The sequence below is a fragment of the Pandoraea oxalativorans genome (assembly GCF_000972785.3).
GTDB lineage: Bacteria > Pseudomonadota > Gammaproteobacteria > Burkholderiales > Burkholderiaceae > Pandoraea > Pandoraea oxalativorans.
The window spans coordinates 3,448,315-3,909,687 of record NZ_CP011253.3 but is presented as its reverse complement, the minus strand read 5'-3'; the positions used below and the strand labels follow the sequence as shown (position 1 = coordinate 3,909,687).

Annotated in this window: 358 protein-coding genes, 5 tRNA genes, 18 pseudogenes, 2 riboswitches and 2 other annotated features (2 of these 385 cut by a window edge); of the genes and pseudogenes, 204 read left to right on the top strand and 177 right to left on the bottom strand. The window is 63.2% G+C overall.

From position 1 onward, the window contains the following. Both MB84_RS17170 and MB84_RS29985 read left to right on the top strand, forming a co-directional pair. Positions 1–791, top strand: partial view of a hypothetical protein gene (locus MB84_RS17170; RefSeq protein WP_157122773.1) — the 3' portion only. 424 nt of this gene lie to the left of the window's left edge; 791 of the gene's 1,215 nt are visible here — the last part of the coding sequence; the start codon falls outside the window, past its left edge; it ends in the stop codon at positions 789–791. Between the two features lie 302 nt (positions 792–1,093). Then, positions 1,094–1,777, top strand: coding sequence for a hypothetical protein (locus tag MB84_RS29985; protein WP_157122772.1), 684 nt, complete (start codon positions 1,094–1,096; stop codon positions 1,775–1,777). A gap of 80 nt (positions 1,778–1,857) precedes the next feature. On the opposite strand, the gene MB84_RS17160 is transcribed toward MB84_RS29985, so the two are convergent. Further along, the gene (locus MB84_RS17160) at positions 1,858–2,424 is read right to left on the bottom strand and encodes an SRPBCC family protein (RefSeq protein WP_052653478.1); all 567 of its coding nucleotides are present in this window, start codon (positions 2,422–2,424) and stop codon (positions 1,858–1,860) included. 300 nt (positions 2,425–2,724) lie between these two features. On the opposite strand from MB84_RS17160, the gene MB84_RS17155 reads away from it, so the two are divergent. The 6 genes from MB84_RS17155 (at position 2,725) to MB84_RS17130 (ending at position 8,593) form a co-directional block, all read left to right on the top strand. Further along, positions 2,725–3,777, top strand: coding sequence for a LacI family DNA-binding transcriptional regulator (locus MB84_RS17155; protein WP_046292637.1), 1,053 nt, complete (start codon positions 2,725–2,727; stop codon positions 3,775–3,777). Between the two features lie 219 nt (positions 3,778–3,996). Continuing rightward, positions 3,997–5,010, top strand: coding sequence for an extracellular solute-binding protein (locus tag MB84_RS17150; RefSeq protein WP_046292636.1), 1,014 nt, complete (start codon positions 3,997–3,999; stop codon positions 5,008–5,010). Positions 5,011–5,066: 56 nt separating this feature from the next. After that, complete coding sequence (locus tag MB84_RS17145) at positions 5,067–5,891, top strand: ABC transporter permease (protein WP_039397005.1); 825 nt, start codon at positions 5,067–5,069, stop codon at positions 5,889–5,891. 5 nt (positions 5,892–5,896) lie between these two features. After that, entirely contained in the window at positions 5,897–6,700 is an 804-nt protein-coding gene (locus MB84_RS17140) for an ABC transporter permease (protein WP_052653476.1), read from the top strand. Positions 6,701–6,714: 14 nt separating this feature from the next. Next, on the top strand, positions 6,715–7,758 hold the full coding sequence (locus tag MB84_RS17135) for an ABC transporter ATP-binding protein (protein ID WP_046293921.1): 1,044 nt from the start codon (positions 6,715–6,717) through the stop codon (positions 7,756–7,758). A 7-nt stretch (positions 7,759–7,765) separates the two neighbouring features. Next, positions 7,766–8,593, top strand: a complete 828-nt coding sequence (locus MB84_RS17130) for a phosphodiesterase (protein ID WP_046292634.1) — start codon at positions 7,766–7,768, stop codon at positions 8,591–8,593. A 106-nt stretch (positions 8,594–8,699) separates the two neighbouring features. On the opposite strand, the gene MB84_RS17125 is transcribed toward MB84_RS17130, so the two are convergent. The 3 genes from MB84_RS17125 to MB84_RS17115 all read right to left on the bottom strand — a co-directional run bounded on the left by MB84_RS17125 (position 8,700) and on the right by MB84_RS17115 (position 13,071). Next, complete coding sequence (locus tag MB84_RS17125) at positions 8,700–9,902, bottom strand: globin domain-containing protein (RefSeq protein WP_046292633.1); 1,203 nt, start codon at positions 9,900–9,902, stop codon at positions 8,700–8,702. Positions 9,903–10,120: 218 nt separating this feature from the next. After that, positions 10,121–11,710, bottom strand: a complete 1,590-nt coding sequence (locus tag MB84_RS17120; protein WP_157122771.1) for an ankyrin repeat domain-containing protein — start codon at positions 11,708–11,710, stop codon at positions 10,121–10,123. Between the two features lie 173 nt (positions 11,711–11,883). Continuing rightward, positions 11,884–13,071, bottom strand: a complete 1,188-nt coding sequence (locus MB84_RS17115; protein ID WP_157122770.1) for an ankyrin repeat domain-containing protein — start codon at positions 13,069–13,071, stop codon at positions 11,884–11,886. 158 nt (positions 13,072–13,229) lie between these two features. Here MB84_RS17115 and MB84_RS17110 point away from each other — a divergent pair, with 158 nt between their 5' ends. Then, positions 13,230–13,892 (top strand): DUF1415 domain-containing protein, encoded by a 663-nt coding sequence (locus MB84_RS17110; RefSeq protein WP_046292630.1) that lies wholly within the window; start codon positions 13,230–13,232, stop codon positions 13,890–13,892. Between the two features lie 161 nt (positions 13,893–14,053). On the opposite strand, the gene MB84_RS17105 is transcribed toward MB84_RS17110, so the two are convergent. The 3 genes from MB84_RS17105 to MB84_RS17095 all read right to left on the bottom strand — a co-directional run bounded on the left by MB84_RS17105 (position 14,054) and on the right by MB84_RS17095 (position 16,776). Continuing rightward, positions 14,054–14,129 (bottom strand) — tRNA-Thr (locus tag MB84_RS17105). 190 nt (positions 14,130–14,319) lie between these two features. Continuing rightward, positions 14,320–15,333, bottom strand: a complete 1,014-nt coding sequence (locus MB84_RS17100) for a class 1 fructose-bisphosphatase (protein ID WP_046292629.1) — start codon at positions 15,331–15,333, stop codon at positions 14,320–14,322. Positions 15,334–15,492: 159 nt separating this feature from the next. Next, positions 15,493–16,776: an aspartate carbamoyltransferase gene (locus tag MB84_RS17095; protein WP_039402605.1), complete on the bottom strand. Its 1,284-nt coding sequence runs from the start codon at positions 16,774–16,776 to the stop codon at positions 15,493–15,495. Positions 16,777–16,983: 207 nt separating this feature from the next. On the opposite strand from MB84_RS17095, the gene MB84_RS17090 reads away from it, so the two are divergent. From MB84_RS17090 to MB84_RS17075, 4 genes are all read left to right on the top strand, one after another. Continuing rightward, on the top strand, positions 16,984–17,832 hold the full coding sequence (locus MB84_RS17090) for a LysR family transcriptional regulator (protein WP_483825099.1): 849 nt from the start codon (positions 16,984–16,986) through the stop codon (positions 17,830–17,832). Between the two features lie 110 nt (positions 17,833–17,942). Then, positions 17,943–19,901, top strand: a complete 1,959-nt coding sequence (locus MB84_RS17085) for an aconitase family protein (RefSeq protein ID WP_046292627.1) — start codon at positions 17,943–17,945, stop codon at positions 19,899–19,901. A 295-nt stretch (positions 19,902–20,196) separates the two neighbouring features. Beyond that, complete coding sequence (locus MB84_RS17080) at positions 20,197–21,615, top strand: MFS transporter (RefSeq protein WP_046292626.1); 1,419 nt, start codon at positions 20,197–20,199, stop codon at positions 21,613–21,615. Positions 21,616–21,938: 323 nt separating this feature from the next. After that, complete coding sequence (locus MB84_RS17075) at positions 21,939–22,535, top strand: hypothetical protein (RefSeq protein ID WP_046292625.1); 597 nt, start codon at positions 21,939–21,941, stop codon at positions 22,533–22,535. Positions 22,536–22,571: 36 nt separating this feature from the next. Here the strand turns inward: MB84_RS17075 and pepN are convergent, their stop codons facing one another. Continuing rightward, positions 22,572–25,283, bottom strand: coding sequence for an aminopeptidase N (gene pepN / locus MB84_RS17070; RefSeq protein WP_046292624.1), 2,712 nt, complete (start codon positions 25,281–25,283; stop codon positions 22,572–22,574). Positions 25,284–25,518: 235 nt separating this feature from the next. Here pepN and MB84_RS17065 point away from each other — a divergent pair, with 235 nt between their 5' ends. Further along, positions 25,519–26,127, top strand: coding sequence for a DUF4136 domain-containing protein (locus MB84_RS17065; protein WP_046292623.1), 609 nt, complete (start codon positions 25,519–25,521; stop codon positions 26,125–26,127). Between the two features lie 116 nt (positions 26,128–26,243). Here MB84_RS17065 and MB84_RS17060 read toward each other — a convergent pair whose 3' ends face one another. The 7 genes from MB84_RS17060 to xdhA form a co-directional block, all read right to left on the bottom strand. Continuing rightward, positions 26,244–26,801 carry a TMEM165/GDT1 family protein gene (locus MB84_RS17060; protein WP_046293920.1) on the bottom strand — a complete coding sequence of 186 codons (558 nt, stop codon included), beginning with the start codon at positions 26,799–26,801 and terminating at the stop codon, positions 26,244–26,246. 13 nt (positions 26,802–26,814) lie between these two features. Continuing rightward, a riboswitch (yybP-ykoY riboswitch) is annotated at positions 26,815–26,999 on the bottom strand. 286 nt (positions 27,000–27,285) lie between these two features. Then, on the bottom strand, positions 27,286–28,623 hold the full coding sequence (guaD, locus tag MB84_RS17055) for a guanine deaminase (RefSeq protein WP_046292622.1): 1,338 nt from the start codon (positions 28,621–28,623) through the stop codon (positions 27,286–27,288). Positions 28,624–28,642: 19 nt separating this feature from the next. Then, the gene (locus tag MB84_RS17050; protein WP_245725393.1) at positions 28,643–30,079 is read right to left on the bottom strand and encodes an NCS2 family permease; all 1,437 of its coding nucleotides are present in this window, start codon (positions 30,077–30,079) and stop codon (positions 28,643–28,645) included. 252 nt (positions 30,080–30,331) lie between these two features. Then, a complete protein-coding gene (locus MB84_RS17045; protein WP_046292621.1) occupies positions 30,332–31,372 on the bottom strand; it encodes an adenosine deaminase in 1,041 nt (346 codons plus the stop codon). Between the two features lie 107 nt (positions 31,373–31,479). After that, a complete protein-coding gene (gene xdhC / locus MB84_RS17040; protein WP_046292620.1) occupies positions 31,480–32,559 on the bottom strand; it encodes a xanthine dehydrogenase accessory protein XdhC in 1,080 nt (359 codons plus the stop codon). Further along, complete coding sequence (gene xdhB / locus MB84_RS17035) at positions 32,559–34,898, bottom strand: xanthine dehydrogenase molybdopterin binding subunit (protein ID WP_046292619.1); 2,340 nt, start codon at positions 34,896–34,898, stop codon at positions 32,559–32,561. The genes xdhC and xdhB overlap by 1 nt, the downstream gene beginning before the upstream one ends. Before the next feature lie 12 nt (positions 34,899–34,910). Further along, positions 34,911–36,383 carry a xanthine dehydrogenase small subunit gene (gene xdhA / locus MB84_RS17030; protein WP_046292618.1) on the bottom strand — a complete coding sequence of 491 codons (1,473 nt, stop codon included), beginning with the start codon at positions 36,381–36,383 and terminating at the stop codon, positions 34,911–34,913. A 228-nt stretch (positions 36,384–36,611) separates the two neighbouring features. Between xdhA and MB84_RS17025 the strand changes: the two genes are divergently transcribed. Continuing rightward, positions 36,612–37,577, top strand: a complete 966-nt coding sequence (locus MB84_RS17025) for a LysR substrate-binding domain-containing protein (RefSeq protein WP_046292617.1) — start codon at positions 36,612–36,614, stop codon at positions 37,575–37,577. A 120-nt stretch (positions 37,578–37,697) separates the two neighbouring features. Here the strand turns inward: MB84_RS17025 and MB84_RS17020 are convergent, their stop codons facing one another. The 4 genes from MB84_RS17020 to MB84_RS17005 all read right to left on the bottom strand — a co-directional run bounded on the left by MB84_RS17020 (position 37,698) and on the right by MB84_RS17005 (position 41,219). Further along, a complete protein-coding gene (locus MB84_RS17020) occupies positions 37,698–38,210 on the bottom strand; it encodes a disulfide bond formation protein B (protein WP_046292616.1) in 513 nt (170 codons plus the stop codon). A 209-nt stretch (positions 38,211–38,419) separates the two neighbouring features. Continuing rightward, the gene (locus tag MB84_RS17015; protein ID WP_046292615.1) at positions 38,420–39,796 is read right to left on the bottom strand and encodes an amidase; all 1,377 of its coding nucleotides are present in this window, start codon (positions 39,794–39,796) and stop codon (positions 38,420–38,422) included. Positions 39,797–39,798: 2 nt separating this feature from the next. Continuing rightward, complete coding sequence (locus tag MB84_RS17010; protein WP_046293918.1) at positions 39,799–40,458, bottom strand: GntR family transcriptional regulator; 660 nt, start codon at positions 40,456–40,458, stop codon at positions 39,799–39,801. Positions 40,459–40,532: 74 nt separating this feature from the next. Next, positions 40,533–41,219 carry a DUF2848 domain-containing protein gene (locus MB84_RS17005; RefSeq protein WP_046292614.1) on the bottom strand — a complete coding sequence of 229 codons (687 nt, stop codon included), beginning with the start codon at positions 41,217–41,219 and terminating at the stop codon, positions 40,533–40,535. Between the two features lie 502 nt (positions 41,220–41,721). Between MB84_RS17005 and MB84_RS17000 the strand changes: the two genes are divergently transcribed. Then, on the top strand, positions 41,722–43,509 hold the full coding sequence (locus MB84_RS17000) for a cation:proton antiporter (RefSeq protein ID WP_046292613.1): 1,788 nt from the start codon (positions 41,722–41,724) through the stop codon (positions 43,507–43,509). 227 nt (positions 43,510–43,736) lie between these two features. On the opposite strand, the gene MB84_RS16995 is transcribed toward MB84_RS17000, so the two are convergent. The 3 genes from MB84_RS16995 to MB84_RS16985 form a co-directional block, all read right to left on the bottom strand. Further along, entirely contained in the window at positions 43,737–44,303 is a 567-nt protein-coding gene (locus MB84_RS16995) for a PaaI family thioesterase (RefSeq protein ID WP_046292612.1), read from the bottom strand. Between the two features lie 202 nt (positions 44,304–44,505). Continuing rightward, entirely contained in the window at positions 44,506–45,228 is a 723-nt protein-coding gene (ribB, locus tag MB84_RS16990; protein ID WP_084009839.1) for a 3,4-dihydroxy-2-butanone-4-phosphate synthase, read from the bottom strand. Positions 45,229–45,325: 97 nt separating this feature from the next. Beyond that, positions 45,326–45,502: riboswitch (FMN riboswitch) on the bottom strand. Between the two features lie 291 nt (positions 45,503–45,793). Beyond that, the gene (locus MB84_RS16985; protein WP_046292611.1) at positions 45,794–45,994 is read right to left on the bottom strand and encodes a heavy-metal-associated domain-containing protein; all 201 of its coding nucleotides are present in this window, start codon (positions 45,992–45,994) and stop codon (positions 45,794–45,796) included. A 288-nt stretch (positions 45,995–46,282) separates the two neighbouring features. Between MB84_RS16985 and MB84_RS16980 the strand changes: the two genes are divergently transcribed. The 5 genes and pseudogenes from MB84_RS16980 (at position 46,283) to MB84_RS29975 (ending at position 50,874) form a co-directional block, all read left to right on the top strand. After that, positions 46,283–48,856 carry a heavy metal translocating P-type ATPase gene (locus tag MB84_RS16980; protein WP_046292610.1) on the top strand — a complete coding sequence of 858 codons (2,574 nt, stop codon included), beginning with the start codon at positions 46,283–46,285 and terminating at the stop codon, positions 48,854–48,856. A 173-nt stretch (positions 48,857–49,029) separates the two neighbouring features. Beyond that, positions 49,030–49,836, top strand: coding sequence for an endonuclease/exonuclease/phosphatase family protein (locus tag MB84_RS16975; RefSeq protein WP_065225799.1), 807 nt, complete (start codon positions 49,030–49,032; stop codon positions 49,834–49,836). Positions 49,837–49,843: 7 nt separating this feature from the next. Beyond that, positions 49,844–50,236 (top strand): annotated as a pseudogene (gene cueR, locus MB84_RS16970) (Cu(I)-responsive transcriptional regulator); the annotation flags it as partial. Between the two features lie 207 nt (positions 50,237–50,443). Beyond that, complete coding sequence (locus tag MB84_RS29980; RefSeq protein WP_157122769.1) at positions 50,444–50,584, top strand: hypothetical protein; 141 nt, start codon at positions 50,444–50,446, stop codon at positions 50,582–50,584. Positions 50,585–50,733: 149 nt separating this feature from the next. After that, positions 50,734–50,874, top strand: a complete 141-nt coding sequence (locus tag MB84_RS29975) for a DUF3563 family protein (RefSeq protein ID WP_072617503.1) — start codon at positions 50,734–50,736, stop codon at positions 50,872–50,874. A 653-nt stretch (positions 50,875–51,527) separates the two neighbouring features. On the opposite strand, the gene MB84_RS16965 is transcribed toward MB84_RS29975, so the two are convergent. From MB84_RS16965 to MB84_RS16955, 3 genes are all read right to left on the bottom strand, one after another. Beyond that, a complete protein-coding gene (locus MB84_RS16965) occupies positions 51,528–52,193 on the bottom strand; it encodes a DUF799 domain-containing protein (RefSeq protein WP_046292609.1) in 666 nt (221 codons plus the stop codon). Continuing rightward, on the bottom strand, positions 52,190–52,639 hold the full coding sequence (locus MB84_RS16960) for a DUF4810 domain-containing protein (protein ID WP_084009836.1): 450 nt from the start codon (positions 52,637–52,639) through the stop codon (positions 52,190–52,192). Before MB84_RS16960 ends, MB84_RS16965 begins: the two co-directional genes overlap by 4 nt. A gap of 140 nt (positions 52,640–52,779) precedes the next feature. After that, positions 52,780–53,421, bottom strand: a complete 642-nt coding sequence (locus tag MB84_RS16955) for a CsgG/HfaB family protein (RefSeq protein ID WP_046292608.1) — start codon at positions 53,419–53,421, stop codon at positions 52,780–52,782. A 370-nt stretch (positions 53,422–53,791) separates the two neighbouring features. Here MB84_RS16955 and MB84_RS16950 point away from each other — a divergent pair, with 370 nt between their 5' ends. Then, positions 53,792–54,199 (top strand): nuclear transport factor 2 family protein, encoded by a 408-nt coding sequence (locus tag MB84_RS16950; protein WP_425415915.1) that lies wholly within the window; start codon positions 53,792–53,794, stop codon positions 54,197–54,199. Positions 54,200–54,291: 92 nt separating this feature from the next. Here the strand turns inward: MB84_RS16950 and MB84_RS16945 are convergent, their stop codons facing one another. Beyond that, a complete protein-coding gene (locus MB84_RS16945; RefSeq protein WP_046292606.1) occupies positions 54,292–55,602 on the bottom strand; it encodes an Nramp family divalent metal transporter in 1,311 nt (436 codons plus the stop codon). A gap of 144 nt (positions 55,603–55,746) precedes the next feature. Between MB84_RS16945 and MB84_RS30550 the strand changes: the two genes are divergently transcribed. From MB84_RS30550 to MB84_RS16920, 5 genes are all read left to right on the top strand, one after another. Further along, entirely contained in the window at positions 55,747–56,679 is a 933-nt protein-coding gene (locus tag MB84_RS30550; RefSeq protein ID WP_052652493.1) for a hypothetical protein, read from the top strand. Continuing rightward, positions 56,591–58,327, top strand: coding sequence for a Y-family DNA polymerase (locus MB84_RS16935; RefSeq protein WP_046292605.1), 1,737 nt, complete (start codon positions 56,591–56,593; stop codon positions 58,325–58,327). Before MB84_RS30550 ends, MB84_RS16935 begins: the two co-directional genes overlap by 89 nt. Positions 58,328–58,468: 141 nt before the next feature. After that, positions 58,469–61,792, top strand: a complete 3,324-nt coding sequence (locus MB84_RS16930; protein ID WP_046293913.1) for an error-prone DNA polymerase — start codon at positions 58,469–58,471, stop codon at positions 61,790–61,792. A gap of 188 nt (positions 61,793–61,980) precedes the next feature. After that, a complete protein-coding gene (locus tag MB84_RS31040) occupies positions 61,981–62,202 on the top strand; it encodes a type II toxin-antitoxin system RelE/ParE family toxin (protein ID WP_046292604.1) in 222 nt (73 codons plus the stop codon). Between the two features lie 63 nt (positions 62,203–62,265). Further along, positions 62,266–62,577 (top strand): HigA family addiction module antitoxin, encoded by a 312-nt coding sequence (locus MB84_RS16920; RefSeq protein WP_046292603.1) that lies wholly within the window; start codon positions 62,266–62,268, stop codon positions 62,575–62,577. 16 nt (positions 62,578–62,593) lie between these two features. Here the strand turns inward: MB84_RS16920 and MB84_RS16915 are convergent, their stop codons facing one another. The 6 genes from MB84_RS16915 to MB84_RS16890 form a co-directional block, all read right to left on the bottom strand. Continuing rightward, a complete protein-coding gene (locus tag MB84_RS16915) occupies positions 62,594–63,961 on the bottom strand; it encodes a nucleobase:cation symporter-2 family protein (RefSeq protein WP_046292602.1) in 1,368 nt (455 codons plus the stop codon). Between the two features lie 550 nt (positions 63,962–64,511). After that, positions 64,512–66,011, bottom strand: a complete 1,500-nt coding sequence (locus tag MB84_RS16910) for an HDOD domain-containing protein (protein WP_065225797.1) — start codon at positions 66,009–66,011, stop codon at positions 64,512–64,514. A gap of 18 nt (positions 66,012–66,029) precedes the next feature. Continuing rightward, entirely contained in the window at positions 66,030–67,769 is a 1,740-nt protein-coding gene (locus MB84_RS16905; protein ID WP_052652489.1) for a putative bifunctional diguanylate cyclase/phosphodiesterase, read from the bottom strand. Positions 67,770–68,357: 588 nt separating this feature from the next. Continuing rightward, positions 68,358–69,086 carry a cysteate racemase gene (gene cuyB, locus MB84_RS16900; RefSeq protein WP_046292601.1) on the bottom strand — a complete coding sequence of 243 codons (729 nt, stop codon included), beginning with the start codon at positions 69,084–69,086 and terminating at the stop codon, positions 68,358–68,360. A gap of 87 nt (positions 69,087–69,173) precedes the next feature. Further along, positions 69,174–70,076: a transporter substrate-binding domain-containing protein gene (locus tag MB84_RS16895; RefSeq protein WP_046292600.1), complete on the bottom strand. Its 903-nt coding sequence runs from the start codon at positions 70,074–70,076 to the stop codon at positions 69,174–69,176. A 194-nt stretch (positions 70,077–70,270) separates the two neighbouring features. After that, complete coding sequence (locus MB84_RS16890) at positions 70,271–71,527, bottom strand: D-amino acid dehydrogenase (RefSeq protein WP_046292599.1); 1,257 nt, start codon at positions 71,525–71,527, stop codon at positions 70,271–70,273. Between the two features lie 219 nt (positions 71,528–71,746). On the opposite strand from MB84_RS16890, the gene MB84_RS16885 reads away from it, so the two are divergent. Continuing rightward, a complete protein-coding gene (locus MB84_RS16885; protein ID WP_046292598.1) occupies positions 71,747–72,700 on the top strand; it encodes a LysR family transcriptional regulator in 954 nt (317 codons plus the stop codon). Between the two features lie 41 nt (positions 72,701–72,741). On the opposite strand, the gene MB84_RS16880 is transcribed toward MB84_RS16885, so the two are convergent. Then, the gene (locus tag MB84_RS16880) at positions 72,742–73,344 is read right to left on the bottom strand and encodes a hypothetical protein (RefSeq protein ID WP_046292597.1); all 603 of its coding nucleotides are present in this window, start codon (positions 73,342–73,344) and stop codon (positions 72,742–72,744) included. A gap of 55 nt (positions 73,345–73,399) precedes the next feature. Then, complete coding sequence (gene dbpA, locus MB84_RS16875; protein WP_046292596.1) at positions 73,400–74,821, bottom strand: ATP-dependent RNA helicase DbpA; 1,422 nt, start codon at positions 74,819–74,821, stop codon at positions 73,400–73,402. A gap of 236 nt (positions 74,822–75,057) precedes the next feature. Here dbpA and MB84_RS16870 point away from each other — a divergent pair. From MB84_RS16870 to MB84_RS16860, 3 genes and pseudogenes are all read left to right on the top strand, one after another. Next, positions 75,058–80,039 (top strand): annotated as a pseudogene (locus MB84_RS16870) (NAD-glutamate dehydrogenase). A 285-nt stretch (positions 80,040–80,324) separates the two neighbouring features. Then, complete coding sequence (locus MB84_RS16865; protein ID WP_046292595.1) at positions 80,325–81,572, top strand: MFS transporter; 1,248 nt, start codon at positions 80,325–80,327, stop codon at positions 81,570–81,572. 273 nt (positions 81,573–81,845) lie between these two features. Further along, positions 81,846–82,031, top strand: a complete 186-nt coding sequence (locus MB84_RS16860) for a hypothetical protein (protein WP_046292594.1) — start codon at positions 81,846–81,848, stop codon at positions 82,029–82,031. A gap of 4 nt (positions 82,032–82,035) precedes the next feature. Here the strand turns inward: MB84_RS16860 and pdxR are convergent, their stop codons facing one another. Next, positions 82,036–83,628 (bottom strand): MocR-like pyridoxine biosynthesis transcription factor PdxR, encoded by a 1,593-nt coding sequence (pdxR, locus tag MB84_RS16855; RefSeq protein WP_084009832.1) that lies wholly within the window; start codon positions 83,626–83,628, stop codon positions 82,036–82,038. A 106-nt stretch (positions 83,629–83,734) separates the two neighbouring features. On the opposite strand from pdxR, the gene MB84_RS16850 reads away from it, so the two are divergent. After that, positions 83,735–84,460, top strand: a complete 726-nt coding sequence (locus tag MB84_RS16850; protein WP_046292593.1) for a GNAT family N-acetyltransferase — start codon at positions 83,735–83,737, stop codon at positions 84,458–84,460. Positions 84,461–84,568: 108 nt separating this feature from the next. Here MB84_RS16850 and MB84_RS16845 read toward each other — a convergent pair whose 3' ends face one another. From MB84_RS16845 to MB84_RS16830, 4 genes are all read right to left on the bottom strand, one after another. After that, complete coding sequence (locus tag MB84_RS16845; protein ID WP_046292592.1) at positions 84,569–85,861, bottom strand: NCS2 family permease; 1,293 nt, start codon at positions 85,859–85,861, stop codon at positions 84,569–84,571. A 117-nt stretch (positions 85,862–85,978) separates the two neighbouring features. Beyond that, a complete protein-coding gene (locus MB84_RS16840) occupies positions 85,979–87,019 on the bottom strand; it encodes a porin (RefSeq protein WP_046292591.1) in 1,041 nt (346 codons plus the stop codon). 276 nt (positions 87,020–87,295) lie between these two features. Next, positions 87,296–88,516, bottom strand: coding sequence for an ISL3 family transposase (locus tag MB84_RS16835; RefSeq protein ID WP_046289972.1), 1,221 nt, complete (start codon positions 88,514–88,516; stop codon positions 87,296–87,298). A gap of 187 nt (positions 88,517–88,703) precedes the next feature. Beyond that, positions 88,704–90,944: an NADP-dependent isocitrate dehydrogenase gene (locus tag MB84_RS16830; RefSeq protein WP_046292590.1), complete on the bottom strand. Its 2,241-nt coding sequence runs from the start codon at positions 90,942–90,944 to the stop codon at positions 88,704–88,706. Between the two features lie 788 nt (positions 90,945–91,732). Between MB84_RS16830 and MB84_RS16825 the strand changes: the two genes are divergently transcribed. Both MB84_RS16825 and MB84_RS16820 read left to right on the top strand, forming a co-directional pair. Then, positions 91,733–92,962, top strand: a complete 1,230-nt coding sequence (locus MB84_RS16825; protein ID WP_169835020.1) for a surface lipoprotein assembly modifier — start codon at positions 91,733–91,735, stop codon at positions 92,960–92,962. A 43-nt stretch (positions 92,963–93,005) separates the two neighbouring features. Further along, positions 93,006–94,232, top strand: coding sequence for a hypothetical protein (locus MB84_RS16820; RefSeq protein WP_157122768.1), 1,227 nt, complete (start codon positions 93,006–93,008; stop codon positions 94,230–94,232). Positions 94,233–94,427: 195 nt separating this feature from the next. On the opposite strand, the gene MB84_RS16815 is transcribed toward MB84_RS16820, so the two are convergent. From MB84_RS16815 to MB84_RS16800, 4 genes are all read right to left on the bottom strand, one after another. Then, positions 94,428–94,502: transfer RNA gene (locus tag MB84_RS16815), tRNA-Val, on the bottom strand. Between the two features lie 274 nt (positions 94,503–94,776). Next, the gene (gene dnaQ / locus MB84_RS16810; protein ID WP_046292588.1) at positions 94,777–95,517 is read right to left on the bottom strand and encodes a DNA polymerase III subunit epsilon; all 741 of its coding nucleotides are present in this window, start codon (positions 95,515–95,517) and stop codon (positions 94,777–94,779) included. A 113-nt stretch (positions 95,518–95,630) separates the two neighbouring features. Beyond that, complete coding sequence (gene rnhA / locus MB84_RS16805; RefSeq protein WP_046292587.1) at positions 95,631–96,077, bottom strand: ribonuclease HI; 447 nt, start codon at positions 96,075–96,077, stop codon at positions 95,631–95,633. A gap of 11 nt (positions 96,078–96,088) precedes the next feature. Continuing rightward, on the bottom strand, positions 96,089–96,958 hold the full coding sequence (locus tag MB84_RS16800; RefSeq protein ID WP_046292586.1) for a methyltransferase domain-containing protein: 870 nt from the start codon (positions 96,956–96,958) through the stop codon (positions 96,089–96,091). A gap of 14 nt (positions 96,959–96,972) precedes the next feature. On the opposite strand from MB84_RS16800, the gene gloB reads away from it, so the two are divergent. From gloB to MB84_RS16785, 3 genes are all read left to right on the top strand, one after another. Continuing rightward, positions 96,973–97,800 carry a hydroxyacylglutathione hydrolase gene (gene gloB / locus MB84_RS16795; protein WP_046292585.1) on the top strand — a complete coding sequence of 276 codons (828 nt, stop codon included), beginning with the start codon at positions 96,973–96,975 and terminating at the stop codon, positions 97,798–97,800. A 375-nt stretch (positions 97,801–98,175) separates the two neighbouring features. After that, a complete protein-coding gene (locus MB84_RS16790; RefSeq protein WP_046292584.1) occupies positions 98,176–99,867 on the top strand; it encodes a transglycosylase SLT domain-containing protein in 1,692 nt (563 codons plus the stop codon). Between the two features lie 246 nt (positions 99,868–100,113). Continuing rightward, positions 100,114–101,874, top strand: coding sequence for an asparagine synthase-related protein (locus tag MB84_RS16785; protein WP_046292583.1), 1,761 nt, complete (start codon positions 100,114–100,116; stop codon positions 101,872–101,874). A 45-nt stretch (positions 101,875–101,919) separates the two neighbouring features. Here the strand turns inward: MB84_RS16785 and MB84_RS29970 are convergent, their stop codons facing one another. After that, positions 101,920–102,075 (bottom strand): hypothetical protein, encoded by a 156-nt coding sequence (locus MB84_RS29970; protein ID WP_157122767.1) that lies wholly within the window; start codon positions 102,073–102,075, stop codon positions 101,920–101,922. A gap of 82 nt (positions 102,076–102,157) precedes the next feature. Between MB84_RS29970 and MB84_RS16780 the strand changes: the two genes are divergently transcribed. Together MB84_RS16780 and mdtD are read left to right on the top strand one after the other, a co-directional pair. Further along, positions 102,158–104,059 (top strand): propionate--CoA ligase, encoded by a 1,902-nt coding sequence (locus tag MB84_RS16780; RefSeq protein ID WP_046292582.1) that lies wholly within the window; start codon positions 102,158–102,160, stop codon positions 104,057–104,059. A 226-nt stretch (positions 104,060–104,285) separates the two neighbouring features. Further along, a complete protein-coding gene (mdtD, locus tag MB84_RS16775) occupies positions 104,286–105,740 on the top strand; it encodes a multidrug transporter subunit MdtD (protein WP_065225796.1) in 1,455 nt (484 codons plus the stop codon). Positions 105,741–105,780: 40 nt separating this feature from the next. Here mdtD and MB84_RS16770 read toward each other — a convergent pair whose 3' ends face one another. Further along, a complete protein-coding gene (locus MB84_RS16770) occupies positions 105,781–106,698 on the bottom strand; it encodes a LysR family transcriptional regulator (RefSeq protein WP_046292581.1) in 918 nt (305 codons plus the stop codon). A gap of 237 nt (positions 106,699–106,935) precedes the next feature. On the opposite strand from MB84_RS16770, the gene MB84_RS16765 reads away from it, so the two are divergent. Both MB84_RS16765 and MB84_RS16760 read left to right on the top strand, forming a co-directional pair. Next, the gene (locus MB84_RS16765) at positions 106,936–108,333 is read left to right on the top strand and encodes a M20 family metallopeptidase (protein WP_046292580.1); all 1,398 of its coding nucleotides are present in this window, start codon (positions 106,936–106,938) and stop codon (positions 108,331–108,333) included. Beyond that, on the top strand, positions 108,330–109,688 hold the full coding sequence (locus tag MB84_RS16760) for an MFS transporter (RefSeq protein WP_084009830.1): 1,359 nt from the start codon (positions 108,330–108,332) through the stop codon (positions 109,686–109,688). Before MB84_RS16765 ends, MB84_RS16760 begins: the two co-directional genes overlap by 4 nt. 40 nt (positions 109,689–109,728) lie before the next feature. On the opposite strand, the gene MB84_RS16755 is transcribed toward MB84_RS16760, so the two are convergent. Next, positions 109,729–110,013, bottom strand: a complete 285-nt coding sequence (locus MB84_RS16755; protein WP_169835019.1) for a DUF5076 domain-containing protein — start codon at positions 110,011–110,013, stop codon at positions 109,729–109,731. Positions 110,014–110,413: 400 nt separating this feature from the next. Here MB84_RS16755 and MB84_RS16750 point away from each other — a divergent pair, with 400 nt between their 5' ends. The 7 genes from MB84_RS16750 to MB84_RS16720 all read left to right on the top strand — a co-directional run bounded on the left by MB84_RS16750 (position 110,414) and on the right by MB84_RS16720 (position 118,592). Further along, positions 110,414–112,756 (top strand): bifunctional salicylyl-CoA 5-hydroxylase/oxidoreductase, encoded by a 2,343-nt coding sequence (locus tag MB84_RS16750; RefSeq protein WP_046292578.1) that lies wholly within the window; start codon positions 110,414–110,416, stop codon positions 112,754–112,756. 9 nt (positions 112,757–112,765) lie between these two features. Further along, positions 112,766–113,587 (top strand): SDR family NAD(P)-dependent oxidoreductase, encoded by an 822-nt coding sequence (locus MB84_RS16745; RefSeq protein ID WP_046292577.1) that lies wholly within the window; start codon positions 112,766–112,768, stop codon positions 113,585–113,587. Between the two features lie 143 nt (positions 113,588–113,730). Then, complete coding sequence (locus MB84_RS16740; protein WP_039397122.1) at positions 113,731–114,594, top strand: enoyl-CoA hydratase family protein; 864 nt, start codon at positions 113,731–113,733, stop codon at positions 114,592–114,594. A 3-nt stretch (positions 114,595–114,597) separates the two neighbouring features. Next, a complete protein-coding gene (locus MB84_RS16735; RefSeq protein WP_046292576.1) occupies positions 114,598–115,782 on the top strand; it encodes an acyl-CoA dehydrogenase family protein in 1,185 nt (394 codons plus the stop codon). A gap of 202 nt (positions 115,783–115,984) precedes the next feature. Continuing rightward, positions 115,985–117,628, top strand: a complete 1,644-nt coding sequence (locus MB84_RS16730) for an AMP-binding protein (RefSeq protein ID WP_046292575.1) — start codon at positions 115,985–115,987, stop codon at positions 117,626–117,628. An 80-nt stretch (positions 117,629–117,708) separates the two neighbouring features. Beyond that, on the top strand, positions 117,709–118,182 hold the full coding sequence (locus tag MB84_RS16725) for an acyl-CoA thioesterase (protein WP_046292574.1): 474 nt from the start codon (positions 117,709–117,711) through the stop codon (positions 118,180–118,182). Positions 118,183–118,184: 2 nt separating this feature from the next. Next, complete coding sequence (locus MB84_RS16720) at positions 118,185–118,592, top strand: RidA family protein (RefSeq protein WP_046293906.1); 408 nt, start codon at positions 118,185–118,187, stop codon at positions 118,590–118,592. Between the two features lie 385 nt (positions 118,593–118,977). On the opposite strand, the gene MB84_RS16715 is transcribed toward MB84_RS16720, so the two are convergent. The 3 genes from MB84_RS16715 to MB84_RS16705 form a co-directional block, all read right to left on the bottom strand. Further along, positions 118,978–119,511, bottom strand: coding sequence for an ureidoglycolate lyase (locus tag MB84_RS16715; RefSeq protein WP_046292573.1), 534 nt, complete (start codon positions 119,509–119,511; stop codon positions 118,978–118,980). Between the two features lie 68 nt (positions 119,512–119,579). Further along, positions 119,580–120,602 carry an allantoicase gene (gene alc / locus MB84_RS16710; RefSeq protein WP_046291817.1) on the bottom strand — a complete coding sequence of 341 codons (1,023 nt, stop codon included), beginning with the start codon at positions 120,600–120,602 and terminating at the stop codon, positions 119,580–119,582. A gap of 119 nt (positions 120,603–120,721) precedes the next feature. After that, positions 120,722–122,047: a C4-dicarboxylate transporter DctA gene (locus MB84_RS16705; RefSeq protein ID WP_039397133.1), complete on the bottom strand. Its 1,326-nt coding sequence runs from the start codon at positions 122,045–122,047 to the stop codon at positions 120,722–120,724. A gap of 399 nt (positions 122,048–122,446) precedes the next feature. On the opposite strand from MB84_RS16705, the gene MB84_RS16695 reads away from it, so the two are divergent. The 9 genes and pseudogenes from MB84_RS16695 to MB84_RS16655 all read left to right on the top strand — a co-directional run bounded on the left by MB84_RS16695 (position 122,447) and on the right by MB84_RS16655 (position 132,786). After that, a protein-coding gene (locus MB84_RS16695) for an IS3 family transposase (RefSeq protein WP_157122856.1) occupies positions 122,447–123,657 on the top strand; the annotation gives its coding sequence in 2 pieces (ribosomal slippage) (positions 122,447–122,762 and positions 122,762–123,657; 1,212 coding nt in all). A 220-nt stretch (positions 123,658–123,877) separates the two neighbouring features. Next, complete coding sequence (locus MB84_RS16690; RefSeq protein ID WP_211279315.1) at positions 123,878–124,639, top strand: SDR family NAD(P)-dependent oxidoreductase; 762 nt, start codon at positions 123,878–123,880, stop codon at positions 124,637–124,639. A 336-nt stretch (positions 124,640–124,975) separates the two neighbouring features. Further along, positions 124,976–125,280: pseudogene (locus MB84_RS29085) on the top strand (trehalase family glycosidase); the annotation flags it as partial. 161 nt (positions 125,281–125,441) lie between these two features. Beyond that, entirely contained in the window at positions 125,442–126,203 is a 762-nt protein-coding gene (locus MB84_RS16680; RefSeq protein ID WP_046292570.1) for a FadR/GntR family transcriptional regulator, read from the top strand. A gap of 195 nt (positions 126,204–126,398) precedes the next feature. After that, a complete protein-coding gene (gene carA / locus MB84_RS16675; RefSeq protein ID WP_046292569.1) occupies positions 126,399–127,544 on the top strand; it encodes a glutamine-hydrolyzing carbamoyl-phosphate synthase small subunit in 1,146 nt (381 codons plus the stop codon). Positions 127,545–127,575: 31 nt separating this feature from the next. Then, a complete protein-coding gene (gene leuE, locus MB84_RS16670) occupies positions 127,576–128,244 on the top strand; it encodes a leucine efflux protein LeuE (protein WP_046292568.1) in 669 nt (222 codons plus the stop codon). 18 nt (positions 128,245–128,262) lie between these two features. Beyond that, entirely contained in the window at positions 128,263–131,505 is a 3,243-nt protein-coding gene (gene carB / locus MB84_RS16665; RefSeq protein ID WP_046292567.1) for a carbamoyl-phosphate synthase large subunit, read from the top strand. A gap of 305 nt (positions 131,506–131,810) precedes the next feature. Beyond that, the gene (gene greA / locus MB84_RS16660) at positions 131,811–132,287 is read left to right on the top strand and encodes a transcription elongation factor GreA (protein WP_039397144.1); all 477 of its coding nucleotides are present in this window, start codon (positions 131,811–131,813) and stop codon (positions 132,285–132,287) included. Next, positions 132,271–132,786: a DUF4149 domain-containing protein gene (locus tag MB84_RS16655; RefSeq protein WP_046292566.1), complete on the top strand. Its 516-nt coding sequence runs from the start codon at positions 132,271–132,273 to the stop codon at positions 132,784–132,786. Before greA ends, MB84_RS16655 begins: the two co-directional genes overlap by 17 nt. A 139-nt stretch (positions 132,787–132,925) precedes the next feature. Here MB84_RS16655 and yhbY read toward each other — a convergent pair whose 3' ends face one another. After that, positions 132,926–133,426, bottom strand: a complete 501-nt coding sequence (yhbY, locus tag MB84_RS16650) for a ribosome assembly RNA-binding protein YhbY (protein WP_046292565.1) — start codon at positions 133,424–133,426, stop codon at positions 132,926–132,928. Between the two features lie 156 nt (positions 133,427–133,582). On the opposite strand from yhbY, the gene MB84_RS16645 reads away from it, so the two are divergent. From MB84_RS16645 to phoR, 11 genes are all read left to right on the top strand, one after another. After that, positions 133,583–134,233, top strand: coding sequence for an RlmE family RNA methyltransferase (locus MB84_RS16645; RefSeq protein WP_039397148.1), 651 nt, complete (start codon positions 133,583–133,585; stop codon positions 134,231–134,233). A gap of 119 nt (positions 134,234–134,352) precedes the next feature. Next, a complete protein-coding gene (ftsH, locus tag MB84_RS16640) occupies positions 134,353–136,227 on the top strand; it encodes an ATP-dependent zinc metalloprotease FtsH (RefSeq protein WP_046292564.1) in 1,875 nt (624 codons plus the stop codon). Positions 136,228–136,709: 482 nt separating this feature from the next. Beyond that, complete coding sequence (gene folP, locus MB84_RS16635; RefSeq protein ID WP_245725574.1) at positions 136,710–137,489, top strand: dihydropteroate synthase; 780 nt, start codon at positions 136,710–136,712, stop codon at positions 137,487–137,489. A 188-nt stretch (positions 137,490–137,677) separates the two neighbouring features. Next, the gene (glmM, locus tag MB84_RS16630; RefSeq protein ID WP_046292563.1) at positions 137,678–139,021 is read left to right on the top strand and encodes a phosphoglucosamine mutase; all 1,344 of its coding nucleotides are present in this window, start codon (positions 137,678–137,680) and stop codon (positions 139,019–139,021) included. Between the two features lie 471 nt (positions 139,022–139,492). Next, positions 139,493–140,527 (top strand): phosphate ABC transporter substrate-binding protein PstS, encoded by a 1,035-nt coding sequence (pstS, locus tag MB84_RS16625; protein ID WP_046292562.1) that lies wholly within the window; start codon positions 139,493–139,495, stop codon positions 140,525–140,527. A gap of 138 nt (positions 140,528–140,665) precedes the next feature. After that, the gene (gene pstC / locus MB84_RS16620) at positions 140,666–141,640 is read left to right on the top strand and encodes a phosphate ABC transporter permease PstC (protein WP_046292561.1); all 975 of its coding nucleotides are present in this window, start codon (positions 140,666–140,668) and stop codon (positions 141,638–141,640) included. Positions 141,641–141,642: 2 nt separating this feature from the next. Next, a complete protein-coding gene (gene pstA / locus MB84_RS16615; protein ID WP_046293904.1) occupies positions 141,643–142,539 on the top strand; it encodes a phosphate ABC transporter permease PstA in 897 nt (298 codons plus the stop codon). Between the two features lie 71 nt (positions 142,540–142,610). Continuing rightward, on the top strand, positions 142,611–143,393 hold the full coding sequence (pstB, locus tag MB84_RS16610; RefSeq protein ID WP_039397158.1) for a phosphate ABC transporter ATP-binding protein PstB: 783 nt from the start codon (positions 142,611–142,613) through the stop codon (positions 143,391–143,393). A gap of 21 nt (positions 143,394–143,414) precedes the next feature. Continuing rightward, positions 143,415–144,122 carry a phosphate signaling complex protein PhoU gene (gene phoU / locus MB84_RS16605; protein WP_039397160.1) on the top strand — a complete coding sequence of 236 codons (708 nt, stop codon included), beginning with the start codon at positions 143,415–143,417 and terminating at the stop codon, positions 144,120–144,122. A 63-nt stretch (positions 144,123–144,185) separates the two neighbouring features. Further along, positions 144,186–144,887, top strand: coding sequence for a phosphate regulon transcriptional regulator PhoB (gene phoB, locus MB84_RS16600; protein ID WP_010805263.1), 702 nt, complete (start codon positions 144,186–144,188; stop codon positions 144,885–144,887). 98 nt (positions 144,888–144,985) lie between these two features. Next, entirely contained in the window at positions 144,986–146,326 is a 1,341-nt protein-coding gene (phoR, locus tag MB84_RS16595; RefSeq protein WP_046292560.1) for a phosphate regulon sensor histidine kinase PhoR, read from the top strand. 75 nt (positions 146,327–146,401) lie between these two features. Here phoR and ppk1 read toward each other — a convergent pair. Continuing rightward, positions 146,402–148,514, bottom strand: a pseudogene (ppk1, locus tag MB84_RS16590) (polyphosphate kinase 1). A gap of 152 nt (positions 148,515–148,666) precedes the next feature. Between ppk1 and ppx the strand changes: the two are divergent. Continuing rightward, a complete protein-coding gene (ppx, locus tag MB84_RS16585) occupies positions 148,667–150,202 on the top strand; it encodes an exopolyphosphatase (RefSeq protein WP_046292559.1) in 1,536 nt (511 codons plus the stop codon). 129 nt (positions 150,203–150,331) lie between these two features. On the opposite strand, the gene MB84_RS16580 is transcribed toward ppx, so the two are convergent. Beyond that, positions 150,332–151,159, bottom strand: a complete 828-nt coding sequence (locus tag MB84_RS16580) for a GNAT family N-acetyltransferase (protein ID WP_046292558.1) — start codon at positions 151,157–151,159, stop codon at positions 150,332–150,334. Positions 151,160–151,376: 217 nt separating this feature from the next. After that, complete coding sequence (locus MB84_RS16575) at positions 151,377–151,853, bottom strand: SixA phosphatase family protein (RefSeq protein WP_046293903.1); 477 nt, start codon at positions 151,851–151,853, stop codon at positions 151,377–151,379. 189 nt (positions 151,854–152,042) lie between these two features. Here MB84_RS16575 and MB84_RS16570 point away from each other — a divergent pair. After that, positions 152,043–152,119 (top strand) — tRNA-Pro (locus tag MB84_RS16570). Between the two features lie 162 nt (positions 152,120–152,281). After that, on the top strand, positions 152,282–152,539 hold the full coding sequence (locus MB84_RS16565) for an addiction module antitoxin (RefSeq protein WP_046292557.1): 258 nt from the start codon (positions 152,282–152,284) through the stop codon (positions 152,537–152,539). A 130-nt stretch (positions 152,540–152,669) separates the two neighbouring features. On the opposite strand, the gene MB84_RS16560 is transcribed toward MB84_RS16565, so the two are convergent. The 6 genes from MB84_RS16560 to MB84_RS16535 form a co-directional block, all read right to left on the bottom strand. After that, complete coding sequence (locus MB84_RS16560) at positions 152,670–153,245, bottom strand: hypothetical protein (RefSeq protein WP_157122765.1); 576 nt, start codon at positions 153,243–153,245, stop codon at positions 152,670–152,672. Positions 153,246–153,311: 66 nt separating this feature from the next. After that, positions 153,312–153,884, bottom strand: coding sequence for a hypothetical protein (locus MB84_RS16555; RefSeq protein WP_046292555.1), 573 nt, complete (start codon positions 153,882–153,884; stop codon positions 153,312–153,314). Between the two features lie 90 nt (positions 153,885–153,974). Continuing rightward, positions 153,975–154,706 (bottom strand): ABC transporter permease, encoded by a 732-nt coding sequence (locus MB84_RS16550; protein ID WP_046292554.1) that lies wholly within the window; start codon positions 154,704–154,706, stop codon positions 153,975–153,977. A 20-nt stretch (positions 154,707–154,726) separates the two neighbouring features. Then, positions 154,727–155,491, bottom strand: a complete 765-nt coding sequence (locus tag MB84_RS16545; protein ID WP_046293902.1) for an ABC transporter permease — start codon at positions 155,489–155,491, stop codon at positions 154,727–154,729. Between the two features lie 22 nt (positions 155,492–155,513). Next, positions 155,514–156,392 carry an ABC transporter ATP-binding protein gene (locus MB84_RS16540; protein ID WP_046292553.1) on the bottom strand — a complete coding sequence of 293 codons (879 nt, stop codon included), beginning with the start codon at positions 156,390–156,392 and terminating at the stop codon, positions 155,514–155,516. Further along, entirely contained in the window at positions 156,389–157,396 is a 1,008-nt protein-coding gene (locus tag MB84_RS16535; RefSeq protein WP_245725392.1) for an ABC transporter substrate-binding protein, read from the bottom strand. Before MB84_RS16535 ends, MB84_RS16540 begins: the two co-directional genes overlap by 4 nt. A gap of 436 nt (positions 157,397–157,832) precedes the next feature. Here MB84_RS16535 and MB84_RS16530 point away from each other — a divergent pair, with 436 nt between their 5' ends. Further along, a complete protein-coding gene (locus MB84_RS16530) occupies positions 157,833–158,288 on the top strand; it encodes a MarR family winged helix-turn-helix transcriptional regulator (RefSeq protein WP_046293900.1) in 456 nt (151 codons plus the stop codon). A 77-nt stretch (positions 158,289–158,365) separates the two neighbouring features. Here the strand turns inward: MB84_RS16530 and MB84_RS16525 are convergent, their stop codons facing one another. The 5 genes from MB84_RS16525 to MB84_RS16505 form a co-directional block, all read right to left on the bottom strand. Then, positions 158,366–160,654 carry a xanthine dehydrogenase family protein molybdopterin-binding subunit gene (locus MB84_RS16525; RefSeq protein WP_046292552.1) on the bottom strand — a complete coding sequence of 763 codons (2,289 nt, stop codon included), beginning with the start codon at positions 160,652–160,654 and terminating at the stop codon, positions 158,366–158,368. 172 nt (positions 160,655–160,826) lie between these two features. Beyond that, entirely contained in the window at positions 160,827–161,489 is a 663-nt protein-coding gene (locus tag MB84_RS16520; RefSeq protein ID WP_046292551.1) for an isochorismatase family protein, read from the bottom strand. 95 nt (positions 161,490–161,584) lie between these two features. Further along, positions 161,585–162,619, bottom strand: coding sequence for a 2,5-dihydroxypyridine 5,6-dioxygenase NicX family protein (locus tag MB84_RS16515; RefSeq protein WP_046292550.1), 1,035 nt, complete (start codon positions 162,617–162,619; stop codon positions 161,585–161,587). A 42-nt stretch (positions 162,620–162,661) separates the two neighbouring features. Continuing rightward, complete coding sequence (locus tag MB84_RS16510) at positions 162,662–163,504, bottom strand: alpha/beta fold hydrolase (protein WP_046292549.1); 843 nt, start codon at positions 163,502–163,504, stop codon at positions 162,662–162,664. A 39-nt stretch (positions 163,505–163,543) separates the two neighbouring features. Further along, positions 163,544–164,296 carry a maleate cis-trans isomerase family protein gene (locus tag MB84_RS16505; protein ID WP_046292548.1) on the bottom strand — a complete coding sequence of 251 codons (753 nt, stop codon included), beginning with the start codon at positions 164,294–164,296 and terminating at the stop codon, positions 163,544–163,546. Between the two features lie 326 nt (positions 164,297–164,622). On the opposite strand from MB84_RS16505, the gene MB84_RS31605 reads away from it, so the two are divergent. The 7 genes from MB84_RS31605 (at position 164,623) to MB84_RS16470 (ending at position 171,392) form a co-directional block, all read left to right on the top strand. Further along, entirely contained in the window at positions 164,623–164,988 is a 366-nt protein-coding gene (locus MB84_RS31605) for an FAD-dependent monooxygenase (protein WP_342672600.1), read from the top strand. 725 nt (positions 164,989–165,713) lie between these two features. Continuing rightward, on the top strand, positions 165,714–166,307 hold the full coding sequence (locus MB84_RS16495; protein ID WP_245725391.1) for a substrate binding domain-containing protein: 594 nt from the start codon (positions 165,714–165,716) through the stop codon (positions 166,305–166,307). A 276-nt stretch (positions 166,308–166,583) separates the two neighbouring features. Beyond that, positions 166,584–167,681 (top strand): mechanosensitive ion channel family protein, encoded by a 1,098-nt coding sequence (locus MB84_RS16490; protein ID WP_245725390.1) that lies wholly within the window; start codon positions 166,584–166,586, stop codon positions 167,679–167,681. A 65-nt stretch (positions 167,682–167,746) separates the two neighbouring features. Continuing rightward, positions 167,747–168,412, top strand: a complete 666-nt coding sequence (locus MB84_RS16485; protein ID WP_157122763.1) for a hypothetical protein — start codon at positions 167,747–167,749, stop codon at positions 168,410–168,412. Between the two features lie 458 nt (positions 168,413–168,870). After that, positions 168,871–170,052, top strand: a complete 1,182-nt coding sequence (locus tag MB84_RS16480; protein ID WP_046292546.1) for a porin — start codon at positions 168,871–168,873, stop codon at positions 170,050–170,052. Positions 170,053–170,541: 489 nt separating this feature from the next. Further along, positions 170,542–170,754, top strand: coding sequence for a 30S ribosomal protein S21 (rpsU, locus tag MB84_RS16475; protein WP_010806331.1), 213 nt, complete (start codon positions 170,542–170,544; stop codon positions 170,752–170,754). Positions 170,755–170,918: 164 nt separating this feature from the next. Continuing rightward, positions 170,919–171,392, top strand: a complete 474-nt coding sequence (locus MB84_RS16470; RefSeq protein ID WP_046292545.1) for a WbuC family cupin fold metalloprotein — start codon at positions 170,919–170,921, stop codon at positions 171,390–171,392. An 80-nt stretch (positions 171,393–171,472) separates the two neighbouring features. On the opposite strand, the gene MB84_RS16465 is transcribed toward MB84_RS16470, so the two are convergent. Both MB84_RS16465 and MB84_RS16460 read right to left on the bottom strand, forming a co-directional pair. Beyond that, complete coding sequence (locus MB84_RS16465; RefSeq protein ID WP_046292544.1) at positions 171,473–172,492, bottom strand: hypothetical protein; 1,020 nt, start codon at positions 172,490–172,492, stop codon at positions 171,473–171,475. 515 nt (positions 172,493–173,007) lie between these two features. Next, on the bottom strand, positions 173,008–173,874 hold the full coding sequence (locus MB84_RS16460; RefSeq protein ID WP_046292543.1) for a CsgG/HfaB family protein: 867 nt from the start codon (positions 173,872–173,874) through the stop codon (positions 173,008–173,010). 482 nt (positions 173,875–174,356) lie between these two features. Between MB84_RS16460 and MB84_RS16455 the strand changes: the two genes are divergently transcribed. Continuing rightward, a complete protein-coding gene (locus MB84_RS16455) occupies positions 174,357–174,566 on the top strand; it encodes a membrane protein (RefSeq protein ID WP_046292542.1) in 210 nt (69 codons plus the stop codon). Between the two features lie 99 nt (positions 174,567–174,665). Here the strand turns inward: MB84_RS16455 and MB84_RS16450 are convergent. After that, a tRNA-Arg gene (locus MB84_RS16450) sits at positions 174,666–174,740 on the bottom strand. Between the two features lie 171 nt (positions 174,741–174,911). Between MB84_RS16450 and MB84_RS16445 the strand changes: the two genes are divergently transcribed. Continuing rightward, positions 174,912–175,370 (top strand): hypothetical protein, encoded by a 459-nt coding sequence (locus tag MB84_RS16445; RefSeq protein ID WP_052653470.1) that lies wholly within the window; start codon positions 174,912–174,914, stop codon positions 175,368–175,370. A 3-nt stretch (positions 175,371–175,373) separates the two neighbouring features. Here the strand turns inward: MB84_RS16445 and MB84_RS16440 are convergent, their stop codons facing one another. Both MB84_RS16440 and MB84_RS16435 read right to left on the bottom strand, forming a co-directional pair. Beyond that, entirely contained in the window at positions 175,374–176,624 is a 1,251-nt protein-coding gene (locus MB84_RS16440; RefSeq protein ID WP_046290551.1) for an IS256 family transposase, read from the bottom strand. A 175-nt stretch (positions 176,625–176,799) separates the two neighbouring features. Beyond that, positions 176,800–177,887 (bottom strand): IS3 family transposase gene (locus MB84_RS16435; RefSeq protein ID WP_157122635.1). Its coding sequence is split into 2 segments (ribosomal slippage): positions 176,800–177,638 and positions 177,638–177,887, totalling 1,089 coding nucleotides; the frame shifts between segments, so codons are not numbered across the junction. Between the two features lie 113 nt (positions 177,888–178,000). On the opposite strand from MB84_RS16435, the gene MB84_RS16425 reads away from it, so the two are divergent. Next, positions 178,001–178,516 carry a tyrosine-type recombinase/integrase gene (locus MB84_RS16425; RefSeq protein WP_084010053.1) on the top strand — a complete coding sequence of 172 codons (516 nt, stop codon included), beginning with the start codon at positions 178,001–178,003 and terminating at the stop codon, positions 178,514–178,516. Positions 178,517–178,799: 283 nt separating this feature from the next. On the opposite strand, the gene MB84_RS16420 is transcribed toward MB84_RS16425, so the two are convergent. The 5 genes and pseudogenes from MB84_RS16420 to MB84_RS16400 form a co-directional block, all read right to left on the bottom strand. After that, a complete protein-coding gene (locus MB84_RS16420; protein ID WP_046290016.1) occupies positions 178,800–179,783 on the bottom strand; it encodes an IS110 family transposase in 984 nt (327 codons plus the stop codon). 224 nt (positions 179,784–180,007) lie between these two features. Beyond that, positions 180,008–180,463: pseudogene (locus tag MB84_RS16415) on the bottom strand (integrase core domain-containing protein); the annotation flags it as partial. Between the two features lie 16 nt (positions 180,464–180,479). Continuing rightward, positions 180,480–181,565, bottom strand: a complete 1,086-nt coding sequence (locus MB84_RS16410) for an IS110 family RNA-guided transposase (RefSeq protein ID WP_046289963.1) — start codon at positions 181,563–181,565, stop codon at positions 180,480–180,482. 238 nt (positions 181,566–181,803) lie between these two features. Further along, positions 181,804–182,478: a DDE-type integrase/transposase/recombinase gene (locus tag MB84_RS16405; protein ID WP_084009760.1), complete on the bottom strand. Its 675-nt coding sequence runs from the start codon at positions 182,476–182,478 to the stop codon at positions 181,804–181,806. Further along, positions 182,475–182,972, bottom strand: coding sequence for a transposase (locus MB84_RS16400; protein ID WP_046289964.1), 498 nt, complete (start codon positions 182,970–182,972; stop codon positions 182,475–182,477). The genes MB84_RS16405 and MB84_RS16400 overlap by 4 nt, the downstream gene beginning before the upstream one ends. 127 nt (positions 182,973–183,099) lie before the next feature. Between MB84_RS16400 and MB84_RS29075 the strand changes: the two are divergent. The 5 genes and pseudogenes from MB84_RS29075 to istB (MB84_RS16375) form a co-directional block, all read left to right on the top strand. Further along, a pseudogene (locus MB84_RS29075) lies at positions 183,100–184,019 on the top strand (IS3 family transposase); the annotation flags it as partial. Further along, positions 183,381–183,497: a sequence feature (AL1L pseudoknot), on the top strand. It overlaps the preceding pseudogene by 117 nt. A 289-nt stretch (positions 184,020–184,308) precedes the next feature. Beyond that, entirely contained in the window at positions 184,309–185,394 is a 1,086-nt protein-coding gene (locus MB84_RS16385; RefSeq protein WP_046289963.1) for an IS110 family RNA-guided transposase, read from the top strand. A 16-nt stretch (positions 185,395–185,410) separates the two neighbouring features. After that, positions 185,411–185,728: pseudogene (locus MB84_RS29070) on the top strand (integrase core domain-containing protein); the annotation flags it as partial. Positions 185,729–185,902: 174 nt separating this feature from the next. Further along, positions 185,903–187,396, top strand: coding sequence for an IS21 family transposase (istA, locus tag MB84_RS16380; protein WP_044458677.1), 1,494 nt, complete (start codon positions 185,903–185,905; stop codon positions 187,394–187,396). Continuing rightward, a complete protein-coding gene (gene istB / locus MB84_RS16375; protein WP_044453167.1) occupies positions 187,393–188,214 on the top strand; it encodes an IS21-like element helper ATPase IstB in 822 nt (273 codons plus the stop codon). Before istA (MB84_RS16380) ends, istB (MB84_RS16375) begins: the two co-directional genes overlap by 4 nt. A 326-nt stretch (positions 188,215–188,540) precedes the next feature. On the opposite strand, the gene MB84_RS16370 is transcribed toward istB (MB84_RS16375), so the two are convergent. Beyond that, positions 188,541–189,563 carry an IS110 family RNA-guided transposase gene (locus tag MB84_RS16370; RefSeq protein WP_046293183.1) on the bottom strand — a complete coding sequence of 341 codons (1,023 nt, stop codon included), beginning with the start codon at positions 189,561–189,563 and terminating at the stop codon, positions 188,541–188,543. A gap of 440 nt (positions 189,564–190,003) precedes the next feature. On the opposite strand from MB84_RS16370, the gene MB84_RS16360 reads away from it, so the two are divergent. Beyond that, positions 190,004–190,705, top strand: a complete 702-nt coding sequence (locus MB84_RS16360) for a hypothetical protein (RefSeq protein WP_052653466.1) — start codon at positions 190,004–190,006, stop codon at positions 190,703–190,705. 222 nt (positions 190,706–190,927) lie between these two features. On the opposite strand, the gene MB84_RS16355 is transcribed toward MB84_RS16360, so the two are convergent. The 3 genes from MB84_RS16355 to MB84_RS16350 all read right to left on the bottom strand — a co-directional run bounded on the left by MB84_RS16355 (position 190,928) and on the right by MB84_RS16350 (position 194,178). Next, positions 190,928–191,263: a type II toxin-antitoxin system HicB family antitoxin gene (locus MB84_RS16355; protein ID WP_046292539.1), complete on the bottom strand. Its 336-nt coding sequence runs from the start codon at positions 191,261–191,263 to the stop codon at positions 190,928–190,930. Continuing rightward, positions 191,260–191,514: a type II toxin-antitoxin system HicA family toxin gene (locus MB84_RS29065; protein ID WP_084010052.1), complete on the bottom strand. Its 255-nt coding sequence runs from the start codon at positions 191,512–191,514 to the stop codon at positions 191,260–191,262. Before MB84_RS29065 ends, MB84_RS16355 begins: the two co-directional genes overlap by 4 nt. 1,440 nt (positions 191,515–192,954) lie before the next feature. After that, entirely contained in the window at positions 192,955–194,178 is a 1,224-nt protein-coding gene (locus MB84_RS16350) for a CaiB/BaiF CoA transferase family protein (RefSeq protein WP_046292538.1), read from the bottom strand. A gap of 308 nt (positions 194,179–194,486) precedes the next feature. Here MB84_RS16350 and alaS point away from each other — a divergent pair, with 308 nt between their 5' ends. The 5 genes from alaS (at position 194,487) to MB84_RS16325 (ending at position 200,936) form a co-directional block, all read left to right on the top strand. Further along, positions 194,487–197,111: an alanine--tRNA ligase gene (gene alaS / locus MB84_RS16345; RefSeq protein ID WP_046292537.1), complete on the top strand. Its 2,625-nt coding sequence runs from the start codon at positions 194,487–194,489 to the stop codon at positions 197,109–197,111. 218 nt (positions 197,112–197,329) lie between these two features. Beyond that, positions 197,330–198,583: a YbfB/YjiJ family MFS transporter gene (locus MB84_RS16340; protein ID WP_046292536.1), complete on the top strand. Its 1,254-nt coding sequence runs from the start codon at positions 197,330–197,332 to the stop codon at positions 198,581–198,583. A gap of 57 nt (positions 198,584–198,640) precedes the next feature. Next, positions 198,641–199,411, top strand: a complete 771-nt coding sequence (locus tag MB84_RS16335) for a class II aldolase/adducin family protein (protein ID WP_046292535.1) — start codon at positions 198,641–198,643, stop codon at positions 199,409–199,411. A 114-nt stretch (positions 199,412–199,525) separates the two neighbouring features. Continuing rightward, positions 199,526–199,720: a 4-oxalocrotonate tautomerase gene (locus tag MB84_RS16330; protein WP_046292534.1), complete on the top strand. Its 195-nt coding sequence runs from the start codon at positions 199,526–199,528 to the stop codon at positions 199,718–199,720. A 151-nt stretch (positions 199,721–199,871) separates the two neighbouring features. After that, positions 199,872–200,936 (top strand): threonine aldolase family protein, encoded by a 1,065-nt coding sequence (locus MB84_RS16325; protein WP_046293894.1) that lies wholly within the window; start codon positions 199,872–199,874, stop codon positions 200,934–200,936. 26 nt (positions 200,937–200,962) lie between these two features. On the opposite strand, the gene MB84_RS16320 is transcribed toward MB84_RS16325, so the two are convergent. Next, positions 200,963–202,270 carry a chloride channel protein gene (locus MB84_RS16320; protein ID WP_052653673.1) on the bottom strand — a complete coding sequence of 436 codons (1,308 nt, stop codon included), beginning with the start codon at positions 202,268–202,270 and terminating at the stop codon, positions 200,963–200,965. A gap of 252 nt (positions 202,271–202,522) precedes the next feature. Between MB84_RS16320 and MB84_RS16315 the strand changes: the two genes are divergently transcribed. Further along, positions 202,523–203,053, top strand: coding sequence for an NUDIX domain-containing protein (locus tag MB84_RS16315; protein WP_046292533.1), 531 nt, complete (start codon positions 202,523–202,525; stop codon positions 203,051–203,053). 128 nt (positions 203,054–203,181) lie between these two features. Continuing rightward, positions 203,182–203,409 carry a sulfurtransferase TusA family protein gene (locus tag MB84_RS16310; RefSeq protein WP_039402727.1) on the top strand — a complete coding sequence of 76 codons (228 nt, stop codon included), beginning with the start codon at positions 203,182–203,184 and terminating at the stop codon, positions 203,407–203,409. Positions 203,410–203,528: 119 nt separating this feature from the next. Here MB84_RS16310 and galU read toward each other — a convergent pair whose 3' ends face one another. Together galU and MB84_RS16300 are read right to left on the bottom strand one after the other, a co-directional pair. Beyond that, positions 203,529–204,416: a UTP--glucose-1-phosphate uridylyltransferase GalU gene (gene galU, locus MB84_RS16305; protein WP_046292532.1), complete on the bottom strand. Its 888-nt coding sequence runs from the start codon at positions 204,414–204,416 to the stop codon at positions 203,529–203,531. Between the two features lie 29 nt (positions 204,417–204,445). Further along, positions 204,446–207,307, bottom strand: a complete 2,862-nt coding sequence (locus MB84_RS16300; protein ID WP_046292531.1) for a valine--tRNA ligase — start codon at positions 207,305–207,307, stop codon at positions 204,446–204,448. A 110-nt stretch (positions 207,308–207,417) separates the two neighbouring features. Here MB84_RS16300 and MB84_RS16295 point away from each other — a divergent pair, with 110 nt between their 5' ends. Continuing rightward, positions 207,418–209,736, top strand: a complete 2,319-nt coding sequence (locus tag MB84_RS16295; protein WP_046292530.1) for a UvrD-helicase domain-containing protein — start codon at positions 207,418–207,420, stop codon at positions 209,734–209,736. A 72-nt stretch (positions 209,737–209,808) separates the two neighbouring features. Here MB84_RS16295 and MB84_RS16290 read toward each other — a convergent pair whose 3' ends face one another. From MB84_RS16290 to MB84_RS16280, 3 genes are all read right to left on the bottom strand, one after another. Beyond that, positions 209,809–210,621 (bottom strand): BPSS1780 family membrane protein, encoded by an 813-nt coding sequence (locus tag MB84_RS16290; protein WP_046292529.1) that lies wholly within the window; start codon positions 210,619–210,621, stop codon positions 209,809–209,811. Between the two features lie 31 nt (positions 210,622–210,652). Continuing rightward, positions 210,653–211,624, bottom strand: a complete 972-nt coding sequence (locus tag MB84_RS16285; protein WP_046292528.1) for a homoserine kinase — start codon at positions 211,622–211,624, stop codon at positions 210,653–210,655. A 143-nt stretch (positions 211,625–211,767) separates the two neighbouring features. Further along, positions 211,768–212,136 carry a hypothetical protein gene (locus MB84_RS16280; RefSeq protein ID WP_157122762.1) on the bottom strand — a complete coding sequence of 123 codons (369 nt, stop codon included), beginning with the start codon at positions 212,134–212,136 and terminating at the stop codon, positions 211,768–211,770. Positions 212,137–212,494: 358 nt separating this feature from the next. Between MB84_RS16280 and MB84_RS16275 the strand changes: the two genes are divergently transcribed. Continuing rightward, positions 212,495–213,727, top strand: coding sequence for a YeeE/YedE family protein (locus tag MB84_RS16275; protein WP_046292527.1), 1,233 nt, complete (start codon positions 212,495–212,497; stop codon positions 213,725–213,727). 106 nt (positions 213,728–213,833) lie between these two features. Here MB84_RS16275 and MB84_RS16270 read toward each other — a convergent pair whose 3' ends face one another. Beyond that, positions 213,834–214,568: an LOG family protein gene (locus MB84_RS16270; protein ID WP_046292526.1), complete on the bottom strand. Its 735-nt coding sequence runs from the start codon at positions 214,566–214,568 to the stop codon at positions 213,834–213,836. Here MB84_RS16270 and polA point away from each other — a divergent pair, their 5' ends adjacent. From polA to MB84_RS16250, 4 genes are all read left to right on the top strand, one after another. After that, entirely contained in the window at positions 214,569–217,307 is a 2,739-nt protein-coding gene (polA, locus tag MB84_RS16265) for a DNA polymerase I (RefSeq protein WP_046292525.1), read from the top strand. It abuts the gene before it with no gap. A 206-nt stretch (positions 217,308–217,513) separates the two neighbouring features. Beyond that, entirely contained in the window at positions 217,514–218,878 is a 1,365-nt protein-coding gene (locus MB84_RS16260) for an NAD(P)/FAD-dependent oxidoreductase (RefSeq protein ID WP_046293891.1), read from the top strand. Between the two features lie 177 nt (positions 218,879–219,055). After that, on the top strand, positions 219,056–219,931 hold the full coding sequence (locus MB84_RS16255) for a dienelactone hydrolase family protein (RefSeq protein WP_046292524.1): 876 nt from the start codon (positions 219,056–219,058) through the stop codon (positions 219,929–219,931). Between the two features lie 241 nt (positions 219,932–220,172). Then, on the top strand, positions 220,173–220,982 hold the full coding sequence (locus tag MB84_RS16250) for a ZIP family metal transporter (protein ID WP_245725389.1): 810 nt from the start codon (positions 220,173–220,175) through the stop codon (positions 220,980–220,982). Between the two features lie 70 nt (positions 220,983–221,052). Here MB84_RS16250 and MB84_RS16245 read toward each other — a convergent pair whose 3' ends face one another. The 3 genes from MB84_RS16245 to MB84_RS16235 form a co-directional block, all read right to left on the bottom strand. Continuing rightward, positions 221,053–221,937 carry a sulfurtransferase gene (locus tag MB84_RS16245; protein ID WP_046292523.1) on the bottom strand — a complete coding sequence of 295 codons (885 nt, stop codon included), beginning with the start codon at positions 221,935–221,937 and terminating at the stop codon, positions 221,053–221,055. Between the two features lie 42 nt (positions 221,938–221,979). Then, positions 221,980–222,834 (bottom strand): DMT family transporter, encoded by an 855-nt coding sequence (locus MB84_RS16240; RefSeq protein ID WP_046292522.1) that lies wholly within the window; start codon positions 222,832–222,834, stop codon positions 221,980–221,982. A gap of 280 nt (positions 222,835–223,114) precedes the next feature. Beyond that, positions 223,115–224,230 (bottom strand): aromatic ring-hydroxylating oxygenase subunit alpha, encoded by a 1,116-nt coding sequence (locus MB84_RS16235; RefSeq protein ID WP_046292521.1) that lies wholly within the window; start codon positions 224,228–224,230, stop codon positions 223,115–223,117. 228 nt (positions 224,231–224,458) lie between these two features. Between MB84_RS16235 and MB84_RS16230 the strand changes: the two genes are divergently transcribed. From MB84_RS16230 to folE2, 4 genes are all read left to right on the top strand, one after another. Further along, a complete protein-coding gene (locus tag MB84_RS16230) occupies positions 224,459–224,731 on the top strand; it encodes an exodeoxyribonuclease VII small subunit (RefSeq protein WP_046292520.1) in 273 nt (90 codons plus the stop codon). A 121-nt stretch (positions 224,732–224,852) separates the two neighbouring features. Continuing rightward, complete coding sequence (locus MB84_RS16225) at positions 224,853–225,749, top strand: polyprenyl synthetase family protein (protein WP_046292519.1); 897 nt, start codon at positions 224,853–224,855, stop codon at positions 225,747–225,749. Between the two features lie 248 nt (positions 225,750–225,997). Next, complete coding sequence (dxs, locus tag MB84_RS16220) at positions 225,998–227,914, top strand: 1-deoxy-D-xylulose-5-phosphate synthase (RefSeq protein WP_046292518.1); 1,917 nt, start codon at positions 225,998–226,000, stop codon at positions 227,912–227,914. A gap of 199 nt (positions 227,915–228,113) precedes the next feature. After that, the gene (folE2, locus tag MB84_RS16215; protein ID WP_046292517.1) at positions 228,114–228,923 is read left to right on the top strand and encodes a GTP cyclohydrolase FolE2; all 810 of its coding nucleotides are present in this window, start codon (positions 228,114–228,116) and stop codon (positions 228,921–228,923) included. Positions 228,924–229,035: 112 nt separating this feature from the next. Here the strand turns inward: folE2 and tsaD are convergent, their stop codons facing one another. Next, the gene (gene tsaD, locus MB84_RS16210; protein WP_046292516.1) at positions 229,036–230,067 is read right to left on the bottom strand and encodes a tRNA (adenosine(37)-N6)-threonylcarbamoyltransferase complex transferase subunit TsaD; all 1,032 of its coding nucleotides are present in this window, start codon (positions 230,065–230,067) and stop codon (positions 229,036–229,038) included. 90 nt (positions 230,068–230,157) lie between these two features. Here tsaD and MB84_RS16205 point away from each other — a divergent pair, with 90 nt between their 5' ends. The 3 genes from MB84_RS16205 to dnaG all read left to right on the top strand — a co-directional run bounded on the left by MB84_RS16205 (position 230,158) and on the right by dnaG (position 234,284). Then, on the top strand, positions 230,158–231,414 hold the full coding sequence (locus MB84_RS16205) for a BaiN/RdsA family NAD(P)/FAD-dependent oxidoreductase (protein ID WP_046293889.1): 1,257 nt from the start codon (positions 230,158–230,160) through the stop codon (positions 231,412–231,414). Positions 231,415–231,884: 470 nt separating this feature from the next. Then, the gene (locus tag MB84_RS16200; protein WP_046292515.1) at positions 231,885–232,331 is read left to right on the top strand and encodes a GatB/YqeY domain-containing protein; all 447 of its coding nucleotides are present in this window, start codon (positions 231,885–231,887) and stop codon (positions 232,329–232,331) included. A 69-nt stretch (positions 232,332–232,400) separates the two neighbouring features. Beyond that, entirely contained in the window at positions 232,401–234,284 is a 1,884-nt protein-coding gene (dnaG, locus tag MB84_RS16195; protein WP_046292514.1) for a DNA primase, read from the top strand. 20 nt (positions 234,285–234,304) lie between these two features. Here dnaG and MB84_RS30770 read toward each other — a convergent pair whose 3' ends face one another. Then, complete coding sequence (locus tag MB84_RS30770) at positions 234,305–234,883, bottom strand: hypothetical protein (RefSeq protein ID WP_211279314.1); 579 nt, start codon at positions 234,881–234,883, stop codon at positions 234,305–234,307. A 13-nt stretch (positions 234,884–234,896) separates the two neighbouring features. Here MB84_RS30770 and rpoD point away from each other — a divergent pair, with 13 nt between their 5' ends. The 5 genes and pseudogenes from rpoD to istB (MB84_RS16165) all read left to right on the top strand — a co-directional run bounded on the left by rpoD (position 234,897) and on the right by istB (MB84_RS16165) (position 240,853). After that, complete coding sequence (rpoD, locus tag MB84_RS16185; protein WP_211279381.1) at positions 234,897–237,002, top strand: RNA polymerase sigma factor RpoD; 2,106 nt, start codon at positions 234,897–234,899, stop codon at positions 237,000–237,002. A 28-nt stretch (positions 237,003–237,030) separates the two neighbouring features. Then, positions 237,031–237,106, top strand: a tRNA-Ile gene (locus MB84_RS16180). 198 nt (positions 237,107–237,304) lie between these two features. Further along, positions 237,305–238,438: pseudogene (locus MB84_RS16175) on the top strand (site-specific integrase). Between the two features lie 103 nt (positions 238,439–238,541). After that, positions 238,542–240,035 (top strand): IS21 family transposase, encoded by a 1,494-nt coding sequence (gene istA / locus MB84_RS16170; protein WP_044458677.1) that lies wholly within the window; start codon positions 238,542–238,544, stop codon positions 240,033–240,035. Beyond that, the gene (gene istB, locus MB84_RS16165; RefSeq protein WP_044453167.1) at positions 240,032–240,853 is read left to right on the top strand and encodes an IS21-like element helper ATPase IstB; all 822 of its coding nucleotides are present in this window, start codon (positions 240,032–240,034) and stop codon (positions 240,851–240,853) included. Before istA (MB84_RS16170) ends, istB (MB84_RS16165) begins: the two co-directional genes overlap by 4 nt. A 124-nt stretch (positions 240,854–240,977) precedes the next feature. Here the strand turns inward: istB (MB84_RS16165) and MB84_RS16160 are convergent. The 4 genes and pseudogenes from MB84_RS16160 to MB84_RS16140 form a co-directional block, all read right to left on the bottom strand. Then, positions 240,978–242,188 (bottom strand): IS3 family transposase gene (locus MB84_RS16160; RefSeq protein ID WP_157122911.1). Its coding sequence is split into 2 segments (ribosomal slippage): positions 240,978–241,873 and positions 241,873–242,188, totalling 1,212 coding nucleotides; the frame shifts between segments, so codons are not numbered across the junction. A 135-nt stretch (positions 242,189–242,323) separates the two neighbouring features. Then, positions 242,324–243,589, bottom strand: coding sequence for an IS256 family transposase (locus MB84_RS16150; RefSeq protein ID WP_046290067.1), 1,266 nt, complete (start codon positions 243,587–243,589; stop codon positions 242,324–242,326). A 371-nt stretch (positions 243,590–243,960) separates the two neighbouring features. Then, the gene (locus MB84_RS16145; protein WP_046293183.1) at positions 243,961–244,983 is read right to left on the bottom strand and encodes an IS110 family RNA-guided transposase; all 1,023 of its coding nucleotides are present in this window, start codon (positions 244,981–244,983) and stop codon (positions 243,961–243,963) included. A gap of 500 nt (positions 244,984–245,483) precedes the next feature. After that, positions 245,484–245,972, bottom strand: a pseudogene (locus MB84_RS16140) (IS66 family transposase); the annotation flags it as partial. Between the two features lie 39 nt (positions 245,973–246,011). Between MB84_RS16140 and MB84_RS16135 the strand changes: the two are divergent. Beyond that, positions 246,012–247,550, top strand: a pseudogene (locus tag MB84_RS16135) (IS3 family transposase). A gap of 33 nt (positions 247,551–247,583) precedes the next feature. On the opposite strand, the pseudogene MB84_RS16130 reads toward MB84_RS16135, so the two are convergent. Beyond that, positions 247,584–247,802, bottom strand: a pseudogene (locus tag MB84_RS16130) (IS3 family transposase); the annotation flags it as partial. A gap of 74 nt (positions 247,803–247,876) precedes the next feature. After that, positions 247,877–249,142 (bottom strand): IS256 family transposase, encoded by a 1,266-nt coding sequence (locus MB84_RS16125; protein WP_046290953.1) that lies wholly within the window; start codon positions 249,140–249,142, stop codon positions 247,877–247,879. A 181-nt stretch (positions 249,143–249,323) separates the two neighbouring features. Between MB84_RS16125 and MB84_RS16120 the strand changes: the two genes are divergently transcribed. Next, positions 249,324–250,544 (top strand): ISL3 family transposase, encoded by a 1,221-nt coding sequence (locus tag MB84_RS16120; protein ID WP_046289972.1) that lies wholly within the window; start codon positions 249,324–249,326, stop codon positions 250,542–250,544. Positions 250,545–250,547: 3 nt separating this feature from the next. Here the strand turns inward: MB84_RS16120 and MB84_RS29060 are convergent. The 5 genes and pseudogenes from MB84_RS29060 to MB84_RS16105 all read right to left on the bottom strand — a co-directional run. After that, positions 250,548–251,183, bottom strand: a pseudogene (locus MB84_RS29060) (IS3 family transposase); the annotation flags it as partial. Between the two features lie 9 nt (positions 251,184–251,192). Further along, positions 251,193–251,681, bottom strand: coding sequence for an IS66-like element accessory protein TnpA (gene tnpA / locus MB84_RS16115; RefSeq protein ID WP_052653462.1), 489 nt, complete (start codon positions 251,679–251,681; stop codon positions 251,193–251,195). Between the two features lie 117 nt (positions 251,682–251,798). Next, positions 251,799–252,011 (bottom strand): annotated as a pseudogene (locus tag MB84_RS31035) (IS110 family transposase); the annotation flags it as partial. A gap of 41 nt (positions 252,012–252,052) precedes the next feature. Next, positions 252,053–253,319, bottom strand: a pseudogene (locus tag MB84_RS16110) (IS256 family transposase). 58 nt (positions 253,320–253,377) lie between these two features. Continuing rightward, a complete protein-coding gene (locus MB84_RS16105) occupies positions 253,378–254,265 on the bottom strand; it encodes an IS110 family transposase (protein ID WP_245725388.1) in 888 nt (295 codons plus the stop codon). A gap of 196 nt (positions 254,266–254,461) precedes the next feature. Here MB84_RS16105 and MB84_RS16095 point away from each other — a divergent pair. Next, positions 254,462–255,699 (top strand): IS3 family transposase gene (locus MB84_RS16095; RefSeq protein WP_157122759.1). Its coding sequence is split into 2 segments (ribosomal slippage): positions 254,462–254,753 and positions 254,753–255,699, totalling 1,239 coding nucleotides; the frame shifts between segments, so codons are not numbered across the junction. Beyond that, positions 254,743–254,859 (top strand) — a sequence feature (AL1L pseudoknot). It overlaps the preceding gene by 117 nt. 498 nt (positions 255,700–256,197) lie before the next feature. On the opposite strand, the gene MB84_RS29050 is transcribed toward MB84_RS16095, so the two are convergent. Further along, on the bottom strand, positions 256,198–256,410 hold the full coding sequence (locus MB84_RS29050; protein ID WP_046292506.1) for a hypothetical protein: 213 nt from the start codon (positions 256,408–256,410) through the stop codon (positions 256,198–256,200). Positions 256,411–256,547: 137 nt separating this feature from the next. On the opposite strand from MB84_RS29050, the gene MB84_RS16090 reads away from it, so the two are divergent. Further along, the gene (locus MB84_RS16090) at positions 256,548–257,324 is read left to right on the top strand and encodes a hypothetical protein (RefSeq protein WP_046292505.1); all 777 of its coding nucleotides are present in this window, start codon (positions 256,548–256,550) and stop codon (positions 257,322–257,324) included. Positions 257,325–257,362: 38 nt separating this feature from the next. Here the strand turns inward: MB84_RS16090 and MB84_RS16085 are convergent, their stop codons facing one another. After that, complete coding sequence (locus tag MB84_RS16085; protein ID WP_157122758.1) at positions 257,363–257,641, bottom strand: hypothetical protein; 279 nt, start codon at positions 257,639–257,641, stop codon at positions 257,363–257,365. Between the two features lie 337 nt (positions 257,642–257,978). Between MB84_RS16085 and MB84_RS16075 the strand changes: the two genes are divergently transcribed. Further along, a protein-coding gene (locus MB84_RS16075) for an IS3 family transposase (RefSeq protein WP_157122635.1) occupies positions 257,979–259,066 on the top strand; the annotation gives its coding sequence in 2 pieces (ribosomal slippage) (positions 257,979–258,228 and positions 258,228–259,066; 1,089 coding nt in all). Positions 259,067–259,909: 843 nt separating this feature from the next. Then, positions 259,910–261,130, top strand: coding sequence for an ISL3 family transposase (locus tag MB84_RS16070; protein WP_046292470.1), 1,221 nt, complete (start codon positions 259,910–259,912; stop codon positions 261,128–261,130). Positions 261,131–261,385: 255 nt separating this feature from the next. On the opposite strand, the gene MB84_RS16060 is transcribed toward MB84_RS16070, so the two are convergent. Next, the gene (locus tag MB84_RS16060; protein WP_046292502.1) at positions 261,386–261,877 is read right to left on the bottom strand and encodes a DUF6602 domain-containing protein; all 492 of its coding nucleotides are present in this window, start codon (positions 261,875–261,877) and stop codon (positions 261,386–261,388) included. A 577-nt stretch (positions 261,878–262,454) separates the two neighbouring features. Between MB84_RS16060 and MB84_RS16055 the strand changes: the two are divergent. From MB84_RS16055 to MB84_RS29045, 4 genes and pseudogenes are all read left to right on the top strand, one after another. Then, positions 262,455–263,462: pseudogene (locus tag MB84_RS16055) on the top strand (IS256 family transposase); the annotation flags it as partial. A 53-nt stretch (positions 263,463–263,515) separates the two neighbouring features. Next, on the top strand, positions 263,516–264,766 hold the full coding sequence (locus MB84_RS16050) for an IS256 family transposase (RefSeq protein ID WP_046290551.1): 1,251 nt from the start codon (positions 263,516–263,518) through the stop codon (positions 264,764–264,766). Positions 264,767–264,805: 39 nt separating this feature from the next. Next, positions 264,806–265,072, top strand: a pseudogene (locus tag MB84_RS16045) (IS256 family transposase); the annotation flags it as partial. A 2-nt stretch (positions 265,073–265,074) separates the two neighbouring features. Then, positions 265,075–265,485 carry a hypothetical protein gene (locus tag MB84_RS29045; protein ID WP_245725387.1) on the top strand — a complete coding sequence of 137 codons (411 nt, stop codon included), beginning with the start codon at positions 265,075–265,077 and terminating at the stop codon, positions 265,483–265,485. 1,264 nt (positions 265,486–266,749) lie between these two features. Here MB84_RS29045 and MB84_RS16035 read toward each other — a convergent pair. The 4 genes from MB84_RS16035 to MB84_RS16015 form a co-directional block, all read right to left on the bottom strand. Next, complete coding sequence (locus MB84_RS16035; RefSeq protein WP_046290551.1) at positions 266,750–268,000, bottom strand: IS256 family transposase; 1,251 nt, start codon at positions 267,998–268,000, stop codon at positions 266,750–266,752. A 39-nt stretch (positions 268,001–268,039) separates the two neighbouring features. Beyond that, positions 268,040–269,085, bottom strand: a protein-coding gene (locus tag MB84_RS16030) for an IS3 family transposase (protein ID WP_157122757.1) whose coding sequence is annotated in 2 segments (ribosomal slippage) — positions 268,040–268,833 and positions 268,833–269,085 — 1,047 coding nt in all. Because the reading frame shifts where the segments join, the coding sequence is not laid out codon by codon here. Positions 269,086–269,489: 404 nt separating this feature from the next. Next, positions 269,490–269,687: a hypothetical protein gene (locus MB84_RS16020; protein WP_046292498.1), complete on the bottom strand. Its 198-nt coding sequence runs from the start codon at positions 269,685–269,687 to the stop codon at positions 269,490–269,492. A 223-nt stretch (positions 269,688–269,910) separates the two neighbouring features. After that, positions 269,911–270,666 (bottom strand): SDR family NAD(P)-dependent oxidoreductase, encoded by a 756-nt coding sequence (locus MB84_RS16015; protein ID WP_046292497.1) that lies wholly within the window; start codon positions 270,664–270,666, stop codon positions 269,911–269,913. A 179-nt stretch (positions 270,667–270,845) separates the two neighbouring features. On the opposite strand from MB84_RS16015, the gene MB84_RS16010 reads away from it, so the two are divergent. Then, the gene (locus tag MB84_RS16010; RefSeq protein WP_046292496.1) at positions 270,846–271,736 is read left to right on the top strand and encodes an AraC family transcriptional regulator; all 891 of its coding nucleotides are present in this window, start codon (positions 270,846–270,848) and stop codon (positions 271,734–271,736) included. Between the two features lie 130 nt (positions 271,737–271,866). After that, positions 271,867–272,346 carry a carboxymuconolactone decarboxylase family protein gene (locus MB84_RS16005; protein WP_046292495.1) on the top strand — a complete coding sequence of 160 codons (480 nt, stop codon included), beginning with the start codon at positions 271,867–271,869 and terminating at the stop codon, positions 272,344–272,346. Positions 272,347–272,429: 83 nt separating this feature from the next. Here the strand turns inward: MB84_RS16005 and MB84_RS16000 are convergent, their stop codons facing one another. Beyond that, on the bottom strand, positions 272,430–273,446 hold the full coding sequence (locus tag MB84_RS16000) for a LysR family transcriptional regulator (RefSeq protein ID WP_046292494.1): 1,017 nt from the start codon (positions 273,444–273,446) through the stop codon (positions 272,430–272,432). A 123-nt stretch (positions 273,447–273,569) separates the two neighbouring features. Beyond that, a complete protein-coding gene (locus MB84_RS15995; RefSeq protein ID WP_046292493.1) occupies positions 273,570–274,472 on the bottom strand; it encodes an RNA polymerase sigma-70 factor in 903 nt (300 codons plus the stop codon). Between the two features lie 218 nt (positions 274,473–274,690). Between MB84_RS15995 and MB84_RS15990 the strand changes: the two are divergent. Then, a pseudogene (locus tag MB84_RS15990) lies at positions 274,691–275,072 on the top strand (MBL fold metallo-hydrolase); the annotation flags it as partial. Between the two features lie 31 nt (positions 275,073–275,103). Here the strand turns inward: MB84_RS15990 and MB84_RS15985 are convergent. Further along, the gene (locus MB84_RS15985) at positions 275,104–276,462 is read right to left on the bottom strand and encodes a hypothetical protein (protein ID WP_157122756.1); all 1,359 of its coding nucleotides are present in this window, start codon (positions 276,460–276,462) and stop codon (positions 275,104–275,106) included. A gap of 304 nt (positions 276,463–276,766) precedes the next feature. Between MB84_RS15985 and MB84_RS15980 the strand changes: the two genes are divergently transcribed. From MB84_RS15980 to MB84_RS15970, 3 genes are all read left to right on the top strand, one after another. Beyond that, entirely contained in the window at positions 276,767–278,647 is a 1,881-nt protein-coding gene (locus MB84_RS15980) for a methyl-accepting chemotaxis protein (RefSeq protein WP_046292491.1), read from the top strand. A 210-nt stretch (positions 278,648–278,857) separates the two neighbouring features. Beyond that, positions 278,858–279,214: a GFA family protein gene (locus tag MB84_RS15975; RefSeq protein ID WP_046292490.1), complete on the top strand. Its 357-nt coding sequence runs from the start codon at positions 278,858–278,860 to the stop codon at positions 279,212–279,214. A 231-nt stretch (positions 279,215–279,445) separates the two neighbouring features. Continuing rightward, positions 279,446–281,041, top strand: coding sequence for a methyl-accepting chemotaxis protein (locus MB84_RS15970; protein WP_046292489.1), 1,596 nt, complete (start codon positions 279,446–279,448; stop codon positions 281,039–281,041). Between the two features lie 241 nt (positions 281,042–281,282). Here MB84_RS15970 and scpC read toward each other — a convergent pair whose 3' ends face one another. Then, entirely contained in the window at positions 281,283–282,779 is a 1,497-nt protein-coding gene (gene scpC, locus MB84_RS15965; RefSeq protein WP_046292488.1) for a succinyl-CoA:acetate CoA-transferase ScpC, read from the bottom strand. A 204-nt stretch (positions 282,780–282,983) separates the two neighbouring features. Between scpC and MB84_RS15960 the strand changes: the two genes are divergently transcribed. Continuing rightward, positions 282,984–283,886, top strand: coding sequence for a LysR substrate-binding domain-containing protein (locus MB84_RS15960; RefSeq protein WP_046292487.1), 903 nt, complete (start codon positions 282,984–282,986; stop codon positions 283,884–283,886). 1 nt (position 283,887) lies between these two features. Here the strand turns inward: MB84_RS15960 and MB84_RS15955 are convergent, their stop codons facing one another. Further along, the gene (locus MB84_RS15955; protein WP_046292486.1) at positions 283,888–284,205 is read right to left on the bottom strand and encodes a hypothetical protein; all 318 of its coding nucleotides are present in this window, start codon (positions 284,203–284,205) and stop codon (positions 283,888–283,890) included. Between the two features lie 216 nt (positions 284,206–284,421). On the opposite strand from MB84_RS15955, the gene MB84_RS15950 reads away from it, so the two are divergent. Further along, positions 284,422–286,017 (top strand): EAL domain-containing protein, encoded by a 1,596-nt coding sequence (locus tag MB84_RS15950; protein WP_084009825.1) that lies wholly within the window; start codon positions 284,422–284,424, stop codon positions 286,015–286,017. A 177-nt stretch (positions 286,018–286,194) separates the two neighbouring features. Beyond that, positions 286,195–286,509, top strand: coding sequence for a hypothetical protein (locus tag MB84_RS15945; RefSeq protein ID WP_046292484.1), 315 nt, complete (start codon positions 286,195–286,197; stop codon positions 286,507–286,509). Between the two features lie 134 nt (positions 286,510–286,643). On the opposite strand, the gene MB84_RS15940 is transcribed toward MB84_RS15945, so the two are convergent. Then, on the bottom strand, positions 286,644–287,342 hold the full coding sequence (locus MB84_RS15940) for a hypothetical protein (protein WP_046292483.1): 699 nt from the start codon (positions 287,340–287,342) through the stop codon (positions 286,644–286,646). A 578-nt stretch (positions 287,343–287,920) separates the two neighbouring features. Here MB84_RS15940 and MB84_RS15935 point away from each other — a divergent pair. Together MB84_RS15935 and MB84_RS15930 are read left to right on the top strand one after the other, a co-directional pair. Then, positions 287,921–289,288 (top strand): MFS transporter, encoded by a 1,368-nt coding sequence (locus MB84_RS15935; protein ID WP_046292482.1) that lies wholly within the window; start codon positions 287,921–287,923, stop codon positions 289,286–289,288. A gap of 185 nt (positions 289,289–289,473) precedes the next feature. Continuing rightward, complete coding sequence (locus MB84_RS15930) at positions 289,474–290,688, top strand: multidrug effflux MFS transporter (protein WP_046292481.1); 1,215 nt, start codon at positions 289,474–289,476, stop codon at positions 290,686–290,688. 51 nt (positions 290,689–290,739) lie between these two features. Here MB84_RS15930 and MB84_RS15925 read toward each other — a convergent pair whose 3' ends face one another. Further along, positions 290,740–293,031, bottom strand: a complete 2,292-nt coding sequence (locus MB84_RS15925; protein WP_157122910.1) for a cytochrome P450/oxidoreductase — start codon at positions 293,029–293,031, stop codon at positions 290,740–290,742. Between the two features lie 307 nt (positions 293,032–293,338). Here MB84_RS15925 and MB84_RS15920 point away from each other — a divergent pair, with 307 nt between their 5' ends. The 3 genes from MB84_RS15920 to MB84_RS15910 all read left to right on the top strand — a co-directional run bounded on the left by MB84_RS15920 (position 293,339) and on the right by MB84_RS15910 (position 297,185). Then, on the top strand, positions 293,339–294,241 hold the full coding sequence (locus tag MB84_RS15920; RefSeq protein WP_084009824.1) for an IclR family transcriptional regulator: 903 nt from the start codon (positions 293,339–293,341) through the stop codon (positions 294,239–294,241). Between the two features lie 259 nt (positions 294,242–294,500). Next, positions 294,501–295,385, top strand: coding sequence for a 4'-phosphopantetheinyl transferase family protein (locus tag MB84_RS15915; protein ID WP_157122755.1), 885 nt, complete (start codon positions 294,501–294,503; stop codon positions 295,383–295,385). A gap of 150 nt (positions 295,386–295,535) precedes the next feature. Then, positions 295,536–297,185: an ABC transporter substrate-binding protein gene (locus MB84_RS15910; protein WP_084010050.1), complete on the top strand. Its 1,650-nt coding sequence runs from the start codon at positions 295,536–295,538 to the stop codon at positions 297,183–297,185. Between the two features lie 90 nt (positions 297,186–297,275). On the opposite strand, the gene MB84_RS15905 is transcribed toward MB84_RS15910, so the two are convergent. Genes MB84_RS15905 through MB84_RS15890 form a run of 4 tightly spaced genes read right to left on the bottom strand, consistent with a single transcriptional unit; the run spans position 297,276 to position 302,093 of the window. Further along, the gene (locus tag MB84_RS15905) at positions 297,276–298,166 is read right to left on the bottom strand and encodes an NAD(P)-dependent oxidoreductase (RefSeq protein WP_046292477.1); all 891 of its coding nucleotides are present in this window, start codon (positions 298,164–298,166) and stop codon (positions 297,276–297,278) included. Next, positions 298,163–299,908, bottom strand: coding sequence for a dihydroxy-acid dehydratase (ilvD, locus tag MB84_RS15900; RefSeq protein ID WP_046292476.1), 1,746 nt, complete (start codon positions 299,906–299,908; stop codon positions 298,163–298,165). The genes MB84_RS15905 and ilvD overlap by 4 nt, the downstream gene beginning before the upstream one ends. Before the next feature lie 53 nt (positions 299,909–299,961). Further along, on the bottom strand, positions 299,962–300,750 hold the full coding sequence (locus MB84_RS15895) for an SDR family NAD(P)-dependent oxidoreductase (protein WP_046292475.1): 789 nt from the start codon (positions 300,748–300,750) through the stop codon (positions 299,962–299,964). Continuing rightward, entirely contained in the window at positions 300,747–302,093 is a 1,347-nt protein-coding gene (locus MB84_RS15890) for an MFS transporter (RefSeq protein WP_046292474.1), read from the bottom strand. Before MB84_RS15890 ends, MB84_RS15895 begins: the two co-directional genes overlap by 4 nt. A 273-nt stretch (positions 302,094–302,366) precedes the next feature. On the opposite strand from MB84_RS15890, the gene MB84_RS15885 reads away from it, so the two are divergent. Beyond that, complete coding sequence (locus MB84_RS15885) at positions 302,367–303,323, top strand: LysR family transcriptional regulator (protein WP_046292473.1); 957 nt, start codon at positions 302,367–302,369, stop codon at positions 303,321–303,323. Positions 303,324–303,411: 88 nt separating this feature from the next. Here the strand turns inward: MB84_RS15885 and MB84_RS15880 are convergent, their stop codons facing one another. Further along, positions 303,412–304,239, bottom strand: coding sequence for an SDR family NAD(P)-dependent oxidoreductase (locus tag MB84_RS15880; protein ID WP_046292472.1), 828 nt, complete (start codon positions 304,237–304,239; stop codon positions 303,412–303,414). Between the two features lie 228 nt (positions 304,240–304,467). Here MB84_RS15880 and MB84_RS15875 point away from each other — a divergent pair, with 228 nt between their 5' ends. From MB84_RS15875 to MB84_RS15865, 3 genes are all read left to right on the top strand, one after another. Continuing rightward, a complete protein-coding gene (locus tag MB84_RS15875) occupies positions 304,468–305,415 on the top strand; it encodes a GlxA family transcriptional regulator (RefSeq protein WP_046293885.1) in 948 nt (315 codons plus the stop codon). A gap of 504 nt (positions 305,416–305,919) precedes the next feature. Next, positions 305,920–306,489, top strand: a complete 570-nt coding sequence (locus tag MB84_RS30765) for a hypothetical protein (RefSeq protein WP_157122754.1) — start codon at positions 305,920–305,922, stop codon at positions 306,487–306,489. 540 nt (positions 306,490–307,029) lie between these two features. Further along, a complete protein-coding gene (locus MB84_RS15865; RefSeq protein ID WP_046292471.1) occupies positions 307,030–307,830 on the top strand; it encodes a MetQ/NlpA family ABC transporter substrate-binding protein in 801 nt (266 codons plus the stop codon). A gap of 106 nt (positions 307,831–307,936) precedes the next feature. Here the strand turns inward: MB84_RS15865 and MB84_RS15860 are convergent, their stop codons facing one another. Then, positions 307,937–309,157 carry an ISL3 family transposase gene (locus tag MB84_RS15860; protein WP_046292470.1) on the bottom strand — a complete coding sequence of 407 codons (1,221 nt, stop codon included), beginning with the start codon at positions 309,155–309,157 and terminating at the stop codon, positions 307,937–307,939. Between the two features lie 140 nt (positions 309,158–309,297). Here MB84_RS15860 and MB84_RS29955 point away from each other — a divergent pair, with 140 nt between their 5' ends. Next, positions 309,298–309,459 carry a hypothetical protein gene (locus MB84_RS29955; protein ID WP_157122753.1) on the top strand — a complete coding sequence of 54 codons (162 nt, stop codon included), beginning with the start codon at positions 309,298–309,300 and terminating at the stop codon, positions 309,457–309,459. A gap of 32 nt (positions 309,460–309,491) precedes the next feature. On the opposite strand, the gene prpR is transcribed toward MB84_RS29955, so the two are convergent. Continuing rightward, positions 309,492–311,495: a propionate catabolism operon regulatory protein PrpR gene (gene prpR / locus MB84_RS15855; protein ID WP_084009823.1), complete on the bottom strand. Its 2,004-nt coding sequence runs from the start codon at positions 311,493–311,495 to the stop codon at positions 309,492–309,494. Between prpR and MB84_RS29950 the strand changes: the two genes are divergently transcribed. The 6 genes from MB84_RS29950 (at position 311,476) to MB84_RS15830 (ending at position 319,319) form a co-directional block, all read left to right on the top strand. Continuing rightward, the gene (locus MB84_RS29950) at positions 311,476–311,616 is read left to right on the top strand and encodes a hypothetical protein (protein ID WP_157122752.1); all 141 of its coding nucleotides are present in this window, start codon (positions 311,476–311,478) and stop codon (positions 311,614–311,616) included. The genes prpR and MB84_RS29950 overlap by 20 nt on opposite strands. Positions 311,617–311,905: 289 nt before the next feature. After that, entirely contained in the window at positions 311,906–312,796 is an 891-nt protein-coding gene (prpB, locus tag MB84_RS15850) for a methylisocitrate lyase (RefSeq protein WP_211279313.1), read from the top strand. A 27-nt stretch (positions 312,797–312,823) separates the two neighbouring features. After that, positions 312,824–313,975 carry a bifunctional 2-methylcitrate synthase/citrate synthase gene (gene prpC, locus MB84_RS15845; protein WP_046292469.1) on the top strand — a complete coding sequence of 384 codons (1,152 nt, stop codon included), beginning with the start codon at positions 312,824–312,826 and terminating at the stop codon, positions 313,973–313,975. Between the two features lie 28 nt (positions 313,976–314,003). Beyond that, on the top strand, positions 314,004–316,604 hold the full coding sequence (gene acnD / locus MB84_RS15840; RefSeq protein WP_046292468.1) for a Fe/S-dependent 2-methylisocitrate dehydratase AcnD: 2,601 nt from the start codon (positions 314,004–314,006) through the stop codon (positions 316,602–316,604). 11 nt (positions 316,605–316,615) lie between these two features. Next, positions 316,616–317,812, top strand: a complete 1,197-nt coding sequence (gene prpF / locus MB84_RS15835) for a 2-methylaconitate cis-trans isomerase PrpF (RefSeq protein WP_046292467.1) — start codon at positions 316,616–316,618, stop codon at positions 317,810–317,812. Positions 317,813–317,861: 49 nt separating this feature from the next. Continuing rightward, positions 317,862–319,319 carry a bifunctional 2-methylcitrate dehydratase/aconitate hydratase gene (locus MB84_RS15830; RefSeq protein WP_046292466.1) on the top strand — a complete coding sequence of 486 codons (1,458 nt, stop codon included), beginning with the start codon at positions 317,862–317,864 and terminating at the stop codon, positions 319,317–319,319. A gap of 166 nt (positions 319,320–319,485) precedes the next feature. Here MB84_RS15830 and MB84_RS15825 read toward each other — a convergent pair whose 3' ends face one another. Further along, positions 319,486–320,637: a glycerate kinase gene (locus tag MB84_RS15825; protein WP_046292465.1), complete on the bottom strand. Its 1,152-nt coding sequence runs from the start codon at positions 320,635–320,637 to the stop codon at positions 319,486–319,488. A gap of 500 nt (positions 320,638–321,137) precedes the next feature. On the opposite strand from MB84_RS15825, the gene MB84_RS15820 reads away from it, so the two are divergent. From MB84_RS15820 to glpK, 4 genes are all read left to right on the top strand, one after another. Further along, entirely contained in the window at positions 321,138–321,641 is a 504-nt protein-coding gene (locus MB84_RS15820; RefSeq protein ID WP_046292464.1) for a hypothetical protein, read from the top strand. A gap of 113 nt (positions 321,642–321,754) precedes the next feature. Next, a complete protein-coding gene (locus MB84_RS15815; RefSeq protein ID WP_157122751.1) occupies positions 321,755–322,597 on the top strand; it encodes a DeoR/GlpR family DNA-binding transcription regulator in 843 nt (280 codons plus the stop codon). A gap of 206 nt (positions 322,598–322,803) precedes the next feature. Beyond that, a complete protein-coding gene (gene glpD, locus MB84_RS15810; protein WP_046292463.1) occupies positions 322,804–324,354 on the top strand; it encodes a glycerol-3-phosphate dehydrogenase in 1,551 nt (516 codons plus the stop codon). Positions 324,355–324,447: 93 nt separating this feature from the next. Next, the gene (gene glpK / locus MB84_RS15805; RefSeq protein ID WP_046292462.1) at positions 324,448–325,950 is read left to right on the top strand and encodes a glycerol kinase GlpK; all 1,503 of its coding nucleotides are present in this window, start codon (positions 324,448–324,450) and stop codon (positions 325,948–325,950) included. Between the two features lie 663 nt (positions 325,951–326,613). Here glpK and MB84_RS15800 read toward each other — a convergent pair. Both MB84_RS15800 and MB84_RS15795 read right to left on the bottom strand, forming a co-directional pair. Next, positions 326,614–327,318 (bottom strand): fumarylacetoacetate hydrolase family protein, encoded by a 705-nt coding sequence (locus MB84_RS15800; protein WP_046292461.1) that lies wholly within the window; start codon positions 327,316–327,318, stop codon positions 326,614–326,616. 119 nt (positions 327,319–327,437) lie between these two features. Continuing rightward, complete coding sequence (locus MB84_RS15795) at positions 327,438–327,860, bottom strand: VOC family protein (protein WP_157122750.1); 423 nt, start codon at positions 327,858–327,860, stop codon at positions 327,438–327,440. 169 nt (positions 327,861–328,029) lie between these two features. Here MB84_RS15795 and MB84_RS15790 point away from each other — a divergent pair, with 169 nt between their 5' ends. Together MB84_RS15790 and folE are read left to right on the top strand one after the other, a co-directional pair. Continuing rightward, complete coding sequence (locus tag MB84_RS15790) at positions 328,030–328,974, top strand: LysR family transcriptional regulator (RefSeq protein ID WP_046292459.1); 945 nt, start codon at positions 328,030–328,032, stop codon at positions 328,972–328,974. A gap of 373 nt (positions 328,975–329,347) precedes the next feature. Further along, positions 329,348–329,914 carry a GTP cyclohydrolase I FolE gene (folE, locus tag MB84_RS15785; RefSeq protein WP_046292458.1) on the top strand — a complete coding sequence of 189 codons (567 nt, stop codon included), beginning with the start codon at positions 329,348–329,350 and terminating at the stop codon, positions 329,912–329,914. 120 nt (positions 329,915–330,034) lie between these two features. Here the strand turns inward: folE and MB84_RS15780 are convergent, their stop codons facing one another. The 6 genes from MB84_RS15780 to MB84_RS15760 form a co-directional block, all read right to left on the bottom strand. Next, positions 330,035–330,505, bottom strand: coding sequence for a YbhB/YbcL family Raf kinase inhibitor-like protein (locus MB84_RS15780; protein WP_245725385.1), 471 nt, complete (start codon positions 330,503–330,505; stop codon positions 330,035–330,037). A gap of 145 nt (positions 330,506–330,650) precedes the next feature. Next, complete coding sequence (locus MB84_RS29945) at positions 330,651–330,860, bottom strand: hypothetical protein (protein WP_052653456.1); 210 nt, start codon at positions 330,858–330,860, stop codon at positions 330,651–330,653. Continuing rightward, positions 330,844–331,842: a cytochrome d ubiquinol oxidase subunit II gene (gene cydB / locus MB84_RS15775; RefSeq protein ID WP_046292456.1), complete on the bottom strand. Its 999-nt coding sequence runs from the start codon at positions 331,840–331,842 to the stop codon at positions 330,844–330,846. Before cydB ends, MB84_RS29945 begins: the two co-directional genes overlap by 17 nt. Next, entirely contained in the window at positions 331,833–333,221 is a 1,389-nt protein-coding gene (locus MB84_RS15770) for a cytochrome ubiquinol oxidase subunit I (RefSeq protein ID WP_046292455.1), read from the bottom strand. The genes cydB and MB84_RS15770 overlap by 10 nt, the downstream gene beginning before the upstream one ends. Before the next feature lie 258 nt (positions 333,222–333,479). Beyond that, complete coding sequence (locus MB84_RS15765) at positions 333,480–334,151, bottom strand: DUF1345 domain-containing protein (protein WP_046292454.1); 672 nt, start codon at positions 334,149–334,151, stop codon at positions 333,480–333,482. Positions 334,152–334,254: 103 nt separating this feature from the next. Further along, positions 334,255–336,084: a CPBP family intramembrane glutamic endopeptidase gene (locus MB84_RS15760; protein ID WP_052653453.1), complete on the bottom strand. Its 1,830-nt coding sequence runs from the start codon at positions 336,082–336,084 to the stop codon at positions 334,255–334,257. A gap of 532 nt (positions 336,085–336,616) precedes the next feature. Here MB84_RS15760 and MB84_RS15755 point away from each other — a divergent pair. Both MB84_RS15755 and MB84_RS15750 read left to right on the top strand, forming a co-directional pair. Further along, positions 336,617–338,005, top strand: a complete 1,389-nt coding sequence (locus tag MB84_RS15755; protein ID WP_046292452.1) for an MFS transporter — start codon at positions 336,617–336,619, stop codon at positions 338,003–338,005. A gap of 120 nt (positions 338,006–338,125) precedes the next feature. Beyond that, a complete protein-coding gene (locus tag MB84_RS15750; protein WP_046292451.1) occupies positions 338,126–339,052 on the top strand; it encodes a LysR substrate-binding domain-containing protein in 927 nt (308 codons plus the stop codon). Positions 339,053–339,062: 10 nt separating this feature from the next. On the opposite strand, the gene MB84_RS15745 is transcribed toward MB84_RS15750, so the two are convergent. Continuing rightward, on the bottom strand, positions 339,063–339,872 hold the full coding sequence (locus tag MB84_RS15745) for a class II aldolase/adducin family protein (protein WP_046293879.1): 810 nt from the start codon (positions 339,870–339,872) through the stop codon (positions 339,063–339,065). Positions 339,873–340,052: 180 nt separating this feature from the next. Further along, positions 340,053–340,877 carry an isocitrate lyase/PEP mutase family protein gene (locus tag MB84_RS15740; RefSeq protein WP_046292450.1) on the bottom strand — a complete coding sequence of 275 codons (825 nt, stop codon included), beginning with the start codon at positions 340,875–340,877 and terminating at the stop codon, positions 340,053–340,055. Positions 340,878–341,165: 288 nt separating this feature from the next. Here MB84_RS15740 and MB84_RS15735 point away from each other — a divergent pair, with 288 nt between their 5' ends. Genes MB84_RS15735 through mnmH form a run of 4 tightly spaced genes read left to right on the top strand, consistent with a single transcriptional unit; the run spans position 341,166 to position 345,126 of the window. Continuing rightward, on the top strand, positions 341,166–341,777 hold the full coding sequence (locus MB84_RS15735) for a cytochrome b (RefSeq protein WP_046292449.1): 612 nt from the start codon (positions 341,166–341,168) through the stop codon (positions 341,775–341,777). A gap of 8 nt (positions 341,778–341,785) precedes the next feature. After that, positions 341,786–343,312, top strand: a complete 1,527-nt coding sequence (locus MB84_RS15730) for a glycosyltransferase family 2 protein (RefSeq protein WP_084009822.1) — start codon at positions 341,786–341,788, stop codon at positions 343,310–343,312. A gap of 24 nt (positions 343,313–343,336) precedes the next feature. Then, the gene (locus MB84_RS15725; protein ID WP_052653451.1) at positions 343,337–344,026 is read left to right on the top strand and encodes a hypothetical protein; all 690 of its coding nucleotides are present in this window, start codon (positions 343,337–343,339) and stop codon (positions 344,024–344,026) included. Then, the gene (gene mnmH / locus MB84_RS15720; protein ID WP_046292448.1) at positions 344,023–345,126 is read left to right on the top strand and encodes a tRNA 2-selenouridine(34) synthase MnmH; all 1,104 of its coding nucleotides are present in this window, start codon (positions 344,023–344,025) and stop codon (positions 345,124–345,126) included. The genes MB84_RS15725 and mnmH overlap by 4 nt, the downstream gene beginning before the upstream one ends. Here mnmH and MB84_RS15715 read toward each other — a convergent pair. The 7 genes from MB84_RS15715 to MB84_RS15685 form a co-directional block, all read right to left on the bottom strand. Beyond that, positions 345,062–345,895, bottom strand: coding sequence for an AraC family transcriptional regulator (locus MB84_RS15715; protein WP_046292447.1), 834 nt, complete (start codon positions 345,893–345,895; stop codon positions 345,062–345,064). The genes mnmH and MB84_RS15715 overlap by 65 nt on opposite strands. Before the next feature lie 57 nt (positions 345,896–345,952). Beyond that, positions 345,953–348,331 (bottom strand): acetamidase/formamidase family protein, encoded by a 2,379-nt coding sequence (locus MB84_RS15710; protein ID WP_046292446.1) that lies wholly within the window; start codon positions 348,329–348,331, stop codon positions 345,953–345,955. Positions 348,332–348,423: 92 nt separating this feature from the next. Beyond that, positions 348,424–348,615 carry a DUF1427 family protein gene (locus tag MB84_RS15705; RefSeq protein WP_046292445.1) on the bottom strand — a complete coding sequence of 64 codons (192 nt, stop codon included), beginning with the start codon at positions 348,613–348,615 and terminating at the stop codon, positions 348,424–348,426. A gap of 45 nt (positions 348,616–348,660) precedes the next feature. After that, on the bottom strand, positions 348,661–348,882 hold the full coding sequence (locus tag MB84_RS15700) for a XapX domain-containing protein (RefSeq protein ID WP_046292444.1): 222 nt from the start codon (positions 348,880–348,882) through the stop codon (positions 348,661–348,663). A gap of 94 nt (positions 348,883–348,976) precedes the next feature. Continuing rightward, a complete protein-coding gene (locus tag MB84_RS15695) occupies positions 348,977–350,005 on the bottom strand; it encodes an acetamidase/formamidase family protein (protein WP_046292443.1) in 1,029 nt (342 codons plus the stop codon). 122 nt (positions 350,006–350,127) lie between these two features. Then, positions 350,128–350,988 carry an anti-sigma factor family protein gene (locus tag MB84_RS15690; protein WP_046292442.1) on the bottom strand — a complete coding sequence of 287 codons (861 nt, stop codon included), beginning with the start codon at positions 350,986–350,988 and terminating at the stop codon, positions 350,128–350,130. Then, positions 350,985–351,548, bottom strand: coding sequence for an RNA polymerase sigma factor (locus MB84_RS15685; protein ID WP_046292441.1), 564 nt, complete (start codon positions 351,546–351,548; stop codon positions 350,985–350,987). The genes MB84_RS15690 and MB84_RS15685 overlap by 4 nt, the downstream gene beginning before the upstream one ends. Before the next feature lie 204 nt (positions 351,549–351,752). Here MB84_RS15685 and MB84_RS15680 point away from each other — a divergent pair, with 204 nt between their 5' ends. Further along, entirely contained in the window at positions 351,753–352,853 is a 1,101-nt protein-coding gene (locus MB84_RS15680; RefSeq protein WP_046292440.1) for a catalase family peroxidase, read from the top strand. Beyond that, entirely contained in the window at positions 352,850–353,392 is a 543-nt protein-coding gene (locus MB84_RS15675) for a cytochrome b (protein WP_046292439.1), read from the top strand. The genes MB84_RS15680 and MB84_RS15675 overlap by 4 nt, the downstream gene beginning before the upstream one ends. 49 nt (positions 353,393–353,441) lie before the next feature. Here the strand turns inward: MB84_RS15675 and MB84_RS15670 are convergent, their stop codons facing one another. The 12 genes from MB84_RS15670 to gspG all read right to left on the bottom strand — a co-directional run bounded on the left by MB84_RS15670 (position 353,442) and on the right by gspG (position 363,749). Then, positions 353,442–353,909: a lytic transglycosylase domain-containing protein gene (locus MB84_RS15670; RefSeq protein ID WP_046292438.1), complete on the bottom strand. Its 468-nt coding sequence runs from the start codon at positions 353,907–353,909 to the stop codon at positions 353,442–353,444. Positions 353,910–353,915: 6 nt separating this feature from the next. Then, entirely contained in the window at positions 353,916–354,521 is a 606-nt protein-coding gene (locus MB84_RS15665; protein WP_157122749.1) for a type II secretion system protein, read from the bottom strand. Next, on the bottom strand, positions 354,508–355,026 hold the full coding sequence (locus MB84_RS15660) for a type II secretion system protein (RefSeq protein WP_052653447.1): 519 nt from the start codon (positions 355,024–355,026) through the stop codon (positions 354,508–354,510). Before MB84_RS15660 ends, MB84_RS15665 begins: the two co-directional genes overlap by 14 nt. An 8-nt stretch (positions 355,027–355,034) precedes the next feature. After that, a complete protein-coding gene (locus MB84_RS15655; RefSeq protein ID WP_046293874.1) occupies positions 355,035–355,484 on the bottom strand; it encodes a type II secretion system protein in 450 nt (149 codons plus the stop codon). Between the two features lie 95 nt (positions 355,485–355,579). Next, complete coding sequence (locus MB84_RS15650; protein WP_245725384.1) at positions 355,580–357,727, bottom strand: secretin N-terminal domain-containing protein; 2,148 nt, start codon at positions 357,725–357,727, stop codon at positions 355,580–355,582. Continuing rightward, positions 357,724–358,395, bottom strand: coding sequence for a hypothetical protein (locus tag MB84_RS15645; protein ID WP_052653445.1), 672 nt, complete (start codon positions 358,393–358,395; stop codon positions 357,724–357,726). Before MB84_RS15645 ends, MB84_RS15650 begins: the two co-directional genes overlap by 4 nt. Further along, on the bottom strand, positions 358,392–358,982 hold the full coding sequence (locus MB84_RS15640) for a hypothetical protein (protein ID WP_052653443.1): 591 nt from the start codon (positions 358,980–358,982) through the stop codon (positions 358,392–358,394). Before MB84_RS15640 ends, MB84_RS15645 begins: the two co-directional genes overlap by 4 nt. Continuing rightward, positions 358,967–359,512 (bottom strand): hypothetical protein, encoded by a 546-nt coding sequence (locus MB84_RS15635; RefSeq protein WP_046292436.1) that lies wholly within the window; start codon positions 359,510–359,512, stop codon positions 358,967–358,969. Before MB84_RS15635 ends, MB84_RS15640 begins: the two co-directional genes overlap by 16 nt. Beyond that, the gene (locus MB84_RS15630; protein ID WP_052653441.1) at positions 359,509–360,345 is read right to left on the bottom strand and encodes a hypothetical protein; all 837 of its coding nucleotides are present in this window, start codon (positions 360,343–360,345) and stop codon (positions 359,509–359,511) included. The genes MB84_RS15635 and MB84_RS15630 overlap by 4 nt, the downstream gene beginning before the upstream one ends. Beyond that, a complete protein-coding gene (locus MB84_RS15625) occupies positions 360,338–362,047 on the bottom strand; it encodes a GspE/PulE family protein (RefSeq protein WP_046292435.1) in 1,710 nt (569 codons plus the stop codon). Before MB84_RS15625 ends, MB84_RS15630 begins: the two co-directional genes overlap by 8 nt. Further along, positions 362,044–363,264, bottom strand: a complete 1,221-nt coding sequence (locus tag MB84_RS15620) for a type II secretion system F family protein (RefSeq protein WP_046292434.1) — start codon at positions 363,262–363,264, stop codon at positions 362,044–362,046. The genes MB84_RS15625 and MB84_RS15620 overlap by 4 nt, the downstream gene beginning before the upstream one ends. A 26-nt stretch (positions 363,265–363,290) precedes the next feature. Then, a complete protein-coding gene (gspG, locus tag MB84_RS15615) occupies positions 363,291–363,749 on the bottom strand; it encodes a type II secretion system major pseudopilin GspG (RefSeq protein ID WP_046292433.1) in 459 nt (152 codons plus the stop codon). Positions 363,750–363,953: 204 nt separating this feature from the next. On the opposite strand from gspG, the gene MB84_RS29940 reads away from it, so the two are divergent. From MB84_RS29940 to MB84_RS15580, 7 genes are all read left to right on the top strand, one after another. Then, a complete protein-coding gene (locus tag MB84_RS29940; RefSeq protein WP_169835018.1) occupies positions 363,954–364,307 on the top strand; it encodes a hypothetical protein in 354 nt (117 codons plus the stop codon). Continuing rightward, a complete protein-coding gene (locus MB84_RS15610) occupies positions 364,304–372,115 on the top strand; it encodes a discoidin domain-containing protein (RefSeq protein WP_169835017.1) in 7,812 nt (2,603 codons plus the stop codon). Before MB84_RS29940 ends, MB84_RS15610 begins: the two co-directional genes overlap by 4 nt. A gap of 47 nt (positions 372,116–372,162) precedes the next feature. Beyond that, a protein-coding gene (locus MB84_RS15600; RefSeq protein WP_157122856.1) for an IS3 family transposase occupies positions 372,163–373,373 on the top strand; the annotation gives its coding sequence in 2 pieces (ribosomal slippage) (positions 372,163–372,478 and positions 372,478–373,373; 1,212 coding nt in all). Continuing rightward, positions 373,373–373,570: a beta-1,3-glucanase family protein gene (locus MB84_RS15595; RefSeq protein ID WP_046292432.1), complete on the top strand. Its 198-nt coding sequence runs from the start codon at positions 373,373–373,375 to the stop codon at positions 373,568–373,570. The genes MB84_RS15600 and MB84_RS15595 overlap by 1 nt, the downstream gene beginning before the upstream one ends. Positions 373,571–373,792: 222 nt before the next feature. Then, positions 373,793–374,350: an RNA polymerase sigma factor gene (locus MB84_RS15590; RefSeq protein ID WP_245725383.1), complete on the top strand. Its 558-nt coding sequence runs from the start codon at positions 373,793–373,795 to the stop codon at positions 374,348–374,350. 13 nt (positions 374,351–374,363) lie between these two features. Next, complete coding sequence (locus MB84_RS15585) at positions 374,364–375,527, top strand: anti-sigma factor family protein (protein ID WP_052653435.1); 1,164 nt, start codon at positions 374,364–374,366, stop codon at positions 375,525–375,527. Positions 375,528–375,613: 86 nt separating this feature from the next. Continuing rightward, complete coding sequence (locus MB84_RS15580; protein ID WP_046292431.1) at positions 375,614–375,799, top strand: cytochrome P450; 186 nt, start codon at positions 375,614–375,616, stop codon at positions 375,797–375,799. Between the two features lie 119 nt (positions 375,800–375,918). Here MB84_RS15580 and MB84_RS15575 read toward each other — a convergent pair whose 3' ends face one another. From MB84_RS15575 to MB84_RS15565, 3 genes are all read right to left on the bottom strand, one after another. Further along, on the bottom strand, positions 375,919–376,407 hold the full coding sequence (locus MB84_RS15575; RefSeq protein WP_052653433.1) for a cupin domain-containing protein: 489 nt from the start codon (positions 376,405–376,407) through the stop codon (positions 375,919–375,921). Positions 376,408–376,505: 98 nt separating this feature from the next. Beyond that, the gene (locus tag MB84_RS15570; protein WP_169835016.1) at positions 376,506–377,273 is read right to left on the bottom strand and encodes a response regulator transcription factor; all 768 of its coding nucleotides are present in this window, start codon (positions 377,271–377,273) and stop codon (positions 376,506–376,508) included. A 316-nt stretch (positions 377,274–377,589) separates the two neighbouring features. Then, a complete protein-coding gene (locus MB84_RS15565; RefSeq protein ID WP_046292430.1) occupies positions 377,590–378,480 on the bottom strand; it encodes a LysR substrate-binding domain-containing protein in 891 nt (296 codons plus the stop codon). Positions 378,481–378,652: 172 nt separating this feature from the next. On the opposite strand from MB84_RS15565, the gene MB84_RS15560 reads away from it, so the two are divergent. From MB84_RS15560 to MB84_RS15520, 9 genes are all read left to right on the top strand, one after another. After that, a complete protein-coding gene (locus MB84_RS15560) occupies positions 378,653–379,717 on the top strand; it encodes an ABC transporter substrate-binding protein (protein ID WP_046292429.1) in 1,065 nt (354 codons plus the stop codon). A gap of 47 nt (positions 379,718–379,764) precedes the next feature. Beyond that, on the top strand, positions 379,765–380,850 hold the full coding sequence (locus tag MB84_RS15555; RefSeq protein ID WP_046293865.1) for an ABC transporter ATP-binding protein: 1,086 nt from the start codon (positions 379,765–379,767) through the stop codon (positions 380,848–380,850). Then, positions 380,847–381,785 carry an ABC transporter permease gene (locus tag MB84_RS15550; protein WP_245725382.1) on the top strand — a complete coding sequence of 313 codons (939 nt, stop codon included), beginning with the start codon at positions 380,847–380,849 and terminating at the stop codon, positions 381,783–381,785. Before MB84_RS15555 ends, MB84_RS15550 begins: the two co-directional genes overlap by 4 nt. Before the next feature lie 14 nt (positions 381,786–381,799). Then, positions 381,800–382,615 carry an ABC transporter permease gene (locus tag MB84_RS15545; RefSeq protein WP_046292428.1) on the top strand — a complete coding sequence of 272 codons (816 nt, stop codon included), beginning with the start codon at positions 381,800–381,802 and terminating at the stop codon, positions 382,613–382,615. Positions 382,616–382,618: 3 nt separating this feature from the next. After that, positions 382,619–383,722 carry an NAD(P)/FAD-dependent oxidoreductase gene (locus MB84_RS15540; RefSeq protein ID WP_046292427.1) on the top strand — a complete coding sequence of 368 codons (1,104 nt, stop codon included), beginning with the start codon at positions 382,619–382,621 and terminating at the stop codon, positions 383,720–383,722. Next, positions 383,700–384,008, top strand: a complete 309-nt coding sequence (locus MB84_RS15535; RefSeq protein WP_084009820.1) for a (2Fe-2S)-binding protein — start codon at positions 383,700–383,702, stop codon at positions 384,006–384,008. Before MB84_RS15540 ends, MB84_RS15535 begins: the two co-directional genes overlap by 23 nt. Next, positions 384,005–385,438 (top strand): FAD/NAD(P)-dependent oxidoreductase, encoded by a 1,434-nt coding sequence (locus tag MB84_RS15530; RefSeq protein ID WP_046292426.1) that lies wholly within the window; start codon positions 384,005–384,007, stop codon positions 385,436–385,438. Before MB84_RS15535 ends, MB84_RS15530 begins: the two co-directional genes overlap by 4 nt. Positions 385,439–385,507: 69 nt before the next feature. Beyond that, positions 385,508–385,864 carry a RidA family protein gene (locus MB84_RS15525; protein WP_046292425.1) on the top strand — a complete coding sequence of 119 codons (357 nt, stop codon included), beginning with the start codon at positions 385,508–385,510 and terminating at the stop codon, positions 385,862–385,864. Positions 385,865–386,281: 417 nt separating this feature from the next. Next, positions 386,282–386,476, top strand: a complete 195-nt coding sequence (locus MB84_RS15520) for an IS110 family transposase (RefSeq protein ID WP_046292424.1) — start codon at positions 386,282–386,284, stop codon at positions 386,474–386,476. Positions 386,477–386,498: 22 nt separating this feature from the next. On the opposite strand, the gene MB84_RS15515 is transcribed toward MB84_RS15520, so the two are convergent. Beyond that, positions 386,499–387,709, bottom strand: a protein-coding gene (locus MB84_RS15515; RefSeq protein ID WP_157122856.1) for an IS3 family transposase whose coding sequence is annotated in 2 segments (ribosomal slippage) — positions 386,499–387,394 and positions 387,394–387,709 — 1,212 coding nt in all. Because the reading frame shifts where the segments join, the coding sequence is not laid out codon by codon here. A 66-nt stretch (positions 387,710–387,775) separates the two neighbouring features. Here MB84_RS15515 and MB84_RS15505 point away from each other — a divergent pair. Both MB84_RS15505 and MB84_RS15500 read left to right on the top strand, forming a co-directional pair. Beyond that, complete coding sequence (locus MB84_RS15505; protein WP_245725381.1) at positions 387,776–388,606, top strand: transposase; 831 nt, start codon at positions 387,776–387,778, stop codon at positions 388,604–388,606. Between the two features lie 67 nt (positions 388,607–388,673). Beyond that, on the top strand, positions 388,674–389,774 hold the full coding sequence (locus tag MB84_RS15500) for a diguanylate cyclase (protein WP_046292422.1): 1,101 nt from the start codon (positions 388,674–388,676) through the stop codon (positions 389,772–389,774). 36 nt (positions 389,775–389,810) lie between these two features. Here the strand turns inward: MB84_RS15500 and panA are convergent, their stop codons facing one another. Next, complete coding sequence (gene panA / locus MB84_RS15495; RefSeq protein ID WP_211279312.1) at positions 389,811–390,383, bottom strand: pandorabactin biosynthesis sigma factor PanA; 573 nt, start codon at positions 390,381–390,383, stop codon at positions 389,811–389,813. Positions 390,384–390,669: 286 nt separating this feature from the next. Between panA and MB84_RS15490 the strand changes: the two genes are divergently transcribed. From MB84_RS15490 to fhuF, 4 genes are all read left to right on the top strand, one after another. Further along, complete coding sequence (locus MB84_RS15490; protein WP_065225791.1) at positions 390,670–391,407, top strand: 4'-phosphopantetheinyl transferase family protein; 738 nt, start codon at positions 390,670–390,672, stop codon at positions 391,405–391,407. Positions 391,408–391,506: 99 nt separating this feature from the next. Beyond that, positions 391,507–391,734: a pandorabactin biosynthesis protein PanC gene (gene panC / locus MB84_RS15485; RefSeq protein WP_046292420.1), complete on the top strand. Its 228-nt coding sequence runs from the start codon at positions 391,507–391,509 to the stop codon at positions 391,732–391,734. Then, on the top strand, positions 391,724–392,485 hold the full coding sequence (locus MB84_RS15480; protein WP_046292419.1) for a thioesterase II family protein: 762 nt from the start codon (positions 391,724–391,726) through the stop codon (positions 392,483–392,485). Before panC ends, MB84_RS15480 begins: the two co-directional genes overlap by 11 nt. Then, on the top strand, positions 392,482–393,381 hold the full coding sequence (fhuF, locus tag MB84_RS15475; RefSeq protein WP_157122746.1) for a siderophore-iron reductase FhuF: 900 nt from the start codon (positions 392,482–392,484) through the stop codon (positions 393,379–393,381). The genes MB84_RS15480 and fhuF overlap by 4 nt, the downstream gene beginning before the upstream one ends. 81 nt (positions 393,382–393,462) lie before the next feature. On the opposite strand, the gene panF is transcribed toward fhuF, so the two are convergent. After that, entirely contained in the window at positions 393,463–394,839 is a 1,377-nt protein-coding gene (gene panF / locus MB84_RS15470) for a pandorabactin biosynthesis N-hydroxylase PanF (RefSeq protein ID WP_046292418.1), read from the bottom strand. A 365-nt stretch (positions 394,840–395,204) separates the two neighbouring features. On the opposite strand from panF, the gene panG reads away from it, so the two are divergent. The 5 genes from panG to MB84_RS15445 all read left to right on the top strand — a co-directional run bounded on the left by panG (position 395,205) and on the right by MB84_RS15445 (position 423,686). Beyond that, the gene (gene panG, locus MB84_RS15465) at positions 395,205–396,905 is read left to right on the top strand and encodes a pandorabactin export ABC transporter PanG (RefSeq protein WP_046292417.1); all 1,701 of its coding nucleotides are present in this window, start codon (positions 395,205–395,207) and stop codon (positions 396,903–396,905) included. A gap of 79 nt (positions 396,906–396,984) precedes the next feature. Next, complete coding sequence (gene panH, locus MB84_RS15460) at positions 396,985–397,959, top strand: pandorabactin biosynthesis dioxygenase PanH (protein WP_046293860.1); 975 nt, start codon at positions 396,985–396,987, stop codon at positions 397,957–397,959. Between the two features lie 116 nt (positions 397,960–398,075). Further along, positions 398,076–411,428, top strand: coding sequence for a non-ribosomal peptide synthetase (locus tag MB84_RS15455; RefSeq protein WP_046292416.1), 13,353 nt, complete (start codon positions 398,076–398,078; stop codon positions 411,426–411,428). After that, the gene (locus MB84_RS15450; RefSeq protein ID WP_084009818.1) at positions 411,406–419,364 is read left to right on the top strand and encodes a non-ribosomal peptide synthetase; all 7,959 of its coding nucleotides are present in this window, start codon (positions 411,406–411,408) and stop codon (positions 419,362–419,364) included. Before MB84_RS15455 ends, MB84_RS15450 begins: the two co-directional genes overlap by 23 nt. Positions 419,365–419,462: 98 nt before the next feature. Next, the gene (locus tag MB84_RS15445) at positions 419,463–423,686 is read left to right on the top strand and encodes an amino acid adenylation domain-containing protein (protein ID WP_052653423.1); all 4,224 of its coding nucleotides are present in this window, start codon (positions 419,463–419,465) and stop codon (positions 423,684–423,686) included. 87 nt (positions 423,687–423,773) lie between these two features. Here the strand turns inward: MB84_RS15445 and panL are convergent, their stop codons facing one another. Both panL and MB84_RS15435 read right to left on the bottom strand, forming a co-directional pair. After that, on the bottom strand, positions 423,774–425,996 hold the full coding sequence (gene panL, locus MB84_RS15440; RefSeq protein ID WP_046292414.1) for a TonB-dependent pandorabactin receptor PanL: 2,223 nt from the start codon (positions 425,994–425,996) through the stop codon (positions 423,774–423,776). Between the two features lie 139 nt (positions 425,997–426,135). Beyond that, complete coding sequence (locus tag MB84_RS15435; protein WP_483825098.1) at positions 426,136–428,760, bottom strand: penicillin acylase family protein; 2,625 nt, start codon at positions 428,758–428,760, stop codon at positions 426,136–426,138. Positions 428,761–428,911: 151 nt separating this feature from the next. Between MB84_RS15435 and MB84_RS15430 the strand changes: the two genes are divergently transcribed. From MB84_RS15430 to MB84_RS15400, 7 genes are all read left to right on the top strand, one after another. Next, positions 428,912–429,820 (top strand): ABC transporter ATP-binding protein, encoded by a 909-nt coding sequence (locus tag MB84_RS15430; RefSeq protein ID WP_065225790.1) that lies wholly within the window; start codon positions 428,912–428,914, stop codon positions 429,818–429,820. Next, positions 429,810–431,915: a pandorabactin ABC transporter permease subunit PanO gene (gene panO / locus MB84_RS15425; RefSeq protein WP_483825100.1), complete on the top strand. Its 2,106-nt coding sequence runs from the start codon at positions 429,810–429,812 to the stop codon at positions 431,913–431,915. Before MB84_RS15430 ends, panO begins: the two co-directional genes overlap by 11 nt. Continuing rightward, positions 431,905–432,906: an ABC transporter substrate-binding protein gene (locus MB84_RS15420; protein ID WP_169835015.1), complete on the top strand. Its 1,002-nt coding sequence runs from the start codon at positions 431,905–431,907 to the stop codon at positions 432,904–432,906. Before panO ends, MB84_RS15420 begins: the two co-directional genes overlap by 11 nt. A 97-nt stretch (positions 432,907–433,003) precedes the next feature. Next, complete coding sequence (locus MB84_RS15415) at positions 433,004–434,119, top strand: GNAT family N-acetyltransferase (RefSeq protein ID WP_245725380.1); 1,116 nt, start codon at positions 433,004–433,006, stop codon at positions 434,117–434,119. Between the two features lie 88 nt (positions 434,120–434,207). Then, entirely contained in the window at positions 434,208–434,474 is a 267-nt protein-coding gene (locus tag MB84_RS15410; protein WP_046292412.1) for a BrnT family toxin, read from the top strand. Next, positions 434,461–434,802, top strand: a complete 342-nt coding sequence (locus MB84_RS15405; RefSeq protein ID WP_046292411.1) for a BrnA antitoxin family protein — start codon at positions 434,461–434,463, stop codon at positions 434,800–434,802. Before MB84_RS15410 ends, MB84_RS15405 begins: the two co-directional genes overlap by 14 nt. A gap of 205 nt (positions 434,803–435,007) precedes the next feature. Further along, positions 435,008–435,328, top strand: coding sequence for a hypothetical protein (locus tag MB84_RS15400; RefSeq protein WP_046292410.1), 321 nt, complete (start codon positions 435,008–435,010; stop codon positions 435,326–435,328). 18 nt (positions 435,329–435,346) lie between these two features. On the opposite strand, the gene panU is transcribed toward MB84_RS15400, so the two are convergent. Then, a complete protein-coding gene (gene panU, locus MB84_RS15395) occupies positions 435,347–435,964 on the bottom strand; it encodes a pandorabactin biosynthesis N-acetyltransferase PanU (protein ID WP_046292409.1) in 618 nt (205 codons plus the stop codon). A gap of 86 nt (positions 435,965–436,050) precedes the next feature. Continuing rightward, a complete protein-coding gene (gene panV, locus MB84_RS15390; RefSeq protein ID WP_046292408.1) occupies positions 436,051–436,722 on the bottom strand; it encodes a pandorabactin biosynthesis transcriptional regulator PanV in 672 nt (223 codons plus the stop codon). 337 nt (positions 436,723–437,059) lie between these two features. Here panV and MB84_RS15385 point away from each other — a divergent pair, with 337 nt between their 5' ends. From MB84_RS15385 to MB84_RS15355, 7 genes are all read left to right on the top strand, one after another. After that, positions 437,060–439,033 (top strand): AMP-dependent synthetase/ligase, encoded by a 1,974-nt coding sequence (locus MB84_RS15385; RefSeq protein ID WP_046292407.1) that lies wholly within the window; start codon positions 437,060–437,062, stop codon positions 439,031–439,033. A gap of 88 nt (positions 439,034–439,121) precedes the next feature. Beyond that, positions 439,122–439,928 (top strand): ABC transporter ATP-binding protein, encoded by an 807-nt coding sequence (locus MB84_RS15380; RefSeq protein ID WP_046292406.1) that lies wholly within the window; start codon positions 439,122–439,124, stop codon positions 439,926–439,928. Positions 439,929–440,009: 81 nt separating this feature from the next. Then, positions 440,010–440,924 (top strand): branched-chain amino acid ABC transporter permease, encoded by a 915-nt coding sequence (locus MB84_RS15375; RefSeq protein ID WP_046292405.1) that lies wholly within the window; start codon positions 440,010–440,012, stop codon positions 440,922–440,924. 65 nt (positions 440,925–440,989) lie between these two features. Continuing rightward, positions 440,990–442,066 carry a branched-chain amino acid ABC transporter permease gene (locus MB84_RS15370; RefSeq protein ID WP_046292404.1) on the top strand — a complete coding sequence of 359 codons (1,077 nt, stop codon included), beginning with the start codon at positions 440,990–440,992 and terminating at the stop codon, positions 442,064–442,066. A 79-nt stretch (positions 442,067–442,145) separates the two neighbouring features. Next, positions 442,146–443,480, top strand: a complete 1,335-nt coding sequence (locus MB84_RS15365) for an ABC transporter substrate-binding protein (protein ID WP_211279310.1) — start codon at positions 442,146–442,148, stop codon at positions 443,478–443,480. 61 nt (positions 443,481–443,541) lie between these two features. Further along, positions 443,542–444,354 carry an ABC transporter ATP-binding protein gene (locus tag MB84_RS15360; protein ID WP_046292403.1) on the top strand — a complete coding sequence of 271 codons (813 nt, stop codon included), beginning with the start codon at positions 443,542–443,544 and terminating at the stop codon, positions 444,352–444,354. A gap of 68 nt (positions 444,355–444,422) precedes the next feature. Then, positions 444,423–445,661, top strand: coding sequence for a phenylacetate--CoA ligase family protein (locus MB84_RS15355; RefSeq protein WP_046292402.1), 1,239 nt, complete (start codon positions 444,423–444,425; stop codon positions 445,659–445,661). Positions 445,662–445,749: 88 nt separating this feature from the next. On the opposite strand, the gene MB84_RS15350 is transcribed toward MB84_RS15355, so the two are convergent. The 8 genes from MB84_RS15350 to MB84_RS15320 form a co-directional block, all read right to left on the bottom strand. Beyond that, positions 445,750–447,126, bottom strand: coding sequence for an MFS transporter (locus tag MB84_RS15350; RefSeq protein ID WP_046292401.1), 1,377 nt, complete (start codon positions 447,124–447,126; stop codon positions 445,750–445,752). A 90-nt stretch (positions 447,127–447,216) separates the two neighbouring features. Next, complete coding sequence (locus tag MB84_RS15345; RefSeq protein ID WP_046292400.1) at positions 447,217–448,359, bottom strand: FAD-dependent monooxygenase; 1,143 nt, start codon at positions 448,357–448,359, stop codon at positions 447,217–447,219. A gap of 27 nt (positions 448,360–448,386) precedes the next feature. Continuing rightward, positions 448,387–449,166 carry a maleate cis-trans isomerase family protein gene (locus MB84_RS15340; protein ID WP_046292399.1) on the bottom strand — a complete coding sequence of 260 codons (780 nt, stop codon included), beginning with the start codon at positions 449,164–449,166 and terminating at the stop codon, positions 448,387–448,389. Beyond that, the gene (locus tag MB84_RS15335) at positions 449,163–449,666 is read right to left on the bottom strand and encodes an acyl-CoA thioesterase (RefSeq protein ID WP_046292398.1); all 504 of its coding nucleotides are present in this window, start codon (positions 449,664–449,666) and stop codon (positions 449,163–449,165) included. Before MB84_RS15335 ends, MB84_RS15340 begins: the two co-directional genes overlap by 4 nt. Further along, positions 449,663–451,378, bottom strand: coding sequence for an AMP-binding protein (locus tag MB84_RS15330; RefSeq protein WP_046292397.1), 1,716 nt, complete (start codon positions 451,376–451,378; stop codon positions 449,663–449,665). Before MB84_RS15330 ends, MB84_RS15335 begins: the two co-directional genes overlap by 4 nt. Before the next feature lie 67 nt (positions 451,379–451,445). Further along, positions 451,446–451,712, bottom strand: a complete 267-nt coding sequence (locus MB84_RS31600) for a hypothetical protein (RefSeq protein WP_342672598.1) — start codon at positions 451,710–451,712, stop codon at positions 451,446–451,448. A 2-nt stretch (positions 451,713–451,714) separates the two neighbouring features. Continuing rightward, complete coding sequence (locus MB84_RS15325) at positions 451,715–452,365, bottom strand: VOC family protein (RefSeq protein WP_342672597.1); 651 nt, start codon at positions 452,363–452,365, stop codon at positions 451,715–451,717. Positions 452,366–452,418: 53 nt separating this feature from the next. Next, positions 452,419–453,711: an alpha/beta fold hydrolase gene (locus MB84_RS15320; protein WP_046292396.1), complete on the bottom strand. Its 1,293-nt coding sequence runs from the start codon at positions 453,709–453,711 to the stop codon at positions 452,419–452,421. Positions 453,712–453,916: 205 nt separating this feature from the next. On the opposite strand from MB84_RS15320, the gene MB84_RS15315 reads away from it, so the two are divergent. Then, positions 453,917–454,612, top strand: a complete 696-nt coding sequence (locus tag MB84_RS15315) for a TetR/AcrR family transcriptional regulator (RefSeq protein ID WP_046292395.1) — start codon at positions 453,917–453,919, stop codon at positions 454,610–454,612. A gap of 105 nt (positions 454,613–454,717) precedes the next feature. On the opposite strand, the gene MB84_RS15310 is transcribed toward MB84_RS15315, so the two are convergent. The 7 genes and pseudogenes from MB84_RS15310 to MB84_RS15280 form a co-directional block, all read right to left on the bottom strand. Further along, the gene (locus MB84_RS15310) at positions 454,718–455,710 is read right to left on the bottom strand and encodes a HEAT repeat domain-containing protein (RefSeq protein WP_046292394.1); all 993 of its coding nucleotides are present in this window, start codon (positions 455,708–455,710) and stop codon (positions 454,718–454,720) included. Continuing rightward, positions 455,707–456,573: an ABC transporter ATP-binding protein gene (locus tag MB84_RS15305; RefSeq protein ID WP_157122745.1), complete on the bottom strand. Its 867-nt coding sequence runs from the start codon at positions 456,571–456,573 to the stop codon at positions 455,707–455,709. The genes MB84_RS15310 and MB84_RS15305 overlap by 4 nt, the downstream gene beginning before the upstream one ends. Further along, positions 456,570–457,417: pseudogene (locus tag MB84_RS15300) on the bottom strand (ABC transporter permease). The gene MB84_RS15305 and the pseudogene MB84_RS15300 overlap by 4 nt, the downstream one beginning before the upstream one ends. A 10-nt stretch (positions 457,418–457,427) precedes the next feature. Next, positions 457,428–458,837 carry an ABC transporter substrate-binding protein gene (locus tag MB84_RS15295; RefSeq protein ID WP_046292393.1) on the bottom strand — a complete coding sequence of 470 codons (1,410 nt, stop codon included), beginning with the start codon at positions 458,835–458,837 and terminating at the stop codon, positions 457,428–457,430. A gap of 58 nt (positions 458,838–458,895) precedes the next feature. Next, the gene (locus tag MB84_RS15290) at positions 458,896–459,141 is read right to left on the bottom strand and encodes a 4Fe-4S dicluster domain-containing protein (protein WP_046292392.1); all 246 of its coding nucleotides are present in this window, start codon (positions 459,139–459,141) and stop codon (positions 458,896–458,898) included. A 9-nt stretch (positions 459,142–459,150) separates the two neighbouring features. Next, on the bottom strand, positions 459,151–460,908 hold the full coding sequence (locus tag MB84_RS15285) for a fumarate reductase/succinate dehydrogenase flavoprotein subunit (protein WP_046292391.1): 1,758 nt from the start codon (positions 460,906–460,908) through the stop codon (positions 459,151–459,153). 216 nt (positions 460,909–461,124) lie between these two features. Beyond that, positions 461,125–461,373 carry the end of a GntR family transcriptional regulator gene (locus MB84_RS15280; protein ID WP_046292390.1) on the bottom strand. It continues 573 nt past the right edge of the window, so 249 of the gene's 822 nt are visible here — the last part of the coding sequence; its start codon lies off the right edge, out of view — the gene reads right to left on this strand; it ends in the stop codon at positions 461,125–461,127.

The following is a 461,373-nucleotide window of genomic DNA, read 5'->3' as shown; positions in this document are numbered from 1 at the left end:
GCGCATTCGCCCGTACTGAAGATCCCGATCAAGTGCAGACTCGCGACAGGCTCATCCCCCCGCGGCGCCCTGACGAAGAGATAGGCAAACCTTGGGGCATTTCCGCTCAGGCCTTGGGTGATAACGTCGGCGAAGGCATCCGAATGCTCTTTCCCGGTTTTCCCGAAGCGTTCTCCGATGCAGGCTACAACGCGGACGAGATTCGGATTCTCGACGGATTCTTCGGCGCGCTCACCGGCGGCCAACTCCATGTGAAAGATGGCCGCTTGACCTTGGGGCAATCGGCGGCTCGTACGGCGGCGACAGGCAGCGCCTATACGTCGTTAATCGGGGCCATCGGCGGCATCGCCAACGAATGGGCGGAGTCGCTCGGCCTCTACGAGACCTGGGACAAATTCCTCCAGGCGTGTATAGCGAAGGCCACGGCGCCGCTGACCAAGCTGGTCCGAGACCTCGTGCTGGCCGAGCTTGTAAAGAACTTGGGAACGTTGCCTGACGGCATGCGACTCCCTGCGTTGGAAAAAATTATCGAAACCGACGAGGGCAAGCGGGTCATCGAGGAGTTCAAAAAGCTGTCGACGGGTGAATTGGATGCCCTGCCGAAAGAAGTTGCCGAGGCAATAAAGAACTTGGTGCCATGGCCCATAGGCAAGCAAGCCCGTGCTTCGGCGATGTCGTTCGTTTTAGAAGGTCACGAGATCGGGGGGACCGCCGACGAGGACAAGAAGAGTGCCGACGAAGACAAGAAGACGTCGCAAGCGGACCGGGACGCGCTGATGTCACAACTCTAAGCGGAGAAGGGCGAGCGACCTTCCGCAAACGTTGCGACTCGGTCATCGCCGGACACAGCGACAGAACCGACAGCACGACGCTGACCGCTCTCGGCGTCGTGCTGTCGTTGCATTGACGGTCGCGCCAGTCGGCCAATGGCGTTTCCGGCGGCGATTTCGGGCCATATCTCGCCGATTGGCTAGGCTACCGCCCGAACGGCGCCAATGCCGTGTCGAAAGCAGAAGATATGCGCAGGTCTCATAAAGTGATGCGCCGCATAGAGGTCAGGATGGACGCTCCTACAACCTGAAGGAGAATCGTCATGATGGAAGTTTCCCCGCAATCGACTACGCCTGGCATTGTCGCCTCGCAGCAGGAGCCGCCGCCGCAGACGCGGGGGCAAGAACACCTCAGCACGGATTTCACCGGTGCTGCGCACCTCGCGAATCAAGGATCGGTGGATGCAACGACAGGAGACCTTAGTGCTTATGGCGACAGTAATTACACGCCGCCGTATTCCTATGATCCGACGAGCGCTCAAACAAGAGGCTTCAAGGATGGCGGGACGACGTTTAGCCGGGACGCGAGCAGGCGGCCGTATGAGCCGCAGCACAGGGATGAGCCTGAGCAGCCGGATGGGCCGACGTATCGGCCTCCGTACTATCCCGTGGAGCCTCTGGAACGGCGTGGACGTTGGCCTGCACCGCCGCCTTGGGGGCTGCTGTCGGATAGCCCGCAAGCCTATCGGAATGTCGGTGCCGGGGCGCCGAATGTTGTGGGCGACGAGCGCCTGTGGGAGGAAGAATTCTCCGGAGGAGGGCACATGGTATGGGGTTCGCCGCGCGTACAGTCACCTCAGGTCACGCTCGATGTCTCCGCAAACGTGCCGGTGAGGGTTCAATTGATGACCGGGGAAAGCGCAGTGGTGCGTCAACGGTCGAATCGACAGATTCCCGCCGGTTATGCGCAGAGCGTTGGCATCAAGCCGAAAAAGGTGATTGGCTGAAGCGGCGCGCATCGGCACGAGACCTATCCGACGCCGCGCTCATGGCGGCGTCGCATTGGCTAACGCCATCCCCGCGCGCCTCAACGATGCGAATCGTGACTCACACGCGCCCGCGCTTCACGCAGTTCGCGCGGGTCGCGCTCCTTGCCGAGGGTGGCGGGCGGCAGGTCCGTGTCCAGGCATTCCACGAGATGCGCGTTGAGCACGGCAGCCAGCCCTTCGCCACCGCGGCGCATCACGTAATTGTGGTTCCAGCGGAACAGCGGACGGGCGAGCGGCGCGAGCTTGTTCATCCACTCCCGCCGGGTGTGGACGTCCCACGCATAGCGCACCACCGTAATCGAGCCTTCCGTCTCGAAACGCCAGACCCCCGTGCCTTCGGCCTCACCTGTGGCGACACTGCGCACTTCGCGCATCGGGTCGATGTGCGTGATGCGGGTTTCGAAGGTCAGCGAATACGGTAGTGCCCCATGCCAAGTCAGCGCACGTACGGCGCCGACGCCGTCGGCGTCCCCCGGATCGAGCGTGCGCACCTCCCGCACGCAGGGCCACCAGCGGGCCCAGTGGTCGACGTCCCGTAGCGTGTCCCAGACTTCGTTCAGCGGCGCGGTGAGCCGCCACAAGGTGAGGAAGTGATAGTCGTTCATGGCCATTCCCGGTCGTGGATGGAGGGTGTCCTCATGCCGCGATGTCCCCCGTCGAGAGGGGGGATTTTCAGTATAGGCGGCATCCCGGAGAGTGTCGGGAGGCTCGTTTCGTTCGCCGTAAATGGCGACTTCCGAGCCAGCCAAGGCGCTGATCCAGCCTCCATGAGGGTTCGCGGACTGTCATGAATCCGTCAAATTGCCTCCATACAATCCCGGAGTGAAAACGTTTTCGTAAACGTTTACATTTGCGTAAAATCCGTCAACTTCAAAATTCGACGGTCCAGACAAGAGGAGCGGGGTGTGGCTGATATTCGGGATGTGGCGCAGCGTGCAGGCTGTTCGATCGCGACGGTGTCGCGCGCGCTGAATTCGCCGCAACTGGTGCGTCCCGAGACGCTTGCCCGCGTGCAGGCGGCCGCCGCCGAACTCAAATTCCGTCCCAACGCGTTGGGCCGTCAACTGCGCGGCGAGCGCACCGGCCTGATCGGCGTGATGCTGCCCACGCTCGGCAACCCGGTCTTCGCGGATTGCCTCGAAGGCATCGAAGCCGCTATCGACGGCACAGGCCGTCGCCTGCTGCTCGTCACCACCCAATACGATCCCGAGCGCGAGCGCAACGCCATCGAAACGCTGCTGCAACAACGGGTCGACGGCTTGCTGCTGACGCTCGCCGACGCCGAACACAGCGCGCTCGTCGACGACCTCGCCGCCGAGGGCGTGGCGTGCCAGCTCGTCTACAACGACGCCCCCGAGCGCCCCTGCGTGTCCGTGGACAACCGCGCGGCGGCAGCCCAAGGCGTGAACATGCTCATCGACGCCGGGCATCGCGACATCGTGATGGTAACGGGGGCGCTGCATGCGTCCGACCGCGCCAAGCGTCGTTATCTCGGTTATGGCGACGCCATGCAGGCCGCCGGTCTCACGCCCTTGCCTGCGTTCGAAATCGACTTCAACAGCGGGGCACGTGGCGAGCGGGTGCGCGAATGGCTGGCGCAGCGTGAACGCGACGGCGCGCGCCCCACGGCGCTGTTCTGCTCGAACGATCTGCTCGCGCTCGGTGTCATGCGCGCGCTGCGCGAAGCCGGTCTGCGTGTGCCGGACGACATCTCTGTCCTCGGCTTCGATGGCCTCGCCGTGGGCGAACTGCTCTCGCCGACGCTTGCAACCGTTGTACAGCCCAGCGTGGAGATCGGCCGTCACGCGGCGCAGCGTCTGCTCGCACAAATCGACGGACGTGTCGGTGCCCCCGGTGTGAGCGCATCGCACGATCCCGCGCTCGGCCACGCGCTGATCCTGCCGCACGAGATTCGCCGGGGTGGCACGGTGTCGGCCCCACCCGCCAAAACGGCATGACGACGCGCATCACCGCTTTCGAAGCAATCGCAGCACCGCAGTACGCAGGACCCCAGTATTAGCAAGCAAGAAAGTGGTCGACGACCGACTCCATCAAGAGAGTGCGGCGCTGGCCGAGGCAATCAGGCATCCGGCCGAAAGGCCGGTACCACACGGTAGAAACGTAACCTGCGGCGGCACACGCGTGCCGCCAACGCTCAGACTTTCAGGAGCCCAGAAATGAAGCTTTGGATCACCCGCGCCGCTCGCACGCTGGCGTTGTTCACCTTGCTCGGCGCTGGCGCCGCGCATGCCCAGCAGACGGCGATCTGCTACAACTGCCCGCCGGAATGGGCGGACTGGGCCGGTCAGGTCAAGTCGATTGCGCAGGACACCGGCATTCGCGTGCCGCTGGACAACAAGAACTCGGGACAAGCGGTCGCTCAACTGATCGCCGAACAAAAGGCCCCGGTCGCCGACATCGTCTATCTAGGCATCACCTCGGCGATCGAAGCGGCGAAGAAGGGGCTGCTCGCGCCGTACAAGCCTGCAAACTGGGATCAGGTACCGGCCAACCTGAAGGATCCGAACGGCATGTGGACGACGATCCACTCGGGCACGGTCGGCTTCTTCGTGAACCGCGACGCCCTGGAAGGCAAGCCGGTGCCGCGCTCGTGGGCCGACCTGCTCAAGCCGGAATACAAGGGCATGGTGGGTTATCTGGACCCGAGCAGCGCCTTCGCAGGCTACGCGGCCGCGATTGCCGCCAACCAGGCGCTCGGCGGCTCGATGGACAACTTCGGCCCGGCGATCGGCTTCTTCCAGAAGCTCAAGGCCAACGCGCCGATCGTGCCGAAGCAAACGGCGTACGCCCGTGTGCTCTCGGGTGAGATCCCCATCCTGATCGACTTCGACTTCAACGCCTACCGCGCCATCTACAAGGACCGCGCCAACGTGCAGTTCGTGATTCCGATGGAAGGCTCGGTGTCGCTGCCCTACGTGATCGCGCTCGTGAAGAACGCGCCGCATGCCGACAACGGCAAGAAGGTGATCGACTACACGCTGTCGGACAAGGGGCAGGCCCACTGGGCGCAAGCGTTCCTGCGGCCGGTTCGCGCCAGCACCATGCCGGCCGACGTTGCCGCGAAGTTCCTGCCCGCGAGCGACTACGCCCGTGTGAAGCCGGTCGATCTGCAAAAGCTCTCCGCACAGCAGGACGCGTTCGGTCAGCAGTATCTGAAGAACGTGCGCTAAGTCCTCGCGACTGAGCGCACGGTAATGTCCAACGAGGAAGAGGAGCAAAGCAAGCGATGCGTGACCTGACTCTGCCGCGCGGCTGGCGCGTGGCACTTCTGCTACCGGCACTGGCGGTCTTTCTGGCGTTCTGGCTTTTGCCGATGGCCGCACTTGTGCAGGTCAGCGGCGACGGTCACGCGTTCGAGACCTATCGCGCCATTCTCACCAATGCGCGTTATCTCGATAGCCTGTGGCAAACCGTGGTGCTGTCGGCCCTTGTCACACTGGCTACTCTGGCGTTGTCGCTTGTGGCGGGCCTCTTCCTCACCCGTCATGACTTTCCGGGCAAATCGGCACTCGTGTCGATGTTGACCCTGCCGCTGGCGTTCCCCGGCGTGGTGGTCGGCTTCATGGTCATCATGCTCGCGGGACGTCAGGGCCTGATCGGCGATCTGACGTCGAAACTCATCGGCCATAAGGTCGTGTTCGCGTACTCGCTCACCGGCCTGTTTCTCGGTTACCTGTACTTCTCGATTCCGCGTGTGATTCTGGCCGTGATGGCCGCTGCGGAATCGCTCGATCATTCACTCACGGAAGCGGCGTCGTCACTCGGTGCAGGGCCCTTCGCGATTGCCCGCGACGTAACGCTGCCCGCGCTCGCGCCCGCGCTGATCGCTTCGGGCGCGATGTGCTTCGCGACCTCGGTCGGCGCGTTCGGCACGGCCTTTACGCTCGCCACCGACATCGACGTGCTGCCGATGACCATTTACACCGAGTTCACGCTTAACGCCAACGTGGCGACGGCGGCGGCGCTCTCGGTGATTCTCGGCATCGTCACGTGGGCCGTGCTGATGCTCGCCCGCAATTTCACTGGGCAGGCTGTCGCCGCCGGAGGTTGATCCGCATGCTCAAGAAAACCCTTTTCACGCTGCAACTGCTGCTCACGCTGCTGATGTGCGCGTTCTTGCTGATTCCGGTGGGGATGTCGATTCTCGCCGGGCTGTCGGTGAACTATTTCCGTGGTCCGTCGGCTGGCCTCACGTTCAAGTGGGTGATTCAGGTCTGGCAGGACTATCACGACGCGATTCTGAATTCGCTGTACGTCGGCGCCGCCACGCTCGTGCTGGTCGCGCTGCTGGGCGTGCCTGCCGGTTATGTGCTCGCCCGCTGGCAAAGCCGTTTCGCGCGCTGGATCGAGGAACTGCTGACGCTGCCCATCGCGCTGCCGGGACTGGCGAGTGCGCTCGCCCTCATCAGCGTGTATGGCGGCATGCGCGGCTTTCGCGAGAGTCTGGCGTTCATCGTCGTGGGGCACGTGATCTTCACGCTGCCGTTCATGGTGCGTGCGGTGGCGGCGGCCTGCGCCGACTCGCGCATCAAGATGATGGAAGAGGGCGCGGCCAGTCTCGGCGCGAGCTTCCTGCGGCGTTTCATGACGGTGGTGTTGCCCAACATTCGCGGCGAAATCGTGGCGGCGGCGCTGATCGTCGTGACGCTCTCGCTCGGCGAATTCAACCTCACGTGGATGCTGCACACGCCCGACACCAAGACGCTCCCGGTGGGGCTGACCGATGCCTACGCGTCGCTGCGTCTTGAGATCGGCAGCGCGTACACGGCGGTGTTCTTCGTGCTGATCGTGCCGCTGCTCATCGTCATGCAGATGACGGCCCAACGGGCAAAGGTCCGCAATTCGCGCGGTCGCACCTGATTACGGATATGACGATGAAACTGACTTCCATCCCCATTCATCTCGAACGCTGTGCCAAGACATTTCACGGCAACACCGTCCTGCAGCCGCTCGATCTGACCATCGGTGCAGGCGAGACGCTGGTACTGCTCGGCCCGTCGGGATGCGGCAAGACCACGACCCTGCGCATGATCGCCGGGCTCGAGCGGCCCGACGCTGGCGGACGCGTTCGCTTCGGCGACGAAGACGTCACGCGCCTGCCCATCGAGAAGCGTCGCGTCGGCATGGTCTTTCAGAATTACGCCCTGTTCCCGAACTTCACCGTACGCGGCAATGTGGCGTACGGCCTCAAGTTGCGCGGTCTGCCCTCGGCACAGATCGACAAGCGTGTGGACGAGTTGCTCGATCTGGTGCATCTCACGCCCTACGCAGACCGCGCGATCGCACAGCTCTCCGGCGGTCAGAAGCAGCGCGTTGCACTGGCGCGTGCGCTTGCGCCGGAACCGCGTGTGCTGTTGCTCGACGAACCGCTCACGGCCCTCGACGCGAAGCTTCGCGAGACGGTGCGTGCGGACATGGACCGTCTGCTGCGCGGGCTGGGGGTGACGACGGTGTACGTCACCCACGATCAGGACGAAGCGATGGCGCTCGGCGACCGCATCGTGGTGATGAGCGCGGGCCGTATCGAACAGATCGGTGCGCCGCGCGACATCTACTACCAACCGGCGTCGCGTCATGTGGCGAACTTCGTCGGCACGCTCAATCGTCTGGCCGGGGTGTGGCGTGATGGGCACTTCCATCTGGAAGGCGGTCGCGTCGAATGCCCGAACGTGCGCGCCGATGTGCAGGAGTTGTACTTCCGCCCCGAGGACGCCATCGTCGTGCCCGCTGGCGACGCCCCGTTGACCGGTCAGATCGAAGAGGTGCAGTTCCTCGGCGACCGCACGCGTCTGACGCTCAGTGGCGTGTCCACGGCCGGTGCGGTGCTCGTCGAAGTTTCCAGCCGTCGCGAGTGCCGCGTCGGCGATAAGGTGGGCCTGTCGCTGCCCGCCGCCCATGTCTTCTCGCTTCACGGATAAACCGCTCATGCTGTTCGCCCAAATCAGCGACCTTCACATTAAACGCCCCGGCAAGCTGGCCTATCGCCGCGTCGATACCGCCGCTTATCTCGAGCGTTGCGTGGCACGTCTCAATACGCTTACGCCGCGTCCCGACTTTGTCGTGCTGACGGGCGATCTCGTCGACTTCGGTGCACGTGAGGAATACGAACATCTGCGTCGTTTGCTCACGCCGCTGGAGATCCCGTACTACCTCGTCATCGGTAATCACGACGGACGCGACGCGCTGCGCGAAGTGTTCCCCGAGCACACGTATCTCGGCAAGCCGGGCGACTTCGTGCAATACACGGCGATGTTCGGGCCGCTGCGACTCGTTGCGCTCGATACGCAGGATCCGCCCAACGGCGGTGGGAAGTTGTGCGACGAGCGTCTGCAATGGCTCGACGCGACGCTTGCCAGCGATACGCAAACGCCGACGGTCGTCGCTATGCACCATCCGCCGTTCGCGTGCGGCATCGAGCATATGGACATTCAGGCGCTCGACGTTGCCGATGCGGCGAAGCTGGCCGCTATCGTGCGCCGATTCGATAATGTGGAGCGTGTGATTTGCGGTCACGTACATCGTCCGATTCACACGCGCTTTGCGGGCACCGTAGCGAGCGTGTGTCCGTCGCCTGCACATCAGGTCGCGCTCGATCTGCGCGAGGGGGGACCGTCGGCGTGGGTGCTGGATCCGCCGTCGTTCCAATTGCATCGATTCACGCCGCAGACGGGCCTCGTCTCGCATCTCGCGTTCGTGGACGACGCGGGCGGCTCACACCCGTTCTATGACGCTGCGGGTAAGTTGATCGACTGAGCAGGGTACGACGGCCGGCAGCGATGTCGCGTCGACAGGTCATCCAGCACAAAGGCTCCCTCCGGGAGCCTTTTGCGTTGCGGGTGCGACGCATGTCTGCGAAGGATTACAGCAAGTGATCGAGCGCGTCCGGCCCGAAGACTTCGCGGCGCATGCGTCCTGCGGACACACCGGCGTCGCGCAGGGCACGCCACTGTGTCTGCATGAATGCGGACGGGCCGCACATCAGATAGTCGGCATCGGCAGGCAACGAGAGACGCGAGAGGTCCATGCGTCCGGCATGCGTGTAATCGACGCCTTCGCGGTCCGTGCTCAACGGCGCTTCAAGGAACGTGACGGTGTGCAGATTCGGCAACTGCGTCTTCGCGAATGCCAGATGACGGCGCAGCGCTATGTGCGAACCGTTGCGCGCGGCGTGGGCGAACAGCACTTGGCGGTGCGATCCCTTGGCGGCCAGCGCAGCGACCATCGACATCATCGGCGTGATCCCTACACCGGCGCTGAGCAGCACCAGCGCACGCGCAGAGTTCTGGGGCAGCGTGAACTCGCCGTAGGCCGGCCCGACCAGAATGCGGTCGCCCGCCTTGACGTTCGCGTGCAACCAGTTCGAGACCGTCCCTTCGGGCTTCGACGCATTGGCTTCTTCGCGCTTGACGGTAATGCGCCAGTGCGGGGCTTCGGGGGCGTCCGAGAGGCTGTATTGGCGACGCTGTTGCAGGCCATCCGGCAGCGTGACGGCGACGCTCACGTACTGGCCCGGCGCGAACGCGCCCGGTGAGCCGCCTTCCGGCGTGCGCAGGTAGTACGACACGACGTGTTCGGTCTCGCGGTCGACGTCGGCCACGACCAGTTCGCGCAGTGCGCCCAGCGGTGCACGCGATTGCTCGGACAGTCGCGCTTCGGCCGCGATCAATTCTCCGGCGAGCAGCCAGTAGGCTTCGTCCCAGGCGGCGATGAGTTCGGGCGTCGCGGCGTCGCCCAGCACGGTCTTGATGGCAGCGAGCAGATAACGTCCGACGATCGGGTAGTGCGCCGGCGTAATGCCGACAGAGACGTGTTTGTGAACGATGCGCTCAAGCACGGGGGCGAGGGCCGCCGCATTGTCGATGTTCGCAGCGTATGCAAAGACGGCGGAGGCGAGCGACTGCTGTTGCGCTCCGCTTGCCTGATTGCCCATGTTGAAGAGATTGCGCAGCTCAGGATGCGCGTCGAACATGCTCGCGTAGAAATGGCGCGTGATCGCAAGACCGTGTTCGCGCAAGACCGGAACGCTTGCGTCGATGTAGGGGCGGGATGCGGCGGAAAGCATGGCAAGACTCCTGAATTTATAAGATGCAAATTAAATGCATCTTTTTGGTCGCACTTGTGGGTGTTTCATCGACGCCGTGGACGCTCACTCTCCTGGGCGTCCACGGTACGGCATTCGGTCGCCGGTCCCCGGGGCTCACATCATGGACAACTCGAACAACGCGACAACAACTTTCAGGGGGCCGGCGGAGTGATTATAAGATGCAAATTAAATGCATGTTATAGGGCTGCGGCGGAATGTCGCAACGGATCGGTTGGCGCAGGTTGCTGTGAGGGCAGGTGTTGTCTCAGACGAGGCGCGCGGCGGCGCTCGACGATTTGCACGGCGCGTTTGCGCGTCTGTTCGATGAAGAAGAAGCCTGCGCGCACGAAGCGGACCCGCTCGGCAGAGAGCGCCGTGAGCGGCGTGTTGCCCGCCTTGTTGGGCCGGGTCGGATCGCCGCCGTAGCGCAGCGCCGTGTTGAGCATGTAATCGGCGTAGATGGCGTGGCGCGGATGGTGTGTCGTCGCAGCAAGGAAGTGCATGATCGAGTTACCTTCGTACACGGGCGCATTGCAGTCGGGATGAAAGGCGAGCAGAACCTCGGCCGCACCGCAAAAACCCTGCGACGCCAGCCATATGACCGGCGGCGTGCCGTCCGCATGCGGTCGGCTCAAATCCATGCCACGTTGCCGGAGCAACGCGGCCATCGCAAAAAGGGTTTCGTGCGCCCGCAGCGGATCTTGTCCGGCGTCGCACAGCCGCTTCGCTTCGCGCATCATGGCCGCGCTCGCAGCAGGCACGTGATCCACCGTCTCGTTGCCCGATACCGTTTCCGGGTTGGCGATCATGTGCACGGCGTGCTCGCGCGCCTGCTTAACCATCTTTTGCGTGAGTCGCAGGTATTGCACGAGGCTTTCCGGCAAGAGCGATGCGGGGGTGACGCCGGTGAAGTTGACCTGATCGGGGTCGCCGCCGTAACGCAGTGCGAGGATGAAGAGGAAAAAAGCGGAGAACGAGTAGGGGCGCAACCGCGTGGTGGCGGCGAGCTGATGCATGAGTGTGTTGCCCCCGCGACCGACTTCGGCGGTGTTGCAGGCGGCGCCTAGCGAGAGCAGAACGTCTGCCGCTGCGCAGTAGCCGTTGAACGCCAGTAGCACGACCGGGGGCGAACCCGTGAGCGCCGGTTGCGTGAGGCTCGCGCCGTGCGACTGGAGCATCTTCGCCAGACGAAAGAGCGAATCCTGCGCCACCAGCAGATCGCCCCCGTTCAGATACAGACGCTCGGCCTCGGCGGCCATCGCCGTGGCAATGAGCGGCACGCCGTTTGCCGTGGCCTGATTGGCGTCTGCGCCGAGTTCCAGTAGCGACGGCAGCCATTCCACGGCGACGTGACCGCACAAATGCGTCAGCGGCAGGTGTACGTCTCCCGCGACCTCGGAGACCGGGACGTTGTTAGTCTTGTCGCGACCGCACGCAATCAGGACGCGCAACGCGCTGGCAACGGTGGACGGTGGGAGCGCAGGGAATTCGTCAGCCATGAGGGCGTCGACGAACACTGTGGAGTAGGCCGATGGCTCCGCTGCGTACCGAAGCCAGAGTTGAAGGCCGAAGTCGCTGAGCAGCAGATCTGCGTCATCCGGGTCGAGATCGTCGCGCCGCGAGCGGTCGATGAAGACCCCGGCATTTTCGAGATCGCTCAGGGTTCGGTGCTGCACCGGTGTGCAGAACAGCGTGGCCATCGAGAAGACCAGCCTGTTGGGATTGTCCGGCCTGGCTAACGAACAGCTGTCGTGGAGTTCACGGCCTGCGCTCGTCGCGGGGCTCATCAATATGTCCCACACTTCGCGCGACGTACAACGTGCCTCACGTCGCGCACGAAGGAGTGCTTCCAGTGCGAGGCTGCCCGGCGGAGCGGCACTGTCGCGTACGGAACCGAAGTGCGTCGCTGGCGATATCGACCGGAGGGTAACCGAGGGGATGGGCATGGCGGGCAGGAGGGTCAGCTAAGGGCTTTGATGCGACGAAAGGCGGCGGTGCGCACGGTCGTGAGGAAGGCGTCATCGACTTGTGGGCCGAGCGATGTCGGTTCAGGCAACCATGAGCGGGGCGTATGTCCCGCCGCGTTCGGCACGTCCAGATTGCCGCCGTGGCGGATGGCGGCGATCAGGACGTAATGGGCGAGCTTGGCGTTTTCGGCATGCGTTGGGGCGTCGCGCATGTGAACGGCATGGGCCAGGTGATGCATGAGCGTATTGCCGTGACGGTCTGCCGCGTTCGCACTCGCGCCGCTGATGAGCAATGCTTCGGCTGCACCGCATAGGCCATGGAAGGCGAGCAGAGCGACGGCGGGCACGTCGCGTCCGTTCGGTTGCGACAGATCGGCGCCGTGCCGCTTGAGCAGTTCGGCGAGTTGTCGAAGCGAGGTGTGCGCGCACATGAAGTCTTGCCCGGCGTGGTGCAGCCGGATCGCTTCGGCACGCATGGCGTGAACAATCAGCGGCACCCCCCGCTGGCTCATCTGATGGGGGCTGGCGCCGAGTTCGAGCAAGCGGCGCAACCAGTGTGGCGCGACCTGGCTGCACAGATGGGCGAGGGGATTGATGGGGGCGAGGTCGGACGGATTGGATGGCGTGGCGGCGGTGCGGTCGCGTCCGCTGGCAACGAGAATCCGCAGAATCTTGGCAATACGCGTTCGGTCGTGCATGGACGTCGCACCAAAGATGTCGGAGCTGTCGAACACCTTGAGGTAAGCCGTCGGTGTCGCGGCGTATTGCAGCCAGAGGAGCAGTCCTTCGTTGCTGCGTAGCAGGGCGGCATCTTCGGGCCGCAGATAACCGGCACGCGCCGGAATGAGGAAGACGCCTGCATCTGTGAGCCGATCTATCGTGCGCTCCGATTCGGGCATGGTCAGCAACGTCACCATTTCGAGAAACAAGGGACCGTTCGGTGAAGCGGCTTCGCACGCGCCGCGCAACTCGCGTCCGGCACAACTCTGCGGATCGACGAGCATGTTCCAGATGTCCTGTGTGCGGTATAGCGAGCCGCGTCGCACGTCGAGCAGGTCGACCAACGACGTGGCGGACAAATGCCGTCCCTCGGGTTGCGGATGGGAAGTGGTGAGGCTGTCGCGGGTGCTGTGGGTGTACGTGCTGTGCGCACGGGTGGTGATGGGTGGCGTACCGGGCATGGTCGTTGGGCGCGTGGCGTGGAGAAGCCGCATGGTCGCGCACGCGCCGCGCGCGGGTTTTGGCATTCGCCCCGTCGGGTTCTCCATGACGGACATACCGACGCGGCGCAAATGCCGCACTACAATGCGGTATTCATGAATCATCGCCACGCTTTTGTATGACGGAGAAAAACATTCCAGACGCCGCATCCTCGACGAGCCCGTTGCAGACGCAGGACAACGAGGCCGTGATTGCGGCGACGCGTCACTGGCTCACGCGCGCCGTGATCGGCTTGAACCTCTGCCCCTTTGCGAAGGCGGTGCACGTCAAAGATCAGATTCGGTATGTCGTGAGCGCCGCGCGCGATATGGAGGGCGTGCTGCTCGATCTGGAGAAGGAACTGCAATGGCTGGCGCAGGCCGACCCGCAAGCTGTCGATACGACGCTGTTGATGGTGCCGGTCGCGTTGCTCGACTTCCACGAGTACAACGACGCACTGTTTTTTGCCGAGCGCATGCTCAAGCAGTTGCAGCTCGAAGGCGAGTTACAGATCGCGAGTTTCCATCCGGACTATCAGTTCGAAGGCACCGATCCGGACGACGCCGAGAATTTCACGAACCGCTCGCCGTATCCGATTCTGCATTTGCTGCGCGAAGCGAGTATCGACCGCGCGGTGGAGGCGTTCCCGGAAGCCGAAACGATTTACGAGCGTAACGAAGCGCTGATGCGCAAGATGGGTGTCGCGGGATATCACGAATGGATGGCGCAACCCGCTGAAGACGAAGAAGGCGCGAACGACAACGCCATCGATGACGACGAAGGTCACGCCGGAAAGCGATGAGGGACTGCGCAGAGGGGGAGGGTGGGGGAGGGTTCGATTCCTCCCTCCGGCATCACAGATGCGCCGAAAAACAAAAAAGCCGCGCGACAGGATCGGGCGGCTTTTCTGTTGACTGCTAAGTACTTCGTCTTGCTTGCATCACCAGGGACTGAGTAAGTCGCTGGTGCCGGAGAGAGGAATCGAACCCCCGACCTTCTCATTACGAATGAGCTGCTCTACCGACTGAGCTACTCCGGCGCTGCGAAGAAGTGAGATATTAGCAGACTTTACGGATTTGTCACTACTTTTTTCGAAGATTTTTTGCTGTGACTGCGTCAGTCACGCGTAAATCATTGAAAGTTCAGAAATCCTGCGCTTCCGTCGTCGCGAAGGAAATTTCACGACATCGCATCATCGTCGCGACGACGAAACCGCGTCCTCGCGTCGCTTACTTTTTGTCGGCTTCGTGGTGATAACCGGTCACCCGTTCGACTTCGTTCTTCGAGCCGAGGAACACCGCAACGCGCTCATGCAGCTTCTGCGGCTGAATGTCGAGAATGCGCTGCGTACCGTTCGTGGCAGCACCGCCCGCCTGCTCGACGAGGAAGCTCATCGGGTTGGCTTCGTACATGATGCGCAGCTTGCCTGGCTTGTCCGGATCGCGCTTGTCGGCCGGGTACATGAACACGCCGCCGCGCGTCAGAATGCGATGCACGTCCGCCACCATCGAGGCGATCCAGCGCATGTTGAAGTCCTTGCCGCGCACGCCTTCCTTGCCTTGCAGCAACTCGCCGATGTAACGCTGAACCGGCGGATACCAGTGACGCTCGTTCGACATGTTGATCGCGAATTCCTTGGTGTCTTCCGGAATGCGCATGCCTTCCTGCGTCAGCACCCACGAGCCCATATCGCGATCGAGCGTGAAGCAATTCACGCCATGACCCGTCGTGAGCACCAGCACCGTTTGCGGCCCGTACACCGCATAACCGGCCGCCACTTGCTGCGTACCCGGTTGAAGGAAGTCCTTCTCGGTCGGGTCCGTCACGCCTTCCGGGCAACGCAGCACCGAGAAGATCGTGCCGATCGACACGTTGACGTCGATGTTCGACGAACCGTCGAGCGGGTCGAACATCAGGAGGTATTCGCCCTGCGGATAGCGGTTCGGAATGTGGAAGACGTCTTCCATCTCTTCCGAGGCCATTGCCGCCAGATGGCCGCCCCATTCGTTCGCTTCGAGCATGATCTCGTTGGAAATCACGTCGAGCTTCTTCTGCACTTCGCCCTGCACGTTCTCGCTACCGGCGCTGCCTAGCACGCCACCGAGCGCGCCCTTGGACACGGCGTGGCTGATGGACTTGCACGCACGTGCGACGACTTCGATCAGCAAACGAAGCTCGGCAGGAATGTTGTTGAATTCCCGCTGCTGTTCGATCAGATATTGGGTAAGGGTCTTGCGCCGCATGTGGGCCTCCGGAAAAGCGAAAAAGCGTACATATCGAGATGCCCGCAATTTTACTCGTAAAGCGACACTGCCCCCGCGAAAAATCCCCGGGGGCAGTGCAGTATCGGCATCGTCCGACGAACGATTCGGATTTCTCCGACGCGTTCGTGGCGTGCGAAATCAGTCGAGACCGTCGAACAGCGCGTCGTCCGGACCGATGTGCGACGGCGAGCGCCAGGCGGCGTCGCGCATGCTGTGCTGTACTTGCTTGTCCACGCCGAGCAGGATCGCGAAGATCGCCATGCGTACCGGAATGCCGTTGTCCGTCTGACGGAAGATGGCCAGACGCGGATCGTGATTCAGGTCCGTCGACAGATCGTTGGCACCCGGGCGGCTGTCGCGCGGCAGCGGGTGCATGATGATCGTGCGGCTATCGCAATACTGGTTGATCAGCGCTTCGTTGATCTGGAAGTCCGGCGTGTAGCCTTCGATGGCCTCGTCGGCAAAGCGCTCTTTCTGGATGCGCGTCGCGTAGACCACGTCTGCACCGGCCAGATCGGCGAGCGAGTTGCTCTGCACGATGACGTGGCCGTTCTGCGAGATCTGGTCGAGAATGTACGTCGGCATTTCCAGCGACGGCGGCGAGATCAGCGTGAACTTCAGGCCACGATACAGCGCGAGCAGCTTGATGAGCGAGTGCACCGTGCGGCCGTAGCGCAGGTCGCCGACCATCGCCACGTGCGCGCCGTCGACCAGCTTGCCCAGACGCGAGAACTCGCGGCCGATGGTGTACAGATCGAGAATGGCCTGACTCGGGTGTTCGCCCGGGCCGTCGCCACCGTTGATGACGGGAATGTTCGTGGCGCGCGCGAATTCGGCGACCGAGCCCTTTTCCGGGTGACGCACGACGAGCGCGTCGACGTAACCGCTCATGACACGGCTCGTGTCGTAGATCGATTCGCCCTTGGCCATCGACGAGAACGTGAAGCCGGTCGTGTCGCACACCGAGCCGCCGAGGCGGCAGAAGGCGGAGCCGAAGCTCACGCGGGTGCGGGTGCTGGCTTCGAAGAACAGATTGCCGAGTACCGCGCCTTCGAGCACGCGCGAGATCTTCTGGCGGCGCGCGATCGGCTGCATGATGTCGGCAACGTGGAACAATTCTTCCAGCGAATCGCGCGAGAACTGGTCGACGGAGATCAGATGCGGCTTGCCGTCGAGGCCCATGCGTTCACGCAGCGGCTTGTGTGCGCTTTGCGTAGATTCCGCAGACGGCGCTTCGCGACCGAGAATTTCACCGACGAATTTCTCCACGATGCTCGGCATCGTGCGATATTCGCTGGAATCTTCGGGCAGCAGCCAGGTGTCGAGGGCGCGCCGACGAACGCCGATGCGCTCGGCGAAGGTGTCGCGGGTCATGTTCAGGCGACGCATCGCGTCGCGCAGGAAAGTCTGCTGTGCACTCATGGTCGGGTCGGCAGGAATGTGTACGCGATGCGTATAATAGGCGTCGATTCGTTGTTTGTCCAGCAAAAGACGTGCTCCTCGCGGGGCCGCGCCAGCCGGGCGTTTCCGGCATTTCCGGTGTATTGCCGTACGGGTATGGAAAACCTTCTCCGCAAGCTTGACCTCACTTCTTTGCGTCTTTTCGTGGCCGTCTGCCAGGAGCGGAGCATGGCGCGTGCCGCCGAGCGCGAGTTCATCGCGCCTTCGGCGATCAGTCGTCGCATTGCCGACATCGAAGCCATCGTGGGACTCCCTCTCATCCAGCGTCACCAGCGCGGCATCACCGTCACGCCGGTGGGCGAGACGGTGCGCCGTTACGCCGAACGTATTCTAGGCACGATCGAATCGCTGGGCGCCGAACTGTCCCAATTCCATGAGGGCGCGCGCGGCAGCGTGCGCATTGCGGCCAATCTGTCGGCCATCGTGCAGTTCCTGCCGGAAGATCTGGCGGCGTTCGGGCGTGTCTTCTCCGCGGTGGATGTCGAACTCGACGAACAGCACAGCAACGAAGTGCTGCAACGCGTGTCCGAGCGCGCGGTAGACGTCGGCATCTGCAATACCCTTGAGGGCATCGAGGCGTTCACGATGGTGCCGTACCGCCGCGACCGGCTCGCCGTGATCCTGCCCGCAGGGCATCCGCTCGCGGCGCGGACCGGCGACATCCCGTTTTCCGCGTGCGTCGGCGAGACGCTGGTGGGGCTTCAGGGCAATAGCGCGCTCACGCAGATGCTGCGTCAGCAGGCGAGTGCGGCGGGCGAGTCGCTGCGTATCAAGATCCGTGTCTCCAGCCTCGACGCCCTGTGCCGCATGGCGCACGCCGGACTGGGCATCGCCATCGCCCCCGAGCAGGTGGGGCAGTTGTACGTCGGCAAGCTCGATGTCGTGGTGCGTCCGCTTACCGACGAGTGGGCGCATCGTCAGCTCTGGCTGGTCTTTCCGTCGCGTGAGCAACTTAGTGCGACGGCGTCGGCCGTGGTGAATTTCCTCGCGCAAGGGCAGGGCGCGCAGACCCGCTAAGCCTCCGGGCGCCTGCGCCTTCCTTCGCCATCGGTCACGCCCGCCTTGCCCAGACGGCACGGCAGGGCGACGACCCGGCCGCTATGCTGTCTTCCGGAGGTTATTGCCGCATGGAAGACATCATTCGTTTCGACGGCCGCGTGCTGTTTCTGTCCGACGCCCCGGCCATCGTGCGCCGCCAGTTGTCGGGCGAGTCCGTCACGCGCGCCGAGGCGGGCGTGCTGCGCGACAACGTTTCAACGGACGAAATCACGCCTGTGACCGTCATGCTGACGTACGACGAGCGGCTCGGACGCTATCCGTACGTCGGTTTCAAAGCGGGAAACGAGATGCCTGTAGGCGAGCACGAGGTGCGTCGCGGCGGCTTTCAGGTCACCGTCGCAGGCAAGCGCTATGGCAAAGGCTCGTCGCGTGAGTCGAGTCCGCTGGCGGAGTTGTCGGCAGGTATCCGTCTGATTGTCGCCGAGAGCTTCGAGCGTATCTATCAGCAGAACTGCGACAACATCGGCGTTCTGACGACGACCGATTTCGGTGTGCTCGATCGCATTCTCGCGGGCGAAGCCATTCCCATTACCGAATTCCTCAAAGGGCGCGACGCCCTCACGCAGCAGATCATCCGTAGCGGCGGTCTGCTCGCGTACAGCAAGTTTGCACAGTGGCCTGCGCCGCTCGCGCATGACGACGCGGCGAAGGCACCCGCCCAGCCCCCGCGCACCCTCGTCGAAAAGATCATGGCACGCCGCCTGCATCCGGCCACGCCGGGGGCGGAGCACGGCGACGGTGTGTTCGTGCGTGTCGACTGGCGCTTCTCGCACGACTACTTCACGGGGATGTGCGCGCATCTGATGCATCGTGCGTTCGGCGAACCGGCGGCGCTGCACGATCCGGCGCGCATTATCGCGTTTCAGGACCATCTGGTCCTGGCGGCGCAGAGCGTCCCGCACGTCTCGCAAGGGTTGTTGCCCGGCGTCGCGAATCTGACCAGCGGTCATCGCGAGTTCGTCGCGCGCTACCCGGTACTGGCGCACGGGCAACTCGCAGACGACGGTGAACGCGGCGCCGACGGCATCTGCCACGCCCTCATGGCCGAGCGCTACGCGCTGCCCGGCCAGATCGTGATCGGCACCGACTCGCACACGCCGCATGCGGGCGCACTCGGCTGCCTCGCGTTCGGCGCAGGGGCTACGGACATCGCGAACAGTTGGGTGACGGGCTATGTGCGCTGCAAGGTGCCGCAGACGTTGCGCATCGAGATCGACGGCGACCTCGCGCCGGGTGTAACGGCCAAGGACATCGTGCTCCATCTGCTGCGCCTCGACGCCATCCGCAGCGGCGGCGCCATCGGCCTCGTCTTCGAATATGCGGGCAGCGCCGTGCAGGCCATGTCGGTCGACGAGCGCGCCACGCTGACCAATATGGTGGCGGAGCTGGGCGGCTTTACCGGCATCGTCGCACCGGATGAGAAAACGGTGGCATTCCTCAAAGAACGGCGGGGCATCGACTTCACGCTCGAACCGTGGATGACGAGCGACGTCGGCGCGCACTATCGCGACGTGATCCGCATCGACGCCGCCACGCTCACGCCGATGCTCGCGCGTCCGGGCGACCCCGGCAACGGCGTGGCGCTCGCCGAACTGGACGCCCCCGTCGTCATCGACATCGCCTACGGCGGCTCCTGCACCGCAGGCAAGCGCGACGACTTCGACGCCTATCACGACGTCCTCGCGTGGGGCGTCGCCCATGGACTGCGCGTCGCACAGGGGCGGTCGCTGTTCCTGCAATTCGGCACGATGGACGTGCGCGCCTATTGCGAAGCGCAAGGCTATCTGAAGACGTTCGAGGACGCGGGCGTGACGCTCATCATGCCCGGCTGCGGCGCGTGTGCGAACTGCGGACCGGGGCAATCGACGTCTTCCGATCAGGTCACGATCAGCGCGATCAATCGCAACTTTCCGGGGCGCTCGGGACCGGGCAGCGTCTGGCTCGCGAGTCCCTATACGGTCGCGGCGAGCGCACTGGCGGGGCGCATCGTCAGCTTCGACGAATTGAAAGCGACGGCATTGCAGTAACGCGCGTCGCGACGGTTTCGCTGCGTGCGATGCATGCCGCGGCACGGCGACGATTCGACACGATGTGCTGCGTACGGTCGCATCGGAAAGCGGCTGTGCCGTTGTTGGTGAACATCGCAATTTTTCGCGGTGCGTGGCAAAGGTGACTGGCGCGGTGTCATTCGTGGCACAATTTCGGCCTCGCGCCTGTCGATTCATGGTGTATCCGATGTCCGAAGAGACGTCGGACTGTGAGCAGTTCGGCCATGACCGAACGGGCCCGGAGACGATTTCCATGCCATCCCCCGACGTATCAATGCCTTCCATACCTCACGCCGCTCAAGCAACGACAGCGGCAACCCGCCTGAGCGCGGGCGACATTTCCGCCCGTCTCGACCGTCTGCCCCCGACCCGCACTGTCTGGAAACTGGTGGTGCTGCTTAGTCTCGGTTTCTTCTTCGAACTCTACGACCTGCTCTACACCGGCTACATCGCACCGGGGCTGGTGAAGAGCGGCATCCTCACGCCTACGACACCGGGCCTGTTCGGCACGACCGGTGTGGCGAGCTTTATCGCCGCGCTGTTCTCCGGCCTGTTCATCGGCACCATTGCGTGCGGCTTTCTCGCTGACCGCTTCGGGCGTCGCGCGGTGTTTACCGGCTCACTGCTCTGGTACACCGTCGCCAACGTCATCATGGCGTTTCAGGAGACGGCCACCGGCGTGAACTTCTGGCGCTTCGTGGTGGGCCTCGGCATCGGCGTGGAACTGGTGACGATCGGCACTTACATCGCGGAACTCGTACCCAAACAGATTCGCGGGCGTGCCTTTGCGTGCGAACAGGCCGTCGGTTTCACGGCGGTACCGGTCGTGGCGCTGCTGGCGTATTGGCTCGTGCCGCGCGAATTCCTCGGTCTGGAAGGCTGGCGCTGGGTGGTGCTCATCGGCGCGCACGGTGCGGTGTTCGTCTGGTGGATTCGCCGTGCCCTGCCGGAGAGCCCGCGCTGGCTGGCGCAGAAGGGGCGTCTGGATGAAGCGGAGCGGGTGCTCAGCGCGCTCGAAGCGAAGGTCGAACGCGAGTACGGCAGGCCGTTGCCCCCGCCGGGCGTGCCGGAGCCGGTCGTGCCCAAGAGCGCGTTTCGCGACATGTGGGTGCCGCCGTATCGCAAGCGCGCCATCATGATGATTCTGTTCAACATCTTCCAGACGGTCGGCTTCTACGGCTTTGCGAACTGGGTGCCGACGCTGCTGATCAAGCAGGGCATCACGGTGACGACGAGTCTCGCGTATTCGAGCGTGATCGCACTGGCCGCACCGGTCGGCCCGCTGATCGGGCTGTGGATGGCCGACAAGGTCGAGCGCAAGCACGCCATCGTGTGGACGGCCGGTATCGGCATCGTGTGCGGGATGGTGTTCTCGCAAGTCACGTCGTCGGTGATGCTGATCGCGATGGGCATTGGCCTGACGCTCGCGAACAACATCATGTCGTACAGCTATCACGCGTATCAGACGGAGTTATTCCCCACGGGCATTCGCGCGCGGGCGGTGGGTTTCGTCTATTCGTGGAGCCGCTTCTCGGCGATTTTTACGGCGTTTCTGATTGCGTCGGTGCTGCGCAATTTCGGCGTGACCGGTGTGTTCGCGTTCATCTCGTGCGCCATGCTGATCGTCATGCTCGTGATCGGCCTGATGGGACCGCGCACGAAGGACATCGCGCTGGAGAAGATTTCGCAGTAAATCGTGCCTCACGCTGACGAGGGCGATTCCCCATCCCTTCGTCGTGCGAGCGCTCACCGCAACCGGAGATCCCGATCATGGCGGACTTGCAAACCGAAGCGGCCTACCAGGCCAATGCCGAACGCTTGGGAAGGGACGGCGCGACGCCGCACCTGTCAGGGTTGACAGGTGCGCAAATGCATTTCGTCGCCTAGACTGCGCTCCAAATGGCGCGCATCCATCAGCACCGTGAGAGATGGCAACTTGCGCGCCTATGCGGGTGACAGCGGGACACGCTCGCGGCAACGACTCGGAATTGCAGAGCAGAAGTCGGGAGGTAGCGCATGGAAGAGTTCATTCTCCTTTCGCGCGGTGATCTCGTGCCGCCAGTTTCCGTCGACAGCCGCTATCCAAGGGTGATGATCGACGAGCAGGGCGCGCCCGAACGCGCGGCATTGCACTACGACGGTTGCATGAAGTCGTGGTGCTACGACGGCGAGGAAAAGCGGCGCTTTCTGCCTGTCGACGTGCGTCTGGATGTCGTGGAGGGCTCGCCCCACTGGTGGAGCGTGCGCGCGGAAGTTCGCTCGCCGGTCGCCTCTCACGCGGCGTTCGACGAGTCGCTGCGCCTCACGTTTCACTCGCACCTGCCCAACGGCACCTACGAGATCGAGAGTCCACCGGACGCCGACGTGATGATGATCTATCAACTCACGTTTCGCGATCCGCCCGCCTACCCGGGGCAAGACGTGCACATCACCGTTAGTGCGATGAGCGGCAAGGTGAAATTATGCAACGATCCCGCCAACTTTCTCATGGGCGGGACGTTCGAGGATGTGATGATTCCCGTGCCGGCGCTGCGGCCGTTGATCGGTGCGGGGCCGCGCTGGCCATACAAGCTTCGCCTGACCTGCGGATACTTCGAAGTCATGCGGCCGTGACGGCGATCGCCCTCGGCCGCATGCCTTTGACATCGATCAGGCGAGCGCCTTTTCGACGATCTCGCGCACGTCTTTCGACAGCGCCTGATGCTGCGCCACTTGCTGCAAGGCGTCACGCATGCGCTCGCGCAGCGTCGGCGTGTACTTGCGCCAGCGGTCGAGCACGCGCGCCAGTCGTGCGGCGACCTGCGGGTTGAGCGCGTCGAGCGCCAGCACCTGCTCGGCCCAGAACCGATAGCCCGAACCGTCGGTGGCGTGGAACTGCGCCGGATTGCCGCTGCAGAAGCTGAAGATCAGCGAGCGGGCGCGGTTCGGCTTCTTCAGCGTGAAGGCCGGATGCCCCATCAGCGCACGCACCGCATCGATCACACAGTGGCTGCCGTCGCCGCGCTGCATCGCCTGAAGTGCAAACCACTTGTCGATGGCGAGCGGCTCGTTCTCGAAGCGTTGATAAAAGTCCACGAGCGCTTCGGCGGCGTGGTTCGTACCATGCGTGGCGTCGCCTTCACGTGCCGCACCGCCGCGTTGCACCAGCGCGGTGAGTGCGGAGAAGCGGTCGGTCATGTTATCGGCCGTGTCGTATTGCGTGCGGGCGGTTTGCGCCACACCTGCGTCCGACAGTTCCATCAGATACGACAGGGCAAGGTTCTTCAGCGCACGCTCACCCGCCGATGCGGCGTCGGGCTGATACGGGCCCGGCACACGATGGTTGTGATATGCCGCGAGCCATTCCGTATGCAGCGATGCGGCCAGACGTTGACGCAGATACTGACGCGCGGCATGAATGGCGGCCGGATCGATCTCCGTCATCTGTTCGCCGAGATACGACTCAGCGGGCAGCGTCAGCGCCTGCGCGCGGAACGCCGGATCGAGCGTTTCGTCGCGCAGCACCTGGCGGAAGGCCTCGAGCACATAGCTGTCCACGCTCGGCAACTGGCCCATCTGAATCGATTCGACGAGGGCGAGCAACTGACGCGTCGCCAGACGCTGCCCGGCTTCCCATCGATTGAACGGATCGCTGTCGTGCGCCATCAGGAACGCGAGTTCGTCGATGGTGTACTCGTGTTCGACGATCACCGGTGCCGAGAAGCCGCGCAGCAGCGACGGCATCGGCGTGTGGGCGACGTCGACAAAGGTGAAGCTTTGACGCTCCTGCGTGAAGTCGAGCACGCGCGTGGTGGACGCAGGTGCGTCGGCAGCTTCACCGTCGAGGCGCAGCACCATGTCGCGGCCGTCGCGATCGAGCAGACCCACAGCGAACGGAATGTGGAACGGTTGCTTGACGAGCGTTTCGTCGTGCAACTCGACGCCGACCTTCGGGCAGCGTTGCGTCAGCGTGAGCGTGTACGTGCGGGCGGCTTCGTCGTAGACGGCATCGACCGTCACACGCGGCGTACCGGCCTGGCTGTACCAGCGGCCGAATTGCGTGAGGTCGCGCTGGTTGGCGTCGGCCATCGCGGCGCGGAAGTCGTCGCACGTGACGGCCTGCCCGTCGTGACGCTCGAAGTACAGATCCATGCCGCGACGGAAGCCGTCACGGCCGAGTAACGTCTGATACATGCGCACGACTTCGGCGCCCTTCTCGTAGACGGTGACCGTATAGAAGTTGTTGATTTCGACGTAGCTCTCGGGGCGTACCGGGTGCGCCATCGGACCGGCGTCTTCCGGGAACTGCGCCTGATGCAGCACGCGCACGTCGTCGATGCGCTTCACGGCGCGTCCCGACTCGGAGCCCATCATGTCGGCGGAGAATTCCTGATCGCGGAACACCGTCAGGCCTTCCTTGAGGCTCAACTGGAACCAGTCGCGGCAGGTCACGCGGTTGCCGGTCCAGTTGTGGAAATACTCGTGACCCACCACCGCTTCGATGTTGCCGAAGTCGTCGTCCGTCGCCGTTGCGGCATCGGCCAGCACATACTTCGTGTTGAAGATGTTCAGCCCCTTGTTCTCCATCGCGCCCATGTTGAAGTCGCTCACGGCGACGATCATGAAGCGATCGAGATCGAGCACGCGGCCGAAACGCGACTCGTCCCAGCGGATCGAGTTGACGAGCGAATGCATGGCGTGTTCGGTCTTGTCCAGATCCTGCGGCTGCACCCAGACCTGAAGGAGCTTTTCGCGGCCGTCGCCAGCGACGATGCGTTCCTCACGGCAAACCAGACGTCCGGCGACCAGCGCGAACAGATAGCTCGGCTTCTTGAACGGATCGTCCCAGACGGCGAAATGGCGTCCGTCCGGCAGATCGCCCTTATCGATCAGATTGCCGTTGGCAAGCAGCACCGGATACGTCTCGCGCTCGGCACGCAACGTGACGGTGTACGTCGCCATTACATCGGGACGGTCGAGGACGTAGGTGATCTTGCGGAAGCCCTCGGCTTCGCATTGCGTGAAGAAGTTGCCGCCGGAAACGTACAGCCCCATGAGCGACGTGTTCTCTTGCGGACGGCAGCGGGTGACCAGCGTGAGTTCGAACGTTTCGGGCGGTGCAACGACGGTGAGCGTTTCTTCGCCGGTGCGGTAGCCGGACCACGGCTTGCCGTCGATCTCGATGCTGACCAGTTGCAGGCCCTGGCCCACCAGTTCGAGATCGGCGCCGGCGCCGGCCGGATTGCGGTGGATGCGCAATCGGCTGGTCACGGTGGTCACGTCGGGGGCGAGGTCGAAGTCGAGTTGGACGGTGTCGATCAGATACGCCGGGGGCGTATAGTCGGAACGTTCGATGACACCTGCGAGGTCGGTTCTGAGCATGGACGGTTATGTGCGGACGGCCAGGGATTCACAAATTGTAACGGAGTGGCGCGCGCTTAGTGTCCGAGCTGTTAATTTGCCGAATTTTCGTTCGACGCAACCGTCAAACGATTCGGATGTGCGCGAGATGCCGTCCTATGCTTAAATCGTCGCAAGATAATGACCAGTCAGGCTGATGAGGCGCGGCAGTGCTGAGGCGCCTTACAGCAGGTTTCGGAATCGGGAGTCCTGAATCATGTGGAAACGATGGGGAATGGCGACGTTGGCCGTCGCCAGCGTGTTGCTGGCCGGATGCGCCAGCACGGTGACCAGTCAGGTCACGGCGTTCGGCACTTCGCCGGGCTTCGAGGGGCCGCGCACCTATGCGTTCACGCGCACCCCCGAGCAGCAGAACAATCAGGAGCATGCAACGTACGAGCAGTGGCTGCGTACGCGTCTCGCGGGGGACGGTTTCAGTGAGCAAAGTCCATCGAGCGCGCACTATCTGATCGGCATGTCCTACGGCATTACGCAGCAGGTGATGCGCGTGACGGAACCGGCCTATGACCCGATGTTCGCCCCCGGTCCGTGGGGCCCGTGGGGACGGCCGTGGGGCTGGTACGGTTATCCCTACGGTGGGCCGCCGGCGTACGTCCAGCGCGATTACCCGTACGGTCTGGCTGGATTGCAACTGCGCTTCACGGATCGTCCCACGGGCAAGGAGGTGTATCGCGTGCAGGCCGAGACGAGCGATGCCGGAACGTCGATGGCCTCCGCGATGCCGTTCCTGATCGATGCGGCGCTCAAACAACTGCCGTTCCCGAGCGGGCGAACCGTCAACGTCCAGCAGAAAGTCGGGCAGTGATGTGCCGACGGATGTGAGGGATACAAGAAAAGACCGGCCGATCCCAGGCCGGTCTTTTTCGTTGATCGCCATTATCGCGTCGTGACGCGTCGTGACGCGCTGTGATTGCGCAGTGCTTACTGTATCAGCGTGATGATGCCGAGCACGAGGAAGATCACGGCCGCCACGGCATGCACGGCGCGGGTCGGCAAGCGTCCCGAGAACTTGTGGCCGACGAGTACGGCAGGCACGTTCGCGAGCATCATGCCGAGCGTCGTGCCCGCCACGACACCGAAGAAGTCCTGATAGCGCGCGGCGAGCATCACCGTTGCGATTTGCGTCTTGTCGCCCATTTCGGCAATGAAGAACGTGATGACGGTCGAGACGAACACGCCGAACTTGCGACGCGTGTTGGTCTCTTCGTCGTCGAGCTTGTCGGGGATGAGAATCCAGATCGCCATGCCGATGAAGGAGGCCACGACGGCCCATTTCATGATGGTGGGACTGATGGCCGTCGACAGCCATTCGCCGACCGCCCCGGCAAAGCCGTGATTGACGAGCGTGGCGACGAAAATGCCGAGAATGATCGGTACGGGCTTCTTGAAGCGCGCAGCGAGCACAAGGGACAACAATTGGGTTTTATCGCCGATTTCGGCAAGCGCGACCACACCGGTCGATACGAGGAATGGGGACACCTTATTTTTCTCCGCCGGGCCGTGTACATGCGAGCCAATGACAATGCATCCCGGCCCGGGTGGCGGAAGCATCGTCATCGGTCTCGCCAGGCCCGAGGGCTGCGCACGCCATAGCCGGAACCGGCCAAGTCTGTTGACGTACGCCCCTGCCGAAGACTGATGTCTATGACAGGGCGGCTACTCCCCAATGAATCGAAGCGGATTATAGCATCGGCGCAGGGCGATCGCGCAAGCGACGTTTGCGTGACATCGCGGCCAACGGCGACGCCATTGCAAAAAGCAAAAAAGGGCAGCCACTGGCTGCCCAAGGAGATCCCCGACCGTTTGCCCCTTGCGCACGGTCGGCGACTACGAGGGCGCGTGCGCCGCCAGAGCGACGACGCCCACGTCCTCGTGTAAGAGATCGGGCCTGCGGCATGCACTAACAGACCGGATCGGTGCAACGACTGCGATCAGTGCATCGGGCGCTCAGGTGGTCAGGTGGTCAGGCGGCCACGCGGCGATGGACCGGCTTGCCTGCGGCATACGTCGTGGCAATCGCGCGATCGTCGCCGAGCATGGCGAACGCAAACAGCAACTCTTCGAGCGATTCGACCAGCGCCGTACGACGCGCGAGCAACGGCGTCGCCTTCGGATCGAGCACTACGAAGTCGGCCTCGGCGCCCACGGCGAGCGTGCCGATGGTGCCGTGCAGATCCAGCGCGTGCGCGGCGCCCTCGGTCGCGAGGTAGAACATGCGTTCGGCCGAGAGGTGATAGCCCGACAGACGCGCGACCTTGTGCGCTTCGTTCATCGTCTGCAACATCGAGAACGTGGAGCCGCCGCCCACGTCGGTCGCGAGCGTGACCGGCATGCGCGTCGCTTCGGCGGCGGCAAAGTCGAACAGGCCGCTGCCGAGGAACTGGTTGGACGTCGGGCAATGCGCGGCCACCGTTCCCGTCTCGAACATACGGCGGCGATCGTGCTCGTCGAGCCAGATGCAGTGACCGTACACGGCGCGCTTGCGCAGCAGCTTGTAGTGATCGTAGACGTCGAGATAGCTGCGGTGTCCGGGGAACAGCGAGCGCACCCATTCGACTTCGTCGGTGTTCTCGGCGACATGGCTCTGGATGAACACGTCCTCATACTGCTCGGCGAGTTCGCCGCAAACGCCCAACTGCGCCTCGGTCGAGGTCGGCGCGAAGCGCGGCGTGAGCGCATACAACTGACGCCCCTTGTTGTGCCAGCGCTGAATCAGCGCTTCGCTGTCGCGTGCGCCGGCCTCGGCCGTGTCGCGCAGGAACTCGGGGCAGTTGCGATCCATCATCACCTTGCCCGCGATCATGCGCAGGTCGCGCGAATCGCTTTCCTTGAAGAACGCGTCGGCCGAGCCCGGGTGCACCGTGCAGTACACCAATGCGCTCGTGGTGCCGCCGCGCAGCAGTTCGTCGAGGAAGAACTGCGCAACGTCTGCCGCATATTCCGGATTCTCGAAACGGCGCTCGGTCGGAAACGTGTACTTCTCGAGCCAGGGCAACAGCCCCGGCGCGGGCGACGCGATCATGTCCGTCTGCGGATAGTGAATGTGCGTGTCGATGAAGCCGGGTGTGACGACCTTGTCGCGCAGGTCCTCGATGGGCGTCCCGGCGGGCAGCGTCGGTGCGACCCTGGCGTAATCGCCAACGGCCGTGATGCGGCCGTTCTCGAACGCGACGATCCCGTCCGCGTGGTGCACGGTGCCGGGCGTGCCGTCGAGATAGGCGCGCGCAGAATCGTGCGTGAAGTAGACCAGTTGCGCGCGGACGGCGCGCAGGGCCTGCGGCGTCGTGTGTGTGGTGGACATTAGCGGGGTCCTTGTGTCGTTACATTTGCGTGAGCAGCAGCACTGCGAGCGCGGCGACGATCCACATCGCAGGCTTGATTTCCTTGACGCGTCCCGTGAATAGTTTGAGGACGACGAAGGCGAGGAAACTGTAGGCGATGCCGTCGGTAATCGAATACGAAATCGGAATCATCACGAGCGCGATGAAACTCGGGATGGCTTCGTCCATGCGATGCCATTCGATGCGCGCCACAGATTCCATCATAAACACACCGACGAGAATCAGCGCCGGGGCCGTGGCGATGGCGGGCACGAGCGAGAGCATCGGCGACAGGAACAGGAACGGCAGGAACAGCAGCGCGCAGACGACAGCGGTCAGGCCGGTGCGCCCGCCCTGTGCGATGCCCGCCGCCGACTCGATGTAGGCGTTGGCCGGGCTCGTGCCGAGCGGGCCGGAGATCAGCACCGAGAACGAGTCGACGATCATCGCCTGACGCATATTGCGCGGATTGCCGTCGCGATCCTTCATATTGCCCGCTTCGGCAATGCTCATGAAGGTCGAGAGGGTATCAAAGAACGCGGTGAAGAGCATCACGAAGATGAAGGGCATATACGCCACCTTCAGCGCGCCCAGCAAGTCGAGCTGGCCGATGCCGGAGAAGTCCGGTGCGGCGAAGAAGCCCTGAAAGTTCACCAGCGTGGCCGTCGCGATTTCCTTGGGGAAATAGCCGCTGCCGTCACCCCAGAGGCGACCGATGGGCACGGCCATGAGGGTGGTGACGACGATACCGATCATCAGCGCGCCGTTCACGCGGCGTGCGACGAGCACGGTCGTGAGCGCAAGGCCGATGAGGAACGTGACGGTCGGCGGCGACAGGTGCGCCAGGCGCACGACCGTGACCGGGTCGCTGACCACGAGCTTCGCGTTGACCAGACCGATCACCGTAATGAACAGACCGATGCCGCACGAGATCGCGTAGCGCAGGTTCGCAGGAATGGCTTCGACGACGAAGCGCCGCACGTTGAGCGCGGCGAGCAGCGCGAAGAGGATCCCTGACCAGAACACGCAGCCCAGCGCTGTCTGCCAGGGCATGCCCACGCCGTGCACCATCGTGAAGGCGAACAGGGCGTTCAGGCCCATGCCCGGCGCGACCAGTACCGGGTTGCGCGCGTAGAGTCCCATCGCACAGCTGCCGAAGAAGCTGATGAGCACGGTCGCGGTGAGTGCCGCAGGGAAGGCCATGCCCGTCTTCGACAGAATGGCCGGGTTCACGACGATGATGTACATCGCCGCGAGGAAAGTCGTGATACCCGCTATCACTTCGGTGCGGAACGTGGAGCCGAGCGCGGTGATACCGAAATAGCGATCGAGTGTCGACGTCGGCTGCGCGCCCGCCACGCGCGTGTTGCCGTGTGCCGCATCCGGCGCTGCATCGATTGCGACATTACTCGCCGGGGGGCTGAGCGATGAGTCCATGGGGTGTTGTCTCCGATATTTTCTGTGTGATGAGCGCCCGGCGTTGCGCGGTGTGGGGGCACCTTGCGACGTGTATCAGGGCACGCTCGAAAAATAGCATCGGGTCCCGGCGAAAATATTCCTTATGGGGAATGTTCCACATCATCGGGAGGTAATGTGGCGAGGCGGTCACACCTCGATTTACGTCGCGCAGGCATAAAAAAAACGCCCGACTGATTCGGGCGTTTGACGTCAGGCGAAGCACGCGAGCGATCAGGCGGTCTGTGCAGCCCTGAATCGGTCCAGTTCGCCGACCAGGCGGCGCTTCTCGCTGTCGTCGACGAACGAGGCTTCGAAGCTGTTCCTTGCCATCGTGTAAGCGTCTTCCAGGGTCATGTCGAGGGCGTCGAACGTCGCGAGGAAGTTCTCATTGAGATAGCCGCCGAAGTAAGCGGGGTCGTCCGAGTTGATCGTCACTGCCAGCCCGCGTTTGAGCAACTGGTGCAGCGTGTGCTGTCCCATGTGATCGAACACTTTGAGACGCACGTTCGAGAGCGGGCACACCGTCAGCGCGATCTTCTCGCGGGCCAGACGATCGAGCAGCGCTTCGTCTTCGATGGCGCGCACGCCATGATCGACGCGCTCCACGTGCAGCATGTCCAGTGCTTCGTGAATGTACGCGGGCGGGCCTTCCTCGCCAGCGTGCGCCACGATACGCAGCCCGAGCGCACGGCAGCGCTCGAAGACACGCGCGAACTTGTTGGGCGGGTGGCCCTGTTCCGACGAGTCGAGGCCCACACCCACGAGACGATGGCCGTGGCTGTTGAAATACGGCAGCGCCGTTTCCAGCGTTTGCAGGGCGTCTTCTTCGGGCAAGTGGCGCAGGAAGCACAGAATCAGACGGCTCGTGATGCCGTGCTGCGCTTGCGCTTCGGCCAGTGCACGTTCGATGCCGTTCACGACGGTGGCCATCGACACACCGCGCGACGTATGCGTTTGCGGGTCGAAGAAAATTTCCGTGTGACGGATGTTGTCGGCGGCGGCGCGCGTCATGTAGGCGCGCGTCATGTCGTAGAAATCGTCTTCGGTGAGCAGCACACTCGCACCGGCGTAATAGATGTCCAGAAAGGACTGGAGGTCGGTGAATGCGTACGCGTCGCGCAGGGCTTCGACGCTCGGATACGGCAGCTTCACCTGATTTCGCTGCGCGAGCTGGAAGATCAGCTCGGGTTCCAGCGTGCCCTCGATGTGCAGATGCAGCTCCGCCTTGGGCATGGCGCAAAGGGTCTTGGCGAGTTCTGGCGTGAGGGGCATGGTGTGTCTTTGTGAGGGGGGATGGGCGGGATTTTACCGTCGTAGGCGCCTGTCGTGCATTGGCGCGTCGGGCGCTCGCTTCGGTGTCCGGGGAGACGGACGGCGTCTCAGGCAGGCAAGCCGCTGTCCTGCGCGCCGGCCGGTGCACTCTGACGCATCTGTTGCTCGCGCACACGTAGCAGTTGTGCCGTTACCGCAATCGCAATCGTCGCGGGGGCTTTGCCGGAGATGCCTGCCACGCCGATGGGGCAGATCATCTGTTCGAAGCGCTCGGGCGGCACGCCCCGGTCGCGCAGGCGATGCTCGAACTGGCGGCGCTTGGTCATCGACCCGATCAGCCCGAAATAGGCGAAATCGTCACGTTTGAAGATCTCCTCGCACAGACGCTGGTCGAGCGCATGGTTGTGCGTCATGACGAGGAAGAACGCGCCCGGCGGCGCGTCGGTGACGACGGCCTCGGGCGTGTCCGTGGACTCCACGACGGTATTCGGCGGCACTGTCTCGGGGAACGTTTCGGTGCGCTCGTCGGCCCACGTGACGCGGCACGGCAGCGTGGCGAGCACCTGCACGATGGCCTGTCCGACGTGTCCCGCACCAAACAGCACGATGTGAAAGTCGCTCGGCGCGAGACGCTCGCTCAGCCATAGCCAGCCGTCGCTGCCCTGCCAGAAGGAGCAGGCGGCGTCGTCGGCGTCGCGGGTGAGCGTGTGCGGGTGAGCGAGAGGTTCGTCAGCGTCGAGTTCGGTCAGCATGACCGGCCCGCCCTGATGCTGACTGGCAGCGGCGTCTGCGCCGGGCGCACCGAAGGCTACGCTGCGCAGGCTCGCCTCTCCGGCCGCCAGACGCTTGTGCAACGCGCTCACCCAGGCCAGATCGCTCAGTGTGAGCACCTCGAAGGCGAGGGTCACGGCACCGCCGCAACACTGCCCGAGGCTCGGGCCAAGGGCGAAGCGTTCAACGTGACGCGCGCCTTGCTGTCCATACTGACGCAGCAACTGACGGGCGACGTCCATCGCCCGCCATTCAAGATGACCGCCGCCGATGGTCTCCCACACGTGTTCGCGCGTGACGAGCAGGTGGGTGCCCGCTTCGCGCGGTGCAGATCCTTCCACGCGCGCGATCGTCACCAATACGGCGGCTTCACCGCGTACGAGCAGTTTGTGGGCGGCGTCGACCCAGCGATGCATCAGGCGGCGCTCCGCGTGCGCAACTCGGTAATCGCCATGAGCAGCGCTTCGGACGTGGCCGGGGCGTTCAGCACCGGTTCGTCGCGATAGTCGTTCACGCTGGCCACGGCGTCGCGCAACGCGTTGAAGACCGAGAACGGCAGCAGCAGCGGCGGTTCGCCGACCGCTTTGGAGCGGTGGATCGAGTCCATCACGTTGGCGTTCTCGAACAGGTTCACGCGGAAGTCCGTGGGGCAATCGCTGATGGCGGGGATCTTGTACGTGGAGGGGGCGTGCGTCATGAGCTTGCCGTCCTTGTTCCACCACAGTTCTTCCGTCGTCAGCCAGCCCATGCCCTGAATGAACGCACCTTCGACCTGCCCGATGTCGAGCGCCGGGTTGATCGACTTGCCTGCGTCGTGCAGCACGTCGGCGCGCAGCAGACGCCATTCGCCGGTGAGCGTGTCGAGGATGACTTCCGAGACCGCCGCGCCGTACGCGAAGTAGTAGAACGGGTTGCCGTTCATGGTCTTGGCATCCCACGACAGGCCCGGCGTAGCGTAGAAGCCGTCCGACCAGAGTTGCACGCGCGCCCAGTAGGCCGCTTCCACGAGGTCGGGGAAGGGGATGTGATTCCCGTTCGCGCTGACGACATCGTTGGCGAACGTCACTTCTTCGGCTGCGCAGCCGTACTTCTTGGCCGCGAATTCCGCCAGTCGCTGACGGATTTGCCACGCGGCGTTCTGTGCGGCCTTGCCGTTCAGGTCCGCGCCGGTCGAGGCTGCGGTGGCCGACGTGTTCGCGACCTTGGTCGTGTCGGTTGCCGTGACACGCACGTGCGAGAGGTCGACGCCCAACTCGTGCGCCACGACCTGCGCGACCTTGGTGTTCAGACCCTGACCCATCTCCGTGCCGCCGTGGTTCACGAGCATCGAGCCGTCGCGGTAGACGTGCACGAGGGCGCCAGCCTGATTGAAGGCCTGCACGTTGAACGAGATACCGAACTTGAGCGGGGTGAGCGCAAGGCCCTTGCGCAGTACCGGACTCGTACGGTTGAATGCCCGCACGGCGTCGCGCCGCGCACGATAGTCGCTTGTCTGTTCCAGTTCGGCGACCAGTTCGTGGATGATGTTGTGCTTGACGAGTTGCCCGTACGGCGTGGTGTTGCGCTCGGTCTTGCCGTAGAAGTTCACGCGGCGTACGTCGAGGGCGTCGCGGCCCAGACGTCGCGCGATGGCGTCCTGCACCACCTCCATGATGAGCGCGCCTTGCGGGCCGCCGAAGCCCCGGAAGGCGGTGTTCGACTGCGTGTTCGTCTTGCCGCACAGGGCGCGCAGATCGGCATCCGGCACGAAATAGGCGTTATCGAAGTGGCAGATGGCGCGCGTGGCGACCGGGCCGGACAGGTCGGCCGAGAAGCCTGCGCGCAGCGTCATGTCGACCTTCGCGCCGGTGATGCGGCCATCGTCGTCGAAGCCGACGTCGTATTCGAAGTAGAACCCGTGACGCTTGCCCGTCATCATGAAGTCGTCGTCACGATCCAGACGCAGCTTGACGGGCCGCTTCAGACGCGAGGCGCACAGCGCGGCCACGCACGCGAACAGACCCGATTGCGATTCCTTGCCACCGAAGCCGCCGCCCATGCGTCGGCACTCGACGTGCACCTGGTGGCTATGCCAGCCCAGCGCGTGGGAGACGAGCGCCTGCATCTCGCTCGGGTGCTGCGTCGAGCAATAAAGGTGGATGCCGTCGTTTTCCTTGGGGATGGCGTACGAGATCTGACCTTCGAGATAGAACTGTTCCTGCCCGTTGCATTCGAACGTCCCGCTGATGCGATGGGGCGAGGCTCGGAGGGCGGCATCGGCGTCACCACGGCGCAACTGCATCGGCGGGAGTACCCCCGCGCCAGCGGCCTTGGCAGCCTGCGGCGTGAGAATCGCGGGCAGGTCTTCGTACTCGCCCTTGGCGAGACGTGCGGCGCGACGGGCGGCGTCGTGCGATTCGGCGACCACGGCGAACATCGGCTGGCCGATGTACTGGACGACACCGTCCGCGAGGATCGGATCGTCGTGGATGACCGGGCCACAATCGTTCACACCGGGGATGTCGGCGGCGGTGAGCACGGCGACGACGCCCGGCGCGCGGCGCACGGCGTCGAGATCGAGCGAGAGAATGCGGGCGTGCGCCTTGGGCGACGGGCCGAGCGCGCAGTGCAGCGTGCCTTGCAGCTCGGGAATGTCGTCGGTGTAGGTGGCTTCGCCAGCGACGTGAAGCTCGGCCGACTCATGCGGACGCGAGCGGCCAACTTGTGCAGCGGTCTGTGCGGTCTGCGTCATGAAGCCTTCGACTTGCGTGTTCATGGGCGGCTCCGGTTAGACGTTGGCGAACGCGTTGACTTCGTGTGCCGCAAGCGGCGCGTCGTTGCGCGTTTCCAGGAAAAAACGATACAGCAGATTCTGCGCACCGGCCAGTCGGTAAGCGCTCGTCGCGCGCATGTCCGAGAGCGGCTGATAGTCCGTCGGCAGGGCGGCCATCCCAGCGCGTACGGTCGCTTCTGTCCACGGCTGGCCGTTCAGCGCGGCTTCGATGGCGCTGCCGCGCTTGGGCGTCGCTGCCATGCCGCCGAAGGCGATACGGGCCGAGCGCACGATGTCGCCGTCGAGTTCGATCGCGAACGCAGCGCATACGGCGGAGATGTCCTGATCGAAGCGTTTCGCGAGTTTGTACGTGCGAAAACGTTGTGCCGATGCGGGCAGCGGCACGCGAATCCCCTGCACGAACTCGCCCGCTTCGAGGGCGTTCGTCTGATAAGCGAGATAGAAGTCTTCGAGCGGCATTTCACGCACCACGCCTTCGCGGTGCAGCACGATGCGCGTGCCGAGCACGATCAGCGCGGGCATCGAGTCACCGATGGGCGAGCCGTTCGCGACGTTGCCGCCCAGTGTCCCGGCGTTGCGGATCGGGAACGAGGCGAAGCGCTGACGCAGTTCGGCCAGATCCGGGTAGTGGTTGACGAGCGCATCGAACGCATCGTTGAGCAAGGCGCCCGCACCGACATAGATGCCGTTCGGACCCTCGGAGATCTCGCGCAGTTCCGCCAGCTGTCCGATGTAGATCAGATGCTTCAGTTCGCGGAATTGCTTCGTCACCCACAGGCCGACGTCGGTACTGCCCGCGAGAATGCGTGCGTCCGGATAGGCGGCGCGCAGACGGCCCAGTTCGGCGAGCGTGCGCGGTGCGCGGAAGACGTGACCGTCGTGCTCATACGAGAGCGTGTCGCCGCGTTGCAGCGCCTGCAACTGCTCGGCGAGCGCCTTGCGGTCGAACTCGTGACGCGGCAGGTCGTACATCTTCTGGGCGGCGTCTACGATGGGGCGGTAGCCCGTGCAGCGGCACAGGTTGCCCGACAGGACGTCGTCGATCTCGCGGCGGCTCGGGCACCCGGCGTCGACCGGACGGTTCAGATACATCGCCCATAGCGACATCACGAAGCCGGGCGTGCAGAAACCGCACTGCGAGGCATGGCAATCCACCAGCGCCTGCTGCACCGGATGCAGCGTGCCGTCGGCGTGGCGCAGGTCTTCGACCGTGAAGAGGGCTTTGCCGTCGAGCGTGGGCAGGAACTGGATGCAGGCGTTGACCGCGCGCAGCGCCACATTGCCATCGTTGGCCAACTCGCCGATCACGACCGTGCAAGCGCCGCAATCGCCCTCGGCACAGCCTTCTTTGGTGCCGGTGCAGTGCAGGTCTTCGCGCGTGTACTGAAGCACGGTGCGGGTCGTGGCTTCGCCAGTGACCTCGTGCACCTTGCCGCGGTAAAAGAAGCGGATGGCTTGTGTCTCCATGATTCTCATGTGTAGTGCAGTGCAATTGTGGGCGCGCCGGCGTTGCTGCATTGGTCTTTTTAAGGGCCAGCGTGGGGATGAGCCGAAGATAGCACTCGCGGCACAGGGAAATATTTCGCCGCCATGATGATGGCTATTCGGACGCCCCGATGACCCGGCATTGTCATAAACTACGGCTCAACCCGCCGTTTTCCGGTCTTCAACACGCCTTCAGCGCGCCCCCCGCACATGCAAAGACCCCGCGAACAGATCGACGCCTACCTGCTGCGGGTACTCTATACGCTGCTCACAGAACAAAGCGTGTCGCGCGCCGCGCTCAAGCTCGGCCAGTCGCAGCCGGCCATCAGCAACTCGCTGCGACGGCTGCGCGAGATCACGGGCGACGCCATTCTGGTGCGCGGCAAGAGCGGCATGGTCGCCACCGAGCGCGGTCGGGAACTGCTGGGCTACGCCACCGACGCGCTCGCCGCCATCGAACGGATTACGCACCCGAGCACCGAGTTCGCGCCGCAGACCACCACGCGGGCGTTCCGGCTCGGTGCGCCAGACTATCTCGACGCCGTTTTCCTGCCCAACATCGCCGAAGTGTTGCGCCGCGACTCACCGTCGGCCCGTCTGCACGTGCAACCCATCAATGCCGGTTTCGACTACGCGAGCGCACTGGAAAACGGTTCGCTCGACGTGGTGATCGGCAACTGGCTGGAACCGCCGCCGCAGTTGCATATGTCGCGTCTGTTCGACGACGAGGTGGTCTGCATGCTCGGCGCGCAGCATCCGCTGGCCAACAAGGGCATCTCGCTCAAGCATTACCTGGAATTGCCACACCTCGCGCCGATGCCGTATGTGGCCGAGCGTCAGAGCTTCATCGACGGTTTTCTGGCCGAGCAGGGCCTGCGTCGCAATATTCAGATGACGATGCCGTACTTCGGACTTGTCCCGTACGTGCTGATGCGCACCGATCTGGTGTTTACGACGGGGCGTCAGTTTGCGCAGCATTACGCGCGCTATCTGCCGATCCGCGTGGTGCCGTCGCCGATCGACTTCCCGCCAATGCGCTTCTATCAGCTGTGGCACGAGCGCACGCACGCCGCGCCCGAGGTGACCTGGCTGCGGCGGCGGATCGCGGAAGTGGCCACCGAACTCGACGCCGCCAGCGGCGCAGCGGAGCGGACCCCGGCGCTGGTGAGGCCCTGACGTTCGGACCGTTCGGATCGTTCGGACCGTTCGGGCGGCTCGACCGTCCGCCGAAAAGCCAACGGCCGTCGCCCTGAGGGGCAGACGGCCGTTGTGCGTTTGGGCGGGACGCAGCGCGCGTTAGCGCAGCGAGATGGCGCGGCGCGGACGATGCAGCGCCAGAGCGAGGAAGATCACGACGAATGCCGCGAGCGACCATATCGGCAGCGTCAGCCCGAGGATCGGGGGGTACATCGTCTGGCACATGCCCTGCACCTGGAAGACTTGCGGCAACAGGCGCGAGGTCGGAAGCGCGTCCACAAACGCTTCGACGACGTCGTAGCCGCAGCTCACCATCGGATTGGCCTGCACGTAGATGAGATACGCAGACGCGGCCATCCCGCCAATCGCCGAGAGCGCCGCGAGCACGCGTGCCACCTTGATGCCTGCCCAGCCGCGCGAGACCGCGCCGACCAGACCGAAGATCGCGATCAGCACCAGCGCGTAGCGCGCCAGAATGCACAGCGGGCACGGGTCTTCGTGAAGCACGTACTGGAAGTACAGCGCGCCGCCCAGCAGGGCGAGGCAAACCACGGTGAGCAAGAGATACAGCAGACGTTCGCGGCGAAAAGCCGGGTCGAGTTGAGCGTTCATTTCACTTCAGGCGGTAGGCCATCACGAATCCCACGAATCCCGCTATTCCCCGCATCACGCCGGGTGGCAGGCACTTGGGCTGGGATTGTAACCCCAGCCCGATTCGCATGTGAGATGAAAAATTGCGGGATTTTTCGGAACTTTTCACCGAGAAATCGGACGTTTGCGCGCATTTCTGTCCGAAATCGCCCGCCAGTTGAGGATTGCGCTCAGCGGGACGGGCGCAGGGCCTGTTCGATGGCGCGGGCGACCGGGAACAGGCGCGCGTCGTCGGCTGTGGCGCCGCTGACCATCAGGCCTATGGGGGCTTCGCCCTGACCCTGGCACGGCAGGGAGAAGGCGCAGCCGTCGATCATGTTGATGGCCGTCGGATTGCGCAGCACAAGGGCGTTGGTGGCGGTGAAGGTTTCATCGCTGGCTTCGAGCGGTGCGATGGCCGGCGGCGTGAGCGGCACGGTCGGGCACAGCACGGCGTCGAAGCTTTGCCACACGGGATTCGCCGCCGCGACGAGTGCGGCGCGGGCGTTGATCAGATCGATGTAGTCGGCTGCGCCTGCCGGTTCGCCGCGACGAATGCGCACCAGCACGCGCGGGTCGTAGCCGTGCGCACGCTCGGCCAGCAGCTTGCGATGCCATGCGTAGGCCTCGATGGGCGAGAAGCCGAAACGATTGATGGCGGGCAGGGTGTCGAACGGTGCGAATTTGAACTCGACGAGCGTTGCCCCCGCCTTGGCGAGCGTATCGAGTGCGCGCTCGTAAATGGCGAGCGCGACGGGTTCTGCGCCGTCGAGCACGAAATTCGTCAAGACGCCGAAGCGCATGCCGCGCAGGTCGCGCGGCGCAGCCGGTGTTTCGTTGGGGATGTTGTCCGACAGAATCGCATCGACCCACGCGCAGCAATCGACCGAGCGGCCGATGGGGCCGATGGAGTCGAGCGTGGTCGAGAGCGGCAGCGCGCCGTCGCGCGGCGTACGCGATGCCGTCGGCTTGAAGCCCGTCAGACCACAGAATGCGGCCGGAATACGGATCGAACCGCCGGTATCCGTGCCGAGGCCGACGGCGGCCATGCCATCGGCCACCGAAGCGGCCGCGCCCGAGGACGATCCACCGGCGATGTGGCCGACCTCACGCTGCCACGGCGAGCGTGGCGTGCCGTAATGCGGATTCAGGCCGAGACCGGAGAAGGCGAATTCGGTCATGTTGGTGCGACCGACGATCACGGCACCTGCCCGGCGCAGACGCGCGACGGCCAGTGCGTCGTGCGTGGCGGGGGCGGCGTCCGCGAGCACCGTGGAGCCTGCACGCGTGACCTGACCCGCCACATCGAACAGGTCCTTCACCGAGACGGGAATGCCCATCAGCGGCGACAAACGGACACCGGCGCGACGCAGGGCGTCGAGGCCGTCGGCGGCGTCGCGGGCGGCTTGTGCGTCGACCTGCGTGAAGACGACACTGCCCTGACCGGCCGGATCGGCGATGCGGGCGAGCGCCTGCTCGGTGAGGGCCCGGCTAGTGGTGCGGCCAGCGTCGAGCGCGGCGGCGAGGTCGGACAGGGGACGTTGCAGATCGATGGCGTCGTGGCTCATGTTCAGATCGCTTTCAGAATATGGGTGCGGAATTCTTCGATGTGACGGGCAATCGCCCGTCGGGCGCGTTCGCCGTCGTGGGCGGCCAGCGCTTCAAACAGTTCGAGGTGTTCTTCGTAGACGCCTTCCAGATGGCTGGGCGTCGACAAGGCGAGAAACCAGAAGCGCAGCGAGCGCTCGTGCAGACCGCGCAGCAGCTCGGCAAGCGTCTGGTTGCGCGAGGCGCGCGAGATCGCCAGATGGAACTCGCGGTCGATGCGCATCATGGCGGCGACGTCGCGTGCCGCAATGGCCTCACGCGAGCGCGCCAAAACAGCCTCGATGGCGGCGAGATCCTCCGGCGTTGCCGCGCGGGCGGCCAGCTCGACGCAGTACGTCTCGTTGACCATGCGCACGTCGATGATTTCGAGTGCGTCGTTCAGCGAGACGGGCGCGACCATAGCCCCCTTGCGCGGCAGGATGACCAACAACCCTTCGAGTGCCAGACGATGCATCGCCTGATGCACAGGTGTGCGTCCCAGTCCCGTCGACTGCATCAATTGCGCTTCGTTGAGCGTTTCGCCGGGGCGTAGACGCAATGTGATGATGTCGTGCTTGATGGCTTCGTAGGCGCGCTCGGTCAGGCTGCGGCCGTCGTGAGGCGCAGACGGTTCGGGCGGCATGCGGTGGGCGTCGCCCGCGACTTCCGTCTGGCGGGGCTCGAAAAGTGTCTCGTTGGGCATCGGATTGGGGGCAGTCAGTCGGCAATCGCCAGCGCCTGCGTGGCGTAGCGGTGCCGGATCGTGCGGCCGAGGACAGGGTCGTGCAGTTCGATCTCGAACTGCTCGCCGCCAACCACGCCGCCAATGGCAGCGAGTGTGCCACAGAACATTGCCGCGCCTGCGGGCAAGCCGTCCGGCCCGAGTTTGGCCATCAGTTCCTGCGGCGAGAGCAGACCTGCGACCGTGCCTTCCTGATAAAGACGCCGCTCGCCCTCACGCGTCACCCATGAGCGCAGTCCCAATCGATCCCAATGCGCCGCGACATCGGCAAAACGCCATGCCTCGCGTGCCACGGGCTTGGCACAGACTTGCTTGGAGACGGTGACGCCGTAGGCTTCGACCTCGCGGTCGGTATGGTCCGAGCCGACGCTTACGAACAGTTCGTCGCCGTGACGGACCAGCACGCATTCGGCTTCGCCGCTGCTCGTCTCGCCGACGACGTCGATTGCGTCGCCCTGAGCGAGCAGGGCGGGGGCGAGGCGATAGAAGCAGGGGGTCGTCGACGGACGGCGCACGCCCAGCGCCGCCAGTTCGGCGATGTGGTGCTCGAGCGCGTGCCGGTCGCGTCCGGCCCATCCGGCAATGATCAGGGTGTCGACATTGACGTCGAGACGAAGGGCAGCGCCGTCACCGGCCACCGTGAAAGACAAACAGGAACTCATACGTCGACCACTCCAGGGAATCACACAGTGAAATTCAATTGATATTTGTGTGATATTTCACAAGGAGGTGAGACAAAAATCAAGAAAAAAAATTTCGTGCGAGGGAGCAAAAACGGGAATTTTTTATGAAAACCCCCGTCAATCTTGGGTTGCGCGCGTGTCAGGCCATCGCGTATATTGATTCGGCGCCCGTTTTGGGCCGAATGTTCGTTGGCTTTTCCGTTCCGGTGTCCGAACCGGAGCCCCTCGAGACGAGAGGGCGTCGGCAACGGGGTCGGCGGCGGGTCCGTCCGGACTCGCAGTGAATCGGGCGAACGAACGCAACGTCTATCAAGTCGGCAGGCAAGCAGCTCATACGCTGCTCACGGCCGAGTTCCCACCTTCATCAAGCATCACGTCTCGTGTTGTCGCTGCGTCTCCCGGGGGGGGGACGCGGCGCGTCACCGGCGTGGAGTCAAGAACATCAACATCGGCGCAACGCGCTGCGGGGAGAACGTATCGGATGCATCACGCCATCGACTTCATTCAGGATCTGGCCGTCATCATGCTGCTGGCAGGCATCGTGACGGTCATCTTCAACCGGTTCCGGCAGCCCGTCGTGCTCGGCTACATCGTGGCGGGCGTGATCATCGGGCCGTACACGCCGCCGTTCGCGCTGATACATGACGAGAAGACCATCGGGATCCTTGCCGAACTCGGTGTCGTGTTCCTGATGTTCTCGCTGGGTCTGGAGTTCAGCCTGCGCAAGCTCGCCCGGGTGGGCGTGACGGCGTTCGTGGCGGCGATTACCGAGATCGTGCTGATGCTGTGGATCGGCTACGAGATCGGTCGTTTCTTCGGCTGGAAGGCGATGGATTCGATCTTCCTCGGTGCGATGCTTGCCGTCTCGTCGACGACCATCATCGTCAAGGCGCTCGACGAACTCGGCATGAAGCGCGAGCGTTTTGCGCAGTTGATCTTCGGCGTGCTTATCGTGGAAGACGTGCTGGCCATCGGCATGATCGCGTTGCTCTCGGGCATCGCCATCAGCGGTCAGGTCGATGCGGGCGAAGCGACCTTCACGCTGGGCAAACTGCTGCTGTTCATGGTCGTGTCGCTGGTGGTGGGCATTCTGCTCGTGCCGCGCATCCTCGGCTATGTGGCGAAATTCAAGAGCGACGAAATGCTGCTGGTCGTGGTGCTGGGCCTGTGCTTCGGCTTCTGCCTGCTCGTGATTCAGATGGGCTACAGTGTGGCGCTCGGCGCGTTCCTGATCGGTGCGATCATGGCCGAAGCGCGGGAGTTGCACACCATCGAACGGCTGGTTGCGCCGTTGCGGGACATGTTCAGTGCGGTGTTCTTCGTGACCATCGGCCTGCTGCTCGACCCGCACGTGCTGGTCACGTACGTCTGGCCGATTCTGGTGATCACGGTGGCGGTGGTGGTCGGCAAGATCGTGTCGTGCGGGCTGGGCTCGTACCTCTCAGGGCAGGACGGTCGCACGTCGATGCGCGTGGGCATGGGCCTGTCGCAGATCGGTGAATTCTCGTTCATCATCGCGTCGCTCGGCCTGTCGCTGAAGGTGACCAGCGACTTCCTGTATCCCATTGCAGTGGCCGTCTCGGTCATCACCACACTGCTCACGCCGTATCTGATCAAGAGCGCCGACCCGTTCACCGGCTGGCTGGGCCGCGTGATGCCCGGGCGTCTGTCCTATGTGCTCGGGCAGTACACGCAGTGGCTGCAAAGCATTCAACTGACGGGCGACAGCGCGGCGATCGTGACCATCGTGCGTCGTATCGTGGTGAGCGTGGCGATCAATCTGGCGCTCGTCGTGACGATCTTCCTCGGTGGCGCGTTCTTCTATCGCCGTCTTGCCGATCTGATGAAGCCGTGGGTCTCGGACCCGAGTCTGCAAAGTGCGGTGGTCTGGGGCGGGGCGCTGGTGCTCTCGCTGCCGTTCCTGATTGCGGTGTACCGCAAGCTCAAGTCGCTGTCGTTGCTGCTCGTGGAGTTGTCGATCCCGCCGAGTCTCACGGGGCGCTACACCTTCGAGGTGCGTCGCGTGGTTGCGGAGATTCTGCCGATTGCCGCGATGGTGGGCGTCATTCTGCTGGTGGCGGCGCTCTCGGCGAGCATCCTGCCGTCGACCGAAATGATCGTGCTGATCGTGGCGGGCACGCTGGTGCTCGCGGTCATTATGCGTAGCTGGTTCGTGCGTATGCACGCCAAGCTTCAGATCGCGCTCAAAGAGACGCTCGAACATCAGCCCGATGGCGAGCATGGTGGCGGGGGATCGCCGTCACACTGATGCACTGAGGGATGCGTGACGGGTGATCACGCGACGAAGTCAAGAAGCCCGCCGGTGAAGCGACCCCCAAGAGTTGGCCATAAATCCAACGTTTGGGGGTTTTTTCATGACGAAGTACAACGAGGCCTTCAAGCGCCGAGTGGTGCTGGAATATATCGACGGGCTTTTTCTTCAGGGCGATGCCTGACGCATGCCTGCTTTTTACGCCTGGTTTTTCCGCCTGCCTCTTATGCCTTCTTCGGCGGGAAATCGAAGATCAGGCAGGTCGTCGTGGCGTGCGCGTAGAGCGTGCCGTCCGGCCCGACGATGCGGCCTTCCGCAATCCCGACCTGACGACCCGCCTGAATGACCTTGCCTTCGGCGCGCACGACAGGCACGTCGCGCGTGAGGGCGCGGACCATGTTCGTCTTGAGTTCCAGCGTGGTGTAGCTGCGTCCGGCGGGTAGCGTCGAATGGATCGCGCAGGCAACGGCCGAGTCGAGCAGCGTAGCAAACCAACCGCCGTGGATGGAGCCGAGCGGGTTGTAATAGGGCAGCGCCGGACGTCCCTGAAACACAGCGCGGCCATTGGCGACTTCCACGGCAATGAAACCCAGCGTCTCGCTGATCGGCGGCATCGGCAGCTTACCGTCGAACATCGCGTCGAAGATTTCCTGGCCGGTCAGGCCGATCACGTCGGATGGCGTCGCGACGCCATAACGCGCCGGACCATTGCGCGTGATGCGCTCGCGCACGGCGGCTTCGTCGGCTTCCCATTGCGCCAGAACGGCGGCGGCTTCCGGTTTAGTGCTCATGACGTCTTCCTCGTAACTTTTATGATGCTAGGCAATCGGCTTGTCAGCGATTATAGAAGTCGCTGCGTCCGGATGTGCGTTTCGCGTTAGAGGGAAGCGTCGACCGATAAGTGACGAGGATGCCGGTGGTCCGACGGAAGTGACGCGGCAACGGCGGGGTGTGCCATTGCCGCAGGGGCCGTCGCCAGCGGACGGCGTACGCTCAGGCGGCTTGCGCGTGGCTGAGGCGGTAGGTGGCCAGCTCGTCGATGGTCAGAATCGGCAGATCGTGCTGCTTGGCGAAGCGCTCGATATCGGCGCCACGGGTCATCGTCCCGTCCGGATTCATCAGTTCGCACAGCACGGCTGCCGGTTTCAAGCCAGCGAGGATCGCCAGATCGACAGAGCCTTCCGTGTGACCGCGACGCGTGAGCACACCGCCCGGCTGCGCGCGCAGCGGGAACACGTGGCCGGGGCGGGAGAGGTCGGAGGGCTGTGCGTCGTCGGCGATGGCTGCGCGGATCGTGGTGACGCGGTCGGCAGCGGAAACGCCGGTACTCACGCCCTGACGCGCTTCGATCGTCACCGTAAAGGCGGTGCCGTAACGGCTCTGGTTCTGCTCGACCATGGGCGGCAGATCGAGACGGCGCAGCGTCTCGTCGGGCAGACACAGGCAGACGATGCCGCTGCATTCGCGAATCAGCATGGCCATCGTGGCGGGCGTGATTTTCTCGGCGGCGACGATCAGATCGGCTTCGTTCTCGCGGTCCAGATCGTCCATCAGAATGACGGGACGGCCTTCGCGCATGGCGTCGAGCGCAGCGCGCAGACGGACTTCCACCGGCGGCAGGTCGACGAATGCCGGGTAGGCATGCAGGTCGTCGGTCGAGGCGGTGGAGGGGGTGTCGTGCGAAACAGCTTGGGTATTGCGGGTACTGGTGGACATGAAACGCTCCTCGCGTAAGTCAATCGGGCGAAAAACGTTTTCGGGGCATGCGAACGGACGTCGCCATGGGACGGCATCCCATAGCACGCGGGTATCGACGCATCTTCTCTCATCCGGACTATGACCGTCGGCTCTGGCTTCGCACCAGATCTGCTGACCCTGCCGATGTCGCGAAAGCGACGGTGACAAGCGCTCGCGGGCTCATGACGACGCAGCGAACTGCGTGGCGTCACATACCGCCGGTGGGGACTCTCACCCCGCCCTGAAGACGTGTATGCCGTACGAACGTTGCGTTGCATCGCGTGGTAGTTACGCATTGCGCGGCGTCATTACGTATGCGGCGAGACAGAGCGTAGCACAGGGTGGGAGAAGTCTGCAGGCAAGGCCGCGCCGGGCGCGTGGGATTGCACATCGGCCACAAGAAGCGAAGTGCCTCTTGTGGCCGTGCTTGATGCGGGCTGATGGTGTCGGCTGAGTGCGTCGGCCGGGTCCGTCGGCCGGGTCCGTCCGCTGTCCGTCGAACGAAGTTCGGGCCAACCGGGGGCGCGGGTCAGCCGTCATTCAATCAGACGCTGGTGCCTTTGACGGTGTAACCGGCGTCGGTAATGGCCGCGCTGACTTCTGCGGGCGACAGGTCGCTTTGAACGTCTACGCGGCCAGCGCCCAGATCGACGTTGACCTTCGCGTCGGCATCCAGCTCGGTGATCGCACGCGTGACGGCTTTGACGCAATGGCCGCAGCTCATACCTTCGACTTGGACTTGCATGTTGCTCTCCTTGAAAGACGATTCAGTTGACGGTGACACTGATCAGGTGAATGGATGATAGACCTTCCCATAGAGGTAAGCTCAAGCGCTTTTTTCAGACGAATCGCCTATCGGGTCGGACGTCCCCCAAACATGGCCGGTTCCGGTGGCGCTATCGTTGAAGTGTGACGGGGGGGGCATGCTGTTTCCGCCGGAAAGCGTGACAAGTTGCCGCACAGCGCTTGACCTTCCTGTCATGGCAAGGTCTATGCTGTGACGCATGATGACAGTCCTCCTGGAGGCCTATAAATGACTCAGAACTGGTCGGTTGGTATTGAAGGCATGACCTGCGCATCGTGCGTGACGCGGGTGGAGAAGGCCTTGCGGCGCACGCCCGGTGTGGCAAGCGCCAATGTGAACCTTGCGACCGAGACGGCTGCGGTGGAGGCGGCGGCAGACGTCGCGCCGGCCGCGCTACTGGGGGCGGTTGAAGCCGCCGTGAGCGACGCCGGGTATCAGGTTGCGGAGCTATCGTTCGAACTGGCCATCGGCGGCATGACCTGCGCTTCGTGCGCGGGGCGCGTGGAAAAGGCGTTGCGCAATGTGCCGGGCGTGGTCGAAGCGAACGTGAATCTGGCGACCGAGCGCGCGGCGGTGCGTGGCGTGCGTGGGGTGGTCGATGTTGCGATGCTGAGTGCTGCGGCCGAGAAGGCGGGGTACGAGGCATCGGTTGTCACCGACCCGGCGCAAGCGGCATCGACGCAGACCGGTCCGGCATGGTGGCCGGTGGCGGTTGCCGCAGTGCTGTCGTTGCCGTTGTTGCTGCCGATGCTTGTCGAGCCGTTCGGCGTGCATCTGATGCCGCCGCCGTGGGCGCAGTGGCTACTCGCGACCCCGGTGCAGTTCTGGTTAGGCGCGCGCTTCTACCGGGCAGGTTACAAGGCGGTGCGTGCCGGTAGTGGCAATATGGACTTGCTGGTGGCGTTGGGCACGTCGGCGGCCTACGGCCTTAGCTTGTACGAGTGGTGGCGTGCACCGGCGGGCAGCATGCCGCATTTGTATTTCGAAGCGGCGGCGGTGGTGATCACGCTGGTGCTGCTGGGCAAGTGGCTCGAAGCGCGGGCAAAGCGGCGGACCGTGGAAGCGATTCGGGCGTTGGCGGCGCTGCGTCCGGAGACGGCGCGTGTCGTGCGTGACCCGCACGGCGCAGCAAGCGAAATCTCGGTGCCGCTGTCACAGGTGAAGGTGGGCGACTGGGTTGTGGTGCGCGCCGGTGAGCGTGTGCCGGTCGACGGTGTGATCCGCGATGGCGCGAGCCAGCTCGACGAATCGTTGCTGACCGGGGAGCCGTTGCCGATCGACAAGGCCGACGGCGACGAGGTCGTCGGCGGTTCGATCAACGGTGCAGGCACTTTGCGTGTGGAAACCACGGCGGTGGGGGCCGATACGGCGTTGGCCCGCATCATTCGTATGGTCGAGGACGCGCAGGCGGGCAAAGCGCCGATCCAGCGCGCCGTGGATCGTGTGGCGGCGGTTTTCGTTCCGGTGGTCGTGGTGATTGCCGTTGTGACGGTGATCGCGGGTTGGGCGCTGGGCCTCGGTCTTGAGGCCTCGCTGCTTAATGCTGTCGCGGTACTGGTCATCGCCTGTCCATGTGCATTGGGGCTGGCCACGCCGGCGGCGATCATGGTCGGTACCGGGGCGGCCGCGCGACAAGGCATCCTGATCAAAGACGCCGAGGCGCTGGAACTGGCGCACCGGATCAACGTCGTGGCGTTCGACAAGACGGGGACGTTGACGCAAGGCAAGCCGCGTCTCGTCGCGCATTTGCCAGTGGAAGGCACAAGCGCCGACACGCTGCTGCGGTGGTCCGCTGCGGTGCAGTCGGGAAGTTCTCACCCGTTGGCCAAGGCCGTGACGACGGCGGCCGAAGAGGCCGGGCTGGCTTCGGTGGTACCGGTCGCCTCCGACATTGCCGCATTGCCGGGACGCGGTATGCGGGCCGACATTCAGGAAGTGCAAGGCGCGGGTGTTCCGGGCGATTCGATGAGCGGTCGTCACACGCTCCAGTTGGGCAATGCGCGATTGCTCGACGAACTCGGAATCTCGCAGGGCGCGCTGGCGTCGGAAGCCGTGCGGTTGGCGGGCGAGGGACGGACTGTCTCGTGGCTGGTTGAGACGGGGAGTGATGGCTCGGGTGAAGTCGCGGGCGATGTTGCGCACGCGCGTGTTCGCGGCGCTCGCCTGCTCGGTCTGCTCGCGTTCGGCGATACGCTCAAGGCAACGGCCCGTCCTGCCGTCGACCGCCTGCACGCGCTGGGTGTGCGCTGTGTGATGGTGACGGGCGATAACGCAGGGAGCGCGAAGGCGGTCGCCAACGCGCTGGGGCTCGACGAGGTGCATGCCGATGTTCTGCCGGAACACAAGGCGGAGGTCATCGCGCAACTCAAACGCGATGGCGCGGTCGTAGCCATGGTCGGCGACGGGATCAACGACGCACCGGCCCTGGCTGCCGCCGACGTTGGCATTGCCATGGGCTCGGGCACGGACGTGGCGATGCAGACGGCGGGCATCACGCTGATGCGTGGCGACCCGCAGCGGGTCGCCGACGCCATCGATGTGTCCCGCCGCACGTGGTCGAAAATCCGGCAGAACCTGTTCTGGGCGTTTGCGTACAACGTTGTGGGGATTCCGCTCGCGGCGTTTGGCATGCTCAGTCCCGTGATTGCCGGGGCGGCGATGGCGCTCAGTAGCGTCAGTGTCGTCAGTAATGCGCTGTTGTTGCGCCGCTGGCGTCCTGCCGATCAGGGGGTGACACCCATGTCGGCAGGCAGCACCGGAAAGTCGGATGCCGTTGGTGAGGCCCGCCGGGCGGGCGTCTGAGAGGGTTCCCACGGGCATAAGGTGAACGGCGCATAATGAAACGATCGGGGGCGACGTACTGGAAGCAACCTTCCGATGCGTCGCCCGGATTTCACCTGACTTGAAATTCGCCGAAAGCGACATCATCTAGGTGATATCGTCTGTCTTCTGGCACGGAGTCAATGCTGCCGCCTATGAATAGTCTGCATATTGCGAGTTACAACATCCACAAGGGCTTTTCCGCGTTCAACCGCTTGCGCGTCCACGAACTGCGCGCGGGGCTGGAGGGGCTCGCACCGGATCTCGTCTTCCTGCAGGAAGTGCAGGGCATGCATCAGCGACACGCGGTGCGCCACACCAACTGGCCGGTACAGCCTCAACACGAGTTTCTGGCAGGCGCGATGTGGCGCGATCATGCTTACGGACGCAATGTGGTCTATGAGCATGGGCACCACGGCAATGCGATTTTGAGTCGTTATCCGATCGTCAAATCGGACAATCACGACATCACGACCTATAGTTTCGAGAAGCGGGGCATGCTTCATTGCGAAATCGCCGTGCCGGGGCTGCCTCAGCCGCTGCACTGTCTCTGCGTGCATTTGTCGCTCGCAGGGCAGGGGCGTCGGCGTCAGTTCGAAATGTTGACGGAGCGGGTGGCCGATGCCATTCCTGCGGATGCGCCGCTGATCATCGCGGGCGATTTCAACGACTGGAGCAATCAGGCGGACCGTTTGCTGGCCGACAAGCTGGCGTTGACGGAGGTGTTTCAAAACAGTGCCGGACGTCCGGCACGCAGTTTTCCGAGTGGATTGCCGCTGTTGCGACTTGACCGCATTTACGCACGCGGCTTTCATATCGAAGGGGCGCAAGTCTTGCACGGGCGCCCCTGGTCACGGATTTCCGATCATGCGCCGATCAGTGCCCGACTCGTGCCGTCGGATACCGAAAAGGACATGAACGGTTTCTCTCTCCCGTCGTTCAACCCTCGTTCCCCCCAGTGAGGTAGCCATGAACATCGGACAAGCGGCGCAGGCCAGCGGCGTAACGGCCAAGATGATCCGGTACTACGAGAGTATCGGCCTGATGCCTCCGAGCCCTCGCTCCGAGGCAGGTTACCGACGATATGGCGAGCAGGATCTGCATCTGCTCCGGTTCATTCGTCAGGCGCGTCGGCTCGGTTTCGGTATCGACCAGATTCGCCAGTTGCTGGCGCTCTGGCAGGACCGGGGCCGCTCCAGCGCGCAAGTCAAGGCGCTTGCGCAGTCCCATGTGGACGAACTTAACCAGCGCATCGGCGAACTGGTCGCCATGCGCGACACGCTCTCGCATCTTGCGATGCATTGCCACGGCGACGACCGCCCTGACTGCCCGATTCTGGAAGGGCTGGCGTCGGCGGATCTGCCCGGCAATCTGGCAGCAAAGCGCGATTGCGCGACGGATGCAGAGGCCACTTGCGGCACCGCGACACAATCGGGTGCCGTGTCGACCACTTCGACCGCGGGGGCACCCAGCGGCGGGGCGGCAGGCGACGGTGACCCCCAGGTCGCGCGCCACGGGCCGTAAGGATGCCGAGGTCGCGTCAGTCGCGGGACGGTACGGACCCGTCCCATGACAAGCTTTATTTTTCTGGATGGCGCGCCGCAACAGCGGCGCTTTTTTTGTCTTTCGAATTTTGATTGTGCCGTGCGACGGCATGCCGCAGGCGGTCGTTTTGGTGTTTTGATTTTTGCTTATGTTGTTGATTTTTAATATTATTGTTTGGAATTGACTCCATTCGAAGTGATGCTCTAGCAGAATTTGTTGGTTTTTCCCATATAGGGGCTAACCCTTAACGGGAAAACCCTATATAATGCGAAGCACTGCTGCGATGCAGCACACTAATGAATTGGAGAAACGTCATGTTTGCCGCCCTGTTTGAAGTCGTGAACACTTGGTTTGAAACTGCTGAGCGCCGTCGTCGTGAAGCATTCCTGGCTGAGTCGAAGGACATCATTGAGCTGGAACAACGTATCCGCGCGCTCGAAACCGCCGGTTACTAAGTAAGTCAGAAGTCCTTCCGGACGAGCGGTCGCTGCTGGCGCAACCAGGCAAGTCGATCGTCTTATCGGGCGATTCCCGTCATCGTTGTGATGACGTGCGACGGCGCCCAACCGTGAGTCCGGACGCCATTCCCGCTGTTCCGGGATTGGCCACACAAGCCCGCCAATTTGGCGGGCTTTGTCGTTTACGGCGTCGCCATCGCGTCGTCGCATCAGATCATTTTTCGATGCTGCACTCGGTCGCGATCGCCGCTCCGTTGGCCAGAGAGGTGACGCCGTAGTACTTGTCGCCCACCTTGAACATGAAGCGGCACCAGTTTCGGTGAGCGCTCGCCATTCCAGGTTGACGCAATACGAGCCGTTGTCGTTGACGGACCAGGTGCAGGTCGCATGTGCGACCTGCACACTGCGTCCGCCCGATCCGATGTTGCCTTAGTTATCGCTCGTCGCATTGAGCGATCCACCGGACTCGTTGACCCACTTGCGTGTGCTGCCGGTCTGAACGACGTTGGTGATGTGAGCGCCGGGCATTAGTGAGTGTAAGTCGTCGCCGCGCAGCGCTGGACTTGGCGGCGACGTGGATCGCGTCTTAAGACGTGCCGGTCAGTGCCGGTCACTCCCCGGCGCTGACCGGCGCTGATCGGATTGCCCGGTCAGTCGGTGCCGTACTTCGGCGAACGCGGACCGTAGAGCATGCCGTTGGGACGTCCGGCGGACAGCAGTCGCGCATTGGCTGTGCCTGCGACCGTATAACCGGCGTTCGACACGCTGTTGACGATCTGCTTGACGGCCGCCGTGACCAGCATGCCGATCAACCCGCCGCCACCGCTGTTATTGCCCTCATTGTTCGACGCGCTGGCCGCACCGCTCCACAGCTTCGCACCGTTACGCAGATCGATGAGTTCGGCCGAGACCGTCACGACGGTGGCGCTGTCGAGCACCATGTATTTCGTGCCGTACTGATTGATCTTGATGTAGAGCGCAGCGTCCGCACCGAAGATCTCACGCAGCTTGGCCGGGCTGACCTGATGGATGTCACCGGCGACGGTCAGGCCGTTTTGACGGAACGACTCGTCGACCAGCGTCACCGGCATCACGTAGTAACCGGCTTCGCCCAGCGGCACCGTCACTTGCGAGAGCACGCTGTAGGTCGCGTCGATATCCGGCGATTCGTTGAGCGGCGGCAGCACGAGAATCGACTTCGGCTTGCTTTCCTTGAACGCGGTGTAGTCATACGGCTTGGCCTGATGCACAGCGCAGCCGGTCATCAGGGCGGCCAGTGCGGCGACGGCCATCCATTTGCAGAGTCGGGCGATCATTGCTTGGCCTCCGGGGTCTTGTTCTTAAGCAGGAAGTCGATGTAGCTGGCCGATTCGGGGAACAGTTGCTTTTCGATCTGGAACTCTTCGACCATCTTGTCGGACTTGCCGACCGAGGCGTAGAGCAGGCCGAGGTGAGCGTGATACCCGGGGGGCGCAGCGTGATTGGATGCCTTGATCTTCTCCAGATCGCGCTCCAGCGCAATGATCTGGGCTTCCTTCGATTCGCCCTTGAAGTATTCGTAGACTTGCGGCTGGTAGCCTTCCCAGTCGTACAGCGGCTTGGGCGGTGTGGCGCAGCCGGAGAGTGCGAGGATGACGCTGCCGGCGATGGCTGCGACGGCGATTCGACCATAACGGCGGATGCCGTTGAGGCGATGAGTGTCGGCGATGCCATCGATGCCATCGATGCCATCGATGCGACCGGACGAGAACGTGCGATTCATGACAATAGAAGTCCTGACGGGCATGCCGTGACCTGCGCGTTCGGTGCCTGCGATCGGTACGCGCTCACCTATGACGTGCAAGGTCGAGCGCGTGACGAATCACGCGCTACGGCATGCTGCAAAAAAGGGTGTCGGTGCGCTTACTTGCCCGGCTTCCAGGCACCGCTCTCGATGCCGGCGACGAGCTTGTCGACGGCTTCGCGCATGGCGAGGTCAAGCACCTTGCCATTGAGCGTGGAGTCGTAGCCCGCAGTACCGCCGAAGCCGATGACTTCGCGATTGGAGAGTGCGAATTCGCCCGCGCCGCCGCTCGAGTAGACAACCTCCGACGTCGCGATATCGACGACGTTCAGGTTGACCTTTGCGTAAGCGATCTGCTCGCGGCCACGGCCGAGAATGCCGAACAGTTGCTTGTCGCCCACTTCCTTGCGCCCGAACTCGACCACATCGCCGGTGATCACGTAATCGGCGCCCTTGAGCGTCTGTTGCGTCTTCTTGATGTCGGCTTCCTGACGGATCTCGGCCATGTTGTCGCGGTCGAGCACGTTGAAGCGCTGGGTCTGTTGCAGATGGGTTATCAGAATCGTCTTGGCCTGGCTGCCGAGGCGGTCGACGTTATCGGAAAAAACGCCGCGCATGTACGCGGAACGGTTGTCGAACTTACCGACAGCGATCGGCGTGCGCACGCCAACGTACGGACGGCTGGCACTCTCGACCTTGGCGACTTCCACGGTACGCGAGCTTTCGGTGGCGCAACCGCCGAGCACGGCCACAGAGAGCATGGCAGCGCTGAGCAGCGCAATGCTGGACTTCCTTTTCTGCACGGTGATACCCCTGAGTGTGTTGTTACCCGCCGGGTGATGCGTTGTGGCACCGGTCCGAAGCGGACATCTGAAGCCCTTACCTCTTTAAAGCTGTTTATCGCTCGTAGTAAGCGTTGGTAAGGGGGGCTGATGGTAGCACGCGTTTTCGACGCGTTGTGACGCCCACTTGCGTCCTACGGACCCCGAGCCAAGCGGCGAATGTGGCTTGGCGATACACTCGGGAAGTCGTTCCCCTCACGTTTCTGATAGGAGCATCGCCGTGGCAGATATTGAAGCACGCCCGCCGTTTCCGCCGTTCACCCGGGAGACCGCAATTCAGAAAGTTCGCATGGCCGAGGATGGCTGGAACTCGCGTGATCCGGCGCGAGTTGCGTTGGCTTATACGGTCGATAGCCGCTGGCGAAACCGTGCGGAGTTTCCTCGTGGGCGTGAGCAGATCGTCGAGTTCCTGACACGCAAATGGCAGCGCGAACTCGACTATCGACTTATCAAGGAGTTGTGGGCGTTCGCCGAGAGCCGCATCGCGGTGCGGTTCGCCTACGAATGGCGGGACGACTCGGGTAACTGGTTCCGCTCGTATGGCAACGAGAACTGGGAGTTCGATGCGCAGGGGCTGATGGCCGTGCGCCATGCCAGCATCAACGATTCGCGCATTGCCGAGAATGAGCGGCTGTTTCGCTGGCCGCAAGGGCGTCGCCCCGACGACCATCCGGGGTTGAGCGATCTCGGTTTGTAAGTTGAAAACGAGACGGCGGCGCGTCTGGAATGGCGCCGCAGTTTGTGAGTTTCCCTATCGTCTGGAGACATTTCTGTCGACATTGGCCGATCTCAGCCCAGCCCGAAGATCAGCAACAGGTTGGTTGCAGTGATGACGGCGAAAAGGCACCACGCGAACACCTGCGTCGGACGCCCGATCGTATTGCCGTTCATCACACGCGCATCGCTGACCGAGCGAATGAGCGGCCACATGGCAAACGGCAGTTGCAGGCTGAGCAGCACCTGACTCCACACGAGCAGTTTGCCCACTGCGCCGTCGCCAAGCCACAGTACCCCGATCAGCGCGGGCACGAGTGCGAGTCCGCGCGTAATCAGTCGGCGCTGATAGCACGGAATCTTCAAGTGCAGGAAGCCGTCCATGATGACTTGTCCGGCGATGGTGCCCGTCAGTGTCGAACTTTGTCCCGACGCGAGCAAGGCGATGCCGAACATGAAGGCGGCAGCACCCCCCGCAATCGGCGTGATCAACTGATATGCCTGCTCGATATCGGTGACGTTGGTCTGGCCGCTGGCATGAAAGACGGAGCCAGCAAGAATCAGAATGGCCGCATTCACGCACATGGCGATCAGCAGCGAGACCCAGGTATCGATGCGCACTAACGCGAGCGTGTCGTGCACGTCGCCGCGCTTGCCGCCGACGACCCGTCGGGTCTGCACGACGGAAGAGTGCAGGTACAGGTTGTGCGGCATGATCGTCGCGCCGACGATGCCCAGCGCCAATACGATGGCGTCGCGCCGGTCGTGACTGGGCGCGCCCGGGACAAGACCTGCGGCCACCGCGTGCCAGTCGGGCGGCACCATCGCGACCTGTGCGATGAAGCAGAACGCCATTGTGCCGATCAATCCGAAAACGATGGCTTCGATCTGACGGAAGCCTTTGCCCTGTAGTCCCAGCACGATCATCGTGTCGAGCGCGGTGAGCACGATCCCCCACGCGATGGGTACGCCCAGCAGCAGCTTGAAGGCCAGAGCGCAGCCGAGCACTTCGGCGATATCGCACGCAATGATGGAAATCTCGGCCGTGATCCATTGGACAAAACGGCCCGTGCGACCGTAGCGTTCGTAGCTGGCCTGCGCAAGATCGCGTCGGGCGACCAGTCCCAGACGCGCTGCCAGCATCTGCAAAAAGATGGCGGCGAGACTCGAGAGCGCCACGACCCAAAGCAGCGAGTAGCCGAATTGCGATCCTGCCTGAATGTCCGTCGCCCAGTTGCCGGGATCCATGTAGCCGATGGCGACGAGCAGTCCGGGGCCGGCGAAGCGTTTGAGTTTGGTCCAGCGCGACTGGCGCGCGTCGATGACGATGCTGCCTTTGACCTCGGCAGGGCAGAAGGGCGCGGTGGCGGTAGTGGGGAGCGGCATGAAGGAAGGGATTCGTGCAATGACGCTCACGTTAGCCGGGCCGACGTTCGCCTGCAAGCGAGATCAGTGTGACGGTCCACCCCTGAAGATGCCGTCGACGGTAAATGAACTGCTATACTGTATATTCATACAGTATTCAGGCGCATGATGACCCTGCCGCTTTCCTCCCCTCTGCCTGCCGGGCTATGGCGTGCCAGTGAGCTGGCGCATTGCCATCGCGCGGGCCATACCACCGGTTACGCCGCACTCGACGCCGAGCTGCCAGGCGCGGGGTGGCCGCATGGCGCGGTGACGGAACTGCTGAGCGATCGTCCGGGCATCGGTGAATGGCGTTTGCTGGCACCGGCGTTGCGCGATCTGACACAGGCGGGAAAGCCGGTGATGGTGATTGCACCGCCGATGCTGCCCTATGCCCCGGCGCTGGCGGGATGGGGCATCGATCTGCGGTGGCTGAGCGTGGTGATGCGTCCGGCTTATACAGCGTCCTCGGTGTCCCGGCAAACGCGTACCTCCCGGGTGCGACGCGGGGCGGGTGGGCTGAGCGGGGGGCAGGGGATGAGGCCCGAGGATCGCGACATGCTGTGGTGCGCCGAGCAGGCGCTCAGGAGTGCGTGCTGCGGGGCGGTGTTGACCTGGCTGCCGGCCGCGACACCCGAGCAGCTTCGGCGGCTTCAAGTGGCTGCTGGCGGTGGTGAAACACTGACCTGGGTGATGCGTCCACCGACGGCCGTGTCGAGCGCATCCGCAGCGCCATTACGGTTGGGACTGGTCGTCGCAGAGGAGAGCCGCCTTGGCGTGCAGTTTCATAAGCGTCGTGGACCGCCTCGGTCCGAACCGCTCTGGCTGACGTTGCCTGCGCCCTATACGCAGGCGCCCCAATCGCTGACCAGGGGCGCAGACGACGAAACGCCGCTCCATGCCCAGCCGGATCCGGCCCCTTCGCCCGTGCCGTCTACGGTGTCTTTTGTTTCTGCTTCCGGAGTCTCGCATGGCCTGCTGGATCGCCCTGCATCTGCCCTGTCTGTCGCTCGAGATCGCCTCGCCGCTCACCTCACTCCCGTCGCGCATACGGGCTGACGGGCTGGCGGGGACGGTGGAGGCGGGGGACGCGCAAACCGACACGACGGTCGTGCTGGTGCAGTCGCGTGTCTGGCAGGCGAGCGAGGCGGCGCAGGCGGCGGGTGTGCAACCGGGCATGCGTCGCGGCGGTGTTCTCGCGCTCTTGCCACAGGCGCGGTTTCACGACCGGGACGAAGCCGCCGAGACGCTCGCGCTTGAAGCGCTGGCGCTGGCGTTGTTGCGTTTCGGTCCCGATGTAGCGATTGCCGCGCCGCAGTGTGTGTTGATCGACGTCGCGCCGAGTTTGCGTCTGTTTGGTGGATTGGCGTCGTTGGCGGCACAGGTGCTGGAAAGTGCCGGTGCGCTCGGGCACCGGGCGTCGCTGGGTATTGCCGCGACGGCCAGCGCAGCAGCGCTGCTCGCACGCGCCGCGCAGGCCGTGCCGACATACGTCGATCCTCATGCGCCGACGTCTCAGCACATGCAGGCAGCGATGAAGTCACGTGCGTCGCGTCGCTCAATCGTGCCGGTGACGTCCGGCGCGGTGCTATCGCTGTCGTCGGCGGCGTCGTCATCCTCGTCGCCGCGGCCTCCCGAGCCACTGCTGCCGCCGCCATTGACGGCGCTACCGGCGCAACTCGACCCGCTCCCGGTGGCGTTGCTGCCCGAAGCGCAGCCGTGGCTCGACTGGCTCGCCCAGATCGGTTGTGCGACGTTGGGCGAATTGCGTGCGCTGCCGTCGCCGGGCGTGAGACGTCGCTGCGGTGCTGCGCTGCCCGCATCGCTTGCGCGCGCCTACGGCGAAGCGCCGGAAGCGCCGACGTGGTATCGCGCGCCGCCGCATTTCGAGGCCGTGCTGCCATTGCCGTCGCTCACGCACGACGTCGAAGTCTTGTTGTTCGGCTTGCGCCGTCTGCTCGCGCAGTTGACGGGATGGCTCGCCGCCGGGCAACTGGCTACGCAGGCGTTGACGCTGATTCTCGAACACGAGGCGCTTGGCCGGGAGACAGTGGCACCGACGCGTTTCGACATCTGTCTGGCCGAAGCGAGCGCCGCACCGGCGCACTTGCTGTCGCTCTGCAAGGAGCGGCTGGCGCGCTCTGCGTTGGTCGCACCGGTGCTGACATTGCGGCTCGACGTCACGCAGACGGCGCAGCATGTCCCGCAAAGCGGTTCGCTGCTGCCCGAGCCGGGGCGCGAGCGGCAGGATTTCGTGCAATTGATGGAGCGCGTCGCGGCGCGTCTGGGAGATGAGCACGTGCGGCGTTTGCAGGTGCGGGGGGATCATCGTCCCGAGGCAGCGTTCGTGAGCGTGCCTTATGCCGTGAATGTGGGCGTGAATGCGGGTGTGAGTGCGGAGGCAGGGGCGACGTCTGCGTCGAATCGTCATCTGCCGGACACCGTGAGCGCACTGCCGCCGCGTCCGGCGTGGCTGCTCGACACGCCCCAGCGACTCAGCCTGCAGCAGGAGCGTCCGTGGCGGCACGGGCCGTTGCAACTGGTGAGTGGCCCGGAGCGTATCGAGGCGGGCTGGTGGGAGCCGGGCACGGTCACGCGCGACTACTTCATCGCAGCGGACACGACGGGAGCGTTGCTGTGGGTGTTTCGGGAGCGTCCCGTGAAAGGGGCAGACGCTGCCTGGTATTTGCATGGCCTGTTCGGTTGAGATGAATGGGGACGCAGTCTTATGAATTTCGACGATTTCTTCTCGTGGCAAGGGGCGGTTGATGGCGGCGCCGCCAACGACGACGGCGCAGACACGCCGGAGGCCTCGCCCTCCGATCTGCGCGAGGATAACGAGGGGGGGCTGCCCGCGTACGCCGAATTGCATTGCCTGTCGAACTTCTCGTTTCAGCGCGGGGCGTCGCACCCCGAGGAGTTGATCGCTCGCGCGGCGCATCTGGGCTACACCGCGTTGGCTATTACCGATGAGTGTTCGGTCGCCGGTGTCGTTCGCGCGCGCGCGGAAGCGGCCAAGCATAAGTCGGTGTCGTTGATCGTGGGGAGCGAATTCCGGTTGACGCCCGAAGGGACTGCGCTGCAAGCATCGGCATCGGGAGCTTTGTCTGCAACGTCGGCGAGGACTACCGCCACTGCCGCCACTGCGTTTGTGCCGACGCAGACCGGGTTGCCCTGGCGGGCGGGGGGCGACGCGCGTCTTCCGGGCCCCAATGATCTCGACGCGCTGGGCACCGTGCATCTCGTCGCGCTTGCCCAGCATCGCGAGGGCTACGGCAATCTGTCCGAGATGATTACGCTCGGCCGTATGCGCGGCCCCAATCGCAGCTATCGTCTTCACGCAAGGGACTTCAGCGCACCGGACGCGAAACACGCCCACCTACGCGGGTTGCGAGGCTGTCTGATCATCATCGTGCCGGATCCCGATGCAAGCGCCGAACGTACGCTGGCGCAAACCCGGTGGGCCGCGCAAACGTTTGGTGAAGGGCGCGTGTGGCTAGCGTTGGAGCGCCGTCATCGCGCGGATGACGAGATGCATCTGGCGCGTCTTCGCCTGATCTGCGCCGAGTGCAACGTGCCTCTTGTCGCCACAGGGCATGTGCTCATGCATGTGCGCTCTCGCAAGCCGTTGCAGGACACGCTAACCGCCATCGGACTGAGCAAACCGGTGCAGGCGTGCGGACTCGCCCTGAGCTCGAATGCCGAGCAGCATTTGCGTACGCGATTGCGGCTTGCATGGCTTTATCCGAAAGAGGCGCTCGCCGAGACAGCCGTCATTGCTTCACGGTGCCATTTCGAGTTGCTGAACTTGCGTTATGAGTATCCGGAAGAGTTGGTGCCGACGGGGCATGCGCCGGAGTCGTATCTGCATCGGGAAGTCGAGGCGGGGGCCGCGCGACGCTATCCAGCAGGGGTGCCGGAAAAGGTGCGGGGTCTTCTGAAGAAGGAGCTGGAACTTATCCGGGAGCTTGAGTACGAGCCGTATTTCCTGACGGTGTACGACATCGTGAGCTATGCCCGAAGCCAGAAAATCCTTTGCCAGGGCCGGGGTTCCGCAGCCAACTCGGCGGTGTGTTATTGCCTGGGTATCACGGCAGTGAATCCCGACGAGACCGAGGTGTTGTTCGGGCGTTTCCTCTCGAAGGAACGTAATGAGCCCCCCGATATCGACGTGGACTTCGAACACCAGCGGCGCGAAGAGGTCATCCAGTACATCTATCGGAAGTATGGCAACGACCGAGCGGCGCTGGCGGCGACGGTCATCACTTATCGCATGCGCAGTGCGGTGCGCGATACCGGCCGTGCGTTGGGCATCGATCTGTCGATTGTCGAACAGGTGGCGCAGAGTCAGCAGTGGTGGGACGGAAAAGAGAACCTGCTCGCGCGCATGGCCGCGCAGGGCTTATCGCCCGACGCACCGACAACGCAGTTATGGGCCGATCTGGTGGCCCGTCTCATCGGTTTTCCCCGGCATCTGTCACAACACGTGGGCGGCTTCGTGATCTCTCGCGACCGGCTGTCCCGGCTCGTGCCGATTGCGCCGGCGGCAATGGAGAATCGCTACGTCATCCAATGGGACAAGGACGACATCGAGACGCTCAAGTTGCTCAAGGTCGACGTGCTGGCGCTCGGCATGCTGAGCGCATTGCGCCGCACGCTCGATATGCTGGGCGAATGGCGTGGCGCACCGATGGAGCTCGCGGACATTCCACGCGACGATCCCGCAACGTACGGCATGATCCGTCGCGCAGATACCGTGGGCGTATTCCAGATCGAGTCGCGGGCCCAGATGAGCATGTTGCCGCGTCTGAAGCCGGTCAAGTTCTACGATCTTGTCGTGCAGGTCGCGATCGTGCGTCCCGGCCCGATTCAGGGCGGCATGGTGCACCCGTACCTGAAACGACGCAAGCTGAAACCCGAAGAAGTGGACTATCCGTGCGACGCTATCAAACCCGCGCTGCAACGCACGCTGGGCGTGCCGATCTTTCAGGAACAAGTGATGCAGATCGCGATGATCGCCGCCGACTTCACGGCAGGCGATGCCGATGAACTGCGTCGTTCGATGGCCGCCTGGAAACGCAAAGGCGGTCTCGAAAAATTCCAGACGCGCATCATTGACGGCATGCTGAAGAACGGTTACCCGCTTGAGTTTGCCGAGGCTATTTGTCGACAGATCGAAGGCTTTGGCGAGTACGGATTTCCCGAGAGCCACGCAGCGAGCTTCGCGTTGCTCGCCTACGCAAGTGCGTGGCTCAAGTGCCACGCGCCCGAGATGTTCCTGTGCGGTTTGCTCAATAGTTTACCGATGGGGTTTTATTCGGCCTCGCAACTGGTGCAGGATGCGCGTCGGCATCGTGTCGAAGTGCGGGCGGTGGACGTGTGCGTGAGCGATGTCGAGTCACGTCCTGAAGTCAGGATCACCCGGTATGGGGAGGCACGCCGTCCGGCGGTGCGATTGGGCTTGTCGCTGGTCAAGGGCTTATCGGCTGAGGGGGCGCAAGCCATCGAAGATGCGCGACGTCGACGGCTCTTCACCGATATCGACGACCTCACCGCCCGAGCCGCATTATCGCGCCGCGACCTTGATGCGCTGGCTGCCGCCGATGCACTGTCGGCGTTGTTGGGCGGACGTCGTCAGGCACGCTGGACGGTCGCGGCGTGGCAGCCGCCCACGCCACTGTTGGGTGCAACCGCCTTGCGCGACGCCGCGCCAGGCAGCACGGACGAGCAGGTGGCGCTGCCGCCGATGCCCGAGGGGCAGGACATCGTGGCCGATTACGCGAGTACGGGGCTGACGCTTCGGCGCCACCCGCTGATGCTGTTGCGCGAAAAGCTGAACAAGATGCGGGTCCGCACGGCAAAGGAGTTGCAGTCCGAGGGCGTGCATGGACGACGTGTACGCACCGTCGGCATCGTCACAGGACGCCAGCGGCCGGGCACCGCCAATGGCACGGTCTTCGTGTCGCTGGAAGATGAGACGGGCGTGATTAACGTGATCGTCTGGCCCGATCTGGTAGAAGCGCAGCGCAAGGAGTTGCTGGCCTCGTCGTTGCTGGGGGTGGAAGGCGTGTGGCAGCGCGAGGAGCGAGTCACACATCTGGTGGCACATCGCCTGATCGATCTCTCGCCGATGCTCGGCGAACTCACGATCTCGAGTCGGAACTTTCACTAGCGGGATTTCGATAGCATGGCATGGCTTCGGCCCCCCAAGCCACGCGTGGACTTCCGCCATCTTCATTTGACGTGAACGGCGCCTCGCTTTACCATTGGCGCCACGCGTTAATAACGCGTTGCGTTACTATCTGTGATCGAAGATTTAAATGCAGAGATACGGCGCTGCTGTTCAGTGGACATCGGGTGATGCGCTGGCGTGCTGTCGAAACGGTCGCTATGCGAAAACTGCAGCAATTGCATGCAGCCATGACACTTGGATTCTTGCGTGTGCCACCGGGCAACCGGCTCGAAGCCTTGCGTGGAAAGCGACTAGGGCAATACAGCATTCGTATCAACGATCAGTGGCGTTTGTGCTTTCGCTTCGAAGCAGGCACCGCGTTTGACGTTGAGATCGTGGACTACCACTGATCGCGAACGTGGGCGCGTTCCGATATTTCTGCTAATCCCGCTAAAGATCCACGGAGGCCGTTCATGACCCGACAAGTACGACTGGCGACGCCCGGCGAGATTCTCGCTCAGGATTGGCTGAGCCCGATGGGCATTTCTCAATATGCGCTGGCCAAGGCAATGGATGTGCCCCCGCGCCGAATCAACGAGATCGTGCTCGGAAAGCGGGCAATTACGGTCGATACGGCGCTGCGCCTGGGCGCGTTCTTCGGCGTCGACGCACAGAGCTGGCTCAATCTGCAGAATCAATACGACGCCGAAATAGCCCGAGCCGATATGGCCGACGTATTGAAGAAAATCAAACGCAGGGCACGCGAGCTGCTTATCGCGGCGTAAGTACCAACGCCTACGCTCAACCCGCGTCGGCCTGTTTCCACGCTTCCTGCGCGAGCGCGTTCGCTTCCTCTTCGCTGCGCAGACCGTTGAAGTGGGCATTGAGCAGAACCGCGCTGATCGATGCGAGCAGAATGCCGCTATGGAAGAACGGGGCGAGCGCGTGCGGCAGCTTCATGAAGAACTTGTCCGATGCCACGGGAATCATCCCCACACCGATACTGATCGCAATGATGTACAGGTTGTAGCGATTCTTCGACAGATCCACCGTCGACAAAATCTTGATGCCCGTGGCCGTCACCATGCCGAACATCACGATACCCGCGCCACCCAGCACGAATTGCGGCACCGACGCCACCACGTGCGCCGCCTTCGGAAACAATCCCAGTACGATCAGAATCAACCCGCCCATCGCGCATACCCAGCGACTCTTCACGCCCGTCACGCCGACCAGCCCTACGTTCTGTGAAAACGAGGTGTACGGGAACGTGTTGAAGATGCCGCCGATCACGGTGCCGAGGCCGTCGACACGCAAGCCGCGCACCAGCGTCTTCTGATCGACCGGACGCCCCACGATGTCGCCCACGGCAAGGAACATGCCGGTCGACTCGATGAACGTCACGAGCATCACCAGCGTCATCGTCGCGATGGCGATCGGATCGAAGCGCGGCACGCCAAAATGGAACGGCATCACGAAGCCGAACCACGGCGCTTCCGACACCCCCGCAAACGACACCTTGCCCAGCGCAATCGCCACCATCGTGCCGAACAGAATTCCCAGCAGCACCGCGATGTTGGAGAAGAAGCCCCGCGCGTATTTCGTGATGAACAGGATGCAGAGCAGCACCGCAAACGACACGCCCAGATACAGCGGATTACCGAAGTCCGGGTTGCCGAAGCCGCCGGCCGCCCAATTGATGCCTACGCCCATGAGCGAAATGCCGATCACCGTAATCACGGTGCCTGTCACCACCGGCGGGAACAGCCGCAATAACTTGCCGATGTAGGGGGCAATCAGAATGCCGATGATCCCGGCGGCAATCGTCGCACCGTAAATGTCGAGCAAGCCGAGCTCGGGATTCGTGCCGATGGCGATCATCGGCGTGACGGCCGTAAACGTCACCCCCATCATGATCGGCAGACGCAGACCGAAGATCCACAGGCCAAGCGTCTGAATCAGCGTGGCGATCCCGCACGCAAACAGGTCGGCGTTGATGAGAAACGCAATCTGATCGACCGACATCTTGAGGGCGCCGCCGATGATCAGCGGTACTGCGACGGCCCCCGCATACATCACCAGCACGTGTTGCAATCCCAGCGTGAACAACTGGGGGAGCGGCAGGCGCTCGTCGACCGGATGTACCGGTGCAGCAGCAGATTGCGTCATGTCTTCTCCTGGTCCGACGGTACGAATTGATTGGCTTGGCGAAACCGAGCGTAAATTTTTTACCGGGGCGCAGCGAGTCGCGTCAAAAAACCCCCGGTCTCACGACGGGCGACACACGACCCGTGACCGACGCGCAGTCGTGCAGAAAAACTGCGGTCTGGCGACATGGTACGCCTGAGTGCTTGCAGCGACGTTCGGGTGTGTGAAAGCCTTGTACGGCAAGGGCGACGCGGGTGGTCGGAGGCGACGATGACATCGGCGCGCAGGTAACCGCCCGTATGCAAAATGTCCTGTGCCGCGAGGACGCCACTGGACGGACGTCTCGGCACATATCGGATTCGCAATACCAAAGATTGCGTCTGACGTATGAAACGCCGAGACACTGGAGACGGCGACGACGTCCCAAACATCGAAGCCGTCGATCACTCCGTCGGCATCATGGTGCCTGTGACGCGTGCCGGACCGGGGAAGAAAGCGAAGGTGTAAGTGAAACGCCCGCCGACAAGTGTCAGGCGGGCGTTGGTGAGGCTGTCCGGTGTCGTGAAGCGTGTCAGCGCCCGGCGGTGCCCGACGGTTTGCGAGCGAGCGAGTCGGTGGTATTCGTGCCGCTCGCGGTGTTTTGCTGCGCCACGCTTTCGAGCTTGCTGGAAATTTCCTCCCCCATGTAATGCAGGAACTCCATTTCCTTCGCGCCGATGCCGCCCGCGCACAGTGCACCACCCCAGTCGCCGTAGAGCAGCGCCACGGTCTGGTTCCGCTGGCGAACCGGCAGCAGGAAGAACGATTTCACGTTCGAGAAATGCTGGCGATGCCACAGCGGAATGCGAGGGACGATGCGCGGCTCGCGGGCATTGTCGATCAGGATCGCCCGACCGTTGGTCAGCGCGAGATGGAAGACGTCCGGCTCGAACGCTTCGGGGAAGGTCAGGCCCAGCAACGGCTGTACCTCGCGACCAATGCCGAAACGCATCTCGAAGACCTTGCTCGCGGGCGAACGCACGAAGGCCGCGCAGTTCACGAAGCCGAGCGACTGGAGAATCGCTTCGAGCGTCAGGTTGAGCAGGCCTACGGCATCGGTCTCGCCGGTGGCGGCGCGCACTTCGGAAAGCCCGTCGGCCAACCGTCGGACCGAATCGAGTGGCTTGCCCGCCGGGGGCTGACGCGTATTCGATGCGCCCGTGCTGATGGCGATGAATTCCTGATGGCTCGTGTCGCGCGCCATCTCTTCACCGACCGACACGACCTCACGGATGTCCAGCGCCAGACGGTCGGCATAACGCTCGGCGAGCTCGGCCAGACGTGCCGGATCCGCGCCGCGCGTCAGTTCCGTCACCATCTCGTTGGACATGTTCGCCACGGCGCACAGCCAGTCGGCGTGCGAGAGCGGGGCATCGCCTTCGAGATCGATCGGACGCATGCTGGTCGCAATCGACTCCGGCAGGCCCCACTTACGGGCCGCAGCCTCAGCCAGTTCGGGGAACGAGATACCGAGCACCTGCTCGCAGGCATCGCTGTCGCTCACGCCCTGCTGAACGGCGATGTCCTGAATCTCGACCCATTCGTTCGCGAAGCAATACGTCACCAGCAGGCGCGCCACGTGATGCAGCAACGTGCAGACGACGGCTTCTTCACCGTCGCGAATCCCGTTCTTGGACGTGATGTCGCGTGCGAAAGCGCCCGCCAACGTGGCACGCGCCAGTTCGCGCGCCATGTCGTCGCGGCGTGCGGCGACTTCGCCGAAACCTTCGAGCAGCTTCAGGCTCAGTGCGAGGTGCCCGATCGTGTCGACGCCCAGAATCATGATCGCGCGCGAGACCGTCGTCACATTGCAGCCGAACGGCGCATACATGGCGGAGTTGGCCAGACGAATCACTTTCTGGGTCAGGGCGAAATCCGAGAGCACGGACGACGCGAGGTCGGCCGTACTGGTGTTCTCGCTTTGCATGGCAGACACGATGCCCGTGACCGAGCGTTGCAGCGACGGGAAGTCGCCGCGCTCGGCCATGCGCTGCCACAACAATTCGAGCGTTTTTTCTTTGGTAAGGCTCATGGTAGCGGGGTTGTCCGGTCAGTGGCCGGCATCCACGTTGAGGCGCCCGCTCGCAAAGGCCGCCTCCAGTTCGCCCGCAGGCAGGGCCTTCGATACCAGCCAGCCCTGGATGGAATGGCAGCCGCGATCGATCAGCATCTGCCGTTGTTCTTCCGTCTCGACCCCTTCGGCCACCGCCGACAGACCCAGCTCGCGGGCCAGTCCCAGAACGGCCGTCACAATCGTACGGTCGTTCGGTGACGTGGGCATGTCTTTGACGAAACTGCGGTCGATCTTGAGCGCGGAGAGTGGGAAACGCTTGAGGTAGCCCAGACTCGAATAGCCTGCACCGAAGTCGTCGACAGCAAAGCGCACGCCCAGCGTCTGCAACTCGCGCAGAACCAGATTGGCTTGTTCCGGGTCGCGCATCAGCACGCTTTCGGTAATTTCGAGTACAAGGCGGTGACCTTCCACGCCGGAGTCGGCAATGGCCTGCCACACGAGGCTCGGGAAAGACGGATGGTGAAACTGTTGTGCCGAGACGTTCACGGACATGTAGATCCCGTCGAGCCGGGTGCGATCCCAGCGCGCGAGCTGCATGCACGCGGCGCGCAATGCCCAGCCGCCCAGCAAGTTGATCAGACCGTTGGCTTCGGCCAGCGGAATGAACTCGGCGGGCGAGACCGGACCGAGCGCCGGATGCCAGCGCATCAGCGCTTCGACACCTTTCACGTTCAGCGAAATCGGGTCGCAGATCGGCTGGTAATGCAGGCTGAATTCACCGTTGTGAATGGCCTCGAACATCGCCGATTCCAGCGAAAACGCCTTGCGGTGCAAGTCGCCCAGATCGTCCGTGTAGACGAACAGGCCGTTGCGACCGCGATCCTTGGCGCAATACATGGCAGCGTCGGCGTGCTTGATGAGCAGGCCGGCCGAGTCGCCGTGTTGCGGGTAGAACGAAACACCGATGCTGGTGGTCAGGTGCAGCAACTGATCGCCGACCTGGAACGGTTGTTGCACCGCCGAGAGCAGTCGCTTCATGATGCCGCCGAGCGCCTGTTCGTTATCGCAGCCGGGCAGCACCAGCACGAACTCGTCGCCGCCCATGCGCGCGGCCATATCCGTCTCGCGAATCTGTGCGATCAGACGTTGACCTGCATCGCGCAGCAACTGGTCGCCCACGTCGTGGCCGAGCGAGTCGTTGACCTTCTTGAAGCCGTCGAGGTCGAGCAGGGCGACGGCGAAGTTCGGACCACCTTCGCGCGCATGCTGGATCGTCTCTACGATGCACTGCTGAATATATTGACGATTCCCGAGCCCGGTCACCGCATCGCGCACCGCTAAATCGGACAGCCGCGCTTCGTTTTCCTTGAACGCGGTGATGTCTTCGCCGTGCACGAGGAACGATGCGCTCGCACCCGCGATGCGGGGTGTGTACTGGGCGATGCGCAGACGCATCCAGACCCGGTCGGTCAGGCCACGCAGCAGGCGCACGGTGCACTGTTGAGGGCCGAGGGTCTGGGCAGCGGAAAAGGCGTTCTGAAGCAGGGGAACGTCTTCGATGCCGGTCAGCTCGAAGAGCGTGGCGTGGTCGATGTACTCGCGAGAGTACTCAAGCAGACGCAGGGAGGCTTCGGCAATGAAAAGGAAACGGCCATCGGCGCCCACGTGTGCCGATAGTCCGCCGGTCAGCTCGACCAGCGCCCGGGACAATGCCGGGGCCGGCGCCGTGGCATTGGCCTCGGCGATTGCCGAGGCCAGGGTCGAAGGTTCGACCAAAGGCACACCGGCTGGGAGTCGATCTGAACTCATTGTTGTTGTCTGTACATGCATCACGTCGAGCGCGTTGCCGCTCATGTGCTTCCCCGTTCAGGCAAACGCGCTCATGGCCGGACGTCGGTCCGGCGGGTGTCCGGTGGATTGTGGGCCATTATAGCTAAAGACGCCAGCGATTTTGATGGCTTCAACCCGCGTTTTACCCCCCCGTTTTACCCCCGTTTCACGCCGCTTTCCGCCCGAATTCCCGTGTTGGATTTTTTCCTACAAAACGATCGGAATTTTTCCGGCAAGGCCGGTGGCGTTCGGTCTACGTGAAACCCGAATCGTCCCCCCGGTTCACCTCCATGCCGCCGGTGCAACCCCGGCGCAATCGTCCTGCGTGCGCCAGTCTACCCAAGCGCGAGCGAGTTGAGGGCACCGCAATCGTGGATTTTTATCATTGCGATGCAACATCGCAACAGCCGCACAAGCCCCGCAGGGCTTCGCTGTGCCATGAATTCGCGGCGCGTGAGAGTCGCGCCGGAAAATTGAGAATCGGGGATCGGGGATCGGGGATCGGGAGACGGCGCGCGCGCCGTCGAAGTCGAGTCAGACGTGCGCCTGCGTCTCATGCGCGAGCGACCAGGCAATGCACGCGCGGGCGAGTGCTGCGGACGCGTCCAGCCCAAATCGTCCGAGCGGCGTTTCACACGTGGCAAGCGCCACCGGGATTTCGGTGCAGCCGAGAACCACGCGTTGCGCGCCGGCCGCCAGCAGTTGCTCCATCGCCATTGCAAGCGCCTCACCGCCGCGACGAATGTCCCCGGCCTTGGTGAGCCGGATGCCTTCGTTCACGAGCGTCTGGTGCGCAAGCGGATCGCTCGCCGAGACAAAGCGGTATCCCAGCGCTTCGAGCCGTGGGCGGTAGACGTTGGCGTGATGGGTGCCTTCTGTGGCCATCAGGCCGATGGGCGCGTCGGGGGCGACACACGTGGACAGTTCGCCAGCGACGGCTTCGACCACGTCGAGCACCGGCAGACGGGTGCGATGACGCAGCGCGTCGAGCCACGCATGGGCGGTATTGCACGCGATGGCGATGCAGCCGACGCCCGATTGCTCCAGCGCATGCACGCCGTCGAGCATGCCGTCGAGCGGCGAGGCGCCGTCGCGCAGCAGGGCTTCGGTCCGGTCGGGGATCTGTGGCACCGAATACAGGATGAACGGGATGTGATCCTGATCGCGGTTAGCCGGATGTTGATCGACGATCTTGCGGCAGAGGTCGATACCGGCGGCGGGGCCCATACCGCCGAGAATGCCGAGCGTGGCGTGCGAGTTCATGATGGTGGTGAATCTGCGGGAACTGCAGAAAACGGGATCGCGAAGTGCAGGGACCGTGGTCCCCGCACAACGGACAATCCGTCAGGATCAGTCGTAAGCCTTCGTGATCGGATCCTTGAACATGGCGCGCATTTCGGCCGTCATCGGGTAGTTCATGTTCTGACCCTTCGGCGGCACGGGCTGCGTGAACCACTTGTCGTAGAGCTTCGTCATTTCGCCGGACTTTTCCATGTCTGCGATGACCGTGTTCACGACCTTGGTGAACGCGAGATCGTTAATGCGCGTCATGCAGGCGTAGTTTTCGAACTGGAGGTTCGGGCCGACAATTTCGTAGCCCTTCGCTTCGTCGGCCGACAGGGCGGCACGCTGACCGTAGAGCAGCGGCTCGTCCATGACGAACGCCAGTGCGCGGCCTTGCTTGACGGTCAGGAAGCCGTCCGAGTGTTCCTTCGTCTGGATCAGGTTGAAGCCGATTTCGCCTTTCTTGCCCGACAGAATGCGGTCAGCCGTGGTGCCGGCCGTCGTCGCGATGGTCTTGCCCTTCAAGCTGTTCAGGTCGGTGATGCCCGAGCCCGTCTTGGCGATCATCTTGATCGAGTACAGGAAGATGTTGTGCGAGAAGCCGACTTGCTTGGCGCGCTCCAGCGTGTGGGTGGTCGAGCCGCATTCCAGGTCGATCGTGCCGTTTTGCATCAGCGCGATCCGGTTTTGCGACGTGATCGGCGTTTCGGTGACCTTCAGATTCGGCATGTTCAGGTCTTTCTTGATCGCGTCGACGATCTTGAGCGCGATTTCCTGCGAGTAGCCGATCGTCTTGCCGCTGTTGTCCGAGTACGAGAACGGAATCGACGATTCGCGCACGCCGAGGGCGATCACGCCGTTGTCCTTGATCTTCCTGAGCGTGCCAGTGAGTTCCTGTGCGCTCGCGGTGTGCGCGAACAGGGCGGCGGCAGCGCTGACGAGCAGCAGGGGAGCAAACAGCTTCTTCATGGTCTCTTGTCCTATCGGAAGTGGTGGCACGGTGGTCCGTGCCGTTGGAATGTCAAAAGCCTAAAACATCGGAAACACCGAAAACACAGATACAACCCGATACTTCCCCCATCGGTCCCCGTGGGAGTGATGCCGCAGCGTACAGGCGCAAGAACGTGTTATCCGGCTGGCACGCTATGGTCCAGCCTCATCGCTCACGCAGCCAGACGGGCAAACCCTGCAAGATCGACGGCGGGACGCTTGCCGTCGATGGCGTCGGCGATGGCGCGTGCAGCCCCCATCGACAACGTAAAACCCAGTGCGCCGTGGCCGACGTTCAGCCACAGATTGCCGACCTTGTCCGCGCGACCGAGCACCGGTCGGCCGTGCGGCGTGGACGGACGCATGCCGGTCCATTCCAGCGGCGCGGGCGTGCCGTGCAACGACGGGAACAACCCGGTCGAGAGCGTGCGCAGCGCATCGATACGATGTTTGGCGATGCGGTAGTCGTAGCCCACCAGATCGGCGATCCCGGCGACGCGCAGATGCTCGCCAAGGCTCGCGTAGACCACCTTGTTGTCCGCGTCCGTGACGGAGACCTGCGGGCGGGCGTCTGCCGGTGCGCCGAGATACGTCAGGCTGTAGCCCTTGAGCGGATACATCGACACCGGCTCGCCCACCGCGCGCAGCAGCGGCACGGCGGCCAGCCCATTGGCGACGACGCAGGCATCGACCGGGAGGTCGCCAGCGCGTGTGCGAATGGCGCGAACGGTGTTGCCGCGCACGTCGAATCCCGTCACTTCGCGCTCGAACAGCAGCGTGCCGCGCTCATGAGTGCCGATCAGACGCATGAGTTCCTTACACAGCATCTGGCAGTCGCCGGTGCCTTCGCCCGGCGTGTGGATGCCGCCGACCAACTCACCCGCGACCTTGCTCAGCGCCGGTTCCAGCGTGACGCAAGTCGCCGCATCGACACGCCGTTGCGTGTAGCCCAGGCCATTGGCCATTTCCAGCGAGCGCTCGGCGGCTGCGAGCTTGCTCGCGTCGCGATACACGACTAGCTTGCCGCTCAGGCGGTAGTCGAACGTTCCTGCCTCCTGCGCCAGAAACTCCAGCATCACCTCGCGGCTATGCAGCCCGAGCGAGAGCAGTCGCAGCGTGGAGCTGGCGTTCGCCTGCGTGTTGCAATGTTTGACGAAGGCCAGCGACCAGCGCCAGAAATCCGGATCGAGCGACGGCTTGATCCGCAACGGCCCGGTGCTGGAGAACAGCAGCGAGGGCAGTTGAGAGAGCACACCGGGGGCGGCGAGGGGCGACACATAGCCGTAGCTCAACTGACCGCCGTTGGCGAAGCTGGTCCCCAGACCGCCGTCGCGTGCCGCGTCGATAACGGTGACTTCGTGGCCTGCACGAAGCAACTGATATGCGCTGGCGAGGCCGACGATGCCCGCTCCGATAACTCCAATGTGCATGACGATAGATAACGACGAAAAGCTGATGGAAAGCAAGGTGGGAAAAAATTGCGACACGTGGCGAGCGCCTCGTGGCAGGTCTTGCGCACCGCCTTTGCTACGCAGTGTAGAGGGAGAAAATTCGCTAACCTATGCGGTTTTGAGGCAGCATATGTCTTTTGGCTATAGGGTCGGCCGCGCGAGCGCGCAGGCGGGCGGGACACGGAGACGACGTCAGGCATGAAATTGCGGCATATCGAGACGTTTCGCGCAGTCGTGCTGACGGGGTCGGCCAGCGGCGCGGCGCAATTGCTCAACGTATCGCAACCGGTCGTCTCCCGCGTGTTGCAGCACGCGGAGCAGCAACTCGGCTTCAAGTTGTTCGATCGGGTGAAAGGCCGTCTCGTGCCCACGGCCGAAGCGCGTCGTCTGTATCCCGACGTCGAGCGGATCTTCAGCGATCTGGAGCGCTTGCGCACCACGTCGCGCAATCTGCGTCAGCACGGCGTGGGGCACCTGCGCATCGCGGTCACGCCGAGTCTCGCGCAGAGTCTGCTGCCCGCTGCTATCGAACGCATGCGACGTGCGCATCCCGACGTCGTCTTCGAACTGATCACCCATCATACGAACGAGACCATCACCGCGATTCTCACATCGTCGGTGGATGTCGGCATCGTTTCTGCGCCGCCGATGGCGGCCGGTATCGTGAGCCGTCCCGTGGCGCAGGGGCACATCGTGCTGGCCGTGCCCGCCGCGTGGCCGAAGCTCTCGCGGCGCGGGCCAGCGAGCGCCGACGCACTCGCCGGGCGCGATCTCATCAAGCTGCACGACGATACGCCGCTCGGCGCGCTGATCAACGAACGTCTCGATCAGACGGAACTGCTGCAGGACGCCGAAGTGATGGTGCAGACGTATTCCCTCGCGGCGGCGCTCGTCGAGCATGGTCTGGGGTACGCGCTGCTCGATCAGTTCACGGCGGCGAGTGCGCATGTGCAGGCGCAGCGTTTGTATCGCGTCGCGCCGGCCATCGAGTTTCCTGTCGAGATGCTGCGCCCCGCACACGAGCCGGAGTCGGTGCTCGCAGACACGCTACGGCGTCATCTGGCGGACGTCGCCAACGAACTCAGCGAGCGTGCCGAAGCGTTATGCGAAGGGCGCGAGATCGTGCTGACGCCGGCAGACGCGGCGCAATAGGGCTGACGCGCTGACGTCGATGCCAATGCCGATGCCGACGCTCAGCGGCAACTCGGCTCGCTTTTCACTTCGTAATAGGTAAACGGTTGGGGCTGGAGTTTGTCGGCCAGCGACGGATAGTTCGCCTGCACGAAGCGTCGTGCGCCTGCCATGTCGAATTCGGTACGCAGCCAGATCTTGCCGTCGTGATTGTCGAGGATCAGCGTGCCCGCGTAGACGACGTCGCCACGGTTGACGCGCACCGTCGGCACTTTGCGCCCCTTGCAATAGCGAAAGCGATAGCTGTTGTCCGCCGGGGTGAACTCCATCGGGCCGAAGCGCTCGTTGCGCATGAGCGGCGAGACGCGCATGGCGATGTACCCGCGCGTACGCGGATTGCTGTTGAGTGTACGGGTGATCTTGCCGCCGATGATGCCGTTGACCGTCTGATTGAAGTCCGAGTAGGACCACGGCCCCCAGGTGCTTTGCAGCGGCGTGTCGAGGCCGACGATGACGAGCGCGTACTCGTCGAGCGTGTCTTCGGTGAGGGTCGGGTTGGGCGCCACGCCCTTGGTGCTGCAAGCGACCAGCCAGGTCAGTCCACCGGCCGCCAGCAGAATGAGCGCCAGACGCCGCGCCGCCGGGAAGCACAACAGGGTACGCATCGACCTCATTGCAATCTCCTCGTGGCGCGTCGCGCTCAGGGGATGGATCCGAAAATTAATCCTGCAGGAATCTTGCCTTGACCTTGCGGCCCTTCACACGGCCATCGGACAACTTGCGCAGCGCCACCGGGGCGATGTCCCGGTCTACGGCAATATACGTGAAGTTTTCGAGCACGTTGATCTTGCCGATCTGCGTGGCGGCAAAGCCGGCCTCACCGGTCAGCGCGCCGAGCACGTCGCCCGGACGGATCTTGTCCTTCTTGCCGCCCAGCATCTGGATCGTCACCATCGGCGGCAGCAGGTGTCCGCTGCCCGTCGGCGTAAGCTCCGAGAGTTTGTGCCACTGGACTTCCACGCCCATCGCGGCTTCGATATTGCCCACGCGACCCATCTCGTCCATCGTCGCCAGGCTGAACGCCCAGCCGTCTTCGTCGGCACGGCCCGTGCGGCCAATGCGGTGCACGTAGACCTCGGGGTCGGGCGTCACGTCCACGTTGATGACGGCTTCGAGCTGCGCGATGTCCAGACCGCGTGCGGCCACGTCGGTTGCCACCAGCACGGAGCAACTGCGGTTGGCGAACTGGATCAGCACCATGTCGCGTTCGCGTTGTTCCAGATCGCCGTGCAGGGTCAGCGCATGGAAGCCCTCGGCGCGCAGCACGTCGGTCAGGTCGTTGCATTGCGCGCGGGTGTTGCAGAACGCAATCGTGCTGACCGGGCGGAAGTGGTCGAGCAACTGCCCCACGGCGTGCAGACGTTCTTCGTCGCGCACTTCATAAAAGCGCTGGCGAATCTTGCTGGCGTCATGCTTTTCTGCCAGACGAATCTCGCGCGGCGTCTTCAAAAAACGCTGGGCGAGCTTGCCGATGCCTTCGGGGTACGTCGCCGAGAAGAGCAACGTCTGGCGCGACGCGGGCGTTTGTCGCGCGACGGCGGCGATGTCGTCGAAGAAGCCCATGTCGAGCATGCGGTCGGCTTCGTCGAGCACCAGCGTCTTGATGCCGGTCAGCGAGAGCGTGCCGCGATCGAGGTGGTCCATGATGCGGCCCGGCGTGCCCACGATCACGTGGGCGCCGTGCGCGAGGCTTTCCGCCTGCGGACGGATCGGCGAGCCGCCGCACAGCGTCAGGACCTTGATATTGTCCTCGGCGCGCGCGATACGGCGGACTTCCTGGGCGACTTGCTCGGCGAGCTCGCGCGTGGGGCATAGCACGGCGGCCTGCACGGCGAAATCGCGGGCGTCGACTCGCTGGAGCAGGCCCAGCGAGAAGGCGGCGGTCTTGCCGCTACCGGTCTTGGCCTGCGCGATGATGTCGTGGCCGGCCAGCATGTCGGGGAGCGACGCCTGCTGGATGGGCGTCATCGAGGCGTAACCGAGCCGTGCGAGGTTCTCCTGCATGGCAGGCGAGAGCGGCAGGCTCGAGAAGGGAATGGCGGGGGCGCTGTCAGCGCGCGAATCGGTGGCTTTTGAGTTCATGCGCGATTATACCGGTGGTGTCGGCGGCGTCGGTGGCGTCGGTGGCGTCGGCGGCTTCGGGTGGATCGGATGGCTCGGGCAGACCGGCTCAGCATACCCGAACTCGGGAATCACGCCGTTGCCAGCCCGGGGCCGCCGGGCGTAGCATGGCCTTGCCTGTCCACACGCCAGCAAATGGCCGGTGACTTATCCTTCGTTCGCCGGTCGAAGTCTCGTCCAATCCCGCAGAGGTGCCCATGCCCGCGAATCCGGAAGAGAAGGTCCGCCAGCACATGGCGGAAGTCGTCGCGATGGCCCGCGAACGTGCGCCCGAAGTGGCGGCGCTCTTCGAGCCTTTCGTCCAGCAGTATTACGGTCTGGCCGACGCCGAGGATGTCTTCTCGCGCAGTGTCGCCGATCTTTATGGCGCGGCGATGGCGCACTGGCAACTCGGCCAGAAGTTCGTCTCCGGCGAACCGCGCATCCGTATCTACAACCCCACGCTCGATCAGCACGGCTGGCATTGCAGCCACACGGTCGTCGAAATCGTCAACGACGACATGCCGTTCCTCGTCGATTCGGTGACGATGGAGGTCAACCGGCAGGGACTGGCGCTGCATTCGGCGTTCCATCCGGTCTATCGCGTCCGGCGCGACGCGGCGGGCAAGCGGCTGAGCGTCGTGCCCGGCAGCAGTCCGGCGGGTAAGGAAGAAGGCAAGGAAGAAAACAGGGAAGGCGAGCGCAGCCGCTTCGAATCGTATATCCACATCGAAGTCGACCGGTTCTCCGAGCCGGAGCGCATTCAGGCGCTGGCCGACGGGCTGCAACGCGTGCTCGGGGACGTGCGCGCGGCCGTGGACGACTGGCGCGCCATGCAGGCCGCCGCACATGCGGCCATCGAATCCCTGACCGAGCGCGCCGCGCAGCAAGGCATAGCGGCGCAGGAGCGCACAGAGATCGACGAAGCGCAGGCGTTTCTGGACTGGATGCTCGCGCGTCACTTCACCTTCCTCGGTTATCGCGATTACGAACTGGTCGAGCGCGACGGCGAGCACTACCTGCAAGGCGTGCCGGGCACCGGCCTCGGCGTGCTGCGCGAATCGCGCCGCGACGCCAGCACGCCCGACGTCACGCGCCTGTCGCCCGGGGCCATCGGTATCGTGCAGGCCAGTGCCCCGATCTTTCTGACGAAGGCCAACTCGCGCGCCAGCGTTCACCGCCCCGGCTATCTCGATTACGTGGGCGTAAAGCGTTTCGACACGCAGGGCAAGGTGTGCGGCGAACGGCGTTTTCTGGGGCTGTACACCTCGACCGTCTATATGGTGCCGGCCGACGAAATTCCGCTGGTGCGCCGTAAAGTCGCCGAAGTGATCCGACGTGCGGGGTTCCTGCCCAACGGCCATCTGGCCAAGACGCTCGCGACCATCCTCGAACAATATCCGCGCGACGAACTGTTCCAGATCGACGTCGAGCAACTCGCCGACATCGCGCTCGGGATTCTGCGCTTGCAGGAGCGCCAGCGCACGCGGCTCTTCGTACGACGCGATCGCTTCGACCGCTACGTGTCGTGCCTTGTGTTCGTGCCACGCGAGAAATTCAACACCGATCTCCGTGTGCGGGTGCAGAACCTGCTGCTGGCGGCGTATCACGGCACCGGCGTCGAGTTCACGCCGCAACTCTCCGAGTCGATGCTCGCGCGCATTCAGATCACCGTGCGAACCGAGCCGGGGCATGTGCCGGAAGTCGACGTCAACGAACTGGAAGCCCGCATCGTCGAGACCACGCGCCGCTGGCAGGACGATCTCTCCGACGCGCTGCGCGAGCAGCTGGGCGAAGAACGCGGCACGCGCGCGTGGCGACGCTACGCACTGGCGTTTCCTGCGGGGTATCGGGAGGATTACGCTGCGCGCGTGGCCGTGCGCGACGTGGAGCTGATCGAGCCGCTACTGAACGCGGCACCGCCGACGGCGCAAGCTACGCCTTCCGGTAGCTCGGGTGCCACGCCGCTCGCCATGCAACTGTATCGCCCGCTGGAGGCCGGGCCCGGCACCCTGCGCTTCAAGATCTATCAGGCGGGCGAGCCCATCGCGCTCTCACGCAGCCTGCCGATGCTCGAACACCTCGGTGTCCAGGTAAATGACGAGCGGCCCTACCGGATCGAGCCGTCCGACACCGGCGTTGTGTGGATGCACGACTTCGGCATGACGAGTCTCGACGGGGCGGACGTCGATCTGGAGCACGCCCGCGCGCGCTTCGAAGACGCCTTCGCCCGCATCTGGGCCGGCGACGTCGAAAACGACGACCTCAACCGTCTTGTGCTGCAAGCTGGCCTGACGTGGCGCGAGGTGCGCATTCTGCGGGCGTACGCAAAGTACATTCGCCAGGTCGGATCGACCTTCAGCAATGCCTATATCGAGAACGCGCTGACGGGTAACCCGTCGATTGCGGGCATGCTCGTCCGTCTGTTCCTTGCGCGCTTCGACCCCTCGTTGAGTGCGGACGTCCGCGAGTCGCGTGCCGAGCAATTGCGTACGCAAATCCATACGGCACTGGAAGACGTCCCCAATCTCGACGAAGACCGCATCCTGCGTCAGTTCCTTGGGGTTCTCGAAGCCACACTGCGGACCAACTATTTCCAGACGGCGCAGGACGGGAGTGGTGGGAGTGGTGGGAGTGGTGTGGGCGCGCAGAAGGCGTACCTGTCATTCAAGTTCGACCCATCGAAGGTGCCGGGGCTGCCCGAGCCGAAGCCGATGTTCGAGATCTGGGTGTATTCGCCGCGCGTGGAGGGCGTGCACCTGCGCGGTGGACGCGTTGCGCGCGGCGGCCTGCGCTGGTCGGACCGCCGCGAAGACTTCCGCACCGAAGTGCTGGGGCTGGTGAAGGCGCAGATGGTCAAGAACACGGTGATCGTGCCGGTGGGGTCGAAGGGGGGCTTCGTGGTCAAGCAGCCGCCGTCGCCGGGTGACCGGGACGCCTACCTCGCCGAGGGCGTGGCGTGCTATCAGACATTCCTGCGCGGGCTGCTCGATCTGACGGACAACTACGTCGACGGACAACTCGTGCCGCCGCCGCAAACCGTCCGCATCGATGGCGACGATCCGTATCTCGTGGTGGCCGCCGACAAGGGCACGGCCACGTTCTCCGACTATGCGAATGCTATCTCCGCAGAGTACGGCTTCTGGTTGGGCGACGCGTTCGCCTCGGGCGGCTCCGTCGGTTACGACCACAAAAAGATGGCCATCACGGCGCGTGGCGCGTGGGAGTCCGTCAAGCGGCACTTCAGCGAGATGGGCGTCGATACGCAGACGCAGGACTTCACGGTGGTGGGCATCGGCGACATGTCGGGCGACGTGTTCGGCAACGGCATGTTGCTCTCGAAACATATCCGGCTCGTGGCGGCGTTCGATCACCGTCACATCTTCCTCGATCCCACACCGGATGCCGCGACCTCGTTTGCCGAGCGCGAGCGTCTGTTCCAGTTGCCGCGCTCCAGTTGGGCGGACTACGACACGAAGCTGATTTCCAAAGGGGGCGGCATCTTCCCGCGCACGGCGAAAGCGATTGCGCTCTCGCCGGAGGTGCGCGAGTGGCTCGGCACCGAAGCCATCGAGATGGCGCCGAACGATCTGCTGCGCGCGCTGCTGAGCGCGCCCGTCGATCTGCTCTACAACGGCGGCATCGGCACTTATGTGAAGGCGAGCACCGAAACGCATGCGCAAGTGGGCGACCGTGCGAACGACGGGCTGCGCGTGAACGGCGCGGAGTTGCGCTGCAAGGTCGTGGCCGAGGGGGCAACCTCGGGCTGACGCAGCTCGGACGCATCGAGTACGCCCAGCACGGCGGTCGTATCAACACCGACGCCATCGATAACTCGGCAGGTGTCGACTGCTCGGACCACGAGGTCAATATCAAGATTCTGCTGGGCCTCGTCGTCACCGATGGCGAAATGACGCTCAAGCAGCGCAATACGCTGCTCGCGGAGATGACGGAAGAAGTGGGCTCGCTTGTGTTGCGCGACAACTATCTGCAAACGCAGGCGTTGTCGCTCGGGCGGCTGCGCTCGGCGGCGGCGCTCGATGGGGACGCCCGCTTCATGCGGTATCTGGAACGCGCGCAGCGCCTTGCGCGCGCCATCGAGTTCCTGCCGGACGACGAAGCCCTCGATGCGCGTCGCGCGGCGGGCACCGGGCTGACCTCGCCGGAGCGCGCCGTCCTCATGGCGTACAGCAAGATGTGGCTCTACGACTTGCTGCTGGCCAGCGATCTGCCGGACGCCGAATTCGTAGCCGACGGACTGCCGTCCTACTTCCCGACGCCGCTGGCAAGTCGCTGTGGCGCGGCGATGCTGCGTCATCCCCTCAAACGGGAAATCCTCGCGACGATGCACGCCAATGCGCTCGTCAACCGGGCCGGGGTGACGTTCGTGCACCGGCTGAGCGAAGAGACCGGCGCGGAGCCTGCGGATGTCGTACGTGCCAGTCTCGCGGCGCGCGGCGTATATGGACTCGACGCGTTGTGGCTAGACATCGATGCGCTGGACGCGCGGGTGTCGCACGAGACGCAGGCGTCGCTCTTCGCGGCGATCGCGCAGTGGCACGAGCAGGCCACGCTGTGGTTCGTGCGTCGACGGCTGACCGACGTGCCGCAGACGGTCGAGCGCCTGCGCAGTGTGCTCGATCCGATTCTGCCTACGCTCGACACGCTGGTGAGCGGCGAGGCGGCGGATGAAGCCCGCACGCGCTGCCAGACCATGATCGACGCCGGTGTGCCGCCGCTGCTCGCGCAGACGGCGGCAGGCGTCGGCGCACGCGTGGCGTTGCTCGACATTGCCGAGGTCGCGAGTACCAGCGGCCGCGAGCCGTCGCTCACGGCGCAGGTGTACTTCGCGCTCGACGCGCCGCTGGGCTACGGCTGGTTGCAGACAGGCGTGCTCGGCCTGCCGATGCAAACGCACTGGCAGCGTCTCGCGCGGGCGACGTTGCTCGAGGAGTTGTCGGTATTGCGCCGACGTCTGACGGCGAGCGTGCTGGACAGCGGGATGGGGAACGATGCAACTGCCGCAACGGAGGCTGTCGACCAGAGTCCGGCCGCCCGACTCGTCGCCGCGTGGCAGCAGACGCATACCGAAGCGCTCGCCCGTTATCACCGGGTGCTGGCCGACCAGATCGCCGTCGGCAACGCTGACCTTGCTATGTTGTCAGTGAGCCTGAAATCCCTCGCGGAAGTCGGGCGCTGACGTCTCGATGCTGCCTGGATGCTGTCTCGACGCTGTCGACCGATGCCGCCAAAACGCCTGCCGTGCGGGGCTGTAGCCGATTAGCCCCGCACGATGCACGACAAGCAACGGCGGCAAGGAAGTGCAAATGGTCGCCGCAGCAACGTTTTTTAAGCGTTTACACAAAAGCGGCGAAACGGCGTATGATCCGGGAAAACCCTAGGATTGAGATGACCCGCGCGCATGCTTGCCCGTCGCGCGGGTGGTCGCGTCCTGGGGTTTCGTCGATTCCTGATCCCCTGCGCAATGCCTACCGACACCCGCCCTGCGAACGGCCAGTTCGCCACGACGTTGCAGATCGTCTCCACCGTGTTCTTCACGTTCCTCTGCTATCTGACGATCGGCTTGCCGCTCGCGGTGCTGCCGTCGTTCGTGCACGTGGACCTCGCGTACAGCTCTGTGATCGCCGGGCTGGCGATCAGCGTCCAGTATCTCGCGACGCTCCTCTCGCGTCCGTATGCCGGGCGCACGGCCGACGCCTGGGGTCCGAAGCGCACCGTGCTGTGCGGTCTGGTCGCGTGTGGCGCGTCCGGCTTGCTCGTGGCGTTGGGCGGTGTGTTCTCCGGTGTGCCCTGGCTGGCGCTGCTCACGCTGATCGCCGGACGCCTCGTGCTCGGCTTCGGTGAAAGCTGGGTGTCGACCGGAGCGATCATGTGGGGCATCGGACAAGTCGGGCCGTCGCACACGGCGCGTGTGATTTCCTGGAACGGGGTGGCAACCTACGGCGCGCTGGCGCTCGGCGCCCCGCTCGGTGTCGCGCTCAACAATGCTTACGGCATCAAGGCTGTGGGGGCTGCGGTGGCGCTGGCGGGCATCGTCGGTTTGCTGCTGGCCCGCATGAAGCGTGCGACGCCGGTCATTCACGGTGAGCGACTCGCGTTCCGTGCGGTGCTCGGCCGCGTGATGCCGTTCGGCATGGGATTGGCGCTGGGCTCGATCGGCTTCGGTGCGATCTCGACGTTCATTACGCTTTACTACGCAAGCCATCACTGGGACAACGCGGCGCTGGCACTGACGGCGTTCGGTCTGTGCTTCATGGGTGTGCGTCTGTTGCTCGGCAGCAGCATTCAGCGCTTTGGCGGCTATCGTGTTGCGATGGCGTCGTTCGCGCTGGAAGCCTTCGGTCTGATCGTGCTGGGCATTGCCCCGACAGGCTTCACGGCATTGCTCGGTGCGGCGCTGGCGGGCGCGGGCTTCTCGCTTGTGTTCCCGTCGCTGGGCGTGGCGGCCGTCAACCTCGTACCCGCGCAGAATCGTGGCGCAGCACTCGGCGCGTACTCCGTGTTTCTCGACGTCGCACTGGGCGTTACCGGACCGGTCGCGGGCCTGATCGTGGGCGCTTACGGGTACGCCGAGGTGTATCTGTGCGCTGCACTGGCCGCCATTGCAGCCGTTCTGCTGACCCTGTGGATGTCGCGCAATGCCCACGTAGGCCAACCGCATGACGCTGCGTCCACGGCGAAGAAGGCAGCACAGACCGCGACGTCGTCATAACGTCGTCATCACGTCGTCGTAACGTCTTCCGGGTCCAGGCCTCCCCTCATTGGCTCGAGGAGATCGGCACGCGGTTACAGTGTGCCGATCTCTGGGGGAATCTTCCTTCCGTTGCACTGCGCTGTCCTCCCAATTCCGGGGGCGCGAGCGCATTTCTGCAAGTCGTCTTCCGTATCGCCGACCTAAATTGAATCCGCAGCAGCCCGCGAGTCGCGCAGCGTTGCTGCGAGCGCCCTTGCTTATCGCAACGGGCATTCATCTTAGGAGTGTGAAATGAAACTGAACTGGATGATTCGCGCCGGGTTGATCTCGGCGGCGCTTTGGACACAAATTCCGACGATACAGGCCGCCGAGCTTTCCGGCGTGCAGGCGGCCGATTCGCCGCGCGAGGCGTGCCCGCCGTGGGACGATGACGAGTGTTATTGTCCCGACCCTTCGCTCGTCTGCCGTCTGCGCTGACGACTTACCCGGCCGACTTTGCCCCGGCGGCTGCGACAATCGCCGCCAGCCGCTTGATCAATCCGGGGATGCGGGAGGCGTCCGTATCCCCGTAGCCGATCACAAGCCCGTTGTCCGCCGGTTGCGGATCGAGCGCAAAGCTCGATAGCGCGCGAGGGCCGATCCCTTCGCGCTGCGCGGTCGCTACGATGGCTTTGTCCGGGAAGGCGGCGTCCAGTCGCACCGTCAGATGGAGTCCGCAGCGTTCGCCAATCACCGCGTATGCCGGATCGAAGTACAGGGCCAGCGCGTCGCGCAATGCCGTCTGACGCTCCCGGTACAAACGTCGCATACGCCCCAGATGGCGCGCAAACTGCCCGCTTCGGATGAAGTCGGCGAGTGCTAGCTGTTCGAAGCGATGACCGCCGCGCAGCAGTTCGTCGAGCGCATCACGGGCCTGCGCGGCGAGCGCCGTCGGCAGAATCAGAAACCCGAGACGCAGTGCGGGGAACATCGTTTTGCTGAAGGTACCGACGTAGACCACGGGGGCGTCCGGCACCATACCCTGCATCGCGGCGATCGGCTCGCCCTGATGGCGAAACTCGCTATCGTAGTCGTCCTCCAGGATCCACGCGCCGTGACGCCGCGCCTGCGCAATCAGATCGAGACGGCGCGCTGCCGACAATACGCTGCCAAGTGGATATTGATGCGATGGTGTGACGTACACCAGTCGCGGCGGCGAGCGCTCCCACAAGCCTTCGGGAATGACGATGCCTTCGTCGTCCACGCGCAGTGCCTGCAGTCGCACGTCGCTCGAATGAAAGGCGGCCTTCGCGCCGCGATAACCGGGGTCTTCCATCCACACCGTGTCGCCCGGGTCGGTCAGCAAACGCACGCAGAGAATCAGCGCCTCGTGCGCGCCCTCCGTGATGACGACCTGCGAGGCATCGCACCGCACACCGCGCGAGATGCGCAGGTGATCGGCAATGGCTTCACGCAGCGCAGGCTCGCCCAGTGGATCGCCGTAGTTGTAGTGACGGGGCTGCGCCTCACGCATCACGCGCTCCAGCGTGCGTCGCCAAGTGCTCGCGGGAAAGCGGGTAAGCGCAGGCACACCGGGCGTGAACGGCAGCGGGGTTTCGCCCGCACGCGCGGCGTGCCGGGTGGAGGGCAGGCGTTGGATACGGCGTGACGGTGACGGTGCGCTCACGACTTCCGACGCGACGTCCGGCGCATCGACCTCTTGCGTCCTCGACTTCGCGATCCGCGCCGCTTGCGCGGCAATGTGCGGATCGAGCGAGAGCTGCGCGACGCGCGTGCCGAGCCGATGCGGGACGATGAAACCCTCGGCAGCGAGCTGGTCGTAGACGATGGAGACGGTGTTGCGCGACACGGCGAGGTCTTCCGCGAGGGTGCGTGACGCAGGCAGACGTGCGCCAGCCGGCAGACGTCCTTCGAGAATGGCGTGCTTGAGTCGCGTGAGGAGCTGCTTCTGGAGTGAGACGTTGCGTCCCGGTCCCGTAGCAAGCGGGCTATCGAACAGGGCAGCAACGTTCTCCGGGGCAACGGCAGGTGCCGACGGCGTCGCGTCGGCGCGCGTTTTGGCTACGAATGTCATGGCACCAAGAGATTCGCGAAGTGTGGTGCTTTTCATCGTACCACTGGCGAGATAACTTAGTCAGGACGATCAAAATGCCCAGCCAATTGCCGGAGATTAGAAAGCCATGACCGACGCACCGAACTTCAACGACTACGACCAGCCCATCGGCCCGGCGCTGCCCGACTGGAAGCCGCGCGCTCAGCCGCCGCGAACGCCGGTCAGTGGGCGGTACTGCCGCCTGGAGCCGATCGACGTCGAGCGTCACGCCAAGGATCTCTTCGACGCGTACGCCACCGCGCCGGACGGCCGCGACTGGACTTACATGAGCGGTGGCCCGTTCCCCGATTTCGACAGCTACTACGCGTATGCGACGAAGCAGGCGGCGTCCAACGATCCGCTGCATCACGCCATCGTCGATCTGGAGACGGGTAAGGCCGTGGGTACGTTGGCGCTCATGCGCATCGATCCGGCCAATGGTGTCGTTGAAGTCGGGCACGTGGCGTACTCCCCGCTGCTCAAGCGCACGCGTGCGGGGACCGAGGCGCAGTACTTGCTGATGCGTCGCGCATTCGACGAACTGGGCTATCGCCGCTACGAATGGAAGTGCGACTCGCTCAATGCACCATCGCGCCGTGCGGCGGCCCGCTACGGCTTCACGTTCGAAGGTGTCTTCCGTAACGCCATCGTCTATCGGGGGCGCAGCCGGGATACGGCGTGGTTTTCCATCACCGATGCGGAATGGCCTGCCATCAGCCGGGGCTTCGAGCAGTGGCTCTCGCCGGAGAACTTCGACGCGCAGGGCCAGCATCGCGCGGGACTTGCGGCATTGATCTGCGCTGCCCGCGCATAACTGCGACGTCAAAACAAGACGGCCCGCCGGGAAATTCCCGGCGGGCCGTCTTGCTTGTTGCCTACTATCGGAACCGTCCCAATCGACGGTGACGATGTCCCGTGCCGATCAGCTCGGGAAGAAGACGTACTTCAATACGAACAGCACTGCGATCACCCACGCTGCCGGGTGGACTTCCTTCGCGCGGCCCGTGAACAACTTCAGCACGGCGTACGAGATGAAGCCGAATGCCAGACCAGTGGCGATCGAGTACGTGAACGGCATGGCCAGCGCGGTGAGGGCGGCCGGCGTGGCTTCTGTGATGTCGTCCCACTCGACGTCGAGCAGTTCGCGCAGCATCAGGCCTGCGACGTACAGCAGCGCCGGTGCGGCGGCGTACGCCGGGACCGAGCCAGCCAGCGGGGCGATGAACAGCGCAAGGATGAACAGCGCGGCAATCGTCAGTGCAGTCAGACCCGTACGGCCGCCAGCCTGCACGCCCGAGGCGCTTTCCACGTAAGCCGTGGTGCTGCTCGTGCCCAGCAGCGAGCCGATAAAGATGGCGATGGAGTCGGCGAAAAGCGCACGTCCCAAGCCCTTGTACTGCGTGCCTTCGAGCAGACCGGCGCGCTTGGCCACACCCATCAGCGTACCGGTCGCGTCGAACACTTCGACCAGCACGAAGGCCAGAATCACGTGCACGAACCCGGCGTGCAGGGCACCCGGAATGTCGAGCTGGAGGAACGTCGGCGAGAGGCTCGGCGGCATGGCGAACACGCCCTGGAACTGGTTCAGACCCAGCGCCATCGAGAGCACCGTCACGGCCAGAATGCCGATCAGGATGGCGCCGCGCACCCGCAGCGCGTCGAGTACGGCGATCAGGAAGAAGCCGAAGATGGCGAGCAGGGCTTGCGGCGAGTGGAGGTCGCCCAGGCCGATCTTCGTGGCCGGGTTGGCGACGACCACGCCGGCGTTACCGAGCGCGATGATGGCGAGAAACAGGCCGATACCCGCAGCGATCGCGCATCGTAACGATTTGGGCACCCCGGCAATGAGCCAGGATCGCACCCCTGTCACGGTCAGGATGATGAACAGACACCCTGAGATAAACACCGCGCCGAGCGCCTGTTGCCATGTGTAGCCCATCGCGCCCACGACCGTGAAGGCGAAGAAAGCGTTCAGGCCCATCCCCGGCGCCATGCCGATCGGGTAGTTGGCGACGAAGGCCATCACCACCGAGCCGATCGCCGCTGCAAGACAGGTCGCGACGAACACGGCACTCTTGTCCATGCCCGTCGTGCCGAGGATGTTGGGGTTGACGAAAATGATGTACGACATGGTGAGGAAGGTCGTGAGACCCGCCACCATTTCCGTGCGTACATTGGAGCCATGCTCCTCGAGTTTGAAGAATTTGGTCAGCAACGCGCTCTCCTTGTGACTTTGTTATGCCGTTGTCCGTGTGCAGCGGGGGCGCGCGCATTGTACTGCGCGCGAGCCCGTGCCACCGATTTCGTCAGGCGACTGCTTGCGTCGAGTCTGTCAGAACTTCATGCGCATGCCCACCCCGAAAGTATTCCCGGCATCCAGCCCGGAAACCTTGTCGTTGAGGTAGGCCGTGTACACATCGGTGCGTTTGGAGAGGTTGTAGTCGTAGCCGATGGCCCACGTATTCCGGCTGGCATTGTTCGCGCCGGAATTCTTCGTGTACGCGTAGGACGCCATCACATTACCCCCGCCGAGCGGCACGGTAAAGCCGAGCTGGCCCCCGTTGGACGTCAGATTGCCGCCCGTGATCGTGTTCCTGATGTATTGGTACTGACCGAAGAACTTGACCACCTTGAAGTCGTACGTCAGACCGGCCTGAAGCGCCTGCTGATTGCGAAAGCCGGTGATGCCTGCCTGATCGTCGGGCGTCGAGTCGAACTTGACCTGCTGATAGGCGAGCGTGGCGGCGAGCGGGCCATGGAAGTACATGGCCGCGGCGCTCCATTTGTTCTGCCCCATTTCCCCCGCCTTGTTGCCGAAGGCGTACGAGAAGCTTGCGCCCAGCCCCTTGTAGTCGGGCGTGGCGTACATCACGCCGTTGTTCCAGCTCGAGTCGCCGACGATCCCTTGTCCCGCGAGACCGAGGAACGTGTGGTAGACCATCGGGCTGAAGGTGTAGGAGTCGACAAACGGGTTGAACAAAATCGTCGACACGAAGTACGACGTCGTGAGCCGACCCATCGTGATCGTGCCCAGCGTGTTCGATTGCAGACCGACGTAGGCGTTGCGCGAGAAGAAGCTGTCACCGGTGAAGCGGCCGTAGCGGCCGTTCTGCGGCAGGAAGAAGTCCTCGAGCGTGAAGATCGCCTTGAGGCCATCGCCCAGATCTTCGGCGCCCTTGATACCCCAGTAGGACGTGGACATACCGCCCCCGGCCTGCGTCCACGCGCGTTCGCCGCCGGGGGCTTTGGCCGCGCCGACCCACGCGTCGACCTGACCGTAAAGGGAAACGCTGGATTGTGCGTTCGCGACGCCCGCCGCGCCGCAAATGGCGAGGGCGAGCGTGCCCCGCAGCCAACCTGCCGCCTTGCTCATGAATGTGTCTCCGTCTCGTTTTAGTTTGTGCGTGCCTCTGTCCTGCTCTTTTCACCGAAGGGTGCAAGGGGGCACGCCTGAGTCATTGACACACTGACTTCGCGTTGCGCGGGGATCGGTGTTGCTTTGAGGCGTGATCATTATTATCAAGGTGCCTCATACGACGTATCACGCAGCGTTGATACTCGTTATTCCGTTGTTGCCGTCACACTTCGCGGGTTAACACTGGCGGTTTACCTCTTGCACAGCGCAATTTGCGGGTGCGAAAAAAAAGGTTCATTGAGCATTACCGGGGAAGGCGGCGCGGATTTTGAGGAAGAAGTATTCCTGGTCTCGGTAGCCGTAGGCGCGCCGCTTAATGACCTTGATAGTGTTGTTAATGCCCTCAACGATGCTGGTGTTTAGACGATGTCGGCATCTGGCCAGGATGCCATGCAGATAGCCTTTCAGACGCTGAGCGAAGGTGTTCAAGGGGGCTATTCCGCTTTGCTCGGCCTGCTCGCACCAGTGGTGCCAGGCTTGTTTTGCCCAGGCAGGTCTTCGGTAGAACCAGAGCCGCTTGAGTTCGTCCCTCAGGACATAGACCGTCAGCAGCGGCTGGTTGGCTTGCAGCAATTCGTCGAGCCGGACGGCCTGCTGCCGGTCTAGCTTGTCGCGGTTGCGCAATAACAGCCAGCGGCTCGATTTGATGACCCGGCGCGCGGGACGGTCCTGGCGCAGTTGGTTGGCCTGATCCACGCGCACCCGATCAATGACCTCTCGTCCGTACTTGGCCACGACATGGAACAAGTCATAGACGATCTCCGCCCGTGGGCAGTGGGCCTGGATTTCTAACTCGTAGGCCGTAGTCATGTCGATGGCTACGGCCTTGATGCGTTGGGCGACCCCACGCGGCAATTGCTCGAAGAACGCCCGAGCCGTCTCGCGTGAGCGTCCTGGGCCGATCCACAGCACCTGCCTGCTGATCGGATCGACGACTACCGTCGCGTACCGATGCCCTTTATGCAGGGCGAACTCGTCCATCGCTAAATACTCGATCCTGGACCAATCCGGTTCGCGCACTGACGCTCGGAGCCGGGCCTTGTCCAGCGTCTTGACGGTATGCCAACCCAGCTCGAAGAACCTCGCCACCGCCTGCACGTTGCTCGATTGCAGCAATTGGCTGCAGGCCGCCGCAAGCCGATCCGTCACCCGCTGGTAGCGACCCAGCCAAGTAAGCCGCTCCAGGCGCGGGCCACCGCATTGCTCACACAACAAGCGCCGGCGTGGAACATGAAGAACAACCCGGTACTCAAATAACGGCAGATCTCGCACCCGGCGCACCGTGGTCTCATGGACCTGGCGACATCGTGCGCCGCACTGCTCGCACAGCATCACCTTGGCGGTTGGCTTCAAATAGATCGACAGCGTGCGCCCTGTGCCCTCGGGCCACTCCACGCGTTCGACGGCATAGCCCTGCCAGCCTCCCAGCGACTCCAGCAGCTTGCGATCCAGCATCTCCACGCACTCCTGATGGCAAATTCCTGCCATCAAGAGTACGAAAACTTGTCAAATCCCTCCACGCTATTGCGCGATGAACCTAAAAAAAGCGGGTCCATGTGAGTGGATCCGCTTTTTTGTTGCTTGCCAGCGGTACCGGGCAGTCCTTGCGGACCGCCCGGTACCGCATCTTGGCTTAGGCTTCTTAGGCCTTGGCGACGCTTGCCAGTGCCGCGTTGAACGTCTTGCTCGGACGCATGACTTGTTCGAGCTTTTCGAAGTCCGGCTTGTAGTAGCCGCCGATGTCGGTCGGCTTGCCTTGCACGTCGGCGAGTTCGCCCACGATGGTCTTCTCGTTCTCGGTCAGTTGCTTGGCCAGCGGGGCGAAGAACTTTGCCAGTTCGGCGTCGTCCGTCTGCTCGGCCAGTTCCTGCGCCCAGTACATCGACAGGTAGAACTGACTGCCACGGTTGTCCAGTTCACCGGTCTTCGGCGACGGACCCTTGTTGTTGTCGAGCAGCTTGCCGGTTGCGGCGTCGAGCGTCTTGGCGAGGATCTTGGCGCGCTGGTTGCCCGTCTTGATGCCCAGGTCTTCCAGCGAGACAGCCAGTGCCAGGAATTCACCCAGCGAGTCCCAGCGCAGGTGGTTCTCTTCCACCAGTTGCTTGACGTGCTTCGGTGCCGAGCCGCCGGCGCCCGTTTCGTACATGCCGCCACCGGCCATCAGCGGCACGATGGAGAGCATCTTGGCGCTGGTGCCCAGTTCCATGATCGGGAACAGGTCGGTCAGGTAGTCGCGCAAAATGTTGCCGGTCACCGAGATGGTGTCCAGACCGCGGATCACGCGCTCCAGCGTGTAACGCATGGCGCGCACTTGCGACATGATCTGGATATCGAGACCGTTGGTGTCGTAATCCTTCAGGTACGTTTCGACCTTCTTGATCAGTTCGGCTTCGTGCGGACGGTACGGGTCGAGCCAGAACACCGCGGGCATGCCCGAGTTGCGCACGCGGTTCACGGCGAGCTTCACCCAGTCGCGGATCGGCGCGTCCTTGACCTGGCACATACGCCAGATGTCGCCAGCTTCCACGTTCTGCGAGAGCAGCACTTCGCCCGTGGCGATGTCGACGATGTTCGCCACGCCGTCTTCGGCGATTTCGAACGTCTTGTCGTGCGAGCCGTATTCCTCAGCCTTCTGCGCCATCAGGCCGACGTTGGGCACCGTACCCATCGTGGTCGGATCGAACGCGCCGTTCGTCTTGCAGAAGTTGATGATTTCCTGATAGATGCGGGCGAACGTGCTTTCCGGGATCACGGCCTTCGTGTCCTTCGGACGGCCGTCGGCACCCCACATCTTGCCGCCGATACGGATCATGGCCGGCATCGATGCGTCGACGATCACGTCGTTCGGTGCGTGCAGGTTCGAGATGCCCTTGGCCGAGTCGACCATCGCCAGTTCCGGACGGTGCTCGTGGCAGGCGTGCAGATCGCGGATGATCTCTTCGCGTTGCGTGCTCGGCAGCGCTTCGATCTTCTCGTACAGGTTCACGAGACCGTTGTTGACGTTCACGCCCAGTTCGTCGAACAGCTTGCCGTGCTTCTCAAAGGCTTCCTTGTAGAAGATCTTCACGGCGTGGCCGAACACGATCGGGTGCGAGACCTTCATCATCGTGGCCTTCACGTGCAGCGAGAACATCACGCCGGTCTTGCGTGCGTCTTCCATCTGTTCTTCGTAGAAGTCGCACAGCGCCTTCTTGCTCATGAACATGCTATCGATGATTTCGCCGTCGAGCAGCGAGACCTTCGGCTTGAGCACGATCGTCTTGCCGCTGTTCGTCACGAGTTCCATCTTGACGTCGCGAGCCTTGTCGATCGTCATCGACTTTTCGCCGTGGTAGAAGTCGCCATGCTTCATGTGCGCGACGTGCGTGCGCGAAGCCATGCTCCACTCGCCCATGCTGTGCGGGTGCTTCTTGGCGTAGTTCTTGACGGCGAGCGGTGCGCGACGATCCGAATTGCCTTCACGCAGCACCGGGTTCACGGCCGAGCCGAGGCACTTCGAGTAACGCTTCTGGATGGCCTTCTCTTCGTCGGTCTTCGGGTCTTCCGGGAAGTCCGGAATCTTGTAGCCCTTCGACTGGAGTTCCTTGATGGCGCTCTGGAGCTGGAACACCGATGCGCTGATGTTCGGCAGCTTGATGATGTTCGTGTTCGGATCCTGCGTGAGACGACCGAGTTCGGCGAGGTTGTCCGGGACGCGTTGTTCTTCGGTCAGGAATTCCGGGAATTCGCCGAGGATACGGCCCGAGACCGAGATGTCGCTCGTGTCGACCGTCACGCCCGCCGGAGCGGTGAACGTGCGGATGATCGGGAGGAAGGAGCCGGTGGCGAGAAGCGGAGCTTCGTCGGTCAGGGTGTAGATGATGCTGGGTTGCTGCGTGCTCATCGCTGGTCTCGGATTCAAGAATCAGGAAAAGGTGGGGGAACGCCGCCGACTGGGTCACAGTCCGCAAGCCATGACAAATTTTCCCTGATTGTGACATGGGTCGGGGGCAAAACTGAAATGCCTTTTCGTAATGTGAATGCTTGGGTCTTATATAAGACTGGCACGGAAGTGCCCATCAGGCCGTTGAAAACCCCGCAGGCTGGGGCAGGGGTGCGGGAAACGGCGGGGCGGAAGGGCGTTCTGATGCGGTTTGTTTGGATGGATTTTGTTTTTCAATAGTGAAAATCTATGGAAAACGCGGCAATTGCCCTCGTCGATGCACGAGGAAATCCGGTTCGAGACCGTGCTTTCGCGTCGGCTGATGCTGCCGCGCGACACTCTGTTTTCTCAGTTGCAACCGGCGAGGCGTTGCGATTAAATGGCGCGCAACGCGCCGACCCCCGGAAAGTTTGATCCCGGGCGCAGTTATCCTCCCGACTGCCACCGGGCGTTCGTCATCTGCCGCAAGCAAAACAGATATAGGCGCAGTGACGGATGGGCTATGCGGTTGCACAAGGCAAAACCAATAACAAACCAGCATGAGGCTGCCGGTCACGCCGGGGTCTCGTCGTACCGGGGATTCATGCATGTCCGTACTATCGCTTCGCCGCAGTGCGCTTGTCGCCGCGGCGTTTTCTGTTGGGCTGACGGGAGTTGCGTGGGCGTCCGAGGACGTCGCCGCCGCGGATGCCTCACTGTCCGTCAGTGCTGACGCCCGCGGTTCCGCCATCGCACAGGCACGCGCGCATATGCAAGCAAAGTCGCCGGCGCAGGCATATGCCGTACTGGCCCCGTTGGAGGGACGTCTCGCCGGGGACGCGGAATACGATTACCTGCTCGGCATCGCGGCAGCGGACACGGGTCATCTCGACGTGGCGGAGCGCGCGCTCAAGCGCAGCATTGCCGAGCGGCCGGGGGACGGCCCGACGCATCTCGAACTCGGACGCACTTACTTCTTGTTGGGCCAGCGAGAGAACGCCCGGCGGGAATTCGAAGGGGTGGCGGCGGGCGATGTGCCCGAAGGCGTTCGTCCGGTGATTCAGGCTTATCTGAATGCGATCGACGCGCCGGTGGGTGTGCGCACGGCATGGTCCGGCTACGTGCAGGGCAATTTCGGACACGACACCAACGCCAACAATGCGACGACCAACTCGTCCATCGCGATTCCTGCGCTTGGCGGGCTGATGTTCGTGCTCGACGGCGGCTCTCGTGGCACGCCCGCGAATTTCGGCGACGTGAGCGGTGGTCTGGCCGTGCGCCATGCCGTGACGGAGAACCTTGTCGTGTCGGGATCGGGGGACGTCGACGTGCGGCGCTATGGTGGCAACGCGCGCGCGTTCGATCAGGGGAGCTACCTGTTCCAGTTGGGCGCGAACTGGCTGTCCGGCAAGAACAATTTCGGGCTGCAATATGCGAACCAGCATATGTGGGTCGATTCGGAGAGTTACCGGAACCTCAACGGTTTCACCGCGCAGTGGACGCGCGACCTCGGCGAGAGTCTTCAGGCGGCGGCGTTCGCGCAGTACACGCCGATCCGCTATATGGGCACGAACGCCCGCGATGTGAATCGCGCCATCGGTGGGGCGTCCATCGTGAAGGGATTTACGTCGGTCTATGGCGAGCCGGTGGCCTATGCGTCGATGTATGCAGGACGGGAGAGTCCCAAGGACGGCCTGTCCGCTGCGTTCGGCAATCACCTTTGGGGCGGACGCATCGGTGGCGAATGGCACGTGATGCCCAATCAGATGCTCTTCGCCAACGTGAGCTTCGAGCGGCGCAATTACGACACGCTGGACAGTCTGTTTCTGGTCGAGCGCCGCGATCGTCAGCTTGATGTGAGAGCTGGCTATTCGTACTTCGCGACGAAGGCGTTTTCGATCACGCCGCAATACACCTTCACGCGCAACGGCTCCAGTCAGCCGCTGTATCAGTACCACCGTAGTGTTTACGAGATCGTGGCCCGCTATGACTTCCGTTGATCTCCCTCGCCAAGTCCGTCAATCCGATTCGGTGCGAAACACCATGAAGCGCAAGCCACTGTCGATAGCGCGGGGCATGTCCCGTCTGTGTGCCTGGCGGGTTGCCGGGTGGATCGTTGCGTTGCCGGGATTGGCGACGCTGGGCAGTGTGTCGGCGAATGCCCAGACAATTGTGCCGACACTTCCCCGGGCGCCTGCGTCGGATTACCTCCGGTTCGACTCTCAGCCGTTGCAGGCTTCTGCGTCACCGTCGGCCTCCGCACAGTCGGGGATGGCCCCCGGTTTGTACGTTCAGGTGGCCGACGGCCTGGTGACGGTGACCAATCCGGGCGGGGCGCAGCAATTCAGCGCGGGGCAGTTCGGCTTCAATTCTTCCTTCGCGGTACCGCCGGTGGTTATCCCGCAGAATCCGGGCCTGCTTTTCACGCCGCCGCCGCTTATTGCCGCAATCCCACCGAAGGCACCGACGGCACCGATCCCACTTCCCATCGCGCCAATCCTCACATTGCCGTCGCCGGACATCATTGTGATTCCTTTGCCTCCGAAGGAAACGAAGCCTCCCGTCACGCCCACGGAGCCGCCCCTGGTGCTCTCTAACGGCGTGGACTACTACATGATGAACTGGGGTTCGGACGGGCTGGCGAATCTCGGCATCGGCGCGGGTGTCTTCAACAGTGCGAATGCGCTGACGAAGTTCACCGGTACGACGGTGCCGTTCAACGTGGTGTCCGGCGTGACGGCAACCGATACCGGCGCACTGGAAGACCTTGGCTGGGGGCGCTGGACGGCGGGCACGGTGGCGGATCACGGCGTCACCTTCGATCTGTCGACATGGAGCGCAGGTATGCCTTACGTCATCGGTCGTCCGACGCTCGATGCGAATCTGCCGGTGAGCGGCACGATGACGTACGCGCTTGCCGGTGCGACAAAGGCTATCGATATGGCGACGGGGGCGGTGGGTACGCTCTCGGGCAATCTGAGCATCGCCTTCCAGAACGCGCAGTATGCCGTCACGCCGAATCTGAACATCGCGATGTCGGCGGGGCCGACCTACGTGACCGGCGCCGGATCGACGACCGTCGGCCCCGATGGTGCGCGTGCGACATTCAGCACGATGACGCAAAACGTGACGGGCGGTGCTTGCGCGGGCGGATGCCAATTCTCGACGCAGGGTGTGCTGACCGGCGCGGCGGCGAACAATGCCGGGATCGTCTATTCGCTGATGGGGCCGGACGTTCGTGTGGTGGGCGCGGCGGGATTCAAGCGTTGACGAGCGCGACGCGTTCCCCGGCAGCGCAACCATTCAGGGTGCGGCCTTGTGCCGCATACTTGAGCATTCGAGCGGTGTAGTCTGATTCACATGCCCACCGTTGCTGCACCCACTTTGCGCTACAGATTTCGGTGGAAAAAGAAAAAGGCCCTCGGCATATGCTTGAGGGCCTTTTCTGCGCGGTTCGCGCGAATCTGGTGGGTGGTACAGGGATTGAACCTGTGACCCCTGCCGTGTGAAGGCAGTGCTCTACCGCTGAGCTAACCACCCAAATCATTAACTAAATCAATGACTTAGTGTCGATTGCTGAAGTTCTTCTTTCGCAATCAGGAGCAGAACTTTAACTGTTTTCGTAGAAGTCTGCAACTTTTCTTTTGTTCTGTTTTGCTGCCGTCGTGATGATATCTCTCGATCACTTCACGTCGTTTCTTGCGATGACTCGCAAGCAGCAAAGACAGCGATTATAGGGACGTTTTCTTCGTTTGGGAAGGGCTTTGCGCGAAATTTTCGCAAGGCTCGTGGTCTTCGCCTACGGATCGTGCAATCAGGGCGCTGCCGGCGCTTCGCCTTCGGGCGGCGTCGGTTCCGTGCGCCACACGCACGTCCCCTTCATGCCCTTGTCGATGCCGTTGAGTACGCCGTCGTGCAACGCCACTTCTTCGCTGGCCGCGAGGATCACCGGCAGATCGAACTGACGCAACGAAATCTTCTCGCGCGGCACGCCGTCGTTGCTTTCGTCACCTTCGCCGTCGTCGATGACGAGACTTTCCTGACCGCGCGTCATCGCGAGATAGACGTCCGCGAGCAGTTCCGCATCGAGCAACGCGCCGTGCAACGTACGGTGCGCGTTGTTCACGCCGAGTCGTTCGCACAACGCGTCGAGTGAGTTGCGGCGTCCCGGAAACATTTCGCGCGCGCGCAGCAACGTGTCGATCAGCCCCGAACAATGCTCCATGAACGGCGGCCAGCCGAGGCGGCTGTACTCCATGTCGAGAAAGCCCAGGTCGAACGCCGCGTTGTGAATGATGATCTCGGCGCCGCGGCAGTACTCGCGCAACTGCTCGGCGATCTCGGCAAACTTCGGTTTGTCGGAGAGAAATTCGGTCGTGAGGCCGTGCACCGCCAATGCGCCCGGATCGCTGTCGCGCTCGGGGTCGATGTAGAAGTGCAGGTTGTTGCCGGTCAGGCGTCGGTTGACCAGTTCCACGCAACCGATTTCCAACAGACGGTCGCCCGTCTTGGCATTCAGGCCGGTGGTTTCGGTATCGAGGATCAGTTGTCGCATGATGTTCGGTCGTGTTTCGTGTGCTTTCGGAATTGGCGCACTGCGGGCTATTGCCTATGGCAACGTCTTCACGCAGTGTGCGGATGATGCGAAGGGCTTATCGGATTACTGGCTTACCTTTGGCGAAGACTCTCGACGCCGCGATTGGCCAACTGGTCTGCAGCTTCGTTGCCATCGTGCCCCGCATGCCCCTTTACCCAGCGCCAGTCGATATCGTGCTTTTGCGAGACGGCGTCCAACTCCTGCCAAAGGTCGGCATTCTTCACCGGTTCCTTCGCGGCCGTTTTCCAGCCACGTGCCTTCCAGCCGTGAATCCACTCGCTGATGCCTTTCTGGACATACTGCGAGTCGGTATGCAGCACGACCTGACAGGGCTTGTTCAGGGCTTCGAGCGCGCGGATGACGGCGAGAAGCTCCATGCGGTTGTTCGTGGTGTTGGGCTCGCCGCCGAACATTTCCTTGCGGTGCTTGCCCGCGACGAGCAGGGCGCCCCATCCGCCGGGGCCGGGATTGCCTTTGCAGGCGCCGTCGGTATAGATCTCAACTTGCGGCAAGGTCATCTCTCAAACAATCAATCGGACGCTTCGGTCGTTTCCGCCAGTTGGCGATGCGTGGTATTCGGCGTGGCGACCGGTGCCGCCGCCGCTGGCTGGAGGCCGAGTATACGCTTGCGGACTTTGCCGACCAAACGCATTCCCTTGACGCGTTTGACCGCCCGCACGGCATACAGCGCACCGAAGATCGGCCACCAGCGGTCGCCTGCAGGCTCCATGAATTCGAAACGTTGCAACCAGTGGTCGCCACGAAGCGGCGGACGATAACACCCGAAGCGGCCACGGTCGATATCGAACGACAACAGCTTGAGCCAGTCCTTCAGGCGGGTGAACGCAATCAGATCGGCCCCCGGCGGCAGGAACGGCGCGCCGGCAAGCCGACCCAGTTCCTCCCGTGCACCCCACAGACTCAGGTTGTTGAATCCGGTAATGATGACCTGGCCTTCCGGCACGAGAATGCGTTCGACTTCGCGCAGGATGTCGTGAGGATTCTCGGCAAACTCGAGCACGTGCGGCAGCACCACAAGATCTGTGCTGGCCGTGGCGATCGGCAGTTCGTCGAAGCGGCTCACGAGGATATCGCGTGCGACCATCTCCGCGCTCGCGCCGCCCGGCGTGCCGGAGGGCGTGCAACCGGTCGTGTCGCTGGCGGCTTTGGTGAGGAGCGGCGGAGCCTCCGGGCCGCGCGCAGCAGGCAGGATGAGGCCCCGGTAGGGCATGCGGTTTTCGCGTAGCGTATCGAGCTCGGGACGGCCCAACTGCAACGCGTGATAGCCGAACAGATCCCCGACCCATTGGTCGAAGAGAGCCTGTTCCCATGCGAGCGCGTAGCGGCCTGGCGGTGAGACGAGCCAGACGGGCCAGTCTATAATTGGACGTTCTGACATGGTGGCGAGTATATATGGATGCGCACGCAGATGCGGTGAGTGGCCAGTCGGCCGGAACACTGACCGTCTTTCCGGTCCCGGCGTTCCAGGACAATTATCTCTGGGTCGTCGACAACGGCAAAGATGCCGTCGTGGTGGACCCGGGCGACGCTGCGCCGGTGCTCGCCTATCTCGAATCGCGCCACCTCACGCTGCGCGCCATCCTCATCACGCACAAACATGCCGATCACATCGGTGGCGTCGATGCGTTGCTCGAACGTTTCGACGTGCCGGTGCACGGTCCCGCGCATGAGGCAATTGCCTGCGTCGATCATCCGCACAACCGCGGCGAGACGGTGCACATTGCATCGCCCGCGATGACGCTTCAGGTGATCGACGTGCCCGGCCACACCGCCGGCCACATCGCTTACTTCCTCGGTGCGGGGGCGGCCGGTGCACCGCGCCTCTTCTGCGGCGATACGTTGTTCTCGTGCGGATGCGGCCGACTGTTCGAAGGCACGCCCGCTCAGATGCTCGCATCGTTGGATGCGCTCGCCGCGCTGCCGCCCGCCACCCTCGTGCACTGCGCGCATGAATATACGTTATCGAATATCCGCTTCGCGCTCGCCGTGGATCCGGATAACGAGGCGCTCGGCGCGTGGCATCGGGAAGCGACGGCGCTACGTGCAGCCGGTCGCCCGACGCTGCCCACGACGCTCGCGCAGGAGCGCGTGACCAATCCCTTCCTTCGCAGCGACGCCCCGGCCGTGGTGGCGGCCGCCGAAGCCCACGCGGGACGCACGTCGCTCTCGCGCGAAGCGGTCTTCGCGACCGTGCGCGGCTGGAAAGACACCTTTCGCTGATTTCACAGGCGGCGCGCAAAGCGCTAGCTGTGCATATGCTGCGCTGTCAACATCGCGGCGCATCATGCGCTCTGTCACAGAGCGGACGTTGACAGGTTTGTCACCGCCTGCTCCGCCCTGACGAATCGCCCAAAGTGTGAAGTTTCGGTGTCATGTCGATGGCATCGTATACCCACTTGCCGTCACAAAGCGCGTCAAAAATGCGTCTCGTCGCGACCACAATTTGTGAATTCAAACTCGGGGATAACCCTTATTTTTGGGGCATTTTTGCGTAAATTTTGCAAAAAATTTAGGCAGAAAGGTTGACGCATCTGAAGGGTTTCCTTACCATCCTTGCCAATTTCATGAAGATGTAACCCAAATCGAGCCCGATCAATGCGACTTATCGTTAGCTTGCTCCTGACGCTGCTTCTCGCAGCGTGTGCCAGCACAGCGCCGACCACAGGTGCATCGAATTCCACGCCCGATGCGCAGAGCAAATCGCCTGTCGCGTCGACCGCAAAAGGCAAGCAGCGCGTCTCCAGCGATCAGACCATCGACCTGGACAACGACTCGATCAACGATCTGGCCTACGGCAGCGACGACGCCGATCTCTGGTCGCGCATCCGCCACGGATTTTCCATTCCCGACCTCGACACCGACCTCGCGCAGGATCGCACGCAGTGGTACGCGCAGCGCCCCGAGTATGTCGAGCGCATGATCCAGCGTTCCGAGAAGTATCTGTTCCACATCGTCGAAGAGCTTGAGCGCCGTCATATGCCGACGGAACTCGCGCTGCTGCCGTTCGTGGAAAGCGCATACAACCCGCAGGCGCTCTCGACGGCCAAGGCCGCCGGCATGTGGCAGTTCATCCCCAGCACGGGCAAGACGTACAACCTCAAGCAGAACATGTTCCAGGACGAGCGCCGCGATGTGCTCGCCTCGACGACCGCCGCACTCGATTACCTCTCGAAGCTCTACGCGATGTTCGGCGACTGGCATCTCGCACTGGCCGCCTATAACTGGGGTGAGGGCAACGTGCAGCGCGCCATCGACCGCAATCAGGCGCAGGGTCTGCCGACCGATTACCTGAGTTTGCGCATGCCCACGGAGACGCGCTATTACGTGCCGAAGCTCCAGGCCATCAAGAACATCATTGCGCGTCCGGACATCTACAGCGTGAAGCTGCCGGAGATTCCGAATCACCCGTATTTCGTGAGCGTCACTACCAAGCGCGATATCGATGTGGCGCTGGCCGCCAAGCTGGCCGATCTGCCGCTCGACGAATTCCGCGCGCTCAACCCGTCCTTCCGCAAGCCGGTGATTCTGGGTGCTGCGCAGCCGCAGATTCTGTTGCCGTTCGACAGCGCCGAAGTGTTCCAGCGCCGTCTGAAGGGCTACGACAAGCCGCTGTCGAGCTGGACGACGTACACGTCGGCGTCGCGCGAGCGCCCGGAAGACGTGGCGCGCAAGCTGGGCGTGGACGCCGCCGTCATTCGCTCCGTCAACAACATTGCTCCGCGCATGCGCCTGAAGGCGGGCTCGACGCTGCTGGTGCCGCGCTCGGACGACATCGATCAGGACATCAGCGCCTCGGTCGCGAGCAGCGCCGTGCTGGCCCTCGAACCGGATCTGCCCGACACGCGCAAGGTGATGGTCCGCGCCCGCAAGCACGACACGCTCGCTGGCGTGGCCTCGCGTAGCGGTGTGAGCGTTGCGCAGATCAAGAGCTGGAACCGCCTGCGCCGCGACACGCTGACCTCAGGCCAACTGCTGGTGCTGCATGTGCCCGTCAAGGACGCCTCGCGCGTGGTTGCCGCCTCCGCACCGGAGCCGGTCGCCGCGAAGGACGACGACGATGCACCGCGCACGCGTCTGGTACGCGGCAAGAACGGCAAGATGATTCGTGTGGTCGACCATCGTCCGGCCGCCAAGCCGACCAAGACGGCGGTCGCCAGCAAGGCGGCACCGGCCGCCAAGGTCGCGTCCAAGGCGCCGGTCAAGGCTGCAGCGAAGGCACCTGCCAAGGCTGTCGCGAAGTCGTCCGCGAAGCCTGCGACGAAGGTCACCAAGACCGCGCAGCGCTAAGCCGCAGCAAACGGTATCGCAAACGCCCGTGGGGTTCGCCTCACGGGCGTTTTGCTTTGGTGTTTCCGTAACGTCTCAATTCGCCTTGCCGCGACCCGCAAGTCCCTGCACGTGGTTCACGTGCGCCTTCGGAAAATTCCCATAAGTGCACCGCCCCCCATTTCCTATGATGAAGACGCGGACGATTGCGTACGCATTCATTCAATAAGGATTCCTAAAGACGCGCCATCCAACACGGAGCCTGTCATGCAACTTGCCCGCCTGAGACCGGGACCGGCCGAGCGTCACGTACCGTTGCCCGGCGCCGTCGTATTGCGGGGGCTGGACGGCCAGCCTGCCGCCCGGATTCGTCCCGAAGCGAACGGCGACCGTCGCCATGTGAGCGATCAAAGCGAATTGCTGGCGTGGTACGTGAGCGGTCGTGTGTTTCGCAAGGACGATGGCCGCGAAGTGTTACCGGGGTTGGCGTTGGCGCGACTGGCGCTGGAATCGCCCGAGCGCTTTGTGCAGCAGTACTGGGGACACTACCGGTTCATCGTGCATGACCGGTGGTGCGGTGCGACGCTGGTGCTGTGCGACCCATGCGGTCACTGTCCGACGTACTACCGCTTCTGTCGCGACGGCGCGGTGCATGTGGCGTCGGACCCGGCGGCGCTTGTCGGCGACGATCCGACGTTCGATAGCACCGCGCTCAAATCCTTCCTCGTCCACGGCGACGTCGGCGATGTGCAATGTGCGCTATACGACGTGGAGCGTTTGCCGCTCGGTCACGCCCTGTGGATCCCCGAGCGTGGTGCACCGAAGACGCGCGTCGTCTGGTGGCCTGAATGGCAGCCGGGCGGGGGCGCGAGCGAGGCGCACGAGATGACGTCGGGCACCGGCTTGCTCGGCGTGCTGCGACGTGCGACTGAGCGTTGTCTCGGCGACCGCCCGGCGGTGCTGGAACTCTCGGGCGACGTGGAGTCGACGTCGCTGGCGCTTGTGCTCGCGCAGTCGGGACTCGCCGATCAGTGCACGGCAGTGAGTCATTTCGACCCGGCATCGCCGTCCGGCGGCGAATCGCATCACGCGGGCAGTGTGGCGAGGCACGTGCGCATGGCGTTCGAGCGACTCGATATCGCATGTGCGGCGTTCTCGCCGCCGACGGATATTCCACGCCTGGCGCGTCCGACCATGCACCTGTGCATGCTTGCGCAACTCGACGCCGTGCGCGAGCGGCTGATGCCGTATCGCGAGCATCGCCTCGTCAACGGTCACGGCGGCGACGCCGTCTTCCTCGCGCCACCGCCCAACGGCGCCTTGCTCGATGCCTGCGCGGACGGTCAATGGCGTCGTGCACTCGGCGCATGGCGCGATCTGGCGATCATGCAACGCTTGCCGCTCCGGTCGGTGGCATGGGGAGCGTTTGGACAACTGCGTCAACGCCATGCGAACCCGCTCGCCGCGACGCAGGGCGGTTTGTTGACGGCCGCCGCCTGCGCAGGCGAGCCCTGCCGTGGCGAACCGCTCGCGCGGGCATGGCTCGCGCAGTGGTCGCTCAAGATGCGTCCGGGCAAGCGCGCACAGATCCTCGGCACGCTCGGCCACTTGCGCGACATCGAGGTGCACCCGTCGCTGGCGCTGCGAGGCACAGCGTTTCCGTTCCTCACGCAACCGGTCGTCGAAGCCGGGTTCGCGATGCCGACGTACCGGCTCTTCAACGCCATGCACAACCGTTTGCCGCTACGTCGCGCGGCGTATCTGGCGAGCGGGCTGACGAACCTCTGGCGTCACGAGAACGGGATGACGACGGGCGGGGTCGGTGCGGGCGTCGCCGCCAACTTGCGGCACGTCGAGGAAGTCTGTCTGGAGGGCTATTGCGCGGCATCCGGATGGATCGATCGCGACGCCTGTCGTCATGCCATCGGCCGGATTGCCCATCATCATCTGGAGTCGACGACGATTCGCCGCCTGTACGCCGTCGAGATGTTCGTGCGCGGCTGGCGGCAGGGGACCCGCGGCGCGTGAGCATTGCGCGCGCACGTCGCGGCAGTCCCCGTTGTCGCTGCTCGATCACCCGACGGCCGCGCGCGATGCCTTGACCGAAGCGCCCGTATCGCCCGTGTTGCCCATATTGCGCATATCGTCCGCCACGCCACGGTCGCGCCCGTCCCGCGTCTCGCCCAAATCGACAGAAATTCCCCCGATCTCCGCGTAATCCCCTAGCATTTCAGGCACGTGCCCGACGCACCGGTAAGCCTTCCGTAAGCGTCAACGCGCACACTGAACGCAAATAATGCAAGGAGACATCATGACTTCGTACGCGTCGTTTCACGCCCGTTCGATTGCTCCGGACTCGCGTGCGGCCTTCTGGGAGGAACAGGCCAAACTGATCGACTGGGAGACGCCCTTCGATCAGGTGCTCGAATACGACAAGCCGCCCTTCGCGCGCTGGTTTGTCGGTGGGCGGACCAACATCTGTCACAACGCGGTGGACCGTCATCTGCCGTCGCGCGGCACGCATAAGGCGTTGGTGTGGGTGTCGACGGAGACCGAGCAGGAGCGTGTCTACACCTACGACGAACTCGCGGCGGAAGTGAACCGCATGGCGGCGTCGTTGCAATCGCTTGGCGTCGCGCGCGGTGAGCGCGTGCTTATCTACATGCCGATGATCCCGGAGGCCTTGTTCGCGATGCTCGCGTGCACGCGTCTCGGCGCGATTCACTCGGTGGTGTTCGGTGGCTTCGCGTCGGTCAATCTCGCTGCGCGCATCGACGACGCGCAACCCAGAGTCATCGTCTCTGCTGACGCCGGTTCGCGTAACGGCAAGGTCGTGCCCTACAAACCGCTGCTCGACGAAGGCGTCGCGCTCGCGCAGCACAAGCCGTCGAGCGTGCTGCTGATCGATCGCGGACTCGCGCCGATGCAGCGTGTTGCCGGGCGCGACGTCGACTATGCGCCGCTGCGCGAACAGCACCTCGACGCGTTCGTCCCGTGCGAATGGATGGAGTCGAGCGAGCCGTCCTACATCCTCTACACGTCGGGGACCACCGGTAAGCCGAAGGGCGTGCAACGCGACACCGGTGGTTATGCGGTCGCGCTGGCTTCGTCGATGGAGCACATCTTCTGCGCGAAGCCCGGCGACACGATGTTCTGTGCATCGGACATCGGTTGGGTCGTGGGGCACAGCTACATCGTCTACGCGCCGCTGCTCGCGGGCATTGCGACGGTGATGTACGAAGGCACACCGATCCGTCCCGATGGCGGGATCTGGTGGCGCATCGTCGAGAAGTACAGGGTGACGCAGCTCTTCACCGCGCCGACGGCGATTCGTGTGCTCAAAAAGCAGGACCCTGCGTATCTCACGCAGTACGACCTGTCGTCGTTGCGCCTGATTTTCCTCGCGGGCGAACCGCTGGACGAGCCTACCGCGCGATGGCTTACGGAGGGCGTGGGCAAACCGGTCGTCGACAACTATTGGCAGACGGAGACCGGTTGGCCGATCCTCGGCATGGCGTGCGGCGTCGAAGTGCTGCCGAGCAAGCTGGGATCGCCGGGCAAGCCGGTGTACGGCTACGACGTGAAGCTCGTCAACGAAGTGACTGGCGAGGATTGCGGGCCGAACGAGAAGGGCGTGCTCGCCATCGAAGGTCCGATGCCGCCGGGGTGCCTCAGCACGCTGTGGGGCGACGACGCGCGCTTCGTCAAGACGTATTGGCAGACGGTGCCGGGCCGCACGCTGTATTCGAGCTTCGACTGGGGCGTGCGCGACGAGGACGGCTATTACTTCATTCTCGGGCGCACCGACGACGTGATCAATGTGGCCGGACACCGGCTCGGCTCGCGTGAGATCGAGGAGAGCATTGCGAGTCATCCGGCGGTGGCGGAGGTCGCGGTGATCGGTGTGCAGGATGCGCTCAAGGGGCAGGTGGCGATGGCGTTCGCGGTGTTGCGCCGGCCCGAGCAGGTGGACACGCCCGACGCACGTCTGGCGCTTGAAGGCGATGTCATGAAGACCGTCGACAAGCAACTCGGGGCGGTGGCGCGTCCGGCACGCGTGTTCTTTGTCTCGATGCTGCCCAAGACACGTTCGGGCAAGCTGTTGCGTCGCGCCATTCAGGCCATCTGCGAGGGGCGCGAGACGGGGGATCTGATCACCATCGAAGATCCGTCGGCGCTGGAGCAGGTGCGCGAAGCGGTGGCCGGGAAGTAGTGGCCTGCGGCGGTCTCAGTCGCTGGCTGAGTCGTCGCAAGCGAAAGAGGATTGATGCGGCAAGACTGCGGCGCATCCGATGTTTCGGACCGCGCCGCAGTGCATTTGGTCGGCGAATGTGTTTCGATATCGATCATCGGTGTTGCGTTTCGACAGACTGTCGCGCAAGGCCGGTATCATGCAATGCGCCTCTTGGTCATCCTCACAGCCCGTTGCCCCTCGACATATGACCTCACCCGATCAGGCCGCCTGGCGGCAGAAAGCGATGCTCTTGGTCGTCTCCGTCGGCTTCTTCATGCAGACGCTGGACTCGACCATCGTCAACACTGCGCTGCCCGCCATGGCGCGCGATCTCGGCCAGTCGCCGTTGCATATGCAGGCGGTCGTCATTGCCTATGCGCTGACGATGGCCGTGACGATCCCACTGTCGGGCTGGCTTGCCGACCGGTTCGGCACGCGCGTCGTCTTCTCCAGTGCGCTCACGATCTTTTCCATCGGATCGGCCATGTGCGGCTATTCGAGCACGCTCGACGAGTTGGTCTTATGGCGTGTCGTGCAGGGGTTCGGCGGCGCGATGCTGTTGCCGGTCGGGCGTCTGGCCGTGTTGCGCACATTCCCGCGCGAGCAGTATTTGCAGGCACTGGCGTTCGTCGCCGTGCCCGGCATGATCGGGCCACTCATCGGACCGACCCTCGGCGGCTGGCTGGTCAAGGTGGCGTCGTGGCATTGGGTGTTTCTGATCAATGTGCCGGTGGGCGTTGCGGGATGCGTGGCGGCCCACTTCTTCCTCACGAATGCGCGCGCACCGCACCAGACATCGTTCGACGTCAAAGGCTATCTGTTGCTGTCGGTGGGAATGGTCGCGACATCGCTGGCGCTCGACCGTCACGCGGATATGGCGGGCGCGCACGCACTGATGCTGGTGTTGCTCGTGGTCGGGTTTGCAGGCTTCGTCGCCTATGGGCTCTATGCGAACCGCACGCCGCAGCCGTTGTTCTCGCTCGCGATGTTCCGTGTGCATACGTTCAGCGTCGGGTTGCTCGGCAATCTCTTCGCCCGCATCGGGATCGCGGCCGTGCCGTACCTCGTGCCGCTGCTCTTGCAGGTCAGCCTCGGCTATACGGCGTTCGAGGCGGGGCTGCTGATGCTGCCGATTACGATCACGGGCATCTTTGCGAAAAGTCTGGCGACGCATCTGGTCGTGCGTTATGGCTATCGGTCTGTCCTCGTGTGGAACACGATACTGGCCGGTGCGGTGATGGCCAGCTTCGCGCTGGTCACGCCTCACTATCCGGTACCGTTGCTCATCGTTCAGTTGGGGATTCTCGGCGGCATCAACTCGATCCAGTTCACCGCGATGAACACGTTGACGCTCAAGGATCTGAATCCGGACGACGCGAGTGGCGGCAACAGTTTGTTCTCGCTCGTGCAGATGCTGGCGATGAGCTTCGGTCTGACCGTCGGCGGTGCGTTGCTGGTGACGTTCACGGGCACGTTCGGCGAGGCCGCAGGCGTGGGCGCGCTACCGGCGTTTCGTGCGACGTTCGCGTGTGTCGGCTTGATTACGTGTTGTTCGGCATGGATCTTTGCGCAGCTGACCGACCGTGAGCAGATGGCCAATGACGATGGCGATGCACAGGCCCACGCGGCGGCTACGACGCCACCACCACCCGCTAACTAGCCGCGCCGCGCCCCGGGGATCGGGGCTTCGGTTCGTGACGTCAGGCGAACGGCTTGTCGAGAATTTCGGGGGCACGAACGGCGTCGATGAGCAGGCCGAGAAACGCCTCGACGGGCGCGGGCAGGGTGCGTCCGGCCATGGTCTGGACCTGAAGAGAGCGCTGATGCAGCGCCGGATTGCGGATGGGGATGGCGGCGAGTCCCTCGGGCGCGAGACGACTGCGCACCGTCAGCAGCCCGGTGAGCGTGACGGCGTTGCCGGAGCGCACGAAGCTGTGCAGTGCGGCGTGATAGTTGCTGATGAAGACCGGTTCGAACAGCAGGCCTTCGAGGGTGCAACACAAGTCGAACATCTGGCGGATCGTCACCCCGGCTTCCGATAGCGCCATTGGGTACGGCAGAAGGTCGGCAAGGCCAATGTCGCGCCGCTTGGCGAGCGGGTGCTTCTTTGCCATCAGCGCGTAGATCGGCGCGGGTTGTGTATGAACGACCTCCACGCCTTTTTCGGGGGCGACGCTGAAACACACGGCGATGTCGGCTTCGCCGTCGCGTACGCGCTCCGTCGCTTCGAACGGCGAGACGACATCCAGCAGAAAGTGCGCGCCCGGATACGTCTCACGAAAGCGCGCGAAGACTTGCGGCAGGAAGTCGCGCGCCACACCTTCCGAACTGGCGCCACGAATCGTTGCGCGTCCCACTTCCGTGAGACCGCGAATCTCGGATGTGACGCGCTCGGCATCGAGCAACACGCGTCGCGCATGATCCGCGAGCAGCGCGCCTGCTTCGCTCAGCACCATGCCGCGCGGACGCCGTTCGAATAGCGGCGTCCCCAAGTCCTCTTCCAGCTTGGCGATCTGACGGCTCAACGCCGACACCGCCACATGCAACCGTTCCGACGCCCGACTCAGGGAGCCCGTCCGGGCGACTTCCAGAAAGTAGCGCAGTGCGTGTGTTTGCATGGGGTGAGCGGGGTGCGCGGGGGGCCTGCAGGGCAGGAGGGCGCCGTTCGGGGCATCATTTTCGCTTTGCCGAAACGGCAACGAAACCTTCGAAATATTATCATTGTTGTCAAAAATACCGACTCCTAGAATGGCCTGAACGGTTGTGCCACAGCGTGCTACCGACACGCGTCGCACCCATGTCGTACCTATGCGCGAGACCGGCAGCCGTGCCCATAAGCCATCTGGAGACAAGCAGTGACCCGTAGCGCAGCGATTTCCCAAGCCACCGCCCAATACGATTCGGGCGCTTTCCTCGATACCCTCAATCGTCGCGTCGCCTACAAGACCGAAAGTCAGGAGCCCGACAGCGGCGACGTTCTCCACGCTTATCTTTCCGACGAATTGACACCCGCGCTCGCGACGCTGGGCTTTACGTCGCGCATCGTCCCCAACCCGATTGCGGGCGGTGGCCCGTTCCTGATTGCCGAGCGTCACGAAAGCGATGATGCTCCGACCGTCCTGACCTATGGGCATGGTGACGTCGTCCGTGGCTACGACGCGCAATGGCGCGACGGGCTCAAGCCGTGGGAGATCGTCGTCGAGGGCGACCGCTGGTACGGACGCGGCACCGCCGACAACAAGGGGCAGCACACGATCAATCTCGCGGCGCTCGCGGAGGTACTCGCCGCGCGCGGCGGCAAGCTCGGCTACAACGTGAAGATGATCGTGGAGATGGGCGAGGAAATGGGCTCGCCGGGGCTGCACGCCATCTGCGAACAACTGCGCGACGAGTTGCGTGCGGACGTGCTGATCGCCTCCGACGGTCCGCGTCTGGCGGCGCAGCGACCCACGGTCTTCCTGGGCTCGCGGGGTCTCGTCAATTTCAAACTCAGTCTGAATCTGCGAGACGGCGGCCATCACTCCGGGAACTGGGGCGGTCTGCTGCGCAATCCGGGCGTCGTGCTGGCGAACGCGATTGCGTCGATGGTCGACGGCAACGGCAAGATTCTGGTGGAGGGTCTTCGCCCCCCCGAACTGCCGACATCGGTGCGACGTGCACTGGCCGGACTCGAAGTCGGTGGCGGCCCGAACGATCCCGAGGTCGATGCCGATTACGGTGAGCCGGGCCTGACGCCGACCGAGCGCGTCATCGGCTGGAACAACATCGAAGTGCTGGCCTTCAAGACGGGCAATCCCGAGAAGCCCGTCAACGCCATTCCGCCTTACGCCTACGCGCATATGCAGATCCGGTTCGTCGTCGGGACGGATTGGGAGCGTCTGGGGGACATCGTGCGTGCGCACCTCGACGCGCACGGCTTCACGATGGTGGACGTGGAAGTCGAGCGTGGTGTGATGGCGACGCGTCTCGACCCGGAGGACCCGTGGGTACTGTGGGCGCTGGCGTCGATGCGTGAGACGACCGGCAAGCCGCCGGTGCTGCTGCCGAACCTGGGCGGTACATTGCCGAACGATGCCTTTGCCGACGTGCTGGGGCTGCCCACGCTGTGGGTGCCGCACTCCTACCCGGCGTGTTCGCAACACGCGCCGGACGAGCATCTGCTGGGCTCCGTCGCGCGTGAGGCGTTGCAGATCATGGCGGGCTTGTTCTGGGATCTGGGGAATGTGGAACTGAAAGAGGGGAAACCGCGATGAACAGTTCCGCTGCCGCCGCCGGGGCGGATCGTGCCGACGGGGCCGACGACGCCCATGTGAAGGCGGGCGCGCGTTCCGACGTGCCCGTCTACAAACTTATCGTCGCGACGTCCATTGGCAATGCGCTCGAATGGTACGACCTGATCGTCTACGGCTACTTCGCGGTGACGATCTCCAAGTTGTTCTTTCCCGCGCACGACGAGACCGTATCGTTGCTGATGGCGCTCGGTACGTTCGCGCTGTCGTATCTGGCGCGTCCGTTGGGGGCGTTCGTGCTTGGCGCGTACGCCGACCGACGCGGACGCCGCGCGTCGCTGATGCTCTCGATTGCGATGATGACGGTCGGCACAGGCATCATCGCCTTCATGCCGACGTACGCGGTCATCGGCGTGTGGGCCCCCATCGGCATCTTCCTGTCCCGCCTGATGCAGGGCTTTTCGGCGGGCGGCGAGTTCGGTAGCTCGACGGCGTTTCTCGTCGAGCACGTGCCGAACCGTCCCGGCTTCATGTCGAGCTGGCAGTTCGCGAGTCAGGGCGCGAGCACCTTGCTGGCGTCGGCGTTCGGGGCGGTGCTGACCGGCGCGCTGACACAACCACAACTCGAATCGTGGGGCTGGCGGATTCCGTTCCTGTTCGGGATGCTGGTCGGCCCGATCGGCTTGCACATTCGGAAGTACGTCGATGAAACGCCAGCGTTCGCGAACGATGCGGCACGCAAGAAGGCGGCAAGCGCCGAGGGCGGCGACGCAGGCAAGTCTCCGGTGTGGGAAGTGCTTTCGACCCAGAAGTCACGTCTGCTGGTGTCCATCGGTGCGTTGATTCTGACGACGACGGCGAACTACATGATCCTGTACATGCCGACGTACGCGACGAAGCAACTCGGCCTGCCACCCGCGCAAGGCTTTATCGCGACGCTGGTGACGGGGTTTGTGATCATGACGCTCACGCCGTTCGTCGGCCATTGGTCGGATAAGGTCGGACGCATTCGCATCATGCTGGTGGCCGGGGTGTTGTTCCTGTGTACGGTGTATCCGGCGTTTGCCTTCATGAATGCGCATGCGTCGCTGGCGACGATGATGGTCGTGATGCTGTGGGTGGGCACGTTGAAGGCGGTGTACTTCGCGCCGATCCCGGCGCTGATGTCGTCGTTGTTCCCGACACGCACGCGCGCCACGGGCATGGCCGTCGGCTACAACCTGGGGACGACGATCTTCGGCGGCTTCACGCCGTTGGCGGTCGCGTGGCTGATTGCCGCGACGGGCAACAAACTCGCCCCGGCGTTGTACCTGATGGTGGGCGCCGTGATCAGTCTGACGACGCTGTTGATCGCCAGAACGCGGATGGGCGCTCGCTGAGGGTTACATCGCTACGTCGTCAGGCTGTCGAGTCGCGAAATTAGTGACATTGAGGTGGCGCGTCCTCGGTCGAAAGGAGCGACGGGGCGCGCAACTCGTTGAGGAAGTGATCCCGCACCATGGCGAGCGAGTCGGTTTCGGTGTCGGGGTACGCCTGTCGGAGGGCGTCCGACACCTGACGCGCCACGTCCGCGAGGATGACGCCCCAGACCGCCTCCTCGGAGACCTTCCGGGTCTCCTGATACATCCCGACCTTCATCGAGCAGTACATCGTTTTTTCTGCGGTCCAGACGCGCAGCATTTCGACTGCGTCATCGTCGGCCAATACGGCGTCGGGGATGGGACATGCGTGCATCAAATACCTCTTGGATCGTTGACCGGCTCGCGCGAGCCGTCAGTTCGGTTTGAACGGGGAGTGTGCTGGCGGAGGCCGAAAACACTGGCTTTGCACCGGGCAAAACCATGCGTCGATGATGACGCGGCCCCTCGTTCAAACCCATCGGGTAACGACCGTAGATTGCCTTGGTACTTGTCTGATAAATCGCTCGAATCCGTGCCGCGCCGAGCGTCGTCTAAGGACTTTCCCTTCCCCCGGCTTTCATCCCCTCGGCGATCTTGCCGCCATCAATTTTTTTCGCTAGTATTTTAGGCATAAACTATTTACGATTTAACAAAGGTCGGCCGCTCGGCTAGCGCGACGCGATCTGTGAATCCGGAGGCTGGAGATGAATATCGTCTGTATCGGTGGCGGTCCCGCAGGTCTGTATTTTGGGCTGTTGATGAAGCTGCGCGATCCTTCCCATCGTGTCGTGGTGGTTGAGCGCAACCGGCCTTACGACACCTTCGGCTGGGGCGTGGTGTTCTCCGACGCCACCATGGACAACCTCCAGGAAGCCGACCCGGTCAGCGCCGCAGAGATCAATGCCGCGTTCAACCACTGGGACGACATCGACATCCACTTCGAAGGCCGCACGATCACCTCGGGCGGTCACGGCTTCGTCGGCATCGGCCGCAAGAAGCTGCTGAACATTTTGCAAGCGCGCTGCGAAGCCCTCGGCGTCGAACTCGTGTTCGAGACGGACGTGAGCGACGATCAGGAGATCGCCCGCCGTTACAACGCCGATCTGGTGATCGCCTCCGACGGCCTGAACAGCCGCATCCGCACGCGATACGCCGACACCTACCGCCCCGACATCGATACGCGTCAGAACCGCTTTGTCTGGCTTGGCACGCATCAACATTTCGACGCCTTCACGTTCGCCTTCGAGAAGACCGAACACGGCTGGTTCCAGGCGCACGCCTATCAGTTCGACGCCGACACCTCGACGTTCATCGTCGAGACGCCCGAATCGGTCTGGCGCGCTCATGGCATCGACCAGATGAGTCAGGAAGAGGGTGTGAAGTTTTGCGAGAACCTCTTCTCGAAGTATCTGGGCGGTCACGAACTGATGAGCAACGCCAAGCACCTGCGCGGCTCGGCCATCTGGATTCAATTCCCGCGCGTGATCTGCGAACGCTGGGTGCACTGGACGGACGTCGACGGTAAGCGCGTGCCTGTCGTGCTCATGGGCGACGCCGCACACACGGCGCACTTCTCCATCGGCTCGGGCACCAAGCTTGCGCTCGAAGACTCCATCGCCCTCGCGGACGGTCTCGGCACGCAGGGCATCGACGCCTTGCCGCAGGTGCTCAACGACTACGAAGCCGCTCGCAGCATCGAAGTGCTCAAGATTCAGAACGCGGCGCGCAACTCGACGGAGTGGTTCGAAACCGTCGACCGTTACGCCCGCTTCGCCCCCGAACAGTTCGCTTACTCGCTGCTCACGCGTTCGCAGCGGATCTCGCACGAGAACCTGCGCGTGCGAGATGCCGGTTATGTCGAGGGCTACGAAGACTGGCTCGCCGAACACGCCGGCGTGAAACGCGCCGACGCTCAGCACGCGATTCCGCCGATGTTCACGCCGTTCCGCGCACGCGAACTCACGCTCAAGAACCGCATCGTGATGTCGCCGATGGCCATGTATTCGGCGGTCGATGGCGTGCCCGGCGACTTCCACCTCGTGCACCTTGGCAGCCGTGCGCTGGGCGGCGCGGGCATGATCGTCGCGGAAATGACCTGCGTGTCGCCGGACGCGCGCATCACGCCGGGATGCCCCGGTTTGTGGAACGACGAACAACGCGACGCCTGGAAGCGCATCGTCGATTTCGTGCATTCGGGCAGCGACGCCAAAATTGCCATGCAGATCGGGCACGCAGGCCGTAAGGGCTCGACGCGTCTGGCCTGGGAAGGCATCGATTTGCCACTCAACGATGGCAATTGGTCGCTGATCTCGGCCTCGCCGATGCCGTATATCGAGGGCGTGTCGCAGACGCCGCGCGAAATGACCCGCGCCGACATGGACCGCGTCAAGGACGACTTCGTGCAAGCTGCGCGCCGCGCCGCAGAAGCCGGTTTCGACTGGCTCGAACTGCACTGCGCGCACGGTTATCTGCTGTCGAGCTTCATTTCTCCGCTGACGAACCACCGTCAGGACGAGTACGGCGGTTCGCTGGAAAACCGCCTGCGCTATCCGTTGGAAGTGTTCCACGCGGTGCGCGACGTGTGGCCCGCCGCCAAGCCGATGTCGGTGCGTATTTCGGCGCACGATTGGGTCGAAGGCGGGATCACGCCGGACGATGCGGTCGCCATCGCCATCGCCTTCAAGGAGGCCGGGGCGGATCTCATCGATTGTTCGTCGGGGCAGGTCAGCAAGGAAGAGAAGCCGGTCTACGGCCGCATGTTCCAGACGCCGTTTGCCGACCGCGTGCGCAACGAAGCCGGCGTGCCGACGATTGCCGTCGGTGCCATCTTCGAGGCGGATCACGTGAACAGCATCATCGCGTCGGGGCGCGCCGATCTTTGCGCACTCGCCCGTCCGCATCTGGCCGATCCGTTCTGGACGCTGCACGAAGCCGCGAAGATCGGCTACAAGGATCTGCCGTGGCCGTCGCAGTACTATGCGGGCAAACGTCAGTACGAGACCAATCTGGAGCGTGCTGCCGCGTACGCTCAACAGATCGGTAAATAAGGACAGCTCATGACGTCGACGACAACCTCCGCCCACGCCATCGGTACGACACCGACGTCGCTCACTGGTGTGCATGCCCTCGTGACGGGCGGCGCGCGCGGCATCGGCGAAGCGGTGGCCCGTTCGCTGCTCGCCCAGGGCGCGCGCGTGACGCTGCTTGGTCGCAGTGAAGCGAAACTTGCGCAAGGCGTGCAGGCGCTGACCGCGTTCGGTGAGGTGGCCTGGGTCGCGGCGGATATTTCGGACGCCGCCGCCGTCGAGGCCGCTTTCGCCCGTGCAGCAGAGCGTTTCGGTCCGGTGCAGGTGCTCGTCAACAACGCGGGTCAGGCCGTGAGCGCCCCCTTCGGCAAGACGGACGCCGCGCTCTGGCAGCAGATGATCGACGTCAACCTGACGGGCACGTATCACTGCGTTTCAGCCGCGCTGCCCGCCATGCTGAGCGCTGGCTGGGGACGTATCGTCAACGTTGCCAGCACGGCAGGTCTGATCGGCTATCCGTACGTCACCGCGTATTGCGCGGCCAAGCACGGCGTGGTCGGTCTGACGCGCGCGCTGGCGCTGGAAGTCGCGAAGAAGGGCGTGACGGTGAACGCCGTCTGCCCGGGCTATACGGAAACGGACATCGTGCGCGACGCGGTCGCGAACATCGTCGCCAAGACGGGGCGCAGCGAGGACGAAGCGCGCGCCGAGCTGTCGAAGCGCAATCCGCAGGGACGCCTCGTGCAGCCGCAGGAGGTCGCCGATACGGTGCTGTGGCTGTGTCAGCCGGGTGCGGGCGCGGTGACGGGGCAGTCGATTGCGGTGGCTGGCGGGGAAGTGACTGTCGGCTAGGTGTTGTGGGTGTGGGGAAGAGACTCAGGGCGTTGCGTCGGCAGGTTGCCGCGCAGCGTCATTCCAACTAGCAGGATCGTCGGGCTTCATGGGCGGGGAACGCCGCCCCGGCGCGGCTCGACGATGGCAAAGGAGATCGGCCAATGAGTGACGTGAAACTGACGATGGCGCATCACAAGCGCCCGTTCGCGAACTATGAAGCCAGGCACTTTCTGTGGTCGGTGTCGAACGACGCGCAAGGGCGTCCGAGCATCGGCACGATCACGCTGAACCGTCCCGACAAAAAGAATCCGCTGACGTTCGACTCGTACGCCGAGCTGCGCGATCTGTTTCGCGGGCTGGTCTATGCAACCGATATCAAGACGGTGGTCGTGACGGGCGCAGGCGGCAATTTCTGCTCGGGCGGCGACGTCCACGAGATCATCGGGCCGCTCACGCAGATGAGCATGCCGGAGCTGCTCGATTTCACGCGCATGACGGGCGATCTCGTCAAGGCGATGCGTGCCTGTCCGCAGCCGATCATCAGCGCGATTGACGGCATTTGCGCCGGTGCAGGCGCGATGGTGGCGCTGGCTTCGGACATGCGTCTGGGCACGCCGCAGACGAAGACGGCATTTCTGTTCGTGCGTGTTGGGCTGGCCGGTGCCGACATGGGCGCCTGCACGCTGCTGCCGCGCATGATCGGGCAGGGGCGGGCGTCCGAACTGCTTTACACCGGCCGCGTGATGACGGCCGAAGAAGGGCAGCAGTGGGGCTTCTTCAACGCGTTGCACGATGGCGGCGCGGTCCTCTCGGCGGCACAGACGCTGGCCGATCAGATCGCCTGCGGACCGACGTTCGCGCACGGTGTGACGAAGAAGTTGCTGCATCAGGAATGGAACATGGGCGTGGACGAAGCCATCGAGGCCGAAGCCGAAGCCCAGGCCATCTGCATGCAGACGAAGGATTTTCGCCGCGCTTACGACGCCTTCGTCGCGAAGCAAAAGCCGGTGTTCAAGGGCGACTGACCTATGAGCGATATCACGCCTCACAACGCGCGTAATGCCGACTTTCTGGCCTGGCCGTTTTTCGACGACGCGCATCGCCGTCTCGGGACGGAACTCGACGACTGGTGCACGCGCGAACTGAAGGTCGACCATCACGCGGATACGGATGCCACGTGTGTCGCGTTGGTGCGTCAGTTGGGCCGCGCGGGATGGTTGAAGTATTGCGTGCCCGCGAGCCACGGCGGCGCGCTGGATCAGTTGGATTCGCGCGCGCTGTGTGTGCTGCGCGAGACGCTGGCGCGTCACGACGGTCTCGCCGATTTCGCCTTTGCGATGCAGGGGCTCGGCAGCGGCGCGATCACGCTCGCGGGTAGCGACGCGCTCAAGCAGCGTTATTTGCCGCGCGTGGCGTCGGGCGAGGCGATTGCGGCCTTCGCGCTCTCGGAGCCGAACGCCGGTTCGGACGTCGCTGCGATGGCGTGTTCGGCCACCCCGGACGGCGATCACTATGTGCTCAACGGCGAGAAGACGTGGATCTCCAACGGCGGCATCGCAGACTTTTACTGCGTGTTCGTTCGCACGGGAGAAGCGCCGGGCGCACGCGGCATCAGCGCTTTCGTGGTGGACGCCGATACGCCGGGCCTGACGATTGCCGAGCGTATCGATGTGAGCGCACCGCATCCGCTGGCGCGTCTGAAGTTCGAGAACTGCCGCGTGTCGGCGTCGCAGCGTCTGGGCGACGCAGGGCAGGGCTTCAAGGTCGCGATGATGACGCTGGATATTTTCCGCGCATCGGTGGCCGCCGCCGCGCTGGGCTTTGCACGTCGCGCGCTGGATGAAGGGCTGGCGCGCGCGATGTCGCGCGAGATGTTCGGTCAGACGCTCGCGGACTTCCAGTTGACGCAAGCGGCGCTGGGCGACATGGCGACGTCGGTGGATGCTGCGGCTTTGCTGACGTACCGCGCCGCGTGGCAGCGCGACGTTCTGGGGCAGCGCACGACGCGCGAGGCCGCGATGGCGAAGATGTTCTCGACGGAATCGGCACAGCGGGTGATCGATCGCGCGTTGCAGATGTTCGGCGGTGCGGGCGTGGTGTCGGGCGCGGTGGTGGAGCGTCTGTATCGCGAGATCCGGTCGTTGCGGATTTACGAAGGGGCGACGGAAGTACAGAAACTGATCATCGCACGCGAACTGCTCAAGGACGGTTGATCGTCCGCATTCGGCAGTCGACGCGCGGGACATGCTTTGACAAGTCTATGGCGGCAACACGGCAGGACTTGGGATGTGCGCAGTGGCAACCCACGGAGACAGGGATGGCATGGCGTCTTGCAATAACACTTGGAAGCACTAGGACTACGTCGGGCGCGAAGCGTCGGCGTCATGCTTGATTACCGGGGGCAAGGAGAAGCACATGGAACGATCTGGACATCTCGACACTTTCGCGCGCGACAATCTGCCGCCCGTGGATCAGTGGCCCGAGTTTCTGCTGGACAATCCGGACGTGGCGTATCCGGCGCGCTTGAACTGCGCTGCCGAATTGCTGGACCGCACGATTGCGCAGGGCCGCGGCGACGCGCCCGCGATTTACTCGGTGGAGAACGGTCAGCCGACGGTTACGACGTATCTCAGCTTGCGCGAGATGGTGGACCGCATCGCTCATGTGTTGCGCAACGATATGGCGCTGGTGCCGGGCAATCGCGTGTTGCTGCGCGGCCCGAACAATCTATTCATGGCGGCCGCATGGCTTGCGGTGATCAAGGCCGGGCTGGTCGGTGTGCCGACGATGCCGCTGCTGCGCGCGAAGGAACTCAAGCAGATCGTCGACAAGGCTGAGGTGACGGCGGCGTTGTGCGATGGCAGGCTGAAGGAAGAGCTGGAATTCAATCGTCAGGCAGGGCATGAGTACTATTGTCCGGTGCTGTCGAAGGTGGTGTATTTCCACGACGTTGGTGAGGACTCACTGGAGGCCCGTATGGCCCGTCAGCCAGCGAGCTTCGACGCCTGCGACACGGCTGTGGACGACGTCTGTCTGATCGCCTTCACGAGCGGCACGACGGGGCAGCCGAAGGGCACGATGCATTTTCATCGCGACGTGCTCGCGATGTGCGATCTGTTTCCGCGTCACGTGCTCAAGCCGGGGCCGGACGATATCTTCTGCGGCACTCCTCCGTTAGCGTTCACTTTCGGTACGGGCGGCTTGTTGACGTTCCCGTTGCGCGTGGGTGCAGCAACGGTGTTGCTGGAGAAGCTCACGCCGGACAGCCTGCTGCAAGCGATTGCCGACTACCGCGCGACGATCTGTTTTACGGCCCCGACGTTTTATCGTCAGATGGCGGGGCTGGTAGGTAAGTACGAACTTTCGAGTCTGAAGAAGACGGTGTCGGCGGGTGAGGCGTTGCCGGATGCGACGCGTCAGCTCTGGAAGCAGGCGTCGGGCATCGAGATGATCGACGGCATCGGCGGCACGGAGATGATTCACATCTTTATCTCGGCGGCCAATGGCGACGTGGTGCCGGGCGCGATCGGCAAGCCGGTGCCCGGTTATATCGCGATGATCGTGGACGAGAACATGCAACCGCTGCCCCCGGGACAGGTGGGCAAGCTCGCAGTGAAGGGGCCGACGGGGTGTCGTTATCTCGCCGACTCGCGTCAGACGAATTACGTGAAGAACGGCTGGAATCTGCCGGGCGACACGTTCATGTGCGACGAAGCGGGCAATTACTACTATCAGGCGCGCTCGGACGACATGATCGTCTCGGCGGGCTACAACATCGCGGGTCCGGAAGTGGAATCGGCGCTGCTGCAACACCCGGCGGTCGCGGAGTGCGGGGTGGTCGGTGCCGAAGACGAAATGCGCGGTCAGATTGTGAAGGCCTACGTGGTCCTCAAGTCGGGGCAGGCCCGCGACAACGCGATGGTGAAGACGCTTCAGGAGTATGTGAAGGCTAACATCGCGCCGTATAAGTACCCGCGCGCGATTGAGTTCGTCGACGCGCTGCCACGCACGGAGACCGGTAAGCTGCAACGCTTCAAGCTGCGTCAGATGACACAGTAATTCAGCATGACAGCAAAACGATAACGAGAAAGCTCAGGGTGCTCCAGTGGGCACCCACTGACTTTGGCAGGGAGGACGGAATGACAACGAAGACCGACGTCGCGGAACACGCTTTCGTGAAACCGCTTCTGGTGCGCTTCAAACACTGCGACCCGGCAGGCATCGTGTTTTATCCGCGCTACTTCGAAATGATCAACGATCTCGTCGAAGACTGGTGCGCCGAAGGCCTCGGCCTCTCCTTCGGCGACATGCACCTGCGCAATGGCATGGGCGTGCCCACAGCAAACATCGAATGCCGTTTCAGCGCGCCCAGTTTTTTAGGCGACACACTGCAACGCTCGCTGGAAGTGACCCGTCTCGGTCGCTCGTCCATGACGCTGCGTATCCGCTTCGCCGGCGCTAACGACGAAACCCGCCTGCAAGCCACGCTCGTGCTGGTCTGGGTCGCAAAAGGCGAGGGCGGCAAACCCGCCCCGATCCCCGTACCCCCAGCCCAACGCGACGCGATTGTCCGCTTTGCTTCACCCGATTCTGTGATTGAAGGAGTGTCCTGATGCTGCAAGTTCTCCAACCGCCCGAATGGGCAAAACCGCGCGGCTACGCCAACGGCATGGCCTTCGAAATGACGGCAGGCAGCCGCATCGTCTTCGTCGGCGGTCAGATCGGCTGGAATGGGCAGCAACGCTTCGAGACGGATGATTTCGCACTTCAGGTGCGTCAAACGCTCGAGAACATCGTCGCGATCCTCGCGCAAGGTAACGCTAAGCCCGAACACATCGTTCGCATGACCTGGTACGTCAAGAACAAACGCGAATACGTCGCCAACTATCCCGCCATCGGCGAACACTATCGCGCCGTCATCGGGCGACATTTCCCCGCGATGACCGCTGTGGAAGTTGCCGATCTTGTTGAGGACGAAGCTAAGGTCGAGATCGAAGTGACGGCTGTTGTGCCTGCTGCCTGATTCTTTTGATCCTTCCTTTAACACCTTCTCCCTAACGGACCGGGGCCCCTTTCCGCCGCTCAGACATAAACCCAACTCGCTGCAGAAAGGGGCCCCGGTCCGTCTCCCTCGAAGCACTCGGTGCCTCAACCGACACCGACCGCTTCTCGCTTCCTTGACCAACACACTTGGTCCCGTCGACACCGCTCTACTCCAGCACCATCGCGACGCCACAACCGCCCCGCACGTGCTCCGCAACTGCTGCGGGACGGCCGTGCCGTCGCCCACACGTCTCCTGTCCCTCCCCACGCCTAACTCCCTTCCTCCACGCCTCACTTCGCTTTTTCCCACCCAATAAAAAACGCCGAGCATCGCCCGGCGTCTTTTTGTCCCGCGACTTCATTTCTCACGCAGCCTTCTGCGCTCCCTGCACCGCATCCAACTCAGCCTGCGTCAGCAAATACACACCCGGCAAATCCTGCTCGTCACAGTTGTGACCATCACCACCCCGGTCCACCACCACAAAGTCACTCACCTCATCCAACGCCAACAACGGGTGATGCCACACGCCCCTGGCATAGTTCACCCCCTGCCATCCATCCGAGACGAACGCACGCATCTTGCTCACGTCCAACTCGCCCGCCGGAGCGACGACCACTAAATACGGCGTCGTCTTCAACGGGATGAACGCCTGACTGCCCAACGGGTGACGCTCCAACATCTTCACCTCATACGGCAACTGTCTCGGCTGGCCTCGGAAGACGTTGACCAACGTGCGTCCGCCCTCCGGGCCCAGATCCACCGTCGCTAAATCATGGAAACGCTCAGTCGTCCCGCCATTGATCGCGAAATGCTTCGCACCCTCCAACTCGATCACATCGCCGAACGCCGCGAACCCCTCCCGCGTCAATCGCTCGATCTTCAATGCCGGTCCCGCCATCTCACGCTCCTTGTTCACTCTGTTCGTTTTGCTGTGATGCTGTGCTGCCGTCCTGCGCGGTCACCTCGTCACGCCTTCTTGTCGCTCAACCGTCCCCATAGACGCAGGCGCGAGACGCCGCCGTCCGGAATGATGTTGAAACGGATGTGCGTGATCGCCCCCAACTTCTGCACCTGCTCTTCGAAGTAGAACTGCTTGTCCATCGCCAACTTCTGCTCCGGCAACAACACGGGCCAGAACATCGATTGCGTAATCAGTGACTGTTCGGTCCCGCCCGTCACGTACGCCGCCTGGATAGAACAGCGGTCCGGGAAGTTGCCCTTGAAGTGCGCCGTGTCCACTTCGATCTTGCCAATCTCGCCCGGCTGCGCCAACGCAATAATCGCCCAGTCATTGCCCGGCTCACGGCGACGACGCGTCTCCCACCCATCGCCCATGTTCACGCCACGGCCCGGCATCAACAAGTTCGATGCCAAACCGAAGTGCTGGTTGTTTGCCGCCACCACGTAACCGCCGTTTTCCATCGCGATCAGGTCGATCAGCTCATCTCGCGAACGGCCCGCCCAGTCGCTCTGCGGCAACCCATACAAGCGCAAACGCGCCAGACCGCCATCCGGGTACAGGTTCACGCGTACGTGGGTCGCCGCGCGCTGCTGTGTGATGGCATGGTAGTGGTGCGCGTTACCCTGCAACGTGGTCGACGGCAGCAGTTCGAACCATTCGGCCGACTCGGTCGGTGCGCCGTCCGGGCTGTAGCAACCCTCAAGCGACGCGGCCGGGGGGAAGTTGCCCGTGAAGTGGCTCGTGTCCAGATCGACGCCGAACAACACGCCCGGGCGCGCCAGCTTGACGATGCACCAGTCATAGCCGTTCACTCGCTTGCGACGCGTCTCCCAACCATCCATCCACTTGCCGTTCTCGTCGTACTTGCCCGGGATGAAGACGGCGGGCTCCGGGTTGAGCATGCGCTCTTTGGCCGCGAAGAATTCGTCGGTCGCGACAAGCGCTTCGGCACCCAGACGCGGGTCGGCCAGATTCACATAACGGCGCACGAAGTCCGGTGCGTTCGGGTCTTGCGGGACGAGGGCCATGTTGCTATTGACTCCAGATGATGATGCCGACGTCATCGTGTTCGGCGTCGGCAGAAATTGCTTGGTTGTTCTGAGGGGCGCAGCATTCGCCGCGCTCCTCGCATGCCTGACTCAGTGCTTCAGCGTGTCAGTGCAGCGTTTGCCGGTGCACCTTCGATGCCGTCTTCAGACGCCGCAATCGGCTCGTACGGCAACACGCCATCTAGCACTTTGTGCGCTCTCGCGAAGTCGACATCTTTTTCCCACGCGGCCACGACGAGCGTCGCCACGCAGTTGCCCAACAAGTTGGTAATGGCTCGGGCAATGCCCACGAACCAGTCGACCGGCAGGATCAGCACAAGGCCAATCACCGGGATGGCCGGAATGGCCGCCAGCGTCGCCGCCAAAATCACAATCGCCGAACCCGGAATTCCATGCGCTCCCTTGGACGTCAGCAGCGATACCAACACCACCAGAATCAGGTCGTGCATCGACAACGGTGTATTCGTTGCCTGCGCAATGAAGATGACCGCCAGCGTCAGGTAGATGGAGAAGCCGTCGAGGTTGAACGAGTATCCCGTCGGTACGACCAGGCCCACCGTCGATTTCTTGATGCCCATCCATTCGAGCTTGCGCATGATCGCGGGCAATACGGCATCGGACGACGCCGTGCCCAACACGATCGACAACTCTTCACGGAAGTACTTGATGAACTTGAAGATGTTGAAGCCCGCCAGTCGCAACACCCCACCCAGTACAACCGTCACGAATACGAAGCAGCTCGCGTAGAACACCAGCACGAGCAAACCCAGTTGCTTGAGCGACGACGCACCGTACTTCCCCGTGGTGAACGCCACCGCGCCCAGCACGCCCAGCGGCGCGAGCCGGATGATGAACGCCATCACGCGGAAGAAGACATGGCTCAGATCTTCGATGAATCGCGCCACCGGACGACCCCGCTCGCCCAAGGCCGCCAACGCACAGCCGAACATGACGGAGAAGACGAGGATCTGCAGGATGTCGCCCTTGGCAAAGGCATCGGTAATGGTGTCGGGGATGATCTTGAGCAAGAAGCCCGCCGTGTCTTTCAGGCTCTTGGCATGCTCGGTGTAGGCCGCCATCGAACCGGCGTCCAGACTGCGGATGTCGATGTTCATGCCCGCGCCCGGACGCGTCACCCACGCCAGCACCGCACCAATGACCAGCGCGAAGGTGGTAATGATCTCGAAGTACAAGATGGCCTTGACGCCCACCCGGCCCACTTTACGCAAGTCGCCCGCGCTCGCCATGCCGCTGACGACAACACAGAAGACGATCGGGCCAATCACCATCTTGATGAGCTTCAGAAAGCCATCGCCCAACGGACGCAACGACTCTCCCAACTGCGGAAACCAGATGCCTAACGCCACACCCACTATCAACGCAATAACGACTCGGCCAAACAACGAACGAAACAGCTTGGGCATGGTTTGTCTCCTCTGCCTGCGCAAATCACTCTCTAGGATTTCGCAATCTCGATTTCAACGGGCTTGAACGGACTGCTCTCGGGGGCTGATTCTCTACCGCTGTATGTCTCACTTCAGGTCATGCGCGGCGTCATCATCGGCCGCCAACACCAGATTTCGTCAGTGTAAATCTACAAGTCATACCGGTCTGACCAGTTGTGTTATGGGGAATATTAGAAAGCCAATATAGTGAGGTCAAGGACTGTCGTTTGAGGGGATTCCCTAGGACGAAGGTATGCAGTGGCGCTGGCCGGTGCGGGGCAGGGTGGAGCGGCCCCATGAAACACCGGACACAGCGACCCACTTACAATAACGGGTAGGCATAAGACTGTGTTTTTGACTAACACCAAGCAGGAAGTGATGGAAGTGTTGACGGGCCCAGAGCGCCGGCGTCGCTGGACGGCGGAGCAGAAACTGTCGATGGTTCGCGAGAGTTTCGAACCGGGAAAATCGGTTTCAATGGTCGCGCGCCATTACGGCGTGAACCCGAACCAGCTATTCCACTGGCGCAAGCTGTACCAGGACGGTAGCCTGTCAGCGGTCAAGGCTGGCGAAGAAGTGGTTCCGGCATCGGAGTTGGCTGATGCGCTCAAGCAGATTCGCGAGCTGCAACGGATGCTCGGCAAAAAAACAATGGAGAACGAGATTCTCCGGGAAGCAGTTGAATACAGCCGAGCAAAAAAATGGATAGCGCACTCGCCCTTGCTGCCGGAGGACGGCCAGTGAAACTGGTCTGTGAAGTTCTCGGCGTGTCGCGCTCGAACGTATCGGCACGACTGTCGCGTCCGGCGACGTGGCGCGATGGCCGGCAATCAAGGCCGACCGACGACGAAACTGTAGTCGAGGAAATCCGCCGTGTCGTCGGCGATTTGCCCAGCTATGGCTACCGGCGGGTTTGGGGCACGTTGCGCAACGAGCGCGTTGCAGTTGGACTGGCGCCGTTCAATGCCAAGCGCATTTATCGCATCATGCGAACGCATGGGCTGCTGACGCAGCGCCGACCGATTGCGCCGCGAGCCCACCGTCGACATGATGGCAAAGTGGCCGTCGCGCGCAGCAATCAGCGATGGTGCTCGGACGGCTTCGAGTTCCGCTGCGACAACGGCGAGCCGCTGCGTGTGACGTTTGCGCTGGATTGCTGCGACCGAGAAGCGATGAGCTGGGCGGCGACGACAGCAGGCCACAGCGGCGACATTGTGCGCGACGTGATGCTGGCCGCAGTGGAAAATCGGTTCGGCAACGAGGTGCATACGCCGTCCGAAATCGAGTGGCTGAGCGACAATGGTTCGGGCTATACGGCTGACGATACGCGCCGGTTTGCGATGAACATCGGACTAAAGCCATTGACCACGCCCGTGTGCAGTCCGCAAAGTAACGGCATGGCCGAGAGCTTCGTGAAAACGATGAAGCGCGACTACGTCGCCTTCATGCCGAAGCCGGATGCTGCAACCGCTGCTCACAATCTGGCCATTGCATTTGAGCATTACAACGAGAAGCACCCCCATAGCGCGCTGAAATACCGCTCGCCTCGCGAGTTCCGGCGCTCGATGGATTCAGCAACCTTAGTGTGATGGTGTGTCCGGTTTTACAGGGTCAACTCCACAGGGAAATCGTTCGCAATAGCGCGTAAGTCGTTGGTTTTGCTGGGTGAGTCGGGCGAAGTTTGTGTGAACTTCGCTTTCCGGCCCGCGGTCGCACTGGTATCTGGCGTGCAGTTTCGGCTTCCGCCGCGAGGACGGCGGGCAGGGCGCACAGATCCCACTTCTTGCTCGTCAGGGAGGCGACATGCGAATGAAGGACAGGGTGGTACTCGTCACCGGAAGTGCTCAGGGGATCGGACGCGCCATCGCGATCCGGCTCGCCCAGGAAGGGGCGCGCATCGTGGTGGAAGACCGGCAGGACAACGCGATGGCCGAGCAGACGCTCGACTCGGTTCGCGCCGCCGGTAGCGACGGCTGCGTGATCGCAGGGGACGTCGGGCGCGTGGAGGACGACCGCGCCGTCATCGAACAGGCCGTCGCCAAAATGGGACGCCTCGATGTGCTGGTCAACAACGCCGGTGTCGAACGCCGTGCCCCTTTCCTCGACGTGACGCAAGCCGATTACGACCTCGTCATGAACGTCAATCTCAAAGGGGCGTTCTTTCTGACGCAAGCCTTTGTGAAGCACCTGCGCGATACGCAGCGCGGCGGGCGCATCGTGAACGTCAGCTCGGTGCACGAGGAGTTGCCGTTTCCTCACTTCACGAGCTATTGCGCAAGCAAGGGCGGCATGAAGATGATGATGCGCAATCTCGCTATCGAACTCGCACCGCTCGGCATCACGGTGAACAACGTCGCGCCCGGTGCCGTCGGCACCCCCATCAATCAGCAATTGCTCGCGAACAAGGCTCAGCTCGAAGCGCTCGTCGCGAACATTCCGCTCGGCCGTCTCGCGAATCCCAGCGAAGTGGCGAACGCCGTGCTGTTCCTCGCTTCGCCCGAAGCCAGCTATGTGACGGGCACGACGCTGTTCGTCGACGGTGGCCTGCTCTGGAACTACGCAGAGCAGTAACGATGACAGACACCGCACAACGCATGCTCGCGAAGGGGGATGACGCCGGACGTCGCCCACTGCGCACCGTCGGACATCCTCACGCCGTACGATCGCTATCAGGAGCTTTTCGTCGCCGTATAAACGCGACGCATCTTTGCCGACAGCAAGACGTTAGTGGACTGCGCGCCCTCGCTGGCGCCCGAAGAGATTCTCCGCCGTTATCGCGAAGACGCCGACAAACCCGGCTTCGATCTGTCGCGCTTCGTGGGGACGTATTTCACGCTGGAGCGCACGCCGCCCAGCGAATATGTGTCCGATCCGGGACAAGGGCTTGTCGAGCATATCGACGGTCTCTGGGATCCGCCCGACGGCTGGGCGCCGCTTCAGTGGATGGCCGTCCACGGCCTGCGCAAGTACAGGGAGAACCGGCTCGCGGGGGACATCGCCATCGCCGACTCTCCACCGTCGGCTCGCTCTATGCAAGCGAGGGCAAACTCGTCGAAAAGTATTCGCTGCACACCAGCGAGGCGATGAGCGCCAGCGGCGGTGGCGGCGGCGAGTACCCGCTTCAGGACGGCTTCGGTTGGACGAACGGCGTGGTACGGCGTCTGCTCGGCGATCACCCGGAGCATCAAGCGCATCGGGTGAAAGCCGCATGAGGACATGGCGCGGCGGCGAGCAGGGCAGGCAGGGCGGGGATGGCGCTAACCGGAAGCCCCTGTGGTCGAGGTTTCCCGGTCGCCGGGGGTATGTTCGCGTGAGGAGAAATTTGGCGTCGTACAATGCGCCATACGCCTACCCACACGCCTTGTGAGGACCCATGAAGCATTCGGCGCATGCCGTAACCGACGCCGCCGTCGCCACGATTCGCGAGCGCATCGAACGCCAGGTCTATCCCGCCGGTGCGATGCTGCCCTCGCAACGTCAACTCGCCGAGGAACTGGCCATCAGCCGCGCCTCGCTGCGCGAAGCCCTCTCCACGCTCGAAGCGCTCGGCATGGTCGCCATCCGACCGGGCAAGGGCGTCTATGTGAACGACGCCTCCGCCCGTATCGGCGTCGCGTGGCGCTTCGCCGACCAGATTTCGCTCGCCGACACTTATCAGCTGCGCTACGCCCTGGAAGGGTTTTCCGCCCGGCTGGCCGCACTCGCGGCCAGCGTCACCGAGATCGACTGGCTCACCGATAACGTCGAATCGATGAAGGGCGCACTGATCGAGGGCGATGTCGATGCCGCCGCGCAACTTGACTTCGCGTTCCATCTGCGCATCGTCGGCCTCGCAGGGAACGCCGCCATCGCCGATATCCTGCGCGGCAGCACGGAAATCGTCATGGAAAGCCAGCGCTTGCCGTTTTATCAGCGAGAACTGGTGCTCTCCACCTATCATGAACATCTGGAGATCCTCGACGCGCTGCGACGCCGCGACGGCGCCGCCGCAGGCGCTTCGATGGAGCGACATATCGTGCTCGCGGCCCAGCGGGCCGGTATTCACTTCCCTATCCCCTCTGCGTATCCGTCTGCCGAGGGGGTCGCCTCCCGAGAGTCCGCAGAGCGTACTGGTGCATCGCACGTTCAGCTTTGAGAAGATCCGGATTTGCGCTATACTTTGAAGGTTTTAGTCATTTAACCCTCACCCTAGCGCCTACCCGCCCGACATCTCGTCCGCCGCCCGAGCATCCGCTGTGCGCATATTCCGCGCAATTCCGGTGCCCGCGCTGATGTCATCGCTAGCGGACGGTGAGGCTGGCAGCAGGGGTGAACCCTCCAGGAGTTTCCCGTGCTGCCGTCATTCTCACCCGCCATTCTCGCGCTCGCTGACGGCACGGTCTTTCGTGGGTACGCCATCGGCGCTGCCGGTCACACCATCGGTGAAGTGGTCTTCAATACGGCCATTACCGGCTATCAGGAAATCCTTACCGACCCCAGCTATGCGCGCCAGATCGTCACGCTGACGTATCCGCACATCGGCAACACGGGCGTCAACGGTGAAGACGTCGAAGCCACGAAAGTCCATGCCGCCGGCCTGATCATCAAGGATCTGCCGATCCTCGACTCGAATTTCCGCGCCAACAAGACGCTGTCGCAGTACCTGAAGGACGAAGGCGTGGTCGCCATCGCCGGTATCGACACGCGCCGTCTGACCCGTATCCTGCGCGACAAGGGCGCTCAGAACGGCTGCATCCTCGCCGGCGAAGAGGCCGACGAAGCCAAGGCCATCGCCCTCGCACAATCGTTCCCCGGTCTGGCCGGTATGGACCTCGCCAAGGCCGTCTCCACCCCCGAGCAGTATGCGTGGACGGAAACGGAATGGACGCTCGAGCAAGGCTACGGCGAGCAGAAGGATCCGAAATTCCACGTGGTCGCCCTCGACTACGGCGTGAAGCGCAATATCCTGCGCATGCTGGCCCAGCGCGGCTGCAAGGTCACGGTGCTGCCGGCCCAAAGCTCGGCCGACGACGTGTTCGCCCTGAACCCGGACGGCGTGTTCCTCTCGAACGGCCCCGGCGATCCGGAGCCGTGCGACTACGCCATCGCTGCGACGAAGACGTTCCTGGAGCGCCGCTTCCCGACGTTCGGGATCTGCCTTGGCCACCAGATCATGGGGCTGGCCGTCGGCGCGAAGACGCTCAAGATGAAGACCGGTCACCACGGGGCCAACCACCCGGTGAAGGACCTCGATACGGGCCGCGTCGTCATCACGTCGCAAAACCATGGTTTCGCCGTGGACGCGAACAGCCTGCCGGCCAACGCACGCGTCACGCACGTGTCGCTGTTCGACGGCACGCTGCAAGGCTTCGAGCTGACGGACCGCCCGGCATTCTGCTTCCAGGGCCACCCGGAAGCGTCGCCCGGTCCGCACGACATCGGCTACCTGTTCGACCGCTTCGTGCAGTCGATGGCCGACGCCAAGCAGCCCGCGTAAGCGTAATAAGCAAGATAGGGAAACACGCACCATGCTCGGAAACTCGATCGGCATCCTCAACCTCTGGACGTATCTGGCCGGGGTCGCGGTCGTCATTCTGCTGCCGGGGCCGAACTCGCTCTACGTGCTGGCCGTGGCCGCACAGCGCGGGGTTCGCCAGGGGTATGCAGCCGCTTGCGGCGTGTTTCTGGGCGACACGGTACTCATGACGCTGGCCGCCGCCGGTGTGGCGTCGCTGCTGCACACGCAACCGGCGCTGTTCTTCGTGGTGAAGTACCTCGGCGCGGCGTATCTCTGCTGGATGGGCCTGAACATGCTGCGCGGGGCAATCGCCAACGCACGCTCGGCACGGGCCAAATCGACCCGGACAGTCGCCGCACCGAAGCCGGTCGACGCCGATCACCCGTTCAAGCGTGCCCTGTTCATCAGTCTGCTGAACCCGAAAGCGATCCTGTTCTGCGTGTCGTTTTTCATCCAGTTCGTCGATCCGGGCTACGCCTACCCGGCCGTGTCGTTTGCGGTGCTGGGCGTCATCGTACAGACCTGCAGTTTCCTGTATCTGAGCACGCTGATCCTGGCCGGTTACCGCCTGGCCGAGCACTTCCGGCAACGTCGCCGGTTGAGCGCCGGGGCAACCGGCGGCGTGGGCGCGTTGTTCGTCGGCTTCGGTGTGAAGCTCGCGACCGCGACGCTGAGTTAAATTTTTGTTGAGAACGTTATGCCAAAGCGCACAGACATCAAGAGCATCCTCATCATCGGCGCCGGCCCGATCATCATCGGTCAGGCATGCGAGTTCGATTATTCCGGCGCACAGGCCTGCAAAGCACTGCGCGAGGAAGGCTACAAGGTCATCCTGATCAACAGCAACCCTGCCACGATCATGACCGACCCGGACACGGCCGATGTCACCTACATCGAACCGATCACCTGGGAAGTCGTCGAGCGAATCATCGCCAAGGAGCGCCCGGATGCCATTCTCCCGACGATGGGCGGGCAGACCGCGTTGAACTGCGCGCTCGACCTGCATCGTCACGGCGTGCTCGACAAGTACAAGGTGGAGCTGATCGGCGCATCGCCGGAAGCCATCGACAAGGCCGAAGACCGTCAGAAGTTCAAGGACGCGATGACCAAGATCGGTCTCGGTTCGGCCAAGTCGGGCATCGCCCATTCGATGGAAGAAGCCCTCGCCGTGCAGGCGCAGATCATGGCCGAGATCGGCGGCAGCGGGTATCCGATGGTGATCCGTCCGTCGTTCACGCTCGGCGGCTCGGGCGGCGGTATCGCCTACAACCGCGAAGAGTTCGAAGAGATCTGCAAGCGCGGCCTCGACCTCTCGCCCACGCGCGAACTGCTCATCGAAGAGTCGCTGCTCGGCTGGAAGGAATTCGAGATGGAAGTCGTGCGCGACCGCGCCGACAACTGCATCATCGTCTGCTCGATCGAAAACCTCGACCCGATGGGCGTGCACACCGGCGACTCGATCACGGTGGCCCCCGCGCAGACGCTGACCGACAAGGAATACCAACTGCTGCGTAACGCATCGCTCGCCGTGCTGCGCGAGATCGGTGTGGAGACAGGCGGCTCGAACGTTCAGTTCTCGATCAACCCGAAGGACGGCCGCATGGTCGTCATCGAAATGAACCCGCGTGTGTCGCGTTCGTCGGCGCTGGCCTCGAAGGCCACCGGCTTCCCGATTGCCAAGGTCGCCGCGAAGCTGGCCGTCGGCTACACGCTCGACGAGCTGCGCAACGAAATCACCGGCGGCGCTACGCCTGCCTCGTTCGAGCCGACCATCGACTACGTCGTCACCAAGGTGCCGCGTTTCGCGTTCGAGAAGTTCCGCGAAGCCGACGCCCGCCTGACCACGCAGATGAAGTCGGTCGGTGAAGTGATGGCCATGGGCCGCACGTTCCAGGAATCGTTCCAGAAGGCCATGCGCGGTCTGGAAGTCGGTGTGGACGGTCTGGACGAAAAGTCGACCGACCGCGACGAGATCGTGGCCGAAATCGGCGAGCCGGGCCCGGACCGCATCTGGTACGTGGGCGACGCGTTCCGTCTGGGCATGAGCCTCGAAGAGGTGTACGCCGAGACCGCGATCGACCCTTGGTTCCTCGCCCAGCTCGAAGCCATCGTCAAGAAGGAAAAGGCGCTGTCGGGCCGCACGCTGGCAAGCCTGACGACCGAAGAACTGCGCTTCCTGAAGCAAAGCGGCTTCTCGGATCGCCGTCTGGCCAAGCTGCTCGGCACCGATCAGGCGGCCGTGCGTAAAGCCCGTATCGCGCAGAAGGTGCGCCCGGTCTACAAGCGCGTGGACACCTGCGCTGCCGAATTCTCGACCAACACGGCTTACATGTACTCGACCTATGAGGAAGAGTGCGAAGCCCAGCCGACCGACAAGAAGAAGATCATGGTGCTCGGCGGCGGCCCGAACCGTATCGGTCAGGGTATCGAGTTCGACTACTGCTGCGTGCACGCCGCGCTCGCCATGCGCGAAGACGGCTACGAGACCATCATGGTCAACTGCAACCCGGAAACGGTGTCGACGGACTACGACACATCGGATCGTCTGTACTTCGAGCCGGTGACGCTGGAAGACGTGCTGGAAATCGTCGACCTCGAAAAGCCGGTCGGCGTGATCGTGCAGTACGGCGGCCAGACGCCGCTCAAGCTCGCGCTGGATCTCGAAGCGAACGGCGTGCCCATCATCGGCACGAGCCCGGACATGATCGACGCCGCCGAAGACCGCGAGCGTTTCCAGAAGCTGCTGCATAAGCTCGGCCTGCGTCAGCCGCCGAACCGTACGGCCCGCGCGGAAGACGAAGCGCTCAAGCTGGCCACCGAAATCGGATACCCGCTGGTGGTGCGCCCGTCCTACGTGTTGGGTGGCCGTGCGATGGAAATCGTCCACGAACCGCGTGACCTCGAGCGCTACATGCGCGAAGCCGTCAAGGTGAGCCACGACAGCCCGGTGCTGCTCGACCGCTTCCTGGACGACGCCATCGAGTGCGACGTCGATTGCATCTCGGACGGTAAGGACGTCTACATCGGCGGCGTGATGGAACACATCGAACAGGCGGGCGTCCACTCGGGCGACTCGGCTTGCTCGTTGCCGCCGTACTCGCTGTCGGCCGAAACGATTGCCGAACTCAAGCGTCAGACGGCCGAAATGGCGAAGGCGCTGAACGTGGTCGGCCTGATGAACGTGCAGTTCGCGATTCAGCAGGGCAACGGCGTCGATACGATCTACGTGCTGGAAGTGAACCCGCGTGCGTCGCGTACGGTGCCGTACGTCTCGAAGGCCACGGGCCGTCAACTGGCCAAGATCGCCGCCCGCGCGATGGCCGGTCAGTCGCTCACGTCGCAAGGCATCACGAGCGAAGTCGTGCCGCCGTACTACAGCGTCAAGGAAGCCGTGTTCCCGTTCGTGAAGTTCCCGGGCGTCGACCCGGTGCTCGGACCGGAAATGCGCTCGACGGGGGAAGTGATGGGCGTGGGCCGCACGTTCGGCGAAGCGCTCTTCAAGTCGCAACTGGCGGCTGGCTCGCGTCTGCCGGCTTCGGGCACGGTGCTGCTCACGGTGAAGGACGCCGACAAGCCGCGCGCTGTCGAAGTGGCGCGCATGCTGCACTCGCTGGGCTACCCGATCGTTGCCACGCGTGGCACGGCGGCAGCCATCGAAGCGGCCGGGATCCCGGTGCGCGTGGTCAACAAGGTGAAGGATGGTCGTCCGCACATTGTCGACATGATCAAGAACGGCGAGATCGCGCTGGTGTTCACTACGGTGGACGAAACCCGCACGGCGATTGCCGATTCGCGCTCGATCCGTATGTCGGCGCAGGCACACAAGGTCACGTATTACACGACGATCTCGGGTGCCCGTGCGGCGGTGGAAGGCCTGAAGTATCTGCAAAACCTCGAGGTCTATGACCTCCAGGGCTTGCACGCGCAACTGCCCGCCTGAGTGTCGGGCAGGTGACGCAGATACGCCCGGGGCGTTCGACTTGGTAGGTTGGGTCGGGCGCATCGGGTAACGTCGCAAGACAATGGCGCGTTCGTTGGGGAACTGATCTCCGCCGGACGCGCCAAATGCTTTAGATGTGCTTGCAGCGTGGCGACGCGCTGTGCGACCGGTCCTCCGGTTGGCAGCGTCGGCAACTCTGCTACACTAATGCAACATAGGTGTCACAGCCGCGGTCGAGCGGCGTTCGCAAAAAGTGCGAATGCGGCTTCGCTGCGGCAATTTTTTTGTCTTTCGGAACAACGCGCATGAGTACCATTCCTCTGACCAAGCGGGGCGCTGAACTGCTCAAGGAAGAGCTGCACCGCCTGAAGACCGTCGAACGTCCGCATGTGATCACGGCGATTGCTGAAGCCCGTGCGCAGGGCGATCTGTCGGAAAACGCTGAATACGACGCCGCTAAAGAAAAGCAGGGCTTCATCGAAGGGCGTATCGCCGATCTCGAATCGAAGCTCTCGGCAGCACAGATCATCGATCCGTCGGTGTTGGACGCCGAAGGTCGTGTGGTCTTCGCCGCCACCGTCGAACTCGAAGACCTCGAGAGCGGCGGCACGGTGCTGTATCAGATCGTCGGCGACGACGAAGCTGACCTGGAGCACGGCAAGATTTCGGTGAGCTCGCCGATTGCCCGTGCATTGATCGGTAAGTACGCAGGCGATGTGGCCGAAGTGCAGGCCCCGAGCGGCGTGCGCGAGTACGAGATCATCGATGTCCGCTACGTCTGATGTGACGTTGGCCAGCGGTGCGCCTCGGCTGGAACGATTGTTCCGCCTGATCGCGACCGTCTGGTGCGGCAGCCAGTGGGCGATCGGCTATATCGTCGCCCCCACGCTGTTCGCTGTGCTGGAGTCGCGCATGGTTGCCGGAACGGTTGCCGGTCGACTGTTTCACACGCAAGCCTGGCTCAGTCTGGTATGCGGCGTGTTGCTGGTCTGGCTGGCTACCGCGCTGATTGCCCGCACGGCCGATGCGCAGGCAGCGCGCAGCTATCGTGGCCTTCGCTGGCTCGCAGTGGCGATGATGGTGTGTGTGCTGATCGGCTCGTTTGGCCTGCAGCCGTTAATGGCCGATCTTCGCGCACAGGCAGAAGCGTCGGGTGTCGACATTGGCCAATCGGCCTATGCTTCGCGCTTCGGCATGCTTCATGGTGTTTCGAGCGGCCTTTACCTGCTGCAAAGCTTGCTGGCGATTGCACTGATCTGGCGTCAGCCGGTGCGCGGCTAAGTGCCGCAGGGCGGGGTGAGACGGAAACCGACTTCGATACTGTCCAATGGTGTCACGCACAAAAAAACGCGCCCGACGATGTCAGGGCGCGTTCTTTTGAGGGCTGGCGGAAGTTGTGGCGTCCGCCGCCATCGGGGACTTAGTCGTTGCGCTGGCGCTTGACGCTGGTCTGACGCTTCTTGGCGCGCTTGACGATGCCGCCTGCGGTCATGCGTTCGTTGCCTGCAACCGTCACTTTCTTGACGGTCGGGCGACGACCCGCGTTGGTGCTGGACTTGACGACGGTCACGGTGCGCGGTGCGCGACCCTTGACGGTGGCGCCGGTGCCGCCGGATTTGCCGCGAACCGGCACGGCCGTTTCGTCAGGCGTCGGGCGATACAGAACGAGCAACTTGCCAATGTGTTGTACCGGCGCTGCACCCAACTGGTCGCAGATGGATTCGTAAATGGCCACGCGCGTGTCGCGTTCGTCACCGAACACACGCACCTTGATCAGTTCGTGGGCTTTCAGTGCGCCGTCGATTTCCTTGAGCACCGCCGGCGTCAAGCCATCGGCGCCGATCAGAACGACGGGATTCAGCGCGTGAGCGGCAGAGCGCATGTCGGCGCGTTGCGCCGGGGTCAGGGTCAAAGCGGGCATAAAAGACAGAAGACAGACGAGACAAACGAGTTAGGATGCGCCCGCGAATCGAGGCCTGACCACCGTTGGCGGCCGATGACGGCTGTCGGTGGGCTAAAAGATTTTGGGCGCGCAAGGGCGTATTATCCTGCAAATTCGCAGTGTTTTTGAAGAAATATGGCAAAAAACCGTTTCAACCACGCGTGGTTGCACGATCACATCAACGATCCCTACGTCAAAATGGCGCAGCGCGAGGGCTACCGTGCCCGTGCCGCCTACAAACTCAAGGAGATCGACGAGCAGGATCGGCTGATCAAGCCGGGCCAGGTCATCGTCGACCTCGGATCGACGCCGGGCAGTTGGAGTCAGTACGCCCGTAACAAGCTCGCAGGCGGCAAGCGCGTCGAAGGCGGCATCGACGGGACGATCATCGCGCTCGACATCCTGCCGATGGAGCCGATCGCCGACGTCCACTTTCTGCAAGGCGACTTCCGCGAGGACAGCGTGCTGGAGCAACTCGAAGAAATCGTCGCCGGACGCAAAGTCGACCTTGTAGTTTCCGATATGGCCCCCAACTTGTCGGGTGTGGCGTCGGCCGATGCAGCGCGGATCGAGCATTTATGCGATCTGGCGCTGGATTTTGCACAGCGACACCTGAAACCGGAAGGGGCGTTACTGGTCAAATGTTTTCACGGCAGCGGCTATAGCCAGATTGTCGAAAAATTCAAACACCAGTTCAAAACCGTGGCGCCGCGCAAGCCAAAGGCGTCGCGAGACAAATCCTCCGAAACGTTCATTCTGGGTCGGGGTTTGAAAAATCCGGCTTGATGCCCGTCAAAACAGCGCACTGGCGCTATGGTGGCGGTAGAGAATCACTATAGCGGTGCGCCTGCGAGTGGATTAGAATGAATTCCTGGCGCGAAGCGATTTCATGAAGGAGCAACGCTTTGAACAATAATATGTTTTCCAAAGCGGCGGTGTGGTTAGTCATCGCGCTGGTCTTGTTTACTGTTTTTAAACAGTTCGACAAGCCGCACGTCCAGGAGGGCGTGACGTACTCCCAGTTCATGGACGATGCCAAGAATGGCAAGATCAAGAACGTGGTGGTGCAGGGCCGCAGCCTTCAGGTGACGCCTAGCGACGGCCAGAAGTACACGATCGTGTCGCCCGGCGACATCTGGATGGTCGGCGATCTGATGAAGTACGGCGTTCAGGTCTCGGGTAAGGCCGACGACGAACCGAACGTGCTCATGTCCGCGCTGTACTACCTCGGACCTACGTTGCTGATCATCGGCTTCTGGTTCTACATGATGCGACAGATGCAGGGCGGGGGTAAGGGCGGTGCCTTCTCCTTCGGCAAATCCCGCGCGCGCCTCATCGACGAGAATGCCAATCCGGTCACCTTTGCCGACGTCGCAGGCTGCGACGAAGCCAAGTACGAAGTGGGCGAACTCGTCGACTTCCTGAAAGATCCCCAAAAATTCCAGAAACTGGGCGGCCGTATTCCGCGCGGCGTGCTGCTGGTCGGCCCACCGGGAACCGGTAAGACGCTGTTGGCGCGCGCCATCGCCGGCGAAGCCAAGGTGCCGTTCTTCAGCATCTCGGGCTCGGACTTCGTGGAAATGTTCGTCGGCGTGGGCGCTGCCCGTGTCCGCGACATGTTCGAAAACGCGAAGAAGCAATCGCCCTGTATCGTGTTCATCGACGAAATCGATGCGGTCGGTCGCCATCGTGGTGCCGGCATGGGCGGCGGTAACGACGAACGCGAACAGACGCTGAACCAGATGCTGGTCGAGATGGACGGCTTCGAAGCGAACTCGGGCGTGATCGTGATCGCTGCGACGAACCGTTCGGACGTGCTGGACAAGGCACTGCTGCGCCCGGGCCGTTTCGACCGCCAGGTCTACGTCGGTCTGCCGGATATCCGCGGCCGCGAACAGATCCTGAAGGTGCACCTGCGCAAGGTGCCGATCGCGAACGACGTCGACGCATCGGTGATCGCCCGCGGTACGCCGGGTATGTCGGGGGCCGATCTGGCCAACCTCGTGAACGAAGCCGCACTGTTCGCGGCGCGCCGTAACAAGCGCATCGTCGAGATGCTGGACTTCGAAGACGCGAAGGACAAGATCTTCATGGGTCCGGAGCGTAAGTCGGCTGTGATGCGCGACGAAGAGCGCCGCGCCACGGCTTACCACGAGTCGGGTCACGCTGTGGTCGCCATGCTGCTGCCGGGCGCCGATCCGGTGCACAAGGTCACGATCATTCCGCGTGGCTGGGCACTGGGTCTGACGATGCAGTTGCCGGAGCACGACAAGTATTCGGAGTACCGCGACACGATGCTCACGCAGATCGCCATTCTGTTCGGCGGCCGTGCGGCGGAAGAAGTGTTCATCAACAAGATGTCGACGGGCGCTTCGAACGACTTCGAGCGTGCCACCAAGCTGGCGCGCGATATGGTGACCCGTTACGGTATGTCGGACGCCCTGGGCCCGATGGTCTACGTCGATACCGAGCAGGATTCGATGTTTGGCCGGATGTCCGCCAAGTCGGTGTCTGAAGCGACGCAACAGAAGGTCGACACGGAAGTTCGCCGCATTCTGGACGAGCAGTACGCGCTCGCGAAGGAGCTGCTGGAAGACAACCGCTCGAAGGTCGAGTCGATGACCGAAGCCCTGATGGAATGGGAAACGATCGACGGCGAGCAGATTGGCGACATCATGGAAGACCGCCCTCCGCGTCCGCCGAAGGGTGGTCAGTCGAGTGGCGGTGCTTCGGGTGGCAACCCGCCGCTCAAGCCCAGCAACACCCCGGCGACCGTCTGACGGACGTCCCGACAGTCGAAAGACTGTCTCCCAGAAAGGCTGGCACTTCGCCGGCCTTTTTGCATCTATGACGCGAAAACCGCAGGCGTCGGGCGACCGGCGTTGCTTGGGGCAGCATTTCTCGCAGTTTTCACAAGGATGGATTTCGTTGTTACCGAGTGTTTCCGTCGTCGATGGGACAGTTGAACCCGGTAACATTACGGCCATATGGGGCACCCGGTACACCGGGCGTCCCGGCCCGCCCCGCACCTCAGTCGTACGGGCCGCGATATGGGTTTTATTGAGCTACGAGCTTCCGAATGTCCACCGAGCAGTCGCAATCCCTTTCTTCGTCCGCGCAGGCAGTGCACACGCACGCTGCCGACACCCAAGGCGTCACAGACGACATCGTCCTTTCGGCGAGTGCGTCAGACGCGCCCGTCAGGCCCGACACGCTGGCGTTAGGGCCGCGCTTCCGGCTCGACGCGCGCCGCGTTCACGTTATGGGCATCCTGAACGTCACGCCCGACTCGTTCTCCGACGGCGGTAAGTTCGTGGCGCGCGACGCCGCACTGCGCCACGCGGAGCAACTCATTGCCGACGGCGTAGACATTCTCGATATCGGTGGCGAATCCACCCGTCCGGGCGCAGAAGCGTTGCCGGAAGACGCCGAGCTTGAACGCGTCGTGCCCATCGTCGAGGCGTTGCGCGACTGTGGCGTGCCGATGTCCATCGACACCTACAAGCCCGGCGTGATGCGCGCGGTTCTGGCCGCCGGGGCGGACATGATCAACGATATCTGGGGCTTCCAGCAGCCGGGCGCGCTCGAGGCTGTGCGAGACAGCGAGGCGGCCCTGTGCATCATGCACATGCTGCACGACCCGAAGACCATGCAGGAGGCCCCGATCTACACAGACGTGGTGACCGAGGTCGCGGCCTTTCTCGACGGTCGTGTCGATGCGATGCTCGCGGCCGGTGTTGCGCCGACGCGTCTCTATCTGGATCCGGGATTCGGTTTTGGCAAGAATCTCGCCCATAATCTCGCCTTGCTCAAACACTTGCGCGTGCTGTCGCGCGACGGATTGCCCTTGCTTGTCGGCATGTCGCGCAAGCGGATGCTGGGTGAAATCACGGGGCGTCAGACACCGCAGGAACGCCGCGTGGCGAGCGTTGCGGCGGCGATCTGCGCAGCGCAACGGGGCGCTGCCATCATGCGCGTGCACGATGTCGCCGAAACGGTCGATGCCCTCAAGGTCTGGCAAGCCGTGCGCGACGCCGAGTAAGTGTGCCAACCGGCGTAAGTCGGTGCAAACCGCAAACCGCAAACCGCAAACCGCAAACCGCAAACCGCAAACCGCAAACCGCAAACCGCAAACCGTATAAGCAGCAAAAAAAGCCGCTACAAACAACGAACGACGCGCGCGCCTGAGCAGTCAACCGGCGCGACGCGTCAACTGGGAACGATTCGACGATGAAACGACGCTATTTTGGGACTGATGGGATTCGCGGCACGGTGGGTGAGAGCCCGATTACGCCGGAGTTCGTGCTGCGCCTGGGCTATGCCGCCGGACGTGTGCTTGCCGGTAATCAATCCTCCGGCCGCCCCACGGTATTGATCGGCAAGGACACGCGTGTCTCGGGCTACATGCTCGAAGCGGCGCTCGAAGCCGGTTTTGCCGCCGCAGGCGTCGACACGATGCTGGCCGGACCGATGCCTACGCCCGCCGTCGCTTATCTCACGCGTGCGCTGCGTCTGGCAGCCGGCGTGGTGATCAGCGCCTCGCACAATCCGTATCACGACAACGGCATCAAGTTCTTCTCCGCAGACGGCAACAAGCTGCCGGATCAGACCGAACTGGCCATCGAAGCCGAACTCGATAATCCGATGACCTGCGTGCGCTCGGAGCAGCTTGGCAAGGCGCGCCGTCTGGATGACGCTGCGGGCCGCTACATCGAGTTCTGCAAGAGTACGTTCCCGAACGACTTCGACCTGCGCGGCATGAAGATCGTGGTCGACTGCGCCAATGGCGCGGCGTATCACATCGCCCCGCACGTGTTCCACGAACTGGGGGCTGAAGTCATTGCCATCGGCAATCAGCCAAACGGCTTCAATATCAACGAGGACTGCGGTGCGACCGCGCCGGACGCGCTCATGCGCGCCGTGCGGGCGAACCACGCCGATCTCGGCGTGGCGCTCGATGGTGACGCTGACCGCCTTCAGATCGTCGACAGTGCAGGGCGCCTCTTCAACGGCGACGAGCTGCTGTACCTGCTCGTCAAGGACCGGCTGGAGAACGGCGGCGTGGCGGGTGCGGTGGGCACGCTCATGACCAATATGGCGGTCGAAGTGGCGCTCAAGGGCCTGGGTGTGCCGTTCGTGCGCGCAAAGGTGGGCGACCGCTACGTGCTGGAACAACTGTACAAGCACGGCTGGCAGATCGGCGCAGAGGGCTCAGGACACATTCTTTGCCTGGACAAGCACACCACGGGCGACGGCATCGTCTCGGCGCTTCAGGTGCTGGCGGCGATTCGCCGAGCGGACAACAAGCCGCTGGCGAAGTTGCTCGAAGGCGTGCGTCTGTTCCCGCAACACATGATCAACGTGCGTACCCCGGCTGGTTATGACTGGCAGGCCGATACGCGTCTGAGCGCCGAGCGCGAGGCCATCGAGGCCAAGCTGGGCGAAGCGGGGCGCGTGCTTATCCGCGCCTCGGGGACCGAGCCGGTGCTGCGCGTGATGGTCGAAGCACGCGACGAGTCGCAGGCCACTGGCTTTGCCCAGCAACTGGCGAACGTCGTCAAAGCCGCCGCGTAATTTCTGCATTTGCCGCATTCGCTGCATTTGTCGTACGGCGACGCCCTCTGCGGCGTCGCCAGCCCTTCCGAAATTCCTCTGCGCGAATGCGCTGCGCACCTCCCGAGACGCTCCGGCCGAGCTTCCCTCCCATCATGGCAATCTGATGGGTCGCTGTTCACAATTGTGACAATTGCCTGAGATTCGTCAGACCATTCCTGACACCGATCCGTCACTGTCACGGCGCTGACACAGGCCGAAAATGAGGGTTTCCGACGCGCTGATTTTCGTTGGAAATCCTCGGAAACCCGCGCCAATCCGCAGTCTTCGCGAGAATGTCGCGAACGTCGGCATGCCCATGCAATATGACGATCCCAAGGCGACTTCGTGACATTGGCATGGTGAGCTTTCGAAAATGACACATTACTGTCACATTCGGAATCTATTCTTCGAGCCATCCACACGCTGTACCACACCAACTCGGAGAAATCCATGAAGCTGATGAAGACTGCGATTGCCGGCCTGGCTGGCGTTCTGTTCGCCGCTGGCGCGATTGCGGGCGAAATTACGGGCGCAGGCAGCACGTTTGCCGCACCGATCTACACCAAGTGGGCTGACGCTTATCAGAAGTCGACCCAGAACAAGGTCAACTACCAGGGCATCGGTTCGTCGGGCGGCCTCAAGCAGATTCAGGCCAAGACCGTCGATTTCGCCGGTTCGGACGCTCCGTTGACGGATGAAGAACTCGCCAAGCAAGGCCTGTTCCAGTTCCCGACGGTGGTCGGCGGCATCGTGCCGGTGATCAACGTTCCGGGCGTGAAGGCTGGCGAACTCGTCCTGTCGGGCGAAGTGCTGGGCGACATCTACCTGGGCAAGATCAAGAAGTGGAACGACCCGGCCATCGCCAAGCTGAACCCGAAGGTCAAGCTGCCGGATACCGACATCGCCGTGGTTCGCCGCGCCGACGGTTCGGGCACCAGCTTCGTGTTCACGAACTACCTGTCGAAGGTCAACGCCGAGTGGAAGAGCAAGGTCGGCGAAGGCACCACGGTCAATTGGCCGACGGGTACGGGCGGCAAGGGTAACGATGGCGTCGCCGCCTTCGTGCAACGTCTGCCGGGCGCTATCGGCTACGTGGAATCGGCCTACGCCAAGCAGAACAAGCTGACGTACACGGCACTGACGAACGCCGACGGCAAGACGGTCGAGCCGACCGCCAAGACGTTCGCCGCTGCAGCTGGCAAGGCCGAATGGTCGAAGACGTTCTACCAGATCCTGACGAACGAAAAGGGTGCGGATTCGTGGCCGATCGTGGCGGCTACGTTCGTGCTGGTTCACCAGAAGGCTGACGCTGGCAAGGAAGCGCAAAGCGCCGACGTGCTGAAGTTCTTCGACTGGTCGTTCAAGAACGGCGCCCAGACGGCTCAGGAACTCGACTACATCTCGCTGCCGGAAGACGTCCTGAAGCAAATCCGTGCTGGCTGGAAGGCGAAGGTTGCCGAGTCGGCCTCAAAGGCTGGCGTCTAAAACGCTTGCATGAGGCGCCGGGCGATGCAACGCAGCGTTGCCTGGCACCTCGAAACCGGCAATATCCGCGCCGCCTGTTCCGAAGCCCGAATCGATATCTGGCAACGGCTGGCGGCGCGCTCACGCTGAGACGACATCATGGCAGAAGCCACCAGCCCCCTCGCATCATCGGGCGCGCAGCGCGCTCCGTCTTCCCTGGGCGATTTTCTCTTCGCGCTGCTCACACGCGGTGCCGCCCTCGTTACGCTGCTTCTGCTCGGTGGCATTATCGTGTCGCTGATCATCAGCGCACTGCCGTCGATCGAGAAGTTTGGCTTCGCCTTTCTGTGGACGAAGGAATGGGATCCTCCCGCAGAACAATTCGGCGCGCTCGTGCCCATCTACGGCACGATCATTACGTCGGTCATCGCCCTGATCATTGCGGTGCCCGTCAGCTTCGGCATTGCCCTGTTTTTGACTGAACTCTCGCCCGTGTGGCTGCGTCGCCCGCTGGGCACCGCCATCGAGCTACTGGCGGCCATCCCGAGTATCGTCTACGGGATGTGGGGCTTGCTGGTGTTCGCTCCGATCTTCAGCCAGTACTTCCAGAAGCCGCTGGGCGCGCTGCTCGGCGGTGTGCCGATCATCGGCGCGCTGTTCCAGGGGCCGCCGCTCGGCATCGGTATTCTGCCCGCCGGCGTGATCCTCGCGATCATGATCATTCCGTACATCGCCTCGGTCATGCGCGACGTGTTCGAAGTCACGCCCGTGCTGCTCAAGGAATCGGCCTACGGCATCGGCTGCACGACCTGGGAAGTGATGTGGCGCGTGGTGCTGCCCTTCACGAAGACGGGGGTGATCGGTGGCGTGATGCTGGGTCTGGGCCGCGCTCTGGGCGAAACGATGGCCGTCACGTTCGTGATCGGCAACACGAACCTGCTCGACAACATCTCGCTGTATTCGCCGGGCAATAGCATTACCTCGGCGCTCGCCAACGAGTTCGCCGAAGCGGGTCCGGGGCTGCATACGTCCGCGCTGATGGAACTCGGTCTGATCCTGTTTTTCATCACCTTTGTGGTGCTGTCGCTGTCCAAGCTGATGCTGCTGCGCCTCGAGAAAGGCGAAGGTAAATAATGATGACCCAACAAGCGCTCGAATTGGAAACGCCCGCCGTGAAGCCCACCGACGCCTTTACCCGCGTGCGTCTGCAAGCCTATCGTCGCCGCAAGAACATGTTTGCGATTGCCATGTCGCTCGCGGCCATGGCCTTCGGTCTGATCTGGCTGCTGTGGATCCTCTACACCACGCTTTCGCTCGGCATCGGCGGCCTGTCGCTGTCGCTGTTCACCGAAATGACGCCCCCGCCGAACACGGCCGGTGGCGGTCTCGCCAACGCCATTGTCGGCAGTTTGGTGATGGTGGGGGTTGCAACGCTGGTCGGCACGCCGCTGGGCATTCTGGCCGGTGTGTATCTGGCGGAGTACGGTCAGAAGTCGTGGCTCGCGAGCATCACGCGCTTCATCAACGACATTCTGCTGTCGGCCCCGTCGATTGTGATCGGTCTGTTCGTCTACGCACTGGTGGTCGCGCAGATGGGCCACTTCTCGGCCTGGGCGGGCATCATTTCGCTCGCGTTGTTGCAGATCCCGATCGTGATCCGTACCACGGAGAACATGCTCAAGCTGGTGCCGAACAACCTGCGTGAAGCGGCCTTCGCACTGGGCACGCCGAAGTGGCGAATCATCGTGAAGATCACGCTCAAGGCGTCCATCGCCGGTATCGTGACGGGTGTGTTGCTGGCTGTGGCGCGTATCGCGGGCGAGACGGCACCGCTGCTGTTCACGGCCCTGTCGAACCAGTTCTGGTCGCTGAACCTGAACCAGCCGATGGCCAACCTGCCGGTCACCATCTTCAAATTTGCCATGAGCCCGTTTGCCGAGTGGCAATCGCTTGCCTGGGCGGGCGTATTCATCATCACCCTCGGGGTGCTGTTCCTGAACATTCTGGCGCGTACGTTGTTCGCCAAGAAGTAATCGGCAACTTCGAACGACACCACGCGACCATAACGCGACGACCAACGCATACCTGACGGTTGAGACAGACCATGACGAACCCGACCCAAGAAATCAAGCTGCCCTCGAAGATCGAAGTCAAGAACCTGAACTTCTTCTACGACAAGTACCACGCGCTCAAGAACATCAACCTGCGCATTCCCGACCGTAAGGTGACGGCCTTCATCGGCCCGTCGGGTTGTGGCAAGTCGACGCTGCTGCGCACGTTCAACAAGATGTACGCCCTGTACCCGGAGCAACGCGCCGAGGGCGAGATCAACATGGACGGCGAGAACCTGCTGACCGCCAAGCAAGACATCGCGCTGCTGCGCGCCAAGGTTGGCATGGTGTTTCAGAAGCCGACCCCGTTCCCGATGTCGATCTACGACAACATCGCGTTCGGTGTGCGTCTGTTCGAAAAGCTCTCGCGCTCGGAAATGGACGATCGCGTGGAGTGGGCGCTGACGAAGGCCGCACTGTGGAGCGAAGTGAAAGACAAGCTGCAGCAGTCGGGCTATGGCCTGTCGGGCGGTCAGCAACAGCGTCTGTGTATCGCACGCGGTATCGCGATCCGTCCGGAAGTGCTGCTGCTCGACGAACCGTGCTCGGCACTCGACCCGATTTCCACGGGCCGCATCGAAGAACTGATCGCCGAACTCAAGGACGATTACACCGTCGTGATCGTGACCCACAACATGCAGCAGGCCGCACGTTGCTCGGACTTCACGGCGTATATGTACCTGGGTGAGCTGATCGAATTCGGCGAGACCGAGAAGATCTTCATCAAGCCGGACCGTAAAGAGACCGAAGACTACATCACCGGCCGTTTCGGTTGATGCCACGAGGAAACCCGCGACATGAACGATAAACACCTTTCCAGCCAGTTCGATACCGACCTGAATCAGGTTTGCTCGCGCGTCCTCGAAATGGGCGGGCTGGTCGAATCCCAGATCGTCACGGCGATGCAGGGCCTGAACACGTTCGACCGCACGCTGGTCGACGAAGTGATCTCGAACGAGCATCGTCTGAACACTCTGGAAGTCGAGATCGACGAAGAGTGCAGCAAGATCATCGCCCGTCGTCAGCCGACTGCGCGCGACCTGCGTCTGCTGCTGTCGATTTCTAAGACGATCACCAACCTCGAGCGCGCAGGCGACGAGGCCGAGAAGATCGCCAAGCGCACCCGTCATCTGCTGGAAGACGGCGCGGCGCAAAGCGTGAATTTCGCCGAAATCAAGCTCTCGGGCGAGATGGCCGCGCAACTGCTTCGACGCACGCTCGACGCGTTTGCCCGTCTGGACATCGTGGCGGCCGCCGAGATTGTGCGCGACGACAAGGCCATCGACAATGAATTCCGTGGCTTCGTGCGAAAATTGGTGACGTACATGATGGAAGATCCGCGGACCATCTCCGCCGGTCTGGACTTCCTGTTCATTGCCAAGGCCATCGAGCGCATCGGCGATCACGCCAAGAACATCGCCGAATTCATCATTTACATTGTCAAGGGCACCGACGTCCGCCACATTTCGCGCGAAGACTTGCAGCGCAAAGTGCAAGGCGAATAAGTCGAACAGGGCAAATAAGGCGACTAGAAGCGCCCGACATTACTGAAGGTTTGAGAGGAACCGATGCCTAGCAGCATTCTGATCGTGGAAGACGAGCCGGCAATTTCCGAGCTGATCTCCGTTAACTTGCAACACGCGGGTCACTATCCGATTCGGGCGTACAACGCGGAGCAGGCGCTCACGTTGATCAGCGACGTCCTGCCGGATCTCGTTCTGCTCGACTGGATGCTGCCCGGCAAGTCGGGCGTGACGTTCGCGCGCGAGCTGCGTGCGAACGAGCGCACCAAGCACGTGCCGATCATCATGCTCACCGCGCGCAGCGAAGAGCAGGACAAGGTGATGGGGCTTGAGATCGGTGCGGACGACTACGTTACCAAGCCGTTCTCGCCGAAGGAACTGATGGCACGTATCAAGGCCGTGCTGCGCCGTCGTGCGCCGCAGTTGACCGAAGACGTGGTGAGCGTCAACGGTCTGAAGCTGGACCCCGCCACGCACCGCGTGACGAGCCACCAGTCGAGCGGCGACATCAAGCTCGACCTCGGCCCGACGGAATTCCGTCTGCTGCACTTCTTCATGACGCATCCGGAGCGCGTGCACAGCCGCTCGCAGCTGCTCGACCAGGTGTGGGGCGATCACGTGTTCGTGGAAGAACGTACGGTGGACGTGCATATCAAGCGCCTTCGTGCCGCGCTCAAGCCGGCCGGCCACGATGCTATGATCGAGACCGTACGTGGCAGCGGCTACCGACTGACGAAGTCGGTCTGACGCGATGGGTGGACCGGGTCTCCCGGTCCACCCCGTCGAAAGCTACCGTGCCCATGCCACTCCTCACGGGAGGGCGGCAAAATTCCTGTGCATCGTCTATGAATATCATCTGGGCCCGTGCGCTGGCGTTCCTGATCCTGCAAGCGGCCATTTCGGTGGCCGTCGGCTGGCTTTTCGGCGCAAGCGCGGGTTACGTCACCGCAGTCGCCCTGCTGGTGATTCAGCTTTTCTTCAACGTCTATCACGCCCAGCGCCTCTGGCGTCTGCTCGATGCCCCGGTCTACGGGGAAGTGCCGAGCGCTCTCGGGTTGTGGGGCGAAATCTACTACCGGCTGCACAAGCTGGCCAAGCGCTGGCATAACCAGGTCAAGCAGGTGGAACAACAGCACGCACGCTTCATTCAGGCGATCCAGGCATCGCCCAACGGCGTGATCATGCTCGACGAGCAGAATCAGATCGAGTGGTGCAATGCGATTGCCGAGATGCATTTCGGCATCGACGCCAGGCGCGATCTGCGTCAACAGATCACCCATCTCCTGCGCACCCCGGCTTTTGTGCATTACCTGTCGTCCGAACGCTACGACGAGGCGCTGCTTATGCATCACATGGGTGAGAAGCGCAACAACGTGCTGTCGATGCAGGTGTTTCCGTACGGCGACAACCGCAAGCTCATCATCTCGCTCGATGTGACAGACCTTGAGCGTACCGACGCGATGCGCCGCGACTTCGTGGCCAATGTCTCGCACGAACTCAAGACGCCGCTCACGGTGCTCTCCGGCTTTCTCGAGACGGTGGGCGAACTGCCGCTGTCCCCGGACGAGGTCCAGCGCTACGTGGAAATCATGCGTCAGCAGGCGGGTCGCATGCAGAACATCGTGAACGATCTGCTCACGCTGGCGAAGCTCGAGGGCAGCGGCAAGCCGCCGTCGGACGACCGCATCGACATGGGCATGCAGATGCGTTCCCTGCGCGGCGACGCCGAAGGCCTGTCGCAAGGTCGGCACGTGATCGAAGTGACGGGAGGCGAGGGGCTCGATCTGCGCGGTGCGGAAGGCGAGTTGCACAGCGCGTTCAGTAACCTCGTGAGCAATGCTGTGCGATACACGCCGCAGGGCGGCAAGATCCGCATCGAATGGGGCGCGACGGATGACGGCGGCGCTCGCTTTGCGGTCATCGACTCCGGGCTGGGCATTCCGGCCGAGCACATTCCGCGTCTGACCGAGCGTTTCTACCGTATCGACCGCAGCCGTTCGCGCGACACCGGCGGCACTGGCCTGGGGCTTGCCATCGTCAAGCACGTGCTTACACGCCATCAGGCCGACCTGCGCGTGACGAGCGAGGAAGGGCACGGCAGCACGTTCGCCATCCATTTCCCGCCGACGCGTGTGGTGCACCGCGCACCGGTCGATACGCCGTCGGATGTGTCGGTGAACGGCTGACCCGTGATCTGTCGCTGAAATGAAGAAGGGGCTTTGTCAGCCCCTTTTTCAATGGCGAGCGCAAAGCTCGTCGGCTTAGTTACCCGTTTGCACGTGCTGTGCGATTTCCTGCATGAGCACCATCTGACTGTTGTACGGCGTCTTGCCCGCACGGCGGCGCACATAGCTGCCGTCCGGACGCATCAGCCACGACAGCACGTTATCGCGCAGATGCACCATCAACCCCTCGCGAATCACGCGGGCTTTCAGGCGCTTGTCGCGCACCGGGAACGCCACTTCCACGCGACGGAAGAAGTTGCGCTCCATCCAGTCGGCGCTGGACAGCATGACGTGCTCGTCGCCGTTTGCATAGAAGTAATAGATGCGATGGTGTTCGAGGAAGCGTCCGACAATCGAGCGTACGGTGATATTTTCGGACAACCCCTTCACACCGGCGCGCAGCGAACACACGCCACGCACGATAAGGTCGATCTTCACGCCTGCACGAGACGCCTTGTACAACTCGGCGATGATCGTCGGCTCCAGCAGCGCGTTCATCTTCGCGATGATGCGTGCCTTCTTGCCTGCAGCGGCTGCTTCCGTCTCGCGACGGATCGCTTCGAGCAGATGCATGTGCATGGTGAATGGCGACTGCCAGAGGCCGTTCAGATGCGTCTGACGGCCGATGCCGGTCAGTTGCTGGAAAACGACGTGCACGTCGGCGCATAGCGCTTCGTCGGCCGTCATCAGGCCGAAGTCTGTGTACAGACGCGCGGTACGTGGGTGATAGTTGCCGGTGCCGAGGTGGACGTAGCGCTTGAGGAACGTCTTCTTGCCCTGGCGCGTGCGGCGCACCACGAGCAGCATCTTCGCGTGGCATTTGTGGCCGACCACGCCGTAGACGACGTGCGCGCCCACCGCTTCGAGCCGTGCGGCCCAGTTGATGTTCGTCTCTTCGTCGAAGCGCGCCAGCAGTTCCACGACGACCGTCACTTCCTTGCCGTTGCGGGCCGCTTCCATGAGGGCGTCCATCAGCGAGGACTCGTTGCCGGTGCGATAGATGGTCTGCTTGATGGCCACCACGTCGGGGTCGCGTGCGGCTTGCAGCAGCAGTTCGAGCACGGGCTGGAAACTGTCGTACGGGTGGTGCAGTAGCAGATCGCCCTGATCGATGAGATCGAACATGGCGGGCGACGTGCCCATGCTTGGGCAGTGCAGGCACGAACGGCACGAACTTCAGGTCCGGGCGATCGACCATCTCGGGCAGCGGCATTAGCCGCACGAGATTGACGGGGCCCTTCACGCGGTAGCAGTCCGAATCGGCCAGCCCGCATTCCGTCTGGAGACGGCGCACGAGGCGTGCAGGGGCACCGGCGTCGACTTCGAGGCGCACGGCGTCGCCGAGGTGGCGGGCGGGAAGTTCGCCCTGAAGCGCAGTGCGAAGGTTGGTAATTTCGTCTTCGTCGACGAACAGGTCGCTGTTACGTGTGACCCGGAACTGGTGGCAGCCCTTGGCCGTGAGGCCCGGGAACAGTTCGCTGGCGAAGCGCAGCATGAGCGAGCTGAGCAGCACGAAGCTGTTGGGCAGCGGCGCGAGCGCGGGCGGCATCGGCACGAGACGCGGCAAGGCGCGCGGGGCCTGGACGATGGCGAGTTCGGCGTCGCGGCCGAAGGCGTCCTTGCCCTCGAGTTCGACGGCGAAGTTCAGGCTCTTATTAAGGACGCGCGGGAACGGGTGGGCCGGGTCCAGTCCGATGGGGGTAAGCACCGGCACGAGTTCGCGCATGAAGTAGTCGCGGGCCCATTCGACCTGCGCGTCGTTCCATTGGCCGGACGGGTGGAACGCGATGCCTTCGGCTTCGAGCAGCGGCAGGACGGCGTCGAACATGGCGTACTGCTTTTCGACGAGCGCCTGTGCCCGGGCGCAGACTTGCGTGTAAACTTGCTGAAAAGTCATGCCGTCCGGCGTGAGCATGCCCGGGTTCTCGCGCATCTGCTCCTTCAGTCCGGCGACGCGGATTTCGAAGAATTCATCCAGATTGCTACTCACGATACAGACAAAGCGCAGGCGCTCGAGCAGTGGCGTGGCCGGATCGGCCGCCTGGGCAAGCACGCGTTCGTTGAACGCGAGAATGCCCAGCTCTCGGTTGAGCAGCGGGTAGTTCATATTGAACGTGCGAAAGACATGGGATTGGCGTGAATTCTTCATCCGTATTGTTACAGTTATATGACATTCACATTTGTCAACGACGTGTCATATTCGATTTGTAACTTATTCGTCATTTATTTGTCGAGTGGCCGTCATGCTTTTAAAGTTAAGCATCGGACATTACGGCACTCTTCGCTCAGGCGCACCTCCACATGAGTACCCCATCGCCCTTGTTAGCGGCCGTCGATCTCGGCTCGAACAGTTTTCGCCTGATCATCGGCCGCGTGGAGGAGACTTCCGCCGGCACCCAGATCTATCAGGTCGATGCGCTGCGCGAGCCGGTGCGACTCGCCGCTGGCCTGAACGCTGAGAAGTATCTCGATCATCCGTCGCAGCAACGCGGCTGGGACGTGCTCAAGCGCTTCGGCGAGCGGCTGCGGGGTTTTCATCCCGATCAGGTGCGTGCGGTCGCGACGAACACGTTGCGCGTAGCCAAGAACGCACAGGACTTTCTGGGCGAAGCGCAGCGCGCGCTCGGGTTTCCCATCGAAGTGATTGCCGGACGTGAAGAAGCGCGTCTGATCTACGCGGGCGCGGCGCACTCGGTGCCGACGTGTCCGGGGAATCGTCTCGTCGTGGATATTGGCGGCGGCTCGACCGAATTCATCATCGGCCAGGATTACGAGCCGCTGATCATGGAGAGTCTCTATATTGGTTGCGTGAGCCACAGCCGCCAGTTCTTCCCCAGCGGCAACGTCGACGAGTATGCGATGAAGCAGGCCGAGCTGGCCGCGCGCCGGGAAATCCAGATCATTTCGGCGACTTACCGGGAAGCCGGTTGGTCGCAGGCCATCGGCTCGTCGGGCACGGCGCGGGCGCTGGCCGAGTTGCTCGAAGCCAATGGCTTCAACGACGGCGGTGTACACGGCCTCACGCGCGGCGGTCTCGAACGGCTCAAACGCGCGCTGATCAAGGCCGAGAACGCCAACCGTCTCAAGCTGGCGGGCCTCAAGCAGGATCGTATTCCGGTGCTGCCGGGCGGTCTGTCCATCATGCTGTCCGTCTTCAACGAACTCGAAGTCGATCATATGGAGACGACGGACGCCGCGCTGCGTCTGGGCGTGATGTACGACTTGCTGGGTCGTACGCAGCATCAGGACATGCGCGCCGTGACCGTCGAGCAGTTCGTGCGCCGCTACGGCGTGGACCGTGCGCAGGCGGAACGGGTGGGGCGTCTGGCCGTGTCGCTGTACCGTCAGTTGCCGGTCGATCTCGTTGATGACGACGCGTCCGATGACGCGCAGGACGAGGGCCGCGAGGAAGGCGAAGCGCTCCTCAACTGGGCGTCGTCGCTGCACGAGATGGGGCTGTCGATCTCGCACAGCGCCTATCACAAGCATTCGGCCTACATCGGCAGCAACGCGGACATGCCGGGCTTCTCGCGCCCGGATCAGGCGCGCCTGGCCGAGCTGCTGCTCGGGCACGTCGGCAAGCTGGGCAAGCTGGCGTCGCAGGCGCAGCAGGTCGACTGGCAGTTGCTGTTCTGTCTGCGTCTCGCGGTGCTGTTCTGTCGCCGCCGTACCGATGCGCTGCCGGAGAGTATCGACGTCGAACGTCTCGACGACGGTTTTCAGGTCGCTGTGCCGCGCGCATGGATCGAGGCCAATCCGCTCACTGATTACAGCCTGCAACGCGAAGCGCAGGAGTGGGAGAAGATCGGGATGCGCTATAAGGTGGTCTACGCCTGACGCCTGCGGCGCGCCCAGTCGAGGGCGCGTTGGACAGCCAACAAAAAGCCCGGTTTTTTGCCGGGCTTTTTGTTGTCCCTCAGGGCATAGCGCGGGGACGGAATACTTGGGGGGGGAGATCGGTGCCGGTCAGGCTTGTTGGAGCTTGCTGACGAGTTCCGGGCCGAGGAAGTGGCGCGCGTAGCGCGGGTTCATGTCGGACAGCCGGAACAGCGTGAGAAAGTCTGCGGTGTTGAAGTCAGGATCCCAGGCCGGTGCACCGCAGATGCGGGCGCCGAGGCGCAGGTAGCCTTTGACGAGGGCGGGCGGCTCGACGTCGAGGGTCGATTGCAGCTCGTCCACCGGCAGGGCGATACGGGGTACGGCGTGGTACTCGGCCGGGGCCATCGACGTGTCTTGCAGCTTGCGATAGAGGCTGGCGGCATAGTGACCGCCGTCGGCCATCGGCACGCTGGCACAGCCGAGCATCGTCTCGAGGCCGTGACGCAGCATGTACTCGGCCAGACCGCTCCACAGCGCCATGATGACGGCTCCGTTGCGGTAATCCGTGTGCACGCACGAGCGACCGGTTTCGAGCATCTTCGGGCGCAGGTGATCCAGACGCGAGAGATCGAACTCTCCTTCGGAGTACAGACGGCCGAGGCGTTTGGCTTGCGAGGGGGGCAATACGCGATAGGTGCCGACGACTTCGAGCGAATCCTGATCGCGCACGATCAGGTGGTCGCAATATTGGTCGTATTCGTCGACGTCGAGGCCTGCGGGACCCTTGACCGACGCGCCCATTTCTTCGGCGAAGACCTGGTATCTCAGGTGCTGCGCTTCACGAAGCTCGCTTTCGTCGCGTGCCCACGCCACAGCCAGATTCGGTTTGACAGGCGTTTCAGGGCGAGGAAGACGCCTCCGCGACGTAGGGGTCAGCGAAGAGAGCGGCATAGTGGGGTTCGGCAGGTCGCGCATAAAGGCCCTTTTTGTGACGGTCGCGTTGCGACGTACTTTAAAAAGCATCAATGTCGATTCCGTGAACGGTAGACGACAATTCTATGACAAAACGTCCGTTGTCATGAGTCAGATCCCCTATCCGACGCCTTACATCGTCCGATTCACGGGCATTTCCGGGCATTGGGGCACAAGCGAGGGCGATTTCGTCGCCCGTCGATAAGTGTCAAATCAAGTGTCAGATGAGATCGGGATTGACCACAGCGCGCACGACAACCTGGCTCTCGTCTTCACGGCGACGGGAGGCGAGCCACCAGATGCCGCCTTTCTTGACTGTCCAGTAGGCTTCCTGGCCGCTTAGCAGGAGTGCTGCGAGCTGGCCGAGGGCGGGTTGATGGCCGACGACCACGACGGTTTGTGCCGTGCCGGGCCAGTCGATGGCGCCGAGCAGCGTAACGGCGTTTGCGCCGGGCGCGAGGTCGCGCACGATGCGCGGGGTGGGCGAGAGTGCCTGAGCGGTCTGGACGGCGCGTACGGCCGGGCTTGTGAGGATGAGGGCGTCGTCGGGCAGGCGAGGGCGGAGCCACTGTGCCGCCTTCTCGGCCTGTTTGCGGCCCCGGTCGGTGAGTTCGCGGGCGAGATCGGCTTGTGCGCTGAGCGCGAGGGAGGCGGGCAGGTTTTCGGCGTCGGCGTGGCGCCAGAGAATCAGGTTCATCGACACGGGTTCTGACATGGTGAGCCTCCCACTATGGCGGGTTTTCGTGGCGGCCGCGTGACTGTCATCGGCGCGATGATTACGTAATGATTGTGCCGCTGATATCGGGAAAATGCTCAGAAGACGCCGGAAGCTTGCACGACGATTTGACGCGGCGCAAGAAAGCCTCTAGAATTCGTCCTCTTTCGTCGGAGCGTAGCGCAGCCTGGTAGCGCATCTGATTTGGGATCAGAGGGTCGTAGGTTCGAATCCTATCGCTCCGACCAGCAGGACAGAAGGAAAAAAGGGGTTAGCTTCGGCTAGCCCCTTTTCTTTTTGGCGCGGCGCAATCCCGTCAACCCTATGGCTTGGCTTGGCTTGTTTTGATAACTATTGACGGACAAGCTAGAGTGCCCAATTTCCTAGTCAAGTCTACCCGCAGGAGCATCATGATCAGCGCAGAACTCGGGCGTCCGCTTGAGGACTACATCGCCGAACTGCTGAAGCGAGGCGGTTGCGGCTCTAAGAGTGGGGTGTCGCGTGGGGGCGGCTGTCTGATTCAGGATCGCGAGTCGCAGCTTGCTGCGCTCGATGCGATGGTCGAGAAGGGCATGGCAGACGTCGCTGCGGGTGAAGGCCAGTTGGCTGCCGACGTGTTCGACCGCCTGGAGAGGAGGTATCGGGCGAAGGTGAACGACGAGGGATAATCGTTCACATATCACCGGAAGCATCGTAGACCTCGAGACCGTTGGTGACCACATCGCTAGTCCGGTTTTTTTCGCAAGAATCAGGCAGAGAGTCGGAGCCTGGCTAAATCGCCTGAATGTCCGGAAGGCCTTACTCGGCCGTGCGCAAGGCGTTGGTGGTATCGGCCGAGTTTTCGGGCCTGCGTCGCACCGCGTAGCGGCTTTGGGTGTCCGGGCCCCAATTGAGTCCAATTTTCCACCCGGATTCCGAAACCACCGTTTTCGCAAACAGCGCTGAGATCATGCCGCCGCTATATCCGTTGAACTTGAGCGGACGGCCGTCGACGGCCCTGGCCACGAATAGCACCGGCCCACGCGGCACCGATTGCTGACAACGAATGACCTCGCTGTCGCCCGGCTTCTCGCTGATGCTGAAGCTGTTGGCAATGCGGTCGCCGGGATATCCGCAGTTCAAATAAACGTAATCGACCGAAGTCTCACCGTTCGTCAGGCGCACGTTTGCCGATGCGATCCCGTTGCTATCGCGATTGAATCGCAAGTCGATCTGCGTGAACTCGAATGCCTTCGGCCCCGCCTGCGCCACCACTTCGTAAGACCCCGAAAATCGGGCCAGCGTCTCCGGCGACGATGGCACATTGGCACAACCCGTCACCGCGAGCGCCAGTGCGCAAATAGCAGCGCGTCCAGAATATCTGTTTGTTTTCATTGGGTAACAAACGCGACACCGACCCATCCTGCGAGCAATGATGCAGGGCCGGGGCGGCACCGTTCCTTATTTTCGGGTATTGATATAAATCGGCGAGTAGGTCGAGTAATAGAGCGCGTTGGAGAAAATGACGCCGCGAATCGACTTCCCTTCCGGCACGCCCGAATCCTTAATGGACTCGAATGCCTGCTTCGTCTCTTTCTCCGGGTTGGCTGTCGCTTCGTCGTTGAAGACCGCCAGACCAAGCAGACGCTTCTTCTCCGTCAACTGCACCTGACGCATTCCGCCGAACGCCGTATAGGCCACCTGATCGACTCCCTTGAGCGGGATCGTCATGAGGTTTTCGTACTTCGTGCCAAAGGCGTTCCACGATGCGACGTAGACTGTCTCGCGGGTCAACGCGAAAACGCAGGGCTTCTGCGATCCGACATTGTTTTCGGGGGTCGTGACGAACACCTCGCAACGCCCGTGCTGGACGACATCGCCCGTGACGGCAGGCATATCGTGTTTCAGCGTCTCTACAAACGCGGCACGGTCGTAATAGACCATGGCTCTGGCGACCGGCACGGGACTCGGTCCCGTGCAGGCGCTCAGCGTCGCGATGGTGACCCCGCCAACAATCGTTCTGATCAAAAACATGGCTCGATTTTCCGTGGGAATTGAGTGCTGTCTCACGTTAACGGCCGAATTTTTGAAAAGTGTAGGAGTTCGACGAGATATTATGGCACCTCACCGATGCGTCAGCCGTTTGTCCGCCGCCATCAGAAGACCGTTGCAAGTCAGTGCGAAGAGGGTGAGGAACAGCGCCACGGACATGATCGTGCCGATGTCTCCGAGGTTCATCGCATTGGTCAGCAGGTAGCCGAGCCCCTTCTGCGAGGCGAACATTTCGCCGATGAGCACGCCCAGCAGCGTGAGCGAAAAGCCCAGTCGCATGCCCGCCACGATCTCGGGAAAGATGGCCGGCAGCACCACCCGCCATAGGGTCTGCCGGAACGGCAGCCGCATGGTGTGCGCCGCGCGCAGGTACACGGGCTTCATCTGACGGATGGCGTTCATCGTGAACACCAGAATCGGAATGAGACCGTGCATCACGCCGAATGCCACCTTGGCCGACAATCCAAGACCGAAAACCAGCAGCACCAGCGGATATAGCGTGACCTTCGGCAACGAGTACAGGTTGACCAGCAGCGGCTCGGCCACCGTACCCGCCATGCGGTTGATGCCGAGCAGCACGCCCAGGGCGATTCCGCCCGCTATGGCGATCACCAGCGCGTATACGAGCGCCCGGCCGGTCTCGGCCACGTTATCCCAGAACGACGCCGTGCCGAGCATCTGCCACAATGCCGCCCCTGTCTGCACCGGAGAGCTAAGCGATGCCCCGCCCACTGCCAGATGCAGGCCCTCCCAGAGCAAGAGCACGACCAGCGCGACGCAGGTGGGTCCGATCAGATTTTTCATGCGAATTCTCCGTTGCCCGCTCAGCGCTGACGCCGCGCCTGGAAGCGCGCATCGAGCCGGTTGAGCACCACGTTGATCAGCGTGACGGTGACCAGCACCATCAGCATCAGCGCGTACATGTCGTCGTTCTGGAAGTTGTTGTAGGCGTAGCCGATGGCGTATCCGACGCCCGATCCCGACAGAATGAACTCCGACGCGATCACCCCGATGAACGCATACGCCACCGATAACTTCACGCCGCTGAACAGATAGGGCAATGCCGCAGGCAGCTTCACCCGCAACGCCGATTGCCAGGGCGAGAGACGCATCACTTTCGCCGTCTTCGACAGCGAGCGCGGAATGCGGTCTAGGCCGGTGAGCGTCGCCGTAATCATGGTCACCACCGCCAGCATCACGGCGATGGCGATGATTGGCAGCGACCCGACACCGAACAGCACGATGAACACCGGATAGAAGATGAACGTCGGCACGGCGTAGTAGCTCACGATCATCGGCTCCAGTGCGCGCCGCACGCCAGGCATCGCATGAATCGCGAGTCCCAGCGCGAAGCCAAGCAACACCGCCGCCACCGACGCCGCCACGATATTGACGAGGCTCGTCACGATATCGTGTGCAAAACGACCGTCACGCAGCACTTCGATGGCATGGCTGGCCATGGCGCTTGGCGCGATCATCACTTCCACCGGGATTACGCCAACGCGGCAGAGGAACTCGATGAGCAGCACAAAGCCGATCACCACGCCGCTACGCCACACGGTTTCCCGCTTGATCAGGGATTGCGTCATCACGACTCCTTTGGCCATGACGTCAGTGTGCAGCGCCATCGGCGCCCATGACCTTGAGCGATTCGATGCGCAGCTTCTCCCACAGACGCGACGTGATCTCGCCGAAACGCGGCGTCGACACGACCTGACTGTCGCGCTCACGCGACCAGCCCGTCTCGACGATGTCGATGAACAATCCTGGGCGCGACGACATTACGCCGACACGATCGGACAGCATGGCCGCCTCGTCGAGTGCGTGTGTGATCAGCAGCACGGTGGCCGACGTTTCGCGCCAGAGCCGCAGCAGTTCGTCGCCCATGAGCAGGCGGGTCTGCTGATCGAGCGCGCCGAACGGCTCGTCGAGCAGAATGAGCCTCGGCTGGATCACCAGCGTGCGCGCAATACACACCCGCTGGCGCATGCCGCCCGAGAGCTGCGCCGGGTAGGCCTTGGCGAAATCGCGCAGCCCCATGAATCCCATGGCGTACTCCACGCGACGGTTGATCTCCGCGCCGTCGACCCCTGCGGTGCGCAGGCCGAACGAGATGTTGTCGCGCACGTTGAGCCAGGGGAACGACGCGTCTTCCTGGAACACCACGCCCACGCCGTCCGGCACGCCCCTGACCGGCTTGCCCTCGAACATCACCGTGCCGCTGCTGGGTTTGGCGAGTCCGGCAAGTGCGTCGAGCAGTGTCGACTTGCCGCAACCCGATGGCCCGACGACCGAGAAGAACTCGCCCTTGAGTAGCGTCAGATCGATGGGGCCGAGCGCATGAAACAGCTCACGCTCGCCGGGCTTGTTGAAGTAACGCATCACACCCGTCAGCACTGCATGGGCTTCGGGCTGCGTCACCGGGGTGGGCGCGCGTGCGGCCACGGCCTCGACGATATGGAGCTTGGCATTCGCTTGCATGAGGTTCATAGCTTCCCCTTGGCTTTCAGATCGGCCGGCAGGAAGCTCGTGTCGACGAGTTTCGACCAGTCCACGTTGTCTTTGATTTCTCCGACCAGCTTGAGCCCGTCGACCATGCGATCCAGTTCTTCGCGATCGAACTCGCCCGTACTCCACATGTGCGAGCGCACCATGTTGTCGACGGCTTCCTTGGCGACTGCCGGTGTGAGCTTGAAGCTGGTTTCGATGATCTTCGCCGCGCCGGCCGGATCGGCATAGGTCGCCTCGACACCGGCCCGACGCCCGGCGATGATGGCGCGCAACGCGTCGGGATGCGCCTTGGCGAACTCGCGTGTGGTAATGCCCACCGACGTCGTCATCGGTCGCAGCACGTCACCGGCACGATAGACCGCACGGTACTTGTCCTTGCGCACGATCGACAGTGGTTCGATCGCGACAGCCCCGGCCACAGCGCCCTGCTCGAGCATCGTCATCCCGTTGACGTAGCCGCCCGAGGCCACGCGCGTCACCTTGGCAGGGTCAATACCCTTGTCGCGCAATACCATCATGAACAACATTTCCGATACGCTTTTCGGCGAGGTGATGGCCACCTTCTTGCCGACCAGATCCTCCACCGACTTCACGTTGCCGTTGGGCATGGTCACCATCGACGCTTCTGCCACGCTGCGTGTACCTGTATTGACGATGACGATGTCCATGCCCTGACGTGCTGCCGCGAGTGCCGCCGACACTGCGACCTCGCCGTATGGCGTTTTGCTCGCGAGGATGTTGCGCACGGTGGTTCCGCCGCCGCCCGAACTGAGAATGCCCGTGATGTCGATGCCGGCTTTCTTGAACAAGCCCTTGTCTATCGCCACGGCATAGGGCAGTCCGTACAGGCTGTTGCCCCACTGTGTCACCGAGATTTCCTCGGCGTGAACTGCGCGTACCGTGGGCACCAGCATGGCCGCGGCGCCCAACGTCAGGCAAGCGCGCTTGAACAGATTCGTCATCATCAGCTCCGGGTCCAACATGCAAAAGGTTCGTCGGATTCTGCGCGTTCGCTGCTTGCGCAAAATACATTGTAGACACTCAAATAATCATTGCAACGCAATGTTCATGCCACGCCCTAGGGGTTTGCACTCAGATGCACTGAAGCATGCGAAATTCCGCGAAAATAAAGCGTTTTGTAGATTCGCTTGCCGCACTTTCACGCACTCTTTGGCACATCATGATCGTGCAATTTTCAACTAAAAAATTAATGTGTACGTTATAAATTTCGATGCACGACGCATGCTGGTGCAGTCGCTCCCGGCTTTGGTGCTGCATCGCCTCGAATGCACTCGCCTGATGCCTTCGATTTACAGTGACATCACGCGTTTGATTTGCCGCAAACTACTGGATGTCGGGACTTTGGTCGTCGCGGTTTCAGGGTGTACACTTCATCACTTTTCATTCGGGCATCGCTTCATGACGTCGCGCAAAGACTCTTACGATTTCCACGATCAGGTCGGCCATCTGCTGCGCCGCGCTTACCAGCGACATGTCGCGATCTTCCAGGACGCCATTCCCGATTCGGACCTGACCGCCGCGCAATTCGTGGCGCTGTGCACCGTCAAGGAAAAGCAGTCGTGCTCGCTCAACGACATCGTCAAGACCACCGCCATCGATCAGGCGACCATTCGCGGCGTGGTCGAGCGGCTCAAGGCGCGACATTTGATCGAAGTCACGACCGATCCCAGCGATGGCCGCAAGCTCCTCGTTCGCGCCACGCCCGAAGGGCTCGCGCTCATCGATCACACCGTTCCGTTCGCAAAAGAGGTGACCGAGCGCACTTACGGCGCACTCAATCCGGCCGAGCGCGTTGCGTTGGTTTTCCTGTTGCGCAAGATGATGGATAGCGAGACGGTGGAGAAAGACGAGTAAGACCAGCACGCCCCTTGCCGTGCCCTGCGGCGTTCGCTATCGGTCGGGTCTGCCTGGCCATCATCGCGTCGGCATCCTTACGTCAACGTTGCCGGACTCGACTGCGCCGATATGAGTCGGCCCGCGCTCGCCAACGCGGCGCGCACGGTTTCCGGCGTGAATGGCGGCGCGACGATGCGTACACCTGTTGCATCGTAAATCGCATTGGCCAACGCTGCAGGCCCGGGTACCGAAGCGGACTCTCCCGCCCCCATCGGCGGCTCGCCCTGACGCGGCATGAGCACGACGTCCAGCACGGGCAATTCGGCGAATGTCAAAATCGGGTAGCTGCCCCACTCGCGGCTGGACACCTTGCCGTCGACGAAGCGCACGCGCTCCTTGAGCGAACGGCTCAGGATCTGCACGACGTTGCCGTGCAACTGATGACGCACCCCGTCGGGGTTCACCATCGTGCCCGTATCCTGACCGACCGTTACACGCTCCACCGCCACCTCACCGGTCACGCGATCGACGACGACGTCGACGATCCACGCCGACCACGCGGCCCCGAAGCCAGGAAAGCGGCTGTGCACATAACGGGCATAGGACACGCCGCGCCCGCGCGCACGTCGCGGTGCGGCGTCCCAGCGAGCGGTGTCGTGCGACCTCGGCGCCCAGCCCGCGCGCGTGGCAACCGCTTCGAGCAGCTCGATCGCACGTGCATCCTTGAGGTGATGCAGCTTGAATTGCAGCGGATCGACGCCGGTGGCTGCCGCCATCTCGTCGGCAAAGGCGTCATGGGCAAAGGAATTGGGCAGCGCCGACACGCCCCGCAACCATGAGGCACGTACCAGCGGCGCCATATCGTCACAAACGAAGCGGCGATTGGGGCTCTCGTAAGGCGAAACCGCTGTGCGGTCGCCCATTTCGAAGACGCCGCCGGTCGGGGGCGTGACCCCGGTCAGCAGCGAAGCGAGCAGCGGCGCATCGTTGGACGGGTAACGCGAAGCGAAGTCGTAGGCCAGTAACTCGCCGTCGCGCGTTGCCGCACCCCTGACCGTCACGACCTGCGCCGTGCCTTTCGGCTCCCAGAGATGTTCGTCGGCGCGCGACAATTGCACGCGCACCGGCGCCCCCACCGCGCGTGAGAGCAGTAACGCGTCGCCGCACACGTCATCGGCACAATTGCGCCCGTAACACCCGGAGGCTTCCATGCGCACGATATCGATCTCCGATTCGTCGCGCGAGATCAACTGCGACAGGTCGTAGCGCAGCGACACGGGATTTTGCGTGCCGGACCAGATAGTGATCCGCCCGTCGCCCTCGGCACGATAATCGGCAACGGCGCACGACGGGCCGATGGAGCCGTGCATCTGATAGGGCCAGACGTAGGTGCGCTCGAGCGTGACGACGTCATCACGCGCGAATACCGACGCCACGTCGCCTTCCTCGAGCAGTGCGCGGCGCGTGGCCGGTGCAGCGGCGATCGCCGTTGCCGGGTCGTCCATGGTGGGCAGTGCAGGCAGCGGCTTCCACGTCACCCGAAGTTCGCGCGCCGCCCGAATGGCCTGCTCTTCGCGCTGGGCGACAACGCCGATGAAATCGCCGATCACGACGACCGCCTTTACGCCTGGCAAATGGGCGACGGACGACTCGTCGACCGACAGCAGCGACGTTCCGACGAACGGCCCCGAATCGATGCCGCTATAGGGCGGACGCACGACCCGACCGTGCAGCATGCCCGGCACGCGCACGTCGTGCACGAACGTCAGTTCCCCGCTCGCCTTGGCCGGAAGATCGACGCGGCGCGAAGAGGTGCCCACCACGCGATAGGTCGCGGGGTCCTTAACCGGGGTTTCGAGATTCAGGGCGAGTGCGATGCGCTCCCCACGGACCAGCTCGGCGAAGGTGGCGCGGCATGTCGTGCCGTCAACGGTCTCACCGAAGACGCATCCGCCGTCGCACGTCAGTCGCTCGGTCGGAATGTCGAATCGACGGCTCGCCAGTTCGATCAGCGCGTGGCGTGCCTGCGCCGCCGCGCATCGCAGCGGGATAGCGGAAATCTGGAGCGTGGCGCTCGCGATGGTCGGCCCCTGATTGGGCGTGGCGTCGGTGTGACCGAGCTGCATGGCGACTTGCGCAGCTTCGACATCGAGCTCTTCGGCCACGATCTGCGCGAGCGATGTGCGGATGCCGGTGCCCAGATCGACATGGCCGTTAAACCCGAGAATCCGGCCGTCGTCGAGCACGGCGACGAACACCTCGGCGACTGCGGGTACGAAGCTCGAATGGCTGCCCGGCTGGCCTGGCGCGGGCTTGATGGGTTTGACGGGCTGGCGGATGACTGTCAGGCAGCCGTCGCGCGCCAGTAATTCGGTGCGATTCACAAGCAGATTCCTGAGGTTCGGCAAGTGCTGTCGCACCACGCCATTCGTCACGGTAGGGGGCCAATATTGCCCCGTCAATGACCCTGCAGCGGCCGGGGCGCCCGTCGATTTCCGGTCGTCTTCGTCGTGCGCCCGCGCTGACAAGGGGAGGCGCACGGCGGGGCTCTGCGGGTCAGCGAGTGCGCTTTTCGTCGGCTTTTGCGGCTTCGATGGCTTCGATGGCCTGCGCCAGCGGCATGACCGCTGCATACTTTTGCTGCATATCGAACAGATTGGCCTCGTGCGGTGCGATGGCGCGATCGCCTACGCAGTCCGACAGCACGAGCGGACGGAAGCCGTGCGACATGGCGTCGACCACGCTCGCGCGCACGCAGCCACTCGTCACCGCGCCGGCGACGAGCAATGTCTGCACGGCGCGCTGCGACAGCCAGGGGGCGAGTTGGGTGCCGAAAAATGCCGATGGCACGACCTTGCGCACCACCAGTTCACCGGGTGCCGGGGTGAGTTCGGGCACGATGGCGCTGTTCGGATGATCTTCGGTGAGTGTGGCCATGCCGGGCACCTTGAGCGAAAACACGTTGTCGTCGCTGCCGTCGTCGGCATACACGATGCGGCTGTGGGCCACCGGCCATCCGTTGCGCCGCGCGAGCGCCAGTGCATCGACCGTGCGGGCGATGGCCTGCGCAATATTGCCGCCGCCGAAGGTCTTCGGGTCGGCAAACCCGACCACCAGATCGATGATCAGCAAACCGATGTTGCCGTGTACCGGCAGCGGCGTGCCGAAGCCCTGGCGCTGGTAAACATGGGCTTCGGCGTGTTGCGAGGTATCGCTCATGACATTTGTCTCTTGGCTGGGAGGAGGGCCGCATCGGCCGCCGACGGTCGGCGGCGGCGCGGCGAAGCGGCGAAGTTGGGGATATGCCGCGCGGATCATTCGTTCACGACGCGGCCATCCTTCACGACCACGGTGTCGTCGAGCGATACCGTGCAGTTGCGCAGGGGGATATCGATGTGGCACGTCGTGGTGCGACTGCCGCCGCCTTCATTGTTGGGGCCGAGCGAGAAAAGGAAGTTGCCTTCGAAAGCACGCGCGTCCATGCCGATCGTCGCCTCTCGGTCATACAGGCCGAGCGTGGACCAGCGCGCTCTCGGTTGCAGGCCCCAGCCAATGTGCGAGATAGCGTAGCCCTCGGGATCGCGGAACGTCTCCATGTAGTCGCGCAGCAGCGCCGCGTCCACGCCGCCCTCGATGCGCGTGGCATACCCCTTTTCGACGGTGAGCACGATCGGCTCGGCGACATAGCGCTTTTGCGGCAGCAGGATGTCGCCGCGATCGATCACGAGGGTGCCGTGCGCCGTGTGATCGTTCGGATACGAGAGCGCAAAGCCACTCGGCCAGTGGTCCCATCGCCCCGGCTCGTCCACGAAACCATACTCGGCGGTCGGACCGAATTCGCCCATGGGGCAAACGAACGAGGTGCCCGCAGGCGAGGTCACGCGCATCTCGCGCGCCGCCCGGAGTTTGTCGGCTGCGGCAAGCACCCGTGCTTTGTCCGCGAGCGTCGGCACCATGCGCGCGAGCACTTCCGGTGGCTCCACGGCCAGCAGGATTTTCGTGCCGCCCTTGAGAATGTCGTGCTGCTCCGGCGAGAACAGCAGCGTCATCAGATCGAGCACGAGGTCGCTGTGCTTGAGCGCCGCAATGGCGGCGCGGTTGCCGGTGAGCGGTGTCGTGCCGAGATAGGCCAGCGAGTCGCGGCTGAATGCCTTCTCGCCGTTGACCGGCGGCAGGTCGAGCCGGTTGACGATTGCACCCATGGACTGCGTGGCGATCAGTGCGCACGAAAGCGTCTGCGGATGGGTCGCTTGGCTCGTGAGAATCGTGACCGTCTGCCCGGGCGTCAGCTTCGAGAGCTTGAGCACTTCCTTCCAGGCTTCGATCAATTGGTAATCGCTGATGGCCATCGTTGGACTCCTCGGTGTTTCTCGGTATTCGATATCGGAACGTCAGACGGCAACCGGTCCGCCGAGCGGCGCGCCGAGGAAATCGCCGAACGCGGCGTAGAAGCCGGCCGCGTTGTCCCACGGAATCATGTGGCCCGCGTTCGGCACGCGCACGTGCCGCATGGCGGGCGTGGCGCGCTGCAATTCGGCGACGTCTTCGTCGCGCACCACGTCGCCGTTCTGCGCTGTGATCAGCAGCGACGGCACCCGCAATTGCGCGGCGTCGGCATGGAAGTCCTCGGTGTGAAAGCCCTCGTAGGACGCCAGCACGGCGCGCTCGTCGCAGGTGTGCAGCCATTCGGCGCGCAGCGCGCGCTCCTCGTGCGTCCACGTCGGGCAGAAGGCGCGCATGCCTTCGGCATCCGTGCCCGCGCGGGCGAGTGCCATCGAATCCACGTACCACGGCAGCTTGCCCGGATACTCGCGGCGTCCCGGGCCGGAGACTGGCGGATCGATCAGCACGACCGACGCCAGACCGTGCGGCTCGCGCAGGGCCGCGCGCGCGGCAATACGCGCGCCCATCGAGTGTCCGACGAACGCCACGCGCGCCAGTCCGAGGGCGGCCGTCAGCGCCACCACGTCGTCTGCCTGCGCGTCGAGGCTGTAATCGAGGTCGTCCGACGCGCTCGACAGGCCGCGCCCACGCACGTCGAGCACGTAAGTGTCGAACTCACGGCCGAAGACCTCGCCCACGAAGCCCCACGTGACGGCCGGACTCGTGATGCCCGGTATGAGCACGATGGCGGGGCGCGGAGCGCGCGCACCGTGTGCGCCGCCGTAACGCAAGTAATGCTGGCGAATGCCGTTGGCGGCCACATTGGCGCCGTACTGGAATGTCGAAGGCATGAGGCTCGCTCCGGGAAAGTCGGGAAGGGGGGGGACTTGTCAGTAAGCGCCGGAGAGCAGCGCCCCGGCGCCCGGCACGATCGGTTCGAGATCAAGCTCGCGCAGCATGGCGTAGGTCGTGGCGATGGCTGCGGTGATCACGGGCTTGCCCGTCATCGCTTCGACTTTCGACACGGCGGGCAGCGACGGCATTTGCACGCACGCCGAAAGCACGATAGCGTCGGCATCCTGATAGGGCAGCGTCTTGACGATGTCCGGCAAACGGTTCGGATCATGACGGCCGACGTCGAGGTTGTCGGGAATTTCGAGCGCGCGATACGCGATCACTTCGAAGCCTTCGTTGCGGATGTAATCGACCACCAACTCGGTGAGCGGCACCATATACGGCGCCACCACCACGATGCGCCTGGCGTGGATGACGCGCAGCGCATCGACCAGCGCGCCGGCGCTGGTAAGTACGGGCGCGGCCGCACCGTTCTCGACGGTCTTCTGCGTCAAACGCTTTTGCGACACGCGGTGATAGCCATGGCCCATTGCCATGATCGCCACGAGACAGGCGTACCCGAGTACGTCCACACGCGCATCGCTCAGCTCCAGCGCGCAGCGATCCGACTCGGCATCCATCGCAGCCAGTTCTTCCTTGACGACCTTTTTCATCCGCATGCGGCTCGAATGGAACGTGAAGCGCTCGGGGCGGATCGTCTCGCGCAGCCGCAGCATCGCGGGAATCTCGGTTTCCATGGTGGTGTTGGAACTCGGCACGATCTGGCCGATGCGGAAATGCTTGGTCATGGCGACATGCTCCCGAAGGGGTGGGCGACCCGGCTTATGCGCGGCGGCAATGCCATGCACACACCATAAATGGTCGAAGTGCGACAAACTCTAGCGCACACATTATATTTCCGCAACACGGAACAAAATCTAAGGGAATGCCCGGCAAGCCCCGTATTACAAGGATTATTGGTTGATTTATCGATCCTCATCCGGATAAACCCTAGCGAGAGATTTTTCTTGTTGCGATCAAAATTTATGGTGTGTACGCTATTAATCATTGAATTCAACCAGCCCGGATGTTTCTTCGATTCACGGTGAAACCGGGCGCACGATCAGGAGCTTTCATGAGCAAACCACGCATCGCCGTCATTGGCGCAGGCCTGGGCGGCACGGCTGCCGCCGGTCTGCTGGAGCGCAGCGGCTACGACGTTGCGCTGTATGAGCAGGCGCCGGGCTTCTCGCGTCTTGGCGCCGGTATTCACCTGGGGCCGAATGTGATGAAGATCATGCGTCGCCTGGGCATCGAAGATGCGCTCAACGTCATGGGCTCGCACGCCATCAACGGAACGAAGCATAGCGCCACCAGCCCAACGGCCGCCATGAAGACGAAGGCATCGGAAAACGCGAGCGTTCTCGCCTGTCGTACCGCCGTTTCCGCCAGGAGCGCTTGCGCCATGCTGCGCGCTTGCGTGTGCGACGCCCCGTGTTGAATCAGCGCAGCGGTTGCGGATGTCATCCATTCGTTGACTTGCACGGACGCCGAGTAAAGGAAGTCGAACAACCTGCTTGAATGCAATTGCTCGCGCCAGGCCAATACGGCGGTCACGAGGGTCACGCCCAGTGACATACCAAATTGTCTGAACGTCATGTACACGGCGACCGCGTCGAGTTGTACCTCTTGCGGCAATCGGGCGACCGTTCCGCTGGCGAGCGCCGACAATACCGGCGAAAGACAGAAGGCGTAAAGCATGAGCGGTAGCGCGAAATATTCATACGGCGTGGTAGTCGTCATCAGATGTGACATCAGCGACATGGACGCCGTTAAAAGGACAAAGGCGAATGCGAGTACCTTGCGTGGCCCGAATTTGCCGACCGAGCGCGTCACCAGTGGGCGAATGGCCGCAGCCGTTAATGCATACACACACAAAATGCGTCCCGTGTGGGTCGCGTCGAGTCCGGGCGAATAAACGGTTCGCAGGAACTCCGGCAGTGCATAGGTGCTGCCGGATACGATGATGCCAGCAAGCATCCCCAGTACGACGGAGGCGGTGACGTCGCGGTGTCGAAGCAGATCGAGACGATGCAGCCGGACGATGTTGCGATGATGCAATTGCCATCCGACGAACAAGACGAATGCCGAGATCGCGGCACAGGCCAATACGCGAATTTCCGATGAGCCGAACCAGTCCTTCGCCTGGCCTCGGCTCATGACGACTTGCGTGCAAACGAGCGCTACCGCAAGGAGCAGAAGTCCGGGCGCACGCTGTTTCTGTCTGACGCAGGGGTTGAAAACATGCTCGACGGCTGTGACGTCGTGCTGCGTTTTGGCTTGCCGGGCGACGAGGGCATGGTCGCGCGCAAAGTCGCCTCGTCGGACATGCTGCTGGTGGCTTCGCCGTCTTATCTTGACCGGTACGGCAACCCGGCTACGCCGGAAGCCCTAAGTACTCACAATTGCCTGCGATTGTTCCGTCGTCATCGAGTCCAGGGGACGTGGCGGTTCATGCATGACGGGGGACTGTCGGATGTCGAGGTCACCGGCACGCTGGCCAGTGCCGATGGAGCGATGTTGCGCGAGTGGGCGCTAGCGGGCGAGGGCATCTCCTGCGAAGCGGCGTGGGACGTTGACGAGGACGTCGCGTCGGGGCGACTGGTCCGCTTGCTCCCTTCTCATCCGATGCCGCGCATCGATCTCTACGTCGTATTTGCGCCCGGCAACCCGGTGCCGCCCAGGATTCGGCTACTGGTCGATTCTCTGATCCACGAATTTGGCGATGAGCTTCAGCGACTTGAGAGCGCGGGTGGTTGAGCGTGGGTAAGCATCGGTAAGCGGGGGTAAATGTGATCTCGCGCGCGCCTCTGTCATTTCTTCCGTTGATTGAAAGATTGGGTATGCCTGTGCGACCGCGCGTTGCGAGGCGCTGCCGTCGAGCGATGCGTCCGACGCGTCGCGCGCCAATGCTAGGCCCCTGATTTCGCCGGACTTTTCCGCTTTCGGCAACCGATGAACCGGTCAACCGGACGCCTGACCGTCCGCCCGGCACGCAGCTTGCTCCTTTGTCAGTCTTTTGCCTGACGAAGGAGGATGCATTTGCCGATGACCACGCTGACATCACTGAGAGCCTTCGAAGGGGTGGCGCCTGCCGACTGGGCGTTCGCTGCGGTTGCTATGGTGCTGAGCTATGGGATTCTGACGGGCGTGCTGCGCCTCGCGCTCGGACGCTTCGGGGCGCTGTCGAGGCGTCTGCAATCGCAGGCGGCCGGGATGTTTGCCGAGGTGCTGGGCGCAACCCGGCACTTCGTGCTGCTCTTCGCCGCACTCCTCATCGGCCTGAAGATGCTGGATCTCGGTGACAAATGGGACACCGCTATCGTCCGCGGCTGGATGGTGTTGTTCTGTCTGCAACTCGCGCTCTGGGTCAATCGCGCGGTGGGCGTCTGGTCCACGCGACGCATGCAGCATCGCGCGACGGTGCCTGACAATCCCGTCATCGTCACCATGACGGCATGGACGCTGCGCGTGCTCGCGTGGGCCGTGTTGCTGCTGGCCATGCTCGCAAACTTCGGTGTGAACATCACCGCCTTCGTCGCCAGTCTCGGGATCGGCGGTGTGGCCGTTGCGCTCGCGGTGCAGAACGTGCTGAGCGATCTGTTTGCGTCGCTCGCGATCGGGCTGGATAAACCCTTCGAGGTCGGTGACTTCATTGTGTTTGGCGATGTGGCGGGGACCATCGAGCGGATCGGCCTCAAGACCACGCGCATCCGAAGCCTTAGCGGCGAGGAGATCGTTTGCGGCAACACCGAGTTGCTCAAGAACACGCTGCACAACTACAAACGCATGTCCGAGCGACGCATCGTCTTCGCGTTCAGCGTGACGTACCACACGGTGCCGGACAAGCTCGCGATGGTGCCGACAATGGTCAGGCAGGCCGTGGAAGCCTCCGGCAAGACACGCTTCGACCGCGCTCACTTCAAGCAATTCGGCGCGAGTTCGCTCGACTTCGAGGTCGTCTATTTCGTCCTCAGTCCCGACTACAACCTCTATATGGATCTGCAGCAGGACATCAATCTCGCGCTGATGCGCGCGTTCCTGAAGGAGGGCATTCGCTTCGCAATACCGGCCAGCGTCCAGTATTTCGCACAGGCACCGGAGCCGCCCGAGGTTGCGTCGACCACACACTAAAGGGCCCCGAAGCCGCATGCCTGCTGGCACGGAGATAGCGGCGTGGTAGGATCGAGCGCATCCACGTGATTCAGATCGTGGCTTCTATCCAATCCGGGCTCGCCGCGCGGCGGGAACATCAGGAGGCCAGTATGTCTGCAGAGCAGAAGACGTCGCATCGCGGGTTCACCATCATCACCGTTCTCGAACGCCTCTCGAAGGGTCGCGCGCGGCTTTCGGCGAAGGTGCTCGCCAGCGACGAAGATCATAAGCGGCGTCTTGGCGGAAAGAAGCTGTTGCAGGCCAAGCGCTGGTTCGATCACTTTGCCGACGACCTGGCCGCCCCCGTCATCGCAGGCCTCAAACACACCATCGACCTTGAGTTGGCTGCCGCGGCAAAAGCGGCACCGAAGACGGCCGCGAAGCCTGTGGGCGCTGGCGCGAACGCCGCAAAGGTTGCGAAGGTTGAGAAAGCCGCCAAGGCTCACAAGCCCGCCAAACCGACTAAGCCCGTGAAGGCCGCCAAGGCAGAAAAGGTGACAGGAAAGGGCGCACCGAAGTCGACCAAACCTGCCAAGGCAGCGAAGGCAGACACCTCGAAAGTTACCGCGTCCGCAAAATCGGCCGTCGCAGCGAAGTCGGTGAATGGTGCTGCAACGGCGAACGGTGTCGCAAAACCGGTGGCCAGTGGCGTCGCGGCAGCGGCTCGTAAGCGCGCGGCGACGGCTGCATCCAAAGCTCCGGCTCGTTAAATCAGCGCCGCGTGCGCGGCGAAAGCGATACCGAACACGGCGCATGCCTTAGGGCGATGCGCCGTTTTTCATTGCGTCGTTGAATCGTGGCTGAGCGCCGTGGGAGCTTTGAAATTGTCGCAGCGCTGCCGCGCGCGCCTCGATATTGCCGGACATGATGCGACTTATCACGGTGTCCGAAACCTTCGCGGCACACGTCGCATATGTCAGTTATTTCATGTGTTGCAATTGCACCACTTGCGTGCGAATTGTGTCGCCAGCGTGTCAGAATGCACCCGCTTGCAAACGACCCGCGGTGCTTTTCCTTCATATGGAAAGCACCGCGTGTCATTTGGTGAGTACTCCATTGCATATGCGGTTGCAGCATCCCCGGCGCACAGATCGAGGCAGCCGACATTGACAGTGGACGCCCGCACCGGCGGGACAAAAATATAAGACCACTATCAAAGAGGATAAAGATGAAGCGCTTCCAACTCACGGTCCTGGCGGCTGCCAGCTTCGCCGTTGCCACCCCGGCAATGGCCCAGAGCAGCACGAACGTCACGCTGTACGGTGTGATCGACGCGGGCGTTGCATACGTCAACAATGTTGCCACCGGCCTGAACGCCAAGGGTGCGCACAACTTCCAGGCCGTGAGCGGTATTGGTCAGGGCAACCGTTGGGGCCTGAAGGGCACGGAAGATCTGGGCGCCGGGCTGAAGGCCGTGTTCGTGCTGGAGAACGGCTTTAACCTGATGAATGGCACGATGCTGCAAAACAGCCGCATGTTCGGTCGTCAGGCGTATGTGGGTCTGCAAAGCGCACAGGCAGGCACGGTCTCTATCGGTCGACAGTACGACTCGGTGGTCGACTTCGTGAGCCCGATCACGTCGGCCAAGCAGTGGGCCACGCAATATGGCGCGCACATCGGCGACATCGACAACCTGTACAACTCGTTCCGCGTCAGCAACTCGATCAAGTACACGAGCGCGAACTACAGCGGCTTCTCGTTCGGCGCACTGTACGGCTTCAGCAACCAGCCGAACACCGGCGGCGGCACGGGCTTTTCGAACAACAACGCGTTCAGCATCGGCGCTGGCTATGCCAACGGTCCGCTGACGGCTGCGCTCGCCTACATGCACCTGTCCAGCCCGGGCACGACCAACGCCAACGGCGCGGTTTCGAACGACTATTCGAGCGCCACGGACATCTTCTACACGAGCGCCGTCGACAAGCACGACATCGCTGCGGCGGGTGTTTCGTACGCGATTCAGGCGGCAACGGTCGGCTTCGTGTACAGCTACGCCAAGGTGAACTACGTCAATCAATCGTCGATTCGCGTGAACACCTTCGAACTGAACGGCAAGTACCAGTTCACGCCGCGTCTGCTGGCGGGGCTGGCCTTCGTCTACAGCGATGGCAGCGTGAGCGGCGCGACGGCACTGTCGGGCATCAGCAAGGGCACGAAGCCGCGCTGGTTCCAGGTTAACGCAGGCACGACTTACTCGTTCAGCAAGCGCACCGAGACCTATCTGAACGGTGTGTACCAACGGGCTACGGGTGACGCTGTCGTCGCCGCGATCGACAACGTGGGGGGGCCGACGGGCACCGGCGCGCAGTCGCAGATCGCCCTGATCGCCGGCGTGCGTCACAAGTTCTAAGCCGGTTTTTGTCTGCATCCGAGCGGCGTTCGACGCCGCCTGGCAGTGCAAACCTGACTGGCGGGGGAGGGCATATCGAATGCCGTCTCCTGCCGGTGGCGGGCTCCTCCAGCGTGCTGGCGGGTCCGTCGTACATAGCGGGACGTCAAAATGTGTGCGTCTGACGCCCTTTCTGTGTATAATCACGACCTTGCCCAAATTATGGGCATTGCGGGAAGTGGCGCTCACTGACGAACGATGAGCGTGACGCTTCGCCATCAATCAACCGTTCAGCCAGTCTGGAAGGCGCGATACCAGGTATCGATTGCCAATCGGGAGATCGCAGAGGAGGTGAGTCGCGGTCCCGCCGGATGTGGTGTAGTGCAGTCCGTAGCAAGTCCGTTCGTCGCGCCTGGCAGGAGGAATCTCCGGCAGGGCGGGGAATGGCGTCTTTGCGCGGTAAATCAAATTTACGGCTCTTCGGGGCCGAAACACTATTCGAGATATTGCATGACCAAGATCGTTATCAAAGACGGTGAACCCGTTGAAGTTGCACTGCGTCGTTTCCGCCGCGCTATCGACGGCACGGGCCTGATCAAGGAAGTCAAGGCACGCGCTGCTTACGAAAAGCCGACGGCTGAACGCAAGCGCAAGAAGGCTGCTGCCGTGGCCCGTCTGCGTAAGCGTCTGCGCAGCCAGACCCTGAAGAAGAAGATGTACTAAGCACGCCGTTGCGCCGTTCAGGCGCAATGCAGTGCGAAGTCGAAAAACCCGCCATACGGCGGGTTTTTTTATGGGCAGGCGAAGCGAACCGGTTTGCTACACTCCTGTGCATAGCCAATTGGCCGCCTCGCGCCGCGAATATCCCTCGTTCCCCACATAAGCTGATGAAAACGTTGACCTTTGCCGCGCTCGACGCGCTGACCGAACAAGCCACGCAATCGCCCCGTGCGCGCATGAATCAGAACCTGCATGAATCGCTCGACGATTCGATTCAGCGTCTGGCGATTGCGATGGAGCCTTCCACGTACATTCGACCACATCTGCATCACCACACGTGGGAGTTACTGACGGCGCTGCGCGGCCGTTTTGTCGTGTTGACGTTCGACGCGGCTGGCGTCGTGATCGACCGCAAGGTGCTCGGCGAGGACACGAGCGTGATCGAAAGCCCGGTCAAGACGCATCACACGGTGCTGTCGCTCGATCCGGGGGCGGTGATCTTCGAGGTGAAGCACGGCCCGTATCGTCCGTTCGTCGAGGCGGATTACGCCGACTGGTCGGCACCCGCGGATACGCCGGAAGCCGCAGCGTTCATGGAATGGGTCAAGACGGCGCAGGTCGGCGACCGCTGGGCGGCTTAACGTCCTTTGCGTCGTATTGAAGCTTGTCGACGGCTAGGCGACGTGGCGCGTACTGACAGCCCTGTCGCCTTGTTGATGAATTAGCGAGTCCAACCCTGAAACTCGGTGGCCATCGCGAGAAGCGCTTTCGCGGCGGTGTCGACCGTGCGGGGCCAGTCTTGGGAGACGGGCGGCAGTCGGAAATCGTCCGTGTCGGCGAAATAACTCAGGCGCTCCGCGCTGAAGTGCGCATCGTAGCGATCGTCATGATGCGCCGCCGCCAATCGTGACGTTCGCGGTGCGCCCAGATAGCACACCGGCACCCCCAGGCCTTCGGCCAGATGCGCGTGTTCCGCATCCAGCGCGATCACCAGATCGAGATTGTCGATGAGCGATGCTTCGTCGGCCAGATCGTCACAGTCCGTGCGCCAGTCGATCCAGTCGACCGATTCCGGCGGCATGGCCTTGCATACCCCATCTTCCTCCTGACCCAGCGGCACCCAGGAAACGCCCGGCACGCGCAGCAGTGGCGCCAGCGACGTCAGGCCCGAGGCGCTCGCTGACGTACTCGTCAGTTCCGTGCTGTCGATCGCATCCAGTCCAGCCAACCCTACGCAGAAGCCGCGCTGTGCGGCGGCCGCCAGCCGGTCGCGCCAATGTCGCGCGGGGACGGCGGCTACGCGCAGGAATGGACGTCCGGCGTGCGCATTTGCGGCTTGCGGGCCGAGCGTGCGCGCGAGCGAGGCGAGCGCGCAGCGCATGTCCCAGTCCGATACGTCGCGCGGCATGCGCGATAGCACGACGACGCGCTCCCCCATCGACCATTCGATCAGGCGTCGCGTTTTCGCCGGGCAGACAAAACCGACCTTGCCGAAGCGTGCGGATGCGACTTCCAGATGCCTGAGCTGACTGACCAGATCGCTGTCGTGCTCGTTGCCGATGACCAAAAGATGTTGATGGAGCGTATCGCCGCCCCCGGTCCAGTTGGGCAGCGGACAGTCTGGATGCGGGCTGAGCGCTGCGCCGACCTGAGCCCAGGCGTGAGCAACGGCGCTGGCGGCGGGCGCGTTGCCCGCGTTGGGTGTCGTAAGCGAGACAGCGCGCTGCGAAGGCTTCGTCATACGAATCCTGGCATCGAGAGGGGATGAGGAATAGCGGGATTGCGCGGTCGAGCGGCGAGCGCGGCGACGCAACACCTACGAAACATCTGGGTCGTGCTGATGAATGCTTAGGTATTGCTCAGGTAAAGGCCGGGCAAACGGCTTGGCTGATGCGCAAGCGATGGCTTAGGCAAAAACGTAGGCAGCAACTTAGGCACTTTGGGGGGGAGGGCACGTGCGCAATGATAGTGGAGCCGAGGGGCGTGGCTGGGCGGTTGCCTTTGCCGACAGGGCCAATCCATTTGCTGGACGGCAAAATATTTGAGCCTCGAAGCGGACGAGACTCGGCGGAATGGTTCGGACGAATGGAATACGTCGGCATTGCCTGGTGTTGGGGCAGCGCGACCGTGCGGTGTTGAGCGCCGAGACGTGAAATGCCGAGGGGGAGTGCGCAGACGAGGTGAGGCGAACGTAAAACCGTCCCTCAAACCTGCCGAAAAGACAGGTCTGAGGGGCGGCGAATTGCGTAAGGGAGATTACTTCTTCTTGCGCGTGGCCTTCTTGGTCGGTGCGGGTGCGTCGTCGTCCTGGACGGAGAGTTGACCACCTGTGCCGAGGCCACCGGCGACGGTTTGCTGCTTGTAGTTCTTGACGGCGCGCACGACGTTGTTATACGAGTCGGTGAACGCTGCCACGATGACCTTGCCTTCGGCGGTGTTCGAGTAGCCGCCGAGCGAGCCGCCGGCCGAGCTGCCGACGATACGGCCGAGGGCACCGAAGTCCATGGCGGTGGCGCTGCCTTCAGCGGCGGCGATCTGCACGCTGGAGCGGTTATCGATGACGGTCAGCATGGTGCTGGCTTCTTTCGAGTTCATGCTGCCTGCGAGCGCGCCGATGGCTGCGCCGATGCCGCCGGGCAGAAGGCCGGCGATGCTGGCACCGGCACCGCCGGCGTTATTGTTCGTAAAGGTGATCGACGGGCTCAGTGCGTAGTCGGCGGAGACCATCGTGCCCTTGCCGAAGTTGGACTTGTTGCGCAGTTCGCCAGATTCTTGCAGGGCGCGTTCGCCCATGATCGTGTTCATGCCGCGGCCGCGATCAACGATTACGAAGCAGTTCGACTGCTGGACGAGCAGCTTGAGCACCGGCACGGTCGAGCCGAGCTTGTATTGGCCGGTCAGCACGCCGTACCAGGGGGCGGAGGTGTCTTCGATGACCGCCATGGTGCCCAGCGGGCGATCGCACTTTTCAAGCGTTTGGTTAGCGTTTTCGGAGTTCGCGCCGCCGGCCGATCCGGTGGCGGCCGTTTTGGCGCTGCTGCTCCCCTGGTTTATGGTCGAGCAACCCGCCATGATGCCGGCTGCAAGCAGCAGGCCGGTGATTTTTACGAGATGGTGTGCCATTTTCCTAGTTCTTTAGAATGTTGTTCTGGAAATTGGCGGCGCTGCCGCACCCGCTTTTGTGACGGATTTGGCCCAGTCGGTGACGCCGCCTAATGCCAGGAGTCCAAAAAAGCAGGAGTGAAATCGATTTACGGTAGGACTCCTATGCTGAAATGCTCCGTAAGAACATTCCGCGCCGCATGCTAGCACGTGCGTAAATTGCGTAGCCCCTATAAAAAATGGTGGGGATTACGAACGGATTAAGGCACTGCTTTCGTGGGGCTTAGGTAAGGATTAAGGGAAAACCACGAGATGATGGAGCGCGGGTGAGCGGTGGGCATGTCGGAGCATGATTTCGTATGGAGTCATGACAATTCGTAAGCCGAATTGGCGTTGAATGTTGCGAGCGTAATGGAGAAAAAACGACCTTGCGCAGCAGATGTTGTACGGGACAATGTGCAGCGTTAACCGTAGTTCCACGACGCTAACAAACGAGGAGAGATATGGGTAGCCTAAGCATTTGGCATTGGTTGATTGCGTTGCTGTTCACGATATTTTTCCTGTATCCCTATGCGCGCATCATTCGCCGCGCCGGGTTCTCGCGCTGGTGGGTGTTGGTTGCTTTTGTGCCCCTTCTCAATATCGTGATGATCTGGGTGTTCGCTTTCGTTCAGTGGCCATCGCTGGAAAAGAAGTCGAGCGCCCCTTATTGACGTCTTGGCACTGCAATTTGTGTGAACGCAAAAATGCCCCGTCCGACAAACGCCGGACGGGGCATTTTGCTAAATCTCATGAAACGCGGGACGCAAAATTGGTCCCCCCGACAGGAATCGAACCTGTATCTAGCGCTTAGGAGGCACTCGTTCTATCCATTGAACTACAGGGAGAGACTGGATTCTATCCACTGGCGATACGTCCTTTGAAATCAAAGGCATCGCCTTATTCCACGGGGCTTTCCGGACGGTAGTGACACCCCTACAGTATCACTCCAGATCACTCCGCAACCTGCTGTTTCACGTCGCCGTTGCTACACTTTTGCTACAGCAAGGAGGGCGACAGTGGCATCGATTGTGCAGATAGGAACGCGTTGGCGCGCTCAGGTCCGACGCGAGGGCAAGAGTATATCAAAAACGTTTCGTACAAAGGCGCAGGCCTCAACATGGGCACGCGAAATTGAGGTAGCGGTTGATGAAGGGCGGAATCTGGACAAGGTCTCGGCCAAGACGCTGGTGCCATCGATCATTGCGCACTACCGGGTTTTGCGTGAGGAATCGAAGCGTCCGGTGCGGGAGAAGTCGACGGAGGATTACACGCTGAAGCAGCTCGCCGAGCACTTCAATGGGGTCACGATAGCTGAACTCACACCGAAGACGCTTGTGAAGTTCGCTCAGGCACGGCATAGGGCCGGGGCAGGGGCGGCGACGGTGAATATGGATATCTCGAAGCTCGGGACGGTGCTGCGGCATACGGCGAGTTTCTTGGGGGTGTCAGAAATTCCGTGTTCAAGGCGGGGTTGAGGTTTACACGGATGGCCGGACGAAACGATCCTCGTAAAGGATAGCGAATTGGTTCATAGCTGTCTTCCAATCTTGAGCGGCGCGGCCCCAATCTGCGGTGATGTTACGCAGCGCCAGCCAGATCAGCTTTGTTGCCGCATCATCGGTTGGGAAATGGCCTCGGGTCTTGATGATCTTGCGAAGCTGCGAGTTGATGTTCTCAATAGCGTTCGTTGTGTAGATCACCCGGCGCACAGCGGGCGGGAACGCGAAGAACGGAATGACACGATCCCAGGCATTGCGCCACGCGGCACTGACCGGCGGGAATTTCTGGCCCCACGGCCCTTGGGAAAATGCGTCCAATTCGGCCAGAGCCGCCTCGGCGCTTGGTGCCGTATAGATCGGCTTGATTGCGGCGGCCAGCCCCTTACGATCCTTCCAGCTCGCGTAATCCAAACTGTTGCGGATCAGGTGGACGATGCACGTTTGCAACGTCGTCGCTGGAAACACCGCGGCTAACGCCTCGGGCATGCCTTTGAGGCCGTCAGTCACAGCAATCAGGATGTCGCCCACGCCGCGCGTTTTCAGATCGTTGAACACTTTCATCCAGAACTTGGCCCCCTCGGTGTTCTCGATCCACAGGCCCAGGATGTCGCGCGTGCCGTCGGGCAGAATGCCCAGCGCGAGATAAATGGCCTTGTTACGCACGACGGCATCCTCGCGGATCTTCACGCGCAGCGCGTCGAAGAACACGACCGGATACATCGGCTCAAGTGGCCGAGCCTGCCACGCCGTGACTTCAGCCATCACTTCGTCAGTGACTGAGCTGATGAACTCGGGCGAGACCTCGGTGCCGTACTGCTCCAGAACAAAGCCCTGAATCTCGCGCACGGTCATACCCCGGGCGTACATGGCGACTATCTTGTCGTCGAAGCCTGTAAAGCGTCGTTCGTGTTTGGGGATCAACAGTGGTTCGAAGCTGCCATCACGGTCGCGGGGCACCCCGATGCGAATCGGGCCGCCTTCAGTCAGAACCGTCTTGGCGCCTTTGCCATTGCGCTGATTGGTCACGCTGGCCGGTTTGGCCGCGCCAGGCGCGTAGCCGAGATGGTGATTGAGCTCGCCCCCCAGCGCGCGTTCTATGAGCGCCTTCTTGAGCGCAAGCGTCGCGGCGTGGATGGCTTCGGCCGTCATCGGGCCGTTACCGAATTGTTCAAGCAATTCAGCGGGAATTGCCGGTAGCTCTACCGGCGGGGTCTTCGGTTTGCGAGGCATAGTCACTCCTTGGCGACATGTTATGCCTCAAACACGAAATTAATGACAGGCCCAGTTTCTTGGACTTCGACTTGCCCGACGTGATTGGCAAGGCTCGGCCAATGCTTCATCACCTGAGGTTGATCGGCGCTGCAGGGGTAATGCCCCCGTTTTCCACGGTCAGCAGAAGTAGAAACTAAGCGACCATGGCAAGCCGCTGCTTCGGGGTAAAACCGCCCAATGCCATATTCGGGCGCTCGTGATTGTAAATCCACATCCAGTCGGCCGCCGCTTCGCGAACCTGCTCCAGGTCCTCCCACAGGTACTGCGACAGCCATTCGTATCGCGCAGTCCGGTTGAACCGTTCGATATACGCATTCTGCTGCGGCTTGCCCGGCTCGATGTATTCCAGCCGGATGCCTTGCTTCTGCGTCCATGTCACGATGGCCGCACTCAAATATTCCGGGCCGTTGTCGCACCGGATGACCTTCGGCTTGCCTCGCCATTCCATATGCTGCTTCAGCGTGCGAATCACCCGCTCGGATGGCAACGAGAAATCCACCTCGATGCCCAGCGCCTCGCGGTTGAAATCATCAATCACGTTCAGCGTCCGGATACTGCGCCCGTCAACCAGTTGGTCATGCATGAAGTCCATCGACCACACTTCATTGATGGCCTCCGGTACCGATAGCGGCTGCGGCGTTTCGCGCACCAGCCGCTTTTTCGGCTTGATGCGCAGGTTCAGCTCCAGCTCCCGGTAAATCCGGTAAATGCGCTTGTGGTTCCAGCCGAATCCCTTCACATTACGCAGGTAGAAGTAGCACAGCAGAAAACCCCAGTTGCGATGGCAGCCCGTAATACGCAGTAGCCAGTCGGCAATCTCTTCGTTCTCCGTGTTCAACTTCGCCGCGTACCGGTAGCACGACTCGCTGATGCCGAGCACCGCGCACGCCACACGAATTGACACGCGCCGCTGTTGCACAACTTGCTTTGCCATCTCGCGCCGACGAGATGGCTTCAGAACTTTTTTTGCAGGGCCTCCGAGGCAATCTCAGCCTTGAGCTTCTCCTCGATGTACATCTTGCGAAGCCGGGTATTCTCCGCCTCCAGCTCCTTCATGCGCGACATCATCGACGCGTCCATGCCGCCGTACTTCGAGCGCCACTTATAAAACGTTGCCGAACTGATGCCCAGTTCTCGGCACAGCTCCGGCACCGCCAGCCCAGCCTCCGCGCGCTTGAGCGCCTCCAGTATCTGGCTGTCCGTGAATCTCGACTTCTTCATCTGCAGAACTCCCTCTTAACGAGAAAATTCTACTTCTCCTAGCGGTGGATTTCAGGGGGCATTACCCAGGGAAGCGGGAGCGGCGGCCGACTGCTGACGAGATCGCGAGAATCATGGCGTGGGATCGGGAGCATCCGCAATCCACATTGCCGTTGTCAGACGTCATCGAGATCAACGGTCAGTCGGGATTTCGACGCGGCGAGATCTTCCGAATTGAATGGCGTGATCTAGACGAGGTCAATCGGATGGTTCTGGTGCGAGACCGCAAAGATCCGCGCAACAAGGCTGGAAATCACAAATGGGTGCCGCTGATTGGCACTTCGCTTGATGTGATCAAGCGGCAACCCCGGGGCGATGGAGAGCCGCGCATTTTCCCGTTTTCCCCTCAGACGGCTAGCAAATACTTCAAGATGGCGTGCGATTCCGAAGGTATTCATGACTTGCGCCTGCACGATTTGCGCCACGAGGCTACAAGTGCGCTTTTTGAAGCGGGCTGGGGGATAGCCGAGGTCGCTGGCGTTACCGGGCACAAGGACTGGCGACATTTGAAGCGCTATATGAATTTGCAGCCCGCCGACTTGGCAGAGAAGGGGAAGTTGCTTCCTTTCCGCAAGCGCTCCGCAGCGTGAGCCGGCATTCGCATCCGTCATTGCTCCGTGCAGCCAGTCAGACTCTTAACGCCGATCAGTCCGACGTGCGTTCTTCAGGCGCGGGGCGTGTCGCCAGCGCTCGTATGATTTGCATCGTGAATTTGTATACGACAATTGCGACGATCAGCTGCACTATCATCTGGGCGGCGATGTGAAAGTCTTCGGGCGTCTCATTGCCAACCCACAGGTATAGCCTAATGAAGGCACCGTCGAAACGCTGAAGTGAACCGCCCCGGATTTTGTGGAGATACCGTCTTGCCCGTCAAGCGATTGCGACGTAGTTCGCCCGATAAGGCTGTCGTGTCTTCAGAACGCCGAAACACAGATGCACAAGCTTACGCATTGCAGCGCCGAGTATAGACATGGTGGATTTGCCACGCGCTGCCAAGCGTTCACACAATGCCTTGATGTGGGGGTTATAGCGTTTAGCGACGACGGCCGCCATGTAGAGAGTTGCCCGTACCTTGGGCGGCCCGGCCTTCGATAAACGTGAAGGGCCCTGGATCGACGATCCCGACTGCCTCTGCACCGGCACCAGGCCGAGATACGCCGCAAGTTGTTCTGCAGAATCGAAGTGGCGCGCGTGCATGATGGCAAGCAGCGTGCGGCCTACCTGAGGGCCAACTGCCGGGATACTTTGCAGCAGCATCAAGTTTGCTTTAAGGCCCGGATGGGCAGCAATGTGATCATCGATCTCGCGTTGCAGGCTGGCTAAATGGCGCTCCAAAAACTCGATCGTCTCGAGAATCGAATGCAGGACTAGCGCCGTTGGAGCCGTGATTTCCGCTTTCTCATGCCGGTTGCGCTCACGCTGAAGATCTTGTGCAAGCGCTTCACGGCGCGCCATCAGTGCTTGAAGTATGCGAGCCTCGGGCGCTGGAGGACTCCAGCGCATTGGCTGTGCGTGCATCGCAAAGCGCGCTAACACGTGGCTGTCTACCATGTCGTTCTTCGTGCGCACGCCCATTCCCGTCGCAAAAGCACGCACCTGCGCAGGATTAACGACAGACACGGAGAGCCCGGCATCGTGCAGGCCACACGCGGCCATCTCGTGATAGACGCCGGTACCTTCGAGCGCGACATGTACGTGGCTCGGCTCGGTGTGTCTCTTGCCCAACCAGCCCAACAGATCGGTTAGGCCGGCGCGGCTATTGGCAACAACCTTCGTACTACGCTTGCCGTTTGTCATGTCCAGCAGGCAGCAATCCAGCTTGGCTTTGGCAACATCAATACCGAGGTAGAACATCAATTTGATCCTTAATCGAGGAATCAATACCAACTCACCCACTTGCCTTGTACATACAGGGTCCACGCCCTTGGCTACCGTTCAGTGTCTGTGCTGGTGAGGGCGAGGCGAAGGGCATTATCTCCACAGCAAGGTCCAAGCCTTCAGGCTCCAAACATGCTCACTTCACCTCATGTGACGGTAGCGGAAATTTTCAAGCTAGTTGTCGCCTCCACGAATAAATTTCAGGCGGCCTTTCTCTCCTGACTACGGCGCTGTGCGGCGACGTCCTGGTGGTCGATGCGATCCGGGTTCAGGTGCACAGCATCGACGCGCTGCCAGTTGCGCGTGCGGCCTTTCCAGCGCAGCGGGTGGCGTTGCCGGGCGGCCTCATAAAGCGCTGCTCGTCGATCCAAAATGGTCTGGTCGAGATTGGCATGGCGCTGCGCCGGCGTCACGAACCGGATCGCGCTGTGACGGTGCTCTTCGTTATACCAGCGCACCAGCGCGCCCACCCAGGTGCGTGCGGCGAGCAGGGTGTCAAATGCCCTCAGCGGGTAAGTCGGCCGGTACTTTAGGGTCTTGAACAACGATTCAGAATAAGGGTTGTCGTTGCTCACGCCCGGGCGGCTGAGCGAGTGCATGACGCCCAGCGTCTGGAGGGTGGCGAGCATCGTCGCACCTTTCATCGGGCCGCCGTTGACGCCCTTCTAAAGGTCAAGAGGTAAATTGGGTCTGCGCGATCTGGCGGTAACGTTGCCGGATGGCGTAGAAGACCTCTCGTGCGATATAGCGCTTGAGGCATCGAATCGCTTCAAGCTTTGAGTGGCCCTCGCTGACGCGTTTGGCGACATAGGCTTTTGTGCGATCGTCGGTTCGCAATCGACCGATGGCGATAATGTGCAGGGCGCTGTTGGCCGCGCGATCTCCACCGCGATTCAGTCGATGTCGTGTCACCTTGCCAGAAGACGCCGGGACGGGACTCACTCCACAGAGGGCGGCGAAGCTGGCCTCTGACTGAAGCCGGTCGCTGTTGTCGCCAGCGGTCAGTAGCAGTTGCGAAGCGGACTCATAGCCAATTGAATACCGGGAGACCAGATCGGGGGCGAGTTCATCGACCAGAGCCGCGATCATGACATCGAGGTCGGCGATCTCGTCGTGCAACTCGAGATACCGACGCCCCAGTGATTTTAATGCAATCCGGTTGGCAGAGATCAGGCTCCGATAGTCAGACAGATCGGGACGCCACGCGGCCAATGTTCGAATAAGCTGCATCCGTGTCATCTTGCGCAGCGATTCGCGTAACTCGTCAGGCGCGCTGATGATGGTACTGTGAATTAGTTGCAATGCAACGCGCCTCGCGGAGATGGCGGTCTTCCGGCAGACTTTCAGAACGCGCAGCGATTCAATCATGCCGTCGCGTGTCTTGGGCGTGACTGTACGCACACCAGCAAAGGCAGCATGCGCCGCGTTGCAAGCGTCCAGCGTGTCGTCCTTGCCGCGTTTGCGCCGGTCGCTCCTGTCGGGTGCCGTGACCTCAAGCACCGTTACGTGGGCCAGTTGAAGGTAGCGAAGCAAGCCCGCTCCGTAGGAGCCGGTGCATTCGACGCCAACCCGGGCAAGCTCTCCGAATGAGCGCATCCAGAGCAGCATCTGTTTGTAGCCATGCCGCGTGGTAGGGAAGCATTCACTGCCGAGCAGACGATCGTGTTCGTCAACGACAGCTGCAACATGCACGTCCTTATGGGTATCCACGCCGCCCACAACGTTGCGATATCCAGAAATAGCCGGTTCTTCTTTCATGAGCCTTGCTCCGGTTGCCGATGAGATTGAGGCGATTTCACCGGCATCGAGTACCTGGACAAGACAGTAAAGCGACAGAGCGTCAGGCCCTTCTTGAGTCACACGTATCGACGAGGCGAAACCTCGCCGCTCGGCGGTTCCGGACGATCGACAGGTCAGGGGAAAGACACTACGTCGATCGGAATGTGGGTCAGGTCGCCCGGAACGCTTTACGGCACCAAAAGTCGCCGGACAGCCCTCATTGAAAGCCGCGAGAAGCCCGGAAACATCTGATACCCGTATTCTTACTATCCGAATGCAGAATCACCTGGTCGGGTGGTATCGCTTCGCGCGCACACAGGTCCTTGAGCACTTCACTGGCCAGTGCGCTGCTTTCCTGCGCATAGACCTGCCAACCAACGATCTTTCGGCTGAACACGTCCAGAAACAGGTACAGATAAAAATACTGCCCGCGAACCGTGCTCGGCAGATAGGTGATGTCCCAGCTGTACAACTGGTTCGGCGCACGCGCGCACACCGCACGGGGCTTGCTATGGGCCTGGGCTGGCCGTTCGCTGCGCCGGTGGGCGAGTTGCTTCTCGGCCTTCAGGACCCGGTAGAAAGTCGATTCCGAGGCAATATAGCGTTGCTGATCTGCCAAGCGCGGCACGATCTGGCTGGGCGGCAGATGACCCAATTCGGCCGAGTTCGCCACCGCCAGAAGCTCGGCGCGCTCCTCGGCGCTAAGCTTATGGCGCGGCTCGTGGTGTCGTAATGTGCGCCGGTCCACTGCGTCAGGTTCGCCGCGCTGCCAGCGCTGAACGGTGCGGGCACTGAGCCCCAGAATGACGCACGCGCGTGCTTGGCGAGCCCCGGCCCGAGTCGCCTCGGTGATCAGACCAATCAATACTTTGCGCTGCTCAGACGACGTCATTCGGCCTCGTCCCCGAGCAGCGCACGGTACTTTTTTTGCAGCACCAGTAGCGCCGCAGCCTCAGCCAGCGCCTTCTCCTTGCGCTTCAACTCGCGCTGCAGTTCAACATTGGCCTGCTTCAGAACCCGCACCTCTTGGGCGCTTTCGCGCCGGCTATCACCGTTTCTGCCCGCGGCACAGAACTGCGCTCGCCACTGCGCGAGATGATGCGCAAACAAGCCGCGCTCCCGGCACCAGCCATGCAAGGCTTCGTCGACCAGACCATGGCTCTCCTGCAAGGCCATTAGCCGTTCCTCCAGCGACCAATCTTCCGGTCGTTTTGCGTGTGCAGAGCCCGAGCTCCGATTCGCGGCAGCGGCGCCTCTCATCCATTTCCTCAATGTCAGTACGTTCACGTTCAATTCGTCGGCCACCGCGCCAACCGTGCGGCTCCCACGCCGCAGGACCTTCGACAGCGCTTGCTCCTTGAACTCGACAGAATACGTTTGTTTCACTTTCAACTTACACCTCTGACGCTACTTAATAAGGAAGTTCAGAGGCGACAACTAGTATGACGCCGGGGGGTAGCTAACCATCACGAAGACGAAGATACAAGGCTCCAACTCTTGAGAGAATGGAGCCATGAACAAGAGATCGAGCAAGTTTTCCCCGGAAGTCCGGGAGCGCGCAGTGCGCCTGGTGCGCGAGCAGCGTAGCGAGCATCCGTCGCTGTGGGCGGCGGTCGAGTCGATTGCGCCGATGATCGGCTGCACGCCGCAAACGCTGAACGATTGGGTCAAGCGCGACGAGATCGATAACGGCGAACGTGCCGGCCTGAGCGCGAGCGAGCGTGATCGCCTGAAGGCGCTGGAGCGCGAGAACAAGGAATTGCGCAAGACCAACGAGATTCTCAAACTGGCCAGCGCGTTTTTCGCCCAGGCGGAGCTCGACCGCCGTATCAAGTCCTGAAAGCCTTCATCGATCAGCATCGCGACACCTTCGGGGTCGAGTCGATCTGCAAGGTTTTGCGGATTGCCCCGTCGGGTTACTGGCGCCATGCTGCCCAGCTTCGCGATCCATCCAAGCGCTGCGCCCGAGTCAAGCGTGACGACGTGCTGTGCCCGGAAATCCAGCGTGTCTGGCACGCCAACATGCGGGTCTACGGCGCAGACAAGGTCTGGAGGCAGATGAACCGGGAGCAAATTCGGGTGGCCCGCTGCACGGTCGAGCGACTGATGCAGCGGCTGGGATTGCAAGGCGCGGTGCGCGGCAAACGGGTTCGCACAACGATTCCCGATGTCTCGGCACCTCGCCCGCTGGACCGGGTCAATCGCCAATTCAAAGCCGACCGGCCGAATCAGCTCTGGGTTTCCGATTTCACCTACGTTTCGACGTGGCAGGGCTGGCTGTACGTGGCGTTCGTCATCGACGTGTTTGCACGACGCATCGTTGGCTGGCGGGTGAGTCGTACCATGCGCACCGACTTCGTACTCGATGCGCTTGAACAAGCGCTGTATGCCCGCCAACCGGGCGACGACGGGACGCTGATCCATCACTCCGACAGTAAGAATACGGGTATCAGATGTTTCCGGGCTTCTCGCGGCTTTCAATGAGGGCTGTCCGGCGACTTTTGGTGCCGTAAAGCGTTCCGGGCGACCTGACCCACATTCCGATCGACGTAGTGTCTTTCCCCTGACCTGTCGATCGTCCGGAACCGCCGAGCGGCGAGGTTTCGCCTCGTCGATACGTGTGACTCAAGAAGGGCCTGACGCTCTGTCGCTTTACTGTCTTGTCCAGGTACTCGATGCCGGTGAAATCGCCTCAATCTCATCGGCAACCGGAGCAAGGCTCATGAAAGAAGAACCGGCTATTTCTGGATATCGCAACGTTGTGGGCGGCGTGGATACCCATAAGGACGTGCATGTTGCAGCTGTCGTTGACGAACACGATCGTCTGCTCGGCAGTGAATGCTTCCCTACCACGCGGCATGGCTACAAACAGATGCTGCTCTGGATGCGCTCATTCGGAGAGCTTGCCCGGGTTGGCGTCGAATGCACCGGCTCCTACGGAGCGGGCTTGCTTCGCTACCTTCAACTGGCCCACGTAACGGTGCTTGAGGTCACGGCACCCGACAGGAGCGACCGGCGCAAACGCGGCAAGGACGACACGCTGGACGCTTGCAACGCGGCGCATGCTGCCTTTGCTGGTGTGCGTACAGTCACGCCCAAGACACGCGACGGCATGATTGAATCGCTGCGCGTTCTGAAAGTCTGCCGGAAGACCGCCATCTCCGCGAGGCGCGTTGCATTGCAACTAATTCACAGTACCATCATCAGCGCGCCTGACGAGTTACGCGAATCGCTGCGCAAGATGACACGGATGCAGCTTATTCGAACATTGGCCGCGTGGCGTCCCGATCTGTCTGACTATCGGAGCCTGATCTCTGCCAACCGGATTGCATTAAAATCACTGGGGCGTCGGTATCTCGAGTTGCACGACGAGATCGCCGACCTCGATGTCATGATCGCGGCTCTGGTCGATGAACTCGCCCCCGATCTGGTCTCCCGGTATTCAATTGGCTATGAGTCCGCTTCGCAACTGCTACTGACCGCTGGCGACAACAGCGACCGGCTTCAGTCAGAGGCCAGCTTCGCCGCCCTCTGTGGAGTGAGTCCCGTCCCGGCGTCTTCTGGCAAGGTGACACGACATCGACTGAATCGCGGTGGAGATCGCGCGGCCAACAGCGCCCTGCACATTATCGCCATCGGTCGATTGCGAACCGACGATCGCACAAAAGCCTATGTCGCCAAACGCGTCAGCGAGGGCCACTCAAAGCTTGAAGCGATTCGATGCCTCAAGCGCTATATCGCACGAGAGGTCTTCTACGCCATCCGGCAACGTTACCGCCAGATCGCGCAGACCCAATTTACCTCTTGACCTTTAGAAGGGCGTCAGGGGATCGCAATATGTTTCCATTCGGTACACCGAGCGACTTGCCCAAGCGGGCATTGAGCCATCGGTCGGCAGCCGCGGCGACAGCTATGACAACGCCCTGGCGGAAACGATCAACGGTCTATACAAAACGGAACTGATTCACCGGCGAGCGCCTTGGAAAACGAAGGAATCCGTCGAGCTCGCCACCCTGGAATGGGTAGCCTGGTACAACCATCATCGGCTGATGGAACCGCTGGGCTATATCCCGCCAGCCGAGGCTGAGGCAAACTACTACAGGCAACTCAGAAATACTGCTGAAGCGCCTGCGTTAACTTAAACCAACCGGCCTCCTCTGGGCGGCGACAATTATCTTGGCCGGTCGTTGACGATTGTTTTGGCCGGTGGTGAGGCGTTGGAGGCGGCGTAGCCGCCGGAGACGACGAGCCACCGGCGACGCCGGGTCGACGGGGCTTAGGATGAACTGACCGAAGCTTGAGGAAGCGGTCAGCTCATGTCTGGAACCCGCATTACCGACCAACAGGTTCGTCTCTACATGAACAAGCGCAAACACCACCCGCAGGAAGTCGCGGCCGCCAAGACCGGCATCAGCGTGCGTACGGCACGCCGTATCGAACGTGACGCCACTTTGCCATCCCAGAAGCCGCGGCATTCCTGGCGGACCCGTCCCGATCCGTTTGTCGACGTCTGGGACCGCGAAGTCGTGCCGCTGCTGCGTAACTCGCCCCACCTGATGGGCATCACGGTCTTACGCAAGCTGCAAGATGATCACCCGGATCGTTATCCCGATAGTATGCGGCGCACGCTGGAGCGGCGTATTCGCCAGTGGCGCGCTCTCGAGGGCCCCACTCAAGAGGTGTTCTTCCCGCAGGAGCATCAGCCCGGTGTGCGCGGACTGTCGGACTTCACTGATATGAGCAAGCTGTGCGTGACGATCGGTGGCGCCCCGTTCGGTCACCGGCTGTATCACTTCGTGCTGGCGTTCTCGCGCTGGGAGTACGCGAACGTGGTTGAGGGGGGCGAGAGTTTCGAAGCCCTCGCGGCCGGATTGCAGAACGCGCTATGGCAGGCGGGCGGCTGTCCCCGTGAACATCGATCTGACAGCCTGTCGGCCGCCTTCAAGAACCTGACGGAGCAGGAGGACTTCACGGCGCGTTACGCAGCGCTGCTCGACCATTACGGCATGAATGGCACGCGCAACAATCGCGGCCTGGGCCATGAGAACGGCAGCGTGGAATCCTCGCATCGGTATCTGAAGGAAGCGCTCGAGCAGGCATTGATGCTTCGCGGCCATCGTGACTTCGCTGACCGGCCTGCCTACGATGAGTTCGTACGCGAGGTGGTGATGCGTCGAAACCGGCGCAACGCCGCAGCGTTTCGCATCGAGCGCGCACAGCTGCAGGATCTGCCTGAACGTCGTACCACTGACTTCGTCGAGGAAGAGGCACGCGTGACCCGCTGCAGCACGTTCACCGTGCGCGGGATCCTCTACAGTGCGCCGTCGCGCCTGATCGGCCACCGCTTGAAGGTGCGGGTCTACGGTGACCGGCTCGACTGCTACCTGTCCGGCGCACTGGTGCATAGCACCCCGCGAGGCTCCCGTGCCGCCGACAACCGCCACGCGCTTGATTACCGACACTTCATCGACTCGCTGCGACGCAAGCCACAAGCGTTCAAAGGGCTCGCGTTTCGTGACGCACTGTTTCCTCGCGAGGCCTACCGCCGGACCTGGGAGCGGCTGGAGGCGCAACTGACGCAACGGCAGGCCTGCAAGACCATGGTGGGTCTGCTTGAACTCGCGGGCCACCACGGCGTTGAGGCGTTATTGGCCGAACGGCTTGATGCGTTGCTCGCAGCAGGCGAGCTGCCCGATCTAAAGCAGTTGTGCAATGAATTCGCGCCGCGTCAGGCCCTATGTCCCGAGGTGGTGGTCGAGATGCCGCCCGTTGCGCTCTATGACGAGCTTCTCGACAAGGTGGCAGCATGAACGCCCCTGCCCACGACAACGGCCGTCTGGCCCTGATGTTGAACGAGTTACGCCTGCCGACGATCGGCAGGCTATGGCCCGAGTTCGTTGAGCGCTCTGACAAGGAAGGCTGGCCCGCTACGCGATTGCTTGGGGCGCTGCTTGAGCACGAACTGGCCGAACGCGCCAAACGACGCATTGAGCGGCACCGTACCGAGTCGCATCTGGACCCGACGAAGACGCTTGCTACCTTCGACTTCGGCATGGTGCCGATGGTCTCGAAGGCGCATGTTACGGCGCTGGCCACCGGAGAATCCTGGCTGGAGAAAGGCGCCACAATTCTCCTGTTCGGCCCGCCGGGCGGCGGCAAGAGTCATTTGGGCTCAGCCCTCGGTCATGCGTTGATCGACGCCGGTTATCGCGTGCTGTTCACGCGCACCGCTGAACTTGTCCAGAAGCTCCAGGCCGCGCGCCAAAGCCTGCAACTGCCGTCCGCGCTCGCGAAGCTCGATCGCTTCGATCTCATCATCCTGGATGACCTGTCATACGCTCGCAAGGACCAGGCCGAAACCAGCGTGCTGTTCGAGCTGATCGCCGAGAGATATGAGCGCAAAAGCCTGCTGATTACGGCCAACCAGCCCTTCTCTGGATGGAACGATGTCTTCCCTGATCCGGGCATGACGATCGCCGCTATCGACCGGCTCGTCCATCACTCGACGATCTTCGAGCTCAACGTCGAAAGCTATCGCCGTCGTAAGGCCAGCGACAAACAAAGCGCCCGCCGGCGTCAATTACCTAACGACAATTGCGAAGGAGGAACGACAACTATGGCCTCTTAACCAGCGACAACTACACCCGTTGACCGGCCAAGATAGTTGTCGCTGACCGGCCATGCTGCTTGACGCTTATATGAACGCCGCCCGGCTTGCAAGGTAATATCGTTGTGACATTGGACGAGAATTTGGTTGCAGGCTTATATCCGGCGTCTGCAGGCCAGCCTGCGCGCCCTGATGGAATTCGCCAAGAACGACCTCTACTGTCTAGCGCGCTCGAAGCGCACAGCGTCAATCAGGCTTACGTTCTTGCGGACCAACCTGTCTCGCCATCACATCGTTATCGACCTTCGCAACCTGTCTGCGTGACTCGTGCTCGATACCCCTGCTTTTCAGCTAGCCCTTTGTGCTGCGTAGTCTGTCTGGTAAGTTTTGTCGTGCGCGAGTAACGACCACGCTGTTCGCGCCATCTTGTTTGCCAGCGCGACGGCAACCACATTCGTAGGCCGACGCAGGGACAGTTGCTCGCTCCAGGCGCCCTTGCTCCTGCTCTTGAACATGACCGCTCGTGCACCGTGAATCAGTAGCATGCGTATATAGCTGTCGCCGCGCTTGCTTATGCCGCCCAACCGTACCTTGCCGCCTGTACCGCTTTGCCTGGGAACCAGGCCGAGGTACGCGGCAAGCTCACGTCCGGATTTGAATGCAGCAGGATCGCCGATCGTCGCGACCAGGGCTGTCGCCGTCAATGGTCCGATACCTGGAATCGTAGCGACCCGCTGACATGCCGCCTCCTGTCGTTGCCAGGCAACGATCTGTCTCTCGAGTTTCCTGATCTCGCCGTCGATCCGCTCGATGTGCTGAAGCTGGTCGCGCAGCGCATCGAACAACGTGCCCGGAACGACCTCTTCGATTTCATGTAGTCGCTCGCGGACCTCGGCAAGGCCGGCGACGCGACCCGCTTTGAGCGTCACGCCAAATTCGTACAGCAGGCCGCGCAACTGGTTGACTTGCATGGTACGTGACTTGACTAGCAGTGAACGCATGCGATGCAGGGCCAGCGTGGCCTGCTGATCCGCTGTCTTCGGTGCTACCGAACGCATGCCGGGTTGCTGTGCTGCCGTCCAGATCGCACGAGCGTCCGTCGCATCGGTCTTGTTATTCTGGACGAACGGGCGGATGAATCTCGCATGCAGCAATACGACTTCATGACCCAGCGCTACGATCTTGCGTGCCCACCAGTGCGCACTTCCGCAGGCTTCCAAAGCCACCCGTCCGGCCGGTCGCTGGCCAAGAAATTCTATAACCTGTTGCTTCGTGAACCGCCGGTTCACAATCTCTCCCGTTTCCGTTTCGACCCAATACATCTGGAAAGCCCGCTTTGCAATGTCGAGCCCGAACGTCGTAGTATTCATGATGGTCCCTCCGTTCCTCAAGTGGTCGCGACACCTCCACTTTGGCACATTGATGCCATTCGGTTCTGGAGGGACCCAACACTCCCAAAGTCACTTCCGTGTCCGGGGCCTGAATCCAGCGCGAAGGGAGGGCGGCGTTCATACCATCTGTCTACTCCTCGAAAGCCGGGGCGATTCAAGTTGCTTCCATCGCTTATTCACGTGTCTGGCGAGGGTGCGATTGCGAAGCACTGTCTTGAAGACCCGCTCTGCGTTGAGATTCATGACTTCGCGAGCTTGGCGCCAATGATGCTTTCAAACGGAAAACCTGTGTGGAGGCTGACAAAAGAGGACACCGAGTGGCAAGGGCACGTCTGGGATCAGAGATCCGCTGCCATGGGGGATTTCAAAGAGCGTTTTTTCAAACTCGCGAAGTTGGCTTTTGCATAATTTAGAAAAGTATGGATGAAAATTGGTCATACGGGGTGGTAGCGTTCGTCGATATTCTTGGCTTTTCGGCACTAGTCTCATCGGATTCCAGGTCAATCCGCCCAAAGCATTTGGAGAATTTGCGGTCTCTCCTTGGAAAAGTCAGCGAAGCATTTCCGAATCTTGATCTCAGGGCGTTCTCGGATAGCATAACGATCGCAGCGCCACTAACGAGCGCTAATGTACAAGCGCTAGTGGAGTCGGTAACTTCTCTTCAGCAAATGTTAGTCCAAGGCGGCGTACTTGTTCGTGGGGCGATTGCCCTCGGAAAGCACTTTGCGGATGAGATTCTGGTGTATTCCGAGGCACTTATTCGCGCGTACTTATTGGAGAACGATAAGGCGAAATTTCCAAGAATTCTGCTAGACCAGGATCTGCTGGATTGGTATTTTCATAGCAGCGATACGTCTGTTGATGGAGTTGAATCTGTGAGGCGAATGTTGTTGATGGATCGGGATAATCAGGTATTTCTTAATTACCTTGTTCCGGAGAACCTGCGCGCGCACTTAACAGTTGTTGAGCGATGCAACGTTGGTAACTTGTCGTCAAGCGTGCTGGAGAAAATCCAATGGTTGGGGCAGTACCATAACTTCATCGCGGAAGGTCTTGGCGGCGAGCATGTCTTGGGCGGTGATGCCCTCGGTGGGTTTCGAGAGGTCGTTGTGTCGCCGTGACCGTCTTTCGCTGTACTTGTGAGGGGGATGGGATGACGTTGACGAAGTGCTTGGGGTTCTCATCCCCCCAAAAAAATCGTCAGGTCATAGATGCTACGTGACTGCGATTAGTATCTGAAAATACATGTCTGAGCGCATGCGTGCTCGCACGGTTGGGTGGATTAGGGCTCGATATCGGAATATAAGTCGAATTTTTTTTCGGGAATCACTGCCCAGTCGTGGTCAGGCGAGCACCGCATGCTCAAGCGTTTCCGCCACCCATTGATTTAGGCTCTGCCCATGTGCAGCTGCCGCGATTGCAGCAGCCTCGTGAGCCTTCGGCGCTAGGCGAATAACGAATTTTCCGGAAAACTGCTTCTGCGGCTCGATGCCACGGCGTGCGCATTCCTCTAGAAAGATTTTCAGCGAACGTTCGCCTTCGGCGCGCAATCCTGGAACGTCGGCAGCGTAAAAATCTGCTCCCCCATTCAGACCTACAAACTCACCTCTGAACATGTCGATCTCTGGATCGTAGGCGATGACTGCCTTGTGTCCACCGATGATCATGATGTTGTTCATGGTTTCACTCCGTTTTCTTCAAGCCACTTGCGAATGGATGCAACTGCACCTTTGTCCACATCGGGGGATGGGTGCGGTCGATGAAGCACCTTGACTTGGTTGAACAGATAGACCGCGACGCGGGACCCCTCTCGCTCGTCCAGCTCTCCGCCAAGATCATGAAACAGTGCCACGAGGTCGCCCCACTTCACGCTGGCCGGAGTTGGGCGAGAGAAAAGCAGATCAAGAGTTCGTCTTGATTTGGATTTCATGTGATTTATGGTATTGAAAAATAGTATCAAGGTCAAGGGCGTGGTGGCCGATGTGCGGGTGCATGCGCGGGTTGCCAATGCTGGTAGATCTAAACGGGGACGTCAGTATGCAGCAGCGAGTCGGCGAAATTCGCCGCTGGGGGCAAGTGCCGACGGGCAGTTCGGCGGGGTAGGCAGCTCAAGCGTTTCTGAGATTGGGGATACGCGGAGGTGCTATTGACTGGGCGTGCGTCGGTGAGGGGGATAGAGTCGGATCGATCCCATTGAATCTAGACCTGAAGTCTCTCGCCTCAAGGTGATTTCGAGCCAATCGACGCGTTCGCGGGAGAGGGCGTTGCTGGGCCTCCACCGTAGCAGGCACGATAGCTATCAAATGCCGATCAGGCGATGTTCAGAGTGGCCATTCTGGGAGCTTTGCGTTAGGGACGTTCTGCGAGGAAACGCGAAAGGGGCAACCGTCTGGCCGCATGCCGAACACAAAATTCCAATACGTATCGTGCGTTCGTCGAGCGGGCCAACGTCCGAATAATCGTAGTAACTGTTGAGGTAAAAACGCGGCTTCAATGCTCAAAAATTTGCGGTTCAAAGCGCCCGAAAACCGAACATTTCACCCCGAAAAACAAAGCCATTTCCAAAGCCACATACACAACCCGCCGCGAATTACAAGTGCTACAAATTTGCTACAGCAAATTGAAAATCCCTTTCTAATCAGTTATTTATCTTGTCATTCTATTAACTGAACTACAGGGAGAGACTGTAGGTTATCCAGCGGGACGCAATAGCATCGTTCATGCAGGTACGACGCGAGGGCGAGAGTATAGCAAAATCGTTTCGGGCGAAGGCGCAGGCATCCCAAGATTGCAGAGTACTTCAGCGCCGTCACGATCGTTGATCTGACGTCAAAGAAGCTTGCGAAGCTCGCTCAGGCACGGCATAGGGCCGGGTCGGGGCGGCTACGGTTAATACTGTTGCTTGGCTCGTTGGGCCGCCGCCTTTTGGTTATCTTCCGAATTTTCAAATTCGCCGCACTTCGTTTTCGGTGTCGCGTGAAGCGCGTGAGCGCCCATGTGGCGGTCGAATCGTGTGACTGCAGCCTCCAACTGGTCCACCCCAGAACAACCCATTTCCTCCCAAAGGCGGCATCGTTCACTACGCTCGGTTCCTGCATGGCAGATCTTCCGCTGTCATGCGTCATCGCGGAGAAAGTGTTGGCCCCGGTGTATTTCTGCCGGGGCCTTTTTTCATCCGGATCTTCCGGTGAGTTATGTTTGAGTGACGATGTAGAAGTGACGTTGCGCCTCGCGCCCATCGACTATACGAACGCGTGGTACTCAAGATGCGTAGGCGCTTGATGGGGCTCGATTCATCAACGCCTGAACGGCTTCAAACTTACTCATCAGTTCGTCAAACGTCACGTTCCCTTTGACCAGAGCGTCGGTCTCACACCACGCCTCCGGTACGCAGGCTCGCGATCTTCGCGTCGTCAAAGCCGAGCCGTTCGCGCAGGATCTCGTCGCTGTGTTGGCCGAGCGTTGGCGGGGCGGTGCGCGCGAGCGGCGGCGTCTCGCTCATCTTCATGGGGCTCGCGACCAGTCGCGATACCCCCCCGGACGCGTGGGGCAACGCGACTTCCATACCGCGCGCCTTGACCTGCGGGTGCGCGAAGACTTCCGGCAACGTGTTGATCGGACCACACGGCACGCCGGACGCTTCGAGCTTGTCGATCCAGACGTCCTTGCCGAACTTGCGCACCATTTGCGCCAGCAACGGCACCAGCACCTCACGATGACGTACGCGCGACGGGTTGGTGGCGAAGCGCTCGTCGCCGGCCAGCGCTGGCTCGCCACCCGCTTCCACAAACTTGCGGAACTGCCCGTCGTTGCCGACCGCGACGATGATCCAGCCGTCGTCGCCCGTCTGGAAGGTCTGATACGGCACGATGTTCGGATGGGCATTGCCCCAGCGCACCGGTGCTTTGTCGCTGGCCAGATAGTTGGTGTTCATGTTGGCGAGCATGGCCACCTGCGTGTCGAGCAGCGCCATGTCGATGTACTGACCCACGCCGGTGCGGTCGCGGTGGGTGAGGGCGGCCATGATCGCGAGACTCGCGTACATGCCCGTCATCAGATCGGCAATCGCTACACCGGACTTCTGCGGGCCGCCGCCGGGCAGCGCGTCGCGCTCGCCGGTGATGCTCATGAAGCCGCCGATACCCTGCACGATGAAGTCGTAACCCGCGCGCGCGGCGTACGGGCCGTCCTGCCCGAAGCCCGTGACCGAGCAGTAGACGAGATCCGGCTTGACCGCTTTGAGCGAGGCGTAATCGAGGCCGTACTTCGCCAGTTGCCCGACCTTGTAGTTCTCGACGACGACATCGCTTTGCGCCGCCAGCGCCTTCACGATGGCCTGTCCTTCCGGACGGGAGATATCGAGCGTGAGCGAGCGCTTATTGCGGTTTGCCGCGAGGTAATAGGCGGCTTCGGCCGTGTCGTGGCCGTGGGCGTCGCGCTGGTAGGGCGGGCCCCAACTGCGGGTGTCGTCGCCCACGCCGGGACGCTCCACCTTGATCACGTCTGCGCCCAGATCGGCCAGATTTTGCGTGGCCCACGGACCGGCCAGCACACGCGAAAGGTCCAGTACCCGGATATGACTCAGCGCGCCCATCGTTCGCAATCTCCTTGTGTTTCGATCTGTCTTCGTTCGTCCGATGCGTCGTTTGAGCGACGTCCCCTTGTCGCCTGTCGTCGGCTTGTGCCAGCTTTTAGCCGCTCCGACTTTTTGCGGAACGTTGTTTTGCAATGCGGAACTTGTGAGCGGGAGTCTACGGCGCGCGTGCGGTCGCTGACCAGTGCCGTTTCGCACTGCGGTTAGCGGCGGGACGCTGTAGAGAGGTCGATTTCCCGTATAATCAAAAGTTTGCAAAATACCCCGCCAGGCTTTGCCTGCCCGGTCCCCACGCTCCCACGCAGCCTATGAAAGTCGCAGACATTCGGGAAAAATTCCTAAACTTCTTCGAGTCGAAGGGGCACACCATCGTGCGCTCGTCGAGCCTCGTGCCGTCCAATGACCCCACGCTGCTGTTCACGAACTCCGGCATGGTGCAGTTCAAGGACGTCTTCCTCGGACTCGAATCGCGCCCGTACACGCGCGCGACCACGGCCCAGCGCAGCGTGCGCGCCGGCGGTAAGCACAACGACCTCGAAAACGTGGGCTACACCGCCCGTCACCATACGTTCTTCGAAATGCTGGGCAACTTCTCGTTCGGCGATTACTTCAAGCGCGAAGCGATTCAATACGCGTGGGAATTGCTGACGACCGTCTACAAGCTGCCGAAGGAAAAGCTCTGGGTCACCGTCTACAAGGAAGACGACGAGGCCTACGACATCTGGGCGAAGGAAGTGGGCGTACCGGCCGAGCGCATCATCCGCATCGGCGACAACAAGGGCGCGCGTTACGCTTCGGACAACTTCTGGCAGATGGCCGATACCGGTCCGTGCGGCCCGTGCTCGGAAATCTTCTTCGACCACGGTGAAGACGTGTGGGGTGGCCCGCCGGGATCGCCGGAAGAAGACGGTGACCGCTACATCGAAATCTGGAACCTCGTGTTCATGCAGTTCAACCGCGACGAGCAGGGCAATATGACGCCGCTGCCCAAGCCGTGCGTTGACACCGGCATGGGCCTGGAGCGTATCGCAGCCGTGCTGCAACACGTTCACAGCAACTACGAGATCGACCTGTTCCAGCACCTGATCAAGGCCGCCGGCCGCGAGACGGGCGTGACCGATCTCAGTGCAAACTCGCTCAAGGTCATCGCCGATCACATCCGTGCGTGCTCGTTCCTGATCGTCGATGGCGTGATTCCGGGTAACGAAGGCCGCGGCTACGTGCTGCGCCGGATCATCCGCCGCGCCATCCGTCACGGTTACAAGCTCGGCTGCAAGAAGCCGTTCTTCTACAAGCTCGTGCCGGATCTGGTCGCCGAAATGGGCGTTGCCTATCCGGAACTGGCGCAGGCGCAGCAGCGCGTGACCGACGTGCTCAAGCAGGAAGAAGAGCGCTTCGGCGAGACCATCGAGAACGGCATGGAAATTCTCGAAGGCGCACTGGCCGATCTGGCCAAGAAGGGCGTGACCACGCTCGACGGCGAACTGGCATTCAAGCTGCACGACACCTATGGCTTCCCGCTCGATCTGACGGCGGACGTCTGCCGCGAGCGCAGCATCACGGTGGACGAAGCAGGCTTCGACGCTGCGATGGCGCGCCAACGTGAACAAGCGCGCGCTGCGGGCAAATTCAAGATGGCGACGGCCCTCGAGTACACGGGCGACAAGACGCGCTTCGAAGGCTACGACAAGCTCGCGCTCGAAGGCGCGAAAGTCACGGCGCTGTACGTCGACGGCACCAGCGTCGCCACGATGAGCGCCGGTCAGCAAGGCATCGTGGTGCTCGATACCACGCCGTTCTACGCCGAGTCGGGCGGTCAGGTGGGCGATCAGGGTCTGATCGTCGCCGGCGCTGCGCGTTTCGGCGTGTCTGACACGCAGAAGATTCAGGCCGACGTATTCGGTCACTACGGCTCGTTGGAGTCGGGTGAACTGAAGGTGGGTGAAACGGTGACGGCGCAGGTCGATGCTGTGCGTCGCGCGCGCACCGTGCGTAACCACTCGGCGACTCACCTGATGCACAAGGCCTTGCGCGAAGTACTCGGTGCCCACGTGCAACAGAAGGGCTCGCTTGTCGACGCCGACAAGACCCGCTTCGACTTCGCGCATAACGCTGCGATGACGGCCGACGAAATTCGTCGCGTGGAAGATATCGTGAACGCCGAAGTACTGGCGAACGCACCGACGCAAGCCGCGCTGATGTCGTTCGACGACGCCGTCAAGGGCGGTGCAATGGCGCTGTTCGGCGAGAAGTACGGCGACGAAGTGCGCGTGCTCGACATCGGGACGTCGCGCGAACTGTGCGGCGGTACGCACGTCTCGCGCACGGGCGATATCGGCTTGTTCAAGATCGTGATGGAAGGTGGCGTGGCCGCTGGCATCCGTCGCGTGGAAGCGATCACCGGCGATAACTCGGTGCGCTTCGTTCAGAAGCTCGACGACCAGATCAACGAAGCGGCTGCCGCGCTCAAGACGCAACCCGCAGAACTGAGCCCGCGTATCGCGCAGGTGCAGGAGCAGGTCAAGTCGCTGGAGAAGGAACTGGCGGCGCTCAAGTCGAAGCTGGCCTCGAGCCAGGGCGACGAACTGGTCGAGAAGGCCGTCGACGTGAATGGTCTGAAGGTGCTGGCCGCGCAACTTGAAGGCGCCGACGCCAAGACGTTGCGCGAAACGATGGACAAGCTCAAGGACAAGCTGGGGAGCGCAGTCATCGTGCTAGCCGCCGTGGAAGGCGGCAAGGTCACGCTGATCGCCGGTGTGACGGCGGACGCGACGGCCAAGGTCAAGGCGGGCGAACTCGTCAACTTCGTCGCACAGCAGGTCGGCGGCAAGGGCGGCGGTCGTCCGGACATGGCCCAGGCGGGAGGTACCGATCCGTCGCAACTGCCGCAGGCGCTCGCCGGCGTGCAGGCATGGGTGGCTGGCAAGCTGTAATGGGGCGATGACGGGGGGCAGTCCCCCGTTTCGCCTCGTCCGATCAGGCTTGATGCATCAAAACGCGCACTTCGGTGCGCGTTTTGCATTTCTGGCCGGAGGGTGAGCGCTATCGCCCTGCCGGGGGCAGGGGCACCGTCACCTTCGGCAATGGTTTGCATGTAAAGTATTTGCCACGATTCACGTCAACTTCATTTGCCTGCGGGCCAGCCATCGCCATGCCAGCTACCCTCGCCGATTCCGACAACGTCACGAAGCTGCGTCAGCCGTCGCCGGAGCGCGCGGCATGGCGCATTGCGCTGTCGTGCATGCTGGCCTTGTCGATTGCGATGGGGATCGGCCGCTTCGCTTTCACGCCGATGCTGCCGCTCATGCTGCACGAGCATCTCACCGATATTCAGCACGGTAGTTGGCTCGCGTCGCTGAACTACGCGGGGTACTTCATCGGGGCGTTGTCGTGCATGTGGCTGCACTTCACGCCGACGCTCATCATCCGCTTCGCACTTGCCGCCACGGTCGCGCTGACGTTGGCGATGGGGCTGATGGAGTCGTTCGCGGTGTGGGCAGTAGTGCGCACACTTGCAGGCGTCATGAGCGCGTGGGCAATGGTGTTCTCGGCGGGATGGGGCTTTCGCAAGCTGGCCGAGTTGCGCATGCCGAGTCTGGGCGGTGTGATCTTTGCCGGGCCCGGCGCGGGCATCGTGGTGACGGGTTTGCTCGCGAGCCTGAACGATACGCTCGGCTGGCCTGCACGCGGCGGCTGGTTGCTGTGCGGCGTGCTCGCGCTGGCGTTGCTTGCCGTCATCTGGCGCACGTTTGTGGCCGATATACCTGTCGCCATCGATGCGACCAAGTCGTCCGACGCTGCCAAATCTACGACCGCCACCGCCGCGCCCTCGATCAATCACGGGAGTGGCGAGAGCGTGATCCCGGTCACGATTCTGTACAGCTTCGCCGGATTCGGCTACATCATTACGGCGACGTTCCTGCCGGTGATTGCGCGTCAGGCGTTGCCCGGCTCCCCGTGGCCCGACCTGTTCTTTCCGCTGCTCGGTCTGATGGTGATTCCGGGGGCCATCGTCGGCGCTCGTGCGCCGCTTTCGTGGGACAACCGTCTGCTGCTCGCTGTGTGCTACCTCATGCAAGGGCTTGGGGTCGGCATCGGCATTGTGCTGCCGAACGTCGTGGGCTTCGCGCTGGGAAGCGTGTTAGTGGGCCTGCCGTTCACGGCGATCACCGTCTACGCGGTGCGCGAGTGCCGACGTTTGCGTGGGGACAATGCCAATGGTCTGATCGGGCTGGTGACGGCATCCTATGGCATCGGGCAGATCGTCGGACCGCTGGTGGCCGCGCCGCTCGTTGCCGCAACCGGCGGGTTCACGACGGCACTGCTGTGTGCCAGCGGTGTGCTGGCGCTCGGCGCCATCGGTTTCGTGTGGGACTGGCGTCGTTCGCTCGAACGCGCGCCCTGATGCGACACCCCCCGGTAGGCCTTTGCCCGATTCTTCGGACTTTCCTCAGAGAAGCGTATGTCTTTTACCTTGAAGGCGGGCCGAAAGGCCGCCACCGTCGTGAGCGACGAAGAGCGTCAGGTGCGCATCGATCTTGCCGCCTGCTATCGCCTCGTGGCGCTCAACGGCTGGGACGATCTCATCTACACCCACATCTCCGCGATGGTGCCGGGCGAGCCGGGGCACTTCCTCATCAATCCGTTCGGGCTGGCGTTCGACGAAGTGACGGCGTCGAATCTCGTGAAGATCACGATGGACGGTGAGATCGTGGGAGAGAGCGAGCATCCCGTCAACGTGACCGGGTTTGCGCTGCACGGTGCGGTGCATGCCGCGCGCACGGATGCCGTTTGTGTCATGCATTTGCACAACACGGCCGGTATCGCCGTGTCGATTCAGCCGCACGGCCTGCTGCCGATTTCGCAGCACGCACTGCGCTTTCACGAGCGCATCGGATATCACGATTACGAAGGGCTGGCGTTTTCGCCTTCGGAAGGCGAGCGGCTGGTGACGTCGCTCGGCGCGCATCCTGCAATGTTGCTGCGAAATCACGGCACGCTGACCGTCGGCCGTACGGTGGCCGAAGCCTTCGTGCTGATGGCGACGCTCATCAAGGCCTGCGAGATTCAGTTGCAGGCGCTGGCGGGCGGTGCTGCGCCGAATTTGCCGAGTCCGGCGGTGCAGGACAAGACGGCTGTTCAGCTTGATGATGGCGGCGCGATCGAGGGCTTATTGGAATGGCCTGCGCTGCTGCGCAAACTCGATAGAATAGACGCCTCGTTTCGCGATTGACCGCTCGATAGAGGGCGCTCGGACTTCCAGTCTGCGTCGCTCGGGCAGGGCATCGGAGACGTCCGGCAGCGTCGCGCCGCCGGTTCCAATAACGACATCAGGAGATAGATCGCAATGCCAACGTTTAACGTCGAGATGTTCGAGGGGCGCACCATCGAGCAAAAGCGCGCATTCGTCAAAGCCGTTACACAAGCTGCAGTTCAGACGATCGGTTGCACGCCGGAGTCCGTCGATATCATCATCACCGACATCAAGCCTGAGAACTGGTCCACGGCAGGCGCGCTCTGGTCGGATCCGCGCCCTGAGTGAGCCGGTGTATCCGAAGTCGCAAATCATGTAAGCCGGTGATCGTCGCCGGATAGTCTGAAGCGGGGGCGTCGTGTGGCGTTCCCGCCGTCTTGAAGAGGTCGTCATGTCGCAAGCTCCGAGCGTTCCGCCGCCTGTTTCGAATACCGAGATCATGTCCACCGCCGCGGCACAAACGCCGCAGCACTTCGCGTCCGACAACTACGCCGGGATCTGCCCGGAGGCCATGCGCTATTTGGTCGAAGCGAATGCCAGCGGTCATGAGGTGTCGTATGGCGACGATACCTGGACGCAGCGCGTGTGCGACGGCATCCGGCAACTCTTCGACACGGACTGCGAGGTCTTCTTCGTTTTCAACGGCACGGCGGCCAACTCACTTGCGCTGGCTTCGCTGTCGCAGTCGTATCACTCCGTCATTTGTCACGAACTTGCGCACGTCGAAACGGACGAGTGCGGTGGCCCGGAGTTCTTCTCCAACGGCGCGAAGTTGCTCACCGCGCGCGGTCGCGAGAACAACGGCAAGCTCACGCCGGACGCTGTCGAGGCCGTGATCAATCGCCGCTCGGACATCCACTTCCCGAAGCCCAAGGTCGTCACGCTCACGCAGGCGACGGAGGTGGGTACCGTCTACTCGGTCGATGAGGTCAAGGCGATCTCGGCGGTCGCCAAACGCCGAAACCTGCGCGTGCACATGGATGGCGCACGCTTTGCCAACGCGGTCGCGACGCTCGGCTGCCATCCGGGCGACGTGACCTGGCGTGCGGGGGTGGACGTGTTGTGTTTCGGCGGCACGAAGAACGGCCTGCCGGTCGGCGAGGCGGTGGTGTTCTTCAACCGCTCGCTCGCAGAGGATTTTGCTTATCGCGTAAAGCAGGCGGGGCAGTTGGCCTCGAAGATGCGTTTCATCTCCGCGCTGTGGCTCGGCATGCTGGAAAACGATACGTGGCTACGCCATGCAAGGCATGCGAACGAAATGGCGCAGTTGCTCGCGAGCCGGATTCGCGATATTCCCGGCGTATCGATCATGTTCGAGACGCAGGCCAATGGCGTGTTCGCAGAACTGCCGCCGCATGTCATCGAGGCGCTACGCGCGAAGGGCTGGCGCTTCTATACGTTCATCGGTGCAGGTGGCTGCCGCTTCATGTGCGCGTGGGACACCCGTGTGGAGACGGTCGAACGTCTGGCCGCGGACATCCGCGCGCTGAGCGCCAGGGCGTAATCAAGCCTGACAACCAAGCCTGACAATCAAGCCTGACGCGGCGCAGGCACGGTAGGCGTCAGGAAGCGGTGCGCCAGCGTGTGATAGAACGACGGCGCGATGGTCTTCGAGACCTGCGTCGACAGCAGTGCGACGGCCATGAGCGGAATTACCATCTGATGGCCGTCGATCATCTCCATGACGATCACAAACGATGTAATCGGCGATTGCGTCACCGCCGCCAGATAGCCGACCATACACAGCGCGGCCATGGCAGGCAGCGGTATCACGGACGTCACGTGCGCCATCACGTTCCCCAACCCGGCACCAATCGCCAGCGACGGCGCGAAGATCCCGCCGGGAATGCCCGACAGATACGACACGCACAAGGCGGCAAACTTCAGCACGGCGTAAAACGGCGAGAGCGCCGCGTGCGATTCCAGCAAACCTCGCGCTTCGGCGTAGCCGCTGCCGAACGTGGTGCCGCCCGAGACAATGCCGATCACCGCAATCGTCAGACCGCACAGGAAGGCGAAGCGCACCGGGCGTGCGCGACGCAGATTGACCAGTTGCACGGGCATCCATCGCGGCACGTTAAGCATCAACCAGCCGAACAGCCCCCCGGCCACGCCCGTCAGCACACTCGCGACGATGAGCACGGGAATGAGCGCCCAGTTGAAATCGCTGATGGCCTTGATCTGGCCGAAATAGAGATAGTTGCCTTGCAGGCCGAGCGCCACGACGCCGGAGAAGATGATGGCGGTAATGAGTGTGCCGCTGCTACGTGCGACGAAGCTGCGGCTCAGCTCTTCGATGGCGAACACGACGCCCGCGAGCGGCGTGTTGAACGCGGCCGCCAGACCGGCCGCCGCCCCGGCGAGCGTGAGTTGGCGCTCGATGTGCGCGCTGCTGCGGCGATACCCGCGTCGCATGGCGTACATCAGCGATGCGCCGATCTGCACCGTCGGACCTTCGCGACCGATCGTGAAACCGCACAGAATGCCGAGAAACGAGATCGCTATCTTGCCGAACATGATGCGCAGCGTCAGCAGCGATTTCGACAGACGCGAGTCCTGAAGCGTTGCAATCACCTGGGGAATGCCGCTGCCCTCCGAACCTCGGAAGAACTTCTGCGTCAGCCATATCGCCAGCGCGGCGCCCAGCGGCGTGACGATCAACGGCAGCCAGAAGCCGTGCGTCAGCATGCGTTGGAAAAGCTCGAATCCGAAGTCCACCAGCTTGGCGTAGGCCACCGACACCAGACCGACGAGGACTGCGCCGAGCCAGAACACCCCATAGTTGTGCCATAGACGCCGTGAGCGGCGCACGCCGCGTTGGGCCAGCCGGGCCGACAGCGATGCGGGCGACGTAGCAGGAGGGGGGGGCGAGGGCGAAGCAGACGGCGAGGGCGACGGAGGTGGGGTGTCGGACGCGGGCGGAACGTTCGGTGGAATGTCAGTCACGGGGCCGTGATCGAAAATTGAAAGACGTTCGAGGATTATACGCTCCGGCCTGTCTGGGCCTGGTCCGGGCGAGTCTCGGAATTTGCCGAATATGCAGCGCGTCATGAGTTCATTTAATATGTTCGGATTCGACGAAGAACGATCATGAACGAACTTATTTTTTGTCCCCGCTGCGCCTCGTCGCTCAATTCTCGTGAGGTCGCCGGGCGTATTCGCCGTGCCTGTCCGGACGCGGCCTGTGGTTTCGTCCACTGGGACAACCCGCTTCCGGTGGTAGCTGGGCTCGTGGAATATCGGGGGCAGATTCTGCTGGCACGCAATGCGGCATGGACCGAAGGCATGTTCGCGCTCATCACCGGTTTTCTTGAGCGCGACGAGACCCCCGAAGACGGTATTCGCCGCGAAATCAAGGAAGAGACGAATCTGGAAACCGACGCGATTTCGCTGCTCGGTGTCTACGAATTCATGCGCAAGAACGAGTTGATCATCGCGTATCACGCGGTCTGTGACGGCGATATTCAGCTGTCGGAGGAGTTGGCCGAATTTCGGCTCGTCGCGCCGCATCACGTACGTCCGTGGCGCGCAGGGACCGGGCACGCGGTCGCCGAATGGCTGCGACGGCGCAATCTGCCGGTCGAGTACGTCGAATCGGCGCGGATGTCGATTGCCGGGTGATGCGCGCATGGGCCGACGCGCTCAAACGGGCCTCGCCGGGAGCGTTTGGCGGTGACTACGGTAGAATCGCGTTTCGCGGGGCAGACCCCGCAACAGATTCGAACGAGACCGAAGAGAGGGACATGAGCATGGAATTCCAGAAAGAAGTCGACGCGAGCGGCCTGAACTGCCCGCTGCCGATCCTGCGTGCCAAGAAGGCGCTGGCGGAAATGCAAAGCGGCGAAGTGCTGCATATCATCGCCACCGATCCGGGCTCGGGGCGCGATTTCAGCGCCTTCGCCAAGCAAACCGGCAACGAACTGCTCGATACGCGCGAAGACGGCAAGACGTTCCACTTCTGGATGCGCCGTCGCTGATTGTCGGTGGGTGTTGTCGGCGTCGATCTCCATCGATGCCACCGCCTTAGCAATACAGCAGACAGAAAAAAACCGACGGACATGCCGTCGGTTTTCTTATTTGCGCAGGCGACAGACGCTTAGGTCAGGTCGCCTTGCACATCTTCCTGCAGGTACTTGCGGAACGCATCCTTCAGTTCCGGGTGACGCAGTGCGAATTCCACCGTCGCCTTCAGATAACCGAGCTTGCTGCCGCAATCGAAGCGCTTGCCGTCGTAGCGATACGCGAGCACGACTTCGTCCTGCATGAGTTTCTGGATGGCGTCCGTCAACTGGATCTCGCCGCCCGAACCCGGATCGATCTCGCGGATGCAGTCGAAAATACGCGGACGCAGCACATAACGGCCGACCACGCCCAAATTCGACGGTGCGTTTTCCGGCGCGGGTTTCTCGACGATGTCCGTCAGTTTGACGATCGCCTTTTCGCCCCAATCCGTGCCTTTGACGATCCCGTACGAGCGACTTTGCTCGATGGGGATCTCTTCCACACCGATGATCGAGTTGTGATACTGGTTGTACAGATCGACCATCTGCTTGAGCACCGGCGGCTGGCCGTCGAGCAAGTCGTCGGCGAGGATGACGGCGAACGGCTCGTCGCCCACCAGTTTCTCGGCGCACAGCACGGCGTGCCCCAGACCCAGCGCCTTCGGCTGACGCACATAGAAGCAATCGATGTGTGGCGGCTTGATCGAATGCACCACGTCGAGCAGCGCCTGCTTGTTCTTCGCTTCGAGTTCGGCTTCCAGTTCGAATGCCGTATCGAAGTGATCTTCGATGGCGCGCTTGTTACGGCCCGTCACGAAAATCATTTCGGTAATGCCAGCCGCCGCCGCCTCTTCCACGGCGTACTGAATCAGCGGCTTGTCCACGACCGGAAGCATTTCCTTGGGGCTCGCCTTGGTCGCCGGCAGAAACCGCGTGCCGAGGCCCGCAACGGGGAACACGGCTTTGGTCACAATGGGTTTCATTCGTTTCTCCCTGATGGATATTGCGCGTCTCAGGCGGGCAGGCGGGCGAGCTGTGCCTGCAATGTCCCGAGTACCGCTTCAAAGTCGACCAGTCGTTGCTTCTCAAGTTCCACGACGTTGGCAGGGGCGCGCGCCACGAAACTCTCGTTGGAGAGCTTGCCGTGGCATTTCGCGATCTCGCCTTCGAGACGCTTCACTTCCTTGCCGAGGCGCTCGCGCTCGGCCGCAACGTCGACTTCGACCTTCAATGCCAACTTGTTTGCACCCACCACAGCGAGCGGCGCGCCAGCGGCCTGTGCGTCGAGCGTGGCTTCATCGGCCAGCACCTGTACTTCCGAGAGCTTCGCCAGCGTCTGCAGATACGGGGCAATCGACGTCAGGAACGCCACATCGCCCGCAACCAGCAGCGGCACGCGCTGCGCCGGCGACAGGTTCATCTCGCCGCGCAGGTTACGGCAGGCGTCCACCGCGGCCTTCAATTGCTGCATCCAGGCTTCGTCGCTTTCGTCGATCTTGCCGGTATCGGCGACCGGATACGGCTGCACCATGATACTGGCTTCGCCCGGGGCCTTGTCGGCCGGATAGCGGCCAGCCAGCGGGGCCACCTTCTGCCACAAGGCTTCGGTGATGAACGGAATGATCGGGTGCGCCAGACGCAGCACCGTTTCCAGCACGCGCAGCAGCGTGCGGCGCGTGGCGCGCTGTTGGGCGGGCGTGCCGTTCTGGATCTGCCACTTGGCCAGTTCGACGTACCAGTCGCAGTACTCGTCCCACACGAACTTGTAGATGGCGCTGGCGATGTTGTCGAAGCGGTAATCGGCAAAGCCCTTCGCGACGTCGGCTTCCACACGCTGGAGCAACGAGACGATCCAGCGGTCGGCGCGCGAGAAGTCGAGCTGACCCTCCGGGCCGCAATCGCCCACGCACGGCGCGAGACCGCAGTCCTGACCTTCGCAGTTCATCAGCACGAAGCGCGTGGCGTTCCACAGCTTGTTGCAGAAGTTGCGATAGCCTTCGCAGCGCGCCAGATCGAAGTTGATGTTGCGCCCGAGCGTCGCCATGGAGGCGAACGTGAAGCGCAGCGCGTCGGTGCCGAACGGCGCGATGCCTTCCGGGAATTCCTTGCGCGTCTTCTTCTCGATGCTTGCTGCCTGCTTCGGGTTCATCAGGCCCGTGGTGCGTTTGGCGACGAGGGCCTCAAGCGATACGCCGTCGACGATGTCGATCGGATCGAGCGTATTGCCCTTCGATTTGGACATCTTCTGACCTTCGGCGTCGCGCACGAGACCGTGCATGTACACGGTCTTGAACGGCACTTTGCCGGTGAAGTGCGTGGTCATCATGACCATGCGCGCCACCCAGAAGAAGATGATGTCGAAGCCGGACACGAGCACTGACGACGGCAGGAAATGCTTCAGTTCCGGCGTCTCTTGCGGCCAGCCGAGCGACGAGAACGGCACCAGTGCCGACGAGAACCACGTGTCGAGCACGTCTTCGTCGCGCTTGAGCGGGCCCGTCGAACCCGCGGCGCGCGCTTTCTCGATGGCTTCGGCTTCGGTGCGCGCGACGAATACCTTGCCGGATTCGTCGTACCACGCCGGAATCTGATGGCCCCACCAGAGCTGACGCGAGATACACCAGTCCTGGATGTTTTCCAGCCACTGGTTGTAGGTCGTCGTCCAGTTCTCCGGCACGAACTTGATTTCACCGCTGCGCACGACGTCGAGCGCAGTTTCGGTAATCGACTTGCCGGGATGGAACGTGCCTTCGGGCGCAGGCTTGCTCATCGCCACAAACCACTGGTCCGTGAGCATCGGCTCGATGACCGTGCCCGTGCGGTCGCTGCGCGGCACCATCAGCTTGTGCGGCTTGACCGATTCGAGCAGGCCAAGGGCGTCGAGGTCTGCCACGATTTGCTTGCGGGCGTCGAAACGGTCGAGGCCACGGTACTTTTCCGGGGCGTTCTCGTTGATCTTCGCGTCGAGCGTGAGGATGTTGATCTGCGGCAGGTTATGACGCTGACCGACGGCATAGTCGTTGAAATCGTGGGCCGGGGTGACCTTCACCACGCCAGTGCCGAATTCGAGATCGACGTAATCGTCGGCAATGATCGGAATTTCACGGTCTGTGAGCGGCAGCCTGGCCGTTTTGCCGATCAGATGCTTGTAGCGGTCATCTTCCGGGTGGACCATCAGCGCCGTGTCGCCCAGCATCGTTTCCGGACGCGTGGTCGCCACCGTCAGCGAGCCCGAGCCGTCGGCGAGCGGATAGCGGATATGCCACAGAGAGCCTTCCTCTTCCTCGCTCACCACTTCCAGATCGGAAACAGCAGTGAGCAGAACCGATTCCCAGTTCACGAGGCGCTTGCCGCGATAGATCAGCCCTTGCTCGTAGAGCGTGACGAAGACGTCGCGCACGGCGCTGGACATCTTTTCGTCCATCGTGAAGTACTCACGGCTCCAATCGATGGACGCCCCGAGACGGCGCACCTGACGCGTGATCGTGCTGCCCGACTGCTCTTTCCACTCCCAGACGCGTTCCGTAAACTTCTCGCGGCCGAGGTCATGGCGCGAGACCTTCTGGGCGTCGAGCTGGCGTTCGACGACGATCTGCGTGGCGATGCCCGCGTGGTCGGTGCCCGGCACCCACAGGGTGTTCGCGCCCTTCATCCGGTGGTAGCGCGTCAGACCATCCATGATCGTCTGGTTGAACGCGTGCCCCATGTGCAGCGTGCCGGTGACGTTCGGCGGCGGCAACTGGATGCTGAAATCTTCGCGGGCGTCGTTGAGGGTCGGGCGGGCATAGCCGCGGCGTTCCCATTCGGGGCCCCAGTGGGCTTCGACGTCCTGCGGCTCGAAGCTCTTGGCAAGCGTATTGTCGCTGTCGCTCATGGATTGATGGACCGTGTAATGCGTGAAACCTTGAATTATAAAAGATTCGGTGGCGTTTCCGCGCCGCAGCAGGATTTATAATCGGGCTTCACTCGAAATTCCTCCCCGACATGCCCGATCTGCTCGCCAATCTGAACCCCGAACAACTGGCCGCCGTCACGCTTCCCGACGAGCCGGCCCTCATTCTCGCGGGCGCGGGTTCCGGCAAGACACGCGTGCTCACGACCCGTATCGCCTGGCTGATCCAGCAGGGCCACGTCGGCCCGGCGGGCATTCTGGCGGTGACCTTTACCAACAAGGCCGCCAAGGAAATGCAGGCCCGGCTGGGCGCAATGCTGCCGATCAGCACGCGCGCCATGTGGATCGGCACCTTCCACGGGCTGTGCAACCGCATGCTGCGCGCGCATTTTCGCGACGCCGGGCTGCCGCAGAGCTTCCAGATCCTCGACCAGTCCGATCAACTCTCCGCCATCAAGCGGATGATGAAGGCGGCGAACGTCGACGATGAGAAATTTCCGCCGAAAAACCTCCAATATTTCGTCAACAACGCGAAGGAACAGGGCTTGCGGCCGCACGAAGTCGAGGCCAACGACGCGTTCAACCAGAAGTTCGTCGAACTGTACGCGAGCTACCAGGAACAGTGCCAGCGCGAGGGCGTGGTCGATTTCGCCGAACTGCTGCTGCGCTGCTTCGAACTGCTCAAGCACAACGAACCGCTGCGCGTGCACTACCAGTCGCGCTTCCGCCATATCCTCGTCGATGAGTTCCAGGACACCAACAAGCTCCAGTATGCGTGGCTGAAGATGCTTGCTGGCACCCAGGCTGCCGTGTTCGCCGTGGGCGACGATGATCAGAGTATCTACGCGTTTCGTGGTGCTAACGTCGGTAATATGGCTGACTTCGAACGTGAATTTCGCGTTCGTCACTTAATCAAGCTGGAGCAGAACTATCGCTCGCACGGCAATATTCTCGACGCCGCGAACGCGCTGATTTCCAACAACGCACGGCGTCTGGGCAAGAATCTGCGCACCGACGCGGGCCATGGCGAGCCGATTCGCGTCTATGAAGCGGCGACCGACCTGCAAGAGGCCAGTTGGCTCGTTGAGGAAATCAAGGCGCTGGTCGCGCAGGGCCTGTCGCGACAGGATGTGGCCATTCTGTACCGCAGCAACGCCCAGTCGCGGGTGATGGAGCATGCGCTGGTCGGCGCGGGCATCGCCTACCGCGTGTATGGCGGCCTGCGCTTTTTCGAGCGTCAGGAAGTCAAGCACGCGCTGGCGTATCTGCGTCTGATCGAGAACCCGAACGACGACACGGCGTTCGCCCGCATCGTCAATTTCCCTACGCGCGGCATCGGCGCACGTTCGCTGGAGCAACTGGCGGACGCGGCGCGCCTCTATAACTGCTCGATGTATGCGGCTGTGCCTTACATGACCGGCAAGGCCGGGACCAATCTGCTGGCGTTCGTGCGCATGATCGAACAGATGCGCCATGCCACCGAGCGGCTCACGTTGCCGGAGGTGGTGACGCATGTCATCGACGCGAGCGGCCTGATTGCGCACTATCAGACCGAGAAGGAAGGGCAGGACCGCATCGAGAACTTGCAGGAACTGGTGCATGCCGCCACGGCCTTCATCGCTGAAGAGGGGTATGGGCTGGATGCGCCGGCGCGTTTGATCGCGATGCGCCCCGCACTGCCGGGCGCGCCTGACGTGCTGGCGTCGCCCGATGGCGTGGTCGATGCCGACACGCCCGTCGAGATGACGCCGCTGGCAGGCTTTCTCTCGCACGCATCGCTCGAAGCGGGCGACAACCAGGCCGAAGCCGGGCAGGACGCCGTGCAACTGATGACGGTGCACGCCGCCAAGGGGCTGGAATTCACGGCGGTGTTCGTCACGGGCCTCGAAGAGGGGCTGTTCCCGCATGAGAACAGTGCGCTCGAACTCGACGGGCTCGAAGAAGAGCGTCGTCTGATGTATGTGGCGATTACGCGCGCGAAGGAGCGTCTGTACCTGTCGTTCACGCAAAGCCGCATGCTGCATGGCCAGACGCGCTACAACGTGCGCTCGCGCTTTTTCGACGAAATCCCTGAGGAAGTGCTCAAGTTCCTCACGCCACGTGCGCAGCCGGGGGCGCGTCTCGCTCAGAGCGAACCGGCTTGGGGGCGCGACTGGTTCGCACGCCCGCAAGTCAGCGCGCCGAAGGACGAATGGGCAGCGACGAAGTCGGAGCAGGCCTTGGCCGACCGCTCGCGCGCGTCGGAGACGGGCTTCAAGCTGGGGCAGGGCGTATTCCACACCAAGTTCGGCGAAGGCAAGATCATCGGACTGGAAGGCACGGGCGACGAAGCGCGTGCGCATGTGAAATTCGGCCGTCATGGCGAGAAATGGCTGGCGCTGGCGGTGGCGAAGCTTCAGCCGATCGAGTGATCGCTGGCGCGGCAACGAAAAAGGGCACCTTCGGGTGCCCTTCGTTTTGCTCGACGTCTGCCGACGCGGAATTCAAGCCTCCGGCGGCGACACGTTCGGATCGAGCGCCCCGATCTCCTGCACGCCGAAACATCCGCGATAGCTTGCGTAGAACGAGCAGTAGACGATGGCGGCGAACAGCAGCGAGAGCGGCGAGACCAGAAGAATGGCGTACTGGAAGACGCCCAGCACCGCCATGATGATCGTGAGAATCATCGACGACGCCGCAGCGAGCAGCAGCACACACAGCGCGTAGACGACGAACGCGCGAAAGTTACGCGTGCAGGCCGTCCAGCTGAAGAAGATGGCCTTGACGGGCGTGATGTCGTGCCACGCCACGAGCACCGGCGCAAACCAGAACAACATCGCGACCGGAATGTACGCGATGGCGAAGGCAATGGCGGCGACCAACCCGGCGGTGCCGTTCATGATTTCGTCGCGATTGACGTTGCCGTCGAACAGCAGGTTGTTGATCAGTTCGCTGCCATTGAACAGCGACGAAATCAGGTAGGCGGCAATGGTGGCGGCCATGTAATACCCGCCCAGCACCAGCAGACGGCGGGCGATGTCCTTGCCGTGCCCGCGAAAACCGTCGAGCAGCACCTGCGGCAGCACCTGTTTGTTCTTGATGATGTCGCGGCAGGCGGCCATGAAGCCCACCGACAGGCCCGGCACCAGGACGAGCAAAATGGGGCCGCCGACGATCGGCACGAAGGAGATGACCAACGTACCGAACATATAGGCAAACAGCAAGCTCATGATGGCGAGCGGGTTCTTGCGGAACAGCCAGATGCCCTGGCGCAGCCACAAATAACCACTCTTCGGCGGGACTTCAAGCAATTGCATAGGGTTCGAGAGACTCTGAGTGGGCGTCGGGTTACAGCCAGGGAATGGAAACGGCTTCGATGCGTTTGCGCAGGATTCGTTCGAAATGCCCCGGATCGTGCGGCTTGAGCATTTCGGCCGCCCGCGGCAAGTGAAAATCATACAGGCGCGAGAGCCAGAATCGCAGCGCGCCCGCTCGCAGCATGTCGCGCCAGTGCGACGCCTCGATGTCGGTCAGCGGACGCACCGTTTCGTACGCGCGCAGCATTGCGTGCACACGGGCGTCGTCCAGCTCGCCGGTGGCGAGGTCGCAGCACCAGTCGTTGACCGTCACGGCCAGATCGAACAGCCACTTATCGCAGCCGGCAAAGTAAAAGTCGAAGAAGCCGCCCAGGCGGGGCGAGCCGTCGTCAGCCTCGTCGAAGAGTACGTTATCGCGGAACAGGTCGCAGTGGCACGGCCCAGCCTGCATCGCGCGATAGTCGCCGGAGCCGAAAAACGCCTCTTGATGCGCCATCTCGCTTTCCAGCAGCGTGCGCTCGGCATCGCTCAGGAACGGCAGCACGGCCGGGGTCGCCTCACGCCACCACGGCAGGCTGCGCAGGTTGGCTTGTTCCAGCGTGAAATCGCGTCCGGCCAGATGCATGCGGGCAAGCATCGCGCCGACATGGCCACAGTGCGCAGCCGTCGGCGCCAGTTCGGAGCGGCCGGACAGCTTGGTGACGATGGTCGCTGGCTTGCCGTTCAACTCGCCAAGAATCTCACCCGTGCGATCCGGAATCGGATCGGGCACCGGCACACTGTGATGCGCCAGATGGCCCATCAATTGCAGGTAGAACGGCAACTGCGTGGCCGTGAGCTTCTCGAACAGCGTCAGGACGAATTCGCCGCGCTCGGTCGTCAGGAAGTAGTTGGTGTTCTCGATGCCCGAGCTGATGCCCCGGAAGTCGAGAACATTCCCCAAATCGTAGCGTTGCAGCCACTGCTGGAGCTGCTCGGGCGAGACGGAAGTAAAAACGGCCATGCGTGCGTTGAGTGGCTAAGACTCAGACAAACGGCCCGTGCGCGTGCAGCGGGCCGCTGGTTTGAGACAAACAGGTGGCTCGCGCGCCGCAATGAAGTATCGGAAGTGCCGGGGCGCGCGGAAGAGTCAGATTACCAGAGACGTCAGAACTTCAGGCCGACGGACGGCAGACGGTCGTTTTGCGACGTGTTGTCACGTGCGCGCGGCGCGTTGTCCGGCGGCGTGGTCAGCTGGTAGTTGGTGCCGAAACGGGAATGGACGTCGATTTCCGTAGGCTTGCCGCGATCACGGTACTCGGTCACGGTCGTGCCCTGGTCGTTGACGTAGTAGCTCGGCTTGCGTTCCTGGTTGACGTCGACGTTCTGGACGCTGGTGGCAGCGGCGCGGGCGTCGGCTTCACGTTTGGCGGCTTGTGCGGCGGTTTCCTTGCCGTCCTGAGCGTAGACATGACCGGCGAACAGCAGGCCGGCACCGATCAGCAGGGGCAGGGCACGGGAAAGGCGCGTTTTCATCATTATTCTCCGAGGGCGGGAACGCATCCGCGACGTAAGAGGCAAGCCGGGTCGGCGCAGCGGGTTCCAATGCCTCCATTCTACCAAACGTACCCCACTTCGCATTGTGGAATCTCGTCGTAGGCACCGTGGTTGCTTGCCCACAGCCCTTTTTGCCCCTCACCAAAGAACGTTTCATGACAACGCTTCCGTCCGAAATGTGAGATTTCGGACAATTCGCAGTGTGGGTATATACTTCTTTTGGTTATAAAAAAATCACAAAACGGTCGTTCGCATCGACGTCGTATTCCGGCATCCTCACAAGTTGTCTTAATGGGTGGTCACATGCCACCCATCTGCATTCTGGAGTTAGAAAGTCATGTCGTCTTCCGCATCGGCCGCCGTCAAAACGGTGTCGCCCGCTCCCTCTCCCTATGATGCTGGCCCGCTGACGATTGCGCTGGTGCTCATCGTCATCGGCATTGCGTATTTGCAAGCGACGGTCGGACCGAAGCAGGCTGCGCTGGCGGGTGTCGGCGCGTTGCTCGGCGTCGCGCTCTACCATGCGGCGTTCGGCTTTACGTCGGCCTGGCGCGTGTTCATTTCGGACCGTCGGGGTGCCGGGTTGCGCGCGCAGATGGTGATGCTCGCGGTCGGTGTCGTGTTGTTCTTCCCAGCGCTGGCCGATGGCACGCTCTTCGGCAACAAGGTCGTGGGTCTCGTATCGCCGGTCGGCGTGTCGGTGGCGTTCGGCGCGTTCATGTTCGGAATCGGCATGCAGCTCGGCGGCGGTTGCGCGTCGGGCACGCTGTACACGGCGGGCGGCGGCAATACGCGCATGCTGGTGACGCTCGCGGCGTTTATCGTCGGCTCGGTCGTGGCGACGGCGCATCTGCCGTGGTGGGAATCGCTGCCGCACATCAAGCCCGTCTCGCTCGTGAAGACATGGGGCCTCGGGCCTGCGCTGATCGCTAACCTCGCGCTGTTCGCAGCCATCGGCGCGTTCACGCTGTGGGCGGAGAAGCGTCGCCATGGCCGTATCGTCGGTGTGCCGATGACGCGCAGCGCCAAGGGCAAGCCTGCGCTGCTGCGCGGTCCGTGGCCGCTGGTGTGGGGCGCGCTTGCGCTCGTGCTGCTCAATTATGCGACGCTCGCACTGGCCGGTCGCCCGTGGGGTGTGACGTCGGCGTTTGCACTGTGGGGCGCGAAGGCGTTCATGGCCGTGGGTATCGATGTCGCCTCGTGGCCGTACTGGGCCAAACAGGTCAACGTACTCAAAGCGCCGGTCTCGCAGGACGTGACGACCGTCATGGATCTGGGCATCATCCTCGGCGCGTTGGTAGCCGCCTCGCTGGCGGGCAAGTTCGCGCCGGTGTGGAAGGTGCCCGTGCGCTCGCTGATCGCGGCGATCGTGGGCGGTCTGCTGCTGGGCTACGGCGCACGTCTGGCGTACGGCTGCAACATCGGTGCGTATTTCAGCGGCATCATCTCCGGCAGCCTGCACGGCTGGCTTTGGCTGGTGGCAGCGTTCTTCGGCAACGTGTTCGGCACGCGTCTGCGTCCGTTCTTCGGTCTGGAAGTCGAGACGACCCCGCGCGAAAGCGGCTGCTGATTCGTCTGATTCGTCGCTCTGGCGGACGCCCGTCCGCCACAAAAAACGGCGCTCGCGATAATCTCGCGGCGCCGTTTTTCATTGCAGATGACGTTGCGGTCAGCGCTTACAGATAGAACATCTTTTCGCTGGTTTCCGTCTCGGGTTCGATGTGGCCGTCGTAGAACGCGAAGACGGCCTTGAGGATCTCGTCGGGGTCGTCGATCACCTGCACGAGATCGAGGTCCTTTTCGCTGATGAGGCCCATCGGCAGCATCGACGAGCGAACCCAGTCCAGCAGGCCTTTCCAGAACTCCGAACCCACGAGAATCACCGGCACGTGACGCGACTTCTGCGTCTGGATGAGCGTGAGCACTTCGGACAATTCGTCGAGCGTGCCGAAGCCGCCGGGCATGATCACGAAGGCGTCCGAATTCTTGACGAAGGTGACCTTGCGGGTAAAGAAGTGGCGAAAGCGCAGCGAGATGTCCTGCCACTGATTGCCCTTCTGTTCGTGCGGGAGTTCGATGTTCAGACCGACGGTCGGCGACGCGCCGCCGTGTGCGCCCTTGTTGGCCGCTTCCATGATGCCGGGGCCACCGCCGGAGATGACGGCGAAGCCGTTGTCCGAGAATTTGCGGGCAATCGTCATCGTCAGTTTGTAGAACGGCGATTTCGGCTTGATGCGGGCGCTGCCGTAGATGCTGACGGCCGGTCGGATCTCGGACAGGTACTCGGTCGCCTCGATGAACTCTGCCATAATCGTGAACATCTGCCACGACGCGCGCGCCTTCTTGGCAGTGGCGCGCTCATGGTCTGCCAGCATGCGCAGACTCGGTATCTCTTTTCTTCTCTTGGTCATATGTCGGAACAGCAAAGTCTGGAAGGTAAGACGCTCTTATTGGTCGATGGTTCGAGTTATCTGTATCGAGCCTATCACGCCCTGCCGGATTTGCGCGGCCCAAGCGGCGAACCTACGGGCGCGCTGCACGGCATCGTCAATATGCTGCGCCGCATGCGTAAAGACGTTCATGCAGAGTACAGCGCTTGCGTTTTCGATGCAAAGGGCAAGACCTTCCGCGACGACTGGTACCCCGAGTACAAGGCGAATCGCCCGTCGATGCCCGAAGATCTGCGCGCGCAGATCGAACCGATTCACGAAGCCGTACGCGCGATGGGCTGGCCGCTGTTGATGATCGACGGTGTGGAAGCCGACGATGTCATCGGCACGCTGGCAAAGCGGGCGGCCGAACTGGGCATGCGCGTGGTCGTCTCGACCGGCGACAAGGATCTGGCGCAGCTCGTGAACGACCGCGTGACGCTCGTCAACACGATGACGAACGAAACGCTCGACGCCGCAGCCGTCGAAGCTAAATTCGGTGTGCCGCCTGCGCGCATCGTCGACTACCTTACGCTGGTGGGCGACACGGTCGATAACGTGCCGGGCGTGGAGAAGTGCGGGCCGAAGACGGCCGTCAAATGGCTCACGCAATACGGCGATCTCGACAACCTCGTCGCCAACGCCGCCGAGGTGAAGGGTGCCGTCGGCGAGAATCTGCGACGCGCGCTCGAATGGCTGCCGATGGGCCGCAAGCTCGTGACGGTGGCGCTCGATTGCGATCTCGCGCCGCAGGTCACTTCCATCGAAGCGAGTCTGCAAACGCAGCCCGAAGACGTCGAAGTGCTGCGCGATTTCTTCTCGCGCCACGGCTTCAAGACACTGCTGCGCGAAGCGGAAGCTGCGGTGGCATCGCAAGCCGGTGAAGAAGCGCCGGCACCGGTGGCCGACACCATCGAGCGTCAGTACGAAGCGGTACTCACGTGGGAGCAGTTCGATGCGTGGCTGAAGGTCATCGAAGCCGCCGAGTTGACGGCGTTCGATACCGAGACGACCTCGCTCGACGCGATGCAGGCGCAACTCGTCGGCCTGTCGTTCTCCTGCGAACCGGGCCGCGCGGCGTACATTCCGGTGGCGCACCGCGCGCCGGGGGAAGTCGAGCAATTGCCGCGTGACGAAGTGCTGGCCCGTCTGAGGCACTGGCTCGAGAGTCCCGATCACAAAAAGGTCGGACAGAACCTGAAGTACGACGCCCATGTACTCGAAAATTACGGCGTGGTGTTGGGCGGTATTGCGCACGACACGCTGCTCGAATCGTACGTGCTCGAATCGCATCGCAGCCACGACATGGACAGTCTCGCGTCGCGTCATCTGGGCGTGACGACGGTCAAGTACGAAGACGTGTGCGGCAAGGGCGCCAAGCAGATCGGCTTCGACGACGTGAGCGTCGAACGTGCGACGGAGTACGCTGCAGAGGACGCCGACATTACCCTGCGCCTGCATCGCGCGTTGTACCCCGACGTCGCCCGCGAAGCCACGCTCGAATTCGTCTATCGCGATATCGAAATGCCCACGGCGCGCGTGCTCCAGCGCATGGAGCGCAACGGCGTGCTGGTCGACACTGCGCGTCTGGCGGCGCAAAGCGACGAGATCGGACGCAAGCTGGTCACGCTCGAAACCGAGGCGTACGCGTTGGCCGGACAGCAATTCAATCTGAATTCGCCCAAGCAGATCGGCGACATCTTCTTCACGCAACTGCAGTTGCCGGTCGTCAAGAAGACGGCCAGCGGTGCGCCGTCGACCGATGAAGAAGTGTTGCAGAAGCTCGCAGAGGACTACCCGCTGCCGAAGGTGTTGCTGGAGTATCGCGGTCTCGCCAAGCTCAAGTCGACATACACGGACAAGCTGCCGAAGATGGTCAATCCGTCGACGGGACGTGTGCATACGAATTACGCACAGGCGGTGGCGATCACCGGCCGTCTGGCATCGAACGATCCCAACTTGCAGAACATTCCGGTGCGCACGGCCGAGGGGCGTCGCATTCGTGAAGCCTTCATCGCGCCGCCGGGCAGCCAACTGGTCTCGGCCGACTACTCGCAGATCGAGCTGCGCATCATGGCGCATATCTCGGGCGACGAAAGCCTGTTGCGTGCGTTTGCCAACGGTGAAGACATTCACCGCGCGACCGCTGCGGAAATCTTTGCCGTCACGCCGCTGGAGGTGTCGTCCGAGCAACGACGCTATGCCAAGGTCATCAACTTCGGTCTGATCTACGGCATGAGTGCGTTCGGGCTGGCCGCGAACCTCGGCATCGAGCGCGACGCCGCGAAGCAATACATCGATCGGTACTTCATGCGCTATCCGGGCGTGGCGCGCTATATGGACGAGACGCGCAAGAGCGCCAAGGCGAAGGGGTACGTCGAGACGGTGTTCGGCCGTCGTCTGTGGCTGCCGGACATCAACGGCGGTAACGGTCCGCGTCGTCAGGCGGCCGAACGCGCGGCGATCAATGCGCCGATGCAAGGCACCGCAGCCGACCTCATCAAGCTGTCGATGATTGCCGTGCAGCGCTGGCTTGACGACAGCGGCTTGCAGACGCGTCAGATCATGCAGGTGCACGATGAACTCGTGCTCGAAGTGCCGGATCATGAATTGGCGGAGGTTCGCAAGCGTCTGCCGGAACTGATGTGCGGCGTGGCCAAGCTGCGTGTGCCGTTGGTGGCCGAAGTCGGTGTTGGCGAAAACTGGGAACAAGCACACTGATAGTGCCGGGCAAATACCCAAAGTGTGTGGGGCGGTCGGCGTCGCGGCACGCTTCGGACGCCATGACGATCAAGGTCACGCAATAGCGGAAATAGGGTGACGGGTATACCCTAAGTACGTACTCTGCGGTATGGTGATCGCTATCGCTGGCGGGGCACTTGCCGACCGGCCGGACGGTTTTCCAAGCACGGGGAGTTATCGTGAGTGTGCATCGTATCGTTGTGGTCGGCGGCGGCGCCGGCGGTCTCGAACTCGTCACCCGGTTGGGCGACAAGTACGGGCGTGGCAAGGACGTTCAAATAACGCTGGTCGACCGTTCCCTGTCGCACATCTGGAAACCGTTGCTGCATGAGGTCGCGGCCGGTGTCATGGATACGGCGACGCATCAGCTCTCCTACGTGGCGCAGGCGAACTGGCATCACTTCGAGTTCGCGACGGGCGAGATGATCGGGCTGGATCGTGCGGCGAGGACCATCCGTCTGGCAGCCGTCCCGGCGGCGGACGACGAAGGCGAGGGCGACCTGCTGCCTGAGCGCACGTTGCCGTACGACACGCTCGTGCTCGCTATCGGCAGCACGACCAACTTCTTCGGTGTTCCGGGTGCCAGGGAACACACCATTGCCCTCGATACGGTCGAACAGGCCGAGCGTTTCCGTCGCCGCTTGATGGCGGCGTGCGTGCGTGCGCAGAGCGCTGCCGAGGCGTCGGCACTGGCTGCTGCGGCCGAGACGCAGAGCGGTGGTGCGTTGCTGTCGCCGCCGGGCGCGCAGCGTCCCAAGGTCAATCTCGTGATCGTCGGCGCGGGTGCGACGGGCGTGGAACTGTCGGCCGAGTTGCGCAATACCGCTGAAGTGTTGCGCTCCTACGGTCTGAAGCTCGACCCGCGCAAGGACGTGCGCATCACCATCATCGAATCGAGCCCGCGCATTCTGAAAGCGTTGCCAGAGCGTGTGTCGGGCGCGGTGGCCGGGTTGCTGGCCAAGCTGGACGTCGACATTCTGTGCGGCGATTCAGTCGCGGAAGTGCGCGCCAACGAAGTCACGCTGACCAGCGGAAAGATTCTGCCTGCGGACATCACGGTCTGGTCGGCGGGAATTACCGCGCCGCCGGTACTCGGCACGTTGGGGCTGGCTGTCAATCGTCTGAATCAGATCGAAGTGCTGCCGACGCTGCAAAGCAAGACCGATCCGGACATCTTCGCGTTCGGCGATTGTGCGAGTTGCGAGTGGCCGGAGCATGGTTTCGTGCCGCCGCGTGCGCAAGCGGCACACCAGCAGGCGAGTTTCCTCGTGAAAGCCGTTGAGGCACGTCTGAAGGGACAGCGCTTGCCGACGTTCACGTACCGCGACTTCGGTTCGCTGGTCTCGCTGGGCAAGTTCAGCGCGGTGGGTAACCTGATGGGCGGACTGATCGGCGGCAGCATGTTCATCGAAGGGCTGTTCGCCCGCGTGATGTACACGTCGCTTTATCGGATGCACGTCGCAGCGTTGCATGGCGTCTGGCGGATGATGCTCGACACAGTCGCTAACCGTCTGCGTCGCTCGACCGTGCCGCGCGTGAAGCTGCATTGACGTCCTGACAGCTTTTCGCTGACGTCCGGCCGCGCAGGCGTTTTGCTTGCGCGGCTTTTTTCATGCTTCGTGGTGAGTGCAGGCGAATTGCCTCTCTAGTAATATCCGAACGTCCGGCCTCCGGTCGGCAGTCTTCCCCGCCCCTTTTCTTTTTGACGCTTTCTCCTGGAGTGCGACATGTCGCAAGCGGATCTGGATAGTCTCGTACCCGAAGTTGCGCCGCGTAACCGGCGCGATTTCCTGAAGACCGCCGTCGGTTCGGCGTTTGCGCTGGCGGTGCTGCCGGTGGCAGCCGAAACGATCACCACCGACACGCAAGGACTGGACGCAGGCGAGCACATGCTCGACGTGCCCGGTATCAAGATGCCGGTGTACTACGCAAAGCCCGCGGGTAAGACACATCTGCCGACGATCGTCGTCGTCTCGGAGATTTTCGGCGTGCATCAGCACATTGCAGATATCTGCCGTCGCTTCGCGAAGCTCGGCTATCTGGCGGTCGCGCCGGAGTTGTTTGCGCGTGCAGGTGACCCGCAATCGTTGGGCACGATTGCGGAGATTCAATCGCAAATCGTGGCGAAGACGCCGGACAAGCAAGTCATGAGCGACATCGACGCGACCGTGAAGTGGGCGGCGGCCAACGGCGGCGACGAAAAGCGTCTGGGCATTACCGGCTTCTGCTGGGGTGGACGTGTGGCGTGGCTCTATGACGCGCACAACCCGAACGTGAAAGCGGCGGTGGCCTGGTACGGACGCATCGTCGGCGACAAGAGCGAGAGCTTTCCTCAGAACCCGATCGATATCGCTGGTAAGTTGCATGGTCCGTTGCTGGGGTTGTACGGCGGCAAGGACACGGGGATTCCGGTTGCGAGCGTCGAACAGGCGCGCGAGGCGCTGGCCAGGGGCGATGCCGCGTCGAAGGGCTCGGAGCTAAAGGTCTTCCCGAACTCGGGCCACGCGTTCTTCGCGGATTATCGGGCGAGTTATGTCGAGGCCGATGCGAAAGAGGGTTGGAAGCTGGCACAGGATTGGTTCCGGAAGCACGGCGTCGCTTGATGGCGGGGAAATGAGGGAGGCCGCCGGTATGCCGACGGCGTGTGGCTCATGGGGTAGGGGCGGCGACGGGGCGTTTGTCGGCAGGTTGCGCCCCGATACGCCTTTGTAGGCCCCGCACGCCTCGATGTGCCTACGGTTTGCCTGTAACGGTAAAAGCTGGTTAAATCGCCGGCTTGCCCGCGGGAGAATCACCATCGACGCCATCTTTCTTTTTATCGTTATCGCCACGCTGGCTTCCGGCGTGCTGAGTCTTTTCGGGGCGGCGTCGCTGTCGCTGGGTCTGCTCTCGAAGCTCATCGACAAGATGGTGAGCTTCTCGGCGGGCGTGCTGCTCGGCACGGCGTTGCTGCATTTACTGCCGGAAAGTCTGGAGTCGCACGTCGACGCCCACGTCATCACGCGCTGGTTGCTGGGCGGACTGCTGGGGTTCTTCCTGCTGGAAAAGCTGGCGTTGCTGCGCCATAGCCACCATCACGAAGGCGACGGACATCATCACGAGCATGGCCACGATGCGCACGAAGCGGGCAAGGGCGGCTGGATGATTCTGGTGGGCAGCGCGATCCACAATTTCGCCGACGGCGTGGTGATTGCGGCCGCTTTCCTGACCGATCCGCGTCTGGGTGTTGCGGCCACCGTGTCGATCACGGTGCATGAAGTCGCGCACAAGCTGGGCGACTTCATGGTGTTGCTGAACGCGGGGTTCAAGCGCCGCAAGGCGCTGGTGCTGACGCTGGCGTCGAGTCTGACGGCCTTGCTGGGTGGCGTGCTCGGTTACTTCATGCTGGATCGTCTGCAAAGCCTGATCCCGTATCTGCTGGCGCTTGCGGCGAGCAGCTTCATCTACATTGCCGTGTCGGATCTCATGCCGCAGATGCAACGACGCACGTCGCCGCGCGACGCCCTGCCGCAGCTACTGCTGATTGGTGTCGGGCTGGCATTGGTCGTGTGGCTCAATGGGCATGATCACGATCATGACCACGGGCACGGCCATGACGAAGGCGGGAGTGCGCTGGCGATGTCGGCAAGCGCCGCTAAGCCGGGTAGCGAGTAACGCGCGACATCGAACGATAAAAAAAGGGCACCTCATCGGGGTGCCCTTATGCATTTCTGGTCTACTGAAGTTACGGTTGCGCACCCGTGGACACCGGACGGCGTTTGTCCGCACACCATTCGCTCCACGAGCCGGGGTAGAGGCTCGCTCCGTGCAGGCCAGCCACTTCCATCGCCAGCAGATTGTGGCACGCGGTCACACCCGAGCCGCACTGCGAGATGACGCGTTCCGGCAGGCGGTCGTGGCCGATCACTTGCGTGAACTCCTCGCGAAGTGTGGCCGCAGGCTTGAAGCGGCCGTCCGCACCGAGGTTGTCCTTGAAGAAGCGATTTTTTGCGCCTGGAATATGGCCGCCAATCGGGTCGAGGGTTTCGTTCTCGCCGCGATAGCGGTCCGCTGCGCGGGCGTCGATCACCAAACGCTCGTGCGACGTGAGATTGCGCTCGATGGCGGCAGCGTCTGCCGTCGTCGCCAGCGGCTCGCCCGGCGCGAAATCGCCGGCGGGCGGCGCTTCGGGCGGTGCGGCGTCGAGCGTGAAGCCAGCGGCTTCCCAGGCTTGCAAGCCGCCGTCGAGCACCGCAACCGACTCGTGTCCGAGCCAGCGCAGCAACCACCACAGGCGCGCGGCGTACATGCCGCCCTGTGCGTCATACGCGACAACCTGCTGGCCCTTCGACAGGCCGCATGCGGCGAGATGCCGGACGAGAGCGTCGCGATCAGGCAGCGGGTGACGGCCGTTCTTGCCGTTCGTCTTGCCGGAGAGATCGCGTTCGAGATGCGCGTAGAACGCGCCGAAGAGATGACCCTGAACGTAGGCTTGCTCGCCAGCCTTGGGATTGGCGAGATCGAAACGGCAATCGAAGATGACCACCGGGGCGCCGCCACCGGCGGCGGTCTGCATCAGCGCATCGAGATTTTGCGGACTGATGAGCGTGGTGAAATGCGTATGAATCATGGCGTCTCCGCAGACGGGCGTGGGGGATTCGTTCGGCGGCGATCAGGCGGAGGGGGAAGGCCGGCGCAATGCGGTCATGCCGCTCGCTACGATGAGCAGCATGCCGATCCAGCCGGCCAGTGCAGGCCAGTCGCCCCAGACAAGCATGCTGATCAGTGTAGCGAAGATTACGCCCGAGTATTGGAGATTCGCAGTGACGAGCGTGTTGCCCAGACTGAACGCCCGGGTGAGCGCCGTCTGCGCGATCAGTGCGGCGATCCCGACGCCCAGCATCAGGCCAGCACCGCGCCAGGTCATCGGGTGCAGGCCCTCGACGGCGACCCAGGCCAGACCGAGCAGCACGCCGCCGGCCGAGAAATAGAAGACGATGCGCCAGTCGGGTTCGCCCGCTGCGCCCAGCTCTTTGACCTGCATATAGGCGACGGCCGAGAACACGCCTGAGACAACGCCTGCGACACCGGCAACCCACGCCTGACTGTCGATGGTCGGCTGCAATAACAGTGCTACGCCGACGAAACCGGCGAAGATCGCCGCTACCAGCCGGAAATCGGTGCGCAGGCTACCGCGCATTGCTGCCGTTCCCATCACGATCAGCGAAATCCAGATCGGCGACATGTAGTTGAGCGTCATCGCCGTGGAGAGCGGCAATTGCGTGAGCGAAAAGAACCAGAGGCCGAGGGAAATGACGCCCGCCGCGCTGCGTTTGACGTGCGATCCGAGATGACGCGTACGAATGGACTGGCCGCGCAATCGTGCCATTACCAGAAGGACGATCACGCCGATAAGGCTGCGGTAGAGAACGATTTCGCCGGTGTTGTATTCGTTTGCCGCCAGTTTGATGAAGAGCCCCATCAACGTAAACATGAAGGCGGAGACCAACATCCAGAGCGATTGCATGGCGAATTGTGGCCGGTAACGGCGAGGAGACGAACGAGCGCGTTTTGTGCTGAACGCAGGCGACTCGTGCAGCACAAACGATCAGTGCACGGTCATATTGAAAGCATGGCGTCGATTCTAACGAAAACGGCGGGCACATGGCCCGCCGTTCCGCGTTTTTTCGGCAAATATTTAATTCGGTCTCATCGGTACCACATGGCGTTCGCGAGGGCGATCCGACGCGACTTCCGTCCGATCGCTTTGCGTTCTCGTGCGATGGGATTTCCTGCGCCGTCGAGGCTTAGAAATCCCCCATCTGGCGACGCAAGAACTCGTGGAAGTGTTGCATGCCGTCTTCCATCGGGCTTTGATAGGGGCCCACTTCCGAGACGCCGCGCTGAAACAGGGCGCGCCGCCCGGCGTCCATGCGTTCCGCAATCTCGTCGTCTTCGCGCGCCGTTTCCATGTAGGCGGCACGCTCGGCCTCGATGAATTCGCGTTCGAAGAGCGCGATTTCCTCGGGGTAATAGAATTCGACGATGTTCGTTGTCTGTTGCGGTCCGCGCGGGATCAGCCACGACACCACGAGCACGTGCGGGTACCACTCGATCATGAGATGCGGGTAGTACACCATCCAGATCGCCCCGAAGTCCGGCGGCACGCCTTCCCTGTAGCGCAGCAGCACGTCGTGCCACTGGCGGTAGATGGGGCTGCCGGGTTTGGCGAGACCTTCATGCACGCCAACCGTCTGGACGCTATACCAGTCGCCGAACTCCCAGCTCAGGTCTTCGCACGAAACGAAGCTGCCCAGACCGGGGTGGAACGGCACGACGTGGTAGTCCTCGAGATAAACCTCGATGAACGTCTTCCAGTTGTAGTTACATTCGTGCACTTCGACGTGATCGAACATGAAGTTCGAAAAGTCGAGGTGGTGCTTCACGCCTAGTCGCGCGAGATCGGCCTGCACGTCGCGGCCCTCTGCTTCGAACAGCAGCCCGTTCCAGCGTTGCAGCGGGAACTTGCCGAGGTTCAGGCAGGGCTTCTCCGGGAAATGCGGCGCGCCGAGCAGTTCGCCCTTCGTGTCGTATGTCCAGCGATGAAGCGGGCAAACGATATTGGGCGTGTTTCCACGCCCATTGAGCATGACCGCCTGACGATGACGGCAGACGTTCGAGAGCAATTCGATGCCGTTATGCTCGCCCGCACCGTTGCGGACCAGCATGCGGCCTTCCTGCTCAGCCGGAAGGGCGAAATAATCGCCGACTTCCGGGACCATCAATTCGTGGCCCACATAGCGGGGGCCGTGCTTAAACAGGACTTCACGCTCGCGGGCGAGGAGCGCCTCATCGAAATACGTGTAGACCGGCAGTTGGCTTGAGGCCGGTTTTAGTTGCAAAGCGCTGCTTAGATTGGACATTCCCACTCCCGTCTAGCTTGAAAGCAGTGAACAACCCAACCATCGAAAAATCGATTTAGGGGAACCGACGATTATACCCGGTCTAAGCATGCGAGGGCCGCTAAGTCCATGATTTACGTTAAATAATGTCCGAAAAAAGTCATCCGGACCCGATTTTGGGCAATTTACGCTCTGCGAGCTAATGCGCTTTTGCCGTAAAATGGAACATTCGACCCGAATTTTGCGTTTATGGCTAAGACTGCAAAGTCGCAAGACGCGGCGCCCGAGGCGTCGCAAGACCTGCCCGAGACCTATGAGGCTGCGCTGGCTGAGCTCGAACAGCTCGTCGGACGCATGGAGGGCGGTGAGCTGGGACTGGAAGAATCGTTGGGCGCGTATCGGCGCGGCGCCGTCCTGGTGAAATACTGCCAGGGTCTGCTCGAGAAGGTGGAGCAGCAGGTGAAGGTGCTTGAAGGCGAGACGCTCAAGCCGCTCGAAGCGTCGTCGCGCGACGAGTTCTGAGTCGCTGAGCAGCTAACCCGAATTACGGCAAGACGACCCACGACCCAAGGCGTCCCCCAGCACGACACCGGGGCGCTCCAATAACAAGCACGGCCCGACGGGCACGTGCAGGACGAAGACGATGGCGGATCAGAATATCAAGGCCTGGATGCAGGCAGTACAGGCCCGTGTGGAACAGGCGCTCGACGCTGCGCTGCCCAAGGCAGCCGATGGCGGCTCGGCGCGACTCAATGAATCGATGCGTTACGCCGTGCTCGGCGGCGGCAAGCGCGTACGTCCGCTGCTGTGCTTCGCTGCAGGCGAAGTCACGCAGGCCAGCGAGACGGCGCTCGACCGCGCGGCATGCGCTGTCGAAATGATTCATGCGTATTCGTTGGTGCACGACGATCTGCCGTGCATGGACGATGACGATCTGCGCCGTGGCAAGCCGACGGTGCACGTGCAGTACGACGAAGCGACCGGTCTACTTGCCGGCGACGGCCTGCAGACGCAGGCCTTCGCGCTGTTGGGCGAGGCGACGGTCGATCTGAGCGCGGCGCAGTCGCTCGCGCTGGTGCGCGAACTGGCGCTGGCCTCGGGTGCGCTCGGTATGGCTGGCGGTCAGGCCATCGATCTGGAAAGCGTGGGCATCAAGCTCACGCAGTCGCAACTGGAAAACATGCATCGCCTGAAGACGGGCGCATTGCTGCGAGCTTCGCTGCGTATGGGCGCTATCTGTGGCCGCGCGCTGTCGGACGACGAAACGGTGGCGCTCGACGCCTACGCGGCGGCCGTCGGACTGGCTTTCCAGGTCGTGGACGACATTCTCGACACGACGGCCGACTCGGCCACGCTGGGCAAGACCGCAGGCAAGGACGCCGCCAACGACAAGCCGACTTACGTGTCGTTGATGGGCCTCGATGGCGCGCGCGGCTACGCGGAAAAGCTGCGTGCCGACGCACATGCAGCGAGTGCCTCGCTGGGTAACGCAGATCGTCTGCGTGCACTGGCCGATTACGTCGTCGATCGCATTAATTGACCGACGTAGATTGGACGTAAGCCGACGATTTGTGGCGGAAGTCACATCGCGGCGCGTCATCGGTAAATGAGTTTTCTGAGCAGTTCCTGGATCGCGGGTCAATGCATATCCGAGGACTGCTGGCAGTAGCGATAAGCAAGGGGCAAGGAGGGTCGACGCGTTTCTCCCCACAGAGCGCATCGGCAGGAGATCGGGAACAGCTCACAGGGGGAGTTGCCCGGTAAAGAACGCCTATATATGGAACGACGATGTACGAACTTCTAAATACTATCGATGACCCGGCCGATCTGCGGCGTCTGGAGCGTCGCCAACTCGCGCCGCTGGCCGAAGAGCTGCGGGCTTTCGTGCTCGAGAGCGTGTCGCGTACGGGCGGCCATCTGTCGTCCAACCTCGGCACGGTCGAGCTGACGATTGCGCTGCACTACGTCTTCAACACGCCGGAGGATCGCATTGTCTGGGACGTGGGCCACCAGAGCTATCCGCACAAGATCCTGACGGGGCGTCGCGAACAAATGGGTTCGCTGCGTCAGCTCGGCGGCATCTCGGGTTTCCCGAAGCGCGACGAATCGCCGTACGACACGTTCGGCACGGCGCATTCGAGCACGTCGATCTCGGCGGCGCTCGGCATGGCGCTCGGCGCGCGCACGAAGGGTGAGAACCGCTTCGGCATCGCCGTGATCGGCGACGGTTCGATGACGGCCGGTATGGCATTCGAGGCGATGAACAACGCCGGCGTGCATGAAGACGTGCCGCTGCTGGTCATCCTCAACGACAACGACATGTCGATCTCGCCGCCGGTCGGCGCGCTCAACCGTTATCTGGCGCGCCTGATGTCGGGCCGTTTCTACGCCGCTGCGAAGAAGGGCGTGGAGAAGGTGCTGAGCGTGGCGCCCCCGGTGCTGGAGCTGGCGCGCAAGTTCGAGGAGCATGCCAAGGGCATGGTCGTGCCGGCCACGATGTTCGAAGAATTCGGCTTCAACTACATCGGCCCGATCGACGGTCACGACCTCGACTCGCTGATTCCGACGCTCGAGAACATCAAGAATCTGAAGGGCCCGCAGTTCCTGCACGTCGTTACGCGCAAGGGCTATGGCTACAAGCTCGCGGAAGCCGACCCGGTGCTGTATCACGGTCCGGGCAAGTTCAACCCTGCCGAAGGTATCAAGCCGAGCACGAGTGGCAAGAAGACGTACACGCAAGTGTTCGGCGACTGGCTGTGCGATATCGCGGCGGTAGACAAGCGCATTGTGGGCATTACGCCCGCCATGCGCGAAGGCTCCGGCCTCGTGGAGTTCGAGAAGCGTTTCCCGGATCGTTACTACGACGTGGGCATCGCCGAGCAGCATGCGGTGACGTTTGCGGGCGGCATGGCGACCGAAGGTCTGAAGCCGATCGTAGCGATCTATTCGACGTTCCTGCAACGCGGTTACGATCAGCTCATTCACGACGTCGCGCTGCAAAATCTGCCGGTCGTGTTCGCGCTGGACCGCTCGGGCCTCGTGGGTGCCGACGGTGCGACCCACGCCGGTGCGTACGACATTCCGTTCATGCGCTGCATTCCGAACATGGTCGTGATGGCGCCGTCGGACGAGAACGAATGCCGCCAGATGCTGTACACCGGCGTGCAGATCGACGGTCCGTCGGCGGTGCGTTATCCGCGTGGCGCAGGTACGGGGGCCGTGATCGAACAGACGATGACGGCACTGCCGATCGGCAAGGGTGTGGTGCGTCGCGAGAGCCAGGCGCAAGCCGGACGCCGCGTCGCCATTCTCGCTTTCGGCAGCATGGTTGCCCCGTCGCTTGCAGCGGCAGCGCAACTCGACGCGACCGTGGCCGACATGCGCTTCGTCAAGCCGATCGACGATGAACTGATCGCGCGACTGGCGCAAACGCACGACTACCTTGTGACGGTGGAAGAGGGCAGCATCATGGGCGGCGCGGGCTCGGCCGTGGCCGAATCCCTGTTGGCCAGCGGGGGGAATCGACCCGTACTACAATTGGGCCTGCCCGATCGCTTCATCGATCATGGCGACCCGGCATTGTTGCTGTCTGGCGTGGGTCTCGACGCCGCAGGCATCGCCAAGTCGATCTGCGAGCGCTTCGATCTTCCGTCGGCAGAGGCCGCCCAGACAACCGGCAAGACCGCGACGAAGCTCGTCGCCTGACCTGTCCGGTAGTCTCGAGTCTGCGAACGATCCGGCCCAGGCGCCGGATCGTTTCGTTTTGAAGGACGCATTCCCCATTCCGTGCCGGGGTTCTCCGGCACGTTCCCGACGCTACTCGACGGAGGTTCGCGAGCCGTGTGTCGGATACGTTTGCCCATTGCCTCCCCCCAGTCGGCTCGCCGGCAAAGAAGGAAATTAGATGAACCAGATGAACCCCGCTTTCGTTATGCCGGATGTGCAGAGCACCGTCGACACCCGGCAGATCCCGATTCAGCGCGTTGGTGTGCGTGGCGTGCGTCATCCGTTGTCGGTGCGTCTGGCCGACGGCGACGTGCAGGCCACCATCGGCCTGTTCAATCTCGACGTGCATTTGCCTGCCGACCAGAAGGGCACGCACATGTCGCGTTTCGTCGCCTTGCTCGAAGCGAATCGCGACCCGATGAGCGTTGCGGGCTTCCGTGCGATGCTTGCCAGCATGCTCGATAAGCTCGAAGCCGAAGCGGGTCGCATCGAAGTGACGTTCCCGTACTTCATCAGCAAGACGGCGCCGGTGTCGGGCGTGCAGAGCTTGATGGACTATGAAGTCACGCTGACCGGCGACGTGCGCAATGGCGAGACGCGTGTGTGGCTCAAGGTACTTGTGCCGGTCACGAGCCTGTGCCCGTGCTCGAAGAAGATTTCGCAATATGGCGCGCACAATCAGCGCTCGCATATCACCATCGACGTGGAGATCGCAGGCGATATCGCGGTCGAAGAGTTGGTGCGGATGGCGGAAGAGGAAGCGTCGTGCGAGTTGTGGGGGCTGCTCAAGCGCCCGGACGAGAAGTACGTGACCGAGCGTGCCTATGAGAACCCGAAGTTCGTCGAGGATCTGGTGCGTGACGTGGCGACGCGTCTGAACAACGAACCGCGCGTCGCGGCGTATGTGCTTCAGGCCGAGAACTTCGAATCGATCCACAATCACAGCGCCTATGCCGTGATCGAGCGCGATAAGCGCGTGGCGGCGTGATTGCCGGACACTTACGTCAGACGTAAAAAAACCGCTCCGAGGAGCGGTTTTTTCTTGGGCGATGGCCGAAAGATGTGCAGATAGCGAGGTTATTGGCGTCGCATCGGTCGCATTACGCACTTCGCACGATATCGGCCAGATCCCAGCGTGGGCGCACTGTGTAGGCGTATTCGCTATCCGCTTCGTCCGGCCAGTGCTTGAGGCGCATTGCGCCCGCAAAAGCGATCATCGCGCCGTTATCGGTGCAGAACGCGAGGTCGGGGTAATGCACGCGAAACCCACGGCGTCGTGCCGCTTCGTTCAGTCCGGCCCGCAGTTGCGCGTTGGCACCCACGCCACCCGCGACGACCAGGGTCTTCATCCCGGTTTGCTTCAGCGCGGCCATCGACTTGGCGACGAGGACGTCGACGATGGCGTCGACGAAGCCACGTGCGAGGTCGGCCTTCTCCTGTTCGCAGACGTTCCCGCCGAGATTGCGGACCTGCGTGAGCACCGCCGTCTTCAGGCCGCTGAAACTGAAATCCAGATTGCCCGAGTGCTTCATCGGGCGCGGCAGGTCGAAACGTCCCGGCGTGCCGAAGTCGGCCAGACGCGAGACGGCGGGGCCACCCGGATAGCCGAGCCCGAGCAGTTTGGCCGTCTTGTCGAAGGCTTCACCGGCGGCATCGTCGAGCGTTTCGCCGAGCATGGCGTACTGTCCGAACGCACGGACTTCCATTAACTGGGTGTGGCCACCGGAAACCAGCAGGGCGACGAAGGGGAAGTCAGGGGCGTCCGGGGCGAGCAGCGGCGATAGCAAATGGCCTTCGAGATGGTGCACCCCGACGACCGGACGCTCGAGCGCGAAAGCGAGCGCGTTGGCGACACTTGCCCCGACCAGCAGCGCGCCTGCGAGACCAGGGCCTTGCGTATAGGCAATGGCGTCGACGGCGCTCAGCGGCTTGCCTGCTTGAGCGAGCACTTCTTCGGCGAGGGGCAGGGTGCGACGAATATGGTCGCGCGACGCCAGTTCGGGCACCACTCCCCCGTACTCGCGATGCATCGCAATCTGCGAATGCAGCGCGTGCGAGAGCAGCCCGGCCTCGGTGTCGTAGAGGGCGAGCCCGGTTTCGTCGCAGGAGCTTTCAATGCCTAGAACCAGCATGGCGGATGGGGAGGCGCGCAGCGTCAACTTTAATGGGGAACCCGGAAGTATACCAGTCGGCCCCATCGGCTGCCGGTTACAATGCGCGCCATGGAAAAGTTCGATGTAGCGATTGTGGGTGCTGGCGCGGCCGGCCTGATGTGCGCGGCGGTGGCCGGGCAATTGGGCTTGCGCGTGGTGCTCATCGATCACGCGACGCGCCTCGCCGAGAAGATCCGCATCTCGGGCGGCGGTCGCTGCAATTTTACCAATATCAATGCGGGCGCGGCGAACTACCTGTCGGAGAATCCGCGTTTCTGCCGTTCGGCGCTTGCGCGTTACACCCCGCGCGACTTTCTCGACCTGCTCAAGCGCCACCGCATTGCGTGGCATGAAAAACACCGCGGTCAGCTCTTCTGCGACGAAAGTGCCGAAGACGTCATCGAAATGCTGCGAAACGAGTGCGCTGCGGGGCACGTGCACTGGCGCATGCCATGCGCGGTCCATACCGTCGCATATGCCGATGCCGATGCCGGTGCGGCACATCGCTACCATTTGACGACAGATGCCGGCCATATCGCGGCAAAACGTCTCGTGATCGCAACCGGCGGGCTGTCGATTCCGAAAATCGGGGCGACGGACTGGGGCTATCGGATCGCGCGTCAGTTCGGGTTGGATATCGTGGAGCCGCGACCGGCCCTCGTCCCGCTGATGTTCGATGCGTCGACCTGGGCGCCCTTCGCGGGACTGTCGGGTTTGTCGCTGGAAGTGGAGGTCAGCACGGGCAAAGGCAAAGAGGCGGGCAGTTTCCTTGAGGATCTGTTGTTCACGCACCGCGGTCTGTCCGGCCCTGCGATTCTTCAGATTTCCAGTTTCTGGACGCCCGGGCAGCCGATTACACTGAATCTCGCACCGACGTCAGATATCGAGGCGGCGCTGTTTGACGCCAAAGCGTCGTCCAAACGTCAATTGAGCAACTTGCTGGCGCAGTGGGTTCCGGCGCGATTGGCAGATGCCTGGGTTGCCAATAGCGGTCTCTCGCCGCAAGCACGCGTGCAGGAGTTGCCGGACAAGGCGTTGCGTTCGCTCGCGCAGGCATTTTCCGGCTGGACGCTTAAGCCTTGCGGCTCGGAAGGGTGGCGCAAGGCGGAAGTGACGCGCGGTGGCGTCGATACCCGCGCGCTGTCCTCGACCACGCTGGAGGCGCGCGCGCAGCCGGGGCTGCATTTCGTCGGGGAAGTGGTCGATGTGACGGGCTGGCTCGGTGGCTACAACTTCCAGTGGGCGTGGGCGTCGGCGGTGGCGTGTGCACGGGCGATGTCCGAAAGCATCCAGGCGGCAAAAGCCGCTGATGGCGCATTGGATTAATGCGGGCAATATGAATGGCCGGGCCGGTAAGCTCAAGCGCACGCGAGGGCGCCGACGGCCTTCGTCCGCCGGAAGGCGACGCGCTGTCGTAGACGGCCGCTAGGCCGTTATGCTACGCTCTCTCCTTCGTGGAGACGGCGCTGTATCTGTCGTAACAGTCGTTTCGGAAGGCGTTCGGGACAGTTTTCGACGCCTCCGGCGCATTACCTGAAGATTAGCGTCCGATACGCCAGTGACATGAGGCATCGAACAATGCCCGTGTCCGGGCGGTCTAATTCTCCGGCGAGCCCGCTTGTGATCGCACGTGTGATCGTTTCCGCAAGCGGGTTTTTGTGCTTTGTGCCCCCGTTGAGCGCTGCGCCAGTGCACCGGCAGCGGCGCAGAGCGATGCGTGTCACACCCTCGCCGTCCTTTTCTTTGGGGCGGCATGCACTACACTGAAACGTAATCGAATTCCGGAATCCCTGCTCATGAGTCTGAAAGAACGCATTAACGAAGACATGAAGACGGCCATGCGTGCCAAGGCCGCCGACAAACTGGGGACCATCCGCCTGCTGCTTGCGGCAATCAAACAAAAGGAAGTCGACGAGCGCATCACCCTCGATGACGCGGCCACCGTTGCCATCGTCGACAAACTGATCAAACAACGCAAAGATTCCATCAGCCAGTTCCAGGCCGCTGGTCGCCGCGATCTGGCCGATAAGGAAGCCGCCGAAGTCGAAGTGCTCATGGTCTATATGCCGCAGCAACTCTCGGCAGACGAAGTTGCGCAGGCGGTGAAGGCGGCCGTGGCGCAAACGGGTGCCGCCGGGCCGCAGGATATGGGCAAGGTGATGGGCGTGCTCAAGGGTCTGTTGGCGGGCCGTGCCGACATGACCGCCGTGTCCGCGCAAGTGAAGGCGGCGTTGGCTGCGTAAACCGGTAGTGCGGTTCGGCGCTGTCGCCTGTGCGACGGTGCGGCACCGCGTTGCGATGGCACCGATCCAGTGATTCCCCAGTCGTTTTTGCAGGACCTGCTCAACCGCGTCGATATTGTCGAGGTGGTGGGCCGTTACGTGCAGTTGAAGAAGGGCGGGGCGAACTTCATGGGGCTGTGCCCCTTTCATAACGAGAAGTCGCCCTCATTTACCGTAAGTCCCACCAAGCAGTTCTATCACTGCTTCGGGTGCGGCGCGCACGGCAGCGCGATCAGCTTCCTGATGGAGCATGCCGGGCTCGGATTTGTCGAAGCTGTGGAGGAGTTGGCCCGCAACGTCGGGCTGGATGTGCCGCGAGAAGCGCCGCTGCCGGGCGCACCGGCACCGGCCGCGCAACGTGCGCAGACCCTCGGCCTCGTCGACGTGATGACGCGCGCTTGCGACTACTATCGCAAGCAACTGCGCGCCGCGCCGGTGGCCATCGAATATTTGAAGCGACGTGGATTGACCGGCGAGATTGCCGCGCATTTCGGGCTCGGTTATGCCCCGGAAGCCTGGCAGAACCTGGAAGCTGCGTTCGAGAATTATCGTGACGACCAGTTGCTTGAGGCGGGTCTCGTCATCGAGAGCGAGAAGGGCGAGCCGGGCAGCACGAAGCGACGCTACGACCGTTTCCGCGACCGGATCATGTTCCCGATCCGGAATACGAAAGGGCAGGTCATTGCCTTCGGCGGACGTGTGCTGGACAAGGGCGAGCCCAAGTATCTGAACTCTCCCGAAACGCCGCTCTTCAGCAAGGGAAGTGAGCTGTACGGGCTATTCGAAGCGCGCATCGGCATTCGCGACGCGGGCTACGTGCTGGTGGTCGAAGGCTATATGGATGTCGTGGCGCTGGCCCAGCTTGGCTTTCCGCAGGCAGTCGCAACGCTCGGCACGGCTTGCACGCCAATGCATGTGCAGAAGTTGCTGCGCCAGACCGAAACGGTGGTGTTCAGCTTCGACGGCGATGCGGCGGGGCGCCGGGCGGCGCGTCGTGCACTTGAGGCCTGCCTGCCGCACGCCGACGACAACCGGAGTTTCAAGTTTCTGTTTTTGCCGAGCGAGCACGATCCGGACAGCTATGTGCGCGAGCACGGCACGCAAGCGTTTGCAGACGAAGTCTCGCGCGCTATGCCGATGTCGCAGTTCCTGATCGGCGAAGTGACGGCGGGCAAGGAAATGCACCAGCCGGAAGGGCGGGCGCGTGCGCTGTTCGAGGCCAAGCCGCTGTTGCAGCAGATGCCCGCGAACGCGCTGCGTGGTCAGATCATTCATGCGCTGGCCGAGCGCGTGGGCAGTTCGGTCGAGGAAGTCGCGGAGCTTTGCGAGTTGCACATCGGCGCTGCGCGCCGTCAGAACACGTGGGACAAGGCGCCGGCCAAGCGCGAGAAGCGTCGTGTCGTCGGTACCGAGCATCGGGCGTTGCAGAACTTGCTGATGTTCCCGGCGCTGGGAAACGAATTAACCGAAGAAGAGACCAGGATTTTGCGGGAGATGGGCCAGCACGGCGAGATTTTCTCGGAAGTGCTGACGCTATGCCGCGAAATGGGGGCGCAAGCCGATTTTCGCTATATGTCGGATCGACTGAGGATTTCGCCCAACTGGGCAAGTTTCGACGACATCATCCGCGAAATTCTGGCATTTGAAGAAAATGCGCGGGACCTGATGTTGTTCGATCCGGCCGATGAGGCGCAGGTCGAGCGTCGCGAAGAGCAAATTGCGTTGCGTCTCACCGAGTTGCGTAGTGCCATCCGGCGTTTGCAGTACGACCGGTTGTGCGAAGCATTGGAGACGCTTTTCAAGCGGGCGTCGTTGACGCCCGATGAATTGCGCCACGCTCAGGCGCTGTCGCGGGAACGCGACGAATTGAAGCGATGGCTGGCTACGGCCAGCACAGGAGGCGCGCGAAGTTGAGGTATGCCCGCGTGCTATAATTAAAGGTTTTCAGTGGGCTGTTTTCTGGCAAGTGAGATCGCTATGGCAAAGATGACAACGACCAGCGGAAAAAAGACGGTTATCCCTTCACCGACAGCTAAACGCGCGACCAGTGCGGCGGCGGCGTCAGGTGGGAAGGGGGCGTCTCGTTCTGCGAAGGCTGGCGTTGCAGGAAAAGCCGGTGCGGCGTCGCAAGTCACGAAGAAAACAGCCAGCCAGGCAAGTTCGGCGAAACGTACTACGCAAACTAAGGCAGCTGCCGGTGCCACGAAGGCAACCGGCAATACGGCTGCGAAGGTGACCGATGTCACCAAGCGCAAGAGTGCGACCGCCGCGACGGTGGGGGCTGCCAAGGCGGCCAGGCCGACGGTGAAGTCCAAGCCGCCCGCCACGACCGCGAAGGCGGTCAAGGCGACCAAGCCGGCAACGGCCGCGAAGGCGACGGCAGGCGGGAAACCGCAGGCCCGACAACCCGCTGAAAAAAGCGCGAAAAGCGCAACTACCGCCAAGGCTTCGAGCCCGGCGGGCCGCAGTACACCTGCGACGAAAGCCCCACGCAAGACCGGGGCTTCCAGCAAACCGGAGGCAGTGGTGGAGGTTACGTCGGCAGCAGTCGAGCCGGTCGTCCCGACCAAAGCACGCGGCAGAGCCGCGAAGACCACCGCCCCGAGGGAGCAGAACGTCGCAGCGAATACTAATGATCAACCCGTGAACGAAGATCAGACCAAAGTGGAAAAGCAGAAGGCGCGTGATCGCCGGGCAAAAGAGAAAGCACTGCTCAAGGACGCATTTTCCTCGCACCAGCCCGGTACGGCCGAGGAACTTGAGGAACGTCGTGGCAAGCTGCGGACACTGATCAAGCTGGGCAAGGAACGAGGCTTCCTGACCTTTGCAGAGATCAACGACCACCTCCCCGACGATGTGGTCGAAGGCGACGCGCTGGAAGGCGTGATCGCAACGTTTAACGACATGGGCGTGGCTGTCTACGAGCAGGCACCCGATGCCGAGACGCTGCTGCTCAACGACAATGCCCCGAACGCTGCGACGGACGACGAAGTTGAGGAGCAAGCGGAAGCGGCTCTCTCCACGGTCGATTCGGAGTTCGGCCGCACGACCGACCCGGTGCGTATGTACATGCGCGAAATGGGTACGGTCGAGCTGCTGACGCGTGAAGGGGAAATCGAGATCGCCAAGCGCATCGAAGAAGGCCTGAAGCACATGGTGCAGGCCATCTCCGCATGCCCGACGACGATTGCCGAGATCCTGGCGATGGCCGAGAAGGTCGAGCGCGAAGAAATGCGTATCGACGAAGTGGTCGACGGCCTGATCGATCCGAATGCGGAAGCCAATGCGGCTGCCGCTGCCTCTGACGACGAAGACTTCGACGCTGACGCGGAAGAAGAAGAGGAAGAAGAGGAAGAGGAAGAAGGCGACGAGGAAGAGGATAGCAGCAACGGCGGCGCAGCTTCGGCAGCGCAGGTCGAGCAGCTCAAGCGTGACTCGCTCGCCAAGTTCGCCGTGATCGCCGACTGGTTCGGCAAGATGCGTCGTGCGTTCGAGAAGGAAGGCTACCAGTCCAAGCCGTACGTGAAGGCTGGCGAGTCGATCCAGGCCGAACTGATGACGATCCGCTTCACGGCGCGTACGGTCGAGCGTCTGTGCGACACGCTGCGCTCGCAAGTGGATGAAGTGCGCAACATCGAGCGTGCGATCCTGAACATCGTGGTCGACAAGTGCGGCATGCCGCGTGCGGATTTCGTGTCGCGTTTCCCGGGCAACGAAACCAATCTCGACTGGATCTACACGGTCGTGGCCGACAACAAGGCGTATAGCTCGGTGGTTGAGCGTAACGTGCCGGCCGTTCAGGAATTGCAGCAGAAGCTGATCGACCTGCAAGCGCGCGTGGTGTTGCCGCTGACCGAGTTGAAGGACGTCAATCGCAAGATGTCGGAAGGCGAGCGCCGTGCCCGCAAGGCCAAGCGCGAGATGACCGAAGCGAACTTGCGTCTGGTAATTTCGATTGCGAAGAAGTACACGAACCGTGGCCTGCAGTTCCTGGATCTGATTCAGGAAGGCAACATCGGCCTGATGAAGGCGGTGGACAAGTTCGAATATCGTCGTGGTTACAAGTTCTCGACGTACGCGACGTGGTGGATTCGTCAGGCCATCACGCGTTCGATCGCGGACCAGGCACGTACCATCCGTATTCCGGTGCACATGATCGAAACGATCAACAAGATGAACCGGATTTCGCGTCAGATTCTGCAGGAGACCGGTGTTGAGCCGGATCCGGCGACGCTGGCCGAGAAGATGGAAATGCCGGAGGACAAGATCCGCAAGATCATGAAGATCGCGAAGGAACCGATCTCCATGGAAACGCCGATCGGTGACGACGACGATTCGCATTTGGGTGATTTCATTGAAGATACCGGCACGGTCGCACCTGCCGACGCCGCATTGCATGGTAGTATGCGCGACGTCGTGAAGGACGTGCTCGATTCGCTGACGCCGCGTGAAGCCAAGGTGCTGCGCATGCGATTCGGTATCGAGATGAGCACGGACCATACGCTCGAGGAAGTGGGCAAGCAGTTCGACGTGACGCGCGAGCGTATTCGTCAGATCGAAGCCAAGGCGCTGCGCAAGCTGCGTCACCCGAGCCGTTCCGACAAGCTCAAGTCGTTCCTCGAAGGCAATTGATTGCTGCTGAGCGAGCGCCGGTAGTTTAGGGCCGTTAGCTCAGCGGTTAGAGCAGGGGACTCATAATCCCTTGGTCGCTGGTTCGAACCCAGCACGGCCTACCAAAGAAGTAAGAAAGCCCCTGACGGTGACGTCAGGGGTTTTTTGTTTTTAAATCAATGGGTTGCATGGGGATTTTTCTGTCGGGATCCGTGTTTTTTCGATATCGCGAGAGTGTCGCTAGCAGAAAGGTATAGGGCTAAATTGCCTCTTCGGTACACTTTCAGTACAGTGGGGGAATTCGAGCACACGTCCGAGCACCCATGGCAACGATCGTCAAGACCGCATCTGGCACCTGGAAAGCTGTCATTCGGAAGGCTGGTTTTCCGACCAACGCGAAGACCTTCCGACTGAAAAAAAGACGCTGAGGACTGGGCTCGACGCACAGAGGACGAAATGGTCCGAGGGCTGTACGTGCAACGTGCGCCATCTGAGCGCCTGACGTTTGAAAAGGCCATGGCGCGCTATTTGGCTGATGTGACTCCAACGAAGAGACCACAGACTCAAGCTGGCGAGCGCAAACGATCCATCCCGTTGATCGCATTCTTCGGTAAGTATTCTCTCGCGGCTATCACGCCCGATATGGTCGCTCAATATCGCGACAGGCGCTTGGCGGGAGAGGGGCGCGTAGATTCTCAAGGAAATCCGATCCCAAGAGCGACGAATACCGTTCGCCTTGAGTTGGCGTTGCTTGGCCATCTGTTTACCGTTGCGCTTAAGGAGTGGGGGCTGGGGCTGGGGAGTAATCCGGTGATGAACGTTCGGCGCCCATCGCCGGGGCCGGGGCGAAATCGGCGACTAGATAACGACGAGTCAGCTCGTCTGCTAAGTGCGGTGGACGGCCATTCGAACCCAATGCTCGGTTGGATCGTTCGTATCGCATTGGAGACCGGGATGCGATCGTCGGAAATCGTCACGCTTCGATGCGGTCAGGTCGACGTCGGACGGCGCCTGGTGCGTTTGGTCGAGACGAAGAACACGATGCCTCGGACGATTCCCCTGACGACAGAAGCTACGGCGCTATTTGAGGCTGCACTTGGCAATCCGCTACGGCCGAAGGGGTTGATCTCATCTTTTTTGGCGAGCCCGGGAAGGACGGCGTACGTCGCCCCTACAACTTCAATAAGGTGTGGATGCAGATCAAAATCTCTGCCGGGTGCTCCGACTTTCGATTTCACGACCTCCGCCATGAAGCGGTGAGCCGGCTCGTTGAAGTCGGTTTGAGTGACCAAGAGGTGGCTGCCATCAGCGGCCATAAGTCGATGCAGATGTTGCGGCGCTATACGCATCTGAGAGCGGAAGACCTAGTGGCGAAGTTGGATATGCTCCGAGGGGATGCGGGTGGGCGGCGACAATTATCTTGGCCGGTCGTTGACGATTGTTTTGGCCGGTGGTGAGGCGTTGGAGGCGGCGTAGCCGCCGGAGACGACGAGCCACCGGCGACGCCGGGTCGACGGGGCTTAGGATGAACTGACCGAAGCTTGAGGAAGCGGTCAGCTCATGTCTGGAACCCGCATTACCGACCAACAGGTTCGTCTCTACATGAACAAGCGCAAACACCACCCGCAGGAAGTCGCGGCCGCCAAGACCGGCATCAGCGTGCGTACGGCACGCCGTATCGAACGTGACGCCACTTTGCCATCCCAGAAGCCGCGGCATTCCTGGCGGACCCGTCCCGATCCGTTTGTCGACGTCTGGGACCGCGAAGTCGTGCCGCTGCTGCGTAACTCGCCCCACCTGATGGGCATCACGGTCTTACGCAAGCTGCAAGATGATCACCCGGATCGTTATCCCGATAGTATGCGGCGCACGCTGGAGCGGCGTATTCGCCAGTGGCGCGCTCTCGAGGGCCCCACTCAAGAGGTGTTCTTCCCGCAGGAGCATCAGCCCGGTGTGCGCGGACTGTCGGACTTCACTGATATGAGCAAGCTGTGCGTGACGATCGGTGGCGCCCCGTTCGGTCACCGGCTGTATCACTTCGTGCTGGCGTTCTCGCGCTGGGAGTACGCGAACGTGGTTGAGGGGGGCGAGAGTTTCGAAGCCCTCGCGGCCGGATTGCAGAACGCGCTATGGCAGGCGGGCGGCTGTCCCCGTGAACATCGATCTGACAGCCTGTCGGCCGCCTTCAAGAACCTGACGGAGCAGGAGGACTTCACGGCGCGTTACGCAGCGCTGCTCGACCATTACGGCATGAATGGCACGCGCAACAATCGCGGCCTGGGCCATGAGAACGGCAGCGTGGAATCCTCGCATCGGTATCTGAAGGAAGCGCTCGAGCAGGCATTGATGCTTCGCGGCCATCGTGACTTCGCTGACCGGCCTGCCTACGATGAGTTCGTACGCGAGGTGGTGATGCGTCGAAACCGGCGCAACGCCGCAGCGTTTCGCATCGAGCGCGCACAGCTGCAGGATCTGCCTGAACGTCGTACCACTGACTTCGTCGAGGAAGAGGCACGCGTGACCCGCTGCAGCACGTTCACCGTGCGCGGGATCCTCTACAGTGCGCCGTCGCGCCTGATCGGCCACCGCTTGAAGGTGCGGGTCTACGGTGACCGGCTCGACTGCTACCTGTCCGGCGCACTGGTGCATAGCACCCCGCGAGGCTCCCGTGCCGCCGACAACCGCCACGCGCTTGATTACCGACACTTCATCGACTCGCTGCGACGCAAGCCACAAGCGTTCAAAGGGCTCGCGTTTCGTGACGCACTGTTTCCTCGCGAGGCCTACCGCCGGACCTGGGAGCGGCTGGAGGCGCAACTGACGCAACGGCAGGCCTGCAAGACCATGGTGGGTCTGCTTGAACTCGCGGGCCACCACGGCGTTGAGGCGTTATTGGCCGAACGGCTTGATGCGTTGCTCGCAGCAGGCGAGCTGCCCGATCTAAAGCAGTTGTGCAATGAATTCGCGCCGCGTCAGGCCCTATGTCCCGAGGTGGTGGTCGAGATGCCGCCCGTTGCGCTCTATGACGAGCTTCTCGACAAGGTGGCAGCATGAACGCCCCTGCCCACGACAACGGCCGTCTGGCCCTGATGTTGAACGAGTTACGCCTGCCGACGATCGGCAGGCTATGGCCCGAGTTCGTTGAGCGCTCTGACAAGGAAGGCTGGCCCGCTACGCGATTGCTTGGGGCGCTGCTTGAGCACGAACTGGCCGAACGCGCCAAACGACGCATTGAGCGGCACCGTACCGAGTCGCATCTGGACCCGACGAAGACGCTTGCTACCTTCGACTTCGGCATGGTGCCGATGGTCTCGAAGGCGCATGTTACGGCGCTGGCCACCGGAGAATCCTGGCTGGAGAAAGGCGCCACAATTCTCCTGTTCGGCCCGCCGGGCGGCGGCAAGAGTCATTTGGGCTCAGCCCTCGGTCATGCGTTGATCGACGCCGGTTATCGCGTGCTGTTCACGCGCACCGCTGAACTTGTCCAGAAGCTCCAGGCCGCGCGCCAAAGCCTGCAACTGCCGTCCGCGCTCGCGAAGCTCGATCGCTTCGATCTCATCATCCTGGATGACCTGTCATACGCTCGCAAGGACCAGGCCGAAACCAGCGTGCTGTTCGAGCTGATCGCCGAGAGATATGAGCGCAAAAGCCTGCTGATTACGGCCAACCAGCCCTTCTCTGGATGGAACGATGTCTTCCCTGATCCGGGCATGACGATCGCCGCTATCGACCGGCTCGTCCATCACTCGACGATCTTCGAGCTCAACGTCGAAAGCTATCGCCGTCGTAAGGCCAGCGACAAACAAAGCGCCCGCCGGCGTCAATTACCTAACGACAATTGCGAAGGAGGAACGACAACTATGGCCTCTTAACCAGCGACAACTACACCCGTTGACCGGCCAAGATAGTTGTCGCTGACCGGCCATGCTGCTTGACGCTTATATGAACGCCGCCCGGCTTGCGAGTGGAGTTGACCCTGTAAAACCGGACACACCATCACACTAAGGTTGCTGAATCCATCGAGCGCCGGAACTCGCGAGGCGAGCGGTATTTCAGCGCGCTATGGGGGTGCTTCTCGTTGTAATGCTCAAATGCAATGGCCAGATTGTGAGCAGCGGTTGCAGCATCCGGCTTCGGCATGAAGGCGACGTAGTCGCGCTTCATCGTTTTCACGAAGCTCTCGGCCATGCCGTTACTTTGCGGACTGCACACGGGCGTGGTCAATGGCTTTAGTCCGATGTTCATCGCAAACCGGCGCGTATCGTCAGCCGTATAGCCCGAACCATTGTCGCTCAGCCACTCGATTTCGGACGGCGTATGCACCTCGTTGCCGAACCGATTTTCCACTGCGGCCAGCATCACGTCGCGCACAATGTCGCCGCTGTGGCCTGCTGTCGTCGCCGCCCAGCTCATCGCTTCTCGGTCGCAGCAATCCAGCGCAAACGTCACACGCAGCGGCTCGCCGTTGTCGCAGCGGAACTCGAAGCCGTCCGAGCACCATCGCTGATTGCTGCGCGCGACGGCCACTTTGCCATCATGTCGACGGTGGGCTCGCGGCGCAATCGGTCGGCGCTGCGTCAGCAGCCCATGCGTTCGCATGATGCGATAAATGCGCTTGGCATTGAACGGCGCCAGTCCAACTGCAACGCGCACGTTGCGCAACGTGCCCCAAACCCGCCGGTAGCCATAGCTGGGCAAATCGCCGACGACACGGCGGATTTCCTCGACTACAGTTTCGTCGTCGGTCGGCCTTGATTGCCGGCCATCGCGCCACGTCGCCGGACGCGACAGTCGTGCCGATACGTTCGAGCGCGACACGCCGAGAACTTCACAGACCAGTTTCACTGGCCGTCCTCCGGCAGCAAGGGCGAGTGCGCTATCCATTTTTTTGCTCGGCTGTATTCAACTGCTTCCCGGAGAATCTCGTTCTCCATTGTTTTTTTGCCGAGCATCCGTTGCAGCTCGCGAATCTGCTTGAGCGCATCAGCCAACTCCGATGCCGGAACCACTTCTTCGCCAGCCTTGACCGCTGACAGGCTACCGTCCTGGTACAGCTTGCGCCAGTGGAATAGCTGGTTCGGGTTCACGCCGTAATGGCGCGCGACCATTGAAACCGATTTTCCCGGTTCGAAACTCTCGCGAACCATCGACAGTTTCTGCTCCGCCGTCCAGCGACGCCGGCGCTCTGGGCCCGTCAACACTTCCATCACTTCCTGCTTGGTGTTAGTCAAAAACACAGTCTTATGCCTACCCGTTATTGTAAGTGGGTCGCTGTGTCCGGTGTTTCATGGGGCCGCTCCAGCGAGTTAAAGTCAAATCTGGTGTACGGGGCGTGAGCAAGATTAGGCGGCCAGGGGCTGCTGAGCCGGTGTGCTGTCGGTCACCGGCTCTCCATCCTTGAACGTCATCCCGTCAAGCATCGTCGCGATCTTTTCGGGGGCGCGGATGCGCCGCCACGAGTCTTCGGCCGACTCGATCAGCTTGAATGCCAGGCCGAGGAACGTCGCGCGCGAGACGCAGTTGCGCGTGCGCTTGGTGCGGTGACGCACCGTCGCGAAGGTCGATTCAATCGGATTCGTCGTGCGCAGATGCTGCCAGTGTTCGGCCGGGAAATCGTAAAATGCCAGCAGCTCGTCGCGATCTTGCGTCAGCTTTTCGACCACCTTCGGATACTTTGCCGAGTGGGTATCAACGAAGTGATCGAAGGCAACCAGCGCTTCGGCACGCGTGGCGGCCATCCAAATGTCCTGCATCGCCTTTTTGGCGCGGGCCTGCTGCGATTTCGGCAGCGCGTTGAGCACGTTGCCCATCTTGTGGAACCAGCAGCGCTGATGCTCGGTCTGCGGGAACACTTCTTCCATCGCTGCCCAGAATCCCATCGCACCATCTCCGCAAGCCAGCAGCGGCCCTGACTGCAGACCGCGCTTTTTCAGATCGAGCAGCAGTTCGGCCCACGACGCCTTCGATTCCCGATACCCGTCACTGATCGCCACACGCTCTTTCGTTCCGTCCGGTTTGACACCAATGATCACCAACAGGCACTGGCCGTCGGAATCGTCGCTGCGCACGCCGGTGTGAATGCCGTCAGCCCACCAGTACACCCAGCGCGCCAACGACAACTCACGCTGATTCCACTGAGCATGCTCATCGGCCCATTGCGCCTTCAGACGACTCACCACATTTGGCGACAGGCCGCTGACCTGGCCGCCCAGCATGATGCCCATGGCTTCGCTCATGTCGCCCGTCGAGATGCCTCGCAGGTACAGCCACGGTAGTGCGGCCGACACGCGTGCGGATTTGCGAACGTACGGCGGCACGACCGCCGAATTGAAGCGGATGCCCGAACCCGAGCGATCACGCACCTTCGGTACCCGAACCGGCACCGGACCGATGGCCGTGACGACTTCGCGCTCTGGTAGGTAGCCGTTGCGCACCACGGCACGCCGACCGTCGATCGACCTCACGTTGCTGTACTGTTCAAGCATGCTCGCCAGTTCCGCTTCGACTGCCTGCTCGATGATCTGCCGCGCGCCTTGCTGGATCAGTTCATCGAGCGCGCTCTTCGTTTGTGCTTTACTGCCGTTCGTTTCTTTCGTAATCTTCTTCATGGTGGTCGGGGCCGGCTCGCGCCGGCTTTGCTCGGTGTGCCTTCGACAAGCAACATTCTCAGCTAAACCGCCACCGCCTTCTCATATTTCCCAAAGCACCCCGTACACCAGATTCGACAATAGCTCCCGGCTTGCAAGGTAATATCGTTGTGACATTGGACGAGAATTTGGTTGCAGGCTTATATCCGGCGTCTGCAGGCCAGCCTGCGCACCCTGATGGAATTCGCCAAGAACGACCTCTACTGTCTAGCGCGCTCGAAGCGCACAGCGTCAATCAGGCTTACGTTCTTGCGGACCAACCTGTCTCGCCATCACATCGTTATCGACCTTCGCAACCTGTCTGCGTGACTCGTGCTCGATACCCCTGCTTTTCAGCTAGCCCTTTGTGCTGCGTAGTCTGTCTGGTAAGTTTTGTCGTGCGCGAGTAACGACCACGCTGTTCGCGCCATCTTGTTTGCCAGCGCGACGGCAACCACATTCGTAGGCCGACGCAGGGACAGTTGCTCGCTCCAGGCGCCCTTGCTCCTGCTCTTGAACATGACCGCTCGTGCACCGTGAATCAGTAGCATGCGTATATAGCTGTCGCCGCGCTTGCTTATGCCGCCCAACCGTACCTTGCCGCCTGTACCGCTTTGCCTGGGAACCAGGCCGAGGTACGCGGCAAGCTCACGTCCGGATTTGAATGCAGCAGGATCGCCGATCGTCGCGACCAGGGCTGTCGCCGTCAATGGTCCGATACCTGGAATCGTAGCGACCCGCTGACATGCCGCCTCCTGTCGTTGCCAGGCAACGATCTGTCTCTCGAGTTTCCTGATCTCGCCGTCGATCCGCTCGATGTGCTGAAGCTGGTCGCGCAGCGCATCGAACAACGTGCCCGGAACGACCTCTTCGATTTCATGTAGTCGCTCGCGGACCTCGGCAAGGCCGGCGACGCGACCCGCTTTGAGCGTCACGCCAAATTCGTACAGCAGGCCGCGCAACTGGTTGACTTGCATGGTACGTGACTTGACTAGCAGTGAACGCATGCGATGCAGGGCCAGCGTGGCCTGCTGATCCGCTGTCTTCGGTGCTACCGAACGCATGCCGGGTTGCTGTGCTGCCGTCCAGATCGCACGAGCGTCCGTCGCATCGGTCTTGTTATTCTGGACGAACGGGCGGATGAATCTCGCATGCAGCAATACGACTTCATGACCCAGCGCTACGATCTTGCGTGCCCACCAGTGCGCACTTCCGCAGGCTTCCAAAGCCACCCGTCCGGCCGGTCGCTGGCCAAGAAATTCTATAACCTGTTGCTTCGTGAACCGCCGGTTCACAATCTCTCCCGTTTCCGTTTCGACCCAATACATCTGGAAAGCCCGCTTTGCAATGTCGAGCCCGAACGTCGTAGTATTCATGATGGTCCCTCCGTTCCTCAAGTGGTCGCGACACCTCCACTTTGGCACATTGATGCCATTCGGTTCTGGAGGGACCCAACACTCCCAAAGTCACTTCCGTGTCCGGGGCCTGAATCCAGCGCGAAGGGAGGGCGGCGTTCATACCATCTGTCTATGCGGGGTTATCCACATCCGACTTGGGTAGAGATAGGTAGAAGAAAGGTAGGGGTGGTTTGAGGCCGAAAAAGGGTTTTATTTTCATGGTGTTGCAGGCGGTGGACGCGATGTAACCCCGAAAGATGGCGATGTAACCCCGAAAGATGGCGATGTAACCCCGATATTGAGCGACGTAACCCCGATGCGTCAGCGATGTAACCCCGATGGCTAAAGTCGGTTCCAAACTGCCTGAAGCATGTTTCTTGAGTTCAGCGCAATTCGTCCGCCCGCGATGATTTCTACTCGCTGCAGTTCGCGAATTGCCGTAAGCGTGTAGCCTGCGCCGTCTTGCGTGGAATTCGGGGTTATGCGTGAGCGATCTGGTCGGCCACGGCCCACGGCGCGAGTTCATCAATCCGATTGATCGGATGATCAGCGATACGCCCGAGCACGTGGCGTAGATAGGCTTCAGGATCGATGCCGTTGAGCTTTGCGGTGCCGATCAGGCTGTAAATTGCGGCAGCACGTTCTCCGCCCGAGTCTGCGCCCGCGAACAGGTAGTTGCGGCGTCCGATAGCTACGCCGCGCAATGCACGCTCGACCGGCAGATTGTCGATCTCCAGCAGGCCGTCATCGCAGTAGCGCGTGAGCGCCTCCCACCGGTTCAAGGCATAGAGAATCGCCCGGCTCGTGTCGGATTTGCGCGAGAGCGTCTCCAGCATGGCGGTGAGCCATGCATGGAGATGGTCGAGCAGTGGCCGGGCATGGGCCTGCCGGTACGCGCGCCGTTCATCGGGCGGTTTGCCTCGTATCGTTTCCTCGACCTGATACAACGCGCCGATGCGTTCGAGGGGGGATGCGGACAAAATCTTGGACTACTTTGAAGGTAGTCCATGTATTCATACCAAGAACGCGTTCGGGCGGTCGAGCTGTACCTGAAACTCGGGAAGCGCAGCAAAGCGACCATTCGCCAGTTGGGTTACCCGACGAAGAATTCTCTCAAGGCGTGGTGTAACGAATTCGAGAAGATTGGCGATCTGCAGAGGGGGTATGTTCGCGTAAAGCCGAAGTACTCAGAAGAACAGAAGAACGTAGCACTCGAGCATTACGTCAACCACGGGCGCTGCTTCGCCTTCACCCTCAGGACATTGGGCTATCCCTGTCGCCAGATACTAACGGAGTGGGTTCGCGAGCGCTATCCGGAAACCAGGAAATGCGTGGTTGGCAAGGCCGGTCGACCAACTGCTTCATTGGTGTCCAAGCAGGCTGCGGTGTACGAACTGTGCACACGGGAAGGAAGTGCAGAGGCGGTGGCCCGAAAGCTGGACGTCGACAGGGTGACGCTGTACAACTGGAAGAACCAGTTACTCGGCCGAGAGGCTCCTGCATCCATGAAACGCGACAAAGGCTCGCCCGCAGAGACAGATCGGGACGAACTGGAACGGCAGGTCGAAGCGCTCCAGCGCAAAATTCGCAATCTGCAGCTTGAACAGGACCTGTTGAAGAAGGCGAATGAACTCCTAAAATAAGACCTGGGCGTCGACCTGCAACTCCTGAGCAACCGGGAGAAGACGACGCTGGTTGACGCCCTGAGAGAGCAGTACGTTTTGGCTGAGCTGCTTGAGCAGCTGGACTTGGCGCGCAGCTCCTATTTCTACCATCGGTCGCCCATGCGGGTTGCCGACAAATATGCCGAAGTTCGTCGTACCGTTGCGGAAATCTTCGAGGACAATCACCGATCCTACGGCTATCGTCGGGTGCAGGCAGCGCTCAGCAGACAACGCGTGTTTCTATCGGAGAAAGTCGTGCGTCGCCTCATGAAACAAGGCGGCCTCTACGCGGCGAGGCCCAAGCGGCGCCGATATCGTTCTTATGTCGGGGAAATTAGCCCTGCCCCAGATAACATCATCAATCGCGATTTCCACGCTACCGCCCCCAACGAAAAGTGGCTGACGGATATCTCCGAGTTCCAGATCCCGGCCGGGAAGGTATATCTATCGCCGATGATCGACTGCTTCGATGGCATGGTAGTCAGTTGGCCGATTGGCACAAGCCCCGACGCCGAGCTCGTGAATACCATGTTAGATGCGGCTATCGAGACCGTGACCGAGGACGATGAGAAGCCGATCGTACATTCCGATCGGGGTGGCCACTACCGTTGGCCTGGCTGGCTATCGCGAGTTGCAAAGGCTAATCTGATCCGATCCATGTCGCGTAAAGCCTGCTCACCAGACAATGCGGCCTGTGAGGGATTCTTCGGAAGGCTGAAGACCGAAATGTTCTATCCAGGGGACTGGCGTTCGACGACCATCGTGCAATTCGTAGAGGCACTGAACGCCTACATTCGCTGGTACAACGAAAAGCGGATCAAGGGCTCCCTTGGCTATCTCAGCCCCATCGAGTACCGTGAAAGCCTCGGGTTAACGACGTAAAACAGTCCAAGAAAATAGCCGCATCCCCTAGGATCGGTGATTGTCCTCGAAGATTTCCGCAACGGTACGACGAACTTCGGCATATTTGTCGGCAACCCGCATGGGCGACCGATGGTAGAAATAGGAGCTGCGCGCCAAGTCCAGCTGCTCAAGCAGCTCAGCCAAAACGTACTGCTCTCTCAGGGCGTCAACCAGCGTCGTCTTCTCCCGGTTGCTCAGGAGTTGCAGGTCGACGCCCAGGTCTTTTTTTAGGTTCATCGCGCAATAGCGTGGAGGGATTTGACAAGGAGTTAAAGTCAAATCTGGTGTACGGGGCGTGAGCAAGATTAGGCGGCCAGGGGCTGCTGAGCCGGTGTGCTGTCGGTCACCGGCTCTCCATCCTTGAACGTCATCCCGTCAAGCATCGTCGCGATCTTTTCGGGGGCGCGGATGCGCCGCCACGAGTCTTCGGCCGACTCGATCAGCTTGAATGCCAGGCCGAGGAACGTCGCGCGCGAGACGCAGTTACGCGTGCGCTTGGTGCGGTGACGCACCGTCGCGAAGGTCGATTCAATCGGATTCGTCGTGCGCAGATGCTGCCAGTGTTCGGCCGGGAAATCGTAAAATGCCAGCAGCTCGTCGCGATCTTGCGTCAGCTTTTCGACCACCTTCGGATACTTTGCCGAGTGGGTATCAACGAAGTGATTGAAGGCAACCAGCGCTTCGGCACGCGTGGCGGCCATCCAAATGTCCTGCATCGCCTTTTTGGCGCGGGCCTGCTGCGATTTCGGCAGCGCGTTGAGCACGTTGCCCATCTTGTGGAACCAGCAGCGCTGATGCTTGGTCTGCGGGAACACTTCTTCCATCGCTGCCCAGAATCCCATCGCACCATCTCCGCAAGCCAGCAGCGGCCCTGACTGCAGACCGCGCTTTTTCAGATCGAGCAGCAGTTCGGCCCACGACGCCTTCGATTCCCGATACCCGTCACTGATCGCCACACGCTCTTTCGTTCCGTCCGGTTTGACACCAATGATCACCAACAGGCACTGGCCGTCGGAATCGTCGCTGCGCACGCCGGTGTGAATGCCGTCAGCCCACCAGTACACCCAGCGCGCCAACGACAACTCACGCTGATTCCACTGAGCATGCTCATCGGCCCATTGCGCCTTCAGACGACTCACCACATTTGGCGACAGGCCGCTGACCTGGCCGCCCAGCATGATGCCCATGGCTTCGCTCATGTCGCCCGTCGAGATGCCTCGCAGGTACAGCCACGGTAGTGCGGCCGACACGCGTGCGGATTTGCGAACGTACGGCGGCACGACCGCCGAATTGAAGCGGATGCCCGAACCCGAGCGATCACGCACCTTCGGTACCCGAACCGGCACCGGACCGATGGCCGTGACGACTTCGCGCTCTGGTAGGTAGCCGTTGCGCACCACGGCACGCCGACCGTCGATCGACCTCACGTTGCTGTACTGTTCAAGCATGCTCGCCAGTTCCGCTTCGACTGCCTGCTCGATGATCTGCCGCGCGCCTTGCTGGATCAGTTCATCGAGCGCGCTCTTCGTTTGTGCTTTTCTGCCGTTCGTTTCTTTCATAATCTTCTTCATGGTGGTCGGGGCCGGCTCGCGCCGGCTTTGCTCGGTGTGCCTTCGACAAGCAACATTCTCAGCTAAACCGCCACCGCCTTCTCATATTTCCCAAAGCACCCCGTACACCAGATTCGACAATAGCTCTTGACAAGTTTTCGTACTCTTGATGGCAGGAATTTGCCATCAGGAGTGCGTGGAGATGCTGGATCGCAAGCTGCTGGAGTCGCTGGGAGGCTGGCAGGGCTATGCCGTCGAACGCGTGGAGTGGCCCGAGGGCACAGGGCGCACGCTGTCGATCTATTTGAAGCCAACCGCCAAGGTGATGCTGTGCGAGCAGTGCGGCGCACGATGTCGCCAGGTCCATGAGACCACGGTGCGCCGGGTGCGAGATCTGCCGTTATTTGAGTACCGGGTTGTTCTTCATGTTCCACGCCGGCGCTTGTTGTGTGAGCAATGCGGTGGCCCGCGCCTGGAGCGGCTTACTTGGCTGGGTCGCTACCAGCGGGTGACGGATCGGCTTGCGGCGGCCTGCAGCCAATTGCTGCAATCGAGCAACGTGCAGGCGGTGGCGAGGTTCTTCGAGCTGGGTTGGCATACCGTCAAGACGCTGGACAAGGCCCGGCTCCGAGCGTCAGTGCGCGAACCGGATTGGTCCAGGATCGAGTATTTAGCGATGGACGAGTTCGCCCTGCATAAAGGGCATCGGTACGCGACGGTAGTCGTCGATCCGATCAGCAGGCAGGTGCTGTGGATCGGCCCAGGACGCTCACGCGAGACGGCTCGGGCGTTCTTCGAGCAATTGCCGCGTGGGGTCGCCCAACGCATCAAGGCCGTAGCCATCGACATGACTACGGCCTACGAGTTAGAAATCCAGGCCCACTGCCCACGGGCGGAGATCGTCTATGACTTGTTCCATGTCGTGGCCAAGTACGGACGAGAGGTCATTGATCGGGTGCGCGTGGATCAGGCCAACCAACTGCGCCAGGACCGTCCCGCGCGCCGGGTCATCAAATCGAGCCGCTGGCTGTTATTGCGCAACCGCGACAAGCTAGACCGGCAGCAGGCCGTCCGGCTCGACGAATTGCTGCAAGCCAACCAGCCGCTGCTGACGGTCTATGTCCTGAGGGACGAACTCAAGCGGCTCTGGTTCTACCGAAGACCTGCCTGGGCAAAACAAGCCTGGCACCACTGGTGCGAGCAGGCCGAGCAAAGCGGAATAGCCCCCTTGAACACCTTCGCTCAGCGTCTGAAAGGCTATCTGCATGGCATCCTGGCCAGATGCCGACATCGTCTAAACACCAGCATCGTTGAGGGCATTAACAACACTATCAAGGTCATTAAGCGGCGCGCCTACGGCTACCGAGACCAGGAATACTTCTTCCTCAAAATCCGCGCCGCCTTCCCCGGTAATGCTCAATGAACCTTTTTTTAGGAGTTCATTCGCCTTCTTCAACAGGTCCTGTTCAAGCTGCAGATTGCGAATTTTGCGCTGGAGCGCTTCGACCTGCCGTTCCAGTTCGTCCCGATCTGTCTCTGCGGGCGAGCCTTTGTCGCGTTTCATGGATGCAGGAGCCTCTCGGCCGAGTAACTGGTTCTTCCAGTTGTACAGCGTCACCCTGTCGACGTCCAGCTTTCGGGCCACCGCCTCTGCACTTCCTTCCCGTGTGCACAGTTCGTACACCGCAGCCTGCTTGGACACCAATGAAGCAGTTGGTCGACCGGCCTTGCCAACCACGCATTTCCTGGTTTCCGGATAGCGCTCGCGAACCCACTCCGTTAGTATCTGGCGACAGGGATAGCCCAATGTCCTGAGGGTGAAGGCGAAGCAGCGCCCGTGGTTGACGTAATGCTCGAGTGCTACGTTCTTCTGTTCTTCTGAGTACTTCGGCTTTACGCGAACATACCCCCTCTGCAGATCGCCAATCTTCTCGAATTCGTTACACCACGCCTTGAGAGAATTCTTCGTCGGGTAACCCAACTGGCGAATGGTCGCTTTGCTGCGCTTCCCGAGTTTCAGGTACAGCTCGACCGCCCGAACGCGTTCTTGGTATGAATACATGGACTACCTTCAAAGTAGTCCAAGATTTTGTCCGCATCCCCATGTGCGTAGCTCCGAGATCAACTCGCGCAGTAACTCCAAACTCAGCGGACCATCGAAGCGCATTGTGCCGCCACGCATCACCAACTCGATCTTCCCCTCGTGCCGCAATGAACATCGTGAGGTCGGGACTGCTTGGTCTGCCGACGGCGTGGGGATACCAACGAGAGCCTTCGTGATCGTCACGGGAACAAACTCGGTCACCGAAGCCGCAGAACTCTGGCGAGTAACAAGCTCAGGCGTGACATCACCGTAAGCGCCAGCCAGATAATGCCGGCGCCATTTGAATAACAAGTTGGCGTTGATGCCTGCCTTGCGCGCCGTCAAAGCAACCGACGCACCTGGCCTTAACGTTGCCTCAACCGTTGCGCGCTTGAACTCCATTGAGAAATTCGCTCGTCGGTAAGGTACCGCTTCCACAGCCACACTCAAAACCTTGTCCACTTTTGCGCCCACCATTTCATTTGGTGGACGCAAAAGTACCCACAGACTCGCCTCCCATCAAGACGGTACTCCTCGAGCCTTTACCGATCGCCTTGAACCGCCCCGGATTTTGTGGAGATACCGTCTTGCCCGTCAAGCGATTGCGACGTAGTTCGCCCGATAAGGCTGTCGTGTCTTCAGAACGCCGAAACACAGATGCACAAGCTTACGCATTGCAGCGCCGAGTATAGACATGGTGGATTTGCCACGCGCTGCCAAGCGTTCACACAATGCCTTGATGTGGGGGTTATAGCGTTTAGCGACGACGGCCGCCATGTAGAGAGTTGCCCGTACCTTGGGCGGCCCGGGAGTTAAAGTCAAATCTGGTGTACGGGGCGTGAGCAAGATTAGGCGGCCAGGGGCTGCTGAGCCGGTGTGCTGTCGGTCACCGGCTCTCCATCCTTGAACGTCATCCCGTCAAGCATCGTCGCGATCTTTTCGGGGGCGCGGATGCGCCGCCACGAGTCTTCGGCCGACTCGATCAGCTTGAATGCCAGGCCGAGGAACGTCGCGCGCGAGACGCAGTTGCGCGTGCGCTTGGTGCGGTGACGCACCGTCGCGAAGGTCGATTCAATCGGATTCGTCGTGCGCAGATGCTGCCAGTGTTCGGCCGGGAAATCGTAAAATGCCAGCAGCTCGTCGCGATCTTGCGTCAGCTTTTCGACCACCTTCGGATACTTTGCCGAGTGGGTATCAACGAAGTGATCGAAGGCAACCAGCGCTTCGGCACGCGTGGCGGCCATCCAAATGTCCTGCATCGCCTTTTTGGCGCGGGCCTGCTGCGATTTCGGCAGCGCGTTGAGCACGTTGCCCATCTTGTGGAACCAGCAGCGCTGATGCTTGGTCTGCGGGAACACTTCTTCCATCGCTGCCCAGAATCCCATCGCACCATCTCCGCAAGCCAGCAGCGGCCCTGACTGCAGACCGCGCTTTTTCAGATCGAGCAGCAGTTCGGCCCACGACGCCTTCGATTCCCGATACCCGATCACTGATCGCCACACGCTCTTTCGTTCCGTCCGGTTTGACACCAATGATCACCAACAGGCACTGGCCGTCGGAATCGTCGCTGCGCACGCCGGTGTGAATGCCGTCAGCCCACCAGTACACCCAGCGCGCCAACGACAACTCACGCTGATTCCACTGAGCATGCTCATCGGCCCATTGCGCCTTCAGACGACTCACCACATTTGGCGACAGGCCGCTGACCTGGCCGCCCAGCATGATGCCCATGGCTTCGCTCATGTCGCCCGTCGAGATGCCTCGCAGGTACAGCCACGGTAGTGCGGCCGACACGCGTGCGGATTTGCGAACGTACGGCGGCACGACCGCCGAATTGAAGCGGATGCCCGAACCCGAGCGATCACGCACCTTCGGTACCCGAACCGGCACCGGACCGATGGCCGTGACGACTTCGCGCTCTGGTAGGTAGCCGTTGCGCACCACGGCACGCCGACCGTCGATCGACCTCACGTTGCTGTACTGTTCAAGCATGCTCGCCAGTTCCGCTTCGACTGCCTGCTCGATGATCTGCCGCGCGCCTTGCTGGATCAGTTCATCGAGCGCGCTCTTCGTTTGTGCTTTACTGCCGTTCGTTTCTTTCGTAATCTTCTTCATGGTGGTCGGGGCCGGCTCGCGCCGGCTTTGCTCGGTGTGCCTTCGACAAGCAACATTCTCAGCTAAACCGCCACCGCCTTCTCATATTTCCCAAAGCACCCCGTACACCAGATTCGACAATAGCTCGCGGCCCGGCCTTCGATAAACGTGAAGGGCCCTGGATCGACGATCCCGACTGCCTCTGCACCGGCACCAGGCCGAGATACGCCGCAAGTTGTTCTGCAGAATCGAAGTGGCGCGCGTGCATGATGGCAAGCAGCGTGCGGCCTACCTGAGGGCCAACTGCCGGGATACTTTGCAGCAGCATCAAGTTTGCTTTAAGGCCCGGATGGGCAGCAATGTGATCATCGATCTCGCGTTGCAGGCTGGCTAAATGGCGCTCCAAAAACTCGATCGTCTCGAGAATCGAATGCAGGACTAGCGCCGTTGGAGCCGTGATTTCCGCTTTCTCATGCCGGTTGCGCTCACGCTGAAGATCTTGTGCAAGCGCTTCACGGCGCGCCATCAGTGCTTGAAGTATGCGAGCCTCGGGCGCTGGAGGACTCCAGCGCATTGGCTGTGCGTGCATCGCAAAGCGCGCTAACACGTGGCTGTCTACCATGTCGTTCTTCGTGCGCACGCCCATTCCCGTCGCAAAAGCACGCACCTGCGCAGGATTAACGACAGACACGGAGAGCCCGGCATCGTGCAGGCCACACGCGGCCATCTCGTGATAGACGCCGGTACCTTCGAGCGCGACATGTACGTGGCTCGGCTCGGTGTGTCTCTTGCCCAACCAGCCCAACAGATCGGTTAGGCCGGCGCGGCTATTGGCAACAACCTTCGTACTACGCTTGCCGTTTGTCATGTCCAGCAGGCAGCAATCCAGCTTGGCTTTGGCAACATCAATACCGAGGTAGAACATCAATTTGATCCTTAATCGAGGAATCAATACCAACTCACCCACTTGCCTTGTACATACAGGGTCCACGCCCTTGGCTACCGTTCAGTGTCTGTGCTGGTGAGGGCGAGGCGAAGGGCATTATCTCCACAGCAAGGTCCAAGCCTTCAGGCTCCAAACATGCTCACTTCACCTCATGTGACGGTAGCTAACCATCACGAAGACGAAGATACAAGGCTCCAACTCTTGAGAGAATGGAGCCATGAACAAGAGATCGAGCAAGTTTTCCCCGGAAGTCCGGGAGCGCGCAGTGCGCCTGGTGCGCGAGCAGCGTAGCGAGCATCCGTCGCTGTGGGCGGCGGTCGAGTCGATTGCGCCGATGATCGGCTGCACGCCGCAAACGCTGAACGATTGGGTCAAGCGCGACGAGATCGATAACGGCGAACGTGCCGGCCTGAGCGCGAGCGAGCGTGATCGCCTGAAGGCGCTGGAGCGCGAGAACAAGGAATTGCGCAAGACCAACGAGATTCTCAAACTGGCCAGCGCGTTTTTCGCCCAGGCGGAGCTCGACCGCCGTATCAAGTCCTGAAAGCCTTCATCGATCAGCATCGCGACACCTTCGGGGTCGAGTCGATCTGCAAGGTTTTGCGGATTGCCCCGTCGGGTTACTGGCGCCATGCTGCCCAGCTTCGCGATCCATCCAAGCGCTGCGCCCGAGTCAAGCGTGACGACGTGCTGTGCCCGGAAATCCAGCGTGTCTGGCACGCCAACATGCGGGTCTACGGCGCAGACAAGGTCTGGAGGCAGATGAACCGGGAGCAAATTCGGGTGGCCCGCTGCACGGTCGAGCGACTGATGCAGCGGCTGGGATTGCAAGGCGCGGTGCGCGGCAAACGGGTTCGCACAACGATTCCCGATGTCTCGGCACCTCGCCCGCTGGACCGGGTCAATCGCCAATTCAAAGCCGACCGGCCGAATCAGCTCTGGGTTTCCGATTTCACCTACGTTTCGACGTGGCAGGGCTGGCTGTACGTGGCGTTCGTCATCGACGTGTTTGCACGACGCATCGTTGGCTGGCGGGTGAGTCGTACCATGCGCACCGACTTCGTACTCGATGCGCTTGAACAAGCGCTGTATGCCCGCCAACCGGGCGACGACGGGACGCTGATCCATCACTCCGACAGGGGATCGCAATATGTTTCCATTCGGTACACCGAGCGACTTGCCCAAGCGGGCATTGAGCCATCGGTCGGCAGCCGCGGCGACAGCTATGACAACGCCCTGGCGGAAACGATCAACGGTCTATACAAAACGGAACTGATTCACCGGCGAGCGCCTTGGAAAACGAAGGAATCCGTCGAGCTCGCCACCCTGGAATGGGTAGCCTGGTACAACCATCATCGGCTGATGGAACCGCTGGGCTATATCCCGCCAGCCGAGGCTGAGGCAAACTACTACAGGCAACTCAGAAATACTGCTGAAGCGCCTGCGTTAACTTAAACCAACCGGCCTCCTCGAAAGCCGGGGCGATTCACCTCTCTTGGTACGCACATCGATTACCAGCATTCCAAACGCGAGTGCCTCCATAGAGCGCATTAGCCATTTGTATTCGCAGTTTCCTGTGTGTCGGCCTATGGCGCGTAGAAAGGTCGCACGATTGATCGCGAAGGGGCGCCCAACTGGAAAGCGTGTCGATTCGTAGAGCAATTGCATCCAGACATCCGCATGCGACTGATCCAACTGCTGGCCTGAGAATCGAATGGTCGCATCGGATCGGCTTATCAACGTTGCTCCTTGATGCAGGATCCTGCGGCCCCGAGCAATGGGAGCGTAAATGCTCGACCTAGCCAAGTGATTCGGGATGGCGCGGAAGCGAGGGGCCAAGCTTGGAATGATCGGGCGAGATCCAGCCATCTTGTCGCTGAGTCCGGGTGTCCCGTTCGATGTGCCCGGCTGGTTGGGACGGCAATGACGCAATGATTTCATTGTTGGCCCGACTCACTGACCGCTGAGGATTCGTGCCACTTCCGAAGTACGGAAATATACCCGTCTGCCAAGTTTTAACTTGGTGGCGTTGATCGTTCTCGTCCATTCGCAGTCGGCTCTCAGGCTAATGCGCAAACCTTCCGATGAGCGGTCCAGAACCTTTGCGAGTTGCACTAGGCTGAGCAAGGGGCCGTACTGCGCGTTAAGCACCTCTTCGATATTCATACGGAAACATTCCTTTGGTTACGGTGAGTGCTTTAAGGATGCGTTTCGGCTGTAATATTGAGGGCGACAATAGTTAGATTTTGGTTTACGTCAGCGTGCCCAACAAGCGAACTTCACGACCGGCATTTGATCCTGCAATGGGCAAGATTGTTGCAGAGCATGAAACTTCGTCCGCGCGAATACGCGCGAAGCTGAGGAATCCGTATTCCTGGTGCTTCTGTGAGCTTTGTGGACGAACGACCGAATATGCAACGGCTATCGAGGCAAGGGCGGTATTCAAGTGCCTTCGTAAGGGGGCAGTGAAGGCGATTCCCCTGACTGATCGAATTCGCCAAGAGGCGCTGCGGCAGTCGCATGAGATCGTGGCCCGATACGAGCAAGCGTTGGCCGGTGACCTTGGGCCTTATGAGGCAGGGAGGATGCTCCTGGCCTATTGTGACGTTCGTGATATGCGCGGTGATTGGACTGTGGAGGCTTTTCGCGACCAGGTTGAGAGGCGAACGCTAATCACTGAATGGTCAAAACATGGTGATCTTCAGGCCGCGGTTCGGTTGCCGAAGCAAGCGGACGGAACCCCGAAGCCGAGCAGGCTCTATTGCGAGAATCACAATCCCAAACGATCCGATGATTCGCGACGAGCCTATCAGCGAGATCGACGGTTCGTCGTTGAGTTTGAGCATGTTCAAGCGGAAATCTGGGCAAGGGACGCCGACAAATTGCCCCGGTGGGATTTAGAGGCACACGCCCACATCCGCCAAGAGGCCTATGCGATGCTACAGGCGATGAAGTCACCGACGCGGCTAATCGATAAATTGATTGAGCAGGGGATTACGAAGCAGTCCGATCTCGCAAGGCTGCTTGGCGTCTCGCGGCAGGCTGTTTCTGCGGCGTTAAAAGAGCGCGATGGCAAGTAATCGTGGTCAATGCTCGGCGGCAATTTGGCCTGTAACAATCAGGGGCGAGATGGGCCAAGCGACTTGACGAATATGCAGCCCGCATCGTCAACGTCAACCGGCTCAATTCGGCCGTCGGGGTACTCGCGCACCAGTTCTTCGGTGCCGGGGTAGTCATAATAAATACAACGTCCCTGGCTTAAATGAAACCTGGCTTCACTGTCGTCATCGCAATCGCTCTCGAGGCCGCGGATGATCGCCAGGGTCACTTCATCGTCTTCCTCGTTCTCATTCCACATCATGTCCTCGCTGATGTTCGCTTTAAGGGGCGTCAACACGAAGCTACCAAAAAATCACCAGCGCGTTAACACTGAGTCAACAATCCGTTACCATTTGATTGATTCTCCGTAGCTGAACATCGTATTCCAATGAGCGTATAAATTACGCGAATTCGAGAAGTTTGTATTCTCAGAATTCTAATTAATTATCAAGTGCTTAGATAAGAAAATTGACGCAATGAGCATACACTCTTTATGTTCCACTACCTGCAGTTCCGGGGGGGCTGGCGGTTCTCGCATGCGAGAACCGGGGCATCAAGTTGAGTGGCCGGGTAATGCCCCCTGAAATCCACCGCTAGGAGAAGTAGAATTTTCTCGTTAAGAGGGAGTTCTGCAGATGAAGAAGTCGAGATTCACGGACAGCCAGATACTGGAGGCGCTCAAGCGCGCGGAGGCTGGGCTGGCGGTGCCGGAGCTGTGCCGAGAACTGGGCATCAGTTCGGCAACGTTTTATAAGTGGCGCTCGAAGTACGGCGGCATGGACGCGTCGATGATGTCGCGCATGAAGGAGCTGGAGGCGGAGAATACCCGGCTTCGCAAGATGTACATCGAGGAGAAGCTCAAGGCTGAGATTGCCTCGGAGGCCCTGCAAAAAAAGTTCTGAAGCCATCTCGTCGGCGCGAGATGGCAAAGCAAGTTGTGCAACAGCGGCGCGTGTCAATTCGTGTGGCGTGCGCGGTGCTCGGCATCAGCGAGTCGTGCTACCGGTACGCGGCGAAGTTGAACACGGAGAACGAAGAGATTGCCGACTGGCTACTGCGTATTACGGGCTGCCATCGCAACTGGGGTTTTCTGCTGTGCTACTTCTACCTGCGTAATGTGAAGGGATTCGGCTGGAACCACAAGCGCATTTACCGGATTTACCGGGAGCTGGAGCTGAACCTGCGCATCAAGCCGAAAAAGCGGCTGGTGCGCGAAACGCCGCAGCCGCTATCGGTACCGGAGGCCATCAATGAAGTGTGGTCGATGGACTTCATGCATGACCAACTGGTTGACGGGCGCAGTATCCGGACGCTGAACGTGATTGATGATTTCAACCGCGAGGCGCTGGGCATCGAGGTGGATTTCTCGTTGCCATCCGAGCGGGTGATTCGCACGCTGAAGCAGCATATGGAATGGCGAGGCAAGCCGAAGGTCATCCGGTGCGACAACGGCCCGGAATATTTGAGTGCGGCCATCGTGACATGGACGCAGAAGCAAGGCATCCGGCTGGAATACATCGAGCCGGGCAAGCCGCAGCAGAATGCGTATATCGAACGGTTCAACCGGACTGCGCGATACGAATGGCTGTCGCAGTACCTGTGGGAGGACCTGGAGCAGGTTCGCGAAGCGGCGGCCGACTGGATGTGGATTTACAATCACGAGCGCCCGAATATGGCATTGGGCGGTTTTACCCCGAAGCAGCGGCTTGCCATGGTCGCTTAGTTTCTACTTCTGCTGACCGTGGAAAACGGGGGCATTACCGGGCGACAGTGCGCTTTGCGCGGAAAACTCCGCTCGAACCGCAAAGTTAGCTGCAATCTCGGCAGCCATCGTTGCGCGAACGATGGCTGCGGACTATTCCTCTCGGGTGTGGAGTCCCGACAGTTTGTGCCACGGGGACTAAATCTTCTCCAGGTCCGTGCGTTCTTCGTAGGGTTTTTTGCTCATAGCTAATGATTGTTCAACACATTAAGGAGTGGATTTTTCGGCGCTAGATGATTATGCCCGCACCTTATTTGAATACTGAGTTGAACCTGCGAATTGCATAGCTGGCAGCAAGCATTCGATACTAAACCGCACATGCTAGCTTTATTGAAGATATGTCCGCTTCACCGATCAAAGTCGCCATGTCGCTGTATCACGCCGGATGTCACAAAAGGGGCGGAAACGGCCCGTCGCGTCAGACCGCTTATGGTCCATAAGCTCCCCTTCGTCAGCGCGGCCAAATTTCCGTAAACTCGAAAAATCTGTTTCGCTACGGGGTCTCAAGTGGACATATAGACACGAGCTTTCCGGCGGAAAATTTGTATTGCGCGGGCTCCGACGTCAACTTGCCATTGCAGTGCGGACAGGAGGTGTTAATCGCGCCGTTGACCACCAATTCGATTGGAGGCACGTTAGGCGTGACGTCTGCCTCGAACCCACAGGTGTCGCATTTCGCATGCAGTATTGGATTCGTCCCAGAGGGGAGGGAAGAAAATTTGGTTCATCGCGCAATAGCGTGGAGGGATTTGACAAGTTTTCGTACTCTTGATGGCAGGAATTTGCCATCAGGAGTGCGTGGAGATGCTGGATCGCAAGCTGCTGGAGTCGCTGGGAGGCTGGCAGGGCTATGCCGTCGAACGCGTGGAGTGGCCCGAGGGCACAGGGCGCACGCTGTCGATCTATTTGAAGCCAACCGCCAAGGTGATGCTGTGCGAGCAGTGCGGCGCACGATGTCGCCAGGTCCATGAGACCACGGTGCGCCGGGTGCGAGATCTGCCGTTATTTGAGTACCGGGTTGTTCTTCATGTTCCACGCCGGCGCTTGTTGTGTGAGCAATGCGGTGGCCCGCGCCTGGAGCGGCTTACTTGGCTGGGTCGCTACCAGCGGGTGACGGATCGGCTTGCGGCGGCCTGCAGCCAATTGCTGCAATCGAGCAACGTGCAGGCGGTGGCGAGGTTCTTCGAGCTGGGTTGGCATACCGTCAAGACGCTGGACAAGGCCCGGCTCCGAGCGTCAGTGCGCGAACCGGATTGGTCCAGGATCGAGTATTTAGCGATGGACGAGTTCGCCCTGCATAAAGGGCATCGGTACGCGACGGTAGTCGTCGATCCGATCAGCAGGCAGGTGCTGTGGATCGGCCCAGGACGCTCACGCGAGACGGCTCGGGCGTTCTTCGAGCAATTGCCGCGTGGGGTCGCCCAACGCATCAAGGCCGTAGCCATCGACATGACTACGGCCTACGAGTTAGAAATCCAGGCCCACTGCCCACGGGCGGAGATCGTCTATGACTTGTTCCATGTCGTGGCCAAGTACGGACGAGAGGTCATTGATCGGGTGCGCGTGGATCAGGCCAACCAACTGCGCCAGGACCGTCCCGCGCGCCGGGTCATCAAATCGAGCCGCTGGCTGTTATTGCGCAACCGCGACAAGCTAGACCGGCAGCAGGCCGTCCGGCTCGACGAATTGCTGCAAGCCAACCAGCCGCTGCTGACGGTCTATGTCCTGAGGGACGAACTCAAGCGGCTCTGGTTCTACCGAAGACCTGCCTGGGCAAAACAAGCCTGGCACCACTGGTGCGAGCAGGCCGAGCAAAGCGGAATAGCCCCCTTGAACACCTTCGCTCAGCGTCTGAAAGGCTATCTGCATGGCATCCTGGCCAGATGCCGACATCGTCTAAACACCAGCATCGTTGAGGGCATTAACAACACTATCAAGGTCATTAAGCGGCGCGCCTACGGCTACCGCGACGAGGAATATTTCTTCCTCAAAATCCGCGCCGCCTTCCCCGGTAATGCTCAATGAACCAAAAATTTCATCGTTTCCCCGGGGATTATGTATCTGCCTAAAAGCGGGTATCCCCGGCTCGCTGCCACTGAGCGGTAGGTGTTGCTAACGCCGCCGATGAAAGCGAGAACTCCGTCATATTGATCGACATCAAATCCGCCGATCCAATGAGTGCCATCGTCGAACCAGTACTCTCGCCCAGCCACACAAATGGCGCGTACGTGGGCGACATCCTCTCTATATACTTTCTTGTATCGTTCGGCTTCATTCAGATTATTTCCTGAGAGATCCGTCTTCAACGCAAATCACTGTGCGCACTTTTTCGATTTGATGTGTATCAACAACCTTCCCCTCTTTGCGAAGGCCAGGAAGGTATCCGAAATTCATCTGGAGGTCCTTCGCACTTTCGTGCGCGCTCGCTAGCTCGGACGCGGTGAGCGTAGTTTTCACTTCAATCGCGTAAAGGACGGACTCTATTGGAAATACCCCTATTTTGTCATCCAAGAGAATCGGCGGCAATATTGAGCGGTCGTAAAGGATAATATCAATTTGTCCCGACAGCCGACCCGTGTAGCTTTCGACGATTTGGCCGGTTCCAATGCCAATATCTGCAGGCAGTAGAGGGCGGAAAAGTTGGCCGACCAATATCTCAAGCACCGCTCCTTTCACTCCCTGATGGGTGAGGCCAGCGGTGGCCTTCGCGTGTTCGATAGCAGAAATCACCTTCGCTCGAAGGATCGCTTGGAACTGGTTTTTGTCAGCCATAGTGAATGCCGTATGTGGTTGCTGTTTTTTGCGCTTTGTCCAGTCGCAGCGCTAGAAAATATACGCTGCCTTCATCGGCGAGTTCCCATGCCATTTCTCGGGCAGCAATGAAAAACCTGCGCGCTGGCGCGAATCGTTAGTGTTCCACACTTGCGGTTACCGACTGGGACAGGTTTGGCACCGAACATCTTAACTCTCGTAGCCGCAAATGCGTCGCACCTGAACGTTCGCTGCCGAGAATCTCGACGGACCGCTTCGGGTCGAAAACCGCCGCCCACATCTGGCTGTGTTCGGCCAGAAGCGGTCGTTCGACATCGCTGGCTGGATCGCTGACAATCCAGCGTCCCCACATTTTGCGAGGGTTTCGATCAATGAGTTCGACTTGCCCGTTCCGGGCGATTACAGATCGCTCATTGCTGGAAGGTACCGCCTATGTAGAAGTCATGGCAGGGAGCTATTGTCGAATCTGGTGTACGGGGTGCTTTGGGAAATATGAGAAGGCGGTGGCGGTTTAGCTGAGAATGTTGCTTGTCGAAGGCACACCGAGCAAAGCCGGCGCGAGCCGGCCCCGACCACCATGAAGAAGATTACGAAAGAAACGAACGGCAGTAAAGCACAAACGAAGAGCGCGCTCGATGAACTGATCCAGCAAGGCGCGCGGCAGATCATCGAGCAGGCAGTCGAAGCGGAACTGGCGAGCATGCTTGAACAGTACAGCAACGTGAGGTCGATCGACGGTCGGCGTGCCGTGGTGCGCAACGGCTACCTACCAGAGCGCGAAGTCGTCACGGCCATCGGTCCGGTGCCGGTTCGGGTACCGAAGGTGCGTGATCGCTCGGGTTCGGGCATCCGCTTCAATTCGGCGGTCGTGCCGCCGTACGTTCGCAAATCCGCACGCGTGTCGGCCGCACTACCGTGGCTGTACCTGCGAGGCATCTCGACGGGCGACATGAGCGAAGCCATGGGCATCATGCTGGGCGGCCAGGTCAGCGGCCTGTCGCCAAATGTGGTGAGTCGTCTGAAGGCGCAATGGGCCGATGAGCATGCTCAGTGGAATCAGCGTGAGTTGTCGTTGGCGCGCTGGGTGTACTGGTGGGCTGACGGCATTCACACCGGCGTGCGCAGCGACGATTCCGACGGCCAGTGCCTGTTGGTGATCATTGGTGTCAAACCGGACGGAACGAAAGAGCGTGTGGCGATCAGTGACGGGTATCGGGAATCGAAGGCGTCGTGGGCCGAACTGCTGCTCGATCTGAAAAAGCGCGGTCTGCAGTCAGGGCCGCTGCTGGCTTGCGGAGATGGTGCGATGGGATTCTGGGCAGCGATGGAAGAAGTGTTCCCGCAGACCGAGCATCAGCGCTGCTGGTTCCACAAGATGGGCAACGTGCTCAACGCGCTGCCGAAATCGCAGCAGGCCCGCGCCAAAAAGGCGATGCAGGACATTTGGATGGCCGCCACGCGTGCCGAAGCGCTGGTTGCCTTCGATCACTTCGTTGATACCCACTCGGCAAAGTATCCGAAGGTGGTCGAAAAGCTGACGCAAGATCGCGACGAGCTGCTGGCATTTTACGATTTCCCGGCCGAAGGGCCTGTCATTAATTTCGTGTTTGAGGCATAACATGTCGCCAAGGAGTGACTATGCCTCGCAAACCGAAGACCCCGCCGGTAGAGCTACCGGCAATTCCCGCTGAATTGCTTGAACAATTCGGTAACGGCCCGATGACGGCCGAAGCCATCCACGCCGCGACGCTTGCGCTCAAGAAGGCGCTCATAGAACGCGCGCTGGGGGGCGAGCTCAATCACCATCTCGGCTACGCGCCTGGCGCGGCCAAACCGGCCAGCGTGACCAATCAGCGCAATGGCAAAGGCGCCAAGACGGTTCTGACTGAAGGCGGCCCGATTCGCATCGGGGTGCCCCGCGACCGTGATGGCAGCTTCGAACCACTGTTGATCCCCAAACACGAACGACGCTTTACAGGCTTCGACGACAAGATAGTCGCCATGTACGCCCGGGGTATGACCGTGCGCGAGATTCAGGGCTTTGTTCTGGAGCAGTACGGCACCGAGGTCTCGCCCGAGTTCATCAGCTCAGTCACTGACGAAGTGATGGCTGAAGTCACGGCGTGGCAGGCTCGGCCACTTGAGCCGATGTATCCGGTCGTGTTCTTCGACGCGCTGCGCGTGAAGATCCGCGAGGATGCCGTCGTGCGTAACAAGGCCATTTATCTCGCGCTGGGCATTCTGCCCGACGGCACGCGCGACATCCTGGGCCTGTGGATCGAGAACACCGAGGGGGCCAAGTTCTGGATGAAAGTGTTCAACGATCTGAAAACGCGCGGCGTGGGCGACATCCTGATTGCTGTGACTGACGGCCTCAAAGGCATGCCCGAGGCGTTAGCCGCGGTGTTTCCAGCGACGACGTTGCAAACGTGCATCGTCCACCTGATCCGCAACAGTTTGGATTACGCGAGCTGGAAGGATCGTAAGGGGCTGGCCGCCGCAATCAAGCCGATCTATACGGCACCAAGCGCCGAGGCGGCTCTGGCCGAATTGGACGCATTTTCCCAAGGGCCGTGGGGCCAGAAATTCCCGCCGGTCAGTGCCGCGTGGCGCAATGCCTGGGATCGTGTCATTCCGTTCTTCGCGTTCCCGCCCGCTGTGCGCCGGGTGATCTACACAACGAACGCTATTGAGAACATCAACTCGCAGCTTCGCAAGATCATCAAGACCCGAGGCCATTTCCCAACCGATGATGCGGCAACAAAGCTGATCTGGCTGGCGCTGCGTAACATCACCGCAGATTGGGGCCGCGCCGCTCAAGATTGGAAGACAGCTATGAACCAATTCGCTATCCTTTACGAGGATCGTTTCGTCCGGCCATCCGTGTAAACCTCAACCCCGCCTTGAACACGGAATTTCTGACACCCCCCGGCCGAACACTGGCAGCATCTGCGCACGACGAATCCGATTGAATCGACCTTCGCGACGGTGCGTCACCGCACCAAGCGCACGCGCAACTGCGTCTCGCGCGCGACGTTCCTCGGCCTGGCATTCAAGCTGATCGAGTCGGCCGAAGACTCGTGGCGGCGCATCCGCGCCCCCGAAAAGATCGCGACGATGCTTGACGGGATGACGTTCAAGGATGGAGAGCCGGTGACCGACAGCACACCGGCTCAGCAGCCCCTGGCCGCCTAATCTTGCTCACGCCCCGTACACCAGATTTGACTTTAACTCTGGCAGGCGCCTATACAGGTCGATGCTGGAACGATGGTTCACTGTTCTTTGAGGAAGAGGTATTTGGGTATATCGAACCGACGATCGCGAAGTACAAGTCAAGTTTCGATCACTACGCTTTTACGCAAATCAGCATGCCTGACTGGGAGAAGATTCTCAAAGCCCTCACGGACATCCGAAGTGGGCTGGAAGGCGAGACATTCAGACCGGCCATGCTCAAGCGGATCGGCTTCCTCTTCGCCGATTCAAAAACAAGATTTATTGAGAATCTAGGCACAAATTGTGTCGCCCTCGGCTCGATGATGTCGCAGATTGAGGCGTGGACCAGTGGCAATCAATTCGGGCATGATTGTGTCACGATTCTCGGCCTGTAATTCCCCTGTCGCTGCTTGAACGTCATCGCCTTCATTCGTTCGACGCACAACAAGCGGGCGGCTATAGCCCCGCATCTGTCGGTAGTCGACCAAAACCGGTCACTGGACAGTACAACAAGCCGACCGCTCGAAGGCCGCGACTATAGCTAGCAACGAACAATCGTGCTCCATGCCCTGTGAGCCACAATGAATACCGTCCAACAGCACCTCGCTAACTGGAAGCACGCGCTCGTAACATTGCCAATCATACGCAATATGAACTGACCGCCACCGGTTGAATCCACATCCAAACCCGGACGCTCTTGGTATATCATTGCTACGCTTCGATTCCCGGTGTCGATTCCGCTTCAGTGAATCGGGAGCAAGATCATTAAGTTGCGCCGTTTAAATTGGTTAAATCATTCAGACAAGCCTGGGCCGGGACAATTTTTATTGCACGTCTCAGCATCGGTTTCGATAACAATTCATAAAAGAAGCGGGGAACAATGAGCGCATTTTTGAGGGGGGCGCGAATAAGAGCTGTTGGGGTTGCCTTACTTTGCGGTGTTCTAGTGGGCTGTGCGACGTACGAGCCGCCTAAGGACGGAGATACCGCAACAATTGCTTTTACCGGCGGCGCCAGGTACGCGTACATCGATACCGCTTCACACGCAGGGAGATCTTGCAGTGCGGTACCCCAGGCCAGAGGGGAAAACTGGCAGAACCAAATTCTCCCTGCAGGTCGACAGGTCTGGATTCGGCAAGGGATTGACACCACTGGGCTTGCGTACGGCGTGTCCTGCGGCTTCACGTATTCGTTCATTCCTGAGAAGGGTGCCGAGTACGTCGCTGAATACTCTTTTGACATGAAGAGGTGTTCTCTCCACCTATCGCAACAGCTTTCCTCGGGAGCTCGTGTCGCTGTGCCGACTTATAAACGTGAGTCTGGATACTGCTGGTAGTGGGTGACATAAAACGGTCTCTGGATTGTGACCATCGGCTGCATACTCACTTGTACCGACGGATCGGCACTGAGTGGAAGACACTGCCGCAATGACTGCTTTTGGAAAATGTGAAAGACCGCTTCGGGTCGAAAACGGCCGTAGTGGGTTGATGCGAAGCCGGCACAGAAGAGCTGGGGTGGTAATGCCCCCGTTTTCCACGGTCAGCAGAAGTAGAAACTAAGCGACCATGGCAAGCCGCTGCTTCGGGGTAAAACCGCCCAATGCCATATTCGGGCGCTCGGGGGGTGTCAGAAATTCCGTGTTCAAGGCGGGGTTGAGGTTTACACGGATGGCCGGACGAAACGATCCTCGTAAAGGATAGCGAATTGGTTCATAGCTGTCTTCCAATCTTGAGCGGCGCGGCCCCAATCTGCGGTGATGTTACGCAGCGCCAGCCAGATCAGCTTTGTTGCCGCATCATCGGTTGGGAAATGGCCTCGGGTCTTGATGATCTTGCGAAGCTGCGAGTTGATGTTCTCAATAGCGTTCGTTGTGTAGATCACCCGGCGCACAGCGGGCGGGAACGCGAAGAACGGAATGACACGATCCCAGGCATTGCGCCACGCGGCACTGACCGGCGGGAATTTCTGGCCCCACGGCCCTTGGGAAAATGCGTCCAATTCGGCCAGAGCCGCCTCGGCGCTTGGTGCCGTATAGATCGGCTTGATTGCGGCGGCCAGCCCCTTACGATCCTTCCAGCTCGCGTAATCCAAACTGTTGCGGATCAGGTGGACGATGCACGTTTGCAACGTCGTCGCTGGAAACACCGCGGCTAACGCCTCGGGCATGCCTTTGAGGCCGTCAGTCACAGCAATCAGGATGTCGCCCACGCCGCGCGTTTTCAGATCGTTGAACACTTTCATCCAGAACTTGGCCCCCTCGGTGTTCTCGATCCACAGGCCCAGGATGTCGCGCGTGCCGTCGGGCAGAATGCCCAGCGCGAGATAAATGGCCTTGTTACGCACGACGGCATCCTCGCGGATCTTCACGCGCAGCGCGTCGAAGAACACGACCGGATACATCGGCTCAAGTGGCCGAGCCTGCCACGCCGTGACTTCAGCCATCACTTCGTCAGTGACTGAGCTGATGAACTCGGGCGAGACCTCGGTGCCGTACTGCTCCAGAACAAAGCCCTGAATCTCGCGCACGGTCATACCCCGGGCGTACATGGCGACTATCTTGTCGTCGAAGCCTGTAAAGCGTCGTTCGTGTTTGGGGATCAACAGTGGTTCGAAGCTGCCATCACGGTCGCGGGGCACCCCGATGCGAATCGGGCCGCCTTCAGTCAGAACCGTCTTGGCGCCTTTGCCATTGCGCTGATTGGTCACGCTGGCCGGTTTGGCCGCGCCAGGCGCGTAGCCGAGATGGTGATTGAGCTCGCCCCCCAGCGCGCGTTCTATGAGCGCCTTCTTGAGCGCAAGCGTCGCGGCGTGGATGGCTTCGGCCGTCATCGGGCCGTTACCGAATTGTTCAAGCAATTCAGCGGGAATTGCCGGTAGCTCTACCGGCGGGGTCTTCGGTTTGCGAGGCATAGTCACTCCTTGGCGACATGTTATGCCTCAAACACGAAATTAATGACAGGCCCGGCGCTCGTGATTGTAAATCCACATCCAGTCGGCCGCCGCTTCGCGAACCTGCTCCAGGTCCTCCCACAGGTACTGCGACAGCCATTCGTATCGCGCAGTCCGGTTGAACCGTTCGATATACGCATTCTGCTGCGGCTTGCCCGGCTCGATGTATTCCAGCCGGATGCCTTGCTTCTGCGTCCATGTCACGATGGCCGCACTCAAATATTCCGGGCCGTTGTCGCACCGGATGACCTTCGGCTTGCCTCGCCATTCCATATGCTGCTTCAGCGTGCGAATCACCCGCTCGGATGGCAACGAGAAATCCACCTCGATGCCCAGCGCCTCGCGGTTGAAATCATCAATCACGTTCAGCGTCCGGATACTGCGCCCGTCAACCAGTTGGTCATGCATGAAGTCCATCGACCACACTTCATTGATGGCCTCCGGTACCGATAGCGGCTGCGGCGTTTCGCGCACCAGCCGCTTTTTCGGCTTGATGCGCAGGTTCAGCTCCAGCTCCCGGTAAATTCGGTAAATGCGCTTGTGGTTCCAGCCGAATCCCTTCACATTACGCAGGTAGAAGTAGCACAGCAGAAAACCCCAGTTGCGATGGCAGCCCGTAATACGCAGTAGCCAGTCGGCAATCTCTTCGTTCTCCGTGTTCAACTTCGCCGCGTACCGGTAGCACGACTCGCTGATGCCGAGCACCGCGCACGCCACACGAATTGACACGCGCCGCTGTTGCACAACTTGCTTTGCCATCTCGCGCCGACGAGATGGCTTCAGAACTTTTTTTGCAGGGCCTCCGAGGCAATCTCAGCCTTGAGCTTCTCCTCGATGTACATCTTGCGAAGCCGGGTATTCTCCGCCTCCAGCTCCTTCATGCGCGACATCATCGACGCGTCCATGCCGCCGTACTTCGAGCGCCACTTATAAAACGTTGCCGAACTGATGCCCAGTTCTCGGCACAGCTCCGGCACCGCCAGCCCAGCCTCCGCGCGCTTGAGCGCCTCCAGTATCTGGCTGTCCGTGAATCTCGACTTCTTCATCTGCAGAACTCCCTCTTAACGAGAAAATTCTACTTCTCCTAGCGGTGGATTTCAGGGGGCATTACCGGGTGGCTGGCCGGAATGGGTGACAGTGGCACTTTCGTTCCTGTTGGTCATCCCACAAAGAAATTTCAGTACACGCCCGGTACATCCATAACGTTCGTCATCCTCCTCAAAATTACGCTAACCTATTGTCGCGTAAATGCTTTTCGATGTTTCTGCTTACGGTCGTCTTCCCTTGATTTTCCTGGGCATCCACAGTTAGTTGCAAACTCATAATCCCTTGGTCGCTGGTTCGAACCCAGCACGGCCTACCAAAAACATTGTTGTATCAGGACCTTACGCCGCTCTAACCAGCGGCGTTTTTCTTTTCTGAGCCTGCTATGGCCAAAGTCTGCCCCGACTTACCATGTCGGCCGAAGCGAGTACGCGCGACGGAAGTACGACCGGCCGAATTCGGTGGGTTCGAAGTGCGTGCCGACCCGATGTATCAACTCGCGAGCGAGCAACGCGTCAATGACGGCATCGGGCGGCTGGTTGGGGCTCTTTTCGGCAATGGACTGGAGCGCGGCGGTAATGGCGGGCGCGGAAAGGGTGAGCATGTTGGCTCCTGTGGACGTCTTGTGGCCATCGGCGCTATGCTTCGAAAGCGCTTGCTCGGGTGAGCGTACTGTCCAGACTAATGCCGCTGTATGACGCAGATGTGTGCGGCATCGCTTGATGTTCCCTTTCTCGCTTATACGCCTGTTGCGCCGGGGGCTCAACGCATTTCGTGTAGGTGTTTTCGCGCCTCCCCCGGCCTTGACATCCCGCCTGTGCCTTCTCTCAGATGCCTTGTCCGCCGGACACTTCGATGCGCTGCGCAGTCACCCAGCGATTGTCCTCCGACAGCAGGCCAGCGATCATTGGGCCGACATCTTCCGCCACGCCCACGCGCCGCAAAGCCGTCATGTCAGCGAAGAGCCGGTTGAATGCCGGCGTGTCGCGCACGGCGCCACCGAAGAAGTCGGTCTCGATGGCGCCTGGCGCCACGGCGTTGACCGTGATGTTGCGGTGGCCCAGTTCCTTCGCCATATAGACGGTAAGCACTTCAATGGCGCCCTTGACCGCGGCGTAAGCCGACCATCCTTCGGCCGACATGCGGGTCAGACCTGTCGACAAGTTCACAATACGCCCGCCATCGGAGAGCAGCGGCAGCAGTTTTTGGGTGAGGAAGAACACGCCTTTGAAGTGCACATCGACCAGCTTGTCGAAGGCTTCCTCGCGCATTTCCGTGAGCGGCGCAACGTCGCCATGCCCGGCATTGTTGACGAGATGGTCGAAGCTGTCGCGCTGCCAGGTGCTGCGCAGAACGGTTGCCAGTCGCTCTACGAAGGGCGGGAAACTCGTGACATCGCCGACATCGAGTTGAATGGCCACGGCCTTTCGACCCAGCTTTTCGATATCGGCGACAACGGCGTCGGCATCTTCTTTGCGATGCAGATAAGACAGGATGACGTCGCCGCCTTTGCGCGCAATCGACAGTGCGGTGCTGCGACCGAGGCCGCGACTGGCACCCGTGATAAGGGAAATCGTACTCATAGGCTACTCCCGGTTAGGTGATGGAAAACAGGTATTCATTGTGGTGTCGGGAATGTCGGCTGCCTTTGCCTGAACCTCGGAGGTTCTGGCACTTTTCTCCGAGGATGCGCACGCCGGACAAGCCAATCGGCTACGATGCACAATGAAAAGACGACCGTGAACGACCACGAATCTCCCGGATGACCCACTCATTGCCTGACCTGGTGCGCCGCTATGCCGAGGCGCATGCCGGCCCGAACGGTGTGGCCCAAACGCCTATCGAGGGCCTGGTCGTCATTCGCGCGACCGAGCCGAGCGGGATCGACTATGCGATCTCTCATCCACTCGCATGCCTGGTAGTGCAAGGCAGCAAACGCGTGACCGTCGGGACACAGACGTTCGACTTCAGTGCGGGCGATTCGCTGCTGATCACGTCCGACATCCCCACGGTCAGTCAGATCACGCGCGCCAGTGCCGCCGCGCCGTACTACTCGCTGGTACTGGATCTGAACCGGCGGACACTGGCCGAACTGGCTGTGGAGATGAAGCTGGGGCCGCCGCCTCCAGGCGCGCATGTACAGGTCGAACCCACGGACACCGAGGTGAGAGACGCGGCACTTCGCCTGCTGCGCTTGACCGACCGTCCTGCCGCGTTACCCGTGCTTCAGTCGCAGCTTCTGCGTGAAATTCACTACTGGTTATTGGTGGGAAAACACGGCCCGGTCATTCGCCAGCTAAGCTTGCCTGACAGTCAGGCTCAGCGATTGGCACGCGCGATTGCGTTGCTTCGCTCGGCGTTCGCTCAGCCTTTGCCGGTTGAGCGCCTGGCGTCGGAAGCCGGGATGAGTGTTTCGTCGTTCTACCAGCACTTTCGGGCCGCGACCTCGCTGTCGCCCCTGCAATTTCAGAAGCAATTGCGTTTGATCGAGGCTCGCCAGCTGATGACGTCAGACGGCATGTCGGCCAGCACCGCGGCGTTTACCGTGGGCTACGAAAGCGTTCAGCAATTCACGCGCGAGTACAGACGGATGTTCGGTCTCCCTCCTGCACAAGACGCCGAGGCGACCCGGCGCGCGTATTGTTGCCAATAGGGCAACACCATAGTCCCCGGTGAGGGGCTTCTGATAGCGTTGGTGTCGACCTACGATTGGGGTGTTGTCCACATATGCGTGAAGCCCGTCAGCGCACGACGGGGCGCGCCAACCCAATGAGGAAGTCACCATGAGCCAACGTCTGAACGCCTTTGCCCAATCCCCGGAACTGTTCAAGAAGTTCGTCGAATTCGGCATGTTGCTCAAGTCGAGCGCCATCGAGTCGTCGATCCTGAGTCTTGTCGAAATCCGTGCCTCGCAAATCAACGGTTGCGGCTTCTGCCTCGACATGCACGTCAAGGAAGCGAAAATCCGTGGCGAGGGCGAACTGCGCCTGCATCACGTCGCGATCTGGCGCGAATCCACTTTGTTCTCGGCACGCGAGCGCGCATGTCTCGCCTGGACCGAAGCGCTCACCACGCTGAGTGCCCACGGTGTGGCCGACGAAATCTATGAGCGCGTGCGCGGCGAACTGTCGGAAAAGGAAATCTCGGACCTCAGTTTCGCCATCATGGCCATCAACGGCTGGAACCGCCTTAACGTGGGCTTCCGCACGGTTCCCGGCTCGGCCGACAAGGCTTACGGGCTGGACAAGGCCAACTTCAGCTGAGCGGTCATTTATGGCCGCCCGCTCAAAGTCCAATGGACGAGAGGGAGCGGCCCGTGCGTATGCCCGTCGAAACCCGCACCTACCTACGCGGCGTGCGCTTGATTCGCCAGCAGGTCGTCAGGCAAGACATGCAGGTTCATGGCGCGGATCTGCTCCGTCATGTAGTCGATGAACACGCGAATGCGAGCCGGTAAGTGCTGGCGACTCAGAAAGCACACGAAGTGCCCCCGGTCGTCAGGCGCATATTGCGGCAGACAAGCAACGAGACGGCCGGTGCGCAGGTGATCGCCCACCTGATAGGCTGCCAGTTGCGCGATGCCCTGACCGCCGAGCACCGACTGCAGCACGAGGTCTTCGTCGTTGAAGGTCAGCATGGCGTTCGGCAAAACCTTGCGCGCACGCCCGTCGATCCTGAACTCCCATTCCGACACCCGCCCCGACGCCAGCCGGAAATTCACCCCCCGGTGATCGGCGATCTCATCGACGTTCTGCGGAAGCCCGTGTTTCGCGGCATAGTCGGCAGACGCACACAGCATCATCTGCATCGGGATCACCTTCCTGGCGATGACCCGGCTGTCGTCCATCCGGCCGTTGCGAAACGACACGTCGACGCCATCGGTGGTGAAGTCGGTCGGGCTGTCGTCGAGCACCAGTTCGATGGAGATGTTCGGATTGGCGTCGCGAAATCCACCCAGCAGCGGTGCCAGAATCTTGCGCCCGAAGTCTACGGTCGAACACACGCGCAGCTGTCCCGAAGGCGGACCTTCGCGCAGCTCCCGCATGTCGTCCATCGCCTGAACGATCCGTTGTACGCCCGGATGGCACTGTTCGTAGAAGCGCTTGCCTTCGACGCTGAGCGACGTGTTGCGCGTCGTACGGACGAAGAGGCGCGTGCCGAGCTGGTCTTCGAGCTTCTGCACGCTGCGGCTGACCGCCGAGCGGCCAATGCCCAGCCGGTCGCCCGCCCTGGCGAAGTTGCCTTCGGCCACCACGGCGATGAACGCCACGACGCCCGCATAGCTCGTCGCGAAACTGTCGGCCAGCGAGTCTGCCCGCCTGGGGCTCTGGGAGATCGAGGGCGCTGATGAAGGTGTCGACATGGTCACTGGGCCGCCGTTGGTTGTGCCTGCTGATAAGACGGCCCGGCGATACGTTCTGTGACATCGAACGCAAAAAAAGCTGACCCTGTTGCGCACCAAAGCCGATGCGCTTATTTCAGGGCATCACCGTTTGCGCATGGCTGCGGCGATACGTTCGAGCTTGTCGGGATTACGCTGCACCAAAATGCGCGTGAGACGTTCGCCATCGGTCTCGTAAGACTGCGCGGATTCCAGCTCGCCGTCGATGAAGCGCAGCAGCGCCCATTGACCGTTGATCTGGACCACTTCGGTGCGCATCGCGTCGCGGAACCGGAGGGTACCCGCGTAGAAAAGTTGCGCCAGACGCTTGCCGCCGACCAGGCTACGGAAGGCGTTGACCTTGCCGCCGCCATCGCCTACGAGTTCGGCATCGTCGCTCAGCAGCGCGTGCAATCCGTGGAAATCGCTGCGTTGCATGGCGTCGGAAAATGCCAGTAGCAGACGATGCAGGGTGGCGCGTGGCACCGCGTCGCGGGGCGTGCCGTCGCGCAGTTGCTGTCGGGCACGACGCACGAGTTGGCGCACCGCCGCCGGTGTCTTGCCGAGTGTCTGCGCGATGTCCTCATAGTCGGCGTCGAAGACGTCGCGCATCAGGAAGGCGGCGCGAGCGTCGGGCGAGAGGCGTTCGAGCATATACAGGAACGCCACCGACACGTCGTCGGCCAACTCGTGTGCCTGCTCGGGCGTCGCGGGCGCGGACATCAGCATCGGCTCCGGCAGCCAGACGCCGGTGTAATGCTCACGCTCCGCTTTCGCGGCTCGCAGGCGATCGATGGACAAGCGCGTCGTGATGGTCACGAGCCACGCCTCCGGCGTCTCGATGGTCGAGTGCTCGGTAGCGTTCCAGCGCAGCCATGCCTCCTGCACCACGTCTTCGGCCTCGGCCACGGCACCCAGCATGCGATAGGCGATCGCGTACAGCCGGGGGCGATGGCGTTCGAACAGCAACAGCGGGTTGCGGTCGGCGTCGGAGGCAGGAGCTGTCATGAGGGGAGGGAAAGCGCCAGCGGCAAAGCTTCGGGCGGTCCATTTTGCCCCACCGCATGCCCCTCGACAAGGGCGCACAGTGTTGCCCGTGAGGCAACAATTCGGGCTGTGCCGGGATACACGCCGACGTATGCACCGACGTACGCGCCGCCTCCTGTATTGACACGCATTGACGCGCATTGGTGCGTGACGCACAACAACGCGCTTCCTCCGGTCTCGCGACAGCGACCGCTTTCTACGACGCTTATCGCGAGCAATTGCAGACGTTTGAGCATTCGCACGAGGTCGCACCGGGCGTCGCCGTGCGCATCACGGGCGGTCATACACCCGGGCATAGCGTGGTGGATCTCGTCTCGGGGGATGAGCGGCTGACGTTCGCGGGCGACGCCATGTTCCCGGTCGGCTTCGATCATCCAGAGTGGCAGAACGGCTTCGATCACGATCCCGAAGAGCCGACGCGCGTTCGCATCGGCCTCTACGAGGAACTCGCGGAGAACCGTGGCCTGCCGGTCGCGGCCCACTTGCCGTTCCCGTCGCTCGGCGCGCATTGCGCGCAATGGCGATGCGTATCGCTGGGTGCCTGTGATCTGGGATTTCTGAGCGCCTGAACGATCCCGGAGCGGGGCGATGTTTACTGCTCGCCGTCCTCCTCGGAAAGGTGGTTCCCGCCCTCCTCCTCGTTCATCTCGCCGTCCTTTTCGTCGTCATGGTCGTGATCGTGGACGTGGTTCTGCGGGTCGGATCGTGCGATGTACGCCTGGAGTTCTTTGCCCATATGCCGCGGCTTACCCGTGGTCCAACTGATTGGGTTGTGGGCACCGACACGGCCGCCGGCGTCGGTGATGATGAGTGGATTGCCCTGGTGTGCGTATGACCCGGCAGTCGACACGCCGAACGACGCGAGGCCGGTATTTTGAGCCAGGAACGAGAACTGCGGCGGCAGATGCTGATCGAGCAGGCCACCGTACTTTCCGACCGTATTGGCCATTTCCTGATTGCATCCGCCGGGGAAGCCGCTTTCGCCGAATTTTCCGCAGGATGCGCGATTCTCGACGATGTCTGTCGTTACCCCCGGCATGCCCATGACCGACGCAAGGTATTCCATATCGTCTTCGGTCGGCTCGTCCGGGATGACTCGCGCGGTATCGATTCCGAGCATGGACGCCGTGTTGTTCAGATCCGTTGCGTTTTGCTCGACAGCTTTCTCGAACCCTTGACTATGCACAGCTAGCGCCTCAGCGTGACCTTTCTTGCGGCCCGGCGGCAGTGTCACGCCTTGCGGTGGCGGGCCTTGCATGACGACATTCTGTTTATGAAACGCAAACGGGGACGTTCCGGGAAGGCTGTTCAGCGACGTACTCTGACCGCTCGGGCTAAAGACTTGTCGATTGTCGTCAGGCCCGTTCGTCATGATGACGGCGTATGTATTTTGTCCGCTGAAAGCTGTCTTGCCCGGCTCGGTCACGAAGGCGGAGCCACCCGCCATGACCGACCCCACCTGATTCTGATGGACCTGTCCGCCCGTCGTCAGCACCGGACCGAAGTGCGCGGGGTACTGATGCAGCGCGGTGGAAAGCGGATTCTCAAGCGTCGGCTCCGGCCCTGTCGGTGGCCGGAACTGAAAGTTGACCGGCGGGCGCTCGCGCCGCGCCTGTTCCGCACGTTCGCGCTGAACCTGTTCTTCGGCCGCCTTTGCTTCCTCGTAGGTATGGAACTCGCGGCCCGGGACTTCGGAGCTTCGATACGGGCGTCCGCTTCGCCCGCCAGTGACTACGCGCTGAATCGGCGGTGTACTCGACACAGGGATAGCGCAACGTGTCGAACGGCGATCTGCCATCGCTTGAATCGCGCTGTGCTGCGAGGCGACGGGGCGATTGTCGGAAATGTGGGTTATACCGGTGAGCCGGGCGTTTTCACGCTTCTGGATCGGATGCCGCGATGCGACATGGTCACAGTCACAGGGTTCTACGCGTTCGACGAGCTGTTTCACGGAATTCACCTGAATTCGGGAGTGAACGAGGCAACTGACGGTCACCGCACTATAGCCGACGCATGCGTCGTATGTCCCGGTTCCGTGCAGGAATCGAAACGCTCTGCATATCCATTCGTATCCCTGACGTTTCGCTATCCGTAACGATAGGAAAATATGCAACCGGAATTTCGGGTTAACACCTAAAGTTCTTCCTGCGACTGCCGTAATTTCCGAGGTGGAACCTCCCACCTCGTGGAGCCGGTAGCCTGGGTGCCGGTCTCTTGTCTTTCGACCCCCCTAGCCGCAGGCCTGCCTCGACAGCATGACAGTATCTTCGCTTAGAACACGCATCATTCTGATCGCGTGTGCCACCGTCATTGGTGCACTGATCCTCTCCGGCATTACCACTTACATCATCGTGCGCGACAGCATGATGTCCACCATCTCCAACACGCTCGACGCGGTCGCACGGGGCAATACGCTCGCAGTGGAACGCTGGGCGGCCGCCAAGGGCCAGTCGGTCGTCGGCACCGCCGCAGCCGTCGAAAAGGGCGAGCAGGGCGTGGCGCTCACGAAGCTGCTCGGCGCGACCAACGGTTTCCCGATTTCCAGCATCGGCTGGAGCGACAAGTCGTACTTCTCCAGCGGCCCCACGCCGCCCGACTACGATCCGACCGCACGCCCCTGGTACAAGGGCGCGACCGCGGCGGGCAAGCTGACCGTGGTCAAGCCGTATGCCGACATCGCCTCGGGCAAGCTGTACGTGTCGTTCGCCGCACCGATTCTGCGCGACGGGCAGACGCTCGGCGCCGTGAGCGGAGCGGTGCCGCTCGACGCAGTGCAGGACGTCGTCAAGGCCGTGCACCCCACGCCGTCGAGTCTCGCGTTCGTGGTCTCGCGCGACGGGCTCGTCATCGCACACCCCGACGAGAAACTCATGCTCAAGCAGTCGAGCGACCTCGCCTCGGCGCTCACGCCCGACGCGCTCGTCAAGATGGAGCACGCCACCGAGCCGACGGAAGTCGAACTCGGCGGTGCGCCGAAGCTCGTCAAGGCGCAACCGGTGCCGGGCACCGACTGGCTCTTCGTCGTGGCGCTCGACAAGGCCGAAGCCACCGCCGGTCTCTCGCGCGTGCTGAGCGGCACGGTCATTTCGCTGATCGTGCTGACGCTGTGCGCCATCGGTATCGCGAGCTTCTTCACGTCGCAAGCGTTCCGTCGTCTGTCGCAAGTGCGTGACGCCATGGATACCATCGGCTCCGGCGGCGGCGATCTGACGCGTCGTCTGGATGTCGTCGGTCACGACGAAGTCGCGCAGATCTCGACGTCGTTCAATGCGTTCGTCGACAAGATCAGCACCGTCATGCTCGACGTGCGCTCCGGCGTTCACGGCATGACCTCGGCGACCAGCGAAATCGAAATGGGCAACCGCGATCTGTCGCAACGTACGGAATCTTCGGCCGGTACGTTGCAGGAGACGTCGGCGGCGCTCACCGAGCTCACCGCCAGCGTCAGGCAAACGGCCGAGGCCGCTGAGCATGCCACACGTCTGGCGGGCGACGCCAGCGACGCTGCCGCGCGCGGCGGAGAAGTCGTGACCGGCGCCGTCACCACGATGAGTGAAATCGCCAAGTCGTCGGAGCGGATTACCGAGATCATCGGTGTGATCGACGGCATTGCCTTCCAGACCAACATCCTGGCGCTCAACGCCGCAGTGGAAGCGGCGCGTGCGGGGGAGCAGGGGCGTGGCTTTGCGGTCGTGGCCGGTGAAGTGCGCACACTGGCGCAACGCAGCGCCGCTGCCGCGCAGGAAATCAAAACGCTCATCGAAGCCTCGGTGCAGAACGTCAAGAGCGGCACGCAACGCGTGCAGGCGGCGGGCGACACGATGGGCGAGATCGTCGACGGTATCTCCCGTGTGCGTCGTTTGATCGGCGAGATTCACTCGGCGGTGACGGAGCAGAGTACCGGTATCAGCCAGATCGACCGCAGCGTGGCCGAAATGGATCAGTCGACGCAACAGAACGCGGCGCTTGTGGAGGAATCGGCGGCGGCGTCCGCGATGCTCAGCGAGCAGGCGCGTAACCTCGCCCAGACCGTGGCGCTGTTCCAGCTTCGCGAGCATAGCCGTCACGGTGTCACCGTGATGCACTCGCCGCAGGGCGCACGCGGTTCGCGCGACGAACCGGCACTCGCGGCATAAAGGCGTCAATATGAGTCAGCGAGCGCTTCAGCGCGTTCGCTGACTCGGGTCACCGCTTCACCTTTGGCATGCCGACGCACCGTTGCCCGACGCTGCCCGCCCGCTGGAATTTGTCGCACAATGGAGCGCATTCCGGCGGGCACTTCCCGAAGTCCCCCCCATCCCGAATTACCGCCGGTAGCGTTTTCCTTAACTCGAAGGAGAGACGTCATGGCGAATCAGCAATACTCAGGCGGCTGTCATTGCGGCAATCTTCGCTTTGTTGCGAATATTGAATTGTCCAAAACAATTACGTGCAATTGTTCTATCTGCAAAAAGCGCGGATTGATTCTTGCTTTCACGCCGATTGCGGATTTTTCGCAAACGGCTGGCGAAGGAAAGGCGCGGGAATATCTTTTCAATAAGCACGTCATTCGTCACCAGTTCTGTCCGAATTGCGGCGTCGAAGCGTTTGCCTTCGGACAAATGCCGGACGGCGCCAAAATGGCCGCAGTGAACGTGCGCTGCATCGACGACATCGATCTCGACACCGTCCACCCGACACCCTTCGACGGCGCGAGCCGATGATGTCGATAGATTATTAAATATATGGCAATGAATATTTAATGATATTTTCATCGTCATCGGTTTGTTCATCAAAACCAACGAAATAAAACGCTGAAAAACGTTTCGATTTCCGGCATTCGAAGTGTATTGAAAGCCATGCCGTGAGAATCAGGGGTTAATTGGCTCAAGTTTTATGAATGGTTGCCCGTTATCGCATGCGATTGTTATCGTTTTGTCGCATATGGAGCGGGCATGAAGTTCTTGGGTAGTCTCAAAATCGGCACACGGCTGAGCGTCGGGTTCGCCATCACGTTGATTCTCTTGTGTATTGTGGGCGGCATGGCTGTCTTTCAGGCGTCGCGCATCTACGGGGGAACACGCGATCTGGCCGACAACTGGCTGCCCAGCGTGCAGACGCTCGGCACTGCGCAAGTGGCCGCCAACTCGGCGCGTCGGGCCTCGCTGGCCGTCTTGCTTACCACCGTCGACAGCACGCGGACGGAAGAGGAGGCCAAACGTCTGGCGGCCATCGACCTGATGAACAAGACGCTCGACAGTTACGGCAACATGGTGGCGTCGAGCGAAGACCGTCGTGCCTACGACGCCGTCAAGGCGGCTTGGGCCGACTATCTGGCCATCGACAATCGGGTCGCTGTCCTGGAGCAGGGCGACGACGCGGCAAAGACGCAGGCACGCAGCATCGCCATGACGGAGGCCGTCAAGAGCTTCGGCACGCTCAGCACCCGGCTGGCCGAACACGTAGTCGTGAACCGCGCGGGTGCCGTCGCTGCGACGGATACTGCCGCTGCCAACTATCACGCAGCCTTCATTGCCGCCATCGCATTGATTCTGCTCGCGCTGGCCGTGGCGACACTCACGGCATGGCTCATCACGCGCTCCATCACGGGACCGATCGGCCGGTGTGTGGAGATCGCCCAGACGGTTGCGCGCGGGGATCTCAGCTCGCGTATCGACGTGCAGGGCCAGGACGAACTGGCGCTGCTGCTCGGCTCGCTCAAGGACATGAACACCAGGCTCGCGCAGGTCGTGGGGCAGGTGCGCAACACAAGTGAGAGCATTGCCACGGGCTCGGCGCAGATTGCCGCTGGCAACACCGACCTGTCGTCACGCACGGAGCAGCAAGCGGCGTCGCTCGAGGAAACGGCGGCGAGCATGGAAGAGCTGACGACGACCGTCAAGCAGAACGCCGACAACGCGGAGCAGGGCAATGTGCTGGCGTCGAACGCTTCGCATATCGCACAACGCGGCGGGGAAGTCGTGCGTCAGGTCGTCGAGACGATGCGCGAGATTTCGGATGGCTCGGCGCGCGTGGCGGACATCACGAGCGTGATAGAAGGGATTGCGTTCCAGACCAACATCCTCGCACTCAACGCGGCGGTGGAAGCCGCGCGCGCGGGCGAGCAGGGACGCGGATTCGCTGTGGTCGCAGGCGAGGTGCGTACGCTGGCACAGCGCAGCGCGAATGCCGCGAAGGAAATCAAGGAGCTGATCGAGGCGTCGACGCGTCAGGTGAGCGTCGGCGCGAAGCTCGTCGCCGATGCGGGGAATACGATGGACGAAGTGGTGCACGCCGTCAAACGCGTGACCGATCTGATGGCGGAAATTGCCGCCGCCTCGACCGAGCAACGCACGGGCATCGAGCAAGTGAATCAGGCGGTCATGCAGATGGATACCGTCACGCAGCAGAACGCGGCGCTGGTGGAAGAAGCCTCGGCGGCCGCTCAGTCGATGGCGGCACAGTCGAGCGGCCTGCGCGAACTGGTGTCGATCTTCCGTATCGACGGCGCGGCCAATCAGGGGCAGGTGGTGCAGCGGATATCCGCATGAGCCTCAGTGAGGCGTGCCCCGGCGCGTCTCAGTGCAGGCGCACCGGTCATCCCGTAAAAAACGGCTCGCCCGCGCACGCCGGCGAGCCGTGAATGCCGGAACGCTCTCACCAGCGTCCGGCCCATGAGACCGCATGCGTCTCACGTTCTTCTCGGCAGCGACACGTAGGGTCGATGCCGGCCAATCGGCGTCCGTGCGCCCGCCCCCCGGCGATGGCGTCCGGCACCGATGTCCCATGACGTTATTTCCCCGCCAGCATCGAGCCGCGCTCGCGTAAGTTGACGTGCAGATCGAACGCACGCTCGAGTGCGTGCGGCGTCTGCCCGCCAAAGCGTTGGGCGTCGCGATAATAATCGCGCAGCACCTCGCGGTAGCTCGGGTGTGCGCAATTGTCGATGACGAGGTTCACGCGCTCGCGCGGGGCAAGGGTGCGCAGATCGGCCAGTCCCTGCTCCGTCACGATGATGTCGACGTCGTGTTCGTTGTGATCGACGTGCGGCGCCATCGGAACGATGCTCGAAATCTTGCCGTCCTTGGCAATCGACTTCGTCGCGAAGATCGCCATGCGCGCGTTGCGGGCGAAATCGCCCGAGCCACCGATGCCGTTCATCATGTGCGTGCCGCCGACGTGCGTCGAATTGACGTTGCCGTAGATATCCACTTCCAGCGCGGTATTGAGCGCGATCAGTCCGAGTCGACGAATCACTTCCGGATGGTTGCTGACTTCTTGAGGACGCAGCACGAGCTTGTCGCGATAACGTGAAAGCTGTTTGAACACACGGTCCTGCACCGCCTGCGAGACCGTGATCGACGAGCCGGAAGCGAACACCATCTTGCCCGCGTCCATCAGATCGAACGTGGAGTCCTGAAGGACTTCCGAGTACATCGTCAAATCGTCGAACGGCGATTCGATGAAGCCGCTGAGCACGGCGTTCGCAATGGTGCCGATGCCCGACTGGATAGCGGGCAAGGTGCGCGGCAGGCGTCCACGCGAGACTTCGTGCTGGAAGAATTCGATGAGATGGCCGGCAATGCGTTGCGTGTCGGCGTCCGGCGGCAGCGCGTTGGAGGCGCTGTCGGGCGTGTCGGTAATGACGATGGCCGCGATCTTCTCCGGCGCGATCTTGACGACGTTCGTCCCCACGCGGTCGCGCACGTCGACGATGGGCAGCGGCGCACGATGTGGACGTTGGCCCGGAATCCAGATGTCGTGCATGCCTTCGAAGGCGAGAGGCTGCGCGAGGTTGATCTCCACGATCACCTTTTCCGCGAGGATGGCGAAGCTCGCCGAATTGCCGACCGACGAACTCGGCACGAGGCCACCGTCTTCAGTGATGGCGACCGCTTCGATCACCGCGACGTCCAGCTTGCCGAATTGACCGGTGCGCAGGAATTCGACCGTCTCGGAGAGATGCTGGTCGACGAACATCACTTCGCCGCGATTGATCGCGCTGCGCAACGTCGTGTCGACCTGAAACGGCAGCCGCTTGGCGAGCACGCCCGCTTCCGTGAGCGTCTTGTCGGAGTCATGCCCCAGCGACGCCCCGGTGATCAGCGTGATCTTCATCGGGTGGGCTTTCGCCCGGCGGGCCAGCGCAATCGGCATGTCCTTGGCGTCGCCGGCGCGGGTGAATCCGCTCATACCCACCACCATGCCGTCGCCCACGAGCTTGGCAGCATCGTCGGCAGTCATCACCCGGTCGCGCAGCGACGCCAGGCGAATGCGGTCTTCAAACATCGTGAGGCTCCTCGTCTCTTCTCGTCTCTTATTCGAATCTCTTGGATTCTTGGCGCGCCCCGCGATGGATATGCCGGTCTGCGCTTGACTCGAAGTGTATTGACCCATCGGTCACATTTCCAATATATTGAACATAGCGTTTTCATACTTTTGATGTATCAACGATGCAAAGCCATATGGCATCGGGCTGACGGAGGAGCGGTCATGGAATTGCGGCATCTGCAATATTTCATTGCTGTCGCCGAAGAGCGTCATTTCACGCGCGCGGCGGCGCGGGTGGGCATCCAGCAACCGCCGCTGAGCTTGCAGATCAAGCAACTGGAAGCTGAACTGGGCGGGCCGTTGTTCGTGCGGCTGCCGCGCGATGTGGTGCTCACGGAGCTGGGCGAGGCGTTCTTGCCGGAGGCGCGGCAGATTCTCGAGCGCGTGGAGCGCACGCGGCGGCGCATGCAGCAGATCTCACGTGGCGAAGCCGGGCACATTCGCATCGGTTTTGCCGGTGCGACGTATTTCGAGCCACGGATTCCGGCATGGATTCGCGACTTCAGAGCGCGCTATCCCGACGTGCAGTTGCATCCACAGCAGAGCAATACGGCCAGCTTGCTCACGGCGCTCGTGGACGACGCGGTCGACGCCGCGTTCGTGCGCACGCCGTTCGACGTGCCGCCCGGCATCGTCAGCCTGCCGGTCGTGGACGAGCCGATGGTGCTGGTGCTGCCGCTGGGGCATCCGATGTGCGCGCGCGAGCGCGTCCCGCTCGCCGCACTCGCGCAGGACGAATTCATTCTGCTGCCGCGCGACATCAGCCCGGCGCTCTACGACCGCACGGTGGCCGCATGCGAAGCGGCAGGCTTTCGGCCGAAGCTGGGACAGGAGGCGCCCCAGATCACGTCCATCGTGCCGATGGTCGCGGCGGGTTTCGGGGTGTCGCTCGTACCGGCATCGGTGAGCCAGATTCGTACGCCGGGCATGGGCTTCTGGCCCATCGATGCCGAGGGCGGCGAAGTACCGCTAGCGCCAATCAGCCTCGCCTATCGCGAAGACCATGGCTCGGCAGCGCTCGATCGTTTCATCGCAATGTTGCCGACCTCGAGCGACGCCGTATGACTCAGTGATAGCCGCGTTGCCCGGGGCTCGGCAGGGCGTCGCCGTCGGTGGATTTCCAGCCGTTCGCACGCAGTCTGCCGGTGAGCAGCGGATGAATCATCACAGCGTATAGCAGGCAGGTAGCGGGCAGCGAAATCGCCAGCAGCGAATCGTTCCAGAGCAGGGCGGGGCCGATGGCGAGCACCGTCCAGAGCAGCGCGTGCCACGTGAAGCGGTATGCGAGCAGGTAGAGCGGGCCGAGAAAGAAGGCCGCGATGCAGGACAGATGCGAAATCTCGATGACGTCGCCGTTCGCGGGATGGCGAAATTTGAGTGTCATGGCGAGTTCGCTGTCGATGGGAAGAAGCGGCCACGTTACCCCGGCGTCGACCCAAAATCGTCCCACTTATGAGGCGACCTGCGCGCGAGCGTCGAGACCTGTCGGAGACGCGCCCGGGCGGGGGGGCGTTGAATAGCAATCCGATGCGTCCGGGCGGCGGTAGGCTACACTGCTTTCACGCCCCGACATGGGGCGCCACCGTGGACGCCATTCTTCATGCAAATGCTCAGAAGGTTGACCCGCTGGTTGCCGGTGCTTATCGGCGCCATGGCGGGCATGCTGGTCATGCTGCTGATGGGACAGATCGCGCAAACGCGCATCGACGATTTTCGCCTGCGTGCCTACGTGCAGGACGTCATGGGTTTCATGAGCGATGCGTCGATGTCGAGCCGCAACGCATTGCATGACGCAATGTACAGCGGCGCGATGCCCTGTAACGACGCGGACATTCTGGCGCTGCGTCGCGTCGCGATGCGCAGTCCCTATTTCCACGACATCGCCCGGGTCCACGATTCACAACTGCTGTGCTCCGCCGTGGCGGGTCGCCTCGATCCCGCGCCGTCACTGCCGCCCGCCGACCACGAAACGCGCACTGGGGTGAAGCTCTGGCATACGCTCACGGGCATCGTCACACCGGGTGTGCAGGTCAATGCGATGGGCATGGGCGACGTGGTCGTCTTCAGCCCGCCGGTACTGCCTGAGCGGCTGGGGACGCCGGAGTCGGGCTTCGCGTCGGTGGCGTCGACGAGCGACATGCGCTTCGTTTTCTGGCGCGCGGGGCTCGCCGGCGATCAGCAACGCATCACGCTGGGCCGCACGTCGCGCTGGCTCGACATCGGACCGCTACGCCAGTTCTCGCGGTGTTCGAACAGCGTGGATGTCTGTGCGTCGGCGGTTTATACGTCGTCGCGCATCGTGACCAACCCGTGGGGATTGCTGCTGACGTTAGCCGTTGGCGCGGTGGCTGGTGGTGCGATGGGGCAATCGTGGCGTCTGCGTCAGCGGTATCGCACGTCAATCGACTGGGTCACCCAGCAGGCCGCCGAGTCGGGCGGCATTCACCTCGTCTATCAGCCGCTGGTCAGGCTGCGCGACGGGAAAACGGTCGGTGTGGAGGCGCTCGCTCGCCTGAACGACAGCGCGGGCAACCCGATTTCGCCGGACATGTTCATTCCGATTGCAGAACGGCGCGGCGTGATCGGCCTGATCACGCGTCAGGTCACACGCCAGGCATTGATCGAAATGCACGGGCGGGCATTGGCCGACCCCGAATTCCACATCAGCATCAATCTCGCGGCCGTGGACGTCGTCGATCGCACCTTCCACACGTTTCTGAACCATACGGCCGCATCGCTGCGCGTGCCGCGCGCGCAGATTGCGCTGGAGGTGACCGAACGTTCGACGGACAACATGACGCGTCTTCGCGAAGCGCTCGACCGGTTGCGCGTGGACGGCTATCAGATTCACATCGACGATTTTGGCACCGGGTTTTCGAATCTGGCGTACTTGTCGACGCTCAATGTCGATGCGCTGAAGATCGATCGCATGTTCACAAATGCCATCGGAACGGATACGGTGGGCAACGCCATCGTCGACCAGATATGCAAGATGGCGGCGCTGCTGAACGTCGAGGTCATCGTGGAAGGATTGGAAACTCAGGCGCAGGCGGACTACATGCTTGCGATTTGCCCTGACGCGATCGGTCAGGGATGGCTGTTCGGCAAGGCGGTGCCGGCCGACGAACTTGAGGATTCAGGTCCGCGTATCAGGCAAATTACCGAGAATAACGACAACGATTCGGGACTACAGTGAAATCACCGTGGTCCTGAAGTGCCCCCGACCTCCACGGACTGTCCGGCTCGCCGCCCTGGCGAGCCGCTTTTTTTTTCGAACGGCGGTCGGAATTGATGAACATGTTACGATTCCCCGAAAAACAGCATCGGCTGGCAGGCTGGCAGACCTTTAGCTGAAGCTTGAGAGAGGGGACATATGACAGATTCGTTCAAATTCCAGTGGCACTACGTCAGCAATGCGGCGCCAGGACGTCCGTTCGAACTGATGGGGGCAATCACGCCGCGTGCCGACAAGCGCTTTGACGGCGCGGTCGATGCGTATTGCGAAGGCGATTACATCGGGCGTTGCGAGTTTTCGAGCATCGATGCGAATTGCGCGTCCGATGCGGCCGCACAGATTCGAAAACGCATCGAGTGCCGCATCGAGGATCGCGTCGCGAAAGAGAACGAGCGCGCGAACGAGACGGCCCACAGCACGTCGCACAACGCAACGCACAACACAACGCACTAAGCGCAACGCCCTGCGCGAGAAGCGCTGCAACACGCAAGCCGCTCGGCTTGCGTCACCCGCACCTCATTCGTCAATGACGCGCAGCCCCTGCGCGCTTCAAACGCTCACGCCGCCCGAGCAGGGCTTGCGGTCGTTCAGCGCCAGCGATGACAGCAGCGTCCACCCCAGCTCCCCCAGCCACGTCCCCATGAGAACGAAAGCGACACGTTGCCGAGCCACGGCGATGGAGCGTATGCCGGGTAGACCGGTGCGTAGGCAGGGTAGGCGGCATAGACGGGGTAGGTCGGGTAGGCCGCATAAGTCGGGTAAGCCGGGTAAGCAGGATAGGCGGCGTACGGCACGAAGCGCGGGTCGGGCGAATACGACGAGTAGGCGGAATACGTCGAGTCAGCGACGTTGCCCTGCGGCGGTTGCGATGTCTGCGGCGGCACATAGTCGGGGGGTACCGGCGACCCGTTCGGATAGGTCGGGTAGGCCAAGTTTGCGCCGGAACGCCCCGCTTGTCCCGAGGCGGCGGGCGGCCGATAGTCTGGTGGGACAGGCGAGGTGTTGCCGGGCTGGAAGTCGCGCGGCACAGGCGAGCCGTTGGGATACACGGGCGCAGGTGTGGGGGCGGGGCGTACGGGCGTCGACGCAACAGTCGGTGTCGGTACGGGGGCCGTCGCGACGTCACCGCTGAGGACGGTGCCCGGCGCAGCGCGCATGGCTTGCGCCGTCGTGGGTGTTGGGGAGAGCGTCAGCGCGCCGCCCGGGTACTGCACGACGTAACAGCCGGCAAGCGAGCCGACAAACGGCAAAACACAAAGCAGGGTGGCGAGCGGTGCGAGTTTCATGGCGTGGAGTGTAGCGCAGGAAAATGCATTGCCCGCGTCGCTGCCCGCCCGCTTGCATTACGTTCCGTTAGCGGCTACGCGCGCCGGATCGACTCGCCGAAGACGTGACGAATGCGACAGGCAAAAAAAACGGCCAGCGCGTTGCTGGCCGTGAAATCCACCAGGAGGAGGTGGAGGAGACAGGTGCAACTATATCAGGGAAATCCCTAGACGGGTAAACCTTTGTCAAAAAAATCTGTAGAAAAACCACATCTGCGACAATTCGTCGCTTTTTTGCTCGCGAATCGCCCAATTCCCCGTCCCATATAGCCATTCGGTGCGTCATCGGGGCGTCCTCTCATCGTGCGGATGGAGAAAAACCACAAAAATAGCGACCGTTTATTTAAGGCGACGGATATCGCTCGCGCTTTCGCCCGACATCCGAGGCACGCCCGACGCGCTCGCAACCCCTGGAAATCTAAGTGTTTACACTAGGCATTGATTTACGTTCGGCGATATAAAATTCCGCAAAGCGTAATTTCCCCGGCGCCTCGACCGGGACGCAAAACGACGAAGTTGCGAGAACGTTTGGAGACAGGATGAAAGCAGCAGAAGTGAATGTGGGCGCTCTGATCGACGAGAGTCGACTGGGCGGCTATCAGTGGTGGGTGATCGCGCTGTGCGCGATGTGTCTGGTCGTGGACGGTTTCGACGTTCAGGCCATGGGGTATGTTGCGCCGGTCGTCATTCGCGAGTGGGGCATTGCCAAGGAAACGCTCTCGCCGGTCTTCGGCGCAGGGTTGTTCGGCATGCTGGTCGGTTCGCTGACGTTCTCGGCACTGGCGGACAAGCTGGGTCGTCGCCCGGTGCTGATCGGTGCGACGCTGTTCTTCTCCGTGTGCATGATCGTCACCGGTTTCGCCAACTCGATCACCGAGCTGATCGTCTGGCGCTTTGCCGCCGGGCTGGGGCTGGGTTGCATCATGCCGAACGCCATGGCGCTGGCTGGTGAGTACAGCCCGCGTCGCATTCGCGTCTCGCTCATGATGATCGTGTCGTGTGGCTTTACGCTGGGCGGCGTGGTCGGTGGGCTGATTACGGCCGCCATCATTCCCGATCTGGGCTGGCGCGCCGTGTTTTACATCGGTGGAGCCATCCCGCTGGTGCTGGGCCTGTTGATGTGGGTCTCGCTGCCCGAATCGATCCAGTTCCTGATGTTCAAGAAGGGCGCGAAGCCCAGCGATAACGCGCGCATTCGCAAGCAATTGCTGCGGGTCGCGCCGGGCGCGAACGTCCCGGCCGACGCTCGTTTCGTCCTCGACGAGCAAAAGGCCAAGGGTGTGCCGTTCATCGAACTGTTCAAGGACGGTCGCGCACGGGTGACGATGCTGCTGTGGGTCATCAACTTCGCCAACCTGCTCGACATGTACTTCCTGTCGAACTGGCTGCCGACGGTGATCCGCGACGCTGGATATTCGACGCAAGTCGCCGTGATGGCAGGCACCGCCTTGTGGGCGGGCGGCGTGATCGGCACGTTGCTGCTCGGACGTGTGATCGATCGCGTGGGTTTCACGAGCGTGCTGGCGGTGACGTTCCTGATCGCAATTGCGGCCACGGCGGCCATCGGCAACCCGGTGGTGATGGTGTCGATGGTGGCGGTGTTCGTGGCGATCTTCTTCGCAGGTTTTTCGATCATCGGCGGCCAGCCGGCGCTCAATGCACTGGCCGCGACCTACTATCCGACGTCCTTGCGCTCGACGGGCATCGGCTGGAGTCTGGGCATCGGCCGTATCGGCTCGGTGCTGGGGCCGGTGCTGGGCGGCGCGCTGATGCATCTGCAATGGTCGTCGTCGTCGCTGTTCCTCGCAGCGGCGGTACCGGCATGCGTCTCCCTGATCGGCGTGCTGGCCATTGCCCGCACCCAGCGCAGCGACGGTGGCAATCTGCGCACCGCCACGGCGAGCTGATTGGGGTAGTGCAGCGCGCAATGACGGACACATGCACGCGGCAGCGACATAAGCAGCGGTTAAGTGTCCGATAACCATCGAGTATGAAAGTGCGACGCCCGCCAGCGTTATCATGGCGGGCGTCGTCGTTTTTGCGACGTCTCCTGCGATGCGTCAGGCGTCGCACCGCATAATCAAAACGACAAATGACCTCGACGTCCGAACTCTCTCCTGCCTTGCCATCCGAGCGCGTGCTGTTGGGCATTCTCGGCCTGTTCATGATGATCGCGCCTGCGTCGACGGATATGTATCTGCCGGGCCTGCCGACGATGCGTCACGAACTTGGCGCGAGCGCTGCGGCCACCCAACTGACCCTCTCGTACTTCTTCCTCGGTTTCGCTTTCGGACAGTTGGTCTGGGGGCCGCTCGCGGATCGCTTCGGGCGTCGCAAGCCGATGGCGGCGGGGATCGCGTTGTACATCTTCGGCAGCATTGGCTGTGCGTTCGCCGATAGCATCGATCACATGATGATGTGGCGCTTCGTACAGGCGCTTGGCGGCTGTGCCATGCCGGTGATTGCGCAGGCCATCGTGCGCGACGTCTACGGCCCGCGCAACAGCGCGCGCGCTTTCTCGATCATGTTGCTGGTGATGAGCGTAGCCCCGATTGTCGCGCCGTTAGTGGGCGGGCAGATGCTGCGCTTCACGACGTGGCGCGTGATTTTCGGCATTCTCGCGGTGTTCGGCGTGGGGGCTTTGATGGCGCTGTGGCGTCTGCCGGAGACGGGCAACGTGAACGGTCGTCAGGTGGGGGGGGCGCGCGCGATCGTCATGTCGTACTGGCACCTGCTGCGCGACACGCATTTCGTCGGTTATATGGTGGCGGGCGGTGCCGTCTTCGGGGCGTCGTTCACTTACATTACCGGCACGCCGCTCGTGTACATGGAGTACTTTCATGTCTCGCCGCAGTTCTTCGGTGTGTTGTTCGGCATCAACATCGTTGGCATGGCCGCGATGACGATGTTCAATTCGCGACGCGTGGGACAACTGGGTTCGTACCGACTGATGCGCATCGGCATCGTCGGGTGTGCGATCGTGACGTCGGTGCTTTGCGCTGCGGTGTGGATGGGTCTGGTACTGCTGCCCCTGATGGTGGCGATGCTGTTTTTGTTCATGTCGCTGCGCGGCATCATCACGGCCAATTCGGTGGCGGGCGCGCTGGCAAATCACCCGACGCGGGCAGGGGCTGCGGCGGCGCTCGTCGGCAGCGTCCAGTACGGCTTCGGCTTCGCGGCAGGTGGCTTGCTCGGTATGCTTAACGACGGTTCGCCCCGCCCCCTCGTGAGCGTGATGTGCGGCTTCGCCATCCTGGCGCTCGTGTCGCTGATGACGATGTTGCGCAAGCCGCAGAGCGCGCATTGACAAAAAGGGGGCCGCAGCCCCCTTTTCGTTGCCCTCCAACCTTCGCTTCGACTACAGCGCCAGCACCAGCTTCTTGCCGCAGGCGCGCGAGCAGCAGGACATCATCTTCGTATTGGCGTCGCGCTCCGTGCGGGTGAGTACCACGTCGCGGTGATCCACGTCGCCTTCGAGCACCTGCACTTCGCATGAACCGCACAAGCCTTCCTCGCAGTCGCTCTGTACGTCGATGTTCGCCGCGCGCAATGCGGTGAGCAGGGTCTGATCGGCGGGCACCATCACCGTGATGCCGGAATCCTTCAGCGTGACCTCGAAGGCGTGTTCCTTCTCCGGGTCGAGCGTGCCCAGTTGCGACTGGAAGTGTTCGACGCGCAGCGTGTCGTCCGGCCAGTGTGCGCAGCATTGCGCCAGACCGTCGAGCATGCGCACCGGACCGCAGGCGTACACCTGCGTGCCGTCCTGCGGCGTCGCGAGCAGCGTCGCGTAATCCGCGCGTCGCCCTTCGTCCTTCACCCACAAATGCAGCCGGTCGCCATGCAGCGCTTGCAACTCGTCGACGAGCGCCATCGTGCAACGGCTGCGGCCACTGTAGTGAATCTCGTAGTCGATGCCCAGCACCTTGGCGCGGCGTGCCATCGCCGCAATCGGGGTGACGCCGATGCCACCCGCAACGAAGATGGCGCGCGGCGTCGTTTCGTCCAGACGGAAGTGATTGCGCGGACCACGAATGCGCAGACGGTCGCCGACCGAGACTTGCGTGTGAACCCAGTTCGAACCGCCACGGCCTTCCGGCTCATGCAGCACGGCGATCCCAAATGCGCCCGCGTCCGTCGGGTCGCCGCACAACGAATACTGACGCGACAGCCCCGTCTCGCCGCATTCGATATCGATGTGCGAGCCCGGTGCCCAGCGAGGGAGCGCGCGGCCGTCCGGCGCGACCAGGCGCAGCTTGACGATGCCCTCGGCGACCGGCGTGACCGACTCGACCACGACAGGGCGCGTCACACTATGGCCCGACGGCTCGCCGATGCGCACCGGCGCATGACGCGTCAGCACGGCCGGATCGAGGCGCTCGGGATTCAGCGCCGGATCCCATTCCACAAAGACGTGCTCCGGACCGCGGAACGACGTGTTCGGCACGTACGTGAACTTCTGCTCCGCCAGCGTCATGTGCGGCAGGCGGCGCGTGAACTCTTCCAGGAAGATCTGCATCTCCATGCGGGCGAGGTTCTTGCCCATGCACTGATGCGAGCCGTAGCCGAACGTCAACTGATCGCTCGCGTTTTCGCGGCGGATGTCGAACAGGTCGGCGTCGGCGAAATGCGCTTCGTCATGGTTGGCGGACGACGTCACGATCAGCAGCTTCGACCCGGCGGCGATCTCGATGCCGCCGATGGTGACGTCCTTCGTCGCGAGACGTCGCCATGCCGCCACCGAACCGTTGTGACGCAGGCATTCTTCCACTGCGTTCGGAATCAGCGACGGATCTTCGCAGATCTCGCGCCAGACGTCCGGGTGCGAGAGCAGCAGCTTCATCGCGTTGGCCGTGGCGTTGGCCGTCGTTTCGTGCGCGGCCACGATGCCCGCCATCATCATTGAATGCAGATAGGAGTCGGTCACGACTTCCGGGTGCTCCTTCTGCTTGCGAATGCCGTATTGCATCCAGCCCGGGCCGTCCGGGTTCTGACGCATCTTGTCGAGAATCTTGCCCGCGAGTTGCCAGAAATTGCCCACGGCATGCGCCACGGCGACCTGCTCTTCGGGCTTCGGACGTCCCCACGTGTTGACCGTGTGCGCAATCGAGTACTCGCGCAGCTTGTCCATATCTTCCTCGGGCACGCCGAGAAAGTGCAGCGCCACCGTCAGCGGCACTTCCCACAACATCTGATCGACGAGATCGGCACGGCCGTCGTTGATGAAGCGGTCGACGTATTCGCGCGCGAGCTGGCGCACCAGCGGCTCGTGATGCTTCAGATGCTCAGGCGTGAACGGCTCCATGAGCACACGGCGGCGCGGCATGTGCGCGGGCTCGTCTTCGTTCACCAGCGTGCGGTTCAGCGCGAAGCCGTAGGAGGCGAGCACCTCGTTGGCTTCCGGGCCGGTCGGCGTGATCTTTTCCAGCGCAATCGACGGGCTGAACGTGATGTTGTCGCGGAAGATCGCCTTGATGTCGTCGTAACGGGTTACGACCCAGTAGCCGAGCTTCGGGCTGTAGAACACCGGTTCCTGCTCGCGCGCCCAGCGCACGTATTCGGGCGGGTCCTGCTGATAGCCGTCTTCGAACGGATCGAAGTCGGCCGCGCGGGCGCTGACCGGGCAGCCGTTCGGGGCTTTCTCGGTCGACATATTCGACGACTGATGAAACGGGCAGCCGCCGACGCTGGGCGCCGTGGCGTTGGAAGTTGGGGAAAGTGTCTGGCTCATCCGCTCGCTCTCTGAGGCGTTTAGTCCGGTGCGAGAATGCGGCAGCGACCCCCGCAAGGGCCGCGCGGCGACGCACACAATGCATCAAGTGTAGAGGAGCGTTGCCTGTCACATTCTCTGAATCTGTTAAGCGTAAATATAATACGCATAGCGTAAATTAGTAGACTGGGGTTAACCTCTAGACTTGTCCACACCGAGCAACATTGGTTTGCATCTTAAAATCTCGCCGATGACGACAAGCAAACGACCCACGGCAGGCCGCCCGCGAAGCGCGGCTGCGCTTTCCCCGCTTTCCCCGCTTTCCTCTGAGGCAGGCGACGCCCTCGATGCGCCGCGCGAGCGCGGCCGCCGCCAGCGCGTGCAGTCGGCCGAGACCGGCATGGTGGTGCTCAAAGGGCTAGCCCGTCTGGGCGGCCGGGCGAGCCTGACGGCACTGGCGCTGCACGTGCAGCAAAGCCCCGCCAAGGTTCACCGCTATCTGATGAGCCTCGTCGAAGAAGGGCTCGTCGCGCAGGACGCCGACTCGCAACACTACTACCTGGGCCTCGAAGCGATGCTGCTCGGTGTCGCGGCCATGCGCCAGGCCGACCCTGTGCGCGCCGCCGAACCGGCGCTGGTGCGACTGCGCGAAGCCTTCGAGGTGACCTGCTTCATCGCTGTGATGGGCAACAAGGGGCCGACCATCGTGCGCTTCGAGGAGCCGGGCCTGCCGGTGACGATCAACGTGCGGATCGGCTCGGTGATGTCGGTCCTGTGGTCGGCTGCCGGTCGCGTCTTCCTCGGCCTGCTCGACGACCCGCAGGTGCTGGCCATGGCCGAGAGCGAACTGTCGCACGCCACGCCGGAACACCGGACGCAACTCGACGCCTCGGACCCTATCGGCGCATTGCGAGCCTCGGTGCGTGCGGCGCAAGGGGCCTGCGTGCGCGACACGAACCTGACGGGCATCAGCGCGATCGCCGCGCCTGTCTTCAACTACGACGGTCGCCTCGTCGGCGTCATCACCGCGCTCGGAGCGACGGGCGGATTCGACGCCCGCATGGACAGCCCCATCGGTGAAGCGGTCCGTCGTGAGGCGCTGGCGGCGAGTCACGCGCTGGGCTACCGGCCGCCGCTGCCCGGCGGGGCCTGAAGCGACCGGGGCACCCCCGGTCCGCCCCCGATATTTCCCAATCCGATGCGCCCATACGGCCACCGCCTTCGCGGCAGGCCGCGTCTGGGCGTTCTCCCGTTTAAACAAGCGAATTCCCATGCGCTTGTCACTCCTCTCGCGTAGACCTTTGTGTTACTATTTGATAATGATTCTCATTAACAAATAAGCGATTGCCGATGACGCAGCGTCAAGCGGTGCGAGTGGTCGGCGGTCACGTCTGTGGAGGTCGTCATTGTCGATGTTGAAACGAACGGTCGATCTGACGCCGCGCGTAACATCGATTCCCACACCTTCCATGACTTACGTGCCGCTCGGGCAGTTCGGACAGGGCGACCGCAAGCTCACGGGAGGTGCGCAGAATCGCGCGCTGGCGAGTAGCGACGTCGAAGCGGCGAAGCGAGCCGACGGCGGGCCACGCACCGCCGTTTCGCCTTCTCCTCAATGCAGCAGCGACGAACTTTGGCTGTGGCGCTTTCTGCTCGCCGGTCGTCCTTTCGGGGCGACGGGCGCTGCGGCCGGTGGCCCGGACGACGGTGCGACGTGGCTCTCGGCCGCCGAGCATTCGCTGGCGCGCCGCTTGCCGCGCACACAAATGCGTCATCGATTCCTGTCGGAGCGCATTGCGTTGCGCTGGATTTTCGGACGCTGGTTCCGATGTGCGCCTGCGCAGGCACCCGTGCCGACGGCAACGCCGGGCGTCTCGTCGCTGGAGGGCGAAGGTCCGCACGGCAAGGTGTGGATCGATATGGCGCACGCGGGGTTGTGGCTCTTCGTCGCGATGGGGCAGGGCCCGGTGGCACTGGCCGCTCACGCGCCAACGCCGGTCGGTGCCGACGACAATGCGCCGCCAATCGCCCAAGCGAGCCCGCCGCCGAGCGTGCTCGACCCGTTCGCGGTGGCGCGCGACACTGCGCATCGTTTGTGTCTGGCAAGACTTGCAGGCGAGGGACAGTCGCTGGCGTCCGGGGCCGATGTGCCGCTGCTGGCGCACCCTTATGTCGGCGTTCCGTACGCCGGGCAAACGCGCTACCTCTACGACATTTCCGTCAGTTCGCGACTGACGGTGGTGGCCGCGCGCGACAGCATCGTCCATCGGATGCGCGCTTTCGGTTGGCAGAACTGACTTTCTCTTCTTGCGCGCCCTTTTGGTATTTGCGGCTGCGCATCTATGCATATGCTGCGAGGCAAAGGCAGGGGTCCTGAATTTGCGCTATTCTGGCCCGTTGTTTTGCTATCCGTCCTGCCCGTCATCGACTTCCTGGAGAAGAAGCTCATGCGTCGTCGCTCGCTTGCATCCCGCACTACCCGCTCTACTCGCGCTACTCACCGTTCCCGTCGCGTTCTCGCCGCCGCGCTCACCGCGCTCGCTTTGCCGCTGATTCCGCTGGCGGCGAACGCCAAACCGCTCACCGTCTGCACCGAAGCCAGCCCGGAAGGGTTCGACGTCGTGCGCTACAACTCGCTCACTACGACCAATGCCTCTGCCGATCCGGTGTTCAACCGTCTGGTCGAGTTCGATGCTTCGCAAGCCAAGGTCGTGCCGAGTCTGGCGACGAAATGGGAAGTGACGCCGGACGGCCTCACGTACACGTTCACGCTGCGCCCGAACGTCAGCTTCCACAGCAACGATCTCTTCAAGCCGACGCGCGCATTCAATGCCGACGACGTCGTCTTCACGTTCGATCGCATGCTCAACGACAACGCGCCGTGGCACAAGCTCACGCCGTCGGGCTTCCCGCATGCGCAGTCGCTGTCGCTGGGCAAGCTGATCAAGTCGGTGCAGAAGGTCGACGACAACACGGTGCGCTTCACGCTCTCCGAGCCGGACGCCGTGTTCCTCTCGATGCTGTCGATGGGCTTCGCGTCGATCTATTCGGCCGAGTATGCCGACAAGCTCGTCGCGGCGAACAAGACGGATGACCTCAACGCGCGTCCGATCGGCACCGGCCCGTTCGTGTTCCGTAGCTATCAGAAGGACAGTGTGGTGCGGTACGACGCCAACAAGTCGTACTTCGGCGGCGCACCGGCGTCCGAGCGTCTGATCTACACGATCGTGCCGGACCCTGCCGTGCGTGCGCAGAAGGTCAAGGTCGGCGAGTGCCAGATCGCGCTGTCGCCCAAGCCGCTCGACGTGCAGGCCGCGCGTGGCGACAAGGCACTCAAGGTGGTCGAGACGCCCGCTTTCATGACGGCGTTCGTCGCCATCAACACGCAACACAAGCCGTTGAACGACGTGCGCGTGCGTCAGGCGCTGAACCTTGCGTTCGACAAGCCGAGCTACGTGAAGCAAGTGTTCGAAGGCACGGCCACGCCGGCGGTGAACGTGTATCCGCCAAACACGTGGAGCTATGCGAAGAACGTGGCGGACTATCCGCACAACATCGATCGCGCGAAAAAGCTGCTGGCGGACGCTGGTTTCCCGCAAGGTTTCGAGACGACGATCTGGACGCGACCGGCGGGCAGCCTGCTCAATCCGAACCCGCGTGTGGGCGCCGAGATGCTGCAAAGCGACCTGGCAAAGATCGGCGTGAAGGCGCAGATCAAGACGGTGGAGTGGGGCGAGCTGATTCGTCGCGGCAAGGCGGGCGAGCATGACCTGCTGTTCATGGGCTGGTCGGGTGATAACGGCGATCCGGACAACTTCCTCACGCCGCAGTTCAGCTGCGCGGCCGTGACCTCGGGCACGAACTTCGCCCGCTTCTGCGACGCCAGTCTCGACAAGCTGATCAGCGACGGCAAGCGCACGCATGACATCGCGGCGCGCACCGCCAAGTATCAGGCGGCGCAGAAGACGATCAAGGACGATGCGCTGTGGATTCCGCTGGCGCATCCGATCGCGGCCGTGATCACGCGTACCGACGTGTCGGGCTATCAGGTCAGCCCGTTCGGCCGTCAGGACTTCTCGACGGTGAAGGTCAAGTAAGCCGCTCACTCGCCGCAGACGTTCCTGGAAGACAAAAAGCCATGCCCATCCACGGGCATGGCTTTTTTTCATGACGCGGACAGACTGACCTCAAGCGTCCGGCGCGCTCTCCGCTTCGCCGATGCGGAACACCTGCGACAGGTCCCAGTCCGCCATGCCGCGCTCTGCGGCGTCCTTCAGCAAACGACGCACTTCCGGCAGCACGCGCTGCACGGTTGCGCTTGCGTGCGCCAGTTCGGCAATCGCGTCGAGGTCCTTCAGAATCACGCGCACCGTGCCGGTGGCGAAGTCGGGCGGCGTCACCATGCGCGGCCAGAGCGTCTGCATGAGGACGGAATCGGCCCAGCCACCTTGCAATGCCGACGGGACCGCCGCTGTGTCGATGCCGCTGCGCTTGGCCAGCACGAAGGCTTCGGCCAGACCTGCGAGCGTCGTGGCGACGATGGCCTGATTGGCGAGCTTGGTCGTCTGACCCGCACCGATGTCGCCCATGCGGGTGACGCGCGACGAGAAAGCGCGCAGCACCGGCGTCACGGCTTCGATAGCCTCGGCGGGACCGCCCGCCATGATGGCCAGCGTGCCTGCCTGCGCACCGCCCGTGCCGCCGGACACCGGGGCGTCGATCCAGACGCTGCCGGTGGCCTCGGCCCAGCGCTTCGCGAGATGGCGGGTGAGCGCGGGCGAGAGCGTCGAGTGATCGACGAGATAGCGCGGGGGCGTTGCGGCGTGCACGAGCCCGCGCTCACCGAACACCACGTCCTCAACCGCCTTTCCATCACCCAGACAGAGCAGGGCGATGTCGACGCATTCGCCGAGCGCCTGCGGCGTCACACAGGCCATCGCACCGGCATCGGTCAGCGCGCCGAGCTTGGCGGCAGAACGGTTCCAGACGGCGACGTCGTGGCCAGCAGCGAGCAGCCGCTGCGTCATGGGTTCGCCCATGCGGCCGATGCCGCAAAAGCCTACGCGTGGGGTAGTCATCGATTCGGGTCCTCGTGGGTTGGCGTCTCCCCGATCGACGCTTCGTAGGGCCATTCCACAGCCCCCGAATGGGTCACCGCGCCCAGCTTGGCGGGCCGTACGAGCGCTTCGTACTTTTCCAGTACGCCGCCCAGACGACCGCGCACGAACGGTTTGGCCTCGGCGGCGCGTGCGGCGAGTGCTTCGTCGGAGAGTTCGACGTCGAGCTTACCCTTGATTGCGTCGATGTGGATGGTATCGCCGTCCCGAAGTAGGCGAATCGGTCCGCCCGCCGCCGCTTCGGGGCCGACGTAACCGATGCACATGCCGCGCGTCGCGCCCGAGAAGCGGCCGTCCGTGAGCAGCGCGACCTTCTCGCCCATGCCTTGCCCGTAGATCGCTGCCGTCACACTCAGCATCTCGCGCATGCCCGGTCCGCCCTTGGGGCCTTCGTTGCGAATCACGAGCACATCGCCCTCGCGGTACGTCTGCGCGGACACCACGGCCATGCAGTCCTCTTCCGTCTCGAACACGCGAGCGGTGCCGGTGAACGTGAGCTGCTTGAGGCCTGCGGTCTTGAGCGCCGCGCCGTCGGGTGCGAGGTTGCCGCGCAGCACGACCAGTCCAGCGTTGGGCGAGAGGGGTTCGGTGTGCGGCTTGACCACGCGTCCGTCGGGACCGGGGAAGGCGCGCAACGCGTCGGCGAGCGTCTCGCCCGTCTGCGTCAGGGTGTCGCCGTGGATATGACCGCCTGCGAGCAGCGCGTTGAGCACCGCAGGCACGCCGCCGACGTGATGCAGATCGACGGCCAGATAGCGTCCGCCGGGCTGCATGTCGCCGATGAGCGGTGTGCGGGCGAGGACTTCGGAGACGTCGTCGAGCGTGAACTCGATGCCTGCCTCGTGGGCAATGGCCGGAATGTGCAGCATGGCGTTGGTCGAGCCGCCGGTCGCCGCTACGGCAGCACAGGCGTTCTCCAGACTCTTGCGCGTGACGAGGTCGCGCGGCAGCGGTCCGCCGTTGCGCAGCGCACGCATCACGTTCTCGCCAGCGCGACGCGCAATCGCAATCCGTTCGCTGTAGACGGCCGGTACCATCGCGGAGCCGAGCGGCGCAAGGCCGAGCACTTCCGCGACCATCGCCATCGTGTTGGCCGTGAACTGACCGGGGCATGAGCCTGCCGTCGGTGTGCACCGTTTTTCGATGCCGCGCAGGGTCTCGGCGGACATATCGCCGCGTTGGGCCGTGCCGACCGCTTCGATGGCGGTGAGGATAGTGGCCTGCGAGCCGTCGGGCGCGACGCCGGGCAGCATCGCACCGCCGAAGAGGAACACGCCGGGCACGTTCACGCGCACCATGCCCATCAGAATGCCGGGCAACGTCTTGTCGCAACCCGCCACGCCGACGAGCGCGTCGTAGCAATGCGCGCGCACGAATAATTCGACACTGTCGGCGATCGTCTCGCGCGAGACCAGCGAGAAGCGCATGCCCGAGTGGTTCATCGACGTGCCGTCGGATACCGAGATGGCCGAGCCGCGAATCGGCACGCCGCCGCCGGCGGCCACGCCAAGACGCACGTTGTCCGAAATCTGATTCAGCGACATGGAGCAGGGCGTGTTCTCGCCGAAGGTGTCGACGATGGCCACGAAGGGTTTGTCGATGGCGGCGTCGTCGAGGCCGGTCGCGCGCAGGAAGGCGCGATGCGGGGTGCGCGTGACGCCTTCGGTCACCGTGCGGGAGCGGTGTTTGTGCAGATCTGTCATGGGGACTTCCTTATGCTTTTGTGGCGGCTGCGCATGCGTCGACCCGAGGTCGATTACGTGTTGAGCAGCAGCCCGTTTTCGATGGCGAGCACCTGACCGGTCATCGCCGGTGCGCGGGCCGCGAGGAACCACGCCAGTTCGGCAATTTCCGCCGGTTGCGAAACGCGCTTGAGCGGCGAGTTTTCGCGCATGCCTTCGACCACGCGACCGTATGCCTCGTCGCCGAGCACGCGGCGCAGCAGGCCGTCGTCGACCATGCCCGGTGCGATGGCGTTCACGCGCACGTGCGGCGCAAGGTTGCGGGCGAACGAGAGCGTAAGCGCGTTGACCGCGCCCTTCGACGCCGCGTAAGCAATCGACGACCCCGTGCCGTTGAGCGACGCCAGCGACGAGATGTTGACGACCGAGGCCGACATGGCCGATACCGCCGACACCGGCCGCTCACGCAGCAACGGCGCAGCGGCGCGCGTCATCTGGAACATGCCGATGAGGTTCACGCGATAGATGCGCTCGAACTCGACGGCGTCGATGGCTTCGAGATCGCCATGCGGGATCACGCGCGTGGTCCCGGCGCTGTTGACGAGGGCATCGAGTCGCCCCCATTTCGTGCCGACGGCATCCGCCATGCGGCGGCAAGCGGCGTCGTCACCCACGTCGCCATCGACGACGAGCGTTTGCGCACCGGCCTCGCGGCACTGCGCCGCGACCGCTTCGGCGGCCGCACGCGTGCTGTCGTCGAAATTGTTGATGGCCACGGCCCAGCCGTCCTGCGCAAAACGCAGGGCGGTGGCCGCACCGATGCCAGTCGCGGCACCGGTCACAAGACAGACGGGAAAACTCATGCACGACTCCGTTGGGGCTTGAGCGACATCACGATGCATGCCCCGCCGACCAGCGCACACGCCAGCACGATCATGCCCGGCAGCAACTGCCCGGTGCTGTCTTTGAGAAAACCGATGACGTACGGGCTGACGAACCCCGCGAGGTTGCCGGTCGAATTGATCAGCGCGATGGCGGCGGCTGCGCCTGCACCGCCCATCATCGCCGTGGGAATGCCCCAGAACACCGGCGCAATCGAGTTGATGCCGATGGCCGCGACGATCAGTGCCGCCATCGACCACCAGAGATGCTGCGCCAGCAGCACTGATGCGACCATACCGGCTGCGCCGAGCAGGCAGCACACGGCCACATGCATGCGACGTTCGTTGTGCCGGTCGGCATGACGCGCGACGAGAATCATCGCGACGGCGCTTACCAGCGACGGGACGGCCGAGAGCAGGCCGATGTTGCCGAGGTTGGCGACACCCGCGGCGCGAATCATCGTCGGCAGCCAGAACACGAGGCCGTAGTTGCCCATTGCGATGCAGAAGTACAGCAGGCCGAGCAGCCACACGCGGGCGCTACCGAACACCTGACGCACGCTGTGATGCGCGCGAGTGCTGTCGTCGGCGGCGAGGTCCTGTGCCAGCAGGCCCTTTTCGTCTGCGTTCAGCCACTTCACCGTTTCGATCCGGTCCTGAAGCACGAAGAACGCTGCGATGCCGACGAGCAGCGACGCAATGCCTTCGATCAGAAACAGCCACTGCCAGCCCGCGTAACCGTGCATGCCGCCGAAGTGCTGCATGATCCAGCCCGAGAGCGGACCGCCGATGGCGCCCGAGACGGGAATGGCGACCATGAACAGCGCAATGATCTGCGAGCGCTTGTTCGACGGGAACCACGTGGCCAGATAGAGCACGATGCCGGGGAAGAAGCCCGCTTCGGCCACGCCGAGCAGGAAGCGCAGCACGTAGAAGGACATCGGTCCCTGCGTGAACATCGTCAGGCAGGAAATGATCGACCACGTCACCATGATGCGCGCGATCCACATGCGTGCGCCCACGCGATGCAGGATCAGGTTGCTCGGCACTTCGAAGAGGAAGTAGCCGAGGAAGAACACGCCCGCACCTGCGCCATACACGGTCTCGGACAGCGACAGATCGGAGAGCATCTCCAGCTTGGCGAAGCTCACATTCACGCGGTCGATGTACGCGACGATGAACGCGAGAAAGAGGAACGGGATGATGTGCCAGGTCAGCTTGCGGTACAGCGCGTCGCGCTGCGCGGGGCTGGCCGTCGCAGGGGCAGCGCCGTTGCCGACATGCGGCTGTGCACCGCCCGGGTAGGACGAGGGGGACGAGCTCATGGGTGTTGTCTCCGTGGTGCGTGCCGTGTGGCACGTCGAGTTATTGGGCAGCCTGACGCGCATCCGGAGGACATTCGGTTATGCGAAGGAGATTCCGCGACGTGCGACGGAGCGTCGCTCCGAAGCGTCGAGTAACCCTGTGCGGCCATGCTGCTCGTACGAAGGGTAAGGGGTCGGTCGGCGTGACGGCAAATCAAACTTTGCGCACGCGGCATTACCGTTTGGTTATGATCTCGGCTTGGCGTGTTCCCACAGAAGCTTTCCGCATCCGTCATGTCAACGACCGACAACTCGATTGAGCGCTTTTTCCGCAGCGGCCTGAAGCTCGGCCATCTACGCATGCTGGTGACGCTGGGCGAACTGCGTCAGGTCACGCGCGTGGCGGCGGCATTTCACGTCACGCAGCCCGCCATCTCCAAGCAGATCGGGGAGATCGAAGAGGCGCTTGGCGCGCCGGTGGTGCGGCGGGTGGGCAATGCGGTGGAGCTGACCGGCATCGGACGCGTGCTGGTGGAGCGTGGACGCGAAATCCTGCGACAGATCGAACTGGCGCGCCGCGACGTGAGTGCGTTGACCGCCGGGACGGCGGGGCATGTCCGCTTCGGTGCGGTGGTGACGATTCCCCAGCCCCTGATCGCGCATGCGGTCGAGTTGTTCACGCGCCGTGCGCCGAACGCGTCGTTCTCGTTCGTGGAAGCTACGCTGGACCGTCTGCTCAAGATGATGGACGAGGGCAATCTCGACCTGGCGCTCGGGCGTAATCGGGTGACCGGCCACCTGGCGGTGATGCGCAACGAGTCGCTGCACCACGAGCCGTTCGTGTTCGTCGTCGGCACCCAACACCCGCTCGGTGCCGCGGAGGCGGCCGTCTCATGGCGCGATTTGCAGGACGTGCGCTGGATCACGCCGATGCGTGGCTCGCCCGCGTTCACCACGATGGCCGAGATACTGGCCGAGCATGGGGTGACGTTACAGCGCCCGGCCATCGAGTCGAGTTCGCTTGCGCTGAATCTGTCGCTACTGCGCGGCGGCGGGTTCGTCTCGATCCTGCCGCTATCGCTCGCGCGACGCTATGTCCAGCGAGGCACCATGCGCGTGCTGCCGTTGCCGCCATTGGGGCCGCTGGGCGACGCGATTCTGTATTGGCGCGAAGACACGACGACGCCCGCGTCGCAACTATTCGCGGCGTGCCTGCGCGAGTCGTCGGCAGAGTTGATCGACGCAAACTGACGGGCTTCGCGGGTGCATGCGTCCCTTTGGTTTGCGGGGGACGCATGCATGGCCCTAACACCCTTTACACCCTTAGCGCCCGTTGACGTCAGGCGACATCGGCGACGGCCTTCAATCCGTAACGTTTGCCCGGCGAGGTGTTGCTCAGTCCTTGCGACATCTTGCGACGCAGGGTGTCGTATGCGGTCCACTCGTCGCCATCCTGCAACGGCGGGATGGTGACGGTTTCGCCCTGATCGAGTCCGGCCAGCGCCGCGTCCACGAGGTCGCCAGACGTCATCAGCCATTCTTGCGGCAATTCCTGATGCGACTTGCCTGCGACATCCCAGAACTCCGTGATCGTGGCCCCCGGCAACACGGCTTGCACACGCACGCCAGTATCGGCGAGCTGATGTTGCAGCGATTGCGAGAACGCGAGTACGAACGCCTTCGAACCCCCGTACACATCGCCCAGCAGTTCCGGCGCGATCGCCACGATGGACGCGATGTTGATGACGGTGCCGCGCCCACGTGCCACGAAGCCCGGCACGGCTGCGTAAGTCAGACGGGTGAGGGCGGTCACATTGACGTCGATCATCTCGGTCATGAGTTCGACGTCCGCTTGCAGCAGCGGCGCGACCGCGCCGAAGCCCGCGTTGTTCACGAGGGTGTCGATGCGAGTGTCTTCGCGCAGACGCGCTTCGACGAGCGCCTGACCTTCGCGCGTGGAAAGATCCGCGCTCAGGATATCGACCCGACGGCCGGTCTCGAGGTGAAGGCGCTGGGCGGCTTCGAGCAGACGCGCCGTGTTGCGGGCGACCAGAATGAGGTCATGGCCGCGACGGGCGAGACGGTCGGCGTAAATCGCGCCGATGCCCGAGGATGCGCCGGTAATCAGTGCAGTGCCCGGCTGATGGATTTGAGTGGATGCGTTCATGGTGGTTACGGTTCCGGTTGTGGGGGCCATGACGTCCAGTGTGGTCTACCATCGCGATGTCTCAAATGACGGGAAAACCACTTTTTAGGACAAGTGCGTCCGACGCCCGTCCATCGCGCCAACTACAATCGACGCATCGGTCATGCGGTGGCTGTCGGTGTCGCCGTTTGTCTTCCCATTCCGTCGTTCTGGAATCTTCCGTTCGTGGCCTCGGTGGCCCTTTGCGTCATGACGAAACGAATTGCGTTGGTGGTCTATCCCGGCTTTCAGATGATTTCGCTGGCCTCGATGTCGGTGTTCGAAATCGCGAACTTCGGGCGCGACGAACCGCTGTACGAGGTGCAGACCCTCTCGGTCGAAGGCGGGCTGGTGCGCGACTCTGCCGGGATTGCGGTGGCCACGGAGCCTATCGGGCGGCATCGCTACGACACGGTGCTGGTGGCGGGCGCGACGTACGTGGTGCCGACAGAACCGGATCTGGTCGATGCTTTGCGGCGACTCGCACCGAAGGTGCGACGCATCGGAAGCATCTGCTCCGGGGCGTTCGTGCTGGCCGACGCCGGGCTGCTCAACGGAAGGCGCGCCACGACGCATTGGGGGCAGGCGACGGCCTTGCAACAGCAGCACCCGGACGTGATCGTCGAAGACGACCGGATCTACGTCAACGACGGGTCGATATGGACGTCGGCAGGCATGACGGCGGGTATCGATCTGGCGCTGGCGCTGGTCGAAGCCGATTACGGCAGCGATGTCGCCCGCGATACGTCGCGCTTGCTGGTGGTGCACTACCGCCGCACCGGCGGTCAGTCGCAGTTCTCAACGCTGTCCACGCTCGAACCCAGCTCCGGCAGGATCCGCGCAGCGCTCGCTTATGCCCGCGAGCATTTGCGCGAGCCGCTATCGGTCGAGCAACTTGCGGCACAGGTGCACTGGAGTGCTCGCCATTTCAGTCGTGAATTCACGTTGCAGACCGGACTGACACCCGCGAAGGCCATCGAGAAGTTGCGTCTCGAAGCGGCGCAGGCGTTGCTCGAAGCGGGCGAGGCGTCGATTACGCGGGTCGCGATCGTGACCGGTTTCGGCGACGAGGAGCGTATGCGCCGTGCGTTCGTCCGTACGCTGGGCAAGCCGCCGCAGGCCTTGTTGCGCGAGGCGCGCGAGCGCATGCGGGCATGAGCCTTTCGCCGTGCCTCTTGCACCTGATGCACCGCAAGCACCTCATGCGCCGCTCATCTGACTTTCTGCCTGGCGGCATGAGGGTATCGACCGTCAGGTCGCGCATCGAATATCGCTACGTTACGTTGTAAGCGTTTCACGAACGATACGTTTTCGGCAGGGGACGTGTCGATGTCTCGTAAGTTGAGTTATTAATTTCTTTTAAATCAACGGGTTGATTTGCCTGGCACGGAATTCGCGTATGTGAATCGTGTATGGCGAAGCGCCAACCCGGATTTTCCGCAGGCTGTTGGCAAGGGGCTCCTGTGCTGTGAAGCACGGGCGGGCCCGCTATTGCCCGCGATTTCTGTTGACGCGCTCTCGTCGTAACGCTGGACCTTCTGGCGGGGTCCGGCGTGTTCCGAAGTGAGTGTGTGCGCGTGCGCGGGGAGGGGACCATGAACAGGTTCAAGGCGACTCTGGTAGGGGCGGCAGCAGCAGCGATGCTCTGCGGCATTTCGATCAATGCGTCATACGCCGCCGGTGGTGGTGGCGGTGGACGTGGCGGAGGTGGCGGCATCGGCTTCGGCGGTGCGGGCGGCCTCGGCGGTTTGGGCGCATTCGGCGGCCCCGGTGGTACCGGGGCCGGTGTCGGTATCGGTATCGGCGGTGCTGGCGGTTGCGGCTGCGGCGGCCACAGTGGCGGTGGTGATGGCGGCGGCGGTGGCGGCGGCGGTGGCGGCGGTGGCGGCGGTGGCGGCGGTGGCGGTGGTGGTGGTGGTGGTGGTGGTGGTGGTGGTGGTGGTGGTGGTGGTGGTGGTGGTGGTGGTGGTGGTGGTGGTGGTGGTGGTGGTGGTGGTGGTGGTGGTGGTGGCGGTGGTGGTGGTGGTGGTGGTGGTGGTGGTGGTGGTGGTGGTGGTGGTGGTGGTGGTGGTGGTGGTGGTGGTGGCGGCACCGGTGGTGGTGGGGGCGGCACCGGTGGTGGTGGCACTGGCGGTGGCGGTGGTGGTGTTGGCGCAAGCGGCGGCGGCGGTGTCGGTGTCGGTGGTCCCGGCGGTCGTGGTATCGGTGGCGCTGCGGGCGGTGGTGGATTAGCAGCATTCGGTGGCCCCAGCGGTTTCGGCGGTGGCGGCGGATGCGCAATGAACGGCCAGGCTGGCGAGGAGCCATGTCCCTGAGCTAGTGGTGGGTGTGGGCCTGCACGCGTTCGGCACAGCGCGTGCAGGCACTGGCCCTCGCATCGGTTGATCTAGATGGTGTAGCGAGTCTCGCAGGTTGTTCGTCGGTTCCTGACGCGACCGGCTGACGGCATTGCCGCCAGCCGTGCCACCCCCCCCCGGCCCGTGGTCAGGCTGTTCTCCCGGCGAAGCGCCCCTTCGGTGATCCGAGGGGGCGTTTTTTTTGATGGACGCAATCTATCGATGCGCCCGGGGGATATCGAAATACCGATTATGTATTTCGTGTAAACCCGCAGTTGTGGCAGCATCCGGGGTCTGGGTCGCCCGACGTGGCTATGCGGCTGTATGGCTGGCAGGTTAGCGTCGCGCGTGACCGTTGCGGGCTCAACAGGCCCGCGCCCCCTCGCACAGACGCCCAACAGGCGTCGGACCACATAAGCAAAAGGAGAATTCGCACATGCTGTCCCGTCAACTGATCAACGCGTTCCTCGGCGCAACGTTTGCGCTGGCCTCTCTCGGCGCCTCGGCCCAGACGGCCGACAAGCCCCTCAAGGTCGGCACGATGGCCGGCTCGGACGCGCAGATCTTCGAAGTGGTGAAAAAGGTGGCCGAAAAGCACGGCCTGTTCATCAAGATCGTCGAATTCAGTGACTACGCACAGCCGAACGCCGCGCTCGACGCTGGCGACCTGGACGCCAACGGCTTCCAGCACAAGCCGTTCCTCGATAGCCAGGTCAAGGACCGTGGCTACAAGATCACGACGGCTGGCCTGACCTACGTTTCGCCGCTGGGCTTCTATTCGAAGAAGTACAAGTCGCTCAAGGATCTGCCGAACGGCGCGCAAATCGGAATCCAGAACGATCCGTCTAACGGTAGCCGCGCACTGCGTCTGCTGGCGAAGGAAGGCCTGATCAAGGTGAAGCCGGGTCTGGATGGCAAGAACATCACGCCGCTCGATATCGAGAACCCGAAGAAATTCAAGATCCGCGAACTCGAAGCCGCCCAACTGCCGCGCGCATTGCCGGATCTGGACGCCGCGTCGATCAACACGAACTTCGCCGCACAGGCCGGTCTGGTGCCCAAGCGTGACGCCATCGCCATCGAAGACCTGAAGGGTCCGTACGCCAACCTGATCGCCGTGCGCACGCAAGATCTGAACAAGCCGTGGGTCAAGCAACTGGTCGATGCCTACCATTCGGACGAAGTGAAGCAATTCATCGACTCGCAATTCAAGGGTGCACTGATTGCGACGTGGTAAGCATTGAAGTGCTGCCGGATGCGCGTCGCGCGCATTGATGGCGCGTTGATGTCATACGACTCGCGTCAAATGAAAAACCGGGGTTTCGACCCCGGTTTTTTTAGGTTCATTGAGCATTACCGGGGAAGGCGGCGCGGATTTTGAGGAAGAAATATTCCTCGTCGCGGTAGCCGTAGGCGCGCCGCTTAATGACCTTGATAGTGTTGTTAATGCCCTCAACGATGCTGGTGTTTAGACGATGTCGGCATCTGGCCAGGATGCCATGCAGATAGCCTTTCAGACGCTGAGCGAAGGTGTTCAAGGGGGCTATTCCGCTTTGCTCGGCCTGCTCGCACCAGTGGTGCCAGGCTTGTTTTGCCCAGGCAGGTCTTCGGTAGAACCAGAGCCGCTTGAGTTCGTCCCTCAGGACATAGACCGTCAGCAGCGGCTGGTTGGCTTGCAGCAATTCGTCGAGCCGGACGGCCTGCTGCCGGTCTAGCTTGTCGCGGTTGCGCAATAACAGCCAGCGGCTCGATTTGATGACCCGGCGCGCGGGACGGTCCTGGCGCAGTTGGTTGGCCTGATCCACGCGCACCCGATCAATGACCTCTCGTCCGTACTTGGCCACGACATGGAACAAGTCATAGACGATCTCCGCCCGTGGGCAGTGGGCCTGGATTTCTAACTCGTAGGCCGTAGTCATGTCGATGGCTACGGCCTTGATGCGTTGGGCGACCCCACGCGGCAATTGCTCGAAGAACGCCCGAGCCGTCTCGCGTGAGCGTCCTGGGCCGATCCACAGCACCTGCCTGCTGATCGGATCGACGACTACCGTCGCGTACCGATGCCCTTTATGCAGGGCGAACTCGTCCATCGCTAAATACTCGATCCTGGACCAATCCGGTTCGCGCACTGACGCTCGGAGCCGGGCCTTGTCCAGCGTCTTGACGGTATGCCAACCCAGCTCGAAGAACCTCGCCACCGCCTGCACGTTGCTCGATTGCAGCAATTGGCTGCAGGCCGCCGCAAGCCGATCCGTCACCCGCTGGTAGCGACCCAGCCAAGTAAGCCGCTCCAGGCGCGGGCCACCGCATTGCTCACACAACAAGCGCCGGCGTGGAACATGAAGAACAACCCGGTACTCAAATAACGGCAGATCTCGCACCCGGCGCACCGTGGTCTCATGGACCTGGCGACATCGTGCGCCGCACTGCTCGCACAGCATCACCTTGGCGGTTGGCTTCAAATAGATCGACAGCGTGCGCCCTGTGCCCTCGGGCCACTCCACGCGTTCGACGGCATAGCCCTGCCAGCCTCCCAGCGACTCCAGCAGCTTGCGATCCAGCATCTCCACGCACTCCTGATGGCAAATTCCTGCCATCAAGAGTACGAAAACTTGTCAAATCCCTCCACGCTATTGCGCGATGAACCTTTTTTTATGGCGTTTGACTAGAATGAAAGCGTGATTCCTTTCGACGGGAGGCGGCCATGTCCATGATCACTCTCTCGATGATGCTGGTGGCCTTGCTCGTCGGCTTCGCCATCGGCATGCTCGTCGATCACTTCTGGATTACGCATCACGATGAACCGACCGCGCACAAGCGTCTGGACTGGCACGAGATGTGGGACCGTATTCGTCATCAGCACTGAGGTATTCGTGCCGGGTGCATCGCCGATGCGCATTACCCGGCGCGAAGTTTTCGCCAGAGCGTCGAGCGGCTGATGCCGAGCGCTTCGCACGCGGCATTGCGGTCGCCGCCGCAGGCGGCCAGCGTCGAGTGAATGCGGGCTAGCTCCAGGGCGGCACGGCGCTCGCGTCCTGTCATCGGCGCGCCGGATGCTTCGACGGCGGCTTCGCTCGTCGGACCTGTTACACCCATCGTACCCATCGTGCTGTTTGTCCGGCCACCGTTCGTTTTTGAAACGTCGAACGCAGGCGGCGTCGTGCCAAGCTCCGGGGCAATCTCGACCAGTCGCGCACGGCTGATCTCGCGGGCATCGACCACGTCGGCGCAGACGACCGCGATGCGCTCCAGTAAATTCTCCAGCTCCCGAACGTTCCCCGGCCAACGATAGCTTGCCAGAAGCGGCAATAGCGACGCCTGCAAGGCGTCCACGCTCACGCGCGCGCCCGCCCGGGCTAGCGCGCGTTCCAGGAACAACGGCGTAAGGCGCGGCAGGTCGTCCATGCGCTCGCGCAGCGCAGGCAGCACCATGCGCAGGATGTTCAGACGGTAGTAAAGGTCTTCGCGGAACAGCCCGGCCGCAACCTGCTGACGAAGATCGCGGTGCGTGGCAGCAATCACGCGCACGTCGCACGGCACCGGTTCGTTCGCGCCAAGACGCAGGACTTCGCGCTCCTGCAGTACACGCAGCAGCCGGGTTTGCAGCGGCATCGGCATCTCGCCGATTTCGTCGAGAAAGATCGTGCCATTGTGTGCCGTCTCGAACAGGCCGGCCTTACCGCCGCGTCGCGCGCCGGAGAATGCGCCATCTTCGTACCCGAACAACTCGCTCTCGAGCAGCGTCTCCGGAAACGCGGCGCAGTTGATGGCGACGAACGGATAGTCGCGGCGGCGGCTTGCGTTGTGAATCCCTTGCGCGAGCAATTCCTTACCCGTTCCGCTCTCGCCATGCACGAGCACCGTCGAGTCGGTCTGCGCATAGCGGCGTGCGAGTGCGCGGACTTGCGTCATCGCCGCCGAATCGCCGATCAGGTCGTCGAGCCGGTAGCGCGCCACGAGATGCCGGGGACGATGGCGCGAACGCAACGAGCGATCCACGCGGGCGAACGACTGCGAGTCCTGACAAGTGACGAGCGCGCCCGTGAGCGTGCCCTGATCCAGCAGGGGAATACGGTTGATGACCCAGGTCTTGCCTGCCATCGAGACGATCGCTTCCAGTTCGGCGCTCGCGCTCTCCAGCGTGCGCGCGATGTCGAGTGCGGGGGCGATGGTATCGAGCGTTCGTCCGACCGCGTCGGCTGCCGTGACACCGAGAATCCCGGCCATCGACGCGTTGAGCGCCTCGATGCGTCCGTTCAGATCGACGGCGGCCACGCCTTCGTGCAGATGTCGCAACACCGTATCGAGACGCTCGCGCCGTTGCGCTTCGATGCGCCCGAGACGTGCCACTTCCAGCGCCGTGTCGAACGCTGCGCGCACCGAATCCTGCGAGTAGAGAAAGATGCCCGTGAGGCCGGCGCGCTCGGTCAGTTGCGTGACGAGGCCCGGCCCGACGATGACCGCCATGCCGTCGTCGCGCAACCGATGCACGAGGTCCTCGGCGTTTTGCGCATCGACGTACGTGTGCTGAGAGATGTCGAGATGAAAGGCGCGCTTGAAGCGCTCGAACTCGGCGGCGGGGCGCGCGTAGGACACGAGCGCGATGCGCGAGTCGGGGAGCGACGCGGGCAGGGCGCGCCGCGCACGGGCCAGCGCGTGCATGACGTCCGAGCCGGTGACTTTGACCAGCACCACAGGCAACGCAAGACGCTCGCGCAGAAAATCGCCGTTCGAGCCGGCTGCCACGATGCCGTCGACGCTTCCAGCGGGCAATCGCTCGAGCGCTTCGATCACGGCTTCGTACCCCTTGTCGACGATGTGGACGTCGGCCTGCGCGACGTAATCCGGCACGATATCGCGATACAGCTCGCCGAGCTTGCTGATGCCGACCGCCCAGATCACCGGCTTTCGCATCGCGGGGACGGTGGGCGCACGCGCCACGCTTGCGGCAGTCGCAGGCAGGCGGGACGGCATCTCGGTGGGTATCGAATTCGGCATGACGGTCGGCGGCAAGGGAGGCTGATCCGGATCGTAGCATGTTGCGACGACATGTTTCATTTTTGGTTTCAAAATGAAACGTTATGCGACTGCCCTCTCTGCCTTCAAGTGACATTTACCTTGACGTAAACGTCATGCAGGCGAAGAATTTCCGTCGATAAATGAATGCGTTAGCGCTGCAAAGGGACAAGAGATGCGCGGGCGCACGATCTGCTGGCACGGCCATTGCTATTCAGGAAGCCTGCTACTCAACCCACGTGCGATCCGGTGACATTTCGCTCATCCGACGCGCAAGACACGACCGAGGGATTCAAGTGACGCAAACCATTCGTTCGGCCAGCGCCGCCTTCCGCGAGGCCGTCAAGACCGAGCAACCGTTGCAGGTTGTCGGTGCCATCAATGCCAACCACGCGCTGCTGGCCAAGGCGGCGGGATTCAAGGCGATCTATCTGTCGGGCGGCGGTGTCGCTGCCGGTTCGCTCGGGTTGCCCGATCTGGGCATCTCGACGCTCGACGACGTGCTCACCGACGTGCGTCGCATCACCGACGTGTGCGACCTGCCGCTGCTGGTGGACGTCGACACGGGCTTCGGTCCGTCGGCCTTCAACATTGCGCGCACGGTGCAGTCGCTGATCAAGTTCGGCGCGGGGGCGATGCATATCGAAGATCAGGTGGGTGCGAAGCGCTGTGGCCATCGTCCCGGCAAGGCCATCGTGACGCAGCAGGAGATGGTCGACCGTATCAAGGCGGCCGTGGACGCGCGCACCGATGAGAACTTCGTCATCATGGCGCGCACCGATGCGCTGGCCGTCGAAGGTCTTCAGGCGGCCATCGACCGCGCGTGCGCATGCGTCGAAGCGGGCGCCGACATGATCTTCCCGGAAGCCATGACGGAACTGCCGATGTACCGCCAGTTCGCCGACGCCGTGAAGGTGCCCGTGCTCGCGAACATCACCGAGTTCGGCTCGACGCCGCTGTTCACCGTGGACGAACTCAAGAGTGCGCAGGTCGGTCTGGTGCTGTATCCGCTCTCGGCGTTCCGCGCCATGAACAAGGCGGCGGAAAACGTTTATCACACGATTCGTCGCGACGGCACGCAAAAGGCCGTGCTCGACACGATGCAAACGCGCGCCGAGCTCTATGAGAGCATCGGCTACCACGCTTACGAACAGAAGCTCGACGCCCTGTTCGCCCAACAGAAATAACGAACCCCTGATCCTGGAGGAAAGAGCATGAGCGAGACGACTGCCACCGGCTTCAAGCCGAAGAAATCCGTTGCCCTGTCGGGTGTGACCGCAGGTAACACGGCACTGTGTACCGTGGGCCGTTCGGGCAACGATCTGCACTATCGCGGCTACGACATTCTGGATCTGGCTCAGACCTCGGAATTCGAAGAAATCGCGTATCTGCTGGTCTACGGCAAGCTGCCGACCGTGGCGGAACTGCGTGGCTACAAGGCCAAGCTCAAGGCGCTGCGTGGTCTGCCCGCCGCCGTAAAGGACGCCCTCGAAGCCGTGCCCGCCGCGGCTCACCCGATGGACGTGATGCGCACCGGCGTGTCGGTCCTCGGCACCGTGCTGCCGGAGAAGGACGATCACAACATTCCCGGCGCACGCGACATCGCCGACCGTCTGATGGCGAGCCTCGGCTCGATGCTGCTGTACTGGTATCACTACAGCCAGAACGGCGTGCGTATCGACGTGGAAACGGACGACGACAGCATCGGCGGTCACTTCCTGCATCTGCTGCACGGCGAGAAGCCGTCGGACCAGTGGGTGCGCGCGATGCATACGTCGCTGATTCTGTACGCCGAGCACGAGTTCAACGCGTCGACCTTCACTGCGCGCGTGATCGCGGGCACGGGGTCGGACATGCACTCGGCGATTACCGGCGCGATCGGTGCGCTGCGCGGGCCGAAGCACGGTGGCGCGAACGAAGTCGCGTTCGAAGTGCAGAAGCGCTACAACTCGCCGGACGAAGCCGAGGCCGACATCCGTCAACGCGTTGAGAACAAGGAAGTGATCATCGGCTTCGGCCATCCGGTCTACACGGTGAGCGATCCGCGCAACAAGGTCATCAAGGAAGTCGCGCACGAGCTCTCGAAGGCGGAGCAGAACACGGCGATGTACGACATTGCGGAGCGCCTGGAATCGGTGATGTGGGACGTGAAGAAGATGTTCCCGAACCTCGACTGGTTCAGTGCGGTGAGCTATCACATGATGGGCGTGCCGACTGCGATGTTTACGCCGTTGTTCGTGATCGCGCGTACGTCGGGCTGGAGTGCGCACATCATCGAGCAGCGCGTCGACAACAAGATCATTCGTCCGAGCGCTAACTACACCGGTCCGGAAGATCAGCAGTTCGTGCCGATCGACAAGCGTTAAGACTGTCCAGCGCCGACACCTTCCCCACATGATGAACACCGAATACCGTAAATCCCTGCCCGGGACGTCGCTCGATTACTTCGACGCCCGTGCTGCCGTCGAGGCCATTGCCCCGGGCGCGTACGACACGCTGCCGTACACCTCGCGCGTGCTGGCCGAGAACCTCGTGCGGCGCTGCGATCCGGCGGCGCTGACCGACTCGCTCAAGCAACTGATCGAACGACGTCGCGACCTCGATTTCCCGTGGTTCCCCGCCCGTGTGGTGTGCCACGACATTCTCGGTCAGACGGCGCTCGTCGACCTCGCCGGTCTACGCGACGCCATTGCTGCGCAAGGCGGCGACCCGGCGCTGGTCAACCCGGTGGTGCCGACCCAACTGGTGGTCGATCACTCGCTGGCTGTCGAGTGCGGCGGCTTCGACCCCGATGCGTTCGCGAAGAACCGCGCCATCGAAGATCGCCGTAACGAAGACCGCTTCGATTTCATCAACTGGACGAAGAAGGCGTTTCGCAACGTCGACGTGATTCCGCCGGGCAACGGCATCCTGCACCAGATCAATCTGGAGCGCATGAGCCCGGTGATTCAGGTGGCGGAGGGTGTGGCCTATCCCGATACGCTCGTCGGCACCGATTCACACACGCCGATGGTCGATGCGCTGGGCGTGATCGCCATTGGCGTGGGCGGGCTGGAAGCGGAGAGCGTGATGCTCGGACGCGCGTCGTGGATGCGCTTGCCGGACATCGTCGGTGTGAAACTGACGGGCAAGCCGCAGCCGGGCATTACCGCCACCGACATCGTGCTCGCGCTGACCGAGTTCCTGCGTAAGGAAAAGGTTGTGTCCGCATATCTGGAGTTCTACGGCGAGGGCGCTGCAAACCTCACGCTGGGCGACCGCGCGACGATCTCGAACATGGCGCCGGAGTTCGGTGCGACGGCGGCGATGTTCTACATCGACACGCAAACCATCAAATACCTGAAGCTCACCGGCCGCGACGACGCGCTCGTCGCGCTCGTCGAGACCTACGCGAAGCAAACCGGTCTGTGGGCCGACACGCTGACGAAGGCCGAGTACGAGCGCGTACTGACGTTCGATCTGTCGAGCGTGGTACGCAACATCGCCGGTCCCTCGAACCCGCACAAGCGTGTGCCGACGAGCGAACTCGCCGCACGCGGCATCAGCGGCACGGTGGAGAACGCGCCGGGTCTGATGCCGGACGGCGCGGTCATCATCGCCGCTATCACGAGCTGCACGAACACCAACAACCCGCGCAACATGATCGCGGCGGGCTTGTTCGCGCGTAACGCCAACCGGGCAGGTCTCGTGCGCAAGCCGTGGGTCAAGAGTTCGCTGGCGCCCGGCTCCAAGGCCGTCACGCTGTATCTGGAAGCGGCGGGTCTACTGCCGGAACTGGAGGCGCTCGGCTTCGGCGTGGTCGCTTACGCGTGCACGTCGTGCAACGGCATGTCGGGGGCGCTCGATCCGGTGATCCAGAAGGAAGTCGTCGAGCGTGACCTGTACGCGACGGCTGTCCTCTCGGGCAACCGCAACTTCGACGGCCGCATCCACCCGTATGCGAAGCAGGCATTTCTCGCCTCGCCGCCGCTGGTGGTGGCATACGCCATTGCCGGGACCATCCGCTTCGATATCGAGAAGGACGTGCTCGGCGTGACGGCCGACGGCAAGCCCATCAGACTCGCCGACCTCTGGCCGAGCGACGAAGAGATCGACGCCATTATCGCGAGCAGCGTCAAGCCGGAGCAGTTCCGCCGTGTGTACGAGCCGATGTTTGCCGCTTCGGTGGACCACGGGGAGCGCGCCGAGCCGCTTTACGACTGGCGCGAGATGAGCACGTACATTCGGCGTCCCCCGTATTGGGAAGGCGCGCTCGCCGGTGAGCGTACCCTGCGCGGCATGCGCGCGCTGGCCGTGCTGGGCGACAACATCACGACGGATCACCTCTCGCCGTCGAACGCGATCATGGCCGACAGCGCAGCAGGCGAGTACCTCGCGAAGATGGGCCTGCCGGAAGAGGACTTCAACTCGTACGCCACGCACCGCGGCGATCACCTCACGGCGCAGCGCGCCACGTTCGCCAACCCGACGCTCAGGAACGAGATGGTCGTGGTCGACGGACAGGTCAAAGCAGGGTCGCTCGCACGCATCGAGCCGGAAGGCCGCGTGACGCGCATGTGGGAGGCCATCGAGACGTACATGGCGCGCAAGCAGCCGCTCATCGTGATTGCCGGGGCCGACTACGGTCAGGGGTCGTCGCGCGACTGGGCGGCGAAGGGCGTGCGTCTGGCGGGCACCGAAGCCATCGTCGCCGAAGGCTTCGAGCGCATTCACCGGACCAACCTCGTCGGTATGGGCGTGTTGCCGCTGGAGTTCAAGCCGGGCACGAACCGCAAGACGCTCGGTATCGACGGCAGCGAGACGTTCGACGTGATCGGCGAGCGCACGCCGCGCGCCGACTTGACGCTGGTCATCCACCGCAAGAACGGTGAGCGCGTCGAGGTGCCGGTGACGTGCCGTCTCGATACCGCCGAAGAAGTCTCGATCTACGAGGCGGGCGGGGTGCTCCAGCGCTTCGCGCAGGACTTTCTGGAATCGTCGCAGGCCGCCGCCTGAGGAGAGATGGGATGGCGCATCAGCCACAAATTCGCATTCCCGCCACGTACATGCGTGGCGGCACGAGCAAGGGCGTTTTCTTCCGTTTGCAGGACCTGCCCGTCGCCGCGCAGACGCCCGGTGCGGCCCGCGACGCGTTGCTCATGCGCGTGATCGGCAGCCCGGACCCGTACGGCAAGCAGATCGACGGTATGGGCGGTGCAACGTCGAGCACCAGCAAGACGGTCATCATCGCGAAGAGCGAGCGACCGGGGCACGATGTGGACTACCTGTTCGGGCAAGTCTCCATCGACCAGAAGTTCGTCGACTGGAGCGGCAACTGCGGCAATCTGTCGGCGGCTGTCGGCCCGTTCGCGATCAGCGGCGGACTGGTGGACCCGGCGCGCGTGCCGCGCGATGGCGTGGCCGTCGTTCGCATCTGGCAGGCCAACATCGGCAAGACAATCGTCGCGCATGTGCCGATGACGGACGGTGCGGTGCAGGAAACGGGCGACTTCGAACTCGACGGTGTGACGTTCCCGGCGGCCGAAGTGCAGCTCGAATTTCTCGATCCGGCCGCCGAAGAAGAGGGTGACGGGGGCGGTGGCGCCATGTTCCCGACAGGCAATCTCGTCGACGATCTCGAGGTCCCCGGCGTGGGCACGTTCAAGGCGACGATGATCAATGCGGGCATCCCGACCATCTTCCTGAATGCCGAGGAGATCGGTTACAAGGGCACCGAGTTGCAGGACGCCATCAACAGCGATCCGAAAGCGCTTGCCATGTTCGAGACGATTCGCGCACATGGCGCGATCCGCATGGGGCTGATCAAGGAGGTGTCGGAGGCGGCGACGCGTCAGCACACGCCGAAGGTCGCGTTCGTGGCGAAACCGGCGGGCTACACGGCGTCGAGCGGCAAGGCGGTGAATGCCGTAGATGTCGATCTGCTCGTGCGCGCGATGTCGATGGGCAAGCTGCATCATGCGATGATGGGCACGGCGGCCGTGTGTATCGGCGCGGCGGCGTCGATTCCGGGCACGCTCGTGAATCTGGCGGCGGGCGGCGGCGAGCGTAACGCTGTACGCTTCGGTCATCCGTCCGGCACATTGCGCGTCGGGGCGGAAGCCAATCGGGAAGGCGGCGAATGGACGGTCACGAAGGCCATCATGAGCCGTAGCGCGCGCGTGCTGATGGAAGGCTGGGTGCGCATTCCGGGAGATGCCTTCTGACCGGACGCGGGGCCGGTACCGAACCGTCTCACCTCACAGGAGGTCGTCAATGTCCGCAGGTGCTTCGACCGTTGCGAATGTGCGTCCCTCGCCCGACAAGGTCCTGACGGACATTGCCGACTACGTCCTGACCTACGAGATCCGCAGCGATCTCGCCTTCGACACCGCACGCAACTGTCTCATCGACACGCTTGGGTGCGGCTTCGAAGCGCTCTCCTATCCAGCGTGTACCAAACTGCTCGGTCCCATCGTGCCGGGCACGGTCGTGCCCAACGGCGCGAAGGTACCCGGCACCCCCTATCAACTCGATCCGGTACAGGCCGCCTTCAATCTTGGGGCGATGATTCGCTGGCTCGACTTTAACGACACGTGGCTGGCGGCCGAGTGGGGGCATCCGTCGGATAACCTCGGCGGCATTCTGATGACCGCCGACTGGCTCTCGCGCACGGCCGTGGCGCAGGGGCAGCCGCCGCTGACGATGCGTCATGTGCTCGCGGCGATGATCAAGGCGCACGAAATTCAGGGATGTCTCGCCCTGGAGAACTCGTTCAATCAGGTCGGGCTCGATCACGTGGTGCTGGTCAAAGTGGCGTCGACGGCGGTCGTCGGCGAGATGCTGGGCCTGTCGCGCGACGAACTGATCGCTGCGCTCTCGCTGGCGTTCGTCGATGGGCAGAGCCTGCGCACGTATCGTCATGCGCCGAATACCGGCAGTCGCAAGTCGTGGGCGGCAGGCGATGCCACGAGCCGTGCGGTGCGTCTCGCGCTCATGGCGCGCACCGGCGAGATGGGCTATCCGTCGGTGCTCACGGCAAAGACGTGGGGCTTTTACGACGTGCTTTTCAAAGGCAAGCCGTTCGCGTTCCAGCGGCCTTACGGGTCGTATGTGATGGAGAACGTGCTATTCAAGATTTCGTTTCCGGCCGAGTTTCACGCGCAAACGGCTGCGGAGGCGGCGATGACGCTGCATCGTCAGTTGCTGGCAATGGGGCGCAGCGCGCAGGACATCGAGTCGGTGAAGATTCGCACGCATGCAGCGGCGATTCGCATCATCGACAAGCAGGGGCCGCTCGCCAATCCGGCGGACCGCGATCACTGCATCCAGTACATGGTGGTCGTGCCGCTGCTGTTCGGACGGCTGACGGCCGCCGACTACGAAGACGACGTGGCGGCCGACCCGCGCATCGACGCTTTGCGCGCGCGCATCGTGTGCGAGGAGGATCCCCAATTCACCCGCGACTATCACGATCCCGACAAGCGCTCGATTGCCAACGGCCTGAGCGTCACGCTCAACGACGGCACGGTGATCGACGAAGTGCTTGTGGAGTACCCGATCGGGCATCGACGACGTCGCGACGAAGGCATCCCGTTGCTGGTGGACAAGTTCAGAACGAATCTGGCGCGCCGCTTCGCCACGCGGGCCCAGGCGCGCATTCTCGAGGTGGCGCTGGATCGGCAACGGCTCGAAACCATGCCCGTCCACGAATTTGTGGACCTGATGGTGTGAGCGTGGCGTGGCACGCTCACACTATGCGTCCAACGTTCGATCCGCCTCTTTTGCCGGACTCGCGGTGAATACCGCCGAAGCGGCGATCTCGGCGGCGATGCTCGGTGTGGGCTTCGTGCGGGTGTCGTCGTATCAGGTGGCGCAAGCCGTGCGCGACGATGCGCGCTCAAACCTTATGCGTATAGCGCAGCCGCGCCATCTGTTCGGCGCTGTCGGTCAGCAGACCCGCGGCGTCGGCAATGGCCTTCTCCAGCGAGGTCGGACCGAACGTCAGCGAGAAGCAGCCGGAGAAGACGCGCGACAGACTCTCCAGCGCCGTGCGGTCGATGGCCCCTGAGAGCAGCGACGCCGTCGCGCCCGCCTTGATGGCGACCTGTGCCGCGATCATCGGTGTCTTGCCCGACAGCGTCTGAGCGTCGCTGCGGCCTTCGCCGGTGATCAGCCAGTCTGCGCCTTCCACCGCTTGCGGCAGCCCCACGCGCTCGGCCACCACTTCTGCGCCCGAGCGGAACTGCGCGCCCAGCAGATGCAGTGCGAAGCCAAGACCGCCCGCTGCGCCGGCGCCCGCGCGGCTGGCGGCTTCGCTGGCGTTGAATGCGCGGTGTGCGTGCCCGGCGAAGTGCGCGATGGCGCGGTCGAGCGGTTCGACCTGTGCTTCGCTCACGCCCTTCTGCGGGCCGAAAATCGCCGTCGCACCTTGTTGACCGTTGAGCGGATTGTTGACGTCCGACATGGCCACCAGTTCGCAATCCTTCAGACGCGCATCGAGCCCGTTCAGATCGATCGACGCCACGCGATGCAGCGCTGCCGGGACCGGTTGCACTTCTTCACCGGCTTCGTCGAGCAAACGCGCGCCGAGGCCGACAAGCAGGCCCGCACCGCCATCGTTCGTGCTGCTGCCGCCCAGACCGATCAGCACACGGCGCGCACCGGTGTCGAGCAGGGCACGCAGCAACTCGCCAAGGCCGACCGTCGAGCGTTCGGCCACCGGCGTCTGCATGCCGACCGGGTCGGTGATGCTCACGACGTTGGCGCTTTCCAGCACGCCCGTACCGTCGGGCATGACCCCGTACTCGGCCGTCACCGACGCCTTGCCCGCGCCACGCACGGACAACGGCACGCGCCGCCCGCCTGCCGAGAGCAGGGCGTCGAGCGTACCCTCGCCACCGTCGGCCATCGGGCGCAAGCGCAGATCGGCCTGCGGCAGCACGCGTGCGATGCCTGCGGCGATGGCTTGCGCCACTTCAGGCGCGCTTAGCGAACCTTTGAACGAATCGGGGGCGATGACGATGATCGGGGCTTGCGCATTGCTGGACATGGAAATCGGGACAGTCGCAAAAAGTGGAACGGGTTGGCTGGCGTCACGCGTGCTCGCTGTGCGCTTGTTGTTATCGCTTATGGCGTTCCGGCGCGGCGGTGAGATATCCGCAGACCGGGGGCAGAGCACACGCTGACTCGCTGCCGGATGGGGCGCGAGGCGGTGCGGCGAGTGTGACAGAAACCAGCAATATACGCGATTCGGGCCAGCGCGCATTGCGCGAATTGCCATGCTATGAATAACGCGAGTAAGATGAGCGCCAACTGGCGGTACGTCGCCCGAAAGGCTGCAAGGCCCGTGCAATCGATGTCCGGGACCTGTGCGGGTACGTGCCGGGCCAGTCGACCTGGAGATCGCGATCCGACGGTATTCGGGACGACGGGTCGACCAACAAAACCAAGACGGCGCGCGCGATGGCTTCGCACGGATGCATCAAGATGTCCGCAGGCCACCGCACAATCGCGCGCCGGATCAGATACCAGCATGTGTGGAGCGGGGCAATGGACCGGGGCATCAACACCAATTCCGACAGGGCGCGCGGGGCGAAGCGCCGTGTGGCAACCGCGCTCGCCGCGGCGGGCCTGACATTCGCTGTGTTGCTCGCCGGGTGCGCACAAACGCCTCCCGTCGCCGCGCCTGACGATCCGCCCGTGGGCAGCGTCGCCGATGTGGCCCCGGAGAACGTCAAAGTCGAGACCTTGCCCGCGTACCGCGACACCATCGACGACGCGCGGGGCAACGGCGCCGTCTGGCAGGGATCGTCGAAGAAGGCTTTTGCGCGCGTGAGCGCCTGCACGGCCCGGTTGTGGAAGAAGCAACTGCCTTACGCGCGTCTGCAACGCGTGAAGGCGGGCACGGGCCAGACCCTCGAACTCTCGTCGAACGACGACGGCATTCTCGCCATCCTCGACCTTGCACCGCGCAAGCCGGGCAGCGAAGGCTCGCTCTATCTCGGCTCGACCGGCCCGCAATCGCTCGCCGACGCCGTGCGTCAGTGCCTTTGAGGGCATGACCGGACACACGCCGGTCACGGTGGTGTCATACAACGACGGGGTATCATGACGGCGAACGCGCAGCCAGCCGGGCTGCGCGATGGTTTTTCTCTGCGTGCGTGCCGATGTCTCATACCGAATCCGCCGAATCCGTCGATGTCTCCGAAGGTCCGATCGCGGCTGGCGCAACCGGCGATGCCGGTCAGGCGTCGCTGAACCCGCGTCAGCAGGCGCTTTTCGACGCCGTGCGCCGCGACGGCTTTCTCACGGTCGACGAACTCGCCGCCCGCTTCGACGTCACCCCGCAAACCATCCGGCGCGACATCAATTTCCTTGCCGAGCGCAAATGGGTGCGTCGCTATCACGGCGGTGTCGGCTTGCCCGGCGGCGCGGAGAACGAAGCATACGACGCACGACAGACGCAACTCGCCGACGAAAAGCGCCGCATCGCGGTGCGCCTCGCCGAGCAAATCCCCGATCACGCCTCCCTCTTCATCAATCTGGGCACCACGACAGAAGCCGTGGCGCGGGCGTTGTCGCGTCACCGGGGGTTGCGCGTCATTACGAACAACCTGCACGTGGCGGCCATGATGAGCGGCTATGCCGACGCCGAAGTCATCGTCACCGGCGGGGTGGTGCGTGCCCGGGATCAGGGGGTGACCGGCGAGGCCACGCTCGATTTCATCCGCCAGTTCAAGGTCGACTTCGGCATCGTCGGTATCTCCGCCATCGATGCCGACGGCACGCTGCGTGACTTCGATTACCGCGAAGTGCGTGTGGCCGAAGCCATCATCGCGCAGTCGCGCACCGTGTTTCTGGCGGCCGATCACAGTAAGTTCGGACGTCCGGCGCTGGTGCGGTTGGGGCATCTGTCGCAGATCGATGCGCTGTTCACGGACCGTCCTGTGCCTCCAAGCATGGACGCCGTGATTGCCGAGGCGGGCACGCGGGTTCACGTCGCGGATTGATCGCTGACGCGAATTCGCACGTCTGGCCCATCGAAATGTGCGAATTCGAAACTCATGACGCGTGATCTGTTAGAATTCGAATGTTGATGTTCGAAAACGAACATTGCATTGCATTGCATTGCATCAATGCGAACATTTTCGAACTTTCCCTGATTTGACCCCCCATCGCTGGGAGTGATGACGTGCAGACACCCGCTCAAACGCCAATGGACAAGGGCTCGGCCCCCTCGGCCCCCTCGGCCCCCGCTCCGACTTCTGCCCCCTACGATTTGCTGGTCGTGGGCGGTGGCATCAATGGCACCGGCATCGCGCGAGACGCCGCCGGTCGCGGGCTGCGCGTGATGCTCGTCGAGCAGGACGATCTGGCGTCGCACACCTCGTCGGCGAGCACCAAGCTGATCCACGGCGGTCTGCGCTATCTCGAGTACTACGAATTCGGACTGGTGCGCAAAGCGTTGCAAGAGCGCGAAGTGTTGTTGCGCGCGGCCCCTCACATCATGTGGCCGCTGCGCTTTGTCATGCCGCACATGCCGAACCTGCGTCCGGCCTGGATGATCCGCGCGGGGCTGTTTCTTTACGATCATCTGGCGCGTCGCGAAATTCTGCCCGGCTCGCGCAGCATCGATCTGCGCCAGCATCCGGCGGGCGCGCCGTTGCGTCAGGACCTGACGCGCGGTTTCGTCTACTCGGACGGCTGGGTGCAGGACGCACGACTGGTCGTGCTCAACGCGCAGGATGCCGCAGAGCGCGGCGCGACGATCCTCACGCGCACACGTCTGGCCAGTGCAGAGCGTGGCGAGCACTCGTGGACAGCGCAACTGGAGTCGACCTCCGGCGAGCGTCAGACCGTGCGGGCGCGCGCCATCGTCAATGCTGCGGGGCCGTGGGTCGGTCATCTGCTGGGCGACGTGCTGCGTCAGCCGGCAACGCACCGCATCCGCAACGTCAAGGGCAGCCATATCGTGACGCGCAAGCTGTTCGATCACGACCACGCCTACATCTTCCAAAACCCCGATAAGCGCATCATCTTCGCCATTCCGTACGAGCGCGATTTCACGCTGATCGGCACGACCGATCTGGAGTACCTCGGCGACCCGGCGAAGGTCGAGATCAACGAAGACGAGATCGCTTACCTCTGCAAGTCCGCCAGCGAATACTTCACCCGGCCGATCGTGCCCACCGACGTTGTGTGGACGTATGCGGGCGTGCGTCCGCTGATGGAGGAGGAGGTGTCGAATCCGTCGGCGGTCACGCGCGATTACAAGCTCGAACTCGACGCGCCCGGCACGCGCGCGCCGCTGCTCTCCGTATTCGGCGGCAAGATCACGACGTACCGGCGTCTTGCGCAAGAGGCGATGTCGCATCTGCATGGTGCGCTGGGCTTCACGCATGGCGACTGGACGGCGGGCGCACCGCTGCCGGGCGGCGATATGGCCGAGCCCGACGCAGGCGTTTTCGAGACCTCGCTGCGCGCGCAGATGCCCTGGTTGCCGCCGTCGCTGGCTCAACGCTACGCGCACACCTACGGCACGCGCACGCATGTGCTGGTCGGCGACGCGAACTCGCTCGACGGCCTCGGCACCCGCATCTGCGGCGATCTCTATGAAGCCGAATTGCGCTATCTGGTGCAGTACGAGTGGGCGCGCACCGCGCAGGACGTCCTGTGGCGTCGTACGAAGCTCGGGTTGCATGTCGGCAAGGACGGGGAAGCCAGCGTCGAGCAGTGGTTTGCCCGGCATCTGGAAATGGCCGCCTGAGCGCATCGGGACGTCATCGCAATACCGCTACATCGCAATACCGCTATATCGCACAGCAAGACTAAAAAAAGCCGCATCAAGGAGACGAATGCAATGGCAGGAGGCGCCTACATCCTCGCGTTCGATCAGGGCACGACGAGCTCGCGAGCGCTGCTGTTCGATCGCGACGGTCACGTTGTCGCGACCGCGCAGAAGGAGTTCCGTCAGATCTACCCGCATCCGGGCTGGGTCGAGCACGATCCGCGTGAAATCTGGGCGACGCAGGCTGGCGTCGCCGCCGAAGCGCTCACACACGCGGGCGTCGGTGGCGGCGACGTCGCGGCCATCGGCATCACGAACCAGCGCGAGACGACCATCGTGTGGGATCGTCGCACGGGCGAGCCGGTGTACAACGCCATCGTCTGGCAGGATCGCCGCACGGCCGTCTTCTGCGACGCATTGCGTGCGCAAGGCAAGGAGGCGCTCGTCGCGCAACGCACCGGTCTTCGCATCGATTCCTACTTCTCCGGCAGCAAAATCCGCTGGATTCTCGATAACGTCGACGGCGCGCGCGAAGCGGCCGACGCGGGGCATCTTGCGTTCGGCACCGTCGATAGCTGGCTCGTGTGGCATCTGACCGGTGGCAAGCTGCACGTGACCGACGTGTCGAATGCGTCGCGTACGATGCTCTTCAACATCCACGCGCTCGAATGGGACGACGAACTGCTGGCGCTGCTCGACGTGCCGCGCAGCATGCTGCCCGAAGTCCGTTCGTCGAGCGAAGTCTATGGGCACACGGCCACACCGTTGTTCTCCGCACCCGTGCCGATTGCGGGCATCGCGGGCGATCAGCAGGCGGCGCTGTTCGGGCAGATGTGTCTGTCGCCGGGCATGGTGAAGAACACCTACGGCACCGGCTGCTTCATGGTGATGAACACCGGTGACAAGCCGCAGGCGTCGAGCCATAACCTGCTGACGACGGTCGCCTGGAAGATCGGCAACCGGGTGGACTACGCGCTGGAGGGCAGCATTTTCATCGGCGGCGCGGTGGTGCAATGGCTGCGCGACGGGCTGGGCATCATCCGTCATTCGCGCGATGTCGAAGCGCTCGCCACCAGCGTGCCCGATGCTGACGGCGTCGTGCTTGTGCCCGCGTTCGCCGGACTCGGCGCACCGCACTGGCAGCCGCGCGCACGCGGCACGCTGTTCGGCGCGACGCGGGGCACGACTGCCGCACACGTGGCGCGTGCCGCGCTGGACAGCATCGCGTTCCAGACGCTCGACGTGTTGCGCGCGATGGAAGCCGATGCGGGTCTGCATGTTTCGGAATTGCGCGTGGACGGCGGCGCCGCGGCCAACGATCTGCTGATGCAATGGCAGGCCGATTTGCTCGGCGCGGACGTGGTGCGTCCCAAGGTGATCGAGACGACGGCAGCGGGCGCGGCGTACCTTGCGGGACTCGCAGTGGGATATTGGCCCGACATCGACACGCTGCAACGTCAATGGCAATTGCAGCGACGCTTTTCGCGCAAGTTGTCCGAGGACGATGTCACACGCGCGGTGGCCGGATGGCAGCGCGCCGTGCGGGCGGCGAAGGTCTGGGCGGAAGCGTCTTAACGCATCGCCCGTCCGGGCGCGACATGACGGCGGTCCCCCGCGGCGTCATGCCGACGGTGCCGCCAACTCGCACATCGTTCGCGGGGATGACGTCGGGCCGATTTGGCCGGACTCGCAGGCGCGAGCGACCTGACGCAGGGACTTAGGGCGCAAGGCCCGGTGCGGCGCATTTGCATGATCGTCTCCCCGAATGCTCCCGACGCACGGTCCGTCTTTTCGTACGACGGTCACTGGTGCAATCCGTCCGCACCCGGGGCGCTCCCGGCGAGGGGATAGGCATCGGGCGTGCCGGGGCCATGTGGCGTGCATGGCTTGATTCCCGAGGCGGTCGGCCAGGCGAAGAGACTTCCCCGAGGGCGGACGGCTTGCCTCTTCCTAAATGCGAGAACCGTGCCAACGCATGCAACCCGTTGAATCCACAGGGGAGTTTGGCGAATGAAACGGGGGATTTACCGCTATGCAGCGAAAAACGTTTCAGGAATGAACGAGGACGAACGTACGGGCGAGGATGAAAAATACATGACGCGTCTGACGGCAATTTAGGCAATGCACTTGACAGCCAATGCCGGCGGGCGATTGCGCCGCCGGCATGGCACTTATGCAAAGGGTTATCAACAGTTGCTGTGGATATCCTTGCCGTCGGAGGTAAGGCTCGTTGTGCCCTCAGGTGGTCGGCTTCTGGCCGACGGTGAACGCGATTTCACCGACACCGGCCACACCGGCGCTCACCTTGTCGCCCGGTTCCAGCGGGCCGACGCCAGCGGGCGTGCCCGTGAAGATCAGATCGCCGGCGACAAGCTTCACGCTGCGCGAAATCTCGGCGATCAGGTCGGGCACCGACCAGATCAGTTCGTTGAGATCGCCGGTCTGACGGTTTTCCCCGTTCACGTCGAGCCACACACGGCCTTCGCTCGGATGGCCGACGTCGTCCACGGCGTGCAGCGGGCCGCACGGTGCCGAGGCGTCGAACGCTTTGCCCCAGTCCCACGGACGGCGCGTGTCCTTCGCCTGCTGTTGCAGATCGCGACGCGTCAGATCCACACCCACGCCATAACCCCACACCAACGACAGCGCGTCGCCTGCATCCACGTTCTCCCCGTCCGCACCGATGGCGACCACCAGTTCGATCTCGTGGTGCAACTCACTGGTGAGCGGCGGGTAAGGCAGGGTACCCTCGGCGGCGACCACGGCGTCGGCCGGCTTCATGAAGAAGAACGGCGGCTCGCGATCCGGATTACTGCCCATTTCGCGGGCATGCGCGGCGTAGTTACGGCCAACGCAGAACACGCGGCGCACGGGAAAACGGGCATCGCTGCCAGCAACAGCGACCGACGCCTGAGGCGGGGCCGAAATAACGAATTGGCTCATGAGAAGACTCTCGACTGATATGAGACGAATACCAACGACAAACACAGAACAACAAACACCGTCCGGCTATCAAGGGCCGGACGACGTGGGAAATTCAACCACTTCGCGCCGTTTTCAAATCACTTGGCGAAGACCTGCGACATATCCGCGAACGCCTTGAACTCCAATGCGTTGCCCGACGGGTCGTAGAAGAACAATGTCGCCTGTTCGCCGACCTGCCCCGCGAAGCGGATATGCGGCTCGATCACGAAGCGGGTGCTGGCGGCGCGCAGGCGCTCGGCCAGTGCATGCCACGCGGGCATGTCAAGGATAACGCCGAAATGCGGGACGGGGACTTCGTCGCCGTCGACCGGGTTCGTGATGCGCTTGCCAGCCTCGTCGGGCGAGAGGTGTGCGACCAGTTGATGGCCGAAGAAATCGAAGTCGATCCAGTGGTCCGAGCTGCGGCCTTCGGCACAGCCCATCACGTTGCCGTAGAACTGGCGGGCGGCGTCGAGATCGTGGACGGGAAAGGCGAGATGGAACAGCGGTGTGGCCATCAGAGTCTCCGGTGCAATGTGGGGTTAAATTCGGGGGGGGGGCGGTTTTTCGGTGCGACGTCCCGCGTCATGGCGCGTCACCTGCACGCGCCGATTTCCGGTAAATTCTATCCATCGATAAAAATAATAAGAAACGAATAATTCGACCGCTCAGCCACAAAATTTCCGATTAATGATCCGCTATCTCAAAACCTTCGTCACGGCAGCCGAAACCGCGTCGTTCTCCGCCGCAGGTGCGCGCCTCGGACTGACACAGTCGGCAGTCAGTGCGCAGATCCAGCGTTTGGAGGACGACCTTGGCGTGCAGCTCTTCGAGCGCACCGGGCGCGCCGTGTCGCTCTCCGACGATGGCCGCCGTCTGCTCTCGCAGGCGCAGGGCGTGATTGCGGGCTACCAGTCCATGCGCGGCGAGGCGAGCGCGTTTGGCGGTCAGGCGGCGCTCGCCCCGATCACCGTCGGTGCGATTCTGACCGTGCAGTTGGGGCTGCTGCCGGGCGCGGTGCAACGGTGGATGGCGCTCGGGGCCATGCCCCATCTGAACATCGTGCCGGGCATGTCGGTGCAACTGCTGGCTCAACTCGATGCCCGGGAACTGGATCTGGCCGTGATGATTCGTCCGCGCATCGGTGTGCCCGTCGACATGAAGTGGCTCACGCTGATGCACGAGCCGTATGTGGCCATTGCGCCGAAAGGCACGCGCGGGACCGTCGCCGACTGGAGCACGACGCTGCCGTTCGTGCGCTACAACCGGCGCTCATACGGCGGCGATCTCGTCGAGCGGTATCTGCGACGGCATCGGCTCTGGGTCCGCGAAGGCGTGGAGCTGGACGAACCGGAAGTCATCCTGCGCATGGTGCGCGCGGGGCTGGGCTGGGCCATCGTGCCCGCGACACTCATCGGTTTGCCGGTCGATGCCGATGTGGCGCGCACGGCGCCGAAGCCGGGCAAGTTGAGTAAGTTGGGCAGGTCGGGCAAGTCCGGCGGCATGGGCGTTCAGGTGCTGCCGCTGTCGGGCGCGCCGCTCACGCGAGAGCTTGGGGTTCTGGCGCGTCAATCGGCGCTCAAGCGCGCGCCGGTCAATGCCCTGATGAAATGCCTCAGCGAGGAGGCGACGTAGACGAACTCACCTTCGACATAGGCTTGCCACGGCTCGGGGCCACGGTTGCCACAACCGGCCAGCAGCGCGAGCACAGCGATGGCGGTAAGCGCTGTGGGCGTGGCAAGGGTCATCGCTCTGTCGCGCATGCGTGGGAGTGCCGACACGGCCCGCCTGGTGCGTTGCGGTGGTCCGTCGGACCTTATCGCAAAAGCGAGCCCTGCGGCAATCGGGGCGGGCCGTGTCCGGGCACTCAGGACCGGACCCACAACCGGGCAACGGCATGCGTGCGATGTGACTCTCTGTTATTGGGCGCACATGTCCGGTGGCGGGGGGATGCGCAAGACATAGCGGCGCAGCGCTCCGGACCCAATGCATGGGAGCTTGATTGAACATGTCTCACGACACGTTCGACGAATACGACTGGAAGCGATTCCTGAAACACATCGGCGAAGATCCGGAACGTTCCGGTTTGCATGAAACACCGGCGCGGGTGCAAAAGGCGTGGCGTCATTGGACGGCAGGTTACGGCCAGGATCCGGCCGAAGTGCTCAAGGTCTTCGAAGACGGGGCCGAGCAATACAACGAACTGATCGTGGTACGCGGCATTCCGGTGTACAGCCACTGCGAGCACCATCTCGCACCGTTCTTCGGCAAGGCGACCATCGGCTATCTGCCTAACGGCAAGATCGTCGGCCTGTCGAAGCTCACGCGTCTGGTCGATTGCTTTGCGCGTCGCCTGCAAGTACAGGAGCGCCTGACGACGCAGGTCGCCGAAGCCCTGATGACGCATCTTCAACCGAAGGCCGTCGGCGTCGTGGTGTCGTGCCGTCACATGTGCATGGAGAGCCGTGGCATTCGCACGGCAGGCGAAGAGACGGTGACCTCGTCGATGCTCGGCGAATTGCAGCCGAATCTGGCGCTGCGCACGGAATTCCTCGCGCTCGCTCGTGAGAAGTAATCGCGTGTAAGGCCGCGCCGGGCGAACGTCGTTCGCACAGTGTACGAGGAACGCCAGCGGAATGTCCCGCTGGCGTTTTTTTTGTCGTCTTGGCGAAGCGAGCGCCGAATCTGTGGCCGATCAGCGGCCGTATTGCGCGACGATGGTCGACCCGTTCAGCGTGTGACCGGCAAGCGCTACCGTCAGTCCGGCTGCGTCGAGGCGCGGCGGCAAGCTGCCCGGCGCAATGTCGGTCGCCGTCACCGTGATGATGTAGTGATGCGGCGTATCGCCCACTGGCGGGCACGCACCGCGATACGCTTCGGCGCCGGAAATGTTCTTGCCGACGGTGATGTTGTCCCCCGACTTGTTGCCTGCACCGGCTGCCAGCGACGTCACCGATGCCGGAACGTTGTAAGCGATCCAGTGGACCACGCCGCCGCCCTTGGCGCCGTCCGGGTCCGTCATCTTGATCACGACGCTGTGCGTGGCCTGCGGCAGATTCTTCCATTCGAGCGGCGGGCTGGTGTTCTTGCCGCCGCACTCGTTGGCGCCCGCGTATTGCGCAGGTAGCAAACCGCCGTCTTTAAATGCGCTGGACGAAACGCTCATGCCGTCTGCATGTGCGGTCTCGACCCCTCCGGCAAATCCTGCACATGCAAGAAGGCCGCAGAGGAGCGACGTAGTGCCAGTCATGCGTTTGACGCTTTTCGTGCGCGTTGCTTGCTGAGATGAAAGCCGATTCATAAGCGGGCTCCTATTTGGCCGTGGCGATGATGAGTTTGAACGGGAGTGCGAGGAGTGCGGTGCCTGCCACACCCACACACCATAACGCAATAAACCATCCCCAGCCGGTGAGGCGTTGTTGCCACGACGTGCGCACGTTCGGCAGCGTCGTCTGCGTTGCCGCCGTGGCCTCGCGTCGACGGCGCACGCCGGGCCGGACGAGATCAGTGATAGTGCGCATCGTGAGCCACCTTGCCGCGAAAGACCCAGTACGCCAGCATCGTGTAGGCGAGGATCACAGGAATGATGAAGGCCGCGCCCCACAGCGTGAACGACAGGCTGGAGTCGGGGGCTGCGGCGTCCCACAGCGTGATGCCCGGCAGAATCGCGTACGGGTAGGCGCTGACGAGCAGGCCGCTGTAGCCGAGAAACACCAGACCGATGGCGAGCCAGAACGGCGTGGCGTCGTGCGCGCGCTGCAATACGCGGCGCATCGCGAACGTCGCCCCCGCCACCACGAACGGCACCGGCAGACAGCGCCAGAACCATTCGCCGTCGAACCAGCGCTCGGCCACGAGTGGGACGCGCAGCGGTGTCCAGAGCGAGACGACCGCCATCGTGGCGACGAGCGCGAGCGTCAGCGGCCACGCGACCACGCGCACACGACGTTGCAGATCGCCCTCGGTCTTGCCGATCAGCCAGCACGCGCCGAGCAGGGCGTACGTCACGAGCAGGCCGAGACCGGTGAAGAGATTGAAGGCCGTCACCCAGGCGAAGGCGTCGCCTGCAAACTGGCCATTCTCGACAGAAATCCCCGACAGGTAAGCGCCGAGGGCTACGCCCTGAAAGAACGTTGCACCTGCCGAACCGCCGATGAACGCCAGATCCCACCATTGACGCGTGCGGCGCGACTTGCCGCGAATCTCGAACGCGACGCCACGGAAGATCAGGCACACGAGCATGAGCACGAGCGGCAGATAGAGTGCCGAGAGCAGCACCGAATAGACCATCGGGAACGCGGCGAGCAGCCCCGCGCCGCCGAGGACGAGCCACGTTTCGTTGCCGTCCCACACCGGGGCGACGGAGTTCATCATCGTGTCGCGCTCACGGGCGTCGGGGAAGAACGGAAAGAGAATGCCGATGCCGAGGTCGAAGCCGTCGAGCACGACGTAAAGAAACAGGCCGAGCGCAATGATGGCGGCCCAGGCTAAGGTCAGATCCATGAGAGTTCTCGCTTGGGTTGAGGGGCGGCGGGATGCGATGCGTCGTCGTTCGATTGCCCCGGCAGTACCGGCCCGCCGCGCAGAATCTTGAGCAGGTAGTAGACGCCGGTGCCGAACACGAGGAAGTAGGCGAGCACCAGCACCAGCAGCGAGACCTGCACCTGCTGCGCGCTCACAGGCGACATGGCGTGCGCTGTGCGCATCACACCGTAGACCACCCACGGCTGGCGTCCGGCTTCGGTCGTCACCCACCCGGCGAGCAGAGCGACGAAACCGGTCGGTGAAAGCAGCAACATCGCACGGGCGAAGTTGCGCGACGCGAACAACGTGCCGCGACGACGCAGCCACAGCGCTGCGAGCGCTGCACCGATCATCGCCAGACCGAGACCGACCATGATGCGGAAGCTCCAGAACACCAGCGGCACGTTGGGACGCTCGTCTTTCGGAAACTCCTTCAGGCCGCGCACTTCGCCGTCCCAGCTATGCGTGAGGATCAGGCTGCCCAGATGCGGGACTTCGAGCGCATAGCGTGTGGTCTCGGCCTCCATGTCGGGCCAGCCGAAAAGGTTGAGCGGCGTGCCCCCCGTCTTCGTCTCCCACAGACCTTCCATGGCGGCGAGTTTCGCGGGTTGGTGTTCGCGCGTGTTCAGGCCGTGAAGATCGCCCACGAATGCTTGCAGCGGCGCGAAGATCAGCAGAAGCCACATGGCCATCGAGAACATCGTCTTGACGGCAGGATCGCGGCGTCCGCGCAGCAGGTGCCATGCGCCGGTACCAGCCACGACAAGCGCGGCGACCACGAACGCGGCAATGCTCATGTGCGCGAGACGGTAGGGAAAGGAGGGGTTGAAGATCACGTCCCACCACGACAACACCACCACGCGACCATCGACGATTTCGTAGCCCTGCGGCGTTTGCATCCAGCTGTTCGACGCGAGAATCCAGAACGTCGAGATCAGCGTGCCGATGGCGACGCACAGCGTGGCCGCGAAGTGTGCGCGGGGGCTCACGCGGTTCCAGCCGAACAGCATGATGCCGAGGAAGCCCGCTTCGAGGAAGAACGCGGTCATGACCTCGTAGGTCAACAACGGCCCGGTGACGGCACCGGCGAAACTGGAGAAGCCCGACCAGTTCGTGCCGAACTGATAGGCCATCACCACGCCGGAGACGACGCCCATGCCGAAGCACACGGCAAACGCCTTCGACCAGAAGCGGCACAGATCCAGATAGTGCTGTTGACGGGTCTTGAGCCAAAGGCCTTCAAGGACCGCGATGAAACTCGCCAGACCGATGGAGACGGCGGGGAAAACGATGTGAAACGAGACCGTGAACGCGAATTGCAGGCGTGCGAGGTCGAGGGCATCCGGAACGGCAGTCATGTTGCGCTCTATGTATGCAATTAAACCTGTCTTGTATGGTGAAATTAACGAGATATCACCACTTGTTTGCATGCATATTAGGCGTTGCTGCGACGCAGCATGCGTGACAAGTCGTCACATGTGGCGCATTGCCACGGGATGCGATCCGTCAATGGTGCGATCTATTTGTATGTTTTTAAAGGCGTTTATGTCCGCAGGCGGTGCGGCGTCATGCCACAGGGCGACGCGCCTGCCGCGAACGCAGGCGCGTGCAGACGTTCAACTGAGCAGCCCGGCGCCGATATTGATCGACAGGCCGAGGACCGCCAGATTGAAGAAAAACGAGAGGATGGCTTGCGCGAGGGTAGCGCGTCGCATGCGGCGCGATTTCAGGGCGATGTCGGCGGTCTGCGATGCCACCGCGATGGTGAACGAGAAATACAGGAAGTCCCAGTAATCCGGATCGCAGTCCTTGTCGGGCCACGCGAGGGCGTACGGGGTTTCGGTATCGGTGAAGTAGAGACGCGCGTAGTGGAGTGTGTAGATCGTCGGCACGAGAAACCAGCCGCCGATAAGCGTGGCTGCTGCGAACAGCACATGCTCCGACGCGTGATGCGAGCCGCCTGCCTTGGCGCTCGCCAGCACATGGACGATGGCGGCCACACTCGCGATGGCCGACAGGCTGACCACCGAGAGCACGAGGGCGGCGCTCTGATCTTCCTGTTCGGCAAAGCGTTCGATGCTGCGCTTCGGGGCGGTGACCATCATGAACCAGATCATCGCCAGATAAGACCACGCGCCCGCATTCCAGCCGATCAGGATTCGGGTGACGGTGCTGAACTCGCCGCTCACCAACACTTGCACGAACAGCCCGGCGAGCACGCCGACGGCGATGGCGACGAGCAGTCGCGGGTGAAAGCGAACGAGATGCGGGAAAAGCTTCGTGTTCATGGGCGATGTCCGTACCGCAGCCGGGCGGGAATGCAAGCGAGTGCGACGATTATCGCCCACGCCGCACTGGCGCGGTATGGGGCCGCGCTTCGGCCCCGCCTGCTCAGCGTGACATCACCACCAGCACAAAGATCGCGTTATTGAGCATGTGCATGGCGATCGGCACGGCCAGGCCGTTGGTCTTTTTGGCGAGCCAGCCGGTGGTGAGGCCGAACATCACGAGGAACGGAAAGTGTTTGGCATCGAAGTGGACGCAGGCGAAGATCACCGCTTGCCAGAGGTTGGCGGCGATGAAGCTCATATGCCGGGTCAGGCCACCGAGCAGGCATCCCCTGAAAACGAATTCCTCGACGAGCGGCACGACGACGGCGACCAGCAGGAGCGCCAGACCCGTGCCGCCCAATTGCATCGCGCCTTTCACGACGGACTCGTTCCATGCCTGCAATTCGGTGTTGTGCATCGTCGTGTGATGCGCGAGGTACCAGGCGGCGAGCGTCGACACCGCGAGCAGCGCGGCAGGCCAGATGAACCAGCGCGCTTTCCACTCGCCGGAGCTCGTCCACTGACGTCGCCCCAGCCGCCACATCGTGCGCGACAGCAGCAGGACGACGATGCCGAGCGTCGCGAAGTGTGTCAGCGCCAGCTTGGGCAGCAGGGTGTCCATGACGGGGGCCGTGCCCGAATGTGTCTGCGTCGACTGGCTGACGACGAACGCGTGGAGGGCCCATGTGGTGAGACACAGCACTGCGAGTCCATACCACGCGTGCCGTAAGCCGATGCGTTCGAAGAGCGGCGGCGTCGGCCGCCCCTTGCGCGCGCGCACCGTGCCCACGTAATGCACCGGGAACATCAGCAGGCCGGGGAACAGCACGATGCAAAGGCCGACGCTCAGCAGCGTGAGCATCAACCCGGCGAAGGCGAAGCGCATTCCGGCGGCCGGGTCGATGCTCATCAGCACGGCGTACGACTGTGCCAGTGGCCAGCGGTTGCCCTTGTCGTATTCGAGCGACGACTGGATCGCAGCGGCGGCGGCCTTGCCGTCGCGCGCAGCGAGCGCGACCGAGAGTCGTAATGCACGGTTCTGCGCCGACTCCGGTGCATCGGGCTTCGTCTCGGCGAGCGTGCGCTGTGCGCTGGCCGCGTCACCGGCCTGAAGGAAGGCGCGAGCGCTGGTGTACGGATCGATCTTCAACCCGGCCGTTTGCATCCTCAACAGCAGATCGCGTGCCGTGGGGCCTGGCAGCACGTCGAGCGCAGTGTTGATGCGGCTGGTGGCTTGCCAGACGAACTTCGGTGTGGGGGCATCCATCAGCAGTCGTCGTGCTTCCGTCTTCTCGCCGGTGGTGGCGAGATGCCGCACGGCGGTGAGCAACACAGGGGTGTCGGGCGACAGTTCTGCCGCTTCTACGGCCTGAACACCGGCGTTGCGTTTGTCCTGAGTGCCTTGATACGCATTGGAGAGCGCAGCGTGCAGACGCGCGCGATACTCCGCTGGCCACTTCCTGGCTTTGGGCAGTAGTGCTTCGCCTTGCGCCACAGCGTCTTTGCCGTAGACGTTCTCCATCAGCGATACCGACACTTCCGGGTCGTCGGTGAATTTTTCCTTCAGATTCTGCAGACAGACCTTCAGGTTCGACTGCGCCTTCTCGGCCCATTGCAGATCTTCGGCCCACGCGTAATTGCGCATGAACTGGCAGCGTGCGAGCGCAAGTGCTACGTCGCCCTGCTGCGCACGGATGGCGGCGTCGAATGTGGCGACGATCTCCCGGTACTTGGCGTAAGAGGCGTCGTCGACACGTTGCATCATCCCTTGCTGATTGAGCAGCGGGTTGCTTGCCGGGGAGGCACCGGTGGCCGAAGACGCAGAGAAGGCGGGGGAGAGCGGCAGGAGGCCGAGTACCGCCAGCGTCAGACAAAGAAAGAAGCGAGACACGCGAGATTTCCCGGAATGTTGTTGTTCTTGCCGACCGCCGCAGCGCAAACAGTCAGGCTCAGTGGCTTAACGGTCGGATAGTGCCTGAACTGTAATGGACCGGCCATTCGGAAACGGTCACCCGTTTGTCCGAACACCTAGTCCGATCAGCAGGACGACGCACGCTAATGGTGCGCCGCCGCATCGCGATGCGGCATTGTGCCCGTTGCGATGTCATCCGCTGCGTTCGGGTTTTTCCATCCCATCGCTTGCGCGAACACGTTCAGTAACACCTTCGATATCCCTGAAAGCCCCGTCGCAAGGACCTTCGCGCCGATCTCCTTCGTACGCGACACCCACTTGGCACGCCACTTGCTAACGATTGCATAAGGCCAATGACGGCTGAGTGGAAGACAAGCGAATTTTCTGCACCGCATGCAGGGCCCCGCAAACGCGGGGTTTTCGGGGCAACGGCGTCCCGAAGCCACGCGTCCGTTCATGGATGCACGGCTTCGGGACGCCTTTTTTTCGGCACACGAACACGAGGCTATCCATGAGCACGCTCACGCAATCGTTGAAAAGTGGCAACTGGCGCGCGCTGGTTGCGTGTTTTCTCTACTTCGACACCGGTTTCACCGTCTGGGTGATGCTCGGCCCGCTGGCCCCGTTCATCGGCAAGGACATTGCGATGACGCCCGCGCAGACCGGTTTCCTCGTCGCGGTGCCGGTGCTGGGCGCAGCCATTCTGCGCGTCACGCTGGGCAATCTCTATCAAGCCTGTGACGGTCGCAAAATCGCATTGATGGGGCTGACGCTCTCGGCCATTCCGTCGGTCGTGCTGCTGTTGATGCCGGGCACCCCGTCGTACACGCTGTTGCTCGTGCTCGGCGTGTTCCTCGGTGTCGGCGGTGCAAGCTTCGCCGTGGCGCTGCCCATGGCAGGCAGCAACTATCCGCCGAAGGTGCAGGGGCTTGTGCTCGGTCTTGCGGCGGCGGGCAACGTCGGCGCAGTACTCGACGGTTTCATGTTCCCCGGGCTGGCCGAGCATTACGGCTGGGCACACGCGGCCGGTGCGGCGCTCCCGTTGCTGGCGCTCGCGGCGTTGGCGCTGGTGTTCTGGGCGAAGGATCAGGGCGTGAAGTCGGGCAGTGCGCCGCGCGCGTTCTCAAGCTTCTTCATCACCGTGTTCGGTCTCATAGCGCTGGTGCTGTGCGTGCACGCGGGCGCCTTCGGCGAAGGCAAGGCCGGGGTGCTGTTGCTGCCGGTGTTGGGCGCGCTGCTCGCCATCGCCGTGCTGCCGCGTCACTATCGCGGTGTGCTGGGCGAGCGCGACACGTGGGTCATCATGCTCGTCTACAGCATCACCTTCGGTGGCTTCGTGGGCATGTCGTCCTATGTCACGACGCTGCTGATTTCGCTCTACGGCATGCCGCGTCTGGAAGCGGGTCTGTTCATGTCGCTGCTCGCGTTCCTCGGTGCGCTGGTGCGTCCCATCGGCGGTCTGGTGGCCGACCGCATTTCCGGCGTGCGCGCGCTCGTGCTATTGCTCGCAGCGATCTCCGTCATCGACTTCGTGTTTGCCGCATGGATGCCGCCGCAAGGGGCGGGCATTGCGTTGCTGGTGCTGGTCTACCTGTGCTTCGGTCTCGGCAACGGTGCCACGTTCCAGCTCGTGCCGCAACGCTGGCAAGGCAAGACGGGCCTGATGTCGGGCATCATCGGTGCGGCGGGCGGTATCGGCGGCTTCTATCTGCCGGTCATCATGGGTATCGCCAAGGAATCGACGGGTAGCTATCAGATGGGGTTCGCCACCTTCGGTGCGCTGGCCGCGCTCGCGTTCTTGCTGGTTGTCGTGCTGCGCACGCACTGGATGTCGTGGGCGCTGCCCAAGGAGGTGCCCGGCGGTGCGGTCCTCGCGGGCGGTGTGGCGCACGTGGAGTAAGTGCGATTTGCTGATGAATCGCTTGCGGCCCGTCGATGCCTCGGCTCGACGGGCTGTTTTGTTTGCGCGCGCGGCTTCGCATAGACTGTCGGGCAACATCGTTTTCCCGCAGGAGTCGTCATGCGTCTGGGCGTTCCCAGCCTCTCGGCGTTGCAGGCCTTCGAGGCCAGCGCCCGTCACCAGAACTTCGCCACCGCGGCCCAAGAGCTTGCGCTCACGCACGGCGCCGTCTGCAAGCGGGTCGGGGAGTTGGAGAAGCATCTGGGCGTGCCGTTGTTCGAGCGGGTGAAGCAACGGCTCGTGCTCACCGCTGCCGGGGCCGAATACGCCAAACGCATTCGTGTGCATCTCGATCAGATTCGCCGCGATACGCTGGACGTCGTGCAGCAGGGGCGAGAGACCGAATTGGAAATCGCCGTCGGTGTGACGTTTGCCGCGCAGTGGCTCATTCCACGACTGGACGACTTCTACGCGAACACACGCGACGTGCGTCTGCATATTCTCGGGCGCGATCAGCCCGTCTTCTTCGACGACTCTGCGTTCGACGCCGCGATCTACTTCAGCACGCGCCTATGGCCCGGCATGCCCGGTACGGCGCTCGTCACCGACGATTCGCTCGTGCTGGTGGCTGCACCACGTCTGCTTGACGGGAGGGCGTCGTTGTCGCTCGAGCAGATTGCCGAGCACTCATGGATTTGCCCGCGCGACCTGCCGCGCGCGTGGGACGACTGGTTCGCCTCGCAAGGTCTGCAAGACGGTGCGAACGCTGCCGACATCAAGCCACAGCGCAGTGCGCAGCGCTACGACATGTTCGTGATGGCGATCAACGCAGCGGTGGCCGGGCTGGGCGTCGCCCTGCTGCCGCGCGTGTTAATCGAGCGCGAAATGGTGAGCGGCGCGTTGGTGCAAGCGCACGCGCACACACTCGCCAACCCACAGACCATCTACTTCTCCTATCCTGCGCAGCGTCGCGACTGGGCACCGTTGCGCCAGTTCGATGCGTGGCTACGCAACGCCGTCGACCGATATCTCGCCGAACGCCGGTAGACAGTCGTCTTCAACGTGCCGACATCAGGTCCGGGTGCTCGCGCAGCACCTGCTCGTAGAGGCCCTGATACCCGAGCCATGCGACGTAGTCCGAACCGAGCAGACGGAAGACCTCGCGGGCTTCGGCGTCGGAGAGGACTTCCAGCGGGCCGGCCGCTTCGGCGAGTAACTGCACTTGCGCGCAACGCTCCATCGCGAGAAAGCGATAGGCGGCGGCGTCGACCGACGAGCCGACCGTCAGCAAGCCATGATTGAGCAGTACCGCCGCGCGCTTGTGGCCCATCGACTGCGCGATGCGGCGTCCTTCGTCGGCACCGAGCACCAGCACGTCGCCGCGAAACAGCACGTGATCGTCGTAGAACAGACACGCTTCCTGATTGATGGGGGAGAGTTCGCGCGTGCGCGCAGAGAAGGCGCGCCCGTGCGTGGTGTGCGTGTGCGCGGCGGCCGTCACATGGGGCAGCGTGGCGTGGATCCCGGCGTGGATCGCCATGGCGGCGGCGTTGACCGGGCCTTCGCCGTGATGCAGGCCACCGGCCTCGTCGACGAGAATCAGGTCGTCCGGGTGGATCGACGAAAAGTGCTGTGCGTAGCGATTGACCCAGAAGCGGTCGTGGAACTCGGGGTCGCGCACGGTGATGTGCCCGGCGATACCTTCGGCCAGCCCGAAGCGCGCGAAGATGCGGAACGCGACCGCCAGCCGCAGCTTCCGGTCGACGCGCTCTTCTTCGACGCTTTCGAATACGCGGGGCTTTGGCAGTGGCGCGCCGAGCGGTGTGGGGATGGCGAAGGCGGCAAAGCTATTGTGCGGGGAATTCATGGGCGCTCCGTCGAAGGGGGACGCCGTGCCCGCTGTCGTCGGCGCGCCCCGAATGGCGTCGCGTCGCGGGGGCATCGGCTGACGGGGCATTGTCTCCGGACGTGCACGGCAACGTCCATCGACGAAAAGTCACTGGATATCGACTCGCCGCGCCATCGTGTGATTCAGGCCTCCTCTTGCTCACTCGCCCTGACGAAACAGGCCGTTGAGCGTTGCGCCGCTGGCCGCGCCGTCGAAGCCATCGAAGCGGCCTTCGGCCAGCGCCTGCGCCGCGTGCATGAAGCCGCCCCACGCCGAGCGGGCGAGCGCACCCCCCACGCTCACGCGTCGTACGCCGAGACTCGCCAGCGCCTGCAACGTGAAAGGCGACGTCGCACCGATCAGCATGTTGACGGGTTTGGGCGCGACTGCGGCCACCACGGCACGGATTTGGGCTTCGGACTGGATGCCCGGCGCATACAGGCAGTCCGCCCCCGCTTCGGCATAGGCTTGTAGCCGTCGGATGGCGTCGTCAAGATCGGGCACACCTGCAAAGAAGTTCTCTGCACGACCGACGAGCAAGGTATCGCCGCCGGTTTCGTCGATGGCGCGACGTGCGGCCTTCATGCGTGCGACCGCTTCGTCGAGCGGGAAGAGCGGTTCATTGGCGTCGCCCGTGGTGTCTTCGATGGACAAACCGGCTACGCCAGTCGCCACCGCCAGCTTGACGCTCTGCGCGACGTCGTCCGGCGTCTCGCCGAAGCCGCTTTCGAAGTCGGCATTCACCGGCAGGTCGGTGGCCTCGACCAGCATGCGCAGATGCGCCAGCACGAGCTCGCGCGTCACACCGTTGTCGGGGCGCGCGGTGGACCACGCAAAGCCCGAGCTGGTCGACGCAATGGCCTGGAATCCGGCGTGTTCGAGATAGCGCGCGCTGCCCGCGTCCCATGGGTTCGGGATCACAAAGCAGCCGGCAAGGTGAAGTTCGCGAAACGCGGCGCGTTTTTCGGCGGTGCTGCGTGGCATGGGATTGTCTCCTGAGGGCGGCACAGTCGATCGCTCGCTGCACACGGAATGCCCGATCATCGCGGTTTTATGACGGCCTCGCAAGACAGACAATGGCGAGTGAAACGCAAATGTCGACCGGCAGACGGTTTTCGTGGATGGGCGCCGTGCACGCCGTCAAAAGCCGGGGTAATGTCCGGTAACAACATTTTTGCGGCAATGCGGGAATAAGTGCGCTTCAACTGGCGTTATGCAATCATCTTTCAGTGCATTTTCAGGACGTCAAACGTGAATTCCTTGCCCCCCTCCATGTCATCCGCGCCGGCGCAAAAGCCTCGCATCGCCCTGTATGAAGACCCCAAGTACACACGCGTCGCCATGCTGCTGCATTGGGCGGTGGCGTTGCTGATGCTCGGTAACGTCGCGATCGGTCAGACGATTGCCTTGCTGCCGGACGCCACATTGGAGAAGATCGACGTACGTTTCTGGATCGATCTGCACAAGTCTGTCGGCATCACGGTGCTGGGTCTCGCGATCCTGCGCATTCTGTGGCGCGTGACGCACCGTCCGCCCGAACTCTCGCATGTCTTCGCGTCGTGGGAACGCGCTGCGGCGCATCTCGTGCACTGGCTGCTGTACGTGCTGATTTTCGCGATGCCGCTCTCGGGCTGGGCGCACGACTCGGCGTGGGTGGCGGCGTCGACACATCCGCTGGTGCTGTTCGGTGTCGTGCCGTTCCCGCGCATGGGCTTTCTGATGGCCATGAGCGACGCGAGCAAGGACTACTGGCACGAGGTGCTGGGCAACGTCCACACCTATTGCGCTTATCTGCTCTACGCGCTGCTGGCGTTGCACATTGGCGGTGCGCTCAAGCATCAGTGGATCGACCGCCACCCGGTCATCGGCCGGATGCTGCCGTGAGCGACGCAATGAACACCGACGTGAACCCGAACACAAGCCCCGACATCCAGACGGGCGTCGCGCAGCTCGATGCATTGCGAGAGCAGCATTCGCCACGCTTCACTTTGCCTCCGACGCCGCTCGCCAGTTGGCTCGTGCACACCGGCGTGGCCGTGCTGTGGTGCCTGCTTTTTGCACAGGCGTTTTTCCTCAAGGGTGTTTTCGCGTGGGGCACGGGCGTGGCGTATGTCGTCTACGATACCTTTTTGCTGACGTTCGTCTTCTGGCAGGCGTGGCGTCTGATGCGTCCCGATCCGGACGAGACGTTGGGCGGCGCTGCCGACGCCGTGTCGAAGCGTCTCACGCTCGGCGTGGTGGTCGCAGCGCACAACGAAGCGGCGGCGCTGCCGGTGACGCTGCGCGCGCTGATGGCCGGGCGCCGCGTGCCCGACGCCATCGTCATCGCCGACGACGGTTCGCACGACGGCACCGTCGCCTTGCTCACCAGCGAGTACGGTCTGGTGGACCCGGGTGTCGGCCGTCTGAGCGCACCCAGCACCCGCTATCCGAACCTGCGATGGCTGCGCGTGCCGCACGGCGGCAAGGCGAAGACGCTCAATGCGGCTCTCGTCGGCATGGAGACCGACATTGTGATGACGGTCGACGCCGACACATTGCTCGATGCCGGTGCGTGCGCCGCCATGCACGATGCCTTCGCCCGTCGCCCGCGTCTGGTGGCTGCCACCGGCGTGCTGACGCCAGTGTGTGGCGACACCATGAGCGCACGCGTCTTGCAGTTCTTCCAGACGTACGAGTACATCCGCAACTTTATCTCCCGCTTCGCTTGGACGCGTGCGGACGGGCTGTTGCTGATCTCCGGCGCGTTTGCGTGCTTGCGTCGCGACGCGGTGCTGGCCGTGGGCGGCTTCGATCCCGCGTGTCTGGTCGAGGACTACGAACTGATTCACCGTCTGCGCCGCTATTCGGTCGCGCATTCGCTCGACTGGGAAGTGCGCGTCGTGGGCGGCGCGCAGGCGATCACCGATGCGCCGGGCACGCTGACGAGCTTCCTGCGTCAACGCCGTCGGTGGTTCGCGGGCTTTCTCCAGACGCAGTACTGGTATCGCGATATGGTCGGCAACGGCCGCTACGGTAACCTCGGTCGCTGGATGTTGCCGGTCAAGGCGTTCGATACGCTCCAGCCGATCTACGGGCTGACGGCCTTTGCGCTGCTGGTGACGTTCGTCTGCGAAGGCCATTACGGCGTCGTGCTGCCGGTCTCCGGGATCATTCTGGGCAAGATCGTCATCGATCTAGGCTTTCATCTGTGGTCGGTGCATGCCTATCGCCGCTGGACCGGACACCGCACCGGCACGAGCCTCGGGCTGGCGTTCGTCGCCGCCGTGCTGGAGCCGTTTTCGTTCCAGTTGATGCGTCACACGGGCGCGGCGATGGGGTGGGGGCACTTCCTCACCGGGCGTCAGCGTTGGGGCGTTCAGGTGCGACGAGGTATCCTGTCGGGCGAGCGCGGGGCGGAGGTGTCCCGCGACAGATGATTTTCCGGCAGTTTCCTTTCCCTGATGATTCGATCTTCGACGTGGTTGGCGATGGTGTGCGCACTGGGCGGCGTGATGGGCTTGATGGGCGCGCTGGGGTGCAGCACACCTGCACCGAAGGCGTCCGGCCCTGATTACGCTGCGCAAGGCGGCGCGGCCGAGGTGCGTGGCGACTGGGACGGCGCGCGCCGGGCCTTCGGGCAGGCGGTGCTCGTGGCGGACCAGTCCGGTTGGCCGGCGTCGCAACGCGCGGCCATGCACTTCGACTACGGGCGCGCGCTGGGCGTGACCTGCTACTACGCCGAAGCGGAGCGCGAGCTTAGCCAGGCGTACGACCTCGATATCCTCACGGCGCGATACCGCTATCCGGCGCTGGTCGAACTGGCCCGTCTCGCGCTCGCGCAACGTCAGTTCGCGGCTTCCGCAAAATACTTCGGCCGGGCGCTCGGCATGCTCGACCGGTTGGAGGCGGCGCGCAAAGTGCCGTTCGCCTACGCCGAATTGCTCGACGATTATGCGCTGGCGTTAGGCGGTGCGGGCGGTGCGGGCGGTGCGGGCAGTCCGGGCGATGCGGAGGCGGCCACCCGCATCATCGACCGGGCGGCCAAAGTGCGCGCGAGCCTCGACGTCGACGCGCAAGCGCAGGCGACGACGCGCACGCCTTACGGCAAGCATTGCGGGCAACCGGCAGCACTGACAGCGGGGGCCCGATGAACCATCTGCGTGTGCCGCTCGCGAGTGTCGCCGAGTTCGATGAAATCATCGATGTCCGTACACCGCTCGAATTCGCCGACGACCATATCCCGGGCGCGATTAACGCGCCGGTGCTCAGCAACGAGGAGCGCGTCATCGTCGGCACGATGTACAAGCAGGTCTCGCCGTTCGACGCCTCGCGCGAAGGCGCGGCCATGGTCGCGCGCAACATCGCGAAGCATCTCGACACGCTATTTGCCGACCGGCCGCGCAACTGGCGGCCGCTCGTGTATTGCTGGCGTGGCGGCATGCGCTCGGGGGCCATGACCCTGATGATGAACATGATCGGCTGGCGCGCGCGTCAGCTCGAGGGCGGCTACAAGACCTACCGCACCGATGTCGTGGCGTCGTTGGCGGCGTTGCCGCCCACGCTCGACTACATCGTCCTTGCCGGTCACACGGGCAGCGGCAAGACGCGTCTGCTGCATGCGCTCGCGGACGCTGGCGCACAGACCCTCGATCTGGAAGGCCTCGCCGTGCATCGCGGATCGCTCCTCGGCGCAATGCCGGACGCCCCGCAGCCATCGCAGAAGTCGTTCGACACGTCGCTTGTCGGGGTACTGCGCGGCTTCGACGCGACGCGTCCGGTGTTCGTCGAAGCGGAAAGCCGCAGGATCGGACTCATCACCTTGCCCGATTCGCTGATGACGTCGATACGCGGCACGACGCGATGCGTGGAAGTGAATGTGAGCGTGGATGAGCGTGTCGAACTACTGACGCAGGAGTACGGCCACCTGCTGATGCGGCCGGCGCATTTCCGCGCGCAGTTGCTGCGCCTCGTCGAGTTGCATGGCAAGGCGGTGGTCGATCAATGGCTGACGTTGCTCGACAACGGGCAGCAGCGCGAGTTGTCCGAAGCGCTGATCACGCGCCATTACGACCCGGCCTACACGCGTAGCTCACGCAAGCTGCTGCAAGGGCTGGCGAAGGCGATACCGTTCGAATTCCATCCGACGGCACAAGACCTGCGCGTGCAAGCGCAGGCCTTGCTTGCGCTTACTTCACCGGCAGACAGATGCGGGTCTGAAGCTGCGCCGCAGGCGTCGAGCGGGGATCGTTGAGATACTGCTCGAACATCGGGAAGTCGGCTGGCTCCAGCCCGCTGGCGGGCAGCCACTGCGCGAACAGCCACTGATAAGGCTTGCTCATCTCGTTGTACGGCCCGGTGTACGTCAGCATGGCGCACCTGCCTGCGGGAATCTCGAAGCGCTCCAGATCGCCGCCGATCGTCGCATCGGCGGGCACCGACATGCCCGCGAGCGAGCGCAATTGGGCGACGGGGATCTGCTCCGGGTCGTCGAAGTAGACGCCGAAGCCGGTAGCGTCCGGGTGAGCGAGGCCCTGTGCAGCGGCGAGCATGAAGGCGCGCGTGAACACGGGGCCGATGCCCTGATAGTCGCCCTGGTGACGGAGTACGGCGAGGGTGGTGGCGGGAAACGATTCGACTGAGATCGGGTACATGGCGGGCTCCTGAGGATCGATGGGTCCGGAGCGGGCGTCGCGGTAGCGTCCCGGCGGGATGCCGAAGAACGCACCGAAGGCCCGGTTGAACGCAGCGTCCGACGCATAGCCGGCACGCGACGCCACAACGCGCATCGAGTCCTCAGAGCCCGACAGGGCGATCGCCGCACGGTGCATGCGAATGCGCTGCACCGAATTGTTCACCGTCTCACCGAGCAACGCGCGGTAGACACGATGAAAGTGGTACGGCGACAGACACGCCAGCTCGGCCAGATGGTGCAGGTCCGGGTCGTTTTCCGGATGGTCGGCCAGCCAGCGGAGCACAGGCTCCATGCGTTCGGCGTATCTCAGTCGGGTCTGGGGTTTCATTTGCGCTCCTTGGACGCCAATGTAGCCACAGGCGATTTGCCGATTTTGCGATTTTCTTCAGTCGTTGAACATCCCCTTGCGAATAATCGCGTGCACGCCCCAGTTGCCGTTGACGACCTGCGTCACCCCGAAATCGACGGACACCGAAAGAATCGTGGTGGCTTCGTCTTCGGTCAGGCGCTTGACCTGCATGAGAAAGCGACGCGCCTTGAGGAAGGCGTCGCGCAAGGCGCTGTCGAGCGTCGATTTCATATAGATCTGGCTCTGCGCTTTCTGCCCCAGCTCGGCCAGATGGTTGGGCGAACTGAAGCCGTGGATGATCCATTGCGTCGGCGTCTCGACCAGCGGATAGGTCAGATCGGCGTACGGTGCGTGTGCCTCGATGGCCGCCTTCTTGTGCAGCACCAGTTGAATGTTGCCCGTGAGCGAGCATTCGATGGCGGTGCCACCGAGTTCGGCGTCGCCCTGCGAGGCGTGCGGGTCGCCAATGGAGAGCAGTGCGCCCGGCACCGCGACTTTCAGAAAGACGCTCGCACCGCGCGTCACGCGCCAGTTATCGAGGTTGCCCGCGTAGCTCGACGGCGGAATCGAATCGATCAGACCGTCCTGCGCAGGCGCGACGGCCATCACGCCGAAGTGCGGGCGCAGCGGAATCTCGACGTTCTTCAGCGTCCGGAAATTCTTGGTGATACGGGTGTGATCGACCGGCACGCCGGGATAGTCGATAGTCGGATGAACCACGCCGAAGGGGTCTTGTTGCGGCGTCCAGCGAAAGCTGTAGATGGCGCGGGCTACATCGGTGCCTTCTTCCGCATCGTCACGGTGGTCATGGCAATCGATCTCGAACACCGTCACGACTTCTCGCTCGCGCGGCAACGTGAGCATGTCCTGATAGTGAAAGCCCCACCACGTCGATGCGTGGCTGCCGAACGCCTTGCCCGCGAACTCGGGATTCGCGCTCGGTCGGGGAAGCAGATCGAGAATGCGGACTTCGAGTACGTCGCCCGGCATGGCGTCTTCAATGGCGATGGGGCCGGTACAGATATGCACGCCGAAGCCTTCGCCCGCGCCGCGTCCGTAGACGGAGGCGTCCATCGGTCCCGCGCCGCGCCGGTCCACGTTCTTCTGCGTCGCCGTCCAGTGAAACACACTCTCCGCGCCCGGATCGCCCCGAATCATGCGTTCCCAGTCGTCGGTCGCATGCTGCGTCAGCGTTTCGACGGTCACGGTGTCGCCCGAGGCGACGGTGAGCACTGGCGCAAGATCGTGACTGAGATACCCCCAATGCACCGAGTCGCGCGTCGCGCGCAGATAGTGGTGCTGTCCGGCGTCATGCGGCAGCGGGGGACGAGCGGCGCTGCCGGGCGTCGCGTCGTGTTCCGTGAGGGCCATCGCCGCGGTCGGACCGATGTTCGTTCGATGCGCCAGCCCGGCAGGCACGTCGGGGTGTCCGCGCGAGATGCGCGCCCGTTCCGGCAGCGCACGGGAACGCAGTGCCTGATCGCGGCTGGCCTTGGGCGATAGGCCGAACCGCTCGCGAAATGCCTGACTGAAGTAAGACGGATCGTTGAAGCCCCAGCGGTAGCAGATGTCCGACACCGACAACTGGTCGTACGCCGGATTCTGCAAGTCCGCGTGACAACGCTGCAAACGACTGTTGCGCAGGTAGGACGAGAAGCTCTGACCCGCGTCTTCGAATAGCTTGCGCAGATAGCGATCCGATACATGTTCGTCTTTTGCGATGGCGCACAGCGACAGATCCGGCTCGGCCAGACGTGCCTGAATGCGGTGACAGATGCGCGTGAACACGATGCCGCGCGAGCTCGAGAGATGGGGTGCTGCCTGCGGCTTGGCCGCCGCGAGCGCCGAGGCAAGACATTCGAGAATCACATTCTCGATGGGTTCGAGCGCGTGCGGGTCGGCATCTTGCATCGCGTCGAGTTGCATGGCGAGTCCGCCGAGCAGCGCGCCGAACAGACGCGACACGCTGTCGGGCAACTTGCACGTCTGCACCGGCGGCGCGCTGCCCAGTCGCGGTGCGATCAGCGTTTGACGCACGTGTACCGAGATCAGTCGGAACGGCGTGCGGGCGATGAGGTCGGCGCTCTGCGCGCCCGGAATGCACGCGATGTCGCCAGCGGCCAGCGTCTCGCCATCGAGTGCGCCCGCGCTGGCCAATGTCATCTGCCCGTCGAGCAGCATGACGAGCAGAAAGCCGCGCTCACCGCCTGCGCGTGCCGATACGGTTTGCGGCGTGGACGAGATCACCGAGAGTTCGATACCGGCGGGCGTGCGATGCGTAAGCAACGTGCCGTGCAGCGGTTCTCCGGCCGGTGGTGGACGAAAGTGCAGACGGGCGTCGAGCAGGCGCGCCTGCCATGCCGGCCCGCGCTGGTCCTGGGCATAGGATTCCGTTGAGAAATGCGCACGATCCACGTCCTGCCTCCATCAGAAATGACAACGACGACACCCCGTCGCAGCGCATGTCGACGCGCGGCGACGGGGCGAACGTCAATAGTGCAAGGGCGTCAGCCAAAGTGCAACTGCCCGCGCATCGCCGCCACGAAGGCGAAGCCGATGAACGTGCCGACAATGGCGAAGATGCCGCCGAGGACGTTAGGGGCCGGAATCGGCGCGCGTACGCCGGTGTAAAGCACTCCGGTCACGAGTCCGACGGCGGCCGCCTGCAACTCCGTCGCGCCAAGCGTGATTTCTACCATGACAACCTCCTCAGGAGCGGCCGGACGAGTTAGCAGGACGGGTGTTCAGCGCCGTGCCGAGACTTCGGCGGGCGGACGTCCGAACGTGACTGAGCGACGCCACAGATTCACGATCAGATAGCCGAGGTACGTGAAGATGATGGCGAAGATGCCGCCGAGCACATTCGGGGCGGGAATCGGCAGGTTGAGCCACGAGTACAGTGTGCCCGTGACCAGACCGACGATCAGGGCGACAAGCTCGTTGCGCCCGACATAGACGTATTGCATGGAAGCGTCTCCCGATGAAGAGACAACATGAAATGCCGGGCACGGCACGGCGCCCCCTTGACTACCGGGCGCACCGGGCAGGCAGCCGGAGCGCTCAGGCCTTGGACGACTTGGGCGGGAACATGCCGCGCGGCATGGTGCAGTGCACCCCTTGCGTGCCGTCGACGACCTGCGTTACGCCGAAATCGGCCGCCACGCTCATGAGCGAGTAGGCGTCGTCGCGCGAGAGGCCCTGTTGCTCGGTGAGCAGCTTGATCATGTCGCGTGCGGCGTTCTTGCCCGCTTCGTCCAGATCCTGATGGAAGCCGTGAACGATCCAGCAGTCGGGCGTCTCCAGCAGCGGCGACGGGAATTCGAAGTCCTTGCGCAGCACCACCTGGAACAGCACGTTGAGCGACGCCTCGATGGCCGTGCCGCTGATTTCGCCGTCGCCCTGCGAGATGTGCGGGTCGCCGATGGAGAAGAGGCCACCGTCGACCTGCACCTTGTAGTACATGGTCGCCCCGGCACCGATACGCCAGTTGTCGATGTTGCCGCCATGCAGCCCCGGCTCGACCGTACTCACGCGGCCTTGCGCGTCGGGCGCGACACCCGCCGTGCCGAGGTGGGGACGTACGGGCACCCGCACACCGGCGAGCGCAGGCTGCTTGCAGCATTCGCGATGGTCCACAACCTTGCCCGGCGTGGTCAGCTTGCCCGGATAGTCGAACGCGAACAGGGCGTGCGCGGTGTTCGAACTGTTGTCGAGTTCGTAGATGGTCACACGCTCCTTCTGGAAGTCGTCGTAGAGCTGCCCCCAGTGTGCGGCGACGTTCGCGCCGAAGCGAAAGCGCGGAATCATCTGCAGATAGCGCACTTCGAGCATGTCGCCCGGCTTCGCGCCTTCCACGTAGATCGGGCCGGTCATGATGTGCACGCCCGGGTTGCGGTCTTCGTGGGGAATCTTGTCGTAGATGGCGCGTACGGCGTCGTCCATCATCAGGTCGGGCGCGTCGCCCGCATGATGGGTGACCGCTTCGGCGCGAATGAAATCGCCGCTCTTGATGGTCAGGGCGGGGGGGTGCGTCGCGTTGAAGTAGCCCCAGTGCACCGTGTCGGGCCGTGCGGGGAGGTCGTGAAGCATGCCATGTCTCCTAGAGTTTTTGTCTGACTGCCCGCAAACACTGTTCACGGTGAAGTCATGGTAGTGCCCGACAAAAACGCACGATTAGGAGCGTTTGCCACCTTCTCTATTGCTGGGAGGAACTAACGTTTACCCGTCCCACCTGCCTCCAGCGCGGCGTAGACGTCCTGCGACAGGCCCGTCAGCGTCGCGCGGTCGATGCCGCCCGAGATCGCATAGCCGAACGTCTTGTCGACCCAGTAGAAAACCCTGACCGGGCCGTCCTCATAGAATCGGAACGCGGCGGGCTGTCCTTCGACACCGACCGGTGAGATGCAGACGGTCACGCGCTCGCCCGCGTCGTTGCGATACATGTACTGCACGACGTGTTCATCGCTGTCGGGCAGCACACGCCCGCCGCTCAGGTGGAAGCCCCGCGAGGACAGGTCCGGCGCTTGCGCGGCGGTTTCCAGACGGCTTGCGATCCACCTGGAGAAACGGGCTTCGGACGCCCCATCCATGCCCGAAGGCCGCTGAATCTCGGGCATGTAGACGACGTGCGCGATGGCGGCGCGTCGGGCGAACCGTGCTGCGCCGTCGGTGGCGGCGGTACGCGACGGCGCAGCCTCGCGCATGGCGATGGCGGACGCATGGGTCTGCCGCGCCGACCAGAGGCGGTTGCCCTGAACGCCGATGCCGATGCCGACGACCAGCGCGGCGGCCAGCCCGGCGAACCGGGGCCAGTTGGCGGCGGTTTTGCTGCGCGACATCTGCGCCTGCACGTCTGCCGGACGTTGCAGCCGGGGCGGTACCGGTTCGTCCAGCACATCGTCGTAGCGCTCGTGCAGCGCGCGGCGCAGGGCGACGAGTTCGCTCACGGCCGCCGCGAGTGCCGGGTCGGTGGCGAGGGCGTTGTCCAGTTCTGCACGACGCTGCGGGGGCAATTCTCCGTCGACGTACGCGTGCAGTTCGTTGTCGTCGATAGGGCGGTTGGGTTCGTTCATCGCACCACCTTGAGTTTGGCTGACGGTCCAGTTTTCGCGGACGGCCCGGACGTCATTTCGCCAGCCATAAGATCGCGCAGCCGTTGCCGAGCGCGCGACAACCGCGACATCACGGTGCCGATCGGCACGCGCAACGTGGTGGCGACATCCGCATAGCTCATGTCTTCCAGACCCACGAGCAGGACGACGGCCCGCTGCTCGTCGGGGAGATGGCGCAGCGCCTCGTCGAGATCGCGGATTTCGAGACGGCGGGCGGGGTCGGGCGTCGTCGTCCGGACGCACGCATGACCGACGTCGCGCTCGATGAGGTCGGTTTCGTCCAGCGAGACATGGGCCGCCTGCGCGGGCGCGCGGCGCTGCTGATTGAGAAACAGGTTGTGCATGATGGTGAAGAGCCATGCGCGGGCGTCCGTGCCCGCTTCGAACATCGTGTGGCGGGAGAGGGCGCGCTCCAGGGTGTCCTGCACCAGGTCGTCGGCCAGCTCGGTATTGCCCGTGAGCGCGCGGGCATACCGCCGCAGACGCGGGACGTGATGATAGAGCTGGTCGCGAATATCCATGCCGTCAGAGATCGAATGCGGTGAGCCGTGCCATAACGGGTCAACACGCGTATCTGCCTGCTTATTCCATGAAAACGAAAATAAAACCGGCGACGACGGAATAAGGGCGGCGCGGATGTGTTTTACCGTGAAGACGCTCGTGTTTCCACCGATCTGCTCATCCGGCAACCTGCCCCCGGGACGTCATCACAAGGAGCCCCATTCGTGACCGAACCTTCTTCGTCCGATCCTCGCGCCATCTGCGTGCCTTGTCGGGCGGCGGCCATCGTCGCCGTCGTCGGCCTGCTCGCGGGCGGCTTTGCCTACGCTGCCGGGTGGCTTACACCGCAGCGTCTGAGCGCCCATACCGTCATCGACACGTTCGAGTCGAACGGCGGCATTCACCAGGGCTTCCGTCGCAATCATGCAAAGGGCTTGTGCGTGGACGGCTATTTCGAGAGTAATGGAGGGGCGTCGTCGCGATCGAAGGCGCTCGTCTTCGCCCCCGGACGCACCCCGGTGACCGGCCGTTTCGCGATTCCCGGGCCGAACCCGACCGCCTCGGACAACAGCGTGCCGATTCGCAGCATGGCGCTGATGTTTACGCTGGCCGACGGCCAGCAATGGCGCACCGGCATGAACACGACGCCGCTGTTTGCCGTGCGCACACCGGACGAGTTCTACGCGCAGCTCGATGCGTCGCGCCCGGATCCGGCGACCGGCAAGCCCGATCCGGCGAAGTTGCAGGCGTTCTTTGCCGCGCACCCCGACACGCAGCCGTTCCGCGACTGGGTCACGGGGCATCCGCCGTCGTCGAGCTATGCCAACGCGGCGTACTACGGTATCAACGCGTTCTATTTCGTCGACGCCAACGGACAACGCACGGCGGTGCGCTGGTCGATGCAGCCGGAGTTGCCCTTTGAAACCGTCACCGACAAGGAGAAGGGCGGCGCCAACTACCTCGCGGGCGAGTTGTACGAGCGCCTGAAGCAGGGGCCGGTGCGCTGGCATCTGGTGGTGAGCGTGGCCGATCCGGGCGACCCGACCGACGATGCCACACGTCAATGGCCAGCCTCGCGCAAGCAGATCGATGCGGGCACGCTGGTGCTGACGCGCGCGGCGTCGCAAGACGACGGCGCATGCCGCGACGTCAATTTCGATCCGACGATTCTGCCCGCCGGTATCGAGCCGTCGGGCGATCCGCTGCTCGCTGCACGCTCGGCGGCGTACGCGCTGTCGTACAAGCGCCGCACGCGCGAAGAAGCGTTGAACGGTGCTCCCGATGCACCGCAAGCCAACACGACTCAGGAGGCTCGTTCGCGATGAATCGTCCCCCTCTTCACTTCAGTCCCGTTCAGCGCTGGTTGCACTGGAGCATGGCGATTGCCCTGCTCGCGATGCTGTTTATCGGCGTCATCATGGTCAGCACGCTCACGCAGGCGCACACCACGCTGATCGCGCTGCACCGGCCGCTTGGCATCGTGATCCTCGCGCTGGTCCTGATTCGCATCATCGTTCGTATCGGGCGCGGCAGCCCGCCGTTGCCCGACAGCGTGCCGCCGATGCAGCAGACGATTGCAAAAGCGTCGCATCTGCTGCTGTATGCGCTGATGCTCGCGATGCCATTGATCGGTTGGGCCATGGTGTCCGCTGGCGGCTATCCCGTGACGTTGTTCGGTGCCTATCATCTGCCGCCGCTGGTGTCGGCGGATGCGCGCCTGTTTGCCGTGTTGCGCGCGATGCACACGTGGCTGGCGTTTGCGCTGTTCGCGCTTGTGATCGGGCATCTCGCAGCGGCGCTGATGCACGGCCTCATCAAGCGCGACGGTGTTTTCTCCAGCATGGCGCGGGGGCATCGTCGCTGATGGGCATGCGGTGCGACGGGGTGCGATGGTGCGCCTCGTCGACACGGGATCAACGTCGGCCTTGCTTTGCCTCGCGAGCGTCCTTGAGTGCATTGAGTTTGGCCGCGATGCGCGAGGCGTATGCGTCGCGCAGAGCCGGGGTGGCCGAGTGGTAAGCGCCGATGGCCGCCCATGTGTTGCCGTACTTCGCCATCTGACGTTGCAGATGCCACGCCGCGATGTACACGCTCTTGCACGCCACCATCAGGTCCTCGGTGCCGATGCCAAAGCGCGCCAGTGTGTCCAGATGCACCGAGTTGATCTGCATGAGACCGTAGTCGACCGAGCCATTGGTGTTGGTGCGGCGGGCATCCGCGCGGTTGTTCGACTCTTCCCATGCGATGGCGCGCAGCACGTCGGCGCTCACGTGGTGATAGGTTGCCGCATCGTCGAAGCAGTCGGCGAATGCGGGTGCGTTCGTGGTGAGGGCTGCCGCAGTCAGACTGGCGACTACGGTCGCTCGGAGGCTCGGGCGCATGAATCGTCAAAAGGGCGGAATGGATGGAAGGGGTGGAGGGAGTGGAGGCGTCGCGCCGGGGCCAGACGCCGGGTCGGGCGTGGGTATCGACGGCATGACGTCCGGCGTCGCCGTGGCCGCAGAGAAGCGCCAGTCGTAGTAATGCGTCGTGCCGGAGAACGTGCCGAACTGTTCGTCGAAGTGCGCTGTCCTGAGCGGCGTGGCGGACGAGCGGCTATACACCTCAAGCACGCCCTTGCCGGTCGTCACATACGTGACGCCCCAGTCCGTGCTGCCGGTCATCGGATCCGCGAAGATCCTGCGCAAGTACCGGTGCGGTGTCGGGAAGCGCGGGTCGAGCAACAGTGCGGCCAGATTCGGCGGTTGCGGCAACTGCCCGGCGGGCGTCGCGTCGGCGTAGGCGCGCAGCGCGTCGCTGAACTGCGCGCCGATCTCCAGCAGTTGCGCTTCGCGGGCGGCACGCTGCCATAGCGCGCCGACCCGGATCGTCATCGCACCGACGAGTCCCAGCACCGCGACGAGAATCAGCAAGCCCACGTACGTGAAACCGTGCTGGCCGCGAAGGCTGTGGCGTCCGTGGCGTTTGCGCGCAGGGCGATCAATAGTCCGCATACGCCTTGCCCGCCGGGTCGGTCCCGGTCGCACCGCTTTTCACGCAGCAAATGCCTTTGTCCTCGACGACCGGGATCGCTCCGGCGGGCGGCGTGGGCGTGGACGCCCCGAAGCGCAACGCGTCCTGTGCCGAACGGCTCGTCGCGAGGATCTGTGCGCTCGGGTCCTGCGCCGCATTCTCGGCGGGTGTCATCGTGATCCAGGTGGTGTCGCTGCCCGTCACGGGGTCGATGGGCACCGCCCGCAGATACTTGCGCTCGACCAGCTCGGCGAGACTGACGGGATAGTGGCCCGTGTCGTCGTAAAACTGATCGATGACGCGGCGCAGCGTGCGCAGATTCTCGGTGAGGACGGTGTTCTTCGCCTTCGTAATCGCGGGCACATAGTTCGGGATCATGAGCGTGGCCAATGTCGCGATGATGCCCAGCACGACGAGCAATTCGATCAGCGTGAAGCCGCGCGGGCGACGCGTGTGCCGAAGGTGCGTTTTCGCAAGCAGGTTCATGGCGGGGATCACCAGAGACGGTAAGGCACGCCGTTCAGGCTCACACCCTGCGACAGCGTGTAGACGTCGTAGACGTCGTCGCCCTCGGCGGGCGCATCAGGCGGACTGGCGTAGCTGCGTTTGCCCCACGTCTGCGCATTGGTGAGCGAGTCGTCGTTGTTGAGTGGATCGCGCGGAATGCGGCGCAGGAAGTATTGACGCTTGCGCTTCGGATCTCGCATATCCGGCACGCCCTGCACGAGCACTTCGAGCGAGGGGGGATAGCCCGTTTCCGCCGCCTTTTTTTCCATATGGCCGGTGTCCCACGCGCGTTTGTAAGCGTCGATGGCGTGACGGATCTCGCGCAGATCGCGCGCGAGTTCCTGCTCCTGACGACGCTGCACGGCCAGTTGCGATACGGGCACGGCGAGCGTTGCCAGCATCGCCATGATGGCGAGCGTGACCAGCAGCTCGATCATCGTGAAGCCGCGCTGCAAAGCGGCAGACACGGCAGACACGGCAGACGCACGGCGTCGGGCGAGACTTGCGCGAGGAGGCGTTCGCGTCATGCGCATCAACGAGGAGCGGGTGCGCCGCCCACAGGCACAGGTTGTTGCGACGAGAGCGGTACCGGATCGCTGGTGGGGCCGAGCGCCGTTGTGGCGGGCGGTGTGGGGAACGGCACCGGGTTGCCCGGAGGCGGGGCTGCGCCTGCGGCCTGTGGCGTTGCCGCAGGCGGCAACGGCGCAACCGGTGCAGGCGCAGCGGAAGGCGCAGGGGCAGGCGGTGTCCCGGCGGGCGCGCCGTGCGACGCCTCGTACAACGAAAGGCCATTCGCCGAGACGGCAGCACCGCCCGCACCGGAGGTCGTCATCACAACCCCCGGCACTGGGGCGGTTTGCGCGCGCGGCGTGGCGTCCGGGAGCGCTGCGGCCGGACGTCGCCGGAAGTTGCCCTGCGTGCCCGACAGGAATTCGGTGGCGCTCTCCGCCGGACGCGTCACGTTGCGCACGATGTGCGGCGTGATCGAGAGCACGATTTCCGTCTTCTTGTCGTTGTTGGTCGTATTGCCGAACAGGCGACCGAGGATGGGGAAGTCGCCCAGGCCCGGAATCTTGTTGCCCGAGGTCTGCTCCTGCGTGTTGAGCAGACCGGCGAGCACCTGATTCTCGCCGTCCTTCAACTGGAGGACGGCGGATGCCTGCCGTGTGCCGATCTGGAACACCGTGCTGCCCGACTTCGTGATCGTCTGCTGCCCGAGGCTGCTGACTTCCATCGCGATACGAATGCCGACCTGGTCGTTCATGTAGATGGTCGGTTCGACGTTGAGCGTCAGCCCCACGTCGATATAGCTCACCGATTCGGACGCAAACGTGCCGACACCGCCGCTGATCGTCGTCGAGATGACGGGCACCTTGTCGCCGATCAGGATCTTGGCCTTTTCCTTGTTGCGCACGCGAATGCGTGGATTGGCGAGGATGTTCGTATCGCCATCGTTGACGTTGAGGTTGACTGTCGCCGACGGGTTGCCGACGCTCACGGAGTTCCGCGTGGGCGAGAGCAGATCGGCCAGCGTGAGTGCCGCCCCGTTGCCCGCAGACGCCAGCGGCGAGAGCACCACTTTGTCCGGCCATTGAATGCCGAGGTTCTGCAACCGCGTGCGCGCGATTTCCAGCACTTCCACGTCGAGCACGACTTCCGGCTCGGCGCGATCCTGAAGCGCCACGACCTGTTCGGCGACGCGGATCGCCTCGGGCGTGTCGCGCACGATCACGGCATTGAGCTTTTCGTCCACGACGATGTCCGTCGACTTGGTCAGCGTCTTGAGGGACGCGGCGACCAGCTTTGCGTCGGCATTGTTCAGGAAGAAGGTGCGCACCACCATTTCCTTGTACTCGCGCACTTTGGCGGGCAGATTCGGGTAGATGAGCAACGTGTTGTTGTCCATCACCTGCTGCTCCAATTGGTTGGTCACGAGCAGGAAGTACAGCGCCTGCTCAACCGTGCTGTTACGCAGGGCAATCGAGACCTTGGTGTCGGTCTTCAGATCCTTGTCGAAGACGAAGTTCAGGCCCGAGCGCTGTGCGATGACCTGAAAGACCTGCCGCAACGGGGCGTCGCGAAATTCGATGGAGATCGGCTGACGATACGCGTCGGACAGCTCGGCGCTTAACACCGGCTGTGCGGCGCGCGACTCCACTTCGGCGAGCATGGCGCGTGCCGCATCGTTCTCCGGGCGCTCGCGCAGAATCTGTTCGAGCGTCTTTCGCGCGGCGTCGTAACGGCGCTCGTCCATCGAGATGGCGGCCTGTTTGATCATGTTCTGGTGACGCAGCAGGGCATCGAGCATGCGCAGATCGGCCTTCGCTTTCTCGCTGTTCGGGTCGAGATCGAGCGCACGTCTGAACCACGGGCGCGCCGCCTGATACTTGCCCGCCGCCATCTCCTTCTCGCCGCTGGCGATGAAGTCCTGCAACGTCTTGTCGCGTGCGTTGAGATAGATCAGACGGTATTCGCCGTTACCGGGTGCGCGATCGCTCGCTTCCTGCAACTTTTTCAGACCCGCCTCGGGCTGGTCGTGGGCCATGAGGTCGCGACCGTCGCGCAGCGCCATCTGCGCGGCGCACCCGGACAGCACGACGAGTGCGAGTGCGGCCGCGCCATGCAGCAACGGCTTGCGCGATGCACCGTATGCGCGGGGTGAACGGACAGGCAACTTCACTGCGTGCCTCCGATATCCAACTCTTGCTGCTGGTTCATGGGGATGTAGATGAGCGACAGGCGCGGCGGCTTGATCGACGCGACGCGATACACGTCGTCGACGACCGAGTTCTCATGCACGATGAAGGTCTTCTCGCCACGCGCCAGATAGACCTCCCACGCACCGGCGGCGAGCGCCTTGCCGAGATACGTGAACGGCAATGGCGGCGCTGTCGGTGGCAGGGGCGCGGTAGGAATCGGCGCGGACGACGGTGCGGGCGGGGGCGGCCCCCAGTTCTGACTGACGAACAGCCGCTGCGGCGCAGGCGGGCCACCTGCGTCGGCCAGCATCTCGCGTGGCACCGGCGCGACGATGGACGACGCACCGACGCTCGGCCCGCTGCCCGACACGAACGCGCGGACTTGCCGGAGCAACTCGCGACGTTCCGCCGCGAGGGTGTCGTCGCCGGGGGCCGGGGACTCGACCGCTGCAGCGGATGCGCCGGATGCGACCGGCGCCGTCGCCTGATTCGCCGTCGATGACACAGACCTGCGCGCATGCGTGACGGGGGCGGCCACCGGCGGGGTGGACGCCGACGGCGGGAAAAAGGGTAACGAAGAAGGATCCGCGAGCGCGGCCGCAATGCTCGCGGCGAGCGATCCCCAGAGCAGCGGGCGACGCCGCGTCATGGTGCGCGCGCCGGGATGTCCCGGAGATAAAGCGTGAAGCGGACTTGCGCGCTCACCGCCGCGTCGCCGATGGCGTCGCGCTTGAAATCGATGTCCTGCAAGGCGGCGAACGGCAGCGTCCTGAGCACTTCCAGCACGAAGTGCCAGATCGCATCGTAGTTGCCCTTGAGCGGCAGCACGACCTGACACGTTGCGACGCGCGCGGCGTTGTCATAGCCGTACTGGTACTCGCCTTGCCGGAGCGTCAGGCCGTTTTGCTTCGCCAGGTCGAACAGCAGCTTGATGTGCAGATCGTTCTGCCTACGGTTGCCGAGCGTCGCAAAGAACGCCAGCAGGTGCGTGTCGACCGGGTCCGCCGCGTTGGCGGGCGCACGACGCTTACCCGAGACGGCGGCCAGTACCGTCTTGGCCGACGACGTATCGTCGCGCAAGAACGACACACCAAACGCGCCAAGCGCCAAGAGTGCGACCAGCAGCAGCGCCAGCACCGCGGTGCGCGCTGCGCCCAGACGAGCGACGGCGAGCCGTGCGCTCAGCAGCGGCGCAATCGGCATCCCGGGTCGACGGATTTTCAACGCGAGGCCCATGCGGCCTCCAGTTGAAAGCGGATGGGGCGGTTGATGTCCTGATCGTTGATCTCGTGATGCGTCAACTGCACATCGACAAAGAAGGGCTGCTCGCGCAGCACCCGCAGGTAGACGATCATGTCGTCCGGATTCGTCGTCTCCGCCGTGATACGCACCGAGTGACGGTTCAGATCGGGGGCGAGCGACAGCAGCGCGACGTTCGGCATGGCGGCGTTGTCGAGCGTGTCGCGCAGCCTGCGCCACGGCAGATTCAGCGTCCGGGCGATGGCGTTGATCGCGTTCGCTTGCAGCGCCGGTACGGCGATGGGGGCGACGGGCGGATTCGCGCGTACGTGCGCCGCCTCACGCTGCGCAATCCGATCCGCCAGCGCCTGCCGTGCCTGATCCCGGGCGTACACACGGTAGCCGAACACTGAAGCGGCGATGGCGATGACGACGGTCAGCGCAAGCACGGCGCACCAGACCGGCGACAATGGCCCGAGCGTGCGTCGCCAACTACGCGGCGCGAAATCGATGGCGATGCGTGTCATACCAGCGCACCTCCGGTCGCCAGAAGTTCGGAAGGCTGCCAGTCGTACACGGCAAGGTCGACGCTGGCGGCCAGTGCATGAAGGTTCAGTGCCGCGAGCGTGACGCGACCTTCGTTCGGCACGGTGCCGCACAGATGCAGCGTTGTCGGCGCCGCCGCCCCGGTCAGCATCGCCGCGCGCGAAAGCGTTTGCTCCAGCCAGTAGACGTCGGGATCGGGCGGCATCGGCACGTCGTACATCGCATGCAGGCGCATGGGCGTGCCCAGAGTGATGCCGAGGCGTAGCAGACCGTCATGCATCGCGGCGAACCAGCCGGGGATGCGGCACTGCCGTTGCCACCGGTTCCACGCGCGCACGAATTGCGGGGCGATGCCCACGACGGGGATATGGCAAGCGCGTGCGGTCACCGTCAACGTGTCGACGAGCGCGCGCGGCAGGGCGGCGGTGCAAAACGGATGCGTCACCTGCCAGTCCCCGGCGATCTGCCAGTGCTCCGGCATTTCGCCGAAAAGATGGGCGAAGCGCATTGTGGCCGCGCCCTCGATGTCGGAAAGTCGCGTCGCGCCGTTGGGGGGCGTGGTCATCCACAGGCGTGCGAGGCGGTCGTCGATCACGATGTCGAGCGTGGCGCGATGCGGTGCATGCGTGAGTAGCAATGCTTGCACAGCGTCGTGCAGCGTGGGCACGAAGGCGTCGCCCGTTTGCTGCGAAAGCGACGTCGTACCCAGCACACGCCACGTCCGCGTCTTCCGTTCGTGCAATACGAGGCTCACCGCGCTCCGCGAGACGCCCAGATGCAGCGATGGCGCGCGCCACTCAAGCCACTCACGCATTCGTCGTCACCCGTCGGACTTCCTCAAGGGTGCTGTCGCCCGCGCGCACAAGCATCAGCGCGGCATGGCGCAGGCTTCGCGTGCCGTTTGCGTGCGCGGTGGCCTTGATCTGGCGAATCGGACGCTTGTCTACCACCAGTTCGCGAAGCTCGTCGTTGAGCATCAGAATCTCGGCAATCGAACGGCGTCCCTTGTAGCCCACCCCCCGGCAATGCGAACACCCCTTGCCGCGCATGAAGCGGAAGTCGGTGACATCGGCGCGCGTCAGACCGACGCTGGCGAGTTCGGCGTCGCCCGGCGGGGGAGCCGCTTCCCGGCAGTGCGGGCAATTCACGCGCATGAGCCGTTGCGCCCAGATGCCATTGAGCGCCGAGACGAACGCGTAAGGGTCGATCCCCATGTGGTTGAAGCGCCCGAAGACGTCGAACACATTGTTCGCGTGGACGGTCGTGAGCACGAGGTGGCCGGTCAGCGCCGATTGCACGGCGATCTCGGCTGTCTCCCGGTCGCGGATTTCCCCGACCATGATCTTGTCGGGGTCGTGACGCAAAATCGAGCGCAGCCCCTTGGCGAACGTCAGACCCTTCTTCTCGTTCACCGGAATTTGCAAGATGCCCGGCAGTTGGTATTCCACCGGGTCTTCGATGGTGACGATCTTCTCGCGGCCGTCATGGATTTCGGTGAGCGCTGCGTAGAGCGTGGTCGTCTTGCCCGAACCGGTCGGGCCGGTCACGAGCAGCATGCCGTACGCTTCGCGGGCCAGCGCACGCAGGCTGACGAGCGAGGCCGGGTCGAAGCCGAGGGCTTCGAGCGTGAGCGCGCCGTAGGCTTCGATCATGGCGCGCTTGTCGAGAATACGGATCACGGCATCTTCGCCATGAATGCTCGGCATGATCGAGACGCGCAGATCGATGTCGCGACCGGCGGCTTCCACGCGAAAACTGCCATCCTGCGGAATGCGTCGCTCGGCAATGTCGAGTTCCGCGAGCACCTTCAGGCGCGAAATCGCCTGTTCGGCCAGATCGGTGCCGCGTGCCGATGCAGCGTGATCGAGCACACCGTCGACACGATATTTGATCGCCAGTCCCGTCGCGGTGCTCTCAAGGTGGATGTCCGAGGCACCGGCCTTGAGGGCGTCGTACAGCGTCGAGTTGACGAGCTTGACGGCGGGACTCGCCCCTTCGGCCACGCTGGCAAACGACAGCCGCGTCGATGTGCGGTCGGTGCCTGCGCCGCCGGCATCGCCCGACACGACGTGATCGATGGCGCGCGCCGTCTCTTCCTGTTTTGCGAGGTAGGCCCGTAGGTCGTCGTGCAACGCCAGCGCGAACGGCAGCGGTGTCGACGTGTTGGCGCGCGCGCCCAGCCAGATGCGCAGATCGAGATCGAAGGGATCGCTCACCACGCCCACGAGGGCATCGTCGACACCGTGGAGCAGGGCGCAATGGCGCTGCAACGATTGCGAGAGCGAAACGACGTCGAATGCGGGCCGCGCGACGAGCATTGTGTTCAGATCCATCACCGGCAAGCCCAGTTGCGCGCCAAGGGCGAGAACGACGTCGCGTAAGTCGCCGCCCGTGAGCGAGTGCAGCGCACTCACGAGATCGCGATTGGCCTGCCCGTTGCCCTGACGCTCACGTGCGCGGGCGAGCAGCGCGGCATCGATGAGCGTGTCTGCGGGGCAGAGGTCATGCTGGCTCATGAGAGGTCTCCCGCCAGATCGAAGATCGGCATGTACAGCAAAATCACGATGGCCCCGACGACAAGGCCGATGGCGGCCATGAGCACAGGCTCGAACGCGCGTGTGAAGCGATCGATCCAGCGGTCGATTTCACCGTCGTAGAACGCCGCCGACTGTGTGAGCATCGGTCCCATTTCGCCGGTGCGCTCGCCGACACGCAGCATGCGCAGGGAGATGGGCGTCGTCAGCCCGGCGGTTTCAAAAGCGCTCGACAGCGGCGTGCCTGCCTCGACACTCGCCGACGCAACGCCGAGCGCCGCACGCAGATTGACCGAGGCCATCGGCTGGACGGTCGCGAGCGCCCGCGGGATCGTGATGCCCCCTTCGAGCAGCATGCCGAGCGTCAGATAGACGCGCGCGAGTTCGTAGATGCGAACACGCTCGCGCAACACCGGAATGCGCGAGAGCAACAGCACGACACCGCCCCGGCGCTGCAAGCGTCGCCACAGCGCGACGAGGGCGAACACGATCGCGCCTTGCGCCGCAAGGAAGAACGTGGTGTGGGCACTCACGCGTTGCCCGAAGTCGAGCATCAGTTGCGAGGCGAAGGGCAGTTGACGGCCCGCGCCCTGATACACCTCGGCGAAGCGCGGCACCACGTACATCATCAGGAAGAAACTCACCGCCGCGCCGACCGACATGAGAATGCACGGATAGATGGCGGCGCTCACAACCTTGTTGCGCACGCTGTCCACGCGTTGCTGATAGTCGACGTAACGCGAGAGAGAGCGGGGCAGGTCGCTCGTCCCTTCGGCGGCCTGCACGATGCCGACGTAAAGCGGCGGGAAGAGGCGCGGCTGTTCGGCGAGCGCGGCAGAAAAGCGTTTGCCCGATGAGAGGCTTTCGAGAAGACGGTGCAGACATTCGCGAATGCCCGGGTTGCCCTCCTTCTCGTGCAGGGCCTGCAACGACTCTACGACGCCGAGTCCGGCGTTGATGAGCGCGAGCAATTCCTGACTGAAGAGCACCAGTGAGAGTTGCTTCGCGCCACCGAGGGCTTTGCCGCCGCCCAGGCCGAAGCGTTGCGGCAGCAGGGATGCCACGCGTACGGTGCGAACTTCGCTCACGAAGCGGCCGTCGTGCTGCGCACGGCGACGCGCGTCCTCGGGGCTGTCGGCCTCGATGCGGAGCGTCTCGATCGTGCCCTGCGGGCCGATCGTGCGAACGTCGAAGTGCATGCGTGCGTCGGTGTTGCGATGTCGGGTTACTGCGACGCGATGTCGGCGTCGTCGCCCGTGCCGCCTGGCTGCCCGTCGCGGCCGTACGAGATCACTTCGTACTCGCCCTTCGCGCCGGGCGAGTGGTACTGGTACGCGTGCCCCCACGGGTCGAGCGGAATGGCCTTCTGAAGATACGGACCGTTCCACGCCTGCCCAGCGGAGGTCGGCGCAACCATCAGCGCATTGAGGCCTTCGGCGGTGGTGGGGTAGCGGCCGACGTCAAGGCGATACGCGTCGAGCGACTTGGTGAACGCGTCGATCTGCGCCTTCGCGACCGTGACTTCGGATTTGCGCAATTGCGCGAAGTACTTCGGCCCGACGTAAGCGGCGAGCAGACCGATGATCACCACGACCACGAGCAGTTCGAGCAACGTGAAGCCCCGCTGCGCGCGACGAAAGCGGGCGACGGAGGAGCGGCGACGGGCGGGCAGGCGAAGTTTCATGACGCGTTGGCTCGTAGTGAATGAGTCATCGAACTGTCGGCCGATGCACCTCCAGGGAAGGCGACAGGCGTGCAAGTCCGAGCCGCAAAGCCTGCGGTCGCACGCATCATCGACGAATTGCAAAGGGGCGGGAAGGTGCGAATCGCTCAGCAGCGAATTGCAAAAAATTCAGTGCCGACGCACGCGAAGAAGACAGGAATCCGAATGTCCACGCGCATTTACCGGGGCGCGGGTGGTTTGTCCTACAGCGCGAATTTGAGGATTGTCGCGCCGCAGGCAGACGCGCCTTGTCAGCGCTGCGGTCGCCGGATTTTCCCGCTTTTGGGGCACGGTGCTTGCGCGTTGCACGAGGTCGTTCAAATGAAAACGGCTAAAGACACTCGTGAAAATTACGCGGAACAAAGCCAACTTAGTATTGCGCCCGAAGTGGGTCAGACCACGGAAACTCGTTCGGAGTTCAATCTAACCGTCGGCATTTCGCAAAGTCATCCCGAAGTCCTTCCGGATACGCGGCGCGAATGTTGCACAGGTTCAATCGGAACCACAATGACGAAATGAGAAAACGACACTCATTAGCGTGGACATGCACGGGACTGTTGCTCGCGTGGATGTTCCTGATGGCGGGCACAGCCACGCCTCAGACGAACGCGGGAGCGACGCCGTTACCCATCCCGGCGTCGGGACGCGTAAAGATCAACCTCGGGGCCACGCCCTGGAAATTCCTCGGCGACACGGAACCGGACGGCGTCTCGCAAGCCGGTTTCGACGACTCCGGCTGGAAGAGCGTCGGCATTCCGCACTCGATGAACGAGGACAACATGTTCTCGAACACGCAGAGCGGCGGCGATGTGCCGCATGGCCGCGGCTGGTATCGCAAACACTTCAAGCTCGACAAGTCCTACGTCGGTCGCAAGATCGTCGTGGAATTCGAAGGCGCGCACATGGGGGCGCAGGTCTACGTGAACGGCACACCGGTCAAGGGGAGTAGCGTGCGTAGCCCGAACGCCACACACGTGGTGGGCTTCCTGCCGTTCGCCATCGACATCACCAATATGGTGAAAGCCGACGGCGTGACCGATAACGTGATCGCCGTGCGCGTTGCCGCCAACGGCGACTGGTTCGAAGATCCGGACTTCTCGGGCGCGTTCCGCTTCGGTCAGGGCGACACGGGCATTTTCCGTCCCGTGTACCTGTACATCACTGATCCGGTTCACATCCCGCTGAATGACTATCCCGTCATGCAGACGTGGGGGACGCACGTCTCCACCGTGAGCATCGACAGCCCGGCTGTCGACGGTTCGGGCACGGCCGCCTCGGCGAACATCCAGATCGAGACGAACGTGCTCAACGAGTCGGGCACGGCGCAGACCGCACAGGTCGCCACGCAGATCGTCGACGCGACGGGCCGGATCGTGCAACAGGCGAAGGACGACGTGGTCCTGCCGCCGAATGCCGGTCCGGGCTACCACCCGACGCTCGTGCGGCAGAACCTGACGGTCGATCACCCGACGCTCTGGTACCCGAACAACGTGCCGCGCGGTCGTCCTTACATGTACCGTGTGTTCCACATGGTCAGCGTGGGCGGTGTGGTGGTCGACGCGACCGAAAGCCCGTTGGGTATCCGCACGATCACCTGGGACGCCAACTTCCCGAGCATCAACGGTTACGCCACACACCTCTGGGGCGCATCGGGCCGCTACGACTATCCGGGTCTCGGCACGGCCGTGCCGGAGGAGCAGCAGTGGCGCGATCTGCGCCTGCTCGCCGATGCGGGCGGCAATCTGTATCGCCCGGGGCACTCGTCGTCGAGCACCGAATTCCTCAACGCGGCCGACGCGCTGGGGATTTTCGTCGTGCAACCGAGCGGCGATGGGGAGAACGGCTTTAACGATTGCTATCAGCTCTCCGCACCGACGACGGACTGTCCGCAGAACAAGATCGACAAGTACGCGCTCAAGCTTGAGCTGCATCGCGACATGATCGTGCGCGACCGTAACAACCCGTCCGTGCTGGCGTGGGAGGCGAACAACGGCATCATGGACACGGCGTTCGCGCCGCTGCTCGCCGCGATTGGCCGTCAGTGGGACCCGGTCAATACGCGCGCGCAGGCCGACCGTACGCCGAAGGACGTCAACGGCGACATTCTGAGCTGTTCGCGTCAGGGTTGCGAAGTGGGCGTGAAGAACCAGTTCCCGAACAAGCCGGCATGGTCGGCCGAGTATTGGGGCCGTGGCGAGTTCCGTGCGAACTACGACTACGAAATGGATCAGGTCGCGTCGTTCATGAACGATTGGCGCAATGGCGTGCTGGCCAACACGTTCGGCATCGCGCATTGGTACCTGGCCGATACGCCGGGGGAAGACAGCTTCTACTGGAGCGGCACGACTTACGACCCGAAGCTCAACCCGACGGGCCCGTACGTTCGCTCGCTGGGCGATTCGATGGCCGACGGCAACCGTTTTCCGCGTTTGCTGTACTACGCGTATCAGTCCGCGTGGACACCGTTCGCGATCAAGCCGGTGGTGCACCTCGCCAACACCTGGAACCGCAAGGGACCGGTGCGCGTGAACGTGTTCAGCAACTGCCCGGCCGTGCGCCTCGTGGTCAACGGCGTGGTGCAGGGCGGCGACGTAAAGCCGAACACCCTCTCGACGTCGACCGACAACTCGCTCGGCACGACCACGGGCCTCGTGGGTCAGGCGCATTGGGACGACGTGCAGTGGGCCCCGGGCCGGGTTCAGGCGCTGTGCGTGGACGGTTTCGGCGCGCAAGTCATGGCGAACGGCAAGCCGGTGATCGACGAGCGGGTGACGGCCGGTACCCCCGACCACATCGTGCTGTCGGTGGTGCCGGAAGTCATTCGCCCGAGCGGTCAGTCGTTCCAGGTCACGGCCAACGGTTCCGACGCCGTGTTCGTGACGGCACAGGTCGTCGATGCCAATGGTGTCGTCGTGCCGGACGCCACGAACCTCATCACGTTCGCGGTCGACAACACGGCCGTGGCCAACTATCGCGGCGGCTGGAATCACATCGTCACGATGGACAAGCCGCAGGGCTATCACTCGCCGGGCGACCATGAACTCGCCGCCGAAGGCGGTCTGACCCGTATTGCAATTCGCAGCACCTTCCAGACGGGGCATGTGACGGTCAGCGCGACGTCGCCGGGTCTGGGCAGCGGTTCGGCGTCGTACGATGTGCAGCCGGCGGTGGTCGTGCCGGTGCAGGCCGCGACCTCCGCGCCGCAAATCGTGGTGCAACCGGCCAGCCAGCAGGTCAGCGTGGGGCAGCCCGCTCACTTCGACGTGACGGTCTCGGGCGCCGCGCCGATGCAGTTCCAATGGCAGCGCGATCACCAGGACATCCCGGGCGCGACGGGTAGCAGCCTCGATACGGCGGCGGCCACGGGCGACGACAACGGCCATGTCTTCGGCGTGCGGGTTCGCAACGGCGTAGGCACGATCACGTCCAACGACGCCGTACTGTCGGTGATTCCGGCGCTCGCCGTGAGCATCGATACCCCGCCGGTCGCACAAACCGTGTTCGTCGGTCAGACGGCCACGTTCAGTGTGGCGGTCAAGGGCTCGCCGGTGATTGAGTATCAATGGTTCCGTAACGACGTCGCCATCGACGGCGCGAAGTCCGCGACGTACACCACGCCCGTGACGACGGCCGACGACGATGGCGCGCTGTTCAAGGTCACCGTCAAGAACCCGCTCGCTCAGGTGACGTCGACGCCGGTGACCCTCAAGGTCAACGCGGCGACGGTGCCGACCATCACGACGCCGCCAGCCAACACGGTGGCGATGCTCAACGAGAGTGCCACCTTTACGGTTGTGGCCGACGGCTCCAAGCCGCTGCACTACCAGTGGAATGGTCCGTCGGGCACGGTCGGAAGCGATGCCCCGGCGTTCACGATCGACGCCGTCACGCCGAAGGATCTGGGCAGGTACACGGTGACGGTCTCGAACGCCTCGGGCAAGTCGGTGACGAGCGATCCGGCCACGCTGAGTCAGGCGGCCCCGGGGGTGAACCTGGCGCAGGGCAGGTACGCCTTCGCCAGCAGCTATCAGGACCCGCAGGGCATGCCCGCCGGCAATGTGACCGACGGCAACGTCAGCACGCGCTGGAGTTCGGATCAGAAGGACGGCAACAACGCATCGATCACGGTGGACCTCGGTGCGCCGATGCCGGTCAACCGCATGATCCTGCGTTGGGAGAACGCTTACGCCAGTTCGTATCGCATCGAAGTGTCGAACGACAACGTTCAGTACACGAAGGCCTACGAGTCGCCCGCCGGTTTCGCCGGTGGCGTGGACGACTTCACGTTCCCGACGGTCACCGCGCGCTATGTCCGCGTGGTCGGCCAGACGCGTGCGACCGCGTACGGTTACTCGCTGTACGAGATCGAGGTCTACAACGTCCCCAACTGTAACGACGGCGTGCTCTTCACGAACGAGCGTTACACGGTGCTGAACCCGGGCGAAGCGCAGGACAAGTCGAGCACGCTGGTCTGGAACCGCAAGCAGTATGCGACCACGGACCCGAACCACCAGTTCACCCAACTGGCGGCAGCCGACTACTGCGCAGCGCAGGGCAAGCGTCTGCCGACGCGCGAGGAAGCCCTTTCCATCGCCGCCAACAACAGCGCAGTGTGCGCCTTCCCGGAGAAGTGGACGACGTGGACGTCGACGCTGCTCGCGACCGACTCGCGTCAGGCCTACCTGATCACGTCGGCGGGCGAAGACCGTCAGGGTCTGGTCGATAACGCCCCGGGCTGGGTGCTGTGTGTGGCCGGTACGGCGCAAGTTACGCCGCCCACGGTAACGGTGCAGCCGGGCGACGTAAGCGTCACGCAGGGCAAGTCGGCGCACTTCAGCCTCGGCATCAACGGCTCGGCGCCGCTCACGTTCAAGTGGTATCGCGTGGCGAAGGCGGAAGAGACGTCGGATACGTTGCTCTACACGTCGTCGACCCCGGTCTACGACACGCCGGCCGTCAAGCTCGAAGACAGCGGCACGCAGTATTACGTGGTGGTCAGTAACGCCGCGAACAGCGTCACGAGCCAGAAGTTCAAGCTCACGGTGACGCCGCCCCAGCAGGATCCGGGCAACGGCAACAACCCGCAGGTGCCGCCGCCGGTGATCGTCACGCCGCCGGTGAGCCAGTCGGCCGCCATCGGCAAGACGGCCACGTTTACGGTCAGCGCGACCGGCAACGGCACGCTGTCGTATCAGTGGTATCGCGACGGTGCGCAGATCGCCGGTGCGGGCGCTGCGAGCTACACCACGCCCGCCGTCAAGCTCGAAGACAACGGTGCGCAGTTCACCGTGCTCGTGAGCGCAGGCGGGGCAAGCAAGCTGAGCGACGGCGCAGCGCTCAATGTCGTGGATGGCGTGCCGTCCAACGACACGAACCTCGCGCTGGGCAAGACGGTGACGTCCACGCCGGTCGAAAACCCGGGCTTCGGCGCGGCAATCCACGTGAACGATGGCGACATCGCCACGCGCTGGTCGTCGTTGTTCGTCGACAACCCGGATGCCGACCGCGCGAGCATCACGATCGACCTGGGCAAGTCGCAGGCCGTCAATCTGGTGCGCCTGAAGTGGGAAACTGCGTATGGCAAGCAGTACCTGATTCAGGTCTCGGATACCGGCAACGATGGTGACTGGAAGACGGTCTACACCCAGAACACGGGCCGTGGCGGTACGGAGAACCTGTCGTTCCAGACGGTCGCCGCACGCTATGTCCGCATGCAGGGTGTCAAGCGTCAGACGCAGTACGGCTTCTCGCTGTTCGAGTTCGAGGTCTACGGCCCGAAGCTGAGTTTCGATCAGCAACCGCAGCCGCAATCCGTGCAGGTGGGCCAGTCGGCGCACTTCACAGTGTCGGTGATCGGCGCGTCGAACCTGTCGTACACATGGTTCCGTAACGGCCAGCAGGTGGCGGTGACGGCTAGCCCCTCGTACGACACGCCCGCCACGACGATGGACGACAATGGCGCGCAGTACGGCGTGGTCGCGGATGACGGCAATTCGAACATCACCAGCACGCCTGCCTTGCTGACGGTGACCCCGGCCCCGACCGGCGGCAACAACGGTAACGGCAACACGGGCAACCCGCCGCAAGGCGGGAATGGTGGCAGCGGTGGTGACGGCAACAACGGCGCCACGCCCGTAAACCTCGCCCTTGGCAAGCTCGCGCTGGCCAGTGGCGTGGAGAATCCGCAGGGCACCCCGGCGTCCAACGCACTCGACGGCAACGTCGATTCGCGCTGGTCCTCGGACTTCAACGACAACGCGTGGTTTGCCGTCGATCTGGGGGCCCCCACCCAGATCTCGGAGGTGCAGTTGCGTTGGGAACGTGCGTACGGGGCTGCGTACGAGATTCAGGTTTCGGACGACGGCAACACGTGGCGCAAGGTCGGCGGCCAGTCCGCCGGTCAGGGCGGCACGGAGCAGGTGTCGTTCGCACCGGTCACCACGCGCTTCGTGCGCATGACCGGCATTCAGCGTTCGTCGCCGTACGGTTACTCGCTGTACGAGTTCGAGGTGTATGGACCCGCAGGCGGTACTGTCCCTGTGACGAACCCGGCCACCGACAACTCCGGTAATAGCAGCAACGGCAACCTCGCGAAGGGCAAGCCCGCCTTTGCGAGCGGCGCCGAAAGCGACGGCACGCCCGCCCGCTTCGCAGTGGACGGCAACCCGGCCACGCGCTGGTCGTCGGACTTCAACGACAACGCGTGGCTCGCCGTCGATCTGGGTACCTCGGTGCCGGTGTCGAAGGTGGTGCTGAACTGGGAGCGTGCTTACGGTGCGGCTTACGAGATTCAGGTGTCGAACGACAACCGGAACTGGACGCGTGTGGCTTCGCAGCCCAACGGCCAGGGCGGCGTCGAAACCGTCACGTTTGCCACGACGTCGGCGCGCTACGTGCGCATGGCGGGCATCAAACGCTCGTCGCAGTACGGTTACTCGCTGTTCGAGTTCGAAGTGTACGGCCCCACGGACGGCAGCACCCCGCCGCCGCCGCCGTTGCCCGTCATCAGTGGTCAGCCGACCAGTGTCACGGTGCAGCAGGGACAACCGGCGCACTTCGCGGTCGCACTCGCCAACCCGGACGGGATGACGTACCAGTGGCGTCGCGGCGGCACCCCGATTCCGGGGGCGAACGCTTCGACGTACGACACGCAACCGACGACGGCCGCCGACAACGGCGCGACGTTTACGGTCGACGTGAGCAATTCGGCCGGTAACACGGTCACGTCGTCGGCGGCCACGCTGACGGTGACGCCGCCGCCGGTCACCGGCAACCCGCCGGACGACGGCACCATCCCGAACTATCCGATCTATCCGAACCAGCTCGGCGTCGAACTGCGTAACAACACGAACGGCGCTTATACGGACGATCAGATTTTCGTGGCGGTGATTGCGCACGACCCGGCAAAGGACGGCCAGTTCGTCTACGTGAAGCCGGACGGCACCACGGTGCTGATGTCGGACGCGGACAACGACGGCCCCGGCCACCTGACGAAGAACGGGCAGAACTACGCCAACTACTTCTTCACGCTGGCGCAGGCAAAGCAGTTGAAGTTCCCGAAGCTCTTCGGCGCCCGCGCCTACGTGGGGCTGGGGTCGCCGCTGTACATCAAGGTCAATCGGGACGTGAACGGTCAGGTCGGCTTCGCCGGTCCGGACGTGCGCAACCCGACCGACCCGAACATCAACGTCTACTTCGACTGGTATGAGTTCACCTACGGCGACAACGGCCTGTGGCTGAACAACACGCAGGTCGATCAGTTCGGCTTCCCGCTCACTGAAGACGTGTACGGTAGCAACCGCACGACGCACGTGCGATCGGGCATCACCGAGTCGCGTGCGTCGATCTTCGCGGCGTATCAGAAGGAAGTGCCGTCGGCGTTCCTGCCAGCCAACCCGTCTCAGTACCGCATCATGGCGCCGAGCAAGGGTGGGTTCGACGAGGGACAACCGAACGGCAAGTACTTCGACGCGTACATCGACAGCATGTGGGAGTACTACCGCACGCACTCGCTGACGCTGCTGATGTGGGGTAACGCACGCAAGTTTGTCGGACAGACGGTGGGTGACCAGCTCGTGTTCACGGAAGTGGATCAGGGCAACGGAGCCTTCGTCGGCGGCAAGTACTACGTGAATCACCCGAACACGCAGGACATGCTCGAAGCGAAGGGACCGCTGGCCTCCGGAAATGCGACGGAACTGGCCATCGAGGCGCAGGTGGCGGCGGCGCTCAACCGCCACATCATGGAAGACGACACGCAGTGGGCAGCACCGTCGTCGGTGGAGCGGCCCCATGAAACACCGGACACAGCGACCCACTTACAATAACGGGTAGGCATAAGACTGTGTTTTTGACTAACACCAAGCAGGAAGTGATGGAAGTGTTGACGGGCCCAGAGCGCCGGCGTCGCTGGACGGCGGAGCAGAAACTGTCGATGGTTCGCGAGAGTTTCGAACCGGGAAAATCGGTTTCAATGGTCGCGCGCCATTACGGCGTGAACCCGAACCAGCTATTCCACTGGCGCAAGCTGTACCAGGACGGTAGCCTGTCAGCGGTCAAGGCTGGCGAAGAAGTGGTTCCGGCATCGGAGTTGGCTGATGCGCTCAAGCAGATTCGCGAGCTGCAACGGATGCTCGGCAAAAAAACAATGGAGAACGAGATTCTCCGGGAAGCAGTTGAATACAGCCGAGCAAAAAAATGGATAGCGCACTCGCCCTTGCTGCCGGAGGACGGCCAGTGAAACTGGTCTGTGAAGTTCTCGGCGTGTCGCGCTCGAACGTATCGGCACGACTGTCGCGTCCGGCGACGTGGCGCGATGGCCGGCAATCAAGGCCGACCGACGACGAAACTGTAGTCGAGGAAATCCGCCGTGTCGTCGGCGATTTGCCCAGCTATGGCTACCGGCGGGTTTGGGGCACGTTGCGCAACGAGCGCGTTGCAGTTGGACTGGCGCCGTTCAATGCCAAGCGCATTTATCGCATCATGCGAACGCATGGGCTGCTGACGCAGCGCCGACCGATTGCGCCGCGAGCCCACCGTCGACATGATGGCAAAGTGGCCGTCGCGCGCAGCAATCAGCGATGGTGCTCGGACGGCTTCGAGTTCCGCTGCGACAACGGCGAGCCGCTGCGTGTGACGTTTGCGCTGGATTGCTGCGACCGAGAAGCGATGAGCTGGGCGGCGACGACAGCAGGCCACAGCGGCGACATTGTGCGCGACGTGATGCTGGCCGCAGTGGAAAATCGGTTCGGCAACGAGGTGCATACGCCGTCCGAAATCGAGTGGCTGAGCGACAATGGTTCGGGCTATACGGCTGACGATACGCGCCGGTTTGCGATGAACATCGGACTAAAGCCATTGACCACGCCCGTGTGCAGTCCGCAAAGTAACGGCATGGCCGAGAGCTTCGTGAAAACGATGAAGCGCGACTACGTCGCCTTCATGCCGAAGCCGGATGCTGCAACCGCTGCTCACAATCTGGCCATTGCATTTGAGCATTACAACGAGAAGCACCCCCATAGCGCGCTGAAATACCGCTCGCCTCGCGAGTTCCGGCGCTCGATGGATTCAGCAACCTTAGTGTGATGGTGTGTCCGGTTTTACAGGGTCAACTCCAGTCGGCCTGGTACGCCAAGGGCCCATACAACGCTTACGCGAAGTTCTGGCACGACCACAGCATCGACCGCAAGGCTTACGGCTTCTCGTACGACGACGTCGCGGACCAGAGTTCCACCCTGGTTTCACCGACGCCTGAGCACGTCGTTCTGGGAATCGGCTTCTGACGACTTGAGGTTGTGTCGCGAAATGACGACGGGATGCGCAGTTTCGGCATCCCGTCGTTTTTTCATGACACGCCCGCGGACCGCATGATTTGGTCATCCAGATGTCGATGAGATGTATTGAGGCCCGTATTGAGACGGATTTGCAGAGATTTTTATGCTTTCGCGATATCGACGTGTGAATAATGCGAATCTTTCGGCCCGTCGCCGTAGTGGTGAGTGAACATGATGCAGTTCGAGCACGATTCGGGGTTTGCGCGGCTGCTGCTCCCCATGCTGCCGAAGCTGTGGACGTTCGCGTTGCGGCTCACCGGCGACCGTCACGACGCCGAAGACCTCGTGCAGCGCGCCTGTGTGCGCGCACTGGAGCGTGCCGACGCCCAGTTGCGCCCCGATAGTGCACCGCTGAACTGGCTCTATTCCATCGTCCATTCCCTGTGGCTCAACGAACTGCGGGCGCGTAACGTGCGCAATCGCGGCGGTGTCGCGTGGGACGACGCATTGCTCGAGAACATTGCCGATTCCGTGTCGGGATTGCCGGACGAGCATGTCGGGCACCGCCAGATCGTCGATGCCGTCGAGCGTCTGCCCGCGCCGCAACGCGTGGCGCTGCTGCTGGTCGCCGTCGAAGGCTTCAGCTATCGCGAAGCGGCGCAGATTCTGGACGTACCGGTTGCCACTGTCATGGGTCGCTTGTCGGCTGCACGTCAGCGGCTGGGCGTGCAGTTCGACGTGACGCCGCGTCGTCGCGGCACTGCCGCCATTGGCGAAACGCCGACTTGAGGGTGACGACCCGATGGTGATCTCCGATCAGATTCTTCTCTCCTATGTGGACGGCAGCCTGACCGAGGAGGCTGCGTCCAAGGTCGAAGCTGCGATCGCGACTTCGCCGGACATCGCCGCGCGCGTGGAGGCGTTGTACGCGTCCGATCTGCCGTTCCAGGACGCATACGAGGCCTGTTTCACTGCGCCAGTCCCGCCGGAACTGGTGTCGACGGTGCGCACGCTGGTGCGCGGACGCACGACGCTGGATGTGCCGTCGCATGTCGCCAGCGCCAACGATGCGCGCTTTATGAGGACTGGGCGCAATGGGCGTGACGGGCGGGCAGGGCGACGAGTGCATGTTCGCAGTCCGGGCACGGTTCCGCGCCGCAGTTTGCTCGATCGCGAGTTCGATGAGTCGACGTCGTTCGACAGTCAGCGCCCACGCGTCATCTGGTGGCAGATCGGTGGGTTTGCAGCGGGCGCGACCGCGTTCGCCGTGCTGGTTGCCAGTGCCGGTGCGCGCTTTCTGACCGAAGGCTCTGCGCCGACGCCCATGCCCCAGATGCCCATCTCGCGCGCCATGTCCGTCGCGGGCAATCTGGACGTCGACAGCGTGGCGGTGTCGCCGCCTGAGGCCGCCAACGCGTGGCACGGTTCGTACGAGCCGTGGGTGCGCGCTTTTGTTTCGTATCAATCGCTCTTTGCCAGAGCGACCCTCGATCCGCTCGACGACGAAGCGGCCGAGGCCATCGCCACGGTGCGCGCCATCCGCCACCGCGACGACATTCCACTGGTCGTGCCCGATCTGCGCCGCGCCGGGATGGAGTTCAAGCGCTTGCAGCGCTTGCAGTTCGACGGCCGTGCCGTCGTTCAGATGGCTTATCTGCCCCGCGAAGGGCCGCCCGTGGCAATCTACGTCGTGAAGGACACGCGTCTGGCGCACGGCCCCTCCGCACAGACCATTCCCCCCATGGATACGGTGACCTGGCGCCGCGACGGGCAAATGTTCGCGCTGGTTTCCCAGGCCGGGTCGAGCGATCTGCTGCCGATTGCCCGCGCGCTCGCCAACGACGTCGTGCCGGTGCTTTACGACGGCGGCACCACGCCGCCGGGGCTGCAAGCCAACGGGGTCTTGCAGCCGTTCACCGACGCGATGGCGGACGCCCCCCTTTCAAAGACTTATGAATCTCGCTGATTTTTCGTCCCCTGCATTTTTCTTCGATAACCCTTATCCCATCTAACCCCGACCGGTTCGATATCCGGCGCGAGAACCACGGCCGGTTGATCTCGTTCAGTGCGGGCATCCACCACTGTCTCGGCGCACGGCTCGCGACGGCGACGCTGCAAATCGCGCTCGACAAGCTGCTCAGCAGCTTCCCGAACCTGACGATCACCGGTCTGGACGACCTGCGCTGGCACCGCCGTCATAGCCTGCGCGGCGTGGCGTCGTTGATGGCGGATTACTGAAGACGGACGCACTGGCCGCGACCGCTCTACGGTCTCGGTCCGGTCGTCAAAAGCGAAGCGGCCCGTCACCTCACTCCGGTGATGGGCCGCTTTGTCCTGTGATGCCGGTTCGGACGCGGTTACGGGTCGATGTGCGAAGGTGCGTCCGTGTCGTACACGGCGTAGAGCTTGGTGTAGCCCTTCGATTCGAACACGCCCGTCCAGCCCTTGGGCAGGGTGACCGCTTCGCCTGGACCGGCTTCCACGACCGTGCCGTCGCTTGAGGTGAACTTCGCGCCGCCGCTCAGGAACACCAGCAGCTCGGTGTAGGGATAGCCGGGGGCCGAGCGGATCTCTTCGCGTACGGGGCCGGACTTGAACACACCGGTCTGGAACGCCTTGTCGGGCGAGGTGAAAGTGGTGACGTCGACGGTGTCGTTGCCGTCTTCGTTTTCATGCACGGCATCGTCGCGCTCGAAGACCGGGCCAGCCAGTTCCTGCTTGTTCACCTTGACGGGGTGGAGCGCTGCGGCGTTTGCGTCACCGGCATAAATCGCGAAATACAGCGCAAACATCATCAGCGCGACGGCGGCCTTGCGTGCCGTTCCATGGGTCCTGCGTTGCAGCATATCGTTGTCTCTGTTGTCGTTATCGATTTTCGTCTGCCCTGAATGGCGCGTGCGCTGCCGGACGTCGGGCGTCCGCCAGCGGGCCGGGCGAGAGCTTATCAATCGCGAGAGACTTCAGGCAAGGACTGTGTGAGCGAGGCGACGCCTGTGGCGCGCGTACTACGGACCGGGCTTCGCGAGCGCTGAGGGCGTGCGCCAAGGCAGTAGCCGCCACCGTACACGGCGCGCAGCACCAGACCGTGTTCGCCGCGCAGGCCAAGCCGGTTACGCAGGAGATAGACATGCTGCTCGATGCTGCGCGCCGCCGAGGCTTCGTCGCTGCGCCAGATCAGAGAGGCGATGCGCGCGCGGCTCACCCGCATGTCCGGGGCCGAGAAGAGCAGCCACGCCAGCGCGAACTCTCGGGCCGTCAGTTCGACGTCGATGCCGCCGACCGACACCGTGTCGCGGCCACGGTCGAGCCGATAGGCCCCGACTTCGAGCAGGTCGTCGCTGCGTGCCGCGTTGGCCGACGCACGCCGGTGCAGCGTGGTCGCCAGACGCGTCTGCAACTCGGCCACGTCCACGGGGAAGGGCAGCACGTCGTCGCACCCGGCGCGGAACGACAGGTCGAGCATCCACGACGGCGTGCCGAAGCCGATGACCAGCGCGCCGACGCTGCGCGTGCCGCGGCGGCGGGCGAGAACGCCCTGCAAGTCGAGAGGGCCGAGTGCGGCATCGACGAGTGCCGCCGTGTAGGGAATGCGTGAGGCGGCCACAAGATACTGGGCGGCGTCGTCAAAGCGCTGGCAGTCGCCGTCGGCGCTGAGGCGTTGGCGAATGGCCTCGAAGAGCCCGATGTCTGACGTAAGAACTGCAAACTTCACTTCATGCTCCTGTGCCGAACTCGAATTCGTTGTTTCATGCATCTGGCGCGCCCGAGCGCAAAATTGTCGGGAATCGCGTTGTCATGCTTAAAACACTTCAGTCCGGCAAAAGAAACTTGAGGAATTTGCATCGGCCTGTTGAGGGCTTGCTGCATCGAGACGCAATGCGTGCGGATGCTAGTTGACGTAAACGGAAAGTCCTAAAGTCGACGCCCAACGTTGGGGCAATGCGCTTCGATTTGGGGCGGGGCGATCTCCGCCGCCATGTGCCATTGGTACATCGGGCGCAAGTGGGCTCAGGCGCGCTCAGATGGGCTCAGTCGGCCAGCAGTTCGACCATGCGCTGCTTCGTGTAGTCGACGAACGCCTGTGCGAGCCTTGAGGGCGGATGCTGCGTGGAGGTGACCAGCGAGAAGCCGGACATGACGACCGGCTCGAACGGTTTGACCAGCACCCGACCGGCCGCATAGCGGGCCGTGACCTGGTCGATGATCGCCACCCCAGCGCCATGCTGAACTAGCACGCATATCGCTGCCGACAGCTGGGATTCTGCGCTCATCACCCGGTCGATCTGCCGCTCTGCGAAGAGCCGGTCGATATACATCCGGTTATCGAATTCCTTCGGATAGGAAATGAACGACTCGTCGCGCAGGTCTTCGGGGCGGATCACGTCGCGGTCCGCAAGGCGATGACCTAGCGGCAGGATGCAGCGCATGGGCGCGCGGTGCAGCGTCTCGACATTGACGCCCGCGTGCGTGAGCGGGTGCGCGATGAATCCGACATCGCAACGTCGCCCGACCACCATATCCACCACGATGCTCGACGCATGAATCAGCAGCGTCGTGCTCACGCCGGGATGCTCGCGCATGAAGCCCGTCAGCGTGGTGGGCAAGAACTCCAGCGCCAGCGCAGGTGCGCCTGCGATGTGCAGCGAGCCGCGTCGCAGCGATTTGATCTGCTCGGCAGTCTGCGCGATGCGGTCGATGCCCGCAAACGAGCGCTCCACTTCCTCGAACAGCACCATCGCCTCGGGGGTGGGGTTCAGGCGGCCGTTGCTCCGGTCGAATAAGGAAAACCCTACGTCGGCTTCCAGATCGTTGATCAGACGCGTGACGGCGGGTTGCGAGATGTGGAGCATGTCCGCCGCGCGGGTGACCGTCTGACGCAGGATCAGCGCGCGAAATGCCTCCAACTGCCGGATCTTCATCGAAGCTTGTCTCCGCTACCCCATAACATTTACGTATGGCTGAGCAAAAAAATGTGATTTGACCGTGCGTGTGTCGAAAATGACCCTACGAAAACCACGCAATAGTTTCAGTTTTTTTCGTAATGCCGGGCCATAACATCACATAAAACTGCATCATGCAAGGAGCTTCCCGATGAAGACTGTCGTCCCCCAAACGCTTCGCAAGCTTGGCCGTGCCGCCGCGATTTCTGTCGGTGCGGGACTGGTTTTTGGTGCTTCCGCCGCGCATGCCGATACGACGCTGTACGTCGGCGCGTATGGCGGTTCGTTCGAACAGATGCTGAAGAAAGACGTCATTCCCGGCTTCGAGCGGGCTAACCCAGGCACCAAGGTTGTGATCGTGCCGGGCGACTCGACGACGACACTCGCGAAGCTTCAGGCGCAAAAGGGCAAGGCTGGCATGGATGTGGTCTTCCTCGACGACGGCCCGATGTATCAGGCCATCCAGATGGGCTTTTGCGGCAAGCTCGCCGACGCGCCGGTCTATCAGGATCTCTACGACATCGCGAAGTTCAAGAACGGCAACGCCGTGGCGGCCGGTCTGATTGCGACTGGTATCGCCTACAACACGCGCCTGTTCCAGGCGAAGGGATGGACCGCGCCGACGTCGTGGAAGGAACTCTCCGACCCGAAGTACAAGGGCAAGCTCGTGATGCCGAGCATCAAGAACACGTACGGCCTGCATGCGCTGCTCGTCGAATCGAAGCTTAACGGCGGCAGCGACAGCAACATCGATCCGGGCTTCAAGGAGATGGAGAAGATCGCACCGAACGTGCTGTCGTTCGATCCGTCGCCCGGCAAGATCGCCGAACTGTTCCAGGCCGACGAAGTTGCGCTGGCCGTGTGGGGTAACGGCCGCGTGCAGGCGCTGCGTCAGCAGGGCATTCCGGTGGAATTCGTCTACCCGAAGGAAGGCGCGGTCGCGCTGGGCATGGGCATGTGTGCGGTCGACAAGTCGGCCAACGATGCGCTCGCGCAGAAGTTCATCCAGATGATTCTCTCGCCGCAGACGCAGGCCGTTCTGGCCGAAAGTCAGGGCGTCGCACCGTCCAACAAGAAGACCCAGTTGTCGATGGCCATCGCCGCGCGCGTCCCGTCACCCGCACAGATCGACAAGCTCGTGCGGGTCGACTGGGATGTCGTGAACGCCAAGCGCGCCGAATGGACGCAGCGCTGGAATCGTCAGATCGAGCGCTAAGCGATCAAGTGAATTCGGAGTCGAGCGGCAAGGAGACCACAAGCGACATGAGCACCAGCACCCCCTACTTACGCGTTGAAAATCTCGGCAAGCGCTTTGGCGACACGGTGGCGGTCGAAGGCGTCGATCTCGCGATTGCGCAGGGCGAATTTATTTCCCTGCTGGGTCCGTCGGGCTGCGGCAAGACCACCACGTTGCAGATGATCGCGGGTTTCGTTGCCCCGACGTCCGGGCGGATTGTGCTCGAAGGCCGCGACCTCACGCCTGTGCCGCCGGAAAAGCGCGGGCTGGGCATCGTCTTCCAGAGCTACGCGCTGTTTCCGCACATGACGGTAGCGCAGAACGTGGCGTTCGGTCTGGACATGCGACGCGTGGACGCCGCCGACAAGCAACGCCGCGTGAAGGACGCGCTGGAGCTGGTGCATCTCGGTGCGCATGCCCAACGCTATCCCCGCGAACTCTCGGGCGGACAGCGTCAGCGCGTGGCGCTGGCGCGGGCGATGGTCATCGCACCGCCCGTGCTGCTGCTCGACGAACCGCTCTCGAATCTCGACGCCAAGCTGCGCGAACAGATGCAAGACGAATTGCGTTCGATTCAGCGCAAGGTCGGCACGACCACGATCATGGTTACGCACGATCAGGCCGAAGCGCTCGCGATCAGCGATCGCGTGGTGTTGCTCAACGCGGGGCGTGTGGTTCGCATCGACACGCCACACGAAGTGTACGAAGACCCGCGTGCGACGTTCGCCGCCAACTTCATCGGGCAGACCAATCTCATCACCGGCCAGCTCGATGTGCGCGGCGGCGTGGCGCTGCTGGAAGTGCAGGGACTGCGGCTGGTGGTGTCGCCGGCGCAGGCAGGTCTCGCGGCGTCGGAGGCCGCGAACGCGTCGGTCACGTTCTGTCTGCGTCCCGAGCGAATCCGACTGACGTCGGCGAGCGCCGGACGTGTGCCGGGACGTGTCGCACAGCGCAGCTTCCACGGCAATCACTGGGTGCTCACCGTCTCGACCGCGCTGGGTGAGTTGCGTGTGCTCGTGTCGAACGACGGTGCGGTCGCGGCCAACGACGGTGACGCCGTCGGTCTCGACTGGGCCGACGACGCCCTGCGTCTCGTGCAGGAGAGCGCATGAACGCCGCGACGTCTACGCCACCGGGTGTGCCGAGCGTGGAGACTGCGAAGCCCGCGACATCGGTATCGCCTGAGGTCGCCGCTCAGCGTCGCTCGGCATGGACGCTGGTCGCCCCCGCAACGCTGTACTTCCTCGTGCTGCTGGCCGTGCCGCTCGTGCTGACGTTCGTTCTCAGCCTGCACGGTTTCGACCCGAATTCGGGCGGTATTCTGCCGACGGTGTCGTTGCAGCATTACGTCGACATTCTCACGGACAGTTACTTCTACGAGATCTTCCTGCGCACGTTGCTGCTGTCGGTCGGCGTGACGCTGCTGTGTGTGCTGATCGGCGTGCCGGAAGCGTATTTCCTGTTCCGCATGCGCGATCCGTGGCGCTCGCTCTGTCTGGTGCTCGTGCTCGGTCCGCTGCTGATCTCGGTCGTCGTCCGCACGCTCGGCTGGTCGATTCTGCTGGGCCGGGAAGGGCTGATCAATGCCGTGCTCACGAAGCTCGGCCTGATCGACCATCCGTTGCAAATGCTGTTCACGATGGGGGCGGTCACGGTGGCGCTGGTGCATGTGCTCGTGCCGTTGCTGGTGCTGTCGGTGTGGACGTCGCTCACGCGGCTGGACCCTGCCGTGGCGCATGCGGCACGCTCGCTCGGCGCCGGACGTGCGACGGTGATGTGGCGCGTGGTGCTGCCCCAGATTACGCCGGGCATTCTCTCGGGCAGCCTGATCGTGTTCGCGCTCACGGCGAGCGCCTTCGCGACGCCCGCGCTCATTGGCGGACGCCGTCTGAAAGTCGTGGCGACCACCGCGTACGACGAATTCCTCGGCACGCTGAACTGGCCGCTGGGCGCGGCGATTGCCATCGTGCTGCTCGTCGTCAACGTGCTCATCATCAGCGGATACAACCGCGCACTCGAGAAGCGCTTCACGCGTCGTCTCGGCTGACGGGAGGCCATCACATGAATCAGCTCGACTCCCAGTACGATCGCAACGGCGCGGGCGCGTTGGCGTTCCACGTGCTGTTTCTGGTCTTTATCCTCGCGCCGCTGGTCGTCGTGTGTCTGGTGGCGTTCACGCCGGACAACTTCCTCTCGATTCCGACGAAGCACTTCTCGCTGCGCTGGTTCGAATCGCTCATGAGCGACGAGGACTTTCAGTCGGCTTTGCGCACGAGTCTGTGGCTGGGCGTGATGTCGGCGACGGTGTCGACGGCGCTTGCCGTGCCCACCGCCATGGGACTGGCGCGCTATCGGTTTCCGGGGCGCGACGCGATCAACTCGTTTCTGCTCTCGCCGCTGATGATTCCGCCGGTGGTGCTGGGTATCGCGTTCCTGCGTCTGTTCACGCTGCTCGACATGGGCGGCTCGTTCGAGAGTCTGGTGGCATGCCACGCGTTGCTGATCTTCCCGTATGCGCTGCGCCTGATCATGGCGGCGCTCGTGGGGCAGGCAGACGAGGGCGAGCGTGCTGCGCGCTCGCTGGGTGCAGGGCGGTGGACGACGTTCCGCCGCGTCACGCTGCCCGCGATTGTGCCGGGCGTGGCGGGTGGCTGGGTGCTGGCGTTCATCAACAGCTTCGACGAACTGACGGCGACGATTTTCGTCACGTCGCCGGAGACGATCACGTTACCCGTGCGCATCTACATGAACATGAGCGAGACGGTCGATCCGAGCGTGGCCGCAATTTCCACGTTGCTCATCGGGGTGACGCTGGCGGTCATGCTGATCCTCGACCGCATCTACGGATTGAACAAGGTTCTGGTCGGAAATCACTAAAACATGCAAAAGACATACGATATCGCTGTCATCGGCGGTGGCCTCGTCGGGATGGCAATCGCCTACGGGCTTGCCAAGCGCGGACAACGCGTCGTCGTTTGCGATGGCGAAGACAACTCGCTCAGAGCCGCGCGCGGCAACTTCGGGTTGGTCTGGGTACAGGGCAAGGGAGGCACCTGCACCGACTATGCACGCTGGTCGCTGCACTCGGCGAACACCTGGCAGGGCATGGCCGACGAGTTGTTCGCGCGCACCGGTGTGGACGTCGGCTTTCAACGTCCCGGCGGTTTCAACATCGCACAGACGGCCGAGGAACTGGCCGTCAAGGTGCAGAGCATGCGCCAGCTCAAGGAAGCCGAGCCTGCGCTGGTCTATGAAGTCCTCGATCACGACGCATTGGCCGAACGTCTGCCCGCCATCGGCCCCGACGTGTTTGGTGCGATCTATTCGCCGAACGACGGGCATGTGAGCCCCTTGTACACGCTGCGCGCGCTGTTCGCGGCGTTCGAGCAGGTCGGCGGCGAGTACGCGCCGAATCAGCGGGTGACGGACATCCGTCAACTGGGCAGCGGTGCGTTTCGCGTGAGCATGGGCGATACGTCGTTCGAAGCCGGGCGCGTCGTGCTTGCCGCCGGGCTGGGCAATCGCGATCTCGCGCCGATGGTGGGGCTGAGTGCGCCGGTCAAGCCGCTGCGCGGACAGATCGTCGTGACGGAGCGGGTCAAACCGTTCCTCGACTATCCGACGATTTACGTGCGCCAGACCGTCGAAGGCTCGGTCATGCTCGGCGACTCGGCGGAGGACGTCGGCTTCAACGACGGCGTGACGCCGGACGTACTCGCCGACATCGCGCGACGCGGCATTGCGCCGTTCCCCATTCTCAAGAATGTGCGCGTCGTGCGCGCGTGGGGCGCGTTGCGTGTGATGACGGGCGACGGCCTGCCGATCTACGAGGCCTCGGAATCTTGTCCGGGGGCGTTCCTCGCGACCTGCCACAGCGGCGTGACGCTTGCCGCCGCGCATTGTGAAACCATCGCGCCGTGGATTCTCGGCGCTGAGCGCCCCGCGCTTCTGGACCATTTCTATGCCAAACGTTTCGCTGCTTAAGTCGCTGGCGCGCAAGGATAGCGCGACGGTGCGGATGTTTATCGACGACATGCCGGTCGATGTACCGACGGATATGAACGTGGCGGCCGCCTTGCTCTTCTGCGGCGTGACGGCGTGCCGCACCACGCCCGTGACGGGCAGCGAGCGCGCACCGTTCTGCATGATGGGTGTGTGCTTCGATTGCCTCGTGGAGATCGACGGTGTCCCGAACCGGCAGGGCTGCATGACGCCCGTGCGCGAGGGAATGCGAGTGCGCCGCATGGATGGCGCGAGGAGTGTGGCATGAGTTCGATGCGTGTGGATTTGTTGGTCGTCGGCGCCGGTCCTGCGGGACTCGCGGCTGCGCTTGAAGCGAAGCGTCATGGTCTGACGCCGCTCGTCGTCGATGAGAACAGCCTGCCCGGCGGGCAGATTTACCGTAGTGTGAGCCGCTCGCCGCTGGCCGATCCGGGCGTCCTCGGTCCGGACTACCTGCGCGGACGCGCACTCGTCGATGCCTTTACGGAAGCAGGCATTGCCTATTGGCCGCAAACGCTTGCGTGGCAGATCAGCACCGACAAGCGTGTCTCGGTGACGCGGCAGAGCGCGGGCGGCGGGACATTGCAGATCGAAGCGGGGGCCATCGTGCTGGCAAGCGGTGCGCAGGAGCGCCCATTCCCGATTCCGGGGTGGACGTTGCCCGGCGTGATGGGCGTGGGGGCGGCGCAGACGTTGCTCAAAGCGTCGGCGCTCGTGCCGGATACACCGGCGGTGCTGGCCGGGTGCGGGCCGCTGTTGTATCTGTTCGCGTGGCAGTTGATCAACGCCGGTGTGCCGGTGCGCGCCATTCTCGATACCGCCGAGCCGGGCGCACGCCGTGAGGCCCTGCGTCACGCGGGCGGGGCATTACGTGCACCGTCCTATCTGATGAAGGGCCTCAAGCTGCTGCGTGCGATTCGTGCTGCGGGCGTTCAACACGTGAAGCATGTGACGTCGCTGCGCGTGCTCGGCGCGACGCAGGCCGAGGCCATCGAATACGTTGTGGACGGCAAGGCGCAACGCATCGATACGGCACTGGTGCTGCTGCATCAGGGCGTGATTCCGAACACGCAGGTCACGCGCTCGATCGGTTGCGAACATGAGTGGGACGAAGCGCAGTTGTGCTGGCGGCCAAAGACCGATCCATGGGGCGAGACGAGTGTGTCAGGCATTTTTGTCGCGGGGGACGGTGCGGGCATCGGCGGTGCGCTGGCGGCTGAGCCGTCCGGGCGTCTCGCGGCCACGCAGGCCGCTGCGATGCTCGGCAAACTCGACACGGCAAAGCGCGATTCGCGTGCGCTGTCGTTGCGCCGCGAGCTGGCGTCGCACACGTCGATTCGTCCGTTCCTCGACGCGCTTTACCGACCGGCAGACGGTTTCCGTGCCCCGGCCGACGACAGCACCATTGTGTGCCGTTGCGAGGAGGTGACGGCGGGCGACGTGCGTCGTATGGCGGGCCTGGGTTGCGTCGGCCCGAACCAGACCAAGAGCTTCTCGCGCTGCGGCATGGGCCCGTGTCAGGGCCGCCTCTGCGGTATGACCGTCGCCGAGTTGCTGGCGCAGGCGCAAGGCTGCGCGGTGCCGGAAGTGGGCTACTACCGCATCCGTGCGCCGATCAAGCCGGTCACGCTGGGCGAACTCGCCTCGGCCGTCGACGCCCCCGAATTCCTGAGCGAACGAGCAGGTTTCCCCAAGTAGGCGAGACGGCTCGCACCTCACGCCTGCTACTTTTTATTCCGCTTCTTATTCCTTTTGGGAGACGCAGTAATGAGCGACATTCAACGCCATCACACGAATGCACGGATGAGCCGTGTCGTGGTGCATAACGGCACGGTCTACATCGGCGGCCAGACGGCCGACGACCGTAGCCAGGACATCACCGGCCAGACGCAGCAGGTGCTGGCCAAGATCGACGGTTATCTGAAGGACGCTGGCATCGACAAGTCGCGGTTGCTGTCGGCGCAGGTGTGGCTCAAGGACATCGAGTCGGATTTCGCCGGTATGAACGCCATGTGGGATGCGTGGACGAGCCCGGGCAACACGCCGACGCGTGCGACGGTGGAGTCGCGTCTGGCTGCGCCGGACCTGCTCGTCGAAATCGCCGTGATTGCGGCAGCGAATTAAGTTGAAAGACCGCGGCTGACCGTACCGCGTTCAGGAGAAAGGCCCGCCAGTCGTTGCGGGCCTTTTTTCTTGGAGCCGCAATCAGGCCCAAATCAACGCACTGGTGAATTTGTTGCGTCTGTGGATTGATCCCTATGCGTGTCTGGAAGCGGTGTCGCGCAGGCATAATGCGCGGGTCGGCAGGTTGCATGTGGCAAGTCAGAGCCTTGTATCTTCGTCTTCGTGATGGTTAGCTACCGTCACATGAGGTGAAGTGAGCATGTTTGGAGCCTGAAGGCTTGGACCTTGCTGTGGAGATAATGCCCTTCGCCTCGCCCTCACCAGCACAGACACTGAACGGTAGCCAAGGGCGTGGACCCTGTATGTACAAGGCAAGTGGGTGAGTTGGTATTGATTCCTCGATTAAGGATCAAATTGATGTTCTACCTCGGTATTGATGTTGCCAAAGCCAAGCTGGATTGCTGCCTGCTGGACATGACAAACGGCAAGCGTAGTACGAAGGTTGTTGCCAATAGCCGCGCCGGCCTAACCGATCTGTTGGGCTGGTTGGGCAAGAGACACACCGAGCCGAGCCACGTACATGTCGCGCTCGAAGGTACCGGCTGGAGTTGACCCTGTAAAACCGGACACACCATCACACTAAGGTTGCTGAATCCATCGAGCGCCGGAACTCGCGAGGCGAGCGGTATTTCAGCGCGCTATGGGGGTGCTTCTCGTTGTAATGCTCAAATGCAATGGCCAGATTGTGAGCAGCGGTTGCAGCATCCGGCTTCGGCATGAAGGCGACGTAGTCGCGCTTCATCGTTTTCACGAAGCTCTCGGCCATGCCGTTACTTTGCGGACTGCACACGGGCGTGGTCAATGGCTTTAGTCCGATGTTCATCGCAAACCGGCGCGTATCGTCAGCCGTATAGCCCGAACCATTGTCGCTCAGCCACTCGATTTCGGACGGCGTATGCACCTCGTTGCCGAACCGATTTTCCACTGCGGCCAGCATCACGTCGCGCACAATGTCGCCGCTGTGGCCTGCTGTCGTCGCCGCCCAGCTCATCGCTTCTCGGTCGCAGCAATCCAGCGCAAACGTCACACGCAGCGGCTCGCCGTTGTCGCAGCGGAACTCGAAGCCGTCCGAGCACCATCGCTGATTGCTGCGCGCGACGGCCACTTTGCCATCATGTCGACGGTGGGCTCGCGGCGCAATCGGTCGGCGCTGCGTCAGCAGCCCATGCGTTCGCATGATGCGATAAATGCGCTTGGCATTGAACGGCGCCAGTCCAACTGCAACGCGCTCGTTGCGCAACGTGCCCCAAACCCGCCGGTAGCCATAGCTGGGCAAATCGCCGACGACACGGCGGATTTCCTCGACTACAGTTTCGTCGTCGGTCGGCCTTGATTGCCGGCCATCGCGCCACGTCGCCGGACGCGACAGTCGTGCCGATACGTTCGAGCGCGACACGCCGAGAACTTCACAGACCAGTTTCACTGGCCGTCCTCCGGCAGCAAGGGCGAGTGCGCTATCCATTTTTTTGCTCGGCTGTATTCAACTGCTTCCCGGAGAATCTCGTTCTCCATTGTTTTTTTGCCGAGCATCCGTTGCAGCTCGCGAATCTGCTTGAGCGCATCAGCCAACTCCGATGCCGGAACCACTTCTTCGCCAGCCTTGACCGCTGACAGGCTACCGTCCTGGTACAGCTTGCGCCAGTGGAATAGCTGGTTCGGGTTCACGCCGTAATGGCGCGCGACCATTGAAACCGATTTTCCCGGTTCGAAACTCTCGCGAACCATCGACAGTTTCTGCTCCGCCGTCCAGCGACGCCGGCGCTCTGGGCCCGTCAACACTTCCATCACTTCCTGCTTGGTGTTAGTCAAAAACACAGTCTTATGCCTACCCGTTATTGTAAGTGGGTCGCTGTGTCCGGTGTTTCATGGGGCCGCTCCACCGGCGTCTATCACGAGATGGCCGCGTGTGGCCTGCACGATGCCGGGCTCTCCGTGTCTGTCGTTAATCCTGCGCAGGTGCGTGCTTTTGCGACGGGAATGGGCGTGCGCACGAAGAACGACATGGTAGACAGCCACGTGTTAGCGCGCTTTGCGATGCACGCACAGCCAATGCGCTGGAGTCCTCCAGCGCCCGAGGCTCGCATACTTCAAGCACTGATGGCGCGCCGTGAAGCGCTTGCACAAGATCTTCAGCGTGAGCGCAACCGGCATGAGAAAGCGGAAATCACGGCTCCAACGGCGCTAGTCCTGCATTCGATTCTCGAGACGATCGAGTTTTTGGAGCGCCATTTAGCCAGCCTGCAACGCGAGATCGATGATCACATTGCTGCCCATCCGGGCCTTAAAGCAAACTTGATGCTGCTGCAAAGTATCCCGGCAGTTGGCCCTCAGGTAGGCCGCACGCTGCTTGCCATCATGCACGCGCGCCACTTCGATTCTGCAGAACAACTTGCGGCGTATCTCGGCCTGGTGCCGGTGCAGAGGCAGTCGGGATCGTCGATCCAGGGCCCTTCACGTTTATCGAAGGCCGGGCCGCCCAAGGTACGGGCAACTCTCTACATGGCGGCCGTCGTCGCTAAACGCTATAACCCCCACATCAAGGCATTGTGTGAACGCTTGGCAGCGCGTGGCAAATCCACCATGTCTATACTCGGCGCTGCAATGCGTAAGCTTGTGCATCTGTGTTTCGGCGTTCTGAAGACACGACAGCCTTATCGGGCGAACTACGTCGCAATCGCTTGACGGGCAAGACGGTATCTCCGTAGTTGTTCACCGCAATTTCACCCCAACCGCCTCAGACGTTGGCGACATGACGGATCCATCGAGCGAGCAGATCACGCGATCCCAGGCCCAGAGGGGGCGGGACTTCTCTCGTCGCGTGTTGGGGTTGCGCAGTCTGGGATGCGCGCTGAGCGCCATCGCCGTCTTTACGGCCATCCGGCATACGGGCGCTTCGCATATCGGTTATGGGATCTGGGCGCTCAATGCGTTTCTCTGGCCGACATTCGCCCACGCCATCGCCATGTCGTCGGCCGATCCGGTATCTGCCGAGCGACGAAATCTGCTGTGCGACTCGGCTTTCGGCGGTGGCTGGGTGGTGGCGATGCAATTCGGCGGCGTGCCGTCGGCCGTGCTGGTGTCGGTGCTGCTGATGCACAACGCGTCCGCAGGCGGATACCGGCTGTTACGCGATGGCATTCTGGCCATGCTGGTCGGCGGCATTCTGACGGGGACAGTGCTGGGCTTCACGATCCGAACGGACATTCCTTTCTCGGAGCTGGTCGCGAGCCTGCCGTTGTTGCTGATCTATCCAACACTGGTCGGACTCACGAGCTATCGTCTGGCGAAGCGGCTCTCAAGGAGCGAGCGGACGCTGCGCCGGATCAGCGATCAGGACGATCTGACGTCGCTGCTCAACCGCCGCTCATGGATGCGCGCGCTCACGAATTGCTTCGCGCAGAAGCGGCTGGGGCGCACGGGGACCGCGAGCATCGCGCTTATCGATATCGACGGGTTCAAGGAAATCAACGACCTGCACGGCCATCTTCAGGGCGACTCGCTGATCCGGATTCTCTCCGACGTGCTGGCGACCGAACTGGGCAGTCACGACATCAGCGGCCGCTATGGCGGCGACGAATTCTGCGTGTTGTTCGACGGGCAATCCGCCGAGAAGGCGCGCCGGAAGCTGGAAAAAGTGTGCGCGGTGTTTTCAGGCGCGACCGAGGGACTGGATTCGGTGCGCACCGTGACATTGAGCGCAGGCGTGGCGAACTACACAGTGAATCTCGTTTCGCCCACGGCGTGGCTGGCGATGGCCGACCACGCGTTGTACACCGCCAAGCGCTCGGGGAAGGACCGGATCGTGATTGCCGATATCGACGTGGGCCTGGACGGGGTCTTGTTGCGCTAGCGGTATCGTGGCTTACCGGCGCAGCGGCGTCGCCACTCAGGCAGGCTCTTCGGTCGTGCCGCTGATCCACGGCGTGAGAGCCTGACGGGCGTCCTGCATCATGAAGTTCACGAGCGTCGTGGAGACCCCCAGCGACTGAGCGATCTCGCGCTGCGTGCAATCCTGAAAGTAATACATCTCGAACACCGTGCGGGTGCGCTCGGGAAGTGTCTTGAGCCGCTCGAGCATGCCGCCGATCATCTGGCGCGCCGTGACCTGCGCTTCCGGCGAGGCGGCACGATCGGGCATGTCGATGGCTTCGTCTTCCACCGTAAACACCCGATTCTCGATTTGCTGACGGCGGTAGCCGTCCAGCGCCAGATTGCGCACGACTTGCATCACGTAGCTGGCCGGATGCCGGACCGGGCAGGCGCTACGCGCGTCGCAAAGCTTGATGTAGGCGTCTTGCACGACGTCTTCGGCACGGCAGGGACATCCGAGAATGCGCATCGCCAGTCCCACCAGCGCCCGCCGGTGCGTCACGAAGATCTGACCCACGAGACCGTCCTCCGTGTCGGTGCCCATTGGCGTCCAGCCGGGGCACCCGGCGTAACTCAACTGCTCGCTCATGCTTTTGCCTCCAGATCGGCATCGAACGCACAGCTGTGTGACAAAGCGACGGACGAACGCCGCCGGGAACGACGCTTGGCGCGCATTCCGACACAACGGTGCAGGGAGAAACGACAGGACTGCAGAACTTCTGTTGCATCGCCATGACAGACAATGGGGTTACCACTTTCTACAGGGGATGCGCTAAATTTGACGTAAACGATAGTGAAAATGAGAATGGTTTGCAATTAATATTTTGATATGCAAGATGTCGACCGATTGGGGAGCGCGTCATTTCGTTATGCCAATGAGCTTAGCTTTGCAATTCATCAGGATTACCGATGCTGCGAGTGCCCCGGCGCGCCTGGCGCAGCGGCTGTCTGCGGATGAGCGATTGCGGCTCGGTGCGCTGCACAAAGAAGAGGATCGGGCGCGCTTCGCGGTCGTTCGGGCCACGTTGCGCGACGCGTTGGGCCGCGAGTTGGGTGTGCCGCCGGATCGGGTAGCGTTCGAGGTCGACGCGCGCGGCCGTCCGCGCCTGATCGGGGGCGGGCCGCCGGATTTCAACGTCAGCCATTCCGGGCATTGGGGGCTACTGGCCTATTCGCCCGATGTGCGCGTCGGTGTGGATATCGAACGACTGAACGCCCTTGCCGATCCGCGTTCGTCGTGGGACGTCTGCCTTCACGCGGAAGAACAGCGTGCCTTACTGATGCTGAGTTTCACACTGCCGGGGCATGGACCGCGCGCGGACGAGATATTCCATTGGATCTGGAGCCTCAAGGAGGCCATCTTCAAGGCGCTTGGCACCGGGTTGCAGGACAGCCTCACGGCGCTGAGCGTGGACGTGGACTCCGTCGCGCGTGAGGTGTCGGCGCTCGAGGGCAAATTCGATGCCGCGATCCCGTCGGCCACCGCCGGTCACGCGATTGCTTGGCGGGCGGACGACCCGGCGTTGGCCGACGCGTTGCGCGGGCTGGAACTGAGGCTGTTGCCTGCGCCACCGGGCTATTCGGCGGCATTGGCCTGGCTGCCGCAGGGGTAAATTGCGTCGGCGCTGGACCGTCTTTTAGCCAGAGGAGGGCACACACCGTGCCCTTGCAGCCTTCGCCCCCCGGTGGGCTGGACGCTTAAGGAGTGATCGATGAGTTTCGACGACGAGAATGGCATGTTCCATGTGGTCATCAACGACGAAGAGCAATACGCCATCTGGCCGGACTACCGGCCCGTGCCCGCTGGCTGGCGCGAAGTCGGGGTGACCGGTAACAAGGCAACATGTCTGGCCCATATCGAGGCGGTCTGGACGGACATGCGCCCGCGCAGCCTGCGCGAGCATCTGGCTACGCAGGGTGACGGGCGCAATGGCGTTTGAGGCGTGTCGTCTGCTGTGCCTGCCCTGTGCAGGGGGGAGCGCCACGGTGTATACGCGCTGGGCGCAGGCCGCGCCGTCATGGCTGGCAGTGCGCCCGCTTGAACTGCCGGGGCGCGGTACGCGTCATCACGAACCGTTGCAACACGACCCGCACGTGCTGGCAGACCAACTGACCGCGGAGTGTCTTGAGCAGCACATAAGGTCTGGCGCGCGCTTCGCCTTGTTCGGTCACAGTCTCGGCGGTCTGCTGGCGTTCGAGATCGCGCATCGGCTGCACGCGCGGGGTTGGTCGCCTGCTGCGCTGTTCGTGGCGGCGAGCCGTCCGCCCGCCACGCGCGACGACAGTCGCTATGCTGCGTTGCGCGACGACGCCGAGGTACTGGCCGAGATGCGCGCGCTCGGCGGCACGCCGGAAGCCCTGCTCGCCGAGCCTGAACTGATGGCGATGGTGCTGCCGGTCATCAAGGCGGATTTTCAGTTGTGCGGGCATTACCGGCGTCCGTCGCCACAGGCGCGCGCACCGCTATCCATGCCGATTCATGCATTGGCCGGACGCAGCGATGCGTTCGCGCCGGAAGTCCTTGACGACTGGCGTTGCGAGACGACCGGCGGCTATACGCGCACCGATTTCGACGGTGACCATTTCTTCGTGCGTGACGATCCAGCCCATCTGCTCGCAGTCATGGCCAATCGCCTGGCCCCGACGATGCATGCGCCGCCCTCGGCGTGCGCGCTGGCGTCGGCGCGATGAGCGAGCGTGCCGAGATGCGTGCACAGCGGTTCGCGGGCGCAGCGCAGTTCGACCTCGCGGCGAGTCTGCCCGCACCGGTGCGGCCCGAGCTAGGGCCGCTGTGTGCCGGGCTGGCCTTCGGCGCGCGCGTGCCCGACGACCTTCGCCCCGGCGATACGGTCATCGGTCTGGCCGATCTCGATCGCCACATGCCCGCCATGTTCGACGGCGTTCGTCGCCTCGTGCCCGGGGTCGAGCCACGCGCGCTCATGTCGCAGTGGAGCAAGTTCTATTTCCGGGCGGTGGCGCCGGCGGCGCTGGCGATCACCGTCGTGCATGGCCGTACGCTGACGCTCGACCCGGATGCCTGTGGCATCGTGCTGCGCGGCGGATTGCCCGTGCAGGTTCGTTTTCCCGAATCCAGTTGGACGCCGCCGCGCGAAGGCGAGGGCGATACCGTGGCCGAGCCGCCGCAAGTGCGCTTTTCGTCGCTGCTTCAGGAGCACCTGCCTGCTGCCATGGCAGCGATGCAACGGGCGGCGGGCGTTTCGACCCGTGTGCTCTGGAGCAATGCAGGCAACTTGCTGGAGTTCATCGTCGGCGAGATGCGCAAGGTGCCGTCGCTCGGCGCGCGTGCCGCCAGCGATTACGCGTGGCTTTTCGATGGCGACGCCGGTTTCGGTGAGACGTCCGACAATCCGCTCTATCGCACGGTGCGTTATGTCACGCCGCCGTCGACGGCGATGCCCGCGCCGATGCGCGCGCGTCGTGTGTGTTGTCTGCGTTATCAATTGGCGGGCAAGGGCACGCGCTGTGACGAAGCGCTGCTATGCGGATCGTGTCCGCTGATCCTGACCATGACGCCCGTGCAGCTTCAGCGGCAACTGGCGATGCAGGCGGGCGGCGCACCGCAATAGCCCACGCATCCGACTCGACCGTGGAAAACGGCACCGCAGGCCAAATCGCTGCGGTGCCGTTTTTGCATCGAGGGTGCCCGTTCATCCGGCCAGTGCGGCGACGCGCGATGCTTGGGTTGTCTGGGCCGGTGCATCGGTCTGCAAGGGCGCGCGCGAGAGCAGCGACGTTGCGATTTCGGATGAGCGCGTGGCCAGAATCGAGAGCAGCGTGTCGGACAGTCCGTGCGTCGGCTCGCAATAGCCTTGCAGATAGATGCCGGGCTGGAAGCTCTCGCGAGTACGCAGACGGTAGTCCCGCTCGCCTTCGAGGCCGTCGAGCCACGGTGCGAGGTCCGACAACAGGGCTTCATGCGTGCGGCGCTCGTAACCGGTGGCAAGCACCACGACGTCGTAATGCTGCGTCACTGGCCGTCCGGCGAGCCGCTCGTGCATATGCAGCATGATCTGGTCCCCGTCGGCGCTCGCCTCGCGGATCTCATGGCAAGCCAGCAAGGCGTGATGCCCGTGTCCGCCCACGCGCTGCTGATACAACACGTCGTAAATGCGCGCGATAAGATCGTCGTCGACCACGGCATAGTTCGTATTGCGAAACTCATCGAGAATCCGCTCGCGTTGTTCCACCGGCTGCGCATAGACGAAGTCGGTGAATTGCGGATCGAAGATTTCGTTGACGAACGGGCTGCTGTCTGCGGGTTTGAGGGCGCGGCCTCGCATGATGAGATCGACCTGCGCCTGCGGCCATTGCTCCGCGAGGTCGAGGAAGATTTCCGCGGCACTCTGTCCGCCGCCGACGACGGCGACCCGACGCGGTGTCGTCTCGCTGAGCGACGCCACGCGGGCCAGATATTGGGACGAATGGAACAAGCGCGCATGGGACGTGCGATGCAGCGGGGTGAACACTGGCGGCACATGGGGGGTGCCGCCCGCGCCGAGAATCACGTTGCCCGTGCGCCGCGTCTGCGTCTCGCCTTGCCCGTCGCGCGAATGAACTTGCAACGCTACGACTTCATCGCGCTCCAGCACGGGCTCGATGCCTGTCACCGTTTCGCCATAGGCGCATTGCCCGTGAAAGTGCGACGCGGCCCAGCGCAGATAGTCGTTGTACTCGCGCCGGGTCGGGTAGTGGCTTTGCAGGTTGATGAACGCGGACAGCCGCGCTTTCTCATGCAGATAGTTGATGAAGGTGAAGCGGCTGCGCGGATTGCGCAGCGTCGCGAGATCCTTGAGATAGGCGATCTGCATGCGGCTGTTAGAGAGCAGCATGTTGCCGTGCCAGGTGAACTCGGGCTGCTTCTCCAGAAACAGGAAGCGGGCGGGGCCGAGGCGCTGCCCGCAGTGCTCTTCGAGGGCGATGGCCAGAGCGAGATTGGACGGGCCGAAGCCAACGCCGATCAGGTCGTGTGTCACGGAATGAGGGGCAGTGTTGGTCGTCGTGGACGGTTCGGTACTTGCGTGCATGAGGGCCTCGGCAAGGTCATCAGGTGAATTCACCCGGACCCGGGATCGGGGGGGAATGCGATACAAAGCATCCGTTTCCCAGAAGACGATGAGCTTTTCTATAAATTTACCCCGGCGAAATTCGGGTAAATGCGACGGGAGAATTTTTGGTGTCCTGAATCGTCTTTGAGCGAAGGAGCCATCAACGGGCGCAAAGGCGGCGTCAGAGCCTCCCCGTCCAGGCGATCGCAGATTTCTGCCATCGCTCGTTGATTTCGTTGGTTCCGGTTTGTCTTTGTTGGTCCCTTCATCGCGATTCGTCGCCTGGCGCCCGCGAGCACACTGCGGCGTGCGGACGTGGCGGCTGATCAAACGCGGAGAGCGTCGTGTTCCTGTTTCTGTTCCTGTTGCGTGCTTCACGCTGGCTGCTTGCGGCCGCTGTAGTTGCCTCGCTCGCCTGCGGCGTGGCGAACGTCATGCTGATCGCATCGATCAATCGCGCGCTCGGTGCGCCAGCGGCGGAACTGGGCGCGCAGGCGTGGCGCTTCGCCGCGCTGGCCGTGCTCTCCATGCTCGCGCAGATGTGTGCCGGAGCGCTCTTCACACGGTTGGGGCAGCGCACGCTGGCCGAACTGCGTCGGCACGTGTCGCGCATCATCGTCAACGCGCCGCTGCGCGTCGTCGAATCGACGGGCGGCGCGCGCGTGCAGTCGGTGCTGGCCGACGACGCCAACCACGTCGCCAACTTCTTCATCGGCCTGCCGACGCTCGTCATGAATGGCGCGATTGTGATGGGATGCTTCCTGTACCTGGCGATCCTCTCTTGGCCGATCTTCCTGATGGCCTGCGTGGCGATCGGTCTGGGTGCGCTGGGCTATCACATCAGTCATACCAAAGTGATTCGGTATCTGCGCACGGCGGGGCAGCGTCAGGATGAGTTGTTCGGGCACTTCCAGACACTGGCATCCGGTGCCAAGGAGCTGAAACTCAACCGCCGTCGTGCCGACGCCTTCCTCGCGCGCGTGCTCGGCGCCGCCATCGAGGCGGTGCGCGAGAATCGCTCACGCGGCCTGACGCTGTTCATCTTCTCGGTCAGTTGGGTGCGTTTCCTGTTCTTCGCCCTCATCGGGCTGGTGCTGTTCGTGCTGGTTGGTGCGACGTCGAGCAATGCGCACGTGGCGACGGGCTACGCCATCGTGTTCCTGTACATGGTCACGCCGCTCGAAGCCATGCTCAACAACATTCCGTTGTTGACGATGGCGCGTGTCGCGAGCGAGCGCATCCAGAAGGTGACGGAGTCGATGCGTACCGAGGACGTCACGTCGTCGGATACGTCGACGACCGGTGCGCCGCTGGTGAGGCTGCATGGCATCACGCATAGCTACTACCATGAGCAGCAGGACGAAATCTTCCGCATGGGGCCGATCGATCTGACGTTCCGTCCGGGCGAGATCACTTTCCTGATCGGGGGCAACGGCAGCGGCAAAACGTCGCTGGCCAAGCTGCTCACCGGGCTTTATGTGCCGGAGAGCGGCGAAATCGTGTGGAACGGTCAGTCGGTCGACGTCAGGAATCGCGATCGCTACCGTCAGTTGTTCTCGGCGATATTCTTCGATTTCCATCTGTTCGAAACGCTGCTGGGGGCGGACGACGTGCAAACCGATCCCGCACGGATCGACGCGTTCGCCGCGCGCTGGCTCGCGCGCCTGCACCTTCAACACAAGGTCAGCGTGACGAATGGTGCCTTCTCGACGCGCGATCTCTCTCAGGGGCAGCGCAAGCGTCTCGCCCTCGTGGCGGCGTGCGTGGAGGATCGACCGTTCCTCGTGTTCGACGAATGGGCGGCCGACCAGGACCCGGTGTTCAAGGAAGTGTTCTACCGGGAAATCCTGCCCGAGCTGAAGGCGCAGGGGAAAACCGTGCTGGTGATCTCGCACGACGACCGTTACTTCTCGCTGGCCGACCGGCTGGTGAAGATGGAAAACGGTCAGTTGATCGCGGACGGCGAACCGACATCTGTCACCCCGACGTCTGCAAATCCGGTGGTGACGACAGCGAATGTAGAAAAACCGCAATCGTCCGCGTAAAGCCCTTAAATTGCGGGCACGAGGATCGTCAATGAAAGTGCGGCGCGTGTGGCGCCGCGGTTTCGTTGAGGATCCAACCATGCTCGATACGATGCTCGATGTGCGCGCCCTGCGCACCAATGGCGACCTCCCGATGGTGGTCGAACCGCGCGATGCCGGTGTGCCGATCGAGGCCGCCGCCAGTGCCCTGCATGCACTGGTGGACGAATATCTCCCGACCCACGGCGGCGTCTTGTTCCGGGGGTTCAAGGTCGACGGGGATGCGGCCTTCCGCGAGTTCGCCGCGTCTTTCGGTCATTCGCTGCTGACCTATGAGTTCGGCTCGACGCCGCGCAGCAAAGTCGCGCAAGGCGTTTATACGTCCACCGAATATCCGCCGCACCAGCACATTCCGTTGCACAACGAACAGTCGTACACGCGCGACTGGCCCATGAAGATCTGGTTCTACAGCGTGCTCACGGCGCAGGAAGGCGGTGAGACGCCGATTGCCGACAGCCGCCGCATTTATGCCCGTGTGCCGCAAGACCTACGCGAGCGTTTCGCCTCCAAGCGGCTGATGTACGTGCGCAACTTCGGTAACGGCTTCGACGTACCGTGGACGCAGGTCTTCAACACCGAAGACCGCGCCGAAGTCGAAGCGTATTGCCGTGCCCACCGCATTGCCTGCGAATGGAAAGACGATGGCGAGCTGCGTACGCGCCAGCTGTGTCAGGCCGTCGCGCAACATCCCGTGACGGGCGACTGGGTCTGGTTCAATCAGGCGCACCTGTTCCATATCTCCAACCTCGAACCCGACGTACGCGAAACGCTGCTCGACGTCGTCGGCGAAGAGGATCTGCCACGCAATGTGTACTACGGCGACGGCAGTCCCATCGAAGAAGACGCGCTCGCTACGATTCGTCACGTGCTTGAAGCAGAGAAGATCAGCTTCCCGTGGCAGAACGGCGATGTGCTGATGCTCGACAACATGCTCGCCGCGCACGCGCGTTCGCCGTTCAAGGGGCCGCGCAAGGTCGTCGTCGCGATGGCGCAGGCGCACGGGGCCGACCGCTGACGGGTCTGCCCCGACCGTCGATACATCTTCTCTGCGTCATTTACCACGCGTCGCGGCCCGTCGGCCGCCACGCGCCAGTCTTTGATTCCGTTCCTGCTTCGTGAGTCGCTACCGTCATGAACGACGCTCTTCGCTTGCCCGTCCCCTTCGGCCCTGTCTCGTCGACGGCGCCCTCTCAGGGAGCGCCTGGCGCTCCTATCGAACACATCGTCGATCTTCTGCGCGCCCGCGCCCGGCTTGAGCCGGACCGCGAGGCGCTGCGCGCCGTATCCAGCGATGAGGGCGACGGTCGGGCCCTGACCTGTGCGGGGCTCGACACGCGCGCCCGTGCGGTGGCCGCCACGCTGCAACGTCTCGCCGGTCGTGGTAAGGACGGTGCACACGGCGAGCGCGGATTGCTGCTCATGCCGACGGGACTGGATTACGTAGCGGGATTCTTCGGCTGCCTGTACGCCGGAGCAATTGCCGTGCCGGCGTTTCCGCCGGAGTCGGCGCGTCCGCAGCATCTGGCGCGCGTGCGCTCGATCCTGCACGACGCGCGCGCACGCTTCGTGCTGACCGACCGTCAGCATCGCGACGCCATGCTCGCATTCGGCGACGCCGTGCCCGAGTTGCGCGGTGTCGAGATCGTGGTGATCGATGAGATCGACGATGCGCTCGCGACCGAGTGGCAGGAGACGAGCGTCGCGCCGGGCGATCTGGCGTTCCTGCAATACACCTCGGGCTCGACGTCCACACCGAAGGGCGTGATGGTCAGTCATGCGAATCTGATGGCCAACGAAGCCGCCATCGTCGCAGGACTGGGCATGACGCGCGACGACACCATGGTGAGCTGGCTACCGCTGTATCACGACATGGGGCTGATCGGCGGGCTGCTTTCGCCGATTTACCGAGGGGCCCGTCTCGTGCTGATGTCGCCGCAGTTCTTTCTGGAGCGGCCGGTGCGCTGGCTGCGCACCATCGACAAATTCGGCGGCACCGTCAGCGGTGGCCCCGATTTCGCCTATCGCCTGTGCGCGCAGCGCATCGACGCCGCCACCATCGGCGCCCTGAACCTGAGCGGCTGGCGGCTGGCGTTCTCGGGTTCGGAACCGGTGCGACACGACACGCTGGTCGATTTCTGCGAGACGTTCGCACCTGCGGGTTTCGATCCGAAAGCGGTCTATCCCTGCTATGGACTGGCCGAGGCGACACTGTTCGTCACCGGTGGACAGCGCGGCGCAGGCATGACGGCCGCCAACTTCGCGCGCAGCGCCCTGGCTCGGCAACGGGCCGAGGCATCGGACGATCACGGGGACGACCACGCGATGCTGGTCGGATGCGGCGCCACGCCGCTCGATCACGAAGTGCGTCTGATGACGTGGAACGATTCGCCCGATGTCGCTGCGTCCGTGGTGGAGGCGGGCGGCGTGGGCGAGATCTGGGTGAGCGGGCCGAGCGTGGCACAGGGCTACTGGCGCAACGACGAGGCGAGCGCGCGAACTTTCGTGCAGGCGGACGGCAAGCGCTGGCTGCGCACGGGCGACCTCGGCTTTGTGCACGACGATCAGTTGTACGTCACGGGCCGCTGCAAGGACGTCATCATCGTGCGCGGTCACAATCTGTATCCGCAGGATCTCGAAAAGGCGGTTGAGGCCGACGTCGAACTGGTGCGCAAGGGCCGCGTGACGGCGTTTGCCGTCGACATCGACGGCGAGCCGGGTATCGGCATCGCGGCGGAAGTCGGTCGCGGCGTGCAGAAGATGGTGCCGCCGCAGACGCTCGCCGAAGCGATCGCCGTCGCGGTCTCCGACGTTTGCCAGCAAGCCGCGTCGTTCGTGGTGCTGCTCAATCCCGGCGCACTGCCCAAAACCTCGAGCGGCAAGTTGCAGCGCAGTGCCTGTGCGAAGGGCTGGCGAGACGGATCACTCGATGCATGGGCGACCTGGCAGAACGGTGCGATCGTCGGGGACGGTGCGGCCAAGGCATCGTTGAACGACAGGACCGGCAACGCGCCGACCCAAAACGCTACATCCGTCGCTACAGCCGACGCCACCTTCGACGCCACCTTCGACGCCGTCGCGCAGATCTGGCGCGAAGTGTTGGGGCGCGAGCAGATCCGTGCCGACGATCATTTCTTCCTGTGCGGCGGCAGTTCGTTGCTCGCCATGCAGGTGCTGGCGCGTGTGCATGAGCGTCTCGGCGTGAAGGCGACGCCCGCCTCGTTGTACGAACATGCGCGACTGGGCGAGTGGGTGCGAGAACTGGCGAAGCTCACGCCTGCCTCGGGTGCGCTGGCCATCGACGCCGCGTCGCAAATCCCGCCCGCGACACCCTTCGCGCAAACCCCGGACACCCGTGTTTTCCGTCAGTCCTTTGCGCAGTCCCGGCTGTGGTTCGTCCACCGTCTCGATCCGGCGAACAGCGCGGCGTATCACGTGGGCGGCCAGTTGCTCGTCAAGGGACGCTTCGACGCGAACGCGTTCTCCCGCGCGCTTGAAGCGATCACGGCTCGACACGACGCCTTGCGCACGACGTTCGACGAGCGCGACGGCGTCGCTGTCCAGATCGTGCATGCGAAGGCCAATGTCCCGTTTGTCAGCCACGATGTGTCGGGCGACGCGAACCCCGACGCCGCAGCGTCCCGGCTGACCGATGCGTTGCTGGCACAGCCGTTTTCCCTGGACGCCTGTGCACCGTGGCGGGTGGCGTCGATCCGCATGTCGGACGAGGCGCATCGAATCGTCTTCGTCCTGCATCATCTGTTGACGGACGCGTGGTCCATGACCCTGCTGATCGACGAGTTGGCCCGGGCCTACAGCGGATTCGCCAGCGGCGAGACGCCTGTGCTGGCTCCGGTGCCTGTTCAGCCTGGCGATCATGCCCATTGGCAGCATGACCGCGTCGATGGCGAGGCGCTCGGTCGTCAGCTCGACTGGTGGCAGACGCGTCTGCCGGAACCGTCGCCGGTGCTCGCGTTGCCGGTCGACCGCGCGCGCGGCGCCTTGCGCTGCGGCGCGGGGCAAACGCTCGCGTTCGAATTCCCGGCGGGTCTCACGCGCGACGTGTTGACCTACGCCGCACAACGCAAGGCGACGCCGTTCGTCGTGCTGGCCGCGTCGTTCCAATGGCTGCTTCATCGTTATGCTGGCGAGACGGATATCCGCGTGGGCGTGCCGATTGCGCAGCGTGACGTGGCAGGGCTGGAGCGCATGCTCGGGTGTCTCGTCAACACGCAAGTGTGGCGCGCACAGATCGACCCGGCGGCCGACTTCGACCGGTTGGTGATGCACGTGCGCGACGGGGCGCTGGACGCGCAGGCGCACCGCGAAGCCCCGTTCGAGCGGGTGGTGGAGCGCATCGCACCGCAGCGCAGCCTCGGACAATCGCCGCTGTTTCAGGTGATGTTGAACCATCATGTGGCGAACGCTGCTGCGTCGCGCACCGCGACGGGCTGGCCTGAGGGCCTGAACGTGGTCGCACAGCCGCTCACCGGCGGGGCTCAGTACGATCTCGCGCTCGACATCGACGAGCTTCACGAGGCGACGGCTGGCAACGGCGCAGATCCGCTTGATGGCGTGACGCTGCGCGCCCGGCTCACTTTCCCGACGGATTTGTTCGATGCGCCAACCATCGAGCGCCTGGGGGCGGACTGGTGCGCCGGGCTGGCGACGCTGCTGGCGCTCCCGACGCAGCCACTTGCGTCGCTCGACGTGGCCTTTGAAAGTGCGTTGGACGGCGGGCATCGCGTTGCGCTCGCCGAAGCACAGCCGTCGTTTCGAAGTGTCCCATCGCTGATCGACACGCAGGCACAGCAGCAACCGTCCGCCATTGCTTTGCGCGACGAATCCGGCACGCTCACGTATGCCGAACTCGCGCGCGGGGCGAACCGCATCGCGCATTGGTTGCTCGCACAGGGCGTTGCGCCGGAGGCGCGCATCGGACTGGCGATGTCGCGTCAGACGGGCATGATCGCAGGACTGCTCGGCATCATGAAGGCCGGGTGCGCATTCGTGCCGCTCGATCCGTCTTACCCGGCCGAACGGCTGGCGCAGATCATCGATGACGCGGACATTTCGCTGGCGCTCACCGAGGTCTCTCTGGCCGACGCGGCGTGGCTCCCCACGCGTCGCGCCGTGGTTGCCGACCTGATGGCGGATGCCTCGCTGCCCGAACATCCGCCCGTGCTCTCGCTGCATCCCGATCAACTGGCTTATCTGATTTACACGTCCGGCTCGACCGGCACGCCGAAAGGCGTCGCAGTGGCGCACGGTCCGCTCGCCATGCACTGCGTGGCAACCGGTGCGCAATACCGACTCACGCCAGACGTCTGCGAGCTGCACGTGCTTTCGATCAACTTCGACGGTGCGCATGAGCGATGGATGGCGCCGATGATCTGCGGCGCGTCGTTGTTCATTGCGGACGAACGTCACTGGGCGCCGCAGACGATGGTCGACGCGATGCGTCGTCACGGCGTGACGAACGCCGGTTTCCCGACGGCCTATCTGTGCCGTCTCGCCACGAGCGGGGCGACGGGCGCACCGGCGCTGCGTTTGCTCTCGTTCGGTGGCGAAGCGATGGCGTGGCCCGCGCTGCGCGCGGCACAGGCGATGTTCCGTCCGGTGCAGACGATCAACGGATATGGGCCGACCGAGACCGTGATGACGCCGGTCGCCTGGTCCATCGATGGGGCGCTGGACGCGCAACCGGCGGCGCAGATTGCGGGTCAGGCGTATGCGCCGATCGGCAAGCCGGTGGGACGCCGCCGCGCGTGGGTACTCGATCCGTGGCTGGGCGAAGTGCCGCTGGGCGCGGTGGGCGAACTGTACCTCGGTGGCGAGGGCGTGGCGCGCGGGTATCTCGGACGCGCAGCGCTGACGGCCGAGCGCTTCGTACCGGACCCGCGCGGTGAGCCGGGCGCGCGCATGTATCGCACCGGCGACCGGGTGCGTCGACTGGCCGACGGCACGCTCGTCTATCTCGGTCGTTTCGATCAGCAAGTGAAGGTGCGCGGCTTCCGTATCGAGCCGGGCGAAGTCGAGACGCAATTGCTGCGCGAACCGCACGTCGACGACGCACTGGCGGTCGTGGCGGCGGGGCCTGCGGGCGATCAACTCGTCGCCTATGTCGCAGGCAAGGAACTCGATGGCGAAGCGCTGCGTGTGGCGCTGTCGCATCGCCTGCCGGACTATCTGGTGCCGTCGCTCGTGATCGTGCTGGATACGTTGCCGAAGCTGCCCAACGGCAAACGCGACCGGGCGGCGCTGCCTGCGCCGGTCTGGGGCAGTGCTGGCGGACAGGCACCGCAGGGCGAGGCGGAGTGTGCGCTGGGGGCCGTCTGGCAGGCGCTGCTGCACCTGCCTTCGGTGAGCCGCGACGACAACTTCTTCGCGCTGGGCGGCGACTCCATCGTTGCGTTGCAGATGGTCGGGCGCGCACGTCTGGCGGGTTGGCAAGTCGGGTCGCAAGACGTCTTCCGTCACCAGACGCTCGCACGTCTCGCGGCGCAGGCGCGGGCAGTCGGTGAAGGAGACGGCGCAACGCAAGCGCCCGAACCCCTAGAAGGTGATGTGCCGCTCACGCCAGTGCAGGCGTGGTTCTTCCGTCAGCCCATCGCGTGCCGCGATCATTGGAACCAGTGGATCGAAGTGACGTTGCCCGAAGGCACGGAAATGACGGCGCTTCGTGAAGCGTTGGGCACCGTCGTGAAGCATCACGATGCGCTCCGGCTGCGGTTCGCGGAGCATGACGGCCAATGGCAGGCACGCTACGTCGCGCCACATGCCGCCGACGATCTTCTCTGGCACGCGGCGATGTGCGACGACGCGCAACTCGCCGATGCCCTCGCTCAGGCCCAACGGAGTCTGTCGCTGGCCAACGGACCGCTGTTGCGTGCGCTGCTGGTGCGCACGGAGGTGGGCGAGTTGCGCTGTTTCCTTGTCGCGCACCATCTAGTGATCGATGGCGTGTCGTGGCGCATCCTGCTGGACGATTTGCAAACGGCGCTCGGGAATGCGCGAGGAGCGCGGGCCGTCCGGGCGCAGCGGGTATTACCCGCCGTCGGCCAATCGATGCGCGCGTGGGCGCAGCGTTGGCACGACTGGACACAAAGCGACGCCGCAGCGGCCGCGCTGGACGTCTGGCAGCAGGCGCTGACCGGTGCCGTGGATGCGGTGGACGTTGCGAAGCCGACGAACGCAACGGCGGGGACGGGCGAGATCGAAGACACGTGGCCCGCAGACATCGCCGTGCCGCTCACACAACTGCGCCGTGTGCGAATGCATGAGGCCTTGAGTGCTGCCGTCGCGCACACGCTGGGGCAGCGTGCGCGGGCACAGCGTTATGTCGTCCACGTCGAAGGTCATGGACGCGGCGGCGAGCAGGGCGACCTTTCACGCACGCTCGGCTGGTTCACGGCGGCGTGGCCGCTCGCCATCCCGGTCGGCGCGACGCCCGAAGGCACAGTGGCCGCTGCGCGCGAAGCCTGGCGACGCGTGCCGCACGACGGCGCGAGCTACGCCGCGCTGCGTTACCTGGGCACGCCGCATGCCCGTCGGACGCTCGACGCGTTGCCCGCAGGCCACGTCACCGTCAACTTCCTCGGACGCACCGACACGGATGGCATCGTCGACGGGGGCCTGTCGCACGAGCCCGACGTTGCGCCGCCGAACTGGCTGACACTTGACGTCTGGCAGCGCGCAGACACGTTGCGGCTCGTGTGCCGTTACGACCGCACACGCTTCGCAGGCGACGACGTTCGGACGCTCGTCGACGAGATCGGGGCGACGTTGCGTGCACTGGCCGAGACGCTGCCCGGTCACGAACCGGTCATCGCCGAAGACTTCCCGTACGCGGGCCTCACGCGCGCTCAACTCGGGGCATTGCCCGCGTCGGTGCAGCAGATCGAAGCCGTGGTACCCGCAACGTCGATGCAGCAAGGCCTGCTGTTCTACTCGCAGCAGCAAGGTAACGCCGACCCGTACTTCTATCAAAAGGGCTTCGTCATCGACGGCGCACTCGATACGAACGCGTTTGCACAGGCTTGGCGCGAGGCAGTCATGCGTCATGCCGCGTTGCGCACGGCCTATGTGAGCGACGTCGGCGACCTGCCACTGCTGCTCGTGCACGGTCCCGAGACGGTGGCCACGGCGGGGGACCTGCTGCCGCAGGAAGACTGGCGCGAATTGAGCGAGGCGGACCAACACGCGCGTCTGGACGCGCGTTTCGCAGCCGAGCGCGCCGCCGGTTTCTCGTTCGTGCAGGCGCATCGTCCGCGTCTGGCGCTGCTTCGCGTGGGTGAGTCGCGCTGGTGGCTGTTATGGAGCAGCCACCACGTGACGCTCGACGGCTGGAGTACCGGCCTGATTCTGGGCGACGTGATGTCGCGCTATGCCGCACTGGCGAGCGGCGAAGTGTCGACGGACGGCGAAGTGCAGGCCGCGCCGTCGTTTGCCGAGTTTGCGGTGTGGCAACGCGAACTGGACGCCTCCTTATCGTCCTTATCGTCCGTATCGCTCGCGCATTGGCGGCAATTGCTGAACGGCGTGGGCGCGCCGACGCCGCTACCGGCTGCGCGTCAGGATCGTACGACCACTGAAGCGGCAGGGCACGGTGAAGCCGCATGGACGCTCGCCCCCGCGCAGTGGCAGACATGGTGCGACGCAGCCCGTCGCGTTGGCGTGACCCCGGGCACGCTGTGTCAGGGCGCATGGGCGCTGCTGCTGGCGCGTCATGCCGGACTGCGCGACGTGGTGTTCGGCGTGACGGCGTCGGGCCGCTCCGCAGCCGTGCCGGGCATCGAACGCATGGCAGGTCTGTTCATCAACACGCTGCCCGTGCGCGCCACACTCGACGCGCGTCGTCCGGTCGCCGACTGGCTGCGCGAGCTTCAGACGCAAACGGCGCAGTCGCGTGAGCATGAGCATGTCGCGCTGTCCGCGATCACGCGTGAAGCGCAGCGGGCCAATGAGCGCGAAGGCGAAAGCGCCGACGGTGCCCTGTTCGAGAGCATTGTCGTCTTCGAAAATTATCCGCTCGATGCTGCGTTGCTCGGCCAACGCGACGATGGTCTGCGGCTGTCGCTGCTGGCGCGCGGCACGCAGGCGCGCAATAACTATCCGCTGTCGCTGATCGTCGAACAGCACGACGGCTTGCGTCTCGTGCTGGCGTTCGCCCGTGAGCGCTTCGACGATGCTGCCGTGCAAGCCCTTGGCGAGCAGTTCGTGGCGTTGCTCGGCGCGGTGGCGGACAGCCTTGGCACGTCCGACACGTCGTTGGGGCAAATCGGACTCATGAACGACGCGCCACCGACTGTGGAGAACGTTGGCTGGCCGTCGCAGGACTTGCTGGACGACTGGACGGCGTACGTCGCGAGCGACGGCGCGGCACTGGCCGCCGAAGGTGAGGACGCGGCCTATCGCCGGGATGAACTCGACGCGCTCGCGAACCGTCTGGCAGCCACGTTGCAGGCGCAGGGGATCGGCCCGGAGGACCGTGTCGCCATCTGTCTGCCGCGTAGCGCGGCGTTGGTTGGCGCGATTCTGGGCGTGTGGAAGGCCGGTGCAGCGTACGTGCCGCTCGACCCCACGCAACCGGTGGCGCGTCTGGAAAAGTTGGTGAGTGCCAGTGGTGCCAACGCGGTGATCGTCGACGATCAGGCACCAGCGATCACGCAGGCCTCGCTGATTCGCTGGCGCGACATCGCAGACACCAGCGTCTGGACGAAAGCTCCGACACCGGTCCGCATCCATCGGGCGCAGGCGGCATACGTCATCTACACCTCGGGGTCGACAGGCGAGCCGAAGGGCGTTGTCGTCAGTCGCGGTGCGCTGCACAACTACGTGCAAGCGGTGGCCGCACGGCTGCGTGAGCGTGGTGTCCGCGGTGTCCGCGGTGTCGATGCGGCGAGCAACGCGGGCGGATTCGCGATGGCGTCGACGGTCGCTGCGGATCTCGGTCACACGACGTTGTTCGGCGCACTGGCGCTCGGCCGTGCGCTGTATCTCGTGCCGCAAGCGTGCGCATTCGATGCACAGCGCTTTGCCGAGTGGTGTGCCGCGCGTCCGATCGACGTGCTCAAGATCGTGCCGGGGCATCTAAAAGGGCTCCTCGACGCGGCGGGCGCGGCGGTGTTGCCGCGCGCTGTGCTGGTGACCGGCGGCGAATCGCTCGATCCGTCGTTCGTCGCACAGATCCGTGCGGCGCGTCCGGCGCTGGCTGTCCTCAACCATTACGGCCCGACGGAGACGACTGTCGGGGCGCTGACGCATGATGTCGGGGGCGTGGCAGAGGTGCCGGAGGTGCCAGTCCCGGTCGGTCGTCCGCTGGCGAACCTGCATGCGCATGTCCTCGATGCCGACCTGAACCCGTTGCCGCCGGGTGTGGCCGGTGAGCTTTATCTGGGCGGCGCCGGATTGGCCCGCGGGTATCTCGGCGCACCTGCGCAGACGGCCGAGCGCTTCGTGCCGGACCCGTGGCGCGCGGGTGCACGGATGTATCGCACCGGCGACCGCGTAGTGCAGCGCGCCGACGGTGCGGTCGTCTATCTCGGTCGCATGGACGATCAGGTCAAGATTCGCGGCTATCGCGTCGAACCGGCGGAAGTGGCGCAGGCGATGCGTCGCGTGCCCGGCGTGATCGATGCCGTGGTCGTTGCACGTCACGACGGGCCCGGTGGCGCATGGTTGCACGGTGTCTTCACTGGCGATGCAACGCTCGACGTCGTGCGCACGGCGCTGACCGAGGCGCTGCCATCGGCGTGGGTGCCAGCGCGATTCGACGGTGTCGACAAGCTGCCGCTGACTGCAAATGGGAAGGTGGATCGTCGCTCCTTGTTGGCGCTGACCGGGCGCATCGATGCTTCGAAGGACAGCGCGGGCGCGGTGTCGATGGAATTGCCGCACGTCGGTGCGGAAGCCGACATCGCCGCCGTCTGGTGTCAGGTACTCAAGCGCGAGCAGGTCGGCCGTCACGATGCGTTCTTCGACATCGGTGGCGACTCGATTCTGGCGTTACAGGTGATTGCGCGACTGCGCAAGCGCGGCATCAAGGTCGGGCCGCAGCATCTGGCATCGCATCCGACGGTGGCGCGACTGGCGACGCTGGCAGTGCCTGCCGACGCGAAGCCCGCGCAAACGCCACTGGCCGTCACCGGCCCGACGCGCGGGGACGAGCATCGCAGTACGTTCCCGCTGTCGTCGTCGCAGATGCGCGTGTGGCTGGAAACGCAGATGGCGCCGCGCGCCGGGGCGTATCACATCGCCGGTGCGTTGCGTCTGAATGGACCGCTGCAAGCCGACGCGCTTGAGCGCACCTTGCAGACGCTGTCGGACTGGCATGACGTGTTGCGCACGACCATCGCGGTCGATGCCGCTGGAGGCGGGGCACCGGCGCAACGCGTACAGGCCGTGCTGCCACTTGCGTTCACGCGCGACGCCGTCGCCCCGGGAACCCCGGCCGACGCTGCGGACGCGGCTGTGCAAGCGCGTCTTGAGGCGCTGACGCTGGCGCCGTTCGATCTGACCAACGGGCCGCTCTGGCGCGTCCATCTCATGCAGCTTGGCGACCAGTCGCACGTGCTGATGCTGGTAATGCATCACCTGATCTCGGACGGCTGGTCGATGAATCTGCTGGTCGCGGATCTGGCGCGCGCCTATCGGGCGCATGCGGGCGGGCATCAGCCACTGCGCGACGCGTCGGCTTCGCCGCTGCATTTATCGCCGCGCTACGGTGACTATGCCGCGTGGCAGCGCGAACAACTGGCCGGTCCCGCGCAAGCCGCACAGCTCGCGTACTGGCGTCAGCAGCTTGGCACGACGCATCCGGAACTGGCCTTGCCGTTTGACCGGGCGCGCCCCGTCGTTCGCGACGGCGCGGGGGCCAGCGTCGACCTCACGATACCGCCGGGCTTGCCCGCGCGACTCGAGCGTTTCGCGCGGGAGCACGGCGTCACCCGCTTCATGGTCATGGCCGCCGCTTTCCATCTGCTGATGCATCGCGTCACCGGCGAGGGCGATGTGCGCACAGGGATGCCCGTGGCGGGGCGCGCGTTTGAGGCCGTCGAAGCGGTGGTGGGCTTCTTCGTCAACACGCAGGTGTTGCGCTCACGGATCGAATCGCCGACGACGTTTGCTTCGCTCGTCACGCAGGTCCGAGATCAACTGCTGGGGGCGCAACAGCACGCCGACGTTCCGTTCGAGCGGTTGGTCGAGCACCTCGCCCCGGTGCGCAGCGTGTCACGGCACCCGTTGTTTCAGGTGTCCATCAATCACCAGAAGCGTGCCTTCGCACCACTGAGCGATCTGGCCGGTGTGACGATGCAGGCCATCGAGCGACGCGCACATCATGCGCAAGTCGACCTTTCACTCGATACGGAAGAGGACGAAGCGGGCGCACTGCGCGGCTGGCTGACGTACGCCTGCGACGTGTTCGACGCGCCGACGGTGCGCCGCCTCGGCGAGCAATGGCTGGCGCTGCTGGACGTCGCCATGACGCAGGCAACGACGCCCGTCGCGCGGCTTGCAATGACGACTGGCGGCGCGGCGGGGCAGCGCAACGGTAACGGCCATACGCGGGTGAGCATCGCCGTGCCGCTGCCCGTGCATGCCGTGATCGACGCGCAGGCCGCCGTGCGGGGTGACGCGATTGCCGTGTGCGACGCCAACACTCGCGTCTTATACCGCGACCTCGTCACCCGCGCGAACCGCATCGCGCATGCGCTCATTCGCGCGGGCGTCGCGCCCGAGGCGCGTGTCGGGCTGGCCATGTCGCGCAGCACGGACCTGATCGTCGCCATGCTCGGCATTCTCAAGGCGGGCGCGGCGTATCTGCCGCTCGACCCTGCTTATCCAGCCGAACGTCTGAGCTACATGGTGGAAGACGCCGGGGTGACGCATGCGATCACGCAGGCGTCGCTGGCCGGGGCGTCGTGGCTGCCGGGCGAGGCGATGACCCTCGAATCGATGCTCGCAGACGCGACGCTACCGGACGATGCCCCGGCGCGCGACGTTCACGTCGATCAACTGGCTTATGTGATCTATACGTCCGGGTCGACGGGGCGTCCGAAGGGCGCGCAACTGACGCATCGCAACCTGATGCGATTGCTCACGGGTACGTCGCAGGACTTCGCCTTCGACGCGAACGACGTCTGGACGATGTTCCATTCGTACGCCTTCGACTTCTCGGTCTGGGAAATCTTCGGTGCGCTCGCGCACGGCGCGCGGCTCGTGGTCGTGTCGCAGGACACGGCGCGTGATCCGGCCGCCATGTGGGCACTCGTCGCCAGCGAAGGCGTGACGGTGCTCAATCAGACGCCTTCGGCGTTCTATCAGTGGCTCGGCGCGATGCCGTCGGATGCGACGTCGACCACGCTGCGCCACATCGTCTTTGGCGGCGAAGCGCTCACGCCTGCGCGACTGGCTGCGTGGCGGCAGCGCTTCGGTGACGCTACGCGCCTGACCAATATGTACGGCATCACGGAGACGACGGTGCACGTCAGTCGTCATGTGTTGCGTGCGAACGACGTGACCGGTTCACCCATCGGCGCGCCGATTGCCGACCTCGACTGGCGGGTGCTGGACGCGGGGCTCAACGAAGTGCCGCCGGGTGTCGCAGGCGATCTGTACGTGTGCGGCGACGGGCTGGCGCGTGGGTATCTGGGACAGGCGGGCCTCACGGCCGAGCGCTTCGTGCCGGACCCGAAGGGCGCACCGGGCGAGCGCATGTACCGCAGCGGCGACCGTGCGCGTCGGCGGGCGGACGGCACGCTCGACTACCTCGGTCGGGGCGACGCACAGGTCAAGCTAAGAGGCTTTCGCATCGAACTGGGCGAAATCGAGTCGCAACTGCTGCGTCATGAAGACGTGATGGACGCGGCCGTCCTCGTGCGGGACGACGGCGCAGGCGAGCAACTGGTGGCGTACGTGGTATCGCCGCCTGAGCGCGTCGCCGAGGTCGATGCCGCCGCGCTGTGGTCGCGTCTGCGCGCCCATCTGGGCGGGGCGTTGCCAGCCTACATGGTGCCGGGCCAGTGGCTGCGTCTGGATGCGCTGCCGCTCACCCCGAACGGCAAGCTCGACCGGCGCGCGTTGCCGGTGCCCGAAGCCGCCGGTGCCTCGCAGTTCGAGGCACCGCACGACGGCACCGAAGCGCGCATCGCCTCGATCTGGGAGGACGTGCTGGGCGTGCCGCGCGTGGGGCGTCACGACGACTTCTTTGCGCTCGGCGGCCATTCGCTGCTCGCGACGCAGGTCGCCTCGCGGCTGCGCGACGCGTTGTCGCTCGACGTACCGCTGCGCACCCTCTTCGAAGCGAGCCGATTGACGGCGCTGGCCGAGGCGGTTGACGCCTTGACCGGCACATCACACGCCAGTCAGGCGGTCGCCGACGACGACCTGCAAGCCGCCCTGCGCGAAATGGAATCCCTTTCCCCCGAGGCGCTGCAGGCGCTGCTCGGGCCGGAGGCTACTCATGGGCAAACTAAGCATGGCTGATACGAAAGACGACATTCAAACGACGCTCGCCCGTCTGGCCCCGGCGCAACGGCAGGCGATGATCGCGCTGCTCGAACGCAAGGGCGTCGACGTGCGCGAGCACTTGCCGCTCGACGGCTGGGTGTCCCGCGCGCAAGGACAGGACGTCGAGCGCGCCGCCGCTTCGTTCGCGCAGCAACGCATGTGGACGCTGTTGCAACTGGACGAGCGCCACGACACGTATCACATCACCGGCGCGGTACAACTGGAGGGCGATCTCGATACGGCGGCACTGGCGCAAGCCTTCGCCGCTGCCGTGGCGCGTCACGCCGCGCTGCGCACGACGTTCGATGTGGCGGACGGCAAGCTCATGCAGCACGTGCACGCCCGCGTCGATGTGCCGCTGGACATCCTGACGCTGCCCGAAGGGGCGACCGAGGCCGAGGTTCGCGACGCAGTGGCGGACGTCAGCCGCCGCGCATTCGACCTGGCGCTCGGCCCGCTGGTGCGCACGACGTTGCTGCGAGTCACGCCGACGTGTCATGTGCTGGTGCTGACGATGCATCACCTGATCTCCGACGGTGGTTCGCTAGACGTTCTCATCGGCGAGATTGCTTGCGACTACGCCGTCGTGCGCAACGGACAGACGCCCGCGAACCAGTCGACCGGCCCGACCTACGGCGATTACGCCATCTGGCAACGGCTGCGGCTGGGCGGCGACGCGCTGGCGGGGCAACTGGATTACTGGGCGACGCAACTCGCCGATGCCGACGACTTGCTGGCGCTGCCGCTCGACCGTCATCGACCGGCGCAGCGCGATGCCGAAGGCGGGCGCGTTGGATTCTCGCTGCCAGCGTCCCTGGCGGAGCGCATTCGCGCCCTGGCGCGTGACGCCCGCACCACGCCGTTCGCGGTGTTGCTGGCGTCGTTTCAGGCGCTGCTGGCCCGATACGCGGTGGGCCAGAGCGACGAGGACACGGATGCCGCCCCCGTCGATGTGCGTGTCGGTGTGCCGGTGAGTCATCGCAGCCGCACGGCGCTGGAGCGCGTGGTCGGATGTTTCGTCAACACGGTGGTCGTGCGCGCGCGCGTCGATTTGTCGGACGGGTTCGACGCCTTGCTCGCACAGGTGCGCGACACGTTGCTCGACGCGCAGCGTCATGCGGATGTGCCGTTCGAACAGGTAGTCGAGCGCCTTGCGCCCGCGCGCAGTCTGAGTCATAGCCCGTTGTTTCAGGTGATGGTGAACCATCAGCGGCGTCATGCGGCGTCGGCGTTGCAGTTGCCGGGCGTCACCGCGACGGTGCTCGACGGCGAGACCACGCAGGCAAAGTTCGACCTCGATCTGGGCATCGTGGAGTCGCCCGACGGTGCGCTTGGCGGCGGGCTGGGTTACGCCTGCGACGTCATCTCGCAGCCAACGGCGCAGCGTATCTGCGCGCACTGGCAGACGTTGCTCACCGCGCTCGTCGCGCAACCGTCGTCGCCGTTGCAGGACCTGCCGCTCGCCGGTGCAGACGAACTGAGCGATATCCGACGTTGGGGCAGTCCAGCAAACGACGCTCGCACGGCAACGAACGACACGCGCCTGCTGCCGGACATGATCGCGGAGCATGCGACCCGTCGCCCGGAGGCCATCGCCGTCGAATGCGATGACGACGTGCTGACGTACGGTGAACTGCTGCGTCGCGCGGACACGCTGGCCGCGCGCTTGCTCGCGAACGGTCTGACACCTGAGACGCGTGTCGGCGTGTTATTGCCGCGCTCGACAGACGTGTTCGTCGCGATGGTCGCTGTGCTGCGCGCGGGCGGTGCCTATGTCCCGCTGGATGTAGAACATCCTGCCGGGCGCGTCGCCGAGTTGTGCGCCGATGCAGCCATTGCGCTGGTGATCGCCGACGCGCCGGGGCTCGCACGTGTGCCGCCCGGCGTGGTGGCGCTGGACATTTCCGAGGCCGACACGTCTGCTACGACGGCGGTGCTGCCTGCACTGCATCCCGCGCAACTGGCCTATGTGATCTTTACGTCCGGCTCGACGGGGCGGCCGAAGGGCGTTGCTGTGCCGCACGGGCCGATTGCCATGCATTGCCGCGCCATTGCGGGGCTGTTCGGCATGACGCCGGACTTCCGCGAACTGCATGTGGCGTCGCTCTCGTTCGACGGTGCGCACGAGCGCTGGCTGACGCTGCTGTCGCAGGGCGCGTGCGTGGTGCTGCGCGGCCCGCTTCAATGGACGCCGGAGGAAATCTGCGAGCAGATCGTGCGCCGTCGCGTGACCAACGCCGGGCTGCCGACTGCGCTCTTACGACACGTGGCGCAATGGGTCGAAGCGCATCCGGACGCCGTACCGCCGGGCCTCATCTACTCGTGCGGCGGCGAGGCGCTGTCCCGAGACACGCTGGCGCTCGTCATGCGCACGCTGCAACCGGCGCGGTTGCTCAACGGGTACGGGCCGACGGAGACGGTCGTCACGCCCGTGAACTGGACGGTCCATGCAGGCATGCAGAGCCCGACGCCGTACGCTCCCATCGGCTCGCTCGTCGGCGAGCGCCGCGCGTATGTGCTGGACAAGCGTCTGCAACCCGTGCCGGTCGGTGTGGCCGGTGAGTTGTATCTCGGCGGTGAGGGCGTGGCGCGCGGGTATCTGTCCCGTCCCGGACAGAGCGCCGAGCGGTTCGTGCCCGACCCGTGGGGCGCGCCGGGTACGCGCATGTACCGCACCGGCGACCGCGTTCGCTGGCTGGACGACGGTACGCTGGCGTACCTCGGCCGTCGCGATCAGCAACTCAAGGTGCGCGGTTTTCGCATCGAGCCGGGCGAAGTCGAGGCGCAATTGCTGGCGCAGACGCGCGTGCGCGAAGCCGTCGTGGGCACGGCGCAGGGACCGGCGGGGGGGCAACTCGTGGCGCACGTGAGCGCGACGCCGCCGGAGGGCGTCGACCCGGCGGGCTTTGGCGAGCAGTTGCGACAAGCACTCGCCGCGCGACTGCCCGCGTATCTCGTGCCCGCACAGATTCTGGTGCTCGACGCACTGCCCAAGCTCGTCAACGGCAAGCTCGACCGCAAGCGACTGCCGGCGCCTGTATGGCAGAGCTCGAGCGCGCAAGCGCCGCGCGCCGGGGCCGAAGCGGATCTCGCAGCCATCTGGACGCAATTGCTCGGCGCTACGCAAGTCGGCCGGGTTGACAACTTCTTCTCGCTCGGCGGGGACTCGATCATCGCGCTGCAACTGGTGAGTCGCGCGCGCGAGGCGCACTGGCGCATCACGGTGCGCGACGTGTTTCGCCATCAGACGCTCGCGGAACTGGCCGCTGTAGCGACGCCTGCGCAGACGATGGCCGGTACGGTGTCGCAGACGGCTACGCGTGACGCGAGCGAGACGCCGTTGCTGCCGATCCAGTCCTGGTTCTTTGACGAGCCGATCCCTCAGCGCGACCATTGGAATCAATGGATCCAGGTGGACGTACGCGACGCTGGACGTCCGCTCGATGGCGGCACACTGCGCGAGGCGTTGCAGTCGGTCGCCGCGCATCACGAAGCCCTGCAAATGCGCTACGTCCAAGGCGATGACGGGTGGCGACAACTGCGCGCTTCGTCCGACGCATCGCTCGTCGCACTGGATGTCGTGGACGCTGCCGACGACGCGCAGGCGCTTGCCGCTGCCGAGCGTGCACAACGCGCTCTGTCGCTGGCAAACGGTCCGTTGCTGCGCGCGGTGCTCGTCAATCTGACAGGGGGGCGTCAGCGTCTGTTGCTTGTCTGTCATCACGTTGCCGTCGACGGTGTGTCGTGGCGGGTGTTGCTGAGCGATTTGCAGCGAGCGCTTGACCAATGCGAAGCAGGGCAACCCGTCGCGCTGGCGGACAACGGCACGTCATACGGCGCTTGGGCGACTTACTGGCGCGATTGGGCGTCGTCGTCCGAGGCAGAGCAGGAAGCGACTTTCTGGACGGACGCACTACAAGGCGCGCACAACACGCTGCCCGTCGATGCCACGCCCGCCGAGGGCGACCGTCAGGCCGATGCAGCGGAAGTAACCGTGGCGCTCGACGCGGGCGCCACCCAGCGGTTGCTCGACGCCGCGAACGACCGTGCACGGATCCATGAACTGCTCGTTGCCGCACTTGCGCAGGCCGTCGGCGAGTGGGCCGGGGCAGGGCGCGTGGCGTTGTGCGTCGAGGGCCACGGCCGTGACGACGTGCCGGGCACCGAAGCTTTCGATCTGACGCGCACGCTCGGCTGGTTCACGTCGGTCTATCCGTTGGCCGTCGACGTTTCGGCATCGCCGCGCGAAACGCTGTTCGCGCTCAAGCGGATGTGGCGGGCGGTGCCACGTGCCGGACTCGGATTCGGCGCTTTGCGGTATCACGGCAGTGACGAAGTGCGCGAAGCGATGGCGGCGTTGCCGCAAGGACGCATCACGTTTAACTACCTCGGTCGCGTCGACGCAGGCTTCGGGGAAGGGCGGTTCGCGCCGAGCGACGCGCCCGCAGGGGCCGCCCGCGACGCATCCGCCCCGCTGGGCAACTGGTTGTGCGTCGACGGCGCGATTGCCGATGGCTGCCTGCGTCTCTACTGGCGCTTCTCGCGCCAGCGTTTCCACGAGGCGACGATTGCCGCTGTGGCCGCTCGTATGCAAGCGGCGCTTGGCACGCTCGTCACGGCCAGCGCCGACGCACAGGTCACAAGCGCGGCCGATTTCCCGCTGGCAGGGCTGACCGAAGCCGCGCTGGCTGCGTTGCCGGTGCCCGCCGCCGATCTCGAAGACGCCTATCCACTCTCGCCCATGCAGCAGGGGATGGTGTTTCATGCACGACTCGCACCGGACAGCGCGTCGTACGTCAACCAGCTTCAGATCCATCTCGAAGGATTACAGGCCGACGCCTTTGCCGCCGCGTGGCAGGCCGCCGTCAAACGTCACGCGATCCTGCGTACGAGCTTCGTGTGGCGAGACGGCGCGCCGCCGCTGCAACTCGTGCACCGCGAAGTGCCGCAAGCGCTGCGCCTGCTCGACTGGCGAGAGCGTGTCGCGCAGCACGGTGCGGGTGTCCTGACGGAACTGGCGCAGCAGGAACGCGCACAGGGCTTCGACCTCGCGGTTGCGCCGTTACAGCGTGTGGCGCTCGTGCGTGTGGACGACGACGCGTGGCAACTGATCTGGACGCTGCACCACGTGCTGCTCGACGGCTGGAGCAGCGCACGACTGATCGGTGAAATCCTTCAGGCGTATCTGTCCGGTACACCGGCGGTGGAAGGCACTGCGCCGCGTTTTCGCGACTACATTGCGTGGCTTGAGGAACATGCGCCGCAGAACGGCGAGTCGTTCTGGCGCGAGCGGCTGGCCGCCTTCGAATCGCCAACGCAGTTGCACGAGGCCGTGCTGCGGACAATGGCCGCGGCACAAGGCCACGGCGAGCGCACGTTCCGGGTCGACGCAACGAGCGCACAAGCGTGGCAGCGCGCCGCGCGCAGCCGCCGTCTGACCGTCAATACGTTGGTGCAAGGCGCGTGGACGCTGCTGCTTCAGCGTTACACGGGCAAGCGCGACGTGTGCTTCGGTGTGACCGTCTCCGGTCGTCCGGCGGAACTGCCGGGGGCCGAGCGCATGATGGGGCTCTTCATCAACACGTTGCCAGTAGTGCAAGGTCCGTCGCCTTCGGAAGGACTCGACGACTGGCTGCATCGATTGCAGGAAGACAACCTGGCGCTGCGCGAGGCCGAGAGCACGCCGCTCTACGACATTCAGCGCTGGGTCGGCTGGCCGGGGCAGGCGCTGTTCGACTCGCTCATCGTCTTCGAGAACTATCCGGTGGATCGTGCGCTGCGGGCGCAGGGCGCGCAGGCGCTGCACTTCGGCGACATCGTGAACGTGGAGACCACGCATTATCCGCTCACGATCGGCATCGCGTCGGGCGAGACCATCGATGTGCGCATGAGCTACGACCGTCAGCATTTCGATGACGGTGCGGTGGAACGGTTGTGGACGCAGTTGCACGACCTGCTGGCGCAGTTGTGCGCGCCGCAGACATCGAATGCACAGCGTGCTGCACGTGTTGCAGACGTCGTCTTGCACGACAGCGACGCCGCATGGCCGACGCAGCGTGGACCACGACGGACGTTCGATGTCACGACGACCGTCGACCGGACGATTGCCGCCTTTGCGATCACGCAACCGGATGCCATCGCCGTCACCGATGGCGAGCGCTCGCTGACCTACGCGGAACTCGACGTGCAAGCGAATCGTATGGCGCACGCGCTGCTGCGCCGGGGTGTAGCGAGCGAGGATCGTGTCGGCATCGCACTGACGCGCCGCGTCGAGCTGATCGTCGCCATGCTCGGCGTGCTCAAGGCGGGCGCGACCTACGTGCCGCTCGACCCCGCGTATCCCGACGAACGCCTCGGCTATATCGTGCAGGACGCCGACATCGAGGTTGTGGTCACGGACGCCGCCCTCGGCGCGCCTGCGTGGTTGCCGAAGGACAGTGTGAGCATCGATGCGCTGTCGCGCGACACGGCGCTGCCGACCACGTCGCCCGAAGTGCGTATTCACGTCGACCAGTTGGCCTATGTGATTTACACGTCCGGTTCGACGGGCAGGCCGAAGGGGGTGCAGGTCGCGCATCGTCAGTTGATGCGTCTGCTGCATTCGACGCAGGATTGGTTCGGCTTCGGTCCGGACGACGTCTGGACGATGTTTCACTCGTATGCGTTCGACGTGTCGGTGTGGGAGATTTTCGGCGCGTTGTCGCACGGCGGGCGACTGGTCGTCGTGCCGTACTACACGAGCCGCGAACCGCAGGCGCTGTGGGCGATGCTCGAGCAGCAACGGGTGACGGTGCTGTGCCAGACACCGTCCGCGTTCTATCAGATGCTTGCGGCCCTGCCGCCGGACGCCTCGCAAACGACGTTGCGCCATATCGTGCTGGCGGGCGAAGCGCTCACACCGCGCCGACTCGCGCCGTGGTGGTCGCACTTCGGCACGCAAACCCGCATCGTCAACATGTACGGGCCGACGGAGACGACCGTCTATGTGAGCTATGGCGTCGTGACGCCGGAGGCGGCTGAGGCAGGCATCGGTCACTCGCCGATCGGTGAGGCGCTGCCGGATATCGGCTGGCGAGTGCTCGACGCATCGCTCGCCGAGGTGCCGATGGGGGTGCCGGGCGAGCTGTACGTCGGAGGCGACGGGTTGGCGCGCGGCTACCTGGGACGTCCGGACTTGAGCGCCGAGCGCTTCGTCCCCGATCCCTGGGGGCCAGCCGGTGCGCGCATGTATCGGACGGGCGACCGCGTGCGGCGACTGCCGGACGGCACGCTCGATTACCTCGGGCGCGGCGATCGGCAGGTCAAGCTGCGGGGTTTTCGCATCGAGCCGGGCGAGATCGAGGCGCAGTTGCTGACGCACGCACAAGTGCGCGATGCCGCCGTGCTGGTGCGAGGCGAGGGCGCCGACGAACAACTGGTGGCGTATGTCGTCGCGAGTGCCGAAGACGACGCGCTGTGGGAGCGTCTGCGCGAGCATCTCGCCACGCGCGTGCCGGTGTTCATGATGCCCGGGCAGTGGCTGCGTCTGGACGCGCTGCCGCTCACACCGAACGGCAAGCTCGACCGTCGTGCGCTGCCAGCGCCGCAGGCGGCCGCCGCGCGCTTCGTCGCGCCGCAGGACGGTGTGGAGACGGACGTCGCGCAGGTCTGGCAATCGGTCCTCGGCGTCGAGCGCGTGGGGCGTCACGACAACTTCTTCGCGCTGGGCGGCCACTCGCTGCTGGCGACGCAGATGGTGGCACGTTTGCAAGCGGCGTCGGGGCGGCCGGTGGCGTTGCGTCAGTTGTTCGAGACGCCGGTGCTGTCGGACTTCTGCGCTGCGTGGGCGGTCGCGGCGCCCGCAGCGCTCGATGCGCAGACGCGCAACGCGCTGGACGATCTGCTCGGCGATCTGGAGGCCGATGCAGCTTGATGTGTTAAGGCCTCGCGTCGCGCGTGCTCGCTTCGAGTCATGGGCAATGCGAGGCCATCTCCATTCGATTTTTGGTGATTCGATAGAAGGATTTCGCGATGTCTCTCGTCAATTCGGCCAACGTGGCCAATGTCCCCAAGGCTGACGACTCGGCATTGATGCGACGCTTCCTCGCCCTGCCGGTCGACAAGCGCCGCGTGTTTCAGTCGCGCGCCCGCGAGCAGGGCGTCGATCTGGGCAGTCTGCCGATTCCCGGCGGGCTGCGTGACGGACGTGACGGGCGTGACGGGGCCGATGCGCCGCTGTCGTATGCACAGCAACGTCTCTGGGTCGTGGAGCAACTGCATCCGGGCACTGGCGCGTACAACATTCCGGCCGCAGTGCGCCTGAAAGGGACGCTAAACGTTGTAGCGCTGTCGCAGGCGTTTGCGGTCATCGTTGCGCGCCATGAAGCGCTGCGCACCAGCTTTCACGAAGGTCCGAACGGGGCCGTGCAGCGCGTGCATGACGACGTGCCGTTCACCGTGGACTATGAAGACTGGCAAGGCGACGGCACGGCCGTTGCCGATCGGGACGCGCGCGTGCAAGCGTGCGCGCGTGCCGAGGCGGTCCGACCCTTCGCACTGGACGTTGCGCCGCTGATGCGCGCGCGGCTGATTCGTGTGGCGGCGGACGAACACGTGCTGCTGCTCACACTGCATCACATCGTGGCGGATGCATGGTCGATGACGCGTCTGGTCGAGGAGTGCACGCGTGGCTATGCCCAATTCATCGGGACCGGCGGAGCGGGGACTCACGTCGCACCGCTGCCTGCGTTGCCGGTGCAGTACGCCGACTACGCCATCTGGCAACGTGGCTGGCTGGAAGCCGGTGAACTGGAGCGCCAATTGACCTACTGGCGTGCGCAACTCGGTGACGATCATCCGGTGCTGCCGTTACCGACGGATCGCCCGCGTCCGGCGGTGCCGAGCGGACGCGGCGCAACCTATGTCATGGACGCCGACGCAGCGCTCACCACACGGCTGCGTGAGTTGGCGCGGACTCACGAGACCACGCTCTACACCGTGTTGCTGGCGGCGTATGGCGTGTGGCTCGGGCGGATTGCCGGTGTGCGCAGCGTCTGCGTCGGCGTGCCGGTGGCCGGGCGCGCGAAGCTGGAAACGGAGCCGCTGATCGGTTTCTTCGTCAACACGCAGGTCATGCGTGTGCCGCTCGATCCGAAGGCATCGTTCGACAGGCTTGTCGCGACGATGCGCGCGCGGGCCATCGAAGCGCAAGCGCATGCCGATGTGCCGTTCGACAAGCTGGTCGAAGCGCTGCAACCGGCGCGCGACGCGTCCGTCAACGCGCTGTTTCAGGCGAAGTTCAATCACGAGATCGCACGCGACGCGGTACCGGAGATGGCCGGTCTGCGCATTGAACCGCTGGTCGTCGCCGGACAAAGCTCGCACTTCGATCTTTCGCTCGATACGCTGGAGCGCGGCGACACGTTGCAGATCGCGTTGACGTACGCGACGGACCTGTTCGACGCCACGACCGTCGAGCCGCTGGCGCGTGCATTTCCCCGTTTGCTGGCGCAACTGGCGCAAGCCCCGGACGACCGGCTCGCCGATATCGCGCTGCATGCCGACGTGCCGGTCACGACCGACGGTGAACGGCACGTGTGGGAGACGCGCGACTGGATGCAGACATGGGCGTCGCGCGTCGCTCAGCAGGGGGATGCGCTTGCCGTCGAAGGCGGGGATGGTGCGTGGTCGCGTCGCACGCTCGACGCGCATGCCGATCGCGTGGCGCAGGCGCTCGCGACGCGAGGCATCGGTGCGGAGGATCGCGTTGCGTTGCTGATGCCGCGCAGCGCTAGTTGGGTCGCTGCGATGCTCGGTGTGTGGAAGCTGGGGGCGGCTCATGTGCCGCTGCATCCGACGCAGCCGTCCGCACGTCTGGCACAGCTCATCGCCGCGAGCGGTGCAAAGGCGCTGATCGTCGCGCCGGACGTTGCGTCGGTCCCTCACGTCGACGGGTGCGTGACGCTGGCCGTCGCCGATCTGCTGGCAGGGGACGAAGTGCGCTTCGTCAATCGCAGCGTGCATCCGGCGCAGGCCGCCTACGTCATCTACACGTCGGGGTCCACGGGACAGCCGAAGGGTGTCGTGGTGAGTCGGGCGGCGTTGCATAACTATGTACAGGGTGTGACGTCCAGACTGCACGATTTCCCGGAAGACGCTGGAATGGCGATGGTTTCGACCGTCGCAGCCGATCTCGGGCACACGGTGCTGTTCGGCGCGCTCGCGATGGGGCGGCCGCTGCATCTCATGCCCCAGGAGGATGCCTTCGACGCCGGACGCTTCGCCGAGTGGATGCGCGCACGCCGCATCGGGGCGACGAAGATCGTGCCGAGCCATCTGAAGGGGTTGATGCTGGCCGCAGGACCGGACGTGCTGCCGAACGACTGGCTGATCGTGGGCGGGGAAGCGGCCGACGCCGAGTTGCTGACGTTGCTTCACACCCATCGTCCGTCGCTGCGTGTGCTCAATCACTATGGACCGACGGAAACGACCGTGGGTGTGCTCACTCACCGCGCGGCATCGAACGATGCGTTGCTGCCTGTTGGCCTGCCGTTGCCCAACGTGAGTGCCTACGTCCTCGACGACGATCTCAATGCGGTGCCGCCGGGCGTGGGCGGCGAGCTTTACATCGGGGGTGCCGCGCTCGCACGCGGCTATCTCGGCGAGCCGGGCAAGACGGCGGAGCGCTTTGTGCCGGATCCGTGGCGCCCGGGCGCGCGGATGTATCGCACGGGCGATCGGGTGAAGCGGCGTGCGGACGGCGAAATCGTCTATCTCGGACGCGCCGACGATCAGGTGAAGATTCGCGGCTATCGCGTGGAGCCGGGCGAGGTGGCGCACGCGCTGCGCGCGCTGGACGGCGTGCAGGATGCCGTCGTTCTCGTGGAGCGCGACGCGCGCGGGCAACCGCAATTGCTCGGCGGCTACACGGGTGAGCTGACCGAGGCCGATGCGAAGGCAGCGCTCACGTCGGCATTGCCGTCGGCCTGGGTGCCGTCGCGGCTCGTGCGTCTTGCCGCACTACCGCTCACGGCGAACGGCAAAGTGGATCGTCGCGCGTTGCTGGCGGCGATGTCGACCGACAGGTCCGCGGGGGAAGCGAAGGCGCAGGCGGGACCGTCAGGCGAGATCGGCGCGCTCGAAGCGCGCATCGCGGACGTCTGGAAGACGGTCCTCAAGACGGAGCAGGTGGGCCGCGACGCGAATTTCTTCGAGATCGGCGGCGATTCGATTCTGGCGTTGCAAGTGATTGCGCGCCTCAAGCGCGGGACGCCGCCGCTCAAGATCAGCCTGCGCGAACTGATGCAGCACGGCACGGTGGCGCGCCTGGCCGCCGCGCTCACGCCTTCGGAGACTGCGCCATCGACCGGTGGCGACCTGCTGGTGCGGTTGAACGCCAGCAAGTCGTCGGCGCCCGCGCTGTTTTGCGTTCATCCGGCGGTGGGCACCGTCTTCGACTATCGTCCGCTTGCGCAGGCCCTGGCCGACGAACGCCCGGTGATCGGCATTCAGTCGCGCATGCTGATCGACCCCGCATGGTCGGACACGTCGCTCGATGAAATGGCGGGGCGATATGTCGACGCCGTACGGACAGCACAACCGAGCGGCCCGTACCACCTGCTCGGCTGGTCGCTCGGTGGACCGATTGCGATGGCGATGGCCGAGCGTCTGCGTGCCAGCGGTCAGACGGTGGCGTTCCTCGGGCTCGCGGATACGTTCGTCCCAGCCCAACAAGGTGATGCGCCACCCGTCGCGTCGTCGCGCGACTGGACGGGCGATCTGCTCGACTATCTCGTCACGATTCTGCCGCAGGTCGATGCCGGGACGTTGCGCGCGTCGCTCGCACCGCACGCGGGGAAGCCGCTGGACGAGGGCGTGCTGGCGGCCGCCGTCGATGCCGCATTGACGATGCAGGGGCAGGGCGGTACGCCGGTGGCCGCTACAGGCGACTACGCGTCGCTCGGTCGCGACGAACTCGCGCATATGTTCCGGGTGACGGCGCACTTGCGCGCATTGGCGGACGTTCATCGTCTGCGTCCGACAGTCGTGCCCGTGCATGCGTGGTGGATCGAGCGACGTGCGTCGGACGATCGCGAGCGGCTGTCGCGCGCGATGGCTGCGGCGCCTGTGTATGAGGGCACGGTCGCATCGAGTCACATGCAACTGCCTCGCACGAAGGCGTGGATCGACGACGTCGCACGGGCGGTGCGGGAGGTGAGCGAAGTGAGTACTCTCGGGGTGAGCGTCGCCGCGTGACATTGCGGCGACGGACGTTAAGCTCGAAAAAAAGCGAGGCCGGTACATTGGCCTCGCTTTTTTACGACACGTCAGACGTCCAATGCCTTACCAGCTGTACTTCGCCGTCCCGAGAATTGTGCGGCGTGCACCATAGGCGCACTGAGAGGTCGTCACACACACGACGTAGGTCTTGTCGAAGATGTTGCTGCCGTCGAGCTGGAAGCGCCAGTGCTTGTCCAACTGGTAGTGCAGACCCAGGTCGACCAGCGTGCGCGAGGGCGCTTGTCCGGCGGTGTTGGTCGCGTCGATGAAGGTCGGTCCGACGTAACGAATGCCGCCATTAAAGCCGAAGCCCTTGAGTACACCCGCGTGGAACGTGTAGTCGGCCCACAGGGCGGCGGCCGTGCGCGGTTGCTGCGGCGGTACCTTGCCGAGCAGCGTCGGGTCGGTGGTCTTCGAATTGGTGATGTTCGTATTCGTGTACGAGCCGATCACCTTCAGGTTGTCGGTGACTTCGCCGACGGCTTCGAGTTCGAAGCCCTTCGAGTGCTGCTCGCCCGTCGTGATCGAGAACGCCGTGTTGGCCGGGTCGGGCGTGAGCACGTTCGTCATGCGGATGTCGAACAACGACAGCGTGACGAAGCTGTTGTAGCCCTTCGGCTGGTACTTCACACCGACTTCGTACTGCTTGCCCTTCGACGGATTGAACTGGTTACCGTTGCGGTCTACGCCGACGTTGGGCTGGAACGACTCGGAGTAGCTGAAGTACGGTGCCAGCCCCATGTCGAACAGATACGTCAGTCCAGCACGATAGGTCGCTTGCTGATCCGCTTGATTCGACGAACGGTTCGTCAGCCGGTTGTAGACGTTCTGTGCCACCCAGTCCTGACGCACGCCCAGCGTGAGCAACCACTTCTCGTACTTGATCTGATCCTGGAAGTAGAGGCCGCCTTGCGTGAAGCGCGAATCGGAGTCCGCCGCCTGACGCGTCAGACCGAACACGGCCGCGCCGTAGTTGGGCGAGAAGACGTCGAGCTGATTCGATGCGCTCGCCACGCCCTGACGCATGCTGCGATGCTCGTTGTCGTAGTAATAGTCGAAGCCGAACAGCGCCACGTGCGAGAGCGGGCCCGTGGTGAATTTCGTCTGCAATTGATTATCGATGGTGAGCACGTCCGTCTGACGGTAGTCGGCAAACGGCAACCGGTTGATCAGTCGTGTGCTGCCCGGCGCGAAGCCCAGACCGTAGGCATCCGTGTCGACCTTGTAGTCGAAGTACGAATAGCGTGCGGCCTGCTTGAACGATACCTGATCGTTGAAGCGGTGTTCGAGCTGGTAACCGGCGAAAACCTGCTCACGCTTGATGTTGTCGTAGTTCGGGTCGCCCACGAAGCGGCCGACCGGAATCTGGCCGTTCGGGTTCGGCAGCACCGTGCCGGACGCGGGCAGGAACTGGCCGAAGCCGAGCTTGTCGCGCTGGTAGCTCGCCTCGAACGTGATCGTGGTCTTGTCGGTGGCCTTCCAGGTGAGCGACGGCGCGATGTAGATGCGATCGTTCGGGGTGTAGTCGACCTGCGTGTTGCTGTCGCGGAACAGGCCGACGAGGCGGTAGAGCACCTTGCCGTCGGCGTCCAGCGGGCCACTGAAGTCGAAGGCCGCCTGCTTGTTCTTGAACGAACCCGCCGAGAGCTGGATTTCGTGAAGCGGTGTCTCCAGCGGCTTCTTCGTCACCATGTTGATCAGCCCGCCGGGCGTGTTCTGCCCGTATAGCACCGACGAAGGTCCACGCAGGATTTCGATACGCTCGAGGCCATACGGATCCAACTGGAATTCGGTCGCCGATTGCAGACGCGTGCCATCCATGAACAGGCCGAGCGTGGACGCCGAGAAGCCGCGAATGTTGATCCAGTCGAAGCGCGTCTCGAAGCCCGCGTTGTCCGGCAGCACACCGGCGCTGTAACGCATGGCCTGACTGACCGACTGCGCGCCCAGATCCTGAATCATCTCCTTCGGAATGACCGACACCGATTGCGGATTCTCGATGAGCGGGGTATCCGTCTTGGTGCCCGTGGTACTGCGCTTGGCGACGATCCCGTCGACCGGCCCTGCGCCGTTCTCCGGTGCGCGCTCGGCGCTCACCTGCGTGGGCGCAAGCGCGACGTCGCCTTGCTGGCTGCTCGTCTGTGCCCACGCGCCGTGGGAGAACGCCAGCGGCGCGAAGGTCAGACTTGCCGCCAGCGCGATGCGACGGTGGATTGGTCGGATCGGGCGATGGCTCGATTGCAGGCGTCTGGCCCCCCGGCCACGGACGCTCCCGTAGTGCTTCATCTAAGACTCCTAGGTTTTTATCGACGACTGAGGCGACGTGCGCACTCGAATCCCCGGGCGACGGCACCTATCGAGTAGTGGACGAATCAACCCACGGGATATTTAGGCGGGCCATCGTCGGCCAGTCCTGCCGGGCGTCTCATTGCGAGAGATGCAGCACGCTGACGGTGGCTGCATCGACGTCGGCCTGCGTGAACGGCGCGGCCTGCCAGCGTTTGTCGGCCCACGCTTGCAGGGCTGTTGCATTGCGCGGATCGGCGCGGTCGTCCGAGGGGCCGGATGCGTCGAGCGTCGAGGCAGCGACGCGCCGCGCCGGATCGTCGGGGAAGGAGACGACCTGGAGATACGTGTCGCCGCGCGCAACCGTGTCCATGCCATAGCGGTCGGTGCCCATGCGGGCGTCGGCGCACATGATCGAGAAGTAGCCCGCGATGTCGCAGCCGCCCGACAGTCCGATGCGGCGTCCGCCGCGCGTGGCGAAGAGCGCTTCGTCGCGTCGGCTGTCGAGCGCCAGTCCCATGCGCTGCATCTCCAGCACGGCCGCGCCCAGCGTCTGTGCGAGCGACGTGCCGTCTGCGGCGAGTCCGGCGGGCGACGCGACGGGGTGCGTGGCATCGAACGGCTCGGCGAACGCCCGACGTCCGGTGGCATCGACGCCTGCGAGCCGGATCCAGACGGCATCCCACAAGTTCGCGCCCCGAGCGCTGCGCTCGCCCGTGCCGTCCCAGGCGGCCAGCACGCGGCAGGCGGGCGCCAGATCGACAGTCTGTGACGACTTCAACGGTTTGCCGTCGAGCGGATCTTGTGTGACTCGCACGTCGAAGCGTTTGTCTTTGCGCTCGGCTTCAGAGGGGCACGCGCGCGCGAGGAACGACTTGCGCGCGAGATTGGCGGACAAGGGCGTGGCGCGCAGCACGGACTCGCGCACTGCCTGCTGCGTGACCGGACCGGCGGCGCGCAAGGCGGCGATGCGTTGCAAGCCCTCGCGGCTGCGCAGCGAAAGCGGTGCGTTGCTTTGGCCGAGCACACGGCTTAGATGGGTGAGGGGCGCATCCGGTGCGGCCAGCCACGCACTGTCGTTCATGTTGGCGACGACCGTGTCGCTCATGATGTCCGGCATCTCGCCGCGTCCGAGCGTGCCGGGTAACGGGCTGTCCGGCGCGGTTTGCCATGCGCAGGCGCTGCGGCTGCCGTCCAGGACAGGCAGACCCGGCGCGGCCTTCGCGAAGGCCAGTCCTGCGGGCTTGGCGGTGCAAGCGGCCGACAACGCGTCCGGCACGCCCGGCACCGGGCCAATATCGCCGAACCACACGCGCGGGTCGCGTCGGCCGATGGCCACGGTGTTGACCCACGGATTGGCCGCGTCGGTGCGCATGCCCGACGCGAACGCGTCGAGCGAGTCGGCCTGCGCCATGCGCAGATAGTGATCGAGCAGGCCGAAGTTGTTGGCGTTGGCGTCGCGCAGGACCAGTGCCTGACGCGTCGTCCAGCCGAGCGCCGGGGACATGGCCGAGAGATTGACGACTGGCCCGTCGGTCGTGCGATACAGCGTTCGCGAGACGGTCGACGTCTTGCCTTGCGCATCGCGCACGGGGACGGTGACGGAAACGCGCTGCATGGCTTCGGTTCGGCCGTCGAGCCGGTAGCGGGTCGGGTCCGTCGGATCGAGCGTGAGGGCGATGAGGCCGAAGCGTCGCGCACTCGATACCGTATGCGTCCACGCGACGTTCTGCGTGAAGCCGATCATGATGAACGGCGCGCCGAGCATGCCGACACCCGAGACGTCGAACTGGCCGGGGATCGTGAGATGCGCAGGGTACAGCCGGTCGGGACCTTCCCAGTACCAGTGCGGGCTGCCGTACAGAATCGGCTGGCCATCGGCACTCAGCGACGCCCCGAAGGCGAAGGCGTTGCTGCCGACGCCCGCATCGTTGATCGAGGCCAGCGAGGTTGGGGACCCTGCGGCGGGCGACGCGGTTGCGACCTTGCGCGCCGGGCGTGATCGTTCATCGATCGCGGCGCTGGCCGATGGCGGCCGTGCCGTCGCGATGGCGGTGATCTGCGTGGCGGCGCTCGCAGCGAGTGCGGCGGCGTAGAGGCGGCGGTAGACGTCGTCCTCCGTCACGGTGCCTACCTGGCGCATCCAGTCGGCGTTGCGGCAGGCGGTGTGCCGAGCGGCGTCCGTACCCGCGCGCATGTCTTGCAGATAGCGCGTCACACCGTCCGCGAAGCCCTGTGCCAGTTCACGTCCGCGCGGCGACTGGGCGGCGCGATACCGGTCGAGGGTGTTGGTGTCGAACGTCATACGAAAGAAGACGTCCGCATCCAGGTTGTTCGGCTGACCGAAGGTCGCACGTCGCACAACCCGACCGTCCGCCCCGAAGGCCAGCGAGCGTTCGCCGCGAAACGTCACGATGCTCTCGGCGAGCGTGCAGAGATTGTCCTGCGCCTGCGCGTAACCGAAGCCATAACCGAGGCTGCCCCAGTTGTCCGCGCGGACATGGGCGGTGCCGTCGGTCGTGCGACGGACGTCGGCGGTGTAATGCGCGGTAATGGACGAGACGCGGGATGCCGGGGGTTTGGGCGCTTCGGCGATCTGATGCGTCGGCGACGTAGGTGAAGTGCATGCTGCAAGGCACAGGACGACGATGACCAGTCCGGTCCGCACGGGCCTTGGCGATGTCGGGGAGGAAGGCAGATCGGGTAAGGCTGGACAGGCAGGGGGAGCAAAACGAAGGCGCGACGGCTGGGGCGATCGGGACATGGGTAAATATGCCGGTTGGTGATACGTCTTTTGAGCGACGAACCACCACTTCCGGAGTTTAGGCGGCGCGCGCTCACGCAGGCCGTCGAGACGAGGGGTGCCCGATACCCGTATTTCCACCGGTCCAGCAGCCGCCAGACCGGCATTCAACATGACCGAATTTCTGACGCCTGCCGCAGGCGCGTCGTTGCGTGCGGAAGGCCTTAATGTTGCTGTGGGGGCCCGCAACGTCCTCACTCAGGTCGATGTGACCTTCGCCGCAGGCCGTGTGAGCGCACTGTGCGGCCCGAACGGCTGCGGCAAGAGCACGCTGCTGCGCACCCTGGGCGGCCTGCTCAAACCCGTGTCGGGCCGCGTATGGCTCGACGACACGCCGCTCGACTCGCTGCGTGCACGTGAGCGTGCGCGTCGCATCGCGCTGCTCGCGCAGACGCCCGGCATGCCGTTCGGCATGACCGTCGCCGAACTCGTCGCTTGCGGCCGCTACAGCCATACCGGCATGGGTGGACGCCTTGGCGAGCGCGACAACCTCGCCATCGAGCGCGCCCTGCATCTCATGGAACTGGACACGCTGTGCACGCGCGACGTCACGGCGTTGTCCGGCGGGGAGCGTCAGCGCGCGTTCATCGCCATGGCGCTGGCGCAGGAGGGCAACGTGCTGTTGCTCGACGAGCCGACGACGTATCTCGACGTGCGCCACCGGATCGACATTCTTGCGCGTATTCGCGAACTCAATCGCGAGACGGGCATGACCGTCGTGTGGGTGCTGCACGACCTCAATCAGGCCGCCGCCTTCTCCGACGCCATGCTGCTCATGCGCGACGGCAAGCTTGTCTTCTCGGGCACACCCGACGAGACGATGGACCCGGACCGTCTGATGGCGGTGTTCGCCACGCCGATGCAGCGCATCGACTTTCAGGGCTTGCCGATGTGCTTGCCGGTGCTGGGCGGGCAGGTGGGACGTCGTGACGTCTGCGAGCCGGTTGAGGTCGGCGGGGCGAGCGTCTCGAACGTGTCGAAGGTCCCGGATGGACCGAACGGTGGCCGACATGGCGGCTGAGCGTACGGTGGCGACCTTGCACCTCGCCCGCCGGCTCACGTTGCCCGCGCACGCCGCACCACGTCAGTACGCGCGCCGCACACGCGCGCTATGGGGGGGATGGCTGGCGCTCGTGCTCGCCGTCGTCGTCCACGCGCTCGCTAACGACGCATGGCCGGGGGCGGCCACGATCGCTCAGGCGATGCGAGGGGGGCCGAGCGGCATGAGTCGCGACGCCACGCTCGGCTGGTTGCTGTTCGTGGACGCATGGATGCCGCAGATTCGTGCGGGCCTTGCCGCCGGGGCGTGCCTTGGACTCGCCGGTGCGTTGCTCCAGACCATCACGCAGAATCCGCTCGCGTCCGGCGAATTGCTCGGCGTGTCGGCGGGTGCGCAGATGGGGCTCATCGTTGCGTTGCTCGTGCCGGGCCTCGCCGTCCTGCCGATGATGCTGGCGGGCGGCGTGCTGGCGGCGCTTTTCACGTTCGCGCTCGCGGGCGGCACGCGCACGACACCGCTGCGTCTCACATTGGCCGGGGCGGCGAATGCGCTCGCGCTCTCGGCGTTATGCATGCTTGCGCTGACGCTCTACACCCGTGCGGCCGTGGGCGTTGTGCAGTGGAGTACGGGGTCGTTGCAGCAGTTCGGCAAACGCGGGGCGGACGAAGCGATGTGGTTGCTGCTCCCGGCGGGTGTGGCCTTGCTGGCGTTACTGCATCCGCTCGGACTGGCGCGCTTCGGCCAAGCGCAGGCGTCGGCTTTAGGACAGCGTGTCGGCGCGGTGCGTGTGGGGACGATTCTGCTCGCGGCCGCTCTGTCTGCGATTGCCATTGCGCTGGCGGGGCCGGTCGGCTTCGTCGGGCTGGCCGCGCCGAATCTGGTGCGGCTAATGGGCGTTCACCGGCCCGCATGGCTAATTCCGCTCTCGGCGTTGTGGGGCGGCGCAATGCTCATCGTCACCGACGCCATTGCGCGCGCGCTCCTGACGTTCGGTGCGCTGCCGGTCGGCGTGATGAGCGCCGTCATCGGCGCACCGGTGCTGCTGCTGTTGCTTCGCTACGGCCTGCCCGCGAGCACTGCGGAGATGACCGCCCCGATGGCGGCTGGCCATCGTGCGTCCAACCGGCGTCCGATGGCCGTGATCGCCGCGCTGGTCGTCATCGCGCTGATCGCCGTCACCGGCCTGACGCTGACGATGGGTGTGCTGTCGTGGCCGTCGGCATGGCAATGGCGCGACGTTGTCGATCCGCACACGGCGGCCGGCATGCTGGTCGACCTGCGTCTGCCGCGCAGTCTGATCGCGATGGGCGCCGGGGCACTGCTCGCAGGCAGCGGCGTGTTGCTTCAGGGGGCGTGCCGGAATCCGCTGGCCGGGCCGGAATTGCTGGGCGTGAATCAGGCGGCAGGACTGGCGGTGCTTGCGCTGCTGCTGGTGTCGCCAGATGCCGCTGCACGCTGGTCGATGCCCGCCGCGTGGGCGGCGAGCGCCGGGGTGCTGGCGATCGTGCTCGGCGTGAACGCGCGCTGGGGACTCGCGCCAATGCGAGTGATTCTGACGGGCATGGCGTTGGCCGGTCTGCTCGCAGCGTTGGCGAACCTGCTCGTGCTGCAATTCCACGTGCATGCCACGCAGGCGCTGGTATGGCTCGTCGGCAGCAGTTACGGGCAATCGTGGCACGGCGTGCGGGCGTTGCTGCCCTGGCTGGCGATCTGCCTGCCGCTCGCGGTGTATGCGGGGCGGTGGCTCGACTTGTTGAGTCTCGGCGACGAGACGGCCGAGGCGCTGGGCGTGCCGGTCGTGCGTGCCCGTCTCGGATTGCTGGTGCTAGCGAGCGCGATGGCGGCGGCGGCGGTGGCGACGGTCGGTCCGGTGGCTTACGTCGGATTGATCGTCCCGAACGCGCTGAGATCGCTACCGCTGACCGGCACCCGCGACCGTATCGTCACGGCGGCGCTGGCGGGCGCGTTGTTACTCGGCGTGGCCGACTTGTTCGGACGTACGCTGTTCGCGCCGCTCGATTTCCCGCTGGGCATCGTCACCGCTGCCGTCGGCACGCCGCTCTTCCTTTGGCTGCTCTCCCGCACTTTCCTGAGGTCGCATGCGCATGCCGGCTAAATCTGATGCAGGCGCGCCGGCTCACCCGGCACGCCGCCGCTGCCTGAAATACCTCGCCGCCGGCGCGGTCGCGATGACCGGTGCGGTGCCGCTCGATGTGCACGCGCAGAACTATCGCGGCTTGTTCAACCGCGCGTCGCCTGTCTTGCCGACGCCCGCCCGCCGGGTCGTCTCGCTGGAGTTTCTGTTTACCGAGTCGCTGCTGGCGCTCGACGTCACGCCAATCGGGGTGGCCGATCCGCGTGGCTACACGCAGTGGGTCAAATATCGTGCGGACCGGTTGCGCGCGGACAGCGCCGTGGGCACGCGCGAGCAACCGAATCTCGAAGCGATTGCGGCGTTGCGTCCCGATCTGATCGTCGCGTATGCGTATCGGCACGAACGGTTGTTCGACGCATTGGCGCGTATCGCACCGACCGTTGTCTTCAACGTCCAGCCCGCCGAGGGCGAGGGGGACGCTCTCGACCGCATGCTGGCCATCTTCCGATCCCTGGGCGGCATGACGGGGCGTGTCGACGCGGCAGCGCAAATCGTCGCCGATAGCCAGGCACGCATTGCCGAGGCGCGTGCGAGTGCGTTGCGCGACGGTTTTCGCGACGCGCCGATTGCGCTGCTCAACGCCAACGCGGGTGGCGGCAACTTCTGGGCGTACGACAACAAGGACATGATCGGCGCGCTGATCGGGCATCTGGGGGCGCGCAACGCACTCGGATGGCTCGACGAGCGTCAGTCGATGGTCAATCTGTCGCTGGGCGATCTGGCGCGGCATCCCGAGTGGTCGCTGATCGTTGTCGACAACGGCGCTGCGCCCGCGTATCAACTGCCGGTCTGGCGGGCGTTGCCTGCCGTGCGCGACGGACGTGTCGCGTTTCTGCCGCCATCGTGGGGTTTTGGCGGCCCGGTATCGCTCGACCGGATTACCGGTCTCGTCGGCACGGCGTTCGCATCGATGGCGCCCGCCATGCGTGCGAGGGCCGCGTCCGGTGTATGAGCGGCGTATGAACGGCGCATGAACGGCGTCTGAATTTTGACGGATGCCGTGGCGGCGTCCGGCTTGGCTGAGAGGAGATCGAATCGTGTCAATTGCAATGACTGCCCCTGTTGAATCGTCCGCTGCGCAAGCCGGGCGTGCTGCGCCCCATGATCCCTACGGCGTCACGCTGGCCGACGGTCATCGATATCACGCGAGCGGGCCGGACGATGGCGTCGCCCGCGCCGGTCAGGACCTCATGCTCTGGTGCGACGCGCGTGCCGTCGCCGTGTTCAAGGTGAGCGAAGCTGACGGCGCGATAGCGCTGCGGGCGAGCACGCCGTATGACGCCCATCTGCCGGTTCAGGCGTTGTTGCCGGTGCTGGCGGCTGTGTTCTGTCATCACAAGGCGTGCAAGCGGGCCAGCGTGGCGTGGCCGGGAACGGACGCCGACCCGGCGCTGGCGGCGTGGCTCGTCGCAGCGGTTCGTGACGGGGTGGGGGAGCAGTTTTCGCAAGCCGATGGTACGAGTACGTTACACGTCTCGCGTCAGACGTTCTGGCAGCACCCGGCGCAGTGGCTCCAGGGACCGTCGTCGGCCGGCATGGCGCAGCAGTACCGTGTGTCGGACGGCAAGCGCCATCCGTTGCGCGCACCGAAGCCGGTGGGCGAGGTGTATCGGCGTCACATCGCTCGACTCGGCACGAGCTTCAGCCTGCGTGCCATCGATCAGCCGGGCGACGTCGAACGCTTTCACGAGTGGATGAACCTCGACAGCGTGGCGCACTTTTGGGAGCAGACGGGCACGCTGGAGGAACATGCCGAGTACTTGGCGAAGATGCAGGCCGATCCCCACACCGTCACGTTGTTCGCGTGTTTCGACGACGAGCCGTTTGCCTACTTCGAGGTGTATTGGGCGAAGGAAGACCGCATTGCGCCGTTTTGCGAGGCGGCCGACTACGACCGAGGTTTCCATTTGCTGGTGGGTTCGACGCGTTTTCGCTCACCCGGGCGCACCGAAGCATGGCTGCGGTCTATCGTCCACTACATCTTCCTCGACGATCCGCGTACGCAGCGCATCGTCGGCGAGCCGCGCATCGATCACGACCGCTGGATCGCCTATATGCAGGGGCAGGGCGCGGCCCGCCTGCGCGAGTTCGATTTTCCGCACAAGCGCGCCGTGCTGATCGCCTTCGAACGTCAGACGGTGTTCGAGCAATACGCGCCGTGGTGACGCCGGGCTGCGTGTGATATGTCCTTATTTTTTGTCGCCACAAAAAATAATTGATGGGCGTTAATTATTGTGGGTACAATAATTGCCCATGGAAATCAGTTTCGACCCGGCGAAAAGTGAACGGAATGTGAGAGAACGGGGGTTACCGTTCACGATGGCCCGCGAATTTGAGTGGGACAGCGCCGTGATCGAGGAGGATGTCCGCGTGGACTATGGTGAACGCCGCTACTGCGCCTTCGGGTACATTGCGGTGCGGCTGTTTGCTTTGGTCTTTACGCCCCGCGCAGGAAAAATACATGTCATCAGCTTGCGCAAGGCGAATTCTCGAGAGGTGAAACGCTATGCCGAGACTTAAGCCGGGAACTGTCCTCCCTACGCCGGCTGAGGACGCAAAGATCAAAAAGCAATCGGCTCAGGATTCCGAGAATCCCGAGTGGACGAAGAAGCGCTTCGCGAAGGCGAAACCTGCGTCGAAGGTACTTCACGAAATCGTGGGGGATGAGGCTGCAGAAAAGTTGCTCAGACCGCGTGGGCGGCCCAGATCCGAGCATCCGAAGGAGCGAATCAACATTCGGTTGTCGCCGGAAGTTCTCGAGTACTTCAAAGCATCGGGCAATGGATGGCAGACGCGAATCGATGCCGTACTCAAGCAATTCATTGCCGAGCATCCGAGTGTGTCGTGATATTGCCGTGTCTGGCGGTTGCCGATGCCGACACGCCGATATCTGCGTGCCAAAACCCGCCTGATTGTCGGATCTGGTCACGCCATTGTCGATTGACGCATCATCGATGGCGGTGAAGCGGAAGTTTCTGTAACTCTTGTCGCGTGTTCCTGCCCATCATGTCGAATCGCCCCGCCCGGGGCGACTTCGTTAAAGGAGGCTCGACATGACCGCGACACGTGTGGACTATCAACGCTGGATTTCGCTCAGACGGCGGGTGCCCGCGAACGAATATCCCGTGCATCCGCTCCCGGACCGGTTGCCGCGACGCGGGTATGTCGTCTGGTTCTACTTCAGAAACGAATTCTTCGGATCGCAATTCGACAAGCAAGCGAAGGCGTATGTGTGCGACCACGTCCGCAATCCGTGGGAAGCCGCGTTTCTTGAGACGAAAACCGAAGCCCTCGATATCGCCCGGCGCATGGTGTGCCCGTGTCTGGTGCTGTATTGCGCCGGACCGTGCGCGGCGGTCACCGCCGTGGCCTGAGCGCATGGGCACGCAACGTCAGCCCGACGCGCCCCGCGCAAGGCGCTCGGCCAGGGCAGCCTTCACTTGCGGCCATTCGTCGTCGATGATGCTGAACCGGACGGAATTGCGCTTGCGTCCGTCGGGCATGATCCGCTCGTGACGGACGATGCCCTCCTGCTTCGCGCCGATACGCAGGATCGCGGCGCGCGACTTCTCATTGAGTTCATCCGTCGTGAATTGCACGCGCACGCACTGCATCGTCTCGAACGCATAAGTGAGCAACAGGGACTTCGCTTCGGTGTTGATGCTGGAGCGCTGCGCCGACGCGCTCACCCACGTGTGGCCGATTTCCAGTTTCCGGTTCGCGCGGTCCACCTTCCAGAAACGGGTGTGACCGACCACGTTGCCCGTGGCCGTCGAAACGATGACGAAAGGGATGACGGTGCCTTCATCGCGCCCCTTCAAGGCCCGGTCGATGTAGGCATCGCCGGTATCGGCGTTCGGCACGACGGTCACTTTCAGATTCCACAGCTCGCCATCGGCCGCCGCAGCAACCAGCGCCTGTGCGTGATGACGTTCCAGCGGATGGAGTTCGACACTGTTGCCGAGCAGCGTGGGTCGCAGCGCGTCGGCAGGCCTTGCATGGATAGACATGGGAAGGGCGCGGTCGTGAGGGGGAGCCTGCAAAATAACGATTCTGCGCCCACTCCGGCGCTCCGGCAAGGCTTCGACCAGGGGTTTTACATGCCGAACTCGCGCAGCCCTTCGAGATCGAGAATGGTCAGCACGCCGTAATCGACCTTGACCAATCCCGCCTGCTCCAGCACCTTCAACGCAAGGTTCACCCGCTGACGCGAAACCCCCGCAAGGTAACTCAGTTCCTCTTGAGAGATCTGCACGGTGTTGTCGTCGGACGGATACAGGTTCGGATTGAACATCGACGACAGCGAACGGGCGACGCGGGCATCGGTATCGAGCAGACGCTCGTGCTCGACGGCCGCAATGAATTGCCCCAACCGTTCGTTGAGTTGCAGCGTCAGAAAGCGATTGAACGGAATGCTCGTGTCCAGCAGCCAGTCGAAGGTGGCGATGGGCATATGCGCGAGCACCGAGTCACGCAGCGCCATGACGTCATATTTCCGGATCTCGTGCTTGAGCACCGAGCCTTCGCCGAACCACGCGCCCGCCGGTACGCCCGTAAACGTCACCGACTTGCCGCTGGCGGACGCCGTCGTGATCTTCACCAACCCCTCGATCACCCCGAACCACGCATGGGTCGGGTCGCCCTTGCGGCAGACATATCCGCCGTTCTCGACCGGACGCACCTGAATCTCCGCCACCACGCGTGCGCGCTGATCGGGCGTCAGTCCTTGCGCCCAGACGCTGCGCTGCAACAAGGTTTCGAGCGACATATAGGGACTTTCCCTTGATTGTCATCCTGGTGACAAATCCGCCGTGAGCCATGAGGTATCTTCGCCTTGCCTGGCAACGGCGAGACAAGCATTCATGGCGGTCTGAACACGACGCCGAAGCACAAGTATAGAAGCTGACCGTTACCCGGCATATCGGTAGTCGCCGTAGTCGTTTCACCGCAGTCGCTGCAGACGCTGTATGGCATTCCAAAGCAAAAATAGCGCCGATCGAAGGCGCTGCGAGCAGTAAGGAGCGTGCCACGAGCACGCACGCCGACCGAGCCACGCCACTCCCCCTCGACAGATGTCGAAACGTGGCGAGACACAGGAGACTGGCATGCAGGAGCGGACTACCTTCCCGCGATTGTTGTTGGCCCATGCCGCGACACGGGGCGCCCGCACGGCGTATCGGGAAAAAGATCTCGGGATCTGGCAGAGCTGGAGCTGGCAGGAGGCCGCGCATGAAGTGCGCATGCTCGCCTGCGCGCTCGCCGCCGCCGGGTTCAAACGTGGCGACAATCTGGCCATCGTCGGCAATAACCGGGTGCGCCTGTATTGGGCGATGACGGCCGCGCAAGCCCTCGGGGGCGTGGCCGTGCCGCTGTATCAGGACGCCGTCGCTGCCGAAATGGCCCACGTGCTCGAAGACGCCGAGATCGATTTCGTCGTCGCCGAAGATCAGGAGCAGGTCGACAAGCTGCTGGAGTTGCGAGAGCGCGTGCCGCACCTGTCGCACATCATCTACGAAGACCCGCGGGGCTTGCGTAATTACGATGCCGCCGGGTTGCAATCGTACGCCTCGGCGCTGGAGCAGGGGCGTACCTTCAACGCGCAGCATCCGCGCTACTTCGACGATGCCGTCGCCGCCGTCGCGCCGGACGACACCGCCACCATCCTCTACACCTCCGGCACGACGGGCAAACCGAAGGGCGTCTGCCACTCGCACGCCGGCCTGATCGGCGCGGCGTATCATGGCAGCACGTTCGACCGGCTTGGCCCGGGCGACGAAGTGCTGTCCTATCTGCCGATGGCCTGGGTCGGCGACCACCTGTTTTCCTACGCGCAAGCGCTCGTGGCTGGCTTCACGGTCAACTGCCCCGAATCGCCCGACACGATCTCCACCGACATGCGCGAGATCGGTCCGACCTACTACTTCGCGCCGCCGCGGGTATACGAGAACGTACTCACGCAAGTCATGATCCGCATGGAGGACGCGAACCGTCTGAAGCGCAAGATGTTCGCGCACTTCATGGACGTGGCGAACCGCTGTGGGGCGGCCGTGCTGGATCGTCGCCCGGTCTCATGGCTGGACCGTTTGCAATACGCGGTGGGGAACCTCTGTGTGTACGGCCCGCTGCGCAATACGCTCGGCATGAGCCGTATCCGCACGGCTTACACCGCTGGCGAAGCTATCGGCCCGGACCTGTTCCGCTTCTACCGCGCCATCGGCATCAACCTCAAACAGTTCTACGGTCAGACGGAGACGTGCGCGTACGTCTGCCTGCAACCGGATCGTCAGGTGCGATTCGACAGCGTTGGCCCGGTCGCGCCCGGCATGGAAATCAAGATTGGCGATAACGGCGAAGTGCTCGTGCGGGGTGTGGGCTTGCTCAAGGAGTACTACAAGCGGCCCGATGCCACGCGCGAGGCGCTCGACGAGAGCGGCTATTTCCGCACCGGCGACGCGGGCATCATCGATGCCGACGGCCATCTGCGCATCATCGACCGCGCCAAGGATGTCGGCAAACTCGCCTGCGGGTCGCTGTTCGCGCCCAAGTACATCGAGAACAAGCTCAAGTTTTTCTCGTATATCAAGGAAGCGGTGGCCTTCGGTGACGGCCGCGACGGCGTTTGCGCGTTCATCAACATCGATATCGACGCCGTGGGCAACTGGGCCGAGCGCAAGAACCTCGCTTACGCCGGTTACATCGATCTCGCCAGCAATCCGCTGGTCGCCGAACTGATCCTCGGTTGCATCGAACAAGTCAATGCCGATCTCGCGAAGGAACCGGCGTTTGCCGCCGCACAGATTCAGCGCTTCGTGATTCTGCACAAGGAACTGGACCCGGACGACGACGAACTGACCCGCACGCGCAAGGTGCGCCGCGCGTTCATCGCCCAGAAATACGACGTGCTGATCGACGCCTTTTACACCGGCAAGTCGACGCAGTTCATCGAAACGCGCGTGAAGTTCGAAGACGGACGCGAGGGCAGTGTCAGCGCGACGCTCACGATTCACCCGGCGCGTGTGGTCGGGGTGCGCGCGCCCGTCGACGACCCTGCGCCTGCGAAGCTGCGCTGCGCGGCCTGATGAAACAGACGAACCCGACGAACGCTAGTCCTGGCCTTCAGGTTATGACGTCTTACGCCCTGAGCCGGGCATTGCCGCAGGAGAAGGTATGAGTGAGCACCGCAAGACTGGCGAAGTACTGCTCGATTTGCAGCACATCAGCTTGTCGTTCGGCGGCGTCAAGGCGTTGACGGATATCTCGTTCAACGTGATGGCGCACGAGATCCGCGCGATCATCGGCCCGAACGGCGCGGGCAAGAGTTCGATGCTCAACGTCATCAATGGCGTCTATCACCCGCAGCAGGGCACGATCGTGTTTCGCGGCGAAGTGCGGCAGCGCATGCATCCGACGTCGGCCGCACGCCAGGGCGTGGCGCGCACCTTCCAGAACATCGCCTTGTTCAAGGGCATGTCCGTGCTCGACAACATCATGACGGGACGCAACACCCGCATGCGTGCCGGACTTCTGGCCAGCGCCCTCTGGTGGGGGAAGGCGCGTCAGGAGGAGATGGCGAATCGCGCCAAGGTCGAAGAGATCATCGACTTCCTCGAAATTCAGCACATCCGCAAGACGCCCGTCGGACGACTGCCGTACGGGCTGCAAAAGCGTGTCGAGCTGGCGCGCGCGCTGGCTGCCGAGCCCGAACTGCTGCTGCTCGACGAGCCGATGGCGGGCATGAACCTCGAAGAGAAGCGCGACATGTGTCGCTTCATTCTCGAAGTGAACGAGGAGTTCGGCACGACCATCGTGCTGATCGAGCACGACATGGGCGTGGTGATGGACATCTCCGATCGTGTGGTGGTGCTCGACTACGGCAAGAAGATCGGCGATGGCACTCCTGCGGAGGTTCGCGCCGACCCCGAGGTGATCCGCGCCTATCTCGGGGCAGCACAGGGCATGCCAGCGGCGGCGTGATCGCCGCAGAGGCTTTTCGCATGCCTCGAATACCGAACATCGAATGGCAGTTGACTGAGCGTTGGCACACTGGAGACATCGATGCAGTTCTTCTTCGAAATCCTGATCGGCGGGCTGCTCTCGGGCGTGATGTATTCGCTCGTGGCGCTGGGCTTCGTTTTGATCTTCAAGGCGTCCGGCGTATTCAATTTCGCGCAGGGCGCGATGGTGTACTTCGCGGCCTTGTCGGTCGTCGGTCTCATGGAGCGTGGCTTGCCCCTGTGGGCGGCAGCCATCGGGGCGTTTGTCGTGATGATCCTGATGAGTATGGCGACGGAGCGCTTCGTGTTGCGCAAGCTCGTGAACCAGTCGCCGATCACGCTGTTCATGGCGACCATCGGCCTGTCGTTCTTCCTCGAAGGTCTGGCGCCACTGTTGTGGGGCAACGAAGTGCGTCCGTTGTCACTGGGCATCGTGGACGAACCCATCGTCTCGATCATGGATTCGACGGGCGTGCTGGTGAGCAGCTTCGACCTCGCGGCCGCCGGGATTGCGGCGGTGCTGGTGGCGTTGCTGGCCCTGTTCTTCAAGGCGACGAGCATCGGGCGGGCGCTGCGGGCGGTCGCAGACGACCATCAGGCGGCGCTCTCGCTGGGCATTCCGTTACAGCGCATCTGGGTGGTCGTGTGGAGCGTGTCGGGCTTCGTCGCGCTGGTGGCGGGCATGCTGTGGGGTTCGCGCAATGGTGTTCAGTTCGCGCTCACGATGACGGCGCTCAAGGCGCTGCCCGTGCTGATTCTGGGCGGCTTCACGTCGATTCCCGGCGCGATTGTGGGCGGGCTGATCATCGGTGCGGCGGAAAAGCTCGCGGAGATCTACGTGCCGCAACTGCTGCAAAGTCAGTTCGGCGGCAATTTCGGTGGCATCGAGGGCTGGTTCCCTTACGTCTTCGCCCTGCTGTTCCTGCTGGTACGCCCGGAAGGGCTGTTCGGCGAACGGCATATCGACCGGGTCTGACTGGGGAATCCCCTCAGTCGTTCGAATCGGAAAGCACGCGCAAGCATTCATCGCAGAGGCCACACATGTTCTATCGCGAAGCCGGGCAGTTCAAGACATCCTACGTCGCCGACAGCCAGATTTTCCCGATCCGGCAGGACCGGATCGCCGTTTGCAGCCTGCTCGTCGTGGCCTTCGGCATTCTGCCGTGGATCGCTTCCGAGTACTGGCTGACGGCTATCCTCGTGCCGTTCCTCGTGTTCTCGCTGGCGGCGCTGGGGCTGAACCTGCTGACGGGCTACGCAGGGCAACTGTCGCTGGGCACGGCGGCGTTCATGGCCGTGGGCGCTTATGCGTCCTACAACTTCCAGTTGCGTATCGAGGGGATGCCGATCCTGGCCTCGTTCGCGCTGGGGGGCGTGTGTGCGGCGCTCGTGGGCATCGCGTTCGGTCTGCCATCGCTGCGCATCAAGGGCTTCTACCTCGCGGTGGCCACGCTTGCCGCGCAGTTCTTCGTGCTCTGGGTGCTCACCAAATTCCCCTGGCTCTCGAACAACAGTTCGTCGGGCGTGATCACGGCGCAGAAGATCTCGGTGTTCGGTGTGGATGTGGATACGCCGGTGCGCAAGTACCTGTTCGTGCTGGGCGTGGTGACGCTGATGGCGCTTATTGCGAAGAATCTGGTGCGCTCGCATATCGGCCGCGCGTGGATGGCCGTGCGCGACATGGACGTCGCCGCCGAGGTCATCGGCATTCCGCTCATGCGAGTCAAGCTGCTCGCCTTCGCCGTGAGTTCGTTCTACTGTGGCGTGGCGGGGGCGCTTTACGCCTACTGCTACCTCGGCTCTGTGGAGCCGGACGGCTTCTCGCTCGACCTGTCGTTCCGCATCCTGTTCATGATCATCATCGGCGGCGTGGGCAGCATCCTCGGCAGCTTTCTGGGCGCTGCGTTCATCTTGTTGCTGCCGATCTTTCTCGACAGCACGCTGCCGACGATTGCCACCGTCCTGCATTTGCCGTTCACCAACGCCACCGTCTCGCATATCCAGTTGATGGTGTTCGGCGGTCTCATCATCTTTTTCCTGATTGCCGAACCGCACGGGCTGGCGCGGCTCTGGCAGATTGCCAAGGAGAAGCTGCGCATCTGGCCCTTCCCGCATTGAGGTTTGCCAGTCGGCGGCCTTTGTGACCGGTTGCCGGCGAACGTTTGGTCATACACAAAACCACAGATGGAGACACAGCATGAACACGAAACAGTTGACGACATCGTTGGGCTCGCTGGCGTTAGCGCTGGCGCTCGGCACGGGGGCAGCGGGGACGTCGTTCGCGCAGTCGAACGATCAGTTCATCGCGCTGGCTGACTATCGCGTTGGCCCCTATGGCGCGAACGGGCAGTCGTTCTACGGCGGTTTCATCGACTATCTGCAATACGTGAACCTGAAGAACGGCGGCGTAAACGGCGTGAAGCTCACGTGGGAAGAGTGTGAGACGGAGTACAACAACGCCAAGGGTGTGGAGTGCTACGAGCGTCTGAAGGGCAAGAACCCGGTGACGAAGGGCACCGCCTATCACACGATGGCGACGGGCATTTCCTACGCACTGATCGACAAGACCGCGACCGATCAGGTGCCCCTGGTCATGATGGGGTATGGGCGCACCGACGCGGTCGACGGCACCGTGTTCCCGTGGGCCTTCCCGCTGGTGACGACCTACCAGATGCAGGCGTCCGCCATCATCAAGTTCCTCGCCGACAAGAACGGCGGCTCGCTGGGCGGCAAGAAGATCGTGTTCCTGTACCACGACTCGGCATACGGCAAGGAGCCGATTGTCGCAATGCAGGCCGAATCGAAGATCCACAAGTTCAACCTGATCGAGATTCCGGTGGCGCACCCGGGCAACGAACAGGGCGCGCAGTGGCTGCGCATTCGTCAGGAGAACCCGGATTACGTCGTGTTCTGGGGCTGGGGCGTGATGAACCAGACGGCGCTCAAGGCCGCGCAGAAGGTCGGCTATCCGCGCGAGAAGATCATCGGCAGCTGGTGGGCGGGCTCGGAAGAGGACACGATCCCGGCAGGTCCGGCCGCCAAGGGCTACATGAGCGCGACGTGGAACGTGGCGGGCAAGCAGGTGCCGCTCATCGCCGACATCGAAAAGGTGGTCTACGGCGCAGGCAAGGGGAATATGCAGGACCCGTCGAAGGTCGGCTCGGTGCTGTACAACCGTGGCGTTTCGGCGGCCGTGGCCACCGTCGAGGCACTGAATACCGCGCAGAACAAGTTCGGCAAGGGCAAGGTCTCCACGCCGGTGCAGGTGCGCTGGGCGTTCGAGAACCTGAACATCGACGCGGCGCGCCTGAAGGCGCTGGGTGCAACGGGCCTGCTGCCGGACATCAAGACGAGCTGCGAGGACCACGAAGGCTCGGGCAAGGTCCGTATCCAGCAATGGGACGGCGCGAAGTGGGTGATGGTGTCCGACTGGATCGAAGGCAATCGCCGTCTGATTCACCCGTTGTTCGAAGCGTCGGCCAAGCAGTACGCCAAAGAGAAGGGCATTACGCCCGCTTGCTTCAAGGGCTGATGAAGGGTTGAGGATACGCTGCCGGTGACGGACGCCGGCAGCACCGATTTCGGAGTGATGCATGGAAGCGAGTTTGCGCGTCAATAACATCGAAGTCATATACGACCACGTCATTCTGGTGCTCAAGGGCGTGTCGCTGATCGTGCCCGAGGGCAAGATCGTGGCGCTGCTCGGAGCCAACGGCGCGGGCAAGAGCACGACGCTCAAGGCCATCTCGAACCTGCTGCATGCGGAGCGCGGCGAGGTGACGAAGGGCACCATCGACTATCGCGGCGAACGGGTCGAGCAACTCACGCCCAATGGGCTGGTCAAGCGCGGCGTGATTCAGGTGATGGAGGGGCGTCACTGCTTCGGGCATCTGACCATCGAAGAGAATCTGCTGACGGGCGGCTACGTGCGGCACGCGTCGCGCAGTGCACAGCAGCACGCTTTGGAGCGCATTTACGCGTACTTCCCGCGTCTGAAGACACGGCGCAAGTCGCAGGCGGGCTACACCTCCGGCGGCGAGCAGCAGATGTGCGCCATCGGGCGCGCCATGATGGCCCAGCCGTCGATGATTCTGCTCGACGAACCGTCGATGGGGCTCGCGCCGCAGATCGTCGAGGAGATTTTCACGATCGTGCGCGACCTGAATCAGCGCGAGAACGTCAGTTTCCTGCTCGCGGAGCAGAACACGATGGCCGCGCTGCGCTATGCGGACTACGGCTACATCCTCGAGAACGGGCGGGTCGTGATGGATGGCGACGCGACGTCGCTGCGCGATAACGAGGACGTCAAGGAGTTCTATCTGGGCATTGCCAAAGACGGGGCGAGCAGCACAGGGAGCTTCCGCAACGTCAAGAGCTACCGGCGGCGCAAGCGCTGGATTGCCTGAGTGCGCGCCTCTTTGCGTGATTCGCTCACTCGCGTTTTTTCGTTAATCCTCATCGTTGATCCGTTGATATGAACGATTACTTCGACACGCTGGAAATCCGTGCGCCAGAGGTTCGTGAGAAGGCGTTGCTGGCGGCGCTTCCAGCGCAGGTCTCTCATGCCCGCTCGCATGCCGCCTACTTTTCCGATGCACTGAGCGATATCGACGCCAGCGAGATCGATTCGCGTGACGCGCTGGCCGGGTTGCCCGTCACGCGCAAATCGGATCTGGCGGCGTTTCAGGTCCGTCATCCTCCCCTGGGTGGGCTGAACGCCACCCCCGTGAGCGGTCTCGCGCACGTCTACCAGTCCCCCGGTCCGATCTACGAGCCGGACGGGCGCGGCAGCGACTGGTGGCGCTTTGCACGGGCGATGTACGCGGCGGGGCTGCGGCCGGGCGATCTGGTCTACAACACGTACTCGTATCACTTCACGCCCGCTGGCATGATGATCGAGACAGGGGCGGCACGGCTGGGTTGCTGCGTGTTCCCCGCTGGCGTGGGGCAGACCGAACTCCAACTGGAAGCCATCCGGCACCTGAAGCCGGGCGCGTACGCGGGCACGCCGTCGTTCCTGAAGATTCTGATCGAGAAGGGCGAAGCGGCCGGGGCGCACCTCACTTGCATTCGTCGCGCGACGCTGTCTGGCGAAGCGTTGCCGCCGTCGCTGCGCGCGTGGTTCAACGGCCGGGGGATTACGGCGCGTCAGTTGTACGGCACGGCCGATCTGGGGCTGATCGCTTTCGAGAGCGATGCGCAGGCGGGTCTGATCGTCGACGAAAACGTGCTGGTGGAACTGGTCGAACCGGGCGGCACGAAGCCGGTACCCGACGGCGAAATCGGCGAAGTCGTGGTGACGAACTTCAATCCGGATTACCCGCTGATTCGCTTCGCGACCGGCGACCTGTCGTCGGTGGAGGCGGGCATCAGTCCTTGCGGTCGCACGAATATGCGTCTCAAAGGCTGGCTCGGGCGGGCGGATCAGACGGTGAAAGTGCGCGGCATGTTCGTGCATCCCGGGCAAATCGGTGAGATCGGCAAACGCTACCCGGAGCTCGTGCGGTTGCGTCTGCGCGTGGAAGGTCGGGTGGGGGACGACCGCATGCGTCTGCTGTGCGAGACGAACGACACGCCGCCGGAGGGACTGGCGGCACGTCTGCAAGAGACGTTGCGCGACGTGACGCGACTGCGCGGTGAGGTGGATTTCGTGGCCGTCGGGTCGCTGCCGACCGATGGTAAGCTGGTGGAGGATGCTCGGGCTTACGATTGACGCTGCCGACTCGCCGCAGTCCCTGAAGTCCCGAAAGCGCGCGTGATATCGACGATATCCGCGCGCTTTCCGGTTTCTGCTGACGGCTTCACGACAGTGCAGTCGGCGATGGTGCGCTGACTGCGTCCGGTGCCTGCGTCGCCGGGCGGTGCTTCGTCCCTGCGAGCAGAATGCCGAGCGCCGCGAGCATGGCCGGTATCGCCAGAATCGTGAACAGCCCGGCGTTGCTCCAGCCCGCTGCCAGCAGGAGCGCCCCGCCGAACGATCCCGCGACGGCCCCGATGCGGCCGATACCCAGCGCCCACGCCACGCCCGTCGCCCGATTCGACGTCGGGTAATACGCCGACGCAATTACATTCGCACAGACTTGCGAGCCGCTCACGCAAAATCCCGTGATGAAGATGCCCGCCGCGAGCCAGACCGCGCTGTCGGTCAGCGCCAGCGACGCCAGCGAGGCAGCCCCCAGCAGATAGGCCACCGCGACCACCTTGTACGGATGGAAGCGATCGATCAGCACGCCCAGCACAATCGCGCCCAGCACGCCGCCGCCTTGCAGCAGACCGGCGAACATCGACGCCTGTTTGAGCGTCAGCCCGCTACGTTCCGCGAGAATCGGAAGCCAGTTGATGAGCAGGTACAGTAGCAACAGGCTCATGAAGAACGCCAGCCACAGCAGCAACGTGCCGCGACGGTAGTCGCGGTGAAACAGTTGCACGACGGGCGAGGACGGCAGGCGGTCGTCGGCGGCGCTGTATGTCTGGCCGGTCACGACATGGCTGGGCGCCACGCGCCTGAGCGTCGCGGCGATCTGCGCCTGCGTGCCGCCCCGGATCGCGAGAAAGCGCACCGACTCCGGCAGTGTGAACCACAGCACGGGGACGAGTGCGAGTGGCAGCAGTCCGCCAATCGCCAGCAACCCGCGCCAGCCGACTCCGGCCACCAGATACGCCGTGACCACGCCGCCCAGCGCCGAGCCGAGCGAGAACCCGCAGAACATCAGCGTGAGCAGTGTGCCGCGACGTCGCTCGGGACTGAATTCGGACGTCAGCGTGATCGCGTTGGGCATCGCACCGCCCAGCCCGAGACCGGTGAGGAATCGCAGCGCGATGAGCCACGCGACATTCGGCGCGAGGGCTGCGCCGACGCTCGCCGCGCCGAACCACGCGACGGACAGGATCAGCACCCGGCGGCGTCCGATCCGGTCGGCCATCGGTCCGCTGCAAAACGCGCCGACCATGAGTCCCAGCAGGCCCGCGCTGAACAGCGGGCCGAGCGACACCATCGACAACTGCCATTCGCCGCGGATATGCGGCGCGATGAAACCGATGATGGCGATGTCGAATCCGTCCAGCGCCACGATCAGGAAACACATCGTGCTGATCAGTATCTGGAAGCGCGACACCGGGGCCGCGTTGATGAAGTCCCGCACGTCGACTGACGTGTGCAGGGTGTCGTGCTTGTCCATGAGATGTCTCCTGTCCTCGGGTGGCGTTTTTGCCTTGTTATGGATGTTTTCGAGCGATGGCCTGACGCGGCATTAAGCGATTAAGCGATGTCAGGCGGCGTGCGCCGGGGTGGTCGCGGCCTCGACCTGCGCGACGAATTCGGGATCGCGCGCCCGCAGGTCTTCGTGCGTCACGCGCCCCGTGCGCAGCATGTAGTCGTAGGCGAAGCGCACCGGGTCGAGATGCATGCGGGTGTCGACGGATTCGTACCAGTCGAGGCTGCGCCGGGCGGCATCCTGGAAGCGGTCCGAGGCGCTGCGACGGCTCTGCTCGAAGGCCGCAAAGGCGGCGGGCACATCGCTGCGGTTCGCGCTGAGCGCTTCGAACAGCGCAATAGCGTCCTGCATCGCCATACGGGTGCCCGAGCCAAGCGAGAAGTGGACACTGCGCAACGCGTCGCCCAGCAGCACTACATTGCCGTGCGACCAGCGCGCGTTGCTCACCACGCGCGCCTGGAACCAATGCGAGCGGTTCGTCAGCAGCGAATGGCCTTGCAGGTCGTCGGCGAAGATCTGTTCGCAGAAGGCGCGGCTTTCGTCTTCGGTCGCGGTGTCCAGCCCGCAGCGCTGCCATGTGTCGGGATCGACTTCGACAAGGAACGTCGAGCGCTCAGGGCTGTACTGATAGGCGTGCGCCATGAACACGCCGTGCGGTGTCTGCCGGAAGATGAGCGACACGGGATGGAACGTGCGCGACGTGCCGTACCACGCGAACTTGTTGCGGCGCTCGTCGAAGCTCGGGCCGAAGTGCTCCGCCATGCGCGTGCGCACTTCGCTGTTCACCCCGTCGGCCGCAACGATCACGTCGGCGTCGGGCAACTGCGCCGGATCGGTGACGTGGCTTTCGTAGCACACCTCCACACCGGCGTCGGCGCAGGCTTGCTGCAACACGTGCAGCATGTCGATGCGCGACGTGCGCGAGAAGTGGTTGTTGGACAGGCGCACGGGCACGCCCCGATGCACGATCTCCATGTGGTCGCAGCGCGTGTGATGCGCCGTGAACTTGCGGAAGAACGCTTCATCCGCGTCCTTGAGGAAAGCGAGGGCGATGTCGGAAAACACGACGCCCCAGCCGTAAGTGGCGTTCGCAGCGTTGCGTTCGTGCACGACGATGTCGTCTTCCGGATGACGTTGTTTCATCAACAACGAGAAGTACAGGCCGGCAGGCCCGCCACCGATGACGGCGATTTTCATGATGGGCTCCTTGATGGGGGCGTGGGTTCAGGCGACGCGCGCGGACAACGCTTCGTGCCCGGTGGCCAGCAACGCACCGGCATTCGGGACCACGGGCGCGAGGCCGAGGTGGTCGAGCATCTGCCGCACCGTGCTGACGGCCGTGGACGTCACGGGGAGGCCGAGCCGGTCCTGGGCCAGTTGAATGGCAGGCAGGGACGGCATCTGCACACACGCGGAGAGCACGACGGCATCGGCATTGGCCGTGTTCAGGCGTTTGACGTCGTCGAGCAACTGCATCGGGTCGCGACGGCCGACTTCGAGGTTGTCGGGGATTTCGAACGACAGGGCATCGATGACCTCGATCCCTTCGTGCTCGATGTACTCGACCACGGCTTGCGTGAGCGGCTTCATGTAGGGCGCCATCAGCGAGACCTTGCGCGCTCCCAGCGTCTTCAGACCGGCGACGAGCGCACCCGCAGAGGTCATGATGGCGGCGTCGCAATGGTTCTCGCGCGCCACGCGTCGCAGGTCCTCCTCGACCTGACGGTGGTAGCCCGGCCCCATGGCCATGATGGCGACGAGGCAGGCCGTGCTCATCACATCCACGCGGGCATCGGCGAGTTCGGCGGCGCAGCGCAGGCCCTGAAGGTTCATTGCGGCGAGTTCTTCCTTCACCACGCGATGCATGCGCATGCGGCTCGAATGGAACGTGAAACGCTCGGGCAGGATCTGCTCGCGGGCGCGCAACATCGCGGGAATCTCGGTCTCCATCGTGGTGTTGGAGCTGGGCACGATTTGTCCGATGCGAAAGGGCGTTTGCGTCATGGTGTCGGTTCTCCGGCGAAAGCTGGGGCTGTGGCAGCAGAGGTGGAAGCCGCAGCGCAGCGGGTTCGGTATTGGTCGAGCGCTGCGCGCAGCACGTCGGGCATTTCGATGGATTCGCGCACGCCGCGCTGAATGCAGATCGGCGTGAGGCGGGCGATGAAGGCGATATCGCCGTCGTCCTTGCGCGCCGTCATCGTCAGCGTGAAGGTTCGCGTGCGGATATCGGTGACTTCGACGGTGACGTCGAAGACATCGTCCGGCCAGAGCGAGCGGCGAAAGTCGAAGTCGAGCGCGCGGGTGGGCGTGCCGAAGCCGTGATGGTTCTTCACGGCTTGCGGCGTGCCGTCGAACAGCGAGCCGTAGAACAGCTCGGCGATAGAGATCACGTATTCCGAGAACGTCACGGTGTAGACCACACCCGCCGGGTCGCAATCGCCCCATTTCACGCGGCGACGCACGACGAACGGGTGCTCGCTCACCACATGTTCGGTGCTGATCATGCGTCCTCCCTGGCAGGCTGGGGCCGGGCGGACGCCGCCAGGGCGGTCTCCGACGCGACGCGTCCCGCAATCGCGGAGCGCAACGACGCTTTGTCGACCTTGCCCACGCGTGTCACGGGAAACTCGTCGATGATCTCGATGCGCTCGGGGCACTTGAACTTCGCCAGCCCGTGGCTCACGAGAAACGCACCGAGTTCGCCCACGGACGGCGCGGGCTGGCCCGGGCGCAGAACCAGATAGACGCAGGCGCGCTCGCCGAAGACCGGGTCGGGCATGGCGACGAGTTTGGCGTCGGCCACGGCGGGGTGATGGCTCACAAACGCCTCGACTTCCTCGCAGCCAATCTTCTCGCCACCCCGGTTGATGTTGTCGCGCAGGCGTCCTTCGAAGGCGAAGCAGCGCACGCCATCGATCACCTTCGCCGTCACCATGTCGCCGGTACGCACGAAGCCGTCGGGCGTGAGCGTCTGCGCCGTGGCCTCGGGGGCGTTGAAGTAGCCACGCAGGCTCGACGGGCCACGGAAGCAGAGTTCGCCCGGGGTGCCGTCCTCGACCGGCGTATCGGTGCCGGGCGCCAGCACGCGGATCTCGTCGTCTTCGCAGCCGGACAACCCCTGTGTGTGATGGCGAAGGTCCGGTGCAAGGTGCGCGCCTGCGCCCATCAGCAGCCCCTCGGTCGTGCCGTAGAGGTTGAAGCACGGCACGCCGAGGTGCGCTTCGAGCGAGTCGGCGCGGCTCATCGTGCCGAAGAGTTGCAGCGACGTCAGATCGTGTTTGGCAATGTCCTTGTACGCGATCATCTGCGGCGCGACCGGCCCGATCGACAAGCCGTGCGTGACGCGATGCATCTCGATCAGCGTGAGCATGCGGGCGATGTCGACGCGCGGCATCAGCACCGTCGTCATGCCGCTGGCGACCGTCGATGCGAGGACATACAACTGCCCTGCGTTGTGCAACAACGGCAGCGACCAGATCATGCGGCTGTGTTCGGTCATGCCGATATGACGCATCCACGCGAGCGAATGACCGATGTACTCCGCATGAAAGCGCGGGATGATCTTCGGCACGCCGGTGGTGCCGCCGGACAACTGGAAGCTCAGTACGTCTTCACTGCCGATTTGGATGTCGGCCAGCACGGCGCGCGCGCGCTCAAGCGGCATGTCGTCGATCAACCGATCGATGGCGCGGCTACCGGCGACGGCCTCGTGCCCGACACGGCCGCGCGCGACCAGCAGATGCTCGACCGACGCATGCCTGTCCATCATCTGACGGGCGAAGCCGACGAGGTCGAACGCCGAGAAATCGGCTTGCACGAAGTAGGCGCGGGCGTTCGATTGGGACGCGAGTTGGCCGATCTCCACTTCCCGGTACTGCGGCACGGCGCACACGGGTACGACGCCTGCTTTGTACGCGCCCATCAGCGCCACGACCGTATCGACGTTCGTGCCCATCTGGAAGATGGCACGGTCCCCGGGGCGCAGCCCCAGTTCGAGGAGCGCTGCGCCGAGCCGTTCGCTGCGTTGGTCTAGCGTGGCGAAGCTCAGCGTGGCTTCGTCGCTGAGGTAGGCCGGGCGTTCAGGCACGCGCGCGGCGCTCGCGCGCAGCGCATCGCCGAGGGTGATGTCGTACCAGGCGTTCGACGCGAAGTAGCGTTGCGCCAGATCCGGCGCACAGTACGTCACGCCGTCGATAGGGTGAAAAATACCGCTCATGGTGTCTCCTGCACGTACTTTGGCGACTTTATCGGGGACGCCTGTGTCCAGTCGGTGGTTCGGTGGTTCAGCGGCTGCGGCGAGGGGCGATCCGCACGACGTCACGTTCATAGCTTTCGATCTGGCCGTCGAGTCCGCCGGTAAAGAGGCCGTACCAGACGGCAGGCTTCAGACCCAGCGCGCGACGCCCAAAGGCAATCGGCACGTCGCTGGAAATCACGGTGTAATCGCCGGCGTTCTCGACGCGGCACTCGGGCATCGCGCGGGCGGCTTCGGTCAGCGACGCAAACTCGGGCACGTTGAGCACGAAGATCTGCAACGGTTGTGACGTCATGATTAGCGCTCCTGACGCAGGTGTTGGCCCAGACGCTGCGCCTTGCGCTGCCAGACGGCGTCGATCCGGGTGAACGGCGCGCCCCCGGCGAGGGCTTCGTCTTCGATTTGCATGGCCGCTTCGAGGGTGGCGGCCGCGTCGCGCGCGTCGATGTCGGCCAGTGCGCGCAGCTTACGGGTGATCTCGATGAAGTAGCCGTTCGGATCGCGGAAGTAGATCGACTCGATGACCTCGTGCGCCGTCTCGGCCGAGACCGTCACGCCGCGCGATTCCAGACGGGTTTTCCACGCGTGCAGTTCGTCCTGCGTGTCGACGAGCCACGCGGTGTGGGTGGCGTCGAATACGTGGTCTTCGGGCAGCGGTGCGCGTCCCGGACGGTCGGCGAGCGAGGCGGGGACTTCGCCGCCGAGATAGTAGAAGAACGCGATGGTGCTGCCGTTGCCGCTATCGAAGAAGAAATGCAGGAAGTCGGGGTGCGTGGCCGGTCCCCAGCCTCGGGCGGAGATTGTGTGGATGAGCGGCAGGCCGAGCACGTCACGGTAAAACTCGACGGTCTCGCGCAAGCGCCAGGTCGGGCGCGCCGTGTGATCGACGCCATGCAGACGCAGCGCATTGTGGGCGGCTGCGGCAGCGGGGATGTCATTCAGTTTCATTGGGACTCCGGGGATTCGGTCGTTCAGTCAGTTGTCCAGGCAAATGGGGGATGTCATTGCGCAAACGTTTCGCGCAACCAGTCCTGCAACAGGCGTCCGGCGACGTAGCGTCCGGCTTCTTCACCGTCCGCTAATGCTCGGCCGTGATGGTCGCCGCGCACGCGTCGATGCGACTTCTGTGTCGCGCCGAGGCTCGCGTAGATGTCTTCGATGACGCTCGGGAAGCACGCCTGATCGCCGGTGTATTCGATGAGCAGGGTGGGCTGCACGATGGCGGCGGCCGTCTTTGAGAGGAGCGCGTTCGAAGACAGCCCGGACCAGGTCGAAAGCCACGCTTCCGGGGAACACACGCGCCCGAATCCGACGGAGCCGTAGTTGGACGTGAACGGATCGCTGCCCCACAGGGAGCCGTAGCGTCGATCGGACGGGTCGAGCGTCAGGTCGAAACAGCGCAGGTCGGCGTCGGTGCGCCAGATGGTCATCAACGGCGTGTGTGCGGCCACGCGACGCAGGCGGGCGTCGGTGCTGGCTGCCCCGGCGTCGCGCTTCAGACGCTCGCGCGCGCTCTGACGCGCGGCGATCAGGTCGCGCGCGGTGGCGTCGAGGCGTGCCACGCGGGCACGTTGTGCGGCGCGATAGCGCGTGACGAAGTCCGCGTCGTAGCGTGATTGTGCCGCTTCGCCCGCTTGACGATGCACGTAGCCGTTGGCGGAGTCGAACGGATCGAGCGACGGATCGACGGACAAGGCGTCGTGTTCGTTCGTGATGGAGGGGTCGATGCAGGTTTGCAGCAGCGCGCCCTGACCCGGATGCGGCGCCACGAACACGACGCCATGCACGGGCGGCATGTCGAGCGACGCGAGCTTCGTCGGGCGGCCGCCGGGCGTGCGGTCGATACGCTGCGCCGGATCGAGGTTCGACTGCTGGACGTAGAGCGCGTAAAGGCCGCTGCCGCCCGAGTTGCCGAGCATGACGATGCGCTTGAAGCCTGCCTCACGCAGAAACTGCATACCGGCGGCCACGTCGTACAACGCGAATTCGTGTTCGAGCCGCATGTCGTTACCGACCGAACGCGGTGCCTGCGTCCACGCGGCGAAGCCTGCGCTGACGATGTCCGGAATCAGGTAATGGCAGGCCATGAACTCACGCGGATGCATGATGCACACCACGGTGTCCGTCGACCCTGGCACATACAACGAACCGCTCGTGGCCGCGCCATCGGCGGTGCGTAGCACGACGTTACGCGTGGTCGTGCCCAGCGGCAATTCGCGCGGATTCCAGTCGGTGTTCAGGAACCCCGCCGTTGCGCTCTGACCGTCACGGCGTTCCGCTTGCTGATGACTCATCTCTCAACCTCCGTTTTTTTACATCCTAGTTCAATTTTTTACGAATTGGCAAACATTTTGGTTGAAATTTGACGAATACGTAAAAACCCTGAGCGGCAGCGGCCTTGGGGTGTTCTGGGAGGATGAATTTGGTTATCGTTGGGTTTTCTGACACTTGCGTCAAAAATTTGGCGAGTGTCGATGCATCGGTATCGAGGGAGAGACGATGAGCAAAGCGCAGACCAAGAGCGACGCGTTGCGGGAGAACATTCTGGAAGTCGCGACGCGGCTGTTCATCGAACGGGGATTCGACGGGACGAGCTTTAACGACATTGCAGACGTGGTGGGCGTGACCCGCCCTGCGCTTTACTACTACTTCAAGAGCAAGGAAGCGATTCTGGAAGTGCTGACGGCGGTGGTGACGCGGGCGGCGGGGGAGTTGGCGTCGGAGGCGGTGCCGGACGATCTGCGGCAACCGTCGGCGATGCTGCGGCATCTGGTGCTGCGTCACGCGCATCTGATCCTGACCCATCCGCTGCAATTTCGCGTGGTCGAGCGCAACGAGGACAATCTGCCGCCCGAGCAACGCCAGTTGGCGGAGCAGTCACGGCGTGCGGTGCTGGAGCAGTTCCGTCACGCGATCGAACTGGGCATCGCGCAGGGCCAGTTTCGCATAATGGATCCGAAGGTTGCCGCGTTCTCGATCATCGGCATGTGCAACTGGACCGCGTGGTGGTTCACGCCGACGGGCTCGCGAAATGCGGAGGAAATTGCGGCGCAGATCGCCGACATGGCGCTGCGCTCGGTTGAGCAGGACGCCGGGCGGCAACTGACCGAACAAAGTGCCGCAGGCGTGCTGAAACTGCTGCGTGACGATATCGACTTGCTCGAACGACACCTCGGGCCGAACCTTCTGCCGTAGCCAAGTTTCGTTAATGCTCGACGTATCGACGTATCGACGTATCGACGCATCGACACGCGAAGCATGAGGTCTCGCTTACTGCCGTCGTCCGAGCGGCAAGACAAGTCACGCTGCCCCGATTTGCGCGATGGCAATGCGTGCCGCCTTGCGCACTTCCGGGTCGGCGTCCGCCAGCGCGGCTTCCAGAACCGGCAGGGCCTCGACGTCACCGATCTCGCCGAGCGCCAGTGCCGCTTCTTTGCGCACGTTGCTGATCGGGAACGTGAGCAGCGCGCTCACCGAGGCGATGCTCGCCGGGTGCTTCAATCTGCCGAGCGCGCGGGCGGCCTGCAACGTGACCTGCCAGTAGTCGTCGTCGAGCGCGAACACCAGTGCGTCGCGTGCGGCGGTCAATCGCAGTTTTCCCAGCGTCGCCGCGGCTTCTTCACGGACTTGCCACGCCTCGTCTTGCAGCGCGGCAATGAGGGTGTTCTGCACGCTGTCGTCGGCGGCAAACCCGAGGGCGCCCGCCGCAGCCTTGCGCACCTCCGGCGCGGGGTCCGTGCGCACCAGGGCGGCGAGGACAGGCAGGGCCGCGGCGTGTCGCAACCATCCCAGCACACTCACCGCTTCGCGACGCACGGCAGGCGACGCATCGTGCAGGGCGTCGAGCGCCGGTGGTGCGCTTTGGGGAAGGCGTAGTTCGCGCAGTCCCCGCAGCAAGGCAGTGCGCGCAAAGGGGTCGGGCTCCGCGTGCAGACGTTGCACCAGCGTTGCGCCGAGATCGGCCTGCTTGAGCGCGGACAGGCTTTCAGCCGCACCGGCGCGTGTGGGTTCGTCGGCGTCGTGAAGGGCGTCGCACAGGGCGGCGACGACCTCGTCGGTTTCCCATCCGGCAAGGCGCTCGGCGGCGGTGCGGCGCACGTGGGCATCGGGGTCGTGGCGAAGCCGTTCGACGAGCAGCGGCAACCACGCATCGTCCTCCAGTTCGGCGGCGTCGAGTACGGCGAGGCGTCGCACGGTGGCGTCGTCGTGAGACAGGCGTGCGCGCAACCCGGCGTTCGAGGCGTCGGCAGTATCAAAGTCAAGGGCGTCGCGAGACGCGAGGGAAGACGTCATGAGGTCAGGGAGGCGGGGGAGGATCGAAGATCGCCCAACGGGTTGAGTCGCGGGGCGGGCAGGGGGCTCTGCTGATGGCGCAGTCGCGTGAGCAGATAGCGTTTGAGGGCGACGAATTCGGGTTGTGTCACGAGATCCTGTTCGTCGTCGCGCAGGCGCGGTCGGGCGAACGGCACGCGAATGTCGTCGATGATCGTGCCCGGGCCGGGACTCATCACGAGCACGCGATCGCCGAGAAAGAGCGCTTCGTCGATGTCATGTGTTACGAACACGACCGTGGGGCGTTGCTCGCTCCACACGTCGAGCAGCAGCGACTGCATCATGGCTCGGGTCTGCGCATCCAACGCGCCGAAGGGCTCGTCCATGAGCAGGACGCGCGGTCCCGTGATCATCGCGCGGGCGATTTCCGCCCGTTGCTGCATGCCGCCGGAGAGCTGTGACGGATAGCGTTGCGCGAAGTTGCCCAACCCCACCCGTTCGAGCCATTGGGCCGCGAGCCGGTGACGTGTGGATTTGTTCACGCCCTGCATCTTCAGGCCGAAAGCCACGTTCTCGAGCGTCTTGCGCCAGGGAAAGAGCGTGTGGTGCTGGAACACCATGCCGCGCTCGGGGCGAGGCCCGTCGATGGCGACGCCATCGAGCGTCGCACGGCCATGACTCGGGGCGATGTGTCCGGCCAGCACACCGAGCAGCGTGGATTTTCCGCATCCCGAGGGGCCCAGCAGGCAGACGAACTCGCCCGGTGCGATGTCGATGCCGACATCCTGAACCGCGACGAAACGACGCTCGCCTTCGCCCAGCGTAATACGAACGTTCTCGATGGCGACATGCCCGCCAATGCGGTCCGAACGAAGCGAATTCATCGACGCGCTCCGCTCGGATGACGCCAGGGCGTAAGGCGCTCGCCGATGACTTTGACCACCGCGCTGCTGCCCATGCCTAGCAACCCGATGACGAGCATGCCCACCACGATATCGGGGTAGCGTTGCACGGTATAGGACTCCCACGTGTAGTAACCGATGCCGAACTGCCCGGAGATCATCTCTGCGGTCACGAGGCAGAACCACGAAGTCCCCATGCCGATGGCCAGTCCCGTGACGATGCCGGGCGTGGCGCCAGGGAGCACGACTTCACGCAGCACCCCCAGGCGTCCGGCACCGAGACTGCGTGCCGACGCGATCAGACGGGCATCCACGGACTCGGTGCCGTGAATGGTGCCCAGCAGGATCGGGAAGAATGCGCCCGTGAAGGTGATGAAGATCATCGGCAGTTCGGCGGATGGAAACATAGGATCGCCAGAGGAATCCATGCGACCGCAGGGATCGGGCGCAATACCTCGAGCGGCGGCAATAGTGCAATGCGTGCCCACGACGAGCGTCCGATGGCCAGGCCACACACGATGCCCGCGGCCGCAGCGATCACATACCCCCAGGCGACCCGCTGGAGACTGCTCGCGAGATGACGTGCGAGCTTCGGCGAGTGCAAGAGCGACCACGCGGCGTCCAGCGTTTGCGAGGGAGAGGGGACGTTCTCGAAATTCACGATACCCAGATGGAGCCGATGCGTCGTCACCCAATGCCAGAGCACCACGCACAGCGCGAGCGACGCCCCTTGCAGCGCGACCCTGAATGACCTAGCGCCGACGAGGGCGCGGCCGCTCGGCGCCGCGCGCGCAAGCGCCAGGTCGGATACCAGATTCGATGTCATGACATGCCCCTTAGCGTGCGGCAAGCGGAGCAGGCTGGCGTGCACCCGCAAAATCGACGACCTGGGCACCATGCTTGTCGGCCCAGGCCTGCGCCTGTTGCTTGAGCAAAAAAGCGCTCAACCGGCCTTGCTTGTCGCGGGCGAACCATGCCTGATCGCCCAGCAGTTTGATGCCGGAATCGCGATCCTGCACGTAGAAGGCGCGCACCGGCTTGTTCTCGCGCGCCAGCTTCGCGAGTGCCTCGAAGGCCGCTTCGGGCGATGCGTAGTTGCGCACCTTCGGCTCGCCGCGCACCCAGATCTGGGCCACGCGCTCGAACTGTGCGATCGCCTTGCCCGTCGTGGCATCGTTGGCCTTCAGGGGCAACTGGGCGTAGTTGCGCAGCGCGGCCTCATAGTCGAGGTTGTCGGCCTTGAAGGCGGCGCGCACGTAGCGATCGTCGATGACGGCATTGGCGTCGAAGTGGCCGTCGGTACGATTGAGCAACTTGAGGGTGTCGAACGACGTCTGGACGGCCTTGCGATACTCCGGCTTCCATGTGAGGTCCCGGGTCTGCAGTCCGAGCGGGCCGTGGAACAGGTAATCGACCTCGGGTTCCACCCCGGTAACCTTGGCGATCAGCTCGCTGTACTTTTCCGGCTCGGCGTCGATCAGGCGATTCGCCTCGATGACGGCGCGAAGATACGCCACGACGACTTCGGGATAGCGCTCGGCGTAAGCCTTTTCCACGAGGGTGCCATGCAGTGTCGGCGCGTTGGCCTGAGCGCCGTCGTAAATCTTGCGGGCAAATCCGCGATACGGAAACAGCTCGGCGAAGGGGACGAAGTCGGCGTGCGCCTCGATCTTTCGCGCCTGCAATGCCGGACCGGCGACTTCCGGGGCTTGCGTGATGATGTTCACGTCCTTGTCGGGGTCCCAGCCCTGCGCCGCGACCGCGCGCAGCAACATGCCATGGGCGGTCGACGCGAACGGTACGGAAATGGTTTTGCCCTTGAGGTCGGCGAGCGACTGCACCGGCGAGTCGGTCGGCACGACGATACCGTTGCCGCTGCCGCGCACACTGCCCGAGAGGACGTTGATGAAGATGCTGGGCTTGCCCGCTTTGGTCGTGGCGACAATGTTGTTCACTCCGGGAAAGTCGGCCATCGATCCGAAGTCCAGTTTGCCCGCAACCATCTCGTTGGTGATGGGCGCGCCGCTGGTGAAGTTTTTCCATTGCACGTCATACGTCACGCCCGCATATTTGCCGTCGTGCGGCAGGTACTTTTCGAGCAGTTTCAATTCACGGATCAATGCGCCGCCCGTGGCGGTGTTGATCGTGGTGTCCTGTGTGCCGATCGCCACACGGAGGGTTTCGGCGTGGGCGCCGAGGGCGAGCAGTGCGGTGAGCGCGAATGTGCTGAGGTGAAGGCGAGTCATCGGGTCATCCTTTTTTGTGTGGCGGTGTGTGCGCGTGCCTTGGCAGCACGCCATCTTGTCAGCGAAGCAGATAGGGAATGGCGACGTGTACTGCGCCGGTCGGACAGTCCTTCTCGCACGGCATGCAGTACCAGCACTCGTCGAATTTCATGAACGCCTTGCCCGTCTCGGGATCGATGGCGAGCAAATCCATGGGGCAGACGTCGATGCATACGGTGCAGCCTTTGTCGGCGATGCACTTCTCTTCATCGATCGTCACGGGAACGCTGGAGCGCCATTGCGCCTCGCGGGGAACGAAAGCCATATGCGTGTCCTAGACGGTGGCGGCCTGAGCGGCTGCGGGTTGCGTTGCCGGCGTGCTGGCAACGCGCAGGCGTGAGTAAGCGGTGCGTTCCGTGTCGTCGAGCGCAATGAGGTACGGCTCGATCGGCTTCTTGAACGAGGTCATGGTGCCGTTGTCGGCCTTCTTCAGATGCGCATGGCAGAACCACTCGGTGTCGTTGCGCTCGGGAAAGTCGACACGGTGGTGATACAGTCCCCAGCGGCTTTCGGTGCGGAACAACGAGGCGCGTGCCGCCATTTCGGCGCAATCCCGAATGGCGGACACCTCGGCCGCACGCATCAGTTCGTGCGGATTGGTGGCGCCGAGCTGCTCGATGTCCTCGCGGATCTCGTCGAAGCGCTGCAGGCCGATCTCCATGCGGCGCGTGACCTTCGGCGGTTGCAGGTAATCGTTGACGAAGCGCCGCAGCTTGTACTCCACCTGCGCCGGGGGAAGTCCGTGGGCGCGGTACAGCGGTGCAAAGATGCGCGTGCGCTCGGCGTCGACCTGTGCGGCATCGAGCGCGGCGAACTCGGCGCCCCCAACGCGCTCGGCAGCGTGTTCGCCTGCGAACCAGCCATACGTGAACGCGCCGAGCATATAGTTGTGCGGCACGGCGGCCATATCGCCAGCGGAGTAAAGGCCCGGCACCGACGTGGCGCCGTGCTCGTCGACCCACACGCCGGACGCGCTGTGGCCGCTGCAAAAACCGATTTCGGAGATGTGCATCTCGATCATGCGGGTCCGGTAGTCGTTGCCGCGACGCGCATGGAAGCGCCCCCGGCTGGGCCGCTCGTTCGTGTGCAGAATCGTCTCGATCGTCTGGATGGTTTCTTCGGCAAGATGGTCGAGCTTCAGGAACACCGGCCCGTTGCCGCTTTGCAGTTCCTGATAGAACTCCCACATCATCTGACCGCTCCAGTAATCGCACTCGATGAAGCGCTCTCCGCTGCCATTGGCGGTGTATCCGCCGAGCGGCCCGGTCACATACGCGCAGGCGGGACCGTTGTAGTCCTTGATGAGCGGGTTGATCTGGAAGCACTCCAGATTGGAGAGCTCGGCGCCCGCGTGATAAGCCATCGCGTATCCGTCGCCGGCATTGGTCGGGTTTTCGTAGGTGCCCATCAGATACCCCGAAGCGGGCAGGCCGAGACGGCCGGCGGCGCCGCAGCAAAGAATGACGGCCTTGGCCCGAATGACATAGAAGTCGGCCGTACGGCAATCGAAGCCCATGACGCCGGCGATTTCGCCCGCCGCGCCGGTAAGCAGACGCGTTGCTACGACGCGATTCGTGATTTCGACGCGGGCACGCTTGAGCTGGCGATAGAGAATCTTCTTGACGTCGTGCCCTTCGGGCATGGGCAAGACGTATGCTCCCATGTGATGGACCTTGCGCACGGCGTAATCGCCGGTCTCATCCCTTTCGAACTTCACGCCCCAACGGTCGAGTTCCTCGATGGTCCGAAAGCTGTGGCGCGCATAGGCCAGCACCGTCGCCTGATTGACGATGCCGTCGTTCGCGACGGTAATTTCCTTGGTGTATTGCTCGGGGGTGGCGTGCCCGGGAATGATGGCGTTGTTCAGGCCATCCATGCCCATCGAGATGGCGCCGCTACGTTTGACGTGTGCTTTGTCGAGCAGCAGCACGCGAAGGTTAGGGTTGCGTTGCTTGGCCTTGACGGCCGCCATCGGTCCGGCGGTGCCGCCGCCGATCACGACGATGTCGTATTCGAGTTCGTGGGTCTGCATGGTCCTTGAGCCTTGAGCCGCCGCCGCTGTCGCTGCAACCGAACGTTTCGGCAACTTGTTATAACAAGTAAGGACCTGATTGTAGGAGGACGTCCTGCGCAGACAAATGAATTGTTTTTGCTTAGCTTTCGCCGGGGGGTGATAAGCCTTCGGGGACGTGGACTACGGCGCTTAGCCGCATCGGCTGCATTAGTCGATTCAGCCGATTCAGCCGCTTCAGTCGTGTCCGGCGGCGCTCAGCCGCCTTGGTCGTGCCGGGCGGCGCGCGCCAGATGGCCTGGGCGCGGCGGCATGCTCACGGTCAACGCGCAGCCGGTATTGGAAGGTGTCGCCGCGGAAGTAGAGGAACTCGAAATCGATGGGGTGCCCTTGTCGGTCGTGGGTCAGTCGTTCGATGCGCAGCAGGGGCGCGCCTTCGGTCGTGCTGAGCGCGCTGGCGAGGGCCGCATCGGCCTGCACGGCGTC

Coding starts and splice junctions, on each gene's coding strand:
- rpsU (WP_010806331.1), top strand. CDS start 170,542: ATGACCAAGATCGTTATCAAAGACGGTGAACCCGTTGAAGTTGCACTG.
- MB84_RS15455 (WP_046292416.1), top strand. CDS start 398,076: ATGAACGACGCTCTTCGCTTGCCCGTCCCCTTCGGCCCTGTCTCGTCG.
- ppx (WP_046292559.1), top strand. CDS start 148,667: ATGAGTACCCCATCGCCCTTGTTAGCGGCCGTCGATCTCGGCTCGAAC.
- MB84_RS16015 (WP_046292497.1), bottom strand. CDS start 270,666: ATGAGTACGATTTCCCTTATCACGGGTGCCAGTCGCGGCCTCGGTCGC.
- MB84_RS15660 (WP_052653447.1), bottom strand. CDS start 355,026: ATGAACCTGCTTGCGAAAACGCACCTTCGGCACACGCGTCGCCCGCGC.
- MB84_RS17025 (WP_046292617.1), top strand. CDS start 36,612: ATGCAAAGACCCCGCGAACAGATCGACGCCTACCTGCTGCGGGTACTC.
- phoU (WP_039397160.1), top strand. CDS start 143,415: ATGAACGATAAACACCTTTCCAGCCAGTTCGATACCGACCTGAATCAG.
- panH (WP_046293860.1), top strand. CDS start 396,985: ATGCTCGATACGATGCTCGATGTGCGCGCCCTGCGCACCAATGGCGAC.
- glmM (WP_046292563.1), top strand. CDS start 137,678: ATGAAACGACGCTATTTTGGGACTGATGGGATTCGCGGCACGGTGGGT.
- MB84_RS16820 (WP_157122768.1), top strand. CDS start 93,006: ATGAAGCGCAAGCCACTGTCGATAGCGCGGGGCATGTCCCGTCTGTGT.
- tnpA (WP_052653462.1), bottom strand. CDS start 251,681: ATGGTGGGCGCAAAAGTGGACAAGGTTTTGAGTGTGGCTGTGGAAGCG.
- MB84_RS16895 (WP_046292600.1), bottom strand. CDS start 70,076: ATGAAGAAGCTGTTTGCTCCCCTGCTGCTCGTCAGCGCTGCCGCCGCC.
- folE (WP_046292458.1), top strand. CDS start 329,348: ATGTCTCACGACACGTTCGACGAATACGACTGGAAGCGATTCCTGAAA.
- MB84_RS15350 (WP_046292401.1), bottom strand. CDS start 447,126: ATGGACAAGCACGACACCCTGCACACGTCAGTCGACGTGCGGGACTTC.
- acnD (WP_046292468.1), top strand. CDS start 314,004: ATGATGAACACCGAATACCGTAAATCCCTGCCCGGGACGTCGCTCGAT.
- MB84_RS15975 (WP_046292490.1), top strand. CDS start 278,858: ATGGCGAATCAGCAATACTCAGGCGGCTGTCATTGCGGCAATCTTCGC.
- pstB (WP_039397158.1), top strand. CDS start 142,611: ATGACGAACCCGACCCAAGAAATCAAGCTGCCCTCGAAGATCGAAGTC.
- MB84_RS16410 (WP_046289963.1), bottom strand. CDS start 181,565: ATGAAAGAAGAACCGGCTATTTCTGGATATCGCAACGTTGTGGGCGGC.
- rnhA (WP_046292587.1), bottom strand. CDS start 96,077: ATGACCTTGCCGCAAGTTGAGATCTATACCGACGGCGCCTGCAAAGGC.
- MB84_RS16150 (WP_046290067.1), bottom strand. CDS start 243,589: ATGAAGAAGATTACGAAAGAAACGAACGGCAGTAAAGCACAAACGAAG.
- MB84_RS15895 (WP_046292475.1), bottom strand. CDS start 300,750: ATGAGTTTTCCCGTCTGTCTTGTGACCGGTGCCGCGACTGGCATCGGT.
- MB84_RS15500 (WP_046292422.1), top strand. CDS start 388,674: ATGACGGATCCATCGAGCGAGCAGATCACGCGATCCCAGGCCCAGAGG.
- MB84_RS15995 (WP_046292493.1), bottom strand. CDS start 274,472: ATGACAGCTCCTGCCTCCGACGCCGACCGCAACCCGCTGTTGCTGTTC.
- MB84_RS16145 (WP_046293183.1), bottom strand. CDS start 244,983: ATGAATACTACGACGTTCGGGCTCGACATTGCAAAGCGGGCTTTCCAG.
- MB84_RS15345 (WP_046292400.1), bottom strand. CDS start 448,359: ATGAAAATCGCCGTCATCGGTGGCGGGCCTGCCGGCCTGTACTTCTCG.
- MB84_RS15640 (WP_052653443.1), bottom strand. CDS start 358,982: ATGGGCCTCGCGTTGAAAATCCGTCGACCCGGGATGCCGATTGCGCCG.
- MB84_RS17090 (WP_483825099.1), top strand. CDS start 16,984: ATGGCGCGTGCCGCCGAGCGCGAGTTCATCGCGCCTTCGGCGATCAGT.
- MB84_RS16465 (WP_046292544.1), bottom strand. CDS start 172,492: ATGACGAAGCCTTCGCAGCGCGCTGTCTCGCTTACGACACCCAACGCG.
- MB84_RS16965 (WP_046292609.1), bottom strand. CDS start 52,193: ATGATCGCCCGACTCTGCAAATGGATGGCCGTCGCCGCACTGGCCGCC.
- MB84_RS16580 (WP_046292558.1), bottom strand. CDS start 151,159: ATGCGCGACCTGCCGAACCCCACTATGCCGCTCTCTTCGCTGACCCCT.
- MB84_RS29050 (WP_046292506.1), bottom strand. CDS start 256,410: ATGAATATCGAAGAGGTGCTTAACGCGCAGTACGGCCCCTTGCTCAGC.
- xdhA (WP_046292618.1), bottom strand. CDS start 36,383: ATGGAGACACAAGCCATCCGCTTCTTTTACCGCGGCAAGGTGCACGAG.
- MB84_RS16885 (WP_046292598.1), top strand. CDS start 71,747: ATGAAATTGCGGCATATCGAGACGTTTCGCGCAGTCGTGCTGACGGGG.
- MB84_RS16865 (WP_046292595.1), top strand. CDS start 80,325: ATGCCTACCGACACCCGCCCTGCGAACGGCCAGTTCGCCACGACGTTG.
- istA (WP_044458677.1), top strand. CDS start 238,542: ATGTCTGGAACCCGCATTACCGACCAACAGGTTCGTCTCTACATGAAC.
- folE2 (WP_046292517.1), top strand. CDS start 228,114: ATGAACCAGATGAACCCCGCTTTCGTTATGCCGGATGTGCAGAGCACC.
- MB84_RS16385 (WP_046289963.1), top strand. CDS start 184,309: ATGAAAGAAGAACCGGCTATTTCTGGATATCGCAACGTTGTGGGCGGC.
- MB84_RS15520 (WP_046292424.1), top strand. CDS start 386,282: ATGTTCTACCTCGGTATTGATGTTGCCAAAGCCAAGCTGGATTGCTGC.
- MB84_RS16005 (WP_046292495.1), top strand. CDS start 271,867: ATGAGCCAACGTCTGAACGCCTTTGCCCAATCCCCGGAACTGTTCAAG.
- MB84_RS15925 (WP_157122910.1), bottom strand. CDS start 293,031: ATGTCGACCGAGAAAGCCCCGAACGGCTGCCCGGTCAGCGCCCGCGCG.
- MB84_RS16120 (WP_046289972.1), top strand. CDS start 249,324: ATGCTGGATCGCAAGCTGCTGGAGTCGCTGGGAGGCTGGCAGGGCTAT.
- MB84_RS16935 (WP_046292605.1), top strand. CDS start 56,591: ATGGCCTGCTGGATCGCCCTGCATCTGCCCTGTCTGTCGCTCGAGATC.
- MB84_RS15575 (WP_052653433.1), bottom strand. CDS start 376,407: ATGCTGCAACGCAGGACCCATGGAACGGCACGCAAGGCCGCCGTCGCG.
- MB84_RS16655 (WP_046292566.1), top strand. CDS start 132,271: ATGTCCGCTACGTCTGATGTGACGTTGGCCAGCGGTGCGCCTCGGCTG.
- MB84_RS17080 (WP_046292626.1), top strand. CDS start 20,197: ATGCCTTCCATACCTCACGCCGCTCAAGCAACGACAGCGGCAACCCGC.
- MB84_RS16480 (WP_046292546.1), top strand. CDS start 168,871: ATGAAGCGCTTCCAACTCACGGTCCTGGCGGCTGCCAGCTTCGCCGTT.
- MB84_RS16735 (WP_046292576.1), top strand. CDS start 114,598: ATGAGCGATATCACGCCTCACAACGCGCGTAATGCCGACTTTCTGGCC.
- MB84_RS15490 (WP_065225791.1), top strand. CDS start 390,670: ATGAGCTTAGCTTTGCAATTCATCAGGATTACCGATGCTGCGAGTGCC.
- MB84_RS30765 (WP_157122754.1), top strand. CDS start 305,920: ATGCGTCATACGCCGCCGGTGGTGGTGGCGGTGGACGTGGCGGAGGTG.
- MB84_RS16070 (WP_046292470.1), top strand. CDS start 259,910: ATGCTGGATCGCAAGCTGCTGGAGTCGCTGGGAGGCTGGCAGGGCTAT.
- MB84_RS29975 (WP_072617503.1), top strand. CDS start 50,734: ATGTTTGCCGCCCTGTTTGAAGTCGTGAACACTTGGTTTGAAACTGCT.
- MB84_RS16980 (WP_046292610.1), top strand. CDS start 46,283: ATGACTCAGAACTGGTCGGTTGGTATTGAAGGCATGACCTGCGCATCG.
- MB84_RS16420 (WP_046290016.1), bottom strand. CDS start 179,783: ATGTTCTACCTCGGTATTGATGTTGCCAAAGCCAAGCTGGATTGCTGC.
- MB84_RS15325 (WP_342672597.1), bottom strand. CDS start 452,365: ATGAAACTGAATGACATCCCCGCTGCCGCAGCCGCCCACAATGCGCTG.
- MB84_RS15410 (WP_046292412.1), top strand. CDS start 434,208: ATGGAAATCAGTTTCGACCCGGCGAAAAGTGAACGGAATGTGAGAGAA.
- MB84_RS15675 (WP_046292439.1), top strand. CDS start 352,850: ATGAATCGTCCCCCTCTTCACTTCAGTCCCGTTCAGCGCTGGTTGCAC.
- MB84_RS16505 (WP_046292548.1), bottom strand. CDS start 164,296: ATGACCAAGCATTTCCGCATCGGCCAGATCGTGCCGAGTTCCAACACC.
- MB84_RS17085 (WP_046292627.1), top strand. CDS start 17,943: ATGGAAGACATCATTCGTTTCGACGGCCGCGTGCTGTTTCTGTCCGAC.
- cydB (WP_046292456.1), bottom strand. CDS start 331,842: ATGGATCTGACCTTAGCCTGGGCCGCCATCATTGCGCTCGGCCTGTTT.
- MB84_RS16850 (WP_046292593.1), top strand. CDS start 83,735: ATGACCGACGCACCGAACTTCAACGACTACGACCAGCCCATCGGCCCG.
- MB84_RS16705 (WP_039397133.1), bottom strand. CDS start 122,047: ATGCCCAAGCTGTTTCGTTCGTTGTTTGGCCGAGTCGTTATTGCGTTG.
- MB84_RS17000 (WP_046292613.1), top strand. CDS start 41,722: ATGCATCACGCCATCGACTTCATTCAGGATCTGGCCGTCATCATGCTG.
- MB84_RS15620 (WP_046292434.1), bottom strand. CDS start 363,264: ATGCACTTCGACGTTCGCACGATCGGCCCGCAGGGCACGATCGAGACG.
- MB84_RS16245 (WP_046292523.1), bottom strand. CDS start 221,937: ATGATTCATACGCATTTCACCACGCTCATCAGTCCGCAAAATCTCGAT.
- MB84_RS16405 (WP_084009760.1), bottom strand. CDS start 182,478: ATGACGTCGTCTGAGCAGCGCAAAGTATTGATTGGTCTGATCACCGAG.
- MB84_RS15310 (WP_046292394.1), bottom strand. CDS start 455,710: ATGACGTCTTCCCTCGCGTCTCGCGACGCCCTTGACTTTGATACTGCC.
- MB84_RS15695 (WP_046292443.1), bottom strand. CDS start 350,005: ATGCTTCACGACCTCCCCGCACGGCCCGACACGGTGCACTGGGGCTAC.
- MB84_RS17130 (WP_046292634.1), top strand. CDS start 7,766: ATGCTGTTCGCCCAAATCAGCGACCTTCACATTAAACGCCCCGGCAAG.
- MB84_RS15730 (WP_084009822.1), top strand. CDS start 341,786: ATGAACACCGACGTGAACCCGAACACAAGCCCCGACATCCAGACGGGC.
- guaD (WP_046292622.1), bottom strand. CDS start 28,623: ATGTCCACCACACACACGACGCCGCAGGCCCTGCGCGCCGTCCGCGCG.
- MB84_RS15875 (WP_046293885.1), top strand. CDS start 304,468: ATGACGAAACGAATTGCGTTGGTGGTCTATCCCGGCTTTCAGATGATT.
- MB84_RS16285 (WP_046292528.1), bottom strand. CDS start 211,624: ATGGCCGTTTTTACTTCCGTCTCGCCCGAGCAGCTCCAGCAGTGGCTG.
- panF (WP_046292418.1), bottom strand. CDS start 394,839: ATGCACGCAAGTACCGAACCGTCCACGACGACCAACACTGCCCCTCAT.
- MB84_RS16425 (WP_084010053.1), top strand. CDS start 178,001: ATGGCGTGGGATCGGGAGCATCCGCAATCCACATTGCCGTTGTCAGAC.
- MB84_RS16280 (WP_157122762.1), bottom strand. CDS start 212,136: ATGAAAACGCGCCTTTCCCGTGCCCTGCCCCTGCTGATCGGTGCCGGC.
- MB84_RS15585 (WP_052653435.1), top strand. CDS start 374,364: ATGGTGATCTCCGATCAGATTCTTCTCTCCTATGTGGACGGCAGCCTG.
- MB84_RS15950 (WP_084009825.1), top strand. CDS start 284,422: ATGCAAATGCTCAGAAGGTTGACCCGCTGGTTGCCGGTGCTTATCGGC.
- MB84_RS15530 (WP_046292426.1), top strand. CDS start 384,005: ATGAGTTCGATGCGTGTGGATTTGTTGGTCGTCGGCGCCGGTCCTGCG.
- MB84_RS15945 (WP_046292484.1), top strand. CDS start 286,195: ATGACAGATTCGTTCAAATTCCAGTGGCACTACGTCAGCAATGCGGCG.
- MB84_RS16455 (WP_046292542.1), top strand. CDS start 174,357: ATGGGTAGCCTAAGCATTTGGCATTGGTTGATTGCGTTGCTGTTCACG.
- MB84_RS15765 (WP_046292454.1), bottom strand. CDS start 334,151: ATGAACACGAAGCTTTTCCCGCATCTCGTTCGCTTTCACCCGCGACTG.
- MB84_RS15935 (WP_046292482.1), top strand. CDS start 287,921: ATGAAAGCAGCAGAAGTGAATGTGGGCGCTCTGATCGACGAGAGTCGA.
- panO (WP_483825100.1), top strand. CDS start 429,810: ATGGCGGCTGAGCGTACGGTGGCGACCTTGCACCTCGCCCGCCGGCTC.
- MB84_RS16050 (WP_046290551.1), top strand. CDS start 263,516: ATGCCTCGCAAACCGAAGACCCCGCCGGTAGAGCTACCGGCAATTCCC.
- dbpA (WP_046292596.1), bottom strand. CDS start 74,821: ATGAACTCAAAAGCCACCGATTCGCGCGCTGACAGCGCCCCCGCCATT.
- MB84_RS15560 (WP_046292429.1), top strand. CDS start 378,653: ATGAAGACTGTCGTCCCCCAAACGCTTCGCAAGCTTGGCCGTGCCGCC.
- MB84_RS15700 (WP_046292444.1), bottom strand. CDS start 348,882: ATGCAATACGTCTATGTCGGGCGCAACGAGCTTGTCGCCCTGATCGTC.
- MB84_RS15905 (WP_046292477.1), bottom strand. CDS start 298,166: ATGACTACCCCACGCGTAGGCTTTTGCGGCATCGGCCGCATGGGCGAA.
- MB84_RS16355 (WP_046292539.1), bottom strand. CDS start 191,263: ATGAACAACATCATGATCATCGGTGGACACAAGGCAGTCATCGCCTAC.
- dnaQ (WP_046292588.1), bottom strand. CDS start 95,517: ATGCGACAACTGATCCTCGATACCGAAACCACCGGCCTGAATGCCAAG.
- MB84_RS15955 (WP_046292486.1), bottom strand. CDS start 284,205: ATGACACTCAAATTTCGCCATCCCGCGAACGGCGACGTCATCGAGATT.
- MB84_RS15595 (WP_046292432.1), top strand. CDS start 373,373: ATGGTGTGTCCGGTTTTACAGGGTCAACTCCAGTCGGCCTGGTACGCC.
- MB84_RS16295 (WP_046292530.1), top strand. CDS start 207,418: ATGCCCGATCTGCTCGCCAATCTGAACCCCGAACAACTGGCCGCCGTC.
- MB84_RS15285 (WP_046292391.1), bottom strand. CDS start 460,908: ATGCAGACCCACGAACTCGAATACGACATCGTCGTGATCGGCGGCGGC.
- ribB (WP_084009839.1), bottom strand. CDS start 45,228: ATGTCCACCAGTACCCGCAATACCCAAGCTGTTTCGCACGACACCCCC.
- MB84_RS16205 (WP_046293889.1), top strand. CDS start 230,158: ATGGAAAAGTTCGATGTAGCGATTGTGGGTGCTGGCGCGGCCGGCCTG.
- MB84_RS16760 (WP_084009830.1), top strand. CDS start 108,330: ATGAACAGTTCCGCTGCCGCCGCCGGGGCGGATCGTGCCGACGGGGCC.
- MB84_RS16315 (WP_046292533.1), top strand. CDS start 202,523: ATGAACGAACTTATTTTTTGTCCCCGCTGCGCCTCGTCGCTCAATTCT.
- istA (WP_044458677.1), top strand. CDS start 185,903: ATGTCTGGAACCCGCATTACCGACCAACAGGTTCGTCTCTACATGAAC.
- MB84_RS16020 (WP_046292498.1), bottom strand. CDS start 269,687: ATGCTCACCCTTTCCGCGCCCGCCATTACCGCCGCGCTCCAGTCCATT.
- pstS (WP_046292562.1), top strand. CDS start 139,493: ATGAAGCTGATGAAGACTGCGATTGCCGGCCTGGCTGGCGTTCTGTTC.
- MB84_RS31040 (WP_046292604.1), top strand. CDS start 61,981: ATGCGCTGGCGTGCTGTCGAAACGGTCGCTATGCGAAAACTGCAGCAA.
- MB84_RS15340 (WP_046292399.1), bottom strand. CDS start 449,166: ATGACGCAAACGCCCTTTCGCATCGGACAAATCGTGCCCAGCTCCAAC.
- MB84_RS15915 (WP_157122755.1), top strand. CDS start 294,501: ATGTTGAAACGAACGGTCGATCTGACGCCGCGCGTAACATCGATTCCC.
- MB84_RS15480 (WP_046292419.1), top strand. CDS start 391,724: ATGGCGTTTGAGGCGTGTCGTCTGCTGTGCCTGCCCTGTGCAGGGGGG.
- MB84_RS15590 (WP_245725383.1), top strand. CDS start 373,793: ATGATGCAGTTCGAGCACGATTCGGGGTTTGCGCGGCTGCTGCTCCCC.
- MB84_RS29985 (WP_157122772.1), top strand. CDS start 1,094: ATGATGGAAGTTTCCCCGCAATCGACTACGCCTGGCATTGTCGCCTCG.
- MB84_RS16560 (WP_157122765.1), bottom strand. CDS start 153,245: ATGAAAACAAACAGATATTCTGGACGCGCTGCTATTTGCGCACTGGCG.
- MB84_RS15535 (WP_084009820.1), top strand. CDS start 383,700: ATGCCAAACGTTTCGCTGCTTAAGTCGCTGGCGCGCAAGGATAGCGCG.
- MB84_RS16010 (WP_046292496.1), top strand. CDS start 270,846: ATGACCCACTCATTGCCTGACCTGGTGCGCCGCTATGCCGAGGCGCAT.
- MB84_RS15890 (WP_046292474.1), bottom strand. CDS start 302,093: ATGAGCTCGTCCCCCTCGTCCTACCCGGGCGGTGCACAGCCGCATGTC.
- MB84_RS29955 (WP_157122753.1), top strand. CDS start 309,298: ATGTCCATGATCACTCTCTCGATGATGCTGGTGGCCTTGCTCGTCGGC.
- MB84_RS15400 (WP_046292410.1), top strand. CDS start 435,008: ATGACCGCGACACGTGTGGACTATCAACGCTGGATTTCGCTCAGACGG.
- MB84_RS16225 (WP_046292519.1), top strand. CDS start 224,853: ATGGCGGATCAGAATATCAAGGCCTGGATGCAGGCAGTACAGGCCCGT.
- MB84_RS16565 (WP_046292557.1), top strand. CDS start 152,282: ATGATCAGCGCAGAACTCGGGCGTCCGCTTGAGGACTACATCGCCGAA.
- MB84_RS16325 (WP_046293894.1), top strand. CDS start 199,872: ATGTCCACCGCCGCGGCACAAACGCCGCAGCACTTCGCGTCCGACAAC.
- MB84_RS15830 (WP_046292466.1), top strand. CDS start 317,862: ATGTCCGCAGGTGCTTCGACCGTTGCGAATGTGCGTCCCTCGCCCGAC.
- MB84_RS15360 (WP_046292403.1), top strand. CDS start 443,542: ATGGAAGCGAGTTTGCGCGTCAATAACATCGAAGTCATATACGACCAC.
- MB84_RS16880 (WP_046292597.1), bottom strand. CDS start 73,344: ATGCGTACCCTGTTGTGCTTCCCGGCGGCGCGGCGTCTGGCGCTCATT.
- MB84_RS16255 (WP_046292524.1), top strand. CDS start 219,056: ATGTCGCAAGCGGATCTGGATAGTCTCGTACCCGAAGTTGCGCCGCGT.
- MB84_RS17015 (WP_046292615.1), bottom strand. CDS start 39,796: ATGAGCCACGACGCCATCGATCTGCAACGTCCCCTGTCCGACCTCGCC.
- MB84_RS15800 (WP_046292461.1), bottom strand. CDS start 327,318: ATGAGCCAATTCGTTATTTCGGCCCCGCCTCAGGCGTCGGTCGCTGTT.
- MB84_RS16945 (WP_046292606.1), bottom strand. CDS start 55,602: ATGCCGCTCCCCACTACCGCCACCGCGCCCTTCTGCCCTGCCGAGGTC.
- MB84_RS16340 (WP_046292536.1), top strand. CDS start 197,330: ATGCCAGCTACCCTCGCCGATTCCGACAACGTCACGAAGCTGCGTCAG.
- MB84_RS16090 (WP_046292505.1), top strand. CDS start 256,548: ATGGGCAAGATTGTTGCAGAGCATGAAACTTCGTCCGCGCGAATACGC.
- MB84_RS16950 (WP_425415915.1), top strand. CDS start 53,792: ATGGCCGAGGATGGCTGGAACTCGCGTGATCCGGCGCGAGTTGCGTTG.
- istB (WP_044453167.1), top strand. CDS start 240,032: ATGAACGCCCCTGCCCACGACAACGGCCGTCTGGCCCTGATGTTGAAC.
- MB84_RS16715 (WP_046292573.1), bottom strand. CDS start 119,511: ATGGCGGGACCGGCATTGAAGATCGAGCGATTGACGCGGGAGGGGTTC.
- alaS (WP_046292537.1), top strand. CDS start 194,487: ATGAAAGTCGCAGACATTCGGGAAAAATTCCTAAACTTCTTCGAGTCG.
- MB84_RS16770 (WP_046292581.1), bottom strand. CDS start 106,698: ATGCAAACACACGCACTGCGCTACTTTCTGGAAGTCGCCCGGACGGGC.
- MB84_RS17110 (WP_046292630.1), top strand. CDS start 13,230: ATGACGGAGAAAAACATTCCAGACGCCGCATCCTCGACGAGCCCGTTG.
- MB84_RS15355 (WP_046292402.1), top strand. CDS start 444,423: ATGAACGATTACTTCGACACGCTGGAAATCCGTGCGCCAGAGGTTCGT.
- MB84_RS15735 (WP_046292449.1), top strand. CDS start 341,166: ATGTCATCCGCGCCGGCGCAAAAGCCTCGCATCGCCCTGTATGAAGAC.
- MB84_RS15625 (WP_046292435.1), bottom strand. CDS start 362,047: ATGAGCCAGCATGACCTCTGCCCCGCAGACACGCTCATCGATGCCGCG.
- MB84_RS15705 (WP_046292445.1), bottom strand. CDS start 348,615: ATGGTAGAAATCACGCTTGGCGCGACGGAGTTGCAGGCGGCCGCCGTC.
- pstA (WP_046293904.1), top strand. CDS start 141,643: ATGACCCAACAAGCGCTCGAATTGGAAACGCCCGCCGTGAAGCCCACC.
- MB84_RS15550 (WP_245725382.1), top strand. CDS start 380,847: ATGAACGCCGCGACGTCTACGCCACCGGGTGTGCCGAGCGTGGAGACT.
- MB84_RS16800 (WP_046292586.1), bottom strand. CDS start 96,958: ATGTCAGAACGTCCAATTATAGACTGGCCCGTCTGGCTCGTCTCACCG.
- MB84_RS16310 (WP_039402727.1), top strand. CDS start 203,182: ATGGAATTCCAGAAAGAAGTCGACGCGAGCGGCCTGAACTGCCCGCTG.
- istB (WP_044453167.1), top strand. CDS start 187,393: ATGAACGCCCCTGCCCACGACAACGGCCGTCTGGCCCTGATGTTGAAC.
- leuE (WP_046292568.1), top strand. CDS start 127,576: ATGCTCGGAAACTCGATCGGCATCCTCAACCTCTGGACGTATCTGGCC.
- panU (WP_046292409.1), bottom strand. CDS start 435,964: ATGTCTATCCATGCAAGGCCTGCCGACGCGCTGCGACCCACGCTGCTC.
- MB84_RS17045 (WP_046292621.1), bottom strand. CDS start 31,372: ATGCCCCTCACGCCAGAACTCGCCAAGACCCTTTGCGCCATGCCCAAG.
- MB84_RS16490 (WP_245725390.1), top strand. CDS start 166,584: ATGCATTTGCCGATGACCACGCTGACATCACTGAGAGCCTTCGAAGGG.
- MB84_RS15645 (WP_052653445.1), bottom strand. CDS start 358,395: ATGACGCGGCGTCGCCCGCTGCTCTGGGGATCGCTCGCCGCGAGCATT.
- MB84_RS15865 (WP_046292471.1), top strand. CDS start 307,030: ATGCTGTCCCGTCAACTGATCAACGCGTTCCTCGGCGCAACGTTTGCG.
- MB84_RS15960 (WP_046292487.1), top strand. CDS start 282,984: ATGGAATTGCGGCATCTGCAATATTTCATTGCTGTCGCCGAAGAGCGT.
- MB84_RS16785 (WP_046292583.1), top strand. CDS start 100,114: ATGCAACTTGCCCGCCTGAGACCGGGACCGGCCGAGCGTCACGTACCG.
- MB84_RS15655 (WP_046293874.1), bottom strand. CDS start 355,484: ATGATCGAGCTGCTGGTCACGCTCGCCATCATGGCGATGCTGGCAACG.
- MB84_RS16860 (WP_046292594.1), top strand. CDS start 81,846: ATGAAACTGAACTGGATGATTCGCGCCGGGTTGATCTCGGCGGCGCTT.
- MB84_RS29970 (WP_157122767.1), bottom strand. CDS start 102,075: ATGCTAGGGGATTACGCGGAGATCGGGGGAATTTCTGTCGATTTGGGC.
- mdtD (WP_065225796.1), top strand. CDS start 104,286: ATGACCTCACCCGATCAGGCCGCCTGGCGGCAGAAAGCGATGCTCTTG.
- MB84_RS29980 (WP_157122769.1), top strand. CDS start 50,444: ATGACAAGCTTTATTTTTCTGGATGGCGCGCCGCAACAGCGGCGCTTT.
- MB84_RS16680 (WP_046292570.1), top strand. CDS start 125,442: ATGAAGCATTCGGCGCATGCCGTAACCGACGCCGCCGTCGCCACGATT.
- MB84_RS15815 (WP_157122751.1), top strand. CDS start 321,755: ATGTCTCATACCGAATCCGCCGAATCCGTCGATGTCTCCGAAGGTCCG.
- tsaD (WP_046292516.1), bottom strand. CDS start 230,067: ATGCTGGTTCTAGGCATTGAAAGCTCCTGCGACGAAACCGGGCTCGCC.
- pepN (WP_046292624.1), bottom strand. CDS start 25,283: ATGCTCAGAACCGACCTCGCAGGTGTCATCGAACGTTCCGACTATACG.
- MB84_RS15750 (WP_046292451.1), top strand. CDS start 338,126: ATGCGTCTGGGCGTTCCCAGCCTCTCGGCGTTGCAGGCCTTCGAGGCC.
- MB84_RS16985 (WP_046292611.1), bottom strand. CDS start 45,994: ATGCAAGTCCAAGTCGAAGGTATGAGCTGCGGCCATTGCGTCAAAGCC.
- MB84_RS15820 (WP_046292464.1), top strand. CDS start 321,138: ATGGACCGGGGCATCAACACCAATTCCGACAGGGCGCGCGGGGCGAAG.
- MB84_RS16000 (WP_046292494.1), bottom strand. CDS start 273,446: ATGTCGACACCTTCATCAGCGCCCTCGATCTCCCAGAGCCCCAGGCGG.
- MB84_RS17145 (WP_039397005.1), top strand. CDS start 5,067: ATGCGTGACCTGACTCTGCCGCGCGGCTGGCGCGTGGCACTTCTGCTA.
- MB84_RS16370 (WP_046293183.1), bottom strand. CDS start 189,563: ATGAATACTACGACGTTCGGGCTCGACATTGCAAAGCGGGCTTTCCAG.
- MB84_RS16955 (WP_046292608.1), bottom strand. CDS start 53,421: ATGCTCTCTGTGGCCGTGCTCGGCGGTTGCGCCACCGAAAGCTCGCGT.
- MB84_RS15755 (WP_046292452.1), top strand. CDS start 336,617: ATGAGCACGCTCACGCAATCGTTGAAAAGTGGCAACTGGCGCGCGCTG.
- MB84_RS16750 (WP_046292578.1), top strand. CDS start 110,414: ATGAATATCGTCTGTATCGGTGGCGGTCCCGCAGGTCTGTATTTTGGG.
- MB84_RS15435 (WP_483825098.1), bottom strand. CDS start 428,760: ATGTCCCGATCGCCCCAGCCGTCGCGCCTTCGTTTTGCTCCCCCTGCC.
- MB84_RS17115 (WP_157122770.1), bottom strand. CDS start 13,071: ATGCCCGGTACGCCACCCATCACCACCCGTGCGCACAGCACGTACACC.
- MB84_RS15630 (WP_052653441.1), bottom strand. CDS start 360,345: ATGCGTGAGTGGCTTGAGTGGCGCGCGCCATCGCTGCATCTGGGCGTC.
- MB84_RS31600 (WP_342672598.1), bottom strand. CDS start 451,712: ATGACGTCACAACCGTTGCAGATCTTCGTGCTCAACGTGCCCGAGTTT.
- yhbY (WP_046292565.1), bottom strand. CDS start 133,426: ATGCCCGCTTTGACCCTGACCCCGGCGCAACGCGCCGACATGCGCTCT.
- scpC (WP_046292488.1), bottom strand. CDS start 282,779: ATGTTTGAAGACCGCATTCGCCTGGCGTCGCTGCGCGACCGGGTGATG.
- MB84_RS15295 (WP_046292393.1), bottom strand. CDS start 458,837: ATGACTCGCCTTCACCTCAGCACATTCGCGCTCACCGCACTGCTCGCC.
- MB84_RS16960 (WP_084009836.1), bottom strand. CDS start 52,639: ATGAATCGCACGTTCTCGTCCGGTCGCATCGATGGCATCGATGGCATC.
- MB84_RS16840 (WP_046292591.1), bottom strand. CDS start 87,019: ATGAGCAAGGCGGCAGGTTGGCTGCGGGGCACGCTCGCCCTCGCCATT.
- MB84_RS16825 (WP_169835020.1), top strand. CDS start 91,733: ATGCAAGCAAAGTCGCCGGCGCAGGCATATGCCGTACTGGCCCCGTTG.
- MB84_RS15330 (WP_046292397.1), bottom strand. CDS start 451,378: ATGAGCGGTATTTTTCACCCTATCGACGGCGTGACGTACTGTGCGCCG.
- MB84_RS29950 (WP_157122752.1), top strand. CDS start 311,476: ATGCCGACCGCCCAGATCACCGGCTTTCGCATCGCGGGGACGGTGGGC.
- gspG (WP_046292433.1), bottom strand. CDS start 363,749: ATGAAACTTCGCCTGCCCGCCCGTCGCCGCTCCTCCGTCGCCCGCTTT.
- MB84_RS15335 (WP_046292398.1), bottom strand. CDS start 449,666: ATGATCAGCACCGAACATGTGGTGAGCGAGCACCCGTTCGTCGTGCGT.
- glpD (WP_046292463.1), top strand. CDS start 322,804: ATGGACAAGGGCTCGGCCCCCTCGGCCCCCTCGGCCCCCGCTCCGACT.
- MB84_RS17005 (WP_046292614.1), bottom strand. CDS start 41,219: ATGAGTTCCTGTTTGTCTTTCACGGTGGCCGGTGACGGCGCTGCCCTT.
- MB84_RS15685 (WP_046292441.1), bottom strand. CDS start 351,548: ATGGATATTCGCGACCAGCTCTATCATCACGTCCCGCGTCTGCGGCGG.
- MB84_RS15315 (WP_046292395.1), top strand. CDS start 453,917: ATGAGCAAAGCGCAGACCAAGAGCGACGCGTTGCGGGAGAACATTCTG.
- MB84_RS15555 (WP_046293865.1), top strand. CDS start 379,765: ATGAGCACCAGCACCCCCTACTTACGCGTTGAAAATCTCGGCAAGCGC.
- MB84_RS15415 (WP_245725380.1), top strand. CDS start 433,004: ATGACTGCCCCTGTTGAATCGTCCGCTGCGCAAGCCGGGCGTGCTGCG.
- MB84_RS16915 (WP_046292602.1), bottom strand. CDS start 63,961: ATGACGCAATCTGCTGCTGCACCGGTACATCCGGTCGACGAGCGCCTG.
- MB84_RS15690 (WP_046292442.1), bottom strand. CDS start 350,988: ATGAACGAACCCAACCGCCCTATCGACGACAACGAACTGCACGCGTAC.
- MB84_RS16460 (WP_046292543.1), bottom strand. CDS start 173,874: ATGGCACACCATCTCGTAAAAATCACCGGCCTGCTGCTTGCAGCCGGC.
- galU (WP_046292532.1), bottom strand. CDS start 204,416: ATGAAACCCATTGTGACCAAAGCCGTGTTCCCCGTTGCGGGCCTCGGC.
- MB84_RS15770 (WP_046292455.1), bottom strand. CDS start 333,221: ATGACTGCCGTTCCGGATGCCCTCGACCTCGCACGCCTGCAATTCGCG.
- MB84_RS15445 (WP_052653423.1), top strand. CDS start 419,463: ATGTCTCTCGTCAATTCGGCCAACGTGGCCAATGTCCCCAAGGCTGAC.
- MB84_RS16830 (WP_046292590.1), bottom strand. CDS start 90,944: ATGAGCACGCAGCAACCCAGCATCATCTACACCCTGACCGACGAAGCT.
- panA (WP_211279312.1), bottom strand. CDS start 390,383: ATGAGCGAGCAGTTGAGTTACGCCGGGTGCCCCGGCTGGACGCCAATG.
- MB84_RS15670 (WP_046292438.1), bottom strand. CDS start 353,909: ATGCGCCCGAGCCTCCGAGCGACCGTAGTCGCCAGTCTGACTGCGGCA.
- MB84_RS16890 (WP_046292599.1), bottom strand. CDS start 71,527: ATGCACATTGGAGTTATCGGAGCGGGCATCGTCGGCCTCGCCAGCGCA.
- MB84_RS16470 (WP_046292545.1), top strand. CDS start 170,919: ATGAAAACGTTGACCTTTGCCGCGCTCGACGCGCTGACCGAACAAGCC.
- MB84_RS15365 (WP_211279310.1), top strand. CDS start 442,146: ATGAACACGAAACAGTTGACGACATCGTTGGGCTCGCTGGCGTTAGCG.
- alc (WP_046291817.1), bottom strand. CDS start 120,602: ATGGCCCTCGTCCCGCAAGACCCGAACGCACCGGACTTCGTGCGCCGT.
- MB84_RS17135 (WP_046293921.1), top strand. CDS start 6,715: ATGAAACTGACTTCCATCCCCATTCATCTCGAACGCTGTGCCAAGACA.
- MB84_RS17065 (WP_046292623.1), top strand. CDS start 25,519: ATGTGGAAACGATGGGGAATGGCGACGTTGGCCGTCGCCAGCGTGTTG.
- pstC (WP_046292561.1), top strand. CDS start 140,666: ATGGCAGAAGCCACCAGCCCCCTCGCATCATCGGGCGCGCAGCGCGCT.
- MB84_RS15430 (WP_065225790.1), top strand. CDS start 428,912: ATGACCGAATTTCTGACGCCTGCCGCAGGCGCGTCGTTGCGTGCGGAA.
- MB84_RS16530 (WP_046293900.1), top strand. CDS start 157,833: ATGACGTCGCGCAAAGACTCTTACGATTTCCACGATCAGGTCGGCCAT.
- cuyB (WP_046292601.1), bottom strand. CDS start 69,086: ATGAACTCGCACGCCACGCTCGGCATTCTCGGCGGTATGGGCCCCGCC.
- MB84_RS16540 (WP_046292553.1), bottom strand. CDS start 156,392: ATGAACCTCATGCAAGCGAATGCCAAGCTCCATATCGTCGAGGCCGTG.
- pdxR (WP_084009832.1), bottom strand. CDS start 83,628: ATGACATTCGTAGCCAAAACGCGCGCCGACGCGACGCCGTCGGCACCT.
- MB84_RS15370 (WP_046292404.1), top strand. CDS start 440,990: ATGTTCTATCGCGAAGCCGGGCAGTTCAAGACATCCTACGTCGCCGAC.
- MB84_RS16510 (WP_046292549.1), bottom strand. CDS start 163,504: ATGCCTTCGACATTCCAGTACGGCGCCAATGTGGCCGCCAACGGCATT.
- MB84_RS16350 (WP_046292538.1), bottom strand. CDS start 194,178: ATGGGCGCGCTGAGTCATATCCGGGTACTGGACCTTTCGCGTGTGCTG.
- prpF (WP_046292467.1), top strand. CDS start 316,616: ATGGCGCATCAGCCACAAATTCGCATTCCCGCCACGTACATGCGTGGC.
- MB84_RS15290 (WP_046292392.1), bottom strand. CDS start 459,141: ATGGCTTTCGTTCCCCGCGAGGCGCAATGGCGCTCCAGCGTTCCCGTG.
- MB84_RS15375 (WP_046292405.1), top strand. CDS start 440,010: ATGCAGTTCTTCTTCGAAATCCTGATCGGCGGGCTGCTCTCGGGCGTG.
- folP (WP_245725574.1), top strand. CDS start 136,710: ATGGGCATCCTGAACGTCACGCCCGACTCGTTCTCCGACGGCGGTAAG.
- MB84_RS16060 (WP_046292502.1), bottom strand. CDS start 261,877: ATGGCTGACAAAAACCAGTTCCAAGCGATCCTTCGAGCGAAGGTGATT.
- panC (WP_046292420.1), top strand. CDS start 391,507: ATGAGTTTCGACGACGAGAATGGCATGTTCCATGTGGTCATCAACGAC.
- MB84_RS16335 (WP_046292535.1), top strand. CDS start 198,641: ATGTCTTTTACCTTGAAGGCGGGCCGAAAGGCCGCCACCGTCGTGAGC.
- MB84_RS15825 (WP_046292465.1), bottom strand. CDS start 320,637: ATGTCCAGCAATGCGCAAGCCCCGATCATCGTCATCGCCCCCGATTCG.
- MB84_RS16330 (WP_046292534.1), top strand. CDS start 199,526: ATGCCAACGTTTAACGTCGAGATGTTCGAGGGGCGCACCATCGAGCAA.
- MB84_RS16790 (WP_046292584.1), top strand. CDS start 98,176: ATGCGACTTATCGTTAGCTTGCTCCTGACGCTGCTTCTCGCAGCGTGT.
- MB84_RS15715 (WP_046292447.1), bottom strand. CDS start 345,895: ATGAAACCCCAGACCCGACTGAGATACGCCGAACGCATGGAGCCTGTG.
- MB84_RS15420 (WP_169835015.1), top strand. CDS start 431,905: ATGCCGGCTAAATCTGATGCAGGCGCGCCGGCTCACCCGGCACGCCGC.
- MB84_RS16440 (WP_046290551.1), bottom strand. CDS start 176,624: ATGCCTCGCAAACCGAAGACCCCGCCGGTAGAGCTACCGGCAATTCCC.
- MB84_RS15970 (WP_046292489.1), top strand. CDS start 279,446: ATGAAGTTCTTGGGTAGTCTCAAAATCGGCACACGGCTGAGCGTCGGG.
- MB84_RS15790 (WP_046292459.1), top strand. CDS start 328,030: ATGATCCGCTATCTCAAAACCTTCGTCACGGCAGCCGAAACCGCGTCG.
- MB84_RS16290 (WP_046292529.1), bottom strand. CDS start 210,621: ATGCAATTGCTTGAAGTCCCGCCGAAGAGTGGTTATTTGTGGCTGCGC.
- xdhC (WP_046292620.1), bottom strand. CDS start 32,559: ATGCATCGCTGGGTCGACGCCGCCCACAAACTGCTCGTACGCGGTGAA.
- MB84_RS16035 (WP_046290551.1), bottom strand. CDS start 268,000: ATGCCTCGCAAACCGAAGACCCCGCCGGTAGAGCTACCGGCAATTCCC.
- MB84_RS15860 (WP_046292470.1), bottom strand. CDS start 309,157: ATGCTGGATCGCAAGCTGCTGGAGTCGCTGGGAGGCTGGCAGGGCTAT.
- fhuF (WP_157122746.1), top strand. CDS start 392,482: ATGAGCGAGCGTGCCGAGATGCGTGCACAGCGGTTCGCGGGCGCAGCG.
- MB84_RS15545 (WP_046292428.1), top strand. CDS start 381,800: ATGAATCAGCTCGACTCCCAGTACGATCGCAACGGCGCGGGCGCGTTG.
- MB84_RS16780 (WP_046292582.1), top strand. CDS start 102,158: ATGACTTCGTACGCGTCGTTTCACGCCCGTTCGATTGCTCCGGACTCG.
- MB84_RS15635 (WP_046292436.1), bottom strand. CDS start 359,512: ATGACACGCATCGCCATCGATTTCGCGCCGCGTAGTTGGCGACGCACG.
- MB84_RS15780 (WP_245725385.1), bottom strand. CDS start 330,505: ATGAGCGTTTCGTCCAGCGCATTTAAAGACGGCGGTTTGCTACCTGCG.
- mnmH (WP_046292448.1), top strand. CDS start 344,023: ATGAACCATCTGCGTGTGCCGCTCGCGAGTGTCGCCGAGTTCGATGAA.
- MB84_RS15910 (WP_084010050.1), top strand. CDS start 295,536: ATGCGTCGTCGCTCGCTTGCATCCCGCACTACCCGCTCTACTCGCGCT.
- MB84_RS15930 (WP_046292481.1), top strand. CDS start 289,474: ATGACCTCGACGTCCGAACTCTCTCCTGCCTTGCCATCCGAGCGCGTG.
- MB84_RS15305 (WP_157122745.1), bottom strand. CDS start 456,573: ATGAATTCGCTTCGTTCGGACCGCATTGGCGGGCATGTCGCCATCGAG.
- MB84_RS16535 (WP_245725392.1), bottom strand. CDS start 157,396: ATGTTGGACCCGGAGCTGATGATGACGAATCTGTTCAAGCGCGCTTGC.
- MB84_RS16575 (WP_046293903.1), bottom strand. CDS start 151,853: ATGAACCTGATTCTCTGGCGCCACGCCGACGCCGAAAACCTGCCCGCC.
- MB84_RS15740 (WP_046292450.1), bottom strand. CDS start 340,877: ATGCCACGCAGCACCGCCGAAAAACGCGCCGCGTTTCGCGAACTTCAC.
- MB84_RS16745 (WP_046292577.1), top strand. CDS start 112,766: ATGACGTCGACGACAACCTCCGCCCACGCCATCGGTACGACACCGACG.
- MB84_RS15565 (WP_046292430.1), bottom strand. CDS start 378,480: ATGAAGATCCGGCAGTTGGAGGCATTTCGCGCGCTGATCCTGCGTCAG.
- MB84_RS16515 (WP_046292550.1), bottom strand. CDS start 162,619: ATGGCCATCAGCGATTACCAATTGATCGAAGCCTGGAAGGAAGTGCTC.
- carB (WP_046292567.1), top strand. CDS start 128,263: ATGCCAAAGCGCACAGACATCAAGAGCATCCTCATCATCGGCGCCGGC.
- MB84_RS16125 (WP_046290953.1), bottom strand. CDS start 249,142: ATGAAGAAGATTATGAAAGAAACGAACGGCAGAAAAGCACAAACGAAG.
- MB84_RS17010 (WP_046293918.1), bottom strand. CDS start 40,458: ATGCCGCCCGAACCGTCTGCGCCTCACGACGGCCGCAGCCTGACCGAG.
- phoB (WP_010805263.1), top strand. CDS start 144,186: ATGCCTAGCAGCATTCTGATCGTGGAAGACGAGCCGGCAATTTCCGAG.
- MB84_RS16270 (WP_046292526.1), bottom strand. CDS start 214,568: ATGACCAAGAGAAGAAAAGAGATACCGAGTCTGCGCATGCTGGCAGAC.
- MB84_RS29945 (WP_052653456.1), bottom strand. CDS start 330,860: ATGCGCACTATCACTGATCTCGTCCGGCCCGGCGTGCGCCGTCGACGC.
- MB84_RS17095 (WP_039402605.1), bottom strand. CDS start 16,776: ATGAGTGCACAGCAGACTTTCCTGCGCGACGCGATGCGTCGCCTGAAC.
- MB84_RS15320 (WP_046292396.1), bottom strand. CDS start 453,711: ATGAGTCATCAGCAAGCGGAACGCCGTGACGGTCAGAGCGCAACGGCG.
- ilvD (WP_046292476.1), bottom strand. CDS start 299,908: ATGACAGATCTGCACAAACACCGCTCCCGCACGGTGACCGAAGGCGTC.
- MB84_RS16235 (WP_046292521.1), bottom strand. CDS start 224,230: ATGTCCAATCTAAGCAGCGCTTTGCAACTAAAACCGGCCTCAAGCCAA.
- MB84_RS15920 (WP_084009824.1), top strand. CDS start 293,339: ATGACGACAAGCAAACGACCCACGGCAGGCCGCCCGCGAAGCGCGGCT.
- MB84_RS15525 (WP_046292425.1), top strand. CDS start 385,508: ATGAGCGACATTCAACGCCATCACACGAATGCACGGATGAGCCGTGTC.
- MB84_RS16975 (WP_065225799.1), top strand. CDS start 49,030: ATGAATAGTCTGCATATTGCGAGTTACAACATCCACAAGGGCTTTTCC.
- MB84_RS15405 (WP_046292411.1), top strand. CDS start 434,461: ATGCCGAGACTTAAGCCGGGAACTGTCCTCCCTACGCCGGCTGAGGAC.
- MB84_RS15725 (WP_052653451.1), top strand. CDS start 343,337: ATGATTCGATCTTCGACGTGGTTGGCGATGGTGTGCGCACTGGGCGGC.
- MB84_RS17050 (WP_245725393.1), bottom strand. CDS start 30,079: ATGGACTCATCGCTCAGCCCCCCGGCGAGTAATGTCGCAATCGATGCA.
- MB84_RS16690 (WP_211279315.1), top strand. CDS start 123,878: ATGAAGGACAGGGTGGTACTCGTCACCGGAAGTGCTCAGGGGATCGGA.
- MB84_RS15380 (WP_046292406.1), top strand. CDS start 439,122: ATGAGTGAGCACCGCAAGACTGGCGAAGTACTGCTCGATTTGCAGCAC.
- MB84_RS16275 (WP_046292527.1), top strand. CDS start 212,495: ATGTCGTCTTCCGCATCGGCCGCCGTCAAAACGGTGTCGCCCGCTCCC.
- MB84_RS15610 (WP_169835017.1), top strand. CDS start 364,304: ATGAGAAAACGACACTCATTAGCGTGGACATGCACGGGACTGTTGCTC.
- MB84_RS17140 (WP_052653476.1), top strand. CDS start 5,897: ATGCTCAAGAAAACCCTTTTCACGCTGCAACTGCTGCTCACGCTGCTG.
- MB84_RS16300 (WP_046292531.1), bottom strand. CDS start 207,307: ATGAGCGACAGCGACAATACGCTTGCCAAGAGCTTCGAGCCGCAGGAC.
- MB84_RS17125 (WP_046292633.1), bottom strand. CDS start 9,902: ATGCTTTCCGCCGCATCCCGCCCCTACATCGACGCAAGCGTTCCGGTC.
- MB84_RS15980 (WP_046292491.1), top strand. CDS start 276,767: ATGACAGTATCTTCGCTTAGAACACGCATCATTCTGATCGCGTGTGCC.
- MB84_RS16360 (WP_052653466.1), top strand. CDS start 190,004: ATGGATGAAAATTGGTCATACGGGGTGGTAGCGTTCGTCGATATTCTT.
- MB84_RS15880 (WP_046292472.1), bottom strand. CDS start 304,239: ATGAACGCATCCACTCAAATCCATCAGCCGGGCACTGCACTGATTACC.
- MB84_RS30550 (WP_052652493.1), top strand. CDS start 55,747: ATGATGACCCTGCCGCTTTCCTCCCCTCTGCCTGCCGGGCTATGGCGT.
- MB84_RS16555 (WP_046292555.1), bottom strand. CDS start 153,884: ATGTTTTTGATCAGAACGATTGTTGGCGGGGTCACCATCGCGACGCTG.
- MB84_RS15940 (WP_046292483.1), bottom strand. CDS start 287,342: ATGAAACTCGCACCGCTCGCCACCCTGCTTTGTGTTTTGCCGTTTGTC.
- MB84_RS16740 (WP_039397122.1), top strand. CDS start 113,731: ATGAGTGACGTGAAACTGACGATGGCGCATCACAAGCGCCCGTTCGCG.
- MB84_RS16520 (WP_046292551.1), bottom strand. CDS start 161,489: ATGAGCGATACCTCGCAACACGCCGAAGCCCATGTTTACCAGCGCCAG.
- greA (WP_039397144.1), top strand. CDS start 131,811: ATGAGTACCATTCCTCTGACCAAGCGGGGCGCTGAACTGCTCAAGGAA.
- polA (WP_046292525.1), top strand. CDS start 214,569: ATGTCGGAACAGCAAAGTCTGGAAGGTAAGACGCTCTTATTGGTCGAT.
- MB84_RS15385 (WP_046292407.1), top strand. CDS start 437,060: ATGCAGGAGCGGACTACCTTCCCGCGATTGTTGTTGGCCCATGCCGCG.
- MB84_RS16730 (WP_046292575.1), top strand. CDS start 115,985: ATGGAACGATCTGGACATCTCGACACTTTCGCGCGCGACAATCTGCCG.
- prpC (WP_046292469.1), top strand. CDS start 312,824: ATGAGCGAGACGACTGCCACCGGCTTCAAGCCGAAGAAATCCGTTGCC.
- MB84_RS16995 (WP_046292612.1), bottom strand. CDS start 44,303: ATGAGCACTAAACCGGAAGCCGCCGCCGTTCTGGCGCAATGGGAAGCC.
- phoR (WP_046292560.1), top strand. CDS start 144,986: ATGAATATCATCTGGGCCCGTGCGCTGGCGTTCCTGATCCTGCAAGCG.
- MB84_RS16550 (WP_046292554.1), bottom strand. CDS start 154,706: ATGAAAAATCTGATCGGACCCACCTGCGTCGCGCTGGTCGTGCTCTTG.
- MB84_RS16200 (WP_046292515.1), top strand. CDS start 231,885: ATGAGTCTGAAAGAACGCATTAACGAAGACATGAAGACGGCCATGCGT.
- MB84_RS15745 (WP_046293879.1), bottom strand. CDS start 339,872: ATGAATTCCCCGCACAATAGCTTTGCCGCCTTCGCCATCCCCACACCG.
- glpK (WP_046292462.1), top strand. CDS start 324,448: ATGGCAGGAGGCGCCTACATCCTCGCGTTCGATCAGGGCACGACGAGC.
- MB84_RS29940 (WP_169835018.1), top strand. CDS start 363,954: ATGTCCACGCGCATTTACCGGGGCGCGGGTGGTTTGTCCTACAGCGCG.
- MB84_RS15540 (WP_046292427.1), top strand. CDS start 382,619: ATGCAAAAGACATACGATATCGCTGTCATCGGCGGTGGCCTCGTCGGG.
- MB84_RS16920 (WP_046292603.1), top strand. CDS start 62,266: ATGACCCGACAAGTACGACTGGCGACGCCCGGCGAGATTCTCGCTCAG.
- MB84_RS17100 (WP_046292629.1), bottom strand. CDS start 15,333: ATGCGGCGCAAGACCCTTACCCAATATCTGATCGAACAGCAGCGGGAA.
- MB84_RS17120 (WP_157122771.1), bottom strand. CDS start 11,710: ATGAGCCCCGCGACGAGCGCAGGCCGTGAACTCCACGACAGCTGTTCG.
- dxs (WP_046292518.1), top strand. CDS start 225,998: ATGTACGAACTTCTAAATACTATCGATGACCCGGCCGATCTGCGGCGT.
- panL (WP_046292414.1), bottom strand. CDS start 425,996: ATGAAGCACTACGGGAGCGTCCGTGGCCGGGGGGCCAGACGCCTGCAA.
- MB84_RS31605 (WP_342672600.1), top strand. CDS start 164,623: ATGAGCAAACCACGCATCGCCGTCATTGGCGCAGGCCTGGGCGGCACG.
- MB84_RS16910 (WP_065225797.1), bottom strand. CDS start 66,011: ATGAGCCTTACCAAAGAAAAAACGCTCGAATTGTTGTGGCAGCGCATG.
- MB84_RS17160 (WP_052653478.1), bottom strand. CDS start 2,424: ATGAACGACTATCACTTCCTCACCTTGTGGCGGCTCACCGCGCCGCTG.
- MB84_RS17150 (WP_046292636.1), top strand. CDS start 3,997: ATGAAGCTTTGGATCACCCGCGCCGCTCGCACGCTGGCGTTGTTCACC.
- MB84_RS16240 (WP_046292522.1), bottom strand. CDS start 222,834: ATGCAATCGCTCTGGATGTTGGTCTCCGCCTTCATGTTTACGTTGATG.
- MB84_RS17020 (WP_046292616.1), bottom strand. CDS start 38,210: ATGAACGCTCAACTCGACCCGGCTTTTCGCCGCGAACGTCTGCTGTAT.
- MB84_RS16230 (WP_046292520.1), top strand. CDS start 224,459: ATGGCTAAGACTGCAAAGTCGCAAGACGCGGCGCCCGAGGCGTCGCAA.
- gloB (WP_046292585.1), top strand. CDS start 96,973: ATGGATGCGCACGCAGATGCGGTGAGTGGCCAGTCGGCCGGAACACTG.
- xdhB (WP_046292619.1), bottom strand. CDS start 34,898: ATGAACACGCAAGTCGAAGGCTTCATGACGCAGACCGCACAGACCGCT.
- MB84_RS16725 (WP_046292574.1), top strand. CDS start 117,709: ATGACAACGAAGACCGACGTCGCGGAACACGCTTTCGTGAAACCGCTT.
- MB84_RS15885 (WP_046292473.1), top strand. CDS start 302,367: ATGTCAACGACCGACAACTCGATTGAGCGCTTTTTCCGCAGCGGCCTG.
- MB84_RS29065 (WP_084010052.1), bottom strand. CDS start 191,514: ATGAAATCCAAATCAAGACGAACTCTTGATCTGCTTTTCTCTCGCCCA.
- MB84_RS15450 (WP_084009818.1), top strand. CDS start 411,406: ATGGGCAAACTAAGCATGGCTGATACGAAAGACGACATTCAAACGACG.
- MB84_RS16835 (WP_046289972.1), bottom strand. CDS start 88,516: ATGCTGGATCGCAAGCTGCTGGAGTCGCTGGGAGGCTGGCAGGGCTAT.
- panV (WP_046292408.1), bottom strand. CDS start 436,722: ATGTCGCTCGAAACCTTGTTGCAGCGCAGCGTCTGGGCGCAAGGACTG.
- MB84_RS15665 (WP_157122749.1), bottom strand. CDS start 354,521: ATGCGGACTATTGATCGCCCTGCGCGCAAACGCCACGGACGCCACAGC.
- MB84_RS16545 (WP_046293902.1), bottom strand. CDS start 155,491: ATGACGCAATCCCTGATCAAGCGGGAAACCGTGTGGCGTAGCGGCGTG.
- MB84_RS17075 (WP_046292625.1), top strand. CDS start 21,939: ATGGAAGAGTTCATTCTCCTTTCGCGCGGTGATCTCGTGCCGCCAGTT.
- MB84_RS16645 (WP_039397148.1), top strand. CDS start 133,583: ATGGCAAAAAACCGTTTCAACCACGCGTGGTTGCACGATCACATCAAC.